At 39.0% G+C, this 461,373-nt stretch carries 425 protein-coding genes, 21 tRNA genes, 2 rRNA genes, 20 pseudogenes, 6 riboswitches and 2 other annotated features (1 of these 476 running past the window's edge); of the genes and pseudogenes, 319 read left to right on the top strand and 149 right to left on the bottom strand.

Annotation, left to right across the window (positions count from 1 at the left end; genetic code table 11):
* From NSQ61_RS11580 to NSQ61_RS11495, 18 genes are all read left to right on the top strand, one after another.
* Positions 1-696, top strand: the 3' portion of a protein-coding gene (locus tag NSQ61_RS11580) for an alpha-ketoacid dehydrogenase subunit beta (protein WP_340807063.1). 285 nt of this gene lie to the left of the window's left edge; 696 of the gene's 981 nt are visible here — the last part of the coding sequence; the start codon falls outside the window, past its left edge; it ends in the stop codon at positions 694-696.
* Positions 697-708: 12 nt separating this feature from the next.
* The gene (locus NSQ61_RS11575) at positions 709-2,028 is read left to right on the top strand and encodes a dihydrolipoamide acetyltransferase family protein (protein ID WP_339230755.1); all 1,320 of its coding nucleotides are present in this window, start codon (positions 709-711) and stop codon (positions 2,026-2,028) included.
* An 11-nt stretch (positions 2,029-2,039) separates the two neighbouring features.
* Positions 2,040-3,431 carry a dihydrolipoyl dehydrogenase gene (gene lpdA, locus NSQ61_RS11570; protein ID WP_339229587.1) on the top strand — a complete coding sequence of 464 codons (1,392 nt, stop codon included), beginning with the start codon at positions 2,040-2,042 and terminating at the stop codon, positions 3,429-3,431.
* A gap of 59 nt (positions 3,432-3,490) precedes the next feature.
* Entirely contained in the window at positions 3,491-4,747 is a 1,257-nt protein-coding gene (locus tag NSQ61_RS11565) for an ABC transporter substrate-binding protein (protein ID WP_340807059.1), read from the top strand.
* A 246-nt stretch (positions 4,748-4,993) separates the two neighbouring features.
* Positions 4,994-6,025 (top strand): zinc-dependent alcohol dehydrogenase, encoded by a 1,032-nt coding sequence (locus tag NSQ61_RS11560; RefSeq protein ID WP_339229584.1) that lies wholly within the window; start codon positions 4,994-4,996, stop codon positions 6,023-6,025.
* Positions 6,026-6,282: 257 nt separating this feature from the next.
* The gene (locus NSQ61_RS11555; RefSeq protein ID WP_340807055.1) at positions 6,283-6,969 is read left to right on the top strand and encodes a GntR family transcriptional regulator; all 687 of its coding nucleotides are present in this window, start codon (positions 6,283-6,285) and stop codon (positions 6,967-6,969) included.
* A gap of 223 nt (positions 6,970-7,192) precedes the next feature.
* Complete coding sequence (locus NSQ61_RS11550) at positions 7,193-8,353, top strand: iron-containing alcohol dehydrogenase (RefSeq protein WP_340807053.1); 1,161 nt, start codon at positions 7,193-7,195, stop codon at positions 8,351-8,353.
* Positions 8,350-9,111, top strand: a complete 762-nt coding sequence (locus NSQ61_RS11545; protein ID WP_340807051.1) for an SDR family NAD(P)-dependent oxidoreductase — start codon at positions 8,350-8,352, stop codon at positions 9,109-9,111. Before NSQ61_RS11550 ends, NSQ61_RS11545 begins: the two co-directional genes overlap by 4 nt.
* 24 nt (positions 9,112-9,135) lie before the next feature.
* Entirely contained in the window at positions 9,136-10,395 is a 1,260-nt protein-coding gene (locus NSQ61_RS11540) for an ABC transporter substrate-binding protein (protein ID WP_340807049.1), read from the top strand.
* Between the two features lie 75 nt (positions 10,396-10,470).
* Complete coding sequence (locus NSQ61_RS11535) at positions 10,471-11,355, top strand: branched-chain amino acid ABC transporter permease (RefSeq protein WP_339229575.1); 885 nt, start codon at positions 10,471-10,473, stop codon at positions 11,353-11,355.
* Positions 11,352-12,341, top strand: coding sequence for a branched-chain amino acid ABC transporter permease (locus NSQ61_RS11530; RefSeq protein WP_340807045.1), 990 nt, complete (start codon positions 11,352-11,354; stop codon positions 12,339-12,341). Before NSQ61_RS11535 ends, NSQ61_RS11530 begins: the two co-directional genes overlap by 4 nt.
* 21 nt (positions 12,342-12,362) lie before the next feature.
* Positions 12,363-13,085, top strand: coding sequence for an ABC transporter ATP-binding protein (locus NSQ61_RS11525; RefSeq protein ID WP_340807043.1), 723 nt, complete (start codon positions 12,363-12,365; stop codon positions 13,083-13,085).
* Complete coding sequence (locus NSQ61_RS11520; protein ID WP_340807041.1) at positions 13,078-13,782, top strand: ABC transporter ATP-binding protein; 705 nt, start codon at positions 13,078-13,080, stop codon at positions 13,780-13,782. Before NSQ61_RS11525 ends, NSQ61_RS11520 begins: the two co-directional genes overlap by 8 nt.
* 13 nt (positions 13,783-13,795) lie before the next feature.
* Positions 13,796-14,809, top strand: coding sequence for a zinc-dependent alcohol dehydrogenase (locus NSQ61_RS11515; protein WP_340807039.1), 1,014 nt, complete (start codon positions 13,796-13,798; stop codon positions 14,807-14,809).
* Between the two features lie 12 nt (positions 14,810-14,821).
* Positions 14,822-15,592, top strand: a complete 771-nt coding sequence (locus NSQ61_RS11510) for an acetoin reductase (RefSeq protein WP_340807037.1) — start codon at positions 14,822-14,824, stop codon at positions 15,590-15,592.
* Positions 15,593-15,712: 120 nt separating this feature from the next.
* The gene (locus tag NSQ61_RS11505; RefSeq protein ID WP_339230753.1) at positions 15,713-17,128 is read left to right on the top strand and encodes an NAD-dependent succinate-semialdehyde dehydrogenase; all 1,416 of its coding nucleotides are present in this window, start codon (positions 15,713-15,715) and stop codon (positions 17,126-17,128) included.
* Between the two features lie 83 nt (positions 17,129-17,211).
* Complete coding sequence (lhgO, locus tag NSQ61_RS11500) at positions 17,212-18,420, top strand: L-2-hydroxyglutarate oxidase (protein ID WP_340807035.1); 1,209 nt, start codon at positions 17,212-17,214, stop codon at positions 18,418-18,420.
* Positions 18,421-18,528: 108 nt separating this feature from the next.
* Positions 18,529-20,265, top strand: coding sequence for a thiamine pyrophosphate-binding protein (locus NSQ61_RS11495; RefSeq protein ID WP_339229561.1), 1,737 nt, complete (start codon positions 18,529-18,531; stop codon positions 20,263-20,265).
* Between the two features lie 982 nt (positions 20,266-21,247).
* Here NSQ61_RS11495 and NSQ61_RS11490 read toward each other — a convergent pair.
* Together NSQ61_RS11490 and purU are read right to left on the bottom strand one after the other, a co-directional pair.
* A pseudogene (locus tag NSQ61_RS11490) lies at positions 21,248-21,428 on the bottom strand (hypothetical protein); the annotation flags it as partial.
* Positions 21,429-21,492: 64 nt separating this feature from the next.
* Positions 21,493-22,392 carry a formyltetrahydrofolate deformylase gene (gene purU, locus NSQ61_RS11485; RefSeq protein WP_063386952.1) on the bottom strand — a complete coding sequence of 300 codons (900 nt, stop codon included), beginning with the start codon at positions 22,390-22,392 and terminating at the stop codon, positions 21,493-21,495.
* 215 nt (positions 22,393-22,607) lie between these two features.
* Here purU and NSQ61_RS11480 point away from each other — a divergent pair, with 215 nt between their 5' ends.
* The 3 genes from NSQ61_RS11480 to NSQ61_RS11470 all read left to right on the top strand — a co-directional run bounded on the left by NSQ61_RS11480 (position 22,608) and on the right by NSQ61_RS11470 (position 25,813).
* Positions 22,608-22,925: a MerR family transcriptional regulator gene (locus NSQ61_RS11480; RefSeq protein ID WP_063386951.1), complete on the top strand. Its 318-nt coding sequence runs from the start codon at positions 22,608-22,610 to the stop codon at positions 22,923-22,925.
* 143 nt (positions 22,926-23,068) lie between these two features.
* Positions 23,069-24,448: a class II fumarate hydratase gene (fumC, locus tag NSQ61_RS11475; RefSeq protein ID WP_130156803.1), complete on the top strand. Its 1,380-nt coding sequence runs from the start codon at positions 23,069-23,071 to the stop codon at positions 24,446-24,448.
* Positions 24,449-25,051: 603 nt separating this feature from the next.
* Positions 25,052-25,813, top strand: a complete 762-nt coding sequence (locus tag NSQ61_RS11470) for a FixH family protein (protein WP_340807033.1) — start codon at positions 25,052-25,054, stop codon at positions 25,811-25,813.
* A gap of 513 nt (positions 25,814-26,326) precedes the next feature.
* Here the strand turns inward: NSQ61_RS11470 and NSQ61_RS11465 are convergent.
* Positions 26,327-27,319: an ABC transporter substrate-binding protein gene (locus NSQ61_RS11465; protein ID WP_066249177.1), complete on the bottom strand. Its 993-nt coding sequence runs from the start codon at positions 27,317-27,319 to the stop codon at positions 26,327-26,329.
* Between the two features lie 161 nt (positions 27,320-27,480).
* Here NSQ61_RS11465 and NSQ61_RS11460 point away from each other — a divergent pair, with 161 nt between their 5' ends.
* The 5 genes from NSQ61_RS11460 to NSQ61_RS11440 are packed head-to-tail and all read left to right on the top strand — an operon-like array spanning position 27,481 to position 31,383.
* Positions 27,481-28,482, top strand: a complete 1,002-nt coding sequence (locus tag NSQ61_RS11460) for a FecCD family ABC transporter permease (RefSeq protein ID WP_339229540.1) — start codon at positions 27,481-27,483, stop codon at positions 28,480-28,482.
* A complete protein-coding gene (locus NSQ61_RS11455; RefSeq protein ID WP_339194470.1) occupies positions 28,479-29,531 on the top strand; it encodes a FecCD family ABC transporter permease in 1,053 nt (350 codons plus the stop codon). Before NSQ61_RS11460 ends, NSQ61_RS11455 begins: the two co-directional genes overlap by 4 nt.
* A gap of 11 nt (positions 29,532-29,542) precedes the next feature.
* The gene (locus NSQ61_RS11450; RefSeq protein WP_063386944.1) at positions 29,543-30,364 is read left to right on the top strand and encodes an ABC transporter ATP-binding protein; all 822 of its coding nucleotides are present in this window, start codon (positions 29,543-29,545) and stop codon (positions 30,362-30,364) included.
* Positions 30,352-31,116 (top strand): IucA/IucC family C-terminal-domain containing protein, encoded by a 765-nt coding sequence (locus tag NSQ61_RS11445; protein ID WP_082829501.1) that lies wholly within the window; start codon positions 30,352-30,354, stop codon positions 31,114-31,116. Before NSQ61_RS11450 ends, NSQ61_RS11445 begins: the two co-directional genes overlap by 13 nt.
* A 15-nt stretch (positions 31,117-31,131) precedes the next feature.
* Positions 31,132-31,383 (top strand): DUF2573 family protein, encoded by a 252-nt coding sequence (locus tag NSQ61_RS11440; protein WP_063386943.1) that lies wholly within the window; start codon positions 31,132-31,134, stop codon positions 31,381-31,383.
* A gap of 363 nt (positions 31,384-31,746) precedes the next feature.
* Here the strand turns inward: NSQ61_RS11440 and NSQ61_RS11435 are convergent, their stop codons facing one another.
* Positions 31,747-32,097: a spore coat protein gene (locus NSQ61_RS11435; protein ID WP_144597777.1), complete on the bottom strand. Its 351-nt coding sequence runs from the start codon at positions 32,095-32,097 to the stop codon at positions 31,747-31,749.
* 14 nt (positions 32,098-32,111) lie between these two features.
* Positions 32,112-32,375 carry a hypothetical protein gene (locus NSQ61_RS11430; RefSeq protein ID WP_198318588.1) on the bottom strand — a complete coding sequence of 88 codons (264 nt, stop codon included), beginning with the start codon at positions 32,373-32,375 and terminating at the stop codon, positions 32,112-32,114.
* A 172-nt stretch (positions 32,376-32,547) separates the two neighbouring features.
* Between NSQ61_RS11430 and NSQ61_RS11425 the strand changes: the two genes are divergently transcribed.
* The 16 genes from NSQ61_RS11425 (at position 32,548) to sufB (ending at position 49,315) form a co-directional block, all read left to right on the top strand.
* Positions 32,548-34,929, top strand: coding sequence for a 3-hydroxyacyl-CoA dehydrogenase/enoyl-CoA hydratase family protein (locus NSQ61_RS11425; RefSeq protein WP_340807030.1), 2,382 nt, complete (start codon positions 32,548-32,550; stop codon positions 34,927-34,929).
* An 18-nt stretch (positions 34,930-34,947) separates the two neighbouring features.
* Positions 34,948-36,123: an acetyl-CoA C-acetyltransferase gene (locus NSQ61_RS11420; protein WP_063386940.1), complete on the top strand. Its 1,176-nt coding sequence runs from the start codon at positions 34,948-34,950 to the stop codon at positions 36,121-36,123.
* A gap of 133 nt (positions 36,124-36,256) precedes the next feature.
* Positions 36,257-37,996 carry an acyl-CoA dehydrogenase family protein gene (locus NSQ61_RS11415; RefSeq protein ID WP_063386989.1) on the top strand — a complete coding sequence of 580 codons (1,740 nt, stop codon included), beginning with the start codon at positions 36,257-36,259 and terminating at the stop codon, positions 37,994-37,996.
* Positions 37,997-38,215: 219 nt separating this feature from the next.
* On the top strand, positions 38,216-38,575 hold the full coding sequence (locus NSQ61_RS11410) for an arsenate reductase family protein (protein ID WP_066249190.1): 360 nt from the start codon (positions 38,216-38,218) through the stop codon (positions 38,573-38,575).
* A gap of 63 nt (positions 38,576-38,638) precedes the next feature.
* Positions 38,639-39,022 carry a glycine cleavage system protein GcvH gene (gene gcvH / locus NSQ61_RS11405; protein WP_063386938.1) on the top strand — a complete coding sequence of 128 codons (384 nt, stop codon included), beginning with the start codon at positions 38,639-38,641 and terminating at the stop codon, positions 39,020-39,022.
* Positions 39,023-39,171: 149 nt separating this feature from the next.
* Positions 39,172-39,522, top strand: coding sequence for a toprim domain-containing protein (locus tag NSQ61_RS11400; protein ID WP_063386937.1), 351 nt, complete (start codon positions 39,172-39,174; stop codon positions 39,520-39,522).
* Positions 39,523-39,538: 16 nt separating this feature from the next.
* On the top strand, positions 39,539-39,850 hold the full coding sequence (locus NSQ61_RS11395; RefSeq protein WP_117016983.1) for a thioredoxin family protein: 312 nt from the start codon (positions 39,539-39,541) through the stop codon (positions 39,848-39,850).
* A gap of 114 nt (positions 39,851-39,964) precedes the next feature.
* Positions 39,965-40,279 (top strand): SCP2 sterol-binding domain-containing protein, encoded by a 315-nt coding sequence (locus tag NSQ61_RS11390; RefSeq protein WP_340807026.1) that lies wholly within the window; start codon positions 39,965-39,967, stop codon positions 40,277-40,279.
* A gap of 265 nt (positions 40,280-40,544) precedes the next feature.
* The gene (locus NSQ61_RS11385) at positions 40,545-41,570 is read left to right on the top strand and encodes a methionine ABC transporter ATP-binding protein (protein ID WP_063386934.1); all 1,026 of its coding nucleotides are present in this window, start codon (positions 40,545-40,547) and stop codon (positions 41,568-41,570) included.
* Positions 41,563-42,231 (top strand): methionine ABC transporter permease, encoded by a 669-nt coding sequence (locus NSQ61_RS11380; protein WP_063386933.1) that lies wholly within the window; start codon positions 41,563-41,565, stop codon positions 42,229-42,231. The genes NSQ61_RS11385 and NSQ61_RS11380 overlap by 8 nt, the downstream gene beginning before the upstream one ends.
* An 18-nt stretch (positions 42,232-42,249) precedes the next feature.
* Complete coding sequence (locus NSQ61_RS11375) at positions 42,250-43,095, top strand: MetQ/NlpA family ABC transporter substrate-binding protein (protein ID WP_339194483.1); 846 nt, start codon at positions 42,250-42,252, stop codon at positions 43,093-43,095.
* A gap of 1,033 nt (positions 43,096-44,128) precedes the next feature.
* Positions 44,129-44,914, top strand: a complete 786-nt coding sequence (gene sufC, locus NSQ61_RS11370) for a Fe-S cluster assembly ATPase SufC (protein ID WP_340807025.1) — start codon at positions 44,129-44,131, stop codon at positions 44,912-44,914.
* Between the two features lie 17 nt (positions 44,915-44,931).
* Positions 44,932-46,242 (top strand): Fe-S cluster assembly protein SufD, encoded by a 1,311-nt coding sequence (gene sufD / locus NSQ61_RS11365; protein ID WP_063386929.1) that lies wholly within the window; start codon positions 44,932-44,934, stop codon positions 46,240-46,242.
* Positions 46,242-47,462, top strand: a complete 1,221-nt coding sequence (locus NSQ61_RS11360) for a cysteine desulfurase (RefSeq protein ID WP_063386928.1) — start codon at positions 46,242-46,244, stop codon at positions 47,460-47,462. Before sufD ends, NSQ61_RS11360 begins: the two co-directional genes overlap by 1 nt.
* Positions 47,452-47,886: a Fe-S cluster assembly sulfur transfer protein SufU gene (sufU, locus tag NSQ61_RS11355; protein ID WP_063386927.1), complete on the top strand. Its 435-nt coding sequence runs from the start codon at positions 47,452-47,454 to the stop codon at positions 47,884-47,886. The genes NSQ61_RS11360 and sufU overlap by 11 nt, the downstream gene beginning before the upstream one ends.
* A gap of 31 nt (positions 47,887-47,917) precedes the next feature.
* The gene (sufB, locus tag NSQ61_RS11350) at positions 47,918-49,315 is read left to right on the top strand and encodes a Fe-S cluster assembly protein SufB (RefSeq protein ID WP_063386926.1); all 1,398 of its coding nucleotides are present in this window, start codon (positions 47,918-47,920) and stop codon (positions 49,313-49,315) included.
* Positions 49,316-50,354: 1,039 nt separating this feature from the next.
* Here sufB and NSQ61_RS11345 read toward each other — a convergent pair.
* Positions 50,355-50,699 carry an SMI1/KNR4 family protein gene (locus NSQ61_RS11345; RefSeq protein ID WP_340807022.1) on the bottom strand — a complete coding sequence of 115 codons (345 nt, stop codon included), beginning with the start codon at positions 50,697-50,699 and terminating at the stop codon, positions 50,355-50,357.
* Positions 50,700-51,170: 471 nt separating this feature from the next.
* Between NSQ61_RS11345 and NSQ61_RS11340 the strand changes: the two genes are divergently transcribed.
* The 3 genes from NSQ61_RS11340 to NSQ61_RS11330 are packed head-to-tail and all read left to right on the top strand — an operon-like array spanning position 51,171 to position 53,829.
* Complete coding sequence (locus tag NSQ61_RS11340; protein ID WP_063387097.1) at positions 51,171-52,061, top strand: DUF72 domain-containing protein; 891 nt, start codon at positions 51,171-51,173, stop codon at positions 52,059-52,061.
* On the top strand, positions 52,054-53,463 hold the full coding sequence (locus tag NSQ61_RS11335) for a bifunctional metallophosphatase/5'-nucleotidase (protein ID WP_339211061.1): 1,410 nt from the start codon (positions 52,054-52,056) through the stop codon (positions 53,461-53,463). Before NSQ61_RS11340 ends, NSQ61_RS11335 begins: the two co-directional genes overlap by 8 nt.
* A 57-nt stretch (positions 53,464-53,520) precedes the next feature.
* Complete coding sequence (locus tag NSQ61_RS11330; protein WP_063387095.1) at positions 53,521-53,829, top strand: YunC family protein; 309 nt, start codon at positions 53,521-53,523, stop codon at positions 53,827-53,829.
* Between the two features lie 871 nt (positions 53,830-54,700).
* Here NSQ61_RS11330 and NSQ61_RS11325 read toward each other — a convergent pair.
* Positions 54,701-55,696, bottom strand: a complete 996-nt coding sequence (locus NSQ61_RS11325) for a M23 family metallopeptidase (protein ID WP_340808104.1) — start codon at positions 55,694-55,696, stop codon at positions 54,701-54,703.
* Between the two features lie 196 nt (positions 55,697-55,892).
* Between NSQ61_RS11325 and lipA the strand changes: the two genes are divergently transcribed.
* Entirely contained in the window at positions 55,893-56,789 is an 897-nt protein-coding gene (gene lipA / locus NSQ61_RS11320; protein ID WP_063387093.1) for a lipoyl synthase, read from the top strand.
* Between the two features lie 93 nt (positions 56,790-56,882).
* Here the strand turns inward: lipA and NSQ61_RS11315 are convergent, their stop codons facing one another.
* On the bottom strand, positions 56,883-57,515 hold the full coding sequence (locus tag NSQ61_RS11315) for a YhcN/YlaJ family sporulation lipoprotein (protein WP_094245251.1): 633 nt from the start codon (positions 57,513-57,515) through the stop codon (positions 56,883-56,885).
* Positions 57,516-57,629: 114 nt separating this feature from the next.
* On the opposite strand from NSQ61_RS11315, the gene NSQ61_RS11310 reads away from it, so the two are divergent.
* On the top strand, positions 57,630-57,905 hold the full coding sequence (locus NSQ61_RS11310; RefSeq protein WP_063387091.1) for a YutD family protein: 276 nt from the start codon (positions 57,630-57,632) through the stop codon (positions 57,903-57,905).
* Between the two features lie 62 nt (positions 57,906-57,967).
* On the opposite strand, the gene NSQ61_RS11305 is transcribed toward NSQ61_RS11310, so the two are convergent.
* Both NSQ61_RS11305 and NSQ61_RS11300 read right to left on the bottom strand, forming a co-directional pair.
* Positions 57,968-58,249: a hypothetical protein gene (locus tag NSQ61_RS11305; protein ID WP_063387090.1), complete on the bottom strand. Its 282-nt coding sequence runs from the start codon at positions 58,247-58,249 to the stop codon at positions 57,968-57,970.
* Positions 58,250-58,307: 58 nt separating this feature from the next.
* Complete coding sequence (locus NSQ61_RS11300) at positions 58,308-58,574, bottom strand: DUF3055 domain-containing protein (RefSeq protein ID WP_340807017.1); 267 nt, start codon at positions 58,572-58,574, stop codon at positions 58,308-58,310.
* 583 nt (positions 58,575-59,157) lie between these two features.
* Here NSQ61_RS11300 and hepT point away from each other — a divergent pair.
* Both hepT and NSQ61_RS11290 read left to right on the top strand, forming a co-directional pair.
* Positions 59,158-59,595 (top strand): type VII toxin-antitoxin system HepT family RNase toxin, encoded by a 438-nt coding sequence (hepT, locus tag NSQ61_RS11295; protein WP_094245252.1) that lies wholly within the window; start codon positions 59,158-59,160, stop codon positions 59,593-59,595.
* A 27-nt stretch (positions 59,596-59,622) separates the two neighbouring features.
* On the top strand, positions 59,623-60,390 hold the full coding sequence (locus tag NSQ61_RS11290; RefSeq protein ID WP_063387087.1) for a TIGR01457 family HAD-type hydrolase: 768 nt from the start codon (positions 59,623-59,625) through the stop codon (positions 60,388-60,390).
* 50 nt (positions 60,391-60,440) lie between these two features.
* Here NSQ61_RS11290 and NSQ61_RS11285 read toward each other — a convergent pair whose 3' ends face one another.
* A complete protein-coding gene (locus NSQ61_RS11285; protein ID WP_063387086.1) occupies positions 60,441-60,923 on the bottom strand; it encodes a phosphatidylglycerophosphatase A family protein in 483 nt (160 codons plus the stop codon).
* Positions 60,924-61,136: 213 nt separating this feature from the next.
* Here NSQ61_RS11285 and yutH point away from each other — a divergent pair, with 213 nt between their 5' ends.
* The 5 genes from yutH (at position 61,137) to thrB (ending at position 66,639) form a co-directional block, all read left to right on the top strand.
* A complete protein-coding gene (gene yutH / locus NSQ61_RS11280; protein ID WP_340807015.1) occupies positions 61,137-62,120 on the top strand; it encodes a spore coat putative kinase YutH in 984 nt (327 codons plus the stop codon).
* A gap of 138 nt (positions 62,121-62,258) precedes the next feature.
* Positions 62,259-63,218: a 2-hydroxyacid dehydrogenase gene (locus NSQ61_RS11275; RefSeq protein ID WP_340807013.1), complete on the top strand. Its 960-nt coding sequence runs from the start codon at positions 62,259-62,261 to the stop codon at positions 63,216-63,218.
* A gap of 147 nt (positions 63,219-63,365) precedes the next feature.
* Positions 63,366-64,664, top strand: a complete 1,299-nt coding sequence (locus NSQ61_RS11270) for a homoserine dehydrogenase (RefSeq protein ID WP_186439305.1) — start codon at positions 63,366-63,368, stop codon at positions 64,662-64,664.
* Positions 64,661-65,722: a threonine synthase gene (gene thrC, locus NSQ61_RS11265; protein ID WP_063387082.1), complete on the top strand. Its 1,062-nt coding sequence runs from the start codon at positions 64,661-64,663 to the stop codon at positions 65,720-65,722. Before NSQ61_RS11270 ends, thrC begins: the two co-directional genes overlap by 4 nt.
* The gene (gene thrB / locus NSQ61_RS11260; protein ID WP_063387081.1) at positions 65,719-66,639 is read left to right on the top strand and encodes a homoserine kinase; all 921 of its coding nucleotides are present in this window, start codon (positions 65,719-65,721) and stop codon (positions 66,637-66,639) included. Before thrC ends, thrB begins: the two co-directional genes overlap by 4 nt.
* A 33-nt stretch (positions 66,640-66,672) precedes the next feature.
* On the opposite strand, the gene NSQ61_RS11255 is transcribed toward thrB, so the two are convergent.
* Positions 66,673-66,936, bottom strand: a complete 264-nt coding sequence (locus NSQ61_RS11255; protein ID WP_375338782.1) for a NifU family protein — start codon at positions 66,934-66,936, stop codon at positions 66,673-66,675.
* A gap of 121 nt (positions 66,937-67,057) precedes the next feature.
* On the opposite strand from NSQ61_RS11255, the gene NSQ61_RS11250 reads away from it, so the two are divergent.
* On the top strand, positions 67,058-67,381 hold the full coding sequence (locus NSQ61_RS11250; RefSeq protein ID WP_066249224.1) for a YuzD family protein: 324 nt from the start codon (positions 67,058-67,060) through the stop codon (positions 67,379-67,381).
* A 210-nt stretch (positions 67,382-67,591) separates the two neighbouring features.
* Here the strand turns inward: NSQ61_RS11250 and NSQ61_RS11245 are convergent, their stop codons facing one another.
* The gene (locus NSQ61_RS11245; protein WP_340807010.1) at positions 67,592-68,662 is read right to left on the bottom strand and encodes an NAD(P)/FAD-dependent oxidoreductase; all 1,071 of its coding nucleotides are present in this window, start codon (positions 68,660-68,662) and stop codon (positions 67,592-67,594) included.
* A 223-nt stretch (positions 68,663-68,885) separates the two neighbouring features.
* Between NSQ61_RS11245 and NSQ61_RS11240 the strand changes: the two genes are divergently transcribed.
* From NSQ61_RS11240 to NSQ61_RS11230, 3 genes are all read left to right on the top strand, one after another.
* Positions 68,886-69,122, top strand: coding sequence for a YuzB family protein (locus tag NSQ61_RS11240; RefSeq protein ID WP_063387077.1), 237 nt, complete (start codon positions 68,886-68,888; stop codon positions 69,120-69,122).
* 350 nt (positions 69,123-69,472) lie between these two features.
* Complete coding sequence (gene dapF / locus NSQ61_RS11235; RefSeq protein WP_066249227.1) at positions 69,473-70,345, top strand: diaminopimelate epimerase; 873 nt, start codon at positions 69,473-69,475, stop codon at positions 70,343-70,345.
* A gap of 63 nt (positions 70,346-70,408) precedes the next feature.
* Positions 70,409-70,771, top strand: a complete 363-nt coding sequence (locus NSQ61_RS11230) for a HesB/IscA family protein (protein WP_063387075.1) — start codon at positions 70,409-70,411, stop codon at positions 70,769-70,771.
* 785 nt (positions 70,772-71,556) lie between these two features.
* Here the strand turns inward: NSQ61_RS11230 and NSQ61_RS11225 are convergent.
* Entirely contained in the window at positions 71,557-72,549 is a 993-nt protein-coding gene (locus tag NSQ61_RS11225; RefSeq protein ID WP_063387074.1) for an NAD(P)/FAD-dependent oxidoreductase, read from the bottom strand.
* Positions 72,550-72,833: 284 nt separating this feature from the next.
* On the opposite strand from NSQ61_RS11225, the gene NSQ61_RS11220 reads away from it, so the two are divergent.
* The 4 genes from NSQ61_RS11220 (at position 72,834) to NSQ61_RS11205 (ending at position 77,620) form a co-directional block, all read left to right on the top strand.
* Positions 72,834-74,057 carry an NAD(P)/FAD-dependent oxidoreductase gene (locus NSQ61_RS11220; protein ID WP_186439306.1) on the top strand — a complete coding sequence of 408 codons (1,224 nt, stop codon included), beginning with the start codon at positions 72,834-72,836 and terminating at the stop codon, positions 74,055-74,057.
* Between the two features lie 826 nt (positions 74,058-74,883).
* Complete coding sequence (locus NSQ61_RS11215) at positions 74,884-75,201, top strand: YuiB family protein (protein WP_063387105.1); 318 nt, start codon at positions 74,884-74,886, stop codon at positions 75,199-75,201.
* 217 nt (positions 75,202-75,418) lie between these two features.
* Complete coding sequence (locus NSQ61_RS11210) at positions 75,419-76,036, top strand: 3D domain-containing protein (protein ID WP_063387072.1); 618 nt, start codon at positions 75,419-75,421, stop codon at positions 76,034-76,036.
* Between the two features lie 90 nt (positions 76,037-76,126).
* Positions 76,127-77,620 carry a leucyl aminopeptidase gene (locus NSQ61_RS11205; RefSeq protein WP_063387071.1) on the top strand — a complete coding sequence of 498 codons (1,494 nt, stop codon included), beginning with the start codon at positions 76,127-76,129 and terminating at the stop codon, positions 77,618-77,620.
* A 422-nt stretch (positions 77,621-78,042) separates the two neighbouring features.
* Here NSQ61_RS11205 and ald read toward each other — a convergent pair whose 3' ends face one another.
* Positions 78,043-79,185, bottom strand: coding sequence for an alanine dehydrogenase (gene ald, locus NSQ61_RS11200; protein WP_340807005.1), 1,143 nt, complete (start codon positions 79,183-79,185; stop codon positions 78,043-78,045).
* 277 nt (positions 79,186-79,462) lie between these two features.
* On the opposite strand from ald, the gene NSQ61_RS11195 reads away from it, so the two are divergent.
* From NSQ61_RS11195 to NSQ61_RS11185, 3 genes are all read left to right on the top strand, one after another.
* A complete protein-coding gene (locus NSQ61_RS11195) occupies positions 79,463-79,993 on the top strand; it encodes an HD domain-containing protein (protein ID WP_063387069.1) in 531 nt (176 codons plus the stop codon).
* Between the two features lie 63 nt (positions 79,994-80,056).
* On the top strand, positions 80,057-80,275 hold the full coding sequence (locus NSQ61_RS11190) for a spore germination protein (RefSeq protein WP_144597769.1): 219 nt from the start codon (positions 80,057-80,059) through the stop codon (positions 80,273-80,275).
* A 79-nt stretch (positions 80,276-80,354) separates the two neighbouring features.
* On the top strand, positions 80,355-80,603 hold the full coding sequence (locus NSQ61_RS11185) for a YueH family protein (RefSeq protein ID WP_066249236.1): 249 nt from the start codon (positions 80,355-80,357) through the stop codon (positions 80,601-80,603).
* Positions 80,604-80,652: 49 nt separating this feature from the next.
* Here NSQ61_RS11185 and NSQ61_RS11180 read toward each other — a convergent pair whose 3' ends face one another.
* Complete coding sequence (locus tag NSQ61_RS11180; RefSeq protein ID WP_232515690.1) at positions 80,653-80,892, bottom strand: helix-turn-helix domain-containing protein; 240 nt, start codon at positions 80,890-80,892, stop codon at positions 80,653-80,655.
* Between the two features lie 339 nt (positions 80,893-81,231).
* On the opposite strand from NSQ61_RS11180, the gene NSQ61_RS11175 reads away from it, so the two are divergent.
* The 5 genes from NSQ61_RS11175 to NSQ61_RS11155 all read left to right on the top strand — a co-directional run bounded on the left by NSQ61_RS11175 (position 81,232) and on the right by NSQ61_RS11155 (position 85,657).
* Positions 81,232-81,372 (top strand): DegQ family regulator, encoded by a 141-nt coding sequence (locus NSQ61_RS11175; protein WP_063387066.1) that lies wholly within the window; start codon positions 81,232-81,234, stop codon positions 81,370-81,372.
* Positions 81,373-81,489: 117 nt separating this feature from the next.
* Positions 81,490-82,422, top strand: a complete 933-nt coding sequence (locus tag NSQ61_RS11170; protein ID WP_340807002.1) for a polyprenyl synthetase family protein — start codon at positions 81,490-81,492, stop codon at positions 82,420-82,422.
* Between the two features lie 16 nt (positions 82,423-82,438).
* On the top strand, positions 82,439-82,606 hold the full coding sequence (gene comX / locus NSQ61_RS11165; RefSeq protein WP_340806999.1) for a competence pheromone ComX: 168 nt from the start codon (positions 82,439-82,441) through the stop codon (positions 82,604-82,606).
* A gap of 18 nt (positions 82,607-82,624) precedes the next feature.
* Positions 82,625-84,952 (top strand): ATP-binding protein, encoded by a 2,328-nt coding sequence (locus NSQ61_RS11160; RefSeq protein ID WP_340806997.1) that lies wholly within the window; start codon positions 82,625-82,627, stop codon positions 84,950-84,952.
* A 66-nt stretch (positions 84,953-85,018) separates the two neighbouring features.
* A complete protein-coding gene (locus tag NSQ61_RS11155) occupies positions 85,019-85,657 on the top strand; it encodes a response regulator transcription factor (RefSeq protein ID WP_066249242.1) in 639 nt (212 codons plus the stop codon).
* A gap of 43 nt (positions 85,658-85,700) precedes the next feature.
* Here the strand turns inward: NSQ61_RS11155 and mnhG are convergent, their stop codons facing one another.
* Genes mnhG through NSQ61_RS11120 form a run of 7 tightly spaced genes read right to left on the bottom strand, consistent with a single transcriptional unit; the run spans position 85,701 to position 91,464 of the window.
* Complete coding sequence (gene mnhG, locus NSQ61_RS11150) at positions 85,701-86,066, bottom strand: monovalent cation/H(+) antiporter subunit G (RefSeq protein ID WP_063387064.1); 366 nt, start codon at positions 86,064-86,066, stop codon at positions 85,701-85,703.
* On the bottom strand, positions 86,047-86,334 hold the full coding sequence (locus tag NSQ61_RS11145; RefSeq protein WP_066249245.1) for a Na(+)/H(+) antiporter subunit F1: 288 nt from the start codon (positions 86,332-86,334) through the stop codon (positions 86,047-86,049). The genes mnhG and NSQ61_RS11145 overlap by 20 nt, the downstream gene beginning before the upstream one ends.
* A complete protein-coding gene (locus tag NSQ61_RS11140; RefSeq protein WP_130157059.1) occupies positions 86,334-86,810 on the bottom strand; it encodes a Na+/H+ antiporter subunit E in 477 nt (158 codons plus the stop codon). The genes NSQ61_RS11145 and NSQ61_RS11140 overlap by 1 nt, the downstream gene beginning before the upstream one ends.
* A 5-nt stretch (positions 86,811-86,815) precedes the next feature.
* Complete coding sequence (locus NSQ61_RS11135) at positions 86,816-88,300, bottom strand: Na+/H+ antiporter subunit D (protein WP_340806994.1); 1,485 nt, start codon at positions 88,298-88,300, stop codon at positions 86,816-86,818.
* Entirely contained in the window at positions 88,297-88,635 is a 339-nt protein-coding gene (locus NSQ61_RS11130; RefSeq protein ID WP_144597768.1) for a Na(+)/H(+) antiporter subunit C, read from the bottom strand. The genes NSQ61_RS11135 and NSQ61_RS11130 overlap by 4 nt, the downstream gene beginning before the upstream one ends.
* Positions 88,635-89,072 carry a Na(+)/H(+) antiporter subunit B gene (locus tag NSQ61_RS11125; protein WP_130157063.1) on the bottom strand — a complete coding sequence of 146 codons (438 nt, stop codon included), beginning with the start codon at positions 89,070-89,072 and terminating at the stop codon, positions 88,635-88,637. Before NSQ61_RS11125 ends, NSQ61_RS11130 begins: the two co-directional genes overlap by 1 nt.
* Positions 89,044-91,464 carry a Na+/H+ antiporter subunit A gene (locus NSQ61_RS11120; RefSeq protein WP_311066997.1) on the bottom strand — a complete coding sequence of 807 codons (2,421 nt, stop codon included), beginning with the start codon at positions 91,462-91,464 and terminating at the stop codon, positions 89,044-89,046. The genes NSQ61_RS11125 and NSQ61_RS11120 overlap by 29 nt, the downstream gene beginning before the upstream one ends.
* Before the next feature lie 173 nt (positions 91,465-91,637).
* Between NSQ61_RS11120 and NSQ61_RS11115 the strand changes: the two genes are divergently transcribed.
* Positions 91,638-91,829, top strand: a complete 192-nt coding sequence (locus tag NSQ61_RS11115) for a hypothetical protein (protein WP_130157067.1) — start codon at positions 91,638-91,640, stop codon at positions 91,827-91,829.
* A gap of 140 nt (positions 91,830-91,969) precedes the next feature.
* Here the strand turns inward: NSQ61_RS11115 and NSQ61_RS11110 are convergent, their stop codons facing one another.
* Entirely contained in the window at positions 91,970-92,371 is a 402-nt protein-coding gene (locus NSQ61_RS11110) for a thiol-disulfide oxidoreductase DCC family protein (RefSeq protein WP_144597766.1), read from the bottom strand.
* A 146-nt stretch (positions 92,372-92,517) separates the two neighbouring features.
* Here NSQ61_RS11110 and kapD point away from each other — a divergent pair, with 146 nt between their 5' ends.
* Positions 92,518-93,138, top strand: a complete 621-nt coding sequence (gene kapD, locus NSQ61_RS11105) for a 3'-5' exonuclease KapD (RefSeq protein WP_063387101.1) — start codon at positions 92,518-92,520, stop codon at positions 93,136-93,138.
* A 30-nt stretch (positions 93,139-93,168) separates the two neighbouring features.
* Here kapD and NSQ61_RS11100 read toward each other — a convergent pair whose 3' ends face one another.
* Positions 93,169-93,552 carry a kinase-associated lipoprotein B gene (locus NSQ61_RS11100; RefSeq protein WP_063387055.1) on the bottom strand — a complete coding sequence of 128 codons (384 nt, stop codon included), beginning with the start codon at positions 93,550-93,552 and terminating at the stop codon, positions 93,169-93,171.
* Between the two features lie 127 nt (positions 93,553-93,679).
* On the opposite strand from NSQ61_RS11100, the gene NSQ61_RS11095 reads away from it, so the two are divergent.
* On the top strand, positions 93,680-93,877 hold the full coding sequence (locus NSQ61_RS11095; protein WP_063387054.1) for a hypothetical protein: 198 nt from the start codon (positions 93,680-93,682) through the stop codon (positions 93,875-93,877).
* Between the two features lie 29 nt (positions 93,878-93,906).
* On the opposite strand, the gene NSQ61_RS11090 is transcribed toward NSQ61_RS11095, so the two are convergent.
* A complete protein-coding gene (locus NSQ61_RS11090; RefSeq protein ID WP_339211077.1) occupies positions 93,907-95,073 on the bottom strand; it encodes a MalY/PatB family protein in 1,167 nt (388 codons plus the stop codon).
* A 75-nt stretch (positions 95,074-95,148) separates the two neighbouring features.
* Between NSQ61_RS11090 and NSQ61_RS11085 the strand changes: the two genes are divergently transcribed.
* Complete coding sequence (locus NSQ61_RS11085; protein WP_066249268.1) at positions 95,149-95,412, top strand: DUF1871 family protein; 264 nt, start codon at positions 95,149-95,151, stop codon at positions 95,410-95,412.
* Positions 95,413-95,426: 14 nt separating this feature from the next.
* Here the strand turns inward: NSQ61_RS11085 and NSQ61_RS11080 are convergent, their stop codons facing one another.
* Entirely contained in the window at positions 95,427-96,227 is an 801-nt protein-coding gene (locus tag NSQ61_RS11080) for an alpha/beta fold hydrolase (protein WP_063387100.1), read from the bottom strand.
* A gap of 159 nt (positions 96,228-96,386) precedes the next feature.
* Between NSQ61_RS11080 and NSQ61_RS11075 the strand changes: the two genes are divergently transcribed.
* From NSQ61_RS11075 to yugI, 3 genes are all read left to right on the top strand, one after another.
* Complete coding sequence (locus tag NSQ61_RS11075) at positions 96,387-96,887, top strand: Lrp/AsnC family transcriptional regulator (RefSeq protein WP_063387051.1); 501 nt, start codon at positions 96,387-96,389, stop codon at positions 96,885-96,887.
* Complete coding sequence (locus NSQ61_RS11070) at positions 96,884-98,053, top strand: aminotransferase (RefSeq protein ID WP_186439307.1); 1,170 nt, start codon at positions 96,884-96,886, stop codon at positions 98,051-98,053. Before NSQ61_RS11075 ends, NSQ61_RS11070 begins: the two co-directional genes overlap by 4 nt.
* A 128-nt stretch (positions 98,054-98,181) precedes the next feature.
* Entirely contained in the window at positions 98,182-98,547 is a 366-nt protein-coding gene (gene yugI, locus NSQ61_RS11065; protein WP_340806991.1) for a S1 domain-containing post-transcriptional regulator GSP13, read from the top strand.
* Between the two features lie 338 nt (positions 98,548-98,885).
* Here yugI and NSQ61_RS11060 read toward each other — a convergent pair whose 3' ends face one another.
* Complete coding sequence (locus NSQ61_RS11060; protein ID WP_063387049.1) at positions 98,886-99,119, bottom strand: DUF378 domain-containing protein; 234 nt, start codon at positions 99,117-99,119, stop codon at positions 98,886-98,888.
* Positions 99,120-99,298: 179 nt separating this feature from the next.
* Here NSQ61_RS11060 and NSQ61_RS11055 point away from each other — a divergent pair, with 179 nt between their 5' ends.
* Positions 99,299-100,648 carry a glucose-6-phosphate isomerase gene (locus NSQ61_RS11055; RefSeq protein ID WP_063387048.1) on the top strand — a complete coding sequence of 450 codons (1,350 nt, stop codon included), beginning with the start codon at positions 99,299-99,301 and terminating at the stop codon, positions 100,646-100,648.
* A 513-nt stretch (positions 100,649-101,161) separates the two neighbouring features.
* Positions 101,162-101,563 carry a YugN-like family protein gene (locus NSQ61_RS11050; RefSeq protein ID WP_063387047.1) on the top strand — a complete coding sequence of 134 codons (402 nt, stop codon included), beginning with the start codon at positions 101,162-101,164 and terminating at the stop codon, positions 101,561-101,563.
* On the opposite strand, the gene NSQ61_RS11045 is transcribed toward NSQ61_RS11050, so the two are convergent.
* Both NSQ61_RS11045 and NSQ61_RS11040 read right to left on the bottom strand, forming a co-directional pair.
* The gene (locus NSQ61_RS11045) at positions 101,560-102,555 is read right to left on the bottom strand and encodes a potassium channel family protein (protein WP_066249275.1); all 996 of its coding nucleotides are present in this window, start codon (positions 102,553-102,555) and stop codon (positions 101,560-101,562) included. The two genes, NSQ61_RS11050 and NSQ61_RS11045, sit on opposite strands and share 4 nt — an antisense overlap.
* Complete coding sequence (locus NSQ61_RS11040; protein WP_063387045.1) at positions 102,552-102,806, bottom strand: hypothetical protein; 255 nt, start codon at positions 102,804-102,806, stop codon at positions 102,552-102,554. Before NSQ61_RS11040 ends, NSQ61_RS11045 begins: the two co-directional genes overlap by 4 nt.
* A 263-nt stretch (positions 102,807-103,069) precedes the next feature.
* Between NSQ61_RS11040 and NSQ61_RS11035 the strand changes: the two genes are divergently transcribed.
* Together NSQ61_RS11035 and NSQ61_RS11030 are read left to right on the top strand one after the other, a co-directional pair.
* The gene (locus NSQ61_RS11035) at positions 103,070-103,753 is read left to right on the top strand and encodes a zinc metallopeptidase (RefSeq protein ID WP_340806989.1); all 684 of its coding nucleotides are present in this window, start codon (positions 103,070-103,072) and stop codon (positions 103,751-103,753) included.
* A gap of 80 nt (positions 103,754-103,833) precedes the next feature.
* Positions 103,834-104,235, top strand: a complete 402-nt coding sequence (locus NSQ61_RS11030; protein ID WP_063387043.1) for a secondary thiamine-phosphate synthase enzyme YjbQ — start codon at positions 103,834-103,836, stop codon at positions 104,233-104,235.
* Between the two features lie 7 nt (positions 104,236-104,242).
* On the opposite strand, the gene NSQ61_RS11025 is transcribed toward NSQ61_RS11030, so the two are convergent.
* Positions 104,243-105,046, bottom strand: a complete 804-nt coding sequence (locus NSQ61_RS11025; RefSeq protein ID WP_063387042.1) for a protein-glutamine gamma-glutamyltransferase — start codon at positions 105,044-105,046, stop codon at positions 104,243-104,245.
* Between the two features lie 204 nt (positions 105,047-105,250).
* Between NSQ61_RS11025 and NSQ61_RS11020 the strand changes: the two genes are divergently transcribed.
* Positions 105,251-105,323: transfer RNA gene (locus NSQ61_RS11020), tRNA-Ala, on the top strand.
* A gap of 136 nt (positions 105,324-105,459) precedes the next feature.
* Here NSQ61_RS11020 and NSQ61_RS11015 read toward each other — a convergent pair.
* The 5 genes from NSQ61_RS11015 to NSQ61_RS10995 form a co-directional block, all read right to left on the bottom strand.
* Positions 105,460-106,605 (bottom strand): site-specific integrase, encoded by a 1,146-nt coding sequence (locus tag NSQ61_RS11015; RefSeq protein ID WP_340806988.1) that lies wholly within the window; start codon positions 106,603-106,605, stop codon positions 105,460-105,462.
* Between the two features lie 103 nt (positions 106,606-106,708).
* Positions 106,709-106,951 carry a helix-turn-helix domain-containing protein gene (locus NSQ61_RS11010; RefSeq protein WP_340806987.1) on the bottom strand — a complete coding sequence of 81 codons (243 nt, stop codon included), beginning with the start codon at positions 106,949-106,951 and terminating at the stop codon, positions 106,709-106,711.
* Complete coding sequence (locus NSQ61_RS11005) at positions 106,951-107,742, bottom strand: rolling circle replication-associated protein (protein ID WP_340806986.1); 792 nt, start codon at positions 107,740-107,742, stop codon at positions 106,951-106,953. Before NSQ61_RS11005 ends, NSQ61_RS11010 begins: the two co-directional genes overlap by 1 nt.
* Positions 107,743-107,903: 161 nt before the next feature.
* The gene (locus NSQ61_RS11000) at positions 107,904-108,884 is read right to left on the bottom strand and encodes an FtsK/SpoIIIE domain-containing protein (protein WP_340806985.1); all 981 of its coding nucleotides are present in this window, start codon (positions 108,882-108,884) and stop codon (positions 107,904-107,906) included.
* A gap of 397 nt (positions 108,885-109,281) precedes the next feature.
* Positions 109,282-109,611 (bottom strand): hypothetical protein, encoded by a 330-nt coding sequence (locus NSQ61_RS10995; RefSeq protein ID WP_340806983.1) that lies wholly within the window; start codon positions 109,609-109,611, stop codon positions 109,282-109,284.
* A gap of 202 nt (positions 109,612-109,813) precedes the next feature.
* Here NSQ61_RS10995 and NSQ61_RS10990 point away from each other — a divergent pair, with 202 nt between their 5' ends.
* The 4 genes from NSQ61_RS10990 (at position 109,814) to NSQ61_RS10975 (ending at position 116,288) form a co-directional block, all read left to right on the top strand.
* Positions 109,814-110,659, top strand: coding sequence for a helix-turn-helix domain-containing protein (locus NSQ61_RS10990; RefSeq protein WP_340806981.1), 846 nt, complete (start codon positions 109,814-109,816; stop codon positions 110,657-110,659).
* Positions 110,660-110,678: 19 nt separating this feature from the next.
* On the top strand, positions 110,679-112,628 hold the full coding sequence (locus NSQ61_RS10985) for a site-specific DNA-methyltransferase (RefSeq protein WP_340806979.1): 1,950 nt from the start codon (positions 110,679-110,681) through the stop codon (positions 112,626-112,628).
* Between the two features lie 2 nt (positions 112,629-112,630).
* Positions 112,631-115,336 carry a DEAD/DEAH box helicase family protein gene (locus tag NSQ61_RS10980; protein ID WP_340806977.1) on the top strand — a complete coding sequence of 902 codons (2,706 nt, stop codon included), beginning with the start codon at positions 112,631-112,633 and terminating at the stop codon, positions 115,334-115,336.
* Positions 115,337-115,409: 73 nt separating this feature from the next.
* Positions 115,410-116,288 (top strand): GIY-YIG nuclease family protein, encoded by an 879-nt coding sequence (locus NSQ61_RS10975; protein ID WP_340806974.1) that lies wholly within the window; start codon positions 115,410-115,412, stop codon positions 116,286-116,288.
* 272 nt (positions 116,289-116,560) lie between these two features.
* Here the strand turns inward: NSQ61_RS10975 and NSQ61_RS10970 are convergent, their stop codons facing one another.
* Entirely contained in the window at positions 116,561-116,749 is a 189-nt protein-coding gene (locus NSQ61_RS10970; RefSeq protein ID WP_063387041.1) for a hypothetical protein, read from the bottom strand.
* Positions 116,750-117,405: 656 nt separating this feature from the next.
* Here NSQ61_RS10970 and NSQ61_RS10965 point away from each other — a divergent pair.
* The 21 genes from NSQ61_RS10965 (at position 117,406) to NSQ61_RS10865 (ending at position 124,756) form a co-directional block, all read left to right on the top strand.
* Positions 117,406-118,959, top strand: a 16S ribosomal RNA gene (locus NSQ61_RS10965).
* Positions 118,960-119,097: 138 nt separating this feature from the next.
* Positions 119,098-122,029: ribosomal RNA gene (locus tag NSQ61_RS10960) — 23S ribosomal RNA — on the top strand.
* The 16S and 23S rRNA genes sit together here with 19 tRNA genes alongside, the layout of an rRNA operon.
* A 96-nt stretch (positions 122,030-122,125) precedes the next feature.
* Positions 122,126-122,201, top strand: a tRNA-Val gene (locus NSQ61_RS10955).
* 159 nt (positions 122,202-122,360) lie between these two features.
* Positions 122,361-122,433: transfer RNA gene (locus NSQ61_RS10950), tRNA-Thr, on the top strand.
* A gap of 317 nt (positions 122,434-122,750) precedes the next feature.
* Positions 122,751-122,826: transfer RNA gene (locus tag NSQ61_RS10945), tRNA-Lys, on the top strand.
* A 7-nt stretch (positions 122,827-122,833) separates the two neighbouring features.
* A tRNA-Leu gene (locus NSQ61_RS10940) sits at positions 122,834-122,915 on the top strand.
* 6 nt (positions 122,916-122,921) lie between these two features.
* Positions 122,922-122,993 (top strand) — tRNA-Gly (locus NSQ61_RS10935).
* Between the two features lie 7 nt (positions 122,994-123,000).
* A tRNA-Leu gene (locus NSQ61_RS10930) sits at positions 123,001-123,089 on the top strand.
* A gap of 5 nt (positions 123,090-123,094) precedes the next feature.
* Positions 123,095-123,171: transfer RNA gene (locus tag NSQ61_RS10925), tRNA-Arg, on the top strand.
* A 3-nt stretch (positions 123,172-123,174) separates the two neighbouring features.
* Positions 123,175-123,251, top strand: a tRNA-Pro gene (locus NSQ61_RS10920).
* 13 nt (positions 123,252-123,264) lie between these two features.
* A tRNA-Ala gene (locus tag NSQ61_RS10915) sits at positions 123,265-123,337 on the top strand.
* A 10-nt stretch (positions 123,338-123,347) separates the two neighbouring features.
* A tRNA-Met gene (locus NSQ61_RS10910) sits at positions 123,348-123,421 on the top strand.
* A 6-nt stretch (positions 123,422-123,427) separates the two neighbouring features.
* A tRNA-Ile gene (locus NSQ61_RS10905) sits at positions 123,428-123,504 on the top strand.
* A 12-nt stretch (positions 123,505-123,516) separates the two neighbouring features.
* Positions 123,517-123,606: transfer RNA gene (locus NSQ61_RS10900), tRNA-Ser, on the top strand.
* A 10-nt stretch (positions 123,607-123,616) separates the two neighbouring features.
* Positions 123,617-123,693: transfer RNA gene (locus NSQ61_RS10895), tRNA-Met, on the top strand.
* Between the two features lie 2 nt (positions 123,694-123,695).
* A tRNA-Asp gene (locus tag NSQ61_RS10890) sits at positions 123,696-123,771 on the top strand.
* Positions 123,772-123,881: 110 nt separating this feature from the next.
* A tRNA-Phe gene (locus NSQ61_RS10885) sits at positions 123,882-123,954 on the top strand.
* A 17-nt stretch (positions 123,955-123,971) separates the two neighbouring features.
* Positions 123,972-124,047: transfer RNA gene (locus tag NSQ61_RS10880), tRNA-His, on the top strand.
* Between the two features lie 387 nt (positions 124,048-124,434).
* Positions 124,435-124,505, top strand: a tRNA-Gly gene (locus NSQ61_RS10875).
* A gap of 6 nt (positions 124,506-124,511) precedes the next feature.
* A tRNA-Ile gene (locus tag NSQ61_RS10870) sits at positions 124,512-124,585 on the top strand.
* A 99-nt stretch (positions 124,586-124,684) separates the two neighbouring features.
* A tRNA-Asn gene (locus NSQ61_RS10865) sits at positions 124,685-124,756 on the top strand.
* 60 nt (positions 124,757-124,816) lie between these two features.
* On the opposite strand, the gene NSQ61_RS10860 is transcribed toward NSQ61_RS10865, so the two are convergent.
* Both NSQ61_RS10860 and NSQ61_RS10855 read right to left on the bottom strand, forming a co-directional pair.
* Positions 124,817-125,569 (bottom strand): TraR/DksA C4-type zinc finger protein, encoded by a 753-nt coding sequence (locus tag NSQ61_RS10860; protein ID WP_340806973.1) that lies wholly within the window; start codon positions 125,567-125,569, stop codon positions 124,817-124,819.
* 373 nt (positions 125,570-125,942) lie between these two features.
* Entirely contained in the window at positions 125,943-126,884 is a 942-nt protein-coding gene (locus tag NSQ61_RS10855) for a 1,4-dihydroxy-2-naphthoate polyprenyltransferase (RefSeq protein ID WP_340806969.1), read from the bottom strand.
* 241 nt (positions 126,885-127,125) lie between these two features.
* Here NSQ61_RS10855 and NSQ61_RS10850 point away from each other — a divergent pair, with 241 nt between their 5' ends.
* The 5 genes from NSQ61_RS10850 to NSQ61_RS10830 all read left to right on the top strand — a co-directional run bounded on the left by NSQ61_RS10850 (position 127,126) and on the right by NSQ61_RS10830 (position 133,438).
* Positions 127,126-128,547, top strand: coding sequence for an isochorismate synthase (locus tag NSQ61_RS10850; RefSeq protein WP_339229502.1), 1,422 nt, complete (start codon positions 127,126-127,128; stop codon positions 128,545-128,547).
* Positions 128,537-130,267: a 2-succinyl-5-enolpyruvyl-6-hydroxy-3-cyclohexene-1-carboxylic-acid synthase gene (gene menD, locus NSQ61_RS10845; RefSeq protein WP_340806965.1), complete on the top strand. Its 1,731-nt coding sequence runs from the start codon at positions 128,537-128,539 to the stop codon at positions 130,265-130,267. The genes NSQ61_RS10850 and menD overlap by 11 nt, the downstream gene beginning before the upstream one ends.
* Entirely contained in the window at positions 130,264-131,085 is an 822-nt protein-coding gene (gene menH, locus NSQ61_RS10840) for a 2-succinyl-6-hydroxy-2,4-cyclohexadiene-1-carboxylate synthase (RefSeq protein WP_430732322.1), read from the top strand. Before menD ends, menH begins: the two co-directional genes overlap by 4 nt.
* 12 nt (positions 131,086-131,097) lie before the next feature.
* The gene (gene menB / locus NSQ61_RS10835; protein ID WP_063386561.1) at positions 131,098-131,916 is read left to right on the top strand and encodes a 1,4-dihydroxy-2-naphthoyl-CoA synthase; all 819 of its coding nucleotides are present in this window, start codon (positions 131,098-131,100) and stop codon (positions 131,914-131,916) included.
* Positions 131,917-131,983: 67 nt separating this feature from the next.
* Complete coding sequence (locus tag NSQ61_RS10830; RefSeq protein WP_130158535.1) at positions 131,984-133,438, top strand: o-succinylbenzoate--CoA ligase; 1,455 nt, start codon at positions 131,984-131,986, stop codon at positions 133,436-133,438.
* 7 nt (positions 133,439-133,445) lie between these two features.
* Here NSQ61_RS10830 and NSQ61_RS10825 read toward each other — a convergent pair whose 3' ends face one another.
* Positions 133,446-133,634 (bottom strand): hypothetical protein, encoded by a 189-nt coding sequence (locus NSQ61_RS10825; protein WP_063386563.1) that lies wholly within the window; start codon positions 133,632-133,634, stop codon positions 133,446-133,448.
* Between the two features lie 58 nt (positions 133,635-133,692).
* Entirely contained in the window at positions 133,693-133,926 is a 234-nt protein-coding gene (yidD, locus tag NSQ61_RS10820) for a membrane protein insertion efficiency factor YidD (RefSeq protein ID WP_375338802.1), read from the bottom strand.
* Between the two features lie 118 nt (positions 133,927-134,044).
* On the opposite strand from yidD, the gene NSQ61_RS10815 reads away from it, so the two are divergent.
* From NSQ61_RS10815 to ytkD, 4 genes are all read left to right on the top strand, one after another.
* The gene (locus NSQ61_RS10815; RefSeq protein ID WP_063386565.1) at positions 134,045-134,518 is read left to right on the top strand and encodes an S-ribosylhomocysteine lyase; all 474 of its coding nucleotides are present in this window, start codon (positions 134,045-134,047) and stop codon (positions 134,516-134,518) included.
* A gap of 96 nt (positions 134,519-134,614) precedes the next feature.
* On the top strand, positions 134,615-135,058 hold the full coding sequence (locus NSQ61_RS10810) for a Dps family protein (protein ID WP_063386566.1): 444 nt from the start codon (positions 134,615-134,617) through the stop codon (positions 135,056-135,058).
* 94 nt (positions 135,059-135,152) lie between these two features.
* On the top strand, positions 135,153-135,479 hold the full coding sequence (locus NSQ61_RS10805) for a hypothetical protein (RefSeq protein ID WP_063386567.1): 327 nt from the start codon (positions 135,153-135,155) through the stop codon (positions 135,477-135,479).
* 65 nt (positions 135,480-135,544) lie between these two features.
* A complete protein-coding gene (ytkD, locus tag NSQ61_RS10800; protein WP_063386568.1) occupies positions 135,545-136,018 on the top strand; it encodes an RNA deprotection pyrophosphohydrolase in 474 nt (157 codons plus the stop codon).
* A gap of 161 nt (positions 136,019-136,179) precedes the next feature.
* Here the strand turns inward: ytkD and NSQ61_RS10795 are convergent, their stop codons facing one another.
* Genes NSQ61_RS10795 through NSQ61_RS10785 form a run of 3 tightly spaced genes read right to left on the bottom strand, consistent with a single transcriptional unit; the run spans position 136,180 to position 138,771 of the window.
* Complete coding sequence (locus NSQ61_RS10795; RefSeq protein ID WP_240326839.1) at positions 136,180-136,986, bottom strand: ABC transporter permease; 807 nt, start codon at positions 136,984-136,986, stop codon at positions 136,180-136,182.
* On the bottom strand, positions 136,964-137,743 hold the full coding sequence (locus NSQ61_RS10790; RefSeq protein ID WP_066249444.1) for an ABC transporter ATP-binding protein: 780 nt from the start codon (positions 137,741-137,743) through the stop codon (positions 136,964-136,966). The genes NSQ61_RS10795 and NSQ61_RS10790 overlap by 23 nt, the downstream gene beginning before the upstream one ends.
* A gap of 44 nt (positions 137,744-137,787) precedes the next feature.
* Positions 137,788-138,771 (bottom strand): ABC transporter substrate-binding protein, encoded by a 984-nt coding sequence (locus NSQ61_RS10785; protein ID WP_063386571.1) that lies wholly within the window; start codon positions 138,769-138,771, stop codon positions 137,788-137,790.
* A gap of 119 nt (positions 138,772-138,890) precedes the next feature.
* On the opposite strand from NSQ61_RS10785, the gene NSQ61_RS10780 reads away from it, so the two are divergent.
* Positions 138,891-139,673: an alpha/beta hydrolase family protein gene (locus tag NSQ61_RS10780; protein WP_063386572.1), complete on the top strand. Its 783-nt coding sequence runs from the start codon at positions 138,891-138,893 to the stop codon at positions 139,671-139,673.
* A gap of 64 nt (positions 139,674-139,737) precedes the next feature.
* On the top strand, positions 139,738-139,980 hold the full coding sequence (locus tag NSQ61_RS10775) for a DUF2584 domain-containing protein (protein WP_063386573.1): 243 nt from the start codon (positions 139,738-139,740) through the stop codon (positions 139,978-139,980).
* A 237-nt stretch (positions 139,981-140,217) separates the two neighbouring features.
* Here NSQ61_RS10775 and pckA read toward each other — a convergent pair whose 3' ends face one another.
* A complete protein-coding gene (pckA, locus tag NSQ61_RS10770) occupies positions 140,218-141,807 on the bottom strand; it encodes a phosphoenolpyruvate carboxykinase (ATP) (RefSeq protein ID WP_063386648.1) in 1,590 nt (529 codons plus the stop codon).
* Positions 141,808-142,075: 268 nt separating this feature from the next.
* Positions 142,076-142,267: riboswitch (SAM riboswitch) on the top strand.
* A 205-nt stretch (positions 142,268-142,472) separates the two neighbouring features.
* Here pckA and metK point away from each other — a divergent pair.
* Entirely contained in the window at positions 142,473-143,678 is a 1,206-nt protein-coding gene (gene metK, locus NSQ61_RS10765) for a methionine adenosyltransferase (RefSeq protein WP_063386575.1), read from the top strand.
* Positions 143,679-143,727: 49 nt separating this feature from the next.
* Here metK and NSQ61_RS10760 read toward each other — a convergent pair whose 3' ends face one another.
* Both NSQ61_RS10760 and NSQ61_RS10755 read right to left on the bottom strand, forming a co-directional pair.
* Positions 143,728-144,258: a phosphatase PAP2 family protein gene (locus NSQ61_RS10760; protein WP_063386576.1), complete on the bottom strand. Its 531-nt coding sequence runs from the start codon at positions 144,256-144,258 to the stop codon at positions 143,728-143,730.
* 172 nt (positions 144,259-144,430) lie between these two features.
* Positions 144,431-144,958, bottom strand: a complete 528-nt coding sequence (locus NSQ61_RS10755; RefSeq protein ID WP_063386577.1) for a gamma carbonic anhydrase — start codon at positions 144,956-144,958, stop codon at positions 144,431-144,433.
* A gap of 67 nt (positions 144,959-145,025) precedes the next feature.
* On the opposite strand from NSQ61_RS10755, the gene NSQ61_RS10750 reads away from it, so the two are divergent.
* Positions 145,026-145,805 carry an alpha/beta hydrolase gene (locus NSQ61_RS10750; protein WP_063386649.1) on the top strand — a complete coding sequence of 260 codons (780 nt, stop codon included), beginning with the start codon at positions 145,026-145,028 and terminating at the stop codon, positions 145,803-145,805.
* Between the two features lie 36 nt (positions 145,806-145,841).
* Positions 145,842-146,921, top strand: coding sequence for a tetraprenyl-beta-curcumene synthase family protein (locus NSQ61_RS10745; protein ID WP_063386578.1), 1,080 nt, complete (start codon positions 145,842-145,844; stop codon positions 146,919-146,921).
* Positions 146,922-146,952: 31 nt separating this feature from the next.
* Here NSQ61_RS10745 and NSQ61_RS10740 read toward each other — a convergent pair whose 3' ends face one another.
* Together NSQ61_RS10740 and NSQ61_RS10735 are read right to left on the bottom strand one after the other, a co-directional pair.
* Positions 146,953-147,528, bottom strand: a complete 576-nt coding sequence (locus tag NSQ61_RS10740; protein ID WP_063386579.1) for a class I SAM-dependent methyltransferase — start codon at positions 147,526-147,528, stop codon at positions 146,953-146,955.
* Complete coding sequence (locus tag NSQ61_RS10735) at positions 147,525-148,490, bottom strand: TIGR01212 family radical SAM protein (protein ID WP_066249458.1); 966 nt, start codon at positions 148,488-148,490, stop codon at positions 147,525-147,527. Before NSQ61_RS10735 ends, NSQ61_RS10740 begins: the two co-directional genes overlap by 4 nt.
* Positions 148,491-148,649: 159 nt before the next feature.
* On the opposite strand from NSQ61_RS10735, the gene NSQ61_RS10730 reads away from it, so the two are divergent.
* From NSQ61_RS10730 to NSQ61_RS20300, 8 genes and pseudogenes are all read left to right on the top strand, one after another.
* Positions 148,650-148,913: a YtzC family protein gene (locus NSQ61_RS10730; protein ID WP_063386581.1), complete on the top strand. Its 264-nt coding sequence runs from the start codon at positions 148,650-148,652 to the stop codon at positions 148,911-148,913.
* A gap of 455 nt (positions 148,914-149,368) precedes the next feature.
* Positions 149,369-149,758, top strand: a complete 390-nt coding sequence (locus NSQ61_RS10725) for a GntR family transcriptional regulator (RefSeq protein WP_311067003.1) — start codon at positions 149,369-149,371, stop codon at positions 149,756-149,758.
* Between the two features lie 477 nt (positions 149,759-150,235).
* Positions 150,236-151,387: a diglucosyl diacylglycerol synthase gene (locus NSQ61_RS10720; RefSeq protein ID WP_063386583.1), complete on the top strand. Its 1,152-nt coding sequence runs from the start codon at positions 150,236-150,238 to the stop codon at positions 151,385-151,387.
* A gap of 89 nt (positions 151,388-151,476) precedes the next feature.
* Positions 151,477-151,697: a binding site (T-box leader), on the top strand.
* Positions 151,698-151,764: 67 nt separating this feature from the next.
* Positions 151,765-154,179: a leucine--tRNA ligase gene (leuS, locus tag NSQ61_RS10715; RefSeq protein WP_094245290.1), complete on the top strand. Its 2,415-nt coding sequence runs from the start codon at positions 151,765-151,767 to the stop codon at positions 154,177-154,179.
* A gap of 30 nt (positions 154,180-154,209) precedes the next feature.
* Positions 154,210-154,530 (top strand): rhodanese-like domain-containing protein, encoded by a 321-nt coding sequence (locus NSQ61_RS10710; protein WP_339194573.1) that lies wholly within the window; start codon positions 154,210-154,212, stop codon positions 154,528-154,530.
* 213 nt (positions 154,531-154,743) lie between these two features.
* Positions 154,744-154,929: a sporulation protein Cse60 gene (locus NSQ61_RS10705; protein WP_063386586.1), complete on the top strand. Its 186-nt coding sequence runs from the start codon at positions 154,744-154,746 to the stop codon at positions 154,927-154,929.
* A 505-nt stretch (positions 154,930-155,434) separates the two neighbouring features.
* Positions 155,435-156,010 (top strand): annotated as a pseudogene (locus NSQ61_RS10700) (NAD(P)-binding protein); the annotation flags it as partial.
* Positions 156,011-157,356: 1,346 nt separating this feature from the next.
* Positions 157,357-157,518, top strand: a complete 162-nt coding sequence (locus tag NSQ61_RS20300) for an IS3 family transposase (RefSeq protein WP_157727917.1) — start codon at positions 157,357-157,359, stop codon at positions 157,516-157,518.
* A 43-nt stretch (positions 157,519-157,561) separates the two neighbouring features.
* On the opposite strand, the gene NSQ61_RS10695 is transcribed toward NSQ61_RS20300, so the two are convergent.
* On the bottom strand, positions 157,562-158,836 hold the full coding sequence (locus NSQ61_RS10695) for a BaiN/RdsA family NAD(P)/FAD-dependent oxidoreductase (RefSeq protein ID WP_340806956.1): 1,275 nt from the start codon (positions 158,834-158,836) through the stop codon (positions 157,562-157,564).
* A 208-nt stretch (positions 158,837-159,044) separates the two neighbouring features.
* On the opposite strand from NSQ61_RS10695, the gene NSQ61_RS10690 reads away from it, so the two are divergent.
* Both NSQ61_RS10690 and NSQ61_RS10685 read left to right on the top strand, forming a co-directional pair.
* A complete protein-coding gene (locus tag NSQ61_RS10690) occupies positions 159,045-160,658 on the top strand; it encodes a putative polysaccharide biosynthesis protein (RefSeq protein ID WP_066249479.1) in 1,614 nt (537 codons plus the stop codon).
* A 5-nt stretch (positions 160,659-160,663) separates the two neighbouring features.
* Complete coding sequence (locus NSQ61_RS10685) at positions 160,664-161,410, top strand: pseudouridine synthase (RefSeq protein ID WP_339194583.1); 747 nt, start codon at positions 160,664-160,666, stop codon at positions 161,408-161,410.
* Positions 161,411-161,589: 179 nt separating this feature from the next.
* Here NSQ61_RS10685 and NSQ61_RS10680 read toward each other — a convergent pair whose 3' ends face one another.
* Complete coding sequence (locus tag NSQ61_RS10680; RefSeq protein WP_063386591.1) at positions 161,590-161,811, bottom strand: DeoR family transcriptional regulator; 222 nt, start codon at positions 161,809-161,811, stop codon at positions 161,590-161,592.
* 905 nt (positions 161,812-162,716) lie between these two features.
* Here NSQ61_RS10680 and NSQ61_RS10675 point away from each other — a divergent pair.
* The 4 genes from NSQ61_RS10675 to NSQ61_RS10660 all read left to right on the top strand — a co-directional run bounded on the left by NSQ61_RS10675 (position 162,717) and on the right by NSQ61_RS10660 (position 165,711).
* On the top strand, positions 162,717-163,832 hold the full coding sequence (locus NSQ61_RS10675) for an IS4 family transposase (RefSeq protein ID WP_340806227.1): 1,116 nt from the start codon (positions 162,717-162,719) through the stop codon (positions 163,830-163,832).
* 205 nt (positions 163,833-164,037) lie between these two features.
* A complete protein-coding gene (locus tag NSQ61_RS10670; RefSeq protein ID WP_339229484.1) occupies positions 164,038-164,433 on the top strand; it encodes a hypothetical protein in 396 nt (131 codons plus the stop codon).
* On the top strand, positions 164,396-164,926 hold the full coding sequence (locus tag NSQ61_RS10665; protein ID WP_339229482.1) for a hypothetical protein: 531 nt from the start codon (positions 164,396-164,398) through the stop codon (positions 164,924-164,926). The genes NSQ61_RS10670 and NSQ61_RS10665 overlap by 38 nt, the downstream gene beginning before the upstream one ends.
* A gap of 14 nt (positions 164,927-164,940) precedes the next feature.
* Positions 164,941-165,711 carry a trypsin-like serine peptidase gene (locus NSQ61_RS10660; RefSeq protein WP_144596680.1) on the top strand — a complete coding sequence of 257 codons (771 nt, stop codon included), beginning with the start codon at positions 164,941-164,943 and terminating at the stop codon, positions 165,709-165,711.
* 536 nt (positions 165,712-166,247) lie between these two features.
* Here NSQ61_RS10660 and NSQ61_RS10655 read toward each other — a convergent pair.
* Positions 166,248-167,549 (bottom strand): NCS2 family permease, encoded by a 1,302-nt coding sequence (locus NSQ61_RS10655; protein ID WP_063386600.1) that lies wholly within the window; start codon positions 167,547-167,549, stop codon positions 166,248-166,250.
* 160 nt (positions 167,550-167,709) lie between these two features.
* Between NSQ61_RS10655 and pepV the strand changes: the two genes are divergently transcribed.
* On the top strand, positions 167,710-169,104 hold the full coding sequence (pepV, locus tag NSQ61_RS10650; protein WP_327855817.1) for a dipeptidase PepV: 1,395 nt from the start codon (positions 167,710-167,712) through the stop codon (positions 169,102-169,104).
* Between the two features lie 7 nt (positions 169,105-169,111).
* Here the strand turns inward: pepV and NSQ61_RS10645 are convergent, their stop codons facing one another.
* From NSQ61_RS10645 to cysK, 3 genes are all read right to left on the bottom strand, one after another.
* On the bottom strand, positions 169,112-169,426 hold the full coding sequence (locus NSQ61_RS10645) for a DMT family transporter (RefSeq protein WP_063386602.1): 315 nt from the start codon (positions 169,424-169,426) through the stop codon (positions 169,112-169,114).
* Positions 169,423-169,761 (bottom strand): DMT family transporter, encoded by a 339-nt coding sequence (locus NSQ61_RS10640; protein ID WP_130157146.1) that lies wholly within the window; start codon positions 169,759-169,761, stop codon positions 169,423-169,425. Before NSQ61_RS10640 ends, NSQ61_RS10645 begins: the two co-directional genes overlap by 4 nt.
* Positions 169,762-169,818: 57 nt before the next feature.
* A riboswitch (guanidine-I (ykkC/yxkD leader) is annotated at positions 169,819-169,919 on the bottom strand.
* 52 nt (positions 169,920-169,971) lie between these two features.
* Positions 169,972-170,904, bottom strand: coding sequence for a cysteine synthase A (gene cysK, locus NSQ61_RS10635; protein ID WP_063386604.1), 933 nt, complete (start codon positions 170,902-170,904; stop codon positions 169,972-169,974).
* Between the two features lie 126 nt (positions 170,905-171,030).
* Between cysK and thpR the strand changes: the two genes are divergently transcribed.
* From thpR to NSQ61_RS10610, 5 genes are all read left to right on the top strand, one after another.
* Complete coding sequence (thpR, locus tag NSQ61_RS10630) at positions 171,031-171,585, top strand: RNA 2',3'-cyclic phosphodiesterase (RefSeq protein WP_063386605.1); 555 nt, start codon at positions 171,031-171,033, stop codon at positions 171,583-171,585.
* A gap of 24 nt (positions 171,586-171,609) precedes the next feature.
* A complete protein-coding gene (locus NSQ61_RS10625; protein ID WP_311067008.1) occupies positions 171,610-171,987 on the top strand; it encodes a CidA/LrgA family protein in 378 nt (125 codons plus the stop codon).
* Positions 171,988-171,996: 9 nt separating this feature from the next.
* Entirely contained in the window at positions 171,997-172,683 is a 687-nt protein-coding gene (locus NSQ61_RS10620) for an LrgB family protein (RefSeq protein WP_339229478.1), read from the top strand.
* A gap of 24 nt (positions 172,684-172,707) precedes the next feature.
* Positions 172,708-173,472, top strand: coding sequence for an NERD domain-containing protein (locus NSQ61_RS10615; protein WP_340806948.1), 765 nt, complete (start codon positions 172,708-172,710; stop codon positions 173,470-173,472).
* Between the two features lie 198 nt (positions 173,473-173,670).
* Positions 173,671-174,465: a phosphotransferase family protein gene (locus NSQ61_RS10610; RefSeq protein WP_340808102.1), complete on the top strand. Its 795-nt coding sequence runs from the start codon at positions 173,671-173,673 to the stop codon at positions 174,463-174,465.
* On the opposite strand, the gene NSQ61_RS10605 is transcribed toward NSQ61_RS10610, so the two are convergent.
* On the bottom strand, positions 174,449-174,727 hold the full coding sequence (locus NSQ61_RS10605) for a YtzH-like family protein (protein ID WP_063386609.1): 279 nt from the start codon (positions 174,725-174,727) through the stop codon (positions 174,449-174,451). The two genes, NSQ61_RS10610 and NSQ61_RS10605, sit on opposite strands and share 17 nt — an antisense overlap.
* A gap of 118 nt (positions 174,728-174,845) precedes the next feature.
* Between NSQ61_RS10605 and trmB the strand changes: the two genes are divergently transcribed.
* The gene (gene trmB, locus NSQ61_RS10600; RefSeq protein WP_063386610.1) at positions 174,846-175,487 is read left to right on the top strand and encodes a tRNA (guanosine(46)-N7)-methyltransferase TrmB; all 642 of its coding nucleotides are present in this window, start codon (positions 174,846-174,848) and stop codon (positions 175,485-175,487) included.
* Positions 175,488-175,606: 119 nt separating this feature from the next.
* On the opposite strand, the gene NSQ61_RS10595 is transcribed toward trmB, so the two are convergent.
* Both NSQ61_RS10595 and NSQ61_RS10590 read right to left on the bottom strand, forming a co-directional pair.
* Entirely contained in the window at positions 175,607-176,389 is a 783-nt protein-coding gene (locus NSQ61_RS10595) for an arginase family protein (protein WP_339211130.1), read from the bottom strand.
* 49 nt (positions 176,390-176,438) lie between these two features.
* The gene (locus tag NSQ61_RS10590; RefSeq protein WP_063386612.1) at positions 176,439-176,753 is read right to left on the bottom strand and encodes a PepSY domain-containing protein; all 315 of its coding nucleotides are present in this window, start codon (positions 176,751-176,753) and stop codon (positions 176,439-176,441) included.
* 145 nt (positions 176,754-176,898) lie between these two features.
* Between NSQ61_RS10590 and NSQ61_RS10585 the strand changes: the two genes are divergently transcribed.
* From NSQ61_RS10585 to ytpR, 5 genes are all read left to right on the top strand, one after another.
* Positions 176,899-177,972: a M42 family metallopeptidase gene (locus NSQ61_RS10585; protein ID WP_063386613.1), complete on the top strand. Its 1,074-nt coding sequence runs from the start codon at positions 176,899-176,901 to the stop codon at positions 177,970-177,972.
* A 24-nt stretch (positions 177,973-177,996) separates the two neighbouring features.
* Positions 177,997-178,518 carry a DUF84 family protein gene (locus tag NSQ61_RS10580; RefSeq protein ID WP_340806946.1) on the top strand — a complete coding sequence of 174 codons (522 nt, stop codon included), beginning with the start codon at positions 177,997-177,999 and terminating at the stop codon, positions 178,516-178,518.
* Positions 178,519-178,609: 91 nt separating this feature from the next.
* On the top strand, positions 178,610-178,927 hold the full coding sequence (locus NSQ61_RS10575; RefSeq protein ID WP_063386615.1) for a thioredoxin family protein: 318 nt from the start codon (positions 178,610-178,612) through the stop codon (positions 178,925-178,927).
* Between the two features lie 33 nt (positions 178,928-178,960).
* Positions 178,961-179,779, top strand: a complete 819-nt coding sequence (locus tag NSQ61_RS10570) for a DUF1444 domain-containing protein (RefSeq protein WP_340806943.1) — start codon at positions 178,961-178,963, stop codon at positions 179,777-179,779.
* Entirely contained in the window at positions 179,776-180,381 is a 606-nt protein-coding gene (ytpR, locus tag NSQ61_RS10565) for a YtpR family tRNA-binding protein (RefSeq protein ID WP_063386617.1), read from the top strand. Before NSQ61_RS10570 ends, ytpR begins: the two co-directional genes overlap by 4 nt.
* 100 nt (positions 180,382-180,481) lie before the next feature.
* Here the strand turns inward: ytpR and NSQ61_RS10560 are convergent, their stop codons facing one another.
* Entirely contained in the window at positions 180,482-181,933 is a 1,452-nt protein-coding gene (locus tag NSQ61_RS10560; protein WP_327873523.1) for a YfcC family protein, read from the bottom strand.
* Between the two features lie 418 nt (positions 181,934-182,351).
* Here NSQ61_RS10560 and aceB point away from each other — a divergent pair, with 418 nt between their 5' ends.
* Positions 182,352-183,914: a malate synthase A gene (gene aceB, locus NSQ61_RS10555; RefSeq protein WP_412674458.1), complete on the top strand. Its 1,563-nt coding sequence runs from the start codon at positions 182,352-182,354 to the stop codon at positions 183,912-183,914.
* A 29-nt stretch (positions 183,915-183,943) separates the two neighbouring features.
* Complete coding sequence (aceA, locus tag NSQ61_RS10550; RefSeq protein ID WP_340806940.1) at positions 183,944-185,227, top strand: isocitrate lyase; 1,284 nt, start codon at positions 183,944-183,946, stop codon at positions 185,225-185,227.
* Between the two features lie 69 nt (positions 185,228-185,296).
* Here aceA and NSQ61_RS10545 read toward each other — a convergent pair whose 3' ends face one another.
* Positions 185,297-185,518 carry an IDEAL domain-containing protein gene (locus NSQ61_RS10545; protein WP_063386620.1) on the bottom strand — a complete coding sequence of 74 codons (222 nt, stop codon included), beginning with the start codon at positions 185,516-185,518 and terminating at the stop codon, positions 185,297-185,299.
* Positions 185,519-185,747: 229 nt separating this feature from the next.
* On the opposite strand from NSQ61_RS10545, the gene NSQ61_RS10540 reads away from it, so the two are divergent.
* The gene (locus NSQ61_RS10540; protein ID WP_082829581.1) at positions 185,748-186,320 is read left to right on the top strand and encodes a competence protein ComK; all 573 of its coding nucleotides are present in this window, start codon (positions 185,748-185,750) and stop codon (positions 186,318-186,320) included.
* A 181-nt stretch (positions 186,321-186,501) separates the two neighbouring features.
* On the opposite strand, the gene NSQ61_RS10535 is transcribed toward NSQ61_RS10540, so the two are convergent.
* Positions 186,502-186,882 carry a hypothetical protein gene (locus tag NSQ61_RS10535; protein ID WP_063386621.1) on the bottom strand — a complete coding sequence of 127 codons (381 nt, stop codon included), beginning with the start codon at positions 186,880-186,882 and terminating at the stop codon, positions 186,502-186,504.
* Positions 186,883-187,034: 152 nt separating this feature from the next.
* Here NSQ61_RS10535 and NSQ61_RS10530 point away from each other — a divergent pair, with 152 nt between their 5' ends.
* The 6 genes from NSQ61_RS10530 to NSQ61_RS10505 all read left to right on the top strand — a co-directional run bounded on the left by NSQ61_RS10530 (position 187,035) and on the right by NSQ61_RS10505 (position 200,167).
* Positions 187,035-187,652 carry a TVP38/TMEM64 family protein gene (locus tag NSQ61_RS10530; RefSeq protein WP_063386622.1) on the top strand — a complete coding sequence of 206 codons (618 nt, stop codon included), beginning with the start codon at positions 187,035-187,037 and terminating at the stop codon, positions 187,650-187,652.
* Positions 187,653-187,662: 10 nt separating this feature from the next.
* Positions 187,663-188,169, top strand: coding sequence for a signal peptidase I (lepB, locus tag NSQ61_RS10525; protein ID WP_063386623.1), 507 nt, complete (start codon positions 187,663-187,665; stop codon positions 188,167-188,169).
* A 158-nt stretch (positions 188,170-188,327) separates the two neighbouring features.
* Positions 188,328-191,831 carry a helicase-exonuclease AddAB subunit AddB gene (gene addB / locus NSQ61_RS10520; RefSeq protein ID WP_340806937.1) on the top strand — a complete coding sequence of 1,168 codons (3,504 nt, stop codon included), beginning with the start codon at positions 188,328-188,330 and terminating at the stop codon, positions 191,829-191,831.
* Complete coding sequence (gene addA, locus NSQ61_RS10515) at positions 191,821-195,552, top strand: helicase-exonuclease AddAB subunit AddA (RefSeq protein ID WP_327863513.1); 3,732 nt, start codon at positions 191,821-191,823, stop codon at positions 195,550-195,552. Before addB ends, addA begins: the two co-directional genes overlap by 11 nt.
* A 29-nt stretch (positions 195,553-195,581) precedes the next feature.
* Positions 195,582-196,763, top strand: coding sequence for an exonuclease SbcCD subunit D (locus tag NSQ61_RS10510; RefSeq protein WP_066250620.1), 1,182 nt, complete (start codon positions 195,582-195,584; stop codon positions 196,761-196,763).
* Positions 196,760-200,167: an SbcC/MukB-like Walker B domain-containing protein gene (locus NSQ61_RS10505; protein ID WP_340806935.1), complete on the top strand. Its 3,408-nt coding sequence runs from the start codon at positions 196,760-196,762 to the stop codon at positions 200,165-200,167. The genes NSQ61_RS10510 and NSQ61_RS10505 overlap by 4 nt, the downstream gene beginning before the upstream one ends.
* A gap of 841 nt (positions 200,168-201,008) precedes the next feature.
* Here NSQ61_RS10505 and NSQ61_RS10500 read toward each other — a convergent pair.
* The 6 genes from NSQ61_RS10500 to NSQ61_RS10475 all read right to left on the bottom strand — a co-directional run bounded on the left by NSQ61_RS10500 (position 201,009) and on the right by NSQ61_RS10475 (position 203,023).
* Entirely contained in the window at positions 201,009-201,227 is a 219-nt protein-coding gene (locus tag NSQ61_RS10500; RefSeq protein WP_340806933.1) for a spore germination protein, read from the bottom strand.
* Between the two features lie 89 nt (positions 201,228-201,316).
* Positions 201,317-201,682 carry a spore germination protein GerPE gene (locus tag NSQ61_RS10495; RefSeq protein ID WP_157727918.1) on the bottom strand — a complete coding sequence of 122 codons (366 nt, stop codon included), beginning with the start codon at positions 201,680-201,682 and terminating at the stop codon, positions 201,317-201,319.
* A 32-nt stretch (positions 201,683-201,714) separates the two neighbouring features.
* A complete protein-coding gene (locus NSQ61_RS10490) occupies positions 201,715-201,891 on the bottom strand; it encodes a hypothetical protein (protein ID WP_063386630.1) in 177 nt (58 codons plus the stop codon).
* The gene (locus tag NSQ61_RS10485; RefSeq protein ID WP_063386631.1) at positions 201,888-202,511 is read right to left on the bottom strand and encodes a spore germination protein GerPC; all 624 of its coding nucleotides are present in this window, start codon (positions 202,509-202,511) and stop codon (positions 201,888-201,890) included. The genes NSQ61_RS10490 and NSQ61_RS10485 overlap by 4 nt, the downstream gene beginning before the upstream one ends.
* 69 nt (positions 202,512-202,580) lie before the next feature.
* Complete coding sequence (locus NSQ61_RS10480; protein WP_063386632.1) at positions 202,581-202,790, bottom strand: spore germination protein GerPB; 210 nt, start codon at positions 202,788-202,790, stop codon at positions 202,581-202,583.
* 11 nt (positions 202,791-202,801) lie between these two features.
* Positions 202,802-203,023, bottom strand: coding sequence for a spore germination protein (locus NSQ61_RS10475; RefSeq protein ID WP_063386633.1), 222 nt, complete (start codon positions 203,021-203,023; stop codon positions 202,802-202,804).
* 425 nt (positions 203,024-203,448) lie between these two features.
* Here NSQ61_RS10475 and NSQ61_RS10470 point away from each other — a divergent pair, with 425 nt between their 5' ends.
* From NSQ61_RS10470 to NSQ61_RS10400, 15 genes are all read left to right on the top strand, one after another.
* Positions 203,449-203,901, top strand: coding sequence for an RrF2 family transcriptional regulator (locus tag NSQ61_RS10470; RefSeq protein ID WP_063386634.1), 453 nt, complete (start codon positions 203,449-203,451; stop codon positions 203,899-203,901).
* Entirely contained in the window at positions 203,882-204,061 is a 180-nt protein-coding gene (locus tag NSQ61_RS10465; protein WP_094245314.1) for a YezD family protein, read from the top strand. The genes NSQ61_RS10470 and NSQ61_RS10465 overlap by 20 nt, the downstream gene beginning before the upstream one ends.
* Positions 204,062-204,200: 139 nt before the next feature.
* Positions 204,201-205,268, top strand: a complete 1,068-nt coding sequence (locus NSQ61_RS10460; protein ID WP_340806926.1) for a sulfate ABC transporter substrate-binding protein — start codon at positions 204,201-204,203, stop codon at positions 205,266-205,268.
* A 30-nt stretch (positions 205,269-205,298) separates the two neighbouring features.
* Positions 205,299-206,141: a sulfate ABC transporter permease subunit CysT gene (gene cysT, locus NSQ61_RS10455; RefSeq protein WP_261308785.1), complete on the top strand. Its 843-nt coding sequence runs from the start codon at positions 205,299-205,301 to the stop codon at positions 206,139-206,141.
* Positions 206,142-206,167: 26 nt separating this feature from the next.
* A complete protein-coding gene (cysW, locus tag NSQ61_RS10450) occupies positions 206,168-207,022 on the top strand; it encodes a sulfate ABC transporter permease subunit CysW (protein WP_339229460.1) in 855 nt (284 codons plus the stop codon).
* A 12-nt stretch (positions 207,023-207,034) separates the two neighbouring features.
* On the top strand, positions 207,035-208,105 hold the full coding sequence (locus tag NSQ61_RS10445) for a sulfate/molybdate ABC transporter ATP-binding protein (RefSeq protein ID WP_339229458.1): 1,071 nt from the start codon (positions 207,035-207,037) through the stop codon (positions 208,103-208,105).
* 105 nt (positions 208,106-208,210) lie between these two features.
* Positions 208,211-209,221, top strand: coding sequence for a sulfonate ABC transporter substrate-binding protein (locus tag NSQ61_RS10440; protein ID WP_130158334.1), 1,011 nt, complete (start codon positions 208,211-208,213; stop codon positions 209,219-209,221).
* 136 nt (positions 209,222-209,357) lie between these two features.
* Positions 209,358-210,506 carry an FMNH2-dependent alkanesulfonate monooxygenase gene (gene ssuD / locus NSQ61_RS10435; RefSeq protein WP_339229455.1) on the top strand — a complete coding sequence of 383 codons (1,149 nt, stop codon included), beginning with the start codon at positions 209,358-209,360 and terminating at the stop codon, positions 210,504-210,506.
* Positions 210,503-211,288: an aliphatic sulfonate ABC transporter permease SsuC gene (gene ssuC, locus NSQ61_RS10430; RefSeq protein ID WP_066250605.1), complete on the top strand. Its 786-nt coding sequence runs from the start codon at positions 210,503-210,505 to the stop codon at positions 211,286-211,288. Before ssuD ends, ssuC begins: the two co-directional genes overlap by 4 nt.
* 17 nt (positions 211,289-211,305) lie before the next feature.
* Entirely contained in the window at positions 211,306-212,073 is a 768-nt protein-coding gene (locus NSQ61_RS10425) for an ATP-binding cassette domain-containing protein (protein WP_242009262.1), read from the top strand.
* Between the two features lie 39 nt (positions 212,074-212,112).
* The gene (locus NSQ61_RS10420; protein WP_186439323.1) at positions 212,113-213,111 is read left to right on the top strand and encodes an aliphatic sulfonate ABC transporter substrate-binding protein; all 999 of its coding nucleotides are present in this window, start codon (positions 212,113-212,115) and stop codon (positions 213,109-213,111) included.
* 293 nt (positions 213,112-213,404) lie between these two features.
* Entirely contained in the window at positions 213,405-214,238 is an 834-nt protein-coding gene (locus tag NSQ61_RS10415) for an SPL family radical SAM protein (RefSeq protein ID WP_066250602.1), read from the top strand.
* Positions 214,235-215,008: a TatD family hydrolase gene (locus NSQ61_RS10410; protein ID WP_340806918.1), complete on the top strand. Its 774-nt coding sequence runs from the start codon at positions 214,235-214,237 to the stop codon at positions 215,006-215,008. The genes NSQ61_RS10415 and NSQ61_RS10410 overlap by 4 nt, the downstream gene beginning before the upstream one ends.
* Positions 215,009-215,011: 3 nt before the next feature.
* Positions 215,012-215,920 carry a fumarylacetoacetate hydrolase family protein gene (locus tag NSQ61_RS10405; RefSeq protein ID WP_340806914.1) on the top strand — a complete coding sequence of 303 codons (909 nt, stop codon included), beginning with the start codon at positions 215,012-215,014 and terminating at the stop codon, positions 215,918-215,920.
* 157 nt (positions 215,921-216,077) lie between these two features.
* Positions 216,078-216,419 (top strand): YisL family protein, encoded by a 342-nt coding sequence (locus tag NSQ61_RS10400; RefSeq protein ID WP_063386645.1) that lies wholly within the window; start codon positions 216,078-216,080, stop codon positions 216,417-216,419.
* A gap of 797 nt (positions 216,420-217,216) precedes the next feature.
* Here NSQ61_RS10400 and NSQ61_RS10395 read toward each other — a convergent pair.
* Positions 217,217-217,750, bottom strand: a complete 534-nt coding sequence (locus tag NSQ61_RS10395; RefSeq protein ID WP_063387038.1) for a DUF2777 family protein — start codon at positions 217,748-217,750, stop codon at positions 217,217-217,219.
* Between the two features lie 137 nt (positions 217,751-217,887).
* Here NSQ61_RS10395 and asnB point away from each other — a divergent pair, with 137 nt between their 5' ends.
* From asnB to NSQ61_RS10380, 3 genes are all read left to right on the top strand, one after another.
* A complete protein-coding gene (asnB, locus tag NSQ61_RS10390; protein ID WP_340806912.1) occupies positions 217,888-219,732 on the top strand; it encodes an asparagine synthase (glutamine-hydrolyzing) in 1,845 nt (614 codons plus the stop codon).
* 800 nt (positions 219,733-220,532) lie between these two features.
* Positions 220,533-221,963 carry an alpha-amylase family glycosyl hydrolase gene (locus NSQ61_RS10385; RefSeq protein WP_327874094.1) on the top strand — a complete coding sequence of 477 codons (1,431 nt, stop codon included), beginning with the start codon at positions 220,533-220,535 and terminating at the stop codon, positions 221,961-221,963.
* A 461-nt stretch (positions 221,964-222,424) separates the two neighbouring features.
* Entirely contained in the window at positions 222,425-222,868 is a 444-nt protein-coding gene (locus NSQ61_RS10380) for a DUF1284 domain-containing protein (protein WP_130158619.1), read from the top strand.
* A gap of 714 nt (positions 222,869-223,582) precedes the next feature.
* Here the strand turns inward: NSQ61_RS10380 and NSQ61_RS10375 are convergent.
* Positions 223,583-224,638, bottom strand: a complete 1,056-nt coding sequence (locus NSQ61_RS10375) for a lactonase family protein (RefSeq protein ID WP_144596646.1) — start codon at positions 224,636-224,638, stop codon at positions 223,583-223,585.
* A 171-nt stretch (positions 224,639-224,809) separates the two neighbouring features.
* Here NSQ61_RS10375 and NSQ61_RS10370 point away from each other — a divergent pair, with 171 nt between their 5' ends.
* The 3 genes from NSQ61_RS10370 (at position 224,810) to NSQ61_RS10360 (ending at position 233,087) form a co-directional block, all read left to right on the top strand.
* Positions 224,810-230,245: a lamin tail domain-containing protein gene (locus NSQ61_RS10370; protein WP_340806908.1), complete on the top strand. Its 5,436-nt coding sequence runs from the start codon at positions 224,810-224,812 to the stop codon at positions 230,243-230,245.
* A gap of 702 nt (positions 230,246-230,947) precedes the next feature.
* Complete coding sequence (locus NSQ61_RS10365) at positions 230,948-231,745, top strand: ATP-binding cassette domain-containing protein (protein ID WP_066248413.1); 798 nt, start codon at positions 230,948-230,950, stop codon at positions 231,743-231,745.
* Positions 231,693-233,087 (top strand): hypothetical protein, encoded by a 1,395-nt coding sequence (locus NSQ61_RS10360; RefSeq protein WP_339212287.1) that lies wholly within the window; start codon positions 231,693-231,695, stop codon positions 233,085-233,087. The genes NSQ61_RS10365 and NSQ61_RS10360 overlap by 53 nt, the downstream gene beginning before the upstream one ends.
* A gap of 908 nt (positions 233,088-233,995) precedes the next feature.
* Here the strand turns inward: NSQ61_RS10360 and NSQ61_RS10355 are convergent.
* Positions 233,996-234,865 (bottom strand): SDR family oxidoreductase, encoded by an 870-nt coding sequence (locus NSQ61_RS10355; RefSeq protein ID WP_066248403.1) that lies wholly within the window; start codon positions 234,863-234,865, stop codon positions 233,996-233,998.
* Between the two features lie 536 nt (positions 234,866-235,401).
* On the opposite strand from NSQ61_RS10355, the gene NSQ61_RS10350 reads away from it, so the two are divergent.
* Positions 235,402-235,671 (top strand): GH36 C-terminal domain-containing protein, encoded by a 270-nt coding sequence (locus tag NSQ61_RS10350; protein ID WP_340806905.1) that lies wholly within the window; start codon positions 235,402-235,404, stop codon positions 235,669-235,671.
* A 196-nt stretch (positions 235,672-235,867) separates the two neighbouring features.
* Here NSQ61_RS10350 and NSQ61_RS10345 read toward each other — a convergent pair whose 3' ends face one another.
* Together NSQ61_RS10345 and NSQ61_RS10340 are read right to left on the bottom strand one after the other, a co-directional pair.
* A complete protein-coding gene (locus NSQ61_RS10345) occupies positions 235,868-237,538 on the bottom strand; it encodes an ABC transporter ATP-binding protein (RefSeq protein WP_066248399.1) in 1,671 nt (556 codons plus the stop codon).
* Positions 237,539-237,916: 378 nt separating this feature from the next.
* On the bottom strand, positions 237,917-238,084 hold the full coding sequence (locus NSQ61_RS10340; protein ID WP_339199123.1) for a hypothetical protein: 168 nt from the start codon (positions 238,082-238,084) through the stop codon (positions 237,917-237,919).
* A gap of 146 nt (positions 238,085-238,230) precedes the next feature.
* Here NSQ61_RS10340 and NSQ61_RS10335 point away from each other — a divergent pair.
* Positions 238,231-238,758: pseudogene (locus NSQ61_RS10335) on the top strand (ATP-binding cassette domain-containing protein); the annotation flags it as partial.
* 291 nt (positions 238,759-239,049) lie between these two features.
* Complete coding sequence (locus tag NSQ61_RS10330) at positions 239,050-239,328, top strand: hypothetical protein (protein ID WP_261308741.1); 279 nt, start codon at positions 239,050-239,052, stop codon at positions 239,326-239,328.
* A gap of 234 nt (positions 239,329-239,562) precedes the next feature.
* Here NSQ61_RS10330 and metH read toward each other — a convergent pair whose 3' ends face one another.
* The 8 genes from metH to NSQ61_RS10290 all read right to left on the bottom strand — a co-directional run bounded on the left by metH (position 239,563) and on the right by NSQ61_RS10290 (position 248,876).
* Entirely contained in the window at positions 239,563-242,985 is a 3,423-nt protein-coding gene (metH, locus tag NSQ61_RS10325) for a methionine synthase (protein WP_340806900.1), read from the bottom strand.
* A complete protein-coding gene (locus NSQ61_RS10320; protein ID WP_094245331.1) occupies positions 242,978-244,837 on the bottom strand; it encodes a bifunctional homocysteine S-methyltransferase/methylenetetrahydrofolate reductase in 1,860 nt (619 codons plus the stop codon). The genes metH and NSQ61_RS10320 overlap by 8 nt, the downstream gene beginning before the upstream one ends.
* 108 nt (positions 244,838-244,945) lie before the next feature.
* Positions 244,946-245,067: riboswitch (SAM riboswitch) on the bottom strand.
* Between the two features lie 112 nt (positions 245,068-245,179).
* The gene (locus NSQ61_RS10315) at positions 245,180-245,671 is read right to left on the bottom strand and encodes a YajQ family cyclic di-GMP-binding protein (protein ID WP_063387028.1); all 492 of its coding nucleotides are present in this window, start codon (positions 245,669-245,671) and stop codon (positions 245,180-245,182) included.
* A gap of 144 nt (positions 245,672-245,815) precedes the next feature.
* On the bottom strand, positions 245,816-246,094 hold the full coding sequence (locus NSQ61_RS10310; protein WP_063387027.1) for an HPr family phosphocarrier protein: 279 nt from the start codon (positions 246,092-246,094) through the stop codon (positions 245,816-245,818).
* Positions 246,095-246,436: 342 nt separating this feature from the next.
* Positions 246,437-246,568, bottom strand: a complete 132-nt coding sequence (locus NSQ61_RS10305) for a DUF3941 domain-containing protein (protein WP_082829462.1) — start codon at positions 246,566-246,568, stop codon at positions 246,437-246,439.
* 31 nt (positions 246,569-246,599) lie between these two features.
* Positions 246,600-247,478, bottom strand: a complete 879-nt coding sequence (locus NSQ61_RS10300) for a DegV family protein (protein WP_063387026.1) — start codon at positions 247,476-247,478, stop codon at positions 246,600-246,602.
* 315 nt (positions 247,479-247,793) lie between these two features.
* A complete protein-coding gene (locus tag NSQ61_RS10295; RefSeq protein WP_063387024.1) occupies positions 247,794-247,934 on the bottom strand; it encodes a hypothetical protein in 141 nt (46 codons plus the stop codon).
* 132 nt (positions 247,935-248,066) lie between these two features.
* Entirely contained in the window at positions 248,067-248,876 is an 810-nt protein-coding gene (locus NSQ61_RS10290; protein ID WP_066248385.1) for a Cof-type HAD-IIB family hydrolase, read from the bottom strand.
* Positions 248,877-249,005: 129 nt separating this feature from the next.
* On the opposite strand from NSQ61_RS10290, the gene NSQ61_RS10285 reads away from it, so the two are divergent.
* From NSQ61_RS10285 to clpB, 11 genes are all read left to right on the top strand, one after another.
* Entirely contained in the window at positions 249,006-249,755 is a 750-nt protein-coding gene (locus NSQ61_RS10285; protein WP_066248429.1) for an alpha/beta fold hydrolase, read from the top strand.
* Positions 249,756-249,821: 66 nt separating this feature from the next.
* Positions 249,822-250,130 carry a metal-sulfur cluster assembly factor gene (locus NSQ61_RS10280; protein ID WP_063387022.1) on the top strand — a complete coding sequence of 103 codons (309 nt, stop codon included), beginning with the start codon at positions 249,822-249,824 and terminating at the stop codon, positions 250,128-250,130.
* Between the two features lie 329 nt (positions 250,131-250,459).
* Positions 250,460-251,497, top strand: coding sequence for an N-acetyl-gamma-glutamyl-phosphate reductase (gene argC, locus NSQ61_RS10275; protein ID WP_063387021.1), 1,038 nt, complete (start codon positions 250,460-250,462; stop codon positions 251,495-251,497).
* Positions 251,498-251,515: 18 nt separating this feature from the next.
* Positions 251,516-252,736 carry a bifunctional ornithine acetyltransferase/N-acetylglutamate synthase gene (argJ, locus tag NSQ61_RS10270; RefSeq protein WP_130158451.1) on the top strand — a complete coding sequence of 407 codons (1,221 nt, stop codon included), beginning with the start codon at positions 251,516-251,518 and terminating at the stop codon, positions 252,734-252,736.
* Positions 252,699-253,511: an acetylglutamate kinase gene (argB, locus tag NSQ61_RS10265; RefSeq protein WP_242009260.1), complete on the top strand. Its 813-nt coding sequence runs from the start codon at positions 252,699-252,701 to the stop codon at positions 253,509-253,511. The genes argJ and argB overlap by 38 nt, the downstream gene beginning before the upstream one ends.
* A complete protein-coding gene (locus tag NSQ61_RS10260) occupies positions 253,508-254,665 on the top strand; it encodes an acetylornithine transaminase (RefSeq protein ID WP_340806895.1) in 1,158 nt (385 codons plus the stop codon). The genes argB and NSQ61_RS10260 overlap by 4 nt, the downstream gene beginning before the upstream one ends.
* Before the next feature lie 57 nt (positions 254,666-254,722).
* Entirely contained in the window at positions 254,723-255,787 is a 1,065-nt protein-coding gene (locus NSQ61_RS10255) for a carbamoyl phosphate synthase small subunit (RefSeq protein ID WP_327848396.1), read from the top strand.
* Complete coding sequence (locus NSQ61_RS10250; protein WP_327863797.1) at positions 255,780-258,857, top strand: carbamoyl phosphate synthase large subunit; 3,078 nt, start codon at positions 255,780-255,782, stop codon at positions 258,855-258,857. The genes NSQ61_RS10255 and NSQ61_RS10250 overlap by 8 nt, the downstream gene beginning before the upstream one ends.
* Positions 258,854-259,774, top strand: coding sequence for an ornithine carbamoyltransferase (gene argF / locus NSQ61_RS10245; protein WP_066248375.1), 921 nt, complete (start codon positions 258,854-258,856; stop codon positions 259,772-259,774). Before NSQ61_RS10250 ends, argF begins: the two co-directional genes overlap by 4 nt.
* Positions 259,775-260,132: 358 nt before the next feature.
* Positions 260,133-260,312 (top strand): YjzC family protein, encoded by a 180-nt coding sequence (locus NSQ61_RS10240; protein ID WP_063387015.1) that lies wholly within the window; start codon positions 260,133-260,135, stop codon positions 260,310-260,312.
* 109 nt (positions 260,313-260,421) lie between these two features.
* The gene (clpB, locus tag NSQ61_RS10235; RefSeq protein ID WP_340806891.1) at positions 260,422-263,061 is read left to right on the top strand and encodes an ATP-dependent chaperone ClpB; all 2,640 of its coding nucleotides are present in this window, start codon (positions 260,422-260,424) and stop codon (positions 263,059-263,061) included.
* A 538-nt stretch (positions 263,062-263,599) separates the two neighbouring features.
* On the opposite strand, the gene NSQ61_RS10230 is transcribed toward clpB, so the two are convergent.
* The gene (locus NSQ61_RS10230; RefSeq protein ID WP_063387013.1) at positions 263,600-263,782 is read right to left on the bottom strand and encodes a YjzD family protein; all 183 of its coding nucleotides are present in this window, start codon (positions 263,780-263,782) and stop codon (positions 263,600-263,602) included.
* A gap of 146 nt (positions 263,783-263,928) precedes the next feature.
* Between NSQ61_RS10230 and NSQ61_RS10225 the strand changes: the two are divergent.
* From NSQ61_RS10225 to NSQ61_RS10215, 3 genes and pseudogenes are all read left to right on the top strand, one after another.
* Positions 263,929-264,665 (top strand): annotated as a pseudogene (locus NSQ61_RS10225) (hypothetical protein).
* Between the two features lie 139 nt (positions 264,666-264,804).
* Positions 264,805-265,653 carry an NAD(P)-dependent oxidoreductase gene (locus NSQ61_RS10220; RefSeq protein ID WP_063387011.1) on the top strand — a complete coding sequence of 283 codons (849 nt, stop codon included), beginning with the start codon at positions 264,805-264,807 and terminating at the stop codon, positions 265,651-265,653.
* Between the two features lie 274 nt (positions 265,654-265,927).
* Positions 265,928-266,878, top strand: a complete 951-nt coding sequence (locus NSQ61_RS10215; RefSeq protein ID WP_066248363.1) for a BMP family ABC transporter substrate-binding protein — start codon at positions 265,928-265,930, stop codon at positions 266,876-266,878.
* Between the two features lie 55 nt (positions 266,879-266,933).
* Here the strand turns inward: NSQ61_RS10215 and NSQ61_RS10210 are convergent, their stop codons facing one another.
* A complete protein-coding gene (locus NSQ61_RS10210; protein WP_063387009.1) occupies positions 266,934-267,206 on the bottom strand; it encodes a hypothetical protein in 273 nt (90 codons plus the stop codon).
* A gap of 213 nt (positions 267,207-267,419) precedes the next feature.
* Between NSQ61_RS10210 and NSQ61_RS10205 the strand changes: the two genes are divergently transcribed.
* From NSQ61_RS10205 to NSQ61_RS10185, 5 genes are all read left to right on the top strand, one after another.
* Complete coding sequence (locus NSQ61_RS10205; RefSeq protein ID WP_063387008.1) at positions 267,420-268,352, top strand: beta-ketoacyl-ACP synthase III; 933 nt, start codon at positions 267,420-267,422, stop codon at positions 268,350-268,352.
* Positions 268,353-268,421: 69 nt separating this feature from the next.
* Positions 268,422-269,666: a beta-ketoacyl-ACP synthase II gene (fabF, locus tag NSQ61_RS10200; protein ID WP_339194724.1), complete on the top strand. Its 1,245-nt coding sequence runs from the start codon at positions 268,422-268,424 to the stop codon at positions 269,664-269,666.
* 133 nt (positions 269,667-269,799) lie between these two features.
* Positions 269,800-270,579 (top strand): DUF2268 domain-containing protein, encoded by a 780-nt coding sequence (locus NSQ61_RS10195; RefSeq protein WP_339211158.1) that lies wholly within the window; start codon positions 269,800-269,802, stop codon positions 270,577-270,579.
* Between the two features lie 91 nt (positions 270,580-270,670).
* Positions 270,671-272,317: a peptide-binding protein gene (locus NSQ61_RS10190; protein WP_327847688.1), complete on the top strand. Its 1,647-nt coding sequence runs from the start codon at positions 270,671-270,673 to the stop codon at positions 272,315-272,317.
* A 136-nt stretch (positions 272,318-272,453) separates the two neighbouring features.
* A complete protein-coding gene (locus NSQ61_RS10185; protein ID WP_066248356.1) occupies positions 272,454-273,206 on the top strand; it encodes a YjbA family protein in 753 nt (250 codons plus the stop codon).
* A gap of 114 nt (positions 273,207-273,320) precedes the next feature.
* Here NSQ61_RS10185 and trpS read toward each other — a convergent pair whose 3' ends face one another.
* Positions 273,321-274,313: a tryptophan--tRNA ligase gene (gene trpS / locus NSQ61_RS10180; protein ID WP_066248353.1), complete on the bottom strand. Its 993-nt coding sequence runs from the start codon at positions 274,311-274,313 to the stop codon at positions 273,321-273,323.
* 47 nt (positions 274,314-274,360) lie between these two features.
* Positions 274,361-274,579 (bottom strand) — a binding site (T-box leader).
* A 340-nt stretch (positions 274,580-274,919) separates the two neighbouring features.
* Between trpS and spxA the strand changes: the two genes are divergently transcribed.
* Complete coding sequence (spxA, locus tag NSQ61_RS10175) at positions 274,920-275,315, top strand: transcriptional regulator SpxA (RefSeq protein WP_063387002.1); 396 nt, start codon at positions 274,920-274,922, stop codon at positions 275,313-275,315.
* A gap of 50 nt (positions 275,316-275,365) precedes the next feature.
* On the opposite strand, the gene NSQ61_RS10170 is transcribed toward spxA, so the two are convergent.
* The gene (locus tag NSQ61_RS10170) at positions 275,366-276,022 is read right to left on the bottom strand and encodes a TerC family protein (RefSeq protein WP_063387001.1); all 657 of its coding nucleotides are present in this window, start codon (positions 276,020-276,022) and stop codon (positions 275,366-275,368) included.
* A gap of 268 nt (positions 276,023-276,290) precedes the next feature.
* Here NSQ61_RS10170 and mecA point away from each other — a divergent pair, with 268 nt between their 5' ends.
* From mecA to pepF, 4 genes are all read left to right on the top strand, one after another.
* On the top strand, positions 276,291-276,953 hold the full coding sequence (gene mecA, locus NSQ61_RS10165; protein ID WP_063387000.1) for an adaptor protein MecA: 663 nt from the start codon (positions 276,291-276,293) through the stop codon (positions 276,951-276,953).
* A gap of 118 nt (positions 276,954-277,071) precedes the next feature.
* Positions 277,072-278,583, top strand: a complete 1,512-nt coding sequence (gene cls, locus NSQ61_RS10160; protein ID WP_063386999.1) for a cardiolipin synthase — start codon at positions 277,072-277,074, stop codon at positions 278,581-278,583.
* A 269-nt stretch (positions 278,584-278,852) separates the two neighbouring features.
* Positions 278,853-280,046 (top strand): competence protein CoiA, encoded by a 1,194-nt coding sequence (locus tag NSQ61_RS10155; RefSeq protein ID WP_340806886.1) that lies wholly within the window; start codon positions 278,853-278,855, stop codon positions 280,044-280,046.
* A gap of 84 nt (positions 280,047-280,130) precedes the next feature.
* Entirely contained in the window at positions 280,131-281,948 is a 1,818-nt protein-coding gene (pepF, locus tag NSQ61_RS10150) for an oligoendopeptidase F (RefSeq protein ID WP_063386997.1), read from the top strand.
* A gap of 170 nt (positions 281,949-282,118) precedes the next feature.
* Here pepF and NSQ61_RS10145 read toward each other — a convergent pair whose 3' ends face one another.
* The 5 genes from NSQ61_RS10145 to NSQ61_RS10125 all read right to left on the bottom strand — a co-directional run bounded on the left by NSQ61_RS10145 (position 282,119) and on the right by NSQ61_RS10125 (position 285,449).
* Positions 282,119-282,292 carry a hypothetical protein gene (locus NSQ61_RS10145; RefSeq protein ID WP_162536160.1) on the bottom strand — a complete coding sequence of 58 codons (174 nt, stop codon included), beginning with the start codon at positions 282,290-282,292 and terminating at the stop codon, positions 282,119-282,121.
* 370 nt (positions 282,293-282,662) lie between these two features.
* Positions 282,663-283,547, bottom strand: a complete 885-nt coding sequence (locus NSQ61_RS10140; RefSeq protein WP_063387492.1) for a ClpXP adapter SpxH family protein — start codon at positions 283,545-283,547, stop codon at positions 282,663-282,665.
* The gene (locus NSQ61_RS10135; RefSeq protein WP_340806884.1) at positions 283,537-283,947 is read right to left on the bottom strand and encodes a globin domain-containing protein; all 411 of its coding nucleotides are present in this window, start codon (positions 283,945-283,947) and stop codon (positions 283,537-283,539) included. The genes NSQ61_RS10140 and NSQ61_RS10135 overlap by 11 nt, the downstream gene beginning before the upstream one ends.
* A 309-nt stretch (positions 283,948-284,256) precedes the next feature.
* Positions 284,257-284,859, bottom strand: a complete 603-nt coding sequence (locus NSQ61_RS10130) for a lytic transglycosylase domain-containing protein (protein ID WP_339199168.1) — start codon at positions 284,857-284,859, stop codon at positions 284,257-284,259.
* Positions 284,859-285,449, bottom strand: coding sequence for a CYTH domain-containing protein (locus NSQ61_RS10125; RefSeq protein ID WP_144596603.1), 591 nt, complete (start codon positions 285,447-285,449; stop codon positions 284,859-284,861). Before NSQ61_RS10125 ends, NSQ61_RS10130 begins: the two co-directional genes overlap by 1 nt.
* Positions 285,450-285,561: 112 nt before the next feature.
* Here NSQ61_RS10125 and NSQ61_RS10120 point away from each other — a divergent pair, with 112 nt between their 5' ends.
* The 15 genes from NSQ61_RS10120 to NSQ61_RS10050 all read left to right on the top strand — a co-directional run bounded on the left by NSQ61_RS10120 (position 285,562) and on the right by NSQ61_RS10050 (position 298,458).
* A complete protein-coding gene (locus NSQ61_RS10120; RefSeq protein ID WP_130157355.1) occupies positions 285,562-285,930 on the top strand; it encodes a UPF0738 family protein in 369 nt (122 codons plus the stop codon).
* Between the two features lie 12 nt (positions 285,931-285,942).
* The gene (locus NSQ61_RS10115) at positions 285,943-286,572 is read left to right on the top strand and encodes a GTP pyrophosphokinase (RefSeq protein ID WP_063387496.1); all 630 of its coding nucleotides are present in this window, start codon (positions 285,943-285,945) and stop codon (positions 286,570-286,572) included.
* A gap of 20 nt (positions 286,573-286,592) precedes the next feature.
* Positions 286,593-287,387 (top strand): NAD kinase, encoded by a 795-nt coding sequence (locus NSQ61_RS10110; RefSeq protein WP_063387497.1) that lies wholly within the window; start codon positions 286,593-286,595, stop codon positions 287,385-287,387.
* Between the two features lie 15 nt (positions 287,388-287,402).
* On the top strand, positions 287,403-288,302 hold the full coding sequence (locus tag NSQ61_RS10105; protein ID WP_311067043.1) for an RluA family pseudouridine synthase: 900 nt from the start codon (positions 287,403-287,405) through the stop codon (positions 288,300-288,302).
* Positions 288,303-288,406: 104 nt separating this feature from the next.
* Complete coding sequence (mgtE, locus tag NSQ61_RS10100; RefSeq protein WP_311067044.1) at positions 288,407-289,771, top strand: magnesium transporter; 1,365 nt, start codon at positions 288,407-288,409, stop codon at positions 289,769-289,771.
* Positions 289,772-289,796: 25 nt separating this feature from the next.
* Complete coding sequence (locus NSQ61_RS10095; protein ID WP_311067045.1) at positions 289,797-291,650, top strand: monovalent cation:proton antiporter family protein; 1,854 nt, start codon at positions 289,797-289,799, stop codon at positions 291,648-291,650.
* 54 nt (positions 291,651-291,704) lie between these two features.
* Positions 291,705-291,813: riboswitch (TPP riboswitch) on the top strand.
* A gap of 139 nt (positions 291,814-291,952) precedes the next feature.
* Positions 291,953-292,567 (top strand): thiazole tautomerase TenI, encoded by a 615-nt coding sequence (gene tenI, locus NSQ61_RS10090; RefSeq protein WP_339211173.1) that lies wholly within the window; start codon positions 291,953-291,955, stop codon positions 292,565-292,567.
* Positions 292,554-293,666 carry a glycine oxidase ThiO gene (gene thiO, locus NSQ61_RS10085; protein ID WP_339229407.1) on the top strand — a complete coding sequence of 371 codons (1,113 nt, stop codon included), beginning with the start codon at positions 292,554-292,556 and terminating at the stop codon, positions 293,664-293,666. The genes tenI and thiO overlap by 14 nt, the downstream gene beginning before the upstream one ends.
* A 7-nt stretch (positions 293,667-293,673) precedes the next feature.
* On the top strand, positions 293,674-293,877 hold the full coding sequence (gene thiS, locus NSQ61_RS10080; protein WP_063387503.1) for a sulfur carrier protein ThiS: 204 nt from the start codon (positions 293,674-293,676) through the stop codon (positions 293,875-293,877).
* A 6-nt stretch (positions 293,878-293,883) separates the two neighbouring features.
* On the top strand, positions 293,884-294,651 hold the full coding sequence (locus NSQ61_RS10075) for a thiazole synthase (RefSeq protein WP_063387504.1): 768 nt from the start codon (positions 293,884-293,886) through the stop codon (positions 294,649-294,651).
* On the top strand, positions 294,648-295,661 hold the full coding sequence (locus NSQ61_RS10070; protein WP_340808099.1) for a ThiF family adenylyltransferase: 1,014 nt from the start codon (positions 294,648-294,650) through the stop codon (positions 295,659-295,661). Before NSQ61_RS10075 ends, NSQ61_RS10070 begins: the two co-directional genes overlap by 4 nt.
* A gap of 14 nt (positions 295,662-295,675) precedes the next feature.
* Positions 295,676-296,488, top strand: coding sequence for a bifunctional hydroxymethylpyrimidine kinase/phosphomethylpyrimidine kinase (gene thiD, locus NSQ61_RS10065; RefSeq protein ID WP_063387506.1), 813 nt, complete (start codon positions 295,676-295,678; stop codon positions 296,486-296,488).
* Between the two features lie 98 nt (positions 296,489-296,586).
* On the top strand, positions 296,587-297,363 hold the full coding sequence (fabI, locus tag NSQ61_RS10060) for an enoyl-ACP reductase FabI (protein ID WP_063387507.1): 777 nt from the start codon (positions 296,587-296,589) through the stop codon (positions 297,361-297,363).
* A 279-nt stretch (positions 297,364-297,642) separates the two neighbouring features.
* Positions 297,643-298,029 carry a CotO family spore coat protein gene (locus NSQ61_RS10055; RefSeq protein WP_063387508.1) on the top strand — a complete coding sequence of 129 codons (387 nt, stop codon included), beginning with the start codon at positions 297,643-297,645 and terminating at the stop codon, positions 298,027-298,029.
* Positions 298,030-298,116: 87 nt separating this feature from the next.
* Positions 298,117-298,458, top strand: coding sequence for a DUF1360 domain-containing protein (locus NSQ61_RS10050; RefSeq protein ID WP_340806879.1), 342 nt, complete (start codon positions 298,117-298,119; stop codon positions 298,456-298,458).
* Positions 298,459-299,367: 909 nt separating this feature from the next.
* On the opposite strand, the gene NSQ61_RS10045 is transcribed toward NSQ61_RS10050, so the two are convergent.
* The gene (locus tag NSQ61_RS10045) at positions 299,368-300,402 is read right to left on the bottom strand and encodes a hypothetical protein (RefSeq protein WP_327856668.1); all 1,035 of its coding nucleotides are present in this window, start codon (positions 300,400-300,402) and stop codon (positions 299,368-299,370) included.
* A 336-nt stretch (positions 300,403-300,738) separates the two neighbouring features.
* Positions 300,739-301,458 carry a hypothetical protein gene (locus NSQ61_RS10040; protein ID WP_063387513.1) on the bottom strand — a complete coding sequence of 240 codons (720 nt, stop codon included), beginning with the start codon at positions 301,456-301,458 and terminating at the stop codon, positions 300,739-300,741.
* 252 nt (positions 301,459-301,710) lie between these two features.
* On the opposite strand from NSQ61_RS10040, the gene NSQ61_RS10035 reads away from it, so the two are divergent.
* The 6 genes from NSQ61_RS10035 (at position 301,711) to NSQ61_RS10010 (ending at position 303,615) form a co-directional block, all read left to right on the top strand.
* On the top strand, positions 301,711-302,178 hold the full coding sequence (locus tag NSQ61_RS10035) for a hypothetical protein (protein WP_063387514.1): 468 nt from the start codon (positions 301,711-301,713) through the stop codon (positions 302,176-302,178).
* 73 nt (positions 302,179-302,251) lie between these two features.
* The gene (locus NSQ61_RS10030; RefSeq protein ID WP_161939805.1) at positions 302,252-302,404 is read left to right on the top strand and encodes a hypothetical protein; all 153 of its coding nucleotides are present in this window, start codon (positions 302,252-302,254) and stop codon (positions 302,402-302,404) included.
* The gene (locus NSQ61_RS10025) at positions 302,385-302,591 is read left to right on the top strand and encodes a hypothetical protein (RefSeq protein ID WP_339229405.1); all 207 of its coding nucleotides are present in this window, start codon (positions 302,385-302,387) and stop codon (positions 302,589-302,591) included. The genes NSQ61_RS10030 and NSQ61_RS10025 overlap by 20 nt, the downstream gene beginning before the upstream one ends.
* Positions 302,592-302,727: 136 nt before the next feature.
* On the top strand, positions 302,728-302,859 hold the full coding sequence (locus tag NSQ61_RS10020; RefSeq protein WP_063387516.1) for a YjcZ family sporulation protein: 132 nt from the start codon (positions 302,728-302,730) through the stop codon (positions 302,857-302,859).
* Between the two features lie 169 nt (positions 302,860-303,028).
* Positions 303,029-303,286, top strand: coding sequence for a stage VI sporulation protein F (locus tag NSQ61_RS10015; RefSeq protein ID WP_063387517.1), 258 nt, complete (start codon positions 303,029-303,031; stop codon positions 303,284-303,286).
* A gap of 128 nt (positions 303,287-303,414) precedes the next feature.
* Positions 303,415-303,615, top strand: coding sequence for a hypothetical protein (locus NSQ61_RS10010; protein ID WP_063387518.1), 201 nt, complete (start codon positions 303,415-303,417; stop codon positions 303,613-303,615).
* A gap of 7 nt (positions 303,616-303,622) precedes the next feature.
* Here NSQ61_RS10010 and NSQ61_RS10005 read toward each other — a convergent pair whose 3' ends face one another.
* From NSQ61_RS10005 to NSQ61_RS09990, 4 genes are all read right to left on the bottom strand, one after another.
* On the bottom strand, positions 303,623-304,297 hold the full coding sequence (locus NSQ61_RS10005; protein ID WP_063387519.1) for a DUF421 domain-containing protein: 675 nt from the start codon (positions 304,295-304,297) through the stop codon (positions 303,623-303,625).
* Between the two features lie 222 nt (positions 304,298-304,519).
* On the bottom strand, positions 304,520-304,954 hold the full coding sequence (locus NSQ61_RS10000; protein ID WP_144596591.1) for a GNAT family N-acetyltransferase: 435 nt from the start codon (positions 304,952-304,954) through the stop codon (positions 304,520-304,522).
* The gene (locus NSQ61_RS09995) at positions 304,954-305,472 is read right to left on the bottom strand and encodes a YjcG family protein (protein WP_063387521.1); all 519 of its coding nucleotides are present in this window, start codon (positions 305,470-305,472) and stop codon (positions 304,954-304,956) included. The genes NSQ61_RS10000 and NSQ61_RS09995 overlap by 1 nt, the downstream gene beginning before the upstream one ends.
* A 61-nt stretch (positions 305,473-305,533) precedes the next feature.
* Positions 305,534-306,265, bottom strand: a complete 732-nt coding sequence (locus NSQ61_RS09990; protein ID WP_340806877.1) for an alpha/beta hydrolase — start codon at positions 306,263-306,265, stop codon at positions 305,534-305,536.
* Between the two features lie 175 nt (positions 306,266-306,440).
* Here NSQ61_RS09990 and NSQ61_RS09985 point away from each other — a divergent pair, with 175 nt between their 5' ends.
* The 8 genes from NSQ61_RS09985 (at position 306,441) to NSQ61_RS09950 (ending at position 316,572) form a co-directional block, all read left to right on the top strand.
* On the top strand, positions 306,441-307,226 hold the full coding sequence (locus NSQ61_RS09985) for an ABC transporter ATP-binding protein (RefSeq protein WP_063387523.1): 786 nt from the start codon (positions 306,441-306,443) through the stop codon (positions 307,224-307,226).
* Positions 307,210-307,968, top strand: coding sequence for an ABC transporter permease (locus NSQ61_RS09980; RefSeq protein WP_094245366.1), 759 nt, complete (start codon positions 307,210-307,212; stop codon positions 307,966-307,968). Before NSQ61_RS09985 ends, NSQ61_RS09980 begins: the two co-directional genes overlap by 17 nt.
* A 17-nt stretch (positions 307,969-307,985) precedes the next feature.
* A complete protein-coding gene (locus NSQ61_RS09975; RefSeq protein ID WP_063387525.1) occupies positions 307,986-308,996 on the top strand; it encodes an aliphatic sulfonate ABC transporter substrate-binding protein in 1,011 nt (336 codons plus the stop codon).
* 1,317 nt (positions 308,997-310,313) lie between these two features.
* Positions 310,314-310,451, top strand: a riboswitch (SAM riboswitch).
* Positions 310,452-310,567: 116 nt separating this feature from the next.
* Positions 310,568-311,683 carry a methionine biosynthesis PLP-dependent protein gene (locus tag NSQ61_RS09970; protein ID WP_066248281.1) on the top strand — a complete coding sequence of 372 codons (1,116 nt, stop codon included), beginning with the start codon at positions 310,568-310,570 and terminating at the stop codon, positions 311,681-311,683.
* Positions 311,676-312,839 carry a cystathionine beta-lyase gene (gene metC, locus NSQ61_RS09965; RefSeq protein WP_340806876.1) on the top strand — a complete coding sequence of 388 codons (1,164 nt, stop codon included), beginning with the start codon at positions 311,676-311,678 and terminating at the stop codon, positions 312,837-312,839. Before NSQ61_RS09970 ends, metC begins: the two co-directional genes overlap by 8 nt.
* 169 nt (positions 312,840-313,008) lie before the next feature.
* Positions 313,009-314,016, top strand: a complete 1,008-nt coding sequence (locus NSQ61_RS09960) for a TAXI family TRAP transporter solute-binding subunit (RefSeq protein ID WP_144596586.1) — start codon at positions 313,009-313,011, stop codon at positions 314,014-314,016.
* A gap of 74 nt (positions 314,017-314,090) precedes the next feature.
* Positions 314,091-314,609 carry a DUF1850 domain-containing protein gene (locus NSQ61_RS09955; protein WP_311067053.1) on the top strand — a complete coding sequence of 173 codons (519 nt, stop codon included), beginning with the start codon at positions 314,091-314,093 and terminating at the stop codon, positions 314,607-314,609.
* A gap of 37 nt (positions 314,610-314,646) precedes the next feature.
* Positions 314,647-316,572 carry a TRAP transporter permease gene (locus tag NSQ61_RS09950; RefSeq protein ID WP_340808097.1) on the top strand — a complete coding sequence of 642 codons (1,926 nt, stop codon included), beginning with the start codon at positions 314,647-314,649 and terminating at the stop codon, positions 316,570-316,572.
* Positions 316,573-317,036: 464 nt separating this feature from the next.
* Here the strand turns inward: NSQ61_RS09950 and NSQ61_RS09945 are convergent, their stop codons facing one another.
* The 3 genes and pseudogenes from NSQ61_RS09945 to NSQ61_RS09935 all read right to left on the bottom strand — a co-directional run bounded on the left by NSQ61_RS09945 (position 317,037) and on the right by NSQ61_RS09935 (position 319,196).
* On the bottom strand, positions 317,037-317,252 hold the full coding sequence (locus NSQ61_RS09945; protein WP_327847680.1) for a DUF3006 domain-containing protein: 216 nt from the start codon (positions 317,250-317,252) through the stop codon (positions 317,037-317,039).
* Positions 317,253-317,575: 323 nt separating this feature from the next.
* Positions 317,576-318,403: pseudogene (locus tag NSQ61_RS09940) on the bottom strand (ComEC/Rec2 family competence protein); the annotation flags it as partial.
* A 720-nt stretch (positions 318,404-319,123) separates the two neighbouring features.
* Positions 319,124-319,196, bottom strand: a tRNA-Val gene (locus NSQ61_RS09935).
* A 458-nt stretch (positions 319,197-319,654) separates the two neighbouring features.
* On the opposite strand from NSQ61_RS09935, the gene moaA reads away from it, so the two are divergent.
* The 18 genes from moaA (at position 319,655) to NSQ61_RS09850 (ending at position 336,732) form a co-directional block, all read left to right on the top strand.
* Entirely contained in the window at positions 319,655-320,674 is a 1,020-nt protein-coding gene (gene moaA, locus NSQ61_RS09930; protein WP_144596582.1) for a GTP 3',8-cyclase MoaA, read from the top strand.
* A gap of 146 nt (positions 320,675-320,820) precedes the next feature.
* The gene (locus NSQ61_RS09925; RefSeq protein WP_063387533.1) at positions 320,821-321,573 is read left to right on the top strand and encodes a response regulator transcription factor; all 753 of its coding nucleotides are present in this window, start codon (positions 320,821-320,823) and stop codon (positions 321,571-321,573) included.
* An 11-nt stretch (positions 321,574-321,584) separates the two neighbouring features.
* Positions 321,585-322,673 (top strand): XdhC family protein, encoded by a 1,089-nt coding sequence (locus tag NSQ61_RS09920; RefSeq protein ID WP_340806875.1) that lies wholly within the window; start codon positions 321,585-321,587, stop codon positions 322,671-322,673.
* Positions 322,674-322,711: 38 nt separating this feature from the next.
* A complete protein-coding gene (locus tag NSQ61_RS09915; protein WP_340806874.1) occupies positions 322,712-323,008 on the top strand; it encodes a hypothetical protein in 297 nt (98 codons plus the stop codon).
* Positions 323,009-323,194: 186 nt separating this feature from the next.
* Complete coding sequence (locus NSQ61_RS09910; protein ID WP_130157993.1) at positions 323,195-325,612, top strand: xanthine dehydrogenase family protein molybdopterin-binding subunit; 2,418 nt, start codon at positions 323,195-323,197, stop codon at positions 325,610-325,612.
* On the top strand, positions 325,609-326,064 hold the full coding sequence (locus NSQ61_RS09905) for an SRPBCC family protein (protein ID WP_063387537.1): 456 nt from the start codon (positions 325,609-325,611) through the stop codon (positions 326,062-326,064). Before NSQ61_RS09910 ends, NSQ61_RS09905 begins: the two co-directional genes overlap by 4 nt.
* Positions 326,065-326,649: 585 nt before the next feature.
* Positions 326,650-327,537 (top strand): FAD binding domain-containing protein, encoded by an 888-nt coding sequence (locus tag NSQ61_RS09900; RefSeq protein ID WP_340806873.1) that lies wholly within the window; start codon positions 326,650-326,652, stop codon positions 327,535-327,537.
* On the top strand, positions 327,524-328,015 hold the full coding sequence (locus NSQ61_RS09895) for a (2Fe-2S)-binding protein (protein ID WP_063387539.1): 492 nt from the start codon (positions 327,524-327,526) through the stop codon (positions 328,013-328,015). The genes NSQ61_RS09900 and NSQ61_RS09895 overlap by 14 nt, the downstream gene beginning before the upstream one ends.
* Positions 328,016-328,022: 7 nt before the next feature.
* Positions 328,023-329,582 carry a class I adenylate-forming enzyme family protein gene (locus NSQ61_RS09890; protein WP_311067057.1) on the top strand — a complete coding sequence of 520 codons (1,560 nt, stop codon included), beginning with the start codon at positions 328,023-328,025 and terminating at the stop codon, positions 329,580-329,582.
* Positions 329,583-329,611: 29 nt separating this feature from the next.
* Complete coding sequence (locus NSQ61_RS09885) at positions 329,612-330,400, top strand: enoyl-CoA hydratase/isomerase family protein (RefSeq protein ID WP_327847675.1); 789 nt, start codon at positions 329,612-329,614, stop codon at positions 330,398-330,400.
* Positions 330,401-330,491: 91 nt separating this feature from the next.
* Complete coding sequence (locus NSQ61_RS09880) at positions 330,492-331,829, top strand: MFS transporter (RefSeq protein ID WP_311067059.1); 1,338 nt, start codon at positions 330,492-330,494, stop codon at positions 331,827-331,829.
* 669 nt (positions 331,830-332,498) lie between these two features.
* A complete protein-coding gene (locus NSQ61_RS20295; RefSeq protein ID WP_117017504.1) occupies positions 332,499-332,804 on the top strand; it encodes a TIGR04104 family putative zinc finger protein in 306 nt (101 codons plus the stop codon).
* Positions 332,801-333,052 carry a hypothetical protein gene (locus tag NSQ61_RS09875; protein ID WP_117017505.1) on the top strand — a complete coding sequence of 84 codons (252 nt, stop codon included), beginning with the start codon at positions 332,801-332,803 and terminating at the stop codon, positions 333,050-333,052. Before NSQ61_RS20295 ends, NSQ61_RS09875 begins: the two co-directional genes overlap by 4 nt.
* Before the next feature lie 678 nt (positions 333,053-333,730).
* Positions 333,731-334,045 carry a hypothetical protein gene (locus tag NSQ61_RS09870; protein WP_311067060.1) on the top strand — a complete coding sequence of 105 codons (315 nt, stop codon included), beginning with the start codon at positions 333,731-333,733 and terminating at the stop codon, positions 334,043-334,045.
* 859 nt (positions 334,046-334,904) lie between these two features.
* The gene (locus tag NSQ61_RS09865; protein WP_340806871.1) at positions 334,905-335,033 is read left to right on the top strand and encodes a hypothetical protein; all 129 of its coding nucleotides are present in this window, start codon (positions 334,905-334,907) and stop codon (positions 335,031-335,033) included.
* Positions 335,034-335,084: 51 nt separating this feature from the next.
* Positions 335,085-335,660, top strand: coding sequence for an HXXEE domain-containing protein (locus NSQ61_RS09860; RefSeq protein ID WP_340806869.1), 576 nt, complete (start codon positions 335,085-335,087; stop codon positions 335,658-335,660).
* Positions 335,661-336,097: 437 nt separating this feature from the next.
* A complete protein-coding gene (locus NSQ61_RS09855; RefSeq protein ID WP_066248232.1) occupies positions 336,098-336,298 on the top strand; it encodes a helix-turn-helix transcriptional regulator in 201 nt (66 codons plus the stop codon).
* Positions 336,299-336,303: 5 nt separating this feature from the next.
* On the top strand, positions 336,304-336,732 hold the full coding sequence (locus NSQ61_RS09850) for a hypothetical protein (RefSeq protein WP_066248228.1): 429 nt from the start codon (positions 336,304-336,306) through the stop codon (positions 336,730-336,732).
* Positions 336,733-337,303: 571 nt separating this feature from the next.
* Here NSQ61_RS09850 and NSQ61_RS09845 read toward each other — a convergent pair.
* The 4 genes and pseudogenes from NSQ61_RS09845 to NSQ61_RS09830 form a co-directional block, all read right to left on the bottom strand.
* On the bottom strand, positions 337,304-338,497 hold the full coding sequence (locus NSQ61_RS09845) for an ISL3 family transposase (RefSeq protein WP_340806865.1): 1,194 nt from the start codon (positions 338,495-338,497) through the stop codon (positions 337,304-337,306).
* 102 nt (positions 338,498-338,599) lie between these two features.
* Positions 338,600-339,022, bottom strand: a complete 423-nt coding sequence (locus NSQ61_RS09840; protein ID WP_242009372.1) for a DUF6756 family protein — start codon at positions 339,020-339,022, stop codon at positions 338,600-338,602.
* Positions 339,023-339,036: 14 nt separating this feature from the next.
* Positions 339,037-339,361: pseudogene (locus NSQ61_RS09835) on the bottom strand (polymorphic toxin type 47 domain-containing protein).
* A gap of 92 nt (positions 339,362-339,453) precedes the next feature.
* Positions 339,454-339,924: pseudogene (locus NSQ61_RS09830) on the bottom strand (transposase); the annotation flags it as partial.
* Positions 339,925-339,926: 2 nt separating this feature from the next.
* Between NSQ61_RS09830 and NSQ61_RS09825 the strand changes: the two are divergent.
* The gene (locus NSQ61_RS09825) at positions 339,927-340,049 is read left to right on the top strand and encodes a helix-turn-helix domain-containing protein (protein WP_340808095.1); all 123 of its coding nucleotides are present in this window, start codon (positions 339,927-339,929) and stop codon (positions 340,047-340,049) included.
* A 539-nt stretch (positions 340,050-340,588) separates the two neighbouring features.
* On the opposite strand, the pseudogene NSQ61_RS09820 reads toward NSQ61_RS09825, so the two are convergent.
* The 5 genes and pseudogenes from NSQ61_RS09820 to NSQ61_RS09800 form a co-directional block, all read right to left on the bottom strand.
* Positions 340,589-341,134: pseudogene (locus NSQ61_RS09820) on the bottom strand (IS3 family transposase); the annotation flags it as partial.
* 50 nt (positions 341,135-341,184) lie between these two features.
* Positions 341,185-341,925, bottom strand: a complete 741-nt coding sequence (istB, locus tag NSQ61_RS09815) for an IS21-like element helper ATPase IstB (protein WP_412674477.1) — start codon at positions 341,923-341,925, stop codon at positions 341,185-341,187.
* The gene (istA, locus tag NSQ61_RS09810) at positions 341,925-343,424 is read right to left on the bottom strand and encodes an IS21 family transposase (RefSeq protein WP_327848831.1); all 1,500 of its coding nucleotides are present in this window, start codon (positions 343,422-343,424) and stop codon (positions 341,925-341,927) included. Before istA ends, istB begins: the two co-directional genes overlap by 1 nt.
* A gap of 121 nt (positions 343,425-343,545) precedes the next feature.
* The gene (locus NSQ61_RS09805; protein WP_340806863.1) at positions 343,546-343,866 is read right to left on the bottom strand and encodes an IS3 family transposase; all 321 of its coding nucleotides are present in this window, start codon (positions 343,864-343,866) and stop codon (positions 343,546-343,548) included.
* Between the two features lie 47 nt (positions 343,867-343,913).
* Positions 343,914-344,204 (bottom strand): transposase, encoded by a 291-nt coding sequence (locus tag NSQ61_RS09800; protein WP_339212343.1) that lies wholly within the window; start codon positions 344,202-344,204, stop codon positions 343,914-343,916.
* A gap of 372 nt (positions 344,205-344,576) precedes the next feature.
* Here NSQ61_RS09800 and NSQ61_RS09795 point away from each other — a divergent pair, with 372 nt between their 5' ends.
* Positions 344,577-344,774, top strand: coding sequence for a hypothetical protein (locus tag NSQ61_RS09795; RefSeq protein ID WP_130158591.1), 198 nt, complete (start codon positions 344,577-344,579; stop codon positions 344,772-344,774).
* Positions 344,775-345,008: 234 nt separating this feature from the next.
* Here NSQ61_RS09795 and NSQ61_RS09790 read toward each other — a convergent pair whose 3' ends face one another.
* From NSQ61_RS09790 to NSQ61_RS09755, 8 genes and pseudogenes are all read right to left on the bottom strand, one after another.
* Positions 345,009-345,254, bottom strand: coding sequence for a DNA-binding protein (locus tag NSQ61_RS09790; protein ID WP_094246458.1), 246 nt, complete (start codon positions 345,252-345,254; stop codon positions 345,009-345,011).
* 90 nt (positions 345,255-345,344) lie between these two features.
* Positions 345,345-345,647 carry a contact-dependent growth inhibition system immunity protein gene (locus NSQ61_RS09785; RefSeq protein ID WP_063389303.1) on the bottom strand — a complete coding sequence of 101 codons (303 nt, stop codon included), beginning with the start codon at positions 345,645-345,647 and terminating at the stop codon, positions 345,345-345,347.
* 85 nt (positions 345,648-345,732) lie between these two features.
* Positions 345,733-345,865, bottom strand: a pseudogene (locus NSQ61_RS09780) (recombinase family protein); the annotation flags it as partial.
* Between the two features lie 400 nt (positions 345,866-346,265).
* Entirely contained in the window at positions 346,266-346,727 is a 462-nt protein-coding gene (locus tag NSQ61_RS09775) for an Imm30 family immunity protein (RefSeq protein ID WP_327874245.1), read from the bottom strand.
* 84 nt (positions 346,728-346,811) lie between these two features.
* Complete coding sequence (locus NSQ61_RS09770) at positions 346,812-347,093, bottom strand: hypothetical protein (RefSeq protein ID WP_130158595.1); 282 nt, start codon at positions 347,091-347,093, stop codon at positions 346,812-346,814.
* A 7-nt stretch (positions 347,094-347,100) separates the two neighbouring features.
* Positions 347,101-347,538, bottom strand: coding sequence for a hypothetical protein (locus tag NSQ61_RS09765; RefSeq protein ID WP_232515500.1), 438 nt, complete (start codon positions 347,536-347,538; stop codon positions 347,101-347,103).
* 324 nt (positions 347,539-347,862) lie between these two features.
* Positions 347,863-348,156, bottom strand: a complete 294-nt coding sequence (locus NSQ61_RS09760; RefSeq protein ID WP_094245387.1) for a hypothetical protein — start codon at positions 348,154-348,156, stop codon at positions 347,863-347,865.
* 11 nt (positions 348,157-348,167) lie between these two features.
* On the bottom strand, positions 348,168-349,886 hold the full coding sequence (locus tag NSQ61_RS09755) for a hypothetical protein (protein ID WP_340806851.1): 1,719 nt from the start codon (positions 349,884-349,886) through the stop codon (positions 348,168-348,170).
* A 417-nt stretch (positions 349,887-350,303) separates the two neighbouring features.
* Between NSQ61_RS09755 and NSQ61_RS09750 the strand changes: the two genes are divergently transcribed.
* The 4 genes from NSQ61_RS09750 to treR all read left to right on the top strand — a co-directional run bounded on the left by NSQ61_RS09750 (position 350,304) and on the right by treR (position 354,812).
* On the top strand, positions 350,304-350,789 hold the full coding sequence (locus NSQ61_RS09750) for a PTS sugar transporter subunit IIA (RefSeq protein WP_063386461.1): 486 nt from the start codon (positions 350,304-350,306) through the stop codon (positions 350,787-350,789).
* A gap of 34 nt (positions 350,790-350,823) precedes the next feature.
* Positions 350,824-352,239, top strand: coding sequence for a PTS system trehalose-specific EIIBC component (gene treP, locus NSQ61_RS09745; protein ID WP_063386460.1), 1,416 nt, complete (start codon positions 350,824-350,826; stop codon positions 352,237-352,239).
* A 117-nt stretch (positions 352,240-352,356) separates the two neighbouring features.
* Positions 352,357-354,042 carry an alpha,alpha-phosphotrehalase gene (gene treC / locus NSQ61_RS09740; protein ID WP_066249864.1) on the top strand — a complete coding sequence of 562 codons (1,686 nt, stop codon included), beginning with the start codon at positions 352,357-352,359 and terminating at the stop codon, positions 354,040-354,042.
* 23 nt (positions 354,043-354,065) lie between these two features.
* The gene (gene treR, locus NSQ61_RS09735) at positions 354,066-354,812 is read left to right on the top strand and encodes a trehalose operon repressor (RefSeq protein ID WP_063386458.1); all 747 of its coding nucleotides are present in this window, start codon (positions 354,066-354,068) and stop codon (positions 354,810-354,812) included.
* A gap of 228 nt (positions 354,813-355,040) precedes the next feature.
* Here treR and NSQ61_RS09730 read toward each other — a convergent pair whose 3' ends face one another.
* From NSQ61_RS09730 to NSQ61_RS09720, 3 genes and pseudogenes are all read right to left on the bottom strand, one after another.
* Entirely contained in the window at positions 355,041-355,157 is a 117-nt protein-coding gene (locus NSQ61_RS09730) for an immunity 22 family protein (protein WP_261308774.1), read from the bottom strand.
* A 495-nt stretch (positions 355,158-355,652) separates the two neighbouring features.
* Positions 355,653-356,048: a CDI toxin immunity protein gene (locus tag NSQ61_RS09725; protein ID WP_066249867.1), complete on the bottom strand. Its 396-nt coding sequence runs from the start codon at positions 356,046-356,048 to the stop codon at positions 355,653-355,655.
* Between the two features lie 12 nt (positions 356,049-356,060).
* A pseudogene (locus NSQ61_RS09720) lies at positions 356,061-356,378 on the bottom strand (T7SS effector LXG polymorphic toxin); the annotation flags it as partial.
* 81 nt (positions 356,379-356,459) lie between these two features.
* Here NSQ61_RS09720 and NSQ61_RS09715 point away from each other — a divergent pair.
* Positions 356,460-356,656 (top strand): annotated as a pseudogene (locus NSQ61_RS09715) (IS3-like element ISBt2 family transposase); the annotation flags it as partial.
* Here the strand turns inward: NSQ61_RS09715 and NSQ61_RS09710 are convergent.
* Complete coding sequence (locus NSQ61_RS09710) at positions 356,618-356,791, bottom strand: DUF4274 domain-containing protein (protein ID WP_165381986.1); 174 nt, start codon at positions 356,789-356,791, stop codon at positions 356,618-356,620. The pseudogene NSQ61_RS09715 and the gene NSQ61_RS09710 overlap by 39 nt on opposite strands.
* Before the next feature lie 929 nt (positions 356,792-357,720).
* Between NSQ61_RS09710 and NSQ61_RS09705 the strand changes: the two genes are divergently transcribed.
* From NSQ61_RS09705 to NSQ61_RS20290, 5 genes and pseudogenes are all read left to right on the top strand, one after another.
* A complete protein-coding gene (locus NSQ61_RS09705) occupies positions 357,721-358,719 on the top strand; it encodes a LacI family DNA-binding transcriptional regulator (RefSeq protein WP_066249868.1) in 999 nt (332 codons plus the stop codon).
* A gap of 96 nt (positions 358,720-358,815) precedes the next feature.
* On the top strand, positions 358,816-360,258 hold the full coding sequence (locus NSQ61_RS09700; RefSeq protein WP_340806846.1) for a sucrose-specific PTS transporter subunit IIBC: 1,443 nt from the start codon (positions 358,816-358,818) through the stop codon (positions 360,256-360,258).
* 79 nt (positions 360,259-360,337) lie between these two features.
* Positions 360,338-361,819, top strand: a complete 1,482-nt coding sequence (locus NSQ61_RS09695; protein WP_327859069.1) for a glycoside hydrolase family 32 protein — start codon at positions 360,338-360,340, stop codon at positions 361,817-361,819.
* A 16-nt stretch (positions 361,820-361,835) separates the two neighbouring features.
* Positions 361,836-362,807, top strand: a complete 972-nt coding sequence (locus NSQ61_RS09690; RefSeq protein WP_327859068.1) for a carbohydrate kinase family protein — start codon at positions 361,836-361,838, stop codon at positions 362,805-362,807.
* 235 nt (positions 362,808-363,042) lie between these two features.
* Positions 363,043-363,147, top strand: a pseudogene (locus NSQ61_RS20290) (transposase); the annotation flags it as partial.
* Positions 363,148-363,463: 316 nt separating this feature from the next.
* Here NSQ61_RS20290 and bioA read toward each other — a convergent pair.
* The 3 genes from bioA to NSQ61_RS09675 are packed head-to-tail and all read right to left on the bottom strand — an operon-like array spanning position 363,464 to position 366,112.
* On the bottom strand, positions 363,464-364,837 hold the full coding sequence (gene bioA / locus NSQ61_RS09685) for an adenosylmethionine--8-amino-7-oxononanoate transaminase (protein ID WP_327859067.1): 1,374 nt from the start codon (positions 364,835-364,837) through the stop codon (positions 363,464-363,466).
* A complete protein-coding gene (bioD, locus tag NSQ61_RS09680) occupies positions 364,827-365,549 on the bottom strand; it encodes a dethiobiotin synthase (protein WP_327859066.1) in 723 nt (240 codons plus the stop codon). Before bioD ends, bioA begins: the two co-directional genes overlap by 11 nt.
* Positions 365,549-366,112 (bottom strand): biotin transporter BioY, encoded by a 564-nt coding sequence (locus tag NSQ61_RS09675; protein ID WP_063386449.1) that lies wholly within the window; start codon positions 366,110-366,112, stop codon positions 365,549-365,551. The genes bioD and NSQ61_RS09675 overlap by 1 nt, the downstream gene beginning before the upstream one ends.
* An 898-nt stretch (positions 366,113-367,010) precedes the next feature.
* On the opposite strand from NSQ61_RS09675, the gene NSQ61_RS09670 reads away from it, so the two are divergent.
* The 3 genes from NSQ61_RS09670 to NSQ61_RS09660 all read left to right on the top strand — a co-directional run bounded on the left by NSQ61_RS09670 (position 367,011) and on the right by NSQ61_RS09660 (position 370,202).
* A complete protein-coding gene (locus NSQ61_RS09670) occupies positions 367,011-368,003 on the top strand; it encodes a permease (RefSeq protein ID WP_327859065.1) in 993 nt (330 codons plus the stop codon).
* Between the two features lie 12 nt (positions 368,004-368,015).
* Positions 368,016-368,930, top strand: a complete 915-nt coding sequence (locus NSQ61_RS09665) for a TIGR03943 family putative permease subunit (protein ID WP_242513805.1) — start codon at positions 368,016-368,018, stop codon at positions 368,928-368,930.
* Between the two features lie 747 nt (positions 368,931-369,677).
* A complete protein-coding gene (locus NSQ61_RS09660; protein WP_339212351.1) occupies positions 369,678-370,202 on the top strand; it encodes a GrpB family protein in 525 nt (174 codons plus the stop codon).
* A 254-nt stretch (positions 370,203-370,456) separates the two neighbouring features.
* Here the strand turns inward: NSQ61_RS09660 and NSQ61_RS09655 are convergent, their stop codons facing one another.
* The 4 genes and pseudogenes from NSQ61_RS09655 to NSQ61_RS09640 form a co-directional block, all read right to left on the bottom strand.
* On the bottom strand, positions 370,457-371,818 hold the full coding sequence (locus NSQ61_RS09655) for an IS4 family transposase (RefSeq protein WP_094245809.1): 1,362 nt from the start codon (positions 371,816-371,818) through the stop codon (positions 370,457-370,459).
* 268 nt (positions 371,819-372,086) lie between these two features.
* Positions 372,087-372,346 (bottom strand): annotated as a pseudogene (gene rpsN / locus NSQ61_RS09650) (30S ribosomal protein S14).
* A gap of 44 nt (positions 372,347-372,390) precedes the next feature.
* A complete protein-coding gene (gene dcd, locus NSQ61_RS09645; RefSeq protein WP_066249898.1) occupies positions 372,391-372,933 on the bottom strand; it encodes a dCTP deaminase in 543 nt (180 codons plus the stop codon).
* A 20-nt stretch (positions 372,934-372,953) separates the two neighbouring features.
* The gene (locus NSQ61_RS09640) at positions 372,954-374,153 is read right to left on the bottom strand and encodes a GTP-binding protein (RefSeq protein WP_340806842.1); all 1,200 of its coding nucleotides are present in this window, start codon (positions 374,151-374,153) and stop codon (positions 372,954-372,956) included.
* Between the two features lie 455 nt (positions 374,154-374,608).
* On the opposite strand from NSQ61_RS09640, the pseudogene NSQ61_RS09635 reads away from it, so the two are divergent.
* The 4 genes and pseudogenes from NSQ61_RS09635 to NSQ61_RS09620 all read left to right on the top strand — a co-directional run.
* Positions 374,609-374,731: pseudogene (locus tag NSQ61_RS09635) on the top strand (NAD(P)-binding domain-containing protein); the annotation flags it as partial.
* A gap of 272 nt (positions 374,732-375,003) precedes the next feature.
* Entirely contained in the window at positions 375,004-376,026 is a 1,023-nt protein-coding gene (locus NSQ61_RS09630; protein ID WP_063386441.1) for an amidohydrolase family protein, read from the top strand.
* Between the two features lie 52 nt (positions 376,027-376,078).
* Positions 376,079-376,789, top strand: coding sequence for an iron-sulfur cluster assembly protein (locus NSQ61_RS09625; protein WP_251250251.1), 711 nt, complete (start codon positions 376,079-376,081; stop codon positions 376,787-376,789).
* Between the two features lie 56 nt (positions 376,790-376,845).
* Positions 376,846-377,418 (top strand): DJ-1/PfpI family protein, encoded by a 573-nt coding sequence (locus NSQ61_RS09620; protein ID WP_311067065.1) that lies wholly within the window; start codon positions 376,846-376,848, stop codon positions 377,416-377,418.
* A 397-nt stretch (positions 377,419-377,815) separates the two neighbouring features.
* On the opposite strand, the gene NSQ61_RS09615 is transcribed toward NSQ61_RS09620, so the two are convergent.
* A complete protein-coding gene (locus NSQ61_RS09615; RefSeq protein WP_340806836.1) occupies positions 377,816-378,946 on the bottom strand; it encodes a CdaR family transcriptional regulator in 1,131 nt (376 codons plus the stop codon).
* 134 nt (positions 378,947-379,080) lie between these two features.
* On the opposite strand from NSQ61_RS09615, the gene glcD reads away from it, so the two are divergent.
* Both glcD and NSQ61_RS09605 read left to right on the top strand, forming a co-directional pair.
* Complete coding sequence (gene glcD / locus NSQ61_RS09610; protein ID WP_063386437.1) at positions 379,081-380,493, top strand: glycolate oxidase subunit GlcD; 1,413 nt, start codon at positions 379,081-379,083, stop codon at positions 380,491-380,493.
* Positions 380,493-381,809, top strand: coding sequence for a (Fe-S)-binding protein (locus NSQ61_RS09605; RefSeq protein ID WP_340808093.1), 1,317 nt, complete (start codon positions 380,493-380,495; stop codon positions 381,807-381,809). The genes glcD and NSQ61_RS09605 overlap by 1 nt, the downstream gene beginning before the upstream one ends.
* Before the next feature lie 47 nt (positions 381,810-381,856).
* On the opposite strand, the gene NSQ61_RS09600 is transcribed toward NSQ61_RS09605, so the two are convergent.
* The 3 genes and pseudogenes from NSQ61_RS09600 to NSQ61_RS09590 form a co-directional block, all read right to left on the bottom strand.
* Positions 381,857-382,222, bottom strand: a complete 366-nt coding sequence (locus NSQ61_RS09600; RefSeq protein ID WP_340806835.1) for a hypothetical protein — start codon at positions 382,220-382,222, stop codon at positions 381,857-381,859.
* Positions 382,223-382,442: 220 nt separating this feature from the next.
* On the bottom strand, positions 382,443-382,781 hold the full coding sequence (locus NSQ61_RS09595; protein ID WP_063386435.1) for a thioredoxin family protein: 339 nt from the start codon (positions 382,779-382,781) through the stop codon (positions 382,443-382,445).
* A gap of 840 nt (positions 382,782-383,621) precedes the next feature.
* Positions 383,622-384,145, bottom strand: a pseudogene (locus NSQ61_RS09590) (type II toxin-antitoxin system PemK/MazF family toxin).
* 410 nt (positions 384,146-384,555) lie between these two features.
* On the opposite strand from NSQ61_RS09590, the gene NSQ61_RS09585 reads away from it, so the two are divergent.
* The 12 genes and pseudogenes from NSQ61_RS09585 (at position 384,556) to NSQ61_RS09535 (ending at position 400,596) form a co-directional block, all read left to right on the top strand.
* Complete coding sequence (locus tag NSQ61_RS09585) at positions 384,556-384,678, top strand: hypothetical protein (RefSeq protein WP_261308773.1); 123 nt, start codon at positions 384,556-384,558, stop codon at positions 384,676-384,678.
* 579 nt (positions 384,679-385,257) lie between these two features.
* Positions 385,258-385,375, top strand: a pseudogene (locus tag NSQ61_RS20285) (UPF0236 family transposase-like protein); the annotation flags it as partial.
* Complete coding sequence (locus NSQ61_RS09580; protein ID WP_063386432.1) at positions 385,323-385,586, top strand: hypothetical protein; 264 nt, start codon at positions 385,323-385,325, stop codon at positions 385,584-385,586. The pseudogene NSQ61_RS20285 and the gene NSQ61_RS09580, both read left to right, overlap by 53 nt.
* An 18-nt stretch (positions 385,587-385,604) precedes the next feature.
* Positions 385,605-387,101 carry a TIGR02677 family protein gene (locus tag NSQ61_RS09575; protein ID WP_340806833.1) on the top strand — a complete coding sequence of 499 codons (1,497 nt, stop codon included), beginning with the start codon at positions 385,605-385,607 and terminating at the stop codon, positions 387,099-387,101.
* Between the two features lie 47 nt (positions 387,102-387,148).
* Positions 387,149-388,279: a TIGR02678 family protein gene (locus tag NSQ61_RS09570; protein WP_339212739.1), complete on the top strand. Its 1,131-nt coding sequence runs from the start codon at positions 387,149-387,151 to the stop codon at positions 388,277-388,279.
* Positions 388,269-392,420: a TIGR02680 family protein gene (locus tag NSQ61_RS09565; protein ID WP_339212358.1), complete on the top strand. Its 4,152-nt coding sequence runs from the start codon at positions 388,269-388,271 to the stop codon at positions 392,418-392,420. The genes NSQ61_RS09570 and NSQ61_RS09565 overlap by 11 nt, the downstream gene beginning before the upstream one ends.
* A 12-nt stretch (positions 392,421-392,432) precedes the next feature.
* Positions 392,433-393,725 carry a TIGR02679 family protein gene (locus tag NSQ61_RS09560; protein WP_339212360.1) on the top strand — a complete coding sequence of 431 codons (1,293 nt, stop codon included), beginning with the start codon at positions 392,433-392,435 and terminating at the stop codon, positions 393,723-393,725.
* Between the two features lie 202 nt (positions 393,726-393,927).
* Positions 393,928-394,068 (top strand): ImmA/IrrE family metallo-endopeptidase, encoded by a 141-nt coding sequence (locus NSQ61_RS09555; protein ID WP_339229310.1) that lies wholly within the window; start codon positions 393,928-393,930, stop codon positions 394,066-394,068.
* A 449-nt stretch (positions 394,069-394,517) separates the two neighbouring features.
* On the top strand, positions 394,518-397,763 hold the full coding sequence (hsdR, locus tag NSQ61_RS09550; RefSeq protein WP_340806831.1) for a type I restriction-modification system endonuclease: 3,246 nt from the start codon (positions 394,518-394,520) through the stop codon (positions 397,761-397,763).
* Positions 397,764-399,245: a class I SAM-dependent DNA methyltransferase gene (locus tag NSQ61_RS09545; RefSeq protein ID WP_063386427.1), complete on the top strand. Its 1,482-nt coding sequence runs from the start codon at positions 397,764-397,766 to the stop codon at positions 399,243-399,245. It begins immediately after the preceding gene.
* Positions 399,242-399,844 (top strand): annotated as a pseudogene (locus tag NSQ61_RS09540) (restriction endonuclease subunit S); the annotation flags it as partial. The gene NSQ61_RS09545 and the pseudogene NSQ61_RS09540, both read left to right, overlap by 4 nt.
* 281 nt (positions 399,845-400,125) lie before the next feature.
* On the top strand, positions 400,126-400,596 hold the full coding sequence (locus NSQ61_RS09535) for a restriction endonuclease subunit S (RefSeq protein WP_340808089.1): 471 nt from the start codon (positions 400,126-400,128) through the stop codon (positions 400,594-400,596).
* 323 nt (positions 400,597-400,919) lie between these two features.
* On the opposite strand, the pseudogene NSQ61_RS09530 reads toward NSQ61_RS09535, so the two are convergent.
* Both NSQ61_RS09530 and NSQ61_RS09525 read right to left on the bottom strand, forming a co-directional pair.
* A pseudogene (locus tag NSQ61_RS09530) lies at positions 400,920-401,449 on the bottom strand (IS3 family transposase); the annotation flags it as partial.
* A 265-nt stretch (positions 401,450-401,714) separates the two neighbouring features.
* The gene (locus tag NSQ61_RS09525; RefSeq protein ID WP_063386425.1) at positions 401,715-402,503 is read right to left on the bottom strand and encodes a helix-turn-helix domain-containing protein; all 789 of its coding nucleotides are present in this window, start codon (positions 402,501-402,503) and stop codon (positions 401,715-401,717) included.
* A 231-nt stretch (positions 402,504-402,734) separates the two neighbouring features.
* On the opposite strand from NSQ61_RS09525, the gene NSQ61_RS09520 reads away from it, so the two are divergent.
* From NSQ61_RS09520 to NSQ61_RS09485, 8 genes are all read left to right on the top strand, one after another.
* The gene (locus tag NSQ61_RS09520) at positions 402,735-403,880 is read left to right on the top strand and encodes a mandelate racemase/muconate lactonizing enzyme family protein (protein WP_063386424.1); all 1,146 of its coding nucleotides are present in this window, start codon (positions 402,735-402,737) and stop codon (positions 403,878-403,880) included.
* A gap of 36 nt (positions 403,881-403,916) precedes the next feature.
* The gene (gene aldA / locus NSQ61_RS09515; protein ID WP_339229301.1) at positions 403,917-405,356 is read left to right on the top strand and encodes an aldehyde dehydrogenase; all 1,440 of its coding nucleotides are present in this window, start codon (positions 403,917-403,919) and stop codon (positions 405,354-405,356) included.
* Positions 405,357-405,381: 25 nt separating this feature from the next.
* A complete protein-coding gene (locus NSQ61_RS09510; protein ID WP_066249935.1) occupies positions 405,382-406,731 on the top strand; it encodes a lyase family protein in 1,350 nt (449 codons plus the stop codon).
* Positions 406,715-408,226, top strand: coding sequence for an aldehyde dehydrogenase family protein (locus NSQ61_RS09505; protein ID WP_340806829.1), 1,512 nt, complete (start codon positions 406,715-406,717; stop codon positions 408,224-408,226). Before NSQ61_RS09510 ends, NSQ61_RS09505 begins: the two co-directional genes overlap by 17 nt.
* 60 nt (positions 408,227-408,286) lie before the next feature.
* Entirely contained in the window at positions 408,287-409,444 is a 1,158-nt protein-coding gene (locus NSQ61_RS09500; protein ID WP_066249939.1) for a Zn-dependent alcohol dehydrogenase, read from the top strand.
* 59 nt (positions 409,445-409,503) lie between these two features.
* Positions 409,504-410,700, top strand: a complete 1,197-nt coding sequence (locus tag NSQ61_RS09495) for an iron-containing alcohol dehydrogenase (RefSeq protein WP_066249942.1) — start codon at positions 409,504-409,506, stop codon at positions 410,698-410,700.
* Positions 410,701-410,778: 78 nt separating this feature from the next.
* Positions 410,779-412,338, top strand: coding sequence for a BCCT family transporter (locus NSQ61_RS09490; RefSeq protein ID WP_066249945.1), 1,560 nt, complete (start codon positions 410,779-410,781; stop codon positions 412,336-412,338).
* A gap of 1,119 nt (positions 412,339-413,457) precedes the next feature.
* Positions 413,458-414,936 (top strand): aldehyde dehydrogenase family protein, encoded by a 1,479-nt coding sequence (locus NSQ61_RS09485; RefSeq protein WP_066249948.1) that lies wholly within the window; start codon positions 413,458-413,460, stop codon positions 414,934-414,936.
* 587 nt (positions 414,937-415,523) lie between these two features.
* Here NSQ61_RS09485 and NSQ61_RS09480 read toward each other — a convergent pair.
* Positions 415,524-415,808 (bottom strand): hypothetical protein, encoded by a 285-nt coding sequence (locus NSQ61_RS09480; RefSeq protein ID WP_133309160.1) that lies wholly within the window; start codon positions 415,806-415,808, stop codon positions 415,524-415,526.
* Between the two features lie 738 nt (positions 415,809-416,546).
* Here NSQ61_RS09480 and NSQ61_RS09475 point away from each other — a divergent pair.
* A complete protein-coding gene (locus NSQ61_RS09475; RefSeq protein WP_063386415.1) occupies positions 416,547-417,062 on the top strand; it encodes an OsmC family protein in 516 nt (171 codons plus the stop codon).
* 312 nt (positions 417,063-417,374) lie between these two features.
* Here the strand turns inward: NSQ61_RS09475 and NSQ61_RS09470 are convergent, their stop codons facing one another.
* Positions 417,375-418,238 carry an SDR family oxidoreductase gene (locus NSQ61_RS09470; RefSeq protein ID WP_063386414.1) on the bottom strand — a complete coding sequence of 288 codons (864 nt, stop codon included), beginning with the start codon at positions 418,236-418,238 and terminating at the stop codon, positions 417,375-417,377.
* 1,280 nt (positions 418,239-419,518) lie between these two features.
* On the opposite strand from NSQ61_RS09470, the gene NSQ61_RS09465 reads away from it, so the two are divergent.
* Genes NSQ61_RS09465 through NSQ61_RS09455 form a run of 3 tightly spaced genes read left to right on the top strand, consistent with a single transcriptional unit; the run spans position 419,519 to position 420,505 of the window.
* Positions 419,519-419,686: a hypothetical protein gene (locus NSQ61_RS09465; RefSeq protein WP_235600397.1), complete on the top strand. Its 168-nt coding sequence runs from the start codon at positions 419,519-419,521 to the stop codon at positions 419,684-419,686.
* Entirely contained in the window at positions 419,671-420,132 is a 462-nt protein-coding gene (locus tag NSQ61_RS09460) for an SRPBCC family protein (RefSeq protein WP_066249963.1), read from the top strand. The genes NSQ61_RS09465 and NSQ61_RS09460 overlap by 16 nt, the downstream gene beginning before the upstream one ends.
* Positions 420,125-420,505 (top strand): VOC family protein, encoded by a 381-nt coding sequence (locus tag NSQ61_RS09455; RefSeq protein ID WP_066249966.1) that lies wholly within the window; start codon positions 420,125-420,127, stop codon positions 420,503-420,505. Before NSQ61_RS09460 ends, NSQ61_RS09455 begins: the two co-directional genes overlap by 8 nt.
* A gap of 65 nt (positions 420,506-420,570) precedes the next feature.
* On the opposite strand, the gene NSQ61_RS09450 is transcribed toward NSQ61_RS09455, so the two are convergent.
* On the bottom strand, positions 420,571-421,614 hold the full coding sequence (locus tag NSQ61_RS09450; RefSeq protein ID WP_144597521.1) for an LLM class flavin-dependent oxidoreductase: 1,044 nt from the start codon (positions 421,612-421,614) through the stop codon (positions 420,571-420,573).
* A 578-nt stretch (positions 421,615-422,192) separates the two neighbouring features.
* Between NSQ61_RS09450 and NSQ61_RS09445 the strand changes: the two genes are divergently transcribed.
* Positions 422,193-422,387 carry a hypothetical protein gene (locus NSQ61_RS09445; protein WP_063386410.1) on the top strand — a complete coding sequence of 65 codons (195 nt, stop codon included), beginning with the start codon at positions 422,193-422,195 and terminating at the stop codon, positions 422,385-422,387.
* A gap of 85 nt (positions 422,388-422,472) precedes the next feature.
* Here the strand turns inward: NSQ61_RS09445 and NSQ61_RS09440 are convergent.
* Positions 422,473-422,589, bottom strand: a pseudogene (locus tag NSQ61_RS09440) (ATP-binding cassette domain-containing protein); the annotation flags it as partial.
* Between the two features lie 834 nt (positions 422,590-423,423).
* Positions 423,424-423,512: riboswitch (cyclic di-GMP riboswitch) on the top strand.
* 515 nt (positions 423,513-424,027) lie between these two features.
* On the opposite strand from NSQ61_RS09440, the gene NSQ61_RS09435 reads away from it, so the two are divergent.
* The 5 genes from NSQ61_RS09435 to NSQ61_RS09415 all read left to right on the top strand — a co-directional run bounded on the left by NSQ61_RS09435 (position 424,028) and on the right by NSQ61_RS09415 (position 429,597).
* Positions 424,028-425,299, top strand: a complete 1,272-nt coding sequence (locus tag NSQ61_RS09435; protein ID WP_063386409.1) for a methyl-accepting chemotaxis protein — start codon at positions 424,028-424,030, stop codon at positions 425,297-425,299.
* Positions 425,300-425,725: 426 nt separating this feature from the next.
* Positions 425,726-426,016 carry a hypothetical protein gene (locus tag NSQ61_RS09430; RefSeq protein ID WP_063386407.1) on the top strand — a complete coding sequence of 97 codons (291 nt, stop codon included), beginning with the start codon at positions 425,726-425,728 and terminating at the stop codon, positions 426,014-426,016.
* 66 nt (positions 426,017-426,082) lie between these two features.
* Positions 426,083-426,391: a hypothetical protein gene (locus NSQ61_RS09425; protein ID WP_063386406.1), complete on the top strand. Its 309-nt coding sequence runs from the start codon at positions 426,083-426,085 to the stop codon at positions 426,389-426,391.
* Between the two features lie 616 nt (positions 426,392-427,007).
* The gene (locus tag NSQ61_RS09420; RefSeq protein ID WP_327874177.1) at positions 427,008-428,588 is read left to right on the top strand and encodes a type I restriction-modification system subunit M; all 1,581 of its coding nucleotides are present in this window, start codon (positions 427,008-427,010) and stop codon (positions 428,586-428,588) included.
* A 244-nt stretch (positions 428,589-428,832) separates the two neighbouring features.
* Positions 428,833-429,597, top strand: coding sequence for a hypothetical protein (locus NSQ61_RS09415; protein ID WP_339199374.1), 765 nt, complete (start codon positions 428,833-428,835; stop codon positions 429,595-429,597).
* 131 nt (positions 429,598-429,728) lie between these two features.
* Here the strand turns inward: NSQ61_RS09415 and NSQ61_RS09410 are convergent, their stop codons facing one another.
* Positions 429,729-430,022 (bottom strand): YxcD family protein, encoded by a 294-nt coding sequence (locus NSQ61_RS09410; protein ID WP_066251682.1) that lies wholly within the window; start codon positions 430,020-430,022, stop codon positions 429,729-429,731.
* Positions 430,010-430,444: a hypothetical protein gene (locus NSQ61_RS09405; protein ID WP_327874009.1), complete on the bottom strand. Its 435-nt coding sequence runs from the start codon at positions 430,442-430,444 to the stop codon at positions 430,010-430,012. The genes NSQ61_RS09410 and NSQ61_RS09405 overlap by 13 nt, the downstream gene beginning before the upstream one ends.
* Before the next feature lie 348 nt (positions 430,445-430,792).
* On the opposite strand from NSQ61_RS09405, the gene cydD reads away from it, so the two are divergent.
* Positions 430,793-432,526, top strand: a complete 1,734-nt coding sequence (gene cydD, locus NSQ61_RS09400) for a thiol reductant ABC exporter subunit CydD (RefSeq protein ID WP_144597511.1) — start codon at positions 430,793-430,795, stop codon at positions 432,524-432,526.
* Positions 432,523-434,244, top strand: coding sequence for a thiol reductant ABC exporter subunit CydC (cydC, locus tag NSQ61_RS09395; protein ID WP_340806828.1), 1,722 nt, complete (start codon positions 432,523-432,525; stop codon positions 434,242-434,244). The genes cydD and cydC overlap by 4 nt, the downstream gene beginning before the upstream one ends.
* A 64-nt stretch (positions 434,245-434,308) precedes the next feature.
* On the opposite strand, the gene cydS is transcribed toward cydC, so the two are convergent.
* From cydS to NSQ61_RS09380, 4 genes are all read right to left on the bottom strand, one after another.
* Entirely contained in the window at positions 434,309-434,416 is a 108-nt protein-coding gene (cydS, locus tag NSQ61_RS20280; RefSeq protein WP_375338786.1) for a cytochrome bd oxidase small subunit CydS, read from the bottom strand.
* Between the two features lie 13 nt (positions 434,417-434,429).
* Complete coding sequence (locus NSQ61_RS09390) at positions 434,430-435,449, bottom strand: cytochrome d ubiquinol oxidase subunit II (RefSeq protein WP_063386398.1); 1,020 nt, start codon at positions 435,447-435,449, stop codon at positions 434,430-434,432.
* Positions 435,446-436,753, bottom strand: coding sequence for a cytochrome ubiquinol oxidase subunit I (locus NSQ61_RS09385; protein ID WP_375338803.1), 1,308 nt, complete (start codon positions 436,751-436,753; stop codon positions 435,446-435,448). Before NSQ61_RS09385 ends, NSQ61_RS09390 begins: the two co-directional genes overlap by 4 nt.
* A 411-nt stretch (positions 436,754-437,164) precedes the next feature.
* Entirely contained in the window at positions 437,165-437,350 is a 186-nt protein-coding gene (locus NSQ61_RS09380) for a hypothetical protein (protein WP_311067088.1), read from the bottom strand.
* A 152-nt stretch (positions 437,351-437,502) separates the two neighbouring features.
* Between NSQ61_RS09380 and NSQ61_RS09375 the strand changes: the two genes are divergently transcribed.
* The 4 genes from NSQ61_RS09375 to NSQ61_RS09360 are packed head-to-tail and all read left to right on the top strand — an operon-like array spanning position 437,503 to position 440,393.
* Positions 437,503-437,799, top strand: coding sequence for a DUF3219 family protein (locus tag NSQ61_RS09375; RefSeq protein WP_094245447.1), 297 nt, complete (start codon positions 437,503-437,505; stop codon positions 437,797-437,799).
* A 57-nt stretch (positions 437,800-437,856) separates the two neighbouring features.
* On the top strand, positions 437,857-438,837 hold the full coding sequence (locus NSQ61_RS09370; RefSeq protein ID WP_340806827.1) for an ABC transporter ATP-binding protein: 981 nt from the start codon (positions 437,857-437,859) through the stop codon (positions 438,835-438,837).
* The gene (locus tag NSQ61_RS09365) at positions 438,827-439,603 is read left to right on the top strand and encodes an ABC transporter permease (RefSeq protein WP_066251671.1); all 777 of its coding nucleotides are present in this window, start codon (positions 438,827-438,829) and stop codon (positions 439,601-439,603) included. Before NSQ61_RS09370 ends, NSQ61_RS09365 begins: the two co-directional genes overlap by 11 nt.
* Before the next feature lies 1 nt (position 439,604).
* Complete coding sequence (locus NSQ61_RS09360) at positions 439,605-440,393, top strand: ABC transporter permease (protein ID WP_063386393.1); 789 nt, start codon at positions 439,605-439,607, stop codon at positions 440,391-440,393.
* Between the two features lie 134 nt (positions 440,394-440,527).
* On the opposite strand, the gene NSQ61_RS09355 is transcribed toward NSQ61_RS09360, so the two are convergent.
* Positions 440,528-440,650, bottom strand: coding sequence for a hypothetical protein (locus NSQ61_RS09355; protein ID WP_268753443.1), 123 nt, complete (start codon positions 440,648-440,650; stop codon positions 440,528-440,530).
* A 144-nt stretch (positions 440,651-440,794) separates the two neighbouring features.
* Here NSQ61_RS09355 and fdhD point away from each other — a divergent pair, with 144 nt between their 5' ends.
* The 6 genes from fdhD (at position 440,795) to NSQ61_RS09325 (ending at position 449,654) form a co-directional block, all read left to right on the top strand.
* The gene (fdhD, locus tag NSQ61_RS09350) at positions 440,795-441,583 is read left to right on the top strand and encodes a formate dehydrogenase accessory sulfurtransferase FdhD (protein WP_063386392.1); all 789 of its coding nucleotides are present in this window, start codon (positions 440,795-440,797) and stop codon (positions 441,581-441,583) included.
* Between the two features lie 12 nt (positions 441,584-441,595).
* On the top strand, positions 441,596-444,541 hold the full coding sequence (gene fdhF, locus NSQ61_RS09345) for a formate dehydrogenase subunit alpha (protein ID WP_340808087.1): 2,946 nt from the start codon (positions 441,596-441,598) through the stop codon (positions 444,539-444,541).
* A complete protein-coding gene (locus tag NSQ61_RS09340) occupies positions 444,534-445,004 on the top strand; it encodes a DUF1641 domain-containing protein (protein ID WP_063386390.1) in 471 nt (156 codons plus the stop codon). Before fdhF ends, NSQ61_RS09340 begins: the two co-directional genes overlap by 8 nt.
* 304 nt (positions 445,005-445,308) lie before the next feature.
* The gene (gene htpG, locus NSQ61_RS09335; protein WP_327848181.1) at positions 445,309-447,183 is read left to right on the top strand and encodes a molecular chaperone HtpG; all 1,875 of its coding nucleotides are present in this window, start codon (positions 445,309-445,311) and stop codon (positions 447,181-447,183) included.
* A 400-nt stretch (positions 447,184-447,583) separates the two neighbouring features.
* Positions 447,584-448,399, top strand: a complete 816-nt coding sequence (locus tag NSQ61_RS09330; RefSeq protein WP_339211241.1) for a metallophosphoesterase — start codon at positions 447,584-447,586, stop codon at positions 448,397-448,399.
* Between the two features lie 760 nt (positions 448,400-449,159).
* Positions 449,160-449,654 (top strand): hypothetical protein, encoded by a 495-nt coding sequence (locus tag NSQ61_RS09325; RefSeq protein ID WP_340806826.1) that lies wholly within the window; start codon positions 449,160-449,162, stop codon positions 449,652-449,654.
* 130 nt (positions 449,655-449,784) lie between these two features.
* Here the strand turns inward: NSQ61_RS09325 and NSQ61_RS09320 are convergent, their stop codons facing one another.
* The 3 genes and pseudogenes from NSQ61_RS09320 to NSQ61_RS09310 all read right to left on the bottom strand — a co-directional run.
* Positions 449,785-451,005: an MFS transporter gene (locus tag NSQ61_RS09320; RefSeq protein WP_340806825.1), complete on the bottom strand. Its 1,221-nt coding sequence runs from the start codon at positions 451,003-451,005 to the stop codon at positions 449,785-449,787.
* Positions 451,006-451,212: 207 nt separating this feature from the next.
* The gene (locus NSQ61_RS09315; RefSeq protein ID WP_340806824.1) at positions 451,213-452,403 is read right to left on the bottom strand and encodes an FAD-dependent monooxygenase; all 1,191 of its coding nucleotides are present in this window, start codon (positions 452,401-452,403) and stop codon (positions 451,213-451,215) included.
* Between the two features lie 189 nt (positions 452,404-452,592).
* Positions 452,593-452,788 (bottom strand): annotated as a pseudogene (locus tag NSQ61_RS09310) (cupin domain-containing protein); the annotation flags it as partial.
* 342 nt (positions 452,789-453,130) lie between these two features.
* Between NSQ61_RS09310 and NSQ61_RS09305 the strand changes: the two are divergent.
* The 5 genes from NSQ61_RS09305 to NSQ61_RS09285 all read left to right on the top strand — a co-directional run bounded on the left by NSQ61_RS09305 (position 453,131) and on the right by NSQ61_RS09285 (position 459,030).
* On the top strand, positions 453,131-453,904 hold the full coding sequence (locus NSQ61_RS09305; RefSeq protein ID WP_340806823.1) for an IclR family transcriptional regulator: 774 nt from the start codon (positions 453,131-453,133) through the stop codon (positions 453,902-453,904).
* 1,009 nt (positions 453,905-454,913) lie between these two features.
* Positions 454,914-456,029: a cupin domain-containing protein gene (locus NSQ61_RS09300; RefSeq protein ID WP_066251654.1), complete on the top strand. Its 1,116-nt coding sequence runs from the start codon at positions 454,914-454,916 to the stop codon at positions 456,027-456,029.
* A gap of 46 nt (positions 456,030-456,075) precedes the next feature.
* Positions 456,076-456,924, top strand: coding sequence for a fumarylacetoacetate hydrolase family protein (locus NSQ61_RS09295; RefSeq protein ID WP_066251651.1), 849 nt, complete (start codon positions 456,076-456,078; stop codon positions 456,922-456,924).
* An 11-nt stretch (positions 456,925-456,935) separates the two neighbouring features.
* Entirely contained in the window at positions 456,936-457,337 is a 402-nt protein-coding gene (locus NSQ61_RS09290) for an acyl-CoA thioesterase (protein WP_144597478.1), read from the top strand.
* Between the two features lie 103 nt (positions 457,338-457,440).
* Entirely contained in the window at positions 457,441-459,030 is a 1,590-nt protein-coding gene (locus NSQ61_RS09285; RefSeq protein WP_242009302.1) for a class I adenylate-forming enzyme family protein, read from the top strand.
* Positions 459,031-459,259: 229 nt separating this feature from the next.
* Here NSQ61_RS09285 and NSQ61_RS09280 read toward each other — a convergent pair whose 3' ends face one another.
* The 3 genes from NSQ61_RS09280 to NSQ61_RS09270 form a co-directional block, all read right to left on the bottom strand.
* Positions 459,260-459,709, bottom strand: a complete 450-nt coding sequence (locus tag NSQ61_RS09280) for a hypothetical protein (RefSeq protein ID WP_066251646.1) — start codon at positions 459,707-459,709, stop codon at positions 459,260-459,262.
* Positions 459,699-460,037, bottom strand: coding sequence for an ATP-binding cassette domain-containing protein (locus NSQ61_RS09275; RefSeq protein WP_066251643.1), 339 nt, complete (start codon positions 460,035-460,037; stop codon positions 459,699-459,701). The genes NSQ61_RS09280 and NSQ61_RS09275 overlap by 11 nt, the downstream gene beginning before the upstream one ends.
* A 164-nt stretch (positions 460,038-460,201) precedes the next feature.
* Positions 460,202-461,348 (bottom strand): IS3 family transposase gene (locus NSQ61_RS09270; RefSeq protein WP_445206394.1). Its coding sequence is split into 2 segments (ribosomal slippage): positions 460,202-461,078 and positions 461,077-461,348, totalling 1,149 coding nucleotides; the frame shifts between segments, so codons are not numbered across the junction.
* Positions 461,349-461,373 lie beyond the last annotated feature (25 nt).

Raw genomic sequence — 461,373 nt, 5'->3', positions numbered from 1 at the left:
AACCAGGCAGCCAAAATGCGCTACATGTTTGGTGGAAAAACGAAAGTGCCTGCCGTCGTTCGTTTACCTAGTGGTTCTGGATTAGGGTTTGCTGCGCAACATTCCCAAAGTTTAGAAGCATGGATGACGCACATCCCTGGCTTGATCGTTGTCCAACCTTCAAACCCTTACGATGCAAAAGGATTGATGATTTCAGCAATTAAAAACGATAATCCAGTTCTCTTCTTTGAACATAAATTACTCTACAACGAAAAAGGTGAGGTTCCGGAAGAAGAATTTGAAGTCCCGATTGGTGTGGCAGATGTAAAAAGAGAAGGAACCGACATAACGGTAGTTGCTACAGGAATCATGGTAAATCGTTCGTTGGAAGCCGCTGAACAATTGGAAAAAGAAGGAATCAGCGTTGAAGTGATCGATCCACGGACATTAGTTCCGCTAGATGAAAAAACCATCATTGAATCCGTCAAGAAAACAAACCGTGCGTTAGTCGTTTATGAAGCAGTGCAACGCGGCGGCTATGGCGCTGAAATTGCCAGCATGATTGGCGAAAGTGAAGCATTTGATTATTTGGATGCACCGGTCAGTCGATTGGGCGGCGTGGCAACACCGATTCCTTATAATCCAAAATTAGAAAGAGCGGCGGTTCCACAAGTTGAAGATATTATTGCAAAAGTTAAGACAATCATGAATTTGTAAGGAAGTGAGATGATGGCAGAAAAAGTGGTGATGCCAAAATTGGGGGCGTCGATGGAAGAGGGAACGATTGATAATTGGCTCGTGGAAGTCGGCGACAAAGTTGAAGCGGGCGATCCGATTGTGGAAATCCAAACCGATAAAATCACCATCGAAGTGGAAGCGGAAGTCGATGGGGTGTTATTGAAAAAATTATACGATGTCGGTGATACGGTCCCTGTCTTGGAAGTCATTGCCTATATCGGGGAAGAAGGTGAAGCAATCGATCATCTAGTAGAAACACCAACTCAAACGGAAAACCAAGTGGAACCGGAACAACAAGAAACAGTTGAAACCAATCAAACGGCTAGTCATCTAAGAGATGGACGAAAAATAAGAAGAACGCCGTTAGCCCGCAGATTAGCTGAAGAATATGGCATTGATTTAAAAGACATTGTCGGTACGGGACCAAAAGGCAGAATTCAAAAAGTGGATGTCGAACGTTATATCACAAATATGAAGAAAAAGATTACTCCACTGGCTAAGAAAATAGCTGAAGATAAACAAGTAGATTACAGTGGAATCACAGGTTCCGGAGCACGTGGAAAAATTGTCAAAGCTGACGTCCTCAAGGCGAGCGAGCAAGTTGTACGAGACGCTTTTCAAGACGAGCGTGTGCCGCTTAGCGGAATCCGTAAAGTCATCGCTGAACGGATGTCGCAGAGCTTCTATACCGCGCCGCATGTTACATTGTTTTCGGAAGTCGATATGACAGAAGTGATCAAATTACGAAAACAATTGCTGCCGGAAATCGAAAAAGAAACCGGATTGCGGATATCATTCAATGAAATCATGCTTAAAGCTACGGCGGTTGTTTTAAGAAAACATCCTAACATCAATGTCTCATTAGTAGATGATAAAGAAATTGTATACCATCGAAACATTCATCTCGGTTTTGCAGTTGCAATGGATGACGGCTTAGTCGTTCCGGTTATTGAACATGCAGACCAAAAAGGGTTGGCTACTATTACGAAAGAGGCAAAAACACTTGCCGAACAAGCGAGAAATAAGTCGTTGTCACCAGAAAAAATGCAAGGAAGCACGTTTACGATTAGTAATTTAGGGATGTACGCAGTGAACGGTTTTACGCCGATTATCAATCCGCCGAATGCGGCGATTTTAGGTGTAGGACAAATTCAAGAAAAGGTTGTCGTCATAAATGGAGAAATGAAAGTTCGTTCAATGATGGAATTAAGTTTGTCGTTCGATCATCGTGTCATTGATGGAGCGCCAGCGGCAAGATTTTTGACCGATTTAAAAGATATATTGGAACATCCATATAAATTGTTGATGTAGGGGGATGGCAATTGATTTCATATGATCTCATCGTCATTGGAGGCGGCCCCGGTGGTTATGTTGCCGCCATCCGCGCAGCAAAAGATGGAAAGAAAACGGCAATTGTTGAAGCGGATCAATTTGGAGGTACCTGTTTAAACCGGGGATGTATCCCTTCAAAAACGTTGTTGAAACATGCAGAAGTAATCGAACAAATTGAAAAAGCAAAAGAGTGGGGCATTCACACAAGTGAAACGACCTTTGATGTTGCCAAGATGATCGAACGAAAAAATAATGTCATTTCCACGTTGCAGCAAGGGATCCGTTCATTATTGCGTGCAGCAAACGTTGAAGTGTATCACGGCTTTGGAAAAGTTTATCCGAAAAAACGTGTCGTCGTCGAACATAAAGGGACCGCGACTGAACTAAAAGCAAAAAATATCATCATTGCAACGGGTAGCCGTCCAATTGTCCCCGATATACCAGGCTTGGATTCCGTTTCGTACCATACGACAGATACGATTTTTGATTTGGAAAACATACCTGAATCGCTTGTCATCATCGGCGGCGGTGTAATTGGCGTCGAAATGGCAGAGATTTTCTCCAGCTTACGCACGAAAGTGACGGTGATTGAACGGAGTGAACGGATCATTCCCATGGAAGATGAAACAGCTGCAAATGCATTGGCAAAAGCGTTAAAGCAAAAGGGAGTCATGTTCTTATTCGGTCATGAAGTGATGGAATTTGAACGAGGTAGATCGGGAAGAACCAAAGTAATTGTGGTCAATCGGGACAAAGAACGTACAACGATAGAAACAGACGAAGTCTTAATTGCAATCGGCAGACAACCGAATCTCGACGCAATTGAGCATTTAAATCTGACCATGAACGGTCCGTTCATTCAAGTTGACGATTATTTAGAGACTAGTGAACGCGGCGTGTTTGCGGTCGGTGATGTGATCGGCAATTGGCAGTTGGCGCATGTAGCCAGCTGCGAAGGTTTGACGGCTGTATGCAATTTAAATGGGTCAAAACAAAAAATGGATTATTCCGTCATTCCACGATGCATCTATACATCGCCGCAAGTCGCTTGCGTCGGAATGACAGAAGAAGAGATGAAGAAAAGAAAACTAAAATATAAAGTGCATCAATTCAATTTCTTGGCAAATGGCATGGCTTTGGCAAACGGTGAAACGGATGGATTTGCAAAAATCATGATAGATGAAACATATGGAGAGATTTTGGGAGTTGTCATGGTCGGTGCGAATGTGACGGAGATCATCGGCCAAGTTTCAGCTTTTATGTATCTTGAAGGGACGGTTGATGAACTGGCGACAATGGTTCAACCTCATCCATCCCGGTCTGAAGCGTTGATGGAATCAGCAAATTCGTTGATCGGTAAGGGTATTCACACTGTAAGGTAAATGCTTTGATGCGTTTTCGCATCTTAGTCATTTATAAAAATGTTTTGGGGGTATGTGAGATGAAACGATTAACAAGTCTTATGTTGATCGCACTTATGCTCATGTTAGCGGCTTGTAGAGGAGGTGAACCGTCCTCAGCGTCAAGCGGCGGTACAAAAGATGGAAAAGAAAGTGATCCGATCAAAATCGGCACACTGTTTCCGCTGACAGGTGAATTAGCATTGCTCGGGGAAGAAAGCTTCAGGGGAGTTAAACTCGCTGTAGAAGAATTTAACAATAATGGCGGATTGAATGGACGAAAAGTTGAATTGGTTGTAGGGGATGCAGTCGACTCCGATGCAGCACAAGCGGAAGCAAACAGACTGATCAACCAAGCAAACATCACGACGATTGTCGGCTCTTATTCCAGTGGCGTCGCTTTTGCAGGTAGTGAAGTAGCGGAAAGAAACGGTGTATTGTATTGGGAGTTAGGTGCTGTGGCAGATGATATTACGGGAAGAAACTACCGATCGATTTTACGTATCAACCCGATGGCCTCCATGCTTTCTGTTGTTCACATCAATTTTATTAAAGAAGTGGTGGCAGAAAAACTTGGCAAGGATATAAGCGATTTAAAAGTGGTCATTGCTCATGAGGATTCTTCTTACGGCACAACCATCGCGGATGAGGCGATTAAATTAGCTAAAGAAGAAGGTATAAACATTGTATCCGTATTGCCGTATGGTGCTTCATCAAATGACTTGTCATCGGTAGTCTTAAACATCAAAAAAGCAGAACCTGACGTTTTAATTTCTGTAGCCTATATCAATGATGCCATTTTATTGTCAAAACAAATGAAAGAACTCGACGTTGAAGTTCCGGTCATCGTTGGTTCAGGAGCAGGACACACGACTTCCGACTTCAAAGATGCCGTTGGAGAAGAAAATGCAGAAGGTATCTTTGATATCGCTTACCCACAATACCATATCAATAAAGAATTTACACCAGGAATGGACAAGTTTATCGAATTGTATCAAGAAAAATATAATGGTCATCCAAAATCTGGTCACTCCTTAGCCAGCTACATGGGAATGAAAGTGGTGCTTGATGTGATTACACAAACAGGCGGAGATGTCGATCCTGAAAAACTCCACGAAACTGCTTTGGACTATAAAGTTGAAAGAGGTACGACAGCAACAGGATGGGGCGTTGAATTCGATCCAGACACAGGTCAAAATATGTTAGCTGAATATTATGTGCACCAATGGATCGATGGTAAGCTTGTAACCGTTTATCCAGAAGAAGTAGCCCTTGAAGAACCGAAGATCAATGAATAATGAAGCAGCACAGCTATTCTGAACAGTGGATTGGAATAGCTGTGTCTAAAAAAATCATTTGAACGTGTTTGGTGAAAGTGTGATGCGAAAGTTCAACATTATGAAATATCGCATCAAAATGAATGCAGATTTATGAAAAAATGCAAGATTTATGGATTTCTGAAATTGGCATGAAACTTGCAAAGTAAATTATGGATGAAAACGATTCGCATCTAAAACCAAACACAGAGGAAGGTAGATGCAGAAATGAAAGCGATCGTAAAGCGAAATCCAGGAATGGAAGGTGTCGGTTTGGAAGAAGTGGCTGACGTTGAGCCGAGAGAGGATGAAGTAAAGATCAAGGTGAGCGCTTGTGGTATATGCGGAACGGATTTACATATTGTAAAAGATGAATACCCATATGAAACACCCGTCATTTTAGGGCACGAGTTTTCCGGAATCGTTGAACTGAAAGGGAAACAGGCGAATCGATTCAAAAAAGGCGATCGTGTCGTTTCTCTTACTGCAGCGGTCACGTGCGGAACATGTTCGTATTGTCGCAAAGGATTGATCATGCTTTGTCCAAAAAGAAAGTCGATTGGTTCAGGGGTCAACGGAGCGATGGCTGAGTATATCGTTGTTCCTGAAAGGAATGTACTCTCGCTGCCCGCGAATATATCGATGGATGCCGCTTCTTTGACGGAACCACTCGCATGTGTTGTCAGAGGTTTGATGGAAAGGGCGACGATACAAGCGGGCGACAACGTACTCGTATCCGGGTGCGGAACCATTGGATTGTTGGCGTTGCAAATTGCGAACATCCATGGCGCTTCTGTCATCGTTTCAGGAACTTCCCATGACAAAAACCGTTTTGAAGTCGCGGAAATTTTGGGTGCAAAAGCGGTAGTTAATGTAGAAGAACAATCGGAAAGAGATGTATTGCATCTCAATGGCGGCAAAGCTTTTGATGTGGTCATAGAATGCGCGGGAGTAGAATCCTCTTTACATACATGCCTTTCTTTGGTGAAAAAACAAGGAACGTTCATTCAATTAGGTTTGTTCGGAAAGAGAGTGTCCTTTGACTTTGATCGCATGTTGATGAAAGAGGTAAACTATGTCAATTCGTTCGCGACCACACCTTCATCGTGGGAAACTGCCTTGACTTTGATCGAGCAGGAAAAAGTCGATTTAGAGGCGTTGATTACGCATAAATTTTCCATCGATGAATGGAAAGAAGCTTTTCGTGTCAGTTTTCAAAAAGAAGGGATCAAAACGATCATTCAACCAAATCTTTCATAACACCCTCCTCCCAAATATTTCTCGCTTTTTGCCCAATTTTGAATTGGATACAGAACTATTCGAAAAAATAAAAAATTGGATACATATTTAAAATATATTTTTACAAAAGTTAAGAAAAAAGCACTAAAAAACAAACAAAAAAACGTTTAAAATATGACTTGACAACTAAAAAACGATTTTGTAACATAGAAAACAAGTTAAAAATTGTATCCAAAATGATATTTCATTGTATCCAATTTGAAGGTGTGAGAGGGTCGATGGTGAGTAAAAGCAGTGAAAATAACTCTACGATTGTAAACAAAGTTTTAACAAAATTAAGAAAAGAAATTTTAAGTGGAAAATTAAAAGAAGGTGAAAGACTCATTCAAGATGAATGGGCGAAAAAATTAAATGTTAGTCGGATGCCGATACGTGAAGCATTGACGCATTTGGAGATAGAAGGACTTGTTGAAATCATTCCGCATAAAGGAGCGATTGTCACTCCGATAACACCCGAAGATATCGAAGAAATCTATTATTTACGCTATTTACTCGAAGGGATTGTCGTAGAAAAATCGCATCCGCATTTGACTGATGAAGATATTGAGCAACTAGGCGACATTTTGCATGAAATGGAAACGCTTCAGCTCACGGATGATACGTATGACCGATATGCTGCTTTGAACAAACAATTCCATGAAATTTTGCGGAAAGGAAGCCCGTGGACAAGAGTAAACAAAATTGTCGATAACTTAGGTATTTCACCGATTGCTCCAAAATTGTTGGCCAAATATTACGAAAAAACACAGCAAGAACATAGACGGATTTATGAAGCGGTTTTACGCGGCGATCCGCAAGAAGTAAAACTAGCCATGCAATATCACTTGTTGCGAACCAAAAACAACTTGCTTGAAGTATTGCAAAAAATGAATGAGGAAGAAAAAAACGATCAGGATGACGACTAAGTTGCGTCATCCGACCATCGTTTCGAATTAAGACGATTAACGAATAAAAAGGGTAAGGGGGAGCGATAACACAAAAGGCAGCCAATTAATATCATTTGTAAGCGTTATCCAAGTTTCGGCATCCTTCAATAATCTTTTCAAAAAAAATAAAGCGTTATCAATTATTATTTTCTAAATATTTCCAATATTTCGATTATTTTACGGGAGGATAGGGTGATCATATATGCAAAATATCGGTGTGTTTAAAACACCTACCGAAATCACTTATGGGCCGAATTCGTTGAAAGAAGTGAAAAACATCATCGACAAACAAGGTTTTAAAAATGCACTCATCGTTACTGACCCTGGAATTAATAAAACTGGTTTAACTGATAAATTGATTAAACATGTGAAACACATCAATTATGACATCTATTACGAATGTAAGCCGAATCCAACGGTGAAAAACTGTAACGATGCGTTAGAAAAATTGAAAGCTATAAACGCGGATGTCGTCATCGCCATTGGCGGCGGTAGTTCGATCGACGTTGCCAAGGCAGTTGCGCTTTTAGCGACAAATGGTGGAAAAATTGAATCATACGAAGGTATTGATACGTTTGAAAACGGTTTATTGCCTTTGATCGCCATACCAACAACGGCAGGCACGGCAAGCGAAGTCACAAGCTTTACCGTAATTACGGATGAAGAAAGAGAATACAAGTTTACCATCGGTGGTGTGAAAATTTCTCCGAAATGGGCAGTAGTGGACCCGGTATTGACATTGACACTTCCGCCAAACGTAACAGCTGCCACCGGTCTAGATGCTTTAGTGCACGCAATCGAATCGTATACGTCCAAAATGGCTAATCCGATCACGAAAGCGTTGGCGAGGGAAGCCATCAGAAAAATTAGCCGAAATTTAAGACAAGCTGTGTATAACGGAGATACACTCAAATACCGCGATGAAATGTTGATGGGCAGTTTACTAGCTGGATTAGCTTTTAACAATACACGATTAGGAAATTGTCACGCGTTGAGCCATCCTATCAGTGCAATTTACGGAGTGCCACACGGAGTAGCCAATGCCGTTTTGATTCCACATGTCATGGAATTCAATATGAAAGCCGTACCAGAATTATTTGCAGACATCGCGTTAGATATGGGTGAAAACTTGGAAGGCTTAACCATGATGGAAAAAGCCCAAAAAGCGGTCGATTCGGTTCGCCGGTTAGCGAAAGACGTTGGTATACCAGAAACGTTTGAATCTTTTGGTATCGATGAGCAAAACATCAAGAAAATGACGGAAGATGCGCTTTTAAGCGGAAACATCAAAGTGAATCCTCGTATTACGACGTATGATGATGTGGTCGAATTATATAAAAAGGCGATAGGAGGGGCAAAATGAAGCTATTTGATTTAACCGGTAGAACAGCCATCGTTACCGGTGGTGGAAGAGGTATTGGCAAGTCAATCTCTTTGGCATTAGCGGAAGCTGGAGCAAATGTCGTTGTCGCAAGCCGAACTGAAACCGAATTGAAACAAGTATGTGAAGAAATCGAAACAACATATGGTCGAAAGGCTTACTATCGAACTTTAGATATAAGAGATCAACAATCGATACAAAATTTAGTTGATTACGCCATCCAAGAGGAGGGAAAAATCGACATTTTAGTTAACGGAGCAGGCACAAACGTCAGAGGAAGATTAGAAGATTATGACGAAGCTGATTGGGACTTTGTCATGGATGTAAATTTGAAAAGCGTCTATCTAATGTCAAAAGCGGTCATACCACATATGAAAAAACGGAAATATGGAAAAATCATTAACATCGCTTCTCTGACGAGTGTATTAGGTTTTGTCAACATGCCAGCATATGCAGCTAGCAAAGGAGGTGTATCACAGCTTACGAAAGTCATGGCTGTCGAACTCGCGGATGATGGGATTTTGACGAATGCCATTGGTCCGGGTTACTTCAAAACCGAAATGACAAAGTCGGTATTTGAAGATGAAGAAAGAGTTAAGTGGATGTTGTCGAGAATACCACTTAAACGTATCGGAAATTTAGAAGACTTAAAAGGAACAGCAGTCTTTTTAGCTTCCAGTGCATCTGATTATATAACTGGTCAAACCATCTATGTTGATGGTGGATGGTTGATCAGTTAAGAAATGATAGGGAGGAATAAAACAATGTCAAAATTTACAAGAATGAAAAAAATTACAAGCATCATCTTAATCGCACTCATGGTGTTGCTTGCCGCTTGCGGCGGCGGTGATAAGACTTCTGGAGGCTCAGAAGGCTCAAGTGATGAACCAATCAAAATTGGTGCGCTTTATCCATTTACGGGTGACTTAGCACTACTAGGTCAAGAAAGTTTTAGAGGAGTAGAGTTAGCTGTTGAAGAAATAAATGCAAATGGAGGAATTAATGGAAGACAGATTGAAATTGTAAAAGGAGATGCGGTCGATCCAGACGCGGCACAATCTGAAGCAAACCGTCTCATCAACCAAGAAAACATCTCCATGATTGTAGGTTCTTACTCGAGTGGTATTTCATTTGCTGCAAGCGAAGTTGCAGAGCGTAACGGTGCACTTTATTGGGAGTTGGGAGCGGTTGCAGACAACATCACGGACCGCGGATATAAGTCGATTTTAAGAACGAACCCACCTGCGTCAAAGTTCTCAGCTGTTCATATTAACTTCATTAAAAATGTCGTAACGGAAAAGTTAGGCAAAGGTTTAAACGAATTGAAAGTTGCAATTGCACATGAAGACTCATCATATGGTACAACGATTGCAAAAGAAGCTGTAAAATTGGCTGAAGAAGAAGGAATCAATATCGTTTCTGTACAGACTTATGCATCCGGTTCCAACGATTTGAGCTCAGTGATTTTAAACATTAAAAAAGAAGAGCCAGATGTGTTGATCGCCGTCTCGTATATCAATGATGCAATCATACTCTCACGTCAGATGAATGAGTTAAGTGTTGACGTACCAGTATTCATCGGTTCAGGTGGAGGTCATACAATGGTCGACTTCCAAAAAGCGGTCGGCGAATTGGCTGAAAATGTGTTAAACGTTGATTTTCCTCAGTATGAAATCAACAGAGAAGCAACTCCAGGCATGGATGAATTTATCGAAGCGTACAAAGAAAAATATGGCAATGAGCCTAGCTCTGGACATTCTGTAGCTAACTACATGGGTATGAAAGTCGTATTGGATGTGCTAAAAGAAACAGGCGGAGACTTGGATCCTGAAAAAGTAAGAGAAGCTGCGATGAATTACAAAGCTGAAAAAAGAACGACTGCGACAGGTTGGGGCGTCGAATTCGATCCTGAAACGGGTCAAAATATTGCAAGCGAACCTTACGTAACACAATGGATTGACGGTAAATTATTGACCGTTTATCCAGAAGAAGTGGCGATTGAAGAACCACGTATTAATGAATAAAAATATAGTGTGCAGCTATTTCAAGCTGCAGGCTTGAAATAGCTGCACATATTAAAAACAAGGGGTGAGACATCTGTGATACTTGTTCAAACCATCATTTCCGGTCTGATGATCGGCGGCATCTATGCCCTCATCAGTATGGGGTTGAACTTGATACTTGGTGTAGTGCGCATCGTCAACTTCGCACACGGTGAATTCCTGATGATTGCGATGTATTTGAGCTTTATTTTTTATTCAACTGTAGGTTTGGATCCATACGTAGCGGCCATTGTCGTTATCATCGCTTTGTTTACACTTGGAACCATTACGCAAAAGTTCATCATCGAACCGATTTTGGATACTCCTGCATCAACGAAGATTTTCGTGACGTTGGGTCTTTCCATTGCACTGCAAAACTTGGCACTCATGTTGTTTAACGCCAACCATCGCTCGGTGCAGACGGCTTATCAAAGTAAACTCATCAAAATCGGCGGTATCACGATGAGTGTACCGAATGTTGTCGCCTTCCTCGTGACGATTATGATCGTTGTAATGCTCTTCTTGTTCTTGCACAAGACGATGGTCGGGAAGGCGATTCGCGCAGTGGCGATGCAACAGGATGCGGCATATCTTACCGGAATTGACGTGAAAAAGATCTACATACTGGCATTCGGTATTGGCTTAGCGCTTGTAGGGTTGGCCGGCTCGTTGTTAATGCCAATTTATTCCGTCTATCCAACGATCGGAACGACATTCGTGTTGATTGCGTTCGTCGTCGTTGTCCTTGGCGGATTAGGCAACATGTTCGGCGCCTTTTTAGGTGGACTATTCATCGGTGTTGTTGAAGCACTTTCAGGGCTGTTGGTGTCGCCGGGATTGAAAGAAGCGATTTACTTTATTATTTTCATCCTTGTGTTGTTGGTTCGACCTCAAGGCATCTTCAGTCGAGGCAAGGGTTATGAGGAGGTTGGATTAGAATGATGAAACAACTATGGTCGAAAAAATATTTGTGGCTTGGTATCTTGATAGCAGCTCTCCTCCCCCAGATCATTGAAAACCGTTTTTATATGAATATTCTCATTATGATCTTGTTGTTTGCTACAGTTGCCAATGCATGGAACGTATTGGGAGGCTATGCAGGACAGCTGTCGTTGGGACATGCGATCTTCTTTGGCTTGGGAGCTTATACGTCGTCCTTATTGTTCTTGAAACTAGGCGTTTCGCCGTGGCTTGGCATCATTGTGGCGGTCATCTTGTGCGTCATTGTCGGTGTCTTGATCGGTTTTCCAACATTCCGTTTGAAAGGGACATATTTTACATTGGCCACGATCGCCTTTGCGGAAGTGGTCCGCCAAGTGGCACTTTTTTGGCGCAGCTTGACGAACGGTTCGATGGGCGTCAACATTCCGTTTGATCCGTCATTTGGAAACATGGTTTTTCGCGAGTACAGCGTCTATTATTGGATCACGTTGGTTCTGTTTTTAATCAGTTTAGCGGTAATGTACTGGATTGATGGTTCCAAACTTGGCTACTACTTGCGGGCGATACGAGAAGACCAAGACAGTGCACAGACACTGGGGATCAATACAACGAAATATAAAATGTATGCGATGATGATCAGTTCTGCGATAGCGGGGGCTGCGGGAGTCATATATGCGCAATACATGCTTTACTTTGAACCAGACAACATTTTCAATTTAAACTTATCGATAGAGTTTGTGTTGATTGTCATCGTGGGCGGCATTGGAACGATTTACGGGCCGTTGCTTGGCGCGGCGATCATCATTCCATTGAATGAGTTTTTGCGTTCGTTGTTCCCGTCACTGAATGGGATGAATTTCTTCATCTACGGGGTCGCCTTGATGCTCATTGTTGCCTTCTTGCCGAATGGATTATTGCCGTTCTTGAAGGAGAGGCTTGCCAAGTTGACGAAGCGTAAAAAATTAGAAGAGTCAAAAGCTGCATAATCGAATAGGGGGTGTAAGAAGATGTTTTTAGAAGTAAAAAATGTTTCCAAACATTTTGGCGGGGTCAAAGCAGTAAACAATACAAGCTTCCATGTCCAAAAAGGTGAAATCCTCGGCATCATCGGACCGAATGGAGCCGGGAAGACGACGCTGTTTAACTTGATTTCAGGCAACTATCCGGTAACGAGCGGAGAAATCTATTTCAAAGGAGAAAACATCACAAACCAAAAGCCGTATGTACTTTGCAAAAAAGGGATTGGACGTACGTATCAAGTCGTTAAACCGTTTGGCAATATTTCCGTATTGGATAATGTGATCGTCGGCGCTTTCAATAAATTCAATAATAAAAATGAAGCAAAGGAATTTAGTCTTGAAATCTTGAAGAAAGTAGACCTGTATGAAGAACGAGAGCGAATTGGAAGAAGCTTGACACTAGCTAAGAAGAAACGTTTAGAAGTGGCAAAAGCGTTGGCGACACAACCGGAACTGTTATTGCTTGATGAAGTCATGGCCGGATTGAACCCTACCGAAGTGAAAGAAGTGCTGCCGACGATCAAGTCCATTCGCGATTCAGGTGTGACGATCATTTTGATTGAACACATCATGGAAGTCGTCATGACAATTTGCGATCGCATCATCGTCATCAACCATGGCGAAAAAATCGCAGAAGGCACTCCAGAAGAAGTGGCTAACGATAAGAGGGTCATCGAGGCTTACCTAGGGAGTGAGACGATAAATGCTTAAATTAGAAAACATCAATTTATCCTACGGCGAAGTACAAGTGCTTTGGGATGTGTCGTTGGAAGTGGAAGAAGGAACAATCGTCGCATTGTTGGGAGCCAATGCTGCGGGTAAAACGAGCACAATCAATGCGATTTCTGGATTATACAAACCTTCTTCCGGAAAAATCGAGTTTATGGGACAAGACATTACAAAATTGGAGCCAAATAAAATTGTAGAACTGGGCGTCGTACAAGTTCCGGAAGGGAGAAAACTGTTCGATTACATGACGGTTCAAGAAAATTTGGAATTGGGGGCGTACAGTAAACGAGCGAGAAAACATCTGAAAGACAACTTGAAAAAAGTGTATGAACTGTTTCCGGTACTTGAAGAAAGAAAACATTCCCTTGCCGGGGAAATGAGCGGCGGTCAGCAACAGATGTGCGCCATTGGCCGCGGTCTCATGTCGGAACCGAAGCTACTCATCATCGATGAACTATCGTTAGGTTTGGCACCGATCTTAGTGCAAGAACTGATGAAAAATTTGGTTGAAATCAAAGAAAAAGGGATTACGATTCTATTAGTCGAGCAAAACGTCAACTTGTCATTGCAAATTGCGGACTATGCATTCGTGTTGGAAAATGGAAGAATCGCTTTGGAAGGAACGGCAGAAGAATTGTTGAACAATGAATATTTGAAAAAAGCTTATTTAGGAATATAAGTGAGGAGAACTTATGTTAGCGGCTTTGACGAAAAAATCTCCCAATGAGATCGAATTACGAGTTATTTCTCCCCCTGTTTTGTGCGAAGATGAGATTTTAATAAAAGTAGCTTATTGTGGTATATGCGGCAGCGATCTTCATGCTTACAATCATGCCAAAGGTTATGAGTTTGTTGACCATCCACGTATCCTTGGACATGAAATCTCAGGGACCGTCATCGAAGTTAATGATGAACGCTATCAAAAATTGATCGGTAAACAAGTGATCGTAGAATCGATGAACTATTGTGGAAAGTGCGAAAATTGCTGCAATGAACGCTATTCGATTTGTTTAAACAATAAAGTAATCGGCTTACATTTTGATGGTGGCATGGCCCAATATGTAAAAACAAAGGCAAAATATGTTCGAGTCATAGAAGATGTACCAATGGAAATCGCTGTATTAAGCGAACCAATGAGTGTCGCTGTCCATGCAATAAAGAGGCTTGACCGCGACATTACAAAAAACGATGTCATCTTAGTCCAAGGACCAGGGATCATTGGTTTTTTCGTTGCCCTTTTATGCGTTGAAAGAGGGGCGAAAGTTTACATTTCCGGTTTAAGGAAAGATTTTGAGAGCAGATTGAAAAAGTTTGAACCTTTTAACATCATTCCACATGTGGTTGAAGATGGATTGATTGACGAAAAAGTAGATGTTATATTTGAATGTTCCGGCTCTAAACAAGCTGTCATATCGATGTTTGATCAATTGAAAAAAGGCGGTTCTGCTGTCGTTGTCGCCCTTTATGAGCAAGAGTCGGAACTCTTCCTGACGAATTTGGTCAGGAATGAATGGATGTTGATTCCTAGTTATGGTAGTGATCCTGTCGATTATGATGAAGCCATTCAAGTTCTTAAAAAACATGCTGCGAAAATAAAAGACATCATCAACTACTACCCATTTAATCAAGTAAAACGGGCTTTTGAGGATGGATTGTATCAAAAGGTGTTGAAGCCTGTCCTTGAAATTGATACAAAATCGACGTAGAAGGGTGTTTGTATGCAAGTAAAAACGGCAATCATTACCGGTGCAGCCCAAGGGATTGGAAAAGCGATCGCCTTTCAACTGGCAAAAGATGGATTTCACACGATCATTTGTGATCTTAACGAAGAAAAACTTGTTACAGCAAAACAAGAGTTAAAAGATCAAGGATTTAATTGTTCCACTTACGTAGTAGATGTTAGCCGACGGGATGAAGTTTTTCAAATGGTGGATGATGTCGTAAACAATCATGGCGGTCTCGATGTCATGGTTGCCAATGCAGGCATCGTTCAAGTAAAACCGCTCATTGATATCACCGAAGAAGATCTTGACCGCATGTTTAAAGTAAATGTGTACGGAACATTGTATTCGATACAAGCCGCAGCAAAACAAATGATGAAACAGAAATACGGTAAAATCATCAATGCAAGCAGTACATCAGGAAAACGGGCGGTTGAATTGTTAGGCCATTATGCAGCGACTAAATTTGCCGTCATTGCTTTGACGCAAGCGGCTGCAAAAGAGCTAGCCCCATTCGGAATAACAGTGAATGCTTATTGCCCAGGCATCGTCGGAACTTCAATGTGGGAAGAAATCGATCGACAAATGGCAGCGTATTTAAATGTTCCTGTTGGCGAGACGTTTAAAAACAAAGTTGACAGCATCCCCTTAGGCAGGGTGGAAAAACCGGAAGATGTAGCAGGATTGGTGTCTTATCTAGCAAGTGAAAAAGCGGATTACATGACTGGTCAGGCGATTGTCATCGATGGTGGAAATGTATTTTCATAGAATACGTTAACGATTAACCTAAGCGCATTACAACATCATTATTCATATAAAAATTTTTTGGGAGGATGACAGATGACAAAAGTGAAAGATTTCAAATTGGTTGATTTGGACAATGTTGCATTGTACATCAATGGAGAATGGGTTTCATCTGTTGCGGGAGGACATTTTGAAGTTTACAACCCAAACACACAAGAATTAGTCGCAAAAGTGCCTAAAGGCGGTACGGAAGAAACGAGAAAAGCGATTGAAGCGGCGAAAGAAGCATTCCCTAAGTGGTCCAAATTAACAGCTGAACAAAGAGCCAACTATATTTTGCGTTTAAGAGACTTGCTCCTTGAACATACAGAAGAAGTAGCAACGATCATGAGCATGGAAATGGGTAAAGCTTACAAAGAAGCAAAAGGTGAAGTGGTATATGCTGCAAGCTTCTTGACTTGGTATGCAGAAGAGGGAAAACGCATTTACGGTGAAACCATTCCTGCTTCTGTAGAAAATAAACGATTGCTCGTCATTAAACAACCTGTAGGCGTCGTCGCGGCCATTACACCATGGAATTTCCCGATTGCGATGTTGACAAGAAAATTGGGTCCAGCACTTGCAGCCGGTTGTACAGGAATTGTCAAGCCTGCAAGCCAAACCCCATTAACTGCATTGGCATTTGCGAAGTTGGTTGAAATGGCTGAAATTCCTAAAGGCGTCATCAACATCGTTGCAGGTTCAACCAAAGCCATTTCCGATGAAATTTTCAACAACCATGCAGTCAGAAAAATTTCATTCACTGGTTCAACAGAAGTAGGAAAACAGCTGGTCGAACAATCTGCGAAGCAGTTGAAGAAATTATCGTTGGAATTAGGTGGACATGCTCCGTTTATCGTCTTTGATGATGCGGACATTGAAAAAGCGGTTGAAGGTGTTGTAGCTAGCAAGTTCAGAAACGCTGGACAAACTTGCGTATGCGCCAACAGAGTGTTTGTCCATAAAAATATTAAAGAAGAATTTGCTAAAACGTTCGTAGAAAGAGTAAAACAATTAAATGTCGGCAACAGCTTGAAAGAAGATGTCGATATTGGTCCATTGGTGAACAAAGCTGCCATTGAAAAAGTAAAAGATCATGTTGAAGATGCCGTCAGTAAAGGAGCAACCATTTTGTGCGGTGGTGCCGAAAAAGCAGACGAACCAGGGTACTTCTTTGAACCGACTGTTTTGGACAACGTGACTGAAGAAATGAAAATCATGAGCGAAGAAACATTTGGTCCGATTGCTCCTATCACCGTATTCGAAGATGAAGAAGAAGTCATAAAAGCGGCAAATAACACACCTTATGGTTTAGCGGCTTACGTTTATACTAGAGATATTTCAAGGGCTGTAAGAGTTTCCGAAGGACTTGAATTTGGAATTGTAGGATTAAATGATGCCATGCCTGGAACAGCACAAGCACCGTTTGGTGGGGTCAAAGAAAGCGGTTATGGCCGTGAAGGTGGTCATCAGGGTATTCGCGAGTATCTTGAAGAGAAATACATTTCGCTTGGTATTTAATTACCAAGCGATCCCCCTTATTTTATTTTTATACTGAAATTTCGATGAAACTTCGATCTTTAACGTTGTAAGGAGAATCCAAAATGACAGACTTTATCATCATCGGTGGAGGTATTGTAGGTTTATCAGTAGGAAAGGCATTAATCGAACAATTTCCAAATGCGAAAATAGTCGTCCTTGAAAAAGAAAGAGAATTGGCAAGTCATCAGACCGGAAATAATAGCGGAGTGATCCATTCGGGCATCTATTATACACCTGGCAGTTACAAAGCTAAGTTCGCTAAAGCGGGAAACGAAAGCATGAAGCGCTTTTGTGAAATGCATGGTATCGACTATGAAGAATGTGGAAAAGTGATCGTTGCAACAAACGAAAATGAATTGCCCAATTTACACAAACTGTATGAAAGAGGACTGCAAAACGGTTTAGATGTCCAATTATTAAAGAAAGAAGAATTGTTAGAAAAAGAACCACATGTCAATGGTTTAGAAGGTATTTACGTACCATCTGCGGGAATTGTGGATTACAAACAGGTATCTTTCAAACTTGCTGAACTGATCCGTGAAAACAACGGTGAAATTCATACAAATGAAGAGGTAAAGGCGATTGACGAACGAAGCGGAGAAGTCGTCGTCGAGACGGGAAACAAGACGTACCGAGGCAAATTTCTCATCAATTGTGCAGGTTTGCAAAGTGATCGCATCGCACGGATGGCAGGCTATCAAATTGACATGAAAATTTTCCCATTTCGAGGTGAATACTACTATATTAATGAAAACAAACGCCATTTGGTGAAAAATTTGATTTATCCGGTACCGAACCCAGAGTTTCCATTTTTGGGCGTCCATTTCACAAGAACGATTTACGGTGAAGTAGAAGTTGGTCCGAATGCTGTTCCTGGATTTAAACGTGAAGCATATACGAAGACGTCATTTGATTTCAAAGACTTTTTAGAAATTTCCACGTTTCCGGGATTTTGGAAACTTGGCATGAAGTATTACAAAGTAGGCATTGAAGAAATCGTCCGGTCTTTCAGCAAAAAATTGTTCGTCAAAAACGCACAACAGTTAATCCCTGAAATTACCGAAGACGATTTAACACCTGCACCAGCAGGAGTGAGGGCGCAAGCATTAAAAAACGATGGCACATTAGTGGATGACTTTTACATTGTAAATGGAAAAAACAGCATCCATGTATGTAATGCACCATCACCAGCGGCAACAGCTTCATTAGAAATCGGCAAGGAGATCGTTAACAAAATTACTGACATCAAGGAGAATAATAAAGCGATTTGATGCTGAAATCATTTGGAGATGTCTAAAGAAATAAACATTGGACATCTCTAAATGTCAATAATTTTGTAAGCACTTACATCTATCATAATAAAGAAAGGGAAATATGCAATGGCTAAACGTACGTCGATTCAAGCAGAAAAAAGTACCATGGATGCCGTCGTACAAGTGCTCGAGGAAGCGGATGTCGAATATGTTTTTGGTGTTCCCGGCGGCTACATGATGAAATTATACGATTCCCTTGCCAATTCTTCGATTAAACCTATCCTTACAAGACATGAACAAATTGCCAGCATCATGGCTGAGGTGTATGGCCGTTTGACAGGCAAACCAGGAATCTTCACTTCTCAAGGTGCATGGGCCGTCAGCAATGGCCTCATGGGAGCGGTGGAAGCGATTCAAGGCAGTTCACCTATGGTCATGTTAACGGATATGACCGACAACGCACCTTATTCACACCACGGTTCTTATCAGACTGGTACTGGCGAATATGGCAGCTATGATGTAAAAAAAGCGGTAGAAGCGGCTACGAAATATTCCACGGTCGTCCACATGCCCGAACAAGCTGTCCAAAGTGTTCAACTTGCCTTGAAACATGCTTTAGACGGCAATCCAGGTCCATCAGCTGTCGTATTTCATAGTTCTGCAATCAATGGAACGGTCAAACCGGACGGTTCACCAGTCATTTATCATACAAAACATTACTTGTTGGATCAAACGCAAACGCCCCATCGCGACGAACTCATGAAGGCGTTACATACGTTAAAGGAAGCGAAAAATCCGTTTATCATCGCTGGAAATGGCGTGAAAGTGTCAAAAGCCTTTGAAGAATTGGAAAACTTTGCAGAGTTGTTGGGGGCACCAGTCGGAACGACAACGATGGGAAAAAGTGCATTGCGTGAAACGCATCCTCAATCCGTTGGTGTTATTGGCAACTGGGGTACACCGGTAGGAAACAAAATATTGTCGGAAGCAGATGTCATTTTGGTTGTCGGTTCAAAACTTGCGCCAACCGATACATGCAACCATCATAGGCAGTTGATCGATCCACAACGACAAACCATCATCCAAATTGATATTGAATCGAAGCATGCGAGCTGGACATTACCTGTCGACCAAGCGATCATCGGCGACGCAAAACGAGTCCTTTACGAAATGATTCAACTATTGGAACATAAAATCGAAATCGATCGTAACAAAATAGAAATACGGATCGAAAGAATTGCTCAATTGAAAGAAGATTCGGAATATATTTTTGTCGACGAATCATATGCCGACGCTCGACCAATCAAACCACAACGGGCGTTGAAAGAAATTTATGATGCGATTGATGAAAATACGATGATTACGCTGGATGCTGGTGAGAACCGTGTTTACACGATACGCCATTTTAAATCGAAAGTTTCCGGAAGCATCATTTTACCAGGTTCGGCAGGAGGCATGGGATATGCGATTCCATCTGCGTTAGTCGCAAAATTAGTTTACCCGGATAAGAATGTGTTGGCAATTGCAGGAGACGGCGGATTTTCCATGACGATGAACGGTTTGATCACCGCGGTTGAACACGACCTGCCGATCGTCACAGTGATTTTTAACAATTCTTCTTTAGGTTGGGTAAAAAATGCCCAAGGAGAGAAAAAAGTCGCTTCTGAATTTATGGACATCGATTACGGAAAAATTGGGGCAGCCATGGGATGTCTCGGGTATACTATCGATGACCCGAATGATATCAAGGGAGCATTAACCGAGGCGTTTCACAGCAATAAGCCTGCAGTGCTCGATATAAAAACGACGGATGAAGAATCTTATCATAAAGTCATGTCCGAATTGGCGACTTCTTTAGAATAAGTGTAAAACCTCGAGTCGATTTCATACGGCTCTAGGTTTTTTGTTTGTAAAGAAGAAATGGGCGGAGTGACATCATTTCCTTTGCTCCGTATCGAATTAACTATGATAGATCCATCGGCTAGACGATTTTCGATTCTATTCGCTTTCGTATTGGTGATGGAAATCACTTGCATGATTTTCTTTCAATTTTTACTTCGAAAAAGAAACCTCTTACATTCTCTCCCAAACAAGAAGAGATGAGATTTCAATAAAATAAGTCATATTCTTATTACAGTGAACACAGCGAATATGGCTTCATACAAGCTTTACAACGAGTGCGAATTTTTAAATCTTGTTGAAGATGTTCCAAGCTCAAAAATTAGCAAATGACATGCTTGATCGAATTCTTCATCATATGGACAGTTGTCAATATTGTGGTTTAGATGACATTCATTCAAAAAATTTGTAAACTTCAATCATTTAATCCTATATGACTGAATCTATACCGGATTATTCAAAATGGTACATTACTAAACAATCGAAAATATATATTTATTATATCAATTTACAGCTCTATTAGGAGCCTTTTTAATAATGTTTTTTCTTAAATGCAAAAAAGCCAACTGGACAGCATCTATACTTTTTTCGTCAATTTTCTTGTTAGATTCTTTATACACATTTGGTAAATCTTTATATTCATTATTATAATGCCATTTATACTGTTAAATATTATTTAGTACTAATGTTGGAGGATTAATTAATATTTTTATACGTTGAGCGTTTTATTATTAAAAGTGTCATGTTGAGAGATTCACTGGTACTGTCAAGAATTTTGTGTAATGTAAGATAGATAGGGTATCTCTGAAATGGATTGGGAATGGACAGGGGACTAGTTTCTTCCGCCCAGGGGCAGTTCATTCCTTGATAAGCCTCTATCGGATTTGTGTCATTCGAAAACGGTTCCCAGAAAGAGAATAAAACGTTTTATACATCGCTTTCTTCCTCATTCGCTAAGAGTCGCCGTACACGGTGACCGGTGGCGTTTTACATAGGCATTGTTCTGTAGATGAAAGAAGACGGCTTCGGTTACCCGTTGGCCGTCTTCGTACACATATACACCGTGTTAGTCATAGAGGAGTTCAATCAATTGCCCGATGAAAGGGTGTCAATTCATGCAGCTGTTTCGTTTTTTATTTTGAATGCTGCGCATGAAAAGAGCCGGACATAATTTTTCCAGCCTAGCTCTCTTTAAAAGACAATCGTTTTGTTTCCGTGAACAATGATGCGGTCTTCCAAATGTAATTGTACAGCGCGGGCAAGAACGTCGCGTTCAATCGTTCTTCCGACCCTTTTTAAATCTTCAACATTGTACCGATGGCTGACCTCTTTAACCCCTTGTTCAATAATTGGTCCTTCGTCCAAATCTTCCGTCACATAATGGGAAGTGGCTCCAATAATTTTGACTCCGCGTTCATATGCGCGCTCATACGGTCTTGCACCGACAAATGCAGGCAAGAACGAATGATGGATGTTAATAATTCGATGCCGGTAATGCTTGATGAAATCTGGAGATAAAATTTGCATATAACGGGCGAGAACGACGAAATCAATATTATATTTCTTCAACAGTTCAAGCTGCTGCTTTTCCGCTTCCGGCTTATTGTCTTTATTGACCGGTATGTAATAATACGGAATTCCAAGCGATTCAACTGGTTCACGCAAATCTGGATGGTTGCTGATTACCAAAGGTATTTCGCAAAAAAAATCGCCTGATTGATAACGCCAAAGAAGATCGAGAAGGCAATGATCTTGTTTCGATACGAAAATCGCCATTCGCTTTAATTGGTTCATATATGAAAATTGCCATTTCATTTGCAATTCTTTTCCGATCGGCTCAAAGTCTTTTTCAAGCTCGCCTTTTTTACGTTCTATATCCGGTAATTCAAATTCAACGCGCATAAAAAAAGTGCCGCCTGAAGGATCTGTTGAATATTGATCTGATTGGACGATATTGGCGCCGTGTTCATATAAAACTTTAGAAATTTTTGCAACAATTCCTGGCTGGTCGTTGCATGTAATAAGAAGACGTGCGCGATCTTTATATTGATGTAAAAAAGATTCAAGATTCGTTTGTTTCGTATGTAACATAAACCTTTCCTCCAACCCAAATGTGATCTGTACAAAGGATACTAATAGTTTGCTTTCTTGTCAATTTGAACAAGGAAAAAAATATTTATAAGTATTCAATGTAAGAAAATCTTACAACAAAAATTAAAAAATACGAAAAAAAATTGTATAATAAAGTTAATGGCTGAAAATGTTATAAATTTTAACGTAATAACGTTATAAAAGGAGGTATAACAATGTCAGAATCATATAAGGATAAAAAAGTCATTACGATCGGTATCGTTAGTGAACTAACAGGGCTATCACCAAGAAAAATACGATATTATGAAGAAAGAAAATTGATTTTTCCCGAAAGAACGAAACAAGGAACGAGAAAATATTCCTTTTCAGATATTGAAACATTAATGGAAATTGCAGATAAAATCGAAGACGGCGTTCAAACGTTTGAAATTAGAAAAGAAATGCTGAAAAAAGAAAGAGATAAAATGCTCGAAGATAAGAAAAAAATGATTCAAGGCCAGCTGAATGCACACTTCAAAATAAGAAAACAATAGTTCAGGGCGGTTAAAACCGCTTTTTTTTATGATTTAATAAAGTTCTTCATTTTTATAAAAAATTATCAGAGTTTTTTTGCTTTTAACAAAATATTAGAGGTATATTTAAAATAGATGATTATTTAAAAAGGAGGAAGAAGAAAATGGACTATCGTATAGAAAGAGATACGCTGGGAGAAGTAAAAGTTCCAAAAGACCGCTACTGGGGTGCACAGACGGAACGGAGCAGAAACAATTTTAAAATCGGTACTGAAACGATGCCGATTGAAGTCATTCGTGCATTTGCCATTTTAAAAAGAGGTGCAGCGATCGTTAATGAAAAATTAGGAAAGCTGCCAAAAGAGAAAAAAGATGCGATCGTTCATGTTTGCGATGAAATTATAGAAGGGAAGCTTGATGAGCATTTCCCGCTCGTAGTATGGCAAACCGGAAGCGGAACGCAGTCGAACATGAATGTCAATGAAGTGATTTCGTTTAAAGGAAATGAATACTTGAAAGAAAATGGGTTTGAATCATTAAAAATTCATCCAAATGATGATGTGAATATGGGACAAAGCTCAAACGACACATTCCCTACAGCAATGCATATTGCTGGTGTCATAGCGATAAAAAACAAGCTGTTGCCGGCAATTGATTTGTTGACAGAGACGCTCGATAAGAAATCTAAGCAGTTTGAGAATCTTGTGAAAATTGGCCGCACCCACTTGCAGGATGCAACACCGCTCACGCTTGGACAGGAAATCAGCGGATGGGTACATATGCTGAGAAAAAGCAGAAAAATGATTGTCGAAGCAATGGATAACTTGAGAGATTTGGCGATCGGCGGAACAGCAGTCGGAACAGGAATTAATACGGATCCTCAGTTTGGACAGCTTGTTGCAGATGAAATAAGCAAGCAAACGAATGAATCATTCCGTTCCTCTGAAAACAAATTCCATGCGCTAACTAGCCATGATGAAATCGTTCATGCACACGGAGCGCTAAAAGCCTTGGCAGCTGATCTTATGAAAATTGCAAATGATGTTAGATGGCTGGCAAGCGGTCCAAGATGCGGAATTGGCGAGATCACGATACCAGCAAATGAGCCCGGAAGCTCCATTATGCCGGGAAAAGTGAATCCGACGCAAAGCGAAGCATTAACGATGGTAGCAGTCCAAGTCATGGGAAATGATGCAGCGATCGGTTTTGCCGCAAGCCAAGGAAATTTTGAATTAAATGTTTTCAAACCGGTTATTATTTATAACTTTTTACAATCGATCCGGCTTTTATCGGATAGTATAATTTCCTTCAACGACCGCTGTGCTGTGGGAATTGAAGCAAACAAAGAAGTGATTGATAAATATGTACAAGACTCGCTCATGCTCGTAACTGCTTTAAATCCTCATATTGGATACGAAAATGCAGCGAAAATTGCAAAGCTTGCATATGAAAAACGATTGACTTTAAAGGAGGCAGCTGTTCAACTGAACCTTCTGTCAGCCGAAGAATTTGACCGCATTGTCCAGCCGGAGAAAATGGTGTAACAGAAAACATTGAATTTTTGCTGGGAGATGAAAATATATACCGATACTCACTACTTGATACGATCCCTCTTGTCTAGATAGAAAGAAAAAAACCTATACTGTCTATGAACTGCACCCCTTAAAGTAGATGTTGAAAAATCCCTATTTGGTCAACACTGCTTTAAGAGGTGATTTTTTATGGCAAGAAAAGGACAAAAGTTCATAAACTATTCAGTTGAGTTTAAACTCTTAGCAGTTAAAAAATATCTTCGAAGACAGTGCTTCTTTCTTCAGCTTACAGACCTACTGAGTTATATGGGGAGGAATTGTCAGATGATTTCTTTAACAGTGATTCCTTCTACAACTATTCTGTAAGCCGCTGAAGAAGGGGGGAATTTTTAATACTGTCTATTTGATCTTTGATCGGGATATGTTCAATTTGTGCGTCCGGTTTTCTTATTTATATTCAATGCTGCCAGGTGCAAAAACCATTATCCTCCACATAAAAATTTCATGAATCCTACACAAAATATTCACCTTTGCAATGTTGCAATATGTATGTATTAAATTTATTCTTTATTTAATAGTTCTCAATTAATTTTTATTGAGGAAAGGAGATTTATTGTGAAAAAAATCATTATATTGCTTGCCGCCGTTTTCCTTCTTGCAGCTTGCGGTCAAAATGAAACGAAACAAGAGAACAGCGGAGAAAGTGCCGAAGTTCATCCGCTCGAAGTCAATTTGAAAGTGCCGGACCATGCGAATATTCATGAAAAAGTTTCGTTGACTGCTGAAGTGAGCTACGGAGGAGAAGCGGTTGAAGATGCTGATGAAGTAAAATTTGAAATATGGAAAGAAGGAGAAAAAGAAGAAAGTAAAATGATAGAAGCAAAACATGAAAAAGACGGCCAATATACGATTGAACACACATTTGATGAAAATGGAGTTTTTTTTGTTCAATCACACGTTACGGCGAAAAATCAGCATAATATGCCCAAAAAACAAATTGTGATTGGTGAACTACATAAAGATGGAGCTTCAACGGGCGAAAACGAAAAAACCGCAAATCATACTCATGAACATTCTCAAGGATCTGTAGACATCCAATTGGAGCTGCCGACAAATGTAAAGGCGAATGCGGAAACATTGATTCAAACAAAAATTCAAGCAGAAAACGCTCCGTTGTTAAATGCAAATGTCCGTTATGAAATTTGGAAGGACGGTTCTGAAAAGCATGATTGGGTAGATGCTGCAGGAGACGAGAAAGGTACTTATGAAGCGAAATATACATTTTCTTCCTCAGGAACTTATCAAATCCAAGTTCATGTCAACAATGATGAAGGACTACATGAGCATGTCACGAAGAAGGTAACGGTTCAAAAATAAAGATCGGAATGGATATTGTTTATGGTAGAAAAGAGTTGAGAAAGAATCGCTGAAAAAGTGTATATGTATGGACAAAAATAAGATCGGGGAAAGAATTCAATTAAGTCCGTGGCGAACTAATTGAACGGCAGGAACCAGATATGATCGAAGCACGTAACGTCGATACGTATGAATAGATTAATTAAAAACATGAAAAGCCGCCCTTCCCTTAAAAAGAGAATGTATGGCAAAAGAACTTTAAACGAAATAATTGATTGCATTGAATACGAAAAAGAATTCTTTTTATAAATGAATGAAGATTCGTCCAGTACAACTTGCCCGAACATAAGTTAAATAACAAATGCAAAGTAGTCTTATAAACCGAAATAAAGCGAAAATTTAGTTAAACGAAACAAAATTGCATAAAAGCTGAACAACCTTACTCCAATGAAAATTGAAGTAAGGTTGCTTTGGCTTTATTCATATTGCTGATTTTCAAGGTAAGAAAAAATTATCTTTTCGACCATCTCAATTTTATTGAGTTAACAATTTTTCTAAGTCGTCCAGCATATGGTTTGCAGCAAGCACACCGCCGGCTGTGTTCCAAATAGCGTCGTCAACTTTGTAAGCTTTTCCGTTTTTAACAGCATTTAAGTTTTTCCAAAGAGGATCGTTTGTCCACTCTTTTTCTGCTTGCAAAGCTTCTTTGTCTCCTTGCGGTGCATAGGTGAAATAGAAGATGATGTCACCGTCCATTTCCGGAATTTGTTCTTTTCCGACTTCAACTGCCAAATCTCCTAATTTATTTGCATCTGTAAACAATTTTTCTTGCTGAGCAGGACGTTTAAATCCAATTTGATCGAAAATCACACCAGAAAATGAATCTTTCCAATATATTCTCGTTACACCAGCCATGAAACGAACAACTGAAACTTCTTGATTCACTTGATCTCCTAATTTTTGTTTTACTTCTTCTACATGATTATTAAAATCATCTAATACTTTTTGTCCTTCTTCTTCACGATCGATGGCTTTTGCATATAGCTTAAAGTTTTCCTGCCAGTCGCCTCTTAATGTTTCCGAAAAAACTGTTGGCGCTATTTGATTGAGCTTGTCGTAGATTGCTTCTTGGCGAAGCTTATTGCCTATAATCAAGTCAGGCTGAAGAGCTGCAATTTTTTCAACATTGACTTCACTTTCTGTACCAACGACTTCAACGTCTTTCATTTCATCTTTAATATGATCGTACCAAGGATCGCCAAGCCAAGATTGAACGGCTCCGACTGGTTTTAATCCCATTGCTAAAAGCGCTTCGGTTCCTTCATTCGTTAATACGACGACACGTTCAGGTTTTTTTGGAATTTCAGCTGTTCCCATTGCATGCTCAACTTTGTATGATTGACTTTCAGTTGAGCTTTCTTTCTTTTCTTTTGAAGCTTCTTTACTGTCCCCGTTGCCGCAAGCAGCAATTACTGCCAGCATGAGTATGGCAACGATGGAAAATAATAATTTTGATATTTTTTTCATTATGTAACCCCCTAAAATGTAGTTGAAAATGATTTTCAATTCCTTAATAATAGTAATCAGTGAGAAATTAAAAGTCAATAATTAATTGAAAATGATTTTCACATTCAAAATGATTTGGTACAATTGGATCAGAAGTTCGACTTGTTAGGAGAGACGTGAAGTTGTCATTATCTAGTAATCGTAAAGCAATCTTACTTTTTCTTTCCTTTTTGCTTCTATTATTCAGCATGTGTGCAAGTATTGTATATGGATATACGGATACAAGCTGGAAGATGGCATGGGATGCTTTTTTTCATTTTAATGGTTCCAATGAACATATTATTATACAAAATGTTCGACTTCCTCGATCCGTCATAGCGAGTGTAGTCGGCGCTTGTCTTGCTTTATCCGGTGCATTGATGCAAGCTATTACGAAAAATCCTCTTGCATCGCCAAGCGTTTTTGGCATCAATGCCGGTGCAGGATTTTTTATTGTTCTAGCTTTTTCCTTATTTTCTGTAAACAGCTTACAAGCGTTTACTTGGATTGCTTTTGCAGGCGCAGCTTTTGCTGCCATGCTTGTGTACATGATCAGCTCATTGGGCAGTGATGGATTGACGCCTGTAAAGCTTACTTTGGCAGGAGCGGCCGTTGCGGCACTTTTTTCTTCCCTTACGCAAGGTTTGTTAGTTTTAAATGAAGCAGCGTTGGATCAAGTATTATTTTGGCTTGCAGGATCTGTGCAAGGCCGCAAAATGGAGGTAATGACAGCTGTTCTTCCATATATTTTGATTGGATTAGTTATTTGTACATTTATCGCCTCTAAATTAAACGTCTTAGTAATGGGAGAAGAAGTGGCGAAAAGTTTAGGACTAAAAGTAGGAACAGTGAAGTTTTTTGCAGCCTGTGCTGTCATATTTTTTGCGGGCGGTGCAGTTGCGGCGGCTGGTCCTATTGCATTCATCGGCGTAGTCGTGCCCCATATTGCAAAGTATGTGGCCGGAAATGATTACAGATGGATTTTGCCGTTCTGTGCAGTATTTGGTGGGATTTTGCTAGTTGCAGCAGATATTGGCGCCCGTTTCATTGTCATGCCTGAAGAAGTCCCTGTAGGGGTCATGACGGCGATAATTGGAACCCCATTTTTTGTTTATATTGCAAGGAAGGGGGTTCGTGCATCATGAAAAAATATGTTTCGCTTCGGATCGGAAATGTCATTTCATTTTTAATTGATAAAAAAGCCTTTTTCCTTTCGTTCGTTTTCTTTCTTGCGGCGTTTTTCGTAATCCTTGTCAGTGCAAGTGTAGGCGAAGTGATGATCAGCCCTGCCCAAGTTTTTCAAACAATTTTTGGAATAGGGGATGGAACGAACGAGCTTGTTATTAAACAATTTAGGCTTCCGAGAATTCTTATTTCCCTTTTGGTCGGCATGTGTTTGGCTGTTGCGGGCGGAATTTTGCAAAATTTAGTTCGAAACCCTTTAGCATCCCCTGACATTATCGGAATTACCGGCGGTGCTTCGGCAGCGGTTGTACTATTTTTAATGCTGTTTTCCGATAAGAATCATTCTTTAACTGTAAGCATTCATTGGATGCCTTTGGCAGCTTTCATAGGAGCAGCCGTTACAGGCATTTGTGTTTATTTATTGTCGTGGAAAAACGGTGTGACTGCCATCAGGCTTGTGTTGGTCGGCATTGGAATCTCCTTTTTAACTAAAGCATTAACGACTTTGTTAATGATAAAAGGGCCTATTTACCAAGCATCCCAAGCAAATATTTGGATAACCGGCTCAGTTTATGCGGCAAACTGGTCTCAAGTAAAGATTTTGTTTCCAGCAACTATCATTCTTCTCTTGATAACGGTTGTTACTGTAAGAACGATCAATATTCAAAGTTTTGGCGATGAGATCGCAATCGGTATGGGAAACCGGGTACAATTAACCCGCTTTTTCCTCTTATTTCTAGGAACCGCTTTGACTGCTGTTGCTGTCGCTTTTGGAGGAGGGATAGGGTTTGTAGGTCTTATTGCTCCTCACATTGCAAGAAAGCTTGTCGGTTCAAGCTTTGGTTTGATGCTGCCGATTTCAGCCTTTGTCGGGGCACTCATTGTTATGCTTTCTGATTTATTGGGAAAAACAATCTTTTTGCCGCATGAAATTCCAGCTGGTGTGTTTACTTCAGCGATCGGGGCTCCTTATTTTATTTACTTGTTAATGAAGCACAGAAATATTTAGGAGGTGATGGCATGCATAGATTGTATACTCATGAGTTAACTTTTGCTTATGGACAGAATATGATTATTGAAGATCTTAATCTTACTATTCCAACGGGAGAAATTACTGTATTAATTGGAAGCAACGGTTGCGGAAAGTCGACCTTATTAAAATCTTTGGCAAGAATTTTAAAGCCAGCAGGCGGTTCAGTACTCTTGGAAGGAAAGGACATTGCCGAGCTACCGACAAAGGAAGTGGCAAAAAAACTGGCTATACTTCCGCAAGGGCCTGAAGCCCCAGAAGGATTAACTGTTTTGCAGCTTGTTAAACAAGGACGGTATCCTTATCAAAATTGGCTGAACCAATGGTCCAAGGAAGATGAAGAATTAGTTTTTCGAGCGCTTGAAGCAACTAGAATGAGTGAATTGGCAGAACGAACAGTGGACTCTTTATCAGGAGGACAAAAACAGCGTGCATGGATCGCCATGACTTTGGCGCAAAATACAGATATTATTCTTTTCGACGAGCCAACAACTTATTTAGATATAACACATCAAATTGAAATACTCGATTTATTATTTGAATTGAATATGAAAGAGAAAAGAACGATCATCATGGTTCTTCACGATTTAAATTTAGCCTGCCGTTATGCTCATCATATCGTCGTATTAAAGGATAAAAACATTTATAAACAAGGAAAACCGGAAGATGTAATGAATGTACAACTGGTCAAAGATGTATTTGAAATGGATTGCAAAATTATTCGCGATCCGATTTTTGGAACACCGCTATGTATTCCGTTCGGAAAAGGGAGAAATATTAATAAAGTAGGGATGCAGGCATGGGAAAGTTGACGTTCGATGAAATAAAGGTGCTGTCAAAATTTCGATATTCAGAAGCAAAACGTGCAACCGATTCATCAATTGACATGGAGGAACTGCTAAAACCGGAAAAACTGCAGCTGTTTTTAAAAAATATTCAGCCTAAATTTAATGCACCTCTTTATGTAGCCGGGTCAATGTTTATTAAAAGATATGCTTTTTTAGCCGCTTTAGCTCTTTATACCATGACAATGTTTGATAAAGCTTTAAAAGTGGATATAAAAAATCTTGTCCTGATCACTGATGACGAAGATCCGCTTTGGCTGCCGGGCTTTTATTTCAAATCGAACGAAGTCACAATCGCTCCCCAAGAAAGAAAAAAATGGCGGGATGAAATGTTAACCTTATTATTTAAAGAAAACATCACCCGTCTTTTACAGGTTGTCTCAACAGAGGCAAAAATTTCAAAATGGATTCTTTGGGAAAATGTTGCGATCTATATATTTTGGATGTATGAAACATTGCTCAATGAAAAGCAGCATGAAGATAAACATGAAAAAATAAAAGAAGATTTTATTTATTGCGTGAAGGAAGCAAAAGGTGAATTGTTTGGGGATTTTAATCGGAACCCTTTAAAAAAATTTTTTGGTCCTAAGACATATTCTGATCAATATGATGATTATATTCGAAAAAGAAAAACATGCTGCCTGTTTTATTTGACAGACGATGAAGGGAAAAAGTGCAGAACATGCCCGAATGTTAGTGAATGTACAATAAAAAAGTAATTGGAGAGATTAAAAATGGATAACCAGTTTCAAGCTCAGATTGATGCGCTTGTTGAAAAGTATACCGAACTCTTGCTTGGAAAATCGTCTCCTGAATTAAAAGAAAAAGTGAAAATTTGGGTGTTGTATACGTACATGGCAAAATCGATGCCGCCGCTAGTGAAACATTGGAATGAAAAATTTCCAGAAGCAAAAGAACAAATGAAAGCTATTATTAATGAAATAAAAGAATTAAATGAACAGCATAGAAATAATAAAAAACGTTGATCTAAATTTGAAGTTGTCCTCCTTATAAGCAGCAGGAGGATTTTTTATGCGGACAGAATAGTATCATTCAAAATAACTTTAAGGTTTCATAGCATTGACGTTGGACGAAACAATGGAATGCTGATAAAGGTTAAAAATTTTTTGTGCTAAAGCAAAATGCTTCTTACTTTAAAAACAGCAGATAAATATAGGATGTTATCATATAGAACGGAATGAGCTCGCCTATTCAGTAATCGATTGGGAATAACATTTCCGTCCCGTAAAAGAAATAAAACCTTACTCCGCTTGTTTACCGGAATAAGGCTGCTTTAACTCTTTATTTGCTGTCTGTTCGATTGGGGTCAGACACTTTTAAGTTCATTTTTATTGAATGTTTTGATTGTAAGGAGATTGCTGTTGCAAATAATTAGCAAATTGCTGATAGCTTTGTTGTATTTTTTGGTTGTCGCACGCCTCAAGGGAATACCATCCATTTTTAAACATGACATTAAATAACTGACGCTGGCATTTTTGCGTTTCGTCGCAAATCATTTGAATATTTTCGTATAAAACGGTGTGGCTAAGCTCATTCAAAGCTGTGCTATAACCTTGTGTCATATATTTTTCAGTTGCAAGCAAGTCATTTATAAAGTCGCGGTCGTTCATTTGCGGGCTTTTTTGAACTGTTGTTTCCGGATTGCTGATTTTCGTGTTGTTTGATTGCTGGGCTTGCATAATAAATCTCCTTTCTACTGCATTTGTGGATTGCCATTTAATTGATTTAATATCTGCTGATAGTGGCGATGATGCATTTCTCCTACCTTTTCCAACTCAGCTTTAATTTCAGGAATTTGGCATTGTGAAGCAAAAAAATGTGCTTTTTTCATCGCAATTAAATTCCATGACATCATATCTGTTAAATATAGTTGATCTTTTACAGAAATAATTTGCGGCGGTTCGTTATAAACTTGATTTTGCTGCATATTTTGCATATTGGTTGGCATTTGATTCATCATAAAAGCCCCCTTTTTCAAAAATGTACAAATTTAATATCCCACAATTTTTAAAGAGTTATGCAAAAATTTTTTAACAGGAATATTGAACAAAAATTTTAAATATTTTATACTTTAGTAAAACAGAAAAAAATGAATGAATGTTCATTCAAATGAAAGGGGATTTGAAATTGTGCGTCAAATAAAAAAAGCTGCAGTACTCGGATCAGGAGTGATGGGATCCCAAATTGCAGCACATTTAGCGAATGTCGGGATTCATGTATTACTCCTGGATATTGTACCGACAGAACTAACGGCAGAAGAAAAACAGCAAGGATTGACGCTGAAAGATCCAATCGTTCGAAACCGTTATGCTCAAAAGGCCGTGCAAAGACTGCAGAAGCAGACTCCTGCTCCATTGACTGCAAAAGAAAATATAGAGCGAATTGAGATCGGGAATTTTGATGATGACATTGAGAAAATTGCTGAAGCTGATTGGGTGATTGAAGCAGTTGTGGAAAGGCTCGATATTAAACAGAAAGTTTTTGAAAAAGTGGATAAATGGCGGCGGCCAGGCAGCATTATCAGCACAAACACGTCTGGAGTTTCCGTTCATTCGATGTCAGAAAACCGCTCAGAAGATTTCCGCAAACATTTTTTAGGCACTCACTTTTTTAACCCGCCACGCTATTTGAAGCTGCTCGAAATTATTCCAACAAAAGATACTGACGAACAAGTTGTAGCATTTATGAAGAGATTTGGTGAAGATGTTCTTGGCAAAGGGGTTGTTTGCGCAAAGGATACACCGAATTTCATTGCCAATCGCATTGGAACATATGGTTTTCTTGTAACCGTACGTGAAATGCTGAAAGGGAATTATTCTGTCGGAGAAGTTGATTCCGTGACAGGGCCTTTGATCGGCAGACCAAAAAGCGCCACATTCCACACACTTGATGTAGTCGGTTTAGACACGTTTTTTCATGTCGTAAACAACGTATATGAAAGAGTGGATGGCGAAGAAAAAGAAATTTTTCGTGTCCCGGATTTTATGAAGAAAATGCATGAAAACGGCTGGATTGGATCAAAAGCCGGGCAAGGATTCTACAAAAAAACGGGCAAAGAAATTTTAGAATTAAATGTAAATACGATGGAATATGAAAATAGAAAAAAACTTCGTGCCGATTCTATCGAAATAGCGAGACGTGAAAAAGGCACCGGGGAGAAGTTAAAAGCAGTTGTTTATTCGAACGACCGTGCAGGCACTCTTATTTGGAAAATTCTTATTCCAACGCTCCTTTATTCCGCAGAACAGCTGGACAGCATTGCCGAAACGATCGTTGACATTGACCAAGCGATGAAGTGGGGATTTGGCTGGGAGCTTGGACCGTTTGAAATGTGGGATGCAATCGGGATAAAACGATCGGTTGAAATCATTGAACAGCAGGGCGGAACAGTGCCAGCATGGGTCAAGCAAATGCTGAAGGATGGAAATGAAACGTTTTATAAGCAAAGCGAAGGCGCTACTTATTTTTATCATCGGGGCGAGTACAGACTGCTGCAAACAAATATGAAACAAATTCATGTGCAATCGTTGAAAAATGAAAAATCAATCATTAAAGAAAATAACGGGGCAAGCTTAATCGATATCGGCGATGATATCGCACTGCTCGAGTTTCATTCGAAAAACAATGCGATCGGCTATGATATTGTGCAAATGATCGATTTTGCCATCGACGAAGTTGATAAAAATTATAAAGGGCTAGTCATCGGCAATGAAGGAAAACACTTTTGTGTAGGCGCAAACCTTGCGTTTATGTTAATGGAGGCGCAGGATGAAAATTATTTTGAAATTGAGCTGATGATAAGAAAGTTCCAGCAAGCGATGATGAAAATTAAATATAGTCCGAAGCCGGTTGTAGCGGCCCCTTTTCATATGACATTGGGAGGCGGCGCGGAAGTATGTTTGCCTGCCTCAAGCATTCAAGCAGCTATGGAAACTTACATTGGCCTAGTTGAAACAGGTGTTGGACTGATCCCGGGCGGGGGAGGAAACAAAGAACTGTATATAAAAATTCTTGACCAAATCGGCAATGATATTGAAATTGATTTGCAAAAGGTCGCAAATAAAACATTTGAAACGATCGCCATGGCTAAGGTGTCCAAATCCGCACAGGAAGCGCAGCAAAACGGGTTTCTTCAACCGACAGACGCCATAACCATCAATAAAGATCACCTGCTGTATGATGCGAAGCAAAAAGCGCTGTTTTTATATGAAAGCGGATACCGTCCTCCTGTCCGCAAAAAAATTCCGGTAGTTGGCGAGACCGGATATGCCGCCATGATATTAGGGGCACAAAATCTTTATTTATCGGGATACGCTTCGGAGCACGATGTAAAGATTGCTAAAAAATTAGCCTATGTGATTGCGGGAGGCAAGCTTCCATACAGGACAAAGGTAGATGAACAATATTTGCTCGATTTGGAACGGGAAGCATTTTTAAGTTTAATAGGTGAACCGAAAACACAAGCCAGGATGCAGCACATGCTGTTAAAAGGAAAACCGCTGCGCAACTGACAGAAAGGAGTTAGAAAAATGAGGGAAGCTGTCATTGTCGCTGGTGCTAGGACACCGGTTGGAAAAGCAAAAAAAGGGGCATTAGCCAACATACGACCGGATGATTTAGGAGCATTAGTAGTAAAGGAAACATTGAAGCGGGCCGGAAGCTATGACGGACATATTGATGATGTCATTATTGGTTGTGCTATGCCTGAGGCAGAACAAGGCTTAAACATTGCAAGAAATATCGCGGCGCTGGCAGGGCTCCCCTATACAGTGCCGGGAATAACCATTAACAGGTTTTGTTCTTCAGGGCTGCAGGCTATTGCTTATGCAGCTGAACGGATCATGCTTGGGCATGCGGAAGTCATTATCGCAGGAGGAACAGAATCAATGAGTCTTGTTCCAATGACTGGAAATGTATTGCGACCAAATGCAAAGCTTGCCGAGGAAGCGCCTGAATATTACATGAGCATGGGACATACAGCCGAGCAGGTCGCACAAAAATACAATATCAGTCGAGAGGAACAAGATGAATTTGCTGTGCGGAGCCACCAAAAAGCAGCTTTAGCAATTCAAAACGAAGCATTTGCTGAAGAAATCGTTCCTGTAGAAATCACGAACCGAACAGTTGATGCTAATAACAAGCTGCAGGAGAAAAAAACAATATTTCGCCAAGATGAAGGGGTTCGACCAGAAACAACAAAAGAGGTTCTTTCATCTTTAAAACCGGTATTTGCAGTAAACGGATCTGTAACGGCGGGAAATTCTTCGCAAATGAGCGACGGAGCGGCTGCCGTTATGGTAATGGATCGAAAAAAAGCGGAAGAGCTTCAGCTAAAGCCGCTGGCCAAATTCCGTTCTTTTGCTGTAGGAGGAGTGCCGCCTGAAGTGATGGGAATAGGTCCTGTCGTTGCGGTGCCAAAAGCGCTTGAATTAGCGGGTCTTGAACTTTCCGATATTGGACTCATTGAATTAAACGAAGCATTTGCTTCACAAGCGATTCAAGTAATTAGAGAACTCAAATTAGACGAAGAGAAAGTAAACGTAAACGGAGGTGCCATAGCTCTTGGACATCCTCTTGGATGTACAGGTGCAAAATTGACATTAACTCTTATCCACGAAATGAGAAGAAGAAATGAACAATTTGGATTGGTGACGATGTGTATCGGCGGAGGAATGGGTGCAGCGGGAGTTTTCGAGCTTCTATAAAAAACCAAAAGGTTAGGTTTTCTAAACATGATGGAAAATGACATGGAGTCTTCGAACTTATTTATGAATCCAAAAGGGGGAATATTGGGTGGCAAACAAAACAGAGGCCTATATAAAGGGCGGAAGCTTCATCATGGAAGAAATTCCTTTTGATCGGATCTTCACGCCGGAAGACTGTACAGAAGAACATAAAATGATTGCGAAAACAGCTGAAGATTTTGTCCTGAACGAGGTTGTTCCTTTTATTGACCGTCTTGAAAACCATGAATTTGATATTTCGGTGAAATTGCTGAAGCAAGCTGGCGAACTTGGTCTGCTCGCCGCAGATATTCCAGAAGAATATTCCGGACTAGGTCTTGATAAAGTAAGCTCTGCTCTTATTGCAGAACAATTTTCCCGCGCAGGGGGCTTCTCAATTACATTTGGAGCCCATGTAGGCATTGGCTCGCTTCCAATTGTATTGTTTGGAAATGAAGAACAGAAGAAAAAATATTTGCCCAGCCTTGCAGTCGGTGAAAAAATCGCTGCATATGCATTAACGGAACCAGGATCAGGATCAGATGCTCTTGGTGCAAAAACTACAGCGAAGCTAAATGAGGCAGGAACACATTATATTTTAAACGGAGAAAAACAATGGATCACAAATTCAGCTTTTGCAGATGTTTTTATCGTGTATGCAAAGGTGGACGGCAAACATTTCACAGCATTTATTGTTGAAAGAGATTTTCCGGGTGTTTCAACAGGTCCTGAGGAAAAGAAAATGGGGATCAAAAGCTCTTCAACAAGGACATTGATCTTAGACAACGTTTTAGTGCCAAAAGAAAATGTTTTAGGGGAAATCGGCAAAGGGCATAAAATTGCCTTCAATATTTTAAATATCGGACGATACAAATTAGCCGTCGGGGCAATCGGAGCCTGCAAGCGCATCATCGAATTGTCGGTCAAATATGCGGTGCAAAGGAAACAATTTGGACGGCCGATAGCCCAATTTCCGTTAATCCAAGAAAAGTTGGCCAATATGGCGCTGAAGCTTTATGCAATGGAAAGCTCAGTCTATCGAACGGTTGGATTGTTTGATGACCGGATGAGTTATTTAACACCTGAAGAGCAAAAGGATGGAAATGCTGTTGCCCAATCGATTGCTGAATATGCGATCGAATGCTCATTAAACAAAGTATTCGGTTCTGAAACGCTTGATTATATAGCGGATGAAGGAGTTCAAATTCATGGCGGATACGGATACATGGCGGAATATGAAGTGGAAAGGGCCTATCGCGACTCCAGAATTAACCGCATTTTTGAAGGAACGAATGAAATCAACCGCTTGCTTGTTCCGGGAATGTTTTTGAAAAAAGCAATGAAAGGGGAGCTACCTCTTCTTCAAAAAGCACAAAGCCTTCAAAAAGAACTGTTGACATGGATGCCGGAAGAAATCGGCGATGGCGTATTGGAGCAAGAAAAATATTTGTTGAAACAAGCGAAAAGAGTGACGCTTTTGCTGGCAGGTGCTGCAGCTCAAAAATTTGGCCAATCCTTGCAGCAGGAACAAGAGATTCTTGCAAATATCGCGGATGCGGTAAATAACGTTTATGCGATGGAATCCGCTATTTTGCGCACAGAAAAGGCCATTGTGAACTCAGGAGAAGAAAAGAATAAACAGAAGCTTCTTTATACACAAGTGTTTGTGCAAGAAGCGTTTCAGGAATTAGAGGCGAATGCAAAAGAAACGATTGTTGCGATCGAGGAAGGAGACGACTTGCGGATTCTTCTCTCTGCTCTAAAAAAATTGATGCGACAAATCCCTGTAAATGTCATTAAGAAAAAACGCCAAATTGCAGCTAGAGTGATTGAAGAGGAAAAATATATAGTATAGCTGCGGGACTTAGGGGTGTCTAATAAGTCGTTTTTACGGCTAATTGACACCCCCTTTAATGTTTTAGAAACGTTGATATATTGGTGTTTATGATCTTTTGTTTTCAATGGGGATTTGACTTTCTGGACAGCTCCAAAAATTTATTGATCAAGTTATTATGTTTGTCCAATTCGGATATGATAAAATATTATTGGTGTTGTATGAAGGAGGTGAGAAGGAATGGCTTTAACAATGTACTGGTATCCGAAGTGCGGAACTTGCAGAAAAGCGAAAAAATGGCTGGAAGATCACGGAATTGATTTTCGTGAAATACATATCGTGGAAAATCCTCCTTCTAAAGAAGAGTTAAAATCCTTTTATGAAAAGAGCGGATTGGAGTTAAAAAAGTTTTTTAACACGAGCGGTCAAAAATATCGTCAATTAGGTTTAAAAGAAAAAGTAAAAACAGCAACAGATGAGGAGCTCTTTGATTTGCTTGCATCAGACGGTATGCTCATTAAGCGGCCGATTGTTACCGATGGGGAAAAGGTGACCGTTGGCTTTAAAGAAGAGGAATTTGAGAAGATTTGGGGAAATTAAATTTAGAAAAGATTCTATTTAAATAGAATTCTTATATAAAAATGATAATTGGAGGGAATGACATTGAATACACCAAAAGAATTGCGTTATTCTGAAGAGCATGAATGGGTAAAGGTGGAAGGTGACAAAGTAAGAATTGGGATCACTGATTTTGCGCAGTCTGAACTCGGTGACATCGTATTTGTTGAACTTCCAGAAGTTGGAGATGAAATAGTCGCTGACGAACCTTTCGGTAGCGTTGAATCAGTGAAAACAGTTTCTGAGCTTTATGCCCCTATCAGCGGAAAAGTTGTTGAAGTGAATGAGGAATTGGATGACAATCCTGAATATGTAAATGAATCTCCTTATGAAAAGGCTTGGATGATTGTTGTTGAACCAAATGACATTCAAGATGTTGAAAAATTAATGACAGCTGAAGAATATGAAGAAATGGTAAAAGAAGACTAATATGAAACCCCCGTCTCCCTTTGAGAAGGGGGTTTCCTTTTCTTTATTAATGGAAAAGTGCGGACAATCAAAGTATTTTGTGTGAAGGAATCAACCACTTCATTTAGAATAAGTATATATCAAAAAGCATCTATAAGCAGGTGATAACAATGGCACTGATAGAGATTGAGAAAGTTATCATTGTTGAAGGAAAGTCTGATAAGAAAAAAGTAGAGAAAATTATTAATGAACCTGCTGAGATTATTTGTACAAATGGCACGTTAAGCTTGTCCAAGCTCGATGAATTGGCGGAAAGCTTATTTTTCAAGGATGTTTATATTTTAGTCGATGCGGATGAAGCAGGAGAAAAATTGAGAAAACAAATTAAGCGGGAGCTTCCGGAAGCCAACCATTTATATATAGACAAAATGTACCGTCAAGTTGCATCCGCACCTGAACAGCATATTGCCGCCGTTTTGCTGAGAGCAAATATTGATGTACATGCAAGATATTTATCATAAATGTGGAGTGTGTTCAATGATTGAAATAACAAAAGAGCAATTAGATGCGATTAGCGATGAAGAGCAAACCATTATATTTTTATATACACCTTTTTGCGGGACGTGTAAATTAGCTAAAAGCATGCTGGAAATTGTAGAAAAAATCATTCCTTCCATAAACATATATACGAAAGATTTGAATTATATCCCTGAATTTGCTGAAAAATGGAAAATTGAAAGTGTCCCATGTTTATTGATCTTTGAAAAAGGACAAATTGCCGAAAAAATATATGCGTTTCATTCTATTGACTATTTACATCAAAAGTTAAAAAGTTTTTCTACCACATAATTATATTTCCTGAGAAATATGTCAGTTTTTTCTAGAAAGCGTCGACAACTCCCAGCAGGAAGAAGGAAAGCTAGAAAGAATGAGTAAAATAAAATATTTGCTGGGGGGTTGTCAATGTTTGATTTTTTATTAGAAAAGGCAAATGATCATCATTTTTTAAAGCCTTTATTTCCGGCAGATCCTATGTTTATTGCTTTTGAGTTTGGCCAAAGCATTTATTGTTATCAATTGGATTTGGAAGGATTAAGACGAGTTGATGGAAATATCGAATCCATTGATGTAAAAATTATAGGAAATGAAGAGCAAATGGAAGAGCTCATTACAGGCCAGCTAAAGCTCCAACAACTAATGAAATTGAAAGCAGTAAAAGTTGAGGGGAGATTTCGGGATATTTTAAGATTAGAATCTGTCTTGTCTTTATTGGCCTAACAGGTTAAAATAGAGTAAATATATCGGAAAAGAATATATTGACACAATGTTTGTTGAATGGTACAATCTCTCCCAGTTAGTTTGTATTGTTTAAAATAATGTTTTAATAGAAAAATAGCGGGTGCACATGTACAATAAAGCTTTGTCTACAATTGCGTTGAAAAAAAGGAAGGTCAATTGAATGTAATCGTGCCTTTCTGCAGCTGTGCAGGAAGGCTTTTAGTATTAAACCGAAGCTGCTGCATGTGTGAAAGAAGGTGTAAACATGATTTCTCTCAACGGTGTTACAAAAATTTATCATACGAATCATAGCCAAGTAAAAGCTGTCGATCAAGTTGATCTTCAAATCCAGAGCGGAGAAATTTTTGGGATCATCGGATACAGCGGTGCTGGGAAGAGTACATTAATACGCTTGTTAAATGGTCTTGAAAAGCCAACAAATGGGACAGTTGAAGTGGCGGGAAAAAGAATAGACCAAATTAAAGGAAAAGAACTGAGATCCGCCAGAAAAGAGATTAGTATGATCTTTCAGCATTTTAATCTATTGTGGTCAAGAACAGTGCGGGAGAACATCGCTTTTCCATTAGAAATTGCCGGCATGAAGAAAAGCGATCGGCTCAAAAGAGTTGATGAACTTATTAAACTAGTAGGTTTAGAAGGAAAAGAAGATGCATATCCCTCGCAATTGAGCGGAGGACAAAAACAAAGAGTCGGCATTGCAAGAGCTCTTGCGAACAATCCGAAAGTTCTTTTGTGCGATGAGGCGACTTCTGCTTTAGATCCTCAAACGACTGATTCCATCCTAGATTTGCTTGTAGATATTAACAAGCGATTAGGTTTAACGATTGTTTTGATCACCCATGAAATGCATGTAATTCGAAAAATTTGTCATAGAGTGGCTGTGATGGAAAACGGGAAGATTGTTGAACATGGTGATGTGTTGACGGTTTTCCGAAATCCGAAGGCTAACATTACAAAACGATTTGTTAAACAAGTTACAGAACCTGATGAAACAATGGAAACGATTGATTACCTGCTTGAAAAGTACAAGCATGGAAAGGTTGTCAAACTTACCTTTGTAGGAGACAGAGCGGAGCAGCCTATGATTTCAAAAATCATTAAAGAGTTCGATGTAGAGGTTAATATTTTGCAAGGGAAAATTTCACAAACTCAAAGTGGATCCTACGGAACGTTAATCATCCATTTTGATGGAGATGAAACTACAGTTGAACAAGCCATTGAATTTATTCGCAATCAACAAGTGGAGCTGGAGGTGATTGCGAATGTTTGAGACATTGTTGCCAAATGTAAAATGGGACAAAGTCATTGATGCAACTTATGAAACGGTTTATATGACAGCTGTTTCTGTATTTGCTACATTTTTTCTCGGAATTATTTTAGGTCTTTTATTGTTTTTAACGTCAAAGGGGAACATGTGGGAAAATCGGTTTATCCACTCGTTTGTTGCAGCAGTTGTCAATGTATTTCGATCAATTCCCTTCATTATTTTGATCATTTTGCTGCTTCCTTTTACAAAAGCAATTGTTGGTACCATTTTAGGTGCTAATGCTGCACTTCCTGCACTCATCATTGGTGCTGCGCCTTTTTATGGAAGGATGGTGGAAATTGCACTGAGGGAAGTTGACAAGGGGGTGATTGAAGCTGCAAAATCGATGGGAGCTACAATGAGCACAATTATTTTTAAGGTACTGCTTCCAGAATCGATGCCTGCTTTAGTTTCAGGAATAACTGTCACAGCAATTGCATTGGTAAGTTATACAGCCATGGCAGGCGCCATTGGTGCCGGTGGTCTTGGAAACCTTGCCTATTTAGAAGGATTTCAGCGTAATCATAGTGATGTAACATTTGTTGCAACTGTACTCATATTGATTATTGTATTTATCATCCAATTGATCGGCGATATGATTACAAGAGCAATTGATAAGCGTTAAACGAAGGAGGAGAATAATATGAAAAAATGGCTTTTAGCGACTGTTTTAGGTGCGACGATGATATTTGCTTCTGCTTGCGGAGGTGGAAGTAATCAGGGAGGCAGCTCCGGCGGCTCTGACAATGAGAAAAATGAGGTAATTAAAGTTGGCGCATCACCTGTTCCACATGCAGAAATTTTAGAGGAAGCAAAACCGCTTCTTGAGAAAAAAGGATATAAATTGAAAATTGAAGAATTCACTGATTATGTATTGCCGAATAAAGCTTTAGCGGAAAAGGATATTGATGCAAACTACTTCCAGCATATCCCTTACCTTGAAGCACAGAAACAAGAACATGGATATGATTTTGTCAATGCCGGCGGAATTCATATTGAGCCAATTGGCGTATATTCAAAAAAATATAAATCTTTAGAGGAGCTTCCGGATGGAGCTACTATTATCATGAGTAACTCAGTTGCTGACCATGGACGCATGCTGTCAATGCTGGAGGAAAAAGGTTTAATTAAGCTGAAAGATGGCGTTGATAAAACGAAAGCGACAGTTGATGACATAGCAGAAAACAAAAAGAATTTGAAATTCAAAACAGACATCGAAGCGCCAATGTTGACGAAAGCTTATGAAAACAATGAAGGCGACGCTGTATTAATTAACGGGAACTTTGCTCTGGATGCAGGACTTGACCCATCAAAAGATGCCATTGCTCTTGAATCGCCAAAAGACAATCCGTATGTAAACGTCATTGCTGTCCGCAGTGAAGATAAAGACTCTGAAAAAATTAAAGCTCTTGTAGAAGTGTTACAATCAGATGAAATTAAAGAATTTATTCAAACAAATTATCAAGGCTCCGTTATTCCTGCTGAATAATCAATTGGGAAGCTGTGCATATTTACGCGCAGCTTCTTTTTTTGGACCAAGCTGAGCTGGTATTGTTTGGACAAAAATTCATTTGAGAAAAAACGTACGAACTTAGGTGAAATTTATGCCGCCAAAAAAGCAAATAGAAAGTGCTGTTCATTTCGATTAAGCGCTTCAGCAGAACATAAGAAAGGGAATGGGGCATTTACTCAACATAATTTTACAATTGCTTGTTTCAAAAAGGTTGAGCTATCAATAGCATGAAAGATCAGTGTCAAATGCAAGATGAATATTGTATTTTTTTCTCTCCAGCGGGAATGCAGCCGAAAGGAAATATATGAAGCAGCAGGATTTGCACCAGCTTTCGAAGAAGGACTTGTGATGAGCTTAGCGGCCGCATTTAGAACGGAATGTTTTGCATGAAAAACAAATAAAGATGTAATTTTCAGTATTTTGGAGCATTTGTAAGATTGAACCTTTAATCCTTTCTCATTGGCTTAAAATGGGTTTTAAGCTGTTTTAATCAGCGATACAGCAGGTTGCTTGCAAGCTGTAATCATTGCTAACATTAAATTGTATAAAAAATGAAAGGATTGGTTCATTATTTATTTAAACCAAGAAATGATAGACATTAAATTTACGTCTGAAATGGAAAAAGCAATGCATCAATTTCACGGAATGGGATATAACGAATATAGGAGAACACATAAGAAGCGAATGAAGGTTGAAAGAAAAAGAGAACGAAATTACCGCAGCAGCCAAATTGTAACAGCTAATCTGAAAGGGAAATTGTTTTTGTCTACGCTAAACTAAATCAGCCAGTCGGCAAAGACTGGTTTTTCTTTTTATTGAATACATACAACAAGTTTGTTTGAATGATACTAAGATGACTATATACTTTGTTCCTAAAAATTTGGTAATATGAATAATGTTGTGAGATATTAAAAGGTTGTATTCACTTTTAATTTGTTATAAAATAATAATGAGAATAAATTGAGAATGATATTAATATTTGACCTATAGATTAATGGAGGTATTGGTTATGTCAGGATCTACATTAACGATTAAAGATTTGCATGTTTCCGTAGAAGGGAAAGAAATTTTAAAAGGTGTGAACCTTGAAATAAAAGGCGGAGAAATTCATGCGATCATGGGGCCGAACGGAACAGGAAAATCAACTCTTTCCTCCGCGATCATGGGACATCCAAAATATGAAGTGACACAAGGATCCATAACTCTCGACGGACAAGATGTGCTTGAGATGGAAGTAGATGAGCGTGCGCGTGCAGGACTTTTTCTTGCCATGCAATATCCAAGTGAGATCAGCGGAGTCACAAATGCTGATTTCTTGCGTTCAGCTATCAACGCCCGCCGAGGCGAAGGCAACGAAATTTCTTTAATGAAATTTATTCGCAAAATGGATGAAAAAATGGAATTTCTTGAAATAGATCAAGGGATGGCGCAGCGATATTTAAATGAAGGATTCTCGGGCGGTGAGAAAAAGCGGAATGAAATACTTCAATTAATGATGCTTGAGCCTAAGATTGCCATCTTGGACGAAATTGATTCAGGCTTAGATATTGATGCGTTGAAAATTGTTTCCAAAGGTATCAACGAAATGCGGAGCCCTGAGTTTGGCTGCCTGATTATTACACACTATCAACGTCTGTTAAACTATATTACACCAGATTTTGTTCATGTTATGATGCAAGGAAGAATCGTGAAATCCGGCGGAGCAGAACTAGCTCAGCGTCTTGAAGCAGAAGGATATGACTGGATTAAAAAGGAATTAGGCATCGAAGACGAAACAGTAGGGCAAGAAGCGTAAGCGTTAGGAGGATCAAAATGACTGTAGAAACGAAACTACCGTTTGACCAGAAATATATAGAAAATTTCTCCAAACAGTTAGGAGAACCGGACTGGCTGAAAGATCTTCGCTTGCTTGCTCTTGCAAAAGCTGAAGAGCTTCCATTGCCAAAGCCGGATAAAACCAAAATCGACAAATGGAATTTCTCACAGTTTTCTAAACATGTCGTTTCCAGCAGCACTCTATCTTCTCTTGATGAGCTGCCGGAAGAAGTAAAAACGCTTATTGAGGCAGATGAAGAACATAAAAATCTTTATATACAACGTGACAATACACCTGCCTTTTTGACAGTCTCTGAAGATTTGAAAGAAAAAGGAGTTATTTTTACTGACATTCACACGGCTGCGAAGGAACACGGAGACTTGCTTAAGCAATATTTTATGAAAGATGGAGTAAAAATTGATGAACATCGGCTGACAGCTTTGCACGCAGCCTATTTAAACGGCGGGGTCTTTGTGTATGTGCCGAAAAATGTAGAAGTGGAAAAGCCTCTTCAGGCGGTTTTTATACATGAAAACCCTGAAGCCAATTTGTTTAATCATGTGATCATCGTTGCGGATGATAATAGTTCTGTTACGTATGTCGAAAACTACATCTCGACCACCGAAACAGAGGGTGCTGTGTTTAATTTAATTACCGAAGTTATCGCCAATACTAATGCGAAAGTTTCCTACGGTGCGGTTGACAATCTGACTGAAAACATCACAACATATGTGAACCGCCGCGGGGTTGCTGGACGCGATGCAAAAATTCTTTGGGCATTAGGATTAATGAATGACGGCAATACGATTTCTGAAAACACAACAAATCTTGTCGGAGACGGTTCTATAGGCGATACAAAAACAGTTGTTGTTGGGAGAGGAAGCCAAATTCAAAACTTTACGACGAAGGTCGTTCACTTTGGCAAACATACCGAAGGCAACATTTTAAAACATGGTGTTATGAAAGACAGTGCGACGTCCATTTTTAACGGCATCGGCAAAATTGAGCACGGTGCATCGAAATCGAATGCTGAGCAGGAATCCCGCGTTTTAATGTTAAGTGAAAAGGCAAGAGGAGACGCAAATCCGATTTTGCTCATTGATGAAGATGATGTTGTCGCCGGCCATGCCGCATCTGTGGGGCGTGTTGACCCGATTCAGCTCTATTATTTAATGAGCAGAGGAATTTCAAAATCGGAGGCTGAGCGATTAATTATTCATGGATTTTTAGATCCTGTTGTAAGACAAATGCCGATTGAAAGTGTAAAAAACCAATTGACAGAGGTTATTGAAAGGAAAGTTCGGTAATGGATATTAAAGAAATTCGCAAACAGTTCCCGATCCTTAGTCAAAAGGTCAACGGCCGCGATTTAGTTTATTTGGATAATGCTGCAACATCGCAAAAGCCAAATGTCGTCATTGATGCAATCACAAAATACTACCGCGAGTACAATTCAAATGTGCATCGCGGTGTTCATACACTTGGTACAAAAGCTACAGATGCCTATGAAGGTTCACGGGAAAGAGTTCGTCAATTTATTAACGCAAAATCCGTCCAGGAAATTATTTTTACACGGGGAACAACAACAGGTCTAAATATGGTGGCACAGAGCTATGGAAGGGCCAATTTAAATGAAGGCGATGAAATTGTCATTACGTACATGGAGCATCATGCCAATTTAATTCCATGGCAGCAAGTTGCAAAAGAAACAGGAGCTACGTTAAAATATATACCACTAAAAGAAGACGGAACTATCTCGTTAAGTGATGTTCGAAATACGATTACAGCCAATACGAAAATTGTTTCGATTGCGCTCGTATCCAATGTTCTTGGCACGATCAATCCAGTAAAAGAAATAGGCGAAATTGCTCATCAAAATGGAGCTGTTCTTGTCGTAGATGCTGCTCAAGGAGCACCACATATGAAAATTGATGTTCAAGATTTAAATTGTGATTTTCTTGCTTTCTCGGGACATAAAATGTGTGCTCCGACAGGAATCGGTGTTCTATACGGAAAAAAAGAGCTGCTCGAAAATATGGAACCGGTTGAAACCGGCGGAGAGATGATTGATTTTGTCGGTTTATATGAATCTACATGGAAGGAGCTCCCATGGAAATTTGAAGCTGGTACACCAATTATTGCCGGAGCAGTTGGATTAGCCGCAGCAATTGACTTTTTAGAAGAAATTGGACTTGAGAATATTTTCAATCATGAACATAGACTTGCCCAATATGCATTGGAGCAATGCTCAAATATTGAAGGCATGACAATTTACGGACCGAAAGAACGGGCTGGGCTCGTTACCTTCAACCTCGAAGGCATTCATCCTCACGACGTGGCAACTGTTCTGGATGCGGAAGGTATTGCGATCCGAGCCGGGCACCATTGCGCCCAGCCATTGATGAAATGCTTAGAAGTATCAGCGACAGCACGGGCGAGCTTTTATCTATATAATACTGAAGAAGAAATTGATTTATTCATTCGCGCAATTCAAAAAACAAAGGAGTATTTCGGCAATGTCATTTGATAATCTTGACACATTGTATCGTCAAGTCATTATGGATCACTATAAAAATCCTAGAAATAAAGGCTCTCTTCAAGACAGCGTTACGGTTGACATGAACAATCCAACCTGCGGTGATAGAATTCATTTGACAATGAAAATTGAGGATGGAAAAGTCATCGATGCGAAGTTTGAAGGGGAAGGCTGCTCCATTTCGATGTCATCGGCATCCATGATGACCGAAGCGATCAAAGGACAAACGATTGAAAATGCTCTTAAGCTTTCTAAAATCTTCTCCGATATGATGCAAGGCAAGGAATACGATGATGATATTGATTTAGGAGATATTGAAGCATTGCAAGGCGTTTCAAAATTTCCAGCTCGAATCAAATGTGCAACGCTTGCCTGGAAAGCGATGGAAAAAGGTGTGCGATCTGAAGTCGAGTGATAAAATTTAAATTAGATTGGAGTGAGAAAGTATGGCGAAAAAAATGCCTGAAATAGGCGATTATAAGTATGGCTTTGTCGATAAAGACGTTTCTATATACCGAGCAGAACGCGGATTGACAAGAGAAATTGTTGAACAAATTTCGAAAATGAAAAATGAGCCTGAGTGGATGCTGCAATTCCGCTTGAAAGCTTTAGACCATTTTTATAAAATGCCAATGCCTCAATGGGGCGGCGATTTGTCTGCTTTAGATTTCGATGAAATTACTTATTACGTAAAACCTTCTGAACACTCAGGACGTTCTTGGGATGAAGTTCCAGAAGAAATTAAACGCACTTTTGATAAGCTCGGAATTCCTGAAGCGGAACAAAAATATTTAGCAGGTGTTTCTGCCCAATACGAATCAGAAGTTGTGTATCACAATATGAAAGAAGACCTTGAAAAAATGGGCATCATTTTTAAAGATACAGACAGCGCCTTAAAAGAAAACGAGGACATCTTTAAAAAATATTGGGCGACGGTCGTTCCGCCGACTGATAACAAATTTGCCGCTTTAAACTCTGCAGTTTGGTCAGGGGGTTCATTTATTTACGTTCCGCCTGGAGTAAAAGTTGATACGCCTTTGCAAGCATATTTCCGAATTAATTCAGAAAACATGGGACAATTTGAACGTACGTTAATTATAGTTGATGAAGGTGCCCACGTTCATTATGTTGAAGGATGTACGGCGCCTGTCTACACAACTAACTCGCTGCACAGTGCTGTTGTAGAAATCATTGTGAAAAAGGGAGCCTATTGCCGCTATACAACGATTCAAAACTGGGCAAACAATGTGTATAACTTAGTAACGAAACGTGCGGTTTGTGAAGAAAATGCAACAATGGAATGGATTGACGGAAACATCGGTTCGAAATTAACTATGAAATATCCTGCAGTCGTATTGAAAGGTGAAGGTGCACGGGGCATGACATTGTCCATTGCCCTTGCCGGTAAAGGTCAACATCAAGATGCAGGAGCGAAAATGCTTCATTTAGCGCCGAATACTTCATCTACGATTGTTTCGAAATCGATCTCGAAACAAGGTGGAAAAGTAACGTACCGAGGTATTGTCCATTTTGGTCGGAAAGCAGATGGAGCACGTGCAAACATTGAATGCGACACATTAATCATGGATAACCAATCAACTTCCGACACGATTCCATATAATGAAATCCTAAACGATAATATATCTTTGGAACATGAAGCAAAAGTATCGAAAGTATCTGAAGAGCAGCTATTTTATCTCATGAGCCGCGGCATTTCTGAAGAGGAAGCAACCGAAATGATCGTTATGGGATTCATTGAACCATTCACAAAAGAGCTGCCAATGGAATACGCCGTTGAAATGAACCGCCTCATCAAGTTTGAAATGGAAGGAAGTATTGGATAATCCTTATAATACTAAGGGGGTGTCTAATAAGTCGTTTTTACGGCTTATTGACGCCCCCATTAATGTTTTAGAAACGTTGATATATCGGTGTTTATAATTTTTTGTTTTCAATGGGGATTTGAGGACAGTCCCACAATTCACCCACAAAAATTAGATATTCATGTTTGTATACCGTTAATACAACTCCAGTGCCTCGTCCTCAATTTTATTGGTCACATGGAGATATGTGTCAGCGGTATTTTTATGCTTTAGTATCTTAATCTTTCGCTCCAGCTAAAGGAGAGCATCATGTAAAGAAAGAACAGGGAGTTTGTATGTTTGCACACTTCTGTGGCGGTCACAAGCAGGAAACGTCACTCACCGGACTATTTCTAAAGTTTACATTGCATAACAGCTTTTCCCCAATGCCAATAGTGGCTGTGAGAAAGAAGAATCAGAAGGCTTTAAAATTTCGCTTGCCCCTCTCCTCTAGAACACCATAAATGATGGCTTACGTTTTTCTATGAGGCTTGAACATCTTCTCATACAAAAATAAAACCGAGCCGCAAATCGCTGCAAGGAGAATAAAAGATAACAAGAAAAATAATGGATTGATAAAACCAAATGCTATATTATTTGCAGTAATTTCATCTCCTGATAAAAATTCATCATATTAGGGGTATAAGATGTTGGCCAAATATAACTGTTCCTAAAATATATAATTATGGAGTGCAAGAGAAACAATCACGGCTTCTTTCACGATCTTCAACACAGACCACCTCAATATGTATTGCGCGTCATTTTCTGAAGCCGCATCCTTTTTAATGAGATCCTTTCATAAAGAAGAAGCAAACTCATTTATACGATCAAAATATATTTAGCCCCTAAGCGATAATTTACCTATTAAAATCCCATGTCCATTCCCAAAACTTACTACCTTGGGCTACTATAAAGTAATCAAACCATTTTTCAAAAGTCAGGTTTAGAAACCCAAACGGATCGTCCAAACTTCCGCCGTTGTCAAGCCAATAAAGATATCCTTTTCTTTCGGGAGCTAAAGCTATAATGAGCCGCAGCCATCGTAGCCATATCCAATAGGAAACCAATCTGGAGGATAATCAATATATTGATAATCCTCTAGTATCTCTTCGACAGATAATAATTGCAGTCCACCTCCGTTTTCAGGATCATCAAATAATGTAGCACCATTACATATTTTCAGAAAGTCTTCATAGTCACTAGGAATATTAAAAGGCAGCTTCTTGATTTCTTCTTCTGTTGCAGGGGGATTGAAACGAAATTGTAGTTTTCCTAAAAATCCTTCTTCATTTTGAACAACCAGCATATTCTTTTCATCTAGTCTTTTATTCAAAGCATCTAAAGTCATTTTGATTCGTACTGACATGTTGTGGCTATCACTCCTTTTATCATTCATCCAGCAAGGACTAACAATCTTTCTGTGGAAATCCTTTTACAGTTGTATGAGGTTACTAAAATTGTCGAATACGGTGTATTTTATCATTTGGCAAACTGTGCTCTTATATGTTTATTATACCATTTTCTGTAATTTTTTCTATCTGAAGTAGTCCAATTGGCGGCATCAGCTTTTTCAAGTTGTAAATGATGAATCTGTGAATTATTTCCTGATCATAGATCCTTATAACATCTTTACTTTACCTGTTTCTTCGATCAGCAACTGTACAGGATGAGATATTTGAACTTTTTTGTTGCAAAACTCTTTATTTTTATTGTTGTTATAAATACAATGTCCAAAAATACTGCCAGCCTTTTATAACAAAAAAGTGCTTAAATCGTGAATCTTTTTCGATGCTGTATTATGATGAGTATATAAAGACTACATTGATAGGAGTAAGAAATGATTTACATAGGCTTGACAGGTTGGGGAGATCATGATTCTCTCTATCCATCCGGGACATCATCGAATGATAAATTAACGATTTATGCAGGACATTTTCCTGTTGTTGAGGTCGATTCCACTTTTTATTCGATACAGCCTGAGAAAAACGTTCGAAAATGGGTGAACGAGACGCCCAAAAATTTTCAATTCATTGTAAAGGCTTATAAAGGAATGACTGGACACGAAACAGGCTTAGGATCTTTCGAAAGCCGCTCAGAAATGTTCGCTGCTTTTTATAAAATGATTCAGCCCTTTCAAGAAGCGAATAAATTGGCAATGGTTCTTTTTCAATTTCCCCCTTGGTTTCACTGCAAAAGAGAAAATGTTGATTTCTTGCGATGGTGCAAAGAGCAAATGAAGGATGCCCCTTGTGCACTAGAATTTCGCCACCGCTCCTGGTTCCTTCCTACATATTATGAAAAAACGCTTCAATTCATGGAGAAGGAAGGGTGGATTCACACCATTTGTGATGAGCCGCAGGCAGGGGAAAATTCAGTTCCGACCGTATTATATTGCACGAATAGAGAAAAGACCTTGGTAAGATTTCATGGACGAAATGTTCATGGATGGCTGAGGCCAAAAGAAGGGAATTGGCGTGAAGTACGATATTTATATAGATATAATGAACAAGAGCTTGATGAATGGAAAGGACACATAAAAATGCTGAAAAAGCAAACAAAAGATCTCTATCTCATTTTCAACAACAACTCGGGCGGAGACGCGGCGGACAATGGAAAAGAACTGATGAAAAAGTTAGGAATTACATATCATGATTTAGCGCCAAGGCAGCTTGATTTATTTGAGTGTTTTGAAAAGTATCCCACTGAAGGAGAGAGCGACTTTGATTGAGACGGTTCATATATATCATACGAATGATCTGCACAGTCATTTTGAAAATTGGCCGAAAATCGTTCATTATCTAAAAACAAAAAAACATATTCATAAAAGTAAAAACGAAACTGTTTTTTTATTCGATATCGGCGATCACGTCGATCGCTTTCACCCAATTACTGAAGCGACCGGGGGAGTCGCAAATGTTGAGCTGCTGAATCATTTAACACCAGATGCAATAACGATTGGAAATAATGAAGGAATTACTCTTCCTTTTGAAGCATTGGATCGGCTGTATAATCATGCACAATTCCCGGTCATTGTGTCTAATTTATTTTACTTAGACGGTACTAGACCAAAATGGGCAAAGCCTTATGTGATTAAACATTTACAAAATGGAGTCCGAATCGGTATTTTAGGCGTAACGGTTTGCTTTGAGCAATTTTACCGTCAGTTAGGGTGGATGATAACAGAACCGATGGCAAATATAAAAGAAACATTGGAGGAAATCCGGGGCAAAGCAGATGTTATCATTCTTTTATCACACCTTGGAATATCCGATGATGAATGGATTGCTCAACAATTTCCTGATATCGATGTTATATTAGGAGCCCATACACATCATGTGCTTGATCGTGGAAAGCTTGTAGGCAATACGCTTTTGGCGGGAGCAGGAAAGTTTGGACAGTGGCTTGGACATATTGAACTTAAGATCGACTCTGCTCAAAAGAAGCTGGTAAATAAAAAAGCGGAGATTATTGAAACGAAAACGATTGAAAAAGAAGATGTTTTTACCATAAAGTGGCTTGATCAAAAAAAAGCTGAAAGTGCTCAAAAACTTAACGAAGTTGTTGTGGAATTAAAAGAAGAATTACGGATTGATTGGTTTTCAGATTCACCATTTGCAAAGCTGTTGGCTTCCGCTTTAAAAGAATGGTGCGATGGGGAAGTTTCCATGGTGAATGCCGGAGTATTGCTTGAATCGCTTCCGAAAGGACTCGTCACAAAAGGCGATTTGCACCGGATTTGTCCTCATCCGATTAATCCTTGTAAAATCATGGTTCAAGGCGATCAATTAAAAGAAGTTATTTTACAAGCACGGACAAAAGAAATGGAGCAATTGAAGCTTAAAGGATTAGGCTTCAGAGGCAAAGTAATGGGGCGTATGGTTTTTGACGGCATTGAAACGGTCATGGAAACGTTGGAAGATGGCAAGGAACATGTGAAAAAGATCTTTGTAAATGGAAAACATCTTGATCAAAATCATGTGTATGCAGTGGCAACTATTGATATGTTTACATTAGGTCCATTATATCCGCAATTAAGCCGTGTAAAGAATAAAATATACTTCATGCCTGAATTGCTAAGAGATGTACTTGCTTGGAAATTATCGAAACAGTTCCTGCAAATCCATCAATAAATTTTTGTCAACATCTCCTTTCCTTTCATAAAGTGAAGTAGGGAAGGAGGGTATTTTATGGTATCTGTATCGCCGGTTAAAATTGGTGATCATCAATTTACCGCCATTACCATTCAGCTGCCAAAAACGAATTTCATGGCTGTTACAGCCGAAAAAGGTTATATTATGTGCGGTGCGCTTGATGTAGCCTTATTGAATGAAAAATTAAAAGAGAGAAAAATTATTGCCGGCCGCGCTGTCGGAGTGAGGACAATTGAGCAGCTTCTTGAAGCCCCATTGGAATCAGTCACAACAGAAGCGGAGGCAATTGGCATTAAAGCAGGGATGACAGGCAAAGAAGCACTATTGAAAATGGTAGAAAAATAAAAAACAACCATTATCTTTTTATAAAAGAATGATTATTGCTCATCTATAGTGTACAGATGAAAGAAGTTTCCAAAACGTACCATCTATGAATTTAAATAAGATGTATTCCTTAATGGATTTTTCAACAGACATGAAAAAGTATTTTCTATCATTTGATCAGCGATATAGTCGCAAGTAATTGCCATTCAGTCGAGTAAAAAACATAAAATTGATTCATAAAGAGCCCGTTCCTGAGTTGGTGCGGGCTCTTTATTGTGCGCCCGGCATGGGTGTAATCTATAGGGTGAAAGTCCCGAGCTGCGAAGGCAGAAGTAGCAGTTAGCTTAACGCAAGGGTGTCCGTGGTGACGCGGAATCTGAAGGAAGCGAGCGGCAAACTTCCGGTCTGAGGAACACGAACTTCATATGAGGCTAGGTATCACTGGGTGAGTTTGCAAGACAAAACAAAGCCCTTTCTGCCGAAGGTGATACAGAGTAAATGAAGCAGATGGATGGAAGGAAAGATTACACTCTTACCCGGGGAGGTCTGGCTGGCACGCCAAGTAACCTTGGTAACCTATCTAGTGATAGATAGCTGAACAGTCAGAAGTCAGCAGAGGTCATAGTATTAGTTGGTCTAGAACAACTAAGAAGGACCGAACAATTAAGAGAGAATAGCCCTTGGCATTCAGTGAGTCATGATGAACACAGAAAACGTAGTACCTCACTTGAGGGAGGAAGCGGTGAATCCCGTGGGAGATCTCTTGGAGGGTGGAGTGACCACTGGCATAAAGAGAACAGCTATTCACGGAAGTTATAAAGACTTGCGTCAATTATCTTAATTGAACCGCCGTATACGGAACCGTACGTACGGTGGTGTGAGAGGACGGGAGTTAATCGCTCCCTCCTACTCGATTTTTTTCTTTTTGCCATTCAAGCCGTTCCCATAGTTTTAAATGCGGATAAGGGTCAAAAGACCACTCGGTTTTACCGTTGTCTTTATACATCCCGTAATGCAAGTGCGGCGGGAATTTGCCAGATGTTCCTGGAGGGCCGTAGCCGCTGCTTCCGACAGAACCGATGATTTGCCCCGGTTTTACGATTTGTCCAACGTGAATGTCTTTGGCAAAGCCGTTTAAATGTGCAAAATAATGGTACGTATTCTGAATGTCCCGAATACCGATTCTCCAGCCCCCATAGCGATTCCAGCCTTTCATTTCGACAATTCCGTAGCAAGTGGAACGAACCGGTACGCCATAATGTGCAAATATATCTGTGCCTTCATGAATTCTCCGGCCGCCCCATCCGCGCGCATCTCCCCATGTGTCACGGTAGCTGTAATCAGTTCTGACGGGAAGAGGAAAAGCATGCTCGTTTAATTGCAGATGCCCGAAATGTTTGAACAATTTCATATGACCTAAAATAATTCCGACCGTTTTATCACGGTGATAATAAGACCATAAACCAATTTTTAAATTTTCTATATCATTACCATATTTTGATAAAAAATGTGCAAAACTATATAAGACATCTTCATCATGATCCATTTGCGCTTTGCCGTCGCCGTTTCCATCCATTCCGATTCCCCCAAATAGCTGAATGCTAACCGGATTTTGGTCGTTCAAATTCGGATTGGCTGTCCCAGCCCATTTATCAGGAGGAATGTAAATGCCAATAACTCCTTTTTGTTTTGGGATATCATTTTTTATTTTTCTGACGTTTCGTTCGTATTGGTCGCACGCAGCCAATACATACCAAGGAATCTGGGTGATGGCTTCCACCTTTTTATACAGGCTCATTCGCAAATGATTTATTTGTTGTTCAGTTAATTGACTGGACGCATTGGCATGGCTGGAAAATAAAGATAAAAGTGCAGCCAATAATAACATTTTTCTGAGAACCACAATTGATAAACTCCTTTCCATCATGTCATGTCTTAGTGTAAGAAAAAAGTAAAGTTTCAATGGCTGGAAATTGAAGGAATATAAAATTCCTTTTTCTTGTCCAATATCTTTCCTTATGTTAAATTGACTATAGTGTATCATCTTTATTTTTTTAATGATTACATATTGGAGATGATGAAAAATGGCTCAAAAAGAAGAAAGTTTACGAAAACCTGAATGGCTTAAAATAAAATTAAATACAAACGAGAATTACACAGGGTTAAAAAAATTGATGCGCGAGCAAAAGCTTCATACGGTTTGTGAAGAAGCGAAATGCCCCAATATTCATGAATGCTGGGCAGTGAGAAGAACGGCAACATTTATGATTTTAGGAAGCGTTTGTACACGCGCATGCCGCTTCTGTGCAGTGAAAACAGGACTGCCAACCGAGCTTGATTGGCAAGAGCCGGAGCGTGTAGCGGATTCCGTCCGCATTATGAACTTAAAGCATGTTGTCATCACTGCAGTTGCCCGTGATGATTTGAAAGATGGCGGAGCAGCCGTTTTTGCTGAAACGGTTCGTGCTGTGCGCAAAAAAAATCCATTTACTACAATAGAAGTTCTTCCATCTGACATGGGCGGAGTGTACGAAAATTTAAAAACATTAATGGACGCTAAACCTGATATTTTAAACCATAATATTGAAACTGTTCGGCGCTTAACCCCAAGGGTTCGCGCTCGTGCAACCTATGAACGTTCTTTGGAGTTTTTGCGGAGAGCAAAAGAAATCAATCCGGATATTCCGACAAAATCAAGCATTATGATCGGGCTTGGGGAAACGAAAGAAGAAATTATCGAAGCGATGGACGACCTTCGTGCAAATCATGTTGACATCATCACAATCGGACAATATTTGCAGCCTACGAAAAAACATTTAAAAGTTCAAAAATTTTACCATCCAGATGAATTTGCAGAATTAAAAGAAATTGCTTTGTCAAAAGGATTCAGCCATTGCGAGGCAGGTCCGTTAGTCCGTTCGTCTTATCATGCTGATGAACAAGTAAATGAGGCAGCCAAACAGCGGCAGGCAAAAGCTTAAAGCCACAGAGCCGTCAAGAATTTCTTGACGGCCCGTTTTAATAAAAATAGGTAAATAACCTCTAAAAAATTCACCTATGCATCAACGTTTATTTCATTGATCTTTTATGTCGTGATCAATACTTTCGTTCATTTCTCCGAATCCTTCGCCATTTGCATTTTCACCAGCATTCAATTTTCTTCCTTGGGGAGACTTTAACATGCGCTGAATGGTCTGGTTTAAATTGCGGTTAATATTTGGAGACTCTCCATCAAGAGTGCTGTATGATTCGATTTCTTTAAACAGATTAGGATTATCGGTTACATAAATATGAAAATAACGCGGAACAATGGATGCAGCTGTCTTTTTCACTTGGTCAGCTGTTTCAAATTTGTTGTTTGAATCGGTTTTATACGCTATAAGAACTTCTTCATCTGTTACGAGCGTAGCAGCATCATGAACATTTGGAAGCTGGACGGCAAGCCTTCCGATTACGTCTGCTAATTGTTCCCGATTGATGACAGGAGTTTTTACTGTGGCTTTCTCTATTCCGGCTGTTGGACTTTTTTGATGCCGGACATATCCAAAGCTGTCTGAATCTTTATTGCTGTTATAATTATCATTTCTTTCTGCCACGTTTACCGTATTCCCGTTTTCATTATATAGACCTTTTCCTTCTTGATCATATTGGCACCCGCTGGCTGCAAGCGCAGCTATGATAAAAGGAGTAAAAAGCCTTTTTTTCATTTCAGCACCTCCTTATAATTTTAGGATTGCCGCTTTTAAAAAATTGTTGTCAGGCAATTGATGGAGGGAAATCATTTGTTTATGATAAACATATGGAAGAGGGTGAATTTGTAAATGATCACAATTTTTAATCAAACATACGAGCTTATAAAAGATTTTAAAAATGGTTTTAATGAAGAGGCTTTTAAAGCAAGGTACAGTGAAATTTTAAACAAATATGATTATATTGTCGGCGATTGGGGATATAGCCAATTGCGGCTGAGAGGATTTTTTGATGATCAAAACCAAAAAGCAACACATGATACGAAAATCAGCTCATTAGATGAATATTTGTATGAATATTGCAATTTCGGCTGTGCTTATTTTGTATTAAAGAAAATAAAAAAATAAACGCCAGATGCAAAAACATCTGGGTGTGAAAAAGTAATCAGGACGGCATACAGCCGTCCTGATTACTTTATTTCATACGGGTCTTCTTCATTTTTATCAGGTTCATCATGAGGAGGATGACTGCCCGGAAATTGTCTCGGCAAATTCTGATGCAAGGATTTGAATTCATAGTTAAAACTGCTATATGGACGCTGACCTTCTTCCCAAGGTGTGCTTTTATTCTCCACAGGTTCATCCTTTCCCCGCGGAGCTCCGTAGGCGCCTTCCGGCATATCCTCCGGGATAATATAGTTTCGCATTGTTTCCACTACTGAAAAATCAGTATATTCATTTTGTTTGTCCATTTTGTTCACCTGTCCATGATTTTACCATTATCGTTCCTCATGGAAGGTAATTTATACATTAGACGATCTCATATAAAAACTCCCGAAGCTCTTTTGCGTCTTCATCATTTAATTGATAAATATCTTCTAAATACCCCGGTTCTTTAAGATCATCTTCCCCAATGATCGCAAACCGGTTGCTTTGCAAATTTAGTACAAGATATTTTCCGTAATAGCGGTCCGATTGAATAATGGCTAAATCAAAGCGTTGATTTTCTCCCATAAAGCTAACAAATCTTGTTTTTGTCTCGACGGTTTCATCATACAAAAAAAAGCGTTCGGCCATGGTTCATTACCTCCGTTTCTTATAATTGCATTGTAGCATAAGATGATGCATTCACAACGATTTATCGCAAATTTGTGAGAAAACTTACCTCTGTTTCGATTCGCATAGCGATTTTTCTGTTGAAATAGAAGCAAAATAACACAATTTTTTTATCAGCCCGCACATCTGCTGCCAATCAGCCATGATTTCTGTATCGAAGGGGAAGTTAATTGGAGAAACATATCATGAATCGGCACGAAAGTCATATTCAAAATCCTCCTCTGCTTGTCATGAAAAATCGTCATCTGTAAAAGCAATTTTTTGTGCGCGTTTAGGAATTTCTTTACTAAATTGAAAAAATCTAAGCGGATTCTACCCGGCATGCAAGATGTATCAAACCGCGGAAAGCTTACGCCTGCTCAATCACGAAATCCAAATTTTAGAAACATCAGCTCTGTTTGCCAAAATCGATCCGTCTAACGAGAGGATTTAGTGTCTCTGCTTTAAAAAACTCAAAAGTGTGTAAAGTAGTAGGTAGTTCAAATGGTCGAGTATGGTAAAATAAAAAACGGATACAAAAACCTTAAGAAAGGAAAGAAATCATATGTATTTTGTGGACAGAAAAAAGATTGAAGATACTGTAAAATTTGTAGAAGATCTTGTATCCATGTTTGAAGGCCATCAACAGTGGGAGTCTGATGTTGAAAAAAAAGCGTTGGAGCGGATTGCCCAATTGTTGATTGAGGCGATTTTAGATATCGGAAACGGAATTATTGACGGTTTTATTATGCGGGACCCGGGCAGCTATGAAGACATTATTGACATTTTAGAAGATGAATCTGTCGTTGACAGCAGGGATGCGGAAGGATTAAAAAAATTAATTTCCTACAGAAAAATGCTCGTTCAAGATTATTTAAACATACGGCATGAAGAACTGTATGATTCAATATCAACCCATTTACAAGTTTTGAGAAATTTTTGTCATCGTGTTCGAACCTACTTGGAAGATGAACTTGGACCAGTTACAGCTTTTAAGCCGTAATGGATTGATTGAAGGAGTGAAAAAAAATTGAAGAAATATAAAGGATATTTCATCGATTTAGACGGTACCATGTATCGGGGTACAGAAAAAATTGAAGAAGCTGAAGAATTTGTTAAAAAACTGAAGGAAAAAGGAATTTCGTACTTATTTATGACAAACAATTCTTCTAAAACCCCGAAGCAAGTAGCTGAAAAACTAATCAGTCTCGGCATTCCGGCGGAAGAGCATCAAATTTTAACTTCAAGCATTGCCACAGCCAACTTTATTTGGGAAAGAAAACAAAATGCTTCTATATATGTAATCGGTGAAGAGGGGCTGCGAAAGGCCTTGGAGGAAAAAGGTTTTCGCTTCGTCGATGAAAATCCGGATTTTGTCGTTGTGGGTATTGACCGAAACATCAATTATGAAAAGCTTGCCAAGGCCTGTTTAGCGGTTCGTGCAGGTGCAACATTTATTTCAACAAACGGGGATACTGCTCTGCCGACTGAGCGAGGACTGCTTCCAGGCAATGGCGCCATTACATCGGTCATTTCAGTATCTACAAATGTTCAGCCGATTTTTATCGGAAAACCTGAAAAAATTATTGTAGAGCAAGGGCTGAAAATGCTGAAAACGAAAAAAGAAGAAACGCTTCTTGTCGGAGATAATTACGAGACGGATATTAAGGCAGGTATCCAATCAGGGATGGACACCCTTCTTGTGCATACAGGCGTAACAACGAAAGAACACTTAAAACACAAAGAAATACAACCGACTTATACAGTGAATAACCTTTCGGAATGGCATGTGCTATGATGAAGCCTTTTTCTTTTCCAGCTGATTTCACAATAGGTGCTCCGCTGCCCCTACTGTGAATCAGTGGATCGATGGGCGAGCCGGCTTGAAGCTGCCGCTGCAATGGCTCCGACAATATCATCTAGAAAAGTATGACACTTACCTGTGCTTTTATCGTTTAAATGAGCAAGTATACCAGGCTTTTGTTTATCGATATAGCCATAGTTCGTAAACCCGATTGATCCGTAAATATTCACAATGGAAAATGCAAGAATTTCATCAATTCCATATAATCCTTCATCCGATTGGATGATCGATTGAAGAGGCTCCTGTAAACCCCCCTTTTCTGCTAGAACATCTAATTGAATTCCGGTTAAAATGGCATTTTGAACCTCTCTTTTCGAAAGAACTCTTTCCACGTTTTGTAAACAGTCTTCTTTTGTTAAGTTCGGATAATATTGCTGCTGTAAAAAATAGACGAGCTCTGCGATGTCATCCGGTGTAACTCCTCTATCTTTCAGCCATTTTCTTGCAGTTTGCTCTATTTTATCCATGTCGTTCACCCTATCTTTTACAAGTATATGAAAGTGCTGAAATCGGCTGTGACGCCGATTTCAATAAATTCTTGCTTAAATTTTCAAAAAGCATCAACATCTTTTTTATATTGTATACACAAAAGCTTTTCTACATGTTATAGTTTATGGCATTTTTTCATTATTTATATTGGGGTGTTTTTTTGAACAATGGATTTATAGGGGGAATTAGGAATGAAAGAGCTTTTAAAAAAGCATTATGGAATAGATGTACTCGACTTTTTTTCAATTGGTCAATGGCAGGGGTTTAAAACAAAAAGAAATATCGGTTTTATTGCTGCTGTTTCACATATTGACCATAAGGAGCTTTATGAACTGTATGAAATGAGTCGTTATCTCCTTATGACTAACGAGAGAAAAGCTGCTTCGTTTTTATTAACTGTAAATGGGGATCTTACGGCAGAACATAATGGAACGCGCTACGCTGTGTTTCAAATACCTCAACAAACAAAGCGGCTTAATATAACTTCTCTCGGAAAAGAGCTGTCATTTTTTCACGAAGTTGGCAGAAGGCTGCCTTTTACTCCCGTTCATTCGAATCGAATTGGGCAATGGAGAAATTTATGGGCAAGGCGGATCGATCAAATGGAGCAATTTTGGAGTATTCAAATTGCTTCAAAGCCTCATCACGCCTTTGACAAGCTATTTATTGAATCCTTTCCATATTATTTAGGCTTAGGCGAAAATGCCATCCAATATTTAGCGGATACTGAGCTTGATGATCGACCATTGCCGGTTGATTCCGGCACCATATGTCATCAACGTTTTACGAGAGAAATATGGGAAAACGCATTTTCATTGCCTGTTGATTTCGTTTTTGATCATGGAGGAAGAGATATTGCTGAATGTTTAAGGTATGATTTTCTGACAGGAAGGCAAACAATTGATGAGCTTTTTTTGGCAGAATACGACCGAGCGTCTCCGTTATCCTCTTTTTTTTGGCGGTTAGTTTTTAGCAGGCTTTTGTTTCCTGTTCATTATTTTGAATGTGTTGAAAACTATTATCTTGCAGAGGAAGAAGAAAGGGATTCTCTGCAATTTCAAATGGAAAAAATTTTGCAAACATCTTCGCAATATGAGCAATTTTTATCTTCGTTTTCATCTATGATATATTTGAGGAAAAAGCAAATTGTATTGCCGGCTTTGACATGGTTATAAAAGGTTCAGTCGCATTTTGTTGTGGTATCATAAAAAAGAAAGCAGCTAAAATCTTGTAGCTGTTTCGAACAAAGCATTGATTTTGTCATATCAATTCAAAACAATAGCTATTTATTAGAAGAAGGAGAAGATGAATCAGTGACCCAATATATTTTTGTAACAAGAAAACTGCCAGAAAACCTATTGGATCCTCTTCGTTCCATCGGAGTTGTCGACATGTGGGAGCAGGATTCTCCATGTCCGAGGTCTGTATTATTGGAAAAGGCCAAAAAAGCTGATGCTCTGCTTACAATGCTGTCAGACCGGGTGGATGAAGAACTGCTTCAAAAAGCCAAAAAATTAAAAATCGTTGCTAATTTAGCAGTCGGGTATGACAATATCGATCTCGAAGCGTCGAAAAAGTACGGCGTGACTGTAACTAATACACCGGATGTACTAACAGATACGACTGCCGATTTAACCTTTGCTTTGTTAATGGCAGCGGCAAGAAGATTGGTTGAAGCTGCGGAGTATGTAAAAGAAGGAAAATGGACAGGGTGGTCTCCATTTTTGTTGGCAGGAAGCGATATCCATCATAAAACGATTGGGATCGTTGGGATGGGGAAAATTGGAGAAGCTGTTGCGAGACGGGCAAAAGGATTTGATATGGAAATTTTGTATCATAATCGTTCAAAGAAACCGGATGTGGAAAAAGAGCTTGGAGCGAAATACTGCACATTTGATGAATTGCTAGAGAAAGCCGATTTTGTCGTTAATTTAACACCATTAACAAATGAAACGAAAAACTTGTTTGACGAGGAAGCCTTTAAAAAAATGAAAACAAGTGCAATATTTGTTAATGCTGGCAGAGGAGCATCTGTTGATGAAAACGCTTTGTATAATGCTCTAAAAACTGGTGAAATCGCTGGTTGTGGATTGGATGTGTTTAAAGAAGAACCGATTGATTCCAATCATCCGCTTTTATCATTGAAACAAGTTGTAGCACTTCCGCATATCGGCAGCGCGAGTCGGGAAACCCGCATAAAAATGATCGAACTTTGCGTCGAAAATATTCAACGTGTGTTAACGGGCGAGAAACCGAAAACAGCCGTTGTTTAAACGCCCAAAAAGCGTTTACATATGCGGATGATGAAAATTTCTCTTGTAAAATCAGTCATTGAAATTTATAATGTCTTATAAAACAGTTAATGTCTTTTTACGGCAGACAATTGTCTATTATAAATAAACATAAGGGAGATGAATTGGTTGGAATCAATCTCAGTAGGACTGCTCGGTTTAGGCACCGTTGGTAGCGGAGTAGTAAAAATCATTGAAGACCACCAGGATAAGCTCATTCATTTAATCGGGTGCCCCGTGAAAGTAAAAAAAATTCTTGTTCAAAATACAAATAAAAAAAGAGACGTTCATGTAGAACCTTCCCAATTAACGACAAATGTTCATGAGGTAATAGAAGATCCGGATATTGACGTCATTATTGAGGTCATGGGGGGAATTGAGCAAACGCGGGAATATTTGCTTGAAGCATTAAATCGGAAGAAGCATGTTGTGACGGCAAATAAAGATTTGATGGCAGTGTACGGAACTGAGTTGCTCAAAAAAGCGACGGATAACGGCTGCGATCTTTTTTATGAAGCAAGTGTCGCAGGCGGCATCCCGATTCTGCGTACATTGGTAGATGGATTGGCGTCAGACCGGATTACAAAAATGATGGGGATTGTTAACGGAACGACAAACTTTATTTTAACGAAAATGTCAAAATACGGAACCCCTTATGAAGAAGTGCTGAAGGAAGCGCAAAGATTAGGATATGCAGAAGCTGATCCGACTTCTGATGTAGAAGGCTTGGATGCAGCGAGAAAGATGGCGATTTTGGCAAGACTTGGATTTTCTATGGAAGTAGATTTAGAAGATGTGGAAGTAAAAGGGATAACGGATATTACACAAGAGGATATTGATTACAGTAAACGGCTCGGCTATACGATGAAATTAATCGGCATCGCCCATCGAAGCGGTGATAAAATTGAAGTTAGTGTACAGCCTGCACTGCTGCCCGATCATCATCCGTTAGCTTCCGTCCAAGATGAATATAATGCGGTTTATGTGTACGGCGAAGCAGTAGGGGAAACAATGTTTTACGGTCCTGGCGCAGGAAGCTTGCCAACTGCAACCGCTGTTGTTTCGGATTTAGTAGGCGTATTGAAAAACATGCGTCTAGGTGTAAATGGAAGAAGCGCCGTAGCCCCGCAATATCAGAAACAATTGAAGGCACCTGAAGAAATTTTTGCCCAATACTTTTTACGAATTCACGTAGAAGATCAAGTTGGAGCTTTTTCAAAAATTACATCCCTCTTTTCAGACAGAGGTGTAAGCTTTGAGAAAATTCTCCAATTACCTCTGAAAAATAAAGATTTAGCGGAAATTGTCATCGTTACCCATAAAGCATCGAAAAAAGATTTTGAGGAAATTTTAATGGAGCTCCGAGATTTGCAGGTTGTTAAGGAAGTTAAAAGTACGTATCGAGTAGAAGGGAACGGCTTATTATGAAATGGAATGGACTAATTGCAAAATATAAAGAATTTTTGCCAGTAACGGACAAAACACCGATGCTGACATTGAACGAAGGTAATACTCCTCTCATTCATTTAGAAAAATTATCTGAAAAATTAGGCGTTGAGCTGTATGTGAAAACAGAAGGAGCGAATCCTACCGGTTCATTTAAAGACCGCGGTATGGTGATGGCAGTTGCAAAAGCGGTGGAAGAAGGAAGCACAACTATAATGTGCGCTTCAACTGGAAATACGTCTGCAGCTGCTTCCGCCTATGCGGCACGTGCAGGATTGCGTTCCATTGTTGTTATACCGAACGGAAAAATCGCTTTTGGAAAGCTTGCCCAAGCAGTTATGTACGGCGCAGAAATTTTTGCAATTGAAGGAAACTTCGATGATGCCTTAAAAATGGTTCGTGAAATTTGTGAAGAGCTGCCAATTACTCTTGTCAATTCTGTAAATCCTTACCGAATTGAAGGGCAAAAAACAGCGGCGTTTGAAATTTGTGAACAGCTGGGAAAAGCTCCGGATTATTTGGCGATTCCGGTTGGAAATGCTGGAAACATTACAGCATATTGGAAAGGATTTAAAGAGTTTAATGAGCGGCACCAAACAGGGCTTCCAAAAATGCACGGTTTTGAAGCGGAAGGCGCCGCAGCCATTGTAAAAAATCAAGTGATTGAAAATCCGGAAACAGTGGCAACTGCCATTCGAATTGGAAACCCAGCAAGCTGGGAATTTGCTGTCAATGCTGCCAATGAATCAGGCGGAAAGATCGATATGGTAACAGATGAAGAAATTTTGGATGCTTATCAATTAATTGCAAGAACGGAAGGCGTTTTTGCTGAACCTGCTTCAAGTGCATCTATTGCAGGAGTGATGAAAGATGTAAATTCGGGGAAAATCCCGAAAGGAAGCACAGTTGTAGCAGTATTGACCGGCAACGGATTAAAAGATCCGAATACTGCGATCGATGTGTCATCCATCCAGCCGATCGTGCTGCCTAATGAAAAGAAAGCTGTGATGGACCATCTCAAGGGAGATGGGCATGTATGAAAGAAGGAGACATGTTAAAAATTCAAGTTCCCGGAAGTACAGCCAATCTTGGTCCCGGTTTTGATTCTGTAGGGCTCGCTTTAAACCGCTATTTAACACTAGCCGTTACATTTGCGGAAAATTGGACATTTAAGCCGGTAAGTGAAGAAGTAGCAAACGTACCGGAAGGGAAAGAGAATTTAATTTATAAAGTCGCTTCCAAGCTAGCAGAAAAACATAGTGTTAATCTTCCTGCATGTTATGTGGAAATTTCAAGTGATATTCCGATGACAAGAGGACTCGGAAGCAGCGCGGCCGCCATTGCAGCAGGGATTGAGCTTTGCGATCGTGTTTGTAAACTGAATTTGAGCGATGAAGAAAAAATTCATTTTGCCAGCAAGTTTGAGGGACATCCGGATAATGCCGGAGCTTCTATAGTAGGCGGTCTAGTGGTCGGCTATTTAACAGATGACCACACATATTTTGTAAAAGTGGATAATCTGGATGTGGATATTATCGCGGTTATTCCGCCATATTATTTATATACGAAGGATTCTAGAGGCGTTTTGCCGAAGACATTTAAATTTCAGCAGTCGGTGAAAGCCAGTGCGATCAGCAATGTGCTTGTTGGGAGCATCATGAATAATAATTGGGAATTGGCAGGCCAAATGATGGAAATGGACATATTCCATCAACCGTATAGGGAAAGTCTAGTTCCTGAACTGTCAGCTGTTCGAAAGATAGGAAAAGAGCACGGTGTGTACGGGACTGTATTGAGCGGTGCAGGTCCAACGATATTGTGTTTTGCTCCAAAAGGCATGAGACACTCATTGCGTCCTAAACTAAAAGAGGCTTTTCCTCATTGTGAAGTAACACAGCTAGAAATTGATTATGAAGGGACAAAGTCTTGGTTTACTCATATTGAAAGCTTGATATAAAGAAACAAACCGGCTTTTCGCCGGTTTGTTTCTTTAAAATACTTGTTCTACTTCTACGATGCCTGGAACTTCTTCCAGCAGAGCCCGCTCAATACCTGCTTTCAAGGTAATGGTAGAACTTGGGCAGCTCCCGCACGCACCTAAAAGGCGCAATTTCACAATGCCCTCTTCAACATCAACTAATTCGCAGTCTCCGCCGTCACGAAGCAAAAACGGGCGCAGCTTATCTAAAACTTCCTGTACTTGTTCTTTTATTTGAACATCTGACATACTATCGACTCCTTTCTTATCCATCATTATATTCAAAATGAGCGATAAAATCTATTTGTAAGTTTCAAATTCATTGTATCACATTTTTTTTAAATCTAATATGGATAATCTAGGAGATCATCATTTTATTAAATAGGAGAGAACAAACATGAGAAAACCGGTAGAAATTTGTGTTTATGGTGCAGAAAACTTATGTCCAAGCTGTGTAAATTCGCCTTCAGCAAAAGATACATTTGAATGGCTGGAAGCAGCACTGACTAGAAAATATCCAGATCAGCCATTTGACATCACATATATTGATATATATTGTCCTCCGGAAGATGAAGAGAAAAAGAAAATAGCCGATCAAATCGTGAAGGAAGAATATTTTTATCCCCTTGTTGTCATAAATGGAGTGGTAGTAGGAGAAGGAAATCCAAAGATAAAAAGGATTTTTCAAGAGATGGAAAAACATGGTTACCAACCTGTGTAAGAAAGAGTTTACTCGTCATCCAGAACTGTGAAAGAAAAAGTGCATTGTCGATTTCTTCAAGCCAAAAGAACAGATCCGCTAAAAAAAAAACGCTGCTTCGTTTTTTTGCATGCAAAATAATAGACAACTGTATTTCTCTTGATTTATATTTTCCAGTGAAAGAGTTCCGGAAAAAGAGAAGCCGGACGTACAAATGAACGCCCGGTTTTCTCATGCTCCACTATGATATTTATAAATCCAAAGAATTCCTGATTTTAAAAGACGTGGCACACGTCCAGTGAGTGCGCGATCTCCTACCATCCCAAAACCTGATTTTTTTCCGAGAGAACCGAGAACGCCTTTTAATTTGAACGGCGGCAGTTCCTCTGGAAGAGGTTCGTTGTTCCATTTTTTGAGCAATACTTGTACAATTTGTTCAGCCTGCGCTTCGGCAAGTTGAGCACTTGGTGCGTAAGGAAGGCTTGCACAGTCTCCAACAACATACACATGTTCATCTTGAGGAAGATGATGGTATTTTGTTAAAATAACCCGTCCTTGCCGGTCTTTTTCAACATTCAATTTCCTTACGACATAATTCGGTTGAATTCCTGCGGTCCAAACGACAACATCACAAGGAATCGGTTCATCATGGTTATAAACCATATTTGGCTCAACTTTTGTAATATTGGCGCTGTTGATTACTTCAACCCCGTGCTCTTCAAACCATGTTTGGACATATTTGCTTAATCGTTCCGGGAAGTTTGATAAGATCACTTTTCCGCGGTCAAACAGCTTGATTTTTAAATCGGATCTGCTTTCACGCAGTTCGCTTGCCAATTCAACGCCGCTCAATCCGGCTCCAACTATGCAGACTGTTGCACCTGCTCCTAAATTGTTCAGCTTTTGATACGTTTCACGTGATTGATCGATTGTTTGAATGCTGCAAGTATATTTGTCAGCACCCGGAACATTATGATATTTGTCTTCACATCCTAAACCGATGATAAGATCATCATACGTGATTGGAGCTTGATCTTTTAAATGTACAAGCTTTTGTTCAAGGTCAATGTCCGTGACTTCACCGTAATGAACGTTCAATTTCGGGTGTTCTGGAAAGGCCACGCGCACATGCTGATCTGAAATCGTTCCCGCAGCCAGCGCATAGTATTCCGTTTTTAAACAATGATAAGGGTTTTTATCCACTAATGTTATTTCGACACCATCCGGCAAGTTATTGGGAAGCAGCTTGTGAAGAATTCTCATGCCGCCATAGCCGCCTCCGAGGAGCAGTAACTTTCTCATCGCGATTCCCCTTTTCCCTGCAAATGTTTACCCCAAAACTGTGACAATCGTAACAAATGCCACTAAAAGTATAACGAATTTATGTATAAATCACAACATACTTAAGGAAAAATAGCACAATTGTTATGGCAAAATGTTAAATGAACCTTGAAGTTCAATGCTTTGACAATGAAGAAAAAAAGCATTATGATAGGCTACTGAGTATAGAAGGAGGACAATTCACATGAAACCAATTATAGAGTTTTGTGTCAGCAACTTAGCAAACGGTTCACAAAAAGCATTAGAACAATTAGAAAAAGATCCTAATTTAGATATAGTTGAATACAGCTGCCTAGGGTATTGCGGCCAATGCTACGAATCGCTTTTTGCCCTTGTAAACGGAGAAGCGGTAGAAGGGGAAACGGCAGAAGAGCTAGTGGAAAATATTTATCAATTTTTAGAAGAAAATCCAATGTTTTAATAGAAAATAAAAGTGAGTGATTAAATTAAAAGGGAGACAAGCTTTTGATTCTCCTGATTTTGATCCTGTCTCTAAATATTTCATTCGAGGTATGAGAGCATATTATAAAATGTAAGAATGAATCTCAATATTGTTTTTCAGTACGACGCTTGCCTTTGCGGATGAGTCTTTTTTTACGTATGAGCAAGGTGTTTGAAGCGGCAGGCTGATGATATAAAAAATAAAAGCCCCTCTTATATTTCCCGAGGAGCTTTTATTTATATATGAAAACGGGGGATATTTTTATTGTCAACAAATTTTGAACGTTTTATACTTATAAAAACAAATTTTTTGTTGTTTTGGAGGAAAAGATGGAAACTTTTCAATTTACAAAAATGCATGGATTAGGAAACAGTTATATTTATGTAAATGGATTCGAAGAAACGCTTCCGGAGCATCTCCTGCCAGATATTGCGCGAAAAGTTGCGAACGTTCATACCGGCATCGGTTCAGATGGGCTAATATTAATTCTTCCATCTGAACGTGCGAATGTGAAAATGAGAATTTTCAACAGTGACGGTTCAGAAGGAAAAAACTGCGGAAACGGTTTGCGCTGTGTCGCAAAATATGTTTATGAGCATAACATAGTAAAAGAGAAAAAGTTTTTGATCGAAACACTTTCTGGCTTGGTTGAAGCCGAAGTCCATGAAGAAAATGGACGAGTATCAAGCGTCACAATTGATATGGGTCACCCTAAGCTGTTAAAAAAGGAAATACCGATGGCCGGAAACGGAGATGAAACAGCTATTGGTGAAATCATGGAATTTAACGGCTCGAAATATGAAGTCACAGCGGTTTCGATGGGAAATCCACACATCATCTTTTTTGTAGACGATATTGAGAAAGCTCCATTAACAACATTGGGACCGATTGTCGAAAAAGATGCAAGATTTCCAGAAGGGGTAAATGTAGAATTTGTCGAAATCGTCAACGACCATGAGCTTCATTTTCGAGTATGGGAAAGAGGTTCAGGTGTCACACAAGCTTGCGGCACCGGAGCATGTGCGGCAGTGGTCGCATCCGTATTAAACGAGCAAACAACAAGAGGCAAAGAAACAGTTGTCCATCTTGCCGGCGGCGATTTATTTATTAAATGGACTGACGAGGGGAACATTTTGATGAAAGGACCTGCTGAAACGGTTTGCACGGGGACCTATTATTATGAATCCGGTTCAGAAATTTGAGAGTTTTTTTCTGAAAAGGTATACTAAAAGTGACTCAAAAATTAATGAAAAGGAGGATGGGTCATGTCTGAAATTGTTATGCTTACCGAAGCGGCAGCTTTTCAAATAAAAGATATGATGAGAGAAAATGAAGAAGAAGGCGCCTATTTGCGTATTGGTGTGAAAGGCGGCGGCTGCACTGGACTTTCATACGGCATCGGGTTTGAACAAGAAAAACAAGAAGATGATCACGAATTTGAACAATTCGGCATTCGGATTTTAGTGGATAAAGACAGCGCCCCTATATTAAAGGGAACAAAGATTGATTATAAACAATCGATGCTTGGTGGAGGATTCACGATAGACAACCCTAATGCGATTGCGTCTTGCGGCTGCGGCGCCTCCTTTAGAACTGCAACACACGCTGGAACACCGGAAGAGTGCTAAAAAAGATTCTTTCCTGAAGCCAAGCATAATGATCGCTTTATTCCTTAACTTTTTCTATACTCACAATAAAATATATCCTAATAAAGTGGAATCCCAAAAAGAAAAAGTCTGCTTTATTAGGATATTTTTATGGGAAAAACGGCTAAATGCAACTTATTAAAAGTGATAGAGAATTAAATGAGGATATTTGCAGATCACAGATTTTCATCATGGAAGACCGTGCGAAAGACTATATGAATCACCGATGAAAGTTGAAAAAAGATAGGGCTGTCCGTTGAGTTCCTAAAATGAAGGATTTTGGAGCTACTGTGAAGGATAAAAATAAAGGAATAAAATTTGTAAATGTCCTTCATAGAGGCAATGAAGTCCAACAAGAAGCAATTGTATGTGTTGAATATCCGTCATAAAACTTTTGAAGAACTTAATGAAGAAAGAGAGCATAAGAAAAGTCATTTATAAAACTTCTGAAGGATATAAACAAAGGAAAAATGGTCTGTCCGATAAGCCCCTTCTTCTTGATGCAGTCTGGTTTCTTTAGAAAAGTACTTGACAAAAAGGCTGTCTCAAAAGGTCATAAAAAATGACCTTTTACGAGACAGCCTTTATTCTTTCCAATAAAATTTACTTTTGCTTGTTATTCCCGCTGTAAGGGAGCTGTTCAGAAAGTCAAATCCCCATTGAAAAACAAAAAATCATAAGCACCGATATATCAACGTTTCTAAAACATTAAAGAGGGGGTCAATAAGCCGAAAAAATGACTTATTAGACACCCACATCTTTTTTCATCAATTAAACATACTTGTGCTGTGCATTGGCTGAACTTTTGCGCTTGGGTCAATATAAGCTTTGGCATTGTTTACAGCTGTTGGACCTTCGCCAAACCCAGTCGCAATTAATTTTATTTTTCCTTCATAAGTACAGATGTCTCCGGCAGCATAAATTCCCGGAATATTTGTTTCCATTTTTGAGTTAACAACAATCGAATTTTTCTCAATTTCCAGCCCCCAGTTTTTGATAGGGCCTAAAGAGGAAACGAAGCCAAAATTGACAATTACTTCATCTACATCAATAATCTCTTTCCGATCTCCTTTTGCTTCTTCGACTACGACTTGTTCAATTCGATCCTTGCCGATAAGCTCAACAGGAACAAAAGGTGTTAATATATTTGCTTTAGAATTTTTTAATTGATTTACGCTATGCTCGTGCGCGCGAAATTTATCTCTTCGATGGACAACCGTTACTTTTTCTGCAATAGGCTCAAGCATTAACGCCCAGTCAACAGCTGAGTCGCCGCCTCCAAACAGGACGACCTTTTTGCCTGCAAAATAGTTTAAATCTTCTACAAAATAGTGCAGGTTTTTCCCTTCAAATTGCTCAGCATTTTCCAGCTGAAGTTTACGTGGTTGAAATGCGCCGTTTCCGGCAGTGATGATAATCGTTTTTGAATAATGTATTTCTGAATTTGTCGTTAACTTAAATGTCCCGTCACTTTGTTTTTCAACTTCCTGAACTTCCTGTTCAAGGCAGACGGTTGGATTGAATAAGGCAATTTGTTCTTTTAAATTATTGACTAATTCTTGAGCTCTAATTTTTGGAAACCCCGCTACATCATATATGTATTTTTCAGGATAAAGCGCTGTCAATTGCCCTCCTAATTGTGGAAGGCTTTCAATAATTTTAACGGAAGCCTGCCTCATTCCTCCGTAAAAAGCTGTGAACATCCCGACAGGTCCCCCGCCAATAATCGTTATATCGTAGACTTTGCTGTCCTCTTTCACAGACGATTCCCCCTCTTGTTAATCTTTTTTAATCATATCATAAAAAAAAGATTGTAAAAATACAAAAATTCTGTCATTTAAAGATTTATAAAATTGAACATTTAGCTTAAAAATAAACTTGAAAAGTTGGACACAAACGGATATCATGACTATAGGTAAAAAGATGTTAAATTTTATTGACAATTTTGCCCTTATAATTTTTTGTCCAAGATCGTGAATATTTTCACAAATTATGTGAAAAGTGAGTCTAGAATTGACCGCTTTAAAAATTACGGAAAAGGTTGGTGTGTCTTGTGAGAAATCCTAAAGTTGTTATTTTAGGTGCCGGTTATGGAGGATTAATGACCGTAACACGTCTTCAAAAAATGGTGAGTGTGAACGAAGCTGATATTACACTTGTCAATAAGCATGATTATCATTATGAAACAACATGGCTGCATGAAGCATCTGCAGGCACCCTTCATCACGACCGATGCCGCTATCCAATTAAAGATGTAATTGACACAAACAAAGTAAACTTTGTGCAAGATTCTGTAAAATTAATTAAAACAGATGAGAAAAAAGTCATTCTTGAAAATGGCGAGCTTAACTATGATTACTTAGTAGTCGCTCTTGGAGCTCATCCGGAAACGTTTGGAATCCAAGGGTTAAAAGAATACGCTTTCACGATTTCGAACATTAATTCTGCTAGACAAATTAGAGAGCATATTGAATATCAATTTGCTACATACAATACAGAAGAAGAAAAAGATGATACACGTCTAACCATTGTAGTCGGCGGTGCAGGATTCACTGGAATTGAGTTTTTAGGCGAACTTGCCAACCGTGTTCCTGAGCTTTGCCGAGAGTATGATATTGACCCTAAAAAAGTCCGTATTATTTGTGTGGAAGCAGCACCGACAGCACTTCCAGGTTTCGATCCTGAACTTGTGGAGTACGCAGTCAATCAACTGCAGCGCAAAGGTGTTGAGTTTAGAATCGGCACAGCGATAAAAGAATGTACTGAACAAGGAATTATTGTTGGGAAAGACGATCAAACGGAAGAAATAAAAGCAGGCACTGTAATTTGGGCGGCTGGTGTGCGCGGAAACAGTGTAATTGAAGAATCTGGTTTTGAGGCAATGCGCGGCCGCGTAAAAGTAGAGAAAGACTTGCGCGCACCAGGACATGATGATGTGTTTATTATTGGAGACTGTTCATTAATTATTAATGAGGAAATCAATCGTCCATATCCGCCGACAGCGCAAATTGCAATGCAGCAGGGAGAAGTTTGTGCGAGAAATTTAGCTGCATTAATTCGCGGTAAAAAAGAACTCGAACCATTTAAGCCAGATATTAAAGGAACTGTTGCTTCTCTAGGAGAAGATGATGCAGTAGGTATTGCGTTAGGCAAAAAAATGGTCGGTACAAAAGCATCCTTCATGAAGAAAATGATTGATAACCGCGCATTATATATGGTTGGCGGAGCAGGTCTCGTGTTGAAAAAAGGAAAATTCAAATTTTTTTAAGCTGAAGAAAAGAGCAAAGGCTTAAGGGCTTTTGCTCTTTTAAAATAATGTTTTATAAACATGAACAGCTTTTGTAATTTCTTTTAAAGCAGGAAAGTAAAATGTTTGGAGAAGGAGCCGCTCTGTATTTATTGAATTTTCGTAGTAATAAGCTTTTAAACAAATTAAATTAAAGAGCTCGCTATGCTGATTGCGATTAGAGGGTTCGATTCAGCATAAAATCGCCATGCTGATCTGCAATTATATAGTAGCCTGATGTATTTGGTCTGTCGGACAGCTATACCCGATATTTCCTTCAAAGTTCTTCGTTTTATTCTCAAGTTCTTGTGCTTCTTTTGTTTGTTTACACCGTCTTTTTTGTGCTTGAAGGAATGAAAGTTCTCTCTTAAATGTTGAAGCCAAATCCCTCTTTATGGTACTAGCACAAAAGCATCTCACATGAGTAAAAAACAGACAAAGCACTGTACATTAGGACAATCTTTCTTAAAGGTGATTTTTGGCATTTTGAAACGTTTGGGGAAACTTCCAGTTTTTTTGTATAAATTTTGAACTGCTCAAAGGTTGGAGAGCCTACTGAGAACCTTTTTGTGTGCATGTCAAACTTGCTTTGCTGATTTATGCCGATTAAATTCAATCTTGTACTTGATATATTGGAATAAATAGGTTAATAATTAAGGTAACAATTTATCGATTTGCTGCTTTAAAGGTTTGGCACATGTAAGAAGATCTGGCAAATTAACAAAGGCTGGTCAAGTTTTATCCTTATTAAACCACATAAAAACTTTTAATAATAATACGACAGTTTTCTGAGGGTGAGGTCACGATGATGAACATACCGGTGCTGTTGATTTCCATGCTGCTGTTCTTAGTTTTATTTTTTGGAATCGGTTTTTTATTAAATATGCTTTTAAGAATGTCATGGATAATGGCGATACTTTATCCGTTAGTATGTATTTTTTTAATTGATGAAGTGAATTTTTTTGATTATTTCAAATCACCTAGCCGATCATTTTCTCTGTTAGGTGAAAAAATCGCCTCTCTTGCCGTAGCAGACATTCTCATTTTAGGAAGCGGGATGGTAGGCGCGATTCTATCAGGGATTGTCATTCGAATGCTTCGAGCAAGAGGATATCAAATGTTTTAAGCTTTTCCGTATAATCGGAAGGCTTTTTTATGTAAAAAAAACGCTTTTTTGTTAAAACAATGTTATTTGAGTGCCTATATTTTATTTTTAATTTATTGGAAAATTTATACATGTCGGAATGTATTGAAAAATACACTCCTTTCAAAAGCTCCTCCAACGTATATTTTGTTTGCGATTTGGAAACAAATAGACGGTGAGAGGAGTGAAATTAGAAAAAATGAAGAGTATAAAAATGTGGACTAGAAGAATTATGATGAGTCTGTTGTTTATTGGGGCGTTTTTAACAACTTTTGAAACCATTTCAGGTGTGAAAGCAGATGAACTGACAAAATGGGTGATCAAACAATATAATCAAAGAGAAAATTCCCAACAAGCCGTTGCAAAAAATATTAATCATGCAAATCAAGGACAGACGATGGAAAAATCCATTGATTTATCAAAGTATCCAAAAAAAACAGTTGTGGCTACCGGATATACAGCCGGATATGAGTCGACAGGAAAACATCCTGGTCACCCTGAATATGGAATTACTTATTCAGGTGTTAAAGTAAAAAGGGATCATTTTTCCACTATAGCAGCAGATTTAAACGTTTTTCCGATCGGAACGATACTTTATGTACCCGGATATGGCTACGGAGTTGTTGCAGATAAAGGTGCTGCGATTAAAGGCAATAGGCTTGATTTGTATTATGAAACAGTAGAAGATGTTTACAATCAGTGGGGAAAGAAAAAAGTGGATGTTTATTTAGTTAAAAAAGGAAACGGAACGTTAACAGAAGAGGAATTAAAAAAATTAAACGAAAATAAAACGATGGAAGTTTTTAGACAACGGTAGCTTATCCCACAGGGATGGGCTTTATTTTTTGGTTTGAAAATAAAGCAAAGTTCTATTCGACCTCGTATAATAATTGAAGGAGGTGGAAAAATGTTTAAAGTACTAGACGGTTTAGAAGGGGAAAGTTTAATTGTTGGCCTTTTTAAGCAAAACGGAAATTTGTCAAAAGCTTTGCAGGAGCTGGATAAAAAATTGAACAATCAACTCACCAAGCTTATAAAATCAGGTGAAATTTCTTCTGCGAAAAACAGTGTCGCAAAACTATATACATTCGATGCTGAAAACGTAAAACGAATTTATTTTGTCGGGCTTGGGAAAGAAAAAGAATTCACGTTCCAAAAGGCAATGGAAGCTTTTGGGCATGCGTTTCAAGCTGTTCAACAAGATCAGAAAAAGATTGTAAGCGTACAGCTTTCTACCTTTATTGGAGGAGATGTGGAAGAGGTAGATGCAGCTCATGCACTAGCGGAAGCGTTTGCCCTTTCTACATACAAAATAAAAAACTATAAACAACGATCAAGCAGCAGCGAATCAAGCATTGAAGCTGTTCATGTTTTGACAGATGCAGATAAAGCGAAAATAAACGCAGCCTTAACTGCCGGTTATGTTTATGGAAGAGGAACAAATTCGGCAAGAACTCTTGTGAACATGCCTTCAAATTTATTAACTGCGACAGAACTCGCGAATTATTCCATCGAACTGGCCAAAAAATATTCTTTTGAGATCGAAATCCTTGAAAAAAAGGATATGGAGGAAATGGGCATGGGGGGGATATTGGCGGTAAATAAAGGCTCCAGTGAACCCCCTAAAATGATTGTGTTAAAATACCAAGGAAAAAAGATTTGGGACGATGCGATTGGTTTAGTCGGCAAGGGAATTACTTACGATACTGGGGGCTACTCGTTAAAACCTAGAGATGGGTTAGTAAACATGAAGACTGATATGGCAGGAGCAGCAGCCGTTTTAGGAGCGATGGAAATTATCGGTGAAATAAAACCGAAACAAAATGTTGTAGCCGTTATTCCGGCTACTGACAACATGATTGGCAGCGGAGCGATGAAACCGGATGATGTCATCGTGTCATTAAGCGGAAAAACAATTGAAATTTTAAATACAGATGCTGAAGGGCGTTTAGCTCTTGCAGATGGCATCACTTATGCAAAGCAGCATGGAGCGAAATACATTATCGATGTTGCCACTTTAACCGGTGGAGTTATTGTTGCTCTAGGAAAGCACACAACAGGTGCGATGACGAACAACGAAAAACTGTATGATCAGCTTTTGAAAGCGTCTGTTGAATGTAATGAAAGAATATGGAGATTGCCAATTTTTGAAGATGACCGTGAGCGGGTAAAAAACAGTAAAATGGCGGATTTGAATAATTCCCCTGGCCGGGAAGGACATGCGATAATGGGCGGTGCTTTTTTAGCAGAATTTGCTGAAGATACGCCATGGGTTCATTTAGACATTGCCGGGACATCCACTACTGCTAAGAAAGGCCCTCTAGGACCTGAAGGAGCAACTGGTGTGATGACTCGAACATTGGCGGCCTTTGTGGAAAAATTCGTGCCGATTAAATCATGATGGAGTCATCCATCATTCGGTTGAACTATTGCAGATTAGGCTTTATGTCAGAAATGTTATTGCTGTTTCAGTTTTTCGGCAGGAGCCGCAATTCAATATAGGAGAGAGACGGAATCTATTTTGTAAAAAAGATGACCCATTCAGTATGCTTGAAAATCGTGGATTGATTTCTTTCTGACATGTATGTTGTCGGAAGCAACACCAAATTAGGATAATGTGTCGGCACATTCTGACTTAACAAATTGCTGCACATTTATCCTGATTTGGTCTGTATTGTGCACGATTAGCCCAGTACTTAACATGTCTATAAGTGCGCATTTTTTATTGCTTTTCAAAAGAGAGCGGCTTTTTTTGCATTTTTGATAATAGATTCGCGGAGAACTGTTTTCCTTCTTTTAAGGTAAGTCGAAAATATATGTGTATTATGTGGCAGAATTCATATTTGCGAACTCTTTTTCAAAAACTTTTTCTACAGGAACATAATTGTACCCAAGATCGCGGGCGACTGCCTCATACGTTATTTCTTTGTTGGCAACGTTGACACCTAATTTGATCGCTTCGTTTTTGGCGATTACTTCTACTAACCCTTTGTTGGCTATTTGCAATGCATATGGAATGGTCGAATTAGTAAGGGCGAACGTAGATGTTCTCGGAACTGCTCCCGGCATATTCGCAACTGCGTAATGAAGGACTCCGTGCTTTACATATGTCGGATTGTCATGAGTGGTGACATGATCGCTCGTTTCAAAAATCCCGCCCTGGTCAATGGCAACATCAACGATGACTGATCCAGGTTTCATCGATTTTATCATTTCTTCAGTCACAAGCTTTGGCGCTTTTGCACCGGGGATTAAGACAGCACCGATGACTAAATCCGCTTCTTTTACTGCTTCGAAAATATTATAGGAGTTAGACATGAGCGTTTGAATGTCGTTGCCAAAAAGATCATCTAATTCCCGAAGACGCTTAGGGCTTACGTCAAGGATCGTTACATGAGCTCCTAAACCGATAGCCATTTTTGCAGCATTTGTACCGACTACCCCGCCGCCGATGATGACGACCTTGCCGCGTTCAACGCCTGGAACACCGGATAATAGAATACCTTTTCCGCCGTACGGTTTTTGTAAAAATTGCGTTCCAACCAGTGTTGCCATACGACCGGCCACTTCGCTCATCGGTGTTAACAGGGGTAACGAATGACCGTCAGAAACTGTTTCGTAAGCGACCGCAATCACACCGGATTCCTTCAACTCTTTTGTCAGTTCAGGATTAGCTGCAAGGTGCAAGTAAGTAAACAGAATAAGACCATCACGGAAATATTTATATTCTTCTTGAAGCGGCTCCTTGACCTTCAACACCATATCTGCTTCCCAAACCTTGCTTGTATCATGAAGAATTTCGGCGCCTGCTTGAATATATTCTTCATCATGAATTCCGCTTCCAAGACCTGCACTTTCTTCTACGAGTACACGGTGACCTGCCTTGACTAATGAAACAACTCCAGCTGGTGTAATGGCTACACGATTTTCGTTATTTTTAATTTCCCGCGGTACACCAATTATCATTGCAATCCCTCCTGTATAGTATAATTTCGTTTTAATATTCCATATGTACCAACAATGAGTCGGAATTTTCATGTACCTGTCCATTTTATTGTTTCTTTTCCTGCTGGCAATCATTCATTGAATTTTTTGTTTTTATATCATATGCAAATCGGTGTATGTTTGTCTGCAGCTTTCAGCGAAACCGCCAGTATATTTGCATAAATTTTAAAATCCACTTCCGTTGCGAAAATTTCGAACATATGGTATCTTATACAGAAATATTTAGGAGGGATGAGCTGTGAAAAGGGTCACTTTAATGGAAGTCTTCACTCATCCAATTACACAAAAATATTTAAAACGATCTGGCATTGCTCACGCGATTAAAACGGCTGATCATGCTTTTCGTCTTGCGATAGCATTCAATGTAAATCCCGATCTTGCGACAAAGGCGGCTCTATTGCATGATATTGGCCATTATGAATGGTACACGGACGGTAAATGGGATTATGAAAAATATCGAAAAAATGATATTCATGCAATAAAAGGAGCGAACAGAGCGCATAAACTGCTGATAAGGCTTGGGGAAAAGCCTGAAGCAGCCAAGCAAATTGCTTTAGCTATTCTCCTTCATACGGATTCGTATTTGCCTGATGGTAATTTAAAGCAAAATCCTCTTCAGCGCATAGTTCGGCTTGCTGATGAATTGGATGAAGAACCAGGCGGAATGCATCATTACCGTCAAATTGACGAAAAGCTGGCTTTAAAGAAAATTAGGACTCTAGATAAAAAAGTTGAAAAATACTATTCTCAGTTAAAATCCATTGTATAAGCGAACAATTTAGGCGTTTGATCATACAATACTATAAACAAACAATGGAAGTGGTGGTTTCATTTGCCTTCTTTTGTAGGTTCAATTGAGATTAATGAAGTCGACTCAGGAATCATAAAAGTGGGTGACAGCTTTTCTATTTCTCCTAAGGCGAGTTTAAAATCTGCGCTTGGTTCAGGAGCTTTAAATGTTGGAGACTATGTAAAAACATTTGACGTTCGCAGCAAAACGAATGAACATTCGAAAAGTTTCTTTGATCAACCGATAATAGGGAATAGGTAAAATATTTTGCAAAACCTGAGATTGATTTTTCTTTCAACTCAGGTATTTTTTATAATAGAGGGAAAAAAGGAGTGAAACAATGAAAGTACGAAAGGCAAATATAATACATAACGGTGAAGAGATCAGAAACGTCTATATTTATGAAAACAAAAAAGAGGAGTATATATTAGTTGCTGTACCGCAGCTTGAATGGTCCAAGATCATTAAATATGAAGAAATCAATGACAAAACAAGAGAACATTTACAAAATTCTATTGCAAAAAGATCGAATGAGAACATTGCCATTTCACTTTCTTCGAAAATTACTCAATGGATACAAGAAATGTAAATTTTCAAGAGGATTTGAGAAATATGTAACCTCTGCTGTCAGACGGAGGTTACATTAGATTGCTTTCTTTTCTCTCTACTAATTCTATGACATCATGTATGTCGACTTGTAATACGGAGCAAATTTTTGCAAGCTTATCTAGAGGAAGGCGCTTCGTTTTGTTGTGGCACATTTCCCATACAAGCGTATGGCGAATATCAGCTTGACGGGCAAGTTCTCGTTTGGTCATTCTTTTTTGTTTCAATAAATTGTCCAATTTAATATGTATAACATATTCTTTTTTTTCCACTATGTTCACCCTTATTTGTCATATCTTCTCGGGATTTAGAAAATATTCTATCAATGTTCTTTCGTTCATTCAACCCTCTTTTATCAAAATTTTCCTTCTTTTTTATATGAATTTAACAAATGGGGGAAAGAAGGAGTCCTTCTGTTATAAAAATCATGATCATGCAATCTTTATAATAAGTTTGCCATACATCGCAAAAAGACAAACACAATCACATTGCGTGTTTTTCGGTATCACGCATAAAACTTCAAATTAGTTTTTCGGTGAAAAATGATCGAAAATTCTATAAAATAAATATGAAAGATCGAAAAAAGGATCTTTTCAAGGGAGTGTGATACTTTGAATCATCAAGAAATCGAAAAAATCAACAAGATCTTCTTAATGCTTGAAAGGGAGTTAGACGAAACGAAAAAGGCGCTTGATAATATCAATAAGAGCATTGACAAATACGATAAATATCAATATACGAAAATTGTATAATGAGGCGACGACCAAATTTGGTCGCCTTTTTTATGATAATATATATAATTTATAGTATAATAATTGTAAAACATCCATAGATTTCAAGCTGAATATAAATCAGATCAAAAGGAGGGGATGGCATTAAAAAGTGAGTTATTATTAAACAAAGTTCAAGTGGCAATGTTTATGAAGGATGCGGTCGAAAGGTCTGTAGACTGGCTTTATTTGCGGAATCTTTTGCATCGTTTTATCGAATCTAAACAAACATTTCCTTTTGCAGAGCTTTGTTATTTGCATGCGAACGTATTCAACAGCGAAAATGATGAAGAAGAATTGTACAAGCTTATGGCAGCTGTTGAATTGCTCGTCCTAGCTTTTGATATGTTTGATGATTTGGAGGATCTGGACAACTTTACAGAACCGTGGATGGATATTGATAGAGGGGAAGCGATTAACAGCTCATCCTTTCTTTATACGTTAAGTTTATCGCATATCCATTCGCTGTCATCACCTTATCGTTCTGAGATCCTTGGTCTGTTTCTTGAATATGCTTTGCAGGCTATGAAAGGCCAGCATATTGATTTGGCAAATGCCGTGAAGACAGAAAAAGAATGTTTGCAAATGATGAGATGGAAATCAGGTTCCCTTACAGCTCTTGCAGCTGAAGCGGGTGTCATGTTTGCATGCGGGAAAAGATACGAGGAAGTTAAGGAATACGGGCACCAAGTAGGGATTGCCGGCCAGATTGAGAATGATTATAAAGGATTGTTTACTCCGCATAAACAGGACAGGAAGTTTTTGAAGCCGTCACTGGCATTACTTTATTTGCAAAGGAAATTTAATCAAACAAGCGTGGATATTTTACAATATGTGCACAGCGGAAAAGACTTCGACGAATACTTTGGAAGCATTGTAGCTTTTAAAGAAAAGCTGTTGGAAGCGGGAGTCACCCAATATTTAAATGTGATGAAACACATAACGCTTAAGAAGGCTGAAACTTATATAAAAAAACTTCCGCTGCCTGCTGAAAAATTGGATGAACTATTAACAAATTTAATCAAAAAATAAAAAAGGAGAGATCAATATGCAAGAAATCGTAAATTTCTTAATCGAAAACCCTGATATTTTGGAGAAAGTCGTGAATGGACAAGCTAGTTTGATTGGAGTTAAAGATTCTGATGAACTTTTAGGCATTATTACTGGACTTACAGACGGTTTAAAATTGTTGCCGCCTGCTTCATTTTGGAAATAGTTTGAAGGGTGAAAATATTTGGTTTTTAATAAGGTAAAAATCGTTGATTTTGGATATAAACTTGCAGTATTTATAAGCTCGCTGTTTTTCTTTGTTTATATTTTTCAAATCAACCTCTCGTATCCTTATTTAGGAACAAGCATTGAAAAAAAATCAAAGGGTCAATATTATATTACAAATATTGACCCGAAAGCTTGGGCTGATCGAGCAGGACTAAAAATTGGGGATCAAGTATTAGAATTAAATGGAGTGCCTACTGAAAAGTTTTTTAGAGAGAGCAGTTTTTTTGTTTATCAAGAAGTAAAGAATTTAACAATCAAACGGGCAGATGGCGGTATATTTAAAATAAACGTTGAGGAAACATCATTAGATCTTCAAACATTTTTCATGATGATAATACCAATTATTCTTTTTCTTCTATCTATGTATTGCAGTTTTTTAGTCTATAGATCAAGTAAAAAATTAAAAATTTTATCCCCATATTTATTGAAATTTTTTCTATTATGTGTATCTCTTGCCTATTTATTTGCAACCAGTTCTGCCCGGGGAGACACTTTTTCCCAATATATGGTTGTTTTATTTTTTACTTTGACTCCAGTTATATATCTGCATTTTTTGTATCACTATTTTAATGAACATGGACAAGAATTATTTAATAAAAAAGTAATTATTTTTGGATATTTTCTTGTAATTGTAAACTTTTTAATTGAATACATAAATAAACAACCGTTAGACTTAGATATTAATTATAATTCGAAAGTGTTGAATCTAATCACCTTTCTCTTTTTATTGTTAATATCGTTTATAGTGAAAATAAAAGGAATGAGAAAACTTAAACTTTCCGAGATATCTTTTACGATTAGAAATTTAATTATTACAAATGTACTTGCTTTTGCACCTTTTGTCCTATTATATGTCATTCCGTATATTATTTTAAAAGATGTTTTGTTCTCACCAGTGTTCCTGTCTTCCTTTATGCTGTTAATACCTTTCGCCCTTGTGTATCAGTTTCTATCATCAAAGATATATGATATTGAGTTTATTCTAGGCAGAGTCAGATATTATGCTCTCCTTTCCATTTTGCCGACTATCTTTTTAGTGGCTTTTATCATACTGCTAAAAGAACATAATCCCAAAATTTACCCTATTCAACTTTCAATTATTATATATATATTAATGATATGTGTTTTTTATTTTAAAGAAATTGTTGACTTCCGCTTCCGGTTTAAGCGGTTTTCGGAAAAATATAATTATCAGGACAGCATTTTGAAGTATACGTCAAGGATCCGGAAAGCAGGCAGTTTAAAACAGATGATGGCTGAGTTAAAATCGACCATTTTAGAGGTTTTGAAGGTCAGCCGTGCATACTGCCTTGTTGTTCATGAGAGTGGACGGCTCGAAATGGTTGATGATGATGGGGACGGCGTTCTTTTAGAAATTGCCCCATACGAAAAAGATATTTTAAATGCTGTAACAGAAATAGGGAAAATTGTAGAATTTGATAAAGGGTTTGTGTTAACTGTCGGTGAAACGAATAGAAGGAAATATGTTATTATTTGCCTTTCTGTCATTAAAACGCCTAAACTGACTCGTGATGAAATTTCTTGGCTGAATTCCCTTGCTTTTTATACGAATGTAACTGTAGAAAACTTTTTGAAAATAGAAGAATTGATGGAAAGGCTTGAAAAAGCGGAAGAGGGAAACAGCAATCCTGCATGGCTCAAAAAACTGCTGTTTGCAATTGAAGAAAAGCAGCGCTCCAATTTGGCGAAAGATTTGCATGATTCTGTGCTGCAAGATTTGATTTCGTTAAAAAGGCAATGCGAATTGGTTCTGGAGGAATCTGGACAATATCCTGCTGCTACGATCGAAAAAATTCAGAGCATGAATCAAAACATTCTTGATATCATTCATATGACGAGGGAAACGTGTCAAGAGCTGCGTCCGCAAATTTTATATGACTTGGGACTCGTCAAGGCGGTATCAAAGCTAGTAGCGCAATACGAAGAACAGTGTAATTTTCAAATCCGCTTTAATACGGGGAATTTTAACAAGCAGCTTGATATAAACATGCAGCTTAATTTGTACCGGATCATTCAGGAGCTTTTATCAAATGCGCGCAAGCATTCGAATGCGAAGCAAATATTAATTATGCTCGTCAATATAAGAGAAAAAATTGTAGTGCACTATGAAGATGATGGCGTAGGCATCGATGAAGAACTGTTGTATGCGAAAACAGAAAGCATGGGATTGTCCGGAATTAGAGAGAGGGTAAAAGCTTTGGATGGTGAAATGAAGATTGAGACTTCTCCGGGAAATGGATTTCGGGTCTTAATTGAAATTTAATCACATTCTTGACTTGGCTTTTGCCAAGTCATTTTACTGTAGATTTTGTCTAAAGAGGTGGAAAACATGATTCGTATTTTAGTGATTGACGATCATCCTGCTGTGAGAGAAGGGACAAAAGCGATATTGGAGACGGATTCTGAAGTTGAAGTGGATTGTCTGGAGCCTCCTTATACGGCTGAACTTATGAAGAAAATCGATTTTTTGCAATATGATGCAGTTCTTATGGATATGAATTTAGGTGACGTCAACGGGATTGAACTGGCAAAGCAAATAACATCTCAAGAACACCAATGCAAAGTCCTTCTTTATACTGGATATGATGTCAATGATTATATGGAAGAAGCGATTTCCTTAGGCATTCATGGAGTAATCAGCAAGACGGAGTCAAAAGAGAAAATATTATCTCACATTCGCCATGCGTTGCTTGGTGAGATTATTCTATCATTTGATTACGTAAAAAAATTGATTGAACGACAGACATTAAAGTCGCCATCTATGAAAGAAGCAAATGAGCCTTTAACGGATCGGGAAAAAATGATTTTAATGGAAGTCGAAAGAGGGCTAACAAATCAGGAAATAGCAGATAAGCTGCATTTAAGCAAAAGATCGATTGAATATAGTCTCACTTCCATTTTTAATAAGCTGCACGTCAGCTCTCGGACAGAAGCCGTATTAATTGCGAAGTCAGAAGGCATTCTTTAAATTAAGAAGTCCCGTCCAATTTGATTGCTATAAAAGATAAGGCTCATGAATGAACCTTATCCTTTGCTTTCTTTTTTTCTTTTAACTCATCAATTTTGCTGTTTTCCCATAGTTTCACTTTTGTATGGTAAGCTGCGCGGCTGATTAAATGTCCTGCTACAGGCGATGTTAAAAATATAAACAGGATTCCCAGCAAAACTCTTCCATTCATATGGTCTTCAAGCACCCAAAAATATAAGAACACCCCTAGTAAAATAGAGAGCACACCTAATGTCGCGCTTTTGGAAGCCGCATGGTTTCTCGTATATACATCTGGAAGCCTCAACACACCAATGGCGGAAATTAGGCTGAAAAAGGCTCCTTGGAGAATGAGATATCCGATCACAAACTTACTGATTGTTTCGATCATTTTCGATAATTTCTCCTTTCTCCAAGAATTTAGCAATCGATACCGTGCCGATAAAAGCTAAAATTCCAATTAATAAAATAATGTCCAAAAAAGCGCTTGTATCTAAAACAATCGACATGATCGCTGTGATCCCGACTAAGTTAATGCCGATCGCATCTAATGATATGGCGCGGTCTGGAACGGATGGGCCTTTGATGAGCCGAATCATCAATAAGAGAGAGGAAGCAGCGATAAGAGCCAAAGAAATCCAAATAATAAATTCAAACATTAACGGCTCACCTCCTTAATAGCTTTCTCAAAACTGCTTTTTATATCTTTTCTTGCTTGTTCGACATTCGCTATATCCACAGAATGGATATAAAGCGTTTTATTATCATCGGAAATATCAATAACAAATGTTCCTGGTGTTAAAGTAATGAGATTGGATAGAATCGTAATTTCCCAATCTTTTTCCAATTCTGTTTCAAAGGCAAAAATTCCAGGCTCCATTTTCAATTTTGGCGACAAAACGATTTTTAAAACAGCAATATTTGCAAGGACAAGCTCCTTCAAAAAGATGAATATGAGCTTTATGACAGCGGCAATATTGTACAGATAAAATCGTCTTGGAAAAAAACGGCGCAGCGCGAAAAGAATGATAATACCTAAAAGATATCCGATAAAAAATGTGATGAATGAGTAGTCATCCTGCAAAAGCATCCATGTAATGGCAATCATAAAATTTAACAGTATTTGAAAGGCCATGTGATCTACTCCTTTAATACGGCTTCAATATAAAGATCTGGAGAAAGAAGAACCTGTTCCGCCTGTTTGATGTATGAAGAGATAAATTCTGTGCCAAGCCCGTAAAATAATGAGAGAGCAAGCAAGAAAGCAGCCGGAACGTAAAGACTTTTTACTTGACTGGTTTCCCGAACTTGCGGAATTTTTTCCTCTCCCCAAAAACCGTTAATAAATATTTTCATCACAGAATATAGGACTAAAAGGCTTGAAAGCAAGACTGCGAAAGCTAATACAAATTCACCTTGCTCAAATCCCCCTTGGACTATTTTCAGTTTCCCGATAAAACCGCTTAATGGTGGAATGCCGGCTAAAGCTAATGCGGCGATAAAAAACATCCACCCAAGTGTTGGGTATTTTTTTATTAGTCCACTGAATTTATCAAGGTTTGTTGTTCCAGTGATCGAAAAGACGATTCCGACCAAAAGGAACAGCAACCCTTTAATAATCATATCGTGGATCATGTAATAAACAGATCCTTCTAAACCTGATTCGGTCATTGTGGACACTCCGAATAAAATGACACCAACGCCTGTCAAAATGTTGTATATCACGATCTGTTTAATATCCGAGAAGCTAATGGCGCCAATAACGCCAAATATGATCGTAAGCACCGCTAGCCATGCGATATACGTATGAGTAAATGCAATGTCCTGCAAAAAAATAAGCGTAAACACTCTTGTGATCGAATAGACGCCAACTTTTGTCAAAAGAGCACCAAATAGAGCCGTAACAGCTGCTGGCGGAGCCTGATAGGAGCCGGGCATCCAGAAAAAAAGCGGGAAAATGGCTCCTTTCAATCCGAATACAATTAAATACATGATGGAGATGGCCGCGATGATGCCGGATGAGCCTAATTCTGCGACTCGCAGGCTCAAGTCAGCCATGTTTAATGTACCTGTTACAGCATATAGAAATGCAACGGATATGACAAATAAAGCCGATGAAATAACATTTACTAAAATGTATTTAATAGTTTCTCTTAATTGCGGCTTTGAATTTCCGTGAACAATTAAAAAATAAGAAGACATGAGCATAACTTCATAGAACACAAACAGATTGAAAAGATCTCCTGTCAGAAAAGCACCGGACACTCCGGTCAATAAAAACATGACGCCGGAATAGTAGAAAAATTTGCTTCGATTATAATCTACTATTTTGTAGGAAAATAGCAAACAGGCAAAAACAATAATGTTTGCCGTTAAAACAAGCAGAATCGCGTACATATCGGCTACAAGAACAATCCCAAACGGCGCTTTCCAATCTCCGACTTCAAGGGAAATGATTCCGTTTGTATGAACATAGTGAACAAGGAAAACGGAAATGCCGATATTTATAACAGAAGAAACAGCGCTTAAATATTTTTGCACTTTCTCTTGTTTATTGAAAAAAATAAGCAATACTGCAGTTATCATAGGAATAATTATCGGTAAAATAATGATATTGTTATTCATTTCTGATCATTTCCCCTCAATTGATCCATATCGTCTGTTCCAAGTTCTTGATAAGATCTGTAGGCTAACACTAAAAAGAAGGCTGTTACTCCAAAGCTAATGACAATTGCAGTTAATATAAGTGCTTGCGGCAAAGGGTCTACATAAGAAGCTGCGTGTTCATCTAGCAGCGGAACAGTTCCTCTTTTCAGTCCCCCCATCGTTAAAATGAGGAGATGAGCTCCGTGACTCAAAAGACCTGTTCCAATAATGATCCGCAATAAACTTTTTGAAAGCATTAAATATGTAGCTGTCATAAACAAAATTCCTGCAACAATGGAAGTTACAATCTCCATTATTCCGTCTCTCCAATCGTTTGAATAATCGTCATTGTCACGCCAACAACAACAAAATATACACCGAGATCAAAAATGACAGCAGTCGCAAGATGCGTATCGCCTAAAACCGGTATGTGAACGTGGCCATGTGTATGAGAAAGGAATGGAACTCCGAAAAGAAAGGAGCCGATCCCCGATAAAATCGCAATCAATAATCCGAACGCCGCCACTTTAACATAATTAATGGGCAAAATCGCTTTCACGGTTTTGACATCAAAAGCGATCAATAATAAAACGATTGCTCCTGATGTGATGAGCCCGCCGATAAACCCGCCTCCAGGGGCATTATGGCCAGCGAAAAATAAATGGAACGAAAAAATGATCACGATAAAAAGCACGATTTTTGTAATTGTTTGCAAAATAAGATCATTCGTTTTTAAACCCGTTTTCTTCAACGTCTTTCCCTCCTGTGCGAAGGCGAATCATACTGTAGACAGCAAGCGCTGCGATTGCCAAAACAGTTATTTCAAACAGCGTGTCAAAGCCGCGGAAATCGACTAGTATAACGTTGACGACATTGTATCCGCCGCCCAAGCTATAGCTCGTTTCCAGAAAGTATTCCGCGATCGTTTTTCCAGTGCGTTCGCTGCTTGCGGAAATGGCCAGCAGCGTTACAATCCCCCCGACGCCTGCTGAAATTATAAAATTCACTAGGCGGAATCTTCGAGTTTTATCTTTTTTCTGCAGCTCAGGTAAGAAATAAAAAGCAAGCAAAAACAAGGCAGTTGATACCGTTTCAATAACTAGCTGCGTTAAGGCTAAATCCGGCGCTCTAAATAAAACGAAAAACAGTGCGAGTGAATACCCGACGGAGCTAAGTGCAATAATGGCTGTCAATCTGGATCTTGCCAAAACAGCTGTGATTGAACCGGCTATCATAACAATCGACAGGATCAATTCATAAATTCCGACAGGTGCAGCATCATCCGCAGCAAAAGAGATTGATTGCTTGATGATCATTGTCGCTCCAACTGCCATGATCATAAATGCAAAAATATAGACGAGATAGTCGCGAATAAATCCAGTCATATAAAAGCTTGTCAGCCGGTTGGAAGTTTTGCCTGCCGTTTTTAAAGAATGATCATATAATTGATTGAGCGTCATCCTTTTCGGCTGCAGATCGTAAACTCTTTTCCATTTTGACGCTGTCAAGTATAGGAATATTCCAAGTATCACTACGCCAACTGTCATCCAAAATTCCGCAGTAAAGCCGTGCCAATGTGAAATATGAATGTGAAAATGTTCTCCATCCTTCAACAAGCTAGGCATGACAGATTTCATTGCCGGTTCGATTAAGCTGTAAGCAAGCAAGTTTGGAAAAAATCCAAAAATAACAACAAGGGATGCCAGCACAATAGGCGGAATCAGCATTCCGATCGGCGCCTCGTGGGGCTTTTTAGGCAGATTTTCCAGCTGCAATTTTCCAGCAAATGTTTTAAAAACAAATATCATGCTGTAAATAAATGTAAAAATACTGCCGATCCATGCGAGCACTGGAAGTAAAAACCCCCATGTTTCTGTTTGAAATACATCCATGTTCAATACTCGAATCATACCGGTAAAAAACATTTCCTTGCTTAAAAATCCATTAAATGGTGGAAGACCTGCCATAGAAAACGCGCCGATTAAACCGATCGTAAAGGTAATGGGCATAAGGGACATGAGTCCGCCAAGCTTTCTAATATCTCGAGTGCCTGTCTCATGATCAACAATGCCTGCAACCATAAATAGGCTGCCTTTAAATGTCGCATGGTTAATCAAATGGAAAATCGCTGCTAAAATCGCAACTGAATAAAATTCAAAATGATCAAACAAGAGGGCGGCGGAGCCGACACCTAAAAGGGACATAATCATGCCGAGCTGGCTGACAGTTGAAAAGGCTAACATCGCTTTTAAATCTGTTTGTTTCACCGCATGGAAGGATCCCCAGAATAAGGTGAAAATTCCGAAAAGTGAAACGATCCAAAACCATTCGGCACTTCCTGCAAATACAGGTGTGAATCGAGCAACTAAATAAATGCCTGCTTTCACCATCGTTGCTGAGTGGAGATAGGCACTGACTGGCGTTGGCGCTTCCATCGCATCAGGCAGCCAAATGTAAAAAGGAAATTGGGCGGATTTTGTAAATGCTCCCAATAAGAGCAGAATAAGGGCTGGGATAAATAATCCATTGTCGGCGATACTGCTGCTTTGGGCAATTGTTTCACGAATGCTGAATGTTCCAGTCATGATGTAGAGCAATATAAATCCGCCAAGCATGGAAAGCCCGCCGAAAACAGTAATAAGCATCGATTTTAGCGCCCCGTAACGTGATCTTTCCCGATAATGCCAATAGCCAATTAATAGAAAAGAAGAAAAGCTGGTAATTTCCCAAAAAGTATATAAAACAATAGTATTATCAGTTAAGACTACTCCAAGCATTGACCCCATAAACATCAACAAATAAACGTAAAACGCATTCAGCTGTTCTTTTTCCTTCGACAAATAGTAAATCGAATAAAGAACAACGAGAGATCCGATACCGGTAATGAGCAAAGCAAACAGAAGGCTGAGTCCGTCCACATAAACAGCAAAATCAATTCCTAATGATGGAATCCATTTAACAGTTTGTACGATACCTTCTTTATACTTAACTCCCGGCAAAAATTGAAGAAAAAATATGAATAAACATATAGGAAGGGGAAGCACAAACCATCCAGTATGTATTTTCCGAAATGTCTTATATAGGAATGGTACCATGAAAGCAAATAGAAATGGAAATAATATAGCCCAATGCAGAAATGTCATGTAAACCCTCCTTATCCAATGTTTTGGACTAGCTGTATTTTATTGTTCTCAATATTTTTTGCATATATAGCATTTTAAATTTCAAGTTCATAAGACCACAAATATCGTATCAAAAAAATCATAAAATGTATATTTTTTTGTGAAATTTCCCACCTTGAAAATGAGGTGGTATGATGACAAAAAAGGTAATGACAGCCGTTTTAATTTTTATCTTATTATTCAGCATTTCATGGTATTTGCATGAACAAACGAAACAGACGTATGTACATCCATCATATGAGTGGACGCCAATCAATACTTTTTCCAAAAATATGAATGAAGAAAAATTTGCACCAAGAGAATACATTCGTGTCATCAATTACTAAGAATGAAATGCCAAAAACATTAAAGAAAATACAAGTAAAATCGAGTTTTTTAAAAGAAATTGGCGATTGTCCAGTTTTTTTCTTTATTTACAGGAAGAACAATTTATGAGATGAACAGGCAGTTTTAAAAATTCCTCGGATTATTGTAAAAAACGTTTTTTTATGTTTTCACTAGGAAGGATGCATTTGTTTTTTTGACCGAACCATTTATATCGGTTTTTAGCAATGATCTGATAAATAAAATCGCGAATTGGTTTCGGGATGATGATGAATCCGTAAAATATTTTCAAAAACCCGCTTAAGTGTTTGGCGATATGTAAAGCAGCAGTGGATTTTGTATAACAGCGATTCCCATCCGATAATACGAGCGAATCAAAAGATTCAGTCGAAAGGCCGAATTGCTGTAATAATTCCTTTCCCTTGCTTGATTGCAGCGGTGCGAATATAAAAATTTCATCTGGATCGTGCGAAATGATGAAATTTACGGTCGAATCGCAAAAATTGCACATGCCGTCGAAAAGAATGATTTTTTTTGGCTTCATCGATATTCACTCCTTTCTTCTATTTTATAATAAAAAATTCATAAAAAATTTTTTATTTTCCGAAATGGAAGATATTTATTCTTGTTAAATGATATAATGAAGTAACGGTGTTTTCGGAGCAGTGATTCATAAGGGGGGAGGATAACGTGGAGGCCAAGAAGCAGTTATTTATTGATTTTGAATTTACAATGGCTGAGAACAAAATGAATCCGGAAGGCTTTTTTCCGGAAATTATCGAAGCGGGTGTCGTAAAGGTAGAAAGGGGAAAAATTAAAGAGACGTTTTCCACATTTGTAAAACCTAGATTTTTTCCAAAATTAACAGAACGATGTAAGCGTTTTTTGGAAATTACCCAAGAACAAGTTGATAACGGTCTATCGTTTTCCGAATTGGTTCATCTTCTTCGCAAGCTTTCTTTTGGGGAAGAAACAATGATCGTGACATGGGGCAACATGGACATGAAAGTTCTTCGCCATAATTGCAAAGAGCATGGACTGCCATTTCCAATAGCAGGTACGGAGATCGATTTATCAATGGAATATAAAAAATTTTTTGGCGACCGCAATCAAACAGGATTGTGGAAAGCTGTGGAGGAATACGGCAAAAAAGGAATCGGCAAGCATCATCGTGCACTTGACGATGCGTTAACAACTTTTAATATTTTTAAGCTGATTGAAAAAGATAAGCAATATCTTTTGAAACCAAAGCCGCTGACAATTGGTGAACGAATAGATTTAACAAAATTATGGCAAAAGCAAGCGACATGAAAAGGCCAGCTGCAATTTGTAGTGGCCTTTTCATAATGCTTTAAAATATTCTCTCTCTAATCGATTCAAGTTTTCAAGAGAACGCAATGCCCAATCGCTTCCATCTTCCTCAAGCTCCTTCTTTAAAGCAGCGGAAGCTTCTTTCAGAGAAGTTTCGTAATCAGGAATTTCCCCGTTATAATGGTGAACCATTTTTTTTGGAATATTTGCTTGTTCATTGAAGGAAAGTGCTTTGCGTTCATGAAAGAACGGAACATCTGCTTGTTTCGGCTGGTGCAAATCCCCTTGCATCGGATGTTTTAAAACCGCTTTTACTCTTACTAAATAATGATTCTCCCGAATTTCGGTAACTTCCCCGATATATTTACCGGTTTTATAAATGCCTGTAACGATATCCCCGACTTTTATGTCCAAAGTTTTCCCCTCCAGCAATTGTAATGTTTTCACCTATTGTACACTTTTATTTTCAGAGCAGATGGCATGATAAAGCAAAATTTTGCTATAGTAAAAGATAGAATGGATTTGAAAGGTCGTGATGATCATGGAATGGCTTCTAAATTTTATTCTATATTTTCCGGAAAATAAAATTGAATATTTATATGGTTTTTTGCAAATGGTTCCGTTTATCATTTTAGCTGTAGTTGCGATCATTTTTTTTAAAAAAATATCCCGCAAGGAAGAAGAAAAAGCGAATGAGCTGCTGAAAAAGCTTTCAGAAAATGAGAAAAAAAGAAGCTGAAACCGGGAGGCGATGCCTCCCAACGAATGTTAAGAAAGAGCCGTTTTTAGTCTCTTTAATCCATCTAGGACCATCTGCCGCGGACAGCCGATATTCATCCGCACAAAACCTTCTCCAGCCTTGCCGTATTTACTGCCCAGTTCCAATGCTAATTTTCCTTTTTCAAGCAGCTGTTTTTTTAATTGTTGTTCAGTCATATTTAATGAACGGCAATCAAGCCAAATTAAATACGTAGAATCAGGATGGATTACGTTTATACTTTTTAAATGCTCCCCAATATATTGTTCGACAAGTTTTACGTTTTCTTCAAGGTAAAGGAGAAGTGAATCCAGCCATTCATGTCCGTTATTGTAGGCTGCTTCCATTGCCGTAATGCCAAAAATATTTAAAGAAAAATGCCCCTGCTTTCTTTTCACTTGTTTAAATTTACCTAATATTTTCTTATCAGGAATGATCACTGCTGAAGCTTGAAGGCCGGCAAGATTAAATGTTTTGCTTGGCGCAATAGCTGTAATGGAATTTTGAGCAAATGATTCACTGATGGAAGCAAAAGGAGTGTGCTTATTGCCGAACAGCAAAATATCTGAATGAATTTCATCTGAAAAAACAAACACGCCGTTTTCTAAGCACAATTCGCCGATTTTTGCAAGCTCCTCTTTTGTCCATACTCTTCCGCTCGGGTTTTGCGGGTTGCAAAGAATCAGCATTTTGACGGATGGATCTGCCAGCTTTTCCGCCAAATCTTCAAAATCGATAGAATAACGCCCGTCTTTTAAAACTAATTCATTCTCCACAACAATGCGTTTATTATACTTCACCATGTCAAAAAAAGGCTTGTATACCGGGGGCTGAATCACAATCCGATCCCCCTCTTCCGTTAATGCTTGGATGGCTATGCTCATTGCTTCCACTACGCCTGAACAAAAATCAAGTGAATCGGCTGAAATTTCCCATCCATGTCTTGTTTTTAGCCAATTTTGAACCGATTTTTTTGTTTTGGAGGCGACGCCAGTATAGCCGTACACACCGTGTTCGACTCGTTCTTTCAAAGCCGCTATGACCGCATCGGGAGATTTGAAATCCATATCAGCTACCCACATTGGCAAAACATCTTCATGTCCGAACAATTCTTTTGTGAAATCCCATTTGTAAGATTGTGTTCCTTTTCTTTTTATTACTTGATCAAAATCACTCATCTTCTCACCTCAATACCAATGTATATGTGCTAAAATACAATTGCAAACATTTTGTACCAATTTGGGGGAAGCGATATGGAACAAAAAGAGGCAAATTTATTTATGATTGAACTGTTAAGTGAATGGGATCCGCTCCAACTGGGCAATGATGCTTACGAACTGGAAATAGTTGATTGCATTCAAGCCGTTCATACAATTGATCACCCTTTACAGTTGGCTAGGAAGATTCAGTCAATTTACGAATTCTCTTTTGAAGAGGTTATACCTTTAAAGGAATGTGAAAAAATCGCCAAAAAACTATTGGCGATTAAAAAAAATGTGTCATGCCAATTATTGTAAAAACACTTGCCTATTTAGCCGAAACAAAAATCAAAAATGTGATTACTAACATGATATGGCCGCTCTTCAGGCACTAAATGGCCTGTTTGTTTGAAGGAGACAAAACGAGAGATGGGCAAATCTTTCTGAAGCTGGTATCCGACTTCGATTGGAACGATTTTATCTTCTTCCCCCCATACTAATAAGCATGGAATTTCAATCGTTTTTAAGTCTTGTGAGGAAAGATCTCCTTCACGTTCACGAATCATTCGGGTCAATGCTCTGAAAATTTTATCGTCATAAAACGGTTCGCTATATCCGTATATCATGTCTTCGTTAATGAGCGATTGGTCGTGCACGACACTGCATAAGCTTTTCCATACGCCTTGCCTGATAAATTGTCTTTTAACGTAAAGGTAAAAATACGGGAGATATGAACAAAATATGAGAGAGGAAGGCATCTTTTGCATATAACCAGAGCTGCAAATGAGCACAATTTTTTTAAACAAATCAGGTTTTTGCTTAGCTGCATATAAAGAAATTTGTCCGCCCATGGAATGGCCGACAATTACAGCCTGTTTGATTTGCAGACGTTCTAAAAGCTCTATAACCGCTTTTGCCATGTTGTGATAGGAATAGAAAAACTTCGTTGCTTTTTCGGATTTCCCAAATGGGGGAAGATCAATGGCTATAATGGAAAAGTGCTTTTTTAATAAAGGGATTAATTTTCTATAGCTGAAGGTGGAGGATAAAAATCCATGAATCAGCACGATCGTATCTGTTTGTTGTGGATGATGATAATATTCGTAATATATATTTGTTCCTAATATTTTCATCTTGTGATGGATTTCCTTTAGCAATGCTTATTTCTCCTTTCAGTAATTTTGTACCGTTAGTTTATCCATCAATTTAAAAAATTTTCTGGCATAGTGATGTAAAAATTCTGGAACGTGATATAATTATCTGAAGATTCCATTTTAGGGGGATTTACAAAAATGAAATTGACTGAAAAGGAAACAGAAATTTTAGAAATTTTGGAGGAAGACAGCCGCTTAACACCTGAAACAATTGCGAAAATGATTGGACTTTCTGAGGAAGAGACAAAGAAATTGATTTCAGGTTTAGAAGAGAAAAAAATCATCGTGAATTATGCGACAACTATTGATTGGAAAAAGGTAGACGGACATGAAGGCGTAACAGCCATGATCGATGTAAAGGTGGCTCCAAAAAGAGGCGTAGGGTTTGATGAAATTGCCGAACGCATTTATCGATTTAACGAGGTTAAATCGGTTTATTTAATGTCAGGCGCTTATGATCTTTCTGTCGTGATTGAAGGAAAAACAATGAATGATATAGCCCGTTTTGTATCGGAGAAGCTGTCAACGCTTGAATCCGTTTTATCTACAACAACACATTTTATTTTGAAAAAATATAAACATGACGGAATCATTTTTGATCACGAAGATAAAGATAAAAGAATCGTGGTGTCACCATGAAAATGAAGACGTTAAATTCATATTTGTCAGAAACTGTCATAAATATGAAGCCATCAGGCATCCGCAAGTTTTTTGACCTGGCTGCCAATATGGAAGGCGTTATTTCACTTGGTGTAGGAGAGCCTGATTTTGTCACTCCATGGAATGTACGCGAAGCCTGCATTCTTTCCTTGGAACAAGGATTTACATCTTATACAGCAAACGCTGGATTGTATGAGCTTCGCGAAAAAATCAGCGAGTATTTGTTCAAACGTTTTGATTTACAGTACGATCCGGCTGAAGAAATTATTGTAACAGTTGGTGCGAGTCAAGCGATCGATATAGCTTTCCGGTCTATTATTAATAGCGGGGATGAAGTATTAATAATAGAACCTTGCTTTGTTTCATATGCGCCTCTGGTCACTCTCGCGGGAGGGAAGCCTGTCAGCGTATCTACCTTTGGAGAAGAAGAATTTAAAGTCAATCCGGAAATTTTGGAAAAATATATTACAAGTAAGACAAAAGCCATTATGATTTGTACGCCAAACAACCCGACAGGAACGGTTTTATCGAAGAAAGAGCTGGAAGCAGTTGCACAAATTGCTAAGCGATATGACTTGCTGGTAGTGGCTGATGAGATTTATGCTGAGCTCTGTTATGAAGATGAATATGTAAGCATGCCGAGTATTGAAGGTATGAAGGAACGGACAATTCTTATTTCCGGCTTTTCTAAAGGCTTTGCCATGACAGGGTGGCGGCTTGGGTATATAGCTGCTGACCGAGTTTTTGCGCGTGCAATGTTGAAGGTTCATCAATATTCGATCATGTGCGCGCCGACAATGGCCCAATACGCTGCATTAGAAGCATTGGAAAATGATGAAGATGTTTTATACATGCGGAAAAGCTATCAAAGAAGAAGAAACTACATTGTTCAGTCGTTAAATGAAGCCGGTTTATTTTGCCATATGCCGGGCGGTGCCTTTTATGCTTTTCCAAGCATTAAAAGCACCGGATTGTCTTCCGAGGAATTTGCGGAGAGATTGCTTTTAGAAGAAAAAGTAGCAGTAGTCCCCGGCAATGTTTTTGGCCAAAGCGGCGAAGGATATATTCGTTGTTCATACGCATCATCTATGGAGCAGCTTCAAGAAGCGATGAAAAGGATCAAACGATTTGTACAATCTTTATAATGCTTTTATTGCCTGGCCTAATATGAGGCCAGGTTTTTTTATTTATTTTTGCTCAAATGAGTACATTGTGTTATAATTGATCACCGCATATTCGTTTTAAGCAGAAATTATGAATTAGGAGTGTTTAAATGGCTAATCAATATCCTATCGGGGCTGTTTTAGTTGGTAAAGTGACAGGAATCCAGCCGTACGGTGCATTTGTAGCATTGGATGAAGAAACGCAAGGTCTAGTGCATATTTCGGAAATTGCCCACGGATATGTAAAAGATGTCCGGGATTACTTAAAGATCGGCGATGAAGTAAATGTAAAAATTCTTTCGGTTGATCATGAATCGGGAAAGATCAGCTTATCCATTAAGGCAGTGGAAGAAAAATCAAAACCAATTGCTAAACAAAAAACAGAAAGCGAAGCGTCAAGAGGCTTTAATACATTGCGTGAAAAGCTGCAGGAATGGATTGAACATTCAAAACACGAAAATATTATAAAAAAATAAAGACATACGCATCGCTGTCATGGCGGAATTTTACGGAAACGTTATTGTAGAACACGAATTTGCTTTTTAATACTTATTCGTGTTACAAAGACTGCTATCGAACTTTGCCCGGACATTCTTTTAAAGATTTATCGAATGTCATTTCGGTTATAGAAGTTCGAAAAGCGGCAATCCTTCAAGCTGCGCTAATGAAAAAAACCGGCAATTATGCCGGTTTTTTTGAACCCTACTTTTCGGTTCTGTCGATTTTAGAAAAAAATTATAGAAGGTTTTTTTACAGAAAATTATGTCGATTTTTTAAGCTCCGAATTTTGATCTCATTGAAATGCTTGTTGTCTTTATCTTGTTTCCGTCTTAGGCTCATTACGGGCAAATTCTGCATCAGGTTTAAATAAGAGAGCAAGATTAATGAGACCGGCAATACCGACTATACCATAAATGATTCTAGATAAAGCAGCATTTTGGCCGCCAAAAATAGCTGCCACAAGATCAAATTGAAAAAATCCGATAAGACCCCAGTTCAGGGCTCCGATTATTGTAAAAAGCAGTGCAATCCGCTGTAAAGTGCTCATGTTGCTACCTCCTTTAAGTTGAATTTTTCCTTATTAACTTGTATCAAAATGAAAAATTTATACATCTGATAGCAGGAATAATGAGCCTGTTCTGTTTATTGTTTTCTTGATTTCGACAAATATTTTCGATAAAGTGGAAGACATGGCAGATAAATTTTTAGAGATGGAGGAATTGGCTTATGGCACATGTACGTTTTGATTACTCTAAAGCTTTATCTTTTTTTAGTGAGCAAGAATTTACATATTATCAAGATTTTGTAAAGGTTGCCCATCATTCCTTGCATGAAAAATCAGGTCAAGGAAGTGATTTTTTAGGCTGGATCGATTTGCCGCAAGATTATGACAAGGAGGAATTTGCACGGATTCAACAATGTGCCGAAAAAATCCGTTCGGATTCTGATGTATTGCTTGTCATCGGAATCGGAGGTTCTTATTTAGGTGCTCGAGCTGCAATTGAAATGTTGAACCATTCATTTTTTAATGCTCTTTCAAAAAGCCAAAGAAAAGCGCCGCAAATTATTTTTGTCGGAAACAATATAAGTTCTACATATATCCAAGATGTTATTGATTTTATAAAAGAAAAAGATTTTTCCATTAATGTCATTTCTAAATCTGGAACAACGACAGAACCAGCGATAGCGTTCCGAATTTTCCGCAAATTATTAGAGGATAAATATGGAAGAGAAGAAGCGAAAAAACGTATTTATGCTACGACAGATAAAGCGCGCGGAGCCCTCAAAACACTCGCAAATGAAGAAGGATATGAATCATTTATTATCCCGGATGATGTCGGCGGACGATATTCTGTTCTAACTGCTGTCGGGCTTCTTCCGATTGCGGTAAGCGGAGTGGATATTGAAGAGATTATGAAGGGCGCTCAAGATGCAAGAAGAGATTTTTCTTCTTCCGAACTAATGGAGAATCCAGCTTACCAGTATGCCGTTGCGCGCAATATTCTTTATAATAAAGGGAAAACAATTGAAATGCTCATCAATTATGAGCCGGCTCTTCAATATTTTGCGGAATGGTGGAAGCAGCTTTTCGGGGAAAGTGAAGGAAAAGATTTGAAAGGTATTTTCCCTGCTTCAGCCAACTTTTCGACAGATTTGCATTCGTTAGGACAATATGTGCAAGAAGGGCGCCGGGACATATTTGAAACGATCTTACATGTAGAGAAGGTACGGCATGACATAACGATTGAAGAAGATGAAAGCAACCTAGACGGATTAAATTATTTAGCCGGAAAATCTGTTGATTTTGTCAATAAAAAAGCATTTGAAGGGACTCTCTTAGCTCATACTGACGGGGGCGTACCGAACCTCATTGTTTCCATTCCTGAATTAAACGCTTATACATTCGGATATCTCGTTTATTTCTTTGAAAAAGCTTGTGCAATGAGCGGTTATTTACTTGGCGTTAACCCGTTTGACCAGCCAGGCGTAGAAGCATACAAAATCAACATGTTCGCTCTTTTAGGCAAACCGGGCTTTGAAGAGAAAAAAGCTGAGCTTGAAAAACGCTTGAAATAAAAGGGAATCATGTAAAAAAGAACGGCAATTTGTTGCTGAATTTTCCTTTGCCAAGCAGACAGAATTTGATTAAATAGCAGCTGTAGCTATTTCTAGCTACAGCTGTTTTATTTTTGTCTATCTGCTGCCCGCTTCCGACAATTGGAATGCAATGTTGCTCTTTTATTCCTTTATTTAGAAAAATAAATACACAATTTGCTCTTCATCGCAATATTTTTGACTGTCACGTTATATCCCTTCCATTAACAGAAGCCCTTTAACTTTTATCTGTCTGCTGTAAGAGCGTGGAGAATATTATTGGGAAGAGGGATCCGCATAGTTAGAGCAAAATTCGAAATAATAAACCAATTTTTTAACTTAAAATAATGACTTTCCATCAAACGAAAAATTCGCTCGAATATTTGCCGAATGCAAAAATCGCCATTTTCCATAAAGCTTGAAGAGCATCTTTCATGACTACTTTTTCACCATTGGGTAAACATAATAAAAAATGAGCAGGAAGGTGTTTAAGTAATGATTGAAATTTCTTCATCTTTGGAAGGAAAACAATATCCTTTATACGATTTAGAACTGGAATTAAAACAGTTAGGATACACAATTGGAGGGAATTGGGATTATGATCACGGTTATTTTGATTATCTGATGGATGATGACGACGGATACCACTTTTTAAGAATACCGTTTCGTGCTGTCGACGGGCAATTGGATGCACATAATGCAACGGTAAGACTCGGCCGGCCTTTTATTTTAACCCACAAATATAAAGAGGGACTTGACGATCATGCGGCAATTGGAAACTTCCAAGCCTCCTTTAATCAGTTTTCCGAACCGGCGGAAAAAGATGCCGATGTTTTAGAGCCTTATGTTCAATTAGGAGAGACACTAATTCAAGAGCTTGAAAGAAGATTAAATTAGTTTTTTAAAGCTATTAAACAATCGTGTTGAACGACTGTAAAATTGTGGGGAGGGTTTAGAAAAATCTCTTCCCCTCTTTTGATGCCAAAAAGAATGATGCCATTGGAAAACAGGTCATTATGTAATTGCTGAAAATTTTTCCCGATGTCCTGGTCTGTTGGAGATTCAATTGTTAAGCGGGCGCCGTATGCTTTCCCGAGCTCTAATATAACATTCGAAAATCCATTCTGAAATAAGAAGCTGTTTAAAAAGACTTGACCAACCACCTGGAAAGATTGAATAATCTCATCAGCTCCCGCCCGTTTGGCATTCAATGTTTGTGTTTTTGTCATCATTTCGCAAATGGTGTACACGGACGGATTTGACGCTTTTACCGTAATTAATACTAAAATCGTGAGCATGTCGGCTTCCAATTCGTTTCTATGTTGATCAGCTGTGATGAAGACAGCTTTTGCCTCTTTAATGTTTGCTTTATTTAAAATTTGATCATCGGCAGGATTTCCTTTAATAAAGTGTATGTTTTCATCAATATAAGGTGCCTCAGATAATGTTTGGTCGATAAGAACAATAGGGCAGTAAAATTTTATAATACGCAGTGTTTCAATAATCTCCTTTGTTTTTTCATTCCAGCCAATTAATAAAAAATGGTTTTTCCCTTTGAAAGGAATTTCCCCGTCAATATAGGCATTTTGCCTTTTTACAGCAGCAGCTGATAAATTCGTAAAATAGGATGTTAAAAATGCTACTCCGGTCAAAATTAGTATCATTCCGAATGTACGTCCCAAAAAAGTTTTTGGAACGAAATCGCCATAACCGGTTGTAGACATTGTTACAAGAGCCCACCATATGCCTTCAAAAGGTGTAGGAAATTCCTTCGGTTCTATGTAAGAAATCATCGTGCCAAACAAAATTAAAATCATTAACACAATAACAGACATTCGGATAAAAACCGGCCACCTTAAATATTGAATCCAAAGCTTTGTCGATTTCATGATTTACTTCCTTTCGTTTCGGCAAGAAAAGAGAAAATTTCTGTAATAATTGTATTGATTTTTTTGGAAACGGCCTCTTTTCCGTATGCATCGACCGCGCGTTTAATCGCCTTGATGGTTTGATCTTCAAATTCTATAATGCTTACATCTTCTTCTGATTCATTGTACAGCTCGATAAATACATCTAACGCATCGTTCATGTTATCAATTGCGGTACTCAGTTGTTTTTTCTCTTCATTATTAAGTTTCATCTCAACACCCCTGTATTAGTATGTGCAAATTCTTTTTTGAAAATGAAACTTTTCGTATACAAATGCGTATGAATATGTTGGACAGCTGAATTCATAATTATGGGGTGATTTTACAGTAAAGCTGAATGAAATGGTTCATGTCATCGTAGAATAGTAAAGACATGTGTCAGTTCTTTTACATTGATACAAAATTCTGTACAAATTCCTTCAAAAATTGTTATATTATTGTTAACTATAAAAAATAGAACGGGAGGTTTTTCAAAATGCTTTTTCATCCGATGGACATTCTGGTGTTCATTGCCTTCGGAATATCTATTTGGGCGCAATTCCGTGTGAAAGGGAATTTTGCTAAGTATTCCGATGTGATCGCTTCGAGTCATTTAACAGGGGCAGAAGTTGCGCGGAGAATTTTGGATCAAAACGGACTTTATGACGTTCCAGTCGAGCCTGTTCACGGGCAGCTGACAGACCACTACGATCCAATTCATCGGGTTGTGCGGTTATCAGAGCCGGTTTATTACGGAAATTCGATTGCGGCCGTCTCCGTCGCGGCGCATGAGTGCGGACACGCAATTCAACATAAAGAACGGTATGGTGCTCTTGTGTTAAGACATAAAATGTTTCCAGTTGTCAATCTTACATCGGGAATTGCTCCGATTTTGCTTATTGCCGGGTTTTTATTACAAAGCTTAAACTTGTTAGGGCTTGGGATTATCTTTTTCTCCGCTGCAGTTGCATTTCAGTTGATCACATTGCCTGTTGAGTTTAATGCGAGCTCTAGAGCAAAAGCTATTTTAGTAAGCAATGGCTTTATCCGAAACGAAGAAGAGCACGGAGTCAATAAAGTATTAAATGCAGCGGCTTTAACGTATGTTGCGGCAGCTTTAATATCTCTATTTGAACTTCTGAAATTCGTGATGATTTTCTTCCAATCTCAAGAAGAATAAAAATTGGAAAAGGGGCTTATTCGTATAATAGGCCCCTTGTCATTTTAGAAAAAGCGCAAGGCTAAGAGGCGGTGTTTATCATGTTAAAAAAATTTATATTACAGACGAGCCGGCGTGATGAAATGATTGACATTACAATGTCAATTCAACAGTTTGTACATGAATCAGCCGTTTCAGAAGGGATAGTTGTGGTATACTGTCCGCACACGACAGCAGGCATTACGATCAATGAAAATGCTGATCCTGACGTAAAGCGGGATATGATTCGCCGTTTCGATGAGCTGTACCCATGGGAGAATCCGCTTGACCGGCATTTTGAAGGGAATACTGCTGCTCATATGAAAGCAAGTACTGTCGGAGCATCCCAGCACGTTATCATCTTGGAAGGAAATTTGCTGCTTGGGACATGGCAAGGCATTTATTTTTGCGAGTTTGACGGACCTAGAAAACGGACATATTATGCAAAAATTTTAAAAGGATAGGTTTTAGTTAAAATGTATAAAAAGTTTGCCCGATTCTAGCCGAAATTCGTTTATTTTTATTTTCACGAATATAGTTTTGATAAGTTGATAGGTACTTGTAATTCGGTCTTGTAACTTGATCTTTTAAATAAGCCGATTCAACCGCTTGTCTTTTTCGATATCGATTTAACGTTTCGATGACGCCTTTTGCATCACGAATTCCGATTCCGTGACCGTAATACAGATTATTGCCGAGATGAATCGCATTTACCCCCCGCCACTGTGGTGTTTCCGGGTTAAAATCCGGGTTGTTGAAATAAACGCAGTCTCCTGGGACAAAATCAGTCGTAACGGTCGTTCGGACTCCGAGGTCTTTGTCGTAATGCCAGTCATATAAAACAAGATCTGCAAATAAATAATTAAAAGCTTTTTCTCCTATTGAATCAAGAGCAGCTTTATAGAACACAATGACTATAGCTGTTGCACATTCAAATGCATATTTATTTCCATTTATAAAAATGTCCTCTATTCCTTTTGCCGGAGTCACATCTTTTTTTAACAAAAACGCCCCTTTACTGCTCAGCTGCCAGAAGCGATCATGACAGTATGAATTTTCAAATGTCGCAAATTGCGCTTTGCTTTTTAAAAGGTCGAGCGAAGCTTCGATCGTTTTTCTCCTGAATAAAATTTCAAACTTTAATTCATTTAAGGATTCATAGCGATAAACTTTGTGGCTGTTTGCCATCCAATCAATAATTTCCCGATCTTTTGCATCTGAAAAAAATTCTTTTAATTCATTAGCTGTAATAGGCCTATTTTGAATTGCAATCATTTATCGTTCCCCCCTCTGTAGCCATCGTATGATTTTGATAAGTAATTGGTCCATGTAAATTCTGATATATCTTTGAAAAGAGCGTTACCGCATCAACTTTTTTACAGGAGAAAAACCTCTTATGAAATTTCGTCATTTGTATAAATTTATACTTGTATTGGAAAAATCATCACGCTATAATATTGTCTGTGACAAATGAAAAACGGGGCATTAGCTCAGTTGGGAGAGCGTCGTGCTGGCAGCGCGAAGGTCAGGGGTTCGAGCCCCCTATGCTCCATCATACAGTTTCATAGATTTTCATCAAGTGTCAAAAACCTTGGTATGAAAGGAATTTGGCACTTTTTCTTTTTCATGGAATGTCAATAAAATTCATTTAAACGTAGTCAAATACGTAGTCAAAATATCGTCGTATTTTAGAGATTTACATAATTTGAAAACTTCTGTATGGCTTGTTCCTGAGCCTTTTTAGTAACATGTGTGTAAATGTTCATTGTCGTTTTTATATCACTGTGACCAAGCCGATCTTGTACTTCTTTTAATGTGGCACCTGCTTCAAATAAAAGCGAACAGTGGGTATGACGTAAACCATGTGTCGTCACTTTCTTTAGATTGTACTTCTCTTGAACGTATAGTATCCATTCACGAGTTTTAGTCGGTTGTATAAATTCATTCTTCTCATTGCTAAAAACGAGTTGAGATGGTTTAGATGTATTAAAACCTAGTTTGAAATTATCTTCTTTCTGTTTCTTTTTCCACATCCTTAATATGTTCATTGTTTTTTCATCCATCTTTATCGTTCGAGCTTCATTCGTTTTGGTTGACTTGATGTAAAGTTTATTGTCTTTTCCACGGGAAAGCGCTTTATTAATACGTATTTCATTTGTTTTAAAGTTTATGTCACGCCATGTCAGCGCTAACGCTTCTCCTTTTCTCATGCCACTAAATGCGAGCAAACGAAATAGCACGTATGCTTTTACGTTTGTTTCTTTTTCCAAACATGAAAGAAATTCGATTAATTGTTCACGAGTGTAAAAATTCTTTTCGTCTGTTTCATCAGATAATTGTTTGTTCCTTTTTCTTGGAAGCTCGACTAAATCAAATGGATTTTTTTGAATAAATTCACGCTTGACAGCAAAGTTAAATACTCGGGAAGCATATGCTTTAACTTTGCTTATGTTTTTAAGTTTTTTCGCCCAATCGTTTACAGCTTTCTGGCATATATCAACCGTAATCTTTTCAATTTTATATTCACCTATGCTAGGAAGGATATGGTTATTAAATAGACTAACCGTTTTTACAAACGTGCTTTGTTCCACAGTGTTTTCATACTGTAATAACCACAATTCATAAACTTCTTTAAATGTTTCAGCCCGTTCTTTTCTATACTCTCCACTTGCGACTTGTAATTTAATTCGTGCCAATTCGAGCTCCGCTTCTTTCTTCGTTTTAAAACCGCGTCTAGTTGTTCGCATTTGTTTTCCTGTGGCTTCATCTGTTCCTAAATATACTTGAAATTCATATCTAATTTCCCCGTTTTTCAATGTATATTTTTTGATCACTTAGTAAAAAAACCTCCTTCAATCAATTGCGGGGGCAAATGATTAAAAAGAGGGTTTACCTCATAAACCATTATACTCATTTATGAGATAAACCCACAATGCATTAAAAGCTATGATCTTGTAAAAATCGGTCTATCTCTGATTTTTTCACCCTTTTGACACCATCAATTTCAGCAACTTTTAAACCCATTTTGCGAAATTTGATGAATGTATTGTAAGAGACATTTGCATATTTAGCGGCCGATTTCAGATCAAGCCATTCTTGCTGCTGATTCATTTTGTTAAAATAATGTTCAAACTTGTTAAAAATGGATTGTATCATCTCGTGATCAATTTGTTGTGTCATTAATTATCACTCCTATTCTTCAGTTTCGTGTACCGAATACGATATTCCTGATATTCCTCACCGACTTTTTTAAATCCTCTATACGTTTTTTGGAACAAAACCTCGTCATCTGAAAATGTCTTCCATTCATCGTTTAATTCAAGTCTAACTTTGGGTTGCTTTAAGTTTTTGGATTTAAACACTCTTTTTTTATTCATAAATTTTACAAGAAATTTTGGATCATCCATGTTTTTTTCAAAATATTTACTAATATACCGACCGATATTTTCTCTCTGATCTACATCAATCTTTTTTATATTCACTGACCCGTGTGGCCAGATTGCTTTCAATTCTTTATAAGGAATTTTAGGTACAGAAAACAAAACAATATGGTAATGTATCGCACCTCTTTTTTGTAATTCCCACACACCAATATATTTTAACTTTGCTTTTTTGGTTTTGTATATTTTATAATTCAATCTTTTTATAAATTTATTAAACTCATAATTCGTTTTTTGAATATCATCGATATTTTCTTTAAACGTTAAGGTTAGAAAACTAGTTCGATCATCAAAGTTTGCATCGATCAATCGACCGAGTTCCCAACGCTCATTTTTATGATATTTCTTCATTCGTTCCACACGTTTACTTTTCTCTTCATATGAAGCTTCTTCAAATTTTATATATTCCAATTTTTTTTCATTCACTAGATTTGTAAACCCATACCCAATCACTTCTTCATATTCATATATTTCTGTGAAACTTGTTTCAATTATTTTTGTATTATAATACTTCATCTTCTCACGTATCATCACCTCCTTATTCTCTTCAAATTTGCATATATAACAAGTTAACAGCTTTCGCTTCGCTCAAGCTCTCGACCGTAGAAAAGTGACCGCTCCGCTTGACCGTTCCACTCTGCTACTGACGCAGCAGTCATCACTTTTCTACGGTCGAATCGGACGAAGCAAAGTTATCTGTTATTGATGATTGCTGAATACAGTTCTTGACGATAATTTAATACGTCAAAATCCAGATATGGAGCTTCAAAAGGTCTAGGTAAAGTCCACCCTTCACCATCTAAAAATACGAATCCTTTACCAGTTCCAGTTTCGGCTGAAGGCAATTCATCCCATTCGTCCCCTAAAGTCATACGATATCCGTTTTTCGATAATCGTCCCAAAGCAATCCTTAAACCGATTTGGTCACGGACGACCGTAGAAATTGCTTCTGCATTCGGTTTTTGAGTACTTAAAATCATAAATATACCCGCTTGCCTGCCTTTTAGAATGAGTTGCTTTAAATATGAATCTATTTCTTTGGCGAATTTTTTGTCTTCTTCCATTGCAGCAGCAACTTCATCAAAAACAATAACGATTGGTTTCAAATTATAATGAATATAATTTTTACCCAGTTCGACATCGGTTTTATTAAACATCGTGTCGTAACGTTTATTCATTTCAACGTTGGCTTCCCTTAAAATTTTTGCCATCGTTGCTGGAATGCTAGCAATTCGATTTGAAGCGTTTGGAATACTCGATATTAAGCTGGATAAATCGCTTCGTTTCGGATCTAATATGAAAATATCAGCCCCTCGAATGGCAAATTGCAAAATTAAATAATAAATCATAAACGTTTTTCCTGAACCAGTCGCTCCAGCGATTAAAGCGTGTGGAACATTTGTAAACTTCCAATCCTTTTCTGAATCTAAAGGAATTGTTACTGGATCAAAATCATTTAACAATGCTTTATCCACGATAATACGGTCTGGTTTATTAACACTAAATTCGTATGTCACAAAATGAGGTGAACGATGTTTTATATCTGTTAAATTCATTGATAAAGCAGACTCAAGCTTCTTCGCTAGGCTATCCGATTGTAACGTATAAGGTGCTCCGTTTGAATATGATTCAATGATTAATGAATGATCTTGGAAGTAAAATTTAAACTTCATGGACGTTACAGCCTTGTATGGATTTGTGTCTTTATCCGTTACATACAATTGATTAAATAGGATAACGTGTCTCAGTTTTGCTTTTATTTGTTGGATTTTTGAAAATGAATAGCTACTCGTATAAAAAAGGTAAAAAGTGAAGGATGCGAATGTTATAATTGGGATTAAATAATATATAGTCGCCATCTCATATGAAAAATGCGAAAATATATAATGATCGAGTACATAAATCGTGATAAAGAATAAAACGATAAAAGAATAGGCGTAAATAATATGGAGCAATTTTCGCCTTTTAAACGTGACCGTATGTTTTTTTTTCAATCTAAACATCTGTACCACCATTCTTTCATCATGCTCTAAGCAAAGAAGAAGCCATTTACCTAGAGCATGATTGTTACTATTTGACTATAGAAATAGACGAAGCTTTAAAAGATAACGCCACTCTACCGTTTTGACAATAAGGCATGACTTCTAGATTTTCAAAAGTCACTTTAATCGGCTTTCCATCTTTCATTTGTTCTGAATCAATCTGTGGTGTTTGTCCTTCGATTTTGACTTGAATTTTATCCCAATTGTATTCCTTCAAAACGATCGGATACCTATAGCCCGCGATTTCACCTGTATTTTTTCCGTCGATAAACCGAGTATAAGGTGAAGGCGGTTCGACCAATAACATTTCTTGTCCAAGTTTAGAAATATCAATAAGTTCTTTAACGTTGATAGACATTTCTTAAACCTCCTAAATTGTATTTTCGGTTTACGTTAATTGTTTATGAAAACCGTAATTTTATTTTTATAATACCATATATTTTTGATTATACAAGTATTATTTTCAAATATTTGAAATAAAAGTTTGAGGAAGGTATATTTAAGGTTATAAAAGTACGTAAAACAAAAATGTAAAATGTAGAAAGGGGTAGAAGAGAATTATGTTTGAATATAATAAACGAAGCATAGGTTCAAGGATTCGGCAAATTAGAAAAGAAAAACAAATGACGTTAAAAGAATTCAGTCAATTATTAGATGTGCCTATTAGTAGTATTAGTTCTTGGGAGAGAGGTGCTAATGTACCGAGCTCTCAAAACTTAAAATTGCTTTCGGAAAAAACAGGAGTAGATAGCAACTGGATACTTTATGGGGATATAGCTGATTATCTACAGGATATATTTGATCACTATCATTTAAATGAAGTGATTAGCGAAGAAAAATTCTTTGAGTTAGAAGAGGTTTTAAAAGAAATGAATTATAAACCGGGGGATTTTAAGCGATTCAAAGACACGGCAACGCTTATTATTCCTAATTTTGAAGAGTTGATTAATCATGAAGATGAGGAACAGACATTATCTGTACACATGTTGAAAAATGAATTTCCAATATTGAATGACTATCATTTCCAAACGAATTTCTTGCCGTTACTTCAGGAATTATTGTCAGATGAGAATAAAGAAATCAACAGTGATATTATTTTATTTTTACTGGATTTATTATCTAGAATGAATGATACAACAAAACCTGTAGTTAAAAAGATCTTTAGAGATTTAAATTGGTTATTAAGCAACAATATTTTTCGACTGGAAAGAGAACATCAGAGCAACCACCCTTCTTTTGGTGGAATTCATTCAGCCGAAGCATATGAAAAACAGAAAGATAGGGATTACAGAAATATTAAAGATGATGCTGAACAGCTAATTCAAGAGATAAGTACAAGACTGATAGATGTCGTGGAATTAAATTATGAACAATTTAAAAAGCGAAAACACAAATCCATTTTTTAATGTTTACGGAGGGAAAGTCATGCAAACAAAAATTAATCAAGCCATTAAAGAAGTGCTGGAACAGTTCGGAGAGAAATATTTTATTGAAGAACAATTAAATAAAAGTAAAGTCATTCAAGATTTAGACGCTTACGATAAGGATTTACTAAGTGCATTGATTAAGAATGAAACGATCAAAGACAACTTCACCATTACGATTAACGGTCATATGGTTTTCGAAACTAATAAGTTAATCGAAATGTTTGAAGCGGACGAATATTGGCAGGATTCTTATACAAAATACTCGAAGAAAATCGGATTAACCGCCGGGGGAAAATTTATTCATGAATCGACCGATGTCGTATTGGATTTCCCTTACAAAGATACAATCCTCAAAGCAAGTATGTCGAAAGAAGACACAGATAAAGACGACTTGCGACCAGATGAGCCGTTTTTGAATGAAGTCATCGCCAAAGAAGAGATTGATGTGTTGCTAGATAAGAAAATTTTAGTGAATGCGAAAAAATATGATGAAAACGGTGTGCGTGCAATCGATCGTTTTGATGAAAATGATAATTTGATTATCAAAGGGAATAACTTGCTTGCCTTACATACGATAAAAGAAAGATATGCAGGGAAAGTGAAGTTGATTTATATTGATCCGCCTTATAATACAGGGAACGATAGTTTTAAATATAATGATAGATTTAATCATTCGACATGGTTAACATTCATAAAAAACCGTTTAGAAATAGCAAAAGATTTTCTTACTCAAGACGGTGTGATTTTTGTTCATTGTGATAATAATGAGCAAGCCTATCTAAAGGTTTTAATGGATGAAATATTTGGTCGAGAACAGTTTATTGAAACGATAACAATTGTTAATAACCCTCGCGGACGTGATTACGGTGGAATAGCAAATATGCATGAATTTATTCATGTATATGCAAAGTCAATATCTGACTATAAAATTTACAAAATTACTGATTTAGATAAGGAATTTTCTTATGAAGATGAAATTGGAGGATATGAAATAAGGGAGCTACGTAACAGAAATACAGCGTTTCATATTGGGAATCGCCCTAACTTGTACTATCCATTTTATGTTAATCCAAATAAAGAATTAGATAATGGTTTTTTTGAATTGTCACTTGAACCTAAAGATGGTTATATTGAAGTTTATCCTGCAAAGTCTATGGGAATACAAACTGTCTGGCGATGGGGAAAAGAAAAAGCCAAAAAAAACTTAAATGTCAATGTCGTCGGTAAAGCAATGAAAGAACCTGGTAGGTATATGATTGTTGAAAAATACAGAGATAATTCCCAAATGGCTAGATCTGTTTGGGCCGATAAAGCAGTAAATTCTGAAAGAGGAACAGTTCACCTTAGAAAATTATTTGGAAAAAAAGTTTTTTCTTTCCCAAAACCTGAAGATTTGCTACATCGTATTTTAAGTATTGCTACAAAAAAAGATGATTTAGTATTAGATTTCTTCTTAGGATCAGGAACTACTGCAGCTGTTGCGCATAAAATGAATCGTCGATATATCGGTATCGAACAAATGGATTATATAAACACAGTTTCAATTCCACGCTTGCAGAAGGTAATAGAAGGTGAACAAGGTGGAGTATCAAAACTAGGTGATGTGAATTGGCAAGGTGGGGGAAGTTTTGTTTACGTAGAATTAATGGAAAAAAATCGCGGCTTCTTAAAAGCCATTCGAGATGCCCAAACACCAGCCGACTTACGGAAAGTATTTGATTTCATGTTAGAAGAAGCGGACATTGATTTCCGTGTCGATTTAGAAAAAGTAAGAGATACCTTGCATGAATTATCGCTTGAGGATCAAAAGAAAACGTTATTTAAGATTATCGATAAAAACCAACTTTACTATAACTATTCGGAAATCGATGATGAAAATGTTCGAGATTTAATTTCAGATCATGATTATGCCTTTAATAAAAGCTTTTATGAAAGGGGAGGGGAATAAACATGTCAAAGAAGAAAAAGCAGTTGCCCTTGCCTTTATACGATGAATTAGTCGCACTTGATCAAAATATATTTAACGAAGAAGGGGCTTGGCATACGCCCGACTATATTACTGAAAACATAGTACACACCTTCAGATACTATCAAAATGCCGCCCTTCGCTTTTTTCATTACTCACAAGTTGCCAAGGAGTTTCGTCATCGCAAGATCAATCATGTTTTATTTAATATGGCAACAGGCAGTGGAAAAACAGACTTAATGGCGGGACTCATTCTATACCTTTATCAAGAACACGGGTACCAAAATTTTCTTTTCCTCGTCAATACTAAGGGAGTTTTAAACAAGACAATTGATAACTTAACAAACAAGTCGTCTGATAAGTATTTGTATACCCCTGACATTGAAATCGATGGTAAACGAGTAGAAATCAGACGAGTATCAACATTTCCTAAAATACAAAGCAAAAACACAATTTATTTAAAACTTGATACGGTACAAAGTGTAGCATCAGACATTTATACGCAAAAAGAAAATGCCATGGGTGAAGAAGATTATGCACGAGATAAAGTTGTCATTTTAGCAGATGAAGCCCATCACTATTCGGCTTCTACAAAAACAGAAAAAGAAATGGAACGGTCTTGGGAAAAAGCCATTGAAACGATTTTAAATGCACGAAAAGACAATAAATTGCTCGAGTTTACCGCAACCATCGATCTTGATAACAAAAACATTTATGAAAAATATAAAGATAAAGTAATTTATCGATACGCATTAGATCGGTACATTCAAGATAAATATTCAAAAAACGTCAAACGAATCCAGTCGAGTAATAGAGATGTTGACAACATGCTGAATGCGGTTTTATTAAGCGAATTTAGACGAAGATATGCGTTAGAAGAACATGGTATCTATATGAAACCTGTCATTATGTTTAAGTCGCAACGAATTGACGCCTCCAATCAAGCGCATGAAACGTTTAATGAACTCATTAAAAATTTATCGGTTGAATCTTTAAAAGCATTTTTAGAGAGACAGACTCAGATGACAAGGGAAGATAGCAGTGAAACATTAGCTCTTGCTTATGACTATTATCGAAAGAAGGAAGAACATCTAGCTGATATAATTCGAGAGATAAAACGTGAATTTTCCCCTAGTCGAATCATTAACGCAAACGATACAGATCGAACAGGTTTGCTGGAAAAAGGGCATTACGAAGCGTTAAACAGTTTAGAAAGCCCGACGAACCTTTATCGGGTCATCTTTGCCGTGGCTAAGTTGACTGAGGGTTGGGATGTATTAAACTTATATGATATCGTTCGACTCAGTGATGATCCAAAAACAAAAGGAACAAAAGCGACCACGATGTCAGAAGCGCAATTAATCGGTCGAGGTGCTAGATATTATCCTTTTTTGTTAAATGGTGAAAAATCATTTAAAAGGCGATTTGAAGATGACAGTAAAGACAGTCTCATTTTAGAAACATTGCACTATCATACGATTAATGAACCACAATATTTGAAAAACTTAGTTGAAGCGTTAGATGAAATGAATTTACCGACAGGTATGGATGGAAAAAATCCGTTACTGGATGTAAAAGTTAAAAAAAGCTTTAAAAAGACGGATGTTTGGAAATATGGGAAAATATATTATAACGAGACGGTTGAAGTGAGTGATGATTATTATGATTCACTAGATAAGTACGGTGTAGATAACAAGAATGATATTATTGTTCCTTATCTTTTTTCTTATCAAGAGCTTGAATATAAAGCTCGTGAAGTAACAGGCGATATGACGAATACCCATCATGTTGTCGTTGAATTTGACAAACGTTATGTCCATAAAGTGATGAATCGCCTTTCATTCTATCACTTTCATCACTTGAAAAAATATATTCCTTTACTCAAATCAAGAGAACAGTTTTTAGGTGAAAATTGGTTAAATATTTTCAATCGAACGGTTTATGCAATCGTTCCCCGTTCGATGACAAAGGATGATCTTAGACCGAATGAAAAACTGAAGATACTAGAAACATACTTTATGGATGTGGCAAAAAAAATTAAAACCGGGTATAGCAAACGTCGTGGCACGAATAAATTTATCGGTTACCCAATCAGGGAATACTTAACCGACTATCGTAAACGTGTACCTAACTATGATACGTCAAGAATGTTGTTGGATACAAACCCACAAAAAGTAAAGAGATTTGAAATCAAAGAAGATTACTATGTTTATGATTCAGCGATTATTAATCAGACGGAAAAACAGTTGATCGATCGAATCGGTGAAAGAGTGGCGGAGTTAAAAGAAAAATATTCAGATGTGTATTTAATCAGAATGGACGAAAATATGCATCGGGAATCGGCCAAAAGTCATAAATTAAAGTTACATCAATTTGGTTCGAATAATAAAGAAATACGATTACAAGGATTTCAACCTGACTTTATTCTCTACCTGAAAAATGCTGATTTCATCGTCCAAATCTTTATTGAACCAAAAGGAAGGAATATTGAAGAAGAACAGTGGAAAGAGGACTTATTGCTGTATATAAACGAACATGAAGCTGAAATCATGTTTGAAGATGAAACAGAAGATGTAAAAATTAAAGGGGTTAAATTCTATACGATGAATGATGGAAGAAATACATTGAAACAGATCGGTGAAATTGCATTAGGACGAGCGTTTAAGGGCTTAAGTGTTCAAGATTTCTAATTAAATATAGTCAAAATATCAAACTTATTACAACTGTCGTATAAAATGTGTTAAACGTATTGGAGTGATTCGGTTGTCAGGAAAATTAATACGCTTGTTTTTAGTCGACGGGAATCCGAATGGTCTTCGAACGGTAGAAATCTCCAATATGACGATATACACGACCATCTTTCCTAGATCAAAACTAAAAGATTTTTTACAAAGAGAAGAATCCAGAAAAGCAGGCTGTTATTTATTGATTGGAAATGATATCGCAACACCGGAAGAAACGATTGTTTATATTGGTGAAGGCGAAATCGTCAGGGAACGATTAAAGTCACATTCTCTGGGAGGAAAACAAAAAGAATTTTGGGATGAAGCTATTGTTTTTACTTCAAAAGACGATTATATCACGAAAACACAAATACAGTTTCTTGAAGCGGAGTTATGTAGGTTAGCAGTTGATGCAGGAAAAGTAAAATTGGATAATGGAACCAGACCATCAAAACCTACTTTATCTGAAGTAGACAATGCCGAGATGGAACAATTTTTAAGTGCGATTCAATTGATTTTATCATCCATCGGTATAGATATATTAGAGTCCGAAAGGATATCAAACAATCAAGAGGACAAACAAAAACAGGAAAAAATTTTTGAGTTTAAAATTAAAAATGCGACAGCAAAGATGAAAATAGAAGATGACAAATACATTGTTTTGAAAGGATCAACTGCAGTTGTTGAAAACAGGCCTTCAGCTGGAAAATCAATTAAAACGATGCGAAAGACTCTTATCGATAAAGGGATTATGAAACTTACAGAACAAAGGGATTTATATCGGTTTGAAGAGAACTACATTTTTACAAGTCCAAGCTATGCAGCTGCTGCCATTTCAGGTGGAGAAGAGAACGGCAGAGTGCGATGGAAATATAAAGGGAAAAGCCTTAATCAAATAGAAAAAGAAGAAATAGAGTAACGATTCAGAAGCAATTGCTTCTATCTTTATGATTTTATTAAGCGTAGCCAAACACGTAGTCAAATTTATCAAATGCCCCCGCAAATGTTGATTTGACCGTGTTTTGAGACGAATAATTCGAGCCCCCTATGCTCCATTTAAAAAACCCTTGTTTACCAAGGGTTTTATTATTTCTTCATAAAAAATGAGTTTTTTGTGATAATATTCGTCTTCAATGAAAAGATGAAGGAAAAAGCTTTTCCGTAAAGATTGTATAAATCTACTGATTGAATTTATAAATATATTTTGTGATAAAAAAAGTTTGTAAAAAATGCAAATATAAATCCGAGTGGAAACGAAAAAATGACGGACCAACCGTTCACTTTTCCGTTTTCTTCGCTTATTCTTATAGCTTCTTTATATCCATATGCAAAATGGAAAATGGATAAAAAATAAGCAATAATTAAGAAAGCCAGATCCATTTTTATCCCTCCCGCTTTTGTCTCTCTAAATTTTATATATTCATGCTTGTCCATTTTTAATACAAAAAAATAAATGCTATGGCTGCATCAGCATTCTGCTTTTATTTGTACTTGGCTGCATCGCGTCTTTTTTTAAGTTGAGGAAACTATCGTCTCGATCGATAAATTGCTTCACAGTGTCAGGTTTCAATCCGGTGAAATCGTGTTTATGAAAACGGTGATGCTGACAAATGCTTGACATCGATTTTCCTTTGGCTCGTTAGATAGAAATTTTAGCGGATCACAAACAGTAAGAGGTGCTTAACAATGCGTTTGTTTGTGGTAAAATATGTTCTAACAGATAATTATTTGAATGAGTATGCTTTCGTCTACTAAATCAATTTTTGTCTAACGACTATCAAAAATAAATCTTTTTTTATAAAAATTTATATTGCAATTAGTGGTTAATGGTGATAGAATATCAAATGTCGTTAAGATCAATGAGACATTAGTCATGAATAAAAAATTACTTTTTAAAAAAACTCTTGACATTTTGCTCTGAATAGTTGTATATTGAAAAAGTCGCTGTAAAAATACAGCGGAAAATGATCCTTGAAAACTGAACAAAACGAAAAGCGTGCCTGTTGATTCTGACAAGAGCATTTGGTGACAAACTTTTTTTGGAGAGTTTGATCCTGGCTCAGGACGAACGCTGGCGGCGTGCCTAATACATGCAAGTCGAGCGGACCGAAGGGAGCTTGCTCCTTTAGGTTAGCGGCGGACGGGTGAGTAACACGTGGGCAACCTGCCCTGCAGACTGGGATAACTTCGGGAAACCGGAGCTAATACCGGATAACACCGAAAACCGCATGGTTTTCGGTTGAAAGGCGGCTTTTAGCTGTCACTGCAGGATGGGCCCGCGGCGCATTAGCTAGTTGGTGAGGTAACGGCTCACCAAGGCGACGATGCGTAGCCGACCTGAGAGGGTGACCGGCCACACTGGGACTGAGACACGGCCCAGACTCCTACGGGAGGCAGCAGTAGGGAATCTTCCGCAATGGACGAAAGTCTGACGGAGCAACGCCGCGTGAGCGAAGAAGGTCTTCGGATCGTAAAGCTCTGTTGTCAGGGAAGAACAAGTACCGTTCGAACAGGGCGGTACCTTGACGGTACCTGACGAGGAAGCCACGGCTAACTACGTGCCAGCAGCCGCGGTAATACGTAGGTGGCAAGCGTTGTCCGGAATTATTGGGCGTAAAGCGCGCGCAGGCGGTTCCTTAAGTCTGATGTGAAATCTCGCGGCTCAACCGCGAGCGGCCATTGGAAACTGGGGAACTTGAGTGCAGGAGAGGGGAGCGGAATTCCACGTGTAGCGGTGAAATGCGTAGAGATGTGGAGGAACACCAGTGGCGAAGGCGGCTCTCTGGCCTGTAACTGACGCTGAGGCGCGAAAGCGTGGGGAGCGAACAGGATTAGATACCCTGGTAGTCCACGCCGTAAACGATGAGTGCTAAGTGTTAGAGGGTATCCACCCTTTAGTGCTGCAGCAAACGCATTAAGCACTCCGCCTGGGGAGTACGGCCGCAAGGCTGAAACTCAAAGGAATTGACGGGGACCCGCACAAGCGGTGGAGCATGTGGTTTAATTCGAAGCAACGCGAAGAACCTTACCAGGTCTTGACATCCCCTGACAACCCTAGAGATAGGGCGTTCCCCTTTCGGGGACAGGGTGACAGGTGGTGCATGGTTGTCGTCAGCTCGTGTCGTGAGATGTTGGGTTAAGTCCCGCAACGAGCGCAACCCTTGACCTTAGTTGCCAGCATTCAGTTGGGCACTCTAAGGTGACTGCCGGCTAAAAGTCGGAGGAAGGTGGGGATGACGTCAAATCATCATGCCCCTTATGACCTGGGCTACACACGTGCTACAATGGGTGGTACAAAGGGCAGCGAAACCGCGAGGTGGAGCGAATCCCAAAAAACCACTCTCAGTTCGGATTGCAGGCTGCAACTCGCCTGCATGAAGCCGGAATCGCTAGTAATCGCGGATCAGCATGCCGCGGTGAATACGTTCCCGGGTCTTGTACACACCGCCCGTCACACCACGAGAGTTTGTAACACCCGAAGTCGGTGGGGTAACCCTTACGGGAGCCAGCCGCCGAAGGTGGGACAAATGATTGGGGTGAAGTCGTAACAAGGTAGCCGTATCGGAAGGTGCGGCTGGATCACCTCCTTTCTAAGGATATATACATTGAAATAGGGTGCGCTTTTCCGTTTTGTTTAGTTTTGAAGGATCATATCCTTCTTGATTGTTCTTTGAAAACTGGATAACGGAAAGACATTCACGAATAGATCGCTCATGTTAGGAAGAAACGGTTAAGTTAGAAAGGGCGCACGGTGGATGCCTTGGCACTAGGAGCCGATGAAGGACGGGACAAACACCGAAATGCTTCGGGGAGCTGTAAGTAAGCGTCGATCCGGAGATGTCCGAATGGGGGAACCCACTGCCCGTAATGGGGCAGTATCCATACCTGAATCCATAGGGTATGGAGGGCAACCCGGGGAACTGAAACATCTAAGTACCCGGAGGAAGAGAAAGCAACAGCGATTCCCTGAGTAGCGGCGAGCGAAACGGGAACAGCCCAAACCAAGAGGCGTGCCTCTTGGGGTTGTAGGACACTCGATTAAGGAGTGACAAAGGAACGGGGTAGACGAAGAGGTCTGGAAAGGCCCGTCAGAGAAGGTAACAACCCTGTAGTCGAAACTCCGTTCCCTCCCGAGTGGATCCTGAGTACGGCGGGACACGTGAAATCCCGTCGGAAGCAGGGAGGACCATCTCCCAAGGCTAAATACTCCCTAGTGACCGATAGTGAACCAGTACCGTGAGGGAAAGGTGAAAAGCACCCCGGGAGGGGAGTGAAAGAGAACCTGAAACCGTGTGCCTACAAGTAGTCAGAGCCCGTTAACGGGTGATGGCGTGCCTTTTGTAGAATGAACCGGCGAGTTGCGATTTCGTGCAAGGTTAAGCCGAAAGGCGGAGCCGCAGCGAAAGCGAGTCTGAAGAGGGCGAAATAGTACGAGGTCGCAGACCCGAAACCAGGTGATCTACCCATGTCCAGGGTGAAGGCAAGGTAACACTTGCTGGAGGCCCGAACCCACGCACGTTGAAAAGTGCGGGGATGAGGTGTGGGTAGGGGTGAAATGCCAATCGAACTTGGAGATAGCTGGTTCTCTCCGAAATAGCTTTAGGGCTAGCCTCAAGGGAAGAGTCTTGGAGGTAGAGCACTGATTGGACGAGGGGCCCCCATCGGGTTACCGAATTCAGTCAAACTCCGAATGCCAATGACTTATCCTTGGGAGTCAGACTGCGAGTGATAAGATCCGTGGTCAAAAGGGAAACAGCCCAGACCGCCAGCTAAGGTCCCAAAGTATACGTTAAGTGGAAAAGGATGTGGAGCTGCTTAGACAACCAGGATGTTGGCTTAGAAGCAGCCACCATTTAAAGAGTGCGTAATAGCTCACTGGTCGAGTGGCTCTGCGCCGAAAATGTACCGGGGCTAAACGTATCACCGAAGCTGCGGGTTGACACCGTTGGTGTCAGCGGTAGGAGAGCGTTCTAAGGGCATCGAAGCCGGACCGGAAGGACCGGTGGAGCGCTTAGAAGTGAGAATGCCGGTATGAGTAGCGAAAGAGGGGTGAGAATCCCCTCCGCCGAAAGCCTAAGGTTTCCTGAGGAAGGCTCGTCCGCTCAGGGTTAGTCGGGACCTAAGCCGAGGCCGAAAGGCGTAGGTGATGGACAACAGGTTGATATTCCTGTACCACCTCCTCACCGTTTGAGCAATGGGGGGACGCAGGAGGATAGGGCAAGCGCGCGGCTGGATGTGCGCGTCCAAGCAGTTAGGCTGGCAAGCAGGCAAATCCGCTTGCCGGAAGGCTGAGCTGTGATGGCGAGGGAAAGGAAGTACCGAAGTTCCCGATTCCACACTGCCAAGAAAAGCCTCTAGCGAGGTGAGAGGTGCCCGTACCGCAAACCGACACAGGTAGGCGAGGAGAGAATCCTAAGGTGAGCGAGAGAACTCTCGTTAAGGAACTCGGCAAAATGACCCCGTAACTTCGGGAGAAGGGGTGCTCATCAAGGTGATAAGCCATGATGAGCCGCAGTGAAAAGGCCCAGGCGACTGTTTAGCAAAAACACAGGTCTCTGCGAAACCGTAAGGTGAAGTATAGGGGCTGACGCCTGCCCGGTGCTGGAAGGTTAAGGGGAGCGCTTAGCGAAAAGCGAAGGTGCGAACCGAAGCCCCAGTAAACGGCGGCCGTAACTATAACGGTCCTAAGGTAGCGAAATTCCTTGTCGGGTAAGTTCCGACCCGCACGAAAGGCGTAACGATCTGGGCACTGTCTCAACGAGAGACTCGGTGAAATTATAGTACCTGTGAAGATGCAGGTTACCCGCGACAGGACGGAAAGACCCCGTGGAGCTTTACTGCAGCCTGATATTGAATGTGGGTACAGCTTGTACAGGATAGGTAGGAGCCAGAGACGCGTGAGCGCCAGCTTGCGCTGAGGCGACGGTGGGATACTACCCTGGCTGTACTGACATTCTAACCCGCGCCCCTGATCGGGGCGGGAGACAGTGTCAGGTGGGCAGTTTGACTGGGGCGGTCGCCTCCTAAAAGGTAACGGAGGCGCCCAAAGGTTCCCTCAGAATGGTTGGAAATCATTCGGAGAGTGCAAAGGCAGAAGGGAGCTTGACTGCGAGACCTACAAGTCGAGCAGGGACGAAAGTCGGGCTTAGTGATCCGGTGGTTCCGCATGGAAGGGCCATCGCTCAACGGATAAAAGCTACCCCGGGGATAACAGGCTGATCTCCCCCAAGAGTCCACATCGACGGGGAGGTTTGGCACCTCGATGTCGGCTCATCGCATCCTGGGGCTGTAGTCGGTCCCAAGGGTTGGGCTGTTCGCCCATTAAAGCGGTACGCGAGCTGGGTTCAGAACGTCGTGAGACAGTTCGGTCCCTATCCGTCGCGGGCGCAGGAAATTTGAGAGGAGCTGTCCTTAGTACGAGAGGACCGGGATGGACGCACCGCTGGTGTACCAGTTGTCCCGCCAGGGGCACCGCTGGGTAGCTATGTGCGGAAGGGATAAGCGCTGAAAGCATCTAAGCGTGAAGCCCCCCTCAAGATGAGATTTCCCATCGCTAAACGCGAGTAAGATCCCTTGAAGATGACGAGGTAGATAGGTCCGAGGTGGAAGCGTGGTGACACGTGGAGCTGACGGATACTAATCGATCGAGGACTTAACCAAGAAAGAGCATCTATTCGTGAAGGAACCGTTATCTAGTTTTGAAAGAATTATGGACTTTTATTTACTTTGCATATGTCCTCTGGTGATTTTTGAATTGGAGGATTAGCTCAGCTGGGAGAGCACTTGCCTTACAAGCAAGGGGTCGGCGGTTCGATCCCGTCATCCTCCACCATACAGTATATCGATTCAGCTCAATTGGCAAAGCACGGTCGAGATATCGTCTTTCATGCTGCTTCATCGTACCAATTGAACTTTTCCTTGGACAAGATTTCTAAGATTGGAACGACGATCAAATGAAGCAAGACTGATTATTGATTGTTGTATTCATCATGCCGGTGTAGCTCAATTGGCAGAGCAACTGAATCGTAATCAGTAGGTTGGGGGTTCGATTCCTCTCGCCGGCATCATTAAAGGTGTTGCATATTGAGCAGGAGCTTTTAGATTAGTCGTCAGAGTAACGAGCAATGCTTCGACGAACAATCAGAGAGTTGTCCCGACGCATCCAGCGTTTTCGAGAAAACTGGAAGAGGAAGGGGCATATGACCGATTTTTAAGAAAAAATTACTTTATATGAGCCATTAGCTCAGTCGGTAGAGCAACGAGCAAGGCTTCATCGAATAAGCGACGAGTTGTCCCGACGCATCCAACATCCTCGAAAAGACTGGCAGAGGAAGGGACATCTGACAAATGAAAAATGGATTAGGAGAAAAAATTTTTTTATGAGCCATTAGCTCAGTCGGTAGAGCATCTGACTTTTAATCAGAGGGTCGGAGGTTCGAATCCTCCATGGCTCACCATTTTGACGCGGGTGTGGCGGAATTGGCAGACGCACTAGACTTAGGATCTAGCGCCTTACGGCGTGGGGGTTCAAGTCCCTCCACCCGCATAATACGCGGAAGTAGTTCAGTGGTAGAACACCACCTTGCCAAGGTGGGGGTCGCGGGTTCGAATCCCGTCTTCCGCTTTTCTCTGCCGGGGTGGCGGAATTGGCAGACGCACAGGACTTAAAATCCTGCGGTAGGTGACTACCGTACCGGTTCAAGTCCGGTCCTCGGCACCATATTTGCGCCCGTAGCTCAATTGGATAGAGCGTTTGACTACGGATCAAAAGGTTAGGGGTTCGACTCCTCTCGGGCGCGCCATATCGGGAAGTAGCTCAGCTTGGTAGAGCACATGGTTTGGGACCATGGGGTCGCAGGTTCGAATCCTGTCTTCCCGACCAGGGAATTTAAAGGGGGGCCTTAGCTCAGCTGGGAGAGCGCCTGCTTTGCACGCAGGAGGTCAGCGGTTCGATCCCGCTAGGCTCCATATTTAATTTGGCGGTGTAGCTCAGCTGGCTAGAGCGTACGGTTCATACCCGTGAGGTCGGGGGTTCGATCCCCTCCACCGCCATTTTTCGGACCTTTAGCTCAGCTGGTCAGAGCAGACGGCTCATAACCGTCCGGTCGCAGGTTCGAATCCTGCAAGGTCCACCATCTTTATTATATGGAGGAGTACCCAAGTCTGGCTGAAGGGGTCGGTCTTGAAAACCGAGAGGCGGGTCAAACCGCGCGGGGGTTCGAATCCCTCCTCCTCCGTCATTATTATCGCGGGGTGGAGCAGTCCGGTAGCTCGTCGGGCTCATAACCCGAAGGTCGCAGGTTCAAATCCTGCCCCCGCAACCAATGGTCCCGTAGTGTAGCGGTTAACATGCCTGCCTGTCACGCAGGAGATCGCGGGTTCGATTCCCGTCGGGACCGCCATTAATTATTGATTCAACAGCTGTAGGAGGAATTTTTCAAGTACAGCAGGTTGTGTCAATGAATTCTTTCTTTAATGATGGATTGTACATAATTTTTTATCGGAGTTTTACGGCTCGGTAGCTCAGTCGGTAGAGCAAAGGACTGAAAATCCTTGTGTCGGCGGTTCGATTCCGTCCCGAGCCATTGTTTTATTAATTGCGGCGACTGTGGCGAAGTGGTTAACGCACCAGATTGTGGCTCTGGCATTCGTGGGTTCGATTCCCATCAGTCGCCCCATTTGCCTATAGTAGAGATAGATAATATGGCATTGAAAATAAGTATTTATTTCTATTATCAGCTTATTATGCGGGTGTAGTTTAGTGGTAAAACCTCAGCCACGAGCAACACTTCAATGAATAATCTGCGAGTTGCCTCGACGCATTTACATCCTCGAACAATGCTGGAAGAGGAAGAGGCATGGAAAATGCGTGTTTATCATTTAAATAGAAAAATAAATATTTTCGTGCGGGTGTAGTTTAGTGGTAAAACCTCAGCCACGAGCGACACTTCAATGAATAATCTGCGAGTTGCCTCGACGCATTTACATCCTCGAACAGTGCTGGAAGAGGAAGAGGCATGGAAAATGCGTGTTTATCATTTAAATAGAAAAATAAATATTTTCGCGCGGGTGTAGTTTAGTGGTAAAACCTCAGCCTTCCAAGCTGATGTCGTGGGTTCGATTCCCATCACCCGCTTAATATGGGCTTGTAGCTCAGCTGGTTAGAGCGCACGCCTGATAAGCGTGAGGTCGGTGGTTCAAGTCCACTCAGGCCCATTGCTATTTTTTAAGCAGCTTAGTTGGGCAATTGACATTGCTGCAATTGTCAGTCAATAGCTGTTCTATTTGGCAAAATGCCTTAAATTTTTTTTATATTCCGCAGTAGCTCAGTGGTAGAGCATTCGGCTGTTAACCGAACGGTCGCAGGTTCGAATCCTGCCTGCGGAGTCATTTCGAAATCAAAAAAAGCGTTGCAGTTTGCAACGCTTTTTTTGTCTTCTTGTAATTTTAATCATTTTTCGTATATGGTTCTTTTTCTGTTAATGGAAGATCTCCCCATAAAACTGTTAAATCCTCTTCATCAAGCATTTTTTCATATCGTTTATGTTCATGTGACGGATAGACGTTTACGTTTTTTCCCTCAATATCTGTATAAATGAAGTTTTCAATATCTTCAATATATCCAATTTCATCATCGGAATTATACATATCTCCGTACGATAACGGTGGAGTTCTTACATCTTGCGGTGTTTCTGACGTTCCGTATTCGATAACATCTTGAAAATAATCATACGGTTCAGTAACAGCGGTATTTTCATGGTCGATTTGAGAGGATCCGTGAAAAGTCGCATCAAGTATTTCTTCCTCTACAGGTCTTTCATGAGAAATCGTTTGAACTAGAGTATGTTCTTTGCATGTTTTGGCTGTCGGTATGGCTTTAAGACGGTCTTCATCAATTTTTTTTCCGCAGACAGAACAAGTACCGTATGTGCCCTCATGAATTCTTTCTAATGCTTCAACGATCTCTTCATATTCTTTTTCTAAATGTTTATTTAATGCTAAATCTTTTTCTCTTTCATACAGTTCGGTCGCATCGTCTCCGGGGTGATTGTCGTAGCTGGAAAGCTCTCCAGTTGATTCATGGTCCAGCCCTTTTTCCAATTGAAAATGATCGTTATTGTCCCAACGTTTTTCAATCTCACTTTTCATGAATATTAATTGCTTTTGGAAATCCTTTAATTTTTTTTCGTCCATGTCCATATGAAAGACACCTTCTTTTTTAGAATCTAAAGCTATTTTGGACGAAAAGGAATAAATTATAACTTTAAAATCATGAAAAAAATTCACCTTTGCAGTCATAAATTTCATCATCATTTTAAAACACGTCAGGAAAGGATTGCTGCTACCGCGCCTTTTTTAACGCTATGCTTTGAAGCTGATGGCACTTGAAAGGCTAACATAACATCATTCGCTGAGAAACAGGCTGGCTATCCGATAAAGAGGCTGTGACCTATCGAGATGTTTTTTCAGGACAAAATATTTGCTCAGCATATTGAAATTGCGAGTGGATGATACAGAACAAATTTCACAGTAAAGCTTAATAAAAAAACACGATAGTAAACATACTATCGTGTTACTGAGATATGATGGTGCTTATGAGCAAACCTGCAGCAAGCAAAAAGCCTAATAAAGTGTTTGTTTGCGATGTTGCTTTCATGGCCGGCATCATTTCAATAGGCTTTTTTTTGCCGACAAATCGCTTCACCGCCTGAATAGCTTTTGGAATGCTAAGAAAAGCAAGAATAGACCACCATGTGGAATAATCAAAAATGATCATAATAAAAATGAGACAGTAAGAAACAATAAACATAATTGCTAAAAATCGAATTGCATTCTGGCGGCCAAGCAAAATTGCTAATGTTTTTCTTCCGTTTTCCTTATCGCCGTCTAAGTCTCTTATGTTATTCGCAAGCATGATGGCGCCGATCGTGATCGCAATCGGGATCGAATGAATGAAAGCTGTTGAAGTTAGATAACCTGTCTGAATAAAAAAGGAAATAAGGATAATAACGACTCCCATAAATAAACCTGAAGCTAGCTCGCCAAACGGCGTGTAAGCGATTGGATATGGACCTCCAGTATATAAGTATCCTACTGCCATACAAATTGAACCGACTAATGCCAACCACCAGCTTGACTGGAGACAGATGTAAATTCCCAATAGGATAGAGACAACAATACATGTGATTGCTAAATTTAAAACGGTTTGGGGCTTGAAGCCATTTCGGACAATTGCTCCTCCAATTCCGACAGATTCTTCTGTATCAAGACCTCGTTTATAATCGAAATATTCATTAAATAAGTTTGTGGCTGTTTGAATTAACAACGAGGCAGTAAGCATCGTAAGAAAAAGTCCAATATGAATGGGTCCTACTTGCAGTGCCAAAAGAGTTCCGACAATCACGGGGACAAATGCTGCAGTTAATGTATGGGGTCTTAAAAGCATCCACCAAGCCCGAAACCCTCGTTCAGCTTTTATAATGGGTACATTATGTGACTCCGTTTTAGGATGCATAATATGTTCTCTCCTTTATTTCATTCTGAAAACGAAAGCTATTCCCCACAACCTAGTCTAGAAAAATGTCGAAAGAGTGTCAATTGTTTTTCATTGGAATAAATGCTCAAGCCCCATCAAAAAGCTGAGGCAGTTTGTTTGCTTGTTGTTTTGCATTGCGTCATTCTATAATATAGTTGACATAAATTTTGAACAGGTGTATCTTAATATAAGCTATTTTTCGGTTATGGAGGGATCATCTTTGGTTTCAATTCCATGTTCAGATACATTGAGGGATAAAGTTGCGAATGCTGTCAATCATGTCAAAAAATATTCCCATCCAATCATTTTAAGTTATGTATTTGAAATCAAGGAGAAAGATCCGCTCCAGATTTTCTCAAGCTTTCAATCGGCTTATGCAGGGAAAAGATTTTATTGGGCGACACCTGATCGTACATTTATCCTTTGTGGAATTGGTGTTGAGCTAGAATTGACGACAGACAAAAAATTTTCCAACCGTTTTTTTGACATTTATTCAAAGTGGAAAGATTGGAAAGAGCATATACAAATTGAAGGCGCCCATCCGATTGGAACGGGTCCGCTTCTTTTTGGGGGTTTTTCTTTTGACCCTTTAAAAAATGCGAATTCTTCAAAATGGAAACCGTTTCATGAAGCACGATTCACTTTACCTTCTTTCATGATTACAAAAATTGGCCGTCACACACTTGCTACTATAAACAGGTTAATTCAATCAACTGATGATATAAATGAAATTATAAATCATTTCAATACATATGAATACACCTTAAAGAAAAAAAATGAAGACACAAATTCTTTTTTGAATTTTACCATCAAAAAAGAAAGTTTGTTTCATAAAAAAGAGTGGATGGCAGCTGTTGAAAAAGCAACAGAACAAATAAAACAAAACCGTTTTGAGAAAGTCGTATTGGCAAGGGAAATGCTGCTGGAGTTTGAGGGATCGATTGATATACATTATGTTTTATCAATGTTAAATGAACATCAGCCTAATTGTTATTTATTTGTTGTTGAAAATGAAGGAAAAACGTTCGTTGGCGCAACTCCTGAGCGGCTTGTAAGCAAGAGAAACCAAAAAGTTCAGTCTGCATGTGTAGCAGGATCAATTAAAAGAGGAAAAACAGTGGAGGCAGACGAAGAATACGCTCAGATGCTGCTTTCAGATACAAAAAACATTCATGAACATCAAATTGTTGTAAAAGCGATCGAAAAAGTGTTCCGTGAATATTGCCAAGAAGTGCAACTACAAAACAATCCAACGATTTTAAAAACGCCGAATATTCAACATTTGTATACACCTGTTGAAGGAACCGTTAAAAAAGGTTTTACGTTGATTGATTTTGTAGAAAAATTGCATCCGACCCCTGCGCTTGGCGGCTATCCGAAAGATGCTGCTCTAGCATTTATTCGCAATGAAGAACCTTTAGAGAGAGGCTGGTATGCTGCTCCGGTTGGATGGATGGATGATCAGGACAACGGAGAATTTGTCGTTGCGATCCGTTCAGGTCTGCTCGATGAGCAAAAAGCTTATTTGTACGCAGGATGCGGGATTGTTGGAGATTCGAAGCCGGAAGAGGAATACAGGGAGACAGAAATCAAATTTGGACCTATGCAGCATGCATTAGGGGGAAAACTGAATGAAAAATAAAAATCTATCTGACTATGTCATTGCATTTGTAAATGGATTAATTACAAAAGGTATTTCTGAAGTTGTGATTAGCCCAGGTTCACGATCTACCCCGCTTGCGATCACATTTGCAGAGCATCCGAAAATACATACTTATATTAATATTGATGAACGATCTGCAGGTTTTTTTGCTCTTGGATTGGCTAAAAAACAAAGAAAACCAATTGCTTTGCTTTGCACATCAGGAACAGCTGCAGCAAACTATTATCCAGCTATCATAGAAGCCCATTATTCACGCATCCCTCTTGTGATTTTAACGGCTGACAGACCTCATGAGCTGCGGGATATTGGAGCTCCACAAGCAATTGATCAAATTCATCTGTATTCGAACTATGTGAAATGGTTTGTTGATTGCGCTCTTCCTGAAAGCAGTCAAACGATGCTGTTATATATAAAAAATATCGCTCAACGGGCGGTCCAAACTGCAAATGAAAATCCGAAAGGACCAGTCCATATCAACTTACCTTTCCGAGAGCCGCTTTTGCCCGATCTATCGAAAATCCATCAATTGCAGAAGTCTCTTCATATTGAGCCAGTGGTGGAAACAAAAAAGCTGGTCGAACATGAGCAAATTGAACGGATTGTGGATGAAATCGATTCAAGCGAGAAAGGACTTATTGTATGCGGGGAATTACATAACAAAGAGTTTCGTGAACAAGTTTTGGCACTAGCAGAGAAATTGAAATTCCCGATATTAGCGGATCCGTTGTCCAATTTACGCTTTGGCGAACATTCTAAACATTATATTATTGATTGTTATGATTCCATTTTAAAAACGATGGGAAAGAAAGCGTATCTGAAACCTGATGTCGTCCTTCGTTTTGGTGCAATGCCCGTCTCAAAACCGCTGTTTCTATTGTTAAGAGACCATCCTGAAATAAAGCAAATTGTGGTTGATGGTGATGGCGGTTATCGTGATCCTACTTTATCAGCAGAACATGTTCACAGTGATGAAGCCTATTTATGTGAAATGCTGATCAAAAAATGTAAAGATAAACAGGAAACATCCTGGTGCAAAAAATGGAAACAAGTAAACAATCTCTTTCGAGAGTATTTGTCAACGCCGGTCATTGAGGAAGATTCTTTATTTGAAGGAACGGTATATGTCGAATTGCAAAAATTGCTCCCGGATCGCTGCAATGTATTTGTAGGAAACAGCATGCCGATTCGAGATGTCGACACGTTTTTCCATAACAGTGATAAAAATATTACGGTTTATGCCAACCGGGGAGCGAACGGAATTGACGGAGTCGTTTCGACAGCCCTTGGGATTTCTGCAGCTAGTCATGAAAAAACTATTTTAATCATAGGGGATTTATCATTTTATCATGATTTAAATGGACTCCTTGCTGCAAAACAAAATAAATTGAACTTAACTGTTTTATTAATTAATAATAACGGCGGCGGCATTTTTTCATTTTTGCCGCAGGCGGATGAAAAGACGCATTTTGAACAATTGTTTGGCACCCCGACCAATTTAGATTTTCAATATGCAGCCAGCTTATATAGTGCACATTATAAAAAAATTTCCACTTGGGAAGAATTCAGAAGCGAGTTTCAATTCTGCATGAATAGAGATGGATTAAATATTATTGAAATCCCGACCAATCGACATTCACGAGTCAACGAACAGAGAAAATGGCTTCGTTCTGTTTCCTGGGAAATAGAAAGGATGTTATGATGGGAAAATTGGCCGTTCGAAATGTGAATTATTGGGCTGAAACGTTTGGAAAGGGGGAGCCACTTGTTCTCCTTCATGGTTTTACAGGAAGCGGAGAAACCTGGGGATTTTTGAAAAATAGTTTAAAAAAATACCAGCTAGTACTTATCGACATCATCGGCCATGGTCAAACAGATTCGCCTGAAAATCCTGAAAGATATCGGATGGAAGAAGCAGTTGAAGATCTAAAAGAAATATTGCTTTCATTCAATATTCGAAAAGCGCATGTGCTCGGGTATTCAATGGGCGGAAGATTGGCATTGAGCTTTGCAATGAGACAGCCGGAATTTGTGAAGACTTTAATATTGGAAAGCAGTTCTCCTGGATTAAAAACTGAAAAGGAACGAGAGACGAGAAGGCTGCAGGACGAACAACTTGCCCAAATGATTTTGGACGAAGGGATTGCGGCATTTGTACAACATTGGGAAAATATCCCTTTGTTTTTAACGCAAAAGTCTCTCCCGCCTGCCGTCAAGGACAAAATAAGAAAGGACCGGCTGAAAAATAATGCAATTGGATTGGCAAACAGTTTAAAAGGAATGGGAACTGGCGTTCAACCTTCATGGTGGGGAGCATTAAAAAGTTTCAACATCCCTACATTATTAATTTGCGGTGAAAGGGATCTTAAGTTTTGCAAAATTATGAAAGAAATGAACCAATTGATTCCTTGCTCTGAATTAAAGGTCGTGCCGCAGGCCGGACATGCAGTTCATGTGGAACAGTCAAAATTTTTTGGTAAAATAGTAGATGAGTTTCTCCAACATTTTTCTACATATTAAAGGAGGATAAAAATGGGATTTCCTTGGGTAAAAGAACGAGAATATGATGAAATCATTTATGAAACGTACAATGGGATAGCAAAAATTACGATGAATCGTCCTCATGTACATAATGCATTCACACCAAAAACGGTCGCGGAAATGATCGATGCTTTTTCCTATGCGCGGGACGATGATAAAATTGGTGTAATTATTTTGACAGGTGCTGGTGATAAAGCGTTTTGCTCAGGCGGAGATCAAAAAGTGCGGGGGCATGGCGGATACGTCGGGGATGATAAAATTCCTAGATTAAACGTTTTGGATTTGCAACGGCTTATTCGGGTGATTCCAAAACCGGTTATTGCGATGGTGAACGGATATGCAATTGGAGGAGGACATGTTCTGCATGTCGTGTGTGATTTAACGATCGCATCCGAGAATGCAATTTTCGGACAAACAGGCCCAAAAGTTGGAAGCTTTGATGCGGGATATGGAGTGGGACTGCTTGCCCGGCTTGTTGGTACGAAAAGAGCTCGTGAAATATGGTATTTATGCCGTCAATATAATGCGCAGGAAGCTTATGAGATGGGCTTAGTCAACAAAGTTGTCCCATTAGAGCAGCTTGAAGAGGAAACTGTCAAATGGTGTGAAGAAATTTTGGAAAAAAGCCCAACTGCTATTCGCTTCTTGAAAGCTGCATTTAATGCAGATACAGATGGTCTCGCCGGTCTCCAACAATTTGCGGGGGATGCGACATTATTGTATTATACAACAGATGAAGCGAAAGAAGGACGAGATGCATTTAAAGAGAAAAGAAAACCTGATTTCAAACAATTCCCGCGTTTCCCATAAAAAGAACAAGCAGCTTGATGGCGATGCATCGAGCTGCTTTATTGTGCAATAATCGAGGTGTCGAGACATGAGTGCAAATCGAAATGAAACACCGAATTGGCTTAAACAGCGAGCTTTTTTGACTCCGGACCGATTGGCCATTCGTTATGAGGGGAAAAATTATTCATTTTTGGACTTGCATCAGCTTGTTGAAAAAAGAGCAAGACAGCTGCATCAAATAGATATCAAGCGTGGAGATACAGTCGGGCTTTTAATGAAAAACAGCTTAGAAATGGTCATTAATATTCATGCTTTAATGTATCTCGGTGCGGTCAATGTTCTTTTGAATACTAGACTAACAGCTGAAGAATTATTATGGCAAATAAATGATGCGAATATAAAATGCGTTATCTGTGATGATGAATTATCGGTTCATTTTCCCGGTAAAAAAGTTATGACATTATCAGAGTTGAAGCTTTGTGATGAAAAGGAAGCAGCATTAGATGACAGCTTTATTTTAGATGACGTGGCAACGATTATGTATACGTCTGGAACAACAGGAAAACCGAAAGGAGTTCAGCAAACATTTGGGAATCATTGGTGGAGTGCGATCGGTTCTGTGCTGAATCTTGGACTGAAGGACGGCGATTGCTGGCTTTTGGCAGTTCCTCTTTTTCATATAAGCGGACTGTCAATTTTGATGCGCAGCGTCATTTATGGAATCGGAATTGTTCTCCATTCTTCATTTTCAGCGAAAGAAGCAAACAGAGCGATCAAAAATGAAGGAGTTACGATTGCTTCCGTCGTTACGGCCATGCTGAATGACATGCTGCAGGAATTAGGAAGTGACACGTATCCGAAATCGTTTCGCTGCATGCTTTTAGGAGGAGGTCCTGCCCCGCGGCCGATTCTTGAACAATGCCGTGAAAAAGAAATTCCCGTTTTTCAAACATATGGGATGACGGAAACGTGTTCGCAAATTGCCACATTAGCCCCTGAATTTTGCTTTTCAAAACTCGGATCTGCGGGAAAACCGTTGTTTCCAGCTCAAATTCGGATCGTAGCAGACGGCAGGACCTGCTCCCCTAATGAAGAAGGAGAAATTGTAGTAAAAGGACCGAATGTTACACCGGGGTATTTACATCGTCCAGACGCAACAAACGAAGCTATACGTGACGGCTGGTTTTATACTGGAGATTTAGGCTATCTGGATGAAGAAGGATTTTTATATGTATTGGACCGCCGATCCGATTTAATTGTTTCGGGAGGAGAAAACATTTATCCGGCGGAGGTTGAAGCAGTTATTTTGTCGCATCCTTCCGTAAAAGATGTAGGAGTGGTAGGAAAAGAAAATAAAAAATGGGGAAAAGTTCCCCATGCTTTTGTCGTCCGAAGCGAAGAGGTGTCTGAAGAAGAATTAAGGCAATTTTGTTTGAAAAAGCTGGCAAAATACAAAGTTCCAAAAGGATTTACATTTGTTGAATCTCTGCCACGAAATGCATCTAAAAAGCTGCTCAGGAGAAAACTAAAAGAATGGCTGTAGTTTTTGGCTATTCATGATCGACAGTTAAAATATCATATTGGCTAATATGCAATAAGTGGTGGATTTCGTTTGGCAAATGTTCGAACGAGCCGTATTCATAGCTCCACAAATTTAAAAAAGAACAAACAGAAGAATGGAACGTCTCTTCTGTTGCATTATTCACTTCATGTTTAAATTGAGCGATCATATTTTCCATATCTTTTGCTCCCCTTTAGCTTTATTTGATAATTGTAGTATTTTGCATTATTTTTCATTTATTCACTCGTTTTTTTATTTATATCTTTTTCAATTTCCGGGACAGGGTCAAATCCTCCCGGGTGAAACGGGTGGCATTTCAAGATTCGTTTTACTGTCAGAAAGCCGCCTTTGACAGCTCCGAAACGCTTCACTGCTTCAAGCCCGTATTCAGAGCATGTTGGGTAAAAGCGGCATGAAGGCGGCTTTAACGGGGAGATAAAGATTTGATAAAAACGGATAAGGGCGATCATGACAGATTTCACAGCAAGCACCTCTTTTTTCTGGAATCTTGACAACATTTTAACATAAATGTATGTTATAAAATTTTGTGTTAAAATGGAAACTAAGAAAATGTAAGGAGTGATGGGAATGCCTTCAGTGGAGAGTTTTGAACTGGATCATACAAAAGTGCAAGCACCGTATGTCAGACATTGCGGAGTACATAAAGTCGGCACGGATGGAGTAGTTAACAAATTTGATATCCGCTTCTGCCAGCCGAATAAGCAGGCAATGAAACCGGATGCTATTCACACATTGGAGCATCTTCTGGCATTTACAATTCGCAAATATGCGGAAAAATATGATCACTTTGATATCATTGATATTTCTCCAATGGGGTGTCAAACAGGCTTTTATTTAGTCGTTAGCGGGGAACCGACCGTAAAAGAAATCATTGATTTATTGGAAGAGACAATGAAAGATGCTGTAGAGCAGACAGAAGTGCCTGCCGCAAACGAACTGCAATGCGGCCAAGCGAAGCTTCATGATTTAGAAGGCGCCAAAAAGCTCATGGAATATTGGCTAAAGCATAGTAAAGAGGATTTGGAAAAAGTGTTCAGCTAACAGCTACACGCAATGATGCAACTTTTTTTATAGTTTTAAGAGTGCAAAAAAGGGGTACTGTATAACTAAAAGATTAAATAAAAAGGAGATGGGATTATGTCTAAACAAGATTTATTTCAAATCGTAAATAAACAAATTGCGGATTGGACGGTACTTTATGTAAAATTACATAACTTTCATTGGAATGTAAAAGGAGACCAATTTTTCGTTCTACATGAAAAATTTGAAGAGCTGTACAATGAAGCTGCAGGTTATATTGACGAATTAGCGGAAAGACTTTTAGCTTTGGGCGCTAAACCTGTTGCTACGATTAGAGAAAGCCTAGAAATCTCCTCTATTAAAGAAGCAGAAGGCGTTGAAACTGCAGAACAAATGGTGCAGGCAGTTGTTGACGACTTTTCCGCCATCATTCAAGATTTGGACAAAGGAATCAAAGTTGCTGAAGAAGTGAATGACGAAGCAACTGGTGACATGCTTCTCGATATTAAAGTGAATCTTGAAAAACATAACTGGATGTTAAAGTCATTCCTTGGAAAATAATTATATCCTTCCTCTTTTGGCTGCGTTAGGCAGCCTTTTTTTATAAATATTTTTCTTTGATAAGGCAATACTTAAAAAGAGGAGGGGGATATAAATGTCCGAAAATCCAAAAAAAACCTATTATATATCAGTAGCTAGCGGTGAGATTTCCCAAAGCAGAGAAGCATCTCCGTGGGATTTTCAAATTTCTGCCAATGATGAGGAAATTACGGAGTTACGGGAGTATTTCGATCAGATTCATTCTACCAGCTGGCAAAATTTCTTCCGGGCGCATGTTCCGTATATACAGTATCATTATGACAAGGAAAATGATGCGATTGATGCTTTAACAAAAAAAGTATATGAATTCATTTATAAGCATGGCGACGAAGAAGCTAGAAAACATATTGCTTCAATGGGTCTTATGCATAATCAAGAATAAGTTATACAATCCTCTTTTCCATATGTTATGATGAAAACAGATAAATGGGAGTAGAGGGATTGATTATGTTTTATTTTAAAGATTTTTACGGCAATGATGTATACCTGTCTTTCCGTCAACACCCTTTTTCTGTTTACCCGAAGCATGTTTGGGTCATCTGCCGATATGAAAACAAATGGCTTTTAACTTTACATGAAGACCGGGGCTACGAGTTTCCAGGAGGAAAAGTCGAGAACGGCGAAAAGCCGGTTGAAGCTGCTGTCCGGGAAGTGAGGGAAGAAACGGGAGGAATTGTCCAAGATATCGTATATATTGGGCAATATAAGGTTATAGGAAAAGAGAAAACGATTGTGAAAAATATTTATTATGCGGAAATTGAGAGGCTCGAAAAACAGAGCACGTATTTTGAAACGTTAGGTCCAGTCCTGCTTGCGGACTTGCCTGAAAAAATTGAGGACGATCATCGCTTTAGCTTTATTATGAAAGATGATGTTCTAAAACGAAGCTTGGAAAAAATTTATGCCGATTACATAAAATAGCTTTTAAATTCCTGAAAGTCGGTTTAGAAATTGTTTAAGGGGGTGTCTAGTAAGTCGTTTTTACGGCTTATTGACGCCCCCATTAATGTGTTAGAAACGTTGATATATCGGTGTTTATGATTTTTTGTTTTCAATGGCGATTTGACTTTCTTGACAGCCTCTTATTGGCTTTTGATTAATGTTTTTTCAATTAGTTCGACAATTTTGTACATGATCGTTGCAAAGATGGCAATGATAACTAGGCTTAACAGCACAAGGGTAAAATTAAAAACTTGAAACCCGTAAATAATCATATAGCCTAATCCTTTAGCTGAAACGAGAAATTCTCCGACGATCACACCCACCCAAGATAACCCGACATTGACTTTCAAAGTAGAAATAATGGTTGGAAAAGATGACGGCAGGATCGCCTCTCTGAATACGTGCTTTTTGCCTGCCCCAAATGTTTGCAGCACTTTTATATAATTCGGATCCACTTCTTTAAAGGAAGTATAGACTACAATTGTAGTAATAATAACCGAAATGATTGTTCCCATCGCGATAATTGAGGTAAATCCGGGCCCAAGTACGACGATGAAAATCGGCCCAAGAGCTACTTTCGGCATTGCGTTTAAAACCACTAAATACGGATCTAATATTTTAGACAGCCTTGGAAACCACCATAATAGAGCAGCAAGTAATGTCCCGAATAATGTCCCAAAAATAAACCCCAAGACCGTTTCAAAAAGCGTCACGTTCAAATTGGCAAGTAATGTACCGTCCTGCAGTTTTTCAACAAATAAGTGAAAAATTTTTGTCGGCGAACTGAATATGAGCGGGTCTATCCATTTTTGGCTGGATGACACCTCCCATATGAGAAAAAAAGAAATAAAAATTAAGATTTGATAAAAGGTAATCCATTTCTTTTCCTTATTCAATCTTTGCAAATATTGTTTATGGAGGAGATCAATTGTTGTTGTTTGTTTCAAGCTGATCTAACTCCTTCCAGATTAAGTCAAAAAGTGAAGTATACGTTGGATGCTGCCTTGTTTTAAACGGGGATGTATCCCGCAATTCTTTTGGGACAGTAAATATTTTGGCAATTTTGCCAGGCCTTTTGGATAGCAGGACAATCCGATCGCTCATGGCGATTGCTTCCCCAATATCATGCGTGACTAGAATGGCTGTTTTTTTAAAATCCTTTAATGTTTGAAAGACTAAGTCTTCAAGCTTTAATTTCGTTTGATAATCGAGGGCGGAAAAAGGTTCATCCAATAGCAGCATTTTCGGATCTGTAGAAAGAGTGCGGACTAAAGCGGCTCTTTGTCTCATTCCGCCTGATAATTGATTCGGATATAGCTTTTCTACATTTTCGAGACCCATTTGGTGCAGAAGCTGAAATGTCCGCTTTTTCTCATTTTCATTCAGTTTGTTCAATAATTTTAATCCAATTAAAATATTTTCCTCTATCGTTTTCCATGGAAATAAATAATCTTGTTGCAGCATATAACCGACAGACGGTGTTGCGGAAGATATTTGCTTTCCGTTCAAAATAACTTGCCCTTCTGTCGGTTTCATGATACCGGCAATGATGGAAAGCAGCGTTGTTTTGCCGCAGCCGCTAGGACCTAGAAAGGATATAAATTCCCCTTCCTCTACTTCCAAATGGATGTCCTCCAAAGCAGTCGTTGCCGATTTTTTTGTAAAATAAGTATGGCTGACATGATCGATCGTTAAAAATGACAATCTCCTCCCCCCTTGTCGATAAATTTACTCCTTTTGAAACAACATTATTTTGCCACTTCGTTTGCTATGGACGTGTTGACTAATAGTTCATAATCAATTTTCTCCGGCAGTTCTCCTGCTTCTTCCATAATTTTTTGCAAATTGTTCCATTCGTCCTCATCTAACAGCGGGGTTTTTGCATAGGATCCTTGGCTTTTATAACGGTCAATGGAAGATATTAAAATATCGATCGGCGTATCTTTAAATTGCGGCGCTATCGTTTCGGCAATTGTTTCGGCGTCATGTTCTTCCACCCATTTTTGCGCTTTGTAGAGCGCTTTTGTGAATTTTTTCACCGTTTTATCATTTTTCTTAATATAGCTTTCTTTTGCCATAAATGTTGTATAAGGAACTTTGCCCGATTCCTTGCCGAAGGATGCGATAATGTGACCTTTTCCTTCTTTTTCAAAAATACTTGCGGTTGGCTCAAACAGTTGAACATATTCGCCTGTACCGGAAGCAAAAGCATTTGCAATATTCGCAAAGTCGATGTTTTGGATAAGGTTTAAATCTTGATGCGGATCGATGTTATGCTTTTTCAGCACAAATTCCCCTACCATTTGCGGCATGCCGCCTTTACGCTGTCCTAAAAAAGTGCTTCCTTTTAAATCTTCCCATTGAAAATCATCCAACTTGGCTCTGGAGACAAGGAAAGTGCCGTCCGTTTCGGTCAGCTGGGCGAAGTTAATGACTGGGTCATTTGCTTCTTGGGCATATACGTAAATGGACGTTTCCGAACCGACAAGACCGATATCAGCGCCGTTTGATAAAATGGCGGTCATTGTTTTATCTCCGCCCCAAGTAGTTTTTAATTCTACGTCCAGTCCTTCTTCTTTGAAAAATTCTTTTTCAATGGCCACGTACAATGGTGCGTAAAAAACAGAATGAGTGACTTCCGCCAGCCGAATTTTTTCCACTCCTCCGCCGCAGGCTGAAAGAGGTATGATGAAAAGGATCACCAATACGATGGAAGCAAGCCTTTTTTTCATGTGAAATCCTCCCTAATGATGTTCATATTAAAGGAAAAATGTTTAAATATATTTATCTAGGATAAAGTATGAAAAAAAAATATAATGTGTGATTGCCTACCTAAATGGAGGTTGAAAAGATGCTGAGAAACGGAGAAATAGTTGACAAACAAATTTTCCCATCACCGAACCCTTCGATTAAGCTTTCCATCGTGACATATATTTCTGAAGGACTAAAAGTGAAAGGTCTGTTAGCAGAGCCTGTTCAAGAAGGTGTTTATGATGGCTTTTTATATTTGCGCGGAGGGATTAAAAATGTTGGTATGGTTCGGGCAGGAAGAATTATACAATTTGCATCAAAAGGCTTTATCGTGATGGCTCCCTTTTATCGAGGAAATTTAGGAGGAGAAGGGAATGAAGATTTTGCGGGGAATGATCGTTTTGATGCGGTCAATGCATTCTATTTGTTGATGAAACATCCGCAAGTGAATCCGGATCGCATTCACGTTTTTGGCTTTTCAAGGGGAGGAGTCATGGCCTTGCTTACTGGGATTATATGCTCAAATGTTCGATCTGTTGTAAGCTGGGGCGGGGTGTCTGATATGTTTTTAACTTATGAGGAGAGAAAGGACTTAAGAAGGATGATGAAAAGAGTTATTGGAGGGACACCGAAGAAATATCCTGACCGCTATAAATGGCGGACACCGTTGTATTACCTTGAAAAAATGCAAGCACCCGTTTTAATCATTCATGGGGGAAAAGATGAAAACGTGTCAATTGAACATGCATATCGATTGGAAAGAAGGCTGAAAGAATTGGGAAAGCAAGTGGAAAGCTGGTATTTCCAACATTTTAGTCATCATTTTCCGCCTCGGCATAACCGGATGGTTTTAGAACGAATGATAAAATGGATGAAAAATTGACCATTATATTTTTCATATGATACATACTAAAAAATGATCGATCAAATGAAAGGGGATTGGAGAAATGGGCATGCCGCTTGAATTAAATACGATGATTATTACAAAAGGGAAGGAAAAGCGGATAGAGGAAAACGTATTTCAGCTTGTCAAAGATGGCTATCGCCTTTATCCTATGAATATTCCTTTGGAAGTTCGAAAAACGTTGATAAGCGATCCTACAGGAACAGCTGAAATTATTAAATTGGAATGGGCTGATAACAAAACCGTGCTTACTTATAATCTCACTTCATTGTACTCAACCAATTAACCGTCATCATATTTCCGTTCATTTGTTGAACGGATTGTGGAAGGAGGAATTTGCTTAATTTTATCGAGTACGGCTTCCATTTGTCTTATCATAAAAAATCGCGTAACCCCTTTTTCATAAAAGTTCGTTGAAAAAGGGGTTTTCGTCTAAAAATCTGTATATAACGGTTTGTTTGCCAACCCAATATAAAAAAAGGCTATCGGACAAAAAGCCGATAGCCGAAAGTAAGTAATTTTTTTATATGATTGGACCGCCAAGTTCTTCAATTTCCTTCGGAACGTTCGAGAATTTTTTGAAGTTCTCTTTGAATGCTTTTGCTAATTCATACGCTTTTTGTTCATAAGCGTTTTTATCACTCCATGTTTTAATAGGCTGTAAAACTTCATCAGGCACTCCTGGAACATGAGCAGGAATCGCCAGCCCGAAAATAGGGTCTTTTACAGTTTCCACCTCATCGAGTTCGCCTTCCAATGCTGCCTGAACCATGGCTCTTGTATAAGCAAGTTTAATTCGTTTTCCTACTCCGTATTCTCCGCCGGTCCACCCTGTATTGACTAAAAATACTTTCACATCATGTTCTTCGATTTTTCTTCCGAGCATTTCAGAGTATCTTGTAGCTGGAAGCGGAAGAAATGGTGCGCCAAAGCATGTGGAGAACGTTGTTTTAGGGGAAGTAATACCCCTTTCCGTTCCAGCAAGCTTGCTCGTATAACCGCTTAAGAAATGATACATAGCCTGTTCTTTCGTTAATTTGCTTATTGGCGGTAGAACACCGAACGCATCAGCTGTTAAAAAAATAATAGTGTTAGGGTGACCCGCAATGCTCGGTTTAGCAATATTGTCAATCGCTTCAATTGGATAAGCCGCACGGGTGTTTTCTGTTAATAAGGAGTTGTCATAATCAGGAATTCGTGTCGATTCATCAACCACAACGTTTTCCAAAACGGAACCGAATCGAATCGCGTTATAAATTTGAGGTTCTTTTTCTTCAGACAAACCGATGCATTTTGCATAACAGCCGCCTTCAATATTAAAAATACCAGATGAAGACCAGCCGTGTTCATCATCACCAATTAATCGGCGTTTTGGATCGGCGGAAAGTGTTGTTTTGCCTGTTCCCGATAAACCGAAAAAGAGCGCGACATCGCCTTCTTGACCGACATTGGCGGAGCAGTGCATTGAAAATATATCTCTTTCTGGAAGCAGGAAGTTCATGACGGAAAAGATAGACTTTTTCATCTCGCCTGCATATTCAGTTCCGCCGATCAGGATTATTCTCTTTTCAAAAGAAATAATGATAAATGCTTCTGAGTTCGTTCCATCCACAGCTGGATCTGCTTTAAAGGAAGGAGCGGAAACAATCGTAAACGGATTTTTATGCTCCTTTAAATCGTCTTGGCTTTTCGGACGGATAAACAGTTGGCGAGCAAATAAATTTTGCCACGCCAATTCATTGACCACTTGAATTGGAAGACGATATTTTTTGTCAGCTCCGGCAAATCCGTTAAAAACATAAATTTCATCTCTATTTTTTAAATATTGTATGACTTTTAAGTACAGTTTTTCAAAAACTTCTGATGAAATTGGCTTGTTGACGGGTCCCCAATCAATTAAATGCTTGACAGAATCTTCTTCAACGATGAATTTATCTTCTGGTGACCGGCCGGTATATTTGCCTGTTGTAACCGAAACTGCACCTGTATTTGTTAAAAAACCTTCTTTCCTAGCTAAAACTTTTTCTACAAGTCGTGCGACTGGTAAATTATGATATGCATTTGGTCCGCTGATCAACGAAGCTAATTCATTTGATACATCTACAATATTCATATACATACCATCCTTTTTTTGCATATTTGAAATGGTTTTATAGAAATAGTATAACACATTCGCAAAAATAATCCATCCTATTTATCGATTTCTGAAAATAATGTTTTTACTATATATTTTGCCTTCATTTTTGGGCATCATACGAATCATGATTGATCAGCTGATACTGAAATAATGGATATCAGATGATTTGGAAAATTACAGAGAAGCTTTATTTATTGTTGACAAGTACTTTTTTGCTCCTGTATGATATACATTTGAACGGATACTCTTATCCCGAGTTGGCGGAGGGACAGGCCCTATGAAGCCCAGCAACCGGCTCGTTGAAAGAAGACAGTAGAATATGGCTTTCAAAATCCCGGTATTCTATGGACATACAACATGATGCGAAAGAATTCCATATTCATAGACGAGCAATGGTGCTAACCTGATGCAAGGTTATATCCTTGAACGATAAGAGTGAAAGGCAATGATGTTTATAACAACCTTTCCTCTGGCAGGGAAGGTTTTTTCTATGTATAAGAGAAATCTCGTTTAGCCAAGTTTTTCTTATCGTACGAAATTTTGATATGTTTACAACAGTGGTGAGGGAATGAGTTCCGTGTCAATGTCAAGGAGTGTAGCACTCCATAAACATCATTTTAAGTTTGAGGAGGAAGCAGTAAATGACAAAAAAGCGCCGTCTGTTTACATCTGAATCCGTAACGGAAGGGCATCCGGACAAAATTTGCGACCAAATTTCAGATGCGATTTTAGATGCCATTTTAGAAAAAGATCCGAACGCACGTGTAGCTTGCGAAACATCTGTCACCACCGGACTTGTATTAGTCAGTGGAGAAATTACGACAAGCACGTATGTGGATATACCAAAAATTGTGCGAGAAACGGTCAAAGAGATCGGCTATACGAGAGCTAAATACGGTTTTGATGCTGAAACTTGTGCTGTTTTAACATCAATTGATGAGCAATCACCCGATATTGCTGCAGGGGTGGATAAAGCTTTAGAAGCGCGAGAAGGACAAATGACTGATGAAGAAATTGAAGCGATTGGCGCTGGAGATCAAGGGTTAATGTTCGGTTTTGCATGCAATGAAACGAAGGAATTAATGCCTCTCCCGATTTCCATTGCCCATAAGCTTTCACGCCGGCTTACAGAAGTTAGAAAAAGCGAAGAAATTCCTTATTTGCGTCCGGACGGAAAGACGCAAGTTACGGTAGAATATGATGAAAATGAACAGCCGGTTAGAATTGACACAATTGTCATATCGACTCAACACCATCCGGAGGCAACTTTAGAACAAATTAAGCAGGATATTAAAGAAAAAGTAATTGATCCGGTTGTGCCAAAAGAACTGATCGATGAAGAAACAAAATATTTCATCAACCCTACCGGACGTTTCGTTATTGGCGGACCACAAGGAGATGCAGGATTAACGGGACGAAAAATCATTGTCGATACTTACGGAGGCTATGCGCGCCATGGCGGAGGAGCTTTCTCAGGAAAAGATCCGACGAAGGTAGACCGATCTGCAGCTTATGCGGCTCGTTATGTAGCGAAAAATATTGTCGCAGCCGGACTTGCAGACAAATGCGAGGTTCAGCTGGCCTATGCAATTGGTGTAGCGAAACCTGTCTCTATTTCTGTTGATACGTTCGGTACTGGCAAAGTAAGCGAAGATGTTTTAGTTGAATTAATTCGCAATAACTTTGATTTGCGCCCAGCTGGCATTATAAAAATGCTTGACTTGCGCCGCCCGATTTACAAACAGACAGCTGCTTACGGTCATTTCGGACGCAACGATCTAGATTTGCCATGGGAACGCACAGATAAAGCGGAAGCTTTGCGCGAACAAGCTCATCAATATTTGTAAAATAAAAAAGGTGTCCAATGCGATGCATGCATTAGACACCTTTTTGCTTTTACGGTCCGAATGCGACAAAACAGATGGTGCCTGCTGAAGCTCCTAGAACTATTCCCGCCAGCACATCTGAAGGGTAGTGTAGGCCAAGAAAAATTCTTGATAGTGCCACACTGAATGCGAGAGGAAGCAAAATCCATGTTAAGGCTGGAAAAAAGAGCAAAAATGGTGTAGCCACTGAAAATACAGCTGTCGTATGTCCAGAAGGAAATGAATGGTCAGTTAACGGATTTTCTAACACTTTTGTTTCAAATAATGTAAGATAAGGCCGTCTGCGTGGATAAATTCTTTTCACAATGAAAACCGGAATATGACTGAAAAAAAGAGCAGCTGAACTTGCCAAGGCAACAGTTTTTACAGGTTCATTAAAAAATAACATCAGCATTAAACATGTTGCAATTGAAAAAACAGCCCCTCCTAAATGAGTAACATACCGAAAATAAACATTCAGTCCTTTTCGTTCAAAATGCGAATTAATCAGTTTGAACAACTTGCACTCAAATTGGTAAAGCTGATTCAGCAGTCTGCCCATGTTAAAGTTCCTCTTTTCAAAAAGCAAAAATTCTTATAAAAAATTTTCTCTCATATTTATGTAAACTTCAACAAATCTAATAAAAATTTTACAAAATTTTAAAAATACATGAAGCTGCCCGGTAAAGAATGACATTTGAAAGAGAAAGTTTTAAAATGTTTTTATAAGCAATTTATATGTTGTTCATACGAGCAATATTTTTATAATATTGAGCTTTTTCGATATACTCGCGACGGATGCGTTCCATATCTTGAAGATCTTCTTCTGTTAATTCTCTAATCACTTTGGCGGGTCTTCCGAATGCTAAAGTTTTCTCAGGTATCTTTTTGCCTGGCGGGACAAGACTGCCTGCACCGATAAAAGCGCCTTTTCCGATTTCTGCTCCATCCAGAATAATCGAACCCATTCCAATTAGAGCTCCTTTCCGCACAATCGCACTATGGAGCAGAACTTGATGGCCGACGGTTACATCATCTTCAATAATTAACGGTTTATTTGGGCTCTGGTGCAGACAGCATTGGTCTTGAATATTGACCCGATTTCCAATAATAGTTGGGGCGACGTCACCGCGAATAACCGTCTGAAACCAAATGCTTGATTCATCTCCTATTTGAACATCGCCGGTGATTGTGACAAAATCAGCTATATAAGCCGAATCGCTAATTATAGGTTTTTTGTCTTTATATGGATAAATAACCATGGGAACCATCCTTTTCTTTTTTTCATATTATAACAAATTTTCCGTCATGTTCGGAAAGGAGTTAATTATGTGGAAATGGGTAAGTTCTACTCCTAAAGCTGCGATTGTCATCATTCATGGAGCTGGAGAACATCATGGACGTTACAAATGGCTGATAAAAAAGTGGCAAACAAACGGGTACCATGTTGTCATGGGGGATTTGCCAGGACAAGGAAATTCATCCTCCAGACGGGGACATGTCCAATCGTTTGATGAATATATTGATGAAGTTGACCGTTGGATCAGGGAGGCTCAATCTTTCCAATTGCCGCTTTTTTTGCTGGGGCATAGCATGGGCGGTTTAATAGCCATACGTACGCTGCAGAGAAATAAAATTCCGTTAAACGGGGTCATTTTATCTTCGCCATGTTTAGGAATTTTGCAAAAACCGAGTAAAGCGCTCGATCTTTTGGCAAAAGGATTAAATATTTTCGCGCCTAGGGTACGCTTTGATTCCGGTTTGACAGTTGAGATGGCAACGAGAAATAAGGAAATTCAAGACATAAACAGAAACGACTCCCTTTACGTAAGAAAAGTTTCTGTGCGCTGGTACAGAGAGCTTCTTCATGCCATTGAACTAGTATTTCAGCAGCTTCCGCAGTTTCCAGATGTCCCTCTTTTCGTCATGCAGGGAGGAGAAGACAAAATTGTTGATAAATCAGCAGTTCAAAAATGGTATAGTCAGTTGAATCTCACGGAAAAGAGCTATAAAGAATGGGAAGGACTATATCACGAAATTTTTAATGAACCGGAAAGAGAACTTGTTTTTCAAGATGCGTTGAGATTTACAGAAAGCCATTTAACATAAACACTGGAATTTTACAATGAAGAGGTGAGTTGATCTTTGAGTATACCTGAACACCCTATCAGCCTTATGTCAAGAGTTTATAGGGAAATTCTTCCGACCGTCCATTATTACTTAGATGGGTGGAAAAAAAAGGCTGAGGAAATACCGAATCCTGAATTGAGAAAGCAGGCGCTTGCAAGCATAAATACGAAGGCATTTCATTGCGAAGGAGGAAGCATTTTAGCGCTTTTGTCGAACTCTCATATAGAGGAATGCATAGAGTTTATCGTTGCTTATCAAACGATTAGCGATTACTTGGATAATTTATGCGACAGAAGCACTTCTTTTGATCCGGAAGATTTCCGCATGCTGCACCAATCAATGAAGGATGCGCTGTCGATTCATGCAGAATTAAAAAATTACTACCAATTTCGTGAGGACCAAGATGACGGCGGATATTTAAAAGAGCTTGTCATGACATGCCAAAGAATGCTGAGCCAATTGGAGAACTATCCGGTTATAGCTGGCTATTTGATGGAGCTTTGCGAATATTATTGTGAACTGCAAGTACATAAGCATGTAATAGAAGAGGAAAGAGTGCCAAGGCTAGTACAGTGGTTCGAACAATATAAATCTTCCCTCCCGGATATGCGGTGGTATGAATTTTCTGCCTGCGCTGGATCGACATTGGGCATTTTTTGTTTAGTCGCCTATGCATTTCAGCCCAGCTTTAACGAAGCGATTGCCAAAAAAATTAAAGATGGTTACTTTCCATATGTGCAAGGGCTTCACATTTTATTGGATTACTTTATTGATCAAGAGGAGGATCAATTGGAGGGCGATTTAAATTTTTGCAGTTTTTATGAAAGCACATCAGAAATGATGGAACGATTAGCTCATTTTGTACATGAAGCGGACAAAAATTTAAAAGGTATTCCGAACGAAAATTTTCATAAATTAATTAACCGCGGATTGCTCGGCATTTATTTATCTGATGACAAAGTATTAGTACATAAAGATTTAGGAAAGCTGGCTAAAAAATTAATAAAAAAAGGAGGAACAACCTCCGTTTTCTTTTATGTGAATGCTAGGGCATATCGAACGTTCCGAAAATGGAATTTGATTAAATCTTCTTGATGGATAAAGCTAGCCGGGATATTATTCCCGGCTATTTTGCTTTTTCGATTGCTACAATAAACGGAGGGGAATTTTTTTGGTTTAAAAAACGATATTCAAGTACATGAGCAGTATGTTGATCGATTTGTTCGGCAAATTTAAGAAGCTCATCTCTCTCACGTTTTCCTTCCGGATGGCCGTGATAAACGACCAGCACGATCATTCCACCGGGTCTTAATATGGATAAAAGCTGCTTTACTGCTTCAATAGTTGATTCTGGTTTTGTCACAATGTTTTTTTGGCCACCGGGCAAATAACCGAGATTAAACATCGCACCGGCGATATGATTGTGATGTTTTTTCGGAATCGTATTGAAAATGTCATCATGACTGGAATGAAACAAAGTAACACGGTCGATTAAACCGGATTCCTTCAACCGTTTTTCTGTCTCTTCAAGCGCTTGTTTTTGAATATCATATCCAAACACATGACCTTGTTCGCCAACGAGTTGTGCTAAAAAGACGGTATCATGTCCGTTCCCGACTGTTGCATCAATAACGATATCGCCGTTTTGGACAGCGGAAGCCATCAATTTTTTTGCAAATGGAAGAATGCGAATGAGGTTCATTTTGACATCACTCGATCTTTTGTATAATACTTCCCTTGGTAGCTGTTTCGTTTTTCGAGTTCGGCATCAATGGCATTCAGCACTTCCCATTTGTTAACGCTCCACATCGGCCCTATCATTAAATCGATCGGACCGTCGCCTGTAATGCGATGAACGATCATTTCGGGAGGCAGTACCTCTAGCTGATCGCAAACTAATTGTACATATTCATCAAAGGATAAAAAGCGCACCATCCCTTTTTCATATTGCTTAACCATCGGTGTACCTTTTAACAAATGGAGCAGATGAATTTTAATTCCTTGAACATCCAGCTTAGCAACTTCTTTTGCAGTTTCCATCATCATATCGTACGTTTCAAGCGGAAGACCGTTTATGATGTGTGTGCAAACTCGGATTCCGTGCTTTCTGAGCTTGTTAACTCCTTCCACATAACATTCATAATCGTGCGCACGGTTAATTAAATCAGCGGTCCGCTGGTGAACGGTTTGCAATCCTAATTCAACCCAAAGATATGTCCTCTCATTTAATTCCGCCAAATAATCAACAACATCGTCAGGCAAACAGTCAGGCCTTGTAGCAATGGACAAACCGACAACTCCTTCGAGACCTAATACCGTTTCATATTTCTCACGAAGAACTTCCACGGGTGCATGAGTGTTTGTAAATGCCTGAAAGTAAGCAATATACTTTCCGTTTTTCCATTTCTCATGCATTTTGCTTTTAATGTCGTGAAATTGCGTAACAAGATCATCAGCTCTGTTTCCGGCAAAATCGCCCGACCCTGCGGCACTGCAAAACGTACACCCGCCATGTGCTACCGTACCGTCGCGGTTTGGACAGTCAAATCCTCCGTCTAAAGCAACTTTAAACACTTTATCTCCAAATGTATTTCGTAAATGGTAATTCCATGTATGATACCGTTTGTTGTCATTCGTATACGGAAATGGATTGTGGTTCGCCAATTCCTACTCCTCCTGTTTCGATATACTATCAAGACATTTTACCATGATTGCCAAACCAATCTCAAATAAGAATTTACCAGCTTTTTTCATGATGGAGCTTGCAGAAATAGCGAAAAATACAGTTGATGAAGAAAATTCTTCATCAAGGAGGGGATTTGTTTGGCTACTAGACAATCCGTGGAAGAGTGCATTCAACATTGCCAGCAAGCATTGGAATATGCAAATGAGCAATATATTGAAGGGCTGAAACAGGAGCATTACAATGATGAAGAATATACAAATGCACAGCAAAAGCTTCAAGATGCACTTGCAGAAGTGGAAAAACTCAGTTTAAGCGCAAATGACCAGCAGCGGGAGCAGCTTCACCGCATGCGCCTTCAACTGCAGCACCTTCAAAATGAGATGATTTTGCTCGATCATTAAAATTCCAGGGCAAAGCCTGATTGTAGGCTTGCCCTTTAATTGCAATTATGATTTTTCATTTATTCTTTAGCCGATTTGATCTTATATATAAATTTGCATAGGGAAAGAATGGTTTTTGGAATAAAAACGAAAATATAGAATAAAAATATCTTTCAACAGATTGCGCAATTACCGATATAAAAGCTCGGCTCAATGCGAATGAACGATTACATTTTAAAACAAAATCGGGATCAGTTTGTTGAACATCAGTCAAACTTCTAGCAAAAGCTGCTATACGACTATGTACATCATAATTTTTCCCTAAGATCAAGAGCCCCCGAACGAGTGAAATCATTCAGTGTTTTTTATATGCGGAATCAGAAAATGTTGATTGCATCTTTTCTGTATTATGTGTACTATATAATGTAGTACACATAATACAAAAGAGTCCTTTTTGTAAGAAAGAAGGGTATTTGATGTTTGAAATTGACCCGAGAAGTGCCACTCCGATATATGAGCAGATCATAAAAAAAATGAAAGAACTATGTATCAAAGGTGTGTTAAAGCCTGGCGATAAACTGCCCTCTGTAAGAGAGATGTCTTCCATGATTATCGCTAATCCTAACACGGTTTCAAAGGCTTATAAAGAGCTGGAAAGAGAAGGCTTGATTGAAACGCTGAGAGGACGGGGGACATTTGTATCGAAAATGGTGCAGAAAAAGCTGGATGAAGAGAAAATTGAAATAATTAAAGAGGAGCTGCGGCAAATTATGATCGACGCATTTTATGCAGGAATCAGCTTTGAACAAATATACCAATGGATGAAAGACATGAATAACGAATTTGCCAATGCTTTTCATAAATAAAGTTTAGCAAAGAAAAAGTATTTGAATCTCTGCAGCGTGAGTTTCAGCTTGTTTGGCTAAAACGGTTCAGAAAAGATAAAGGAAAAACTTTGTTCGGAGGGCATATCTTATTCTTCTCGGTGTTATTCATGCAGCTTTGGCTGCCCATTAGCTAGCTAAAAAATCCCGGAAAAACGGCATAAATTCAATTAAACCAATGCGTATCGGTAAGATTCTTGTATGAACCATGCGAGTAAACGGGCAGAATTATTTTTTGTTGGAACCATTAAAAAATCCCAATCCATATATTTGTCATTTTAGCTATTGCAACCAACAAAAAAAACGAAAATTTCCAGTGAAATGTAAATGTAATAAAATAATAAAGGATTCTTAATTTTTTTCTCCTAAAATTATAAAAGGAAATATACATTTAAAGTGAAACTATTTTGATTTTAGTTCGTTCTAATTGTTGAGCTGCTTTAAGTTGAGGTGAATAAAATGTTAAAAGACCCAAAGATATTAATATTAACGGCAAATTATGGAAACGGTCATATCCAAGTTGCTAAAACATTGGAGCAGTCTTTGCATAAGATGGGAATCAACAACGTAAAAGTTTCTGATTTAATTAGCGAGTCTCATCCAATTATGGCGGAAATTACAAGATATTTATATTTGAAAAGTTTTTCCATCGGTAAGCAATTTTATCGGTTATTTTATTATAGTGTGGACAAAATGTCTAACAAACGCATTATGAATTTGTATTTGAAGCTTGGACACCGCAAGTTGAATCAGCTAGTAAGGGAGATAAATCCTGACATCATCATTAATACATTTCCTATTTCAGTTGTTCCTGAATATCGCACGCGGACAGGCGTGTTCATCCCGACATTTAATGTGCTGACCGATTTTTGTCTTCACCGAGTATGGGTTCATAAAAACATTGATAAATATTATGTTTCGTGCGACGATGTGAAGGAAAAACTGACAATGCTCAACATCCATCCAGCGCTTGTCAAAGTAACCGGAATTCCTATTCGGCCGCAGTTTGAAGAAAAAATGGAAACGATCGATTTATATAAAAAATACAATTTGGATCCGAACAAGAAAACTTTGTTAATTGCTACAGGCGCACATGGAGTTTTAAAAAATGTAAAAGATTTGTGTGAATCATTTTTTACACGAGATGACATGCAAATAGTCGTTGTATGCGGAAATAACCAATCGCTGAAAGATGAGCTTGAACCGCTTCAGTATATTCACCCGGATCGAATAAAAGTTTTTGGCTATGTCGAAAGAATCGATGAGCTCTTTCGCATTTGTTCCTGCATGATAACAAAGCCTGGAGGGATTACTCTCAGCGAGGCGGCCGCATTAAAAGTTCCGCTTATTCTCTATAAACCTGTTCCGGGGCAGGAAAGGGAGAATGCCGATTTGTTTGCAGCAAAAGGGGCGGCGGTTGTCATCAATAAGCTTGAAAAAGTTCAAGAGACGGTCAATGATTTATTTAACCACCCTGAAAAAATGGAAAAAATGAAAATGAGCATTGCTGAATTATATAGACCAAACGCTGCTGACACGATCTTGCAGGACATTTTAAATGAAGCAGAAATGCTGCTTGATTCAAGCTTGAAAGGGTCTGTCAATTATTAATTATTAGACTGAAATCCAAATTTTTCGACATTGACTTGCATGAACTCATAAAATTCATTAAAATAACAATATGATAAGTGGATGAAAAAGCAAGAACGGTGAAAAGGATCAGTAGTGGATAAAGGCGTCTAGAGAGTTGACGGAAGGTGAAAGTCAATCGTTGTTTATTCACGAACTCCCCTTTGAGTTGCGGGTGTGAAATGTATTCCGGTACAGACTAATGCCCGACGTGTTTCCACGTTACGGAACAGAGTGAGTGCATTTGCGCTAATTTGGGTGGTACCGCGGGAAATTGTCTCTCGTCCCTTCGTCGTGGGGATGGGAGTTTTTTTATTATTTGACGCTTATACATATATATAGCAAAGGAGGATTTTTACATGTCTTACAACCATCGTGAGATTGAGAAAAAATGGCAAGATTATTGGCTAAAAAACAAAACATTTAAAACAGAGGATGATTCCGATAAACCGAAGTTTTATGCATTGGATATGTTTCCGTATCCTTCGGGAGCTGGTCTTCATGTAGGCCATCCTGAAGGTTATACGGCAACCGACATTTTGGCGCGAATGAAACGGATGCAAGGATACAATGTTCTCCATCCGATGGGATGGGATGCATTTGGACTTCCGGCTGAGCAATATGCTTTAGATACCGGCAACGATCCTGCGGAATTTACGAAAAAAAATATTGATAATTTTCGCAGACAAATTCAATCACTAGGATTTTCCTATGATTGGGATCGGGAAGTAAATACAACTGATCCAGAATATTACAAATGGACGCAATGGATCTTCTTAAAACTTTATGAAAAAGGACTTGCTTACATTGATGAAGTGCCCGTCAACTGGTGCCCGGCACTCGGAACTGTTCTTGCAAATGAAGAGGTCATCGACGGAAAAAGCGAACGGGGAGGACATCCTGTTGAACGCCGTCCGATGAAACAATGGGTGTTAAAAATCACCGAATATGCTGACAGGCTGCTGGAAGATTTAGAAGAGCTTGATTGGCCGGAAAGCATAAAGGAAATGCAGCGAAATTGGATCGGCCGGTCGGAAGGTGCGGAAGTTCATTTTACAGTCGATGGAACTGATAAAACCTTTACTGTTTTTACTACTCGTCCTGATACGCTTTTCGGTGCTACGTATACAGTGCTTGCGCCTGAACATCCGCTTGTGAAAGAAATTACAACCGAGGAACAAAAAGAAGCGGTGGAAGCCTATTTAGATCAAATTAAAAGTAAAAGCGATCTCGAAAGAACGGACTTGGCGAAGGAAAAAACAGGCGTGTTTACCGGAGCCTATGCTGTAAATCCTGCCAATGGAGAAAGATTGCCGATTTGGATTGCCGATTATGTTTTAATGAGCTATGGTACAGGTGCGATCATGGCCGTGCCTGCCCACGATGAACGGGACTATGAATTTGCGAAAAAATTTGACCTGCCGATTAAAGAGGTTGTCGCTGGAGGAAACATCGAACAAGAAGCTTATACAGGAGACGGCGAGCATGTAAATTCCGACTTTTTGAACGGATTGAATAAAGAAGAAGCAATTGAAGCGATGATCAAATGGCTGGAGGAAAACAAAAAAGGACAAAGAAAAGTGACATACCGTCTCCGAGACTGGTTGTTCAGCCGTCAACGTTATTGGGGTGAACCGATTCCGATCATCCATTGGGAAGACGGCACGATCACAGCTGTTCCTGAAGAGGAGCTGCCGTTAGTGCTTCCGGAAACAGATGAAATTAGACCTTCGGGAACCGGTGAGTCACCTTTAGCGAATATTGAGGATTGGGTGAATGTCGTTGACCCGAAAACAGGCAAAAAAGGGCGGCGCGAAACAAACACAATGCCTCAATGGGCGGGAAGCTGCTGGTACTATTTGCGCTATATTGACCCGCACAATTCAGAACAATTAGCTGATCCTGAAAAATTGAAAAAATGGCTGCCTGTGGACATTTATATCGGCGGGGCTGAGCATGCTGTTTTACACTTGCTGTATGCACGTTTCTGGCATAAATTTTTATACGATATCGGAGTAGTTCCGACGAAAGAACCGTTCCAAAAATTGTTTAACCAAGGAATGATCCTCGGCGAAAACAATGAAAAGATGAGCAAATCAAAAGGAAATGTCGTCAATCCTGATGAAATCGTTGAAAGCCACGGAGCGGATACTCTCCGTTTATATGAAATGTTCATGGGTCCGCTTGATGCATCCATTGCATGGTCAACAAAAGGACTCGACGGCGCAAGAAGGTTTTTAGATCGTGTATGGCGGCTGTTTGTAATGGAAAATGGCGAGTTGAATCCGAAAATCGTCGATGAACCGTCTCAAGAGCTTGAACGCATTTATCACCAAACAGTGAAAAAGGTAACGGAGGATTATGAAAATCTGCATTTTAACACAGCTATTTCGCAACTGATGGTATTTATTAATGAAGCTTATAAAGCGACAATTCTTCCGAAAGAATATATGGAAGGCTTTGTAAAGCTTTTATCGCCGGTTGCTCCGCATATTTGCGAAGAGCTTTGGGAAAAACTCGGCCATTCTGAAACGATTGCTTATGAATCGTGGCCGGCATGGGATGAATCAAAGCTTGTCGAAGATGAAGTGGAAATTGTCATTCAAATCAACGGAAAAGTGCGGGCAAAGCTGCTTGTACCAAACGATGCTTCTAAAGAGGAAATGGAAAAAATCGCGATGGATGATGAAAAAATAAAAGAACAGCTTGAAGGCAAAACCGTTCGTAAAGTGATTGCTGTTCCTGGCAAGCTTGTCAACATCGTAGCCAATTAAGCTTGAATATCAATGAAAGGATGGCCATTCATGGTAAAAGAAATCACACCAAATGATCTCAAAACGAAGCTTGAAAACGGCGAAAAATTAGACATTATTGATGTCCGCGAGGAAGAAGAAGTAGAAGAAGGCATGATTCCACAAGCAAAACATATTCCGATGGGAGAAATCCCGGACCGCATTGAAGAATTTGATAAAGAAAAGGAATATATTTTCGTCTGCCGCTCAGGAAGAAGAAGTGAAAATGTTTGTTTATATTTACAGGATATTGGTTTTAATGTCATCAATATGGTTGGCGGAATGCTCGAATGGACAGGGGAAACCAAACCGAAGAGCGAGATAAAAAAATAAGTGGAAAAACCGCGCTTAAGTAGGCGCGGTTTTTTCCTTATAAAGGAAGATTAGCGTGGCAAAACAGTAAACCATACCGCATGTAATACCCTCAAAATCCCCATAAAAACTGCCGACATGAGCAAATCTTTTCCCTTTATTAAAAGTGTCATATTTGTACAAGCATAAAAGTATATTGGAAGCAACGAGATAAATAAAGGGAGTGTGAAGAAATTGAGCTATAAAGTCGCCATTTTTGACGAAGAGCATGAAAAAGATTTAGAAGAGGAAGTGAACGCTTTTTTAACTGCGCTTCCAAGTCAAAAATATATCGACATAAAATATCATGTAGCGGTAACATGCGATCAAAAAGGTGAACAAATTTACTGTTTTTCAGCGATGATTATTTACAAAGAATAAGAAGACTTTCACATTAATAATGAAAAGTCTATTATATTTAGTAAGAATGTAAACAGAATTAGACGTGAAGCGCAGGTTGATTGTAATTTTAGAGAATCTTCGTCAATGCATCAATGTTCGCATGCGCTCCAAGCAGTTGCTATGCCCAGTGGATCTTGAAAGCTTATAAGCACTGATCCAGATAGGAAACACTTTATAAATTGTACCTGATGTGAGAAAGTCAAATAAAACTGAAATGATCGCCATCGTTTTGCAGGATGGAAGACGGACTAACTCATGAAAAAGCTTTTTAAAACAAGCTTTGGACCCGCTTGAAAATCCTTGTTTATGGGGAATCTAGGTCTTTTTTTATTGGAAAAAAGATTTCAATGCCGTTCCGAAGCGACTGCACGAAAAAAAGGATGGCCAATTTTTTGAAGTTATCCTAGAACCTTTTGATTTGAAAGGAAAAAACGCTTCGCATCAACCAGAAATTGTAAGCGCTAAGACAAAAAAGGGTGATCATATGTATTACAGCGCAATATTGAATATGAAAGGAAAAAAGACAGTCGTTGTCGGCGGAGGGAAGGTAGCGGAAAGAAAAATAAAAGCTTTGCTCGATGCATGTGCTGATATAACGGTTGTCAGTCCCGATCTATCAGATCATCTTCTTCGAATGCATCAAGAAAAAAAAATATCGTGGAAACAAAAAACGTTTGAAAAAGACGATGTAAACGGTGCGTTTCTAGTCATTGCGGCAACGAATGAAAGGGAAGTTAATGAGCAGGTCTACCAGTCATGTGAAGCACATCAGCTGATCAATGTAGTGGATGCACCTGAAAAAAGCAATATCATTATGCCGGCAACATTTAAAAGGGGCGATTTAATCATCAGTGTATCAACGAGCGGGAAAGTTCCGGGGCTCGCCAGAAAATTAAAAAATAGTTTGGCAGAGCAGTTTGATGAACATTTTGCTGACTATGTTGAATTTTTAAAGGAAGGTCGAAAACGTGTCTTAGAAGAAATCAACGACCCAGAGCAAAAAAGGATGGTTTTACATCAATTATTAGACAAGAGCTTTTTAGAAGCTTCAAATGAAGAACGGCATAAGCAGCTGGAAATGCTTTTGAATGCGAACAGGTCTAGCGAATAGCTAAACCGGATCGCACATGGCCGTTCAACGGGATAGCGATTTGTGCAAAAAAAGAAGCGCCCCCAAAAGTCAGCTGCCCAGTTCATAAAAAACGTTCTTTCTGTAAAATTGGGCTTGTCACCTCACATTTTACTAGATAGGACGTTTTTTTGTGTGTTTTTTAAAAAAAAGAGTAAGTTATCCTGACTTTTTAGACAAACCCATCAATTTATGTGCTTTGAATGAAAAAGGTAAGGTTTAAAAATGCAATTTGATACTATGCCATCCAAAACATTCCATTTAATACCATGACATTAAATGCGGATTAATTAGGTTCTTTAGTTATAACTGTTATTGTCACTAAAACTAAGATGGAAATTATAAATAAACCAATTGTAATAAAGGTATCTTTGAATAAAAAACTAGTGAATGCTGTCCATAATAATATTCCTATTGATAGAACTAACATTGGTTTAAAATTTTTAATCTTAACTAAATAATACAAAAGGAAAAATATCGGATATGTGTATCCAAGGAAAATTAGGGCATTTATTCTATCAGTCTGTATAGATAAATCAAAAGATGTGATTAACATAAAAATCGGAATACTAAACACTGCTAATAATACGGATTTGTTACTATTCATTAGAATTATCCTCTTTTCATATTAAAATATACCATTATTATACTATTTTGAGGCAAAAAATGTTAAATATGTATTTTTTTGATATTATACTATTGTATTTAAAAATATAAGAGGAGGAAGATGAAATGAAGTTCAAAGTAATCTCTTTACTGACCATTTACTTTTTTACTTCTCGGAACTGTATTACCTCACTTTGCCTCTGCTTCTACTTCTACTCAAAATCAGGGTAAACATGAACAGAACTCTCATCAACGTTTTTATAATAACCTTTTTCTCTTTACGAATGACAGATTGTATCCATCTAACCCCAACATGCGCAGATAACATTTTAAATCGTGAATTTACAGCCAGTAAACCGAATGAAAAATGGATAACGAATGTGATAGAACTAAAATATGGTTCTTCAAAGAAAGCTTATTTAAGTGTTATTTTAGACCTTTGATGGTTCTATTGTTAGCTATGTATTTAGCAATCTAATAATAATAAGCTAGTGTTTTACACGTTAGTCAAAGAAATTCCTTCTATTTGTGGTAAACATTATTTACTATATAGTGATCGAGGATTTCAATTTACTTCACATGGATTTAAAGGAAGGATTGATCAAGTAGGGTTAACACATAATATGTCTCGTGTTGGACGATGTATAGAATAATGGTCCAATGGCATCCTTTTGGGGAACAGTAAATGTGAAAAATATTATTTACATAAGTACGATACATTTGAAGAGCTAAAGAATGCGATTGACGAATACATCCAATTTTACAATTACCATCTTTATCAAGAAAAATTAAACGGTCTCAGTCCTTTGGAATATAGAGCCAAGACCGCTTAGATCAACTTTTATTATTTCCACTAACTACTTGATAGGAGGCAGTTCAACTTATCGGTTCGCCCTTTTCTACGTAACGGCTTGCGTACAAGCCTGCCAGCCGTCCGGTTACGAGCGCAGCCGTGATGTTGTAGCCGCCCGTGTAGCCGTGAATATCCAATATTTCGCCGCAAAAATAAAGCCCGTTCATTAGTTTAGAGGCCATCGTCTTTGGATCGATTTCCTTTATAGAAACGCCTCCGCCGGTCACAAACGCTTTTTCGATTGGGAGCGTGCCGTTTGCTTCGAAGCGGAAATCTTTCACTAAGCGGACAAATTGGCGCAGCTTATCTTTTGAAAGCTGGGAATATGTCATCGAATGATCGATTTCGGATTCCTCCAGCAAAAATAGCAAATATCGTTCAGGCAAGAGACCTTTTAATACATTTTTAACAGCCTTTTTCGGTTCGCCTTTCAATTTAAGCAAAATATGCTGAAAAAGATTTTCTTCATTTTCAGTAGGAAAAGCGTCAATTGACAACGTCACCGTTTTTTCTTTTTTCAATTGTTTTACAACAAATTGGCTGCATCTTAGTGCAGCTGGACCTGATACGCCAAAATGGGTAAAAATAAAATCCATTTTGTGCGTAATAATTGGTCTGTCCTTTTGATTCAACACACTTAAAGCCGCATCTCTTAACGACAGGCCTTGCAATTGTTTTGTTCGGATAAACGGTTCATTCGAAGTAATCGGCACTTCAGTTGGAAATAATTCCGTCACAGTATGACCGGCTTTTTTTGCCCACACGTATCCGTCTCCAGTACTTCCGGTATGAGGGACAGATTTTCCTCCTACAGCTACGATAACAGCTTTGGCAGGAATAAAGGTTTTATTTTTCAACCAGATTCCTTTTACTTTGCTTTCACTGTATTCGATGTTTTCAACCGGATGATTTGTTTTAATTGTAACGTTCAGCCTTTTCAGTTCGGAAAGTAGCGCATTGACTACGTCTTGAGCTCTGTTTGATACTGGAAACATCCGGCCATGGTCTTCCTCTTTTAAACGAACTCCAAGGTTTTCGAAAAAGCGTATAATGTCTTCATTATTAAATTGCGAAAAAGCGCCATACAAAAATCGTCCGTTGCCGGGAATATTTTTGATAATTTCTTCAATTGACCGGCGATTTGTTACATTGCACCGTCCGCCACCGGAGATCGCCAGCTTTCTTCCTAATTTTTCTCCTTTATCGACTAACAGCACGTTCGCTCCGTTTTCAGCGGCGGCGATGGCGGCCATCAATCCAGATGGTCCCCCTCCAATTACTGCTACATCATAATTCATATTCTCACAACCTTTAAGAAGTTGATGTTGCTTGTCCAATTTATTCGTACTTTTAGATTGATCCTAGTTTCGTCTACATCCTAGTCTTATATCATTATAAAAAGATGAATTTTTGAATTCAATGAGTGATGACTATATCTTAGTTCCTAGTGAATGTGGTAAAATGTTATAGTTGAAAATTTTTGTTAGAAACAATGGTGAGCAAAAGATGTCGGATAAATTATTAAGAGGGACGTTTATTTTAACATTAGGTACATATATTTCAAGGATTTTAGGAATGATTTATGTCATTCCGTTTTTCGCGTTGGTTGGAGAAACGGGAAGTGCTTTGTATCAATATGGATATGTTCCGTATACGATTTTTTTAAGCATTGCGACAATGGGATTTCCTATGGCCATTTCAAAATTTGTCGCAAAATATAATTCCATTGGTGATTACGAGACAAGCCGCAGAATGTTTCGATCTGGGATGCTGTTTATGCTTCTTGGAGGAATTTTCACTTGTTTTATTTTATTTGTGACTGCGCCTTTCTTTGCGGAACACCAGCTTGGCCAACAGGAGCTGCAAGGTGTGACAGTTGAGGATGTCACATATGTTATACGAATGGTCAGCCTTGCGCTTATAGTTGTTCCGATCATGAGTTTAATACGAGGTTTTTTTCAAGGGCATCAGTCAATGGGCCCGACGTCCGTTTCCCAAGTAATAGAACAGCTAGTGCGCATCATTTTTTTGCTTGTTTCCAGCTATATCATTTTAAAAGTATTACATGGCGATATCATTACAGCGGTGGGTTATGCGACATTTGCCGCCTTTGTTGGCGCCATCGGCGGGCTGTTCGTCCTTTTTTTGTATTGGATGAAAAGAAAAAATTCCTTATTGGCGATGCAGGAGAACAAAATTGAACCTTCCGGCATTTCCACGAAGCAAATGTTTCTCGAGGTGTTCAGGTATGCCGGTCCGTTTGTATTTGTCGGACTAGCTATTCCTTTATATCAATTTGTCGATTCTTTTACGTTTAATAAAGCTATGATTCAGGCGGGAGAAGGCGAAAGAGCGCAAGAATTATATGCCATGGTCAATTTTTTAGTGAATAAAATTGTCATGATTCCTGTTTCTTTAGCAACTGCTTTTGGCTTAACGCTCGTGCCGGCCATTACAAATGCGTTCACGAATCAAAACTTTCCGTTTGTTAGAAGACAAATTGACCAAGCGTTTCAAACATTAATGTTTCTCGTTCTCCCTGCATCCATTGGGATCATTATTCTTTCCGAACCAATCTACATGTTTTTTTATAATGACAATGAAACAGGTGCGAGCATTTTAGCTGCCTATGCACCGATCGCTTTGCTTTTTTCTTATTTCACTGTTTCAGCCGCCATTTTGCAGGGGATTAATAAACAAAAATTGGCTGTCATCAGCCTTGCATTCGGTCTTCTGCTAAAAATTTGTTTAAACAGCTGGCTTATCACGCAGTTTGGTGCATACGGTTCGATTATGGCAACTGCGATCGGGTTTCTTGGCTCGCTCATATACGGATTAATGATGATTCGCCGTCATACAGGCTACTCGTATAAAAGATTTTGGAAAAGAACAATATTTACGGGAATTTTGGTCATCTGTATGTCAATTGTCGTTGTAGCGTTTTCCTCTCTCTTTACTGTCTTTTTTGATTACCATGCAAGTAAAACAAATGCCGCCATCATGGTTGGAATTGCTGCATTATTAGGAGCAGGCTCGTATTTTTGGCTGGCTAAGCAATCAGGATTCCTAAAAGTTATTTTTGGAACTAGATTTTTAAGTAAGAGGAAGGAAAGGGGGTAGATAATATGCGTATTGATAAACTATTAGCACATGCTGGCTACGGCAGCAGAAAAGAAGTAAAAAAGCTGCTAAAGGAACGGGCCGTTCATGTTAATGGAGAAGTGGTGACGGATCCGAAAACAAATGTCGACCCGAATAAACAAGAAATCATCATTAACGGTGAACAGGTGTTGTACAAAGAACATGTTTATTTCATGATGAACAAGCCAGCTGGTTTTTTATCTGCTACAGAAGACAACGTCCAAAAGACTGTGGTCGATTTGCTTGATCCGGAAGATCTTCGCTATAATCCCTTTCCTGTCGGCAGGCTTGACAAAGATACCGAAGGGCTATTGCTGTTAACATCGGACGGACAGCTTGCCCATCAATTAACATCGCCCAAGAAAAATGTTCCTAAAAAATATTTTGCGGAAGTTATTGGTCTAGTGGCAGAGGAAGATGTCGAGCGGTTCAAAGCAGGTGTAAAACTTGATGACGGTTATGTTACAAAGCCTGCCTTGCTTGAAATTATTAAGGCAGACGACATTTCTGAAGTTTTTGTCACCATAACGGAGGGGAAATACCATCAAATTAAGCGGATGTTTTCTGCTGTCGGAAAAAAAGTGAAATATTTAAAACGAATCCAAATGGGAACGCTTGAACTAGATCAAACATTGCAAACAGGGGAATATCGAGAACTGACAAAAGAAGAATTAGAACAACTGCGATCGATTCAAGGGCAGCCGGGCGATTCAGCCGATTTTCCTTTGTAGTTTGAAAAACGTTCAAATTGAACTTCCGTTTTTTAAAAAGGCGGACAAACTGGCGCCGAAAAAGGTGGAAATTGCTTGCAACAGCAGACAAAAAGGGGCTGAGACCAAAAGTTATGTAACTTTTGGATCAGCCCCATATATGTATGTGAACGAATAACCAAATTTTCTTTTTTTAGTAGCTAGGATGACATCTTGACCTTCTTGTTAGTTGTTGCCCATTTTCCTCTTGCAGGACTGTGCACTAAATCGTTATATGCTAACACGTTTAAATCCCTCTGAATCGTTCTGGGGGTAATACCAAATTCATCGACAAGCTCTTGAGTTGTTACTGTACCCCTTTCATGAATGAACATGTAGACGGATTTGATTCGGGTTAGCATACGGTTTGTTGAAGGTTTCAAAAAACCACTCCCTATCATTTAATGCATCGAAATCACAAACCTACATACTCTTCAATGTCCATGCATTAGATGTCAAACTCCTAAAGTGGTACAATTCCATTATACACAATTTACATGTAAACTTTCCAGTGTGTTCATAAAATTCACATAATATTTACAATACTTACCTCTCATAGGCCGATTTAACAGCTTGAACTGACCCCAGTCGAATAGACAAATAGTGAAGTGATGATTCCTTCAACTAAAAAAATTCAATTGGTGATTAGAAAGCTTGATGAATGCAAAAAAACCCACCGTTGGAGTTTTCAAAAATCTACAAATTATCTTTTTCTTAAATATCTTTGTCTAAGCAATACAGATGCAAATAAAAAACGTTGTATGAACAAAGGAAAATTTTTGCTGTCAAAATTGATGATCATAAAAAAGATGAAAGGAACTGACCTTACAAATGTTGGGAATCTTATGCATAAAAATACTTCAATGATGATATATTTCTTTTTTCTACTTAGATAACATTTACAGTAAGAGTACAAATAAAATGTAACATTGTTGTCTAGGAAAAATGTGCGTTTGGCATAGAAGAACGAACACGATAAGCCCTATTAAGATGGTGAAACTTTCTCGAACAATCTCGATACGTGTTACGATATAAGTATAGATTTTTATTGAGATAGGAGGATATGGATAAAGAGATGAATTGGCAGTATTAATGTTGTGCTATTAGAAAAATATTTACATTATTGGTATTATATGTTATAATTTCAGCACTAGCATTGCAGTAATTAAATCTGATGATTCAAAATACTAAGAATGTTCAATTTTTTATTGATTTCGAAACAAAAAAATCCTTTACAATGGAAGTACAGGTGGTTCCTGTCCAAATCCAATCGTAAAGGATAACCATTATGGACAAGAATACACTAATTTCATCATTTGGTAAATGGGTTTCACCCATAAATATTCAAAAACTTAGCGAACAAGTCAAAGAATTGAAACAGGACTATTACACAAAAAAGCTGACAACAGAAGCCTATATTAAACTTTTATTGGTAGCCCAGCTGCTCGAATTTACGAGCTTAGAGGAAATGAGTGATGCACTTGTAGACGAAGATCTTCAAAAAGCACTCGGATTTGAATCGATAAGTGCCTCTCAGCTATCCCGAAAAAACAATCAGATCAACCCACTAATTCTTGCAAATTTGTTCTTGGATCTTGTTTGGAAAATTCAACGGCACCATTATCAAAACGGAAAGAATATGCCACTGAAAATCATTGATTCAAGTACACTCCCGTTGAATTTGACCCATTATAAATGGGCAAAATTCCGTAAAACAAAAGCTGGTGTAAAGCTACACTTACGGCTCGTTTTCATGGATAAAGACACCGTCTATCCTGAAAAAGCAGTGATTACGACAGCAAAAGAACATGACCGAAATCAACTCGAAGTCCTAGTGGATGATCAAGAAGCCATGTATGTGTTTGACCGCGGTTATGTGGACTATGAACGTTTTGATCGGATGACAGATGATGGCTATTTCTTCGTTTCAAGACTGAAGAAAAACGCAGTCATTCGTGAAGTCTATACATTTTCACTTCCTGATGATTGTCACGTTCTATCCGATAAAATGGTCTACATTGGTACCACACAAAATCGTACTGAAAATGTCTTTCGTCTACTAGAAGTTACGGACACAAAAGGGAACTTACTTCGTTTCATCACCAACCGATTTGATTTAAAACCAGAAGAGATAAGTGATATTTACCGATCTCGCTGGGCTATTGAGCTCTTTTTCAAATGGCTCAAGCAACACGTGGAAATTAAGCACTTTTATGGGATGAGTGAAACAGCTATTCAAAATCAAATTTTCTTAGCCCTTATCACGTATTGCTTACATGTTCTCATTCAATTGGAGATGAAAAGTAAGAAATCTCTACTTCGAATTACTCGTTGGTTAAAGAGAGCTCTGTGGAAACCAGCTTATGTTTGGTTGCGAAAATTTGATGGGCGAGCCAGTCCATAATCTCCCTTTTGTCGTTGTCCCTCTGGTTTAACTGTATATATTTACCAAATGGGCAGTGCCACCTTTCTTTAGGTTTTGTCTTTTTGGCACAAATTCACAAAAATTAATTAACAGAAAATTCTAACTATATTTATGCAATGCTAATGTAATTTCAGGTAAAAATAATATAGAATTTTTAAAATTTTAAAAAGAAAGGGGGAAGAAAATGAAAATTATGAAATCGAAAGTGTTACCTGCAGTAATAAGTCTTAGTATATTAATCTTAGGAATTGGACCAATAGGAGCATCGGCAGCTACTCATAGTAAGACAACTAAAATAGCAACATCTAAAGTAGTGAAAGATTCAGTCGATGAAGAAGCTAAATTAAAAGTTCTTGCATCAATATTAAGAGCAGGTGGATGGGTACTTGAGAAAGCTCTCGCACCTTTAAGCAAATCAGCAGCTAATAAAATAAAAAAATATCGATTAAAAATAGCCGATGGACTGGAAAAAGCAGAAAAAACAACAGAAAGCGGAATATCTAAAGGTCTTCAAAAAGCTGGTATACCAAAAGATGTTGCAGATGATATTGCTAAAATTATCGTTTCATTTCTATTATAAACTTAAGAATAAGGAGGGAGCAGAACAGTCAACTGTTCTGCTTTTAATTGTTGACATGAAAAAAGATTTTTTTTTAGTTCCTATATTTATAGTAATTGTTTTAATTATCATTATATGTTTCATAATGGGTTTACAGTATGTAGCGAGTATAATTGTTAGTTTCGAGTTTTTAAGTTTTTATGGACCAATATTTTTATCTTTGAATGTACTTGCTGGATTTATCTTACTTATTCCTTTAAGTATCTTATTGGAAACTATTGTTAATTATACGGGGTTTAATAAAATTGGAGGAATTTTCATCGTTCACATAATCGAGTTATCATTATTTATTTTTTATATGAAAATTACAGTACCACGAATGGATATTGTTAAATTCTATTCTGATACAGAGATAATTTTTTATACAATTATGTATTTTGGTTTTTTGGGAATTGGAACAATTGGGAAAATGATAGAAAGAGAAGATAAGCAATCCCAAAATACAAATAAGTGAAAGGAATTTAAAAAATGAAAAATAGTCGATGTTTTTTTATTTTAAAATTTACTATTCTATTTATTTTTCTCTTTAATAACAATATTAATGCGGGTGCTAAAGAAGGAAACATTAATACAATCATTACTCCTTTTTCAATTATTGGGAAAGATGAACGATCTGAAGTAGAAAATTCAGAAAAAAAACCCTACTCATCTATTTCTTTCATATACTCTCTTGACTCAATCTGTACAGGAACGATTATTGACGATGATAAGGTTTTGACCGCAGCCCATTGTGTATATAATCCAGACACAAAACAGTTTTATAGAAATAGTACAATATATCCAGGAGTAAATAAGGATGAATTTCCTTTTGAATCTGCAGATTCTATAGAATATATTGTTCCAGAACCATATATTCATTCAGGGAATTCTAAATTTGATTATGCCATTATCAAATTAGATAAACCCATTGGGCAAAACATAGAAAAGTTGGATATTAAAAATATTAAGTATACCAAAGGAAAGCCTATTAAAGTTATTGGCTATCCAGTTGATAAACTGGAGGAAACTGGTACAGTCTCACAATATGAAATGAATGGAAGGGTATTGAGCGAAGATATCTTTAATCTTTATTATGATATAGATACGACATCAGGTCAATCGGGATCTCCGATTTTAAATAGTAAAAATGAAGTGATAGGAATACATATAGGAAGTTACAGAACGAATGGCTTAAATGGAGGAATTAAGGTAAATAAGGTAATGAAAAATTTTATAAATAAAAATTTAGAAGAAAAATAGGAAGGGAATAAAAAAATTGCAAATAAAGGTACTGTCAAGAATTTTGTGTAACGTTCAATAGAATATCTCAGATTATGCTTTATTCGGTAATAAAGTCATTTATCTCTTCTGATCCCCTTACACACTTACAAATTTATGGACGTTCCTTTTCTTGTTCACCTACACCTCATACCGTTACGATCATGATGATATTTTAACTGTGGCTGCCTAAAAAGTCGTTTGTAAGGATTATTGACAATCCTATCGACGTTTATGACTTAATAGGACTTGAATTTCTAGATAAACCCTTATGATGATTAATGCTCCACAAATTTAATAGTTCGTTCCAACTATATAGAGGTGCAGCCTGCGTCCAATCTTAATACATGGAAAGACACTTTAGAATGGATGACATACATAGAAAAACTCCCCTTAAGGCAAAACAGATTGCTCTACCTTAAGGGGTGCATATCAGCTTAGAGAGGCATCTCCAATTTCAAAAGCCCGATATCCATTTTTTATTTTTAATAGATTTTCCTTTTGGGAAAGCCTCTTAATTAATGACCTCCCAGGAAAAAGAGCTGGATGAAAAATAGTACGGCGAAAATGTACAAAAATGGATGAACCTCTTTCCATTTTCCTTTCATGACTTTCATGAGAGGATAAGAGATAAATCCGAGCGCAATTCCAGTTGCAATACTTGATGTAAGCGGCATGCTTAAAATGACTAAAAAGGCCGGAAATGCTTCATCAATTTCTTTCCAATTAATTTCGGCAATTGAGCCCATCATTAAGCTTCCAACTATAATTAACGCAGGTGCTGTAATCGCTGAAATGCCGGACACAGCTGCAACGATCGGACTGAAAAATGCAGCAACACCAAACAATACGGCAACGGTTAAAGTTGTCAAACCAGTTCTACCGCCAGCAGCTACTCCTGAAGAAGACTCAATGTAAGCACTCGTCGGAGTTGTTCCGAGCATAGCGCCTGCTGTTGCTGCTATTGAGTCAGCTAGAAGGGCTTTGCGTGCGTTCGGCATTTCATCCCCTTTCATTAAACCTGCTTGTTTGGCAACGCCGATCATTGTTCCAGTTGTGTCAAAAATGGTCACTAATAAAAAGGAAAAGACGACTGCAAATAAACCATGTTGAATCACATCCCCAATTGCATCAATCGGGTTGGCGATTATAATGCCTTCCGGCAGTTTTGGAATTGAAACAATTCCTTGGTCAAACGATAATTGTCCGGTAAAAAATGCGATGATACCGGTACAAATCATTCCGATAAAAAGTGCACCATGAACATTCAAGCTCATTAAGATAAGAGTTATAGCAAGGCCGACAAGAGCGAGAACGACGGAAGGAGAATGCAGATCCCCAAGAGTCACTAAATTTTGCGGATGATCGGTGATCAGCCCGGTCAATCTTAGTCCGATAAACGCAATAAATAAACCGATGCCGGCGGTAATTCCATTTTTTAAATTGCTTGGAATGGCTTCGATTATTTGTTTACGAAACGGAGTTAGCGAAAGAATAATAAACAGGATGCCTGCAAGAAATACTGCTGAAAAGGCAATTTCATAATTAACTTTTTCCGCCCCAACAACAGTATAGGCAAAATATGCGTTCATTCCCATACCTGGAGCGATCGCTATCGGATAATTTGCCGAAAGCGCCATCCATAAAGTACCGATGATCGTGGCAACAACTGTCGCTGTAAACACTTGATCAAACGGAACGCCTGCTTCCGATAAGATAATTGGGTTGACAACAACGATATATACCATTGTTAAAAAGGTGGTTAAACCGGCAATAATTTCAGTTTTAACATTTGTTCCGTGTTCTTTTAGTTTAAACATATGATACCTCCAATTAAATACGAACATTTTATAAAAACATATATATAATATTCGTTTTTTGACTTTTTTGCAAGAAGACAACCACATTTTTTTTGCTGAAAAAAAAGAGAATCTTTATGTTACACTTAAATAATAAGAGAAAGAAAGGATCGAACGTATCATGAACTGGATGGATGAAGTGTTAAAAAGAAAAGAAGAAATTATTTTAGAAACACAAAAATTTCTACAAATCAAAAGTGTGCTCGATGAAAAAACAAAACAAATTGGAGCACCGTTTGGCAAAGGAATTAAGCAAGCGTTAGAACATCTTTTGCAAAAAGGGGAAAAAGACGGGTTTCAAGTCAAAAATTTAGACGGATATGCCGGTCATATTGAAATGGGAAAAGGAAAGGAAATCGTCGGCGTCCTCTGCCATGTTGATGTCGTGCCAGAAGGGGACGGCTGGTCATTTGATCCTTACGGCGCAACGATCCATGATGGGAAAATATATGCCCGCGGTGCGTTGGATGATAAAGGGCCGACGATGGCAGTATACTACGCCATGAAAATTGTAAAAGAATTAGGTCTTCCGTTATCTAAGCGGGTGAGAATGATCATTGGCACTGATGAAGAAAGTGACTGGCGCTGTGTCGATCATTACTTTAAGCATGAAGAAATGCCTGACATCGGATTTGCGCCAGATGCTGATTTTCCAATTATTCATGCAGAAAAAGGGATAATCGATGCAGTGTTTTCGGTGAACAGCGTGAATAAACATGCAGCAGGAAAATATGTGTTAAAAAGCTTTTCTTCCGGCAGACGGTTTAACATGGTTCCTGATTTTGCGAAAGCTGTGCTTGGAAATGTCCAAAATTTCTCAGAGGTTGAAAAAAGCTTTAAGCAATTTTTATCAGCATCACAATTAAAAGGTCGAATGTATCAAAATGAAGAAGGTGCAGTCGCCGAGCTTGAAGGGATATCCGCTCATGCGATGGAACCTGATAACGGAAAAAATGCCGGGATTTATTTGGCGAATTTTTTGTCAGCATTGCCGCTGGATGGCGAAGGAAAAGGCTTTGTTGATTGGATTAATCGTTATTTTTATCAAGATACAAGAGGGAAAAAGCTGGATATCTCAACACAAGATGAAGTAAGCGGTGAGTTAACGGTGAATGTCGGAATTATTCATTACGAAAAGGGGAAAGAGAAAACCGTTAGCATTAATATCCGCTATCCTGTAACAAAAAAAGGGAGCGAGATTAAAGAAAAACTAGAAAAAATAGCTGGTTGCCAGCTTATTCACTTTTCCGATTCAGCTCCCCATTACGTAGAACAAAATCATCCGCTTATTCAAACATTGAAAAAAGTGTATGAAGAGCAAACAGGGCAAAAAGCGGAGCTCATCTCCATCGGCGGCGGCACTTATGCCAGATCTCTCAAGGCAGGAATCGCCTTTGGTCCGTTGTTTCCGGGAAGGGAAGATATCGCTCATCAAAAAGACGAATACATTTATATCGAAGACCTGTTAAAAGCGACAGCCATCTACGCTCAAGCGATTTATGAATTAGCCAAATAAGTGTCCTTTAGTCTACTAGCTTCAGACCAATAACAGAAACAATAATTAAGGCGATAAATGTTATTCTCCATTTGTCTTTCGGTTCATCGAATACATACATGCCGACGAGCGTGCTGCCGACAGTGCCGATACCTGTCCAGACTGCATAGGCAATGCTCATCGGAATTTCATTCATCGAAAGCGATAAAAAATATAAGCTTAAAATAAATCCGCCAATTAGCATAAAGAAGGATGAGAAGCTTGGCGACGTGTTCACTTTTGTTAATCCTGTTACGCCGATGACTTCGCAGCATCCTGCAATAATTAAAAATATCCAGCTCAAGATTTGTCACCTTCTTTTGCTTCCAATTTGCTTGTTTGATATTTCAGCCCGATGATTCCGCAAATTAGCGACAAAATAAATACCATTTTCATCGGGCTGAAATGGGCGTCGAATAAAATAATCTCACATAAAATTGTTCCTAAAGTGCCGAGTCCGACAAATATTGTATATACCGTTCCTGTCGGCAATTTTTTAGTTAAATAAAGAAGCAGCAAAAAACTTATGCAAATAGAGATCACGGTTAGCATCCATTCCAAAACATTGTCTGAGTGCTTTAAGCCGATGACCCACGCCACTTCAAAAATAGCCGAAACAACGATTAAAAACCAATTCATAAACAAATTCCCCCTTTCCATCACAATCAAAAAAGCCTGCGAGAAACCATAAGGTCATTCTCCCAGGCTTTTATCCTTCCGTGTACACAGCAATTTGTGCGTTTTCTCTCGGACCAGTCCAAGCGAACGGCACTTGCGGAACCCTAGAAAACTTTACATAATTAGATTCAATTATCTCACAGAAACAGCAAGAAGGCAATTTATAAACGGTTATTCAAATAAGAACAAATCGCTTGATAAATAGCGTTCGCCTGTATCAGCCGTCATGCACACGACAACATCATCAGGAGATAATCTTTTTGCAACTTGAATTGCGGCAAAACATGCAGCACCTGATGAAGGTCCCACTAATATAGCTTCTTCCTTGGCGAGTCTGCGGGTGATTTCGTACGCTTCATCGTCCTTCACTTTGTGTATTTCATCATAAATGTTCGTGTTTAATGTTTTAGGGATAAAGCCAGGACTTGTTCCGACAAGTTTATGCTTGCCAGGACTGCCCCCGGATAAAACAGGTGACCCAGCAGGCTCGACAACGTGAATGGTCATCTCAGGAAAATATTTTTTTAACGTTTCTCCCGTGCCGGTGATTGTTCCTCCTGTTCCAGACGTTGCAACAAAAGCGGAAAGCGGTTTTCCTATTTCTTTCATTGCTTCGACAATTTCTAAAGCTGTTGTTTTCCGGTGGGCATCTGGGTTGGCAGGGTTTTCAAACTGCATCGGTATGAAGCTGTTCGGTATTTCCTTTACCAGTTCTTGCGCCTTTTTAATCGCACCGGGCATTTTCTCGTCCCCAGGCGTTAATACAACTTCAGCTCCGTATGCTTTCAGCAAATTGATCCGTTCTTCTGTCATGGTGTCCGGCATGACAATAATTGCCCGATATCCTTTGGCGGCCGCATTCATGGCGAGCCCAATGCCAGTGTTGCCGCTTGTCGGTTCAATAATTGTAGCTCCCGGTTTTAACAAACCTTGTTTTTCAGCTTCTACGATCATATTATAAGCAGCTCTGTCCTTAACGCTGCGGGTAGGATTAAAATACTCAAGCTTTACATAAATATCTGCGCCGTTTTTCGGGCTAATTCTGTTTAATTTGACTAATGGAGTTTCTCCTATTAAATCAGCGATATTATGAACTACGCGCATTCAAAACACTTCCTTTTGATATAGTCCATCCATATCATATCATAATTTATACGGACAGAAAAACTCGGATATACAAAGAATGCGCAGTTTTTGCTACAATATGTTCGAAAGTGAGGATAGAAAAAAATGCAAAAACATTATTTTCTTGCATTGGATGTTCCGATTGAAACGGCAAAAAGTATTACAAAATGGATATCAGCGAATCAAGATCGGTGGCACTTTTCGCGTTACGTCCATCCTTTTGACTATCATGTAACATTAGTGTTTTTAGGGAATGTTGATGCAAAGAGGCTTGCTTTGCTGTCAGAAAGCTTGCTTGAGCCCTGCCGGAAAATTCCGTCTTTTTCACTTGAACTTTCAGAGGCAGGAATTTTTGGGAAACGGGAACATCCGCGAATTTTATGGGTAGGCGTGAAAGAAAACGAGTTATTATACCAGTTGCGAAATGAAGTTTATAATACGTGCAAAGCTTTCGATTTCTCTTTAGATGAACGTCCGTTTAGACCTCATATTACTGTCGCCAGAAAATGGGAAGGACAGCTTTCATTTTCCTTGGAGGAGAAAAGCGCCCCATATTTGTTAAACGAACATTTTCATGTGGGTTCTGTTACTTTATTCCAAACGAATATTGACCAAACGCCTAAATATGAAGCGATCAAACAAATTCCTCTTGGAGGATAATGAGAGGAGTAAGGGGTAAAAAAATTGAAAATATTTAATTTGATATGGCAAATAGGTTTATTGTATGTCATTTATGTTATTGGCACGTTCCTTCAAAAATTGTTTCATTTAATGATTCCAGGAAGCATTATAGGCATGTTGATTCTTTTCGCTCTTTTGCATTACGAGCCTTTTCAAAATTTAGTGAAAGACGGGTGCTCTTTTTTAGTCAAGCATCTTGCCCTTTTATTTATTCCTGCGACAGTTGGGGTGATGGAATATTTTTCGCTGTTCCAATCAAAAGGTATCTTGACAGTATTCATTGTCATTATTAGCACGGTGCTGGTGATGTCCATTTCATCTTTCGTCAGCCAGATGACCGCTGCCAAAAAAAAAGCAGGCTGCTGGGCAGAATGGGAGTGATCAAAGCTTATGAAAATAATAGTCTCCATCTTAATGATACTTGCTACAGTGCTGATTTATTGGCTAATGGTTAAATTGTACAATAAAATCCATATTCCATTATTAGTTCCGATTGCCACTTCAACATTTGTCATCATTAGTTTATTGATTACATTTCATATTTCGTATCATACGTACATGTATGGAGGAAAATGGATTGATGAGCTTCTAGGCCCTGCCGTAGTCGCGCTGGCATTCCCGCTGTACAAGCATCGATCAACATTGAAAAAGTACGCTGTATCAATTGTTTTGAGCGTTGTCGTCGGCACGATTATCGGGCTGTGTTCAGGAATTATGATGGCTGTTTTATTCGGAATAGATAAGGAACTGATTCTTTCGCTTGCGCCCAAATCGGTCACTTCGCCGGTAGCTATGGATATCACAGACATAATTGGAGGTAATCCTACCCTTGCTGCAGTTTATGTCATGATAGCAGGAATATTTGGTGCGATGTTTGGACCTTATTTATTGAAATTACTTCGCATAAATCATCCAATTGCTATTGGGATCGGATATGGTACAGCTTCCCACGGAATTGGCACAGCGAGGGCAGCAGAATACGGCAGTCTGGAAGGAGCAATCGGTTCGATTTCGATGACGTTAAGCGCTATATTTGCTTCCATTATCTGCCCGTACGTTGTTCAGCTATTTTTGTAGAGATAAAGAGGAGATGACGCGATCTTGGCTCAGTTGATTAAAATGGAGGATTATATATCAAGGTATGAAATAGATCTAAATCGTTATGCCAATCAATTTATCCGCTTGAAAAAACAACAGTGGGAAGAAATTAAAAAAAGGTTTGAGAGTATCCAATTTGCTCATTCAACCTTAGATAGTGAAAAACAATTGTTTTTAGATCGGATTTTCAACTCCCAGCTTGTATGGGCAAGCTCTACCATTCGGGAAATTTCCCCGATGGATGAAGCTTTTGAAAAGGATTCGCTGCTCAAATATTTTTTGCAGCGGTTTCCTGACACTTATTTTGTCATGTATTATCCGGTTTTTCTTATTAAAAAAGCCTCTGTCCAAGGAGAAATTATCATCATTCGGCCAACAGATATCGTATGCCTTACCGCATTAGAATATAAAGAAAACAACGTATTAATCGGTACAAAACAGAAATTTTGGCTGAAACGGGACGATCAAGGCGAGAAAAAAATATTATCTCCCATTATCGGATTGGAGCGGACAGCAAATATAGTAAAACAGATTTTATCAAATGCGGAGGTTGACTTTCCAATTCGAAAAATATTATTAAACAGAACGGGATATATACATGCTTCAGAGCTGCCGGCAGATATTGAAATAATTGATGTGAGAAGCTACGACGACTGGTTTCAAAATATGCGGCGCCAGCCTTCTCCTTTTAAAAATGTGCAACTAAAAGCTGGAAAGGCTCTTTTAGCATCATGTGCAACAAATGCGGTAAAACGATTTAATGAATGAATTTTTTGAAAATGTTCGATTACATGTTGTTCTTTATGGAAGTATGAGGGTATGTTTTTACTTTTTCTTGACGAAAAAGACTGTTAGAAGATAAAATTTATTATGGATAGCTATTGGAAACATCTCATTCAATTCAATAGCTGTCTTTTTTATTGCGCAGGGTGAATCTACTAACGAAATGTGGGCTTGAAATTGAAGGTGAATTGGTTGGAAGACGTATTAGGTAGCGATTGGGAAATATCTCCGGCAGGAGGAGCGACAGGAGAAGCCTTTTATGCTGAAAAAAATGGAAAAAAACTGTTCTTAAAACGCAATTCTTCGCCGTTTTTAGCTGTTTTGTCAGCGGAAGGAATTGTTCCTAAGCTCGTTTGGACGAAAAGAATGGAAAACGGTGATGTGATTACGGCGCAGCATTGGCTAAACGGGCGCGGTTTAAAACCGAAAGATATGAAAAACGAGCACGTTGCGGAGCTCCTAAAGAAAATCCATCGGTCGTATGAACTACTTGATATGTTAAAACGTTTAGGAAAAGAGCCGCTCTCGCCTGAAACGCTGCTCGAAAATGTAAAAAAAGCAGCGAATTTGGAGCTTTTGGAGCTTTCGGTTATTCGACAAGCACTATGTTATTTGGAACAAAACGTGACAGAGGTGCAGCATAAAGAAGCTGTTGTTTGCCATTGTGATATTCATCATAACAACTGGCTTTTATCTGAGGACAACCAATTGTATTTAATCGATTGGGATGGAGCAATGATTGCCGATCCGGCGATTGATTTAGGAATGCTGTTATATACTTACATTCATGAAAGTGAATGGGATGAATGGCTGAAAAAATACGGAGCTGATTTAACGGACGATTTAAAAGTTCGCATGCATTGGTATATGTTAGCTCAAGTCATTTTGTCCATCTCTTTTTTGAGAAAGAAAAACAATGAAAAAGAAATGGCGGAGCAGCTGGAATTTTTAAATGCTTTGCTTAGGAAAGGGCATTGATATCCTCAAGCCATTGAGTCAACTGCCCTTGATGTGAGGCGATAAAATCGGTTATATCGCTGGAATTTTTCCCGTTTTGGCAATAAGTATATATTGTTTCAAGCGATTGCTTTAACTGATCATTAACTTCAGCATTGGCCATTAATGACCGAATGAGGCGCTCTAATTGCTCATATTCCGCTACTGATCCGCAGCATTCACTTTCATGTTCAGATAAAATATCTTTCAGAAGCATCAGTTGATCACGATAATTCAATTGCATTCATTCTCACCCCATTTCTTTATTGATTAGAATATACATCATTTCGATTTCTATACAATAAAGAGCCGTTCAGTATACGGCTCTTTTGACATAGTAAAAAAATAAACAGAGGTGGAATATGCGTTTAAGAAATAAGCCTTGGGCCGGAGATTTTTTAAGAAATCATCCCCAATTTGTTATACAGCAGCCTTTTGAATGGAAAGGGAAATGGAACGATTTGTTCGGGAATGAGCATCCCGTTCATATAGAAGTCGGCACCGGCAAAGGACAGTTTATTGTCGGTATGGGGAAGCAAAATCCGCATATTAATTATATCGGCATTGAGCTTCAGGAAAGCGTCCTCGTCTCGGCTTTAAAAAAATTAAAAGAAGAGGAACTTCCGAATGTAAAGCTTATGAACGTAAATGCGAGCCAGTTAGCTGAAATTTTTGCGAAAGGCGAGGTTGAGCGAATCTATTTAAATTTTTCAGATCCTTGGCCAAAAAAACGCCATGCGAAGCGGCGCTTGACACATCATTCCTTTCTTTCCATTTTTGAGAGCATTTTAGCTGATGAAGGTGAAATTCATTTTAAAACGGATAACCAAAGGCTGTTTGAATATTCGCTTGTCAGTTTTTCCGAATACGGATTTTTATTGAAATGGGTAAGTTTAGATCTTCACCAAAGTGATTTTACAGACAATGTAATGACGGAATACGAAGAGAAATTTTCCAAAAAAGGACAAAAGATTTATAGGGCGGAAGTGAAATTGCGAAAGTGAAAATTCGGTAAAGACAAACATCCCTGCACGATAGTGTGCGGGATGTTTTTTTGATAAAAAATGGAATCTTCGAGGGATGAATCTTCTGCACTCTTCAGTCTTTTGCTTAAGCAAAAACTTTAGGCGAATTGATTTGTTTCGTACACGTGAGGATTCCGTAAGCACATTTTTAAAATGTTCAGATTTATCGTTTCATTTTTATTCGTCATTCGATCTTCGAGAAAAGAGAAAGCCAGTCTTTTACGCGGCGCCTCGCCGCAAACATCGAGGCCGATCACTTTTTTTTCATTTAATATTGTCCGCAAATAAAAAAGCAATGTCGCAGCACTCATTGTACCTTGGTCCCAGTTTGTCACCGCCTCCCCTTTTTTTAAAACATCTTTGTCGATGCTAATATAAACAAAATCATTTTGTATTTGTTGAATTTGTTGTAAAATATACGGATGATTTTCAGGTGTATACGGGATGACCTTGACTTTTTCTATTTCTTGTTTTTCTGTCCATTTTGGACCGATGATAATGGCTTTTGTTAAAAAAGGATTGTCTTTTAGCGCAAAAGATAACCATGAGCCGCAAGAAATTGGCATGTTCCTCCCGATTGCAGAATCGTCTAAGTCTGTATGATGGTCAAATAGAAGAAGGGTAAACGGAAGTTTTATTTCATTCAACAGGAGATATGTAACATAGTGATAATCGCCGCTGCCGATGAACGTAATTCCTTTTTGCTTGCGGCTCAACAGCTTTCTTTTTATTACTTTTAACGATTGTCCGTCACAAAACAGCCGGGTTCCTTCTAAATCAGTGAAATCAATGCATTCGTGAGAATACGATTGTAATTTTCTTTGATAATGGTATGTTTCATCAAAATGTAAAATCGTCACACCTTTTTTAACAATCCCCATTTTTTTCACTCCCCAAAGAGACAAAGAAATTTGTTTTCTCTGTTTCTTGTTAAGAGGAAAGCTGATTTACATGTAAAATGGTTCCGCTCGATGCATCGACAATAACTTCAAACTGTTCAGTTTTCCCTTTATAAAAACGGCTGATTCCTGCCTCATACACTTTATAAGATATATCATTTTTTTCATAATCTTGCGGGATGGTGTAAATCCAGGATCCGTTGATCGGGCCTTTTTGTTTAAAAGCTTTTTTCACCGATTCAAGTGCTTTTTCCGGCGAAAGAAACGGCTTTTTATATTCGTTTTTTAATACATATCCGACGGCAATCCCTGCTGCGAAGCCGATCAGGAAATTTTTCCATTTCACAATCTTCCCTCCTTAAACAATTTACTATTAGTATAACGCAGTTTTGTTACATTTGTGGAATATACATTCATCATTCGCTAAAATAAGTTTATACATATTTTGTGTACGTGATGGTCTAAATTAAGCTAAAGAAGGGGATATAAACATGAACAACGAAACGTTGGATTTATTTAAAACATTAACAGAGCTGCCGGGTGCATCAGGCAATGAACACGCTGTTCGCTCATTTATGCGCAAAGAGCTAGAAAAATATGCAGATGAGATCGTTCAAGACAAACTCGGCAGCATTTTTGGAGTGAAAAAAGGCAGTGAGGATGGACCAACTATAATGGTTGCAGGCCATATGGACGAGGTAGGCTTTATGGTCACATCTATTACAGAAAATGGAATGATCCGCTTTCAGCCGCTGGGAGGATGGTGGAGTCAGGTTTTGCTGGCGCAGCGCGTGCAAATTATAACTGAACGCGGTCCGGTGATCGGCGTGATCGCATCCATCCCTCCGCATTTGCTCAATGAGGAAGTTCGGAAAAAGCCGATGGAGATTAAAAATATGCTGATTGATATCGGCGCTGATAATCGCTCAGATGCGGAAGCCATAGGAATCAAGCCAGGACAGCAAATTGTTCCGGTCTGCCCGTTTACGCCGATGGCTAATTCGAAAAAAATTTTGGCAAAAGCTTGGGACAACAGGTATGGATGCGGGCTGGCCATTGAGCTGTTGAAAGAAGTGAAAGATGAAACATTGCCAAACGTTTTGTATTCTGGAGCGACTGTCCAGGAAGAAGTAGGGTTAAGGGGAGCGCAAACGGCCGCCAATTTGATTAAGCCGGACATCTTTTTTGCATTGGATGCGAGTCCTGCCAACGACATGAGCGGGGACAAAAACGAATTTGGTCAGCTTGGAAAAGGAGTTCTGCTGAGAATTTATGATCGGACAATGGTCACTCATCGGGGAATGCGGGAATTTATTCTTGACACAGCTGAAACAAACAATATTCCATATCAATATTTTACATCCCAAGGCGGAACAGATGCAGGCCGAGTACATATTTCTGGCAGCGGTGTGCCTTCAGCGGTAATCGGAATATGCGCCCGATATATTCATACTCATGCTTCGATGATCCATGTCGATGATTATTTAGCAGCAAAAGAATTGCTTGTGAAGCTCATAAAAGCTTGCGATCGATCCACTGTTGAAAAGATTAAGCAAAACGTTTAACATAAAACATTCCGGAGGGAAAAAATGAATGTCGCAATCGGATCGAAAAACCCGGCGAAAATCAATGCGGTGAAGGAGACCTTTTCTCTTTTGGAAGAGAAGAACATGGAATTCATCTCAGTTGATGTTCCATCCGGGGTTTCAACACAGCCATTTTCCGATGAGGAAACATTGCAGGGGGCATTAAATCGGGCAAAAAATGTCTTTGAAAAAGTTAAACCGGATCTTTCGGTTGGTCTTGAGGGGGGTGTGGATGTTACACCTCGCGGATTGTTTTTATGCAATTGGGGTGCATTAATTGATAAAGATGGAAATGAATATATTGCTGGAGGGGCGAGAATCCCGCTCCCGAATGAATTTCTTGAGCCGTTGAAAAAAGGCTTGGAGCTTGGAGATGTAATGGATGCATATGCGAAAAAAAGAAATGTGAGACATCGAGAAGGAGCAATCGGAATCTTTACAAACGGCTTTATCGACCGGAAAGAAATGTTTGCACATATCATGAAGCTGTTAATAGGACAATATCAATTTTCCAAAAAAAATTAACTTTGATCGGCTCAGGCATGCGAGTTAGTAGCTTTTTTTGCTGAGATTTGTTACGATGCCAATGAAAAAAGATAAAAGGAGACTTGCAGAGATGGAAAACATTCAATCTGTTGATCATTTTTGGGAGCTTACGAAAGGAAAAAATGCTTTATTTGTATTTTCGGCTGATTGGTGTCCAGATTGCGGGTTTATTAAGCCGCATCTTCCTGAATTGGAAAAGGAGAATCCGCAGTTCGCATTTTATTATGTCGATCGGGATGAATATATCGATTTATGCGCAGAATTAAATGTTTTTGGCATCCCAAGCTTTATCGCATTTAACGAGGGAAAAGAGATCGGACGCTTCGTCAGCAAAGATCGGAAAACAAAAGAGGAAGTTCAGCAATTTTTAGATGGCTTAAATCTTTAATATAAAGAAAATAAAAAGGAGATGATCAGCCTTATGAATTCTGAACAAATGGTCGAATTGTTAAAAGAGAAGTTAAATGATTACTCATTTCACTTTTCATTTAATCGAAAAAAGGATACGTTAAGAATCGAAGATCCAGAATTGAAAAAAGGGCTGACACTCTCCTTGCCAGGTATTATTTCAAAATGGAACGAAAAAAAAGAAAAAGCGATTGATGAATTCGTTTATTACATAACCGAGTCTCTCTCAGCAATGAAAAATGAAGATGCATTAAGCGGCAAGGAAAAACAGATTTATCCTGTCATTCGCTCAACTTCCTTTCCGGTTGAGTCGAATGGCGTTCCTCTTATTTTTGAGGATCATACTGCTGAGACCCGCATTTATTATGCCCTTGATCTCGGAAATTCGTATCGCCTAATTGATGAACAGATGATGAAGAAGGAGAATTGGACGCGCCAGCAATTGAAGGAAATGGCTGCCTTTAATTTGCGTTCATTGCCGACAAAAGTAAAAGAAGATAAGGTCGCAGGCAATGTTTTTTATTTTTTTAATTCAAATGACGGCTACGATGCCAGCAGGATTTTAAATGAGTCAATTTTAAAAGAATATGAATCAAAAGTTCAAGGGGATATGACTGTCAGCGTCCCTCATCAAGACGTGCTGATCATAGGCGACATTCGAAATGAAACGGGTTATGACGTGCTGGCACAGCTGACGATGAGCTTTTTTACAAATGGGAGGGTGCCGATTACGGCTTTATCCTTTATTTATGAAAACAAAAAGCTCGAACCGATCTTTATTTTGGCAAAAAACCGCAGAAAACTGACGAAAGGAGACGATGACAAGCAATGAATGTATTTTACAATAAAGAAGGAATCGGCGATGTACTCATCATCTCTTTAAAAGATATACCGTATGAACAGAAGCGGTTTGAAAGAAAAGGAGATGTTGTAAAAATATTTGATGCTGAAACTAATGAAACAGCAGGCTTCAACATTTTTCAGGCAACTTCTTATTTTTCGCTTGACGGAAACGGCCAATTAGATGTAACGGCAGAAATGGTGGAAAAGATCAATCAAACAATTGCGCAAAACGGTTTTTCAGATAAGCTGGAGGCAGATTTATCACCGAAATTTGTCGTTGGCCATGTATTGGAAAAAGAAAAGCATCCGAACGCTGACAAATTAAGTGTATGCAAAGTCGATGTGGGGGATGAAGTGCTTCAAATTGTTTGCGGGGCACCGAATGTTGCGGCTGGACAAAAAGTTGTTGTTGCAAAGGTAGGAGCGGTTATGCCAAGCGGAATGGTGATAAAAGAAGCTGAACTAAGAGGCATTTCCTCGAGCGGCATGATCTGTTCGGCAAAAGAATTAAACCTGCCCAATGCACCAAAAGAAAAAGGGATTCTTGTATTGGAAGATAGTCGAAAGCCAGGGGAGCCGTTTTTTAAGTAAAAATGCGATAAAATTTCAAAAAACACGCGGAAAACATTTTGTTTGCCGCGTGTTTTTTATATGATGATTTATTAATTTTTGACTCATTTTAAATCATGATTCAACCGTTCCACTGAATGAAATGAGCGGTGATCAGGAAAATAGCAGATAATCCAAACCAAATTAAAAATAATGGTGCATAAAAGCGAACCCATTTTTGCCATGAAACTCCAGCTAGTGCTAGTGCAGCCATAAAATATCCTGAAGTTGGAAATAATATGTTGCCTAGCCCGTCTCCAAATTGGTAGGCCAAAACAGCTGTTTGTCTCGTAACTCCGATTAAATCAGAAAGCGGAGCTAAAATCGGCATAGTAACTAATGCTTGTCCGCTGCCTGACGGAATTAAAAAGCTAAATAGCATTTGGACAATAAACATCCCAATGACACTAAATGTTCCTGGTATTTCGCCTACTATCGTTCCTAGTGTATGGACAATGGTGTCCATTATTTGTCCGTCTTCCATAACTACTGATACTGCTCTGGCAATACCAACAATGATTGCCCCAACTAAAACTTCACGAAAACCGTCATTAAATGCTTCGCAAATATCGTTTAATGTTAATCCAGCGATCAGACCTACAACCACACCCATTATAATGAACAGTCCAGCCATTTCTAACATAAACCAGCCTTGAGTTAAAACACCGTACACTAATAAGACAAAAAAGGATAACAATGCAAAAGAAGCAGCTTTTTGTTTTTTATTCATTTCATTCCTTTTGGATACAGATTGATTGAAGTACATATTCCTTTTAGCTTGATCATCTTTATATACTAAGCTTGCTTCAGGATTCTTTTTAACTTTTTTAGCATATTGCATAATGTAAATCATTCCTGCTAAAACAAAGACAACGAAAGCCGCTATGCGAAATTCTATACCTGAGTATATTGGAAGTCCTGCAATTTTTTGACCTAAACCAGTATTAATAGGGTTAAGAAAGCCTGTCATAAAACCAGCAGTAGTTGCAACTAAAGCAACCGCCGCCGCCACCATTGAATCAAATCCTAAAGCAATAAATAGGGGGAGAATTACAGGTATATAAACTAAACTCAGTTCTTGCGTTCCAATTAAACTGCATATAATTGCGAATACAGTCATTAAAACTGGAATTAACACAATACCATTGGAAGCAAATGTTTTTGCTAGTTTCTCTACTCCTATTTCTATAAGTCCTGTTTTTCGAATAACGGCAAATATACCGCCGATGATCAAAGTGAAAAAAACGACATCACTTGCTGCAACTAATCCTTTTGGGACTGCCATCATAAATTCAACAGGACTTACAGGTGCTGCTTCAACAAAATCAAATGAGTTTGGATCAATCGTTGTTCTTCCATCAGGTCCTGGAATACGTTCATAAACGCCAGCAGGTACAAAATAAGTAGCGGCTGTAGCAAGAATTATTAAAACAAACAATATGACATAAATATGAGGCATTCTTAATTTCTTTTTCTCCAATTGTGGTTTTTGATTAATAAAAGCTGCATTTTTTACACCTTTTTCAGCTTCCATTTTTTATCCCTCCTCTTCTGTTTGTGACACTTTATGTTCGTTTTTATAACATAATAATTTGTGGTAGCTATTCTGTCATTGGTTATTTTCACTGAAAATGAACTATTTTTTTGTAAAATCTATTAAATTTTACAATTATTTTAATTTAAAAAATGAAATCATGTTATAAAAAATAACATAAAATTATTTAAGTTTTCAAAAAGTGCTGATTGATATAGAGGTATGTATCGGATGTACGAGCGAAAAAGGGAAGTTAATAAAAACTTATTGAATGTGATAAGAAAACGAAAACAACGAATTTTCAAAAAAGTCTTCCAATCTGTATTAATCTGTTATATATTAAAAATGTAATTTAAAAACTGTTTTATAACAAGGTAGGTGAGGAAACGTGAAGGCTAGTGCAGCATCTAGGCTGGAAGTGAAGGGAACTCTTCTGCCTTCTTACAGGGAGATTTTAACGAACGAAGCCCTTCAGTTCGTCGAAAAGCTTGAACAAACATTTGGTTCAAGAAGAATCGAGCTGCTTGAACTGAGGAAAGAACGGGAAAGGCGAATTAATGAAGGGGAGAAGCCGTCGTTTTTAAAGGAGACGGAACATATTCGAAAAGGGGACTGGACGATACCGCCTGTTCCAAAAGATTTGCAGGATCGCAGAGTTGAAATTACTGGACCTGTCGACCGGAAAATGATTATCAATGCCTTAAATTCAGGCGCAAAAGTTTTTATGGCGGACTTTGAAGATGCCACATCACCGACTTGGGAAAATATTGTGGAAGGACAAATTCACTTAAGGGATGCGGTCAACAAAACGATTGAATATGTGAATGAAAACGGAAAGGTATATAAGCTGAATGAAGAAACGGCAACGCTGATCGTGCGGCCGAGAGGACTCCATCTAGAAGAAAAACATGTCCTATTGGACGGAAAACGGATTTCAGGCAGTCTGTTTGATTTTGGCCTATATTTCTTCCACAATGCAAAAGAACTGATCAAAAGAGGAAGCGGACCTTACTTTTATTTGCCGAAGCTGGAAAGCCACTTAGAAGCCAGATGGTGGAACGATGTTTTCTGTTTCGCGCAAGATGAATTGGGGGTAAAGCGGGGGACGATTAAAGCGACCGTTCTGATTGAAACGATATTGGCCGCGTTTGAAATGGACGAAATATTATACGAGCTGAAAGAGCATTCAGCTGGATTGAATTGCGGCAGATGGGATTACATTTTTAGCTATCTGAAAAAATTCCGAAACGATCAAAACGTCATTTTACCTGATCGGGCGCAAGTAACGATGACGGTTCCGTTTATGAGGGCGTATTCTCTGCTCGCGATTAAAACGTGCCATCGCCGGAACGTTCATGCCATTGGAGGAATGGCAGCGCAAATTCCGGTTAAAGATGATCCGGTGAAAAATGAAGAGGCGTTCCAAAAAGTGCGCGCTGATAAAGAGCGGGAAGCGAAAGATGGACACGATGGCACATGGGTGGCACATCCTGCGCTTGTACCGGTTGCCAAAGAAATTTTTGACCAATATATGAAACAACCTAACCAGATTGATAAACAGCTAGATGTTGAGATTTCAGCAGAACAGCTTCTTGAAGTCCCGGAAGGAACAATTACAGAGCAAGGATTAAGAACGAACATTGATGTCGGCATTCGTTATCTTGCATCATGGCTTTCTGGAAGAGGAGCTGCACCTATCCACAATTTGATGGAGGATGCTGCAACGGCAGAAATTTCAAGGGCACAGGTATGGCAATGGATTCGTCATCCAAAGGGGGTGTTGGAGGACGGACGGAAGGTTACAATAGAGCTTTATGAAAAAATTAAGCAGGAAGAGCTGGAAAAAATAAAACAAGAGTTTGGTGAAGAAGCCTATCAAAAAGGGCGTTTTGATGAAGCGGCGAAATTGTTTGATGAGCTTGTGAGAAATGATGAATTCGTAGATTTTCTGACGCTTCCAGGCTATGAAAGATTAAATTAAAAAATATTTCAAAAAAGGGGAGAGAAAAGATGACATTACAAGAAAAAGCGAGACAATTGCAAGAAAGCTGGGAGAAAGATGAACGCTGGAAAGGGATTACACGCCCTTATTCGGCTGAAGATGTGTTGAATCTTAGAGGTTCCATTGAAATCGAATATACTCTTGCCAGAAGAGGAGCAGAAAAATTTTGGAATTTAATGAAAACTGAGGAATACGTAAATGCCCTCGGAGCTTTGACAGGAAATCAAGCTGTCCAACAAGTAAAAGCCGGATTAAAAGCAATTTACTTAAGCGGCTGGCAAGTGGCAGCAGATGCTAATCTTGCGGGGCAAATGTATCCGGATCAAAGCTTGTATCCTGCTAACAGTGTGCCGCATGTCGTAAAGCGGATTAATCAAGCTTTGCAGCGGGCAGATCAGATCCATCATATGGAAGGGGATCATTCAATCGATTGGTTCGTTCCAATTGTTGCGGATGCTGAAGCTGGATTTGGCGGTCAGTTGAACGTTTTTGAATTGATGAAGGCGATGATTGAAGCAGGAGCAGCTGCTGTTCACTTCGAGGATCAATTGTCTTCTGAGAAAAAATGCGGCCATTTAGGCGGAAAAGTTTTGCTCCCGACACAAACAGCTATTCGCAATTTGATTGCTGCAAGACTGGCTGCTGATGTGATGAATGTTCCGACTGTTATCATTGCTCGCACTGACGCCAATGCGGCTGATTTGATCACAAGCGACATCGATGACAGGGATAAAGAGTTTATTACTGGGGAACGGACACAGGAAGGATTTTTCCGCACTCGCGCTGGTCTTGATCAAGCAATTGCTAGAGGTTTGGCATATGCGCCATACGCAGACATGATTTGGTGTGAAACATCTGAACCTAATTTGGAAGAAGCACGGAAGTTTGCTGAGGCTATTCATAAAGAATTCCCAGGCAAGTTATTGGCATATAACTGCTCACCTTCCTTTAACTGGAAGAAAAAGCTTGATGACGATACTATCGCACGCTTCCAAAAGGAAATTGCTTCTTACGGCTACAAGTTCCAATTCGTTACTTTAGCTGGATTCCATGCATTGAATTACAGCATGTTTGAACTTGCACGCAAGTATAAAGATCATGGAATGGCTGCCTACTCTGAACTTCAGCAAGCCGAATTTAGAAGCGAACAGTATGGTTATACAGCAACACGGCATCAGAGGGAGGTTGGAACTGGTTATTTTGATGAGGTTGCCCAAGTGATTACTGGAGGTACTTCTTCTACAACCGCTTTAAAAGGGTCTACGGAAGCTGAACAATTTACCACAACTTAATTGACTGGCCATAATCATTACCTTCACATAGATTGAGCCAATCCTCTGGGATTGGCTTTTTTTTATCATTTAACGCACCCATTTCGCATATTCTTTGGATAGCTCCATAAATTTTTCTCTATCTTTTCGGTCCAGAGCATCATTAATTTTGTCTTCCAGCATTTTTTTTCGATGATTGAACCATGCTTCGTCCAGAATCATTTGGATGTATACATCCATCATGAAGTTTTCTGGATTTTCCTTCACAGAACGGGTCTTCATCAGTTCGGAATAAGATTTCCGGTTTTCCATAACCCATCACCTCTGATGCCTTTTTTATATTATATGGATTTCGGAAGGAAAAATCAACTTATAATTTGTAATTTTTAGAAAAATTACATTAACAATAACATCTTGCCTTGATCTAATGCTTTGTATTTAAAAATTTTAAAAAAATATAGAAATTTTGGAATTTTTATGATAGATTTGAATCAGTAAAAAAGAACTATTATATAGAAAAAATTAGGAGGTAAGAATTCTAGTGAGTACGAAGCAGTTTGAGGCAGAAAAATGTATTGTAAATGGGGAAACAATGGCAATTTTGCCTTTTAGAAAAGAACATCACTTGTACGCTAAAATTTTGGAAACTAGCGGAGAGCGCATAGTACCTATTCGACCTGTTTATGTTATTGATCAAAGCTGCCGTTATTATGGTTCAAGCTTTAAAGGAAGAGTTGAAGGATCAAAAGGGCTGCTTGGCATAACAAAAAAGCTTCCGATTGTCATTGATCCTGCCAATTCCCTTTATTTTTTTCCTACTCATTCACCCGCAAGGCATCAGTGCGCCTGGTTTTCCCATTCCCACATTTCCCGCTTTATGAAAACAGATTCGAATTGTACGGAAGTCATATTCCGTAACGGTCAGAAAATAGTTGCTGACATATCTCCATCTTCTTTTTCCCATCAATTTTATAAAACGGCACATCTTCGAACGATTATCTCTTCAAGAATTGAGCAGGAGCAGCGCCGCATGAACACAATCCTTTTTCCGAAGGAGCAGCATGCATATATTTATGAACAGCTCGTTCGCGAATTCAGAAAAGAAGATGGATAAGCTTTATCTTCCGGCACGCAAGCTGTCAATTTGCGTGCTTTTTTCCGTGTTAGAAAATGGGGGAGATTTCATTTTTTCTGTTATAAGGGGACAGGCATTCAACGGGCGAAACAAATAGTCCTGTTCCCTCATCTTCTGTAGCGAACGGTTTGGCCGTTGTCTTTCTTCTAAGATAAAAAGTCTAAGAGGTTGGAATGCCAGATTTTTTTTCAGTTTTAAACAAATAATGTTCAATCAGTTCATTTACTTTATTTCGGATTCTTGGATTGAAGTAGCTGTGGTGTTCTTCGTAGCCGTTATAGTAGAAAGTGTACGTTGTGAATGCTTCATCCTGTTTGGCTTTTAAAACTTTCACCTTTTGTCTGCGCAATTCTTTGCGAACCTCTGCCAAATCTTTTTGTACAAGCTTTAACGCCTCTTCAATTAGATGCAAATAAGGATCTTTCAGCTTGAATGGACTTTTTTTTACGACATTCATGTCTTTGTTCAGCACCGTAGCAGTCATCGGTAAGTAGATCGACTGTTCAATCAAATGGCGAATGTCGGTTGGTATTTTCGACATAGGGAATACCTCGCTTCAAATGGAACATATGTTCTATTTTTATTATAAAACAGGAAAATAAATCATTTCAATTAATTTTTTTCGGCAAAATTTTTCAACTTATGCTCAAAAGGTGTAAAATAAAAGGAGATGTTGAAGTAAGGAGTTAAGATATGGATGTCATTGCATTTTTCGATTCCATTACATTAGAAGATGTTGAACGATTCTTTAAAGAATACCGAGCGCTCGGACCTCTTCCAGGGATTCTGCTTCCGATGCTTGAGGCTTTTTTTCCGTTCTTGCCTCTTATTCTGTTTGTAATTGCGAACGCTAATTCATTCGGACTTTGGTTCGGCTTTTTGTACTCGTGGATCGGTTCATCGGCAGGCGCATTGCTCGTGTTTTTTTTAGTGCGAAAGTTTGGCCGGAAGCGTTTTTTAAATTTTTTAAGCAGACATGAAAAAGTAAGACGAATGATGAACTGGGTCGAACGGCACGGCTTTGCTCCTTTATTTTTAATGCTCTGTTTCCCTTTTACGCCTTCTGCGCTTGTAAATGTAGTAGCCGGTCTTTCCAAAATCAATGTGTGGCAGTTTGCGCTCGCTGTTTTATCAGGGAAGCTCGTGATGATTTTTATGCTTAGCTTATCAGGGTATGATTTACGGGAGCTGATTGAAGAGCCCGTCCGGTTGATCATTGTGTTTGTTGTGATGGCGCTCATGTGGTTTATCGGAAAAAGGATTGAGCAGCGTTTAAATGTTTCGTTAATTAAACGAAAAGATAAAAAGTAGGTGAAGAGCCGTGAGGAAAAAACGAGTTATTGCGGGAATCGTCACTTCAGCTCTTTTATCAACCGTTTTAATTAAAAATATTGCGTTTGCCGCGTACACTGTTGATGGCGTATCGATGCAGCCCACCTTAAAAGAAGGCCATCATTTTTATATAAATAAATTGACGAATCGGTTTAATAAAATTGAACGGTTTGACATTGTCGTGTTTCAGATGCCCGGCGAAAAGCAAGTTTTGGTTAAAAGGGTCATCGGCCTTCCAGGAGAAAAAATTGAATATCGAAACGACAAATTATATGTGAATGGGAAATATGTACCGGAACCATTTTTAAAGAAAAATAAAGAAAAAGTATATGGAAATCCAATCACAGGGAATTTTACATTAAAAGAAATAACTGGAAAAGAAGCAGTGCCGGAAAAATGTATTTTTGTCATTGGCGACAATCGGTTAAACAGCAGGGACAGCCGGCATTTTGGCTTTGTTCATGAAAAAAATGTGATCGGAGAGGTAAAACCGTAAACGATGATTCCTATAAGTTGGAAATTCGGATTGTCCGAATCAATGGATTTTCAAAACCATTTACAGTAAAATAAATGTATTCATAAACACGAAATCAGAATGGGACAAGAAAATTGTCCCATTTTCCGTTTGGATGCCTTCTGAAGGGGGGAGATTTCATGGGTATTAAGTTTTTGATCGGTTCATCCGGCACAGGAAAAACGACGGCAATCTTAAACGAAATTAGGGAAAAATTAAAAGAAGATCCGTATAATGGAAAACCTATTTTGTTTCTTGTTCCTGATCAAATGACTTTTCAGATGGAATATGAACTGATGAAAACTCCGGAATTAGGAGGAATCATTAGAGCGCAAGTATTAAGCTTCAACCGTTTGGCGTGGAGGGTGCTGCAGGAGGAAGGAGGCATCAGCCGTACCTTTATTTCCCAAACAGGCATGAACATGTTTCTTCGAAAAATCATCGAAGAAAAAAAGCACGAATTTAAAGTGTTTTCCAAAGCCAGTGAAAAAAAAGGGTTTATTGAGCATATCGAACAGATGATTACAGAAATGAAAAGATATATCATCAGTCCAGATATGCTCGATGATCAAGTAAAAAAATTAGCGGAAAGCCATGATCATAGAGAGCGGATTCTTTCCAATAAATTAAAAGATTTGGCGGGCATCTATCGTTCCGTGGAAAAATTATTTGCTGATAAATACATAGATTCAGAGGATTATTTGCAGCTTCTTTCAGAGAAGATTTATGAATCAAGCTACATGGACGGAGCGGAAATTTATATCGACGGCTTTCACAATTTTACGCCTCAAGAATTGCAAGTAGTCGAATCGATGATGAAAACAGCTTCTTCTATAACAATTGCTCTCACATTGGATAAACCGCCTGAAGAGGCCGTTGCCGACGAGCTTCATTTATTTTACATGACGGCTGAAACCTTTTCTTTGCTGAAAAAAATGGCTGAACGAAATAATATTTCCATTGATGAAGTAGCATATATGACTGACCGGAAACGTTTTATTGAAGAGCCGTCACTTGTTCATCTAGAAAAAATGTACTCTTCCCATACTCCCGAACCTTTTCACGGAGACAGCGCGATTGTATTTATGCAAGCGGTGAATAGACGCGCCGAAATTGAAGGGATTGCTAGAGAAATTATCCGCCTCGTTCGGGATGAGGGAGTGCGATTTCGGGAGATTGCACTGCTTATTAGAAACATGTCCGATTACAGAGATTTGCTGGAGCAATTGTTTCAAGATTACGAGATTCCTTTTTTTATAGATGAAAAAAGCTCAATGACATATCATCCGCTGATCGAATTTATCCGCTCGAGCTTGGAAGTCATAACCGGAAACTGGCGGTATGAAGCTGTTTTCAGAACGATTAAAACAGAATTTCTTTACCCGCTAGATGCCGATAAAGCCGAAATGAGAAAAGAAATGGATCAATTAGAAAATTATGTGCTTGCCTACGGTATTCAAGGGAAAAAATGGACGGATCAAGCCGGCTGGACGTACAGGAAGTACCATTCATTCTATGGCAACGACAAAAAGACAGATGAAGAAGAGGAAATAGAAAAACGGATCAATCAATTACGGAAGCTGATTGTGGAGCCTCTGCAAGCATTGGAAAATAAGATGAAACGCGCCAAAACCGGCAGGGATATGGCCGAAGCGCTATATATGTATTTAGAACAAACAAAAGTGCCTGATAAGCTGGAGCTTCTTCGTCTAGATGCGGAAAATGGAGGGAACTTGATTGAAGCAAGGGAGCATGATCAAGTTTGGAATGCTGTGATAGAGCTATTGGATGAATTTGTAGAAATTATGGGCGATCAGGAAATTTCCATTCATTTGTTTAGGGAAATGGTCGAAACCGGAATGGAATCGATGAAATTTTCTCTCGTTCCGCCGGCCATTGACCAAGTGATTGTCGCAACACTTGACCGGTCACGTTTATATGGCATTAAGACGGCATTTATTGCAGGAGCAAATGACGGAGTGCTTCCGGCAAAACCGGTGGAAGACGGAGTTTTAACAGATGATGAAAGAGAGCTTCTATATCATAATGGAGTGAAGCTTGCGCCGACAGCTCGAAGAAAATTGCTGGATGAAAATTTTTTGATTTATTTAGCGCTCGCGTCTGCTAAGCAAAAGCTGTATTTATCGTATTCTTTGGCGGATGAAGAAGGAAAAGCGCTCATGCCGTCTATTATTGTCAAACGGTTAAAAGAAATATTTCCAGATGCTAAGGAAATGATCTCTCTTAATGAACCGGAAAGTGAGGAGGCGGAAGAACAGCTTTCTTTTATTGTCAGTCCGAATGTTTCTTTGTCTGTTTTAACTTCAAAATTGCAAAATTGGAAAAAGCAGTATCCTCTCCATGAGCTGTGGTGGGATGTTTACAATTATTTTGTATATGATCAAGAATGGAGCAGCAAAGCGAAAAAGGCGATTGCCAGCCTGTTTTATTCAAATACAGAAAGACCTTTATCCGAAGAGGTAAGCAGAAAATTATATGGACGGAAAATACAAGGAAGCGTTTCAAGGATGGAGCGGTTTCGGGCATGTCCTTTTGCCCACTTTGCTTCTCACGGCTTAAAGTTAAAAGAACGGGAGTATTACAGATTGGAAGCGCCGGATATCGGCCAATTGTTCCATGCGGCATTAAAGCTGATGGCAGACCGGCTTCAAAGCATGAAAGTAGAATGGCGCGAATTAACAAAGGAGAATTGCGAAAGACTTGCTCATGATGCAGTCGAACAGCTGGCGCCGAAGCTGCAAAAAGAAATTTTAATGAGCACAAACCGCCACTATTATATTAAACGCAAGCTTCAAAATATTGTTGCCCGCGCATCAAAGGTTTTAAGCGAACATGCAAAAGCAAGCGGTTTTGTCCCAATTGGTTTAGAAATATCATTTGATGAAAAAAGCAAGCTCCCCCCGTTCCGATTTAAGCTTGAAAACGGATGTACGTTGGAGGTCGTCGGAAGGATAGACCGAGTGGATAAAGCGGAAAGTTCGAAAGGTCTTTTGCTTCGCATCGTCGATTTTAAATCGAGCGACAAAACATTAAATTTGGCAGAAGTGTATTACGGCATTGCGCTGCAGATGCTCACTTACTTGGATGTTGTTATTTCCAATTCTCAATCTTGGCTTGGCGTAGAAGCGACTCCAGCAGGGGTGCTGTATTTCCATATTCATGATCCGTTCATACAGTCCCCAGATTTATTAACGGATGATGAAATAGAAGAAGAAATTTTGAAGAAATTTAAAATGAAAGGCTTGCTGCTTGGAGACGAAGAAACGGTGCGGTTAATGGATCAAAAATTGGAAAGCGGCTATTCCAAAATCGTTCAAGCCGGCATAAAGAAAACCGGGGAATTTTATGCAAATTCTCAAATCGCCAGCGAGGATGAATTTCATGCATTACGCTCGTATATCCGGCGCGAATTTAAGCGGATCGGTACGGAAATAACAGACGGAAATATTTCCATTGCGCCATATAAAATGAAAGAGAAAACGCCTTGCACCTTTTGTTCCTTTAAATCGGTCTGTCAATTTGATGAATCGATTGAAACGAACCGTTTTCGCATATTGAAAAGCTTAAAAGGGGAAGAAGTGCTGCAAAAGGTAAGAGAGAAGGTGGATTCAGATGAAGAATGAGCTGAAAAAGTTAGAAAAAGGCCAATGGACCGATGAACAATGGAAAGCGATTGTTGCCGACGGACAAGATATATTAGTGGCGGCCGCTGCCGGATCAGGGAAAACGGCCGTTCTAGTTGAGCGGATTATTCGCAAGCTGACCGACAATCAGCATCCTGTAGATGTGGACCGGCTGTTAATCGTAACGTTTACAAACGCTGCGGCTGCAGAAATGCGCAGCAGAATTGGCGAAGCGCTGGCAAAGGCTTTGCGAAACCAGCCTTCTTCCCTCCATCTGCGCCGCCAATTAACCCTTTTAAACAAAGCGCAAATATCAACATTGCATTCTTTTTGCCTGCAAGTTGTTCGCAAATTTTATTACAAAATTGATATTGATCCCGGGTTTCGAATAGCGGACGAAACAGAAATGGAACTGTTAATGGAAGATTGCATGGATGAATTGTTAGAAGAAGAATACGGAATGGAGCATAATGAACTATTTTTCGAATTAGTTGACAAATATACAGGCGATCGCTCAGATGATGAAATCAAAAAAATTATTAGATCCATTTATGAATTTGCTAGATCTAATCCATTCCCGGAAAAATGGCTTGATGAAATGGTGCAAATGTATGACATAGAACAAGCTGAATCATACGAGGACTTGCCGTTTTTTCAATATTTACGGAAGGATATAGCGATACAGCTTTCCGGAATAAAGGATTTGTTAGCGAGAGCTCTCGACATTACGAAATTGCCGGGCGGCCCCTCTCCAAGGGCTGAAAATTTACTCGATGACATGAAACAGGTGGAAAACATTATAAACGCTTCATCGTGGCAGGAGCTTGCCGAGCAAATGAGAGCTTTTCAACCGACACGCGCCAAGGCATGCAGGGGAGAAGAATATCGAAAAGAGCTCATTGATGAAGTGACGGAAATGAGAAAGAAAGCGACAAAGGAAATAGAGAAATTAAAAAATGAGCTTTTCTCCAGGGATATTCAAAACCAACTGCTCGATTTGAAAAAAATGAAGCGCACAATGATTTGTTTAGCCGACTTGGTGAAAAAATTTGCTGTCCGGCTGGAAGCAATGAAAAAAGAAAAAGGAATTGTCGATTTTTCGGATCTTGAGCATTATTGTTTACAAATATTAACAGAAAAAGATGAGAAAGGAAATGTTGTTCCGAGTGATGCTGCTTTGTTTTTTAAACGACAATTTCAAGAAGTATTAGTGGATGAATACCAAGATACCAACTTGGTGCAGGAAGCGATTTTAAAGCTGGTGTCAAAAGATCATGAAGCGGAAGGAAATCTATTTATGGTCGGCGATGTAAAACAATCCATTTATCGTTTCCGGCTGGCTGAACCGTTATTGTTTTTGGCGAAATATAAACGGTTTACCTCCAGCGGAACGAATTCCGGCTTGCGCATCGATTTAGCTAAAAATTTCCGCAGCCGAAAAGAAGTTTTGGACGCCACAAATTTTCTTTTCAAACAATTGATGGGAGAGACTGTAGGCGAAGTCGTTTATGATGAGGCAGCAGAATTGAAGCTTGGCGCACGTTATCCAGAGAACAGTAGAATGAATACAGAGCTCCTCCTAATAGACCGCCGGAAGGAGGAATTAGCAGAAAAAGAAGAAATAATGATTGAATTTGATGAAGAAGAATTGGAAACGGTGCAGCTTGAAGCCCGCCTTATGGCGAAAAAAATAAAAGAGCTTATTCAGGAAGGCTTTCCTGTTTACGACCGAAAGCTTGATCGTACGAGACCTGTCACATACAGAGATATTGTGATCCTGCTTCGTTCGATGCCTTGGGCGCCGCAAATCATGGAAGAGTTTAAGCAGCAAGGTATTCCGGTGTATGCGAATTTATCAACAGGATATTTTGAAGCAACAGAAGTGGCCATTATGCTTTCGCTTTTAAAAATTATCGACAATCCTTATCAAGATATTCCGCTCGCTTCTGTGCTGCGTTCGCCGATTGTCGGCTTAAGCGGAAATGAACTTGCCATCATCCGTCTTTATAAGAAAAACGGTCCGTATTTCGATGCACTTGAATCATTTTTGCAGCAAGAAAAAGCCCATCATAGCGAGCTTTATCAAAAAGTAAGCGAATTTGTCAGCCGGCTCAATCAATGGCGGAACTTGGCGAGAAAAAGCTCCGTTTCGAATTTAATTTGGCAATTGTACCGTGATACCCGCTTTTTTGATTTTGCAGGCGGAATGCCCGGCGGAAAGCAGCGGCAGGCCAATTTAAGGGCATTATATGACAGAGCAAGGCAATATGAGGAAACGTCCTTTCGGGGATTGTTCCGATTCCTGAGGTTTATTGAAAGAATGCAGGAACGGGGCGATGATTTAGGAGCAGCAAGAGCTTTAGGAGAGCAGGAAGATGTTGTCCGAATTATGACGATTCATTCAAGCAAGGGGCTTGAATTTCCGATTGTTTTCTGTGCAGGTTTATCTAAACGATTTAATATGAAAGATTTGACCAAAAAATATTTGCTCGATAAAGAATTAGGGTTTGCCTCGCTGTTTATCGATGAAAAAAAGCGGATTGTGTATCCTACTCTTCCTTATATAGCTGTAAAAAAGAAATTGAGAATGGAAATGCTTTCGGAAGAGCTTAGGGTATTGTATGTGGCTTTGACTAGAGCAAAGGAAAAGCTGTTTTTAATTGGCACAGTGAAAGACGGAGAAAAAAAGTTTAAAGAATGGGAGCAATCATTCACTCACCGCGAATGGCTGCTTCCAGATTACGATCGTTTAAAGGCAGTATGTTATTTAGATTGGATCGGTCCTGCTGTCATCCGTCATAAAGATGCGGCAATTTTACGAGAAGAAGAAAGAGAAGCAGCGGATGAAATCTTCTCTTATCCGGTGAAATTGCAAATTGATGTGATTCCTGAAGAAAAATTAAAAGAGCAAAATGAGCAGGCAGCGGTTATGATGGATGAAAAAATGGACGCTTTGAGAAATTTCGTTCCTGTTCAGTCAACAAGTAGTTTCGCCAACCAAGTGCAAAGTCAGTTGTCCTGGAGCTATCCTTTTTCAGATGCAGCCTCTCTCCGGTCGAAGCAATCGGTGACGGAAATCAAAAGAAGACTTCAATTTTCAGATGAATACAGCGACATTTCCATAAAGAAGAAAATACAAGGGAATTCCTCGTACAAGCGTCCGAAATTTATGCAGGCAAAATCTCTTACAGCAGCAGAAAAAGGAACGGCCATGCACACAGTGATGCAGCATTTGCCATTGGGTGAAGACTTGACGGAACAAACGATTCGACAAACCGTGCATTCTCTCGTGAAAAAAGAAATATTAACGGAGGAGCAGGTGGAAGCGGTCAATGTAGAAGGAATTGTGCAATTTTTTGAATCACCGCTGGGTAGACGCCTAAAAGGCGCAAAAAAAATTTTTCGCGAGATCCCTTTCAATTTGGCAGTGCCGGCGAACGAAATTTACGAAAAAGGAAGTTCTCTCAATACTGAAACGGTCATCGTTCAAGGTGTGATCGACTGCCTTTTTGAAGATGACGATGGGCTCGTTCTGTTAGATTACAAAACGGATGCGGTAAAGGATCGTTTTCCATCCATTGAAAAGGCAAAACAGGTGCTTGCTTCTCGATATGAAATTCAAATTGACTTGTATGCAAAGGCGGTAGAGTCAATCTTAAAAAGACGAGTCGATGATCGGTATTTATTCTTTTTTGATGCAGGGCTCATCATAAAATTATAGATTTGCAGACTATTTTAGAGGTGAGGCAATTGAGAATCTTGCATACGGCGGATTGGCATCTCGGAAAAACGCTTGAAGGTCGGAGCAGGCTAAAAGAGCAGGCACAGTTTCTTGATGAACTGTATGAAATTGTTGTAAAGGAGAAAATTGATGTCATTTTGATGGCAGGAGACGTTTTTGATACGGTGAATCCTCCGGCAGGAGCAGAAAAGCTGTTTTATGAAAGTATTTCAAGACTTTCTGATAGAGGAAAAAGACGTGTTATCATCATTTCCGGAAATCATGACAGTCCGGAACGATTGCAAGCAGCAGCTCCGCTGGCAAAGGAGCAGGCGATCGAGTTGATCGGCTACCCGAGAGGCGATGTTTTAACGGTTGAAGTTCCGCGGACAAATGAAACAATGAAGCTGGCGGCGCTTGCTTATCCGTCGGAAGCAAGGCTGAATGAACTGCTTTCAAACGAATATGATGAACTCTTATTGAGAGAGCATTACGATGAAAAAATTCGCGGCTTGTTTGCAATGATGAGCAGAGAGTTTGAACCTCATACGGTGAATATTGCCATGAGCCATCTTTATGTAGCCGGAGGCAGCACGACAGATTCGGAGAGACCGATTGAAGTCGGCGGAGCGTATACAGTTCGAGCCACAAGCCTCCCGGAAAAAGCGCAATATGTCGCATTGGGGCATCTTCACCGGCCGCAAAATGTTAAAAAGTCCAATGTGCCGGCAAGATATTCCGGATCGCCGCTTGCCTATAGCTTTTCTGAGGCAGGTTATACGAAGTCTGTCACAGTGATCGATGCAAAACCCGGCGAGAACGCGGTTGTTTCCGAAATTTATTTGTCGAGCGGAAAACCGCTTGTGAAATGGAAAGCAACTGGCGGTCTTCTTCAAGTTCACCAGTGGCTTGAAGAAGGAAGAGACAAAAACGCATGGATTGATCTTGAAATTTTTTTGACCGACAGCCTTTCATTAGAAGAAATTCATCGGTTGAGAAAATGGCACGACGGCTTTATTCACATCCGGCCGATTTTTGAAAAAGAAGCCGAAAAGATCCAACAAGAAAGAAGAGAAAATCTCCCGATTGATGAAATGTTTAAACGTTTTTACAAAAAACAAACTGGCGGCGCCGAGCCGGAGACAGAGCTCATTGAACTGTTTATGACATTGCTCTCTGAAGACTTAAAAGAGGAAGGAGCACAGTCATGAAGCCGATAAAACTTTCTTTAGCTGGACTGAATAGCTATCGAAAGATGCAGACGGTCGATTTTGAAACACTATGCGACGGCGGTGTCTTCGGAATATTTGGTCCGACTGGCAGTGGAAAATCAACGATATTGGATGCCATTACGTTAGCGCTTTATGGAAAAGTAGAGCGAGCGGCCAATAATACGCAAGGGATAATGAATCATGCGGAAGATCAATTATATGTCAGTTTTACATTTGAGCTTGAAGATGGCCGATCAAAAAAAAGATACACTGTTGAACGAACATTTAAGCGGGTGGATAATGTCAGGATCAACACAAGGCTGTGCCGGCTTCTCGAAATAGGAGAAGAAACGGTCGTTTTGGCAGATAAAACAAATGATGTAAATGACAAGATTTACGAGCTTTTAGGGCTGACGATAGAGGATTTTACCCGCGCTGTTGTCCTTCCGCAAGGGAAGTTTGCTGAATTTCTTTCTTTAAAAGGCTCGGAAAGAAGGAAAATGTTTGAACGATTGTTCAATTTGGAACGATTCGGCGACCAATTAAATAAAAAGCTGAAAAAACGTCTTTTGGAATCAAGACAGCAATTCGCTGAATTGTCAGCGGAACAAGCAGGTCTTGGCGATGCCTCGAAAGGAGCCGTTTTAGAGGCTGAAAAAACGTTTATACGCTGTGATACAGTGCTGAAAGAACGGGAAAAGCAGCTGGATGAGGCAGCAAAGGAATTTGAGCGGATTCAGACAATCTGGAATTTGCAGACGGAAAAAACGACTTATGAGAAAAAACGACAGGAGCTTGAGCAAGAAAAGGAGCGGTTTCAAGAAATCGAAGAAAAGCTGAAAAAAGCGGAGCAAGCGGAGATGCTGAAACCATATGCGGAAGCAGTGCTCGAGCATTTAGCGGAAAAGGACCGTTTTGAAAAAGAAACAGAGCATTGGCAGCAGGAAGAGAAAAAGCTAGCAAGCCTTTATAAAGAAAAAAAGGAAGCTTTTGAAGCGATTCGTGCCAAAAAAGCTGTTGAAGAGCCGGAGCTTTTAACAAAACGTGAACTATTGAAACAGCTTATCTCATTGGATGCAGAAATCAAAGAGGATGAATCATCGTTTGCAAAGCTGAAAGAAGACTATGAAGCATTGAAAACGAGGCTGCATGAAAAACAGCATACAGAGAGAAAGACGAGCGAATTATTAAATAGGGCGTTAGAGAAGCAGCAGGCTTTAAAACAGCAGGCGAAAGAAGAAACAGTTTCAAGAGAATTCCGGGAAAAAATCCAAAAAGCATATCAACAGAAGCTGAAAATCATGCAGCTTATGAAAGACGAATATGAATTAAAAAGCAAAAAGCAAAAGAAAGAAGACCAGCTTAACGAATGGCGGGAAAAGGCTGACGAGTCCGCCCGCAAAAAGAGTGAATTAAACGAACGCCTGGCAGGTAATTTCAATCAATTACAAAAAGTTTATGATCGTTTATGCAGCCAAATGCGGGAGCATGAATTTTTTAAAGAAAAAGTAAAGGATGATTTACAAGCTGCAAAAAGTCAGCTTGAAGAAGAAAGAACAAATCAGGCGGCAGCTTTGATTTTCGAGCAGTTGACGGAGGGGGAGCCTTGCCCTGTCTGCGGCTCCACACATCATCCGGCCCCGAACAGACATTTTTCGATTGAACGTTTAAAAAAATTAGAAGAAACAACGCAGCAGCTAGAACGAATTTTCAAAGAATGTGATCAAACCGAACAGCTGTTTTCCTCGCTGAAGCAAAAGCTGCAGGAGCTGTCTGAAGATTTACAAGCGGAACAGTCATTCCTTGCCGGAGTGAAAGAAATAGCGTCGGCTAACGAAGAGCCGATCATTACGATGGACGATAAGCCTCATGATCTTTTGGCATATGACAAATTTAAAATCGAATGGAAAGCTTTGAACCAAGATTACTTAGAAATAAAAGACGCAATAAGAAAAACAATAGCAGACATTCGTGAAGTCAACCATATTACAGCACAAATAGAACCGTTGCTGGATGCTGGGGAAAAAGACTTATCCGAAATCATGCTACAATTGCAAAATGTAATAGAGCAGCTGGAAGAAGAAAAAAGAAAGTGGGATTTAGAGTTTGCTGATCTCGATATGGATCAAATCGAGATGTATGTAAAGGAAATTAGTAAAAAAGACTCGCTCGTTGAACAGCTGCACGAACGAATTGAAAAAAGCGTCAGCTTTATTCAAGAAAAAGAACAGGAAATCGAGCGGTTAAGGGAAGAAATACTCAATCTTTCCACTCAATTAGCTGCCAAAAAAGGAGAAATGGACAGGCAGGCAGAACTGATAGCCGATAAACAGAAAAGGCTCACAGCGCAAAGAGCTGCAAAGGAAAACCTTTTAACAGAACTTAAGAGGATCGATCTTGCCCTTGAACAGCTAAAAAGGGATGAACAAGCAGCTTATGATATTTTCCAAAAAACGGCAAATGAATATCAAAAAGCTGAAAGTCAGCTCCATACCGCCAAACAGCAATTGACAAGCTGTATAAGCAAGCTTGAAAAAGCGGAAAAAAATTGGAACGACCGAAAACAGCAGACTCCTTTTGCAAATGTGCATGAAGTGAGAAATTCCGTTTTGCAGGAAGAAGAAAAACTGGCTATGCAAACGAGTCTAGATCAATATAAAAAAGAAATGGAGCATGTAGCATCTGCAATTGAACGTCTGGAAGAAAAATTAGGCGGAACTGTTCTTAAGCAGGAAACATGGGAAGAAACGAAAAAATGCTTAGAAGAAGCTAGAAAGCAAGTAAACGAAGCAATGGAACAAAGAGGCGCGGCGGCAAAGCATTTGCAGCTGTTAAAGGAAAAACATGAACGATATGTGGAAATAGAAAAAGAGAAAGAAGAGTTGCAGCTTCTTCTTAATCGGTTAGAAAAACTTCAAGCCGTCCTGAAAGGGAATAGTTTTGTCGAATACATGGCTGAGGAACAGCTTCAACAAATAAGCTTTGATGCTTCACAGCGGCTTGGGGAATTGACAAGACAAAGATATGCGATTGAAGTCGATTCAGAAGGCGGTTTTATCATGCGTGACGATGCAAATGGCGGAGTAAAACGACCTGTTTCGACATTATCTGGCGGAGAAACATTTTTAACTTCTTTAGCCTTAGCTTTGTCGTTGTCCACCCAAATTCAGCTTCGCGGAAAATATCCGCTTCAGTTTTTTTTCCTTGATGAAGGGTTTGGAACGCTTGATGCAGAGCTTCTCGATACGGTTGTATCGGCTTTGGAAAAACTGCAATCGCAAAATTTATCCGTTGGCGTAATCAGTCACGTGCAGGAGCTAAGGGAACGATTGCCTAAGCGGCTGATCATTGAGCCAGCTGAACCTTCCGGAAATGGAACGACCGTGCGAATCGAAACGATTTAATTACATGAAGCAAGGATATTTCTGACCTAGTATGCCGTTACCAGTTAACAGCAAGTATTACATTCTCTAAAGGATCTTAACCGCTCAACGTGACGGGGCTGTCTAATAAGTCGATTTTCCGGCTTATAGACGCCCCGTTAATGTTTTAGAAATGTTGATATATCAAATGTTTATGATGTTTCGTTTTCAATGGATTTTGACTTTCTAAGACAACCCCTACTAATCTTAGCATGTTTTGATTGCTGTGCTCATCCGTACTTTTTTAACCGTTTTTCATCGTTTTGACAAGATGTATGCTGCTTCAGCATTCTCCAAATAAGCGAAAAAAGCAGGTTCGATGGTGACGCCTGCTGCATCATGCACAAATCGTTTCAGCATTTCCAAATAAGCTTAAAAACAGGAGAACGGTACCATCTGCAATTTAGCCCGTTTTGAAATAGGTTGAGTAAAAGTTTTCCGTCAAAAAAATAAGACTATGAAAAGGCGAGTCTTATAAAATATAAAATTCCTCTTTTACAACGGGATGAAAATCACTTTACGAAATTAACTGTATTGTATGTTAATGTTGTGAGTGCGAATGCTTTCTAACTGTATAACAGTCCATGAAAAAACTAATGCAGGTTTTCAGCTTCTTTGAACCGATTCATAGTTTCACTCTATTTGTGCATCATGAGGACATCCACATTCCTAAAAAGAGTCTTTTGATCTGAAATGCAAGACAATGCGCTTTTTTTATTGAGCAGGACAACAAATTGAATGTCCTGCTCGCAAATAGTGTTTCTGGATCATAACATAATTCCAATCGTTATTTTTCACTAAGTCTTTTTAACGAACCAGGCGGCTATGCATTTGCCGTCTGGTTTTGATCATTTACGTCCGGATCGATTCCGTTTGTTATGCTGAGACCGTTGTTAGTAATATGAAAATCGCCTGTGCAGCTGCTACCAGAGCCGCTGATGGATTTTGATGCTGATTTTGGAGATAAATAAAAGGAATCTCCGAAATTCACAACTCCTCCTGAAACGGAATTAATTTTTATCGGTCCGACAATCGCTGGCATGAGGAACATCCTTTTCCTTGTTGTCTCATAAATCACATGCGTAGAGAAAATCTATTGTTCAGGGATCAATATGTTTTGTCCTGTTGAAATTACCGTTGTTTTTCGTCGCCATCAACGTTTTTAGACAATTGTCGAATATGTTTTATTCGTGCTTCCGCGCATATTTCTTCGGCTGATCCAAAGTTCACGATGCTTGAAGATGAGATGCCCAAAATTTTTACGTGATCGACATATATGTTCGGAGAATTGTTTGAATATGCGCTGGAAAATTGTTCGTCAAAGGAAGGCTGAGGAATAGATTCGCGGAAAAGCTGATAGGAGCGAAACGACCCTTCCTTTGTATTAAATTTTTCATAGTCCCGCTGAACTGCCAGAACATTCGTTTTAGGGGTAATTTTTTTCGCGTCACCGATTTGGAATACGGAACAGATGTCTACTGAGTGTATATACGCCACTCTTATGTTCGCAAATCTTTTTAACAAATACATTAGTCTAATGACAAAGGAACAAATGGACCGATGATTAATGATTCAGGTGGCGTATCAAAAATGGAAGAAAGAGAGATTTTATCCGCATCCCCTATTAAAAAAACTGATGAACTTGAAACCCCTATGATTCTCACCATGCCCACATGCAAGCCGTTATTGATGACGGTAAAATTCATGACAATTCGTCGCCTTTCTTTTTATTGGGGAAATGTTTAAAAAAATGATCGATCGATTGATCAATATCTTTTTTTACCTTTTCTTCAATCCATTGTATTTTTTCTTTTATATCTGTTTGCTCATGGAGACGGAGTCTTTGTAGATAATAAGTAATCCTTCCTTCAAGTTGTTTTCTAATGTCTTCTATGATGATAGCTTTATATGTTTCATCTAATTCATATTCATAGTTTTTAGCAAAGTCTTCAATCTTTTTCGGACATTCTTCTTGTAAATAACTATGAATGCTTTCAACGCATTGTTCGAATATTTGCTGTTTTAATTCGCTATGAACATCATCGACGTTTAGTTCTTCATTTTTTACGGAAAATTGTTCAATTGCTTCCTGATCAGCAGGATTTAAGCCGATATTCAAGACTCCTTCGAGCGTTTCGATTTTCAATTGGTCAAATTTGTACTCAACTTTTTCAATATTTGTATAAGGTTTGTTTTTGATCTCTTCCATTTGTTCTTCAAGGTAAAGAAACCCTTTTTCCAGATGGTCGATTCTTTTGCTTTGGGAATGGAGATATTGTTCCAATTTTAGGATATATTGCAATAATGATTGCACAGTGTAATTCATGATGTTCTCCCCACCTTTATCAGCATTCGTTACCATATTTATATTCTTTTCCAAATGAAAGGTGAATCACTATGAAATGCTTGGTGGACGGAGAGGCACAATGACTCCGTTTCCCTGGCCGGATGGAGCGGGAGCCGGTTCAGTAAATTGTCCTGTGTTGTATAAATTCGACAGCGGTTTTATGATTCCGGCGCTGCCGATTTGAAATACGGATGAATTGGCGATCGTTCCGATACGTATAAATTGTATGTGAATCGATTGTTGAATATAAAAATTCATAAAACCACCCTCTAAGCGTTTAACACTTGCGGCTGATCAACGAGATCACTGTCAAACGTATTCGTAATGCTGTTTTGATTAAATACGTAAAGACCGTCGCCTGTATTGAAGGAACCTGCCCCTGCGAATGTTTTCACTTCACTGTATGGTGAAATGTTTACGACGTCTCCGACATGAACGACACTGGCCGTCCCGACGCTATTTACCTTCATAGCACCAACAATTGCAGGCATCGTTTTCCATTCCTTTACCTTAAAAGTTATTTAGCTATTTTTAGTGTATGTTATGTCTTGAAAACTGTGATAAACGTTTAGAGTCGCATTTTTGTATCCTCAATATTTCACAAAATAACTATGCAAAATTCGTGGTGCTTTTAGCCCGTTTCCATGAAAAACTCCATCAAATGATTGCACAAAAAAATTTTTTTGCCCGAATAGCATGATGACTCTTCTTGTTTTACAATGTTTTTCATTTGTCAAGGAAAAATAATGGAAAAAAGTACAAAAAAATTATTATTCTTACTTGACATATAGGATTAATACGATTAAAATGTAACTCAATATTATTTTCTTAAACTATCAAAAAGTTTTTGTCGTGAAAATCCCTACCGTTTTAGTCGAGATTAATCTAGTAAACTTTCAGGGGAAGGGGGCATTTGGTGAAGGTTTCAAGCAGAGGTGAATATGCATTACGTGCTTTGCTTGTACTTGGTCAGCAACAGGGAAAAGTCTGTCCGATCAATGAAATCGCCAAACAAACGCTAGTTACGGTCAAATACTTGGAACAAATCTTGCTCCAATTAAGAAAATTGGGGTATGTGCACAGTAAAAGGGGTATACAAGGAGGCTATATGCTCCGTTTATCGCCGACTGACATTAACATAGGGGAGGTTATCCGGCAAATTGAAGGTCCTTTATCTCCAATGGGGTGTGCCAGTACGACGGCTTATGTGCCGTGTCCATTGGAAGATAAGTGTTTATTAAAGCCGCTTTGGACGGTTGTACGTGACACAATTGCCCGCGTTCTTGAACAAACAACTTTAGATGATTTATTGAATAAAAGAATTACAACGGGAATTGGAGGGGAGAGCTTTGTTAAAAACGAAAATTGATCAGGAGTGGATTGAAAGAATTATACGTTCACTAGAAGATTTGGAATACGGATCTGTGCAAATTATTGTACATGACTCAAGAATTACACAAATCGAAAAATTGGAAAAATTCCGTTATCCTTTAGAACGAAAGGATAGCCATAACAAAGGGGCTAAGTGAACATATAAAACAATATCATAAAGAGGTCGTCGATCGGTCCACCGAAGACTCCCTATGTCTTTTCAATATTCCCGGATCGAGGAAGTTTTTTTATTTATAACACCGCCACCGAAACATAGCGGAAAGGGAGATGAATTTTATGAATATTACAAATAAACGCAAGTCAAAAGGACTATTTTTTCTATTATCTGTTATTACAAGTATAGCTCTTGTTTTAAGTGCTTGTGGTTCAAAAAATGAAAGTGCCAGCTCCAGCTCAGAGGGAGATAAAAAGGCAGTCGAGTTATTAAACGTTTCTTATGACCCTACACGTGAGCTTTACCAAGACTTTAATAAAGCTTTCGCAAACTATTGGAAAGAAAAAAGTGGTCAAGAGGTTACGATAAAGCAATCACATGGCGGTTCTGGCAAGCAGGCGCGGTCTGTTATCGATGGTTTGGAGGCTGATGTTGTAACGTTAGCGCTGGCTTATGATATTGACGCCATTGCAGATACTGGATTGATCGAAAAAAATTGGCAACAAAGATTGGATAAAAACAGTTCTCCTTACACGTCCACTATTGTGTTTCTAGTACGCAAAGGAAATCCGAAAGGTATTAAAGATTGGGACGATCTTGTCAGATCTGATGTTTCGATTATAACCCCCAATCCAAAAACATCGGGTGGAGCACGCTGGAATTATTTAGCTGCATGGGGATACGCATTGAAAAAATATGGCGGCGATGAAGAGAAGGCAAAAGAATTTGTTGCGAAAATATATAAAAATGTTCCAGTATTAGATTCCGGGGCAAGGGGTGCTACAACAACATTTGTCGAAAGAAAAATCGGTGATGTTCTTCTTGCTTGGGAAAATGAAGCTTTTCTAGCCATCAATGAATTAGGAAAGGATCAATTTGAGATTGTTGTGCCTTCTGTAAGCATTTTAGCAGAACCTCCTGTTGCTGTTGTAGACAAGGTGGTTGATAAGAAAGGAACGCGCGAAGTAGCTGAAGAGTATTTGAAATATTTGTACACGGAAGAAGGACAGGAATTGGCAGCGAAGCATTATTATCGTCCAACATTGCCAAAAGTCGCTGAAAAATATAAAGATACATTCCCGCAATTGGAACTCTTTACAGTTGACGAACTGTTTGGGGGCTGGAGAGAGGCTCAGAAAAAACATTTTGACGACGGCGGTATTTTCGATCAAATTTATCAGCCGAAATAATGATTTGTTCCGATGAATGGAGGATTGGAAGTGGCCAAAACAAAACAACAGCACAGAAAAGGGGTTATTCCAGGTTGGGGACTCACGATGGGCTTTACGCTAACTTATCTTAGTTTAATAGTGTTGATCCCCTTGTCCGTTATCTTTTTAAAAGCCTCAACACTCAGCTGGGAGCAATTTTGGCAAATCGTCACAACTGACAGGGTGGCAGCCTCGCTTCGTTTATCTTTTGTTTCTTCATTTATTGCCGCTGCCATCAATTTAGTTTTTGGTCTTTTGCTTACTTGGGTGTTAGTGAAATATGATTTTCCAGGGAAAAGAATTATCGACGGATTAATCGATTTGCCGTTTGCTCTCCCAACTGCAGTAGCGGGAATTTCTTTAACAGCTGTTTATGCCCCGACAGGCGTTATTGGACAGTATTTGGACCGCTTCGGTATTGAGGCTGTTTATACCCCGCTCGGTGTCGTAATTGCTTTAACGTTTATCGGATTGCCGTTTGTTGTGCGGTCTATCCAGCCCATTTTGCATGATTTAGATCAGCAGTACGAAGAAGCGGCAGCTGTTTTAGGTGCAAACCGTTGGCAAACGTTTTGGAAAGTGATTTTGCCATCACTAGTTCCTGCGATGTTCACCGGGTTTTCGCTCGCATTTGCGCGGGCGTTAGGCGAATACGGATCAGTCGTTTTCATTTCCGGCAACATGCCAATGAAAACGGAGATCGCCCCTCTTTTGATCGTCACCAAATTGGAACAGTACGATTATGAGGGGGCAACAGCGATTGCCGCTATTGTATTGATTATCTCTTTTTTCCTGCTTTTTCTTATAAATTATTTGCAATGGAGAACGAGTCGAAAATATTTTATTCATTAAGTCACTAAGGAGATGTTATGCCTCAAATGGGTACTAAAACGAAGAAACAGCCTCTTGTCGGTGTTCATACAGAATCTGCGTGGATTCGTTTTATATTGACGGGAACGGCTCTATTATTTGTTGGTTTTTTTCTCATTATCCCGCTAATTACTGTTTTTACAGAAGCTTTGAAAAACGGTTTAGACGTTTATTTTGCTTCGGTTACAGAACCGGATGCTCAATCAGCGATCCGTCTTACACTTTTGACCGCAGCAATAGTAGTGCCATTAAATTTTATTTTTGGTATTGCTGCTGCATGGTGTATCACAAAGTTTCAGTTTCCCGGGAAAACCTGGCTCATCACGCTTATTGATTTGCCGTTTTCTGTATCGCCCGTTATCGCTGGTTTAAGCTTTGTTTTATTGTTTGGTGCACAAGGTTTGTTAGCGCCGGTTTTAGATTCGCTCGGATTGAAAATAATCTTTGCTGTCCCAGGCATAATTTTGGCTACTTTATTTGTAACTTTTCCGTTTGTAGCCCGCGAGTTAATACCGGTCATGCAGGCAAAGGGGAGTGAACAGGAAGAAGCCGCTTTATCTTTAGGAGCCAGCGGATGGAAAACATTTTTATTCGTGACGCTTCCAAACGTCAAATGGGGAATTTTATACGGCGTCATCCTGTGCAATGCGAGAGCAATGGGTGAATTTGGAGCCGTTTCTGTTGTGTCAGGGCATATACGAGGAATGACAAATACGATCCCGCTCCATGTAGAAATTTTATATAATGAGTACCAATTTACTGCTGCATTCGCAGTCGCTTCCCTTTTAGCTATGTTGGCGATCGTTACATTAATTGTTAAAGGGGTGCTTGAATGGAAGGGTGTAGTTGATGGAAAAGGGTAAGGAGTGTGCATCATGGATATCAATGTGAAGCAAATTTCTAAAAATTATGGCTCATTTCAAGCATTAAAAGAAGTAAATTTAACAATACCGTCAGGGAAGATTACCGCTTTGTTAGGTCCATCCGGTTCAGGGAAAACTACGTTGCTGCGGATGATTGCCGGATTGGAAATGCCTGATAGCGGAGGCATCTATTTTGGCGACCATGATTATACGACAAAAACGGTCCGTGAAAGAAATGTCGGTTTTGTTTTTCAACATTACGCTTTATTTCATCATATGAACGTTTTTGAGAATATTGCATTCGGACTTAAAGTGCGTCCGCGAAAAGACAGACCGTCTAAACAAGACGTCCAACGAAAAGTAAATGAATTGCTTCATTTAGTCCAATTAAATGGTCTTGATCGCCGTTACCCGGCTCAATTATCAGGCGGACAGAGGCAGAGAGTTGCATTAGCTAGAGCGTTAGCAGTGGAGCCGAACGTGCTTCTGCTTGATGAGCCGTTTGGAGCTCTTGATGCAAAAGTGCGTCAAGAATTGCGGAGATGGTTGCGGCAGTTGCATGAGCAATTACATGTAACAACTGTTTTTGTCACGCATGACCAAGAAGAGGCCTTAGAGGTTGCTGATCAAGTGGTAATCTTAAATAATGGACAAATTGAGCAAGTCGGAACACCGGATGAAGTATATCAACATCCAAAAACGAAATTCGTGTATCAGTTTCTAGGGCGTGTTAACGTTTTTCATGCTGAAGTGAACGATGGTCGCCTACATATCGGAGAAGCATTATTTGCTGCACCTGATGAAAACATTCAAACGAAAAAAATGATCGGGTATATTCGTCCTCATGAAGTGCGAATAACTCGACATAATGATCATCAAAAATCAATTCAAGTAAAGGTTCGCCGCATCCAATCTTATGGTCCGATTGTCCGTTTGGAATTGGAAAGATTGAAAACGAATGATCTGATCGAAGTGGACTTGAGTGTTGAACAGGCGAATCAACTGAACGTGAAAAATGATGAGATTCTTTATGCTGACTTGGAAAAAATAAAGTTTTTTTCAGATTCTCCATCCGTAGAATGAATAAATAATGTCGCCAAGATCATTATCACTCGAAAAGCCTGCATTTCAAAAAGAATGTAAATAAATTTGACTAATAGTTTTTATAAGGACAAAGGGGGTAGCAAAATGAGGAGAAAAAATCAAAAATCTTTGCTTGCCTTGCTTTTAATCATGATTGTTAGTTTATTTGCTGTTATATCCGGCTGCTCAGGAGAAGAAAAGAATGTGAAAAGCGCCGGTGAATCTCAAGAAACAAAAGATAAAGAGGAAAAGGTAGTTAGAATCGGATATCAAAAATACGGGACATTAAACATCTTAAAGAAACAAGGAACGCTGGATAAAGCGTTAAAAAGTCACGGATATTCTGTCGAATGGATTCAATTTCCGGCAGGTCCGCAGCTTTTGGAAGGATTAAATGTCGGCAGCATTGATATCGGGCATACTGGCGAAGCGCCGCCGATCTTTGCACAAGCGGCAGGCACTGATTTAGTTTATATTGGTCATGAGCCAGAAAGCCCTCTTTCAGAAGCTATTCTTGTTCCAAAAGATTCACCCATCCGCACTGTTCAGGATTTAAAAGGTAAAAAGGTTGCGCTCAACAAAGGCTCAAACGTCCATTACTTGCTCGTAAAAGCTTTGGAAAAAGCGGGGCTGACCATAAATGATATTGAACCTAAATATCTCGTACCGGGAGATGCAAGAGCAGCCTTTGAACAAGGAAGTGTGGATGCATGGGTCATTTGGGATCCTTTCTTTGCTGTTGCTGAAACGGAGACAGGCGCCAGAGTTTTGGCAGACGGAAAGGATTTAGTGAAAAATAGAGAGTTTTATTTAGCGAGCAGAAAGTTTGCCGAAAATCATAAAGAGGTTATCGATCTGTTATTGGAAGAAATCAATAAAACAGATCAATGGGCTAAAAGTGCTCCAAAAGAAGTTGCAGAACTATTGTCACCTGAATTGGGAATTGATGTTGCTTCGCTTGAAAAAGCAGCTAAAAGAAGAACATATGGTGTTCAGAAAATAAGCGAACAAGTTCTAAATGATCAGCAGGTAATAGCAGATACTTTTCATCAATTAAAATTAATTCCTGAAAAAATCAATGTAAAAGAAGCAGCTTTGGAGGAAACAAACAACTAAATGAAAACAATAGCGAACCGACCAGACAACTGGAGGCTCCTACTTAGCAGAAGCATGCTAAGAAAGGGGCCTTTTTGCGCATTTAAAACCTTGAATGACAGATGAAAATCTAAAAACGAAATGGGTGGAGTGAAAAATGAACATTTTTTGGTTTATTCCAACACATGGTGACGGGCATTATTTAGGTACTACCATTGGAGGACGTACAACCGATTTGTCTTATTTCAAACAAATTGCCCAAGCAGCGGATCGCCTTGGTTACAGCGGGGTGCTGATTCCAACTGGAAGATCTTGCGAAGATGCTTGGATTATTGCCTCTGCCTTAATTCCCGTTACGGAAAACTTACGGTTTCTTGTGGCAGTTCGGCCGGGGTTGATGGCTCCTTCCGCTGCTGCAAGGATGGCCTCGACATTTGACAGAATTTCAAATGGACGATTGCTAGTAAACGTTGTAACCGGTGGTGATCCGGTGGAGCTGAAGGGTGATGGAATTTTTTATTCACATGATGAAAGATATGAAGTGACTGACGAATTTTTGACAATTTGGCGAAAGCTGCTTGCAAATGAAAAAGTCGATTTCACAGGTCGTTACTTGCAGGTGGAAGGAGGAAACCTTTTGTTCCCGCCAGTGCAAAAACCATATCCGCCTGTCTTTTTCGGCGGTTCATCATTGGCTGGCCAGCAAGTAGCGGCAAAGCATGCAGATGTATATTTAACATGGGGAGAGCCGCCGAAACAGGTTGCTGAAAAACTGAATCAGGTGAAAAAGCTGGCAGAGGAACAAGGAAGAACAGTGCGCTTCGGCATTCGCTTGCATATCATCGTCCGTGAAACGGATGAAGAAGCATGGCAAGCAGCCGAACGGTTAATCAAATATGTGGATGATGAAACGGTCGCTCAGGCACAAAAGGTTTTTGACCGTTTTGATTCAGTAGGGCAGCGCAGGATGTCAGATCTTGTGAAAAGAGACCGCAAGTCGCTTGAAATCAGCCCGAATTTATGGTCAGGAATCGGTCTTGTGCGCGGCGGAGCAGGTACGGCGCTAGTCGGCAGTCCGGAAACAATTGCAGAAAGGATGAAGGAATATGCTGATCTCGGCATCGAGACATTTATTTTATCCGGCTATCCTCATTTAGAGGAAGCATATAGAACAGCTGAACTGTTGTTTCCTCACTTGCCGATAAGCCATGTTCAAAGAAACAGTGAACCACAACCGTTTGGACCATTTGGAGAAATTATTGCCAACAACAGTTTACCAGCAGAAATGGAGAGAATCAGAAAATGAAAAAGTCGTTGTTTTCCGATCAAGTAAAAAAACAATTAATCCCATGGCTTTTGCCTATATTGATTTTAATCATTTGGCAATTGTTATCCTCTAAAGGGATTCTTTCAACAAAAATTCTTCCAGTGCCGTCAGACGTTGTGATGGCAGGAGTGGAGCTCATTCGTTCTGGTGAATTGTTTCAGCATTTGCTGATCAGCTTTAAACGAGCCATAATCGGTTTTTTGATTGGAGGAAGCATTGGCTTGTTTCTCGGCCTTATTAACGGGCTGTTTCCGATCGCAGATAGAATTTTCGATACAACGATTCAAATGGTGCGGAATATTCCTCACCTGGCCATGATTCCTCTTGTCATCCTTTGGTTTGGAATTGGGGAGGAAGCCAAAGTATTTTTAGTAGCAGCTGGAGTGTTGTTCCCGATTTATGTGAATACACTTCATGGCATTCGGTCAGTAGATCAAGGGTTGATTGAAATGGGACGGGTATATGGACTTCGTTCCTGGCTTCTCTTTTGGCAAGTGGTGTTGCCCGGCGCCCTCCCGTCTATTTTAGTCGGAGTTCGATATGCACTGGGGATCATGTGGCTGACGTTAATTGTTGCTGAAACAATTTCCGCAGATTCTGGTATCGGATATATGGCCATGAATGCGAGAGAATTTATGCAAACAGATGTAGTGCTGCTCAGCATTCTTCTATATGCATTATTTGGAAAAATCGCGGATTCAATGGCAAAATGGCTTGAAAGAAAATGCTTAAATTGGAATCCAAATTATCAAAACTTGTAGAGAATGGGGGGATAAATGTGGAATCTCCAACTTTTGGAACTTATCTGCAAATCAATGGTGTAGAGAAACACTTCGGAAATCAGCACGTTCTGCGCGGAATTGATCTTGAGGTGCAGCCTGGCGAGTTTGTAGCGATCATCGGCCGAAGCGGCTGCGGAAAAAGCACGCTGCTTCGTTTAATTGCCGGATTAGATGAGCCGACAGCTGGTGAGATCAAGGCTAACAGTGAATTGATGAAGGGATTAAATCCGGAGGTTCGCATTATGTTCCAAGATGCCAGACTTTTGCCTTGGAAACGCGTAATTCAAAATGTAGCGATTGGCATGAAAAAAGAAGATTTACCTAAAGCGGAGTTAGCTCTAAAGCAGGTTGGACTGATCGACAGGGCAAAAGAATGGCCTCATGTTTTATCAGGAGGACAAAAACAACGGGTGGCACTTGCAAGAGCATTAGCCAGCAAGCCAAGGCTGTTGTTATTGGATGAACCATTAGGTGCGTTAGATGCTTTAACACGCATTGAAATGCAGCGTTTGATCGAACGATTATGGAAGGAGCAAGGATTTACAGCTTTGCTGATTACACATGATGTGGAAGAAGCGGTAGCAATGGCGGATCGAGTGGTGTTGATAGAGGATGGAAAAATTGCGATGGATACACCGATTAAATTTCCTCGTCCTAGGCAGCGCGGTAATGCAGCATTTGCAGCCCTCGTCGAAAAGATTTTGCGCCGCGTAATGGGTGAGGAAGAAAACACACCAGCTGTCTATGCAAGGCAATCAACGTAATAAGCTTAATAAATATATTCATTAAAGGGGGATTTACTAATGAAAATTATCAGAAAAAGTATGTTTTTAAGTTTAATTTTCCTTTTAGTGCTTTGGATTTCAGGCTGCGGCAGCAAGGAGGAGGCAAATGAGACTTCCAATGCGGAAAAATCAAATGCCAAAGCGGAAGAGGAGACATTACCAGACGAACTTAGAATTGGCTATCAAAAATCATCTATTTTGCTTTTCTTAAAGGAAAAAGGCAGCTTAGAAAAAATTTTGGCTGAAAAAGGAGTTAAAGTCACATGGCATGAATTTCAATCAGGACCGCCATTATTAGAGGCGTTGAATGCAGGAAAAATTGATGTAGGATATGTAGGCGGAGCACCTGCTGTACTTGCAGGAGCCGTTTCAGATTCTGAATTAGCCTATCTTGCCTATGAACCGGAAGTATATCGGGCGATTGTTGTTCCAAAAGATTCACCTATTCAAAAGATAGAAGATTTAAAAGGGAAGAAGGTTGCTTTTGGTAAAGGATCAAGCGCACATTATTTGCTCCTTACTGCTTTAGAGAGTGTAGGGCTGACTTTGAATGATATTACTCCTGTCTATTTACAGCCTTCAGATGCTAGAGGAGCTTTTGAACGCGGCAATGTGGATGCATGGGTGATTTGGGATCCATATCTTGCGGACGCAGAAGAAAGTGGAGGTGCTAGAATCATTGCCGATGCAAAAGGTCTCCCGCGTCAATATGGATTTATTGTAGGAAGACGCGATTATTTTCAAGAAAATCGTGAACTTCGAAATTTAGTGATCAGTGAACTAGAGAAGGTTCACAAAGAGATTCAAGCAGACAAACAAGGGGCTGCCGAAAACTTTTCACAGAAAACTGGCATTTCGAAAGATGTATGGAAGCAAACTTTGGAAAGAAGAGAATATGGAGTATTTGACATCACACCTGAAGTGGTGGATGCCCAACAGAAGCTTGCAGATACTTTTTTAGAGGCAGGATTGATAAACGAGAAAATAAATGTGCAAGATGCTGTTCTTTCAGATTAACGAAGCAAGAAAGTGGTCATTTCATGCTTTATAAGTTATAATGACCCTGAAACGGAATGTTCAAAAGAAAGATCCATGCGATAACGATTGACAAGCGCAAATAGTTGTCCTTTTACAAATGGAGGTGTTTATCCCTCCATTTGTTTTTGTGGAGAACAGTTGTCCTTATCTTCACGGAAGCGGTAATGGCCGGTTTGCAAGCGGGCTGTCTGTGAACCTTGAGGCCGTTTTTCTTTTCAAAATTTTTTTCATTGAATGAGATAATCTTTTCGCTGCGGGAAAGGATGTAATGAATGGAAATTACCCGTAAAAATCCAAACTCGTTTTTAACGAAAACAAACGGCTATTTGCAAGGGTATTCGTACAGTTTAAATCCGTATGTCGGCTGTTCATACGGCTGCCATTATTGTTATGTACAAAAGCTTCCAGTCGCATTGTTTAAGAAAAAAGAGTGGGGAACATGGGTTGAAATAAAGGATGAAAAGCCAAACCAATTTTTAGGCGAATTGAAGCGGGCCAAGAAGAAAGGGAAAGTGACGATTTTCATGTCATCCTCAACAGACCCTTACCAGCCGCTGGAAGCGAAGGAATTACGAACAAGAAGGCTCCTTGAAGTGATAGCAGAAATGCCTCCGGACTTTTTATTTGTCCAGACGAGAAGCCCGCTTGTCACTAGAGATATTGATATCTTTCAAAAATTGGGGGATCGGGTGCTTGTCAGCATTACCATTGAAACGGACAGAGATGATGTGCGCAAAATTTTTTCTCCAAAGGCGCCGCCGATTCAAGCTAGGATCAATGCGCTTAAAAAACTAAATGAAGAGAACATTCCGTCACAGGCGGCAGTTTCTCCTGTACTGCCTTTTTCTCCTAATTTTACGAATCTATTACGGAATGCGACGAAACGAGTCTGTTTAGATGATTTCTTTTTAGGAGATGGAAGCGGCGGAAGACGATCACAGGCGCTCGGTTTGTCAAAGCTTTTTTCACAAATTGGAGAAGAAGAATGGTTTTCCCCTGAAAACATCGAATATGTGAAAGACTTATTTTTACATGTGTTTGCGAAAGATCAGCTGTTCATTTCTAGGCAAGGCTTCATTCCGCCCGATGGGAGTCATGAAGAATGATCGATTCTCATATTCATTTGGATCAATACGATCCAAAAACTATTGATGAGCAAATCAAAAAGTGGCAGGAAGCGGGCATTACTCATGTTGTGGCCGTTTCAACCGATTTAACATCCGCCTATAAAACGCTTGAATTGAAGCAGAAACATGAAGATTTTATTATAGCAGCTGCCGGCTTTCACCCTGAACAGGAGATTCTTGAAGAACGGGAGCTTGAAGAGCTTCTATCGCTGATTCGAACAGAGAGGGCGATTTCAGCTGTCGGGGAAATTGGTTTGCCGTATTATGAAAAAGAGCGATTATTTGCAAAGTATTCGGAACAAACTTATATAGATGTCTTGAAGGAATTTTTGAAAATCAGCGTTGAACATTCACTGCCAGTTGCCTTGCATGCAGTTCATGAAGATGCGGAAAAAGTTTTACAACTTTTGCAAAAACATCAAGTGAAAAAAGCGCATTTTCATTGGCTTAAAGCGGCATCATCTGTAGTGAAGGAAATTTGTAAACAACACTATTATATTTCTGTGACTCCGGAAGTTTGCTACCGCCTGCGCGATCAGCAGCTTGCTGAACAAGTTCCGATGGATCAGCTGCTTATTGAGACGGACGGCCCTTGGCGGTATGGGGGAGCGTTTAAAAATGTTGACACAACCCCGTTATTTTTAAAGGAAATTTGCTGCAAATTGGCGAATATTAAAAAGAGGCCACGTGAAGATATTGTGCGCACAACTGCAAATAATGCGAAAAAACTTTATCTTAATTGGGGGTAGAACATGAAGCTTGTCACTGCAAATATTCACGACAGAACGTTTATCGGACTAATTTTTAACGAAGATTCGGTTGTTGATATTCAAAAAGCGGAACTGAAGCTTTATGAATCGGAAATATCGCCTGCATCGCTGCAAGCGTGCATTGAAATGGGTGAAAAATTTGTCCGCCATATTGAAGCATTACAGGAATGGGTTGCGAAGGAAAAAGAAAGGGAGACATATGTCTATCCGCTGTCAGCTGTTAAACTTCAAGCACCGATTCCACGACCGAAGAAAAACATTATGTGCGTCGGTAAAAACTACCGTGACCATGTTGCGGAAATGGGAAGCGAAAGTGATATTCCTTCCGATTTGATTCTGTTTTCCAAACCTTCAACTTCCGTTATTGCTCATGAAGGAGAAATTGATCCTCATCTTTATTTAACCGACGAACTTGATTATGAAGGGGAACTTGCAGTTGTCATTGGGAAAAAAGGAAAACAAATTCGCGAAGAAGAAGCCTATGACTACGTTTTTGGATATACGATCATCAATGATGTCACAGCAAGAGATTTGCAAGCTCGCCACAAACAATATTTTTTAGGAAAAAGCTTGGATACATCATGCCCGATGGGACCGTATATTGTACATAAATCGGCTGTTTCGAATCCACAGCATCTGTCTATCGAGACGAAAGTTAATGGCGAAATTCGGCAGCAAGCCAATACAAATCAAATGATTTTCCCGATTAAACGGATCATTTCCATCATTTCTCAAGGCATGACTCTTGAGCCGGGAGATATCATTGCAACAGGTACACCTGCGGGAGTCGGAAAAGGCTTCAATCCGCCGAAATTATTAAAGCCTGGCGACACTGTCGAAATTACGGTAGAAGGAATTGGCACGTTGAGAAATAAAGTCAAGGAAATTTAATAGCGAAAGGACGGGCGAGCCCCTTTAATCTTTCGTTTTAGTGCGTCTTTGTCAATTTAGTGAAATCATTTTATTTATCATAGTAATTGCTATGTTTTTGGATGATCATTTGATATGATGAATGTGGACTTGCAAGTATAGATGGGGGAGGGCATTTATGACACATTTGCATATTACATCATGGGTCATTTTGCTGATTTTGTTTTTCATTGCCTTTGCCAAACCTTCAAAAGGTTTGCATATGGCTGTGCGAATCTTTTATTTAATCGTGTTGGCAACTGGACTTGAATTAATTTTCCGCTATAATGTGTTCAGCATGGCCAACTATGTAGGGGAATATGTCGCTAAAATTTTCCTTGCCATTGTTTTGATCGGGCTTATGGAAATGGTTTTGGGCAAAAAGAAGAGAAACGAATCGTCCAAAGGCATTTGGATCGGCTTTTGGATTGTGCTGATTCTCGTCATTTTGCTTGGATTTAGACTGCCTCTTACTTTTTAAAAAATATGTTGATGCAAAAATATAGGAGCGTATTTCGCAGGGGCTGTCTTAGAAAGTCAAATCGCCATTGAAAACAAAAAATCATAAACACCGATATATATCAACGTTTCTAAAACATTAATGGGGGCGTCAATAAGCCGTAAAAACGACTTATTAGACACCCCCCTATTATTTTTCTTTCTTGTCTTTGACAATAAAAACCAGCCTTAAAAAAACATCCAAATCCTATAATTATTAGAATTATATGGCCTATATTTTATATCATCAATGGTTAATGAAAATAAAAAAGCTCCAAGCAAAATAAATGGAATAGCTAATAACCACCCCAAATTATGAAACTCCCCTTATCTCGTTTTTTATTAAGGCTTGAATAATAATTCGATATGAGTTCATTGAAACCTTGCTAATCGACAAAAAGTTGGACGAAATTCCATGATTGGAAAAAAGTTTCAATGCAGGCGATGCTTACGTTTACTTTCTTTTTGTGAATATCCTAATGTTTTAGGTTCATATTTTTGTTTTTATAAACATTTTCGGTAGCGCAGTCTACATTGATGTTGGGCAGCCGGTCTGTTTCGCCCATCATTGAATAAATACTTAGCCACAGGGTGACAATTCGAACGAATAGCATCTTTTTGAATATCCAGCATTATCAGGCTGAAGCTGTTTTTTATGTGTCTCCTTAAAAAAATTTAAATGACTCTTCTCTGCACTCCCCCTATCAATTGCAAAGCTTTCATTACTCCGACTGTCTTAAAAGTACTTTTTAACTAAATCCTTTTTTCCTTGAATTGCAGTTATGAAATAGAGCTGACAAAGCTTCGTTCCCCTGTGCTTACAGTGAATTCAAACAGGTCTTTTTGTTTGTCTCCCCGATGGAAAAAATGCTGAACCGCACAAAGAGAATCCGTATTATCAAATATAAAAACAGAAGCGCCTTTCATCGGTTTGTTTCCATGGTGATACAACAATTGATTGTGGCAGTAGATGATGTCATAAACGGAAAAGGATAAAGCATTTAAATGGTGTACAAACATTATAAAGCTTTCATCATCCAATTCATTTAAAAAAGAATGAAATGCATAGGGGAATGTCTTCTTGATTCGAATTTTTCCGCCTGACCGCAAGTATTCTTCCTTATTATGTCCAATATCAACCCATCGGCCGTTTTTCAAAAGTTCAATGTGCTGATCGTTTAAATCATCAAGAGAAATCTGTTCATCATCTTCATCATCGATCAAAATCGGTTTTGCTTGAAGCATTTCAACGGTTGCGGTCCGAAAACTCCTTTTTTGTTTATGGAGAAGGTCATTTTTTACGTCCGAAAACAATATGAACACCTCAATACTTTTTATTGATTGTTTTAGACAAAATGCTTTCTTTTTATACAAATGGGCAGGTAACATTGAACTTTTTTTGCATACAATAGCTACATCTTTCATGTTATAGATAGTGGGGTGATAAGCATATGTGTGGAATTGCTGGCTGGGTAAATTTTCAACAATCACTTTTCCAAAATACTGAAATAATGGAAGACATGATTGACACGTTAAGCAAAAGAGGGCCTGATGATACAAATATTTGGGGAAAGAAGCACGTATTGTTCGGGCATAAAAGACTTGTTGTCATTGACCCGGAATGCGGTCGACAGCCGATGACAAAACAAAAAGAAGATAATTCCTACACGATTTGTTATAACGGCGAGCTATACAATACGGAAGATATTCGCAAAGAATTATTGAAAAAAGGCTATACGTTTCGCGGCCACTCAGATACGGAAGTTCTTTTAGCTTCATACATGGAGTGGAAAGAAGAATGTGTGCACCATTTAAACGGAATTTATGCTTTTGCCGTTTGGGATTCAGCAGATGAAAAATTATTTATAGCACGCGACCGTCTTGGCGTTAAACCGCTCTTTTTTTATGAAAACAACGGTAATTTTCTGTTCGCTTCTGAAATAAAAGCCCTTTTAGCCAATCCTGAAGTCGATGCTTTGCTCGATCAGGAAGGGCTGCAAGAAATTATGGCGCTGGGGCCGTCGAGATCTCCCGGTTCAGGCGTTTTTAAAGGAATCGAAGAGCTTAGACCCGCCCATGCCCTCGTTTTTAATCGAGATGGCTTAAAAATATGGAGGTATTGGAACGTTAAAAGCCATCCGCATGAGGATTCTTTTGAAGAAACGGTCGAAAAAGTGCGTGAATTACTAATAGATGCCGTCACAAGACAGCTTGTCAGCGATGTTCCGCTATGCACGTTTTTATCGGGAGGATTGGATTCGAGCGCCATTACAGCGATTGCCGCCAGGACATTTGAAAAGGAAGGAAAGGGGCATCTTCATACTTATTCAATTGATTACGAAGGGAATTCTGAGTATTTTCAACAAAGCGAGTTTCAGCCGAATGCTGATGCCTACTGGATTCATTTAATGAAGGAATCTTTTCAAACCATTCATCACGATTGTATCATGACACAGGAAGAGCTTGTCTCATATTTGCAGGAAGCAGTTGAAGTCCGTGATCTTCCGGGGATGGCGGACGTCGATTCTTCACTTCTTTGGTTTTGCCGGCAAATTAATAAGGACTTTGTCGTGAGCTTGTCGGGAGAATGTGCGGACGAAATTTTCGGCGGATATCCGTGGTTTTACCGTCCTGAGGAATTGGCAAGAGAAGGATTTCCGTGGATTCGTTCATTAGATGAGCGGATCAAGCTGCTCCGGAACGATTGGCAAAAAAAGCTGAATATAAAAGAATATGCTTTAAGGCAATATGAAAAAACGATTGAAGAAACACCTGTTTTAGATGGAGAACCTGAAACGGAAAGAAAAAGGCGGGAGCTTTTTTACTTAAATATGATATGGTTTATGACAACATTGCTTGACCGAAAGGATCGCATGAGCATGGGGGCATCGCTTGAAGTGCGCGTTCCGTTTGCAGATCACCGGCTTGTCGAATACGTCTGGAATATTCCGTGGGAATGGAAACGATATGGCGATCGGGAAAAAGGCCTATTACGGAAAAGCTTAGAAGATCTTTTGCCGAAGGAGGTTGTCTACAGGAAAAAAAGCCCGTATCCGAAAACACATCATCCGAAATATACGAAGCTTGTAAAAGAACAGCTTGAAAACGTATTGGCCATGAAAGACTCCATATTGCACGAGCTTTTCGATGGGAATGCATTAAATAAATTAGTAGAGACAGACGGTGCATCTTTTCAACGCCCATGGTACGGACAGCTGATGACGGGACCGCAGCTGTTAGCCTATCTTTGGCAAATTCACATTTGGTTTGAAAAGTACCGGATTAATATCATTTGATGAATTTAGGGAAAATGAGGCTGTCTTAGATAGTCAAATCGCCTTGAAAACAAAAAATCATAAACACCGATATATCAACGTTTCTAACACATTAATAGGGGCGTCAATAAGCCGTAAAAACGACTTATTAGACACCCCCTTGCTTTTTATAATAAAGAAGGACAAACATGTTCAGCATGTTATAATGTTTTTTATAATGAAATTCAAAAATGATCTGCAAGGGGAGCGGGAGGGGAGAGATATATAAACATTTTGTAGAAACTGAATGATTCATCGGTAGAAAAAAGATTTTTATGAAAATGATGAACGTTTTCAAAAAATTTTCTAATGTCTAGGAATCAAGCAGGGAGAGAAGCTTACAATAAGATCCGAATTTGGCCTGGTACGGTTCATGTTGTAAGAGAATAGCTCAAGAAGATCATGAATGAAAAATTAACTGACCTAACTTTTTGAATACGTTGACGAACTGTTTGATCGTGGCGCAATCCAGGCAAAATGATGTAGGTAACGCAATGATTTCAAACATGTAAACTTATTTTTCAGTTAGCATGGAAGGAATAAAGGCTTTTTCAAATGAAACGGGGATAAGCCAGCGAGTGATTCGCGAGGCTTATAAAGAAAAACTCATCGGAAAAGGGGATAAATCCCATCAAACATTACATACATTCGATGAGAAGATTGACAGCAAACCAAAACAGATGCAACACCGCTTGCCGATTTTGCGGAAGAGTTGAAGCGGCGAACTTAGATGAATTGAGCGACAAGCATGGATTTTGCTGACATAAGGAGGATTTTGACGAGTGAAAAAAGGATTGATCTTCATTTTGTGTGTTTCATTGCTTTTTTGTTTTTCAGCGACTGCTAGCGCTGTAAACTTGCAGGATGAGTCAATTTATCACGTAGCAGTTGACCGCTTTTACAATGGAACGACGGCCAATGACGGCGAAAGAAAGGGCGGTCTTGAACATTTTCTTGGGGGTGACTTGCAAGGGGTGATCAAAAAGCTGGATTACATAAAAGGAATGGGCTTTACAATCGTTTCATTATCACCAATATTTCAAAATGAGGCAAACGGCTTTCATGGGAAATGGGTGAAAGACTTTAAAAAAGTGGACGAGCATTTTGGAACAATGCAGGATTTAAAACAGCTGACAAAGGAAGCACATAAACGTGATCTAAAGATCATGATAGATTTTGTTTTCGAAACAGGACCGAACCACCCTTGGCTGTCTGATCCAGCTAAAAAAGAATGGTTTGTTGAAGGAAGTACGACATTCGATGTTTCTCGCCCCGACGTTCAAGCATTTATAATCGATGTCGCTAAATGGTGGATCAAACAAAGTGATATTGACGGGTATCGGTTGATTGACGCGAATCGAACTGAACCTCAATTTTTAAAAAAAATGGCTGAAGAAGTTAAGTCTGTCAAAAAAGATTTCGTTTTAGTGGCAGATATTGGCGGGGGTGATCCGAATACATATCAAAACAGTGGAATCGATGCCGTGATGAATACCTATTTTGCGAAAAATGCGCAAAAATCATTTTCGAATGTGGATGAACCGCTTTCAGGATTGGACGGGTTTACGCAATCCAATCTGCCTGTCGTTTCGTTTTTAGATGACGAGGATATCGTTCGTTTTACAAGAAAAGCTGTTGAGAATGAAGCGTTTCCAGTGACAAGATTAAAACTTGCCTTGACGTATTTATATACTTTACCGGCTGTTCCTTTTGTTTATTACGGGACGGAGATTGCATTGGATGGCGGAAATGGAGCAGTCAATTATCGGATGATGGATTTTCGCACGAGCACCGAAATAGTCGAGTACATAACAAATTTAGCCGACATTCGCAAAATCCTGCCTTCTCTCCGAACAGGGCAATATCATTTGTTGTATGAAAAGGACGGCATGCTCGTTTATCAATTAAAAAGCGGTGATGAAACATCCATTATTGCCATTAACAACACATCGCAAACAAAAAGCGTAACGATCGGATTTCGATATTTGCCGGATAATCACGAATTGAGAGGGTATTTAAAAGGGGGAAGCATAAAAAGTTCAAAGGACGGATACACGATCACTTTGGAACGGGAAACATCGGAGATTTTTAAACTGGACGAACAAAAAGGCGCGAGCATCCCTTTTATTTCCATTTTGGTCGGAGTCCCAGTTTTGTTTATCCTTTTCTTATATGCCGCATATAAAAAAGGGAAGGGAAAACAGCCGTCGTAAAATGCAAAATAAAAAGCTGATCCCTTAAAGGTGCAAAAAAAGGACAAACTCGTCTTGATTTGCCATTTTTAAGCTGCTTCTATGTACACATAGGCTTTAAACAGGAATTTTTCAACTGAAAGCTTCGGGACGGAAAGTTCGCCTATCACATCTTCCTTTTCATATTGAGATATTGGAAAAGCAGCCTAATTCTTCCTTTTTGAACGCAAAAAAGCCCCTTCCTCATATCAAGACGCTGGAAAAGGAGCGGCTCCATTTAAAGTGGGTAAAACAATATTGATCAATGGATAAAGAGGGCTTCTTATCAATAGCTTGTGAATTTGGAACAAGCTTTTGCTCGCTTTTTCGTTGTGACGTTTGTATTTTAATTTTAAAGGATGCAATGTTTTTTCACGTTTATGTTGTAGGCTTGTGCTTTTTCTCATAAGATGGGAGTAATAGAAAAAGGGGAGGAGAAATGTATGAAGCCGCTTCGCTTACGGGGGCATCATTTATTATGTGTGCACGGATTTCGCGGAATGGGATATAGTCCATCGTTTGTAGAGAAGATGTGGGAAGTAGTTACAAAAATTCGTGATGAAGAGCAAGACTTTCCCATTCAAGTCGTCTCTGCACTTGATGATGCGTGCATGGCATGTCCGCACCATGGAGAATCGACGTGCCAAGCGGATCCGAATTCAAATGAGCATGTGATTTCCATGGATCAAAAAGTAATCCGCCATTTAGGTATTGAAGAAAATGGGATTTACTTAAAATCGGAATTATTGGGGCTCACGGCCCAAAAAGTAGTCCCTGACGACTTAGATTACTTATGTGCGAATTGCTCCTGGCTTCCGCACGGTGTATGCAAAGAAGGCATCGCCAATGTCCGTAACGGGAATATTGCGCAAAAGGAAGCTAAGTAGCTTTTTTCGGTTTTCGTCACTGCCCAATCTGTCAGTGTAGCTGATTACGGCTTTTCAAAATTATTGGTGCATATTGGCGCAATCTTGTTGAAATTTTGTACTCTTTTTCGTCTTCGTCATCTTTTACATAATCCAAGTATTAGCGAAACCATGTTGAGATTTTGCCCCTGTTAAGCAGGAAATAGCCTCTGCGTGGAAATAGCCGAGCGACAATTCGGCTATTCTAATTTTAAACACGGAGGCTATGCTTCTTCACTATAATACTGCAAGCTTTGTAGAAAGCTGTTTCCGTTTCTTTTCTATAGGAATCATGAATGAAGATGTCATAAAGGTTTGCAACATTTGTTGTCCGATGGATCATAAGCGGTCAGCTTAAAAGAAGGGTGCTTCCATGACGATTTTTCTTTCGAGTTCGGGAATTGGATTAATAAGTTGGAGGAAAACTAGATTGTTTGAAACGCTCTGTATCGGACGACGATAAGATTTGAATTAATAAGTTGGAGGCAAACGGATTGAGCAGCACTTCACGGTTTTTATACTCTTTCACTAGGGATTCGCACTGTGATCGAAGTTGACCAACACCAGTAGGCTCCTAAATTAAAAGTCTGATGGAAGGTGCCATTTTTATAAAAATTTGAAAGGCTCGTCTTGTTTTAAAACAAACAGACGAGCCTTCTTTTCGTAAAGGTGAAAATAGATTGCAAAGACATTTTTTTAGCCTTGATGAAGAAATTTCACGCAAACCGGATCAGGCACGGAAATTTCTGATGGCAAGCGTGTCAATTTGCCGGTTTCAGGATCGCGTTCAAATAAGACGGCGTTGCTTGATTCTTGGTTTGTGGCGATCACAAATCTTTCTGTCGGATCGAGGACAAAGTCTCTAGGCCAATGGCCGCCGGTGCTTGTCCATTCAACAAATTCAAGCTTGCCCCCATCATTTTCTACCTTGAAAACAGCAATGCTGTCATGGCCGCGGTTAGCAGCATAAACGAACTTGCCGTCGGAAGAAATGTGAATGGCGCTGCCTTGGCTGTTTTCTGCGAAATCTTCCGGAATTGCTGGGATGTATTGCAGCTCTTGAAAGCTTCCTTCATCTGCATTATAAGAAAGAACGATCACTTCATTGCTTAATTCCGTCATCACGTAAGCGAATTTTCCGTTTGGATGAAAGACGATATGGCGAGGGCCGCTTCCAGGTTTAACAGAAAGGCTGCTCACCTTCTTTAAAACACCTTGATCACAAGAGTAGGTAATAATTTGGTCAATTCCTAAATCAACAGCTACAACATATTTTTCATCTGGTGTAAACCCCGAATAGTGAGCGTGCGGTTTTTCTTGCCTTTCAAGATTAGGGCCTGAACCTGTATGTTCTGCAACGCTTGCCGCTGGATTTGCGCTTTTGTCTTCATTCAGCAAGTAAGCCTCGATCGTTCCGCGATGGTAATTAGCGGTGACGACGAAATGGTTTGCTTTGTTGACGCTGACGTGGCACGGAGAAGGTCCTTCCGTCACTTGTCGGTTGATGCTTTGCAGATCGCCTGTTTGTTCGTCAATGGAAAAAACAGCAAGTCCCCCTGAATTTCCGTCTTTAACAACCGAATATAAATTTTGATTGTCTTTGGAAATCGCGACATATGTCGGATTGTCAAGCTCTGCTGCTACTTTAGCTTCACTAAGCTCTTTTTTCTCAGTGTCCAAAGTAAATTTGTAAATGCCTTTGCTTTCACCTTTCGTATATGTACCGATATAACCGATGAATGGATTTGCCACGAAACATGCTCCTTTCAAATATACTTTTCTAGAATTATATCATGGAAATTCTCCTATTTTTCTATTTTAAAATGAACGAAAATTAGACAAAAATTTACAAATAATTAAAATCAACTAAATATTTCGATATTACAATAATTGAGGTTAGAAAATTTTAGGGAGGAGTTTTATTTGAGAAAAAGAAAGAGACGCTCTATGCTGGCTGGAGCTTCCGCTGTTTTGCTTGTTCTTGTTTCCGTGTTAACACCGATACATACGTATGCAACAGCAACAGTTGCAGGAGACGCCGAGCAGCAGATGGAGGAACAAACGAAATCAACGGATAAACCAAATCAAGAACAACCGCTTCATCAAAATGACAGCGAGCCAAATGTTGAAGAAAACAACTCTCAGCAAAACGAAGTTCAACAGGACAAAAGTGATGAAAGACAGCCTGATGCAGCAAATGAAGAAGTGAAAGAACCTGCAAAAGGAGGGGATCATCCATCTTTTCCGGTTAATGAAAGTGAACAAAAGCAGCAAAAACCAGAACAGCAAGATACTGATACAGTTCCCGAAACTTCAAAACAAGAACCAGAAGCAAATTCACAATCTACCCCCCAACTTGAACAGCAAGCTGTTACACTGCCACTGGAAATCGTTCATCAGCCACCGGCAGTCATTCAAAAAGGCCGGCCGCTTAAAATTGATGCGGAAGGAAAAGACCTTGCAGAGTTGACATTGTTTTATCGTACAGCTCCGGGTATGCTTGTGAAAAGCATGAAAATGGAGAAAATAAATGATACAACCTTTACGGCAACTGTACCAGAAAGCGACTTATGGTCTTATACTTTTTCTTATTGGTTTGAAGGGAAAAATGAGACAGAAACAACAAGACTTCCAATAAATTCTTCTGAAACATTTTCAGTAGCTATTCAACAAGATGCGGAACCGGATTATCAAAAAGTTCCGAAAATCTTAATCACCGAACTGGCTCCAGACACGTCAAATGTCGGAAGTGCTGACGGATATGAATTTATTGAGCTTTACAACAATACCAACAAGCCGATTGAATTGCGAAATTATGAACTTCATTATCAATATCCGGGTACAGCAAAAGCCGATCAAGTTTTTCAATTTTCGGATAATCAAGTAATAGCTCCGCAAAAAACTTTCATTCTCTGGGTGAAAAATAGTTCTAATCAATCTTTAAGATTGGAAGATTTTAATCAATTTTACGGAACGAATTTGAAAGAAAGCGAAGTCCAAGCCTTGCCATTTGAAGGAATGGCTAACAGCGGCATCCGGGCATTAGCTGTTTATTCAAAGGATGGTTCATTAGTATCTGCAGCAGCATATAATGATGGAGCTGATGATGTTGAAAGAGATAAAGGAATCATTTATCAATTTACGGAAGAGACGAAAATGAAAAAAATTGGCTTAAGTGAAAAAGCTAATCCAGGTGCATTCATCGAAGGGCAAGTGCCGAAGACACCTGTCGCCATTGAAGAGCCTGATGACAAAGAAGCTCCTGTCATTACACATCAGCCAATAGCAGAATGGGAAAGCGAGGAGCCATTAATTGTAAAAGCTACAGTCACTGATAATAAAAAAGTCCGTTATGTCACATTATTTTATAAATTGACGGAAAATGGAGCATACAAATCCCTTCAAATGACTGAAAACGGAAATCAAAATGAATATAGGGCGGCGATTCCCAGTGCGGACATGTGGGGAAGCGAACTCCTATATTACATAGAGGCATCAGATGGAACAAACACGGTCAAAACAGAGGAACACCATGTTCAACTCAAAACTCCCAATATTGATTATCAAAAAGCCCCAAAACTTCTCATTACTGAAGTAGTTCCGGACAGCGCCAATATAAATGGGTTGGACGGTTATGAATTTATTGAAATTTATAATAATACTAATCAGACCATTGATTTTAAAGACTACAAAATCCGTTATCGATATCCGCAGGAAGATGCAGAATCCGATCTTATTTGGGGACCTCCTAATGAGGATCAATCACTGCAAATTCCTTCAGGTGGGACGCTTGTATTTTGGATCATCAATCAAGGGAATGCATCGTTGGCTGTTGAAGATTTTAATAAACATTATGGTGTTTCGTTAGAAGAGAACAAAAACATTGTGAAAATTTATAATAACGGGATGGCCAACAGTAGTGCGAGATCATTAGTAATTGCCACAAACAGCGGAAAAGAAATTTCCGTTGCTCATTATAATGATCAGGTAAATATTGATGATACTAAAGAGGACAAAGGGATTTTGTACAAATATCCTGCGGATGGAAGCAATATAATGAAAAAAATTAGTGCCGGCGTTGAAGCGGCTACACCCGGATCGGTAAAAGACGGACAAACTCCGAAAGTGAAAGTAACTGTTCCAGCCGATTCAATGGCGCCAACTATTGAAAATTTAACAAATACTGAAAAAGCTATGGAAACGGATAATATTTTCATCAAAGCGGAAGTAAAAGATAATATCGAAGTCAAAACCGTTTCTTTATACTACCGGACAAAAATACAAGAACCATTTAAAAAAGTGAATTTAGAAGAAAGCTATAATTCGAGATTATATGAATATACGATTTATTCGCCTGAATTAATTGGGAAAAATGTAGTAGAGTATTATTTTGTCGCTGGCGATGGAGTGAATATCAAGGAGTCTCCTAAGTTTACCGTTCAAATTGGAAATGCAAATAAGAAGCAGGGATTGCGGTTAAATGTAGAAAATGGACAAATTGTTTCAAAAGAAACCGTAGTGAAGGCAACAGGCGATCTTACACCTGAGGAGGTTTCCTTATATATTGATGGAGCAAAACAAACAAATACTTTCCGCACGATTGAATCAGACGTTTATTTTGCCTTTGATGTTCGTAAAACGAATCTTTATTTTCAAAACGGTGTGACGATAGGAAATGACATTTTGAGAATATTTGATGACACCATTAATCAATATACAACAATTACGGTTCCGATTTCGTCGGAAAGGCTGAAAATCGGTGAAGATTTATCAATTGCGATTAGGGCAGGCACAAAGGTCAGTCCATTTGATGAAACATCTGAAGAAAATCGAGATGATTTTTATGTAAAAAATGTGCGATTAGTTTTATCTGACGGCACAGCTCTATACAGCAGCGAGTATCAAGAACCCGAACAGGAGATTTCCGTCGGCGACAGTGCCGGATTAAGCCCGGTTGTCGAATTTACGTTCAATATTCCGGATGAAAAATTTACTTCCCTCGGTTACTTATGGAACAGCGAAAATGAAGAAGATGGCGAGCATGAAGTGAAAGCAGTTGACCAAAAGGGGAATGAAGTGAAATCGACAGTTATTGTCGATAACACAATGCCAATCATTAAACCAACTATTGAGGAAGGAAAAAAATATAAAGGACCTTTTGTTATTGATGCTGAAATTCAAGATAAATGGAGTAAAATTAGATCGATCACTGCCAAATTAGATGATCAATATATCGATCTTCCATTTGCAGCTTCGTCAGCACAGCTTCAATCAGGCAAACATCAACTTGTCATTACAGCTATTGATGAGGCAGGCAATGAAGGCAAAAGCGAAGTCACTTTCTATACAGTGGACGAACATCCGCTCTTACCTGATTTTTCCGAAACAGATGAGGATGCTTTAAGTGCTAAATTGTCCGTAAGGGTGGCGGATCCGACAATGGACGATCTTGATGTATCTTTCTTTCAAGCTTTTCAGTATAAAGCATCAGATGAAGAACATGTAGATATTTTGCAAAATGCATCTGATACAGAACCGCCTGCTGGATTTCAAGTTGAAGGCGAAAAAGTTCTTTCGAAAGATGAACGCAGGAAGTTGGAAAACGCAGATGGCGAGGCGCTTGCAACAACATCAACTGAGCAGTTTCCGTATCATCGCTTCAACGTTACCGTTGATCAAAAAGTTGATGAAAATGATGAAATAGAACTTATTTGGAACGGTTCTTCATTGCCGGGACGAAAAGTGACGATGTATGCCTGGAACAATATGGAAAATAAATGGAAGGAAGTTGCTTCACAAACTGCCGGTGAAGAAAGATTTCAATTGAAAGGGAGCGTAATTGCGAAAGACTATGTGAAAAACCAAAAGGTGAGCGTGATCGTTCAAGACCAAATCGCGCAAACTATAGATTATGATTATACGTTTGTATGGATGAGCGATACGCAATATTATTCGGAAAGCTATCCACACATTTATCAAAAGCAAGTCGAATGGATTCGAGATCAAAAAGATAATCTCAATATTCAGTATGTATTTCATACAGGTGATCTAGTCGATGAAGCAGATGATCACAATCAATGGGCAGTGGCCGATCAAGCTATGAAAGTGCTAGATGATGCAGGAATCAGATATGGAGTTCTAGCCGGCAATCATGATGTTGGCCATAAAGACGGAAGCTATGACAATTATTATCAATATTTCGGCGAGAATCGGTTTGCAGGTCGTGACTATTATGGAGGTTCTTATAAAAATAACCGCGGTCATTATGATTTAATTTCGGCGAACGGTAATGATTATATTATGGTGTATATGGGCTGGGGCGTTTCGGATGAAGATTTGGACTGGGTGAATTCGGTGCTTGAAAAGTATCCCGATCGGAAAGCAATTTTAGCATTCCATGAATATTTACTAGTCAGCGGAAACCGCAGCCCGATTGGAAATCAAATTTTTGAAAAAGTTGTTAAACCAAATAAAAATGTGATGGCGGTATTATGCGGACATTATCATGACAGCGAGACATTAGTCGATGAGATTGATGATAACGGAGATGGAGCGCCTGACCGAAAAGTATATCAAATACTTGCTGATTATCAAGGCGGTCCTGAGGGCGGCCAGGGCTATATCCGTTTGCTGCATTTCAATACAGATACGAATCAAATTTATGTAAAAACATATTCGCCTTATTTAGACGACTACAACTTTTACGATCCGGAACAGTATCCAGGAAAAGATGAATTTATCATTGAAACCGATTTACAACCGCAAGAGAAAAAAGTAGCAACAGATTCTTTTGTTGTCAACGTCTATACCGACAGCTTGATCGGCAAAGTCGAAAACGTTCCGAGTGGCGAAGTGGCCTCTGTCATGTGGCATGATTTAGAGCCAAACCAAGTGTATTATTGGTACACGGAAGCGGAAGATCAATTTGGCGGTAAAACGCGCTCATCGATTTGGTCTTTCCAAACGAAAGAAGGTGAAATTGTTCCAAATCCGGCTGATCCGGGAGAAGGCGGAAATGATCCGGAAAAAGACAACAGGGATAAAGGTGGTCAAGGCGATAAAACACCTTCCGAAAGCGGCGGCCAAGAAAAAGATCAAGATCATTCGGGTAACGAAGATCATCCTGAAAACGAAAATCATAATGGAAACAACGGTAGCGGATCAGGCGGCACAAATAATCCTTCTGGTACGGATGGAACTACGGATGAAACGAAATTTGAACAGGTGAGTGAGAATCAAGCTTCGGCATCACTTCCGGATACAGCAACGTACGTGTATCGCTGGCTGCTGATAGGCATGCTGCTGATAGCAATGGGAATGATGCTGAAGATTCGTCAGCGCAAAGCTATTTACAAATAAAATAGGCAAACGGGGCTGTCTAATAAGTCGATTTTCCGGCTTATAGACGCCCCTTTAATGTTTTAGTAACGCTGATATATCAATGTTTATGATGTTTCGTTTTCAATGGATTTTGACTTTCTGGACAGCCCGTTTCTTGGTGCGCCCGACATGGGTGTAATCTCTAGGGTGAAAGTCCCGAGCTGTGAAGGCAGAAGCAGCAGTTAGCATAACGCAAGGGGTGTCCGTGGTGATACGGATTCTGATGGAAGCGGGCGGCAAACTTTGGGTCTCTTGCCTGAATAGTCAGCCGTCCTATGATTTTTTCCATTAAAAAATGACCATTTGAAAACTTCTTCTATATCTATTATGAAAAAACAATTTCTATAAAGTTTGTAAATGATCGGAAATTAAAATTGACAAAAAGAAAAAAGTATTGATAAAATTACCAATGAATTGGAAAATTTCATATAATATTCAAAAAAATGAAAGTGAAGTTTAGAGTTTACAAAGAAAATAGATTTTTCCATTATTCATCGGGATAAGCAGTGGTTTTAGCACAAGTATCTTTATACAAAATAAAAGAACTATTTTCAGTTATTGTTGATCGCTGGACAGTTCATTTACGTGAAGAAAAAAGGATAGAAAACATGATCCCGTTTTCTTTCTTTCGATCTATCATAATTGAATGTTTCCAATCAACTGCAAAGCGGGGAATATAGAATGCTGTCATTATATATTCAACACAAGAGACACGGTGATGAATTTGAGCTGAAAAATATAGAAGTGACCATCATGCCTTCTCAAATCACATTATTATTAGGTCATAATGGGGCGGGGAAAACAACCATTATTAAATCACTCTTTGGATTAATGGATTATGTCGGTACTTTATCCGTAAATAACAAAAAGATTGATTTGAATGTTTCTGAAGATGTGGATTATTTGAAGAAAAATGTTTCCTATATTTCAGATGAGATTGCTCTTTTCGATTATTTGACGCCGAAAGAATACTTCTCTTTAATCGAAAACTCATTTAAACATCAGGTAGACCATCAGTTATTAGAAAAGCTTATAAAAATTTTTGAACTTGAAAGGTATCTGCATATACCGATAAGCAATTTATCTCATGGCAATAAGAAAAAAACACAAATTGTTTCACAGCTTTTTAAAGGAAGTGAATTTGTCATCTTTGACGAGCCGACGAACGGGCTGGATCCCGATATGGTCATTATCTTGCGGAAAACTCTTCATTTTTTAAAAACAAAAGGCATCGGGATTTTATTGTCCACCCATCACCTTAGTTTTGGGGAAGAATTGTACGACAAGGTTATTTTGCTTCGAAACGGAAAAGTAAAATTAAATTGTACGCGGGATCAAGTATTTGAGCAGTTTGGCAGAATGTCTTTGGAAGAAATATATGAAGAGGCAAACAAGGATTATTACTTGAAAGCAGAGGAGATTTTAAATGCCCCCGATGTTCGAGATAATAGCGAGGATCGAGATTCCGAAACAGGTTAAAAAAGCAAAAAATATCTTTTTGAACTACCCGACTCATTTATTGGCAGTTGTTTTAGGAGCGATTCTCCTTTATGTCGTATATGCCTTAATTTTATTTCAATATTTGGATTTCATTCCATTGAATAAGACAGACGCTTTTGATTCAATTTTGGTGTTCAGCATCTTATTGGCGTGTTTCCTTATGATATTTTCCAGAGAAAAGTTAAAAAGAAAGGAGTATGCCTTTTTCTTTTTAAACACTTCTATTAATGCGGGTCAATTTGTTGCGGGAAGCTATTTTTTGTTATATGTCTTTTTTAACATCTTCATTTTTTTCGCATTTTTGCCTTTGCTCATTTCTTTTTATATAAAACATATTCAAATACATATCTTTCATATTTTTCTAGTTCTTCTTTTGTTGTTTATTATTTTTTGGTTCATCCTGTTTATTTGGATTTTATCCTCTTTGATTGTCGGAAAATGGCTGGGCAGACATAAAGATGGACTTTATTTCAAATCATTATTATTTATGTCCATCATATGGGGGCTGCATTTTGTTTCTAAACATATGGCGGAGCGTATAGGAAATTTCGGCTTTCTGTTTTGGATCGGTTGTTTGGCCGCTCTTTTAATATTATGGATAGGGATAAAAAATTTATCGGGAAGGTATTTATTTGGTTTATTTCAGCAAAGCCATACAGGTAATTATCCTAAAAAAATAAAAAGCAAGGAATTTAAGCTTAATCATTACGTTATTCATTTTGTATTGGAAGCAATCTATTATTTTCGAAATCGAATTTTTGCGGAAATGGCTCTTATGTTCTCGATTCTCTATGCTCTCACCATAGGGGTTTATATTTTCTCGGATGCAATGACCTTTGCCATTGTATATTCATTTATTATGAATTTAGGTTTAAAAGAACTTATGATTGTTTTGCCTTTATGTATTGGGATGCATTTTAGGCAATATAATCTTTCCATATTTATGATCAATGCACCGGCTTCCGTCTATTTTTTTCCGAGAATATTCATGGCAATAGCAGTAAATTTTATGATTTATTTTTTATTTGTAGTTTTAAATTGTTTTATATTAAATCAAGATTTTCTTCCGCAATTAACCGGAATTTTTTCTATTTTTTTCGTTACAATGCTCTCAACCTTTGCCGGATTTATAGCGAGAATTCATGACGGGAATAAGGCTGTAGCGTTAATTATAATCCTTGTCATTGTGGCAATCATTGATTCTTTTTTACATTATTTCATTTCGCAAAGTTATTATATTGATTTTATATATGTTGCAGGCGGGATTTTTCTATACTTGATTTCTCAAAATATTTTTTTAAGAAGGCCTGTTTTCAAATGATAAAAGTGCTATTAGCAGTCTGGCCTCCAATTTTTCATGAGACGGGATATATCGCAATGAATTATAAAGAGGGGATGAAAAATATTGGACTTCGGCAAATAATCAATTTGAAGTATTTTTATGTAATATATTTCAATTCTGAAATAAATTTGTGCATTTGCTCCAATGGCAGTGTCGATAGTGTGAATAAATATGACTGACAGCTTTTTTGTGAAGATGTTATTTTTAACATCGTTATGTAATTTGCTCTTTTTGTCCTCAAATGGCCTGATGAAAAAAATTGTAAAAGCAATAGAAGAAATGAGGAAGATGTTATGACAACTTTCTTTAGAGCGCTTATGGGCGGAATCAGTTTAGTTTTTCTGTACGCTTTAATAGTTCTAATAACTCCTTTTATTATTCGGTTATCCGGCATCACCCACATTGAATCAAGTCCGAAGATTCTGAACCTTCCCTTATATGTCATCAAAATAGAGGGAAGTAAATTTGTAGCGGAAGCGACCTGGTTAGGCTTAATTCTTTCACTTGTAGCAGGCACGGCTTTTTATTACTTGGTTCATTTCTTTACAAGAAACAGATCCCGTTAATTCATTGAAGGAGCCGCTGAAGAGAGGGGCTTGTAAAAAATTTTGCTTATTTTTCACGACATACCGTCAAGCAAAATATTGAATGCCACGAAATTTTCTTCTTTACTTTGGATTTGAAAGCGATTGATGCAGTCTGTAGAATTTTCCAGAAATTAATAATCCAGTGGAATTCATTTATCAGCATCTGACAGGAGCGAACATGTATCGATGACTTTTGTTTAGCGTATTGATCTGGCCATGTGGATATTGCTCTCAGATATGCCAGAGCTATTTACAAATAGAAAAGCCCCAAAGTATTGGATTTTGGGGCCTTTTTGCAGATTAACCATTTACGATCGTGCCGCCGTTTACGTGGAGAATTTGCCCTGTCATATAAGTAGAATCGTCACTTGCTAAATATACATAAGCAGGCGCAACTTCCATCGGCTGTCCGGGCCGCTTCATCGCTGTGTTGGAGCCAAAAGAAGCTACTTTTGTACGATCAAAAGTAGAAGGGATGAGCGGTGTCCAAATGGGTCCTGGCGCTACACCGTTGACTCGAATGCCTTTAGGGGCCAATGATAAAGCAAGAGAACGGGTAAATGACGCAATGGCGCCTTTTGTTGCCGAATAATCAATGAGCTGTTCATTTCCATGATAGGCTGTAACAGATGTCGTATTTATGATCGTGCTGCCTGTCTTCATATGGGGAAGAACAGCCTTTGTCATGAAAAAGAACGAAAAAATATTGGTCCGAAACGTTCGTTCAAGCTGTTCTGCTGTAATAAATTCAATTCCTTGCTGCGGATGCTGCTCGGCTGCGTTGTTTACTAAAATATCCACTTTTCCAAATTGATCTTTTGCTCCCTTCACCGCTTGCTGGCAAAATGCTTCGTCGCCGAGATCGCCGGCTATTAAATGACATTTGCGCCCGAGCTGTTCAACATACCCTTTTGTTTCCTTTGCATCTTCATGCTCATTTAAGTAAATGATGGCCACATCGGCACCTTCTTTGGCAAACAGCACCGCAACCGCCCTCCCGATGCCGCTGTCGCCGCCGGTAATGACCGCTGTCTTTCCTGCAAGCTTTCCGCTGCCTTGATAAGAAGGATCATCAAAGATTGGTCTTGGATTCATAAACGATTCAATCCCCGGCTGCACATTTTGCTGTTGAGGCGGAAGTGTATTTGGCTGATTTTGCTGCTGAACCATAAAAACCTCCTCCTAAAACAAGTAAGTATACAGTTAGTATGGGAAGTGGACGGGAATAATAAACAAAAATTGATTAACAGTATATTTTAGAAAAGAATGATTTTTCAAAAAACTATTGATACTACAATCTGTTTTATGGTTATATTTAGGTGAAGTAACAGTATTTGGTTATAAAATAAAATGGAGAATATTTGATATGACATTTGGAAAAAGCGAACCGTTAATAACAGAATGGCTTTTGGGTGATGAAATGTTAATAATAAAGTGGCTTAAATGGAAATTAATGATAAGATGGAGAAATAAAATCGGAGAATATAAAACTGATTCCTGATAAATATTTAGAAGGAAAGACATTATTTTGATTGAGTATCTTAAAAGATAAACTTATTTTTTCGATGAATCTCATCATTTTAAATATTCTTTTTCAACTAATATCGCGAGATTATATCGAATAAAGATCATCGCAAATGGATTCAAAAAGGAACATTTTACCGCTTAATAAGCCCATTTGACGGGACGGAAATGTGACGGCATGTATGGTTGTTTCAAAAGATCAAAAAGAAGCGCTTGTAGGTTACTACCAAGTGCTGGCAAAACCAAATCACGGATATTCACGCATTCTGTTAAAAGGGTTAAATGGCGATTTTGAATATGAAATAAAAGGAGTCGAAAACACATTTTTTGGCGATGAACTGATGAACGTCGGCATTCAGCTGACGAACAATATCTTTGATGCCCACTTCGGGGTGAATGAATCGGGCGATTTTTCTTCAAAACTCTTTAAGCTCAAAGCAAAAGAATGGTAGAAACCGGGGCGCCTGCCTCGGTTTTTTCATTCGAGCCTCAAATACTTCCCCTTACACCCAGAAGGAGTGATGGATTTTTCCCGCAGGCTGGGGCATGGATCGGGGAGGAGTCAAATTGCCCAAAGTGCACAAAATCCGGGCAATTTGCAAAATGCGAACGGTATTTACGGATTTTAGGTTGAAGTCATGAGTTTTGCTAATTGGCAGCGATTGTTGCTTCGCCTTGTGGATGATCATGTAAGTGAATGATTTTGTTGCATACTGTGTCAAAATCATTGCTATGGTCTATAATGATAAAAATGGATTTTGATGAGCCGCTTTCAATTAATTTCTTTATCTTTTCTTTACCGCTAAAATCCATATGAGAAATTGCTTCATCAAACATAATGATGTTTGCCCCTTTTAAAAGGGCTCTGGCAATAGCAATTCTTTGAATTTGGCCTCCTGATAAATTTTTTCCGTTTTCCCCAACTAATGTATTTTCTTTATCAGGCAATTTTTCTATAATATCATCTAAACCAGTCGTTCTCAGCACTTCCATATAAGTATTCGAATCAACGTTTTCTACACCATATTTAATATTGTTTTCAATTGTATCGTTAAATAAATATATTTTTTGCGATACGATGCCAATGTTTTTCCGAAGTGATTTTTTATCTATGTCATCAATCGGTATTCCATTTATAAGAACTTGTCCTTTTCCTTTTTGCACATTATATAATCCCATTAATATTCTAAGTATTGTTGTTTTGCCGGTTCCATTTTTCCCCTTTATTAAAAGCTTATCAGCAGGGGCTAGCGAAAAACTTACATTATTCAAGATATATGGCTGGTCTTCTTTATACCTAAAAGATACACCTTTAAACTCAATGCTCTTAATATCATTTATTTTGACTTTATTCTGTTCCTCGTCTTCTCCTATTTGTTCAATAAATATATGGAGCCTTTTTAAACTTACTAATGCCGGCTGGATCGTTAGAACAGTAGCCGATATATTTTGAATTGGCGAATACAGTCTGGGAAGGTAGTTCATAAATACCATATACCCGCCTATTGTCATACTATTTATTATGACATCTTTTCCACCCATAACGATTAATAAAACAGAGGACAGTGAACCAACCAAAACAATTAATTCCATACCAATTGAATAAAAGATTGATTGTTTAATATTGGCATCCACTAGATCTTTAGCTGCTGAATTGATTTTTTCTGTTTCCTTATCCTCTACCGAGAGATTTTTGACTTCTTCGATACCCTGTACTGACTGCTGTATTTTGTTGTTTAAAACGGCACTTTTTTCAGCTGTTTCAGTAGATATATGAAATATTGAAGACAAGAATTTGTTTGAAATGATGTAATATGCCGGCATTAGCAGACATAAAATGAATGTTAATTTGAAATTGATTGCTGCCAGAATAATAAGGGTAGCAAACAGTTCAAAAAAACTTAGCAAAATTTTAAATGTGTTGGCAGAAAACAATCCCCCTATATTATTTACCTCATTTAATCTTGATGTAATATATCCGCTGGGGTAAAAATTGAAAAACTCCATAGGCAGTTTCAGCAGTCTTGTTGATATATTTTGCCGAAGCTTCAACACTATATTCTGGCTTACTTTTGTAAAAACTACATTGGAAAAATAGTTGAGCATACTCTTAATTACATATATTAATGCAAGTATTGCACTGAATAAAAGAACATAGTGATAATCTTTTTTTGCTATTCCAAAATCAAAAATATTCTTAATGATTAATCCTGGAAGTACAGTGATTGCAGAAAGAACAACTAATAAAAGAAAAGCTATAGACAAGCTCTTTTTAAATTCTTTTAAATAGCTAAACAATAATTTTACGCTGTTGTTCATATATATCGCCCCGGTTTAGTTAGTAGAGGTAACCGTTGATTTTTCTATTTTATTGCAATAGACCATTCCATCAATCCTTTTGGATTTAAAATAATCTAGCGCACGGCAATCAAAGCAAAATAAATTTCTCTCACAATTTGAACAATGTTGAATTTTCATTCCATACGTTTATTTGAAAAAATCTTTGAATAAAAATAATGATCAGAGTAAATACAATATTTGCATCTGAAATTGCAAGCATCGGTAACAATTAAGCATAGATGCGATATTCCCTCTGTCAGTAATTTTTCTTTAATAAATTGTTCAGTGATTTTAGGCAATTGAAAATCTGATTGAAAGAGGTTATATTTTACAATTTTATGAAGCAATTCATTTAGATTATTTTTTTTTGAAGTCTTCTTCATGAATGGTGTCACCTATCTTAATTCCCGACAAAAAGTTTTTTTCTGATTTATTTGCTGGAATAACTATTCTCGTACTGTTGTCATAGCAATAATTACCTTTTTTGGTATCAAATAATAATGGTTCAGTTAAAAATTTAATCATTTCACTTCTTCCTTTCTATTTTAACGTTAACCCTGTTGCAACCATCTTAGGGGAAGAAATTGAAGAGGCTTCTCTACCAAAAATTATAAATGATGAACTCCATTAATTTACAGAAAAATTTTACATATTTTTGAATTTTTCCAACTATATGGGAGGCTATTAAAAAGGTCAATCTGACAGGGCATGAAAACAAGAAAATGATGGAATGATCCGGCGGAATGAGAAAATGGGTGGGAATCGCACAGCTGTTAATGAGAAAGCCGTCGATCTTAATTTTTGATGAACCGACAGCGGGATTGGACATTGAAGAGCGGATTCGCTTCCGCAATTTGCTAATAAACCTTGGTTTGGAGCATACCGTCATCATTTCGTCGCATATTGTCGAAGATATTGAGTTTTTATGGACAAAGATCGGTGTTTTAAAAAGCGGAAACGTCCTATTCGAAGGAACGCCAGCCGAGCTGAAAGCCCATGCGGAAAGATATGTATGGGAATATCGTGTCTCGCCGAATGAATTGGATACCATCATGGCGGAAAATGAAGTGATTCAGCTTCTCGAAGAGGGAGACGGCGTGAATGTACGGGTGTTTGCGAAAAAAGAGGAAGAAGGGGCGAAACAAGTCGCACCAAGACTAATTGATCGATATTTAGCCGTTGTTAGGGGTGTGAACTAAAATGAGAGATTATTTAGAAAGCATTTATGCACCTTTGTATTTGACCGAAAGACGATGGGGCTCACTTTTTTTGTCCCTGCTGTGATGTTTAGCTTATCTCTGTTGCTTATTCTGTTTGTTCCAAGAGAGGAAGATGATATTCACAGTAATATCATTATTATTCAAGGTGTTTTTATACCGTTTACTTGCTGGTGCCTTATGTATCGGCTGAGTGAAATGTATGAAGAAGGGGCGCATGAAACGTTAGTTCCATATTACTAAAAACGGTTTGGGATGGATTTCTTCCAGTACTTGATTGTCAATATTATCGGGGTTTTTCATTTATGTACCGCTTTTGTGATGAAATACGGGATGACTTCGTTATCTGGTCTTAACGTGATTCATTTTATGATTTTAGTATTATTCTATATGCTTTTTGGCACATCACTTATCGTGCTGATTAAAAACATTGAGATTTCTCTAACGATTATCATGATTTACACGGTTTTAGAAGTGCTTACGTTAGGAGAATTTATCCATGGCCGCACATCTTTCTATTCGATCCGCCTGTTTGGGATCCATTTTTATTGAGAAAATGGTTATTTTTGTCGATAACCGTTATCGTGCTAATGTTTATAACAGTTGTTTTCATTCAGCGGGCGGATAGGAAGCCGCAATAGGCTATTTTAATACAATTTATTCAAGCTTATGGTTAGGAAAAGCTTTGAGGCGATTTAATAAAAAATGGATAACGAAGTGCTAAACGAGCACTTCGTTATCCATATGCATCCGAAAATAGCTTGCCCTTAACGGCGAGACGAAATATTAAAGGACATTAAAATATCGAGCTTCAGGGTGTGAGACGACGAAGGCAGAGACGGATGCTTCCGGTTCCATCATAAAGCCTTCCGTCAGCTGGATGCCGATTTTTTCAGGCTTTAACAGCTTAAACAGCTTCGCTTGATCTTCTAAGTCTGGACAAGCCGGATAGCCAAATGAATAGCGCTGACCTTGGTATTTTGCTGCAAACCGTTCCTGCATTGTGAAGTCAAGCGGATCCGGGAAGCCCCATCGGTCGCGGATCAGCTGGTGCGTCCGCTCTGCAAGACCTTCTGCCAGCTCCAGCGCCAATGCTTGAATCGCATGGCTCCGGAAAAATTCACCGCTTTCTTTAAACTGCATGGCGATGCTGCGAATGTCTTTTCCAGCAGTTACGGCAAACAGGGCGATATAATCATGCGGTGTTTCATCTGACCGTTCGCTTACATAGTCGGCAATGCATAAAAACGGCGGCTTTTCCTGCCGAGGGAATGTAAACGTCTCAATGATTTTATCTTTTGCAGCCGGATCTAAAATGTGAATGGAGTTTCCTTCGCGATAGGCCGGGAAAAATTGATAAATAGCAGATGGACGGAACCAGCCATATTCTTTCCCTAAACGCAGCAATTCATCTATTTCATTTTTTAGTTCTACCGCTTTTTCCTGTTTTTCCAGAAGCATCTGTTTGACATTGCCTTTTAATCCGAGATGGTGTCCTAAAAGCATTTGCATGTTCACATACGGGACGACTTGGGCAATATCAATGTTTTGAATAATGTGTGGATTGCAGTCAGCTGGATGATATACGGTCGGTTTGGACACAGATGATTTTTTTTCAATGATCATAACAGGTTTGCTGCTTTTCTGTCTATTCTGTTTTTCCTCAACTGCGACCGTTCTTTTCTCAAGGAAAGCATCCGGGTTTTCTCTCAGCTTATTGGCAAGCGACAGCCCGTCCATTGCATCTTTCGCATATAACACAGGACCGTCATATTCCGGTGAAATTTTTTGATCGGTAAATTTGCGTGATAATGCAGCACCGCCGACTAAAATCGGAATCGAAATGTTGGCTGTTTTTAAGTCTTGTGCTGTTAACACCATTTGCTGGGCTGATTTGACGAGCAGTCCGGAAAGACCGATAATATCAGGCTTTTCATTATTGACCGCTTCAATCAGCTGCTGCGGCGCAACTTTAATGCCTAAATCAACGACGCGGTAGCCGTTGTTGGAAAGAATAATGTCAACTAAATTTTTGCCGATGTCATGGACGTCGCCCTTGACTGTAGCTAAAATGACTTTTCCTTTGCCGCTGTCATCTTTTTTTTCCATATACGGTTCTAAAAAGGCGACAGATGCTTTCATCACTTCCGCACTTTGAAGCACTTCAGCAACAATCAGCTGATTGTCGTTAAACAGTTCGCCGACAATTTCCATTCCTTTCATTAACGGCCCGTTGATGATATCGAGAGGATCATCATATTTTTCTAGTGCCAGTTGTAAGTCTTCGATTAATCCTTGCTTTGTTCCTTCCACAACGTATTGTGCGAGCCGTTCCTCCAAGGTTAATTCCGTTTTCGGCTTTTTTTCCTCTTTCTTTTTGTCGCGGTAAAAGTTCGTAAATTGTGCGAGCGTCTGATCATTTGTTTCAAATAATAAGTTTTCTGCCAACTTCCGCTCTTCCTCAGGGATCGAAGCGTACCGCTCTAATTTTTCCGTATTGACGATCGCATAATCGAGCCCTGCCTGTGTGCAATGGTATAAAAAAACGGCGTTTAATATTTCTCTGCCGACCGGCGGAAGCCCGAAAGAAACATTGCTGATCCCGAGAATAGTTAAACAGCCGGGAAGATGTTCTTTAATTAAACGGATCCCTTCGATCGTTTCTTGGGCAGATCCGATATATTGCTCATCACCTGTGCCGACAGGGAAGACGAGTGGGTCAAAAATAATGTCGCTTGGACTTATACCGTGTTGATTGACTAAAATGTCATAAGACCGCTTGGCAATCTCCAGCTTTCGCTCCGCAGTCAGAGCCATTCCGTCTTCATCGATTGTTCCGACGACAACAGCTGCACCGAATTGTTTCACAAGCGGGAGAACTTCTTCAAACCGTTCTAAGCCGTCCTCTAAATTGATCGAGTTGATGATCGCTTTCCCTTGTGAGTATTCGAGCGCTTTTCTGATGACATTGGCGTCGGTTGAGTCAATGACAAGCGGCGCTTTTACTTTTTTTACAACCTCGCGGATGAAGTTTTCCATATCTTCAAGCTCGTTTCGGTCCGGATCTGCGAGACAGACATCGATGACGTGGGCGCCGTTTTTCACTTGAGCGCGGGCGATTTCCGCTGCTTCTTCAAATTTTCCTTCCGCAATGAGACGCTTGAATTTACGCGAACCGATGACGTTTGTGCGTTCACCGACAAACAGCGGGCGCATTGATTCATCATAGCGAAGGGGCTCGATGCCTGATACCGTATGTTGATTTTGCTTTTTGACGATTTTTCGCGGTTTTAAGCCTTCCATTGCCTCCCTTATTGCGCGAATATGTTCGGGAGTTGTTCCGCAGCAGCCGCCGACCATATTAAGCCAGCCTCTTTCTGCAAACCCTCTGATTTTTTTTGCTAAAGATTCCGGTGATTCATGGTAGCGACCTTCTTCATCAGGCAGTCCGGCATTCGGATAACAGCTGACAGCGGTATTGGCGATTTCAGACAATGTGCGGATGTGATCGGTCATGAATTCAGGACCTGTCGCACAGTTTAAGCCGACGGCAATTGGATTCATATGTTCAGCTGAAATGTAAAACGCTTCAATATCTTGACCGGCAAGAGTTGTTCCCATCGGTTCTATCGTTCCGGACAGAATGATCGGCACTTCTTTCTTGAGCTTTTGAAAAGCTCGTTGAATTCCTAAGTAACCCGCTTTTACATTGAGCATATCTTGGCTTGTCTCAAGGAGAAGTACATCAACGCCCCCCACTAACAGTCCTTCCGCTTGAACTTGATAAGCTTCTGCCAATTGTTGGAATGTGACGCCGCCTGTAACGGAGAGCGTTTTAGTCGTTGGCCCCATTGATCCTGCCACAAAACGAGGCCAATCCGGTGTTGAATATTTTTCTGCAGCGCGCTTTGCAATCTCCGCTGCTTTTTTATTTATTTCAAAAGCAAGGTGCCCCAAGTTATATTCCTCGAGGACGATGCTTGTACCGCCAAACGTATTTGTCTCGATAATATCAGCGCCTGCTTCAAGGTACGCTTCATGAATACGGACAATCGTTTCAGGGGAAGTGATGTTTAAATATTCGTTGCATCCTTCATATTCTTCACCGCCAAAATCTTTCGCAGATAATTCTGCAGCTTGAATCATTGTTCCCATGGCTCCGTCTAGTATTAAAATTTTTTTCTCCAGCTGTTCCTTTATGTTATACATGGGAAATCTTCCTTTCTCGTTTTGCCTTTTCTTTTTCATGAATGTATTCCGTCAGCTCGACTGTCATCTCATAATGCAAAAACGGAGTGATTAAGTAAATGCCGTTAAACAGGTCAAATGCTGCGTCAATAAGCGATTTTGCAATGGCAAGTCCTTCTCGTTTCCCCTTTTCTTTATCATTGCCTGCTTTTTGCATCTGTTCGCGAATCGAATCGGACAATTTAATGCCTGGCACTTCGTTATGAATAAATTCAGCATTGCGGCTGCTTATTAACGGCATAATCCCGAGATATATCGGAACATTCAGATGTTTTGTTGCTTCATATACTTCTTCGATCAGCTTCTCCGAGTAGAGCGGCTGCGTAATAAAATAATCGGCTCCGCAGCTGATTTTTTTCTCAAGTCTCTGAACTGCGCGATCAAGATGTCTTACGTTCGGATTGAAGGCGGCGGCTACAGTAAAGTTTGTTTTTTGACCAAGTGATTTTCCGGAGTATGACAAACCTTCATTAAATTGCTTAATTAAGCTGATTAAATCAAACGATGATAAATCATAGACAGAGGTTGCACCCGGAAAATCACCGATTTTGGACGGGTCGCCGGTGACCGCTAAAATATCGTGCAGGCCAAGCGTATGCAGCCCCATTAAATGGGATTGAATGCCGATTAAATTTCTGTCACGACATGTTAAATGAACGAGCGGGCGAAGCTGGAAACGGCTTTTCACAATATTTGCGCAAGCAACATTGCTGATTCTTGGTGTAGCAAGGGAATTATCCGCAAGCGTAATTGCATCAATCCCCGCTTTTTTCAACGCTTTTGCTCCTGTTAAAAATTTTTCCAAGCCGAGCGTTTTCGGCGGGTCCAATTCTACAATCACTGAGCGTCTGTTTTTTGCAATATCTGGGAGAGGAGTTTCTTGACTTTCTTTCATAGGTAAAACATGAATTGGAACATTTCGTTCTTTTACTTCTTTCTCTGTGACAGGAGGGAGGTTTGATACAGCTTCAGCCATTGCCCGAATATGTTTCGGCGCGGTTCCGCAGCATCCGCCGAGAAGCCGGACACCTTGTTTTCGGAATTGAAGAGCCGCTTCATAAAAATAGTGTTCATCTGATTCATAAACTAATCTTCCGTTTTCATACCTTGGCAGGCTGCCGTTTGGAAAAGCGGATAAAAAGGCATGTTCAAACAGCGGCACTTCTTCCAGAGATTGCAGCATATGATAAGGGCCTAAACGGCAATTGAGGCCGACAATATCTGCACCAAGTTCTTCAAGCATTTTCAAACCGTCTGCCAATCTTGTTCCATTTTGAAAGACGCCTTGTTCGTGCAAAGAAACATTTGTGATAATGGGCAAATCCGTTTCTTTTCTAGCTATTTGCAAAACGGTTTTCAGTTCTTCCAAGTCGTAATAGGTTTCTAAAATAATGCCATCTACGTTTTCGGATAAAAGGACATGAAGCTGCTCACGAAAATTTTCGGCAATGTCAGATAGCGTGAAGGCGCTTTTTTGAAACGAACGGATGCCGCCGATTGTTCCGATGACATACCCTTTGTTTTCCGCTTTTTGTAACGCCCTCTTTGCAAGTTCAACCCCTTTTTGGTTGATGATCTTTATATCATCTTCCAGCCCATATCTGGCAAGCTTTATGCGATTGGCGCCGTATGTATTTGTTTGAATAACAGTTGCGCCTGCGTCTAAATAGGCTGAATGAATCCGTTCTATTTCTTCCGGTTTTGAAACGTTTAGCTCATCAAAGCATCTGTCTATTCCGAATGAGTATAGTAGAGTCCCCATTGCTCCGTCGGCAATTAATATATGATTCTGTAAATCTTGTAAAAGCCCCATAAAAAGTCCTCCAATCAAATGAAATAGGCGCCTGCAAGGAGGCGAACACCTATATAAAAAAGAAAAGCCTTCTAAGAAGAAGACTTTTTCTTGAACATTTTCCCCTTCTTCTTATCTTCCGAGCGCAAATTTACGCATCGCTGGATTTAGCACCTTGGTACCCAAAGTTTTTGGGTAATCCGGTTGCTGAAGGTTCATCGGGCCAGTCCCTCCGCTTCTCTTGATAAGAACGCTTTACCGTATGAAATTTTAAAACAACGGATTAATCCTAATTTAACGAATTTTATCAAAATAATCAATATAAAATTTCAATTTTGTGAACAGGGCAAAGCCAGGGCAAAGCTAGCGAAAATTAATAAATTGTACGTCGATCGGCAAGTCGGCGCTTTTCACAGCTGCAATCACTTTTTGCAAATCGTCCTTGCTTTTGCCGCTTACCCGGACTTGGTCGTCTTGAATTTGGCTTTTTACTTTTAGCCCGGTATTTTTGATCAGCGCATTGATCTTTTTCCCGTTTTCTTTGTCAATTCCGTTGACAAGTTTGGCTCTTTGTCTGACAGTGCCTCCTGAAGCCTTTTCGATTTTCCCGTACTGAATATTCTTGGTTGCGACACCGCGTTTAATCATTTTGCTTACTAATACATCTTTTAGTTGATTCAGCTTATATTCATCGTCAGAGATTAGCACAAGCTCATCTTTTTCTAGGGATATATCGCTTTTAGATCCTTTGAAATCATATCTGTTTACAATTTCTTTTTTCGCCATTTGAATGGAATTGTTCACTTCGGCAATATCCACTTTTGAGACGATGTCAAATGAATTCTCCTTAGCCAACTTTTTACCTCCAATAACGTTATTTACATTCATTATAGTGAATGTCGTTCAGTTGAACAACTCTTTTAGGGGTTCCTCGCAAATTAAATGAAAAAACCGTTACTTAAAGCAACGGCAAGGAAATTAATATCTGCTTAAATGCAATTAAGCTAAAGATGTCGCTTTAGAACATTTAGGGGAAAGAAAGTCTTGTAAGTTTTTTACTGCTTCGAGCGAATCTTCTCCTTCAGCGCTGATGACTACATGACCTTCTAAAAAGGCGGAAAAACCGAGCATGCTTAAAACGCTTTTCGCATTTAATTGGAGCTTTTTTGTTTGGAATAAAATGTAGCTGTTAAATTTAATCGCTTCATGGACAAGGGAAATGACATATTCCGGCTCCATCTCTTTTGTAAGATACACGGAAATTTCATGTTTCTTCATTGTGCCACCTCTTGTATACTTATTTTACAATATCTTACATTAATAAAGGATAGATTCCCACATGTTTGTCATTTCCTCTTACATATAAAAAAATGACCTCCGCTTTCGAATATGGAAACGTTTTGGATTTCTCTGTTTTTTAATGAAATGAATGGCCTAATCAAATTGAAAGTTATTGCCCCGCCCATGTTTTATTAGACAAAAATGAAAACAAAAGCTAGAGAAAAGATGCATACTGTAAGATAAGAAAGCGTCTTTTTCGTTCAGAACGTCCGGATAGAAGAGGTGGAAGACTCGCCTTTAGAGATATCTCAAAAAAAGAAAAAGCCCGACAGGCGGGCATTATAAATGATCCGTTTTCTTTGAGTATTGCCGTTTTCCAAGCTCTCGATTTTTTTCCTTCAATAGATTTTTTTCGTGTCGTTTTGCATTGTTGTCTACAGCTTTTTTATCATTATCGCTTGTTTTGGACATTCAGGAAGCTCCTTTCAATACTGTTATATACTTATGATTTCCATGAAGCTTCTTGAATATGTTTATTTAGAAAAAATACAGCAAGGGTGCCGGGGCCAGAGTGTGCACCAATGACAGCACCGATCGTATGGATGATAATTTCTTTTGGATGAAACGTTTCTTCAATTAATTGTTTTAATTCGAGAGCTGCTTCTTCATCATCACCATGGCTGATGGCGATTGTCTGTTCACTCAATCCGTCTCCACGCTCTTCCATCAGCTCAAGAATTCTCCGGTAAAGCTTCTTTTTCCCGCGGATTTTTTCCAGCGGGATCAGCTTTCCTTCTTCGACATGCAAAAGCGGCTTGATATTAAGCAGTCCGCCAACAAACGCAGATGTTTTGCTGATTCTCCCGCCGCGAGCCAAATATTCCAGGCGATCAACTGTAAAAATGTGCTCCATATGACTGCAATACTCTTTTACTGCATTTGCCATTTGTTCTAAATCAAGTCCTTGTTTTGCTAATTGAATGGTGTAGCGGACAGCAAGTCCATACCCAAGTGAAGCACATTTCGAATCGATAATTTGCAGTTTCCAATTCGGATATTTTTCAAGCAGTTGCTGCTGAACCATAACGGCAGTTTGATATGTACCGGACAATTCGGAAGAAAAGGCAATATACAGTGCCGGCTGATTGTCTTTCGCCAGCTTTTCAAATTGATTGGTGATTGTTTCCGGTGATGCTTGTGATGTTTTAGCAACGTTTCCAGCTCTCATATAGTCGTAAACTTCTTTTGGTTTAATTGTCAACTGATCCTCATAGTCCTTCTCGCCAAGGTGGACACGAAGAGGGATGAAAGAAACGCCTTGATCGTTTAAAAAAGAGACAGGCAGATCACAAGCACTATCAGCGATAATGTGAATATTCATTAATCACACCTACTTTTTTTCATTTACATATAGTCTATCTTGATCACAAATAGAAAACAATACAATTTGTGCAAACTGAAAATTTAAAAAAGAAGGACAAAAAAAGAAAAAATGGACGAAACAAGAGGAGCTCGTTTCGTCCATTTCATATTTATTCCTTGTTCAAAATGTGCCGTACAATCGGCATTCTGGATGGTGTTATGCCTGCTCGATTTTTTCTCGATGCAGATGCTGTACAAAGATTGGTCTGTTCAAATTCGATCTGTTCATTATAAAAACAGCCCTTAAAAGGATTCGAAAATGAACGGAAGGGCATTATCCTTCGAAGCTTGCTTCGTTATTGACTCTTGCTTCTGATTCGGCAAACGTCATACGGTATGGAAACTTTTCATCATGTTTTTTGACAGCACCTTTTCCTTGCTCAATGAATCGTTTCGATTTATTCCGTTTGCCCAAGTTGGAATCCCCCTTTTGATCATTGACGAAATGAGTTCGTCAATTATAGGGTATCCCTTTTTAAACATCTAAATCCTTGTCAATTGTTGTGAGGTGTAAAAAGATAATCGAACTTTTGGACTTTTGCAAAGATTAAAGGGACAGCAATTCCTTTAAAAATTTTGCAACTCCGTCTTCTTCATTTGTCAGCGTAATTTCATCAGCAATCTCTTTGAGCGGCTCAATTCCGTTTCCCATTGCAACGCCTAATCCCGCATATTCGATCATTTCCAAATCATTGTCTTCGTCGCCAAAAGCGATAATTTGCTCTCGAGGGATATTGTAAAATTCGGCGATTTTTTGCAATCCGACTGCTTTATTAATGCCTGCTCGGATAATTTCAATAACATGCCACGGGTGAGCCCAGCTTCTGTGGTCTACAACTTCCGCATGAACTTCATTTAAATAATGGCGAATCCGCTTGACATTTTCTTCGTCTGAATGGATTAACATGCTTGTGACATCGCGATTTAAAACAGCTTTTAAGTTGCCGATTTCAATTTTCGGATTTCCTATACTGAAAATATCCAACCATTGTTCATTATGGTAATGAAAATAAACATGATCAAGCACTTCTGCTAAAATGTTGTGGACTTGATGCTGTTCGGCGATTTCTACAATTTCTTTTACAACAGATACATCAAGGGTTGTATGATGAAATCCCCAGGATTCATCCAGCGGATGATGGACAAAGGCCCCGTTAAAATTGACAATCGGGGTTTTTAAATTTAATTCTTCGTAATACATTTTGCTCGAGCGGAACGGCCTTCCTGTTGAAATGCATATGATATGCCCTTCTTCTTGTGCTTTTTGCAAAACATTTTTTGTAAAAGGAGAAATCGTTTTGTCATCTTTCAGCAATGTGCCGTCTAAATCCAATGCAATTAAATGTTTTTTGGCCATAATCTCTCCTCATTTTTTGTTTTTATTTAGTGTATCTTTTTTCCATCTTTTTTGTCCACATGTTAAACTAATTTTAGCAAAAAAATAATGAAAGGAGCATCCTAATTGAAGGTCATTGTTGAGCATACGATGGCGGACAATATCCCTGTACTGCATGTATGCAAAGAAGATTTTATAAAAGATGAGCTGCCGCTTGTTGTGTTTATCCATGGATTTACGAGCGCAAAAGAGCATAATTTGCACATTGCCTATCTTTTGGCGGAAAAAGGTTTGCGAGTAGTATTGCCTGATGCGAAATTTCACGGAGAGAGGGATGAGAATCTTTCAGAGGCTGACTTAAATTTAAATTTTTGGAATATTGTTATCAGTTCTGTTAAAGAGCTCGAAAAAATAAAAAATTATTTTTTTGAAAAAGAATTGATTGACGGGAAAAATATAGGGGTAGCGGGAACTTCCATGGGCGGTGTTGCTACACTTGGAGCGCTCACCCAATATCCGTGGATCAAAGCTGCTGTCAGTTTAATGGGCAGCCCAAATTATCAGGAATTTTTCAAATATCTTGTGGACTCCTATCAAAAAGCAGGCTATACCTTTCCGTTGTCTGAAGAAGAAATTCAGCAGCAATTCGATGCGTTGTATGAGTATGATTTATCCGTACATAAAGAAGCGTTATGCAACCGCCCCCTTTTGTTTTGGCACGGGATGAAGGACCAAGTTGTACCGTTCGCTCCTACTTATCAATTTTATGAAGAGATAAAGCCGTTGTATGCTGACAATCCGGAACATTTGGCATTTATTGCGGAAAAGGATGCAGGGCATAAGGTGTCTCGAAAAGGGGTGCTAGAAACGGTTGAATGGTTTGTACGGCATTTGAGGTAGAAAATTTTTAATGTGGCATTAACTTCGATATAATGATATTAACGAATATAAGAGGAGTGGATCGAAATGGATGAAGCGCTAAAGGAAAATATAATGGGTGCTCTTGAACAGGTTATTGACCCAGAACTAGGCATTGACATTGTCAATTTAGGATTAATATATGATTTGGAACTGAACGATGAAGGAGTCCTCAAAGTAACTATGACATTGACGGCAATGGGATGCCCCCTTGCTGGAACAATTGTTCAACAAGTAAAAGCTGCGCTTGACGGAATTCCAGAAATCAAAGATGTCGATGTCAACATCGTTTGGAATCCACCTTGGACGAAGGACCGCATGTCCAGATATGCAAAAATTGCCTTGGGTATTCAATAAAAACTTATGCAGACTGGCGGAAAAGGCCAGTCTTTTTTATTATGCAAATGTTTTATCAATTTGGCTGCAAGTATCATTATGTTTTTATTTTCGGCTTCATCGCTTCTTTTGTTTATCTCTCACCATAATGGAGCTTTTATCCCGAAACATAATTTGCATTTTTTCTTAAGCAAGCATATCCGGATAATTTGCAAGGGATTCCCTGCTCTCTACTACATTAAGAATCCTTGTTTTTGATCAGAAAAAATTATAAATATACAATTGATTTTATTTTTATACAGTATTATAATGGTAACTAATTTAACGGAATGAATTGAAGGTGATTGAGGTTGAATATAGGAATTATCGGGGCAACAGGATATGGCGGTGTGGAACTTTATCGAATTTTAGCCAATCATCGGTATGTCGAAAACATTCATTTATATACATCTTCAGCAGAAAAAAAGAGCTATATTGACGAATATCCGCATTTATCCCATATAAAAGAAAATGAACTAAAACCGTTAGAGCCGGATCAAATAAAAGAAGAAAATGATGTTGTTTTTCTTGCGACGCCGTCGGGGATATCGGCTTCACTGACGCCGGAATTGCTTGACGATCAATTGAAAATCATCGACTTATCAGGCGATTTAAGGTTAAAAAACAGTGATGATTATGAAAAATGGTATAAAAAAGCACCAGCGCCTGAAATGCTTTTGCAGGAAGCGGTATACGGCTTGACAGAGCTGTATCGTGAGGATATTAAGAACGCTAAAATTTTGGCGAATCCTGGATGCTATCCAACTGCAACCTTGCTTGGCCTAGCACCGCTTGTGCGGGAAAAAATCGTCAAAGAGAACTCGATCATTGTTGATGCAAAATCGGGTGTTTCAGGTGCAGGTCGAAACGCGTCGCTTGCTACAAGCTTTGTTGAAATACAAGATAATTTCAAAATTTATAAAGTACATCAGCATCAGCATATACCGGAAATTGAACAGGAGCTTCATAAGTGGGACGAGAAAGTCGGCTTCATTTCGTTCAGCACCCACTTAGTGCCGATGACAAGAGGGATTATGGCGACAATGTATATTGAATTATTAGAAGAATGGAATACTTCAAAATTAGTAGATTTATATGAATCGTTTTATAAACATTCACCATTTGTGAGAGTGCGTACAAACGGAACGTTCCCAAGCACAAAGGAAGTGTACGGCTCGAATTATTGCGATATCGGTCTTGCATTTGATCAAAGAACAAGTCGGTTGACAGTCGTATCTGTCATTGACAATTTGATGAAAGGCGCTGCAGGGCAGGCAGTGCAAAATTTCAACATTATGTCAGGATTCCAAGAAAATGAAGGACTAAACTTTTTGCCAGTATATCCATAACATCAAGGAGGACTTCTAGTGACAACCAAAATAAGAAAAATAGACAACGGTTCAATTACAACACCGAAAGGCTTTTATGCAGGCGGCTATGAAGCGCACATCCGCTACACTCATAAAAAAGACATCGGCATCATTTATAGTGACGTTTCAGCAACAGCTGCAGCTGTTTACACACAAAACGTTGTGCAAGCTGCCCCAATTTTTGTGACAAAAGAGAGCATTGCAAAGGAAAACAAAATTCAAGCGGTGATTGTCAACAGCGGCAACGCCAATGCCTGTACAGGCGAAAAAGGTTTAAGCGATGCATACGCAATGCGGAAATGGACAGCTGAAAAGCTTGGAATTGCAGATCATCTTGTGGCTGTCGCTTCAACAGGAGTAATTGGCGAATATTTAAACATGGAAAAAGTCCAAGAGGGGATCAACAATATTGAATATGAACGTTCATCAGCAGGAGCCAAAAGCTTTGCCGAGGCTATTTTGACAACAGATACGTGTGAAAAGACTGCCTGCTATCAATTTGAAATCGAGGGAAAACAGGTGACCATCGGCGGAGCAGCAAAAGGATCGGGGATGATTCATCCCAACATGGCGACAATGCTCGGGTTTTTGACGACAGATGCGAATATCAATGAAAAATCGCTGCAGCAAGCTTTTCGAGAAGTTATCGATGAAACGTTTAATCAAATAACCGTTGACGGCGATACATCAACAAATGATATGGTGCTTGTTTTAGCAAACGGAAAAGCTGAACACTCAATGCTGACGGAAGAGCATCCAGATTGGCCTGTTTTTAAAGAGGCGTTGAGAAAAGTAAGCGAAGATTTAGCAAAGCAAATTGCCAGAGACGGTGAAGGTGCGACAAAATTGATTGAAGTTTCTGTTAATGGGGCTAAATCAAAGCAGGAAGCGAACATCATTGCCAAGACGATTGTCGGATCCTCCCTCGTCAAAACTGCAATATATGGAAAAGATGCGAACTGGGGAAGAATCTTGTGCGCCGCCGGCTACAGCGGAGCGGAATTCGATCCGAATCAAATGGAAGTGTATCTCGGCCATATCTTATTATTTAAAAACGGATTGCCAGTTTCATTTTCGGAACAAGAAGCGATCCAATATTTGGATCAGGAAATCGTAGAAATCAAGGTAATGTTAAATAATGGTGAAGCACAAGGAAAAGCATGGGGATGTGATTTAACATATGAGTATGTCAAAATCAATGCAAGTTACCGGACATGATAAACCGATTGTTGTCATTAAGCTTGGCGGCAGCATGCTGGAACAGCTGTCAGAAAGCTTTTTAGACAGCATAAAAGAACTGTTAACTACGAAACGGGTCATTATCGTCCACGGTGGAGGACCGGACATTAACAATATGTTGACAAAATTAAATGTAAAAAGCGAGTTTTACAACGGCATGCGTAAAACGACAAAAGAAGTGCTTGAAATTGCAGAAATGGTTCTTTCAGGAAAAATTAACAAACAGCTTACGGCTCTGTTGACACAAAAAAGTGTGAAAGCGATCGGTCTTTCAGGCACTGATGGTCAGCTAATTGTCTCGTCATTTTTAGATGAAGAAAATCTTGGCTTTGTCGGCAAAGTCGAGCAGATTAATGATGAACTATTGCGTTCGCTGCTAATTCTTGACTATGTTCCAGTCATTGCCCCGATCGGCATAACGGCGGATGGGCAAAAATTAAATATCAACGCAGATCTGGCTGCTAGTGCAATTGCTGAAAAAATAAATGCGGAACAGCTGCTGTTTGTGACGAATGTTCCGGGAATTTTACATGACGGCAAGCTTATTGAAGAAGCGACGGAAACGATGATCGAAAAACTCATTGAACAGAAGGTTATTTACGGCGGGATGATTCCGAAAGTACAGGCGGCTTTAGATGCGCTTTCTGATCAGCTTGAGCATGTGATGATTGTGAGCGGCAACGACCGTATTTTTAAGGAAGGGAAAATGATCGGGACGAAAATTACGAAAAAACGAGAGGTCGTGGTCAAATGAGTTATTTATTTCCAACCTATGCGAAGTGGGATGTGGCGATTGAAAAAGCAGAAGGAAGCTATGCATATGATGCAAACGGAAAAAAATATTTAGATTTTATTTCCGGAATTGCTGTATGCAACCTGGGTCATTGTCCGAAGCAAGTGGCGGAAGCCATCACTGAACAGCTGCAAAAGGTATGGCATACTTCTAATCTTTTTCATATCCCCCTTCAAGAAGAGGTTGCCAAGCAATTGGTGGAGCATTCAAGCGGAGATGCCGTATTTTTTGCGAACAGCGGCGCCGAAGCGAATGAAGCCGCCATTAAACTGGCTAGAAAACATACCGGCAAACATAAAATCATTACATTTTACCAGTCTTTTCACGGCAGAACATTTGCGACTATGACGGCTACTGCTCAAGAAAAAGTACATAAAGGGTTCGGTCCTCTCATTCCTACGTTCGAATATCTTCCTTACAATGATGCAGCTGCGGTGAAAAACATTCATGATGAGGATATAGCTGCTTTTATGCTGGAAGTGGTTCAGGGCGAGGGAGGAGTTATTCCTGCAACGAAGGAATTTTTACTGGCGGTAGAAGAAAAGTGCAGGGAGATCGGCGCATTATTCATCGTCGATGAGGTGCAAACTGGAATCGGACGCACCGGAAAAGCATTCGGCTACCAGCATTACGGCATTTCTCCGGATATTATCACTGTCGCCAAAGGATTGGGAAGCGGATTTCCTGTCGGAGCCATGATCGGAAAACAAGAATTGATCGAAAGTTTTTCACCGGGAACACACGGTTCAACGTTCGGCGGGAATTATTTGGCTATGGCAGCTGCGAAAGCAACTTTGGAAACTGTTTTTCAGCCAAGCTTTTTGCAAAGCGTTCAGGAAAAAGGTCAGCGGCTGTTCGAAGGTCTATCAGAACTCTTGAGAGATGTGCCTACTGTAAAAAAAGTGCGGGGTAAAGGATTGCTGCTTGGAATTGAGCTGGATATTGAGGTCAATAAAGTGCTTGCTTCTTTAAGAGAAGAAGGACTTCTAGCACTTTCAGCTGGATCCAATGTGTTACGGCTTCTTCCTCCGCTCACTGTTTCGAATGAAGAAATTGATTTAGGACTGGGCATTATTGCTTCTGTTTTGAAAAAAGAAAAAATCTTCTCTTCCTAAAAGAGGAGAATTTTCTTGCAAATTGTTGTATAAATATACATCAAAGAGGTGTTCAATATGCAAGGTTATCTTGTATTAGAAGATGGAACAGTTTTTGAAGGCAAGATGGATGAAATCGTGTCTCCTGTTAAAGGGGAACTCGTTTTTTATACAGGAATGACAGGATATCAAGAGGTGTTGACAGATCCTTCCTACAAAGATCAAATCGTCGTTTTTACGTATCCGCTTATTGGCAATTACGGTATCAATGATCAAGATTTTGAAAGCAAAAAGCCGCAGGTGAAAGGGGTCATCCTTTTTCAGCTGACTGAACACTATTCCCATTATAAAGCGAACCGTTCATTAAAAGACTATTTACAAAAATGGAATATTCCTTATTTAACAAATGTTGACACGAGAGCTGTTGTCAAACAAATCCGATCAAAAGGGACATTGCATGCGGTCATTTCAAAAGACAAACAATACGACTCTCAGGATAAGCTCTCCGATTTTCCGATTCGCGATGTTTCTGCAAGCGAAATCGAAACGTTTGGTAATGGTGCGACACACATTGCGCTAATTGATTTTGGATTTAAAAAATCGATTTTGAATTCTTTGCTGAAAAGAGGCTGTAAAGTTTCAGTCGTTCCGTTTCATCAAATGGAAAAAGTGTTTGAAATCAAGCCGCATGGCATCGTGCTGTCGAACGGACCGGGCGATCCAAAGCAAATGAAAAATTATTTTTCAATATTAAACCAATTGATGAAGCAATATCCGACGCTCGGGATTTGTTTAGGGAATCAGCTGATTGCCCTGTCGTTTGGCGGGAATACAACAAAGCTCAGATTCGGGCACCGCGGAGCAAACCATCCGGTAATTGATCAAAAAACAGGAAACGTATTTATTACATCACAAAACCACAGCTATGTGGTGGATAAAAAAAGCTTGGAAAAAACACCTCTTAAATTGCGATATACAAATGTCAATGACGGCTCAGTTGAAGGGCTTGAGCATGAAAAATTGAAAGTCATGTCTGTTCAATTTCATCCGGAAGCCCATCCAGGACCGGAAGATGCTAGTTTTATTTTTGATGAATTTTTAGACACATATGTAGCAGCAGGGAGAGAAAAAGTCTATGCCTAAAGATACATCATTAAACAAAATACTAGTGATCGGTTCAGGTCCGATCATTATCGGCCAAGCGGCGGAATTTGACTATTCTGGGACACAGGGATGCTTGGCGTTAAAAGAAGAAGGATTTGAAGTTGTACTTGTTAACAACAATCCTGCAACGATTATGACCGATACGAAAATTGCCGATGCGGTCTATTCAGAGCCGCTTACGGTGGAAAGCATTGAAAAAATAATTGCAAAAGAACGTCCAGACGGCCTTTTGGCAACATTGGGGGGCCAGACGGCTTTAAATCTAGCTGTGGAGCTTGATCAGGCAGGGATTTTGCAAAAATACGGCTTGAAACTGCTCGGAACCTCGATCGAATCGATTCAAAAAGGGGAGGACCGGGAGCTATTTCGAAAGCTGATGATTGATTTGAACGAGCCGATCCCGGAAAGCAAAATTGTGGAGGATGTTCCGTCCGCCCTTCAATTTGCTGATGAAATTGGTTTTCCGATTATCATTCGTCCGGCTTATACGCTTGGCGGCAAAGGCGGAGGCATCGCCTACAACCGAGAAGAGTTTATTTCCATTGTCACAAATGGACTTAAAATGAGCCCAATCAATCAAGTGCTTGTGGAAAGAAGCATTGCCGGATTTAAGGAAATCGAATATGAAGTGATGCGCGATGCAAAAGGTACTTGTATTACCGTCTGCAATATGGAAAACATTGATCCAGTCGGAATTCATACCGGGGATTCGATCGTTGTTGCTCCATCTCAAACATTAACAGATGAAGAATATCAAATGCTCCGGCAGGCGGCTTTGAAAATCATCGATGCATTAAAGGTAGTCGGGGGCTGCAACATTCAGTTTGCACTTGACCCTGAAAGCAAGCAATATTACGTGATTGAGGTCAACCCTAGGGTAAGTCGCTCTTCCGCACTTGCTTCGAAAGCGACCGGTTACCCAATTGCCAGAATGGCTGCAAAGCTAGCTGTTGGCTACTCATTAGCGGAGCTGAAGAACCCGTTAACGATGTCGACATATGCCAGCTTTGAACCTGCACTTGACTATGTAGTTGTCAAATTTCCGCGCTGGCCGTTTGATAAATTTACAAAAGCAGATCGGAAGCTTGGAACAAAAATGAAAGCAACCGGCGAAGTGATGGCGATCGAACGGACGATGGAAGCCGCTCTGCAAAAAGCTGCGGAATCGTTGGAATTAAATAATATCGGCATTTATTTGCCTAAGCTTGTGAAAGAAGATACGTCAGCTCTTATTAACCGCCTCCAGCATGCAGATGATGAACGCTTTTTCATCTTAATGGAGCTGTTAAGAAGAGGAGTTTCCATAGATGAGCTTCACAGCCAGACAAAAATTGACTATTATTTCTTGCATGTTTTCAACCATCTAATTGAACTTGAAGGAAAAGCGAAAAAAGAAAAGCTGTCTCCAAGCCTTTTAAAAGAACTGAAATTTTTCGGCTTTTCCGACCGTTCAATTTCATATTGGCAAAAGACAGAAGAAAAAGAAATCCGAAAGCTCCGCAAAGAGTGGGGGATTAAAGCCATATTCAAAATGGTTGATACATGTGCAGCAGAATTTGAAGCGAGAACAAATTATTTCTATTCTACGTACGTTTTCGGTGAAAACGAAGCTGTCTCCACAAGCGGAAAGAAGAAGGCGCTTGTCATTGGTTCCGGCCCGATTCGCATCGGACAGGGAGTTGAGTTTGACTACAGTGCTGTTCACTGCATTCAAACATTGCAAAAGCTTGGATATGACGCGATCATGATCAACAATAATCCTGAGACGGTCAGCACTGATTATGAAACAGCGGATCGATTATATTTTGAGCCGTTAACAGTCGAGCATATATTAAATGTTGTTGAAAATGAAAACATTGACGTAACGCTCGTCCAATTTGGCGGCCAGACGGCGATCAACTTAGCGGAGAAGCTTGAAAAAGCAGGCGTGAAGCTGCTTGGTACAACTTCTGAGCTTCTGGACATATTGGAGGATCGAGAAAGATTTTATCAACTTTTAGACGAAACGAATATCCCGCACATTCAAGGAGCAATGGCACATACAAAAGAGGAGGCGATATCGGAAGCGAAAAAGCTGCGGTATCCGATCCTGTTAAGACCTTCATATGTTATTGGCGGAAAAGGCATGGTGAAGGTAAAAAATCAAGAAGAGCTGTTTTCGTTAGTGGAGCAGACGGACGAAAATCATTTTCCTCTTCTTTTAGATGAATTCCTTTTTGGTCAGGAAGCGGAGGTTGATTTAATAGCTGACGGGAAAAATGTATTTATTCCGGGATTTATGGAGCATATCGAGCCCGCTGGTGTTCATTCTGGCGATAGTTATGCGATTTTTCCAGCTGTGTCGTTGTCAAAAAAAATAAAAGAAAAAATGACCGACTATGCGGAAAGAATGGTTCAACATTTGCAATATAAAGGCATTATGAACATTCAATTTTTAATTGATGGTCAGGACGTTTATGTGCTGGAAGTGAATCCGCGTGCGAGCCGGACTGTGCCGATCGTCAGCAAAGTTGCCGGAGTGCCGTTAGTAGATCTTGCGACAACCATTTTAACCGGAAAAATGTTAACTGACTTACATCCTCAAATAGCAGCCCATGAATATGTGGCTATTAAATATCCGGTATTTTCAACGCACGCCCATTCAGATGTCGATATGAAACTAGGTCCGGAAATGAAATCGACGGGCGAAGGAATGTGTGTCGGCAAATCTGTGGAGGAAGCGATGCGGAAGGTATTCGATCATTTATTTCCAATTCATTCGGACGGTATTTTTGTGGATGGAGATAAGAAAGATGATGTACTCGATTATATAAAACCGGTAACGGATAATTTTGAAAGCTGGCTTGAGAAAAAAGAAGCGGTGCTTTATTATAATCCGGAAGAAAGCGATCAGGCAAAGGCAAGACGACAAAAAGCGCTTGAACGGGGAATTATGGTATTGACGGAAGAAGCATCATTTCAGGCATTTTTAAGTGCACTAACAGTTAGCAAATACACGCCTATTTCTTTACATGAACTGTCAGATAAAGGAGTCGAAATGAGTTTATGAGTACACTTAAAGGTCGTAACGTTTTAAAGCTGCTTGATTTTACATCAGAAGAAATTCAATATTTGCTCGAGGAAGCATTGAAATTAAAGCAAAACCCGCTATCAAACGTCCTTCATGGGAAAACGCTGGCGATGATTTTCGAAAAATCATCCACTCGAACTCGTGTCTCCTTTGAAGTAGGAATGCTGCAATTAGGGGGACATGCGCTTGCTCTTTCTTCAAAAGAGCTTCAGCTCGGGCGCGGTGAGACAATCGCTGATACAGCGAGAGTATTGTCGCGATATGTGGATGCCATTCTTCTCCGCACAACTGACCATAATCGGGTCAAAGAGCTTGCCGAATATGCAACTGTCCCTGTCATCAATGGTTTGTGCGACTTGTACCATCCTTGCCAAGCGTTAGCTGATTTATTGACAATTTATGAGCTGAAAGGCAAATTTTCAGGCGTAAAAGTCGTTTATGTTGGCGACGGCAACAATGTCGCCCACTCCCTTATGGTTGGCTGCGCAAAAGTTGGCGCTCATTTTACGATCGCAGCCCCAGAAGGCTATGAGCCAAATGAAAGCATTTTGAAACAGGCGAAAGAAATTGCTGGCGAAACGGGCGGGAAAGTCGAATTAATTCATAATCCAGACGAAGCGGTTCAGGATGCTGATATTATTTATACGGACGTTTGGGTCAGCATGGGACAGGAAGAAGAAACAGAAGCAAGAATGAAAGCATTTAAACCGTTTCAAGTAAATCAATCCTTGCTGGCAAAAGCAAAACGAGATGCAAGCTTCCTTCACTGCCTGCCGGCTGCGCGCGGTTTGGAAGTGACAGATGAAGTGATGGACGGAAGCCAATCAGCGGTATTTTTGCAGGCCGAAAACCGCCTTCATGCGCAAAAAGCAATTTTAAAAGAAATTATGGCTTAACAAGATCTTTCGTTGATAAAGCAGGATGATCTCCTGCTTTTTTCTTTTGAAACCGGGGCGAAAGGTTTTACTCTACTGCATATATATCCAGACAAAAAAGAACGACAGGTGAGACGATTTTAGGAATAATTGTAAATAATGATTCTCGCAGAAACAGTAAAAAGAGCTTTTGATCCAGCATTCGGTGCTTGAACGCTTAAACGATTTTTTCAGAAGGATGCCATATGAAGTGAGTTCGATTTTGGGCGTTGAGTAAAGTTTCGAAGTACATCACATAATGAAAATTATCAAAGGTGTTTCTGTCTATACATGAAAAATCTTCTGATAGCCAACAATAATGTCCAAGGAGGGATGATTCATGGGTCAAAATCGTCAATTCAGGCCTGGTCAAAAAGCACCTAACAACGGAATCTACATCGAAGTCGGCGAGACCGGATCGATGGTGGTCGATCCCAAAAAGGTTGAACTCAAAGCAGGAGATCGATTCCCCGAAACATCCAACCATAATCGGGTTTGGACCTATAAGCGCAAGCCGTAATATTTCGAACAACGCTAAGCCATTCGGAAAACGAATGGCTTTACTTGATTTATAAAGAAGTTATAATAAAATTAAAGGTCAAAAAAAGTCAAAATAGGGGCGTTTCGGTATGGATGTAAATCAATTCACGGAGAAGCTGCAAAAAGGTCTGGTAGAAGCTCAAAAAATCGCAAAAGAACATGAACATCAAGAAGTGGATGAATTTCATATTTTACTTGCTTTTCTGCGGCAGTCTGACGGGATTTTTCCAAGAATTTTAGAAAAACTTAAATGTCCTGTACAACAAATTGAGTCAGCGATCAACGAGTATTTACAAAAAAAGCCGAAAATATCTGTTCACGGAAACGGTGAGGTAAGTATTTATATTTCCCGTACTCTTTCAGAAGCTTTTGCAAAAGCGGACGAAATAAGGAAAGATTTTCAAGATGATTATTTATCAGTTGAACATATTATATTGGCATTTTCCGAATCGAGCTCAAAAGAAGTGAGAGAGCTTTTTCAGCAATATCACTTAACAAAAGCTGCCATATTGAAAGTGTTAAAGGAAATAAGGGGGAATGCTCGGGTGACATCACCTAATCCAGAAAGCACTTATGAAGTATTGGAGAAATACGGCCGTGATTTAGTTAAAGAGGTGAAAGAAGGAAAAATTGACCCTGTCATTGGCCGTGATCAAGAAATTCGGCGCGTGATCCGAATTTTATCAAGAAAAACGAAAAACAACCCGGTGTTAATCGGTGAACCAGGGGTTGGAAAAACAGCGATCGTGGAAGGATTAGCCCATCGGATTGTACGAAAAGATGTACCGGAGGGATTAAAAGATAAAACAATATTTGCTTTAGATATGAGCTCGCTCATTGCGGGAGCCAAGTTTCGCGGAGAATTTGAAGAAAGATTAAAAGCTGTTTTGCAAGAAATTAAAAAGAGCGATGGACGGATTATTTTATTTATTGATGAATTGCACACAATAGTCGGGGCCGGCAAAACAGAAGGAGCGATGGATGCCGGCAACATGTTAAAGCCGATGCTTGCGAGAGGTGAGCTGCACTGCATAGGAGCAACGACACTTGATGAACATCGCAAGTATATTGAAAAAGATCCGGCGCTTGAGCGGCGTTTTCAACAGGTGCTTGTGAGCGAACCGTCTGTGGAAGACACGATTTCTATTTTACGAGGACTAAAAGAACGGTTTGAAATCCATCATGGAGTCAAAATTCATGATTCGGCGATTGTAGCTGCCAGTGAGCTCTCGCACCGCTATATAACAGAACGCTTCCTGCCTGATAAAGCGATTGATTTAATCGATGAAGCATGCGCGATGATCCGCACGGAAATAGATTCAATGCCGACAGAACTTGATGAAGTGACGAGAAGGATTATGCAGCTTGAAATTGAAGAGGCTGCATTGAAAAAAGAAACGGATGACATCAGCCGAGTCAGATTGGAAGAGTTGCAAAAGGAACTTGCAAATTTAAAAGAGAAAGCAAATGAAATGAAGGCGAAATGGCAGCTTGAAGTCGAAGGTATTCAACAGCTTAGAAGCTTGAGGGAAGAGCTGGAAAAAGCACGCAGAGATTTAGCTGATGCTGAAAATGAATACGATTTAAACAAAGCGGCTGAGCTGCGCCATGGAAAAATTCCGGCGCTGGAAAAACAAATCAAACAGCTGGAAGAAGAAATGAAGCAGAAAGAGGAAAACAAGATGCTTCGCGAGGAAGTAACAGAAGAGGAAATTGCCGGTATTGTGTCAAGATGGACTGGCATTCCGGTAGCAAAGCTTGTACAAGGGGAAAGAGAAAAGCTTCTGAAGCTTGAACAAATATTAAAAGAAAGGGTCATCGGGCAAGACGATGCAGTTGAATTAGTATCGGATGCAGTTTTGCGTGCGCGGGCAGGCATAAAAGATCCGAACAGGCCGATTGGCTCCTTCCTCTTTTTAGGTCCGACAGGGGTCGGGAAAACGGAGCTGGCGAAAGCATTGGCAGAAGCGCTTTTTGACAGCGAGGACGAAATAGTCCGCATTGATATGTCGGAGTATATGGAAAAACATTCTGTCTCAAGGCTGATCGGCGCACCTCCGGGTTATGTCGGATATGAAGAAGGAGGACAGCTGACGGAAAAAGTTCGGAGACATCCGTACTCGGTTATATTACTGGACGAAATCGAAAAGGCTCACCCAGAAGTGTTTAACATATTGCTGCAAATGCTTGATGACGGCAGGGTGACCGATTCGAAAGGAAGAACAGTTGATTTTAAAAATACAGTGATCATTATGACATCCAACATCGGTTCTCAGCATTTGCTCTCCGGTTTAAATGATCAGGGGGAAATAACAGACGAAGCGAAAAAGAAAGTTCTTGATGAGCTCTCCATGCATTTCCGGCCAGAATTTTTAAACCGGATTGATGACACGATCCTGTTCAAGCCTTTAACAATGAACGAAGTAAAGGGAATAGTAGAAAAACTTTTAAAAGAGCTTCAAGCGCGCCTATCCCATAAACAACTTACACTAAAGATTACAGATGAAGCGAAGGAATTCATTGCAAAAAGAGGATTTGATCCTGTATTTGGTGCACGGCCGCTGAAACGGTTTATTCAAAAGCATGTAGAGACAAAACTTGCGAAAGCGGTTATTGCTGGAACCGTTCATGATCGTGACCAAGTTCTGTTAGGGGTAGAAAATGAAGAAATTGTTATAAAAACGGATTTGCATGCTCATGAGAAGAGCGGAGCAGCAAAATTAGAATAGCTATAAATGGATATTAAAACCCTTCTCAATCGAGGAGGGTTCTTTTTTTTGTGCGGACCATGTAGACATAGGAAACTGTGTCCTGGCGGCGGGGAATCTGATTCGGAGACTAAAAACAGGGCGAGATTCCTATCAGGCTAGTTTCATGGGGAGATTGCACAGCTAAGCAAGCCTTCCCTAAAAGACTAGAAAACTATAATTGGAAAAGTGTAGTGATTTATAAGTTTTTCCGCCAATCTTAGTTGTGCTGACGTATACGTAATAGCTTCATGTAAATTTGCTAGGCTGAAATCTTAAATATACTGACGTATAGTTAACTGGTAAGGGTCTGTCCAAAGACAAATCTCCATTGAAAACAAAAAATCACAGGGGATGTCTTAAGCCCAAAAATGACTTACTTAGACTATCCCCTTTTTTTTTTGAATTTGTCTATATTATGACGTAACAAGTGAGGCTTCGCCGATAGCAGCAGGCATCTAATCGCTGATTTTCGTTTTAAATAAAAAGAAATTGGCAATTCGCCAATTTCGACAAATTCTTAATGCTCTTCTGAAGGTTCAGCCGGAATTAACTCCCCAATTATAAAGAGAAGTACGGTAAAAACAACAGAGATTATAATTGCTGTTGAAAAATGGAATGCAGAGCCTGTCATGGAAGAAACAACATAGCTGGCCATGTTGACAAGCAAAAACGTCCAAAAAAATGTTGCGAAATATCTCATTATCTTCACCTCGTTTATTCCTGTCTTTACTTATATTATCATACAACATTTTTCATGAAAACGGTTGTTTCGCGATTTTTTTGCGAGCCTTTTTGACATTTCGTACATACATTATAAAAGGTCATCGATGGAAAGGTGGTGGGCAAATGGAAGGTGTTTCGGAAAGATTTTTTCAAATTGAAAACGAGTGGAATGTCATTCATCTTCCGGAAAAGCCGAACGGATTCGGCATCTTGATCATTGGCGATCGAACCCATTTTGTTGAAAATGGTTCAAGCTACTGGTTGGAGCATTACGGGCGGCGTCAGCTGATCAATACGTTAAAAAGCTGCGGATATACATTGTTTCATTCCAATCTTTACGGACGCCATTGGGGCAGCTCTCACGCCGTTTTGTTGGCAAAACAGCTTTATCATCTTGTCATGAAACAAGAAATTTTAAATAAAAAAATCCATATACTGTCTGAAGGTATAGGAGCACTCGTTGCGCTGCAGTTGATGGAAGAGATGCCAAATTCCATCCGTTCATCGGTGATGATCAATCCTTGTTTGGACATAAAAGCCCAAATAGCGGAAGAGAAAAAGAATAAATTTTTTACAAACAAATGATAAAAGAACTATCAAAAGCTTACCAATTAGATGAAAAAGCTGTCACCCATTATCCCTTTGTCCGTATACAAGACTTTGTATCAAAAATACCTGTAGGCATCTGGCAGAAAATGAACGGGGGAAGCTATTCCTATAAAATTCATGGAAAAAAATATGAGGAATGGAGAAAGCAGCTGAAAGCTCCAATTCAATTCACATTTTATTTCCAGGAAAATATAAATCGGATCCATGATATGATAAGAAGTTTTTACAAAGAGCATGAAAGAATCTTATAGAAATGGAATTGAGGCCTGGGCGAAAATGCTCAATAAGTGAGCAGGCTGCCCCCTTTTTGTTTGAAAAGGGCATTGGACTAATCTCTTCTTTTTTCGCATACGATACAATAATAGTTTTTTCATAAAGGAGGTTTTCAAAATGTCAACTGCCTTAAAGCAGTGTAAACATATTTTAATTGTTGGGGTTCATCAATTTGAAGGCTTTCATATATGTTCAAAACTGGTAGAGGAAGGATTACTAGTCGATGGAGTGGTAATCGTTCCTAAAAATCCGTTGCAAAAAAAAATATGCGAAGAAGAAATGATGTGGCTCGGGCGGAACGCACATTTTCATTTATTGGAAGAAGACAGCTGGATAGAGGATGCTTCCAAAAAGCAATATGATTTGATTTATTATTGTCAAACAGATCATCAACCGATAGACGATGAAGCTGAAAAACACCGATTGGAAAAAACGGTCGAAATCGCATCCCTCAAGCAGACTCCGATTATTTTTATATTTTCTCTTGAAGGAGAAAATCCGCTGGAATATAGGGATGAAGAAATTGACAGCTGGATGCAGCAAATAGGACAAAAATGGACTTTCCCTTATTTATTTGTTTATCTTCCAACCGTTTTCGGACCTTGGCAGCCGCTAGGCCATTGGATTTCGAACAGTTTGTTGGAATGTACAGGCATCAGCCGTTCCAAGACGAATGCGAATGAAAAAATTGTCATTCGTGACATTCTTCATATTGATGAAATAGTTCCGGTGTTAACAGAATTTGACGAAGATTTGTTTGCGAAAAAAACAATTTACTTGATTTCCGACGACAAAGAGCGCATCAAGAAGGTGATGAGCTTTTTTGACATTTTTCATTACATTTACAAGCCTATATCGAAAAGCGAACATCATTTAGTTGTTCCAAAGACGGTCGAAAACATTGAAAAGAGTTTGCAAGAATTAAAAGATTTTTTCCTGCAAAATACACGCAGACTTTATACCTAAATATAAAATTTCTTTACTTCATTGACGGCGTATAGCAAAATAAAAGAGGAATGAAGTGAAACGTGAAAATTTTAGTACTAAATATACATCGTGTTAAAGAGGAAGCTTCCTAGAGAAACGCCTCATAAGCTATATTTCGTGACAATCAAATTGACCGTAAATTCAAAAGATCGTTTTGAACTTAGCTGAGATCGATATGTAATCATTTCGATTATTGAGAAACCTCACCATTTCAATGATGATGCAGTTCACTGGTTTAAAGGAGTTGCTTGGTATGTATAAAAAAATGTTTGTGATCATTTTTATTTTATTATTTCTCGTTGGCTGCGGACAAGCATCAGAAAAAGGAAAACTGAAAAAGGTGGGTTTGCTCGTTCCTGAAACGATTAATGATCAAGTTTGGGGGACAAAAGGGTATAAAGGGCTGTTAAAAATTCAGTCTGAGCTGAATGTAGATGTTTTTTATAAAGAAGGAATGAATTCCGAAGCGGCGGTGAGGGAGGCGGTCGAAGAATTTCACGGAAAGGGAGTTAATTTAATTATCGGGCACGGTCACGAATATGAGGGTTTTTTTAGAGATTTGCTGGATCAATATCCAGATATTCATTTCGTTTTTTTTAATGGTGATGCAAAAGGCCCGAATGCCACAAGTTTAAATTTTGAGGCGCATGCCATGGGCTTTTTCGCAGGAATGGTGGCAGCACATATGACAAAAACAAACGAAATCGGAATTATTGCCGCTTTTGAGTGGCAGCCTGAAGTGGAGGGGTTTTATCAAGGGGCGCAATTTGAAAATCCAAACGTAACCATTCACATTGAATATGTCCAAGGGTTTGATCATGTTGACTTGGCGCTTGAGAAGCTCGATAAGCTTGTCGCAGAAAATGTAGATGTTGTTTATCCGGCAGGCGACAGATACAACGTGCCAGTGATCGAAAAAGTGAAGGAAAAAGGAATATATTCAATTGGCTTTGTTTCAGATCAAAGTGATTTGGGCGAACAAATGGTTTTAACAAGCACAGTACAGCATGTGGATGAGTTGTATTTATTAGTCGCAAAAAAATTTATAAAAGGCGAACTGGAAAGCGGGAATTTATATTTTGATTTTCAAGATGGTGTGATTGATTTAGGGAAGTTCAGCCCTCTAGTAGATAAAGAATTTAAAAATAAAGTTTTAAAATATGTGGAAGAATATAAGAAAACAGGGAAATTGCCTAACGAATAATGCTATGGTGAGATAAATAAAATAAAAATTTTGGGGGATGGTTGAATTCATCCCCTTAATTTTTAAATAGTTTTTTAATTTGATTGACGAACGGCTTTATTTCTTTAATAATTGGCTTCAGCTCAGATAATTTTGTCACAATATCATCGACTTGCTCAAAAATTTTTTGATAGTCTGATTGCTCGTTTTGCTCGTTTTTTTCGGAAGTTTTTTCAGAATGAACCGGAAGCTGCCGGCCGAACATAAATTGGGTAAAAAAATCGGGTTCTGGTGCTTCTGCTTTCTCTTTTTCATCTTCCTGCCGCTCGTTTACGTTTTCATCACTCATTCCCGTTTCACCTTCCGTTCTTTTTTCCTTTTCATCCTATTTTATGAAACAAAACTGAGTAAGGAATAGACGATTAGCTCAATCTATCAGTCAAAAACAAGAAAACCTGTAGTTAACTGTTATGAAGCATATTGCTATAAGTAGAAAAATAATATAAAATTAGTACCAAGTCATAACATTTGATAATAATTTTTTGTGAAGGAGATGTTCTTGATGAGAGCTGGGATCATCGGGATAGGCCGTTATATACCGGAAAAAGTTGTGACTAACTATGATTTAGAAAAAATCATGGATACGTCTGATGAATGGATTCGAACAAGAACCGGCATTGAAGAGCGGAGAATTGCTTCAGATGATATGAAAACATCGGATTTGGGCGCAAGAGCGGCATTAGAGGCCATTGAAGATGCAAAAATTTCCCCGGAAGAAATCGATATGATTATAGTTGCGACCGCAACACCTGATCAATCCTTTCCGTCAGTTGCCTGTGTTCTGCAGGAAAGACTTGGTGCAAAACGGGCTGCTGCTTTGGACATAAGCGCCGCATGTTCAGGTTTTATTTATGCGATGGCAACGGCAGAGCAGTTTATACAAACAGGAGCTTATAAAAAAATTCTTGTCGTTGGAGCCGAAAAGCTTTCGAAAATTACGGATTGGAATGACCGTTCAACAGGTGTTTTATTTGGGGATGGTGCCGGGGCGGTTGTTTTAGGCGAGGTAAGTGATGACAGAGGGATTCTCTCATTTGAGCTAGGAGCGGACGGAAGCGGCGGCAAGCATTTATATGAAAAAGGCCATATTGTGATGAACGGGCGTGAAGTATTTAAATTTGCTGTGCGGCAGATGGGAGAATCAAGCATTAATGTACTGGAAAAAGCGGGATTAACGAAAGAAGATGTTGACTTTCTCATTCCGCATCAAGCAAATATCCGCATTATGGAAGCCGCCAGACAACGGCTTGAATTGCCGGAGGAGAAAATGTCCAAGACGATTCACAAGTACGGGAATACTTCCGCAGCATCAATACCAATTTCTTTATACGAAGAAGTAAAAGCTGGTAAAATAAAAGATGGTGATCTTATTGTGATGGTCGGCTTCGGCGGAGGTTTAACATGGGGAGCCATTGCATTAAGATGGGGACAGTAAAATCATTCAATCAAAAATAAAAATGCTTTTTTTCCGTCATACAAACCGAAAAAGGCGAGGTGTAATGATATGGAAAAACGTAGAGTAGTTGTAACAGGCATCGGTGCTGTGACACCGATTGGATTGGATGCGAAAACAAGCTGGGAAAATGCTTTGAAAGGTGTATCAGGCATTGGAGAATTGACGAGAGTCGATAAAGACATATTTCCTGTCAAAGTTTCCGCTGAAATAAACGATTTTAAACCTGAAGATTTTATGGATCGGAAAGAAGCGAGGAAAATGGATCGCTTCACACAATTTGCATTAGCCGCCTCGTTGATGGCGCTTGAAGATTCAGGTTTAAAAATAAATAATGAAAACCGTGAACGGGTAGGCGTTTGGATCGGTTCAGGCATAGGCGGAATGGAGACGTATGAACAGCAATTCGAAACTTTTCTGGAAAAAGGTCCGAGACGTGTAAGTCCTTTCTTTGTTCCGATGATGATTCCTGATATGGCAGCCGGACAGGTGTCCATAGCGATCGGCGCGAAAGGTCCAAATTCATGTACAGTCACTGCCTGTGCAACAGGATCAAATTCAATCGGCGATGCCTTTAAAGTAATTCAACGTGGCGATGCCGATGTGATGATTACGGGCGGAACAGAAGCGCCGCTGACCAAGATGGCTTTTGCAGGTTTCAGTGCAGCAAAAGCGTTGTCGACAAATCCTGATCCGAAAACTGCTAGCCGTCCTTTTGACAAAAACCGCGATGGCTTTGTCATGGGAGAAGGTGCAGGAATACTTGTTCTTGAAGAGCTGGAACATGCTTTAAAAAGAGGAGCAAGCATTTATGCAGAAATCGTCGGCTATGGATCAACAGGCGATGCCTATCACATTACACAACCGGCTCCTGGCGGAGAAGGCGGAGCACGTGCAATGAAAATGGCAATTCAAGATGCAGGCTTAAAACCGGAAGATATCGATTATATTAATGCCCATGGAACAAGCACCGAATATAATGATAAATTTGAAACATCGGCGATTAAAGAAGTTTTTGGCAGCCATGCTTATCAATTAACCGTCAGCTCGACAAAATCGATGACAGGTCATCTCCTTGGAGCAGCAGGAGGAGTTGAAGCCATTTTCACCATTTTAGCAGTGAAAGAAAATATAATTCCTCCGACAATTAATTATGAAACACCTGATCCTGACTGTGACTTGGATTATGCTGTTAATCAGGCTAAACAAAAAACAGTTCGGGCGGCGCTCAGCAATTCCCTTGGTTTCGGAGGACATAACGCCACGCTCGTTTTCAAGAAATTTGAAGAAGCCTGATGTCAGCATATAGGAAATTAAGGATTATATGAAACCGTTATTGCCTAAACAGGCAGTAGCGGTTTTTCTTTTTAAAAAAAATTCAAACATCTTTCTTTTCTAATGAATAGTGTAGAAAAGGAGGTGCGAAGATTTGGGAGTTATTGACACAAAAAACTGGTTGAAGGAAAGCCGGAATCCAATCGAGCTTTGTGAAAAGCTAGAGAAATATTTTCACCATTTACAAGCGGAGGAAATCCATCACTACCTGTCACAATACGGCATGCTTCGAACTGGCTATGAACATTGGCTTGTTAAGGCTGATGATTCGAATATTTGGACAAAAGCAAATAACATTTTTTTGAAGTTAAAGAAAAGATGGAACGGTCCAGATGTCCCTATTTTTATTTTTCCTGTTGAAGAGCGAAAAAGTTTTTTTGGGAGAGATTTTAAAGGTCGTTCGGGGTTGTCTTTTCAGGATAAAATGTTTTTATTTTTATCGCCGGATGTAAAAAATGATGAGCTCATTGCGCTATTGATTCACGAATATCATCATATTTGCAGGCTTAGGAAAAATCCGAAGCACGAAAAAGACTATACGCTTCTTGATGCGATTATTTTGGAAGGTTTGGCGGAGCATACGGTTTACAGAACGATAGGTGAGCAGCATGTAACAAATTGGGTGAAAAAATATTCGAAGAGACAACTATACAGCTGGTGGAAAAATTTAATTGTTCCGAATAAAGACATAAAATGGGACCATCCGTTATTCGATCAGCTTTTGTTCGGAAAAGGCTTTTATCCGACCATGCTTGGATACGCAATTGGATATGATATCGTACAAACGTTTTATAAACAAAAACCGTTTTCAACAAAAGAAAGCTTTTATTTGCCTGCCGAACAATTCGTGGAAAGCTATGAAACAAAGGAATAGGCTCCTTTGTTTCTATATTTATTAATAATTTGGACAGACTGTGAATATGAATAAAAAATAGAACGAAACTTCCAATGATGGGGGAATGGATTTGGCACGATTAAAACGACCATGGCTGTATATATCGATTCTCTTGTTTTTATTGCTTCTACATGGCTGCTCAAGTCTGGATTATAATAGAAAGCCGCAACCAACGGTTAAGGAGATAAAGGAGGAAGAGCTCGATCCGCTGATTGTTCCGGAAACATTTATAATCGGTTCAACTGAATCGCCGCAGCTTTTTAATCCTTTGTATTCTCTAGATGAATCAAGCTCGCAGTTAGAAGGGATGCTTTTTGATGGACTGGTGACAGTTGATGAGCAGCTGCGGCCGAAACCGCATCTGGCTGAAAAGATTCAGCAATCAGAGAATGGACTTGAATATACGGTCACCATTCGGCGCGGGGTCAAATTTCATGACGGAAAAGAATTAACGGCGGATGATGTTGTTTTTACTTACAGCATTCCTTTAAGCCCTGATTATAATGGCGAAAGAAGTTCAGACTTTGAAATGATTGAAAGCATTGAAAAGCTTGATAAGTATACAGTGAAATTCCGTTTAAGAGAAAAAGACGCCTCCTTTCTTCCAGTCACATTATCATACGGCATATTGCCGAAGCATTTGTTGAAAAATGTACAGGTTGCAAAATTAAAGGAGCATAAGTTTAATACATCACAGCCTGTGGGCACTGGGCCTTTTCGGTTCGTAAAATGGGAAAAGAATGGATTCGTAGAGCTGGCCGCAAATGAACATTATTTTTTAGGGAAGCCTCGAATCAAATCAATCAAGTATAAAATTGTTCATAATCAGGAAGCTCTTTACGAACAGCTGAAAAATGGCGAGGTTCATTACGCCCCTGAAATAGAACTAACCAACGTAAAAAAAATAAAAAGGTTAAGAGGATTGGACGTTCAATCGAACATTTCCCATTCTTATGTGTTTATCGGCTGGAATGAAAAAAACGAACTTTTTCAAGATAAAAAAGTAAGGCAAGCCTTGACGATGGCGATCAACCGCAAAGCTATCGTTCGCAAGATTTTGCACAGACAAGGAAAGGAAGCACATATTCCAGAAACGCCTATTGCTTCTATTTTTACCGACGAAATTCAAACATTAAAGTATAACCGGAGAGAAGCAAAAAAGCTGCTGAAAGAAGCGGGATGGGAAGATACGGACAGGGACGGCATACTGGATCGAGAAGGAAAAGATTTCTCGTTTACGCTAAAAACGAACAAAGGAAATGTTGTTCGCGAAAAAGTTGCGTTGCTCGTGCAAAAACAATTGAAAGAGATCGGAATTGACGTGAAAACGGAGTTTTGGGAATGGGAAGATTTAATTAAGCAAATTTCACCGCCGAATTGGGATTACGATGCGTTGATTTTAGAATGGTCGTTATCTAAATTTCCGAATCATTTTGACATTTTCCATTCCAGTCAGAGAGAATATGGATTGAACTTTGTTTGGTGGGAAAACGAACAGGCCGACCTGCTGTTGTCTAAATCTAGAAAAATAATGGACGAAAGCGAACGAAAACAAATTTACAAGGAGATATTTCAAATTATCGAGGATGAACAGCCATATACAGTTTTATACTATCCGAAGGAATTTCGGGCGTTGCCTGAACGGTTAAACGGCTATATTTTTCATCCGAAAAATTATTTTTATAAAGTGCATGAATGGTCCTTTTCTGAAAGCTGACAGGCCTGAAATCCGCATTGATCAAAAGTGGAATACGTAATGATGAAAAGTTTTTTGGGCAATGAAAAATTTGGAATAAAAACCTTCTCCACTGACCATAATGATGACAAACAGTCTTGTAGTAAGGGGGCTAATTATGCTGAATTTGTACGATGTTTGGGTAAACTGGTTTGAAGGAGAAGAAAATGGTTATAATGTTTGTCATTTTCATGAATGGAGAAAGGATGATAAGGTTGAACTGTTAGACCAAGTACCGCTGATTAAAGTGAGTAAAGAACTTTATGATTATATTGAAAATGACTTAAAAGAACTGCCTGAAAAACTTTTAAAGGATGTTTACCAGAAGGCATACGCCCGGAAAAACCATGAGAGAATTCAGCTAGATTATTGCTTTGTTGTTTCGGATGGCAACGGCATTTTAGCAGTAGATACGATCGGATATACGACGCCAATTCGCAAAAGCCGGCTTATCCCAAGACAAGAGCAGCTTGTATATGACATGGTGAAGGATTTAGAGCCGGAATCATACGAGTTCTCACAAACAAATGACAAAGACAAAAAAGATTATCATCTTTTATCCCTTGCACCTGAATATATGCACGGATTAACCCGCAAAGAAAGACAGCTGAAACAGCTTTTGTTTATGGCTCTTGATCAATTGCAATCGACAAAAAATACGGCGGAAATGAAATATTGGTATACGGAATGGAATCCGTACATGTATGGTCAAATTCAATCACTCGGTTTTGAGGAAATTTGGACTATGCTTTATGAGGAAGCGATTGTCGGATGGTCCCAAAAGCATGAACAATTATGCGAACGATTAATAAAAGGGCAGCCTTTCTTTGAAAAGCTTTGGGAAATGGAGCAAGAACCGAAAGTAAATTAAGGAAGAGGGCACTATATCAGCCGCCCTCTTTTTATCGAACATATTTTTTTAAGCTAGTATATTTGTTTTGTTTAATCAGCTCCATCATCAATCGTCATTCGTTCGCTAGCGCTTTTATTTTCGTTTTTTTCTTCCCAATCCCATTGCATTCTCCATTTTTTTCAACATTTTGGATGCTACTTTGTTTGCTTCCTCCCGGCCTCTGTCTAAAATGTCATCAAGTTCATCAGAATCAATGAGCTCATAATATTTTTCCTGAATCGGCTTTAAAGTGTTAATGACGACTTCTGCCAAATCCGCTTTAAATTCACCATAGCCTTTTCCTTCGTATTTTGTTTCCAGCTCGGCAATTGACACGCCAGCTAAAATTGAATAAATAGATAAAAGGTTGGAGATGCCAGGTTTGTTCTCTTTATCATAACGAACCACTCCGTCTGAATCAGTCACAGCGCTTTTAATTTTCTTTTCAATTTTTTTTGGATCATCGAGAAGGGAAATAAACGATTTTTCATTCGCATCGGATTTGCTCATTTTTTTCGTCGGATCTTGAAGCGACATAATCCGAGCACCGACTTTTGGAATGCGGACTTCTGGAATTTTAAAAATGTCTGCATATTTTTTGTTGAATCTTTCGGCTAAATCCCTTGTCAATTCCAAATGTTGTTTTTGATCCTCGCCGACTGGAACAAGGTCCGTGTTGTACAAAAGAATATCGGCGGCCATTAAAGGCGGATAAGTTAACAGTCCTGCTGAAACAGCTTCTTTCCCTTTAGATTTATCTTTAAATTGTGTCATTCTTTCAAGCTCGCCAATATAAGAAACGCATTGAAGCATCCATCCTGCTTGCGCGTGAGCGGGCACCTCCGATTGAATGAAAAGGGTGGATTTTTCCGGATCGATGCCGACTGCTAAATATAATGCAGCAAGGCTCTTAATGTTTTTTCTTAATTGAAGTCTGTCTTGCGGAACAGTTATGGCATGCTGATCGACAATGCAAAAATAGCATTTATATTCATGCTGGAGCTCTACAAATTGTCTCATTGCTCCGATATAGTTTCCGAGTGTTAACGTGCCGCTAGGCTGAATTCCCGAAAAGATCGTTTTCATGTGCAAACTCCTCCTGATTTTTATATATAAAAAAGCCCATCCGTCCGTATAGGGACGAATGGACCGCGGTGCCACCCTAATTATTTCACAAACATTCATGTGAAATCACTTTTCGTCTTTTAACGCAAGACAAAAACGCCGCAGCTTACTGATTTCAGCTGAGAGCTCAAAAGTCCATTTCCATACCGGACAGTGTTTGTTTCCACCAGCCACAAACTCTCTGAAAACTGTTTTCGGCATGTACTTCTCTTTCTCATCGCCTATGTATTCATTTACAGATGATTATAAAAAAATTGTGTATTCTTTGCAACTTCTCAGCGTCTTTCTGAAAAAATTTCTTTTTCATGTTTGATCGAACCAAAAAAGGGGAAAAGAAGAGTAGAGAAAGAAAAGAGGTGTTAATTGAGAAAATGGCCTTGAAAATGATCATCATTCACCGGTTGTAACATTTTTGTTATAATTTGAGAAATAAAAACATATAGGCGAAGTTGCTTTTTTATAGTATAATAATCAATATAAATTACTTTTTTAAATTTATTTTAATGTGAGATTGGCATAGTTTTTATATATACACTTATATTTTTCTCGAAAAGGAGAGTGATTGGCATGGTAATATTGTATACATCTCCGAGCTGCACATCTTGTAGAAAAGCAAAATCTTGGTTGGAAAAGCATCAGATTGAATATAGAGAGCGGAACATTTTTTCCGAGCCTTTAACGATCGAAGAAATTAAAGAAATTCTTCGTATGACAGAAGACGGAACAGATGAAATTATTTCCACTCGTTCAAAGGTTTTTCAAAAATTGAAGGTTGATGTTGAATCGCTTCCTTTGCAGGAGCTGTATGATATTATCCGGAAAAACCCTGGAATTTTGCGCCGCCCGATTTTGATTGATGAAAAACGTCTTCAAGTCGGTTATAACGAGGATGAAATACGACGCTTTCTGCCAAGAAAAATTCGCACCTACCAGCTGAGAGAAGCTCAGAGAATGGCAAATTAAAAGGGAATGATGCCTTCCGTACGCAAAGCAAAATAGATTGCGGAAGGCTGTTATTTTTTTGTTATATTGTACAGAAGGGCAAAGAAAAGGATGAGACAAGCTGTGAAATAAGGGAGAGTTTGTGCAACAGCTTCAGTTTTCAACAGAGGGGTCATTTTTTCATCCGTTGCCATCATTTTACCTGCTGTATAAGCTAATATTCCTCCGCCCCCGTAAATGAGCAAAGGAAATCGGGACATGGCAGACATGATAAATCTGCTTCCCCAAATAATGATCGGAATGGATATAAGAAGACCTGTTATGACAAGAAAGATATTTCCTCCAGCTGCTCCAGCAACCGCAATGACATTGTCAAATCCCATAAAAATGTCAGCCAAAACAATCGTTTGGATGGCTTTCCACAATGAGCGGTGGCTTTTCACGGAAGTATGCTCACCTTCATTTCCTGTCAATAATAAAAAGGCAATATACATTAAAAATAATCCGCCAAAAAACTGTAAAAAAGGAATGTTCAATAAATGGACAGCCAGTAATGTCAACAAAATTCGGCTGAGTATCGCGAGCATTGTTCCAAATAAAATTCCTTTCCTCCGCTGATTTTCCGGCAAATTGCGGCATGCCAGCGCAATGACAATGGCATTATCTCCTCCTAATATGAGGTCAATGCCAATGATAAGGAATAAAGATGTGAAAAATTGTTCATCCATCAGTCAACCTCTTTTCAAATTATGGCTCGTACAATATATATGAAAAACGAAATATTTTATGCTTAATAGGTAAATAACGGTTTTTTTCAAAATCAAGGCTTTTTTTATTTCTTTATGAAGTGATTTATCATACAATAGAATTAGAATTGAACAACTAGGTGCTCGCGATGAAAATTTGGAAATTTTTTAAATTAGGAAAGAAAAGTGCAACGAATTCGGGGGTTTATTGTCCCTTCCAAAAATTTAAAAAGAAGGGAAGGTTGTTCAAATGGAAATCGAACGCATTAATGAAAACACAGTAAAATTTTATATTTCATATGTTGACATAGAAGAACGAGGATTTGACCGAGAAGAAATCTGGTATAACAGAGAAAGAAGCGAAGAGCTGTTTTGGGAAATGATGGATGAAATTAATGATGAAGAAGACTTTCCGCTTGAAGGTCCGTTATGGATTCAAGTTCATGCCAATGACAAAGGGCTTGAAGTCATTGTCACAAAAGCACAGCTGTCAAAAGACGGACAAAAGCTGGAGCTTCCGGTAGTCGATGAAAAATTAAGAGAAATCCCGGTTGATGAGAATATAGAATCTTTGTTGGACAAACATTTTAATATGTCTGAACGATCTTCCTCAGATGAGAAAGATGAAACGGCGCAATTGCAATTTGTCATAAAGTTTCAGGACTTTGAAGACGTTATTTCGTTAGCATCCCATCGTTTGGACGGATTTTTGAATAGCTTATATGTATTTGAACAAAAATATTATTTATTCGTTGAATTTTCGGATAAAGACGATGAACAAATTGAAAATTTGCTCAGCATTATGCTTGAATACGGTCAGGAATCAAGGATGACAATTCACCGTCTTGAAGAATACGGAAAGCTGATTATGAAGGACAATGCCTTGGAACAAATCGAAACGCACTTTTCTTAAATTGCCGATTTCATGTTCGAAATCGGTCTTTTTTACTTAAGGAACGCTTTCATATCGCAGATCAAACAAATATGTCCAAATCGAAAGATAAGAAATATCGATTGCCTGGAGGAAGCTTATGAGAAAATTTCTGCAAGTAATCGTTTTTGCCATTGGTCTAGCTATCATCTTGTATTTAACTAAGAACATCTGGGAGGAATGGTTTTTAGGAGCCGTTTCCATTTTGTTCACGTTATCCATCATTTTTATCGGATTTGTTATTTTCTTGGAAAACCGCCACCCAACTCAAACGCTTACTTGGCTTGTTGTTTTAGGAGGATTTCCATTAATAGGCTTCTTCTTTTATATATTTTTTGGAAGAAATGTCCGGAAGCATCGTCTATTTAAGAAAAAAGCTTTAATAGATGAGCAAGCTTATGCCAAATTTGAAACCAGCTTTCATACTTATGAAGATAAAATTAAATTCATGAGAAATCACCAGCGCCTTTTATTTAAGCTTGCCCATAAGCTTGGCCGCAGTCCGATTTCTTTTCGGACAAATACAAAGGTGCTGACGAACGGCATTGAAACATTTGACCATATTTTTCGAGAGCTTCAAAAGGCGGAAGATCATATTCATCTTGAATACTATATTGTTCGGCATGATGTAATTGGGCAAAAATTAAAAAAGCTGTTGATCGAAAAAGCAAAAAACGGTGTAGAGGTTCGATTTTTATACGATGCAGTCGGCAGCTGGAAGCTGTCCAAAAAATACAGGAAGGAGCTTCTTGATGCCGGGGTGGAAATGGTTCCATTTTTACCTGTAAAGCTTCCGTTTTTGTCTAACAATATTAACTTTCGCAATCATCGTAAAATTATTGTGATTGACGGAAAAGTCGGCTTTGTCGGAGGTTTAAATATAGGAGATGAATATTTGGGAAGAAATCCGTATTTCGGCTTTTGGCGGGATACGCATATGATGCTCGAAGGGGAAGGAGTACGGACGCTCAATCTTATTTTTTTACAGGATTGGTATTATATGACTGGGCAGAAGCTGCTTACCGATCGATATTTGCTGCCTCATTTTCAAATGGACGATAAAGAAGGAGGCGTTCAGCTAATCGCCGGCGGTCCTGATAATAAGTGGGAGGTCATTAAAAGCTTGTTCTTTTCGATGATCGTTTCCGCAAAAAATTCGATATGGATCGCCTCACCGTATTTTATTCCTGACGAGGATATAAAATCCGCTTTAAAGATTGCTGCGCTGAGCGGCATTGACGTTCGTCTCCTCGTTCCGAAAAGGCCTGACAAACGGATTGTATTTTATGCGTCGCGATCTTATTTTCCGGAGCTTTTAGAAGCCGGGGTTAAAGTGTACGAATATGAAAAAGGGTTTATGCACAGCAAAATCATTATTGTTGATGGCGAACTGGCATCGATCGGTACGGCGAATATGGATATGAGAAGTTTTCATTTGAATTTTGAAGTAAATGCTTTTTTATACCGAACGGACAGCATTGAAACGCTTGTAGAGGATTATATTCGAGACATTGAAAATTCAAGTGTCATCGACCTTGAACAATTCAAAAAACGCCCGCTATATATAAAGCTGTTTGAATCAACGTCGCGGCTTTTGTCTCCTTTATTATAAAACACCGTTTTTGATACAGCGGTGTTTTTTTAGGATAAAGCTCTATTTGAGCGGATTTCACAACACCACGGGTGAATTGCCGGCCGTCACGATGTGAAACGAATGGAGCAACATCTAACTTCCGCCTCTTTAGCGGCAAGCATGCGTTTTTGAAAAAAGTATATTTTTCCATGAAGTGTTTCTGGCATCTTTTAAAACTTATGAAAAACGCTGCTTTTGAAAGGATTTTTTTCCCTTTTGTCGAATGTTTCTATTTGTGAAAGGAAGTGATGATTTATATGCTTGTTGCCCTTTTGCGAAACGGCGAAAAAGTAAATGTTTCCGCCCCGTACTGGTCGACAGAAAGGCTTCTAAAACTGAAAGAAGAGCAATCCTTTTTTTGTCCGGCTTGCAAGGAGCCGGTAAAACTAAAAATAGGCAAAATCAAAATTCCTCATTTTGCCCACTTAACGGCCTCTTGTCAGGCTGATTCGGAAGCGGAAAGCACGTACCATTTGAACGGAAAAAAGCAATTGTATGTTTGGTTGAAAAGGCAGCGGTTAGCTGCGGAAGTGGAAAAATTTATACCTTCTATTGCACAACGAGCGGATCTGTTTGTATCTTTTCAGCATAAACGGTATGCGATTGAATACCAATGCTCTAATATTCCCCCTGATCAGGTGATAAAACGGACAAATGGCTACAAAAAAGAACGAATTAAACCGATTTGGATATTAGGCTGGAAACAAATGAAGCAAGTCGGTGAACATCAATATCGACTGACTCCTTTTCATTGTCAGTTTCTTCATTCCCCGCAAAACGATCATCCTTTTATCATCAATTATTGCTCAGATAAGAAAACCTTCAACTTTTTTTCCCATCTGATTCCGTTTTCTAAACAGAATATTTTTGCCGCATCTGCTATGATCTCTCCAGAGTCGTTTTTCTTTCGAGATTGTTTGCAAGGAAAGAGTCTGGCGGCAAACGGTTTATGGAAGCATTGGCTGAAGAAAATAAGTCAATATCGCTTAAAGCCGCTGTTTCAAAAGACGAACGAAGAGCGAAAGCTGCAAAAAAAGGTTTACGAAACAGTTGGCTTATCTTTATCGCAGCTGCCAGTTGAAGCTTTTATCCCTTTAAAAAGCGGTTATATGGTTGATGAGGCGGTCTATATTTGGCAATGCTCAGTTTTATTATTTATTGAAACATTGCGCGCCGATGAAGTATTTCACGCAGAAAAGCTAGTTTGGCACCTTAAGAAAATAGGGATGAAAGAAAGAAGCTGTAGCGTAAAAACGGATTTAAAAAAGCCGATTATTGAATATTTAACGACTCTTTCCCATTTAAAATTTTTGCAGCCAATCGGTCCATATTCGTTTCGAAAAACATCATCTCCTTTTCATTTGGAGTCGATGGAAAAGCGTGAACAACGTCTTGGACATTATTTGGACAAGGAAGGTATGTTTTTTTCTGCTGTAGAATAATATAAGCATAGTGATTTATTGCGTTTTGAAAAAAATTTCAATATGATGGAAACAGACTGATTTTTTTAAAGGGGGAAATCGAGAATGGGCAATGAAACAGCTGTCAAAAGGCTGCCAAAACGGGAAGAAATCCCTGTTGAGTATACTTGGCGGCTAGAAGATATTTTTGCTTCTGATGATGAATGGGAAAAAGAATTTGAAGAAGTAAAGCAGCTAATTCCAAAAATCGGTGAATATAGAGGAAAATTAGGTCAATCCTCCGATCTGTTATATGAGGCGCTCTCTTATCAAGATTCCGTGATGGAGAGGCTTGGAAAGCTTTATACATATGCCCATATGCGCTACGATCAAGATACAACTAATTCTTTTTATCAAGGATTGAATGACCGGGCAGCAAATCTTTATACACAAGCTTCCAGCCTCTCATCCTATATCGTTCCGGAAATACTATCCATTGAAGAAGAAAAGCTTCAGCAATTTTTGAAAGAAAATGATCAATTGAAGCTTTATGCACATGCCTTGGACGAAATCAACCGGCAAAGACCGCACGTGCTCGATGCGGAGCAAGAGGCTATTTTAGCTCAAGCTGCGGAAGCCCTGAGCACTGCCTCCAATACGTTTGGAAAATTAAATAATGCGGACTTGGAATTTCCAGCAATTAAGGATGAAAATGGAGAAGAAGTGGAAATCACTCACGGCCGTTATATCCAGTTTTTGGAGAGTGAAAATAGACGAGTCCGTCGCGATGCGTTCCAGGCATTATACGCAACATATGGAAAATTTAAAAATACGTTTGCCAGCACATTAAGCGGAGCTGTTAAGAAAAATAATTTTTATGCGAAGGTGCGGAAATATGAGAATGCCCGCCAGGCTGCACTAAGCGCCAACAACATTCCCGAGGAAGTCTACGACAATTTAGTGAAAACGATCAATGAACATTTGCCGCTGCTCCATCGTTATGTCGATTTGCGGAAAAAAGCGCTGAAGCTTGATGAACTTCATATGTATGATCTTTATACGCCGCTTGTACAAAACGTCGATATGAAAATCACGTATGAAGAAGCGAAAGACATCGTATTGAAGGGGCTTGCTCCATTAGGTGAAGAATATGTCGGCATTTTACAAGAAGGCTTTGAAAACAGATGGATTGACGTTAAGGAGAATAAAGGGAAACGAAGCGGAGCTTACTCCTCTGGCGCCTATGGAACAAATCCATATATTTTGCTGAATTGGCAAGATAATGTGAACAATTTATTCACACTTGTTCACGAGCTCGGCCATTCGGTGCACAGCTACTATACAAGAAAAACACAGCCGTATCCGTACGGAGATTATTCTATTTTTGTCGCGGAAGTGGCTTCTACATGCAATGAAAACTTGTTAAATGAATATTTGCTCAACACGATCGATGATGAAAAGAAACGTTTATACTTGCTGAATCATTTCCTTGAAGGGTTTAGAGGAACGGTATTCCGCCAAACGATGTTTGCTGAGTTTGAACATTATATCCATTTGAAGGCGCAAAACGGAGAGCCGCTCACACCGGAATTTTTGACGCAAACGTATTATGAGTTAAACAAAAAATATTTTGGTGACAACATTGTGGTCGATGAAGAAATTGGCTTAGAATGGGCAAGAATTCCGCATTTTTATTACAATTTTTACGTTTATCAATACGCAACAGGCTTTAGTGCTGCAAGCGCCTTGAGCAAGCAGATTTTATCGGAAGGAGAAACTGCCGTTGAAAGGTACATTAATTTCTTGAAAGCGGGAAGCTCTGATTATCCGATTAATGTGCTGAAAAAAGCAGGGGTCGATATGACATCAACCAAGCCGATTGAAGATGCATGCAAAGTATTTGAAGAAAAGCTGACGGAGATGGAGGAGCTGCTGTTAAAGTAAAGTGTAAGAAAACAGGAGCATCATCTGAATCCAAAAAATTAGTGGCATGAGTTCGATCTGGAACTGGACTCATGCCTTTTTTGTTTCCGGTCATATAAAAACTGCACCTCCAATTGTCAGTTGTATCTACTAATTGAGATGCAGTTCATCATCCCGTCCTCTTTTTTATCTTAAAATCCGCGGAACGTTTTTCGATGGTTAAACAGAAGAAACGATATGAAAAGAGAAATAAAAAGCAGGGGGGCAGAAACGAAAATCGGTGCGAGATTCATCAATCCTAACAGATTATAAAAAAAAGCGAAGATGACGAGCAGCAGGCTGATTATGAGCCAAAAAGTTTTCACGATTTTTCCCTCCTACACATGTTCTAAAACGAGGAAAAAGATTTTGTATATTGTATGCAGCTTGCCCGTTCTTCATGTTTTGTGACAAATTTGTGAATTGTTGTTTTCCCCTCTTGCAAACTGAAAATGGAATTTGTTATATTAAAAACGTGAAATTGATCACAAACAAACATTTACCCCTTTGTTTGACCGTGAAAAATTTCTCCCATCCCCTTTGTTGTCATAAGACAAAAAAGAAACCACAAACGTTTGTTTGTGGTTTCTTTTTTTAATTGTTTAATAAAGATAAAGCGCTTACATTTTTGATTAAAAACGTTCCTCATCAGCATAGAAGCCGATGGGGAACGTTTCGTTGAATTAAATCCTCATCTCACTGCCCGATATAGCGCCAAAATGTTCCATATTTTACAGGCACCCGCTCAACTTGTTGCTTTAAAAGCAGTCTTTTCATTTCACGTTCCGTTTCTTCATCAGTCATGTTATACACAACAGAAATCTCTTTTGTTGCGACAAATTTATAATGCTTTAAAAAAATCTCTATTGGCGGCACTTGAGACGGCTTCGGTTTATCTCCGACAAGCTCGCAAAGAATATCAACATATGTTTCATAAGGATATAATCCGGTAATTTTTAATCCTTCCTTCTCTTCACGGCAATGAAAAAAGACAAGGGAAGGAATTTCATGCACGTCCATTTCTTCTGTAATTTTATAATCGCATTGAAGTGCTTTTCTTGCACTTTCTGAATATAAGTCCCTCTCAAATTCATTGACATCAAGGCCGACATTTTTAGCAATTTGTATGAGAACGTTTTGATCAGAGACATTTTGCTTTTCTAAAAAAACAACTTCCTGTAAGTGCCGCAAGAAACGGATGCCCGCTTTTCTCCCTTGAAGCTCCGCTGCTTTTAAAGCAAGGGAAGCTCTGTAGGGTGATGATATAGGGTTTTCAAGCCAAAGGTTGCCGTCACATGACATGCCGGTTCTGCTCGCTATCTTCTCCCATGATTGGGCAATTGTTTTCGGTTTCCGCCGTTTTGTTAAGTTTAAATTAGCAAGCTTTCCGCAAACAATATGGCGCAATGAGAAAAGCCTGCCGTATTCGATTTGCAGTTTTTTGATAAACGGTTCAAGCGCCCAGCATTCAGGGCATAGCGGATCAATAAACATATAAATCTCGATCGGCTTTTTAGGATGGCTGTGACAATGAGAAAAGAAGTGAGCAGCATTCACTTCGTCTTTTTTGTCAGGTTTCAACTGAATACTCCTCCTGATCTTCGTCTTTCGAATTAATCATGTGATGGGCGGTCACCACAAGCCGATCGTAGAAAAACTCTCGTATTTCCCCGTCAAGTCCGACCTCGTCCATTGCTTTTCGCATACATGAGAGCCATGCTTCTGCTCTCCTCGGCGTAATCGGGAATGGAAGATGGCGGGCTCTGAGCATCGGATGTCCGTGTTCTTTTGTGTAAAGTGGCGGACCACCTAAAAACTGTGTCATAAATTGTTTCTGCTTTCTGGCAGTTTCCGTTAAATCCTCCGGGAAAATAGGTTTTAAAAGAGGATGTTTTTTAACATTTTTGTAAAAAGCATCGATTAGAGCGTGAAGTTTCTTTTCTCCAATCGCTTCATATGGAGTTAAGGGTGGTTTTGTCATGGTGATAGCTCCTTTGGAATCATTCGTTAATAATGATGTTACATTTATTTTATCAACATAACTTATTTATCTCAAACGAATCGCTTTGAAGGAGTTGGCTGAGGCAATGCAAACAAAAGGATAAATAGCGAAAGCGGGAGCTATTTCCGCAAATATGTTGTGCTTGCTGTGACATGAACATAGAAGGATTTGCGGTTTTTTTGCGGCTTGAAGCGCAGTTATCGAAGATTAGCCGAAATCGATTGGATAAACAAATGTTTCCAACTACTTTTAATGAAAAAGAAAAAGGTGCTGTTTGTTTGCACCTTTTTACGCAAAATATTTTTGAGTAATTTTATTTACATAGTTTTGCGTTTCTTTAAATGGCGGGATGCCTCCATATTTGTCGACATTTCCCGGACCGGCGTTGTATGCAGCCAGCGCCAATTTTACATTACCGTTATATCGGTTTAAAAGCTGTTTTAAATATTTTGTGCCGCCCTCGATATTTTGCACAGGATCAAACGGATTTTTTACACCGAGCGCTTTTGCTGTAGAAGGCATGAGCTGCATATAGCCGGCAGCTCCTTTAGGACTGACGGCATTTGCCTTGAAGCTTGACTCCTGTTGAATCACAGCTCTGATTAATTTGGCATCGACGCCGTATTTTTGAGCCATCTGCTGAATGATTTCATTTAGATCAGCGGAAACCTGTTTCTGTTCATTTGTTTTTTTGGCAGATTGGGAGGAAGACAGTGAAATATTCTCTTTGGCCGTTTCAGATTGTACATCTTGTTCGATGAAGGCATTTAAAACATCCTGAAAGTTCAGCGAAATTGCTGCATCTTTTGTTTGCGGCCCATCGGATTGGCCTGACAAAAGACGAAGGACTTCAAGCTCAAACAGAACATTGAAATTATAGTTTGTATTCATCACAAATTCTCCTTTGAAAATTTTGCGGAATAAAACCGCTTTATTTTATTTTCTGTTTGACGGATCGGGATGTTGTGTTTGTTTAAAATCTCCAAAAATTGCTGCTTTCCTTCCTTTTCATCCTCTGCCTCAAATTCGATTTCAAAATCCTCTCTATTTTCATATCGGCTATGATCGAGAACAATTTCACCATTTTTATATTTTTTTGTTGCCCGGCTTGTAATGAGCGAACCGAAACAAAGAAGGCTTTCGGGCTTGATTTCAAGCTGTTTGATTTTTTCGACCACTGATCCCTCCTTCGGAAAGACCGACTCATGAATGGCTGAAACTGCTTCTTGATCGGTTAAAAACTGGTGTGTTTCCAGCAATCCGACATGATAAGGCTCCTTTAATGTCAAAACATATTGATCCTTCTTTTTGCGAATTCTTAAAGCGGCGCCATGATTTTTCAACGCAAAACATTTTGTGTCAAAATAATAGTTTTCCTGCTCGGCAAAATCTTTTTCGGTCAATTGAAAAAAATCAGCTAAGCGGTGGAATTCTTCTTTTGTAAGCAGGTTTTTAAATTCTATCTCAAGCTCTTGAACCATCGGGCATTCCTCTCTATGATTAATATCAAAATAAGGTAATGTAGTTATTAATATGATACAATAAAATATACACGAGATGAACTTGAAATGTTTGATTGGAAGGGTGAACAGCATGAAAAAAAGAATTAAAGTGCTGGCGGTTAGCAAAACGGAAGGCAAATTGCTGCTCGAAACGGAGCATGTCCATGATGCAGGGAATCTCGCAGCAAAAGGACAGATGCTGGTAGATTCAGACCAATTTTCTTTTATATACATATTGGATAATGGCGAAGACTTTCTTTACATAGATTTATCATCGGATATTTGGCCTCATTTAAAAGAAGCCAAAAATGAAGAGCTTCCTGTTTATGCTAAAGTGGGAGAAAAAGAAATTTTGCTTACCCAATTTCACGAGGAGCTCGAGTTTTTGCTTGAAAATATAAAGGGAAACGCAAATTACGGCGAGGAGATGGAAAAAATGGTCGAAAGCGTGTTTTATTAGGAGGGGGGCTTTATGAACTACAAGGAATGGGAGCAATTTTTAGCGCCTTATAAGCAGGCAGTGGAAGAATTAAAGGTCAAATTAAAAGGGATTCGTTCCCAATTTGAACTAAGAGGAGAGCATTCTCCAATTGAGTTCGTGACAGGCAGGGTAAAACCTGTGCCGAGCATTTTAGATAAAGCGAAGCGAAAACAAATTCCACTTGATAAAATAGAAGAAGAAATGCAGGACATTGCCGGTCTCCGAATGATGTGCCAATTTGTCGGCGACATTCAATTGGTTGTTCAAATGCTAAGAGATCGGCATGATTTGGAAATCGTGGAGGAAAGAGACTACATAACCCGAAATAAAGAAAGCGGCTACCGCTCTTACCATGTTGTGGCCCGCTACCCGGTTCAATCGTTCGAAGGATTGAAAAAGGTTTTGGTTGAAATTCAAATTCGTACGCTTGCCATGAATTTTTGGGCGACGATTGAGCATTCTTTAAATTACAAATATAGCGGGAACATACCTGAACAGATTAAAATCCGCTTGCAGCGCGCAGCTGAAGCAGCTTACCGGCTGGACGAGGAAATGTCGCAAATACGGGGAGAAATTCAAGAAGCGCACGCGATATTTTCACGCAAAACAGAAACAACATAAAAAAGGAGAATGATACTTAAATGAAGTTTTCGATCACATCAAAAGGTGATGAAACATCTAATGCTTTGGCGCAAAAAATCAGAACCTATTTGCTCGATTTCGAGTTTCAATATGATGAAGATCAGCCGGATATCGTGATTTCCGTCGGGGGAGACGGAACATTGCTTTATGCATTTCATCGATATAATAAACGATTGGATAAAACAGCGTTTATAGGAGTTCATACGGGGCATTTAGGATTTTATGCCGACTGGCTCCCGAATGAAATTGAAAAAATGGTGATTGCAATTGCTAAAACACCGTTTCAGATCGTTGAATATCCATTGCTTGAAGTGGTGGTCCGGCATAATGGCGGGAGTGAAGCCTCCTACCTTGCGCTAAATGAATGCACAGTGAAAAGCATTGAAGGGACTCTCGTCATGAATATAGAAATTAAAGGGCTTCTCTTTGAAACATTTCGAGGAGATGGGTTGTGTATTTCAACACCGACAGGAAGCACCGCCTACAATAAAGCGCTTGGCGGTGCTCTCATTCATCCTTCACTGCGGGCTATTCAATTAACAGAAATGGCTTCCATAAACAACAGGGTGTTCCGGACAATCGGCTCGCCGTTAATTTTGCCTGACCACCATACGTGTATGCTAAAGCCTGTCAATGATGTTGATTTTCAAATTACAATCGATCATTTAACACTTCTTCACAAAAACGTCAGGTCCATCCAATGCCGGGTCGCACAGGAAAAGGTAAGGTTTGCGAGATTTCGGCCTTTCCCATTTTGGAAGCGGGTCCGGGACTCGTTTATTGGCGACAGATAAAGGAAAGAGAAAAACATGGGGACATTTCAGCTTCATTGGGACATCAAAAAAGAACATCATGGCTGGCTGCTTAGAGAATTTTTGCGGGAGCATCATATTTCTAAATCCGCTTTAACAGATATTAAATTTAACGGTGGAAAAATTGTCGTTAACGGGAACGAAAAAAATGTCCGATACGTCTTACAAGAAGGCGATCAAGTAACCGTCCATTTTCCGGAAGAAAAGAGAAGCCAGTCGCTCATTCCAGAGAACATACCATTGGACATTGTTTATGAAGACGATTATTGCCTTATTGTAAATAAACCGGCGTTTTTGTCCACCATTCCGTCTAGAGAGCATCCGTCAGGAAGTCTTGCGAACGGGCTTTTACACTATTATGATCAACAGCGGCAAAATCTTACGGTGCATATCGTCAATCGGCTTGACCGGGATACATCCGGGCTGCTTCTTGTAGCCAAACATCGCTACAGCCATTTTCTTTTTTCAAAGGAACAGCAAAAAGGAGCGGTAAAACGGACATACATCGCAATTGTCCATGGAAGGATCAGCGAAGACGAAGGCACCATCGATGCGCCAATTGCAAGAAAGAACGATAGCATCATCGAGAGAACTGTCAGGGAGGATGGAAAAAAAGCTATTACGCATTTTCGGGTCATAAGCCGCTTTTCTGACAAAACGGTTGTTGAGGTAAAGCCTGTAACTGGTAGAACTCATCAAATTCGTCTACATATGTCCTATATAGGTCATCCGCTTTTAGGAGATTCGCTTTATGGTGGACAAAAAGAAGAAATTGACCGCCATGCCCTCCACAGTCAGTCGCTGTCCTTCTATCATCCCGTTTTGCATAAAAATTTGACGTATATTTGCAAGCTTCCTCCTGATATGGAAAAAATAATAAAGCATGCGCGCCTGTAAGTGCATGCTTTTGTTATGAAAAAATGTACGACAAAATCAGATAGATTTGTTAATATAGTAAAACACAAAACTTTTCGATATTTTTCCGGAAAGGAGGAGATTTTATGCAGCCTAAAACAGATGCACCGGAATACAGACAGTTGATGATTGACAAGCTGAGAGAGAACAATGTAGAGGAATTCCGTTCGCTGTTTTTTGAGCTACATCCATATGATCAGGCAAAATTTTTTCTAAAACTTGACCAGCCGGATAGAATGCTTTTATATCAAATTCTATCTCCGGAAGAAATGGCGAATGTTTTTGAAAATATAAGGGATGATAAAAACCGCTACAAATCGCTGCTTGAGGAAATGCATCCGGCATTTGCCGCCAAAATGATGGAATACATGTACGCTGATGATGCGGCAGATGTATTAAGTGAGCTGACAAAAGAGAAAATTTCCAGCTATTTAACCATCATGGACGCTCAAACTGCCAAAAGCATAAGCGAGCTTCTTGATTATGAACAATTTACCGCAGGAAGTATTATGACAACCGAGTTCGTTGCCATTAATGCCAATTATACGGTGCAGTCAACGATGGACTTGCTGCGGAAAGAAGCTCCTGATGCGGAAACAATATATTATTTATATGTGATTGACGAAGAGAAACATCTTGTTGGTGTCCTGTCGTTAAGAGATTTAATTGTTCATGAAGACGATACTTTGATTGCTGACATTATGAAAAAGAAAGTCTACTCGGTATCTGTGGCGGATGATCAGGAAGAAGTAGCAAGAAAGATGAAGGACTACAATTTTTTGGCTCTTCCGGTTGTTGATTTTCAACATCGTCTTGTTGGAATTATAACTGTTGATGATATTATTGATGTGCTGGACGAAGAGGCTTCTGACGATTATTCGAAACTGGCCGCTGTCTCGGATGTAGATTCATATGATCCGAATGCTGTTTCTGCTGCCAAAAAAAGATTGCCATGGCTTATTATTCTCCTATTTTTAGGAATGTTCACCGCCGGCCTAATCGGCCAGTTTGAAGAAACGTTGAACAAAGTGGCAACTTTAGCGCTCTTTATACCATTAATTGCAGGGATGGCTGGAAATACAGGAACACAAGCTCTCGCTGTTGCCGTAAGAAGAATTGCAACAGGCGAAGGCACTTCCGAACGCGTGTGGAAAATTATTCTCAAAGAAGCTGGAACCGGCTTGATTACCGGAACAGTATGCGGAATTGTTGTTGCACTGACAATTTTTATTTGGAAGCAGAAATTTTTCTTAGGACTGCTAGTGGGTCTTTCCATATTGTCAACGCTGACTGTTGCGACAATTGCCGGGGCGTTTGTTCCTCTTGTCATGCACAGGCTTCGTATTGACCCGGCTGTGGCCTCCGGTCCATTTATTACAACGATTAATGATATGATCAGCATTTTGATTTATTTTGGCATGGCGACACTATTTATGAACTATTTGCTCTAACAAAATTAGCTAAAGGAGGCGTAATATGGAATCACATGCAGTAACCTCTCTTGTCATCGTGTTGGTAGGCGCTTTTTTAACCCCGATTTTGCTGCATCGGTTCAAACTGGCATTCATTCCTGTCGTCGTTGCGGAAATTATTGTCGGATTAATCATCGGGAAAACGGGATTTAATTTAGTGCAAGAAGATGTATGGCTGTCAACTCTCTCAACGCTGGGATTTATATTTCTCATGTTTTTAAGCGGGCTTGAGATTGATTTCACCATTTTCTCCAAAGAGAAGAAAAAAGAAGAAAAGCTGTCCAACGGAAAAAAAGCTCCTCATACTTTTTTGGTTGCGTCAATTGTTTTTCTTGGCATTTTCGTTGTTTCATTACTTTTATCGTATTTGTTAATGTGGATGGGATTTATCCGCAATGCCTTTTTCATGACGTTAGTGATTTCAACGATTTCTTTAGGAGTAGTAGTGCCGACGCTGAAAGACGAGCAAATTATGAAAACAACCATCGGCCAAATTATTTTGCTGGTGGCTGTCATAGCCGACCTTGTCACCATGATTTTGCTGGCGGTTTTTGTCTCCTTAAACAGCGAAGGAGAAAGCAATACGTGGCTTCTGCTTCTTTTGTTTGCAGCAGGCGTACTGCTTTACTTCATTGGCAAAAGGTTTAAAAGTCGATCCTTTATTAAATCGATGTCAAAAGGAACGGTTCAAATTGGAACAAGGGCGGTTTTTACGTTAATTCTCGCACTTGTAGGTTTATCGGAAACGCTTGGGGCAGAAAATATTTTAGGCGCCTTCCTTGCGGGAGTTTTAGTCTCGCTTTTATCGCCTAATTCAGACTTGGTGCAAAAGCTAGATTCGTTTGGCTACGGTTTTTTAATCCCGATCTTTTTTGTCATGATAGGGGTGGAATTGGATTTATGGGAATTGATCAAAGATCCGAACCTTCTTTTGTTAATTCCTTTGTTATTTCTCGCCCTCTTGATCTCAAAGTTTATTCCCGTTTTTGTGCTGAGAAAATGGTATGATACGAATACAACGATTGCGGCGGCGTTCTTGTTGACTGCTACTTTATCATTAGTTATTGCGGCAGCTGAAATTGGACAGCGAATCGAACTGATTGATAAGCAAATGGCTGACGCACTAATAGTAGTTGCCGTGTTAACAAGCATTATCACGCCGATAGGATTTAAAAAATTATTCCCTAAAAAAATGGCGGTGCAGCCTAAAAAGAAAATTGCTTTTATTGGTGCAAATCAAATGACCCTTCCAGTCACAAGAGAATTGGACAAAAATTTGTATGAAGCAACCGTATATCATACACAGCAAGACAAAATTGAAAACGGGACTGCTCAATCGGTGTTTAAAATTGAAGAATTGAAAGACTATTCGATAGAATCATTGAATGAACACCACATAATGGAAGCTGATATAGTAATAGTGGCTACTGGGGATGAAGAAAGAAATGCGGAAATTGCGACATATGCAAAAGAATGCGGCGTAGAACAGGTCATCGCCTCAATTTCTTCCCCGGAGTTGGATCAAGCATTAAAAGAAAAGGGGATCAGCGTATTTTCCGTCATGCTGTCAACAAAAACGCTGCTCAGGGCTTTGATCGAATCGCCTGGCGTTATGCGGATCTTAACAAACCAAGACAACTCTCTTTATCAAATTAATATGAATAACCGAAAATATGATGGAATGAAGCTTCGATACTTTCCGTTTACAGGAGATTGTATCTTTGTCCGGATTTTTCGAGGTGAAGATTCCATTGTGCCTCACGGCGATACCGAATTGAAAAAAGGGGACCGCTTGATTGTAACGGGTTCCCGCAAATATGTAAATGAGTTAAAAGATGAGCTGGAATTTAGCAAATAATATTTGCAAACAAAACAAATTGTGATAGCATGAAATTAGTATGAAAATTTAATAAGCATCCACTAGGGGAGCCTTTGGAAAGGCTGAGATTAAAGTGTTGACTTTAAGACCCTTTGAACCTGATCTGGATGATGCCAGCGTAGGGAAGTGGGAATTTGAAACATATGTCTGATATTCCATTACCACTTTCCAGCAAGGAAGGTGGTTTTTTATTGTTTCCAGTCTCACCCTTGGACAGCTGCTTTCCAGTTTTGAACCTTGAAAGACGAGTGTGAGCGTCTTTCTCATGAAAGGAATGTACAATGTTGGAACTTCATGCCGTAACAGACGGAACAAAACCGGTCAACGAGCTAATACGCATAATTTTGTCCATATCAGATCATGTTGATTACGTTCATATACGAGAAAAAAATAAAAGACCATGTGAGATCATTCATCTTGTAGAACAGCTTTTGGCAAACGGGATAAGGAGAGAACAGCTTGTTATCAACGATCGGCTCGATGTTGCGCTCCTAACAGGCGTTCAAAATGTTCATCTTCCGGGAACCGGCCTGCCGGTAAAAAAAGTGAAAAGCGCTTTTCCGCAAATAAAAGCCGGTGTCAGCGTCCATTCATTAGATGAAGCGGTAAAAGCAGAAAAAGACGGAGCAGACTATTGTTTTTTCGGAAACGTTTTTGAAACGAACAGTAAAAAAGGACTTCCGGCAAAGGGAACAGATTTGCTTGGGAAAATCGTTGGACACGTCAATATTCCTATTATCGCCATCGGTGGGATCACGCCTGATAATATGCAAAAGGTTTTAGAAAAAAAAGCAAGCGGTATTGCCGTTATGTCCTATATCTTTTCTTCGAAAGATCCAGAGAGCGCTGCCAAACTTTTCAGGAAAGGGGAAGCTTTTTCAAATGAACGTTTTTGATGTTGGAATCATCGGGGGAGGGGTCATCGGCCAAGGGATCGCCTATGAGCTATCAAAAGCAGGGCTGAAGACCGCCGTGTTTGAAAGCGGCGAAATCGGAGGTAAAGCGACATCCGCTGCAGCAGGAATGCTGGGTGCCCATTCTGAAAATGAAAAAAGAGACATATTTTTTGAGCTATGCTTAGAGAGCCGAAATTTATATCCGAGCCTTGCAAAAGAATTATTGGAGCAATCTGGTGTGGATATTGAGCTTGTGCAGGAAGGCATGTATCGGCTTGCATTTACTGAGGATGAAGGCCGCTTTCTGCAATCGCTTGCAGATGAGGATGAGCTAGAATGGCATTCAAGGGAAAACGTACTGGCAAATGAGCCACATGTTTCTGAAGACATTGTGGGAGCTCTTTGGCTTAAGCATGACGGCCAAGTAAAAGGTTCATCTGTTTGCCACGCATATGCGAAAGGCGCTAGAAAATATGGTGCATCTATTTTTGAACAATGTCCTGTTTTCGACGTGATTAAAGAGGGAAAAGCATACAAGCTTGTCACTTCCCAAGGAGTTTTTATATGTGGAAAAGTCGTCGTTTCAAGCGGAGTTTGGAGTGGCTTTTTCTTTGAAAAGCTGGGGCTGAGAAATCCAATGAAGCCCGTTAAAGGAGAATGCTTAGCCATAAAACCGAAAAAACTGGTGATCAACAAAACAGTGTTTTACGAGCACTGTTATATCGTACCGAAAAAAGACGGCACCGTTATTATTGGAGCAACTTCTTATGAAAACGACTGGGATACGCATCCGACAGTCAAAGGAGTATCCGAATTAATGATAAAGGTTCAGAAAATTATGCCAGAAATCGGGTCTGAACCGGTCGTTAGTGCTTGGTCGTCGCTCAGGCCGCAAACAGCTGACGGCTGGCCGTATTTTGCCGAGCACCCGGAGCATGAGGGAATCTTTTTTGCGACCGGCCATTATCGAAACGGCATTCTTCTAGCGCCGATTACAAGCTTGATCGTAAAAGACATGATTTTGAAAACGAATCAATATGAGCGTTATGTTCATACCTTCTCTTTAAACCGATTGCTTTCTGATGCGAAAGGGAGGTGATTAAACAGTGAAACTTCGCATTAACGGCCAGCAGATGGAAGTGGAGAATAGTGTTCGGAACATAGAAGATTTGCTGAACTTTTTTCAATTGCAGGAAAGAATTGTTGTCGTTGAACGAAATGGTGAAATTGTTTCAAAAGAACAATACAGTATCCAGACATTAAATGATGGTGATCAAATTGAAATTGTCCATTTTGTTGGAGGGGGATGATGATTCATGTTAAAAATAGGTGATAAAACATTTCAGTCGAGATTAATGTTAGGAACTGGAAAATATCCGTCTTTTGAGATACAAAAAGAAGCGGTGGAAGCCTCAGGTGCTGAAATTTTGACATTTGCCGTCAGAAGAATGAATATTTACGAGCCTTCACAGCCAAATTTTTTGGAGATGTTGGATTTATCGAAATATACGCTTCTGCCGAACACGGCTGGGGCAAAAACTGCTGAGGAAGCAGTCAGAATCGCCAAGCTTGCGAAGGCATCAGGATTATGTGATATGATTAAGGTGGAAGTAATTGGAGATGATAAAACGCTTCTCCCTGATCCGATTGAAACATTGAAGGCATCAGAGATGTTATTGGAAGAAGGGTTTATTGTTCTTCCATACACTTCAGACGATGTTGTTCTGGCGAAGAAGCTTGAAGAATTAGGGGTTCATGCCATCATGCCGGGAGCATCTCCGATCGGATCAGGCCAAGGAATTGTCAATCCTCTCAATTTATCATTTATTATTGAGCAAGCAAATATTCCAGTCATTGTTGATGCCGGAATCGGTTCGCCGGCAGATTGCGCACTCGCCATGGAGATGGGAGCAGATGGAATCTTATTAAATACAGCTGTTTCCGGTGCAAAAGATCCTGTGAAAATGGCGAAGGCAATGAAGCTGGCGATTGAAGCAGGCAGACTTGGATATGAAGCAGGACGCATTCCGAAAAAACGGTATGCGCAAGCAAGCAGTCCAACGGAAGGAATGTTAACGACATAATGGAACGATATTCTCGCCAAATCTTGTTTTCTCCTATTGGAGAAGAGGGACAAAAAAAATTGCTGAAAAGCCATGTGCTCATTGTTGGAGCTGGAGCACTCGGCTGTGCAAGCGCTGAAATGTTAGCCCGTGCTGGAATCGGTAAAATAACCATCATTGACCGTGATTATGTCGATTGGAGCAATCTCGGGCGTCAACAGCTGTATACGGAAGAGGATGCGAAACAAAAGCTGCCAAAAGCGGTTGCTGCCAAAAAACATTTGCAGGAAATCAATTCGAACATTTCGATTGAAGCGATTGTGGGCGATTTCTCAATTGATTTTATTGAACATGTAAAGGATGTCGACCTTATCATCGATGGGACTGACAATTTTGAAACGAGATTTTTCATCAATGATTTAGCGATGAAGCACGAAATACCTTGGATCTATGGGGCAGTAGTGAGAAGTTATGGAATGACCGTTTCCATCGTTCCGAAACAAACACCATGCCTCCATTGTATGCTCCAAGCGATTCCGTCTGACGGAATGACGTGCGATACAGTTGGCGTGATCAGCCCGGCGGTGCAAATCGTCGCCTCTTATCAAACAGCAGAGGCACTGAAATATTTAGTCAGCGGAGAGGTGTCCAAGCAGTTAGTTTCATTTGATGTTTGGACAAGGGAGCATTCTGCAGTGGACATGACAAAATTAAAAAAGGCCGACTGCCCATCGTGCGGACATCACCCGACATATCCATATTTGTCGGTTGAAAATGGATTAAAAACAGCGGTTTTGTGCGGAAGGAATACCGTACAAATACGTCCGCAGCAAAAACAGAAGATTTCGCTATCAGAAATTATCAATCGTTTGCGCCCGATCGTGAAAGACTTAAAAGGAAATGCTTATTTAATTTCCTTTCAGGAGGATGATTTCCGCGTTGTGCTTTTTCAAGACGGAAGAGCATTAATTCACGGCACTAAGGAAGAAGAGAAAGCAAAAGCTATTTATCAACGTTACTTCGGAGCTTAAATGGAGGTGTGTTTATGACCATTGGAAAAGCGTTGACGATTGCCGGGTCCGATTCAGGAGGAGGCGCGGGAATTCAGGCAGATTTGAAAACTTTTCAGGAGTTGGATGTATACGGAATGAGCGTGATCACGGCCGTTACGTCTCAAAACACATTAGGTGTTCATGGCGTCTACCCTGTTCCGATTGAAGGGGTGATCAGTCAGCTTGATGCAATTGCTGAAGATTTATCGCCAGATGCGGTCAAAACAGGAATGCTTTTTAATCAAGAAATCATCCAAATCGTCTCAAATAAAGTTCAAAAGCATGGATGGGAAAAAATTGTCGTTGATCCAGTAATGATTGCCAAAGGCGGACATCCATTACTTGAAGAGTCTGCCATCAACGCGCTCATCAACGACTTAATTCCGCTTTCGTTTATTGTGACGCCGAACATCCCGGAAGCGGAAGCGATCACGGGCATCGAGATAAAATCGTTTGATGATCGGAAAGAAGCTGCGAAAAAAATTTGCCAAATGGGAGCAAAGCATGTGATCATAAAGGGAGGACATCAGCCGTCGGGCAGCGAAATCATTGATTTGTTGTTTGACGGGCATGATTTTTATGAATTTAAAGGCAACTATGTAAACACAAAGCATACGCACGGAACAGGCTGCACTTTTTCTGCTGCGCTGACAGCTGAGCTCGCCAAAGGTAAAGACGTTATCGAAGCCGTAAAAACCGCAAAAGAGTTCATCCATCTTGCTGTAGAAAATGCGCTAGGCATTGGAGGCGGCCACGGTCCTACCAATCATTGGGCATATAAAAGAAATTTAGCTGCTTCGAAATAACATAAGCCGGACATATATGTTCTGGCTTTTTTCTCTTTTGTCCTTTATAATTATGATCAGGTATTAATAACTTGTAATAATGTTTAGGAGGATTTTCCATGAAATTGAATTTGGAAGGCCGAAACATTGTGGTCATGGGTGTTGCAAACAAGCGAAGCATTGCTTGGGGAATTGCCCGCTCTTTGCATGAAGCAGGAGCAAGATTGATCTTTACATATGTGGGCGAAAGAATGGAGAAATCGGTTCGAGAGCTTGTAGATTCGTTAGGACGGGAAGATTATCTCGTGCTGCCTTGTGATGTAACAAAGGATGAAGAAATCGAGCAGTGTTTTGAAAAAATTAAAAGCGAGGTTGGTGTGATTCACGGTATCGCTCATTGTATCGCCTTTGCGAATAAGGAAGAGCTGAGCGGTGAATATTTGAACACAACAAGAGACGGCTTCCTGTTGGCCCACAACATCAGTTCTTATTCTTTAACGGCGGTTGCGAAAACAGCCCGTCCTTTGATGACAGAAGGCGGAAGCATTGTTACATTAACTTACTTGGGCGGTGAGCGAGTCGTTCAAAACTACAACGTAATGGGAGTTGCGAAAGCGTCATTGGATGCTAGCGTGAAATATTTGGCGAACGATCTAGGTAAAGAAAATATTCGCGTCAATGCCATTTCCGCTGGTCCGATTCGTACGCTTTCGGCAAAAGGTATCAGTGATTTTAATTCAATTCTGAAGGAAATAGAAGAACGTGCTCCGCTGCGCCGAACCACAACACAAGAAGAAGTTGGAGACACTGCGTTGTTCCTGTTCAGCGATCTTTCCCGCGGCATTACAGGGGAAACGATTCATGTTGATTCAGGTTTTCATATTTTAGGTTATTAAGTTAGCTGAAAAAGATTAATCTGTGTGCGTTACTCGCACAAGATTAATCTTTTTTTATGGCAGGATAAAATGAAATTTTGCTGTCAGCTTCAAGGTGCCACTATTTCAAGCCGTGAAGCTTGGATTTATTGTTGATGTTCTGTTACGACTTTTTGTCTCAATGTGCAGCGATTTTCAAATGCTCTTTTGTCATAAGAAAAAGTTAGATTTCCGTCATGATTTCATTCTATCGTGTCATAAAATAATGAGAGAAATCATATTAGAGGGTGGCGATCAAACTTGATTAAAAAAGAAAAATTAGAACCTTTGATGTATATTGTCCAGCCGAATATAAAAAAACCTGAAGTGACCATGCAGTCGACGTTATTAAAAAAAATTGCAAATAATTCTAAGCAAGCGGTAAAGAGTACATGGACGAAAGAAGAGATTTATAAAAGAAGAAGAGAATTGGCAAATATGACGGTTCATGAAAAGATCGATTTCTTTTCAAGTCTTCCGGAGCATGTGTATAAAAACGTATGTGAAATTAAAACAGTAGAGAAAACATACAAAGGAATTATTTTGTCAAAGGAAAACGATGTCGTTCAAATCCGTACATTTGATCAAAATGAACCTTTGAAAATAAAATCGAAAAGTATTTTAGACATAAAAGTGTTAGGGAATTAAAATGGAGAACTCGGTTATGCCGGGTTTTTTATTTGAACGATACAAGTCTTCTCACTATGTTGGGGAACGAAAGGAGTATTGATTCCGATGGAATGGCATTGGTTTTCATTTGCTCTCATTGCATTGGCAACTTTTCGATTAACGAGAATTATAGTGTTTGATAAAATCGCTTCTTTTTTGCGCGCTCCATTTATAACAATTGTGGAGGAAAAAGCGGAGACAGGTGAAACCGTTTCTTTTTTCAGACCGAAAGGAAAAGGGCTTCGATTGTGGATCGGTGAGCTTTTAAGCTGCTATTGGTGCACAGGAATATGGTGTGCCGCCATTTTATTTTTTGGAAATGAATATATAAACATCATTTTCTATCCGATTACAGTTATTTTAGCGATCTCAGGCTTGGCAGGAATTATTGAACATTTACTTGATTGATTGTCGCCATTTACAATGTCCCTCAAGCACGAATTGAATAAACTAAGGGAATGGTTTGTTAAAGACATGAAAAGCGTTCATTTCGTCAGGAACGAATATTGAACCATGAACAATTTACAGCTTAAAATGCCCCTCAGGCGGAATAGGCTCACTCTGGGAATTAGGTGTAAGGAAATAAAAGGGGTTCATTTTGGTCAGAAACGAACAGGACGATATAGAACCTATGAACCTTTATAGCTTAAAATGATCTTCAAGCGGAATCGCTCACTCTCGGAATTGGGTGTAAGGAAATAAAAGGGGTTCATTTTGGCCAGAAACGACAGGACGATATAGAACCTATGAACCTTTACAGCTTAAAATGCCCCTCAAGCGGAATCGGCTCACTCTCGGAACTGCGTGTTAAGAAAGGGAAAGGGGATGAAAGTTGCCGTTTTGTCAGGAACGAAAAGGAGCAATTTGACCCCATTTATGAACGAAATGAATAAACATTTAAAGCCGGAAGCTTTAATAATTTCTTGCTGATTTCAAACACCACTGTGGAGCATGTCCCTTAAGTCGAAGCTTTAGCAATAGACGATTCAAAAAAACGGAAAAAGTGTAAGAAAACCTGAATTTTTTACGAATTCGATCCGTTCATCTCAATTTCATTGATTTATGAGACTGACATGGCGGCTGCATTTCTTTACGAGAAGTTTCAGCGTCAAAAAGTTTTTCTGGCGGCAAAGTTCTTATTCTGACTAGCACCCTGTAATGAATTTTGCCGCCTATCGCTGAAAGGTAAGCAGCCAATTTCGAATGATTGTGTGGAAAGGACAGATTGTTAAAGTCGTGAAAAAAGAAACGGTCAAAAAATGAAAGTTCTTTTATAACCGAAAGGAATATAAAGAACTTTCATTTTTTGACCGTCTGTTAATTGATAATAATTTTGTTTTCAAACGGAATGCCTTCTTTCTTCTCCTGGCAATATACAAACCCTTCAATCACCAGCGCTTCATCGAAGACATCGAATGGGAAAGTAATGTGAAAGCCTTCAAAAGAGATTTTTTCATTTGGTTCGATCGATAATTTTTCACTAGGTTTCAGCCAGTATTCCCCTTTTTCTTGAATTTGCTTTCGCCATTCCGGGTGCAAATACTCCCATTCCAAGGAAGAATGAGTATTATAGTTGAAATCATTTTCGTTTTGATTTTTGGTTGTAATGATTTTTCCGCTGAATTGAACGTGCTGATGGGGATGAATGTGAATGCATAATACAGGATAATGCAAAGGTTGTTCTGTGATGTTTTCCATCAAGGCATTGCCAAGAATCGTTACCGGATCATCGCTTTCACGAGGAAGAACAATCGAATACGAAAATTGAGCGCGAATCGGATCGTTTATGGAGGCGTTTTTTTCATTTTGGACAGATTCATTCTCTTGTCGTTGGACATTTTTTTCGTAAAGTGATTGGAATAAAAATTGAGAGACATCTAAAAGTTCATTTCGTTCAGCAGTTAATAAATCGATTTGAAGCTGCTCTTTTTTCGATTCGGTGATCAATCGTTCTTTTTCCTTTATTTCAAACAAAAGGTCTTGAATCTTTTTGTCAGCGGCTTGCTTTTCCTTTAATAAACCAGTGACAGCTGCTTTCAGCAGTTTTAATAGGTCGTTTCGCTCCTCTTCAACAATGGAAAGCTGATTGCTGATCTTTTCAACATGTTTCTCAGCTTCTTTTAATTGGGATTGAACGGAAAGGATTTCATGTTCAAATTGTTCTTTTGCGATGCGATATTGCTCGCTGGTTCGGATGACTGCTTTGTAATATTCCGTTTTTTCCTGTTCCTGCAGCAGCTTATTTTGCATGCTTGCCAATTCATTTTTGTATTTCGAAATTTCGGATTTATAGTGGATAAGCTGCTGCTGAAGCTGTAAATAATCCTGTTTGTTCCGTTTTATTTTGTTCATTGAATCTCCTCCTCGGACAAATAAAAAAATATAAGTGGAAAACAGTTTGTTGCCATTTCCTCCAAACAGAAGAATTTTTATTTAACGATTTAACAGGAAAATAGTATAAATGATAAAACCTCAGATCATTAATAAGCGTGATGTACGGAATTTGGCTGATAAGCGTTTCAAAACAGCCCAATTTGCTATAAAAGGATGGAAACTCACAAAGCGCCGCTACCGCCAGCTTTGAAAGAGCAGTTTTACTATACATATGTATGTTTCCTTCATTTAACACTTTCCCGGAAAAATGAGAGGAAAAATAAAAAGGGGAGAGCGTCCCCTTTTGCAATTAATTTATTCCTCCAAGGCGTAATCGTCGTTTGGAAAAATTTCCGGACATTGCGGCGGAATTTGCGGGTTTGCGCATGTAAGAGATGAAGGAAGTTCCCGACGAGGTCTGCAAAATTTTCCTTCTACCTCAAGCTTCACTTGGGCTTCCATTTGCACATCTAGACAGATCGTGATAGAAATGTCTAATTGGCTGAATGATTTATTATCCCAAATCAAGTTAGCGTCAGTTTCAAAATAGGAAACGTGGCTGTTTAATGTTGTGCCGGGCGGCGCGCATAGGAAGAAAGTTTGAACCGTTGCAAATGGAATAGCATCTGACACACTAGTGACAGTACCTTGCAAATCGGAGATCGCAACGACAATATACCCTCTGATCAGAACTTTTACTTTTTGAAGGGTAATTTTTCCTCCTTTTGGTAAATGAACGACTACTGATTGACGACCTTGCGGCTGAACGATTTCTGTCACCGTTATAGAATTTGGTGAATTTGGATCAACAGGATTTCCCAAGCTGTCTGATAAGTAGCAATTGACATTTAAAAGCCCATCTTCAAACAGTGAAAACGGATCTTCCGATGTCCCTGCTATTCCATCGAAATTAAAACCGATGGATGATAATTTTCTAAAGCTTAACTGAGGAAGATCAATTTGACGGTTCACCCAGTCATAAACTTTCGGAACGCGAATACATAATCTCTCTGTATCATGTCCCAAATGGCTCATGCTGTTACCTCCTAATCATTCTGATTTCCAAAACCTTCTTAGGTGTCGGACTACTGTATATTATGAGCAAACTGGTTAAATGTGCAGTGACAGGAGCGGAAAATTTAATTTTTTAAAAAATTCTCTTTCCATTTAAAGAATGGTTTTGCCTCGTTTTAAAAATTCATTTAAAAAGCCATTTGTATCTTTTTAGTAGGCTTCTGTCAACATTTTTTATTTGAGCTCATACATTTACAGTGAGAGGTGAGATAGATGGCGCAAATCAATAAAGAATTTTTGCAACGGATGAGAGCGGAGCTTGCGTTTTATAAAGAAAAGGCAAAAGAATCGATAGAATTGGAAATATTATTGCAGGAAAAAGAGCGGGAGCTTGAAAAAGCAATCAAAGAAAACGAAAAGCTAAAAGAAACGATCGAAAAGCACCGCCAGAGCAATGATCGAAATTTAAAGTGGGAGGAACGAAAAAAGCTTTTAGAAAAAATCGAAGTGTTAAAAAGAAAATTAGCTGAAAAAAATCATCATCTGGATGAAAATGAAAAAAAGGAGGACGAACAAAAACAGGAAGATTGGTTTTTCCGAATTTTAAAGGAAACGCAAGCCATTCAAGGAACAGTTGAACCTCAGGAACGGAAGGAATATTTTGTGAAGGAAAAAAACGAACAGAACAACCAAAAGGAATTTCATTTTTGGATGATGGACGATGTGGTCAAAAACGATTAGAAAGAACACAGATCAACCTTATTCTTCATACGATGAATAAGGTTCTTATTTTGAGGGAAAGGGGAGAAACCTATTGAAAGAAAACATAAAAGTTTTTTCCAGTTCATCGACGAAAGAAAATGCGATCAAAAAGAAGATGATGAAAAAGAAAATACATCCATTCGGAATAAAAATTTACAATTCAACGACTTCCGGTGGCTGCGGCTGTGGGAAAAAAGGGTTTTAAAAAGGGAAATATGAACAAGCTCGAAAAGGAATTCGTCAAATGGATCGAAGGTATGTACAAAGAACATGACAAAGTGCAGCAAAAATGTTCAAGCTGGATGATGAAAAAAGACAGGGAGCTTTTAGACCTTGAAAAAACGGCGGCAAAATTTGAAAAAGAGATCGAAAGGATTGAAAAACAAATTTGATAGGAAAATGAAAAGGGAATCAAAACAGGTTGAAACCCCACCTAAAAAATCCGCACTTGCCCATCTTGTGTGTCCACTCCAAATGAGGAATTGCTTCATACAGTATAGTGATGAATAAAGGAGGAGGTGCAGAAAAATGAGCTTTGGTTGCGGATATGGTGGATACAGCTATCCTTATAGCGGCGGTTTTCATAATAACAGCTTTGTGCTAATCGTCGTTTTATTCATCTTGTTGATTATTGTTGGTTGTTCCTGTTTTAAATACTAATCTGTAAGTCTTTTACAATACTAATGGTGAGTGCTGGTCACGGATGGATGTCCGCCTTTTACAAGGCGGACTGTACTTTTTCTTCATCACGTTTTCATTTCATTTTCATAAAATATTAAGGCCTGTTATACAGGTCATTTCGACAACTTAGGAGGGGACGAATTTCAGAATGGATCATATTTTTAAAAATATTGAGAAAAAAACCGGCGTCAATATGAAAGATGTACTCGAACTGGCCAATTCTTTGCAAAATTCCAATTTTAATGATGAAGCAACTGTCAGAAAAGTGATCAAGCGGGTTGCGCAATTGGCGAATCGGCCGGTTCCAAGAGAATTAGAAAATAAAATTGTCAATGCGATTGTAAACGGAAAAGAAAATATGGATTTTAACACCATCGCCAATATGTTGGACAATAAGAAAAAATAGCGCGTCAGCGGGTGTGCTCCCGCTGATGTTTTTTACATGATGTTTCAATTTTTAGAAAAACGGGTAAAAATGAATGATAGATCGATTTAGAAAATAATTTTTTGCAAATCAAGAAAGGAGAGAGAAACATGGGATATATTTTTTCCGTTCAGACTCCTGCCTTTTATGAATATGCCAACAGAGCTGTTCAGCCAAAGGAAGATTATGCGAAAGTCAAACAGCGAAACAATGTTATGATGAATGAAGAATATTGGCATTTCCAGCTAAAGCAAGATTTATTCGCAAATAAGCGCAAATATAGCAAAAAAAGATTTCATGAATATGTTTAGAAACAAGCTAATATTTTTGGACAAATAATCCGTTGTTTTGATCCCATTCCGCGTAAAAAACATCTTTCGCGTCTTCCACACTGTAAGCGAGAAGCTGCTGCTGAAGCCATTTTTCATCAAAACCTGCTTCTTTTAAATTTTCACTAACCACTTCTCCGTCAACAATAATCGTGTAGGGGATGGTAGCTGGCGAAGATAAAATATTTAAATCGTTTCGGGTCGGCTTATCAAATTCCGATTTTTTCAATACGCTGATCGTGCCGTCCGTTTCAAGAACTGCGTATTCCACTTCGCGGATCGAAAAAGCTCCTTTTGCTCTTAGTAAATGTTGAAGCTGGTTCATATCAAGCTTGTTTTTTTTCAGCTGATCACGAATAATTTTTCCTTTGTGGATGACCATTGACGGAGCTCCTTCCAGTATTCCGCGGGTTCTTCTCCATTTTTGTGTGATGAATTCCAATAAATAGATTAGCATTCCCCATATCACGACCGTAAATAATATTTTTTCAACGCCCATTTTTACATCATATACAGCATTGCCAACTAGCTCACCTAAAACGAGCGCAGAGATAAAATCGAACGTCGTGATTTGCGTAATTTGTGTTTTACCTAGTATTTTTGTCAATAGAAAAAGGGCAAAGAAACCGAAGACCAGTTCAGTGGCAATTGCTACAAATTCCATTTCCATCACCTTTGCTAAGATCGGTAATGGTTAGGTTGTCCCAACTGCCGAAATTCATGTACATTCTTTTAAAAAACTATGGGAAGTCGTGCGGTGGAGAAAATGGAGAAACATTCGAATTGATCTGAATGTAATACAGGGAGATTTTTAACCTCTTTAACACGCTTTCTGACCATTCCAAATGAAAGACCGCAATCCGCGGCCTCGTTTGGTTGTCTTTATTTATGAATGTGGATGTAACGTTTTTTCCATCGTGACATGGGGAATGCCCGCATCCATAAAAATATCGGAAACGGTTTGATATCCATGCTTTTTATAAAAATTTTCTACTTGTACTTGGGCGTTCAATTTTATTTTCTTTAATCCTTTTTCGGCCGCGAGTTTTTCAAGTGTTTCCAAAATGATATTTCCCGCTCCTTTTCCGCGGTATTGTGGCAGAACACAGATCCTCTCGAGCTTTCCGGTGTTGCCAATGACACGAAATCTGCCAGCTCCAACAGGCTGATGATCGTCATAAAGCACGACATGCTCGGCAAAGGCTTCATATTCGTCGGTCTCTATTTCTATCGGAACGTTCTGCTCTTCTACGAATACTTTTTTTCTTACATATAAAGCATCATTTCGTTGTTTTTCATTAATAGCTTTGACTGCCTTCATCAGTCTCGTCCTTCCCCAAGCAGGAATGTTTCATAAACAGTCCATGAGCCGTTTTCTAATTGATATAAAATGTGGAATCGGTCGATCGTTTCCACGTGTTGAATTTTTAACATTTTTAAGCGGCCGAGAACGTCAGAATGTTCATCATCCGATAAATTTTGTCCGATTGTAATGTGAGGGACGAAAGCGTACTCCGGCTCCTCTTTAAATTTTCCTTGATGAAGAAGCTCATGCAATTTTGTTAATTCTGGATTTGGTTCAACTTTTAAATAAATAACGTTATTGACAGGAGCAAATGAACTGAATTTGTAGACGGAGAGTTTAAAAGGCTTAACCTGTTTCGCAATTTTCCTAAGTTCTTTCACAGTGTCGCCAATTTCTTTTTCGTCAGCTTCAAACGGTGCCTTCAATGTTAAATGAGGAGGGACAAGCGCATAATTCGGATCGTAACGTTTCCTATATGAGTTGGCGATGTCTTGCAGCTTTTTTGAAGGAAATAACACAATTCCGTACTTCATTTTTTTTGCCTCCTTGATATTTACTCGTATTCTTTATTATAACAACTTAAAGAATCAATTTTCATGATATAGCAAACATTTTTTTTAATATGTCTTTTAGCAGCGGCTGCCAATATGTCCAGCGGTGATCGCCGTCAAATTCTTCATAAATGCATTCGAATCCTTTATGTACCATTTGTTCATGAAGTTTTTGATTGATTGTATAAAAATCTTTTATTTTCCCATCAGTCGTTTTTACAGCCGTTTCCTGTTTCCCGATTTGATGATAAATAGATAGTAAAGAGGGCTGTGAAAAAGCATCGATCGCTTCTAACACCTTTCCATCCACATATGGTGATTGCATGATCACTTTTCCAAATGTATGCGGATAATGAAGCGCTGCCATAAGCGAAACGGTTGCAGCCAGAGAATCGCCGATAAGCGCGCGGCCTCTTCCTATTGGCAAAAGCGGAAAACGTTCTTCTAAAAATGGAATTAATTCATGAGCTAAAAAACGGATATAACTGTTGAACTGGCTTCCATCGGGATGATATTTTCTTCTTCGATCTTGAATGTCTTTATAAGGAATGCCAACGACAATCAAATCTTCAATCGTTTGCTCCTCCGTTAACTCCTCAACAAAACGCGCGATCCTTCCCAGTTTAAAATAGTCTCCGCCATCTTGAGCAATGAGAAGATGATGATGAGATAATGGAGAAAAGGAAGTCGGCAAATACATGAGCAAAGAAACTTCTTCCCCCAGTTCTTCACTTAAAAACGTTTCTTCTTTTATAGGTGCGACTTTTTGGGCCATACCAATTCCTCCAAAATTGACTAATTACCAGTTAGGCTGGACTTCTCATTATTTTATCACTCTTTTGAAAAGTCTCCAACAAATAAAAAGGTTGACAAAATAAAAAATGCTTATATAATGATAACGACTAATCCGATAAGATAGGTAAGAATGATCATATACTGGGGGAATTACTTTGTCTGTCCAAATTGCGCATATTTCAAAAACATTTCAACATCATGGCGTCTCCCAAACGGTTCTTGACCAAATTGATTTGACTGTGCAGAAAGGAGAATTTGTTTCCATTCTTGGCCCTTCCGGCTGCGGCAAGTCGACGTTATTATCGATTGTTGCCGGGTTAACAGCCCCCACATCGGGAAAAGTGCTGGTAAACGGGAAGGAAGTAAAGGGACCTGGAAGCGACCGGGGAGTAGTGTTCCAACAGGCAGCCCTTTTTCCATGGCTGACAGTTGAGGAAAATGTCATGTTTCCGCTGAAGAAAAAAATGCCGAAGGAAGAAGCGAAAAAAAAGGCGTACGAATATTTGGCCATGGTTCAATTAAGCCAATATGCCAAGCATTCTCCGCACGAGCTTTCCGGCGGCATGCAGCAGCGCGTATCGATCGCAAGAGCTTTGGCGATGGATCCTGAGGTGCTCTTAATGGATGAGCCGTTCGGAGCGTTGGATGAGCAGACGAGATCACGCCTGCACGAAGTGTTGGAAAAAATTTGGATCGATACGAAAAAAACAATTCTATTTGTTACGCACAGCATCCAAGAGTCGTTAAAATTATCGGACCGTATTATCGTCATGGGTACAAGGCCTGGGAGAATTATTGATGAAATAGAAGTGTCTTTTCCGAGACCACGTGATGAATTTAGAAAGCAGCTTGCTGAATATGAAGAGCGCATTCAAAAGCTGTTGAAGTCAGAAATTGATAAAGTAGTGAAAGAGGAAGAAAGTTATGCAGCAGGTCGTTAAACGAATCATTTTTTATGCAGCCGCACTGGGTATATGGGAAGCAATCGTCAAGCTGTTAAATATTAAGGCTGTCGTCTTTCCGGCTCCGAGCGATATTTTTCAGGCATTGTGGAACGGTTTTGCTGATCTAACTCTTGTTTATGATTTGCTGGCAAGTTTTCAGCGGCTGGCAATCGGGCTTGTGATTGCTCTTATTCTTGGAACAGTGTTAGGCGTCGTTTTTGCAAAATCGAAAGTAATTGATGATACCATTGGCTCTTTAATTTTGCCGTTGCAAAGCGTGCCGAGCATCGTTTGGCTGCCTCTAGCCATCATCTGGTTCGGTTTAAATGAAAAAGCGATCATTTTTATTGTCGTGCTCGGTGGAACGCTTGTGATGACATTGAATATGCGGACAGGGATTAAAAGCGTTCCTCCAATATATACAAATGCGGCAAGGACAATGGATTACAGCGGATTTTCTCTGTTTACACACGTGATTTTTCCAGCAGCCATCCCGCATGCAGTAACTGGTGCAAGGCTTGCTTGGGCGTTTGGGTGGAGAGGCCTGATGGGTAGCGAACTGTTAAGCACCGGCCCGGGTTTAGGCTATACGTTAAAATTCGCATCAGATTTTGGCGATATGGCGTTAGTGATGGGCATTATATTTATCATTGCCTTAATTGGAATTTTAGTAGATTTAGTTTTTTTCAGCAGAATTGAAAAGAAAGTGATGAAAAAATGGGGATTGCTTGAACAATAAAGGAGGAAGTTGAGATTATGAAGAGAAAAGGTTTGCTGCTATCATTTATCACCTTGTTGTTAATTGGGATTTTATCTGCCTGCGGAGCCGGCGGAGGGAATGAGGCATCAGGAAAAGAGAAAAGCGGAAAAAATAAAGTAGTCATCGGCTATTTCCCAAATATTGACCATGTTCCGGCGATGATTGCGAAGGAAAAGGGCTACTATGAAGAAGCGCTAGGGGATCAGGTAGAGATTGAATATAAAACTTTTCCGGATGGCGGTGCTTTTATGACAGCGTTGAAAACCGGCGAAATTGACGCCGGGCTTGTCGGTCCAGCTCCTGTCATGAATAACTATTCTAATGGTGCAGACGTGAAAATTATTGCCGGTGCGTCATCTGGGGGTACTGTCGTCGTAGCAAGCAAAAAAAGCGGAATCGAAAGCTTAGATGATATTCATAATAAAACATTCATTACTCCTGGTGTCGGCTGCACTCACGATGTCCAATTTGAAACGTACTTGCAAGATTACGACATTGCTTCATCAAGAATCGGCGGCACATTAAAGCATACAACTGGAAACCCGGCACAATATCAAGCTTTCTTTGAATCGGGAAAAGTGGATTTAGCCGCTGTGCCTGAGCCTTGGGCTTCATTATTAATAAAAGACGGGGCGAAAGTGATTGTCGATACGAAAGATATCGCCTATGGCACAACGCTTCCGAACACTGTTTTAGTGACGAGCAACAAATTTATTAAAGAAAATAAAGATTTAGTTCAAAATATTGTCAAAGCCCACAAAAAAGCAGTCGACTTCATCAATAAAAACAAAGAGGAAGCACGCGATATTGCCATTCAATCGATTAAAGAAATAACAAATCAAGAGCTTGACCCAGAAATTATCGACAGCGCTTGGGAACGTGTCCGCTATACAACCGAAGTGGATGAAAAAGTTCTTCAAGACTTTTCTAACTCTTCTTATGACTTGAAATTTTTAAAAGAAAAACCGGATCTTAAAGGTCTTGTAGATACAAGCTTTTTGAATTAAGTAATAAACCCCCTATACAGAAGCTTTTTGATATTATGTGGCTTCTGGATAGGGGGGGTTATTTTGTTGATGTAAATTCAAGATGGAGCAGTTGTTAAAACAGGGCTTATCCCAAAAGTTGTTTATGACTATGCCTGTATATTGGGATTCCGTTGTTGTGAGAGCTTTTTATCCAAATCGCTCGAATAAGCTCCCGTTTTTTCACATTGTTTGGAGCTGTCCAGAAAGTCAAAATCCATTGAAAACGAATCAACATTTCTAAAACATTAAAGGGGCGTCTATAAGCCGGAAAATCGACTTATTAGACAGCGCCTATATGAATTTCAATTTCTCCATTTGGGCCGTATTTTTCAAAATCATATGTGTAAGCACGCTCTACTTAAACCAGTTTCTTCTTGCTTCCAAATCTTACTCCAAGTTTTAAAAATGCCTTGTTTGTCCGTTTTATCTACTTGAAAAACTTTATTTTCATGTTCCTCGGGATTTCAATTAAAAGCTTCCCCATTATTTTCTTCAATTGCAATGCTTAATAAATAATCTCCTCTGTAGTCGTTTTCATAATCATAATAAATTCCGTACACATTGTTTTGATGATGTTCCAGTTTTTAGAAAGCGTTTTCTCACATAATTTTGATTTGCCCCATCATTTGCTCGTCATGAAAATTATTGGTTCGTATGCTGTCGATCATATACAGCATCATAAACAGTCTTTCCTTTCCATAATATTGATAAAAAAGAGAAGGCGCATCAGTAAAGAATGTTCAGCATATTTTCCAACGGCACGTTTATGTTCATCTTTTTTGCTTCCCAGCTTCACCTGCAAAACAAATATCGCATCTTCGTTTTCTGTTCAGCTGCTTTATGGAGTACGGGTTCGTTTGACAGAAGTTGGCGAAAAATTTATCAAACGATTAGTTTGCCAATACAATCGTTTCATTCACTGTTTATTAAATACTCTTAAAATTTTCCAATTTCTCTAAAGAAGATCACCTCGTTCACAATTTTTCTCCAAATACGACAGCTTCCGAATTGGATATTTATATTTTAAAATCTATTAAAATTTGGGAAGCCTCAGGGGAAAATAAAACCACTTTCATTGAAATGATGGAGGATCAAAGGTGATCCATACAAAAAAATTTCCCTTTTGGCTTTCGCAAAAAAACATTTCAAGAATCGACGGATTATTTAAAGAATGTTCTTATTTTTCTTTAGTTTTACTGAAAATAAATCAAAGTTATCGGAATTGTTGGCAGGAAACGTCTTGAATTTTTTTTAAAACTGAGGTAAAGTTATACCTATCAAAAGTTCATATCGGAATTCTTATCGAGAGAGGCGGAGGGAACTGGCCCGAAGAAGTCTCAGCAACCGGTACAAGGACGGCGGCATGATAACCTTTGTACCAAGGTGCTAAATCCAGCAAGCATTTTGCCGTAAGATATGCTTGGAAGATAAGAAGGAGCCAAACAATAAACGCCTTCTTCTTATGAAGAGGGCGTTTTATTTTTAAAGCCTCCTCTACAGGCAATGAAAGCAGCACATTTTTACTAACTAAAAAAGGAGGAAAGTCAAAGATGAATATTGAAACAGTTTTGGCCCAATTAGGAAATCGAAGTGAAGCTCTTACAGGAACAGTAAGCGCCCCCATTTATTTGTCCACAGCCTACCGGCATAAAGGAATAGGTGAATCAACAGGTTATGATTACACTCGGACAAAAAATCCAACGAGAGAGCTTGTCGAGGACGCCATAGCCAAATTGGAGGGAGCCGATCAAGGATTTGCATTTTCTTCCGGAATGGCAGCGATTCAGACGATTATGGCTTTATTTAAAAGTGGAGATGAACTGATCGTTTCAAAAGATTTATATGGCGGGACATACCGCTTGTTTGAAGAAGAGTGGCGCAAATACGGTCTTTCCTTCCACTATGACGATTTTACGTCTCGCGAATATACGGAATCATTAATAAACGAAAATACTAAAGCGATTTTTCTAGAAACGCCCACTAATCCGCTTATGCAGGAAACATCGATTTCCTCGTTGGCGGAATTGGCCCGGAAGCACAATTTGCTGCTGATCGTTGACAATACGTTCTACACACCTGTTTTGCAGCGTCCGATTGAAGAAGGAGCGCATATCGTGATTCACAGCGCAACGAAATATTTAGGCGGTCACAACGATGTCCTTGCCGGCCTGGTCTGTGCAAAAGGGAAAGAAATTTGCGAAAAATTAGCCATGCATCAAAATGCAATTGGTGCGGTATTATCTCCTTTTGATTCGTGGCTGCTGCTTAGAGGAATGAAAACTTTATCATTGAGAATGGCCAAACATCAGGAAAATGCAAGGGAGCTGGCGGCATATTTAAAAGAGCTTCCTGAAATTGATGATGTATTATATCCTGGCAGAGGCGGAATGCTTTCCTTCCGTGTGAAAAAAGAAGAATGGGTCAACCCGTTTTTGCAGAATCTGAAATTAATCTGTTTTGCGGAAAGCCTTGGAGGGGTAGAAAGCTTTATAACGTATCCAGCTACCCAAACACATGCGGACATTCCGGAAGAAATCCGAATTCAAAACGGTGTATGTAACCGGCTTCTCCGTTTTTCTGTAGGGATTGAAAGCGTGGAGGATTTGAAGGAAGATCTCAAGCAGGCATTGCAAGCAGCTGCGAAAGGGGATTTACTAAATGCATGACCAATGGAGCTTTCAAACAAAATTGATTCATAATAAACATAAGGTTGACCCGACAACTGGTGCTGTCAGCGTGGCGATTCAGCAAGCGTCAACGTTTCATCAGCAAACATTGGATGAATCTTCTGAATTTGACTACAGCCGTTCAGGAAATCCAACACGAAAAGCGTTGGAAGAGGCGATTGCCGAACTGGAAGGCGGAGTGAGAGGCTTTGCGTTTGCTTCTGGGATGGCCGCTATATCAACAGCTTTTCTTTTACTTTCTTCCGGTGATCATGTTTTGGTCACAGAAGATGTGTACGGCGGAACATACCGGATCGTTGCCGATGTTTTATCGCGCTTTGGCATTGAATATACGTTTGTCGATATGATGGACCTTGATGCCGTAAAAGCAAATATACGTCTGAACACAAAAGTGATTTACATTGAAACGCCCTCGAATCCGCTGTTAAAAGTGACGGACATTCGAGCAATTGTGCAGCTTGCAAAAGAAAACGGCTGTTTAACATTTGTTGATAATACATTTATGACTCCGGCTTTGCAAAGGCCTCTCGATTTAGGGGCCGATATTGTTTTACATAGTGCAACAAAATTTTTGGCAGGTCATAGCGACTGTTTGGCAGGATTGGCAGTTGTGAAAGATGAAAAGCTTGGCGAAGAGCTTTACAAACTTCAAAATGCCTTCGGCGCTGTTCTCGGCCCGCATGATTGCTGGCTTGTATTAAGAGGGTTAAAAACACTTCATGTGCGGCTGGATCAATCCGTCAAAACAGCTTCTCAATTAGCAGAATTTTTGAAAAAGCACCCTGCCATTAAAAAAGTGTACTATCCAGGTCTTCACGATCACCCAGGGTCAGATATTCATTTGCGGCAAAGTGTCAACGGTGGAGCGGTTTTATCGTTTGAACTAGAAGATGAAAAAGCGGTCAAGATTCTTGCTGATCATGTTCAGCTGCCTGTTTTCGCAGTCAGCCTTGGTGCAGTTGAATCGATCTTGTCGTATCCAGCTAAAATGTCCCATGCCGCGATGCCGAAAGAAGAACGGATCAAAAGAGGGATAACCGATGGTCTTCTTCGATTAAGCGTAGGGCTAGAAAATTTTGAAGACTTAAAAAATGATTTGGAGTCTGGTCTTTCTACTGTTTTGGCCTATCAATAAATTTTTTCTTACCTTAAATAGAAGACAGGGAGATGTCGAATACCGACAATTCCTGTCTTTTTTTTATGTTGATAATCTAGCTGACATATTATCCCACATTTTTTCATTTGTTCTTTAATATGATAGTAATGCACCCAAAGTCAAACGAATTTAAAAAGGGGGAGTATCAATGATCAAATGGCGAAGCGGACTTATATTCTTAACAGCTCTTCTTTTCATAATGATCATTTCTGCGTGTGGAAATAACAGCGAAGGAGGAAGCAGCAAAAGTGATGGCTCCAATCAAAGCGGGGAAAAGGCAGGAAGCAAGACGTTAAGCATTTTAACCGGAGGCACAGGAGGAACTTATTACCCGCTCGGCGGATCGATGGCGCAAATTATTTCGGAAGAAACGGACTTTAATGCAAATGCACAATCTTCAGGAGCATCAGCAGAAAATATGCAAGCGCTAAAAAATGGTGAAGCTGATATTGCGTTCTCGCAAACTGATATTGCTGCTTATGCATTAAACGGTGAATTGATGTTCAAAGACAATAAAGTCGACAATGTTAAAGCAATTGGGACTTTATATCCGGAGACGGTGCAAATTATTACAACAAAAGATAGTGGCATTCTTTCTGTTGAAGATTTGAAAGGCAAGTCGGTTTCCGTTGGTGCCCCTGGGTCTGGAGTGAATGCAAACGCACAGCAAATTTTAGAAATTCATGGATTAAGCTTTGATGATATTAAAGCGCAAAGCTTATCTTTTGACGAATCAACGGACGGCATTCAATCCGGAAGCATAGACGCTGCATTCATTACTGCGGGGACACCGACGGCTGCAGTTGAATCGCTCTCAGCACAAAAAGAAATTAGAGTAATTCCGATTGCGGATGACAAAATCAAACAATTGATTGAAAAATATCCTTACTATGCTGAAGATACAGTACCAAAGGGGACATATAAAATTCCTGAGGACGTAAAAACAGTCGCTGTAAAAGCGATGCTGGTCGTCCGCGGCGAATTGGATGAAGATGCCGTATACAATATTACAAAAGCGATTTTTGAAAATACAAATAAAATTACTCACGCAAAAGGCAAATTAATCAAAGCGGAGGCAGCCCTTGATGGAATAGGCAATTTGCCGCTTCATCCAGGGGCTGAAACGTATTTTTCAGAAAAAGGAATCCAGCCATAACGCATCAAAGATAGGCCGTTTTAAACGGTCTATCGATTTCATTATATGTAACTCCATTTTAGGCGGGGATTTTCATGAGAGCTAGGATGAAAGCTTTGTTCATCTGTCTTCCCCTTTTTATGACAATCAACGTTTTTTTATTTTTCCTTCCTATTGTAAATGCCATCGCTTTTTATCATGAAGATCAGAATGACTTATTAGGTTATCTGCCTGTCCGTGATGATGACTTGTTTCAAATTCAGTACACTCATTCCATCCATCTTACGGATGTGAAGGAGACATATACATTACGCAATAACAAAATCATTCAGACAGAACTTGAGTATGAAAATTTTGCTGTTGGAATGCCTTCTAATGTGGAAGGGGAGGGGAAATTTTTAGAAAAGGATGGAAAATTTTTTATAAAAAACATGGAGCGAGAATTTTCCTATATTGATTTGAGAATTGGACAAGTACAGGCCGATCACCGAATCGTTTATCAAGGTAACAGCTACAAATTGGCGGATTTTTTTGGACCCGGCTCATGGGTAAGAATAAAACCGGCAAAAATCAGTATTTGGCAGCAGGTGAAAGGAGTGAATATTCGTGAGTAAAGAGAAATTTGACGTACTGTCAGAAGAAGAGCAGCAAATGCTGCTTGAAAAATATGATCCTGAAGCAGGAACGAGGAAGCTAAAAGGCGTGTTGGGCGGCATCGCATTTGCCGGATTATTGGCATTTTCGCTGTTTCAGTTGTATACATCAATTTTCGGTGTTTTTACAGCGCAAATCCAGCGCTCTGTCCATCTCGGTTTTGCGCTTGCTTTGATTTTTCTTTTGTTTCCGGCTAATCGAAAAAAGAGGAAAGAATATAAATTTCAAGTGGCTTGGTATGATATCATCCTTGCGCTTTTAAGTATTGGCGTTGGAGCATATTGGCCGCTGTTCATTGATGACATTGTAATGCGCGTCGGAATATTGACAGAAACGGATTTTTATATCGGAATTTTAGCTATTTTACTAGTTTTAGAGGCAACAAGGAGGGCGGTTGGGCTGCCGATTACGATCATCGCGCTGCTTTTCTTGGCGTATGCCTATTTTGGTCCTAGCATGCCTAACTTTCTCCAGCATAGCGGTCTTAGTTCTGAACGAATTGTTCAAACTATGTTCTTTACAACCGAAGGGATTTTAGGAACTCCGCTAGGCGTGTCATCAACCTTTATCTTTTTGTTTCTCCTTTTCGGCTCCTTTTTAATTAGAACTGGGATTGGTCAATATTTTAATGATTTGGCCGTTGCCGTTGCAGGGCGCAGAATTGGCGGTCCTGCAAAAGTAGCTATTTTTTCCAGTGCCCTTCAAGGAACGATCAGCGGAAGCTCAGTTGCCAATGTCGTCACATCCGGCGCGTTTACCATCCCGATGATGAAAAAGCTTGGTTATAACAAAGATTTTGCAGGAGCGGTGGAGGCTTCTTCATCTACAGGCGGTCAGTTAATGCCGCCGGTTATGGGAGCAGCTGCGTTTTTAATGGTTGAATTTATCGGGAACGGCATTACGTATTGGGACATTGCCAAAGCGGCAGCTATTCCGGCTATTCTATATTTTGCAGGGATTTGGATCATGACTCATTTTGAAGCAAAGCGAATCGGTTTAAGAGGCTTGTCAAAAGAAGAAATGCCGAATCGGAAAGAAATTTTGAAAAAACTGCATTTGTTAGCCCCGATCGTTGTTATTATTATTTTGCTAATGTCAGGAGTGACCGTTACACATGCTGCCATTTATTCGATATGTATTTCGATTGTCGCTGGATTTTTAAATCGTGAGAATCGGATGACATTTAAGGATATTGTATTAGCGCTCGTCGACGGCGCCCGTACAGCGTTAGGGGTTGCGGCAGCAACAGCCGCTGCTGGAATTATTGTCGGCGTTGTGACGAAAACCGGGCTTGGTTTGAAGCTTGCCAACGGGCTGCTTGATATCGCCGGGGGCAATCTCATTCCGACATTAATGCTAACGATGATAGCTTCGTTGATACTTGGAATGGGTTCGCCGACTACAGCGAACTATGTTATTACCTCAACGATTGCTGCACCAGCGATTATTTTGTTGGGGGTACCTGATCTGTCTGCACATTTATTTGTGTTTTACTTCGGGATTATTGCCGACATTACACCGCCAGTTGCTCTTGCAGCCTTTGCCGCAGCCGGTGTATCAGGAGGAGAACCGATCCGAACGGGAATTCACTCTTCAAAATTGGCAATCGCCGCCTTTATCATTCCGTATATTTTCGTTTTGTCTCCGCAAATGTTAATGATTGATACGACATGGCTTGGAATTTTATGGGTAGTCTTTACGGCGTTTTGCGGAATGATCGCAATTGGAGCCGGGATGATCGGATATTGGATGAGAAAAATGCATTTGATTGAACGAATTGCCGCGGTCGTGGCCGGGCTGTTGCTGATTTATCCAGAACGTTTTTCAGACATAACAGGTCTCATCATTTTCATCGCATTATATGCGTTTCAATATATATGGAAATACAAAGCTGATCAAAAAGTGAAAGGTGAAAGCATTTAAAGAAGACAGGTTGTCATGGAAGAATCGATCCATTGATTAGAACATGATTCAGTCTTCTTACAGGCGGAATCATTGAGACGCAGAATAAACGCGGAGAGCAATTCACATTGGAACGAACAAAATCAGGATAAAATGTCGGAGAGACAGAAAGGATGTGTTGGAATCAATCCATTAATTTGCAGAAGGCCGATTTATTTTTATGCTGCAAAATTCAAAATGTTGTTTAAGAAAAACCGCTTTATGTCACGAATAGGAGGGAAATGGAGCGGCATTTCAACCTAGACGGCAAAATGAAATCCGATAGAACACGAAAATTTAAATCTATAAAAACCAAGCATAGAGGAAAAAATGAATGATCAGCTCTATAGGCGCGATTCTAAAACGGCAAAAAATAATGAAGTGGAAGCATCATTTGACACTTCCACTTCAATCATATTTGCTTGGAATCTTAATTGAAAAAACGATTAATCTTCAAACAATTCGTCCATTAACTCTTCAATTTCTTGTCTTCGTTTGCTTGTTTCTTGTTTATCGACATAATAACGGTTATTTTTCTGAATAATTACATCTCCCGTTTCTGCATTTTTAGGCAACTGGCTTTTTGAAATTTCGATTATTTTGCCGTTTTCATCTTCGCAGACTGCGATGTCATTTTCAAATCGATCAATAATAAATTTCATAATGTCCCACCTTATCTAGGAGTGAAAGATGTTTGTGCTTTATAAGTTTTGTTTTTATAAGTGGCTGATACATCGATTTTAACAGTATAACCTTTTGCAGCACGGCCGATTTTTACCGACAATGGCTTGCCAATAGTACCGGTATAAGTGGTGTTTTTGCTTTTGTATTTAAAAACAGCTTTATATTTTGTTCCGTTTGGCAGCCCTTTTACATTCAGTATTATTGTTGAGTTTTGCTTTGGAGTTTTGTTATCGACACTTGCTGTTAATTTGTAGCTAGTTGGTTTGCTTGCTGCACCGGACGATGCCGCTTTTACATTAAAGGAAAGATTGGAGCCGTTCGTTGTTGCAACAATATGGCCTTGTTTATCCGTTCTAAAAGTGTTTATTTTGTATGTTTTCAGCCGATTGATCACATCTTGAGTAGGATGGCCGTATGAGTTCTTGCCGACGGAAATGACGGCATATGTCGGTTTTACTGAGTTTAACAGCGATGTGCTTGTAGATGTTTTGGCGCCATGGTGTCCTACTTTTAGGACGTCAGCTCGCAAATTTTGTTTAGCTTTAATCATATCCGATTCTGCTTTAAGTTCCGCATCGCCAGTGAAAAGAAATGATTTTTTACCGTAAGTAAGCTTTAAAACAGCACTCCAGTTGTTTAAGTCGCTTTTTGGATATGCTTTGACAGGCCCAACGAATTTTGCGGTAACTCCTTTGATCGGCAAAGCAACATTTGCTTGAGCGGTCTTTATTTTTTTGCCTTCACGCTTAACAGCATTTAAAAAATCTTTGTAGCTTTCCGTCGTATGGCTGACTTTTGGCGCATACACCTGCTCTACTCGAAAAGCAGATAGCACAGTGTCCAGACCGCCAATATGATCTGCGTCCGGATGAGTTGCAATCATTATTTCGATATCATCCACTTTTTGCTTTTTCAAATAATTAACAACGTCATCTCCATAACTGTTATTTCCACCATCAATGAGAATATCTTCTCCATTCGGAGCTTTTATGTAAATTGCGTCTCCTTGTCCGACATTAATAAAATGAACATACATATTTTTTGCCTGAGCGCTTGTTGTTTCGTGAAACGGGATCAGCAAAAAAGAAAATGCAAACACTATCGAAAACAATAGTTTACGTAATTTCATCAAAATCCCTCCGAGTACTGAATAGATCAAATTGATTATACAGCGTGGTAGGAAAAATTTACAAGATTTAATTTAGAAAATTTTATTTTTTTTACAGAAAATTAAATTTTCTAGTCTAATTGAACTAAAGTCTCATCCGATTTTTTCATGCCGAAAAAAGAAGCCGACCCAAAAGGCTTGGATCGGCCTAAAACAGACAAAGGTCTGTACATTTTTAATTTTGTTGAAATCTGGTCATCCCAAAATTTAATTTTTCAAACGCAACTGTTGGTGAATGGAGGAATCAAAAAGTTTAAGTAAAAAAACTAGTTTGCATATTTTAAAACAAGGAGAAACGTAATTTGTTAAAAACAATTGATAAGAAGATTAAATAAAACATTGTGTTGCTAATTATTGTGGTCGCCATTCGGTCGCCAAATTCGTCGCCAATTAGCTCGCTGTACCTAACTTTATTTAAAGTTAAAACATATTACACAGTCAAAAAAGGTGAATATAACTAAAATTGTTAAAAAATACAATATAGCGGCAAGAAAACGGAAAATTTGAATGATATAAAAGGCGTAAACAAAATTTACATTTGAAAAAAATTACAAGTTAAATAGTCTGTTGAATAAACCTGATATTTTAATGTTTCGCCGTTAAAAAGTCAGTAAAAAAAGAGAAAAAGAAAACGCGATTCTTGTATTTCACAAGAACCACGTCTACTAAGGTTTTTAATGATGATTCCGACTGGGCTCGAACCAGCGACCTCCACCCTGTCAAGGTGGCGCTCTCCCTGCTGAGCTACGGAATCATATTAACAAAACAGATGAATTTCTAATGCGTTTTTTTGACAATATCTATTGTAATGTTGTTATAAAAATATGTCAAGCCTCAATATGCAAGTTTTTTTACTTGCTGTAGTTTTTAATCAATGATAAGCTCTTTCTGGTCTTAGAATCTAAATTGATAAAAGGAAGTGCTTTTAATAGAAGCACAAATGTTGAGAATTATAAATTATGCGAAACGACCAACCGAATTACCGGGCGGTTTTTGTTTCTGATTGACGACAAAGTGTAACAGTAGTTATTTTTTCGTTTTATCTAAATAATCTGTAAGGAGTCCTCTTTGTTATACAAAATGATAGGAAAGAAAAAGGAGTGTCCTTTTGCCATTCATGCAATATTTTTGAAATCGTTTTAATAATTTGATAGGATAACATTTATAATATCGATCATTTTTGAAAATCCTTATAAAGGAATGTGATAAAAAATGAAAAAAGACCAAGTCTTGGATCAGAGGCACCGCCCTTTGCGCGATTTGCGTATTTCTGTAACCGACCGATGCAATTTCCGGTGCACGTATTGTATGCCGAAAGAGATATTCGGAGACGATTATCAATTCCTTCCGAAGGATCACTTGTTGACGTTTGAAGAAATTGCCCGGCTCACGAAAATTTTTGTTGAGCTTGGCGTGAAGAAAATTAAGCTGACGGGAGGCGAACCGCTTCTTCGAAAGGATGTATATAAACTAATTGCCATGCTTTCAAAAATTGAAGGAATTCATGATATTGGTTTGACAACAAACGGCGTGTATTTAAAAAAGTATGGCTCAAAATTGTATGAAGCAGGTCTTCGTCGATTGAACATCAGCCTTGATGCAATTGATGACGATACGTTTCGCCGTCTAAATGGCCGAGATGTATCAGCAAAAACGGTCTTGGCAAATATTGATTATGCTGTATCGATCGGTTTTTCGGTTAAAGTAAATATGGTTGTACAAAAAGGAGTAAATGATCACCAAATTTTGCCGATGACGGAATATTTTAAAAACAAGGGGATTCCATTAAGATTTATTGAATTTATGGATGTAGGCAATACAAACGGCTGGAATATGAAAGATGTCTTGATAAAAAAAGATATCGTAAAGATGATTAGTTCTGTTTATTCCATTGAACCAATTGATGAAAACTACTTTGGAGAGGTAGCCAAGAGATATCGTCATCAAGACACAGGTTCAGAAATCGGATTTATTACATCAGTATCAGAACCATTTTGTTCAAGCTGTACGAGGGCGCGTATTTCATCAGACGGAAAGCTGTACACTTGTTTATATGCCCACGAAGGATTTGATTTACGGGATTTCATTCGTTCAGGAAAAAGTCCAGAAGAAATCAAAATGGCTATTGAACGTGTTTGGCAAAATCGTAAAGATCAATATTCTGTTGAACGTACAGAAAACAAAGGTATGTTGAACAAAAATAAAATTGAGATGTCATATATAGGAGGATAAACAATCGGCGTTTGGTGATGAAATGCTGATTGTTTTTTTATTTTTTTAGAAAATTCGAAAGAGAAAAAATTAAAATTGAAATCGCAAAATTTTTAAACCATTAAAATACATTTTTATCTAATATATAGAAACAAGGAGGGGAGCAATTGGCTGATGTATTAATTGTTGATAATGATAAATCTGCTCGGAAGGATTTAAAGTCAATTATTGAAGATAGTAAATTCAGCTTTCTTTCCATTTATGAAGCAAGTACATCTCAACGAGGTATGATCCTTTTAAAGCAAAATCGACCGACTATACTCATTGTGGATATCTCCTTGCCAGATATAGACGGTATCAAATTAGGGAGATCAGCGTTGCAACTGTATCCAGATTTGCCCGTGATTGTTGTGACTCAGTTAAAAATGTTCGAGTTTGTTCAGGAAGCGATCAACTCAGGTTTTTCAGCTTATTTGTTGAAACCGCTTTCCAAAAATGAACTGCTTGATACATTTGAGCGGATTTTGCCCCAAGGATTAAATAAAGAAATTAATCAAACCATCAATGGTAAAAGTCATTTTTCCTCTGACTTAAAAAATCCGATCGAAAGTGCCATTCAGTTTATTCAAATGAATTATGGTTATGCTCTTACTCTAAAAGAAGTGGCAAATCAAGTATATTTAAGTCCATCTTATTTCAGCCGATTGTTTAAAGAAGAAGTTGGTATGACATTTGTGGAATATTTATCGTTTGTTAGAGTTCAAAAAGCTAAAACGCTGCTTAGAGTTTCGAGTCTTCCGATTGAAATTATCGCTAACAATACCGGTTTTTCAAATGCAAGCTATTTTGCAACCGCTTTTAAAAAATTGGTTGGGAAGACGCCAAGAGAGTATCGGGAGCAGTTTCATTTTAAAGAATAGGAGGTGAAGTCGTGATTACGATTAAAAAGGAATTGGAACGCTGCAAAAAGGAAGGGTTATCAGGTGTTATTGGAACCATTATTTCTACAAAAGGATCTACCTACCAAAAGACAGGGGCAAAATGCTTCGTATCAGAAGATCGAAAGCTAACAGGTCTTTTAAGCGGAGGCTGCGTCGAAGCAGATATTGTAGAACATGCTGTAAAAGTGCTCGAAACGGGTAAGCCGGCAGTTCTCCACTATGATTTTTACGGAGAAGAGGATATTGTTTGGGGACTTGGTGTCGGCTGTAATGGGAAAATGAACATATTTTTACAACCATATCTGCCAAAAAAGCAGCCTGAAAGGACAGAAGTGATTGATCAATATTTTTCTCAATCCCTCCAAAAACAATTACACGCTGTCACGATCGTGAATGCGAAAGATGAAAATCTTCAAGGAAAAATGTGGATCCTAGACCCTTTGCAAAGTAATGACGACTCACTTATTACCGTTTCTGAAATTGCTCATGATTATCAAGATCGGAAAAACAATTTAAAAAATGAAATGGTTTATTTAGGTGGTGAAAAAGAATTGTACGTATATTATGAATCATTAAGTCCACCACCACACTTAAAGATTTTTGGCGCAGGTCCTGATGCCATTCCGCTTGTCAAAATGGCGAAAAGCTTGAAATGGATTGTGACTGTTCTTGACCATCGTCCTACTTATTGCAATGAAAATAATTTTCCTGATGCTGATTTTATCCAAGTTTATCCTAAAGGGTCTGTTCCTGACGTTTCGTTTAATGAAAACACATATGTCATTATAATGACACACAATTTTTTACACGATCAAGAAATATTAGAATCCATCATTCATTCAAATGCGGCTTACATTGGTCTATTAGGTCCGAAAAAAAGAACTGCCCAATTAATTGAAAGCAGCCAAACTCTGAAGGCTCATCCTTCTATTCAGCAAATTCATAGTCCTATCGGTCTTGATATTGGAGCGAAAACACCGGAAGAAATTGCCTTTAGTATTTTGGCTGAAATTATGACGGTGTACAGAGGCGGAACAGGAAAGAAATTATCAGAGCTGGCGGCAATGGCTTATTCCTAAAAAAAGATACATCAGTCATAAAGGTGAAAAAACATATTTTGTTGAGTGATATCAGCTGCAGTTTTTTCAAAGCGGATGGTCAAACACAATCTATTAATTCCATCTATTGGAAAGGTATTAACCAAAATACCGTGGATGAAAGTAAAAAACCTCAGTTAAGCGGTATTGCTGCTGTCTTAACTCTGAACGGAAGTTTCTATGAAATAAGTAAACCGATTGGTTTTGGGAGATATTATCAATCAAGGCTGATTACATTGCTAAAAATAAGATTAAAAAATGCATCTGACAAGACTGACACCGTTGTTGCGTTATTGTGCCGTGATTCAATGCTATGAAAGAAATGGGAACCTGTTTATTGTTCAAGCAAAATATCGAATTAAAAAGGTCATCCAGTTCTTTAAAGGGATGAGCCAAAAGGGCAAAAATTCGTAATGATATTTGTTTTGCTGCGATCGCAATATCCTCAAGTTGTTGAGTCACCACAAAATTATGAGAGATTTCTTCGGAAGGAGGTAAGTTAAATGAGTAAAGTGATTGGGAAAAGAGTGACGCGTGTTGAAGATGCTAGATTATTGACTGGTCAGGGAAAATATATTGATGACATCGGTACCCCGCCGAATACTGGTCATGTGGCCATTTTAAGGAGCCCTTATCCGCATGCCAAAATTGTGTCTATCGATTATTCGGAAGCCTTAGAAATTCCTGGAGTAAAGGGTGTTGTAACAGGTAAGGATGTACATCCTCTATTAAATCCTTTTAGTGTTGGCGTCAGTGCTCCAGTACACTATTATCCAATTGCTATTGATAAAGTTCGTTTTGTAGGTGAGCCAGTAGCAGTTGTCGTGGCAAAAAACCGATATATTGCGGAGGATGCGTTAGAAAAAATTAAGGTGAAATATGAAAATCTTGAACCAATTGTAGATATTGAACGTGCGCTCGAAAAAGGAGCACCTATTTTACATGAAAATGTTGGTTCAAATATCGCTAATCATCGAACTTTTCATTATGGAGATGTAGAGAAGGCTTTTGAGCAGGCCGACAAAATCATCAAGCATCGTTTTCATTTTCCGAAATATTCTGCAACACCAGTTGAAACATATGGTATTGTCGCCCAATACGATCATAGCTCTGATAGTTATACAGTTCACGCAAACTTTCATGGACCGTTTGTACTTCATTCGATTATGGCAGGTGCATTAAAAATTCCAAGCAATCGGTTGCGGATTATTATACCAAAAGATATTGGCGGCAGCTATGGAATTAAGGCAGGAATATTCCCGTATATCGTTCTTTGTTCCGTTGTAAGCCGTCTCGTAGGCTGTCCAGTGAAATGGATCGAGGACAGGCAGGAGCATTTAGCAGCTAGTTCAAGCTGTACGGATCGAGTCACATATATTGAAGCAGCAGTAAAAAATGACGGAAAAATACTCGGATTAAAAATGAAAATGATTGACAATGTTGGTGCATATATCCGGGCACCAGAGCCGGCATGTCTGTACCGGAATCATGCTAACACAACCGGTGCCTATGATATTCCAAACTTAATGATTGATGCGTATGCCGTTATGACGAATAAATTGCCAACAGGGCTTATACGCGGATATGGGGGACAAGAAACGTATTTCCCTCTTGAACGGATCATGCAAATCATTTCAGATGAATTAAAATTAGAGCCAGCTGAAGTGATCAGACGGAATTTAATTAAAAAAGAACAATTTCCATACAGAACGGCATCTGGTGGAGTGTATGACAGCGGCGACTATGAAAAAGCATTTGACCTGTTATTAAAAATCGGTAAATATGATGAATTCAGAAAAAAACAAGCTGAAGCACGCAAGAGGGGAAAGCTTCTTGGTGTTGGCCTCGCTGTTATCGTTGAACCATCCGGTTCGAATATGGGGTACATTACGATCGCCTTAACTCCAGAGGAAAGAAAAGCAGGATTGCCGAAATCTGGTTGTTCAGAAGCGGCGACGATTTCGATGGATCCTATGGGAAATGTGAATGTGCGCATTAGTACAACACCGTCCGGACAAGGGCATGAAACGGTCGCTAGCCAAATCGTATCGGAAATTCTCGGAATTCCGCATGAAAAAATTAATGTTGTAGCTGAACTTGATACAGCAACAAGTGCATGGTCCATTGCTTCTGGAAGCTATTCCAGCCGGTTTGCGTCACTCGGATCAAGTGCAGTGTACTACGCAGCACATAAGGTAAAAAATAAGCTTATCAAAATTGCTGCACATTTTTTAAAAGCTAAGGAAGAAGATTTAACAATTGAAAAAGGCAACATTGTTTCCAAAACCGATCCATCTAAATCTATTTCTATAAAAAGGGTTGTTGGATCAGCCCATTGGAATCCGCTTTCTTTACCAGAAGGGATGGAGCCTGGAATTTATGAAACAGCCTATTATACAGCCCAGGCTGAACCGCCGGATGACCAGGATTTAATTAATTCATCGGTTACGTATGGATTTGTTGCTGATTTAGTGACAGTTGAAATTGATCCAGAGACGGGTGACATTCACATTCTTGATTATTTCACGGTTCACGATGCAGGAAAACTATTAAATCCGCTTATTGTCGATGGACAAATATTGGGAGGCCTAGTCCATGGGCTTGGCGGCGCCATGTATGAAGAACTCGTCTACGATGAAAAAGGTCAGTTTTTAACTGGATCGTTTATGGATTATTTATGTCCAACAGCGCCTGAAGTACCAAATGTAACGATCAAACATATCGAGACGCCGTCACCACTTACACCATTAGGCGCTAAAGGTCTTGGAGAAGGAAATACAATGAGTGCACCTGTTGTCATTGCAAATGCAGTAAATGATGCGTTGAAGCCATATGGTGTGACGATTGATTCATTACCAGTAACACCAAATAAAGTATGGAACATTTTGAATCAGTCTAAAAAACAGGAGGTTTCATCATGAACGGAAAAGGAAGCGTAACATTAAATGCAGGAATTGAAAAAGCATGGGAAGTGCTGCTGGACCCAGAGGCATTAAAAAATTGCATTATGGGCTGTAAAAAATTAGAGCCTGTCAATGAAAACAAATATGAAGCGGAAGTATCTATTGGAATTGCTGCTGTGAAAGGAAAATATGAATCAACCATTGAAATTGCTGATGTTCAAAAACCGAACCATTATAAGCTCGTTGTAAAAGGGGAAGGCGGACCAGGAAGTGTTGAAGCAGCAGGAGTTGTTGATCTTGTTCCAATTGACGATAACAAGACGGAATTGAACTATACGTATGAAGCGGAAGTTGGCGGAAAAGTGGCAATGGTTGGGCAAAGAATGCTAAATGGTGTAGCTAAATTAATCATTCAGGACTTCTTTAAAAAGTTTAATAAAGAACTAGCGAAAAGCGAACAATCTATTTAAATAGAGAAAATACTAGTCAAGCACAAAAATCAAAGGAATTGGAAATTCCAAATCCTTTGAACTGCAAGATCATACTGTGAGTGGACGCAATGAAAAGGTCGATTGAGTCTTCTGCACCGATAAGAAAATCTGGCTGTCTTTTGAATGGAGTTTGCTACATTTAGCATCTTTAAAGCGATTTTTGCCCTTTTCCTGAAAATAACCCCTTTCATGTAAGGATCTGTGGAAAGGACTATTCGGGATGTCCCCAGTCCACTTGTTGATCAATCACGAGAACTTGCTCTAATCCATGCTGTCTGGAAGCTGTCACATTCAGCATTGGTGGCAAGAGGGAACAAGATTGCGGGTTAGAAGCTCGAACAAGAGCTGGAGAAACAGACTTTATAAGTAGTCATAGCTGATGGATTTCTCCCAATGATCCTTAATACTACTATCTAGGGGCATCACGAAAATCTACCCCTAAAATGGAACTTTTTCAGATAGTGCCAGTTAGCAACACTATCTGAAAAAGTTATCAAAGAGTCTAACTGGAAAATGCCTCTCTCTAAAGAGGATTCTAAAAATACTAAACGAGGAGGGGAGTATATGAAACCCGTAAAATTTGATTATTATTCCCCGAAAACAGTTGATGAAGCTTTAACACTTTTAGAAGAAGCAGGATTTGACGGGAAAATCATTGCCGGTGGTCAAAGTCTTGTACCAATAATGAACATGAGACTATCATCGCCAGAATGTTTAATTGACATTAATCAGCTTCATGATTTGCAATTTATTGAGTTTGATAGTGACAAAGTTAAAATTGGTGCGTTAACGAGGCAGGCGGAAGTTGAAAGTTCAGATGTAGTTCAGAAGCATTTAGGGCTTCTAAGTGAAGCGGTTCCCTTTATTGGGCACGTTCAAACGAGAAATCGGGGAACATTTGGGGGAAGTCTTGTTCATGCTGACCCAACAGCTGAAATTCCTCTTTCATTGATGGCGCTCGGAGGGATCCTTCATATTGCTTCTAAAGAAGAGGTGCGAGAAGTAAACGTCGAGGATTTCTTTATTACTTATTTAACAACTGACATAATGCCAAATGAGATGCTGACGGAAATTCACATTCCTATAGAACAAGAAAGAAATGGATATTCATTTTATGAAATTTCTCGTCGTCACGGTGATTTTGCACTCGTTGCCTCTGCTTGTCAATTAACGATTGATCATTTAGATCGCATTACAAATGTAAGACTTGTATTAGGCGGTGTTGAAGCAACGCCATTGTTAATAGAAGGGGCAAACGAATGGATGAAAGGAGAGGTTTTATCTGACTCCCTTCTCCAAAAAGTCGAGGATATAGTGGATGAAATGGTAGATCCAGAGTCAGATATACACGCAACTGCTGAATATAGAAGACATCTTTCGAAAAAATTGGCAGTGCGTACGGTGAAATCAGCCTACGAACGAGCGAGGGGTGAAGCCAATGAGCGTTCATGAAATTGAAGTGACGATCAACGGGAAAAAGTATAAAGAACAAGTTGAGTCAAGATTGCTGTTAAGTGATTTTTTACGAGAAACGTGCGGTCTCACTGGCACGCATGTCGGCTGTGAACATGGTGTGTGTGGCGCTTGCACGATCCATTTAAATGGTTCAGCTGTTCGAAGCTGCCTTATATTTGCGGTTCAAGTGGATGGGCAGGAGATCACGACAGTAGAAGGTTTGGGAGAAGACGGTCAATTAACTCCATTACAAAAAAATTTCATTGAATGTCACGGCCTTCAGTGCGGGTTCTGTACACCTGGAATCTTAATGTCAGCAACTGACTATTTACAAAAAAATCCGAATCCTTCCGTTCAAGAAATAAAAGAAATGCTATCAGGACATTTATGCCGATGCACGGGTTATGTTGGAATTATAGAAGCAATTCAAAAAACAGTTGAAGAAAATAGTAATCATGCTCGGGTGGAAAGGTGATGATGATATGAACCTTTTAACTCTTTTTGAATTTGCTGTTGAGCGTCATCCAAATCGACTTGCTGTTGTAGAAGGAGACAGAAGGTATACGTACAGGCAATATCATAACGAAGTGGAAAAAGTCGCTGCTTCACTTCAAAAAATCGGCATTAAACAGCATGACCGCGTTATGATTCTTTTAAAAAATCGTCTTGAAAATACGGTGATTTATTGGGCGCTGCAAAAAATTGGAGCCATTTACACTCCAATTAATTTTCGGCTTTCGGTGAAAGAAGTTGAGTATTGTGTAAATGATGCTGAGGCTGCTGCTGTCGTATACGAGAGCGTAAGCCAAGAATCCGTGCTGAAAGCAAATCTGCACCAAAAACCGATACTTATTGGATTCGGCGAAGTAGAAGGAGCTGATATCTACTATGATGAGCTTGTTGAAAGAAGTCCTGGCAGCTTGGAAAAGCCAACGATAGATGATAACGATATCGCTCTTATGCTTTATACGTCCGGAACAACAGGAAAACCGAAAGGAGTTCCTCGAACGCACAAAAATGAATATAGTGCAGCGCTAGCCCATATTATTCAAAACCAATATCAAGATGGGGAAAGTACATTAGGGACAATGCCGCTTTATCACACAATGGGAATGCGCTCCCTTCTATCTATTATGTTTTTAAATGGAAAATATGTTATTCTGCCTGATTTTGATGCAAAGGAAGCGTTGGAATTAATAGAACGTGAAGAAATTACATGCCTTTACTTAGTACCTACGTTATATCACGATATGTTAAATCACGCTGAATTTCATCATTTCGATTTGTCTAAGTTGAAAAAAATTGGTTATGCAGGCGCTTCTATGACAACAGCTTTAACAGAAAAATGTATTGAGATGTTAAAGCCTGAAGTGTTTGTGAACCATTTTGGCAGCACTGAAATTTACACATTTACAATAAACCATAATGTGAAGGAAAAACCAGGATGTGCCGGTAAGCCAGGCTTTCATCAGAGTATCCGCATTGTTAAGGCAGATCCTGATGGCAATGCAACTCCAGAGGATGTAGTGGAAAAAGGAGAACTGGGAGAAATCATTGTCAATATTGAATCACCAGAAAGCTTTAAAGGCTACTGGAATAGGCCAGATGCTACAAAAAAAGCCATTCGGGATGGATGGTATTTTACTGGAGACCTTGGCAAATTAGATGAGGATGGAGATTTATATGTCGTCGGACGTGTCGATGATATGATTATTTCCGGCGGAGAAAATATACATCCTCTTGAAGTAGAAGATGTTTTAGCCAAGCATCCGAAAGTGCATGAAGTTGCTGTAATTGGTGAAGAAGATGAGCGCTGGGGCCAAGTTGTTTCTGCCTATGTCGTACCAAAAGATCCGTCACTTACCATACAGGAACTTGACGATTATTGTAAAAATAATACAAAACTTTCAAACTTTAAACGTCCAAGAAAATATGTATTTATTCAAGAAGTACCGAAAAGCCCTGTTGGGAAAATTCTCCGTCGTAAACTCAAAACGGGAGAATTTGAACTATATATAAATGAAAGTGAAAAAATCGTTTAATTTTTTCAAAAAGAAAGGGGAACCAAAACATGGAAGCAGTAAAACAATATGATCACATTCGAGTTGAAAAAAATCCGGAAAAAAAGACGGCAACAATTGTTTTCGACCGTCCAGAAAAAATGAATTATATTAGCATGCTAGCTCGCTCGCAATTTCCAGAAATTTTTGATGAGTTAAATAAAGACGATGATGTTCGCGTCATCATTATTAAAGGTGAAGGAGATAAGGCATTTAGTGCAGGAGGGAATATCCCTGAATTTTTGGAAGTGCATCAAGAAGAATTATCACATCTTGCTGTAAACGTTGCAGCACCAGAACGTTCTCCAAAGCCTGTCATTGCTCAGCTTCAAGGCTATACGTTTGGAGTCGGTTTTGAAATTGCTATGGCATGTGATTTTCGAATTGCAGCAGACGACACATTATTAGCACTGCCTGAGATGAATCTTGGTATGATTCCAGGAAGCGGCGGAACACAAAGGGTGGCCAAAGCAGTAGGATTAACTCGCGCAAAAGACATGATTATGCGTGCACGAAGAATTCCTGCTGAAGAAGCGTATCAATGGGGCCTTATTACAAAGGTTGTTCCAAAGGAAGAACTAGAAAGCGCTGTCGATTCACTCGTTGAAGAGCTTGTAAACTTCTCTCCGCTTGCATTAAAAGTATGTAAACAAGTGCTCAATGCAGCCGAAGAAACACCGCTTAGTGCAGGAATTGAAATAGAAGGAAAAGCCTATGGATTGCTTCGCACTACAGAAGATTTCAAAGAAGGCGTCGAAGCATTCGTCGAAAAAAGAAAGCCGAATTTTAAAGGCAAATAAGACGGAAACTTCGGGAAACGGCGAGCTAGCCGTTTCCTGAAGTTAAAATTTACTGAAAATTAAAAATTTTTTAAAAGAAAGGTGGAGTAGTATGAATGGTAATATGGAGACAACCGTTCAGCAAACTTCAGCATTGGAAGCATCGACTAGTAGAAAGCAAATGATAATAGCCGTTATGGCGTCTCTGTTGGGTTGGTCGTTGGATTTGTATGATCTCTTTATTCTTCTCTATGTTGCCCCTGAGTTAGGAAAGTTGTTTTTCCCGACAGATAAACCGACACTTTCATTGGCCGCTGTGTATGCTTCTTTTGCAGTTACACTATTTTTGCGTCCTCTCGGCTCAGCGCTTTTTGGTGCCTATGCTGATCGCCATGGGAGGAAGCGAGCAATGGTTGTGGCCGTGTCTGGTGTAGGGATTTCTACCGCCCTGTTTGGAGCGCTGCCAACAGTGCTTCAAATCGGTGCCGCTGCATCAATCATCTTTATTATTCTTCGTTTAATCCAAGGTGTATTTGTCGGAGGAGTTGTTGCTTCCACTCATACAATTGGGACGGAATCCGTACCGGAGAAATGGCGCGGCTTGATGTCCGGCCTTGTCGGCGGGGGCGGTGCTGCTCTTGGTGCATTGCTGGCCTCCATAGTATATTTTGTTTTGTCAAATATTTTTTCTGGGCCGGAATTCAGCGAATGGGGCTGGCGCTTTATGTTCTTTACCGGCATATTGAGCTCTGTTCTCGGACTGTTCGTATTCAAGAAGCTTGAGGAGTCACCGTTATGGGTGCAGCATAAGAAGGAGCAAGAAACGAAACCGGAACATCAGCAGTCTCCGGTGAAAACGGTATTCACTAAATATTTGTCAGTTTTATTAATTAATTTAATGATTGTAATCGGCGGCGGCTCAGCCTATTACCTAACTTGCGGGTATTTGCCTACCTTTTTAAAAGTAATTAATGATATCCCGCAGACCGAATCCTCAATTATTCTTATGGTCAGCAGTATTTCTGCACTGGTTGCTGCTGTTGTTCTCGGTCATTTGAGCACTATTATAGGTAGAAAGAAAACATTCATTTTACTAGGCATCGTAAATCTATTTGCTCTTCCGTATTTATATACAGAATTGGCACACGCTCAAAATCTGACAATGATTACGCTCTTTGCAATGGGGTTGTCGTTTTTAGGGAATGGCTCATATGCTCCCGTGCTGATCTTTTTAAATGAACGTTTTCCTACATCTATTCGTTCGACGGGTACTGGACTGTCCTGGAATATGGGATTTGCTGTAGGCGGGATGATGCCGACTTTGGTAACAGTGGTCAGCGGTCAAACGTCGAATATTCCATCGTCCTTGGGGTATTTCTTTATTGCTCTCTTCATTTTGTATCTGTTGGGCAGCTTCATCATACCAGAAACAAAAGGGAATTTTAAATAAACAGCGAATCAATCGGAAGTCAACAAAGCTTACGAAAACAGCCTTTAAAAACAACATACAGGATAGGAAAAAGATCTGTTTTGAACAAGCCTATCGTACGATTGCTTTGAGACCTCCTTCTTAAAAATGTTCAAAAAGAAGGAGGTTAATTGATTTTATTCATAAATATTTACTCTACTTTATCATATTTTTCATGTTCCGAACTTATTCATTGCAACGCGAAACATATCGATCCCATTATTTTTAAATTCAGCTTAACAGTAAAGTCCGCGTTTGATCCTAATTATTTTGTTCGAACTTTCGATAATATTTGCTTAATCCTTCTTTTTAACAAATCCTTTTGACTCATAAAAAATATCTTTTTCATACTATTATTACTCTTTTCACCTAAAGATCGGCATTGATCATTCTTGATTATTTGCAATATTCCTCTTTTTCATCTTAATACATACACTTATTATTTATTATATGCCGACAATAAGTGTAATTTCTGCCTTTATTTTCACACATAATATCCAAACATTTCACTCATGAAAACATAATACACCCCATGGATTTGTAACAGGTTACATCAGTGTAAAATAAAAGCTATTCTCTAAAAGATTGTTGTTATCAATCATAGAGAAATATATATCATATGGTAAAATAAAGTAAAAAGGGGTAGTTTCAATGGGATTGCCAAAATGTTGTAAATGTAACCATCCATTTAGTTGGAGAAACATATTTCGTGCTTCGTTCAAGTTTAGTCAAGAAATAAAGTGCCCTAAGTGTGGAACAAAAATGTATCCAACAATGAAATCAAGACAAAAAATGGGTATAGCAACTTTTGTACCATTGGTCATATCTTTTGCATTACAGGTATTTGGGCTTCCATTCAAGTTTACTATGTTGATATTTTTGTTGTTGTCAGTTTTGGATATGATATTGCTGCCATTTTTATATTCGTTTGTCGATCATGAGGAGCCCCTTTGGTGAAAAAGGACGTATTGTTAAAGCTGATGATAAAAGGGTTTTTGCGTAATCTTGATGATAGGGAGGAGTTTTATGGAGAATATTTGTGTGTAAAGTTTTTAGCTTCTCATCTTAATTCAATAATCCCGATTTTTCATCAAAAGGACGTCAGAACCGGTACCCCCGTATCGCCTGAAAAAAAATCCCCGCATATAACTATAGTGTCAATGAGAGAAGCTGTCGTTTACGATTACGAGAAGAGAGATATATGAAAGAGGAATGAATATTTTCTAATAATATAAGGAAATTGAGGATCGAAAACAGTTCAGAAATCTATTCAATCTCTCAATTGCTCCTTCGAAATTAATGAGAAAGTAGGTTGGATCTATTTAAGCGATGCCTTTCAAAAACGAAAGAGGTTTTTCCAAAATTTCTATTTTTATTGAGGAAGACGAAAAGACATTCGGACTGTTATCGAGGGTATCGTTTGATCTCTACCGATTAGTAAGAGCAAAAAAGGGATAGAAACGCAAAGTTATGAAAAAATCTCTACTCAACATCTTCTGAACTTGCGCAAAAAGAAGTATGGTTAAAGATTACAAATAATCATTTGATCGTATTAAATGATCAATAAGCGAAACATCGTTGTTAAATTATGAAACGCAACAAAAGACAATCATTCGAAAAAACGAAAATGGAAAAATCAGTGAAAATTATTCTGAAATAATGTGATAGATTCTTAATAGATCAACAAAAAGTATCTATAACCGCTCTTGCGAATGTAGAGAGTGTCGAACTTTCTCCATTTGAGCGAAACATTGCTTAAAGTGTTTTTAAACATCATACTCCAATTACCATGTGAATACATGAAAGTTGATGCGATTGATATCGAAATGACCGCAATATGGTATAATAATATTTATATTTATAATGAAGAAAGGAGCATACCGATGGCTGAAATTACAAATGAAATGATTTTGCAAGCGATTAAAGAACTGGCTGAGCAGCTAAAAAACCATTCAGAAGAAACGAATAACCGGTTTGAACAAATTGACCAACGATTTGAACAAACCGATCAGCAGTTTGAACAAACGAAGCAGCAATTGGTCGAAATCAATGAGCGGCTCGACCAAGTTGAACAAAAGATCGAGGAGATGGACAAACAGCTCACTGATGTAGCAAACGGTCAAAAAATTCTTGTGGAAGAGTTGTTTGAAAATAAGAAAGAAATCAAGCGAGTCAAAAATATTTTAAACATATATTAATCGCACTGATCTATTAAGTGTTTTTTTTGGACAAAACCGTTAGATAAAAACAAAATGATGTCTGAAATTAGCTTTTCGCCTCCCAGTTTTCTTCAAAATAATGTCCAAACTTCTTCGCCGTTTTCTATTTAGCTTTATTCATTCCTATTATTATCCAATTAATACTATCCCCGTTTTAACACATAATCCCCGGAATAGGATCTGGCTTGTGCTGTCTACAGTGTGAGAAAAAAGACGCAACAAAGGATAAGTCCCCATTCAAAAAACAGCGGCTGTCTCATCGGTTTAACGGCCATTGCGGCAGCCTCGTTATGCTTTCACCTTATTGATTAATTTTTATTATAAATGCAATAATTTTTTCTATCAGCGAAAGCAAAGACTGACATTAGTTTTAAGCGCCTCAGGCTTTTTACTTTCGGTACTTTCCATTCTTCACTGTTCGAAAACCTATTTACAACAAAGCAAATTTTTCCTATAATTACAACTAACTAATTAGTTAGTTATAAAAAAGGGGGTTCTTGTTGGCTGTAAAAAAAGGCGAAGCGAGTAAGAGAAAGTTATTTTTATGCCAGAAGAGCTTTTTACGAAAAAGGGTTTTCAAAGTACCAAAAGAAGCGAATTTGTTGCAAACGAAAGCTTAACACAAGCTGCGTTTCAAAAGTAAGGAAGATATCTTTCAACAAATATTTCAAAATTTTGATCAACAGTTAATAAAACTAAGGGATGTTGGAAAAATCTGTTGAACTATCGCTATCGGATGTCAAAACTTTTGTAACCAACATGTTTATCAAATTATTTACTTTTTTAGGAAAAAACAAATCAGACAAGGAGACAGTGATCAGATTCGAAAAAGATTGATATGTTCAATAACAAGCGATTCGGAATTGTAAAAGAAAAAATTGACACATGGGTGGCAGCAGAGGCCATCGCTGCTATTATAGAACGATTGGTACATCAATATTTATTAACAGGAGAAAAAGTAAAGTAGGACAGATGTTTTTGGGCGGAATTCAAAATCGTTCGAAAAGCGGTGATTGAAATGGTATTAGAATGGTTGGATTCTCAACTTCATTTGATTAGCGTGCTTTGGTTATTTCCTATTTTGTTTATGTTTCATGATTTTGAAGAGATTCTTACGGTGGAGAAGTGGACCAAACAGAACAAGGAACAAGTTCTTGCGGTTTTACCTAAATCAATACGAAAATATTTTTATAGCAGCTTTCAGATGACAACTGTTCAATTTGCGAACGATGTATTTTGGATTTTCCTTACCATTACAACAGCAACATGTTTAGCCGTCATTTTCTCTTTTTACTATATTTTTTTAATGTTACTGTTTATCTTTTTTGCCCATGTGTTCACACATTTAGGGCAAGCATTCTATCTAAGGAAATACACTCCTGGTGTAATCACTTCCATCATTCTAGTGTTGCCCTATTCTTCATATACCTACTATCGATTGCTGAAAGAACAAGTCATAAGCGGAACAGATATATTGTGGAGTACTATTGGAGCTTTCATCATCGTGCCAATATTATTTCTGTTTCTGGTGTATGAAAGAAATAAAGCTACAAAAAAAGTTGAGGAAGATGGTGCCGACAAGAATTTTTTGTAATGTAAGATAGATAGGGCATCTCTGAAATGGGTTACCTTAAACAATTTAAGAAAGACCAAATTTGATACAATTGTTATACATGATATCAAAATATTTAACAGAAATATCATTAATTGGTTTATACAAAATGGATTTCATTTCAGTTTGTACTTTAAAAAATTAATAGGTTGTGTAAAGAATTATTGAACGAATGGAGAGATCACTTATTAACTAACGGATTCCCTTTTAAAGTGCAAAATTAAATAACTTTTGAAAGTACATTAAAAAGCAGGGTAATTGTCATATCAAATTACCCTGCTTTTTTCTCCTCTTTGGCAAATCAAAAATATAAATAATGTAAAATTTTTTATCCAAAATGTAATATATATATTGAATTATGTAATATATATTGTATAAAATGTAATATATAAATTACATTCAGAGAGGGTTTTGAAATTGTGAAAAACAATCTTAAAGTTGCTCGTATCCAAGTAAATCTGACCCAACAACAACTGGCAAAAAAGGTTGGTGTAACTCGCCAAACTATCAGTTTAATCGAAAAAGGAAAATACAATCCTACTTTAAAATTGTGCCTCGAAATTTGTTATGCGGTTAATAAAACGTTAGATGAAATTTTTTGGGTAGACAAGGGAGAGTGATTAAATTGCAAAAAATAAAAGACGAACGATTATTATTGAAAAATCTGCAAAATTTACGAATTGCCTACATTTTACAGACACTTGGAATCATCGGAATATTAGGCTATGACCTAATAACAAAAGGAATAGATGGAATGAGAGAAAATCCATTATGGTTTGTGTTTATCCTTACAACGGTCGTATCAGCTTTCTTATCAATGAACATTAGTGTGGAATATGAAAGTCAAAAAAGGTCACCCAAAAAAGGATTCCTAATATCACTTGTTGTATTAACACTTATTTCAACTATAATAGGAATCCTCACATCATTAAGTGAAGGATTTACTGCAATTAATGGTGTTTTAATTGCAGGAATAATTTTTATATGTGGAATCGTTCCGATTTCTTATCTATATTATTTGAGAAAGAAAAGCATAGATGATCATACAGATTGAAGGAATAAACAATTGGAAAAACTTTTTTAAAAAATATTTAAAATTAAATAAACGAATAGCAGGCGAATATTCCGTGGCTGTTGTCCCACCAAAAAGAATGGCCTAAATTCCAGTGAACGATTTAAACGTTGAGGAAGATTTTATATATTTTTGCTTTTCAAAGTTTACAAAATCAATGATAGCAGCCTTTGTTTTTTTGTCATGTAGACACCTCATTTGTTAGTCTATTATTACTATGAGCATTTTGTAAAATTAGATTTTTATTAAAAAGAGTTTTAAAAGAAACCCAAATAAATTGGGGTATTTTGTATCTTTGGTTTACAAATATTCTGTTTGTCCTTTTTTGGGAGTACTTGCAGAATTTTTCGCTTTAAAAATTTTTTGTCTCATCACCATATTCTGTGATGTTCACACAATTCCGGCAATAAGTTAGCGAGATTGATACTCAATCTAGAGTAGCTCCTTCGTCAGCTTGCAGACCACTAAGTGGGTAGAATGGAAGCGGTCAAGTGCTTTCCTTGACGGATTCCATTCTACCAACTACAATGCGGAAAGCTGATGAAGGGCATGGTTAAGCAACCTGATTTTTATAAGTTTTACCTGTACATTCCAAAAATACACGTAGCCGAAATCTTTCAAGGTTTCTGAAGCCAAAAGCACGTCTTTTGATATTCTTACTCTTATGGTTTGTCCCTTCAATCCGGCCATTCGTAAAAGGGGTAAGAAAATATTGTAAAATTTGTGCCTTCCAATTTTCTATCGTCTTGGCTACTTGATGAAATGAAGGAAATGGGCTGCTCCATGCGAGTTGAATCCATTCTTCTAAGAGTGAATCAGCTGTATCATAGTCATTCACTTGGTATATTTCTCTAAAGAGTTCTTTTAGAAAATAGGCATATGACAATTCTGAATGCTCTTTGAGCATCTCGTCTAATTGTTGTTTTTCATTAGCCGTTAACTTTTCAGAACCTTTCAAGAGTTTAAACCGTCCCTTTTTTAGTCCAGGAGTTTTCTTTCTAACTTGGTCAAGTGCATGTGTCACCTTTTGCACCACATGATATTTATCAATGACGATACAGGCCTCTGGGAATATAGATTTAACAGCTTTATGGAAGGGATCCCACATATCCATAACAACGGTATGAACCCATTTATTAGACAGAATCTTCTTGACAAGTAAGATCTGAGTTGAATGATAACTCCGTTGATGTTCCATACCAAGCACACTCCCGGATTGGGTATTCATAAGAACTGTTTCATATCGGTGACCCTTTCGGACAGCGATCTCATCAAGGTTAAGGATTAATGCATCGTTTTCTAAAACACTTTCAAGAGTTTCTAAATGCTCCTTCTCTTTTTCTTTAGCAACGGAATAAAATATTCTTTCAACGGTTGTATAAGGTATTTTTTCCTTTCGACTCACTTCTTGGATAGTAGAGCCAATGCACATTTCGTACAGATATTCTCTATACCGATTGGTCTGATGCTTATTAGGACGGATACATTCAAATGTTTGTGAAAATCCCTCATTACAGTTGTGACAACGGTATCTATACACTCTGACAAATAAGAAAAGGGGCTTACCTAATACGGACAAGTCACGCACCTTTCTTGTCCGCCAGTCATGGACATGACTAGAAAAAAAACCGCAGTAAGAACAGCGTTCTTCTGTAGTATTTTTCTCGACATGTAACAAATTGCAATCTTCAAGAAACACTTGTTTAACAACTTCAAATTCTGGCAAATCTAGTGATACGGAAAACATTTTAGAACCTCCTGTCATGTTAAGTGACACTAACTTTATTGCTAGGAATTCGTGAGTGTTTTCCTTATTTTTTGGGTTAAATCACAAAATGTGGTGAAGAATCTATTTTTTTATCCATTCGGTTGCATCTCCACATGCAATTAGTACATCATGATGGTTAAAACATAATAAATATTCATTGTTCTTATTAGTAACATAGAACTCAACATTAAACATTTCTGACAGTAGTTTTACTAGATTTTCTCCCCCCTCTACTTCATAAGACGATTTTTCATCGGATGGGTTAAACATCAAAATAGCTTGAGAATTTCCAATATATTCAGCAATCCATTTCCAAGCTTCTGGATGTTGTACAGCTATATCGTTATCTAGATGCTCCCACAACGGAAATAATTTAGTACCGTTAGCGTATTTTCTGGAAAGTTGTTGAAATCTTAATTCTGTATCATGTTCTGATATTTTGGTTACATTGATGTTCATAGAAGCAGCAGCAGACATAATCTGTTCCTCAATATTCCACAACATATACATTCCTCCATTTATCTATTTACAGTTACATCGTCTACCAGTATATGCCCACGTATGGCTCCTCCTCCACCTCTTTTCCCCAGTTTGATAACCAATGTGCGGAACATCTGGACCATTTTTTGTATGTCCAATATCAATATTGATTTCTGCACCATTTTTAGCTCTCCACTCTACTGGGAATGATTTACCATTAGCATATCTTCCCCGCTTAGTCACAGTAAATTCTGTTCTCGGTACACCTGTCCTAATAAAAGCTTCATTTAATGAGTCCCTATATGTCTTTCCTGTTCCCCTAAAATCTAAATCAACATCTTCTTTAAATTTATATCCTGTTATTTTACCTAACTCAGTGTTACCTGTACCCTTAGGAAATTATAAAAATGTACTTTATAAATGGGTGGCAGTTTCACTAACCATCACCCATTATATCAACTGACTTTCCGTTCAGGCATGATATAAGCGGTCTTGTGTTTCTCATATCATAGATAATATTGACAAGTCTTCTCATAATGCAAATAAGCGCTTGTTGTTTGGTTTTACCTTCTGCTAGCTTTTTCTGATAATACTCATAAAACACAGGATTTCGAGGAGTTTTACTGCCTTTACAAATATGTATTTTGTTGAACAGCCAAGTTATAAAAGATAGTGTATAATTTCCTGTTTCCTTGTTTGCTTTTCTGAATAGTTTCCTTGCCGCCCGAACTTATTCTGACAGGGGCTATACCTGCATACCTTGCGAGTTTGTCGGAGTTAGTGAAACGATGAATATCCCCGATTTCTGCAATGAAAGCCGATGCAGTCACCGTATTAATGCCTGGCATCGTTTCAAGCTGTATCCCTAAAGGCTTGGTAAGTGCTTTTAACTCTTTATCTACTTTTTTGATTTTTTGCTTCTTAAAGGCTGCGCCCGAACACCATCAGCCATCTTTGTTCAGACAACGTGGGCAGAGTTTATCTCTCAACATTAGAAAAAGTGTGCAAAGTGCTGGACATCGACATCCAGGAGTTAATCGAGGTGGAGTAATCCTCTCGCTATAGTAATCGGTGGTAGCGAAGAAAAAGTTGCGAAAAAATTTTTATAAAAAAGTTGCGAAAAAATTTTTATAAAATGGTGGGAAAACAAGGGTAAGGTTTTTGGCGAAAAAAACGGTAGTAACTGATAATTTTTCAGTGGGTGTAATGTATTTTAAATATAATAGAGGGGATGTTTTCTACACACAAGAAACTGAATATTTAGTCTACTGTGTGGAAAGGAAGAATACCTTTTATATTGTAAATTGTAACGTTTTTCAACAGTAGAGCATGATAATATGAAACATGTAAATTCTTACTTTTAACTAATAGGAAATGGAGTTTATTAGTAAAAAAGAAATAGAAGAAATAATTGATGAGTTAACAGGTGCATTTTGATATTAGGTCAATAAAGTAGACACAAAAATTTATAGATTTTTTTTCGCAGCTACCGCGCTATCGCTTGGTGGCCTTTTAAAAATAATTACGACGTTGTCCTAATTATTTTTAAAAGGTAAATTTTCGGGTCTAACTATTCTATTAATATGTTCATTAAGCTCCCTTTTTATAGTACATACGTTCGTATTCAGATGGCGAAAAATACTCTGTTGCGGAGTGAATACGTTTATTATTGTAAAATATTTCTATATACTCAAATATGCTCTTTTTTGCTTCCTCCCTTGTTTTATAACGAGTCTGATAGATTAGTTCTTTTTTTATAACCCCATGAAATGATTCAATACAAGCGTTGTCATAACAATTTCCTTTGCGGCTCATGCTACATTTCATTCCGTATTCCATTAGCTTAGCTTGATAGTCATTTGAAGCATATTGACTCCCTCGATCAGAATGATGGAGGATAGAACCCTGTGGTTGTTGACGCTGATAGGCTTGCTTTAAAGCACTTAACACTAGCTCCTTTTTCATGGAACAGTCTATATGCCAGCCGACTATTTTCCTTGAATACAAATCCATCATACTAGCTAGATAAAGCCAACCTTCATCCGTTGGAATGTAGGTGATATCAGCTACCCATACTTCATTTGGTTTCGTAACAGTAAAATGTTGGTTTAAGATGTTTTTTGCAAGCAAAAAGTGCAGAGTATTGCAGCGAAAAATACATAGGCTTGCAGCTTTATTTTTTTACATTAATTACCATTCAATTTCACAGAAGAAAGAGCATTTTTCAGCCGGTAACTTTCACCTGTGAATGCGATGATATGGGCATGGTGTACCAAGCGATCCACTAAAGCGGAAGTTAAGCGGTTATCTCCAAACACTCGATTCCATTGGCCAAACTCTAAATTCGATGTGACAATCACACTTTTATGTTCATAACAGTCGGCTATGATATGAAACAATAATTCCGATCCTTGTTTTTGGAAAGGAACATATCCCAGTTCGTCTAGTATAAGTAAATCGCACTTATCGATTTGACGTTTTACTCGTTGTAAAGTACCTTCTTTTAACGCCTCCTCTAATTGTCCTACCAAATCTGCGACACGAAAGAAACGAACCTCAAACCCTTTTTCGCAGGCTTTTAATCCAAGAGCTGTCGCTAAATGGGTTTTGCCTGTTCCTGGTGAGCCAAGAAGCAATAAATTTTGTTTCCCATGTAAGAAACGAAGGTCACAAATCTCTTCTTTTGTCGTGGTAGCTGGCAGATGCAACTGGTCGTTCCATTCATAATCTTTCAACCATTTCAGTTCTCTAAATTTGGCTTTTTTTATTAGTCTCGATACCTTGGCAGCTTGTCTTGATGAGACTTCGGCCAGTAATACATCACATAAAAACTGTTCTTTATTCTCAAAGACAATGTCTTCATACTGATCAGCTATATAAGCAAGGTGCAGGGTTTTACAGACTTCTTTCAGATCACGAGCGATCATCAGTTATCCCTCCCTTCTAAGGTCGGACATAGCCTCTGATCATACATGCTTAAATCCGTTTCATAATCTAGTAATACAGAAGGGGTATGGGGTTCTGACAATTTTTCCGGATAAGTTGCTTTCTGAGCTTCCAATAAGGAACCCAATTCGTGCGGCTCTTTTTCAATACGTTGCTCCATTTCCAAACATTTATGGATGTCTTGTAAGGCATGAACCTCCAGCAGTTTTTTTAAGCCTGCCACCCGTTTCTTAATCTCATCAGGTTTTATCGTAAGATAAGTTTGTACTCTTTCGGGCAGGTATTTAAAGAAACGAGAATACTTAACAGCACGTGGCTTTTTCTCCCAGTCGGCCAAGATGTTGTCCCATGGTATAGGCCTTGTGGTCATCATATAGGGACGTGAGTCTTGATAGATCATTTCACCGTCATTCGAAAAGCAAGTGAATTTGTCCCATTCCTTTTTAATAACTAGTGTCTGTTTGATCCTCGCTTTATGAATAAGGAATTTTTCTCTATCGACTAGAATCTCGCCATATTTATTTACAGTAGCCGAGTCGATTGAAAAGATTGGAAGATCACTGATTGGCAAAGCTTTTAATTGCTTCTGATCCTCAGCCCACAATTCTTCTATCGGAACTCCTTTTTCGTAGTGAGGGCGTTTTCGATCGGTTACCATTTTCTCTTCTAGCCAGTGGGCCAGTTGTGAAAAATCCTCCATTACTGGGGCTGTTACAAAAAAGTTATTTCTTGTATAGCCTACCTTTTTCTCTACATTCCCTTTTTCATGTCCACTACCGGGATTGCATGGTTGTACTTCAAATCCATAATAGGACTGGAAGCGTAAGAAAGAGTCCGTATAGCTTCTCTTGTCTCCCTTGCCTACCGTTACAACCGCTGCCGACAGGTTATCAATTCGTAAATATGTCGGGACACCCCCAGCCTGGTGAAATAACTGTTTCAAGCCCTCTAGAAAACACTCCGAGTTTTCTGCCGGCAGGGGATAAGAAAAGGCGGCATTACTATATGGAAAACTGAGAATAAGAGTTTTGATGTCTTTATATGCGCCGTCTTTTACAGCCGTCATATTTCCAAAATCCACTTGGGCTTCGCCCGGAGGGTGCTCCAGACGTTCGTATCTTGTGGTTTTTTCTTCTTTTATTTGTGGTCTGCGATGCTGAATGTACTCACAAACGGTTCGATAAGAACCTTTAAACCCGTGCTCTTCTTTAAGTTGTTCAAACATCTTCTTGTTTGTTCGTCTTTCTTTTTTCTTAAGCTTCATGTCCTCCTCAAGCCAACAATCTACGATTTCTCCGTACTCTTCCTCGTACATCATTCCCCTTCGACGGAAGGGAAGAGATTCTACTGGTACTTCACCGTCAGCGTATTTTTTTGCTGTTCTCCAATTTTTACCTGTCTTTTTAGCGATCTCAGAGATTGACATATCTTCGACTTCTCTTAAATGTTTGATATAATTAACTTCAGGCATTGCTAGCATCCTTTCTTATCCTCCTACTGTTAAGTTCTGCTCAATCTCAACAGTAGAGGTTATTGGGTGAGCTGGCAAGCCTTTTTTTATGCAGCTATTCTGCACAAATTTCTTGCAAAACTATGTACTTTTATTTTGCAATAAACAGGTTTAAGACATTTTCGTGGACCGGATGGTTATGTTTTGAGTTAGTGGTAGCCTTATGCTTTTTCACGGTACGAGACTTCATTCCCTCTTTGTTCATTATGCGGGAAACCGTCTTCTGTGAAACCTTAATGCCTTCATGATTAAGCTTTTTGGCAACCTTTGGACTCCCATACAGTTGGCGAGATTCGATATACACACGACGCACTTCCTGCGTCAATTCTTCTCGACGCTCTTGTCTAGCACTTTTGGGACGATCACGCCATTTATAATAACCGCTTCGAGAAACTTTCAATACTTCGCACATCTTCTCCAATCGGTAATCGAAGCGATGCTCATGGATAAATGAATATTTTACCGTTGGTCTTTCGCGAAGAAGTGCATCGCCTTTTTTAAGATGGAGTTTTCCTCCTCCAGATCCCGAATACGTTTCTTCAGTTCACGAACTTCGTGGTCTTCGGATCGAAACGTTTGGGTTTCTGTTATTTCAGGTTCTTGCTTATATTTTTTCATCCAGCCGTGAAGAGTATTTTCGTTAATTTTGAGCTCACGAGCCACTTGTGCAACGGATTTCGCTTCCTCCAAAATATAACGAACAGTTTGACGCTTAAAGTCTTCCTCGTACCGCCTTTGTTTTTTTGTCATGTAGACACCTCATTTTTCAGTCTATTATTACTATAATAATCTGTGTCTACTTTTTAGTCTAACATCATTTCATTCTTCCATCAAAAAAGAGTTAGATGATATTGAGGATATAGAATATAAAATTACTACGGATTCTATTAGAATTAAACAAGAAGTTCCAGATCATTCAATTCTAGCAAGTACAGTGCCAAGCGAAGATAAGTCCCAAGTTGAAAAAGTGGTATTTTTTACCGAGAGTATTTGTAAAGGCGTCAAGGATATTTTTCAAAAATTCACGTTTTGAGTGTGTTTAAAGAAGCGATAAGAATTTTTATAAAGTTTATCTTCATTCATGAATTGGTTCATGTAAAACAATTTAAAAATGGTATGACAATGGAAGAATATCGCAGAACTAAATACAAAGAGAGTGAATTCGAAAAAGAAGCTAATGAGAAAGCAGCAGAAATTTTAAGTAGGGATGGAGAGTTCCAAAGAGAAATAGTCAGTATTATAAACAACAATAAACCCACAGATATTTATGTTGTTGAAGAGCTTTCAAAGCTTTATGAAGATTCCTTAGCTCAGCAATGAGAGCATCACTTTGACAGGGTGGAGGTCGCTAGTTCGAGCCCAGTCGGAATAATCATTAAAAACCTTGGTATGACGCGGTTTTTGTGAAATACAAGAATCGCATTTTTCTTGTGCGTCCGGCATGGATCCATTCTATAGGGTGAGAGGCACGAACCATGAAGGCAGTTGTAGAGTTAGCTTTAAAATAGAAAAACCTTGAAAGGCTTGTAACCAATCAAGGTTATTTAACGCTTTTTAATTGCTATACTTGTTTATCCAATCTATAATGTCTTGTTCTACATGTAGATATTCATCTGGACTATCTTTTAAATCAATTCCGGAAACAATTTGTAAAAGTTCCCAAACAGTTTCATCTGATATATTTGGCTCATCCTGCATTACATATTTTGAAGCCCAATCTGCTACTTCTTCTCGTGTTAGCTTTCCTTGTAAAATCATTTTTAATTTATTAATTATTTCTTCTTTTGTTGGTTGTTTCATTTTTTCACCACTTTCCAATATAATTCCCATTGCTAGAAAAAAACCTTGAAAGAGTTTTTACTCAATCAAGGTACTCAAGAATTTGTAGTTCTATTCTGCTTTTACAGCTTCTTTTAATTGTTCTACTACACTTTTTAGCCATTGAATTGGAGTTAGCTCAAGATCAGGAAAATATACTCCGTCTGCACAGTGTTGAATGTATTCATTCTTTTCATCATCCGAATACTCACTATTGATGAATTCTGTTAAAAATACGATAGCAGATTTAAGATATTCTTTACTTTCCTCTGTTAACAATTCTTGTAATGCCTCTTCAGGTGAATCTGCATCTTGATGAAAAGTCCCAGCCAAGAACTGAAAAACTGGATCTTCTGGATTATTTTTGACTAACAAGCATTTTTCCCTCCATTCCATTATTTGGTTGGATAACCAGTTAAAATAAAATTCCCTGCTTCATCCTTCTTTAATACTATGTTAGCATTCCCTCATCCTTAAACACACGTAAGAGAGTGTATCCTTGTGCCTTTAATTTCATCTTCTTGGTAGGCAAGGCTGTATCCATCTTTGGCTTGCCCTTGTGTGGAAACTCGGATATATCCAATCACATTCATGATACCTTCCCCCTCCGTTACGCAAATTCAGATTAACGTAACGCTTGTTAACAATGACGAGTATTATACGACCGTCTTTAGTGAAAATACAATACAAAAATAATTTGCCAGCTCTTATTGTCACAGTCAGTTAAAAGTTTATACCCTCTTTCTCGCCACGAGAAAGCTTTCTCTCGTGTTTTAAAGCGTACTCGAAGGGTATTAGTGTTGTTAATAGTTTCACCATGCATCACAGCCAAACTCATAGTAGGCAGAACCATTATGAAGTCTGAATTAAAATGTTGGTAAAAACGATATATAAATTTTCTCGTAATTGCACTTTATTATTTGATACATCTGTTAGTTTTAAAATAAAAACCTTGAAAGGCATAAAGCCAATCAAGGTTTTCATAATTAGTTCTTAAATATTATCTAATACCTCATCTACTGACTCACCAAACAATTCTGGATCTTCTTTCTTTATATCTCCTAACAAATCTTTAATAATATTTCTTGTTTTGATGTCGATATTCTCCAAAACTATTGCATAAATTGTACGTACATGGGGGTGATTTAATATTCTGTAATGTAAAATTTCTATCCATTCCCTCCCATAACTTATAACTGTTGGCACAGAAGTAGCAATTAGTTTTAACCCTTCCTCTATTTTATTCTTATATAAATGCTCAATAGTATGCACCAAGTTAAACATTACCTCATGGTGTTCAGTATTATCATCAAAAGCTAAAATTAAATCTTTAATAATTGAAACCTCACCATATTCATATATAATTTTTAAAGCTTGCTCAAATTCTTCCACTTGTTTTTCTGTCTTAAGCAGACGGTTATCGTATACCTTTTTTATTTCCGACTTAATATCCAAAAATATTCCCTCCTTAGCTGTTAGATTTAAATTAGAAAAAACTTGAATGGCTTATAGCCAATCAAGGTTTTTGTTCTAAATCAGTTACCTCCATCTCCAATTTATTTCCCAGTCTTCATACACAGCCGGCAAATAAATTCCTCTTTTATATTGATGATCATTCACAATAAACCAATTTTCATCCTTCAGCCATTCTTCATTATATTCACTCTCTTTAAAATCGTTTTCTTCATCCGTCAGAGCCTTAAAAAACTCTTTAAACTTTACTATATTTTGATTAGGTATAAGTTTACCATACATCCACATGCCTTCAGTGTTGATATCTTGTATTTCGCCTAGACATTCATCTTGGAAATATAAAAACATAATATACTCACTCCTTAGGAGAAATTTTTATGAATTTGCTAGGTATCTCTCCTCTGATCAAATATTCATTGTCTCTTGTAGTCCAAGTTAACGCTCTATTTTTCCAAAAATCAGAAGAAGAGCTATCTCTCTCAATTAATTTTCGAATCTGTTTTGGGGATAAAATAGCTACATTTTTAACTTCTCCTGATCTAATCGCTTTTCTCAAAGAAGAAATATCTAATTCTATTAAGTAATCCCCATAATTTCCAATAATACCTTTATTACCAGTGAAACTAATATAAGGGCTATTTGATTTTGCTCCCCTTCTGTAACCTCCTAAAATATGCTCTATAACAGTAACTTGTCGATTTTTGTATATACCTTTACTATTTGCAGGAACTAAATTACCTGAATCTGATATAAATGGCTTACCAATTCCATTAGATCTTTTAGGTGAATGCAATAAACTATCTCCTCTATAAAGTTTACCAGTACCCTTATTATTGTTTTAATTTGGCTTCTCTATTTCTCCTTCAACGGTTCATTATGTAAAAAATGACCCCAACTGTACTGGAGTCATCTTTAGCTGTATATGCATTTTGAACTGTCTATTTTTTGATGTCATAACTATACGAAGATAATAATTTTTAAATACTTAGTAAATTTTTTGTTTATACTACCCAATATTAAATTTAGAGGAAGCATATTTTTAAAATTCCTGGTCCTTCCCCCCATTAAATTCTTTGGAATAAATATGTTCCGTGTAGATATTAAATAAAAAAACACTTTAATTCGTCTTCTGTTGCAACATTACTTCTAATTTATCTAACTCAATTACTAGTGGTTCATCGTAACTCTCAACTAAGTTGGTATCAAAATACGCTCTCAAGGCTCCTTTTAGCTTAGAATCTTTCCTTAATTCATCAATATTGCTATTGGTATTTACAGTTTCTGATAATTCTTTCAACTTATCTAATAATGTATCTAAAAATTTATGTTCCCTCTGATTTTTTTTTTCATAAACTAAATCCATAACCTTTTGTATTTGAATTTTAATATTATCCATTTCTTCGTTTTGCATAACAAAACCTCCTATTTTGAAGGTATTGGCCTAATTTCCTTTATCCATTCTAAAGAATAATTTAAAGGTAATAAAATTTGGTCAGCATCCCCTTTTAGAATACTACCGGTTTTAGTAATTTGTTTTTCAGCTCTGCCAATATTCAATATAGTTCCTTTTGGAACTTCAATTACGGCTTCATAGTTCCTCGTATTTTTCCATTCTGGGAGTAAAGCTAAGTCAATTTTAGTTTGTATCCTATTTACAGCCGGAGAAGTTGTAGCAAATGTTCCGCCTGCATCTGCATGCCCGCCAAATACTCTATAGACTGTAACATTCTCTTTTGTAATCACTGTTCTATAATTTGAATCTTTAAATGTAGTAGCAATACTCGAAGGTAAAGGCATTTTTTCAATTTCCTCTACCTGATTGTCAATACGAGTTGAGTAATCTTTTCCTTTTTCAACTGTTTTTTTACCAGTACCCTTAGTGCTAAGTTCAACGCCATCGTTGCCTGCTTTACCTCCGCCTACATTTATCCCATCCAACTTACTTAACCAAGCTTGAATCTTATTCTCCACCGGAACCTTAACATTCCCAGCCCCTTTCATGGCGAATCCCATTTGCCGGCTTGGCAGGAGGTGTCTTAAGTTTGTTGCGGCGTTGTCTACGAATCGGCCGACTTGCAACGCACCGTTTGCTGCGCCGGTTTTCAAATGATGCGGCATTTCCTTCGCCCATGCTTTCGCATTTCGAATGCGGGCAACGATGTCTTTTTCAGCATGGACAACTATGTCGGAGGCACGTTGTGATTTTTGCTGGAAGCCCGTTTTTAACCCCGTTAATAATTGAAGATCACTTGCTTCTCTTAGAGGTGAAAAGCGGGCGGCGCTGCTGAATCTAGAAAGCGCGCTGACGCCAGGGACGATATCCAATGGAGCGAGGACACCGCGGAATACTCTTTCGCCTGTTTCTAGTTCCCTCCCTGAAATCCAGTCTTTTCCGGAAACGGCCGAGCTTAATTCCAGTGTACCATAGGCCATGCCCAATGCCATCCCTGCTGGCGGACAAATAAATGAGACGCCGACAATCACGACGAGCGCCGCTATTTGCCCCCAGAATTCTTTGTTCATTTGCCCGTCTTTGATCGATTCATACTGAAAAGCATGGGAATTCAATGTCGTCTGTATATATTCTTTTTTCGAAAAGTCCTGGCGGGTGTTCAGTTCTTTCCATGAGGCGTATTCCCGTTCCATTAGCCTGGCATAGTAGTTGCTGCCGCTGAACAGATCTTCCAGTCCGACCTCGGCTTTCGGCACTTCGATCGTCTCCTGTGAGCCATAAGTTCCTGGAACAACGATTGTTTCTTTTGCGCCGATGCGGTTTTTCGTCTTGATCTCTGATATCGATAAGTCGCGCATCGCTTCGACAAAAGCATCGATATCTTGATAAAACGGCTCATCGATGGTGCGGTCGACAATATCTCCGATGCGGCCGCTAAAGCGGTGCATGACAAGAAAATCCTCATATAAGCTTTGATATTGGCTTTTGCGATCGGTATGGGTGAAAGAGATGACACCATCGCTGTCATATTTGGCTATGTCTGACTGGGCGTCTTCCAAAAGATCGCTGATATCTTTTAAGTTGTCGATCATGCCTTTTCCCCATACACCGACGCCGATCAGGTTGCCGATTCCTTTCTTGGTCCTTTCCCATTCTGAAGGTATATAGTTGACATTCACTGTATCCATGCCTCCGATTGAAACGAAATGGATTCCATCAAGTGGAAAAGCTTTTTGTTTCATTATAAGACAGATAAAGGAATTTTTAGTAAATAGAAATGAAAAAGGGGAATTTTAAGAAAAAACTACCAAGAGGTTTCTAGATTATTTTCTTATTTAGGTAATAGAGACCGATTATATTGTCTCGAATAAAAATGCCCTTTATGGAATATAGGACCAAAGCCGTATAAAGCAACTTTTATTATTTCCACTGTAAACTTGACAGGGGGAAGTTCAAAATTAGGAACTCTTTTATTAAATAAAGTACTTTTTCAGTGGTGACGATGTATACGGGTAACTTTTTTATTGACGAACTTGTATATACAGGTTAAAATAAAAGCATCTTGTATATACAAGTTTTGAAAGCGGTTAAAAGGAGAGTTCATAATGTTAAAAAAATGGTTTCGAAAAAAAGAGGAAACGCTCTTAGCCCCTTTAACCGGAAAAATAGTCGAGATCGAACAAGTTCCTGATCCAGCATTTTCCCAAAAGCTCATGGGGGATGGAGTGGCTATTGATCCTGCAGACGGAATTGTCGTTTCGCCGGTCAATGGGGAAGTTATTCAATTTTTCCATACGAAGCATGCGATTGGTATTCGTTCTGAGACGGGACTGGAGCTATTGATCCACATCGGTTTAGACACCGTTATGATGAACGGTGAAGGATTTGTTGGACATGTGAAGGTCGGTGACAAAGTCAAGGCGGGCGACAGTTTACTGACATTCGATCTTGCATTGATCAAAGAAAAAGCAGCAAGCACGATCACACCGATTGTCATCACCAATATGGATGCCGTTCAATCACTCGAAAAGAAGTCGCTCGAAAGCGTGCAGGCAGGAACGGATTCATTTATGGTTGTCGTAGCAAAATAACACTTGTTTTGTAAACGATTACGGGGGGATCATCATGAATATCAGCAAACAATCAGTTGAAAAGATTGTTGAGTCTGTTGGAGGAAAAGAGAATATTGTAGCGGCAACACATTGTGTTACCCGGTTAAGATTTGCATTAAAGGATGAGGGAAAAGTAGATAAAGAGGCTTTGGAAAGCATTGATCTCGTCAAAGGCTCCTTTTCGGCAAACGGTCAATTTCAAGTCGTGATTGGACAAGGGCTTGTCGATAAAGTGTACAACGAAATGGTGGAGTTGACGGGGATTGACCGCGCGACAAAGCAAGAGATTAAAGATGCAGCGGAAGCGAAGCTAAACCCGCTTCAGCGTGCGATTAAAACATTAGCTGATATTTTTATTCCGATTTTGCCGGCGATTGTGACAGCAGGTTTGTTGATGGGAATTAATAATATCCTGACAGGCCAAAATATTTTTTATGAAGGCAAATCATTTGTGGAAGTGCATAAAGAGTGGGCCGATCTTGCCAGCATTATTAACTTAATTGCCAATACGGCGTTCGTCTTTCTGCCAGGTTTAATCGGTTGGTCAGCGGTAACGAAATTCGGCGGCAGTCCATTGCTTGGTATTGTGCTAGGCTTAATGCTTGTTCACCCAGATTTGTTAAACGCATGGGGCTGGGGAGCAGCGAAAGAAGAAGGAAACATTCCTGTATGGAATTTGTTCGGATTGGATGTTCAAAAGGTAGGATATCAGGGTCAAGTATTGCCTGTGCTAGTGGCATCGTACGTGCTGGCGAAAACAGAGCTGTTTTGGCGTAAACGAATTCCCGATGCGTTTCAGTTGCTGTTAGTCGCTCCGCTTTCGCTGCTATTTACCGGTTTTTTAGCGTTTATTGCGATCGGACCGATTACATTTGCAATCGGCAACGGGATTACAAGTGTATTTGTTTCAGTGTTTCATAATGTTCCAGCAATTGGCGGGCTTCTATATGGAGCGATATATGCCCCTCTTGTTGTCACGGGGATGCATCATACGTTCTTGCCGGTTGATTTGCAGCTGATCACCAACACTGGCGGAACATTTTTATGGCCGATTCTCGTTCTTTCTAATATCGCTCAAGGTTCGGCGGCGTTAGCCATGATGTTTTTAGCAAAAGATGAAAAACTGAAAGGGCTGTCATTCACATCTGCCGTTTCAGCTTATTTGGGTATCACGGAACCGGCCATGTTTGGAGTGAATTTACGCTACCGTTATCCATTTATTTCAGCGATGATCGGAGCAGCAATTGGCGGAATGTTCATTACGCTCAATAAAGTGATCGCATTTTCTATTGGTGTTGGCGGTCTTCCTGGGTTTTTATCAATCGTTCAGCAAAAATGGGCGCCGTTTTTCATTGGAATGGCGATCGCGATTGTGCTGCCATTTGCCCTAACATTTGTGTTAGGAAAAATTCGCAAAGATCATAATTAATAGAACTGTGTTCTAAATAATAAATATGAATAATCAAAGATTCATACCATTGGTGAATGACCGCCAATGGTATCGTTTTTCCCGATAGTCTCAAAATTATAAACGAGGTGATATTCATTGAAGCAGCCATGGTGGAAAAAAGCCGTTGTTTATCAAATTTATCCGAAAAGCTTTAAAGACACGACGGGAAATGGAATAGGAGATTTGCAAGGGATTATCGAGAAATTAGACTATTTAAAGACATTAGGGATTGACGTCATTTGGCTGACGCCTATTTATGCTTCGCCGCAGCGAGATAACGGCTATGATATTAGTGATTATTTTAGCATTCATCAAGATTATGGAACAATGGAGGATTTCGAGCGTTTGCTTGCTGAAGCCCATCGGCGCGGTATCAAAGTGATAATGGATATGGTCGTAAACCATACCTCGACCGATCATGAGTGGTTTCAGCAGGCACGTTCGTCAAAAGAAAACCGCTACCGCCATTTTTATATTTGGAAGGATGCCAAACCAGACGGCAGCCCTCCAACAAACTGGAAATCCAAATTTGGCGGATCGGCTTGGGAGTATGATGAGCAAACGGGACAATATTATCTGCACTTGTTTGATGTAACTCAGGCCGACTTAAATTGGGAAAATGAAGAGCTGCGCAAAACGATTTATGAAATGATGCATTTTTGGTTTCAAAAGGGAATTGATGGCTTTCGCTTAGATGTCATTAATTTGATTTCGAAAGATCAACGTTTTCTCGATGATGACGAATCCCTGCCATTGGGTGACGGCCGCCGATTTTATACAGACGGTCCGCGCATCCATGAGTTTTTGCAGGAAATGAATAGGGAAGTATTTTCTAAATATGATATTATGACAGTCGGTGAGATGTCATCGACCACCATTGACCATTGCATTCAATATACTAATCCAGCACGGAACGAATTGAATATGACGTTTAACTTCCACCATTTAAAGGTAGACTACCCAAATGGTGAAAAATGGGTGGCAGCTCCATTCGATTTTCTGGCTCTAAAACGAATTTTATCTACTTGGCAAGTGGAGATGAATAAAGGCGGAGGCTGGAATGCGCTCTTCTGGTGCAACCATGACCAGCCGAGAATTGTGTCGCGCTATGGCAATGATGGAGCATATCATAAAGAATCGGCGAAGATGCTGGCAACAGTTATTCATATGATGCAAGGAACACCATATATTTACCAAGGTGAAGAAATTGGCATGACCAACCCGAAGTTTGAGCGAATTGAAGAATACCGTGATGTGGAAACATTAAATATGTATAAAATTTTGCTTGAGCAAGGAAAAACAGAAGCAGAGGTGCTTGAAATTTTAAAATGTAAATCGCGCGATAATTCACGGACACCTATGCAATGGGACGACAGTCCGCATGCCGGATTCACAACTGGGACTCCTTGGATTCATGTCGCGCCGAATTTTAAAGAGATTAATGTGAAAAAAGCATTAGAGGATCCAACATCGATTTTTTACCATTACAAACGTTTGATTGAATTGCGAAAGAACTATGACATTATTACAACAGGAAACTATCAGCTATTGTTAGAGGATCATCCGCAAATTTTTGCTTATGTGCGCAATGGAGATGGTGAAAAGCTTCTAGTAGTGGCCAACTTTTTTGGCGGCCAAACAGAATTTGTTTTGCCGAATGAGCTTGATATAAACGGATATACAAGCCGTATCCTACTTTCCAACTATAATGACTCTTCTGAACATGTACAAGAAATCATGTTGCGTCCATATGAAGCGATTGTGTATCATTTAACAAAATGATACTATACAATTCGGTGATGACTATGAAGGAAAATAAATTTATGGCGATTTACAACGACCTTTTGCTTCATATTCGCAAAGGCATTTTTCAGCCGAACGAAAAGCTGCCTTCTGAAAATGAATTGTCCCAGCGGTATCAAACATCGCGTGAGACGATTCGCAAAGCGCTCAATCTTCTATCAGAGCATGGCTATATTCAAAAAATAAAAGGAAAAGGTTCGATTGTGTTAGATGTAGGAAAATATGATTTTCCTGTCTCTGGACTTGTCAGCTTTAAAGAATTGGCGCAAAAAATGAACAAGCCGGCAAGAACGATCGTACATGAACTGGAATTGATCGAGCCTGATGAATATATTAAAAGACAATTGGAAACCGAAAATAAGGAAAAAGTTTGGAAAGTGATTCGTGCTAGGGAAATAGAAGAAGAGAAAATTATTTTAGACAAGGACTTTCTTTGCCAAAAATTCGTTCCAACATTGACGCGCGGCATTTGTGAAAATTCGATTTATGAATATATCGAAAATGAATTAAAGCTTCGCATTAGCTTTGCGAAAAAAGAAATGTTTGTCGACCGAGTGACAGCTGAGGATCAAAAATATATGGATTTAAACGGCTACGAGCATGTAGTAGTGGTGAAAAATTTTGTCTACTTAGAAGATGCGAGCTTGTTTCAGTATACCGAATCGAGACATCGGCTCGATAAATTTCGGTTTGTTGATTTTGCGCGGCGTACTCATCACCCGGGGATGTCCGATAAGTCCTTAAAATGAAGCCAGTGGAGAAAAACGAGTTGTTTTTCTCCACTCAGCTTGTAGACTTTGTTGGCAAGCTGACCTTGAAAGAGTGTCGAACACTCATTCAAGGTGTTTATAATTACTTATATTGCACGGCTCCTAGAAATCTAAACTGATGTTTTTCATTGATATTTCCATTATATTGAAAGTTATAAAGTAAAAGAACTGAGTTCGCTTCTTGATTTAAACGATCACCGCAAAACTCTATAAATTTTGAATTTTCTCCTCATCATAAGAAAAGCCTTCAATTAGAACACGGCAATCAATCGATGGCTCATCATAGAATTCTATTTCTCTAAAATCTTCATTGTAGTAATCAATGTTAAAGTCTTTTTCAAATTCGGAAGGTAGTAAATCTCCATCTTCTTTAGTGAGAGCGCCACCTTGACAGGGATAGTGGTCGCTGGTTTGAGTTCAGTCGGAATCATCCTCAAAAATCTTGATATGACGCGGTTCTTGCCAGAAGCTAATTGAGGTGGAGTAATCCTCTCGCTATAGTAATCGGTGGTAGCGAAGAAAAAGTTACGAAAAAATTTTTATAAAATGGTGGGAAAACAAGGGTAAGGTTTTTGGCGAAAAAAACGGTAGTAACTGATAATTTTTCAGTGGGTTATATTTGATGAAAATTGTAAAATAGGGCATCTTTTTTATACACATTTTGTGCGTACAAGATAACTCTAAAAATTATCATATAGAACTTGAATAGATTACATGCACAAATTGTATCACTAGCAGCTCGTTCGGCACTACGTCACTAGTAGAAAACCCTCAAAAGAGAATTTATATTCACCTTTTGAGGGTTAATTCAATGATATTTTACTTCAATCCTATTCTTACTTCACCGTCATGAAATATCTCAATAACATATCCTGAAGATGGTGAAAATATCCATGTATCAAAACTTACAGCAGTAACATCATCTATAACTTCAAATACTTTATTTAACTCAGATTGAATTATAGGTAATGTCCTTTCATCCCAAATAACATATATAACGTTGCTGTATTCATCAATGTTTTGGTTCAAAAAGGAGATGATCTCATCAACTGTATTCACTTTAGCATGATAAGTCACTTTCTCCCATTCAATACGCCCCCACTCAGTAAATGGAAAAGAATTCTCAAAATCTCTTAGTACTTGCTCTCTCTCACTATCAGATAAGACGTGTACATTCTCACCTAGTGCTTCAATACACTCATCAAATAAACTCATTCAAATTCCCCCTTATCTATTCAAATGTTTTAATAAAGATTTAAAGGTGCTTTCGTTACCCTCGAATGGAATAACGATTTTTCGAGCATTAGCCCCTTTACCATTGCGAAAATCTTCAATGTTTATATGTGTCCCCTTATTTGGGTCATAATCTAATCTCCATCTTACTTTTCTGTCAGCAGACTGCCTACCAATTACTTTACCATATCCAGCACTTGACTTAAGAGTTCCTATATATGGCTTTGAATTTGGTCCTAAATCTCCAACTAGGTCTAGTGCTTTATTTCTAGCCTGTTCATATGTCTTGACTTTATCTAATACTTGTTCCCTTTTACCAATACCCTATTTAGTAATCTTAAAAGCAATTATAAAAAAATGAAGTGACCCAGTAAAATGGGACAAGGAAAAACACTCCATAGCGATCAAGGGGCGGTCTATACGTCTTATGCTTTTCAACATTTAGCCAAAGAAAAAGGCATTACCACGAGCATGTCCCGCAAAGGAAACTGCCATGATCATGCCGTAATAGAATCGTTTCATTCTCTTCATTAAAGGCTGAAACATTCTATTCACAAGAAAAACAAAATCTCACTAACTCTATTGTTAGGAATTTCAAAACCATTATCCCAGTTGTAATTTGCTGCAAATATATGAAGAAGTATCGAATTATTTATATGTTTTACTTCTTCATTGTCTTCACAATACAGGAGCTCTTTTAACTTTTCTAACTCTTTGTTATTCATAAACCCCCTCCTTTTCACAATCTAAGTTTTATATGTTTATCTTAAACGAAAAATCTCCCGTAATTAAAACCTACAAGGAAATATTGTTTCCTATAGGCATTTATCTTCAATTATTTTTCTAGTTTATTTAGTTGTCTTTCCCAAAGTTCCACAGATACACCTTGGTTCGGATATAGTGGCAAACCTTATTTAGGTAATAGAGACCAATCATATTGTCTCAAAATAAAAAGGGGGTGTCTAATAAGTCGTTTTTACGGCTTATTGACGCCCCCATTAATGTGTTAGAAACGTTGATATATCGGTGTTTATGATTTTTTGTTTTCAATGGCGATTTGATTTCTGGACGGCCCCATAAATGATTCTGTTTTGCAGGTAATCTTGACGGCAGCTTGTTGTCGATTTTTTGGTTTTATAATATGTTTGTTGGCGTATTTTTGTTTAAGATAAAAATAAATTTTTTGCATTCTATTAGACTATGATTTATCCTACTACTACACCTTGACAGGGTGGGGGTTGCTGGTTTGAGACCAGTCGGAATCATCGAGATGAAAAGTCATAAATCCTTGAGATATAGGGCATTGACCTATTTACATGTTCAAAAGTTGAGAGTCGATCGAGTAGTGGAAACAAAAGATTGATTATTGAATCACCCGCCAAAGTGATGGGAAAGTGCTTAAAAGTGATTGAATCCCTAGCCAAAGTGATGGGAAAGATCCCAGAAGTGATTTAAATCCCCAGCAAAAGTGGAGGAATCAATCGATCCTAGAAGTAACCTATCAAATTTGCAGCAATCGGTGAATGACCGATTGCTTTATTATTCGGAGCACAGGATTTTAAATCTCGAATGCTTATTTTGTTACCCCATGCATTAAAAATGGGTTTAATATTATAATAAAAAAAAGAGAACTCATTTTTGAGGTGGACTAGGAATGAATAAAACTATTGCAGATATAGCAAAAATTTCGGGAGTTTCCAAAAGCACTGTATCTCGCTACTTAAATGGTGGATCCGTTAGTGAAGCAACAAAAAGAAAAATTGAACTTGCCATTAAAGAAACAGGATATACACCTAATCCTTTTGCACAAAGTTTAAAGGCTAAGAAAACATATTTTATTGGAACGATTGTTCCGCGATTAGATTCCTATGCAGCATCGCATACTTTAATTGGGATTGATGAACAATTAAAAGAGTTGAATTTTCAATTATTAATATCCAATACGAATCAGCAAATTGAACGTGAAATTGAAACGATTTATAGCCTTGCTAGTCAAAAAGTTGCGGGAATTATTTTACTTGCTACTCAAATTACACAAGTACATTTAGAGGCATTTGAAAAGGTGAACATCCCGATTCTTCTTGTTGGTCAAGAACATCCGGATGTACATAGTCTGATTCATAATGATTTGGAAGCAGGCTATGCAATTGGAAAATATGTATTAGAGAAAGGGCATCGAAAAATTGCTTACTTAGGTGTTACCGAAAAGGATGTGGCAGTTGGAGTAAGAAGAAAGGAAGGATTTAAAAGGGCAATAGCAGAAGCGGAAGGATGTGAGGTTCGTTATTTTGAAACAGGTTTTAATATGTTTGCTGCTCAACAAAGAGTAACAGAAATGCTAGAAGGATTTCAGCCGACTTGCATTGTGTGTGCAACGGATAATATTGCTCTTGGTGCTTTAAGGGCAGCACAATTAAAAGGATTGAGCATTCCAAAGGATGTTTCTATTACGGGTTTTGGAGGATATGATGTGACGGAAATTATTCACCCAGGGCTAACAACAGTAAAACTGTTTTTTAAAGAGGCTGGAAAGATGGCAGCGCAAAACATTGTAAAGCTTGTCAATGAGGAGTCAGTTCCAAAAAGAACATTATCAAAATATGAAATTATTGAACGAGAAAGCGTTGACAGCATCATTCCTAATGACTTATAATCAGACTGGAACCGGTTCCATTTCATAAAGTTAGGAACCGGTTCCTAAATCGCGAAAAATGGAACCGGTTCCACTAAATAAATGGGGGAGGAAGCTATGAAATACGATCAAATCGCAAAAGAAATTTTAGAAGCTCTTGGTGGAAAAGATAATATTTCTGCTGCAGCTCACTGTGCGACACGTTTACGTCTAGTTTTAAATGATGAAAGTAAAATAAATCAAGAAGCGCTTGACAAAATGGACGATGTAAAAGGAACTTTTTCAACGGGTGGACAGTTCCAAATTATTTTAGGGTCAGGTACAGTTAACAAAGTTTATCAAGAATTGACCAAATTAACTGGACTTCAAGAAATGTCTACAAAAGATGTGAAAGATGCTGGAGCGAAAAATTTAAATCCAATTCAACGTTTAGTGAAGCTACTTTCTGATATTTTCGTTCCGATTATTCCTGCCATTGTTGCTGGCGGTCTTTTAATGGGAATTAATAACGTATTAACGGCAAAGGATCTATTTATTGAAGGTAGGTCCCTCATTGATGCATATCCAGAAATAGCGGACTTAGCAGCACTTATTAATACATTTGCCAATGCGGCATTTGTCTTTTTACCAATTTTAATTGGTTTCTCCGCTACACAGCGCTTTGGTGGTAACCCGTACTTAGGAGCTACTTTAGGTATGTTAATGGTTCACCCTGATTTATTAAATGGTTGGGGTTATGGTAGCGCCTTAGCGAACGGTGAAATTCCAGTTTGGAGTATTTTCGGATTTGAAATTGAAAAAGTCGGTTATCAAGGGACCGTATTACCTGTATTAGCATCATCCTTTATTTTAGCGAAAACAGAACAATTCTTACGCAAATATATTCCGTCTGCACTTGATAACTTATTAACGCCATTATTAACGATTTTTATTACAGGCATTTTAACGTTTACAGCAGTAGGACCGATTACTCGTTCTGCAGGTAACTTATTAACAGACGGACTTGTTTGGTTATATGATACTACGGGACTCATTGGTGGTGCGTTATTCGGTTTAGTTTATGCCCCAATCGTTATTACAGGTATGCATCATAGCTTTATTGCAGTTGAAACACAATTGTTAGCAGAATTTGCTAAAACAGGTGGTTCGTTTATTTTCCCTGTTGCGGCTATGTCAAACGTAGCTCAAGGTGCAGCAACATTAGCTGTTTTTATGATTATTAATGATAAGAAAATTAAAGGTATTGCGTCCGCAGCTGGTATTTCGGCTCTTTTAGGAATTACAGAGCCTTCTATGTTTGGTGTAAACTTGAAGCTTCGTTATCCATTTATTGGTGCTATTACAGGTGCAGCTATATCAGCCGCATTTATTACGATCTTTAAAGTAAAAGCTGTTGCGCTTGGAGCAGCTGGTTTACCAGGTATTATTTCAATTCGTCCAGATTCCATAGTTCCATACGTAATTGGAATGGTTATTTCATTCATCGTTGCATTCGTAACAACCATCATTTTAGCGAAACGTGCAGCGAAAAAAGAACAAGCAGCAGAAAAAGCATCTTAATAAATTAAATATTGGGGTCTGATCCTTAAAAAGAGGTCAGGCCCTGTGTTTACATCGTGAAGGAGTTTGAGGTTTAAAGATGGAATGGACGAGAAAACAACGGTATCGCCGAATCGAAGAAGCGACAAAAGAAGAATTGAATGCATTAAAAGAAAAAGTCAACAAAAGCATTTGGCGTCAGAAATTTCATATTCAACCAGTAACGGGACTTTTAAATGATCCAAATGGTTTTTCTTATTTTAACGGAGAATATCACTTGTTTTATCAATGGTTTCCGCTAGGTCCTGTTCATGGATTAAAATATTGGTATCACACAAAATCAAAAGATCTTGTCAATTGGCAAAATGTCGGAATTGGTATTAAGCCGAACGATTATTTTGATTCTCACGGAGCTTATTCAGGTAGTGCTATTTGTCATGACGGTAAGCTCCATTTAATGTATACAGGAAATACAAGAGATGAAAATTGGGTTCGTCATCCATATCAATGCTTAGCGGTAATGAATGAAAATGGACGTATTGAAAAATTACAAGAGCCGGTTATTAAAGAAGTTCCAAAAGGTTATACCGATCATTATCGCGATCCGAAAGTTTGGAAGGAAAATGACACTTTTTATGCTGTTATCGGGGCACAGAGGGAAAACAAAACAGGTTGTATTGTTCTTTATTCATCACCTGATTTAAAAAATTGGACATTTGAAGGTGAGGTTCAAACAAACTTAAAGGAATTTGGATTTATGTGGGAATGTCCCGATTATTTTGAACTAGATGGAAAAGGTGTGCTGATCTTCTCACCACAAGGGTTAGAGCCAAAGGGAGATCAATTTCAAAATATCTATCAATCTGGTTATCTTTTAGGGAACACACTAGATTTAAAGACTAAAGTTTTTGAACACGGTGAGTTTGTTGAGTTAGACCGTGGATTTGACTTTTATGCACCACAAACGACAATTGACCATAAGGGACGTCGCCTTTTAGTCGGGTGGATGGGTCTTCCCGAAATCGAGTATCCAACTGATAAGGATGGGTGGGCTCATTGTTTAACATTACCGAGAGAGTTGACCGTTCAAAATGGAAAGCTTATTCAGTGTCCTGTAAAAGAACTAGAAGCATTGCGACAAGATTCGATAAATGTGAAAGATATTCTCGATGATGAGAAAAAAATGTATGCAGGATTCAATGGGACGACGTATGAACTTATTTGTGAATTTACGAACATGGAAGCAGATGAAGTCGGGATTGAATTCCGGTCATGTAAAGATGAAAAAACGGTCATCTCCTATAACAGAAAGGAACAAAAGGTGACCTTAGACCGTACCCATTCAGGGGAGGTTCCAGCTAAAGAATATGGAACAACAAGAACGTGCAGCGTTGAAGGGGATACGTTAAAGCTTCATCTGTTTGTTGATACGTCTTCTGTCGAAATTTTTATCAATGACGGCGTTGAAGTATTTACGAGCCGAATTTTTCCAAGACCTGAAAGCACAGATATTCGCTTCTTTGCACGAAACGGAAAAGTTACATTAGACACAACGAAATATAACTTATCCACTATAAATTAAAAGGGAGGTGTAGACAATGGGGCGCTTATTTTCAATTGGTGAAGTGTTAATTGATTTTATTCCAATGCAAAAAGGCAAAGCATTAAAGGATGTTCAATCTTTTAAACGTGCACCTGGGGGAGCCCCAGCAAACGTTGCAGCAGCTGTTGCGAGATTTGGAGCAGAATCTGCAATGATCACAAAGCTTGGAATGGATGCCTTTAGTGACTTTTTAATTGAAGAGTTACAAAAAATCGGTGTGAAAACAGATAAAATAAAGCGAACAAATGAAGCGAATACAGGATTAGCATTTGTTTCGCTGCGCGATGATGGTGAACGTGATTTTTCCTTCTATCGCAATCCTTCTGCAGATCTTTTGCTTTCAGAAGATGAAATTGAAGAAAGTTGGTTTGTCAAAGGAGATATTTTACATTTTTGCTCCGTCGATCTAGTCGAAAGCCCAATGAAAAAAGCCCATGAAAAAGCAATTCGACTTGTTAAAGAAAATGGGGGAATCATTAGCTTTGATCCCAACGTTCGCCTTCCACTATGGAACAGTGCAGAGAAATGTCGACAAACGATTTTAGAATTTATTCCGAAAGCACATATCATCAAAATTTCCGATGAAGAATTAGCGTTTATCACAGGAATCACTAATGAAAAAGAGGCGATTGAAAACTTATTCACAGGTGATGTAAAAGCCGTTATTTACACAAAAGGAGCTAATGGAGCCGACCTTTACACGAAGAATGCCAAATATGAATCAACTGGTTTCAAAGTTGAGGTTCAGGATACTACAGGTGCAGGAGATGCCTTTATCGGTGGCTTTTTATATAAACTACTCGAAAAAGAAGTAAACCATGATAACTTAATAGATGTATTAAATGAGCACCATCAAGAAATCCTCACCTTTGCCAATGCAAGCGGTGCGATCACAACAACAGGAAAAGGTGCCATTTCATCCTTACCGACAAAAGAAGAAATCCTTAACTTTATTTCATGTAAATAAATACATATTAAGATTATCAGCATAGACCACGGTCAAGGTCTGTGCTGCTATTTTTTAGTAGGAGTGGAGAAAAGGTCGTGACAGCCCCAGAACTATGAGTTCGCAATGAAAAACTGGCCTACTTCACGGATCTTATAAGAATCAGATTTAATATGTTGGATCCATGAGATCGTGGATAAGAAAAGGGAATCATTAAGGTTATATGAAGGCTTCTACAAATAATGGAGGAAGGTTTATGCAAAGTGTCATTGCCTTTGATGTTAGTATGGGAAAGAGCTATATGGTTATTTATAATTTTGCTCAGATTTGTATTTATGAGGGGGAAATATTACATAATCGCCTACAATTACGAAATCGCATCAGCAACTTCGTAATTGTTTAGGAAAAAAAGCAAAAATCGTGGGGGCTATTTGGCATGCGTAAATTTATTTAGTTAGGGGCTTCTAATAAGTCGATTTTCCAGCTTATAGACGCCCCTTTAATGTTGATATATCAATGCTTATGATGTTTCGTTTTCAGTGGATTTTGACTTTCTGGACAGCCCCCTAAATAAATCCACTGAAACAAATAGATTTACTAAAAACTCTTGACTAATTGTAAGTAGGGGATGTCTCAAAACATGAGACATCCCCTTGCAACGATAAAGTACCTTCATCTTAAAACTGCTTGATGTTTACCATTTCCGCAATCGAATAAAAAATAATATCAACAGCGGTCTTTAGCTCATCATCGGTCATCGCCAAAACAGGGATAAACGTGATGACAGGACCTAATGGTCGGATAATAAGCCCGCGCTTTCTAGCTTCTAAAATAATTTTATGCTCAATCTGCTCCGAGCGCTCGAATATTTCTTTTGTTTTCTTATCCTTGACGATTTCGATGCCAATCATGAGTCCTTTTTGACGAATATCACCGACGATCGGCAGTTCATAAAGCTTTTGCAATTTATCTGCCAACGCATGAGCTTTTCGTTGGACATCCGAAACTAAGTTTCTCTGTTCGATCAACTCAATATTTTTTAACGCAACAGAACAAGATAATTGATTTCCCGTATATGTATGACCATGGAAAAATGTTTTATTTTCATGAACATCTCCTAAAAATGCAGAATAAATTTCTTCTGTTGTCAATGTTGCCGCAAGCGGTAAATATCCTCCTGTGATGCCTTTGGCTAAGCAAACAATATCAGGCTGGACATCTTCTTGTTCGCAGGCAAATAATGTTCCGGTTCTGCCGAATCCAACAGCCACTTCATCGCAAATAAGCAAAATATTGTATTTGCGGCAAAGCTTTTCAATACCTTTTAAAAACCCTTTCGGATGTACAATGATTCCTGCCGCTCCTTGAACGAGCGGTTCGACAATCATACCCGCGACTTCTGAATGATGCTGTTCAAGCGTTTCTTCTAGCTTTGTTAAACAATAATTCACAATTTCCTTTTCATCGCCATATTCGTCCATTCTATATACATATGGGGAAGGTACTTCAATTCGTTCAAACAATAGCGGCCTAAAGATTCGATGGAATAAATCCAAGCCGCCAACACTTACAGCACCAATGGTATCCCCGTGATAAGCTTCTTTTAATGAGATAAATTTGTTTTTATCTTTGTAGCGGACAGGGTCAATGTTTTGCCAGTACTGATATGCCATCTTCAATGCAATTTCAACGGCAGCAGCCCCTGTATCGGAATAAAATACTTTTGATAAATTTCCTCCCCAAATTTCCACTAGTTTTTTTGCTAATAAAATGGAAGGAACATTCGCGGACCCTAAAAGCGTAGAATGAGAGATTTTTTCAATTTGTTCATGAAGCACTTCGTTTAATTCAGGGTCACTGTGTCCGTGAACATTTACCCATAAAGATGCATAACCGTCTAAATATTTTTTTCCTTCGACATCATAAAGGTAGCTTCCCTTTCCTTTTTCAATGATGAGCGGCTTTTCTTCGATATAAGACTTCATTTGGGTAAAAGGATGCCATACATATTGTTTATCAAGTTGTTCTAACTGTTCGTACCTATACTTCAATTTCTAATCCCCCTGACAATACATTCTTAAGTTCTTGCTTGGATATCAATGTGTTGGCTAATTGAGTAAGACTGTCTTTAGACAAAGAGTCCATTGTTGGCAATTTAGCAATGATAGGAAGATTCAACATCTTATGTATAGTCCGTACATTATCAATATGAATCATATTGTATTGGTCAAAATGGTTAAATATAAGCCCAAGGATATCAATGTCGTGCTTTTCGGCATAATTTACAGTTGTGAGTGTATGGTGTATAGCTCCTAATCCAGCCAGAGACACGAGAATTGTTGGCAATTCACATTCTTGAATTAAATCTTTTGTCATATAAAATCCGTTAGAATGTTCAATGAGCGGAACCGCGAGTCCACCTGCTCCTTCTACTAGAACAACATCGTATTGATTTTTTAATTCTAAAATTTTATTTTTTATTTCATTTGGCAGAATCGTAGTATTTGTGATCTCTGAAGCTAAATGAGGGGAAACAGCAGGCTCCATATAATACATCCCCGTAGAGCCTTTTTCTTCTCCAATCACTTCTTCATACCAATATTGATCGGCAAAAGAATCGCTCTCTTCTACTACACCTGTTTGAATGGGTTTAAATATTTTTGTTTTCACTCCCATTTCTTTCAATACCAGAAATAGAATGGAAGTGACAATCGTTTTGCCAATTTCTGTTCCGGTCCCTGTGATAAAAATCGCTTTTCCCATTAAGATGCAACTCCTTGTTTATGAATCAAAAAGTTCGTCCGTGGAAGAATCTGCGCTGCGATGATGGAACATAGGATACATAAGAAAATATCTCCCGGTATAGGAATCACAAAACCAAATAATAATGTTTGAGCAATCGTTAACGACTTATCGAAAATAAATTTCATTGCTGCATATAACCAAAGACAGCCAAGAAGATACACTACAAGAAGGCAGGCGAAATTAGCGAGGAAAATAGAAAATGTTTTTACCAATTGAAATCTCTTAATCAACCAGCCATTGACGTATGCTCCTAACACAAAACCTAGTAAATAACCAAATGTAGGTTTAAAAATGTAACTTGGACCTCCTCCTTCCGCAAAAACAGGCGCACCTGCCAGTCCAATCAAAACGTAAACAAGCTGGCTTAACATTCCGAGTTTCGGACCTAACAAACACCCAGCTAAATAAACAGATACAATTTGCAGCGTAAATGGGACATATGGAATAGGGATTTTAATAAACCCACCGATCGCCGTTAACGCCGCAAAAAGAGCAATTAACACCATCGACTTGATTTTCATGCTTTTCCTCCTAATACAATATTTGTTATTTATTATGCAAGAAGAATGATAGAAATGTCAACTAAAAATTTTATTTGGTTAACATATTAAAGAAGAAGGAGGTTAATGAAGGGAACTTTGCCAACTATAACAGCAATCATCGAAAGACCGATTTTGCCAGTGAAGCATGAAGTTTTTTCGGTCCAGACCCGGATAATTTTGACTATTAATAGATAGATATAAGCGATTCAAAATCAATCGGGAGCTGCAGCACATTCTTTCTTACACGGCGAATTATTCCGCCCGCTGCTTCCGGATTAAAAGAGCACAAGCTTATTATGATATAAACCGAGGAGCAAAGAAAAACGGCATCACTAAAATTGGTACCCGCACTTTCGAAAAACGTTTGGGTGCCATTTTTTTTAGCGCACGAAAGATGTAGCATTTCTACAGGAGATTTCATTCATCTCCTTCAGTCACGTTCAAGATCTGATCGATCAAGCGGCCGATGATTTCAGTTTATAATCAAGAAAGTTCTTGTTCGTGTTTATGAATTACTGTTTCGCAATCTTTTAAACACCATCTCTTTTACAGTGTCCAGTTTGCAAGACGGATAGTTTTCTGGAGAATGATGAGTTCAAGTAAAAACAACAAAGTTCGTCGTTTCAGAAGGGTAAACAAATATTTATGAGCAGTCGGGAAACTCAAGGAGTAATAGTGTTTACAAAAATGTGTAGAAAAATTTGACAAAAGTTTGCTGCATTTTCTTTAATTGTAAATTGCCTTTATTAAACATAGTTTGGTAAGGTCTATTTTTTTTCTCTTTGACAACTGCTAATTGGTATGTTAAAAGATAAACAGGCATATAGAAAATAAGAATCATTCTGTTTTATTAATAACAATGTTAGGAGAATGAACGATGGAAAATGCAGGAAAACAGATTGGGAAAGATGTTGCCGGTACGGCCTTATTTGGCGGGATTTTATTGCTGTTTTTATTCGGGGATCGTCTTATTGATCCGAGTTTCATTCCAAAAGAAGTTTTAAATGTAAGTACGTTGTTTTTAAGCATTATTTTAGAGGCCATTCCATTTATTTTACTTGGTGTATTTGCATCAGCGCTCATTCAAACATTTGTTTCAGAGGATACGCTCAAACGCTTCATTCCGAAGCACCCGATTCTCGCTCTCGTTCCCGCCGCAATTGTTGGCGCATTTTTACCTATTTGCGAATGTGCGATTGTTCCGGTCGTGCGAAGACTTGTTTTAAAGGGAATGCCGCTACATTTAGGCGTCGTTATCATGGTGACGGCACCTATTTTAAATCCGGTTGTGTTTGCCTCTACATATTACGCTTTTCAAACAAACATGGATGTCGTTTATGCCCGAATGGGACTAGCGTTTGTCGCATCGATCGTTATCGGTGCAATCATTTATTTCTTTTTTCGCACTAGCTTACCATTAAAAAAACAGCATCATTTGCATGAACATCATCATCATGCAAAAAATCGCTGGCTTGAAACACTTTTGCACGCCAGTGATGAGTTTTTCGATGTAGGGCGCTATTTAATTGTTGGTGCGCTTGTTGCAAGTGCTTTTCAAGCGGGTTTTGATCGAACGACGCTGCTGGAAATCGGGGGAGATCAGACTGTAGCACCTGCAGTCATGATGGGATTAGCGTACATTCTCTCATTATGTTCTGAAGCGGATGCGTTTGTCGCAGCTTCGTTCGGTTCAACGTTTACGATCGGTTCTCTTGTTGCTTTCCTTGTTTACGGTCCGATGATTGACTTAAAAAATACGTTTATGCTGTTTGCCTATTTTAAACCGAAATTTGTAGCTGTATTCATTTTCGTAGTAACGGTTGTCATTTATGGCAGTATCATTCTTCTGCAATCTTTAAACATTTTATAGGGGAGGGAGACTATGCGTTCTTTTCATATGTTCATTCGAGGAATTATATTAGCAGGATATGCACTATTGCTTTTTAAGCTTTTATTGACTTCTCAATTAGCGAATTATGTATCGCCGAAAATGCTTCCATTTATATATTTTGCGCTATTTGTGCTGCTTATATTAGGAGGAATGCAAATATTGCGGAGCGGCATGAATACGTCGGAGAGTCATTGTCATTGCGATGGAGAACATTATATGCCGAAGACGCCTGCTAGTACGGTGTTTATTTATTCGCTCTTTTTGCTGCCAGTAATGATCGGATTAATGCTGTCCAATCATGTGTTGGACAGTTCTGTCGCTTCGAAACGAGGCGTTCAATTCGGTGCACAGCCATTAGCGGAGAGTACCAATTCGCAGGTTCAAACGGAAGAGAAAGATTTAGTAGAGGAATATTTGCGTGATCCAGAAGGTTATATGAAAAAGGTAGACGAGCGAGTAAATGAGATTTTGCAAGAGGACAATTCGGCTGTTCAAAGTACAGAAAAGGAAAATGAGCAGTTGAAAAACGATTTAATCGGAACGGATAAAATTGTTGTGACAGATGAAAAATATATTTCTACCATTAATATGATTAGCGAAAATGTCGAACAATTAATTGGAAAAAAAGTCGAAATTACGGGCTTTGTTTTTCGCGAACGAGATTTTCGTTCGAACCAACTCGTTGTGGCTCGTTTTGGTGTTACATGTTGTATCGCCGATGCGAGTGTTTACGGCATGCTGGTGGAGGGAGAAAATGTTGCGAAGCTGAAGGATGACACTTGGATTAAAGTTACAGGTACCATTCATAAAACAACGTATCATCAATCAACCATTCCAGTCATTGAACAACCCGCTATAGAAATGATCGAGGTACCAGACCAACCGTACGTTTATGAAGAATACTAACTGACTAAAGGGTTCGATGTCTGGCATGTTCCGAAGTTTGTTGAAGAATGGTAGGCTAAAAAAAGAAAGCCTTTTGTTCCCATGTCTCTGTCAAGTAGATAGTAAAAAAGAGTATATTAAGTGCACATCTCCCTGTTAAGAAGACTGTGAAAAAAGAGTGTAATAAGCTGCGGTCTTTTCTCGGAATTCAACCGGGGAAAGGCCGTTAAATTTTTCTTAAAACCATTCGTGATTAACTCATCAATCGCTATATATGCTTGTCCTAATGGTTTTGAATGTAACTTCTCCGTTTTCACATCTCTACTAATCGCGCTCCTTCAGCTGTTATGAGTTCAACTTTTCATGCGCCGTTATACATTTCATCAGCACAAAATACTTCAGCAGAAGCAACAATACAAAAATTTCGCAGCTCAAATGGTCAAAAAGGGAACTAAGTTTAAGTTCAAGTAAAGCATAAAGATTTACAATATTCAATTTGATGCGGAAGAGGTTTATACTTAGAAGAGAGTGGAGGAAGCAGAAAAATTTCGTGAGCCGCTATTTTTTTCTTCAAGGGGACTGCAAAAAAAGTTAAAAATAATGAGGATCACCAATCTTTTTTAAACCGCAGAAATGTTGTCAAGCTCTCATGGAAGAGGAGAAGTTTTACATAATTTGTGCTGTCGCGAGGCGAGATGAATTGGTTCCCCTTTATCATGTTTATGTTCAATTATAAAAAGTAAATCTAATTGATCTAGAGGGTGACATATGAGAAAAACGATAATACTTCCGTGGACAGAAGAGTGGGAAAAATCGTATAAGAAAGAAGCGAAAATACTTAAAGCTATTTTTAAAGATGAAATCGTTGATATATTCCATATAGGAAGCACGTCTATTCCGACAATCGGCTACGCAAAACCAATTATCGATATTTTGATTGTTGTTAAAGATATTGAAAAGGTTGATTTATACAATGAAAAAATGAAGGAATTGGGATATGAACCGAGAGGGGAAAATGGGATATCTGGTAGAAGATACTTCCCAAAAGGACAAGATAACCGAACACACCATGTACATATTTATCAAATTGGCCACGAAAATATTGAAAAACATTTGCTTTTTAAAGAATACATGATAAAAAATCCAGATGAAGCTAAAAAATATGGTGAATTAAAAATGAAATTAGCAAAACAGTTTCCAGATCATACTCATCAATATCAAAAGGGGAAAGAATCGTTTGTCAATGAGATGGTTGAAAAATCTCTCAAATGGGCATCAAAAAATAATAAATAAAGAAAAAGAAACTCGGTCAAGCAATTGTTGTCCAGGAAAAAAACAAAATATACTTATTATGAAATTATTTTGTTGGCCAAAATTTTGGAGAAGACTAAAACAAATTGGTTGCAAACCCTTAAGCTATTTCTTTCTTGCAGGATTCCCCATTACTATTTTATACTATTTATGTATTATATTGTATATGTTCAGAATAAATTTGATCTCACCAACAAAAAAGTTCTTTATGAAAATCAACTCCAATTTTTATTTACTCAACTTTCGCAGCTCAATTTTGGTAAATAAGCCTTGATATAATTAGGCAAAACTACAATCCATTTACGTAATTGACTTTCGATGAATTTTTTAATCTTTTGATTTACATTTTGAAGTGCATCTTCAAGAATTTCAATGAGTAGTTGAAGTGCAAAGGCCCAATCTAGTTCATCGATTTCATCACAAAGTTCATAAAAAATGCCGCCTAATGTTCGATAATCTGTACTTACTCGGTTTTGCCAAGACAAAACAATGTACCTTGTAAACACAATAGTGGTATGGCTGATCATGGAATCATAAGATCTTCCTTGGAACTCTTTTTGGAGTTTCAATAAGGATTTGACTGTTTTGAAGAATACTTCAATATCCCAACGTATCCCATAAATACGAATGATTTCTTGATCCGATAAAGTACAGTCTGTACTCAAAATAGCTAGCCACTGTCTCTTTTTATTACGATTACGGACAAATACCACTTTAACAGGTACGCCATTTGCCATCGTTGTGTGAATAGAGCGCAAAATACCCTTTTGATGTTGTGATGGTTTAGCTGTTTGGTATAGTTTTTTTAGGCTCACCCATTCACCGTTCACTTGATATCTTTGTTTTGTATCCTTCACCATTCCAATAACATCCAACCCTTGATCCACAATGGACTTGATCAAAGGCTGTTGGGTAAACCATGTATCCATTAAAACGTATGAGGCATCGATTCCTTGAGAAAGTGCCCGTTTAATCATATTGGGAATAACTTCCGGCGCTTTTTGTAAAGCTTCGACACGCCGCTTATAACCGGATGTACGCTTATCGATTCGGTTATCAATCCCATTGATTTGGGAATTCGTAGAGCTTAATAAAGCAAAATCAATAGGCAAAAATGTAGCACCATCTGACCAGCCGAGTGTAAGCATACGAAATCCTTTGTAATAACGCATTTTTTGAGAAGAATGATCGAAACAGCGAGCAAGCAGTTCAACCTTTTTACTGCGATTTCGTTCATAAGATGAGTCGTCCACGATCAGCACTTTCGGACGGTCGTGTCTCGTTAAACTACTTACCTTCATAATGGTGAAAGTACTCAAAACAAGTAAAAACCTGCGCCAATTGTATTGAGGGTTATTTAAGAAGCGATAAATAGCGTTTTTTTCCGGCAAATCTTTAGCTTTTTTACTTTGAAGAAGTCGAAACAAATTTTTGCCTTCAAAAACTAAACTAAAAACTAGCTGGAATAAATAGGCGCAGGAATAACCGAAACCCTTGTTAATTCCCACTTTCCTTAAATATTTTAAGATTTCAAGTTCATCAAATATAGCTTTTACTTCTTTTGGTAGTTGATTGTTCAGTCTGTTATTCGTTATCATAATAAGAGACACCTCACCTGCTTTTGGTAATGTTTTTTCTGGACAATTAAACTATACCAAAAGTTGAGGTGTTTTTTTTTTGCAAATTTTTATGTCAAGAAGTATTCGAAACAACCAACAAACCCATTAACCGTAAGGCTTAGAAATCCAATTTACTGTGAGAAAGTTGAGTTATTTATAAAAAAACATAAGGAAATAAAGAGCTCAATTTTGCTTACGCCCGCTCTTATTTCCTCAGCCTATTAGACATTGGTGAAATATTTTTGACTCACCAGCTTGATTTTTTGACGCCTGGAATTTGTCCTTTGTAGGCTAACCCACGGAATGCAATGTGCGACAGCTTAAATTTACGGAGATAACCTCTTGGCCTTCCGGTAATTTCACAACGATTTTTTAGACGGATAGGAGGGGGAGCTTTTGAAGAGCTTCATAGTCCCCTTTCTCCTTTAGCTCTCGTCTTAGCTCAGCATATTTAACAACGAATTCTTGTCTTTTTCTTTCTTTCGCTATTTTTGATTTTTTAGCCAATGTTCGTCCTTCCTGTCATATCATTTATTATTGAAAATTCCTCATTATTGCGTGACATCATCGTCTTGAAAAATTCGGCTTTCTGTCGCTCCTTTTTGAAATAGATATTTTCCGCTGTATGGTTTTGCTTCTTGATCAACTTTAGAAATGATAATCTGACAAATTCTTCTTCCTATCGTTAATTCAATCGGTAGGCGATTCGCGTTAAACAGTTCCAACGTGATTTGTCCTTTAAATCCCGGGTCAACCCAACCGGCATTTTGAATAAATAGCCCTAAGCGGCCGATCGAGCTTCTTCCTTCTACAAAAGCAGTAAGATTTTCCGGCAGCTCGATGGTTTCTATAGTAGTAGCAAGCAAGAAAGAGAAGGGGGGAATGACAATTTTCTCGTTTTCAGCCACTACTTCTTTATATTTCGCTTTCGCCTCTAATGATAGATGAGCATTGGTGTGCTCATCCATCACAAGAAAATGATTTCCAAGGCGCAAATCTACTGAAGCAGGTTGAATTTGCTCTTTTGTTAAGGGATCAATGACCAATTCTTTATGTTGTATTTTCTCAAGAATAGTTTTTCCAGATAAAATCATTCCTTCTTTCCTTCCTCCAGTTACACTTTTTGTAAATTCCAAGGGAATGGATCTGGAAGAGTAGACCAGTCTTGATCAAACTCAGCGTCGGTTAGTAAACATTTATCCAATTCCTTTATAATTTCTTCAGGGCGTAAATCTATTCCAATAAATACTAATTCTGTTTGCCGATCTCCGAACTGATCATCCCACTCGTCCAGCAAATGAGGGTTTTCCTTTAAAATTTGCTGCTGCTCTTCTTTCGGTAAAGAAGCGACCCAATAAGAGATCGGTTCAATACTAACAGAAGGTCCTGCCTGTGACATCAAAAGGGCAAGGTTATTTCTAGTTGCGCACCATGCAATTCCCTTTGCCCTTACAATATTTTCGGGCATGGAGTGAAGCCAATTGTAAAAGCGCTCGGAATGGAAAGGCAAACGTCTTGAATAAACAAAGGAAGAAATTCCATATTCTTCAGTTTCCGGTGTATGCTGATCATGCCCTTGCTCTAACTCCTTGATCCATCCTGCTGAAGAGCTTGCTTCCTCAAAATTGAATAGTCCAGTGTTTAAAATCTCTCGAGGATCAATCTCACCTTTGACAGTACGAATAAGTTTCGCTTTTGGCTGCAATGTTTTTAATACCTTTTCCAGCTTTGCCAATTCTTCTTCAGACACCAAGTCACACTTATTCAAGATGAGCACATCACAAAATTCAATTTGGTCAATAAGAAGGTCTGCGATTTCACGAGTATCGTCTTCACTTAACGCTTGCTTTCTATCTAATAGCCGATCACCTGACTGGTAATCCTTCCAGAATCGATTGGCATCTACAACCGTCACCATCGTATCCAATCGACAAAAGCGCGTCAGATCGATTCCTAGTTCTTCATCAATATATGAAAAAGTCTGAGCAACTGGGATTGGCTCACTAATTCCAGTCGATTCAATAATGATATAATCGATATTTCCTTGTTTAGCGAGCCTTTCTACTTCAATTAATAGATCTTCCCTTAATGTACAGCAAATACATCCGTTTGACATTTCGACTAGCTTCTCCTCAGTTCTTGAAAGCTCTCCGCCTTGTTTGACTAATTCAGCATCAATATTGACCTCGCTTATATCGTTCACAATAACGGCTACCTTGAGCCCTTGGCGATTTTGTAAAATATGATTCAGAATGGTAGTTTTCCCTGCTCCTAAGTAGCCGCTTAAAACGGTCACAGGTATTTTTTTATCCATTGTCATCTTCCTTTCAACAATTAAAGTTTTTCTTTGACCTCAGATTGGTTCGAGATAATTGAAAACCAATTTATATAAATCGTAATCATTACGATTTATATAATATTTAAACATATTTTTTTCGTAAATGCAAAATAAACTGTGGGAGTATTGATTTAGAATGCCGCAAGCCGAATATTAAACGATATACATAAAAGCAGAACGGTTGGTGCAATCCATCCATAGCTGCCAAAAAGTACTTCAGAGAAAGGTCTTCTACAAAACAATCGTACAATACACATCATGAACAATTTCTGGAAGCTTGAAATCAATGTGCACAATGCTTTTATAAATGGAAAAAAGATTATCCATTCACAAATTCCGTTTTAGATGGTATAGTTTTTACTATTTTCAAGGAGTGGAAAAGAGATGAACCCTTTTATTCTAATCGTAGGAGCGGGTCTGTCGGGATTGGAATGGGGATATTATTAAAACGATTAGGAATTAAAAATTGCGGAATTTTAGAGCGTGACCGTATTGGGTCATCGTTTATGCAATGGCCGAAGGAGATGAGATTTATTACGCCATCGTTCACAGGATAAGGATTTGGTGCATTAGATTTAAACGCTGTTTCGCTGTCTGTTTTTGATTATAAAAAATTTGTTTAATCACCCAAAAAATTGCTGGAGAAATGGTTGTTTTTTTGTTTAAGTGTATATATCAAATTGAGGATGAACCAAGTATAATTTGATTAAAATTTTCTGAATAAAAAGAAAATAAAGTATTATTACCTGATAAACATCAATGAATATTCGTAAAAAATGATAGCGTTTTCAATTATTTAATTAATCTCATGTGAGGGGGAATGAAATTGTTTAAAGCATCTAATGGTGAAGAAATTTTTATTATTGATGCACACATTGCCTTATGGGATGGAAGCAAGGAGAATCAATTGAATATCCACGGAGAACAATTTATTAGTTGTTTTTATGATTATCACAAAAATCTAAGTCCGAAAGAATATTGGTGGCCGAAAGATGAGTTTGTAAAGTATTCTCCAGAAAAACTTGTGAATGACGTGTTTATGGAAGGATATGTGGATATGGCGATTTTTCAGCCAGTTTTTCTAAAAGAGTTTTATAAAAATGGCTTTGGTAATTTTGATGCAAATGAGGAGCTTTCAAAAAAGTACCCTAATCGTTTTATTTGCAATGGAACATTCGATCCTCGGCATGGCGAACGAGGCTTAGAAAAATTAGAAGAAAACAAAGAAAAATACAACTGGCAAGGGGTCAAGTTATATACAGCTGATTGGTATGGTAATTCAAAGGGCTATAAACTATCTGATGATTGGTCAAAAAGATATCTTGAAAAATGTCAAGAACTGGGGATAAGAAACATACACATTCATAAGGGACCGACGATCACTCCTTTAAATCGGGATGCATTTGACGTAGCAGATGTTGATGATGCAGCAAGCTGTTTCCCTGAACTGAACTTTATTGTCGAACATGTAGGGCTTCCAAGATTAGAAGATTTTTGCTGGATTGCTACACAAGAGAAAAATGTCTATGCAGGTTTGGCAGTTGCCATTGCTTTAATTCATGATCGACCTCGTTATTTTGCTCACATTATAAGTGAATTGTTGTATTGGCTTGATGAAGACCGAATCATTTTTGGAAGTGACTATGCTATATGGGAACCGAAATGGATCATTGAAAAGTTTCTTGAATTTGAGCTTCCAGAGGATATACAAGAAGAGACTGGAGTTACATTTGATTTGGAAGTGAAGAAAAAGATTTTAGCAGGAAATGCAGCGAGATTATATAACATTGATATCGAAAAACAAAAAGAAAAATTAAAAAACTGTCAATTATCCAAACGGATAGCGTGACGAATAGAGAATAGTTGATGAAAAAACTTAAAAGGGAGGTGAAAGCGAGGTAATGGATAAAGAAAAGCAAGTATATAGCATGCTTGAAAAAGTGTATGATCCTGAACTGGATCAGCCGTTAACAGAGTTGGGATTTATCGATCAAGTCATCGTTAAGGATAATCATGTTAAAGTAGTCTTTCGCCTTCCAACTTATTGGTGCTCTCCTAACTTTGCCTACATCATGGCTGAAGATATAAGGAAATATGTATCTGAGATTGAATGGGTAAAAACGGTTCAAGTTCATTTACTCGATCATTGTGCATCCGATGAAATTAATCACGGAGCATCAGCAGGAAAATCGTTTCGCGAAGTCTTCCATAATGTATCTGACGGAGATCTTGAAGAATTACGCAAAACTTTTGATATAAAAGCCTACTATGCAAGGCAAGAGAAACTGATGAAATATCTACTAAAAATAGGAATGTCAAAGGAAGAAATTACGTCTTTATCTCTACAAGAACTGAATGAACTGTCCCTGCCCGAAGAAGGGAGGCTGTTAAGAGAAAAATATTTGGAGAAGAAAAAAGTATTCCATCACTCAAGTGCATTTGCCATAACAACTCCAGAAGGGAAACCATTGACTGAAGAAGAGTTTTCAGATTACTTGAAAGGCGCCAAACTGACAAGGTTGAGCATGGAGTTTAATGCGCATTATTGCCGGGGACTGTTGGAGGCACGATATAATTTGTCTGCTGCTTATGAAGACAGTTTGGCAAAATGATTCATAATTTTTACAGCGTACAAATAATTTCATAATAAAAGGAAAGGTGATGTAAGATGAGTAAAAATGTTCTTATTATTACTGGCGATGCTGCTGAAGCATTAGAAGTGTTTTATCCTTATTATCGTTGTATTGAAGAAAATATTAATTGTACAATTGCCTCACCTGTTAAAAAGAAGCTCCAGACGGTTGTCCATGATTTCCTTCCTGAAATGGAGACTTTTACAGAAAAATGGGCATATAAAATCGAATCTCATGCATCAGTAGATGAGATTAATCCTGCCGACTATGATGGATTAATTATCCCAGGAGGGCGTGCGCCTGAATATATTCGTATGAATCCAAAGGTTCAGGAAATTACTGCTCACTTTTTAAAAGAAAATAAACCTCTTGGGGTGATCTGTCATGGACAATTAGTCTTAACAACTGTAAGAGAATATATCAAAGGAAGAGAGATGACAGCTTACACTGCTTGTAGACCAGAAGTGGAAGCAGCAGGCGCTACTTATGTGGAAAAAATGCTTCATGTGGATGGGAACATTGTATCGGGCCACGCTTGGCCGGATTTACCGGGATTCATGAGAGAATTCTTTAAATTGTTGAATGTAAGAGAAAAGTCTGCTGTTTAAAACATAAAAGGGCTGATGTATTTGAAAATGCAACCCGAATATCGGATACTTAAAAAAGTTCGATATTCGGGATTTTTTGTTTCATCAGGAAAAATACGTTTATCATCGAATCCAAGATGTAAGCGGAGGAAATCCAATGAGGATGATTTTGAGTGACGTTCAAATGAGACAGTTAGTGAAAATCATTGGAATGTCAAACATGTGTCCAGACGTTCTCCACATTTAGAGCAGTTCCTAATTACTTGTCTAAAAGGAAATAGCCCATTGAAAGACACTATGGACTTAAATACTTGGTGTATGGCAGCAATCCCAAATTTTTCCTGACGGTCGTCTCCCCGAACAACATTTGCCGATTGTCTTTTTTCATTCACTCCCGTTTCGATCAAATTATACGGACTTAACGGTTTAAAGAATTTAATAACAGTAACGATATATAAAATATGACAATTCCTTCTGTTGTTTTAGGGTTAATTCCTGTCAGCTCTTCGATTTTATTTAAACGGTAGTGCAGTGTATTAATATGGATATTCATTTCCTCTGCCGTTCTTTTGATCGATTGATTATTGTTCATATAGTGTTGTAACGTTTCGATTAGAATTTGATCTTTTTCCATCATATGAATGGTTTGCTTCAAAAAATCCTTTTGCATCTCTGTTGGGATATCATCCAAGATGATTTCTAATATAAGATCCTCATAAAATACGATGCCTTTATTTTTTCGCGCTACCTTTAATGCTTTTTGTGCTTCTTTAAAAGATTTATTGATCATGTGTTTGCAAGCTGTTTTTCCTATGCCAATAGCTAAAGTGCTTTTGTATCTGTTTTCGATTCTTTTTTTAAAATCGTTTAACTGACTGTAAAAATAATTTTGTTTATAAGAAGCATCCATCTTTTTTAATACTAAAAAGCGCTCTTGCCCCCATCGAACAATAAAATGTTTTTCTTTCCCGAAGATAGAATAAAACAATTCTATGATTTCTTTTTGAATTCGATGAATATCGTAATTATTTAATGTGTGTATCTCCAATTCCATGAGTGTGCAAACATGAGTGTCATACACAGGAATGCCTAACATAAACCCGCGCTCTAAAAAATCTTTATCCACAGATGAAGCATTGATCCATTCATAAAGATACGATTCTATTCCTCTTATTTCCCATTCGTTTCTTTCAGTATAATATGCTTCTTGTATAATGAGCTCTGTCATTCTTCTAATTAAGTCCGCATAAGGCTCCACTTGTTTCGGTTCGCCAGTTATTCCGATCACTCCAATTACCTTGTTATGAAACATAATGGGCATATTGATTCCTGCTTTGACGCCTTTCAGCACTTGTGCTTTGATTTGATCAATGTAAAGCTTTTGTTTGGACTTAATAACAATCGTAGCTCCTTCATGAAAAGAGCCAATCCGACTCTCATCAGTGGAGGATATGATGATCCCATTAATATCAACTAATATGATATCCTCTTTGACTACGTCCTGAACCTCTGAAATAATTTTAGCAGCCAGCTTTGGGGATAATTGCAACTCGTATCACCACCCTTTTGGTTAAAAAGACAATAAAATAGGCATTTTTGCTATGTTAATTATATCATCATACATAGATAATATGACTCTCATTCTTTATAATAAAACGAAAAGAATAAAAGTGAGGGGTTTGAATGATTGCTCCTGATATAAAGAGGGAATTCATAAATATTGTAGGAGAAGAAAATTTTGAAGATTCGGAAGTTGAAAGGTTAGTATATTCGTATGATGCGACTCCAAATTTTCAATCGATTCCGGATGCGGTCGTTTCGCCTAGAAATACAGAGGAAGTATCTAAAATATTGCAATTATGTAATGAAAATAAAATACCGATTGTTCCGCGGGGCTCTGGTACGAACTTATGCGCCGGCACTTGTCCTGTTGAAGGAGGAATCGTTCTTCTATTTAAACATATGAACAAAATTTTAGAGATCGATGAGGAAAACTTAACCGTCACATGTCAACCGGGAGTTATCACACTTGATTTAATCCATGCGGTGGAACAAAAAGGTTTGTTTTATCCACCAGACCCAAGCTCAATGAAAATATCTACAATTGGGGGAAATATTAACGAAAATTCTGGAGGATTAAGAGGACTGAAATATGGAGTAACTCGTGATTATGTGCTAGGGCTAGAGGCGGTTCTTCCTAATGGGGAAATTGTTCGAACAGGAGGAAAGCTAGCGAAAGATGTGGCAGGGTATGATTTAACGCGCTTATTTATAGGTTCTGAAGGAACGTTAGGAGTGATTACAGAAGCGACATTAAAGCTGATCCCACTGCCTGAATCAAAAAAGACAATGCTTGCTTTATTTCAAGATTTAGAAGCTGCTGCGCGTTCCGTATCGAAAATTATTGCCAATAAAGTAATTCCGGCAACTTTAGAGTTTTTAGATCAGCCGACGCTAAAAGTAGTGGAGGACTATTCACAAATCGGACTGCCAACAGACGTTCAAGCCGTATTACTGATTGAACAAGATGGAACGCCTGAAAATGTGAGTAAAGATATGAAGGTCATGGAAGAAATATGCAGGAGTGAAAACGCAGTATCTGTACAAATTGCCCAGTCAGAAGAAGAAGCTGAAGCTTTACGAACAGCGAGACGCACCGCTTTGTCCGCCTTAGCCAGACTGGCACCAACTACCATTTTAGAAGATGCGACTGTTCCAAGATCAGAAATTGCCAAAATGGTCAAAGCCATTAATGAAATAGCCGCAAAACATAACGTAAAAATATGCACGTTTGGTCATGCGGGAGACGGAAACCTTCATCCTACCTGCACGACAGATATTCGGAAGAAAGATGAGATGGAACGGGTGGAAAAAGCTTTTGCTGAAATATTTGCAAAGGCCATTGAACTGGGAGGAACAATTACTGGAGAACATGGAGTAGGAGCCATGAAAGCGCCTTATTTAGAATGGAAGCTAGGGAAATCTGGCATCGATGTGATGAAGTCGATCAAAGCTGCATTGGATCCAAACAATATTATGAATCCTGGGAAATTATTTGCAAAGGATACACGAAAACGAGTGGTGATCTCAAAATGATGACAGAATCAGAAAAGCAAAATATCCAAAGAGATTTCAAGGAACGCATGGACGAAGATGAGCTGTTAAATTGTATGAGATGCGGTTTTTGTTTGCCATCTTGCCCAACTTACATTGTGTCTGGATATAAAGAAAGCCAATCACCAAGAGGAAGAATTGCCTTAATGAAGGCAGTTTATGATGGGGTCCTTCAACCGGATGATGAATTTGAAAAGTCTTTAAACTTGTGTTTAGGATGTCGTGCGTGTGAGCCGGTTTGTCCATCAGGTGTGAATTATGGACATTTATTAGAAGAAGCAAGAGACATAATGAACCAAAATAAAAAGCATTCTTTACCTGTGCGGGCAGTTCGAAATGTGGTTTTTAAACAACTATTTCCTAAAAAAAGTAATTTAATCAACATAACTAGCTTAGTTGGATTTTATCAAAAATCTGGACTTCAAAAAGCGGCACGTAAAATAGGATTTATGAAACTGTTTCCAGATCATCTCCGCGAAATGGAAAAAATATTGCCTGATGTTCCTGAGAGAAAGACACTGAAACAGCGATCTGAATATTTCCCGCCAAAAGGAGAGAAAAAAGCAACTGTTGCTTTCTTTTCCGGATGTTTAATGGACACGTTGTTTCTCGAAACAAATCATGCAACCATTCAATTATTGCAAAAAGCCGGGTGTGAAATTGTTATTCCCAAAACACAAGCATGCTGCGGAGCTTTGCACGGTCATAGCGGAGAAAAAGAACTAGCGAAAGAATTAGCAAAACAAAATATTGAAGCGTTTGGAAAAAACGAAGTAGATTATATTATAACAAACGCAGGTGGCTGCGGCGCTTTCTTGATTGAATATGATCACTTATTAAAAGATGATCCGCAATGGTCAGAGCGCGCTGAAAAATTTGTTGCAAAAATAAAAGACATTACGTCCATTTTATATGAGCTTGATTTTCACAAACAATTTCGCCTTTCACTTCCTGAACAAGTCGTCACATATCAAGATTCCTGTCACCTGAGAAACGTCATGAAAACGTCAAAAGCTCCTAGAGAATTGCTTCGTTCAATTAAAGGAGTAACATTCACAGAAATGGAAAATGCCGATAGCTGCTGTGGCTCTGCAGGCATTTATAACATTGTCGAACCGAAAACATCCATGGAAATTTTAGATCAGAAAATGGAAAAAATGAAAAAAACCAGTGCCACTACAATAGTAACAGCTAATCCAGGATGTTTCATGCAAATGAAGCTAGGAATTGAAAGAGAAGGATTAAAGGATGTAAAAGCTGTTCATATTGTGGATCTATTGTTAGAAGCAGTGAAATAACGAACAAGCACTATATTTGATGTAATTTTGAAACTTAATGTGAATGTTTAATTGCTAAGCTGCAGTTTTTTGTTCAGATGATTATGGGGGAGGACTTTCTCTAAGAAACGGACTTGTTTGAAGTAGCTTCTACTCAAGTGTCTCAGACCTTCGGAAGCATCTGTGTCTGATTTTAAGTTAAATTCAACATAAAATGAAGAAAAGAAACGGAATGTACCGCGCATGCATTCCGTTATTTCAACCGCCATCAAGATAGATTTTACGGTTGTGAGAACATATAGATTTTTCATGAATGAAATAACTAAACGTTTCTTTTTATTCCAGACTTCATTTTCATCATTGGAGGATTTTGCTTGCGGCGTTGGCAAGTTTGCTTTCGTTTGATGATCCAGTCTAACTTTAAGCAGATTCATTCCCTTTTAGAACAAGAATATTTTTTGGGCTGTCCAGAATGAAACATCATAATCATTGATATATCAACGTTTCAAAAATATTAAAGGGGCGTCTATAAGCCGGAAAATCGACTTATTAGACAGCCCCTATGTGTAGAAGACTCCGCTCATGGAATACATTAGTTAGCATTCCGCCTCTGTGAAAAATCTCAGCCAAAAGGTGCCTTCACTCGCAAACAAGTTACGATTGCTCTGCTAAAAAATAAATTTTCTTCACTTTCTCCTTAAACTGCTCAACATGAACAAACCGCGCTTCTCGCAAAACCTCTTTTCCATCGACATATAAAATTAAAACAGGTGCGGTAAATATGGATAAGTGACCGGCTATGTTCGGAATATCATCCGCATTGATAAAGCCCATTTGAATTTTTGGAAACTCAGCCAGCACTTTTTCCACCTTTGGCAGCAAAGCATGACAAACACTGCAATTTGTTTTGGATATATATAAAAATGCCAAATGATGACTATTAATAAATTGCTCGACATCTTCTATGGAAAATAAATCATGGTTTGTCTGCAAAATTCATTTCGTCTCCTTTCATGATCAAAAAACTTACTTCATTATACCATAGGAAGGTATAAAGAAATTGAACAGATGCTTCACACGTTGAGAAGCAGGAGATTCACTTGGAGGGGCTTTAGAAGATGAGTATTGACGGCTTCTATTCTTTAATCGTTTGAATAGAAAATATTTGGAAAAACGATTATGAACAAAAACTGGAAGTGATGAATCAAATTTGAGAGTAAACGTTCGATGATTTCAAATTGTGCAGATGATATCGCTTACCTTAACAGGAAAGAACACGGAAAAACGAATGATGTTAGAAGTCTTTCTTGTATATAACAAAGAAATTTTAACTTATTGCCCTTTGTATTGTTCTTGTTCGTTGATCTGCCGGGCAAAAATACCTTTTTCTATTTATTAGGCAGCTGGCAGCAAAATCAACGGATGCTCTTTTCTACCCCTTGTAAGTGAACACGTACATTAATTATGTTGAATTACACAAGTCATTCAGCCGCTTTGATGCGAAATCATTCAACATTGCAGACCTTTATGTAGATTTTCTCCGTAAGAAATCTTCTCCAATAAATACATTAACCCCCAGCACCTAAGTACTGGGGAAAAAAACATGAATCCCCCGCTGACGGGGTGAAATGGCCTGCGACGCGGCAGGCAACTTATCATTAAGTTATGAGTTTATTGTTGATATTATGCAATGAGAGGAACCATTTAGGGCTCCTCTCCGTTGAAAACACAAACGAATCCACGTTTTTTCACGTGTGAAATGGTCTGTGACGAGACAGACAACTTATTTTGTATTCTAAGTATAGAAAAATCTTGGGAAATGTCAATACATGATCAATACACTGTCAATACGTTACAGATAAATACCCATTTTACACGGTTCATAATCTTATTTAAATCATCCTTGTTTATATTGCCGATATGTTGCTTTAGCCTTACTTTGTTAACTGTCGTTAATTCTTCCACCTTTACGGCGGAAGTCTGCGTTAAAAACGGATAGACTTCCTTTTTGAGAAAATAATGTGTCGCAAGTTTTGGCGATACCTTTGTTTTTCCTTTCCGATCTGTTATAGTTTTGGTTTTTAACTTTGTAGTCAGCGGAGCTATCTTAACATTACCGGATGTACGGTTAATTCTGTTATTAGAAAGGACAAGCACCGGTCGTTCTCCGTTTTGCTCTGTGCCGATATTTTCCCCGAGTTCACAAGTGAAAATGGCCCCTTGAACGATCAGTCGTTTCATTTGCGTTTGCTCATTCTCAATCCATTCATTAGCTAATGTGATCTTATTGGGATACATTCGTCTAGTTTAGCTTTTTTTAAACGTAATCGTTCACGTTTTACTGCATCTGATTCCATCTTCTTCTCCCTTTCCCTTTGTTTTATACCGTTACACTCATGATTGTATCACGTCATGATCTTAAAGTTTGTTAAAGCTTCAATATTTTTTCGCTATACATTCCCATCATTTTGTCGCTTGCAGGGTATGCCGAAACATCAATAGAATGATTATATAACAGTGTAATAACAGAATGTATCGGTGTTTTGACTAGTGATATAGACGAAGGACTAATATTGATTGAATCGAGAGACGTGTGTACCTAATTAAGAATGAAGGAATCTGCTTTAAGAAAGTATGCTCTCATTCTCCAAGCAAGACGCGGGTGGGAGCGAGGCTATTTAGAAAAGACATTATATTCTCTTGAAGCGTTTTATGGAGATAAAACAGAGCAGCGATATGACGCCAGAAACAAGCGGCAGAAGCAGTAATGGCATGTGTTCGACAATCAAACGTAGCAGTTTGCGAAATGAAGACAAAACGGGAATTAGATCGTTATAACGATAATATACAAACGTTAAAAGTGATGGTGCCAAACAAAACGATCTGCTAAAGTACTCATGATGAGGTTAGATCAACAACAGAAATACATAAAGGAAAGGGATGAACTTCTCACGCGGTTTCTAAAGGAATCCATGGAGACACACAAAATGATCACTGTGGCCAAAGAGGAAGAGCAAAAGAAGAAAAAGTGTTTTGGTCTCTTCATCTCTTTTGTGATTGTTCATTTCACATGCATCCTCTTTTCCCTCAAGTTCAGTATTCATGCGAGAATCAAAATTGTACATTTATTAAATTAGCATTCATATGCATCTTCGCTCTGTATGAGTAAAATGTTTGTTGGAGAAAGATAAGATCCTTCCGTTAGAAGCAGGAGTTTCTCTTAAATGGTAGGGGGAAAGGCAAAATAAATGCAAAAAGGACTCTCCTCCTGTATTGTGATAAGTGCACAAACCAAACACAAGGAGAAAAGAGAGGTGGGCAAACATTAAAAGAGATCGAAATGGAATTATTTTCGATGATTCAAGAAACCTTCGGGGAACTGCTTCAACAGGTGTTGGAGTACATCGATCATGAGTGCCCTTGGTAAACAAACGTCACTATGTGCATCAGACGAAATGAGCCGGTGTAGGAAGGGCTTGAAGGGTTTATGATGGAAGAATACAGCTATGACCCGATGATGGACTGGTTTTCTCAATGGAGATAGAACCGCGTGGATCACCGCTTGCCGGGAGTATTTCGGAAAACGGCAGGAACACCGATTTACAAGCATTAAAAGTGTTGAAAGGATTTAAAAAAACAAAAGAGGCACATACAAACAGGATGAGATGGTTGGCGAACGCTTACAAAACAGATCGTAAAAACGAAATATACCCAAAAAATCAAAACAGCAAAAAAATCCCCATCAAAATCTTGTCTCAATCTCTCTGCAAATCTATTACAATAGAAATAAAAACATAATTTATAAGGTGATGCATAATGGATTCTTCATGGCTGAAGCCGATTTCTGAGGCAAAGTATTTGGCAACGGACAATGCTTATCGCTATCGGGCGATTTTACGATATTTTTATATGCAGCATGAACGAATGCGGCAATATTTGTTTCCTGAAGAAGTATTTGCATTTTTAAAAGAACATAAGGAGTTTCAGAACTATACTGAAGACGATCTCCAGCAGGATTTAGATCAGCTTGTCAAATGGAAAAACTTAATTGCTCGGCAAGAGACGGTGAATATTCGCACAATCGAAGAATTTAAAAAGAAACGGTTTCGTTATCAATGCAGTCCTTACACGGTTGAAATTGAGAGGATGATCCGCACGTTAGAGAAGCTAGGGGATTCATTCGGAGGATCTTTAGAAAAAACGCGTTTTGACCGTTTATACTCTTCACTCGTTCGAATAGAAAATATTATACAAAACGATTTTCAAGAAAAACGAGAAGAGATTAATCAAATTTGGGAAGAAACATTCGATTATTTCAAAAAAATCATTCAAAATTCTGCGGATTACATCGCTTACCTTAACAGTGAGAACACGGAAGAACGAATGATGTCGGAAGCCTTTCTTGTATATAAAGAAAAATTTACGACATATTTACGCGATTTCATCGTTGCCTTACAGAAAACATCGTTAAAAATTGAAAAGTTGTTGGAAGATATCAGAGAAGATGATGTTCACAAACTAGTCGCAATTGTTGCTGATTATCAAATGACGATTCCTCGATTAGAAGAAATGGAAGTGACGAAAGAACAACTTGAAGAAGATTTATTCGAAAAGTGGAGAGGTCTAAAAGAATGGTTTTTAGGCAGAGAAGGACGTGAAAGTGAATTGTATTTTCTTCAGCACCAAACGAATGAAGCCATTCGCCGTATGACTCGGGTCGTGCAAAGGCTGGGGGAACGTCATCACAATTTCCGCAGCCGCAAGAAAGATTTTCTCCATTTAGCAAAGTGGTTTTCCGAGCTTCCGAGTTTAGTAGATGCCCACCGACTATCCTCTGTTGTTTTCGGCTGTTTCCATACAAAGCATCTCATAACAGAGAACGATGCAACAGAAAACTTTTATCGCGATATTTGGGAAGAAGAGCCGACAGAATGGACGGTAAAGCCTCGCGTTCGCCATTACCGTGAAAAGAAAAAGCCGGAAGCGATCGAAACACATGAAAAAGAGAAACAGGAGATGAAGGAGAAATTTTTGCTGGAGAAAAAACGTGAGAAAGAAGAGTTAGAGAACCTCATTCAAGACAATAAAATCGTATTACGAGAGTTGCCGGTGATCGAACCGCACATTCGAAAAACATTGTTAAGCTGGATAGCAAAATCAATGACAAAACAAGACGGAGTCGTAAAAACGGAAAACGGGTGGAAAGTGAAAATCTTGCAAAAGGATTCTTCCTCGATTCAATTGAAAGCCTCTGACGGTACACTTACGATGCCGAATTATGAACTTTATGTCCTCGAAAAGGGAGAGATGTAACATTGGAAAAGACGGAGCAAGGGTTTGATGAAAAAGCGAAAGAAGCCATGACAGCCCTGTTTGAAAACTTCTGGATTGTCCGGGAAGAGGAACCAGAGCTTTATCAAAAGATTAGAGAACGTGAAAAAGTATTGAAACGTTACTTGCAAGAAAAGTTTGGATATCGGCTAATCATTCACCGTTATTTTGCAAAGCTCGAGAAAATCCCGGCTGAGCCAGAATCGTGGATGGGTATTCAAGATTTTCAAGATATATTAGATTATGCCCTGTTTTGCTGCTTATTAGCATATTTAGAGAGCAAAGCCGTCGATGAGAAATTTCTTCTGTCCGATTTATGTGAAGAGATTCAAGCGATGTATCCCGGGGAACTGCCAATCGATTGGACGAATTATCAACATCGGAAGTCGCTCATTCGCGTGCTGAGGACGTCGGAGCAAATTGGTATCGTAAAACGCGTCGATGGGGATCTTGAAGGGTTTGCAAATAAAGAAGACCATGAAGCACTCTATGAAGTCCCCGTTGTATCCCGCTATTTTATGAGATCATATCCGAAAGACTTGTTTCAATATGAAACGATAGAGGAGATTTTAGAAGAAGAATGGAAAGCGTCCCCGCAAGACTATCGCCGCCATCGGATATATCGGCAACTATTTTTATCGCCAGCCATTTATCGAAGACAAAAAGACGATCCTGACTTTTATTATTTAAGAAACTTTCGCCATCGCTTGCGGGAAGATATTGAAAAACATACTGATTATCGCTATGAACTTTTTAAAAATGCGGCACTTTTAACTTTACCGGAACGTCAAAGCCGCTATACGCTGTTTCCAGATCAAAAAGGTACTTCGGAGATTATTCTTCATTTTTCCAAAATTATTCGCCAGCATCTTGATGTTCACATACCTGATGAATATGGACAAATCCGCTTAACACCAAATGATTTTTTAGGTCTGTTAAAAAAATGCCGTGACGAATTTTCCGAAGGATGGAGTAAAACATACCGCGACATGACAATCTCTCAGCTTTCTGATGAAGTATTGAGTGCATTAAAGGAGTGGAAAATGGCAGAACGTGAAGCGGAGACTGGGATGATTATTCTCTACCCTCTTTTAGGTCGATTAGTCGGAACATATCCTGATGATTTTCTAATGAAAGGAACGAATGAAGATGACGAGTAAATGGGAGTTATATCGAGCGGGAGTGTTAAATTTTTGGTATTATGATGAAGAATTTTTTCATTTCGCAGACGGAAAACTTCTATTGCGTGGAAGCAACGGCTCCGGCAAATCGGTGACGATGCAAAGTTTTCTTCCGGTTCTGCTTGATGGAAAAAAGAGTCCTGACCGCCTCGATCCGTTCGGTTCCCGAGCTAGAAGAATGGAAGATTACTTGCTTGGGGAAAAAGAACTCGTCGACAGGGACGAACGAACAGGCTATTTATTTTTAGAATATAAGCGGAAAAACTCTGAACAATATATCACAACGGGTATCGGCTTACGGGCAAAACGGCAGAAAAATATGGATTTTTGGGGATTTGTCGTTTTTGACAATCGGCGCATCGGCAAAGACTTGCGTTTATATAAAGAAGAAAAGACAGACGGGAAGACGCAAAAAATTCCTTTAACGAAACGGGAGTTGATCACTGTTATTGGTGAAGGCGGTACGGTTGTTGATTCGCAACGTGAATATATGGAGTTAGTGAATAAACATATTTTTCGATTTGAGTCGCTTGATGCGTTCCACGAATTGATTGAATTACTCATTCAATTACGCAGTCCGAAGCTTTCAAAAGATTTTAAGCCAACTGTGATCTACGAAATATTAGAAAGCTCGCTGCCAGCACTTACAGATGAAGAGCTGCGACACTTGTCAGAAACGATAGAAAATATGGATCAAGCAAAACAACAATTAGAACAGCTTGAAAAAGACGAGAAGGCTCTAAAGCATCTTTGCCAGCATTATTCGACTTACAATGAGTATATGTTGGCTGAGAAAGCGAATGAATATTTAAAATCGGAAAAAAGCTTTAAAAAGTTAGCTGAAGAAAAGAAACAGTTTGTCGCACAACATCGTGAATATGAGGAAACACTTGCGACATTGAAAGAAGAGACTCAACAATTATCGATTGAACAAGAAGTGCTGCGTAAACGGGAACTTGATTTATCCAATCATGAAGTGTTTCAGGCAGAAGAAAAGCGTAATGAAACAGCGGAAAAACTGCAGAATGTAAACAAAGAGCTCAAAAAGAAAGAAAGATTTATAGATGAAAAACGAGAGCAAGAACGGAAAATTGAACAAAACTTAAACATGTATGAAGAACGTTTCGAACAGTTATTGAAAAAGCTAACAGAACAGTTAGAAATGATGCGGAACGATGCGTTAGAAAGCTCTTTTTCCGAGCATACAATCAACGAAGAAGATTTTCAGCGGAACCGAGAATATGAATTTGATTTTACCGTATGGAAGCGGGAAGCTAATGCACATTTTGATCGACTGGAGCAAATTAACGGACTTTGGAAAGAACATGATGAAATTCAATTACGTTATGAAGAAACGTATAAAGAGCTCGGCGAATTAAATAGGGAATTAGACCAACTAAAAAATGAAGAGAAAAAATGGTATGAACTGGTTGAAGACGAAAAATCCCGTTTGCAGGAAAGCGTGTTTGAATGGAGCAAAATGTATCCGGATATAAAGGTGGATGACGAAGCATTTCAAGTATTTTTACAAAGATTGAATGAGCTTTATGAGCGCTATCATTTCGAAGAGGTGAAACAACCGTTTACGAATCAATATTATCAATCTTTAGAATCGTGGAAAGCGGAAAAAATTAAAAAACAGCATGAAATGAAATTGATAGAAAATGAATTTCGTGAAACGGAAGAAAAATTGCGCTATTGGAAGGAACAAAAAGATCCAGAACCAGAACGAGACATGCAAACGGTGCAAACAAGGGCGTCGCTAAAAGAAAAAGGAATACCTTTTGTTCCGTTATATGCGGCGGTGGAGTTTCAAGAGCACGTGTCCGAAGAGTTGCGGGAACGGATCGAATCTACATTAAATCATGCTGGATTGCTCGACGCTTTAATTGTGGAAGCGGATTTAGATATCCAATATGATCGAGTAATCATGCCAAACCCGGCAATGATGGCACACACGCTAGAGGATTATTTAAAACCTGATGTAGAGAATGACTCAGGTGTTACTAAGGAACGAATCGAAGCGGTATTGCGCAGTATAATCGTATCGGACGAACAGCAAGGTAACGAATATTTTGTCATTAACGAAGCCGGACAATATTCACTAGGACTTTTAAAAGGACATGCCCCTGAAAGGGAAAAGGCAAAGTATATTGGAAGAGCCGCACGGAAACGGCTGCGTCTTGAGAAAATTCAGCAATTTGAGGAAGAATTACAGCTTTTAAACACTCAACTAAGAGAAAAACGAGAGCAGCTCGCGGCAGTGGATGAACGAATTCGCCATATTACGGAAGGGTTTCAATCGTTTCCAACTGACCAAAATGTCAAATATGCCTATGACCAGTGGAAGGAAACGAAACTCAAAGTAGAGAGCAAAGAAAAAGAAACAGAAAAGAAAAATGAAAAATTAGGTCAAATTGCTCGAAAATGGCAGCAAGTGAAAAATACTTTGCGCAACAAGACAGAAGGACTGGACCTTAAGTTTTCGAAAAAAGGGTACGAAGATGCTTTGTCTTATATGAAATCATATTTAAAAGAGTTAAATGATGTACAAATTACGCATGGAAACATCGTGCATACCGATGAAATGATCAAAAACCTAAATGATCAGCTTGAAGCATTACAAAACGAAATAGACGAAGCGAAAGGCGAAATCAATGTTCTTCTCGATCAACAACAGCGAGTATCACTTGAACTTGAGCATATCGAATTGATGTTAACGAAAATGGGAGCGGAACATATTCGTCAAGAGATTCAACAGATTCGAGAACGACTAACGTTTTTAAAAACGGAAATTCCTGAGAAAATTAAGAAACAAGCAGACATCGGGAATCAACTTTCAAACATGAAAAGCAAAATAAACGGTTTAGAGAGAAAACTGGAATTTGCAAAGGTTCTTGTCCAAGCATGGGAAGAGCTATTTGCCAAAGAATTGGAACGAGGGCTAGTGTTTGTTGACGAAAATGAAACAGGCTCGCTTTTGGACAAAGCAATAGACATTTCCAAGAAATATGGTTCTGTATTAAAAGAGAATACACGACTTTCTGTCACCGAACGATTAAACCGAATATTTTTCCAAGAACAACCGAATTTAATCGAATATCGTCCGGCACAGGAACCTGCCGATTGGAACAAACAAAATCCGTTCGTCGAGCTTTCATTAGATGAGGAATCGGAGCTAAAAGCGAACGATTTGAAGGAAAAAGCAGGACGTATCATCATTTTACTAGACTACAAAGGACAACGCGTTACACCATATTATGTATTAAAAGAGATTGAAAAAGATATATTGCTGCAAAAAGAATATATTAACGAACAGGACCGCGAATTGTATGAAGATATTATTTTGAAAACGATCGGGCGAATATTGCGAAGCCGCATACAGCGTGCCGAACGCTGGGTTAAAGATATGAACGCATTAATGGAAAAACGTGATACTTCTTCAGGTCTGACGTTTTCAATTCAATGGAAGCCGAAGACCGCGGAAACCGAAGAAGAAATGGACACGAAAGATTTAGTCGAATTGTTGCGAATGAATTCGCGGCTGCTAAAGGAAGAAGATTTGCAGCGGGTTACGATGCATTTCCGCTCAAAAATCAACCGAGCGAGAGAAATGCTTGAAGAAAGTGGGCAGGGCAATACGCTTCACCAAGTCATTAAAGAAGTGCTCGATTACCGAAAGTGGTTCTCGTTTACGCTTTATTACCAAAAAACAAATGAACCAAAGCGGGAATTAACGAACCAAAAGTTTTATAAATTTAGCGGCGGAGAAAAGGCGATGGCGATGTATATTCCTCTTTTTGCCGCGGCATATTCACGATATCAAGAGGCTGCAGAGGATGCTCCATATATTATTTCGTTAGATGAAGCGTTTGCCGGCGTTGATGAAAATAACATTCGTGATATGTTTGCTTTAGTCGAAGAGCTTGGTTTCAATTATATCATGAACTCTCAGGCACTTTGGGGAGACTACGACACGGTACCATCGCTTTCTATTTGCGAGCTAGTTCGCCCGAAAAATGCACCGTACGTTACGGTTATTCGTTATCATTGGGATGGAAAAGTGAAACGACTTGCGTCAAATCCGGACGAAGAATTTACTTTTACATCATCCATATAGGAAGGATGGTTCATGTTGGAACAAAAAGTAGCGGATGCTGTTGAGTTTTTTCGCGGTGAACCTGGCTTTCACCGCCTTTTTTTGCTGATGAAAAAGAAATATCAATCACTCGGGAGAATCGGCGGAACGGTCAAATTAGACGGTTTTTCCTTTGAAGAAAAAGAAGCGCTCGGGGCGTTTTTTGGGAAGGATTTTCATCAAGAATCTACTCCTTCGGTTTCATTAAAAATGTTTGCCGAACAATTAGAGAAAACGCGCTTTGCCGGTATACCGCTCGTTACGTTACTTGAGAATTATTTTGGTGAAGACATTACAACCAATCAAGAGAAGAGGGAAACAGATCGGAAGAAAAAAGAAGAATTTTTTCAAAACCTTATTCATCAATATCCCGAACAAGCAAGGCTTCTGTCTTTTATAGCTGAATCAGCTCCCCAAAACCGCTTTATTCATATCGCCTATTCGCAAGATAGGGAACATTTGGAGACTGTTTTAAAGAATGTGTGCACTGCGCTTCATCATTTGCCGAAAAAAGGTGATTATGAACGTCTTTCAATTTTTTCACAAAAAGTGCTAAAAGATCCGCACGCATTTGACTTACATACGTTTCAAGGAAAAGTATTTCTTCATGCACTTCAATTTTACTCTGATCAAGACTATGACTTATCCTCAGTCGAGGAAGTCAATGAGCTCCTGCAATCATTTGGCATTTTACGGGAAGATATTTTAAACTTTGTGACATGTGCGGGAATTTTGACAGAAACGGAACAGGGAATTCATTCTGTGTTTGCTTCTGCTGTAAAAACGAATACAGTACTCAATGTGCCATTGCGGGAAATATTGAAGTTAAAGCGTGCATATCCTGCTAAGGGGCAAACCGTATTTGTCGTTGAGAACTCAGGCGTATTTTCCGCTTTGTTGGATTTATTTCCTGACGCTTTTCCGCCGCTGATTTGCACAAATGGGCAATTTAAACTAGCGTCACTGATGTTAATAGACTTAATCATCCAAGAAGGTTGTCAAATATATTATTCTGGAGATTTTGATCCTGAAGGACTAAAAATGGCGCAGCGATTAAAGGAGCGGAATCAGGAGCATATTCATTTATGGCATTTCCAATTAGAAGATTACTTAGCGTCATCTCCAGAGGTTTTGCTGTCGGATGACCGAGTAGCGAAACTAGAAACTGTTACGATCGAAGAATTGCAACCGATCAAAGAGAAAATGCGGAAAATAAAAAAAGCTGGCTATCAAGAAGAAATCCTGAAGAAGCTTTATGAAGGTATTTGTCGCCACATGTGGGATTAGGCTGGAAACATGATTTGCGAGTCTGTTCCCATTCGATTTGCTAACAATGTGCGAATGGGGACAGGTGGTTACATAGTAAAGAAAATACACGTTTTGGATAGACGTGCTTACTTTTCGAGTTTATATTAACATATTTCATTATTTGAGGTTTTAAGCTTTTTGTTGGTTTTAAATTAACTCGAATGTCTATTTCTTTTTCTATATGATGAGCTTGCTCATTTTGGTGCAAGTGGTCAATAATTCCTATGTTGAAATGGAAAGACAAGCGAATTATTTTGCAGCTGCTCTAATATTGCCGTGGAAGCTCTTCCTATACTCATATAAAGCTAGAGGGGTTTATTAATTGAAAGAAATTTTGGATGGTTTCTATAAATGCGATGATTGTAAGAAGTTATCATATATGTTTAATAAGTTACAATTCAATACCAATGCCAGCAAAAGCAAATGTACCAAAGGAAATAAAAACACTCAGTTGCCATTAAGTTGGATCGCCAAACTCTAATGGAGAAAAGATTTGAATGTATCAAAGCAAGATTAACCTAGATTTAGAAATTTTGCATCAACTCCTTCAAGGAAATTCAAAAAATTTACGGTTAAAATAAACCAGATTTTACAAGCTCAAGCATCTGAAAGGATCGGATTTGAAATTGGCTAGTATTTTTAGACCCATTCATTTTTACACAATTATACGGACTCAACTCTATTAAATAGATGTATGACTGGAAATGATATATATTGTAAAATTTATGATAAAATAGCACTATATACATGTTCTTATGGTGAGGTGTGTATATGTCACAAAATTTTCGCTTTTTAGAAGAAAAATGGGAAGTTCTCGCCCGTGTTGGGGAAACGGCAGAACGAAATGTCTATCAAAATCCAAATGTGGCGATAAGTGAGCTTAGAAAATTTGCTGAAACTATAACAAAATATATTTTAGCGTTAGAAGAAATAAAGGAAGAACGCAGAACTGATCAACAGGAGCGTCTGAGAATTCTTTTTTATGAGCAAATTCTGCCGAAGGAAATATATGACTTATTTACGGTCATTCGTTTGAAAGGGAATCAAGCGGTACATAATCCGAGCTATGGTGAAGTAAATGAAGCAAAAGCTTTATTGCATATGGCGTTTCGAATTGCGGTTTGGTTTATGGAAGTGTATGGCGATTGGTCATTTCAAGCTCCAGAATATATCGAACCGACACCGCAAACATCTATATCAGAAGATGAATTGAACCATGTAGTTAAGTCATACGAAGAAAAGCTTGCTCATTTGGAAACAGAGCTTGAGAAGATCCGAAAGGAACAGCTATATATTAGCAATGAAGAGAAACAAAAACGACGTGAGTACTCACAACGGGCAGTCGCCAACTTTGAATTGACGGAAGCAGAAACCCGTATTCTTATTGATCAGCAATTACGTGATGCTGGCTGGGAGGCTGATTCAGAAAAGCTGCGTTTCTCAAAAGGAGTTCGTCCGGAAAAAGGAAAAAACATGGCGATTGCGGAGTGGCCTTTAAAACATGGTTACGCTGATTATGCTTTATTTATTGGCCCCGAGCTAGTAGGGATCATTGAAGCGAAACGTGCTAGTAAAGATATCCCATCTGACATTGAGCAAGCAAAAGAATATGCAAAACTTATTGTTCGGCATGGTCATGAAGTGATCCATGAACCATGGGGAGATCACTATGTTCCATTTTTGTTCGCAACCAATGGCCGCCCCTTTTTAAAACAGCTAGAACAAAAGTCAGGCATTTGGTTTTTAGATGCGCGGAAATCAACGAATCACCCGCGCCCACTTCAAGGATGGTACACTCCTCAAGGACTGAAAAATCTATTAGAAAAAGATACGGAACGTTCGGAGCAATTTTTGCGTGATGAAAAATTTGATTATCTTAAATTACGAGACTATCAAGTCAAAGCTATTCAAGCGGTCGAAAAAGCATTGGAAGAGAAAAAACGCAGCATTTTAATCGCCATGGCAACCGGAACAGGGAAAACAAGAATGGCGATTGGTCTCATTTATCGATTGATCAAAGCAAAGCGTTTTAATCGTATATTATTCCTTGTCGACCGAAAAGCTCTTGGAGAACAAGCGGAAAGCGCTTTTAAAGAAAGTAAGCTGGAAAATTTCCATACGTTCACTGAAATTTATAGCTTACAATCGTTATACGATCAAAAACCAGATGATGAAACAAAAGTACATATCGCTACCGTACAAGGAATGTTAAAACGCATTTTCTACAACGAGAAAACAGAAGACATTCCATCGATTGATCAATATGATTGCATTATTGTCGATGAAGCCCATCGAGGCTATACACTAGATAAAGAGATGAATGACATAGAAATTGAAATAAGAGATCACAATGATTATGTAAGCAAATATCGAAAAGTACTTGATTACTTTGATGCCGTTCGCATCGGTTTAACAGCAACTCCTGCGCTGCATACTACAGAAATTTTTGGACCGCCGGTTTTCACTTATTCTTATCGAGAAGCAGTCGTCGATGGATATTTAGTCGACCATGAACCACCGTATCAATTTGAAACGGTATTAAAAAAGGAAGGAATCACTTGGGCCAAAGGTGAAAAGGTCGACGTATATGATACGGTTTCCGGCACAATTTCACAAGAATACCTTGAAGATGAAGTGAATATTGAGGTTGCACATTTTAATACAAAAGTTATCACAGAAAGCTTTAATCGTGTTATTATACGAGAGTTGGCGAATTATATTTCTCCTGACGATGAAGGCAAAACATTGATATTTGCAGCGACAGATGATCACGCAGACTTAGTCGTACGTCTTTTAAAAGAAGAATTTGAAAAAGTATACGGTGAAGTCGAAGACAATGCGATTATGAAAATTACAGGCTCCATTAAAGATCCATCAGGTGCGATTCGACGCTTTAAAAATGAAAAATATCCAACTATTGTTGTGACGGTGGATTTGCTAACGACAGGTGTCGATGTTCCAGCAATTACAAATCTCGTCTTCTTGCGCCGCGTTCGCTCTCGGATTCTTTATGAGCAAATGCTAGGCCGAGCAACGAGAAGATGTGAAGAAATCCGAAAAGACCACTTTAATATTTTCGATGCGGTTGGAATCTATGAGTCTTTAAAACCATATACAAGCATGAAGCCTGTTGTCACTCGACCAAATATTTCACTGACTCAATTAGTAGAAGAATTAGAAGGTTTAGAAAAAGAAGAACACCTTCAACATCAACAAGAACAAATTATTGCCAAAATCCAACGAAAAAAACGCCAATGGTCAGATAAGCAGCACCAAGACTTTAAAGTATTATCTGGTGGAAAAACAGTTGATGAATTTATAGATTGGGTAAAAAACTTGAATCCTGCTGAATTAACTGGACAATTAAAAGAGTATAAATCGATGTTCCGTTATATGGATGAAAATCGCTATCGGGAAAATAAACAATATATTTCCACGCATGAAGATGAACTTATTGGAGTTAAACGCGGATATGGAAATGCGGAAAAACCGGATGATTATTTACAATCATTTGGAGAGTTTATCCGAAACAATATGAACAAAATCCCTGCGCTAATGATTGTATGTCAACGTCCAACTGAATTAACGAGAGAAGAGTTAAAAAAATTGTTGCTTGAATTGGACCAGAAAGGTTTTTCCGAGAAAAAATTACAAGCAGCTTGGCGCGAGGCGAAAAATGAAGACATCGCAGCGGACATCATCGCCTTCATCCGCCAGCAGGCTTTAGGCGATCCGCTTATTAGTCATGAAGAACGAATTAAACACGCCATGAAGAAAATTTACCAAATGAAAGCGTGGCCGCCTGTTCAAAAGAAATGGCTGGAACGTATTGAAAAGCAATTACTGCAAGAATCTGTTCTTCATCCGGACCCTGAAAAGGCTTTTGAATATGAACCTTTTAAGAGCCGTGGAGGCTTTAAACAATTAAATCAAATTTTCGATGGACAATTAGCACAAATTGTTCGCGAAATTAATTATAATTTGTATAACTATCACCAAAAGAAGGAGCAAGCGTAGATGAACAACAGAGAAATCGTCCAAAAACTATGGAATTTATGTAACGTTCTTCGTGATGACGGCATTACGTATCACCAATACGTCACAGAGCTAACGTATTTGCTGTTCTTAAAAATGATGAAAGAAACCGGTCAAGAATATATGATTCCTGAAAAATATCGTTGGGATTCGTTAGTAGAAAAAGACGGGATCGAACTTAAAGAGCATTATCAACAGCTGTTGCTTGATTTAGGAAAAGAGGAAAATGAATTATTAAAACAAATTTATACAGATGCGACATCTAATATTAGAGAACCAAAGAACCTGGAAAAAATTATTCAATCGACCAATAACTTAGATTGGTACAATGCGAAGCAAGAAGGATTAGGGGATTTATACGAAGGGCTGTTAGAAAAAAACGCGAGTGAAGTGAAATCGGGAGCGGGGCAATATTTTACGCCTCGCGTCCTTATTGATGTTATTGTCGAACTTGTCAATCCTCAGCCGGGCGAACGCTGCCATGACCCTGCTGCGGGAACATTCGGCTTTATGATCGCGGCAGATCGTCATGTTCGTAAACAAACCGATGATTATTTTGACTTATCTCAAGAAGAAATCGAATTTCAAAAATACAAGGCATTCTCAGGAGTAGAGCTTGTCAGAGACACGCATCGTCTAGCGGTCATGAATGCGTTGCTTCATGATATTCATGGGGAAATCTTGTTAGGCGATACCCTCTCTTCACTAGGTGAAAGTTTGAAAAATTTTGATGTGATTTTAACGAATCCGCCTTTTGGAACAAAAAAAGGAGGCGAGCGGGCAACACGAACTGACTTCACCTTTACAACATCGAACAAACAGTTGAATTTCTTGCAGCATATTTACCGCGCTCTCAAGGCAAACGGCAAAGCTCGTGCCGCGGTTGTCCTTCCAGATAACGTCTTGTTTGAAGGCGGGGTAGGAGCCGACATTCGCCGCGACTTAATGGATAAGTGTAATTTACATACAATTTTACGCTTGCCAACTGGCATTTTCTATGCCCAAGGAGTGAAAACGAACGTTTTATTCTTCAACCGCGGGACATCAGATGTCGGCAACACAAAAGAAGTATGGGTGTACGATTTACGCACGAATATGCCTTCCTTCGGCAAACGGAATCCGCTAACGAAAGAACATTTTGAAGGATTTATCAAGGCTTATACGGCAGAAGATCGCAGCCAAGTCAAAGACGAGCGCTGGAATGTGTTCACACGTGAAGAAATTGCGAAAAAAGGCGACAGCTTGGATATTGGTTTAATTGCTGATGAATCCTTGTCCGTCTACGAAAACCTGCCAGACCCAATCGAATCTGCAGAAGAAGCGGTGGAAAAATTAGAACTAGCGATTTCGTTACTAAACGAAGTCATTGCCGAGTTAAAAGCTGTCGAACAACCTAACACCTACCAAACAGATTCTAAAGAAATGCTAAAAGTCGCAGAAACATCTGAGGTGCTTGAAAAATGAGTAAAAAGAAACAAAAGTCTATCGAAGAACTACTGGAAGAAGCGTTAGTGCCGGAAGAAGAACAGCCTTATAAAGTGCCGGAGAATTGGGTGTGGACAAGATTAGGTAAATTAATTGAATTAGTTTATGGAAAATCACTTCCAGAGAAAAAAAGAAGTGGAAATGGTTTTCCTGTTTATGGTTCTAACGGAGTGGTTGGTTATCATTCTGAGTTTCTCATAGAAGGACCTGTAATTATTGTTGGTCGAAAAGGCTCATATGGTGAAGTAAATTGGTATAATGAATCAGGATGGGCTATTGACACTACTTATTATGTACTTGCAAAACAAAAAATAAATTATAAATATGTGTATTATTTACTTAAAACTTTAAACCTAAAAAAACTTAATAGATCCACGGCAATTCCCGGATTAAACCGAGAAGATGCATATACTCAAAAAGTAGTGCTCCCACCTTTCAAAGAACAAAAACGCATTGTTGAGAAGATTGAACAGCTTTTTGCTAAAATTGATGAAGCGAAGCGGTTGATTGAGGAAGTGAAAGGGTCGTTTGAACCTCGCCGTGCAGCAATTTTGGATAGGGCGTTTGGAGGACGATTAGGTACAAATGATCCTAAAGAGAAGAGTATGTTCGAAACTTTTAATGAGTTGACAGAAAAGGATCTTATTCCAAAAGAAGAGCAACCGTATGAGGTGCCTAAGAATTGGGTGTGGATTAGGTTAGGTAGTTTTTTACCACCAATGGAAACCAGAGACCTTGCTAGATTAGAAAGTGAAAATTTTCTGTATGTTGATATTGATTCAATAGACAATAACAAATTTGAAATCAGGGAGCCAAAAATTATAGAAATAAAAAATGCACCAAGTAGAGCTAACGAAGAATAGATAAAGGGGATGTAATCATTTCTTTAGTTAGACCATATCTAAGAAATGTTGCTAGGGTATTGTTTGATGATCCACGCTTAGTTGCATCGACGGCATTTTATGTATGTAAAAGAAATAAAGTTACGGAAACAAACTATCTTTATTACTATTTAATTACATCTTTTGTAACAAATTATTTAAATGTTAGAACAAAAGGACACAACGCTCCATCGGTTAGAAATAGTGACTTCCTAGAACTTCCTATACCAATACCACCAGTAGAAGAACAAAAACGCATTGCTGAGAAGGTAGATATTTTATTAAGTAAATTAGAAACTGAAAAAGAAATGGTTTTAGAAGTTGAACAAAAACTTAATTCATTAAAGCAATCTATCCTTTACAAAGCCTTCCGCGGCGAGCTTGGTACAAACAATCCCACCGATGAGCATGCGATTGAGTTGTTAAAGGAAGTGTTAAAATCTAAATAAATCATTTATGTATGAGCTCATTCAGTGATTATAAAGTAAACTCTTAGAAATTTTCTAGCAATTCCCCCGCTTCCAAAGTCAAAGAAATAAACTTCTTATTTGAATAACAAAATAAGCTGTTAGCTCAAAGATTGTAGGGGGGTAAATAAGGTGTATTTGTGTAATGGATTTGTTTTACAATATTATCCATTATAATAACAATATCATTTGGTCAAGGCATCTCAGAGAGCAGCGAAATCTCGAGATGCCTTTTTGTTTTACAAATTATAATCATGATGATTGAGCGGATAGCTCGGTATTACTTTTGAAAATTAGTAAATTCTTCTGCTTGTATATTGAGAACCTAGGTCAGTATGGAGGATAAGCACTTTTTCCGGAGCTTGAGTGTTATACGCGTTTACTGCAGCTTGAATCACCAGATCCGTTGTCATCGTCTGTGAAAAGGAATAAATAACTTTTTAGAATGTAAATCCAGTACAGAAGCTAAATAACAACAATCTACTTTCACTGTATGGATATAAGTCATATCTGATACCTATTTTTCATTAATGGAATGTGTCGAAACATCATGTTCTAATAGATTTTCCCGTTCTTTCACTTTTTGATTACTTGAATATGGACGGTATTTTTTCGAAATAATAGAACGAATTTCAGCTTTTTTCATCAAACTCTGGATTCTTTTTTAACCTCACCCAATAACCTTTTTTTGAAGAGTGATATGAATTTTGGAGGCACCATAGAGTTGCTAGCTTACTGCATGAATTTCTATGATTTTGTCGGTTAATTCCTTGTTTTCTCGATTACGATTAGACTCAACATGTTGAAGCGATTGATAATGCGTACTTCTAGGTATTTCTGGCACCTAGATCTATACATTATTTAGACAAACCTTGATGTTCTTGAAGATAGATGGATTCATGTTGCGCAAAAAGTAAAACGCATAATTGACGAGGTACCTAATTTGGGGCTGTCTAATAAGTCGATTTTCCGGCTTATAGACGCCCCTTTAATGTTTTAGAAACGTTGATATATCAATGTTTATGATGTTTCGTTTTAATGGATTTTGATTTTCTGGACAGCCCCATTTGCATGAGACCGTATGTTCAAGATAGTTTGAACTATATTCTATGTAATTTTCTAAAGTTTGAAGGACTCATTTTCATTTTTTTAGAAAAAATCCGACTGAAGTAAAAGCCATTACTATAACCACAACGACTCGCAATGTCATCGATTGTATAATCTGTCTCTAATAACAATGTTCTTGCTTTTCTAAGGCGTAATAACGTTAAGTATTCAATAGGCGGTATACCAATGCTTGCTTGGAAACGTCTTGTAAATTGAACAGAGCTTAAACCGAAATTTGCGGCAATGTTTTGTATTGTGATATTTGTAAAAGCTTGTTCATGCATTTGCTGGATTGCTTTCGCTATAACGGGATCTTTAATTTTAGGCTGATTATCAATCGTTAAAAGCTGATTCTCCATATTGTATAGTTGTAGGAGATCATAAATTAAATGTGCTTTCCATCTGTTGCTTAGTTCCGTCTCATTGAATGCCATCGAACGAAGATGTGTATAAGTTGAAGAAAGACGATCGGTATCAAGTATTTTTATTTTTCCAATAGGCAAATGATAATGTTCGATGTTTTTAAAGGAAAAGCGAAGAAAATGAAACTTTAATGGAGTAATTGCTTTTCTTTTTAGTGGAATATTTGGTGGACAAAAAATGATATCCCCGAATTGTGCCTCTCCTTTTTGATCCATCACTTGATATTCAAAAATCCCTTCCTCTATACAAAAGATATTCCAATGCGGATACGTATCCTCCGATAGTTGAAATTGAATAATCGGATTCCAATAAGAGTGTTGATGTATTTTCATTTCTGTGATTGTTGATACGTCAGACATAGGCATCCTCCCGAATTTTGAAAAAAAGTATATATTTTTGATAAATGTGTGCATGTAAAAAAATCTATTCACCTTGTAGTATAAGTATAAAGAATAAAGAGAATTAAATTTACTTTATTATAATCCTACCTGAAAGCGTTTTTAAATATTTTTAGAAAGAATAGGTAAAAAAGTGAATGTTTAATCATGATCCCTGAATTTGAATGAGAATTAAGAAAGGGTTGGATAACGTTGAAAATTACATCTATTGAAATCAAGCAATATTTATTGCCGCTTGATCCGCCATTTAAAGCTGCGTGGGACCCTGAACCGAGAAAAAATTTTGCGACAACGATTGTTTATGTCCATACCGATGAAGGGATTACCGGAATTGGTTCAGGAGATTTGATGATTGGGTTTGAAGGACATGAACATTTGTTTATTGGCCAAGATCCATTTGCGATTGAGCGCCATGCGCAAATTATTGATAATATTGATTTTCACTACGGAAGATGTTGGCCTCTTGACTTAGCGCTTTGGGATTTGATGGGAAAGGCAACCGGACAGCCGGTGTATAAATTACTGGGTGGAAGATCAAATAAATTGCTTGCTTATGCTTCAACTGGAGAAATCGTAAGCCCTGAAGAACGTGCGGAAAGAGCGTTGTGTTTCGTTGAGCAAGGGTTTAGAGCCATGAAGATTCGTTTTCATCACAAAGATGTGCGTGATGACATTAAAGTGGTTGAAACAGTAAGAAAAGCTGTTGGAGATAAGCTTGACATTATGGTTGATGCAAATCAGGGATGGAAAATGCCTTGGGATGTAGAAAGAACGTGGGATTTAAAAATGGCTTATCAAGTTGCTAGAGAACTTGAACAGTTAAATGTTTTTTGGCTGGAAGAACCATTGCCGGCTTATCAGTTTGAATTAATGGCGAAACTGCGAGAAATGGTAGGTATTCGCATTGCAGGCGGGGAAATGAATCGAAGATATCACGACTTTATGGAAATGAATAAATTACATGCTTTAGATGTTTATCAACCTGATGTAGCTCTTGCAGGCGGGATTACACAAGTAAAGAAAATTGCTGATCTTGTTCAAGGGCACGGTGCATGGTTTAGCCCACATACGTGGACAAATGGAATTGGTCTTCTTGCGAATTTACATCTTGCCGCAGCGGTCAGTCATTGTCCGTATCTCGAGTTTCCTTATGATCCGCCTGCATGGACGCTCGAACGGCGTGACTATATCCAAAAAGAAAGACTCATGATTAATGCAGATGGATATTTGGTAGTGCCTGAAAAACCAGGATTGGGGATTGAATTAGATGAAGAGTCTTTAAAACGATATGAAATTCATCATGTGTATGTAGGAGAAAACAAAAAAGTATACATTTAATTTTTGAACCATTTTAAAGATGAGGTGAATGTTCGCTTGAAACAGTATAAAGCATATATCAATGGTCAATTCAGAAATAGCTCCAATCATACATGGATTGACGTTTTTTATCCAGCAACAGGGAAATTGGTTGGTCAAGTGCCTGCTTGTTCAAAAGAAGATACAGAAGAAGCTATCGAGAATGCAAATAAAGCCTACAGACAGTGGAGAACGATTCCTTCTTATCAAAGGGCAGAGTACTTACTGAATTTTCTTACGTTAATGAAAAACGAAGAACATCTTCATGATATTGCACAAGCGATTACGTTAGAAATGGGAAAGCCGTTATCTCAAGCTAAGTCTGAAGTATATTATGCAGCGGAATTAGGAGAGTATCAAACACAGTGGGCACGCAGAATTGAAGGAGAAATTGTTGATAGCGACAATTCAAATGAAAAAATTTTAACATATCGTGAGCCGCTCGGTGTAGTCGTAGCGATTGTGCCATGGAATTTCCCGATTTACGTACTCATTCGTAAAATTGTACCGGCACTGGTATGTGGAAATACAGTCGTAATCAAACCAAGCGTTAAATCTCCTATGTCAGCCTTAGAATTGGCGAAATGTATCGATCAATCTGGATTGCCAAAAGGGGTCATCAATATTGTTACTGGTTTGGATGAAGTCGTTGGAGAAACATTAACTTCTTCGAATCAAATTAACATGGTGACATTTACCGGAAGTACAAAAGTAGGAAAAAGAATTATGGAAAAATGCGCTCGAAATATGGTGAGAGTATCCTTGGAACTCGGGGGAAAAGCTCCTGCTATCGTAATGGAAGATGCCGATCTTGATTTAGCTGTTGAAGCGATCAAAGGTGGAAGGCTTTCGAACTCCGGACAGGTGTGCAATAACACGGAGAGAGTTTATGTACATCACAGCATTAAAGAAGAATTTACGAAGAGGTTGTTAAAAAGATTTCAGGAAGTGAGTATAGGAGACGGTTTAAAAAATCCTGATGTGGAAATGGGCTGCTTAATCAGTCCTCAAGATGTGCAACGAGTTCATTCGATGGTACAAGAAGCCGTGCAGGAAGGAGCAGAAGTTTTATGCGGGGGAGAGCCATTAAAAGAATTAGGAGAAAGTTTTTATCCCCCAACATTATTAGATCACTGTACCCAATCGATGAAAATTGTTCATGAGGAAATTTTTGGACCAGTACTTCCGATTATCACGTTCGACACGCTGGAAGAAGCGATCGAAATGGCGAATGATTCAAAATATGGACTTACATCGAATGTATATACAAACAATTACAAATACGTGATGGAATTGACAACGAAGCTTGAGTGCGGCGAAGTTTACGTAAATCGCCAGCAAGGAGAAGCTTATCAAGGATTTCATGCGGGTTGGAAGCAATCAGGGATTGGCGGAGATGACGGAAAACATGGTTTTGAAGAGTTTATGCAGTTGAAAACAGTGTATTTGAAATATTAAGTTTTCCCGACTGGAGCGAGAGAAATTGAAAACAGGAAGGATCGAAGAAGACTTTATCGGCAAAATGGAAATTCCTATCGATGCTCTCTACGGTATTTATACAGCACGAACGGTACGGAACCTTTCATTTTCCGAAAAAAAACTATTTCAATATCCTCGGTATATTCATGCGCTGGCTTATGTGAAAAAAGCAGCAGCATTGGCCAATTTCGAGGCTGGTTTATTACCTATTCAAATAAAAGAAGCAATTGTATGGGCATGTGATGAAATTTTAGATAATCGTTATCATGAATCGTTTGTTATTGATGTGCTTCATGGCGGCGGAGGCATCGGCACAAACATGAATATAAATGAGGTAATCGCCAATCTCGCCAATGAAAAACTAGGTGGAGAGAGAGGAACGTACCATCCTGTTCATCAAAATGAGCATGTCAATCTCTCTCAATCTACTTCCGATGTATGTCATACCGCCAATAGAATTGCCGTTATATTAAGTTTCCAATCTTTGAGACTACAACTAGAAATGTGTATTCAAGTGATGAATGAATTATCAGAAAAGTTTGATCATGTCGAAACGATGTCAAGAACATGCTTACAAGATGCTATGAAAGTGAGGATTGGGGAGTCGTTTCGCAGCTATGCAGCTATGCTTAAGCGGCGACTTCATTTGCTTAGCGTTTCGGTTGATTACCTCCACCAAATTAATTTAGGCGGGACGGTAATTGGCTCAGGAGTTGGGGCTCCTCAGCATTATAGGGAGGTTGTCGTTCAAAAGCTTTGTGAAGTGTCAAACCTTCCTCTGCGGCATCGAGAAAATTTATTTGATGCTGCTCAACATATTGATGATCTCGCAGCTGTTTCGAAAGAATTACACTTACTCGCATCGTGTTTGATAAAGCTAGCCAAAGATTTGCGCCTTCGTTCATCAGGACCTGAGGGGGGATTTGGAGAAATTGTTTTACCGGCTGTGCAAGCGGGCTCCTCCTTTTTCCCGGGAAAGATTAATCCTATTGTCCCTGAAACATTAATTCAGTGTTGTTTTCAAGTACTCGGTTGTGACCGTGTGGTGCAAGCGACTTTAGAACACGGTGAACTAGATTTAAATGTTTTTGAAGGTATAGCATGTATCAATATTTTAGATGCAATGAAGATGCTTGAACGTGCCCTTGCTTCTTTTATCGAAAATTGCTTGTTAGGGATTGAAGTAAATGAGCAAAGATGTAAGCAGTTAGCAAATAGTCTTATTCCTGCTATTGTCGAGCTTAAAGAGAAATTTGGCTATTCAACAGTTTCTAGATGGTTGAAAGAAAAAAGCAGGGAAGAATTGATAAAACTTTTGCAATGTGGAGGGAATGACGATGACAAAAATATTTGAAGGGATAGAACAGCCAAAGCTGGATTGGGCAAAAGAATGGCTCAAAGAAACAAAAAAATTATATATCAACGGCGAGTGGGTCAATAGCGCAAAAGGTGAGGTTATTGAATCTATCAATCCTGCAAACGGAGAAATTCTTGGAAAGTTCCAAAGCGCTGAAAAAGAAGATGTCGATAAGGCAGTTGCAGCGGCCCGTCATGCGTTTGACCATGGAACATGGCAGGAGCTTTCGCGCAAAGAGCGTGCGAAAATACTGCGGCAAATTAGTTCTTTAATCAAAGAGCATCAAGCAGAGCTTGCGACATTAGAAACGTTGGATAATGGAAAACTGTATACCGAGGCCTATAAAGATGATGTGCAGGAGGCATCGGATATTTTCGAATATTATGCCGGCTGGACTGACAAATATTACGGGGAAAACAACCCTGTTGAAGGAAACTTTTTAAGCTTTACGACGCGTGATCCTGTAGGAGTATGCGGGCAAATTGTGCCATTTAACTTTCCGATAGATATGGCTGCTTGGAAGCTTGCACCTGCACTAGCAATGGGAAATACGGTTGTGTTAAAGCCTTCAAGCCAAACTTCATTTTCTGCGGTTCGCTTGTTTGAACTTATTGATGAAGCAGAGCTTTTACCAAAAGGTGTTATCAATTTAATTTTGGGAAAAGGTTCAATTGGTTCGTATATTAGCCGTCACATGGATGTGGATAAAGTATCGTTTACAGGGAGTACAGTAGTTGGAAAACAGCTTGTTCATGATTCAGCCGATTCAAATTTAAAACTCGTGACACTTGAACTCGGCGGTAAATCACCGAACATCATTTTCAGTGATGCTCCTGATTTGGATGGAGCGATCGAACGTTCATTTTATGCGTTGTTTACGCATAAAGGCGAAAAATGTTCTGCGCCGACGCGCTTATTAGTGGAACGAACAATTTATGAGCAAGTGGTCGAAAAAATTGCTGAGTATGCTAACAGCTATAAATGTGGCGATCCATTTGATCCTGAAAGTGACCAGGGGGCACAAATTTCAAAATCTCATATGGAATCCATTTTAAAATATATCGAGATCGGGAAAAAAGAAGGGGCGCGTCTTGTTGCCGGAGGTCAACGAGATGTATCAGGTGAAAATGGAAAGGGATACTTTGTTCGTCCAACAATCTTCGCTGATGTTAATAACAAAATGACAATTGCTCAAGAAGAAATATTTGGCCCTGTTCTTTGCATTATTCCTTTCGATACAGAAGAAGAAGCCATAGCTATTGCCAATGATACGATTTACGGATTGGCGGCAGGGCTTTGGACGAACGATGTGTCTCGAGCAAACCGTGTGGCACGAAAACTTCAAGCTGGAATGGTTTTTATTAATAAGTATGGCTGCTATGACTTTGCTAGTCCGTTTGGTGGATGGAAGCAAAGCGGCTGGGGAAAAGAATATGCGATTCACTCCCTTCAATCGTATACGAAAATGAAAGCGATTTGGATGGCTTACTAAGGAATCTTAAGCGGAATAGGGAGCAGTTCATTGGAAAATCTAAAGAATTGAGGGAACAAAATGAAAATGAAGGCTGCGGTGATGACCGAGGTAGGAAAACCACTGCAAATTCAAACGGTGGATTTGGCAAGCCCAAAAGCAAATGAGGTACTTGTCAAAATAGAAGCAACAGGTGTTTGTCATAGTGACTTGAATGCCTTGTATGATGATACAACCCCAACTCCTGCTATTCTCGGACACGAAGGAGCAGGTGTCGTAGTAGAAGTAGGGACAAATGTAAAGAACGTTCAAGCAGGGGATAAGGTGGCATTAAGTTGGATGCCTTATTGCGGTACGTGCGAGTTTTGTGTGACAGGTGCTGTCCATTTATGTGAATCAGCATTTGGACCGATGTTTAACGGAACGCTGCTGGATGGAACGTCTCGTTTGAGTAAAGATGGAAATCCTATTTACCATTACTCCTTATTATCGACTTTTGCAGAATATGCTGTCGTTCCTGAAATGTCATGCATCAAGCTTCCAGACAAAATGCCATTTGCCCAAGCTTCTTTAATTGGCTGCGGGGTTGCTACTGGGTATGGAGCTGCGGTTAATGCGGCAAAAGTTACACCTGGTTCTACAGTAGCAGTATTTGGCATAGGTGGGGTTGGTATCAACGCTATACAAGGCGCTCGCATCGCTGGAGCATCAAAAATTATCGCGTGCGACGTAAAAGATGCTAACTTAGAAATTGCGAAAAAGTTTGGTGCCACACATACGGTAAATGTAGGCAAAGAAAATGGGGAAGAAGCATTAAAATCGTTTACCAATGGTTATGGCGTTCATTATGCCATTGATTGTTCAGGACATACATCGGCAACTGAAACAGCATGGAAAGGAACAAGAAAAGGCGGAACGATTGTTGTCGTCGGTGCATTTAATCCAGAGATGACTTTGAATCTGCCGGCCGGAGGATTTCATAGAGCAGGGAAAATATTGAAAGGAAGCTTTTATGGAGATATTCAGCCGTATCGAGATTTTTTAAGAATCTCCGAATTATATCTCGATGGAAAATTTATGTTGGATGAACTCATATTAAAACGAATGACACTCGATCGTATCAATGAGGCACTCGAAAGTTTTCACGATTGTAATTGTATAAATGTAGGACGTTCAGTTATTGAATTTACTTCCACGCCTATACAGCGTGAAGAAACTTCGTTTGAAAGAATTCCATAATAAACTTGGCCGCTCTTGTGGAGTGGTCAAGTTTCAAATAAAAGTGAGGAGGCTGGGAAATGAATCAGCTATTTGAATTTATACCGAAAACGAAAATTGCTTATGGAGTCGAGCGTTATTTACAAATTGGAAAAGACGTTAAAACAATAAGTCAAGATACAAAAGCCGTACTAATCACGGATAAGGGAATCCTCGACAATGGATTGGCAGACCTTGTTGTTTCAGCATTAGAAAGGGAAAAGATTGCTGTAAAAGTATTTAGTGATGTTCAAAGTGATCCAACAGCTGCCTCCATTGATGAAGCAGCCAATATAATACGCCAATTTGGGGCTAAATGTGTTATAGGGCTTGGTGGCGGATCAGCGATGGATGTAGCAAAAATGGCGGCGCTTATTGCTGGCGGCGAGAAAGGGGCGATGCATTATGCATTAATGGCCAATCCGTTTCCTAAAAAACAAGTAAAATCCATTATGATCCCAACGACATCTGGTACAGGTGCGGAAGTAACAAGTACAGTAGTTTTCTCGGATGAGCATAAACGTAAAGTATGGGGATGGGATGAAAAAATGGCCCCTGATTTAGCTATCGTTGATCCGACATTTACAGTTGCCTTGCCAAGATTTTTAACAGCTGCTACAACGTTAGATGCTCTTGTTCATGCGATTGAAGCATGTGCTGGAAAGCGTTCTAATCCTTTTATTGAAGCATTTAGTTTGCAAGCCATTCAACTAATTGGAGAAAATTTTGAAAAGGTGTTGCAAACTCCAGATGATCTGGAGGCTCGAGGGAAATTAGCTTTGGCTGCTACTCTTGCTGGTATGGCGATTGAGCAAGGAGGAACAGGAATCGCCCATTGCATTGGTCATGCACTCGGTACGATTGGACGTATTCATCACGGTCGTGCTGTGGCAATCGCGCTTAATGTGGTGTATTCTTGGAATGTCGAATCAGCTGTCGATATTCACGCTAAAATTGCTCGTTGTCTTGGAGTGGACTGCCAAGGATTATCGAATAAAGAGTTGGCTTTAGCAGGAGCAAAAGAGTTTAGCCGATTAGTGGAAATAAGTGGACTGAAACAATCTCTCGAAGATGAAGGTTTATCTCTTTGCGATGTTGATAGGTTTATAGAAACAATGCTTTCACCAGAAAACGAACCGATGCGGTTGAATAATTGCCGTTTAGCTACAGAAAAAGATTTGCGTCAATTTGCTGAACAGATTTTAAGTGCAAATAAAGAAGTAAGTCATCAAGCATAGAATAACACTTCGAATTGTAAACGTTTACTTTTATGCGGTAGCGAATCGTTTTTACAATTTAATTTTAGGAGGAGTTTTATGAAAAATTTAAGACATTCTGTATTTTGGCCGCCGTTTTTGCTTTTAATTGCAGCTACCATTTTGAGCTTTACGAATAGAGAAGCTTTTATCAAGATGGCTACAGATGCAAATAATTGGGTTATTCAAAATATAGGATGGTTGTTTAGTTTAAGTGGTTTGTTGATGTTAGTTGTTGTGGTCGCTATCTATTTTTCTCCACTTGGAAATGTGAGAATTGGTGGAAAAAATGCAAAGCCATTGTTGAAACTTTCTAGCTGGATTGCGATTACGCTATGTACAACAATTGCTGCGGGTGTCACGTTCTGGGGAATTGTTGAGCCTGTTTATCACATAACGTCACCACCTGAGTCACTCGGAATTAAAGCGAATAGTGATGAAGCTGCGATTTTTGCGATGTCAACGATGTATTTGCATTGGACATTTACACCGTATGCTATTTATTGTGTTCCAGCATTAATGTTTGCTTTTGCGTATTATAATATGAGAAAACCTTTCAGCTTAAGTTCAACATTAACACCTTTGTTTGGGAATAAGGTGCTTGGCGGATGGGGAAATATGATTGATGCCCTATGTCTGTATACATTAGCACTTGGAATGGCAGCGGCAATGGGAACGAGTGTTTTAAATTTAGCCGGGGGACTCAATTATCTTACTGACATAGCAAGTTCACCATCTCTTTGGGCAGTTATCTCACTTGTAGTAATGATTACATTTATTGTTTCCGCATCTACTGGACTTATGAAAGGAATTCGTATTTTATCTGATATCAACATGAAAGTTTATATTGTTATTATTCTCTTTATGTTTGTCACTGGTCCAACTGCTTATATTCTTAATTTAGGAACAGAATCTTTTGGAACGTATTTAGCAAATTTTTTTGATAAAAGCTTATTTACAGGAGCGGCAGCAGGAGATCCTTGGCCGCAATGGTGGACGGTATTTTACTGGGCAAACTGGTTTGCATGGGCTGCAATTACAGCGCTGTTTTTAGGGAGAATTTCATACGGTTATACGGTTAAAGCATTTATTCTTGTGAATTTTGCTTTTCCTGCTTTATTTGGTGGCTTATGGATGACAATTTTTGGAGGAACATCGATTCATAAGCAGATGACAGAAGGCACTCTTGGTAGTATTTTAGCGGATAAAGGTCCTGAATCAGTGTTATACGCTGTTTTGGCTGATGTACCTTTGTCAAGCATCATTATTCCGTTCTATTTATTCATTGTCTTCATTTCTTTTGTAACAGCAGCTGATTCAAATATTTCGGCAATGGGCGGTATTAGCTCTACTGGAATTTCTCCAGAAAGTCCTGAGCCAAGCTTGATGATCAAAGTTATATGGGGGCTTTCAGTCGGTACGATCGGTTGGATTATGATCAGCTTTGCAAAGATTGATGGAATTAAAATGCTATCAAATCTAGGAGGAATACCGGCAATTATACTTGAGCTGCTTGTTGTATTTGCGTTAATTAAAGTGGCGCGTTCTCCGGAAAAATATGATATAACGATGGAAGGTAAAGAATATGAAAACGAACAAAGAAAAGAAAAAGTGCTCTAATTGATATACCGCTTTAAAACAGACGGCATGCCTACCTTATCAAGAAGGATAAATTAAGAAAAGAATCAGCTATCATTTATCCAATTGTTTTAAAAAAATCCTTGGTTTGGTCCATTTTATTGACAAAAGTTGCAATATCATGTCAAAAGGTATAATGGTGAAAGTGTCATTTAATGACAGTAAAAAAGAATGAAAGATTTAAAAATCATATAATGATGAAGCTTTTCCCATGTTGCAATTTTAGAGTTTGTTTATTAACCATACGAAACTATGTTATAGGCATAAGCAGATATGCAAAATAAATACTGAAAAAAATGAGTTTTAGGTTGATAAAAGCACTGATATAGGGGGGGGTGTCTAATAAGTCGTTTTTACGGCTTATTGACGCCCCCATTAATGCTTTAGAAACGTTGATATATCGGTGTTTATGATTTTTTGTTTTCAATGGCCATTTGACTTTCTAAGACAGCCCCTAAAAATCATGATGAAGCCATCACTTGAAGTTTCTCCAATTATATATTTCTTCATGTTTTACAAACTTTCCTCCATTTTTAATATCCTTTCTTTAAAAAAGCAAAGATAAAACGACAACTCAGCCATTCGGTACAGCCCTTTTTATAAAATGTGTTAGCCTTTTTTTGATATCCCAAGCGGCTTCATCCAAATCATGCATTAGAAAGATACAAGGACTTAACCATATGATCGTTCTCAGAGACACGTATTCCTCGACTTTGACTCTAAAAGAAAATAAATGAAAAACAAAAATTTAAAGATAAGATAATAAAATTTTTAAAACAAATATCACGAATTTATATTAAATTTATGGAAAGCGTTTACATTTTATTTTTTTGTTAGGAGGGGAATGTATGCTCTTACGTATGAAATAGAAGAGCCTTTCAAAATTGATACGATCGTGATTGATGATCTGAAAGATGAAGAAGTTTAAGTCCATACTAAAGTTTTTGGATTTGTCATATTGGTTTAATCGTTCGCGCTCAATTATTCTATTATACTCCTGGCGTCTTATGCATGAAGGGGATGAAGTTGTTGAGAAATTGCGTTATATTGGGCTTTCTATTCTAACTATTTAAAATGTTTAAAAATAAGGAGGAGTATTCGATGTCTGGAGTAAAAGCGGTTGAAAAATTTTCTCTATGGAATAAAATGCCTATTGGCGGTGTGTGGAAACATGGTTCCAGCAATAGAGAATGTGTTGTGACAAATCCATATAATAACGAAGTGCTTGTCACCTTTAACTATGCAAGTAAAGGAGATATCAATGAAGCGTACGAAACTGCACAAAAAGAGCAAAAGAGCTGGGGACAAACTTCCGCATATGAACGTATTCGTGTTTTAGAAAAAGTTGCACAGCTCATCGAGGAAAAAAGAGAAGAAATTGTGGAAATTCTCGTGAAAGAATCCGGGAGTACAAAGTTAAAAGCAAATGTTGAGGTGGATTGCGCCATTGCGGATGTGAAAGAAGCAGCAAAATATCCGTTACAAATGGAAGGCTCGATTCGTGAATCTCTCATTCCAGGGAAAGAAAACCGTGTTTATCGTGACCCAATTGGAGTAGTAGGAGCGATTACACCTTGGAACTGGCCATTCTATTTAACCATTCGTGTTGTTGCACCGGCTATTGCAACAGGAAATGGTGTAGTACTAAAACCAGATTCTCAAACACCAATTTCAGGCGGACTCATTATTGCGGAAATTTTTGAAGAAGCCGGGCTTCCGCAAGGGGTGTTAAATGTAACAGTGGCTGATCTTGAAGAAATTGGTGATTATTTTGTTGAGCATCCAATTCCTGAAGTAATTTCTTTCACAGGGTCAACAAAAGCAGGACAGCATGTCGGGGCTTTAGCTGTGAAAAATCTGAAAAAACCTGCACTTGAATTAGGTGGAAATAACGCCTTCATCGTACTTGACGATGCCGATGTTGATCAAGCGGTATCTGCAGCAGCATTTGGAAAATATATGCATTCAGGTCAAATATGTATTGCGATCAATCGGATTATCATCGATCGAAAATTGTATAAACCATTTGTTGAAAAATTCAAAGAAGCCACTAAGGCCATAAAAGTTGGGGATCCGTCCGAAGATGGCACAGTTATTGGCCCTATTATTAATAAAAAACAAGTGGATCGAGCAATTCAGTTAGTAGAACAAACACTTAAAGAAGGTGCAACATTAATTCATGAAGGAAAAGTGGAAGGAAACTTAATTTATCCATATATTTTAGGGGATGTGACAAATGACATGACAGTTGCGCAAAATGAAGTGTTTGCCCCAATAGCGGTCATCATTCCTGTTGATAGTGAAGAAGAAGCTATTGAAGTGGCAAATGGAACTCCGTTTGGATTAAGTGGGGCTGTATTCTCTGGCTCATTGGAACGAGGCATTCATGTAGCAAGAAAAATTAAAACAGGTATGATTCACGTAAACGATCAATCGATCAATGTAGAACCGAATGTTCCGTTTGGCGGAGAAAAATATTCGGGTTTAGGACGTTACTGCGGCGAATGGGCTATTGATGAATTTACAACTGTTAAATGGGTTTCAGTTCAAAAACAACCTCGTCAATATCCATTTTCATAATGCTTCTTCATCATGACATATTCTAACAATTTATACCCTTTTGTATCATGTGCGAAATATTGCACATGCTGCAAAAGGGTTTTCTTTTGACAAGCTTAATTTAGGAATTATTTCATTCATGATTGCAACGCAATAAATACTTAATTTCTCGAAAAAGACATCACACCCGCCTTCAGTTACGATGATCGAGAACATCAAGTTTAATTCTGGGAAACTATTTTGTCCCATCTTCGCTTTTCCGCAGGCTTCGTAAGATCCATGAACGGCTTTTACGAGTTCGTTTCCACCTTCGATTTTCAGTCTCAGTCAGAGGTGTCTTGAGGAGGTTCCTGAATTTGTTTCAATATTAGCTAGCTTATTGCCCATCACAACTGTTCGAAAAGCTTTTCCTTTGGTTACATACTACGCAATCATTGTACTAAAATATGTCTTGTCTGTTCGTACACTTCTATAGAAAACAGATTCTTTTTTCGTTCGATAATTGAGTTCTTCCACGGACAACGCTTTGCTTTAAATATTTCCGCCCATTTTCATCAAAAAAATTGCTTCAAATGGTTAGCAATGGCTAACCATTTGAAGCAGTATTACTAAATTTTATTTAGTTCTTGAAGTAACTCTAAATATTCTTGGAATTCCGGATTGTACAAGTCTGTGTTTTCCACACCCAAAAGGATACCTGTTTCTTTTACTAAATGCCGGCATACCCCTTGTATGGTAAAGTAACTCACAGTGTTTTTGAATTTTTTCCTATAAACAATGATATTAATTCTTTTTCCTTCTTGGATATCATTCCACATTTTGATGCTTTGATGCTCACTTTCCAGATACAAATCTAAATCATCGGGCGCTTTCTGATTTTCTTGAATTTGCACTAAATGTTCTTTTTTCAGCATCAGAATAAATAGAATTTAGTATGGTTTCATCATCGATGACAAACACTTTCAAAATATTCTTTCTATTTTCAACACTCGGGTCTAGTTTTAAGAAATCTCTAAGAGGAATTTCTTTGGCTTTATAAGTGGATTGAAGAAATTCCAGAATTTCTTCTAAAGAATACTAGGTAGGCAACCCGCTGCCGATAAACTTTTTGTACAGAGTTTGATAGTCATGCTTTTTTGTCAATTTCTATCTCCCCTTAACTTGCTTTTTAAATCATCAGCCACTAGAGGTTCTACAGCATATACAGGTGAAACGGCGAAAGAGCAATAGAATTTATTCATTAAATTATAAAGGTAGAATTTTGAGTTAGTAAATGGAAAAAAGTAATTTTTTTCATTAATTTATAATATTTTGAAGTCAACTTTTTTTTGAAGCAGGGTACGATCACATATAAGTTTATCTAAAAACTTTCCGTTGTGAATTAGGTGAATATGCATGATGCAGTTTGGAAGAATACCATCTACCGGTGCTTCCGACATTTTTAAGAATTCAACAAAATGCTCGATTAATTTTTGGAAGGCTTCAGCCCAATACAGTTTATTTTCTTCATCATTGATAAAGACACTTTTGCTGAAGGTAGTTACACATAAATAAATTTGACAAATAATAATAGGATGGTATACTAAATAAAACTAAAATTATATGAATTATATGAATAGGGGAGATTAAGCATGGCAAAAAGCTGCTTTCAAGTGAATATAGGTGCATTTGATCAATTTATTAAAGATGTAAATAATGATCCTGAAAAGGGGAAAGTGACCTTCAAAACGACAACTGAATGGCAAGGAGGAGCAGTTTCTAAAACGACAGCACGAGATTTTGTACTGCATACTGATGAGCCTGCAAGCTTAGGTGGAACAGATTCAGCTGCAGATCCGGTCGAATTGTTGCTTGCTTCGATTGCTACTTGTTTTTCAATAGGTTTTGTCACCCAAGCTGCAAAAAGAGGAATTGATTTTAGTGATGTGATAATCGAAACAGAAGGTGACCTTGACTTAAGAGGGTATTTTGGTTTAGATAAATCAATAAGGCCTGGCTACACAAATATTCGTTATAAGGTAAAAGTAAAATCTGACGCATCGATCGAACAATTAGAAGAACTGCGTCAGCTAGCGCATGAACTGTCTCCAATGATTGAAACGGTTGTGAACGGTGTTGATATAACTGGTTCTGTTGAAAAAATATAAATCAAGCAATAAAATTGTTGTTTTACAGTGTTTTATGCAAAAACTTTTTTACTCGAGCCTAGTCGGAATCATTAAAAATTCCTCTCTATACGTTTTAATCAGCAGACGCGATGATATACTCTCGTTTCGTTTTTAAATCCGCCAACGTGATCAAAAGAAATAAAACAGCCTGAGTCCTTATGTAATTTTAGGTCTCAGGCTGTTAATGTCTGTCTGCGTGACAGGGCTTATTTTCGAACTAAGATAAAGCAAGTCACGAGTTTGCAGTCATTGGATGTTCTGTTTTTTCATTTTATGTCATTTGGTCAATTCTTACATTTTCAGGGCTTGTTTTACGGTTTCCTTCAGAGGGGTCAAGGATCCGATCAGTTTTTGCAGATCATCTGATGTTTTGGACGCTTCTCCTTTGGAAATCGCGTCATAGATCGCTGCCGTAATTTCAGCAAACGGCTCAGGGACACCAGCGTTTACGAGGAAATTTTTCTCTTCTTCGAATGAGACAGGCTGATGCACGACTTTTTTGCCGGAAACCTCGGAGAGAATTTGGGCAAGTTCATCAAAGGTCCAAGGTTGATTGGAAACAAGGTTATACGTTTTGTTTTCATGCCCTTCCTCTGTAAGAACCGTTGCGGCAGCCAAAGCAAGTTCATTGCGTGTTACTGAATTAACGATCCCGCTTCCCGCATTCGTAACAATTGCTCCAGACTCTATGGATGCGCGCAGCCCCTCATTTACAAAAAAGTCCGTATATAAGGCATTACGCAGGAAAGTATACGGGATATTGGTCGTACGGATGGCATATTCCGTTGCTAAATGAACGTGTGCAAGGGGAATTATTGACTCCTCAGCAAAGGCATATCCTGTGTAAGCAATATGTTTGACTCCAGCATCTCTGGCAGCTTTTACGACATTTGCATGTTGAACGATACGAAGCGTATTATCAGAATCCGGACCTGAGATAAAGAGCAGCTTGGAGACACCTGCAAAAGCCTTTTGAAGAGATTCCGGTTGATTATAGTCGCCATGGCGAACTTCCACGCCTTGATCGGCAAGAGTGGAGGCTTTTTCAACATTACGCACGATGGCAATGATTTGACTGGCGGGAACTTTTTTGAGCAAATGTTGAATCACAAGCCCACCGAGTTGACCAGTAGCACCTGTAACCGCAATTGACATAAACATTTCTCCTTTTTTTCTAAAGATTTTTTAATAAATAACATCATCTAGGTGGCGGAAGCCAAAAATAAACGAAGGCGGCCGCAATTAAAGACTGGATTGAGGAATGACTGTTTATTATGTATTTCGGCCATTCTTGCCCACCATTATAATTGTATCAGAAATGTAAATCAAATCTTATGCCTGTGCTGCTAAACAAGGTGAACGCGTCCTATCATTTTGTCGCGCCTATCATAGATAAGGCCGTGCAATCAAAATTTTTACAAGTCAACTCCTCTTTTTAGCTTTTTAATAGTTTGCCGCTGTTGTTCAACTCATGAAAAAGTTATTTTCTCTTTCCCTAAACTAGATAAACCTATGATGCTTCGTGTGTTTTTTATATATGATAGAGATTTTTTGTCCTCTTAAACAGTTTTTGTTACATTCACATAAGGACAGGGGATCTGGGGTAAGTTCTTAAATTGAGGAAAAAATACTCCAAAACAACGGTTTAATATTCTGAATCTTCTGTTAAAATGTAGGTGAGCAATTCATAAAATTTTTTGAAGGAGAGGGCTCAACATCAGATTGCCGATCCATATTGAAATCGGTGGAGGTATTGAAACGGGGAGCTTTACTGAAAATATAGCTGAAAGCGACAAATCGATGGAAGTCTTTCAAAATCGTAAGTTATAGATCTTCTAGATAAACCTGATCCGGTTTTACGAAGTTTACAGGGGAGCCGATTGCCACTTGCCCTTTTTGTGGTGAGTTACATGTCTATTTCGATAATCCTGATTCGGTTTATTTTACGAAGTTAGTTGGAGTGAGGATTTCCATTGGTTCTCAATGTCGTATGCTATAAGTCTATTTCGATGATTCTGATTTGTTTTTACGAAGTTTGCAGGGGCAAGGATTTCTATCGGTTCTCTTTGTCATGAGTTATAAGTCTATCTCGATAATCCTGATTCTGTATATTTTGTGAAGTTTGAAGGGGCTACGATTCCTACTTGGACTCTTTGTCCCTTGAGGTTGGTGATGGCAGAAATGCAGAGCATCCGTTCGTTCATTTTGTCTGATGGAAAGAAAAAGGTTTGATCATTTAATAGAGTGATTATCCTCAAATAATGACGAAAAAGCTGGCTGCATCCAATACAAATGAACGGCCTCATCCAACTGACTTATTTGCATAGTTGCGAAGTACAACCTGTCGTGCAGTATCCATGCCGCTCAGGATGCCGTCAAAAAGATTTTGATCCTATCGTGTTTCTTTTTTCACTGAAAAGAGGGGAGGAATGAAAATGCCAGGGGCCGTTTTTCGACAGGCTGTTCAGGATGCGACGGGAATTACCTGGGAAGAATGGGTTGCCACCTTGAAACAGGCTGTGGATCCTTCTTGGTCTCACGAACATATGAAGGAGCACATATGCGAACAATTTCAGGTGTCGGATGAATGGGGGAATGGCTGACCGTCAAGTATGGACAGCTGCTCGGCAGGATTCCTGTTGGTGTCACCAAAGATGCGGGCGTTCAAATCGGCGTCCGAAAAACGATAAAGGTGGAGAAGGAAAAGGTTTGGGACTATTTGACTTCGCCGCATGGCTTGCTCTTATGGATCGGGGACGTCTCCGAGTTTCGACTGCAAAAGGGTTACGAATTTAAATCTAAGGAAGGTATCTGCGGGAAACTTACGGTAGTTTTGCCATTTCGAAAGCTCCGCATGAAATGGAAACTTCCGGAATGGGAAAAGCCTTCCCGGCTTCAATTGTATTTGCTGCCCACGGATTCGGGCAAAACGACGATCGCCATCCATCAGGAAATGCTGGATGATGTCTATGTAAGAGAATTGATGAGACGCTTCTGGGCAGACAAGCTGGAGCAAATTAAAAATTATTTGGAGGGGCGCAATGAATAGATACAGTCATATCGATTTAAGAGTAAATTCATGGGAGAAAGTGCGCACGTTTTATGAGAATCTTCTTCCTGCATTGGGTTTTACCCGCACTTTCCATTCGGAAAAATGGAAAGTGTTTGCAGCGGAGGGAGAGCTTCCGAGCGTTCCTTATTTCGCTATCACGGAAGATCCCAATCATAAGCCAAACGAGAATTTGATCGGGTTTTGGGCGCATGACCGGGAGGAGGTGGACCGGATTGCAGAGCTTGTTGTTCGATATGGGGGCACCATCGACAGCGGTCCCTGGCAGTTCCCGATCAGTCCGACTTATTATGCGGTTTATTTTCAGGATCCTTGCGGAAACAAGTATGAAATGGTCCACCGATTAAATTGATTCAGCACCCGTTGTTGCCCAGCCGAAACCTTTTCTTGCTGCTAGCTTCTTTTAGTGGATATCGGTTACGGTTTCCGATTTGTGCGGGCAATTTCCCGCTTGACGGCCGGTGCCACTTTAGTACCCAGCAGTTCGATGGCACGCAACACTTTTTTGTGCGGCAGCGTGCCGACGGTCAATTGCAGAAGGAAGCGATCGTGGCCGAAAATTTCATGCTGGAACAAGATTTTTTCGATCACCTGCTCAGGGCTGCCGACAAAATTGGCGCCCCGTAAGGAAAGAGAGAATTCGAACTGCTCCCGGGTCAATGGCGGCCAACCGCGTTCCCGTCCCAGCCGATCCATCATCGTTTTAAACGCTGGAAATGCAATGTCAGCTGCTTCCTGCGACGAATCGGCGAGAAAACCATGTGAATTGATACTGAGGTGTGGCGTTTCGTGCCCCGCCTTTTGCGCTGCCTCCCGGTGTAATTGAGCAAAGGGCGCGAACCGTTCGGGCAGACCACCGATGATGCCCAGTGCCATCGGAAGACCGAGCATGCCTGCACGGACGGCCGACTCCGGGGTTCCTCCAACGGCTATCCAAACCGGAAGCGGATTTTGCAGGGGCCGCGGATAGATCCCTAGATTGTCCAGCGACGGACGATGCTTTCCCGCCCATGTGACCCGTTCGGATTCTCGCAGCTTGAGCAGCAGATCAAGCTTTTCTTCAAAAAGCTCGTCATAATCTTTCAGGTCGTAGCCAAAAAGGGGAAAGGATTCGATAAACGAACCGCGGCCGACCATGATTTCAGCGCGGCCTTGAGTGAGCAGGTCCAAGGTGGCAAATTGTTGAAACACCCTCACCGGATCGTCAGAGCTTAAGACGTTTACTGCACTGGTCAACCGAATGCGTTTGGTGCGGGTCCCGGCAGCGGCCAGCACTACCGCTGGAGCCGATACGGTGTAGTCGGGACGATGATGTTCGCCAATGCCGAACACATCCAGTCCGACTTGATCGGCTAGTTCAATTTCCTCCATCAAGTTTTGCAGCCGTTCCCCCGGGCTGATCAATTGACCGGTTTCCGGATCAACCGTCCGTTCTCCAAATGTGTAAATGCCGATTTCCATCCGTTGGCCCCTCCTTTGATTACTGTTCGTTCATACCGATGTTAGATTTATCTTACCTTATTTATTCGAAGCTAGGCAATAAAAAGGGCTTAAGGCAGCAATCGCCTTTCCTCAAGGGTGTTTTGCTATGGATGGGAAGTTCGTTTCGGACAATTTTATCGTAAGAAAAATTTAGCTGACAGGGAAGACGAGATGCCCCAAGATTTTTCCCTAATTCGCTTATGGAGAGGGAATGCTGGTGTGTTTTGTCGCTGTCCCAACGTTTTTGATTCATTAGCGGAGCGGGAAAACCGCACGGTGCTTTTCATATCCGTTGTTCGCTTCCAGACTGGGAATAACGCCTGTCTATTATCCAAAAGCATTTTTCTCCCGGAAACGGGCATTTTGCGGAACCCAAAAATCATGACGTATCTTCATAGAGGCTTCTTTAGAATGCTGAGAGCGGAGGGATTCTTTCTTCCATCTATTTAAAATAAATCTTGACGTTTGCCGGATATCCAACATATGCCCATACCAAAGCCGTGGCGAATGCATAAAAAATATTGAGATGTAAATTGTTACAACGGGAGGTATGGAAAATGTACCCGGAACGTCAATTTTTCGGAAGGAGACCCTTTTTCTTCGGAGGGCGGAACCCCTTTTTCTTCGGTGCGCCGTTTTTTGGCGGCTTGCTCGGCGGCTTTTTAGGTAGTGCACTGGTAGGACCGCGGCCATATCCGTTTTATCCGCCGTATTACGGAGGATTTTATGGCGGTTATCCGTACTATTGGTAAACGAAAATTTTTTCGACGAGCTGTCTTAAACGGTCATTTTAGAATGACTTTAAGGCGGCTTTTTTTATCCGCAGATTGCAAGATGTAATTCGGGATCAAAGGCAGATGTCGATTCATCATATAACATCGCTTTTGGTTCCATAGCAAGCTCTTGTGCAATTGCCACGCGCTGTTGTTGTCCTCCGGAAAGTTGACTTGGGTAATAGTTCATTTTTTTCAGCTAAAATCAACTTTTTTAAAATAATTCTCCGCAGTTTTACGAGCGGCTTCCTAGGAATTGTTGAGGGCTTTATCTGTACCAGCCATTTCGTCACCATTGGAAATAAGTTAAAGCATCGAAGAGCCCTTCTTATTTCTTTTCAAAGAGCAGCTACATGCTTTTCATTAAAAAAATGTCCAACTATTTTAACTATTCCTGATGTAGAAAGACATCTTATTCTATTGGGATATGCCCTGTATAGATTAAAATTCATAACTGTACCAAGCTTAAGGTTAAGGCAAAAATTTATGTTCCATTTTTCTCTGCCTTTCTTTTCTTAAACAGAGTATATTTTTCTATTTTAAGTGGTACAAAAATAAGTCCATAATCAGAGGTCATTCCCCGTCTGTATGTAAATCATCAATATTCTGGAAAAGCTTTACCCGATAAGCCACAAAAATAAAGCGGACGGAAGAAAAAGAACAAGTTTTCTTCGTCCGCTTTTTGTATTGTTTTTTATTAAAAGTGGTTGGCTTTGTGTCATAGCTTCTGTCATGTAGAGAATAAATTGAAAAATTTACTGCCTTCCATAGGTCTTTTGTCTTCACCAATAAAGAAATCAAGAAGCTGACTATTACACGTTGGCTTGTTACTAATCAATTGATCCTAAATTTCTTGTGATTAACAGGTCGATTGTCATGTATTCAATTAAAACTTTTTACCTATCGATTTTAAAAATAGTTCATTTTAACTATACCATTTTCACTATAAAATTTGTTATACAATTAAGTAAGAGATATTATTTGATAAATTCCTACAAATTTCTACAAAAATATAATTTTGTTTCGGCAAACTACTCGAAAGGGTAGGACGCAAAGCTAAAGGGGCTAAATCTATTTTGATAGACATGCCAGCCAGCTGCCCTTCCTATAAAGAATGGTTTTGATTCTTTTTAAGAAGGTTATTAGCGGATGTATTGTCTATTCAACTGCCCTCTTTAGAATTTTTAAGGGCAGTTTTTTTATTTTGACATAGGAAAGGAGGCTTGGTGATGGAGTAAAATAAAAATACATATTTGGCAAAGTTCATTCTAATGGCCCATTGCAAAAACATCTCAGTCGTTCTAAACCCTCTGTGTCAAAAGGGAGTATGAATTTCCCAGGGAATATTCCTGAAATTGATTTACTTCAACGTCTTCCCGGAATTTCATCTACTGATCAAACAAATTAGTGGTAGTAATAGTTAAGGAAGTAGATGTAGGAAATATTTCATGCATTAAAAGAAGTAATCGACATCAACGAAGAGCAACTCCAACCCTACACCTACTATTCCCCAAAACTATAAAAAAATTTTTTGTTAAATCACAAAATTATCCAATTGATTCAGTTTTGTTTGAAATTGGTAAAAATTACTAAAATAAAACGGTGTAAGGAGGACAATAATGAAAAGTCTGCGATTAAAGATTATTAGTGGATTTGTCGTTGTTATTTTATTATTTACTACCGCAGCAATTTTTGGTTTAAATCAACTTGGACATTTAACTGCAGATGGAACAGGAACAGGAAATACATTTGTGCTAACTGTTATTATTATTTCTGTTCTTGTCAGCTTGACGATTGCGATTGTTCTTTCGAATCGGATTGTAAAACCAATTTTCCAAGTAGTAGATCGTATGAAAATGGTGGCAGAAGGAGATTTGTCTGCAAAGCTGCTTGAAACAAAATCAAAAGATGAGATTGGTCAATTAGTTCAATCAATGAATGAAATGATTTTAAACTTGAGAAATGTTGTTGGGGAAGTAAGAAACACTGCAGAACAAGTAGCTGCATCTTCTGAAGAATTAACAGCAAGTGCCGATCAGACAACAGTTGCAACGGAACAAGTTGCTTCTGTCATTCAACAAGTAGCAAGCGGAGCTGAAACACAGACGAATGGAATAGAACGAAATGCTGCTTCTTTAGAAGAAATTGCACAAGGGGTTATCCGTGTTGCAGATAGTTCTAATCAGGTTGCAGAGCTTGCAAAACAAACTACTGAGCAAGCTGAAGATGGTGAAGGTTCCGTTGTACGTACAGTTGACCAAATGAATTCAATCTATAAATTGGTTAAAGAGACTGATAGCATGGTTAAGTCTTTATATGAACGTTCAAAAGAAATTAGTAAAATTCTTGATGTAATTAGTGGAATTGCCGATCAAACGAATCTTCTCTCTTTAAATGCGGCAATTGAAGCAGCAAGAGCGGGAGAGCATGGAAATGGTTTTGCGGTCGTAGCCGATGAAGTGCGGAAACTAGCTGAACAATCTCAGGCATCAGCAAAGCAAATAGCAGATTTAATCTTAAAAATCCAAAGCGATACAGAAAACTCTGTTAAAGCTATGACAGAAGTAACACATAACGTCGAAAATGGTCTTGAGATCACGAAGGAAACATCTGAAAAATTTGCTCAAATCGTCCAAAATATGAAGGATATTGCACCGCAAATTGAGGATATTTCTTCAATTGCTCAACAAGTCTCAGCGGAAGTAGAAGAAATAACATCTACAGCGGATGAACTTACAACAATAGCAAAAGAAAACGCAGCAACATCCGAACAAGTAGCAGCGTCTACAGAGGAACAATTAGCTTCGATGGAGGAAATAACTTCTTCAGCAAAAATGCTTGCAACAATGGCAGAAGGAATGCAAGAATTAGTTCATAAATTCAAACTATAAAATGGGGAATACAGCCCCATTTTATAGAACATAAGCATTCCGGATGCTGCCGTCTGTTGTTATACCGTAGTTTATAGAATATAAACCTTCGAGATGATTCAAATAAATCTGAGAATGAATATAAAACAAATATTTAGGCAATGAAAGAATCGTTGCCTCAGCTGATTTTATGGACTTCAGAATTTTGAACTTCAGCTTTTGAATGCTCATTTATGATGTTGTGAAATCTTTTCCGTATCGCCCAGCACCTTGCCTCCAAAAATTCCATTCGTGCCGTTCTGCATGAGTGATTCGTTTATTTCGACCTTTCTAACTTTCCCGCCGCATCTTTTTGAAAAAAATCCATGTTTTCACTAGAATATTTGACCAGTAAATTATTTCATTATGAATACAATATTGACAAAAGCAAGAAAGGTGGTGAAACGAATGAGTGTATGGTATCCAGACAAAGAAGAGAATAGACGCTCCGATTCAGAAAAACGTGCGAACGCAAAGGCAAAAGCTGATGTAGATTTTAAAAGTGACGTTGATGTGGATACGGACAACGAATTAGAGAATAAATTAAAAAATATTGATCGTAACACAAATATTGCAAAAGTAAATAATAGCGGCAACTCAAAAGTGGAAATTGATATTCATGTTGATTCCGATTCAGATGCAAAAGTTCGGTCGAAAGCAGAATCTGATCAAGATCAAAACCAAGAGCAAAGAGATTAATTGAGCATAATTAAATGTGGGTGAGATGTCTTTTTTGTCCCACCTATAATATAGGGTGAGAATGTTATGGAACATTTAGATAAAGGAGAGTTCTCTTGGTTACGGAATGCTTCTACTCAAAGCCCTCAATCAAATAAATCTTCCATTGATTCGAGCGGTAATTCAGATGTAAATGTTGATGTAAATATTCAAGTTGATACGATACCCATTGCATTTGCCGTTCTTTACTATTTATTGGCTACTAAGCAATTATCGCACGAAGAGTTTGAGTTTGCTTTACGTAAATTATTGGAGACAACAAACAAGTATAAAAAGCTGAACCGTGACGGTTCTTCAAGAGTCAATTTGTTACATCCTAATGTATGGGGAAGGTAAAATAATAAAGGAGATTTTACTTTCCTTCATTTTTTTAAAGGGAAACATGACAGGTAACCTAGTTTTTTAAGTTTTATCGTTTGGGATTTATTTTAGCATTTGATCATTTCTGAAACTGTTATGATGATAGGGACGGTACGTTTTAAAAAAATGTGAAAATGCAAAAAATTGTAAGACTGTAAAGCATCTTCCTTTATTTGAATTCAGCCCGGGTTACGATCTAGTTATAAAATGGTGAGCACGTAAATGATCGAGAAGATTGGAAAAGAAAGCTGCTGTATGGATGCAGTGAAAGTTTAAAGATTTTGTAAATTAAATTTTTTTATCCCTTCAGCAAAAAGCACTGGCACGTTTTTCTTGATTAAAGCAGCATATGTAGAAAGGGTATTATTTTTTCAACCAAATTCAGAATTGATGAAGAACATAAATGCCCAAAAGTTTGCAGGAAGAGGATATCAATCGACAGTTCATATTGTGAAAATTCGAAAATTTATTTTGTTTCTTATTGCGGCCAAAGCATGGGCCGCTCTTTTGTTTTGAAAAAGAGGAAGACAGATTATGCTAAAATATTTTTAAAATACAATGAATCGACAGCAAGATTTAGAGGGGGAAAACCATGGCGGTTAAAGCAGAGATTGATTTCCAAAAAGAATTATTTGAAGCAGCTAATAAAATGCGCGGAAGCGTGGCTCCAGCTGACTATAAACATTATGTACTGCCGCTTATTTTTTTGCGCTATCTTTCGAATAAATATGAACAGAGCTGCAATGAGTTGGAGCAAATTTTTGCGGAAAATGAAGAAATGCAGCAAGGTTTCGTTTCAGATTCTCATCAATATAGAGATAAAAATGTGTTTGTCGTCCCGAAGGAAGCAAGCTGGCACTATATAATGAAAAATGCTAAACAGCCGAATATTAAAGAAATTCTCGATAATGCGATGAAGCGAATCGAGGAAGAAAACCCAGAATTGACAGGGGTGCTGCCGCAAATTTATCAAGGCTTGAACTTACCGGTAGAAAATGTTGCTGGATTAATTGAAATTTTTTCACGTGATGTGTTTAGTGGCAGCTCGGAAGACAGCATAGATATACTCGGTCGTACTTATGAGTATTTTATTAGTTCATTTGCTTCGTCAGAAGGGAACAGAGGCGGCGAGTTTTTTACCCCATCCTGTATTGTGGAATTGCTGGTGGAGATGCTTGAACCAAAAAGAGGTATCGTGTTTGATCCAGCGTGTGGAAGCGGTGGAATGTTTATTCAAAGCGGGAGGTATGCGCCGAATAAAAAGTCTCTTTTATTTTACGGACAGGAAAATGTCGTCACGACAGTACGTCTTGGAAAAATGAACGTATTGCTTCATGGCATCAATGCGGAAATACGGCTGGGAGATTCGCTGTTGAACGATCAATTTCCTGAATTAAAGGCTGATTATGTGATTGCCAACCCGCCGTTTAATCAAAAAGATTGGGGGGCGGACAGAATATCGAAAAGCGATCCGCGCTTGATCGGGCCTGTTACAAACAGCAATGCAAACTATATGTGGATGCAGCATTTCTTATACCATTTAAATGATGCAGGATCAGCAGGGTTTGTGATGGCAAATGGCGCAATGACAACTAATGTTAAGGAAGAAAAGGAAGTGCGGAAAATATTGGTGGATGAAGGGTACATCGATTGCGTTGTCCAATTGCCGGAAAAACTGTTTTTCACAACAGGCATACCGTGCTGTTTGTTCTTTTTAAGCAAAAATCGCGATGGAAAAAACGGTTACCGTGCTCGAAGAAACAAAATTTTGTTTATCGATGCCCGAAAAATGGGAAAGCCCGTCAGCCGCAAGCAAAAAGCATTGTCTAAAGAAGAAATTGATAAAATCGCATCAGTTTATCGAGCATTTAAATATGAACATGCAAAAAGCTGCGAAAATATTGAAGGTTTCTGTAAAATTGCAAAACTTGAAGAAGTACAACAAAACGACTACAAACTGACACCAAGCATGTACGTCGGAACAGAGGCAGAAGAAGAAGAAGAAGAAGACATTCCTTTTGAGCAAAAAATAGCCGAACTAACGAAACGGTTGCTCGAACAATTTGAAGAATCGAACAAACTACAAGAAAAAATCAAACAAAACCTGGAGGAGCTGATGTATCGGAATGGGGAAAAGTCAAACTTAGTATTCAAAAGGGAAAAAAATGAATGATCTGAGAAAATGTGAAATTTTTTTATCGGTGCTTTCGAAAATTTCCTAATAAAGATTAATCGAGGAAAAAAGGTGGTATTAAGACCTTTCTGTCAGAGAAAAGTGTATTATAATCATTATAAAAGCAGAAGTTAATATGAAACTTTTTCTTCACAAAACCAAACATTTGTTCTATTATTTTATGTAGAAACGTTTAGAGGATAGATATTTGTTATTATAAAATGAATCATGATGGAGGTTTAATATGATGGAAGAAGCGTTAAAATTAATATTATCAGAGCTAAAAGAAATGAAAGAAGGACAATCCCGTTTAGCAGTCGAACAACAAGGTGTAAAGGAACAGCTGAAAGAGCTAAAAGAAGGTCAGTCTCGTTTAGCAGTTGAGCAAAAAGGTATGAAGGAGGAGCTGAAAGAGCTAAAAGAAGGTCAGTCTCGTTTAGCAGTTGAGCAAAAAGGTATGAAGGAAGAGCTGAAAGAGCTAAAAGAAGGTCAGTCTCGTTTAGCAGTTGAGCAAAAAGATATGAAGAAGGAGCTGAAAGAGCTAAAAGAAGGTCAGTCTCGTTTAGCAGTTGAGCAAAAAGATATGAAGAAGGAGCTGAAAGAGCTAAAGGAAGGTCAGTCTCGTTTAGCAGTTGAGCAAAAAGGTATGAAGGAAGAGCTGAAAGAGCTAAAGGAAGGTCAGTCTCGTTTAGCAGTTGAGCAAAAAGATATGAAGGAAGAGCTGAAAGAACTAAAAGAAGGACAACACCGTTTGGCAGTCGAACAACAAGGTGTAAAAGAAGAGTTGAAAGAGCTAAAAGTAGGGATGAAAGAACTAAAAGAAGGACAATCCCGATTAGAAGTAAAAATGGAAAATATCGAACGAAAAATTACAGGAATCCCTAAAACTTATGAGAATTTAGAACAATTTGTAGCACGTCAGCAGCGTGTGATTGAGGAATTGTCAGCACGTTCAGTTGAATACGGGGTAGAGATTAAAGAGATTCATCGCATTTTAAAAAATCAATAAAATAGAGTTTTTTTAAATTCAGAGTGGATTTTAATTGGAAACATGAAAAAGCGCCGAAACATTTTTCATAATGTTCCAGCGCAATCCATAGTCAGCCGAATTTGTGCTGATTATTTTTAAAGATTGTTCGTTTATCTTCCTTTGACGATGGCAATCATTCCTTCTTCATCATCCAACACAAGTTCAATCCCAGCGTACGGGTCTTCGTTTAAAAATTCATCGAGCCAAAGACGCAGAGCTTCGATGATGTTTGCGGTAATAAGTACTTGCTTTCGGTCGTTTACATACGCTTCGGCAGAAAAGCCGTAATCGTCGTCATACATCAGCTCCACTACAACTTCTTCCGGCTTTATTTGTTTTTTTCGGGAAATGTACACGCAGATTGCGTTAATAATATCTTGCTCCGGAATGATCAGCTTTTCCATGGATTAGCAGCCTCTTTTTCTTTTTTATGCTTGATCAGGACGAAAATTTTGCGAATGATCGAGATGAGAATAACGATTGCCAGCAAATTAATGAATAAACCTAAAATTGAACCGAATATACCCATGTTTGCTAGCAGTCCGCCAAATAATAATCCGGCAAGCCCTCCTAACATAAGGCCTTTGAAAAATCCTCCTGATGAGAATGTGCCTTTGGAGGCGGCAGATTGATTTTTTGGAGTGTTTGCCTTTTTATCTTGGAAATTCGAACTGTTCGTTGTGGTATTTTTATTCAAATTGAAGCTTTTTTTCCCTGATTTGTATGACTTCGCCTCTACTATCGTTGGATGATCTTGAAAAACAACATTTCCAACAGGTGAAAAAATAAGCGCGAAAGCAAACAAAGCTGCTAATAATTTTTTCAATTTCGACTTCCCCCTGTATGAAAGTATTTGTATTTTTGTGAACTCAGTTTCAATGTTATATACGATAGAAAATCAAATTAGTTTCACGATTTGATATCTTTTCTATATAAACGAATAAAAATTTTTCTTTCATCTAAGCATGTTATTCAACTATTACAATGCTGTAAACTAAGAATAGAAGACTTTAAAAAAATGGTGAGGCCGTTGTTTTACTTGAATATATTTTATCATGTATACTTGTTTGAAAGTATTTGCGAACTGTAAAACGTTTGGACTGCCATGTTAAAAGAGTTTCTTCAAGTTTCATCAAACGTATCTATGGACGTGTTTTTTTGGAGGCATGAAAGGATGGTTCAGCTAAAAAAATTGGCTTTTAAGCAGAAAACAAAATTGATGTTGCTAATCGTGCTTGCTTTAATCTCTGGTGCTGCCATTATTGGACAAGCTTATTTTTTTGCGGCGATTGTCGATCGCATTTTTTTACAGAAACAGTCTTTTGCTGATGTTTTCCAGTTGCTTTTAGGTTTGTTCATTGTTCTGTTGGCCAGAACTGCATCCCATTATTTCAGCGGTTTAACAGGAATTAAAATAGCGTCCAAAGTGAAAAAAGATCTTCGCCAATCTTTATTAAATAAATTTTCAAGCAACCCGCTGCAAGTATCGCTGCAAGGGAAAACAGGACAAAAAGCAAGTGTATTGCTGGATGCGGTAGATGAAATCGACAGCTACTTTAGCATTTATATTCCAAAGGCAGTTCAAACGTTGATCATACCTCTTCTCATTCTTTTCGTTGTGTTTGCTAGCCATCCATTTACTGGATTAATCATGGTGATTACAGCCCCATTTATACCGATATTCATGATCATCATTGGCTACAAAACGAAAAAGAAATCGGAGGAGCAAATGGAGAAAATGACCGCTTTATCGGGACATTTTCTTGACACCTTGCAAGGGCTGACAACCCTTAAGCTGTTCAACCGTGCGAAACAGCAGAAAGAAGCGATCAGAAAAAGCAGCCATGGCTTTCGTGATGCGACGATGGAAGTATTGAAAATTGCTTTTACCTCTTCTTTTATGCTGGAGTTCATTTCCATGCTTAGTATGGGATTGATTGCCCTTGATGTGGCGATTCGCTTAATTATTTTTCAAAACATTTCTTTTTTTACCGCGTTTTTCATGCTGATTCTAGCTCCTGAGTTTTATAATGCACTGAAAGATTTAGGAAGCGCCTTTCATGCAGGCAGGGGAAGTATGGGGGCGGCAAGAAAGATTGAAGAGGAGCTAAACGCAATCGGAAAGCCAGTAAAATGGGGGAAGGCAGTTTTGCCAAAAGGTGAAGGACCTCCGACCATTCGCATAGAAGGAGCGGGATTTCGTTACGAGGGAGATAGGTTTGCCTTAAAAAATATAAATGCTGAAATCCGCCCGTTTGAGCAAGTGGCAATTGTCGGAAAGAGCGGCGCTGGGAAATCGACTTTATTACATGTGATTGCAGGTCTTGTTCCGCTTACTGAAGGGGAAATTTATATGAACGGAATTCGGCGGTCTGATTTGAACGAAAAGAGCTGGTTCAATGAAATTAGCTATATTTCGCAAAATCCGTATCTTTTTTCTGGAACGATTGCGGAAAATATCGCCTTGGGAGGAAAACTCGATGCAACGAGAGAGGAAATCGAACAAGCAGCCGAAAAGGCAGGGATTTTAAAGCTTGTCCAATCACTTGAAAATGGTTTTGATACACCTATTGGAGAAGGAGGAAGGGGAATTTCCGGAGGGGAAAAACAACGAATTGCACTGGCACGAGCGTTTTTGAAAAAACCATCCATTATATTGTTTGATGAGCCGACGACCGGACTGGATCTTCAAACAGAACAAATTTTGCAGGATTCCATAAAGGAATTAGCTCAATCTTCCACCGTCATTACCGTCGCTCATCGGCTTCATACCATTATAAATGCGGATAAAATTCTTTTTTTGGAAAATGGAGAACTCATCGCATCCGGAACACATAAAGAATTGCTGGAATCAGTTGAAGCGTACAGGAAAATGACAACGCTCCAACAGGGAGGCATGGCAAAATGAAAGATTTGCTATTTATTACAAAGCTGACATTAACAGAAAAGAAAGATCTTTTTTTGTCCATTCTCTTCGGATTTATAACAGGAATCGCGACAGTGAGTTTGTTTGCTTCAAGCGGCTATTTGATTTCTAAAGCAGCTCTTGCACCGCCAATTTACACGCTGACTGTTTTCATAGCGTGTATAAAACTGTTAGGGTTTATCAGTGCCGGCAGCCGTTACGGGGAGCGTTATTTTTCTCATCGCGCCACATTCAATATATTAAGCCGGTTGCGAGTTTCTTTTTTTGAAAAGCTGGAGCCATTGGTGCCCGCGATTTTTCTTAAATATCGGAGCGGAGATCTCCTCTCCAGAATTGTCGGCGATGTGGAAACGCTGCAAAACTTCTTTTTGCGTGTTTTTTATCCGCCGATCGTATCCACTCTCATATTTTTATGGACCATTTTTTTCACTTCGTTCTTTTCCTTTTATATTGCCTTGGTGTTATGTATCGGTTTGATTTTCACCACTGTCCTAATTCCGGCTTACTTTGCTTTCAGACTAAAAAAAGTAGAGCGTCATGTTCGGCAAAGCCGCGGGAATTTATCGACAGAAGTTACGGAGTTTTTTTATGGGTTTCGCGATTTAAAAATTTATCAACAGCTTGAGCATAAACAAGAGAAGCTTACCCAACGCTCCGATGCTTATTTGAAAGAACAGGAACGTGAAGCAATCCATAACCTCTTCAGTCAATCTGTCAATACGTTTGTATCTTTAATTGTCTCTTGGATTATTCTTTTGCTTGGCGTCTATTTCGTTGCAGGCGGTCAATTAGATGGTATTTTTCTTGCCATGCTTGTAATGATTTCATTAACTGTTTTTGAACATGCGGCACCGATGGCTGCTTTTCCAAGTTATTTAGAGGACAGCCGCCAAGCTGCTACAAGACTATCAGACGCCACGCATCAAGACTCTTCTGTAAAAACGTCTGATGAGAAAGAAATGAAGGAGCTTCCCGGTCAACAAGCTCCATCAATTGTCATGGAGAATGTCACCTTTCATTTATTTGGTGAAATTTTAAAAAATGTTTCAATTACATTTCCGGCAGGATCGAAAACAGCCATTGTCGGACCTAGTGGTTCGGGCAAATCGACCTTGCTGGCCCTTTTATTAAAAATTTATAAAAACTATCAAGGGGTGATTCGGATCAACGGCATCCCGATCGATCAATTAGATGACGATAGCCTTTGGAAAAATGCGAACGTTATTTTGCAGGACAACCACTTTTTCTACGGTACCGTTCGCGATAACCTAATGATTGCTAAAGATGCAGTGCTTGACGAAGATTTGGAAGATGTGCTGAAAAAGGTGAAGCTTGACTATCTTTCTTTGGCCGATCCGTTGTTAGAAAGAGGAGGAAATTTATCGGGCGGGGAAAAGCAAAGACTGGCGATCGCCAGGGTATTGTTGAAAAAAGCTCCGCTATGGATACTTGATGAACCGACATCATTTTTGGATGCTTTAACGGAACAGTCTATTTATCATCATCTGTTTGAAGCTGCTAAAAATGATACCGTCATCCTTGTCAGTCATCGTCTGGCCGGTCTGGAAAACATGGATCAAATTATCGTTATGGATGAAGGAGCTATTGTAGAAGCGGGAACCTACAAAGAATTGATGAACAAAAAAGGATACTTTTATCAAATGAAGCAAATTGAACAAAGTGTCTTTACAGCAAATTAAAGAAAGCCGACATGGAGCAAACTGTCGGCTTTTTTTCGATTGATTTCTAAGCTTGCTTCAATTTTTATCCTCTTTTGGATATGAGCTCATCTTTCACTGCTGTCCAAAATGATAAAGCTGCAGCAGCGAATAGCACGAGAAAGGGGGCAAACGTAATTAAAAAAGTCTTCATCGTTCCACACTCCTTATTTTGCGTTTTGCCCTTTCACATAATCTTTATCGAACAGAAACAGTTTTATTAGTAAATAAAGGGAAGGGAGCAAAAGGGCTAATCCTAAAATAAAAACGATGATCAGGGAAATGGCCATAGCTTCGTTTGTAAAACTGTCATAAATGGACAAATATGGATAAAGCAAGTACGGATAATGGGAGATTCCATATCCAAAGAAAGCTAACAGAAATTGACCTACTAACAATCCGAATGCCAATCCATAATTTTTTCTTTTCCAAATGAGCCAGACAGTCCCGACATATAAAAGAAACGATAAAGCGAACATCCACCATAAATTAAGGATGCGTTCAAAATGCTCTTGGTTGTGATAGCTCAGTTCATAAATGATGCCGCAAGCTGTTATGATTAAAGGAAATGCCCAGAAAAGAGCATATTTTCTCATTAAATTCGTTGCGTCTGTATCACCAGTTTGATTCGCGTACCATGTAAGAAAAACAGCTGAAATATAAAGGACGGCCGTAATACTTAAAACGACGATGCTCCAAGATAATGGGCTTTTAAATAATGCTACGTAGTTTAAAACTGGATGCTCATCCACCATCGAGACAAATCCGCCTTCAGAAATGGCTAAGACGACAGATAATGATGCAGGGATCAATAATCCAGACAATCCATACATAAAGGCATACCCTTTATGTCCTTTTGATGAATACGTTTCAAATGCGTAATAAGACCCGCGAATGGCAAGCAAAATAATCGCAATGCTTCCCGGAACAAGGAGAGTTGTCCCATAATAAAATGCGGTTTTTGGGAAAAAACCGACAATCCCAACAAAGAAGAAAACGAAAAATACATTGGTTACCTCCCAAACGGGAGACAGGTAGCGTTGAATAATTTTGGACAATATATGCTGCTTGCCACTCAAAATGCTGTAAGCATTAAAGAATCCAGCGCCGTAATCAATGGATCCAACGATCACATAGCCGAACAAAAAGATCCAAAGGACGGATATCCCAATAATCTCCAAGCTCATGACTGCTCACCGCCTAATCGATTTTCAAGCTCTCTTTCCACCGGATTATTTTTAAACAACCGGCGAAGAATCACAATCGTGCCGATTCCTAAAATCAAATACAAAATGGCAAAAAGAATGAGCATAAGACCTACATGGCCGCTTGAAGTTGCTGCTTCACCCGTTGTCATAATTCCGCGAAGGATCCAAGGCTGACGGCCAAATTCAGTCAACCACCAGCCAGCCTCAATCGCGATAAAAGATAGAGGCCCTCCGAGCACAATGAGCATGCGGAACCATTTTTGGTTGATGAAAGCCCATCCGCGCTTCACTCCAATCCAATAGATAAGTGCTAATAAAATCATGAAAACGCCAATGGCTACCATAATATCAAAAAAATAATGAATATAAAGCGGAGGAGATTCAAAATTTGAAAATTGGTCTAGTCCGATAACTTCTGCATTTGGATCTCCATGCGCCAAAATACTGAGCAAATATGGGAATTTAAGTGCATATTTAATGTTTTGTTCGTCATCTAAAATACCAAACATGACTAGAGGAGCATTTCCTTCTGTTTCAAAATGCCATTCCGCTGCCGCCAATTTCTCTGGCTGGTACTCAGCTAAATATTTGCCGGAAAAATCTCCGATAACAGCTGTTGCAATGGAGAAAATCAGTCCTATTTTCATAGTTAAAAACAAGGCTTTTTTATGATAAACATGGTTGGAGCCTTTTAATAATTGGAATGCTGCAATAGATGCCAGCGTAAAGGCGGCTGTCATAAAGGCGGTTGCGACTACGTGTGCGACTTTTGTCGGCATGGCCGGGTTAAAAATCGCACCCAGCGGATTGACATTGATGAGTTCACCATTTACAATGTCAAACCCTTGCGGCGCATTCATAAAAGAGTTGACGATGGTAATAAAAAAGGCAGAAAAGGCGGCGCCAAGGGAGACAGGAATCAGAAAGAGCAGGTGCTTCCGCTGATTTTTAAATCGTTCCCAAGTGTACATATAAATTCCGAGAAAGATTGCTTCAAAGAAAAAAGCAAATACTTCCATAAAAAGTGGCAATGCGATCACATTTCCGGCAAGTTCCATAAAATTCGGCCAGAGCAATGACAGCTGGAGTCCAATCGCAGTTCCTGTTACAACGCCGACAGCTACGGTGATGACATACCCCCGCGCCCAACGTCTAGCCATTAAAAGATAATGTTCGTCATTTTTTTTGATCCCAACCCACTGGGCAATCATGATCATCAACGGAACGCCTACCCCAATGGTTGCGTAAATAGCGTGAAAAGAAAGTGTAAGGATAGTCAGCATTCGACTGCTGAATACGGGGTCTTCAAATAACAATTTTATTTCCTCCTTTTGAATGGGATAAATCTTTGAAACCGGTCATGAGTATATGATCAGGATGAACCAATACAATATGATTTCATTTTACTTTATAAAAATGTGCTTTTTGTCAATTCTCTTTGACAAATGTATATATAGAGAATGAAAAATATGTGAACATTGGCTCTTTTCGCTTAGTTTATGCCATATTATAGCATTTTAGGCAGCATGTACCATTTGCAAAATCTGAAAAAATCAGCATTGCTCAACATATGTTTGTACAAATATTTAAAGAATATACATGATTTTCAAATCATATCGGATTATCTGCCGGGTTAAGAAAATATTGGGTTAAGTCCTGTGAAAAAAATACATGTTTTCCCTGGCTTAAAAAGCCTAAAAGCAGCCAATAAGATTCTGTTTATGTTTGGCTGCGAAATTGGCAGAACGTTTGAATCCGTAATCGAACGGATTGTTGCTGCCGCCTCTAAATGTATATTTTTTTGGCAAACAAAAATACGGCTGCAGTTCATCTTGACTATATAAAATCAAAAATGTTACATAGTCCGTTCTAAATCGCACGGTTTTTTAGCTCCAGTTCATCCAGGCTAAATAGAGTCAAAAAAATGACAGCTTCGAATTTATGTTGTATATTCATAAGCATGCTAGTTTGTGGGCAGGAAGCGTTCGTGCTATGATTTTTTATAAACAGCTGCCAAGGAGGGATGGATCGTATGGTGAAGAAAGTAATATTGAATGGTGTAGAGATACAAGTAGAGGAGTATGAAGAGGAAGTGGTTCATCAACCAAACGGTGAGCCATTACATAAAATTCGTTTTGCTTTTAAGGTGAGAAGCGATGAATATCATGATATTACGACGCTGCTGTATCAGCAAACGTTTGATGTGTCAGTTCCTGAAAGAGACCTGAACTTTAGGGGGACGATACAAAATTATTCCACTTCTGTGACGAATTTGTACAAAAAAAATCAGGTTGGTGATTTTCGATTAGAATTAATTGAGACGATTTAACAATGATTGTTTCAATGGCGTAATCCCATGGTGTTCGAAGAAACAGAGGGAGGCACTATGTCAATTCATGTAGAGCATTTGTACAAGCAATTTCGAGTTCACGTTCGGCAAGCAGGGTGGACGGGGGCTGTACGCAGTTTGTTTAAGAGGGAAATTCGTACTGTGGAAGCGGTGCGAGACATTTCATTTACCATTCCTTCGGGAGAAATTGTCGCATTTTTAGGGCCGAACGGAGCGGGGAAAACAACGACAATTAAAATGCTGGCCGGTTTGCTTTATCCAAGCTCCGGGAGCATTCAAGTTGCCGGATATGTACCGTTTGAACAAAAAGTGGAATTTAAGAAGATCATGAGTTTAGTCATGGGACAGAAAAGCCAGCTCATATGGGATATTCCGCCGATGGAAACGTTTCTCGTCAATAAAGCGATATACGAAATAGAAGACCGTGCGTTTCGGCAAACGTTGGATGAGCTTGTCGAGCTGCTCGAGTTAGAAGAGCTCTTGACGAAACCAACGCGGAGTTTGTCTCTCGGACAGCGGATGAAATGCGAATTAGCAGCCGCGCTTTTGCATCGGCCGAAGGTTTTATTTTTGGATGAACCGACGATCGGCTTGGATGTCCATACGCAGGAAAAAGTCCGCCGCTTTATAGGACAATATAACCGCGAGCACCGAACGACAGTATTGTTGACATCGCATTACATGGGCGATGTGACAGCGCTGTGCGATCGGGTGCTCATTATTAATCATGGGAAGCTGTTGTATGATGGTGAATTGGACATGTTGACGGAAAAATTGACGCCGTATAAATTGCTAGAGGTTCAGCTTTCGTCCATTCCCGATATTTCATGGGATGCATACGGCGAATTAGTCGATGCAAAAGAGGGTAAAGTAACGCTTCGTGTGCCGAGGGAACGCATTCACGAGGTATCCTCCCGATTTTTGCAGCAGTTTGATGTTCGCGATTTAAATATAGAAGATCCGCCGATGGAAGAAGTGATAACGCTCGCGTTTCAGGAGGATGCACATGTTTCGTAAATACTCTGTTCTCCTTCGCATGAAATATGTGGAGATGTTTGCCTACCGGCTGGCGACGATCGTGTGGATGACAGGAGCCATGGTTCAGCCGCTGATCACGATGATGGTCTGGATGAATATTGATCCTGATCAGGAGAATGCGTTTATTTTTTACTTTGCGGCATTGATTTTTGTTGAACGCATGACAAGCGCTTGGGACGTTTGGGAATTGGAGCGTGAAATAAGGGAGGGAACCTTTTCTTATCAAATTGTCCGTCCGTTTCACCCGATACATTGGGCCATTGCTGAAAATATCGTGTATAAAGCGTTATTTTTAGTCATTTTAATTCCGGCATGGGGCCTCTTGGCGGTCTTTATTCCGGCGCTGCGGCTGGATCAAATAGGTGCGGCGCAGTGGCTGTTATTCTTTTGTGCGCTTTTATTGGCAGCGGTCATTCGTTTTTTATTCAGCTACACATTTGGTCTGTTAGGTTTTTGGGTGACAAAAGTGACGGCTTTGTATGGCATGTTTGAAGCGGTGTCTCTCTTTTTGTCGGGCCGCATTGCACCGATGTCGCTCCTGCCTCCGTTTTTGAAAACGATCAGCTTTTATTTGCCTTTTCGATATATGGTCGGGTTTCCAATCGAAATTTTGACCGGAAGCGTCCAAGGGATGGATATTGTGTACGGATTTGGATGGGCTGCAGTTTGGTGCATGTTTTTTATGCTTGCAGTATTGTTGCTTTGGAAGGCTGGTCTAAGGAAAAACCAAGCTGTGGGGGGATAATGTGAAAAGACATTGGCGCATTTTTTGTGAATTTTTTCGGACTTGTTTAGTGGAGGAGCTCGAATATCGCAGCGAATTTTTAGGAAATTTCCTGTCGAGTTTGTTTGGCATTGGGATGGCTATTTTGACAATTCAAGTATTTTTTTATCAAACAGATAACCTCGGCGGTTGGAAATATGCGGATGTTCTGCTGCTTCTTGGTATATTCAATACGCTGCAAGGATTGATTGATTTTGCCCTGCGGCCCAACATGTCCCGTCTGCTGCAGCATATTCGCATGGGGACGTTTGATTATGTATTGACAAAGCCGGTCGACAGCATGTTTTATGTCAGCTTCCGCCATTTAGTGTTTTGGCGCTTAATTGATGTGCTTCTTGGCATCGGCTTGATAATCTATGCGTTAATACAAAAACATTATATGCCGACAATAATGGATGCAGTGATGTTTTTCATTAGTATCGGATCTTCGCTTGTCCTGATTTATGCGCTGTGGATGATGCTGATGACCACCTCCTTTTGGGTTATTCGTATCGATGATCTATCGTTTGTTTTTAATTCATTTTTTGAAACAACACGGTTTCCAATCGGAATGTATAGAGGCTGGCTTCGCATCGTGCTCACATACATTTTGCCAGCTGCCTTTATTACAAGCACGCCGGCGTTGTCTTTGCTTGGAAAATGGAACGGGATGACAACAATCCTATCCGTTGTACTTGCCGGGCTGTTCTTATGGATATCGCGCCGGTTCTGGCGGTATGCGCTCCGATCGTACACAAGTGCAAGCAGTTAAATATTCCGTGCATTGAAAAATGGCAGCAGAGAATGTGAAAATTTGCTAATAATTTCAAATGGTAGATTTTGGTTAAGGAATGACCGAATAGCTTATTAGATGGATAGATGAAAAAGCAGAGGGGTTACAGTTTTTCAGTTGTTCTTCCCAAGCTGTTTGTCACGATAAAAGACAATGATCACTGGATGATTTTTTCGAACAAGCAGTCCGCCAAAATCAGTCGATGTCGCTTGAAAGATATATATTTCTCCCCTCATTTTTCCCAGCCTGACCTAGCTTAGGTTTTCCAGTGAAACAGTTTCCTTGTATGGACAAATAGAGAAAAAAAGAAGAAAAGGATTTTTTCTGCTTCTGTCGAATATTTTATTTTAGAGGTGTGATTAAAAAGGAAGGTTCCCATTATGGAAAAAGAAATTATTTGTAAAAGAGAAATAATCAAAATTGATCATCAAAACAAGAAAGTGGTGATAGATGAAATTGCGATAGAGTATCCGTTAACAATTTTTGTGGACAATGAGGAATTCGCCACATTAGTATGCTCGCCGTCCCATGTAGAGGAGCTTGTTTTAGGTTTTTTAGCTTCAGAAGGGATGATCCGCATAAAAGCAGATGTGAAAGCGCTTCAAATTGATGAGGATAAGGGGTTTGCCTATGTTCATTTGCATCAGCCGATAGGGGATAAGAAAGAGTTTGTTTCCAAACGCTTTATCGGCTCCTGCTGCGGAAAAAGCCGACAGTTTTATTTTTATAATGATGTGAAAACAGCGAAAACGATTATGAGCAGCATGACGATTTCTGCCGCACAATGCTTTCAGTTAATGGAAATGTTAAATGAAGCTTCATCGGCTTTTAAGCGTACTGGAGGCATTCATCATACGGCATTATGTTCAAAAGAGGGATTGATTAAGACATTTTCTGACATTGGACGACATAATGCTTTAGATAAATTATATGGCTTCTGTCTAAACGAAAGCATTTCTTTAAATGATAAAATAATCGCTTTCAGCGGGCGGATTTCCTCAGAGGTAGTGCTGAAGGTTTCGAAAATTGGATGCGGTATACTTCTATCAAAATCGGCTCCAACAAATTTGGCACTTCAATTGGCAGAAGATTTAAACATTACGACTGTTGGGTTTATACGGGAAAATAAAATGAACATTTATACACATAGCAACAGAATAACAAAATAACAGGGGGAACGTATCGTGGGAAATGTAACGATTACGGTCAACGGGGGAGAAATAACCGCAAGGGAAAATCAATATCTTCTGCAGGCTTTGCTCGAACATGAAATGGATGTACCGCACGTTTGTTATCATGAAAGCTTGGGCGCAATTCAAACATGTGATACTTGTATGGTGGAAGTGAACGGGGAGCTTGTACGAGCCTGCAGCTACAAAGTCCAAGAAGGACTCGTTGTTGAAACAGAGACTTCTAAAGTAAAAGAATCTCAAAAATTAGCGATGGATCAAATTTTAAAAAATCATGAATTATATTGCACAGTTTGCGATAAAAACAATGGAGATTGTACAATTCATAATACGGTTAAAGCTTTAGGCATTGAACATCAAAGCATTCCGTTCCAACCAAAACCGTATGAAGTGGATTATTCAGGATCATTTTATCGATATGACCCAAATCAATGCATATTATGCGGACGCTGTGTAGAGGTGTGCCAAGATGTTCAAGTAAATGAAACATTGACGATTGATTGGAGCAGAGAGCAGCCTCGTGTGATCTGGGACAACGATGTGCCGATTGATCAGTCCAGCTGCGTAAATTGCGGCCAATGTGTAACTGTATGTCCGTGCAATGCCTTAATGGAAAAATCAATGTTAGGGGCAGCCGGCTTTTTAACAAATGTAGAACCTGGTACATTACGATCGATGATTAATTTGACGAAGGAAGTGGAAACAGGATACGGTTCGCTAATGGCCATCTCAGATACAGAAGCTGAGCTGCGCAAGGAAAGGATCAAGAAAACGAAAACAGTTTGCACATACTGCGGAGTTGGCTGTTCATTTTATATATGGACAAAAGACAGAAAAGTTTTAAAAGTTGAACCAACACCGGAATCGCCGGCAAACGGAATTTCCACTTGTGTAAAAGGGAAGTTCGGCTGGGATTATGTCAATAGTGAAGAACGGCTGACAAAACCGTTGATCCGGGAAGGCGACCATTTTAAAGAAGTTGAATGGGATGAGGCGATTCGATATGTTGCAAAACGGTTTAAAGAAATAAAAGATGCACATGGCCCTGATGCTTTAGGATTTATAGCTTCTTCCAAAGCAACGAATGAAGAATCGTATTTGCTGCAAAAATTTGCCCGTCAAGTGATAGGAACGAATAATGTTGATAATTGCTCAAGATATTGTCAATCTCCAGCAACGGTCGGACTATTTCGTACTGTCGGCTATGGCGGTGATTCAGGATCTTTTTCTGACATAGCTTCCTCTGATCTTGTCATCATTATTGGCGCCAATACAGGGGAATCGCATCCGGTTTTGGCATCAAAAATCAAACGAGCGCAAAAACTTTATGGACAAAAGCTGCTCGTGTTTGACTTAAGAAAACATGAAATGGCGGAGCGGGCCGATATGTTTATCAGGCCAAAGCCGGGAACGGATCTTGTTTGGCTGTCAGCTGTAACGAAATACATCATTGACCAAAATTGGCATGTTGAAGAGTTTATCAAAGAACGAGTGAACGGCTTTGAACAATATAAAAGTAGCTTAGAGCCGTTTACGTTGGAATATGCGGAAGAAGTGACGGGAATTTCTAAGGACACGCTGATCAAGGTTGCTGAAACGATTCATCAATCTAAAACAATGGTCATTTGCTGGGCGATGGGAGTCACTCAACAGCAGCGCGGAAGTGATACGAGTACTGCCATTTCCAATTTGTTATTAGTGACAGGCAATTACGGCAAACCGGGCACTGGAGCCTATCCGCTACGCGGCCATAACAATGTTCAAGGGTGCAGCGACTTCGGAAGCATGCCGAACTTTTTCCCGGGATATGAAAAGGTAGCGGATGAAAAAGTCCGCAGCCGTTATGAAAAAGCTTGGGGTGTGACATTGCCTAAAAATCCGGGTAAAGACAATCATCAAATGGTTAAAGCGATTCATGAAGGCGCTCTGAAGGCATTATATGTGACTGGAGAAGATATGGGGATTGTCGATGCCAATATCAATCAAGTCGGCGCCGCTTTTGAAAAGCTGGAATTTTTCGTTGTGCAGGACTTATTTTTAACAAAAACGGCCCAATATGCAGATGTTGTGCTGCCGGCCAGCCCAAGCTTAGAAAAAGAAGGAACTTTTACCAATACAGAACGCCGGATTCAGCGATTGTATGAAGCATTGCCGCCTCTTGGAGATTCGAAGCCTGATTGGCAAATTTATTGTATGCTGGCGAAAGCGCTGGGCTTCAATTGGGATTATCAGCACCCTGGAGAAATTATGGAAGAAGCAGCGTCGCTCGCACCGCTTTTTGCCGGTGTTTCCTATGACCGTTTAGAAGGATTTTCAAGCTTGCAATGGCCTGTTGAGAAAGATGGAACCGACTCGCCGCTTCTTTATGAAGATCGATTCCCGTTTGCCGATGGAAAGGCACAGCTTTATCCGCTTCAAGTCGATTATTTATATGATGTAGATGAAGAGTATGATCTTCACGTGAACAACGGGCGCTTGCTAGAGCATTTCCATGAAGGGAACATGACGTATAAATCACAAGGAATCAGCCGGAAAACCCCGAACGCTTTTATAGAAATTTCGAAAGAATTGGCTGAAGAACGCCGTATTCAAGAAGGAGCCATTGTCAAGCTTATTTCTAAATACGGCTCTGTAAAAGGCCCTGTTCACATAACGGATCGCGTGCAAAAGCATGAAATCTTTATCCCATTGAATGATACGGGCGAATTGGCTATTAATCGTTTAACAGGCAATCATGCTGACCGCGATACGAACACACCGGCATATAAAGAAATTGCCGTAAAAATGGTCGTATTGAAGGAAAAAGGAGACTCCCCAATTCGTCCAAACAACCATCGAAACGGAAAAAGAAATCCGCAAATTGGGGTCAAAGTAGAGAAGAAATGGGAGCGCAGCGACTACACGTTTCCCGGAAGCAAGGTGAAAATACATGGCTAAACCAATTACAACCATCAAAAAAATCGAAGTGTCACAAGAAGAAAAAAGAAAGCAAAATTTATTAGAAATCGAGCAAGCGTTAGCAGACAATAAAGAGGCAGTTTTAGAAGGCATAGCATGTTTACGGAAGCTTCACGATGCAGGTGTTCTGGAAATCGCCAATGCCCTTTTAGCGCGGAAAGATCAAGTACTAGAAAACGTGGTTAAGGAAGTCAGCAGAAAACCGAACATTGATGTTTTAAAAAATATCGTCAATCTGTTGATGCTGCTGGGAACAATCGATCTCGAAAAGCTGCAGGTAATGACGACAAGAATGAATGCTGGAATACAAGAAGCTGCGGCAAGCGTCAATAAAGAAGAAACAACTTCTTTTTTCCAATTGCTATCGGCTTTAAAAGATCCTGACATCAACCGATCGATTACTATGCTTCTTCATTTTTTAAGAGGAATGGGGAAATCTTAAAGGATTGGCAATAAAAGTGAAGCTTGAAAGTTGCGAGGGAATGCTTTTGTGCCGAAAAACATCCTGATTGGTAAAGAAATTTGCAACCATTATGTGGAAAGACAAAGCCCTTCTCATTCGAAAACGACTGTTGCCTATCGTTCGTAAAGAAAAACTCAAGAAAAGTGCAAAGCGGTCAATCATTCGGAGTTGACATAAAATTAAATATTTGTTATTAAAAAATTGATGATTAGCACTCGATTGATTAGAGTGCTAATTTTTATCTTAATTTTGCACATACGCTTTTTAGAAGGGAGAGGCGGTCATGGAAAAAAAAGAGTTTCAAGCCGAGTCGAAAAGGTTATTAGAAATGATGATCAACTCCATTTATACAAAAAAGGAAGTTTTTTTGAGGGAGTTAATTTCAAATGCAAGCGATGCGATCGATAAAATTTATTACAAAGCACTGACTGATGATTCGTTAACCTTTCAAAAGGATCAATACTACATAAAAGTTATTCCAAATAAAGAAAAGCGGACGCTCACAATCGTTGATACAGGCATAGGCATGACAAAAGAGGAATTGGAAGAAAATCTTGGTACGATTGCTAAGAGCGGGTCGCTCGCCTTTAAAAAAGAAAACGAATTAAAAGACGGCTATGACATTATTGGACAGTTCGGCGTTGGCTTTTATGCCGCCTTTATGGTAGCGGATGTTGTCACTGTCATCAGTAAAGCGCTAGGCAGCGATCAAGCATATAAATGGGAATCAAAAGGCGCTGATGGTTTTACAATCGAACCATATGAGAAGGAAGAGGTCGGAACGGAGATCATACTAAAAATCAAAGAGAATACTGAAGATGACAACTATGACGAATTTCTTGACGAATATCGGTTAAAACAAATCATTAAAAAATATTCCGACTTCATCCGCTATCCGATCAAAATGGATGTCAAAGTACAAAAACCGAAAAATGAGAACGAGAACGAATTTGAAGAGGTTGTTGAAGAACAAACAATCAACAGCATGGTTCCGATTTGGCGGAAAAATAAAAGTGAACTGACAGATGAAGATTATGAAAACTTTTATGCCGAAAAGCATTATGGCTTTGATAAACCGTTAAAACATATTCATATTAGCGTAGATGGGACGGTTCGCTATCAGGCGATTTTATATATTCCGGAAAAAACGCCATTTAATTACTATACAGCAGAATATGAAAAAGGGCTTGAACTGTATTCCAACGGCGTGTTAATTATGAACAAGTGCCCGGACTTACTGCCTGACTACTTCAGCTTCGTTAAAGGAATGGTTGATTCTGAGGACCTATCGTTAAATATTTCAAGAGAGATGCTCCAGCATGACAAGCAATTGAAAATCATTGCGAAAAACATTCAAAACAAAATTAAACGCGAACTAGAAAACCTATTAAAAAATGAAAGAGAAAAATATGAAAAGTTTTATGAAGCATTTGGCAGACAATTAAAGTATGGCGTTTACAGCGATTTCGGCGCAAATAAAGAAACATTGCAAGACTTGCTTATGTTCTACTCTTCAAAGGAGAAAAAACTTGTCACCTTACAAGAATATGTATCAAGAATGCCTGAGGAGCAAAAATATATTTATTATGCAACGGGCGATTCGTATGAACGAATTGAAAAGCTTCCGCAAACCGAGCTGGTTGCAGATAAAGGCTATGAAATTTTGTATTTGACAGAGGATATCGATGAATTTGCGATCAAAATGTTAATGACATATAAAGAGAAAGAATTTAAATCAGTCTCCAGCGGCGACTTAGGAATTAGCGAAGAAGAAAACAAAAAAGAAACTGAAAAAGAACATAAAGAGCTGTTCGAACAAATGAAAAGCATTTTGGGTGATAAAGTAAAGGATGTGCGAGCATCAAAACGGTTAAAAACACATCCTGTTTGTTTATCAACAGACGGGGAAATCACTATTGAAATGGAAAAAGTGTTAAATGCTATGCCGAACAGCCAAAACATTAAAGCGGAGAAAGTGCTTGAAATTAATACAGATCACGAAGTCTTTCAAACGCTAAAAGCAGCGTATGAAAACGATCAAGAGAAGCTGAAGCTGTTCACAAACATTTTATATAATCAGGCTTTGCTTATTGAAGGCCTGCCAGTCCAAGATCCTGTTGAGTTTACAAATGACATTTGTAAAATTATGGTTTCTTAAAAATCCAGGGCACATCTAGCGATTTGTCAAAGCTTGAACTATTTGCAGAGTTCAGCGCCACAAACGGAAAAACTTAGCTGGCTGAAAGGTGCACGATTTATAGATAAAGAAGCACAAAGAACCGATTGACTGATGCAAAAGAGAAGCAAGGCATGCAGCGGATGGATTTCCCAGATATGAAAAAGTTATCATGTAAATGAATGCTTGTTTTAGCTTTTAACGTATGGACATGCGCAAAATAATTAAGAAAGGCAAACCTGTCTTTCCGGCAGAGGCGGAAGGCAGGTTTGTTAATAGTTTGAGCTCTTTTGCAGCTAAGAGTTTTTTTTCAAATTCCTTTAACTCCCACTAGGATCGTTTGAGAAAGTTCGTTATACTTGGGGGAGAGAGGAGTTTGGTTATGCTATTTTTTGTTATATTATTTTTTCTTGGACTTTTCATATTCTTTTTAATAAAAGGAAATAAAAATACAAAGGATGTAGCTGTTAAGAAAATCACAGTTCGATGCCCCGATAGGAAAGCTTCTGCAAAGAATATAAAAATACTCCATCTATCTGATTTACACCTTGAAAACTTATCGATCAGCCCAAAAGAATTAGATGAGCTGATTTCAGCAGAACCAATTGATCTTATTGCACTGACAGGTGATTTTCTCGACCGGAAGAGAAGCATCCCAAAACTTTCCGCATACTTGGAAGTATTGAGAAAAACAAATCCAACGTACGGCACGTATGCTGTGTTCGGCAATCACGATTATGTTTTAAAGGAAGAAGACTTTGAAACTTTGAAAAAAATGCTGCAGCATTACGGGATAAAAACACTACAAAATGAGCACGTGACCATTCAGCTTGAAGAAGAATGCTTGAATATTATTGGCATTGATGATTACACGACAAACCGCAGTTATGTTCAAAAAGCTTTTCACGGAGTAGAAGAAGGAATGCGATTAGTGCTGACCCATGATCCAAGCGTTATTCTTGAAATGGAAAACATTCCGTTTGATTACTTGCTGTCCGGTCATTTCCACGGCGGACAAATCAATTTGCCAAAGCCGTACCATCTTTTTTACAAAGGCAAGCTTCCAAGAATGAACATTATTAAAGGACTCCATTACCATAACGAGCGGCCGTTTTATATTAGCGAAGGCCTAGGACAAACAGGAGTGAACATCCGAATTGGCAGCCGCCCTGAAATTACGTTTCATCAATTTTCATAGTATTTTTAACATATCTCTAAAATTGTAATGTTAAGATTGTAAAATTTTCCCTACTATGTTGAAGATGATTCAATAGCTGGAGCAGGATGAACTCCTGCTTTTTTCTTTTTGCAAAAAAAGAGTTTATTTTCTTGTATCTTTAATAAAGTCAGCTTTCCGTTTATTTGTTATTTATAAAAGGTTAATCACAGAATCTACTAAGATCCACATTGGCTAATAACTAAAGTTAAATTACACTTTTCCTCTAATAGAAATGCATGAATCGATGAAAAAATATAAAGCAATCACACCTTTTGCTCCCATTGTAAAATTGAATAAACAATACTTGCTGCTGTTCCATTGTTCAGCGTGTTGATCAATCGGAATTTTCAACGATCTTGAGTTCACAAAGAATTTTTTGTGAGCGCTTATTAGTTTTTTAACTTCATCCTTTCATTCGTTTCTCCGGTTTTTTTGTCGATGACTTTATTTCTGAACGCCTATAAACATGGTATACTCTTCCTATAAGGAGGCGGAGAAAAGATTTTTTTCACGATTGGGGTATTTAATGGAGAAAAAGCAAAAACTATTTCTAATCGCAAGCTTTAGCAGGAGCTTTAAAGGGAGAAAGTAAAGATTTCAAAAATATTTGCGGCTGCAACGTTCTTATTGCCGTTTCCCTTTGAATTGGCTGGTGATTAAATTTGTCGCCTTCTTTTTACATAGCCCGCAGTCATTGAAGCGATGACAGAAGAAATGATTTAGGAACGGAGGTTTTTTAATGCTGCCAAAAACGATCGAACAATTGGATCAAATTCGGGAAGAATGCCGTAAATTAGTGAATAGACGTTCATCTGTTTCTGCCATTGCTGCAGCTGTTCCAATTCCGGGTATTGATGTGACGGTGGATGCTGCACTTGTGAAAGATCTGCTAAATGAAATTAATCAAAAGTTTGGTTTATCAAAAGAGCAAGTTGATCAATTGGATGCGAAAACAAAAGAGCTCATTATCGTACTGGCAACTTCATTAGGAAATGAACTCATCGGAAGAACAATTGGCAAAAAATTGGTGCTGAGCTTGGTGAAAAAAGCTGCAACCCGGATGGCGGCAAAACAGACGAGCAAATTTATTCCTCTCATTGGAATAGGGGTTTCGGCCGGGATCAGCTTTGCAACGATGAAATATTTAGGAAATAAACATATTGATGATTGCTATAAATTAGTTAAACAATATATCGAACAGGAGGCGTCATTAGAAAATTTTGCTGCAAAATAGTGAGGCTGGTTAGCTGCAATATTTCTAACAATAACCCCCTAAAAGCACTGATGATGATTAATTCAACTAGATAAAACCTCGGAGTAAATAGGATTAAAGCAATGATAAAGCCCCCATTGCTTAAAGGGGGCTATTGTTGAAGAGAAGATTTTCGATCGTGCTCCAAACTTTTCGGCTTTCTGGCAAAACGATGCTGTACAAAGAGGCAATATAAAACTAAACCTACCAACACATAAAGCGAAGTGTAAAAATATAAAGATGTAAATCCAGTAAAGACAACAACTGCTCCAGTTAAAAACGATCCGAGGCCGATGCCGATGTCGAAGATCGATAAAAAGGTGCTGAGAGAAGCCGCTCTTCTCTGTGGAGGGACAATTTGTATAGCCATTGTTTGGAAGCTTGGAAACAAGGTTCCCCATCCAAGACCGATAAATACTGCACTTAACAAATAGATGAAGGATGTATTTGCCATGCTCAATATAAATAATCCGAAGGCAAATGAAACGATGCATGGGATAACAATGACATTTGCGCCGTATCGGTCAAACCACCTTCCGGTAAACGGCCGGGAAATGAGCAAAACGATTGCATACACGACGAAGAATAAATTCGAACCGGCGCCAAGATTCATTTTTTCCGCAAAAACGGAGACGAACGATAATACAGTCGAATAAGCAAAAGCTAAAAAGGCAGCAATCAACGCAATGCGGAATGCTGATACCTCTACAAGTTTTTCAAAGCTGAAATTCACTTTGAAAAGTTCTCTTTTATTTAGTTTTGGCTTCATTTCATGCAGGTTAACTATTCCCCCGGTCAAAAGCGCCCCAACGGAACAAATAAGGGCAATGACGAGCATGACAAAAGAACCCCAATGATCTAACGAGGTAAGCCCTAAAAATGGTCCAATCACCATGGCGACATTGGAAGATAAAATAAAATATCCCATTCCTTCTCCTTTTTTCGATTCCGGCACGATATCTGCCACAATCGCCCCTGTTGCGGTTGTCGCGATCCCGAAACCGATTCCATGAAGAAAACGAATGATCAATAATAAGACAATTGAACTGACAAATAAATAAGAAATAGAGGCGATCAGGAAAATGACCAAGGAAATAATCAACATTTTTTGTTTTCCAAGCTTCTCCATAAATTGGTCGACGAACGGGCGAGTCACGATCGCAGCAAATAAATAAACCATTGCTAATAAGCCAGCCTCAGCTTCGCTGCTTTTTAAATCTTGAATGACAAAGATCGGCAAGGTGACCAGCAAATAATAATAGTTTATAAAAAGAAAAAAATTACAAATTGAAATACTAAAAAAATTTTTCGTCCATAATTTTGCTTCTTCCATATTTGTCCCTTCTTTAAAAAAGAATCATTTTTTCAGACTTTTTAAATAACAAACTAATTGTACACCTTTTTTTAAAAAAATAAAAGAATCGTGCAAATGGTATGAAGAAAGCGGTGAAACGAAGGCTATCCATTGTTTTTCACCGCTTTCTATTTAAAATATTTTTTATAAGTTCAAATTTTTTCGTCAGGCTTCTCTATTCATATATTAATTGATTTGTTTAGTCGTTTTGTCATAGCTATAAAGGAAATCAGCCACTTCATAGTCTTGCGGAGTTCTTTGTTCAAAAATAGTGTTTCTGAGCAGTGTTGAAACAGGATCTTCAGTATGAAGAATTTCACCCCATGTCCGAGCGCTCGTTTGTACTTTTGCTGTGCGCGGCAGCCGCTCTTTCTGAAAATCGGCGAATGCTTGCTCATAGTTATCCGGATGTTTTTTGAGCATATCTGCAAGATAAGAAGCATCTTCAAGCGCCTGGCAGCCTCCTTGAGCTAAATATTGCAGCATAGGATGAGCTGCATCGCCAAGCAATGTAACCTTCCCTTTTGTCCAATTGTTAATTGGCAGCCTGTCATACATCGGCCAGCGAATTTGCCGTTGTATAAATGTTAAGGCATTTTTCACATCCGGATGGCATCCTTTAAATCGTCTGTCCATTTCTTCAGGTGTGCCCCAATCATCGGAATTTGCCTTATAATTGTAAGATTTAAACACGACCACTTGATTATAAAGCTCTCCGCGTCTTACTGGATATTGTACTAAATGCAAATAAGGGCCGATCCACATGACGACATCGTCTAAGTTTGCGTTTGAAATTTCGGAAATCGGTATGGTTCCTCTGTAAGCAACATATTCAGAGCAAATGGGTTCGTCATCGACAAAATATTTTCTAAGCTTTGACCAAAGTCCGTCTGCTCCGATGACGGCATCAGCCGTGAACATTTCTCCGCTTTGGCTGTAAACAGAAACAACGTCATGTTCTTGCTTGACAGTCTCAATTGTTTGGTTGTTTTTGAAGCGGACCATACCTGTTTTTTTGCAAGCTTCAAGCAAAATTCGGTGGAGATCGGAACGGTGCAAAACGAGATACGGATGTTTGTATCGGGCTTTGAATGCTTCGCCAAGGTCCATTGCTGACAACTCTTTTGCTGTATAAACATCTTTTAGCACAAGACGTTTTGGAAATACAGCAACTTTTGAAATTTCCTCCATGACTCCAAATCGTTTCAGCACAGCGGTTGCATTTGGAGCCAATTGAATGCCTGCTCCGACCTCACCAAACTGAGGAGCTCTTTCCAAAACTAATGAAGTTTTTCCGGCTTCCGCTGCCGCTAGAGCAGCCGAAAGACCGCCTATCCCCCCGCCGACAATGATTAAATCTGTTTGACTGTTTTTCATATATTGATCCCCCTTATTAGAATGAAAAATGAAATGAATCGACAATTGCTTCAAGTTCACTTTTTACAAAATTCAATTTATAAGGCTGGTGTAAACTATCTTTTACTTCTTGATAACCGTTTTGACTGCTCAAACGTCGAATTTTTCAAGTAATAGCAAATTATTTGTTGAGAATAAATAGCTTTCTTATTCCGCAACGTGTTCATGCCACGACCAGTTTTGGACAACGAAAAAATCTCCTTTTTCCCAGTTAAATCGAGTGCCGTCAATGATCGTATAACGGAGCATGATAAATCGATGTGTGCATATGTCTATGGGCGTTCGAATGGAACCCTTTCGGAAGCTTTTGCATCCATGCAGCAATAGTCGGGAAAATTGTGTGGCCTAAAAGCATTCCTTAGGCAATACATTTTGCTTAAATTTTTAACGGTTCCTACTCTTGATCTGTGTTATTAGAAAACGTGACTAATGAAAAATTGGAAGCGCATTCAATGTTTTGGAAAATAGTAGTGTTAGTCTTTCACTTTCGGGCCATAAAATCCACTATTAGATAACATTGTTATTTAATAATAAAAATAAATAAATGTTTTAAAATTGTCAACTTTAATAAAATAAAAATTTTTCAGTTATTTTATTGTGTTTGATTTTTTCAAAGTTCCTTGTTACATTCATGTTTACAAAAGAATTTGGATATTGGGTTAAAAAATGGATTAAAAGGGGAAGAGAAATGCAGCAGCAAAAAAACGTACAAATCATTCAATCGTTGCAAACTGGCGTGCAAATTTTAGAGATTATTGCAAACAAGGATCATCCGTTAAAATTTACGGAAATTCAGGAGTTGTCCGGCATTACAAAAAGCAACCTCTATAAATATTTGAACACATTGACGCAGCTTGGATTGTTGTATCGGGATAAAAGACATGGAACATATTCATTGGGAGGAAAATTTATTCAATACTGTTCGGCTGCAATTGGAAGCAAAGATGTGATCGGCAGGGTGACGCCGTACTTAAGAGATATCAGCCGCTACACAGCCCAAACATCGCTGCTTACAGTTTGGACGCATGAAGGGCCGGTTATCGCAAATATTTGGAATGCCAACTACGGTCTAAATATCGGAGCGCAAATTGGAACACGGCTGCCTTTAATGTCTGCCACAGGGAAAATTTTCGCTGTTTTCAACAAAACGCCTGAAATTGAGATCAAGGAATGGAAGTTAAAAGAGTTAAGCAAATTGACGGAAGAACAACGGAAGGAATTTGAAAAGGAGCAAGCTGAAATTGAAAAAACGTACTTTGCTTACGCAGCAGAGCCTTTAGTGGAGCACGTTTCGTCATTTAGTGTGCCGATTTTAGATTTTAATCATGATCTTGTAGCCTCCATAACAGTGGTAGGCTTCACGAAGCTGATCCCGCATAAGCCGACGGATGAAGTGAGCCAATACGTCATAAAATGCGCTCGCGAATTATCTGAATCCTTTGGATTTAAAAGCGAGAAGTAGCTTTTCAAACAGAAAAGCTCTGTATTATGGGATAGGTCGAATAGATTATAAAATAAATGAAATAAATTCACTATTTAAATAATAAATTTCATTAACATGTGTTCATTTTGATTCTAGTATTCAAAATGGAACGTATTCTATTTCAAAACAAAATATTCGATATTTTGGGATTTAATATTTCCCAGAATGAAGGAATCGATTTCCATGCCATTGGAAATCTTTCAATGAAACAGGAGCTAGGAAAATAAGTTTTCGAAATCAGCGGGTGATTATGAGCGGAAAAGAGAGGAAAAAACAAATAAGTTTTAAAAAAACGGCAGAAGAGGCGTTATCCGATTACGGAAGTTGACCTAACATAGAGAAAAACCGTGGAATTGTTACAATTTATCTTCATTAAGTGGAAAGTACGTGAATAGTTTAAAAAAGTTAATAAAAAATACATTGTCCGGCAGTAAAGCATTGCGTCCTCCTTTTATTGGTTCATATTTCACGAGGTCGATCAATTGGTAATTCAGGTTATATACAATGATCCAAAATATTTTTCCACGAAGCATTGAGAAAAATTCAACAGTTATGAAACTATGATGCTGCTGTTATGCCAGTTGACCCTACGCTGTAGACGGAAAGTTCGGTGTAACCATTCAATGGAGAAGAAAAAACAGAAGTATCAGAATTTTAGCGAAGATTATAATCAAAACAAATGAGGCTTGCATGAAAGTTTAATAGAACGAAACTTTCTGTAAGCCTTTTTTTAGCGTGATGACAAATATTGAGCAGATGAATTGAAATGAGGAAAGAATGCACGGGCACTGCTGAGTGAGGTATCCGCCCAGTTTTTAGAAAATAAATTCTGACTATTGACAATATTAATTTTATTTTTTAATATCGAATTAAGTAATTAAGTTCCCTATATCAGGAACAAATAAAAATTTTTATTTTTTTAGGATTTATGGAAACGCATACATGATCATTATTTTTGGATCAATTTTATTTTTCGGGAGGGTTACCTATGAGCAAAAAAGAAGTCATCACGGACACAGAATTAAAAGAATATTACGATGGGATGAAAAATAGTTATTTAGGTCCGCTATGGTATGATTTAGGACACATGGTGACAAAAGAGCCTGTTCATGATGTGGAGCCATATTTATGGAAGTGGAAAACGATCCGCGATTATGTTATGAAGGCGGGAGAAATTTTAGAACCTGGAAAAGATGCTGAGCGGCGCGTTGTTTATTTGCAAAATCCTAATCTATTAAAACATGGATTAGTCGGATATGGGACACATACGTTGTATGCCGGAATCCAGCTATTGCTGCCGGGGGAATTTGCTCCTTCGCACCACCATTCTCAAGGAGCGATCCGTTTTATTATTGAAGGTTCTGGAGCTTATACAGCTGTGAATGGGGAAAAAGTGTACATGGAACGGGGAGATATGATTCTTACTCCTGCATGGACATGGCATGAACATAAACATGAAGGAACTGAACCGATGATTTGGCTGGACGGTTTGGATGTAGGACTTGTGAAAAATTTGGCTGCTTCTTTCTTCGAACCTTATGAAAATGGATTTTACCCTGAACAGCCGCCTGAAAATTATTCAACTGAAAAATTTGCAAAAGGTGCGTTCGTTCCGAAAGGCAAAAAAGAAAAGCCTGGGTATCCTTCTCCTATTATTGGCTACAAATGGGAGCGCGCCAAATATGTTTTAGAGCAAATGAGTAAATCGCCAAAGGAAAACGAAGATCCGTATGATGGTTATGCGATTGAATACATCAATCCGACAACAGGAGGATCGGCAGATGAAAGAATCGGTTCGATGATGCAAAGATTGCTGCCGAACCAGCATACGAAAGCGCATCGCCATGTGCACAGCGCCATTTACCATGTTCTTGAAGGAAAAGGATACACAGTCATTAACGGACAAAAATTTGAATGGGAAAGAGGAGACTTCTTCATTCTGCCGCCGTGGAGCTGGCATGAGCATGTCAATGAAGGATCGGAGGACGCCTATTTGTTCTCATTCAATGATAAGCCGGTTATGGACATTCTTGGATTAGAATATGAAGAGGCCCATCCGGAAGGGCATCAAAAAATTGAAAAAGTATTTACTCCAGGCCCGTAAATAGATTAAAAATTGTGCAGAAGCGATTTAAGTGAGGAGTGTGCCTATGAAAATTGCCATTTTTAATGATAATCGATTAGGAATCGTAACAGGCCAAAAAGTTTCAGATGTAACAACTACCGCTGACTGGGATCAAACAAAGCCGCATGAATCATTAGTAAGGCTGATGGAAAATTTTGATTCATTGAAAGATACACTGGAAAAGGCAGCTCAAGAAGGAAAACAGTACGATCTTGAAGAAGTAGTTTTTAGAGCGCCTGTCCCTTCACCAAGCAAAATATGGGCTGCTCCTGTTAACTATAAAAAGCACCAAGAGGAGATGAACAAACAATTTAACAACGCTCCGAGAACGATTGAAGAACTTGCGCTGTTCTTAAAAGCTCCGTCATCTGTTTCAGGTCCGTCCGATCCGATTTTGCTTCCATTTAAAGACAGAAGAACAGATCATGAAGCAGAACTCGGATATGTCATCGGCAAAAAAGCGAAAAATGTTAAATATGAAGATGCAAAAGATTATATTTTCGGCTATTTCGCCTTATTGGACATTTCCATCCGGGGAAATGAAGAGAGAACATGGAGAAAATCTTTTGATACATTCACACCGATCGGTCCATGGATCGTGACGGCTGATGAGATTGAAAATCCAAATGATCTTTCATTGAAGCTCTGGGTCAATGAAGAATTGCGCCAGGACGGAAGCACGAAGCATTTAATTTATGATTGCTACAAATGTTTGGAAGTCGCATCGACTTATTCGACATTAAACCCTGGGGATATTATCGCAACCGGAACTCCTGAAGGTGTCGGACCGATCCGTGATGGAGATGTCGTCCGCATTCAAGTTGGAAGTGTGGGGGAATTTTCCGTAAACGTAAAATTTGCAGATGAGAATTAGAAGGTGGAAACATGAAAAATATTTATACGTTTAGAGTAGTGTGGGGAGATACAGACGCTGCTGGCATCGTGTTTTACCCGAATTTTTACCGGTGGATGGATCAAGCCTCGCATGAATTGCTGCGCTCCGCAGGCTTTCCTGTGGCGAAGCTGCAATCGGATGAAAAGATCATTACACCGCTTTTAGAAGCATTTTGCCAGTTTAAATCACCTCTTCTTTATGATGATGAGGTAGCTGTCCATTCTGAAGTAGTAGAAGTTAACAACAAAGTTTTCAAAATCAAGCATACGTTTAAAAAAGGGGATCAAGTTGTAGCAGAAGGCCATGAAGTGAGAGCATGGACATCTGTCGCAGAAGATCGGCCAAAAGCAGTGCCTGTTCCTGAACATGTCAAAAACATCTTTTTGTCTTAATTTTAAGCTGAAGGCAAAGGTTGTTTTTGACAAACTCAATCGGAAAACCGCCATTTATGTAAGAAGGCGGTTTTCCGTCTACTTTTGATGGGGGGGGATTTGAATGGCAGCAAACCGGATGACTGAAAATGTGCTGATTCATGAATTGATTGAAGAATCGGCAAAAAAATTTAAAGACCGTGTTGCTTTTGCAGAAGGGGACAATTTCTATACTTTTGAAGACTTGAATCAATTGTCATTAAGATTGGCGAGGCATTTTATACAGCTAGGTTTGAAGAAAGGCGATGCCATCTCTGCACAGCTGCCCAATTGCTGGGAATTTGTTGTCGTACATCTTGCTGCATCGAGAATTGGGTTAGTGTTTAATCCGCTCAGTCCAAACTACCGGAAAAAAGAGCTGCAATATATGCTTTCACATTGTGAAGCGAAAGCGTTTGTAACAATTGACAATTGGAAGGGATTCAATCATGAACAACTTGCTCATGAATTGAAGGCTCAGCTTCCTCATTTACAGCATGTTTTGGTGGCAGGGGAAAAGAAGAATGACCGCAGCATAAGTATCACAGCTTTGCTTGAATCAGAACCTGATTCCGTTTCTGATCAAGACATACATGAAAACTTACCGGCTTTTGATGATCCGTGCATCATATTATTTACATCAGGTACAGAGTCCAATCCGAAAGGAGTTCTTCATACATTCCGGACATTTGTTCCGTGCCATCTGCTAAATGGCAAGGAGTATCAAATAACGGACAATGATACCATTTTATGCTTAACTCCATTATGCCACATGTTTTCACTGCCGATGATTATCATTAGCCTTCGATATGGAGCGAAGCATTTACTTTATCCAGAATATAAATCAAATGAAATTATCGACTTATTGAAAAAAGAAAAAGTATCTTTTTTGACTGCTGCACCCGCACATTTAATTGACTTATTAAGACAGTGCGAACAGCAAAATGTAAGCGGTTTAAATCCTCGACTTATTTTAACTGGGGGAACAAAAATACCGGCGAAAATGGTTCAAGATCTTAGGGCTACATTAAACTGCGATGTAGCTGCTCAGTGGGGCATGAGCGAAATTTGTGCAGGAACCTTTACTCGTCCGGGCGATGAAGCTTCATTAACATGGGAAACAGTTGGCAGACCGGCACCGGTCGGGGAAGTCATCATTGTAGATGAGCGGCACAAACCGCTTCCGACGGGCGAGATAGGAGAAATCGCTTTTAAAGGAGAAAGCTTATTTATTGAATATTATAAAAATCCGCAAGTAACCGCCCAGTCGTTTACGGAAGACGGCTATTTTTTAACAGGGGATCAAGGCTGGCTTGATGAAAAAGGATACCTCCATTTCGTCGGACGGACGAAAGATACGATTAACCGCGGCGGATTAAAATATCATGCTTCAGAAATTGAAGAAGCATTGCAAATGCATCCGAAAATAAAACAAGTGGCAATCGTCAGTGTTCCAGATCCTCGTCTAGGCGAACGGGGCTGCGCCTTCGTCTCTTTGCGAGAAAATGAAACGATTGATCTGGAGGAAATTAAAGAATATTTGCAGGAAAAAGGATTTGCAAAGTATAAGTTTCCAGAATATTTAGTGATTAAAGATGAACTGCCGACCACTCCGTCCGGCAAAATTTCAAAAGGGCTTGTCAGAGCAGAAGCAGCATCCTTATCTGAAAATTAAGCATGTATCAAGGCAGACAACGAACAAAGGCTGTCTGCCTGTTTTAAACGACATGCTTCGGTCAAACGTTAGCAGAACTCACAAAAGATCAATAAAAGTCTGAGAAACCTTTTTTAAAAGTCTGCCCCGATGTTTGCACCAGCAGATCTTATTTTCTGAACAAAAACGCATAAGGGTTACTTTTAATAGGTGCTAGTTCATGTTTTGTGAGCTAGTTCTCTTTTTCATTTTAAAAGTTTAAACCCCATTCTTTTTCTGCCACGGATTTTATTTCGTTAATAGCATTTTGCTTTTTTTGAAGAATATGTTTATATTTTTCATCATCTGTTTGGAGATGGTCATTTACTTCAATTTGATAAGTTGCGATATTTTCATCATCTTTTACAATAAGGCCATATGATAATTCCTTACTATAAAGAGGAACCCAAACAATTAAATCCACTTTTTCTTTGCTATTACTTACTGATAAATTGGTATATGTCTGGAAAAGGGGAGCTTCATATACTGTAAGAACCATATCTGATTCGTTTTTCGCATAATCACCTAATGGGTTTTGTTCGAATCCTTTCGCATATGTTTTCATCAATTGGCCATTGGCATAAGTGTGGATGCCAAAATATAAAGCAAATATGCCAACAATTCCAATCATTATTTTAAAAATAACTTTTTTATAATTCAATGATAACATCTCCCATCTTTTTTAATTCCTCATCATGTGTAACCAATATAATGGTCTTTCCTAATCTATTAAGTTCTTTTACATGTTCCATCACTAGATTGGCGTTATATTTATCCAAGCTTCCTGTCGGTTCATCTGCCAATATAATACTGCATTTTTTCATAAACAGACGCGCAATGGCTACTCTTTGCTGTTCTCCACCGGACAAAGTATATATTTTTCTTTTTTCGTAACCATTCAATCCAACTTTTTCTAATGCTGCTGAGACAGTGGTATTGTAATGCACCCCTTTGTCAAGACACAAATTGATAATATTTAAGTTATCCATTCTCTCCTTTCGCTATGAATGTGGTGCGTGTGCGATAAAGGCTTGACATGGAGCCTCTACGGGCACGATTTTTTGCGCTGGAGCGATGGACAGATAACATCGCATGGCTAAAACAGCCTATCATGCCCGTCTCTCCATATAAAGCCTCTCATCACGTTCGATGGTTAGGATGCTTGAGCCATCTTAGGTTGCTTGTACACTGTTGCTGGCGTCAAATAGTCCAAGGATTGGTGAGGTCGGTCTGTATTATAGAACGTAACATAGCGTCGAATGCCTTTTCGCAACTCTTTAGGATTATCGAATTCATTGAGATAGATACATTCATACTTTAAAGCTCTAAAGAAGCGTTCCGTACGACTATTGTCTGTTGCTCGTCCTTTGCCATCCATTGATACCTGGATGCCATACTCTTTCAACAGCCCGAGATAGTCAGCGTTTGTAAAATGGCTGCCCTGGTCACTATTGATGATGGTCGGCTTACCATGACGCAATGCCCGCTTAAGACAGTTGATGACAAATCCTTTCTCCAGCGTACTAGATAACTCGTAATCGATCACTTTGCGGCTGAACCAGTCGATGATGGTAAACAGATACATAAAGCCCCGTCCCATACGAAGGTAGGTGATATCCACTCCCCACACATGGTTCGGATGGGTGATCTCCAATCCACGGAGCAGGTAAGGTCGGCAGTACTTGGCATGTAGCCTCTTACTAATGTTGGGTTTAGGGTAAATAGCTTGTATACCCATAAGGCGCATGAGACGGCGTACGCGTTTACGATTCACATCAAATCCTTTCTCACGAAGTTTCGCAGTCATGCGCCTGTAGCCAAAGTAGGGATGAACTGTATAAAGCATATCCATTTCGTGCATGAGCATGATGTTTTCTGAGCTTTCTGTTTGCCCCTTTGATTGGCGATACACGCTAGTACGATGAATACCTAATAACTGTGCCTGACGCTTGATGCTGATCGATGGGTGATTGAATTCGACCATAGCCTTTCGTTCGTCAACAGACTTATTTGAGTCCAGATTTTTTTTTCAGCCAGTCAACTTCAACCGTTAACTGACCTACCAATTTCTCTAAATTTTCTTGTTTGGCCTCATATTCTTTACGGATTTTATCCACTTCGCTTGAGCCTTTTTCAAAGACCATCGAGGATCGTTCTAGAAATTCTGCTTTCCAACGACTGACCATGACTGGGCTTAATTCATATTTGGCGGCTATTTCATTGACGGTTTGCTCTTCACGCAACACCTCAAGAACCACCTTAGCTTTAAATTCTGCGGTATATCGGTTTCTTTTTTTCATGGTATCATTATAACTTATTTATCAC

The organism is Aeribacillus sp. FSL K6-1121, from assembly GCF_038003725.1.
GTDB lineage: Bacteria > Bacillota > Bacilli > Bacillales > Aeribacillaceae > Aeribacillus > Aeribacillus composti.
Note: the sequence above shows the minus strand (reverse complement) of the source record. Positions and strands in the feature narration are given on the sequence as shown.

Bases quoted from the DNA above. Each gene is read 5' to 3' on its own strand.
- NSQ61_RS11575 (WP_339230755.1), top strand. From the start codon at position 709: ATGGCAGAAAAAGTGGTGATGCCAAAATTGGGGGCGTCGATGGAAGAG.
- NSQ61_RS11565 (WP_340807059.1), top strand. From the start codon at position 3,491: ATGAAACGATTAACAAGTCTTATGTTGATCGCACTTATGCTCATGTTA.
- NSQ61_RS11560 (WP_339229584.1), top strand. From the start codon at position 4,994: ATGAAAGCGATCGTAAAGCGAAATCCAGGAATGGAAGGTGTCGGTTTG.
- NSQ61_RS11555 (WP_340807055.1), top strand. From the start codon at position 6,283: ATGGTGAGTAAAAGCAGTGAAAATAACTCTACGATTGTAAACAAAGTT.
- NSQ61_RS11550 (WP_340807053.1), top strand. From the start codon at position 7,193: ATGCAAAATATCGGTGTGTTTAAAACACCTACCGAAATCACTTATGGG.
- NSQ61_RS11545 (WP_340807051.1), top strand. From the start codon at position 8,350: ATGAAGCTATTTGATTTAACCGGTAGAACAGCCATCGTTACCGGTGGT.
- NSQ61_RS11540 (WP_340807049.1), top strand. From the start codon at position 9,136: ATGTCAAAATTTACAAGAATGAAAAAAATTACAAGCATCATCTTAATC.
- NSQ61_RS11530 (WP_340807045.1), top strand. From the start codon at position 11,352: ATGATGAAACAACTATGGTCGAAAAAATATTTGTGGCTTGGTATCTTG.
- NSQ61_RS11525 (WP_340807043.1), top strand. From the start codon at position 12,363: ATGTTTTTAGAAGTAAAAAATGTTTCCAAACATTTTGGCGGGGTCAAA.
- NSQ61_RS11520 (WP_340807041.1), top strand. From the start codon at position 13,078: ATGCTTAAATTAGAAAACATCAATTTATCCTACGGCGAAGTACAAGTG.
- NSQ61_RS11515 (WP_340807039.1), top strand. From the start codon at position 13,796: ATGTTAGCGGCTTTGACGAAAAAATCTCCCAATGAGATCGAATTACGA.
- NSQ61_RS11510 (WP_340807037.1), top strand. From the start codon at position 14,822: ATGCAAGTAAAAACGGCAATCATTACCGGTGCAGCCCAAGGGATTGGA.
- lhgO (WP_340807035.1), top strand. From the start codon at position 17,212: ATGACAGACTTTATCATCATCGGTGGAGGTATTGTAGGTTTATCAGTA.
- NSQ61_RS11495 (WP_339229561.1), top strand. From the start codon at position 18,529: ATGGCTAAACGTACGTCGATTCAAGCAGAAAAAAGTACCATGGATGCC.
- purU (WP_063386952.1), bottom strand. From the start codon at position 22,392: ATGTTACATACGAAACAAACGAATCTTGAATCTTTTTTACATCAATAT.
- NSQ61_RS11480 (WP_063386951.1), top strand. From the start codon at position 22,608: ATGTCAGAATCATATAAGGATAAAAAAGTCATTACGATCGGTATCGTT.
- fumC (WP_130156803.1), top strand. From the start codon at position 23,069: ATGGACTATCGTATAGAAAGAGATACGCTGGGAGAAGTAAAAGTTCCA.
- NSQ61_RS11465 (WP_066249177.1), bottom strand. From the start codon at position 27,319: ATGAAAAAAATATCAAAATTATTATTTTCCATCGTTGCCATACTCATG.
- NSQ61_RS11455 (WP_339194470.1), top strand. From the start codon at position 28,479: ATGAAAAAATATGTTTCGCTTCGGATCGGAAATGTCATTTCATTTTTA.
- NSQ61_RS11450 (WP_063386944.1), top strand. From the start codon at position 29,543: ATGCATAGATTGTATACTCATGAGTTAACTTTTGCTTATGGACAGAAT.
- NSQ61_RS11445 (WP_082829501.1), top strand. From the start codon at position 30,352: ATGGGAAAGTTGACGTTCGATGAAATAAAGGTGCTGTCAAAATTTCGA.
- NSQ61_RS11440 (WP_063386943.1), top strand. From the start codon at position 31,132: ATGGATAACCAGTTTCAAGCTCAGATTGATGCGCTTGTTGAAAAGTAT.
- NSQ61_RS11435 (WP_144597777.1), bottom strand. From the start codon at position 32,097: ATGCAAGCCCAGCAATCAAACAACACGAAAATCAGCAATCCGGAAACA.
- NSQ61_RS11430 (WP_198318588.1), bottom strand. From the start codon at position 32,375: ATGAATCAAATGCCAACCAATATGCAAAATATGCAGCAAAATCAAGTT.
- NSQ61_RS11420 (WP_063386940.1), top strand. From the start codon at position 34,948: ATGAGGGAAGCTGTCATTGTCGCTGGTGCTAGGACACCGGTTGGAAAA.
- NSQ61_RS11415 (WP_063386989.1), top strand. From the start codon at position 36,257: ATGGAAGAAATTCCTTTTGATCGGATCTTCACGCCGGAAGACTGTACA.
- NSQ61_RS11410 (WP_066249190.1), top strand. From the start codon at position 38,216: ATGGCTTTAACAATGTACTGGTATCCGAAGTGCGGAACTTGCAGAAAA.
- NSQ61_RS11400 (WP_063386937.1), top strand. From the start codon at position 39,172: ATGGCACTGATAGAGATTGAGAAAGTTATCATTGTTGAAGGAAAGTCT.
- NSQ61_RS11395 (WP_117016983.1), top strand. From the start codon at position 39,539: ATGATTGAAATAACAAAAGAGCAATTAGATGCGATTAGCGATGAAGAG.
- NSQ61_RS11390 (WP_340807026.1), top strand. From the start codon at position 39,965: ATGTTTGATTTTTTATTAGAAAAGGCAAATGATCATCATTTTTTAAAG.
- NSQ61_RS11385 (WP_063386934.1), top strand. From the start codon at position 40,545: ATGATTTCTCTCAACGGTGTTACAAAAATTTATCATACGAATCATAGC.
- NSQ61_RS11380 (WP_063386933.1), top strand. From the start codon at position 41,563: ATGTTTGAGACATTGTTGCCAAATGTAAAATGGGACAAAGTCATTGAT.
- NSQ61_RS11375 (WP_339194483.1), top strand. From the start codon at position 42,250: ATGAAAAAATGGCTTTTAGCGACTGTTTTAGGTGCGACGATGATATTT.
- sufC (WP_340807025.1), top strand. From the start codon at position 44,129: ATGTCAGGATCTACATTAACGATTAAAGATTTGCATGTTTCCGTAGAA.
- sufD (WP_063386929.1), top strand. From the start codon at position 44,932: ATGACTGTAGAAACGAAACTACCGTTTGACCAGAAATATATAGAAAAT.
- NSQ61_RS11360 (WP_063386928.1), top strand. From the start codon at position 46,242: ATGGATATTAAAGAAATTCGCAAACAGTTCCCGATCCTTAGTCAAAAG.
- sufU (WP_063386927.1), top strand. From the start codon at position 47,452: ATGTCATTTGATAATCTTGACACATTGTATCGTCAAGTCATTATGGAT.
- sufB (WP_063386926.1), top strand. From the start codon at position 47,918: ATGGCGAAAAAAATGCCTGAAATAGGCGATTATAAGTATGGCTTTGTC.
- NSQ61_RS11345 (WP_340807022.1), bottom strand. From the start codon at position 50,699: ATGTCAGTACGAATCAAAATGACTTTAGATGCTTTGAATAAAAGACTA.
- NSQ61_RS11340 (WP_063387097.1), top strand. From the start codon at position 51,171: ATGATTTACATAGGCTTGACAGGTTGGGGAGATCATGATTCTCTCTAT.
- NSQ61_RS11330 (WP_063387095.1), top strand. From the start codon at position 53,521: ATGGTATCTGTATCGCCGGTTAAAATTGGTGATCATCAATTTACCGCC.
- NSQ61_RS11325 (WP_340808104.1), bottom strand. From the start codon at position 55,696: ATGTTATTATTGGCTGCACTTTTATCTTTATTTTCCAGCCATGCCAAT.
- lipA (WP_063387093.1), top strand. From the start codon at position 55,893: ATGGCTCAAAAAGAAGAAAGTTTACGAAAACCTGAATGGCTTAAAATA.
- NSQ61_RS11315 (WP_094245251.1), bottom strand. From the start codon at position 57,515: ATGAAAAAAAGGCTTTTTACTCCTTTTATCATAGCTGCGCTTGCAGCC.
- NSQ61_RS11310 (WP_063387091.1), top strand. From the start codon at position 57,630: ATGATCACAATTTTTAATCAAACATACGAGCTTATAAAAGATTTTAAA.
- NSQ61_RS11305 (WP_063387090.1), bottom strand. From the start codon at position 58,249: ATGGACAAACAAAATGAATATACTGATTTTTCAGTAGTGGAAACAATG.
- NSQ61_RS11300 (WP_340807017.1), bottom strand. From the start codon at position 58,574: ATGGCCGAACGCTTTTTTTTGTATGATGAAACCGTCGAGACAAAAACA.
- hepT (WP_094245252.1), top strand. From the start codon at position 59,158: ATGTATTTTGTGGACAGAAAAAAGATTGAAGATACTGTAAAATTTGTA.
- NSQ61_RS11285 (WP_063387086.1), bottom strand. From the start codon at position 60,923: ATGGATAAAATAGAGCAAACTGCAAGAAAATGGCTGAAAGATAGAGGA.
- yutH (WP_340807015.1), top strand. From the start codon at position 61,137: ATGAAAGAGCTTTTAAAAAAGCATTATGGAATAGATGTACTCGACTTT.
- thrC (WP_063387082.1), top strand. From the start codon at position 64,661: ATGAAATGGAATGGACTAATTGCAAAATATAAAGAATTTTTGCCAGTA.
- thrB (WP_063387081.1), top strand. From the start codon at position 65,719: ATGAAAGAAGGAGACATGTTAAAAATTCAAGTTCCCGGAAGTACAGCC.
- NSQ61_RS11255 (WP_375338782.1), bottom strand. From the start codon at position 66,936: ATGATGGATAAGAAAGGAGTCGATAGTATGTCAGATGTTCAAATAAAA.
- NSQ61_RS11250 (WP_066249224.1), top strand. From the start codon at position 67,058: ATGAGAAAACCGGTAGAAATTTGTGTTTATGGTGCAGAAAACTTATGT.
- NSQ61_RS11245 (WP_340807010.1), bottom strand. From the start codon at position 68,662: ATGAGAAAGTTACTGCTCCTCGGAGGCGGCTATGGCGGCATGAGAATT.
- NSQ61_RS11240 (WP_063387077.1), top strand. From the start codon at position 68,886: ATGAAACCAATTATAGAGTTTTGTGTCAGCAACTTAGCAAACGGTTCA.
- dapF (WP_066249227.1), top strand. From the start codon at position 69,473: ATGGAAACTTTTCAATTTACAAAAATGCATGGATTAGGAAACAGTTAT.
- NSQ61_RS11230 (WP_063387075.1), top strand. From the start codon at position 70,409: ATGTCTGAAATTGTTATGCTTACCGAAGCGGCAGCTTTTCAAATAAAA.
- NSQ61_RS11215 (WP_063387105.1), top strand. From the start codon at position 74,884: ATGAACATACCGGTGCTGTTGATTTCCATGCTGCTGTTCTTAGTTTTA.
- NSQ61_RS11210 (WP_063387072.1), top strand. From the start codon at position 75,419: ATGAAGAGTATAAAAATGTGGACTAGAAGAATTATGATGAGTCTGTTG.
- NSQ61_RS11205 (WP_063387071.1), top strand. From the start codon at position 76,127: ATGTTTAAAGTACTAGACGGTTTAGAAGGGGAAAGTTTAATTGTTGGC.
- ald (WP_340807005.1), bottom strand. From the start codon at position 79,185: ATGATAATTGGTGTACCGCGGGAAATTAAAAATAACGAAAATCGTGTA.
- NSQ61_RS11185 (WP_066249236.1), top strand. From the start codon at position 80,355: ATGAAAGTACGAAAGGCAAATATAATACATAACGGTGAAGAGATCAGA.
- NSQ61_RS11170 (WP_340807002.1), top strand. From the start codon at position 81,490: ATGGCATTAAAAAGTGAGTTATTATTAAACAAAGTTCAAGTGGCAATG.
- comX (WP_340806999.1), top strand. From the start codon at position 82,439: ATGCAAGAAATCGTAAATTTCTTAATCGAAAACCCTGATATTTTGGAG.
- NSQ61_RS11155 (WP_066249242.1), top strand. From the start codon at position 85,019: ATGATTCGTATTTTAGTGATTGACGATCATCCTGCTGTGAGAGAAGGG.
- mnhG (WP_063387064.1), bottom strand. From the start codon at position 86,066: ATGATCGAAACAATCAGTAAGTTTGTGATCGGATATCTCATTCTCCAA.
- NSQ61_RS11145 (WP_066249245.1), bottom strand. From the start codon at position 86,334: ATGTTTGAATTTATTATTTGGATTTCTTTGGCTCTTATCGCTGCTTCC.
- NSQ61_RS11140 (WP_130157059.1), bottom strand. From the start codon at position 86,810: ATGGCCTTTCAAATACTGTTAAATTTTATGATTGCCATTACATGGATG.
- NSQ61_RS11135 (WP_340806994.1), bottom strand. From the start codon at position 88,300: ATGAATAACAATATCATTATTTTACCGATAATTATTCCTATGATAACT.
- NSQ61_RS11130 (WP_144597768.1), bottom strand. From the start codon at position 88,635: ATGGAGATTGTAACTTCCATTGTTGCAGGAATTTTGTTTATGACAGCT.
- NSQ61_RS11120 (WP_311066997.1), bottom strand. From the start codon at position 91,464: ATGACATTTCTGCATTGGGCTATATTATTTCCATTTCTATTTGCTTTC.
- NSQ61_RS11115 (WP_130157067.1), top strand. From the start codon at position 91,638: ATGACAAAAAAGGTAATGACAGCCGTTTTAATTTTTATCTTATTATTC.
- NSQ61_RS11110 (WP_144597766.1), bottom strand. From the start codon at position 92,371: ATGAAGCCAAAAAAAATCATTCTTTTCGACGGCATGTGCAATTTTTGC.
- NSQ61_RS11095 (WP_063387054.1), top strand. From the start codon at position 93,680: ATGGAATGGCTTCTAAATTTTATTCTATATTTTCCGGAAAATAAAATT.
- NSQ61_RS11090 (WP_339211077.1), bottom strand. From the start codon at position 95,073: ATGAGTGATTTTGATCAAGTAATAAAAAGAAAAGGAACACAATCTTAC.
- NSQ61_RS11085 (WP_066249268.1), top strand. From the start codon at position 95,149: ATGGAACAAAAAGAGGCAAATTTATTTATGATTGAACTGTTAAGTGAA.
- NSQ61_RS11080 (WP_063387100.1), bottom strand. From the start codon at position 96,227: ATGAAAATATTAGGAACAAATATATATTACGAATATTATCATCATCCA.
- NSQ61_RS11075 (WP_063387051.1), top strand. From the start codon at position 96,387: ATGAAATTGACTGAAAAGGAAACAGAAATTTTAGAAATTTTGGAGGAA.
- NSQ61_RS11070 (WP_186439307.1), top strand. From the start codon at position 96,884: ATGAAAATGAAGACGTTAAATTCATATTTGTCAGAAACTGTCATAAAT.
- yugI (WP_340806991.1), top strand. From the start codon at position 98,182: ATGGCTAATCAATATCCTATCGGGGCTGTTTTAGTTGGTAAAGTGACA.
- NSQ61_RS11060 (WP_063387049.1), bottom strand. From the start codon at position 99,119: ATGAGCACTTTACAGCGGATTGCACTGCTTTTTACAATAATCGGAGCC.
- NSQ61_RS11055 (WP_063387048.1), top strand. From the start codon at position 99,299: ATGGCACATGTACGTTTTGATTACTCTAAAGCTTTATCTTTTTTTAGT.
- NSQ61_RS11050 (WP_063387047.1), top strand. From the start codon at position 101,162: ATGATTGAAATTTCTTCATCTTTGGAAGGAAAACAATATCCTTTATAC.
- NSQ61_RS11045 (WP_066249275.1), bottom strand. From the start codon at position 102,555: ATGAAATCGACAAAGCTTTGGATTCAATATTTAAGGTGGCCGGTTTTT.
- NSQ61_RS11040 (WP_063387045.1), bottom strand. From the start codon at position 102,806: ATGAAACTTAATAATGAAGAGAAAAAACAACTGAGTACCGCAATTGAT.
- NSQ61_RS11035 (WP_340806989.1), top strand. From the start codon at position 103,070: ATGCTTTTTCATCCGATGGACATTCTGGTGTTCATTGCCTTCGGAATA.
- NSQ61_RS11030 (WP_063387043.1), top strand. From the start codon at position 103,834: ATGTTAAAAAAATTTATATTACAGACGAGCCGGCGTGATGAAATGATT.
- NSQ61_RS11025 (WP_063387042.1), bottom strand. From the start codon at position 105,046: ATGATTGCAATTCAAAATAGGCCTATTACAGCTAATGAATTAAAAGAA.
- NSQ61_RS11010 (WP_340806987.1), bottom strand. From the start codon at position 106,951: ATGACACAACAAATTGATCACGAGATGATACAATCCATTTTTAACAAG.
- NSQ61_RS11005 (WP_340806986.1), bottom strand. From the start codon at position 107,742: ATGATACGTGAGAAGATGAAGTATTATAATACAAAAATAATTGAAACA.
- NSQ61_RS11000 (WP_340806985.1), bottom strand. From the start codon at position 108,884: ATGAAGTTTAAATTTTACTTCCAAGATCATTCATTAATCATTGAATCA.
- NSQ61_RS10995 (WP_340806983.1), bottom strand. From the start codon at position 109,611: ATGTCTATCAACGTTAAAGAACTTATTGATATTTCTAAACTTGGACAA.
- NSQ61_RS10990 (WP_340806981.1), top strand. From the start codon at position 109,814: ATGTTTGAATATAATAAACGAAGCATAGGTTCAAGGATTCGGCAAATT.
- NSQ61_RS10985 (WP_340806979.1), top strand. From the start codon at position 110,679: ATGCAAACAAAAATTAATCAAGCCATTAAAGAAGTGCTGGAACAGTTC.
- NSQ61_RS10980 (WP_340806977.1), top strand. From the start codon at position 112,631: ATGTCAAAGAAGAAAAAGCAGTTGCCCTTGCCTTTATACGATGAATTA.
- NSQ61_RS10970 (WP_063387041.1), bottom strand. From the start codon at position 116,749: ATGGATCTGGCTTTCTTAATTATTGCTTATTTTTTATCCATTTTCCAT.
- NSQ61_RS10860 (WP_340806973.1), bottom strand. From the start codon at position 125,569: ATGGACATGGACGAAAAAAAATTAAAGGATTTCCAAAAGCAATTAATA.
- NSQ61_RS10855 (WP_340806969.1), bottom strand. From the start codon at position 126,884: ATGCATCCTAAAACGGAGTCACATAATGTACCCATTATAAAAGCTGAA.
- menD (WP_340806965.1), top strand. From the start codon at position 128,537: ATGAAAAATAAAAATCTATCTGACTATGTCATTGCATTTGTAAATGGA.
- menH (WP_430732322.1), top strand. From the start codon at position 130,264: ATGATGGGAAAATTGGCCGTTCGAAATGTGAATTATTGGGCTGAAACG.
- menB (WP_063386561.1), top strand. From the start codon at position 131,098: ATGGGATTTCCTTGGGTAAAAGAACGAGAATATGATGAAATCATTTAT.
- NSQ61_RS10830 (WP_130158535.1), top strand. From the start codon at position 131,984: ATGAGTGCAAATCGAAATGAAACACCGAATTGGCTTAAACAGCGAGCT.
- NSQ61_RS10825 (WP_063386563.1), bottom strand. From the start codon at position 133,634: ATGGAAAATATGATCGCTCAATTTAAACATGAAGTGAATAATGCAACA.
- yidD (WP_375338802.1), bottom strand. From the start codon at position 133,926: ATGATCGCCCTTATCCGTTTTTATCAAATCTTTATCTCCCCGTTAAAG.
- NSQ61_RS10815 (WP_063386565.1), top strand. From the start codon at position 134,045: ATGCCTTCAGTGGAGAGTTTTGAACTGGATCATACAAAAGTGCAAGCA.
- NSQ61_RS10810 (WP_063386566.1), top strand. From the start codon at position 134,615: ATGTCTAAACAAGATTTATTTCAAATCGTAAATAAACAAATTGCGGAT.
- NSQ61_RS10805 (WP_063386567.1), top strand. From the start codon at position 135,153: ATGTCCGAAAATCCAAAAAAAACCTATTATATATCAGTAGCTAGCGGT.
- ytkD (WP_063386568.1), top strand. From the start codon at position 135,545: ATGTTTTATTTTAAAGATTTTTACGGCAATGATGTATACCTGTCTTTC.
- NSQ61_RS10785 (WP_063386571.1), bottom strand. From the start codon at position 138,771: ATGAAAAAAAGGCTTGCTTCCATCGTATTGGTGATCCTTTTCATCATA.
- NSQ61_RS10780 (WP_063386572.1), top strand. From the start codon at position 138,891: ATGCTGAGAAACGGAGAAATAGTTGACAAACAAATTTTCCCATCACCG.
- NSQ61_RS10775 (WP_063386573.1), top strand. From the start codon at position 139,738: ATGGGCATGCCGCTTGAATTAAATACGATGATTATTACAAAAGGGAAG.
- pckA (WP_063386648.1), bottom strand. From the start codon at position 141,807: ATGAATATTGTAGATGTATCAAATGAATTAGCTTCGTTGATCAGCGGA.
- metK (WP_063386575.1), top strand. From the start codon at position 142,473: ATGACAAAAAAGCGCCGTCTGTTTACATCTGAATCCGTAACGGAAGGG.
- NSQ61_RS10760 (WP_063386576.1), bottom strand. From the start codon at position 144,258: ATGGGCAGACTGCTGAATCAGCTTTACCAATTTGAGTGCAAGTTGTTC.
- NSQ61_RS10755 (WP_063386577.1), bottom strand. From the start codon at position 144,958: ATGGTTATTTATCCATATAAAGACAAAAAACCTATAATTAGCGATTCG.
- NSQ61_RS10750 (WP_063386649.1), top strand. From the start codon at position 145,026: ATGTGGAAATGGGTAAGTTCTACTCCTAAAGCTGCGATTGTCATCATT.
- NSQ61_RS10740 (WP_063386579.1), bottom strand. From the start codon at position 147,528: ATGAACCTCATTCGCATTCTTCCATTTGCAAAAAAATTGATGGCTTCC.
- NSQ61_RS10725 (WP_311067003.1), top strand. From the start codon at position 149,369: ATGTTTGAAATTGACCCGAGAAGTGCCACTCCGATATATGAGCAGATC.
- NSQ61_RS10720 (WP_063386583.1), top strand. From the start codon at position 150,236: ATGTTAAAAGACCCAAAGATATTAATATTAACGGCAAATTATGGAAAC.
- leuS (WP_094245290.1), top strand. From the start codon at position 151,765: ATGTCTTACAACCATCGTGAGATTGAGAAAAAATGGCAAGATTATTGG.
- NSQ61_RS10710 (WP_339194573.1), top strand. From the start codon at position 154,210: ATGGTAAAAGAAATCACACCAAATGATCTCAAAACGAAGCTTGAAAAC.
- NSQ61_RS10695 (WP_340806956.1), bottom strand. From the start codon at position 158,836: ATGAATTATGATGTAGCAGTAATTGGAGGGGGACCATCTGGATTGATG.
- NSQ61_RS10690 (WP_066249479.1), top strand. From the start codon at position 159,045: ATGTCGGATAAATTATTAAGAGGGACGTTTATTTTAACATTAGGTACA.
- NSQ61_RS10685 (WP_339194583.1), top strand. From the start codon at position 160,664: ATGCGTATTGATAAACTATTAGCACATGCTGGCTACGGCAGCAGAAAA.
- NSQ61_RS10675 (WP_340806227.1), top strand. From the start codon at position 162,717: ATGGACAAGAATACACTAATTTCATCATTTGGTAAATGGGTTTCACCC.
- NSQ61_RS10670 (WP_339229484.1), top strand. From the start codon at position 164,038: ATGAAAATTATGAAATCGAAAGTGTTACCTGCAGTAATAAGTCTTAGT.
- NSQ61_RS10665 (WP_339229482.1), top strand. From the start codon at position 164,396: ATGATATTGCTAAAATTATCGTTTCATTTCTATTATAAACTTAAGAAT.
- NSQ61_RS10660 (WP_144596680.1), top strand. From the start codon at position 164,941: ATGAAAAATAGTCGATGTTTTTTTATTTTAAAATTTACTATTCTATTT.
- NSQ61_RS10655 (WP_063386600.1), bottom strand. From the start codon at position 167,549: ATGTTTAAACTAAAAGAACACGGAACAAATGTTAAAACTGAAATTATT.
- pepV (WP_327855817.1), top strand. From the start codon at position 167,710: ATGAACTGGATGGATGAAGTGTTAAAAAGAAAAGAAGAAATTATTTTA.
- NSQ61_RS10640 (WP_130157146.1), bottom strand. From the start codon at position 169,761: ATGAATTGGTTTTTAATCGTTGTTTCGGCTATTTTTGAAGTGGCGTGG.
- cysK (WP_063386604.1), bottom strand. From the start codon at position 170,904: ATGCGCGTAGTTCATAATATCGCTGATTTAATAGGAGAAACTCCATTA.
- thpR (WP_063386605.1), top strand. From the start codon at position 171,031: ATGCAAAAACATTATTTTCTTGCATTGGATGTTCCGATTGAAACGGCA.
- NSQ61_RS10620 (WP_339229478.1), top strand. From the start codon at position 171,997: ATGAAAATAATAGTCTCCATCTTAATGATACTTGCTACAGTGCTGATT.
- NSQ61_RS10605 (WP_063386609.1), bottom strand. From the start codon at position 174,727: ATGCAATTGAATTATCGTGATCAACTGATGCTTCTGAAAGATATTTTA.
- trmB (WP_063386610.1), top strand. From the start codon at position 174,846: ATGCGTTTAAGAAATAAGCCTTGGGCCGGAGATTTTTTAAGAAATCAT.
- NSQ61_RS10595 (WP_339211130.1), bottom strand. From the start codon at position 176,389: ATGGGGATTGTTAAAAAAGGTGTGACGATTTTACATTTTGATGAAACA.
- NSQ61_RS10585 (WP_063386613.1), top strand. From the start codon at position 176,899: ATGAACAACGAAACGTTGGATTTATTTAAAACATTAACAGAGCTGCCG.
- NSQ61_RS10580 (WP_340806946.1), top strand. From the start codon at position 177,997: ATGAATGTCGCAATCGGATCGAAAAACCCGGCGAAAATCAATGCGGTG.
- NSQ61_RS10575 (WP_063386615.1), top strand. From the start codon at position 178,610: ATGGAAAACATTCAATCTGTTGATCATTTTTGGGAGCTTACGAAAGGA.
- NSQ61_RS10570 (WP_340806943.1), top strand. From the start codon at position 178,961: ATGAATTCTGAACAAATGGTCGAATTGTTAAAAGAGAAGTTAAATGAT.
- ytpR (WP_063386617.1), top strand. From the start codon at position 179,776: ATGAATGTATTTTACAATAAAGAAGGAATCGGCGATGTACTCATCATC.
- NSQ61_RS10560 (WP_327873523.1), bottom strand. From the start codon at position 181,933: ATGGAAGCTGAAAAAGGTGTAAAAAATGCAGCTTTTATTAATCAAAAA.
- aceA (WP_340806940.1), top strand. From the start codon at position 183,944: ATGACATTACAAGAAAAAGCGAGACAATTGCAAGAAAGCTGGGAGAAA.
- NSQ61_RS10545 (WP_063386620.1), bottom strand. From the start codon at position 185,518: ATGGAAAACCGGAAATCTTATTCCGAACTGATGAAGACCCGTTCTGTG.
- NSQ61_RS10535 (WP_063386621.1), bottom strand. From the start codon at position 186,882: ATGTCGAAAATACCAACCGACATTCGCCATTTGATTGAACAGTCGATC.
- NSQ61_RS10530 (WP_063386622.1), top strand. From the start codon at position 187,035: ATGGATGTCATTGCATTTTTCGATTCCATTACATTAGAAGATGTTGAA.
- addB (WP_340806937.1), top strand. From the start codon at position 188,328: ATGGGTATTAAGTTTTTGATCGGTTCATCCGGCACAGGAAAAACGACG.
- addA (WP_327863513.1), top strand. From the start codon at position 191,821: ATGAAGAATGAGCTGAAAAAGTTAGAAAAAGGCCAATGGACCGATGAA.
- NSQ61_RS10505 (WP_340806935.1), top strand. From the start codon at position 196,760: ATGAAGCCGATAAAACTTTCTTTAGCTGGACTGAATAGCTATCGAAAG.
- NSQ61_RS10500 (WP_340806933.1), bottom strand. From the start codon at position 201,227: ATGCCAGCGATTGTCGGACCGATAAAAATTAATTCCGTTTCAGGAGGA.
- NSQ61_RS10490 (WP_063386630.1), bottom strand. From the start codon at position 201,891: ATGAATTTTACCGTCATCAATAACGGCTTGCATGTGGGCATGGTGAGA.
- NSQ61_RS10485 (WP_063386631.1), bottom strand. From the start codon at position 202,511: ATGAATTACACTGTGCAATCATTATTGCAATATATCCTAAAATTGGAA.
- NSQ61_RS10480 (WP_063386632.1), bottom strand. From the start codon at position 202,790: ATGAATTTTTATATTCAACAATCGATTCACATACAATTTATACGTATC.
- NSQ61_RS10475 (WP_063386633.1), bottom strand. From the start codon at position 203,023: ATGCCTGCAATTGTTGGTGCTATGAAGGTAAATAGCGTCGGGACGGCC.
- NSQ61_RS10460 (WP_340806926.1), top strand. From the start codon at position 204,201: ATGAATATTACAAATAAACGCAAGTCAAAAGGACTATTTTTTCTATTA.
- cysW (WP_339229460.1), top strand. From the start codon at position 206,168: ATGGGTACTAAAACGAAGAAACAGCCTCTTGTCGGTGTTCATACAGAA.
- NSQ61_RS10445 (WP_339229458.1), top strand. From the start codon at position 207,035: ATGGATATCAATGTGAAGCAAATTTCTAAAAATTATGGCTCATTTCAA.
- NSQ61_RS10440 (WP_130158334.1), top strand. From the start codon at position 208,211: ATGAGGAGAAAAAATCAAAAATCTTTGCTTGCCTTGCTTTTAATCATG.
- ssuD (WP_339229455.1), top strand. From the start codon at position 209,358: ATGAACATTTTTTGGTTTATTCCAACACATGGTGACGGGCATTATTTA.
- ssuC (WP_066250605.1), top strand. From the start codon at position 210,503: ATGAAAAAGTCGTTGTTTTCCGATCAAGTAAAAAAACAATTAATCCCA.
- NSQ61_RS10420 (WP_186439323.1), top strand. From the start codon at position 212,113: ATGAAAATTATCAGAAAAAGTATGTTTTTAAGTTTAATTTTCCTTTTA.
- NSQ61_RS10415 (WP_066250602.1), top strand. From the start codon at position 213,405: ATGGAAATTACCCGTAAAAATCCAAACTCGTTTTTAACGAAAACAAAC.
- NSQ61_RS10410 (WP_340806918.1), top strand. From the start codon at position 214,235: ATGATCGATTCTCATATTCATTTGGATCAATACGATCCAAAAACTATT.
- NSQ61_RS10405 (WP_340806914.1), top strand. From the start codon at position 215,012: ATGAAGCTTGTCACTGCAAATATTCACGACAGAACGTTTATCGGACTA.
- NSQ61_RS10400 (WP_063386645.1), top strand. From the start codon at position 216,078: ATGACACATTTGCATATTACATCATGGGTCATTTTGCTGATTTTGTTT.
- asnB (WP_340806912.1), top strand. From the start codon at position 217,888: ATGTGTGGAATTGCTGGCTGGGTAAATTTTCAACAATCACTTTTCCAA.
- NSQ61_RS10380 (WP_130158619.1), top strand. From the start codon at position 222,425: ATGAAGCCGCTTCGCTTACGGGGGCATCATTTATTATGTGTGCACGGA.
- NSQ61_RS10365 (WP_066248413.1), top strand. From the start codon at position 230,948: ATGCTGTCATTATATATTCAACACAAGAGACACGGTGATGAATTTGAG.
- NSQ61_RS10360 (WP_339212287.1), top strand. From the start codon at position 231,693: ATGCCCCCGATGTTCGAGATAATAGCGAGGATCGAGATTCCGAAACAG.
- NSQ61_RS10355 (WP_066248403.1), bottom strand. From the start codon at position 234,865: ATGGTTCAGCAGCAAAATCAGCCAAATACACTTCCGCCTCAACAGCAA.
- NSQ61_RS10350 (WP_340806905.1), top strand. From the start codon at position 235,402: ATGGTTGTTTCAAAAGATCAAAAAGAAGCGCTTGTAGGTTACTACCAA.
- NSQ61_RS10345 (WP_066248399.1), bottom strand. From the start codon at position 237,538: ATGAACAACAGCGTAAAATTATTGTTTAGCTATTTAAAAGAATTTAAA.
- NSQ61_RS10340 (WP_339199123.1), bottom strand. From the start codon at position 238,084: ATGATTAAATTTTTAACTGAACCATTATTATTTGATACCAAAAAAGGT.
- metH (WP_340806900.1), bottom strand. From the start codon at position 242,985: ATGTATAACATAAAGGAACAGCTGGAGAAAAAAATTTTAATACTAGAC.
- NSQ61_RS10320 (WP_094245331.1), bottom strand. From the start codon at position 244,837: ATGGGGCTTTTACAAGATTTACAGAATCATATATTAATTGCCGACGGA.
- NSQ61_RS10310 (WP_063387027.1), bottom strand. From the start codon at position 246,094: ATGAAGAAACATGAAATTTCCGTGTATCTTACAAAAGAGATGGAGCCG.
- NSQ61_RS10305 (WP_082829462.1), bottom strand. From the start codon at position 246,568: ATGTCCAAAACAAGCGATAATGATAAAAAAGCTGTAGACAACAATGCA.
- NSQ61_RS10300 (WP_063387026.1), bottom strand. From the start codon at position 247,478: ATGAATATTCACATTATCGCTGATAGTGCTTGTGATCTGCCTGTCTCT.
- NSQ61_RS10290 (WP_066248385.1), bottom strand. From the start codon at position 248,876: ATGGCCAAAAAACATTTAATTGCATTGGATTTAGACGGCACATTGCTG.
- NSQ61_RS10285 (WP_066248429.1), top strand. From the start codon at position 249,006: ATGGCGGACAATATCCCTGTACTGCATGTATGCAAAGAAGATTTTATA.
- NSQ61_RS10280 (WP_063387022.1), top strand. From the start codon at position 249,822: ATGGATGAAGCGCTAAAGGAAAATATAATGGGTGCTCTTGAACAGGTT.
- argB (WP_242009260.1), top strand. From the start codon at position 252,699: ATGAGTATGTCAAAATCAATGCAAGTTACCGGACATGATAAACCGATT.
- NSQ61_RS10260 (WP_340806895.1), top strand. From the start codon at position 253,508: ATGAGTTATTTATTTCCAACCTATGCGAAGTGGGATGTGGCGATTGAA.
- NSQ61_RS10255 (WP_327848396.1), top strand. From the start codon at position 254,723: ATGCAAGGTTATCTTGTATTAGAAGATGGAACAGTTTTTGAAGGCAAG.
- NSQ61_RS10250 (WP_327863797.1), top strand. From the start codon at position 255,780: ATGCCTAAAGATACATCATTAAACAAAATACTAGTGATCGGTTCAGGT.
- argF (WP_066248375.1), top strand. From the start codon at position 258,854: ATGAGTACACTTAAAGGTCGTAACGTTTTAAAGCTGCTTGATTTTACA.
- NSQ61_RS10240 (WP_063387015.1), top strand. From the start codon at position 260,133: ATGGGTCAAAATCGTCAATTCAGGCCTGGTCAAAAAGCACCTAACAAC.
- clpB (WP_340806891.1), top strand. From the start codon at position 260,422: ATGGATGTAAATCAATTCACGGAGAAGCTGCAAAAAGGTCTGGTAGAA.
- NSQ61_RS10230 (WP_063387013.1), bottom strand. From the start codon at position 263,782: ATGAGATATTTCGCAACATTTTTTTGGACGTTTTTGCTTGTCAACATG.
- NSQ61_RS10220 (WP_063387011.1), top strand. From the start codon at position 264,805: ATGTCAACTGCCTTAAAGCAGTGTAAACATATTTTAATTGTTGGGGTT.
- NSQ61_RS10215 (WP_066248363.1), top strand. From the start codon at position 265,928: ATGTATAAAAAAATGTTTGTGATCATTTTTATTTTATTATTTCTCGTT.
- NSQ61_RS10210 (WP_063387009.1), bottom strand. From the start codon at position 267,206: ATGAGTGATGAAAACGTAAACGAGCGGCAGGAAGATGAAAAAGAGAAA.
- NSQ61_RS10205 (WP_063387008.1), top strand. From the start codon at position 267,420: ATGAGAGCTGGGATCATCGGGATAGGCCGTTATATACCGGAAAAAGTT.
- fabF (WP_339194724.1), top strand. From the start codon at position 268,422: ATGGAAAAACGTAGAGTAGTTGTAACAGGCATCGGTGCTGTGACACCG.
- NSQ61_RS10185 (WP_066248356.1), top strand. From the start codon at position 272,454: ATGCTGAATTTGTACGATGTTTGGGTAAACTGGTTTGAAGGAGAAGAA.
- trpS (WP_066248353.1), bottom strand. From the start codon at position 274,313: ATGAAAACGATCTTTTCGGGAATTCAGCCTAGCGGCACGTTAACACTC.
- spxA (WP_063387002.1), top strand. From the start codon at position 274,920: ATGGTAATATTGTATACATCTCCGAGCTGCACATCTTGTAGAAAAGCA.
- NSQ61_RS10170 (WP_063387001.1), bottom strand. From the start codon at position 276,022: ATGGATGAACAATTTTTCACATCTTTATTCCTTATCATTGGCATTGAC.
- mecA (WP_063387000.1), top strand. From the start codon at position 276,291: ATGGAAATCGAACGCATTAATGAAAACACAGTAAAATTTTATATTTCA.
- cls (WP_063386999.1), top strand. From the start codon at position 277,072: ATGAGAAAATTTCTGCAAGTAATCGTTTTTGCCATTGGTCTAGCTATC.
- NSQ61_RS10155 (WP_340806886.1), top strand. From the start codon at position 278,853: ATGATTTATATGCTTGTTGCCCTTTTGCGAAACGGCGAAAAAGTAAAT.
- pepF (WP_063386997.1), top strand. From the start codon at position 280,131: ATGGGCAATGAAACAGCTGTCAAAAGGCTGCCAAAACGGGAAGAAATC.
- NSQ61_RS10135 (WP_340806884.1), bottom strand. From the start codon at position 283,947: ATGACAAAACCACCCTTAACTCCATATGAAGCGATTGGAGAAAAGAAA.
- NSQ61_RS10130 (WP_339199168.1), bottom strand. From the start codon at position 284,859: ATGAATACAAACTATAATTTCAATGTTCTGTTTGAGCTTGAAGTCCTT.
- NSQ61_RS10125 (WP_144596603.1), bottom strand. From the start codon at position 285,449: ATGGTTCAAGAGCTTGAGATAGAATTTAAAAACCTGCTTACAAAAGAA.
- NSQ61_RS10120 (WP_130157355.1), top strand. From the start codon at position 285,562: ATGAAAAAAAGAATTAAAGTGCTGGCGGTTAGCAAAACGGAAGGCAAA.
- NSQ61_RS10115 (WP_063387496.1), top strand. From the start codon at position 285,943: ATGAACTACAAGGAATGGGAGCAATTTTTAGCGCCTTATAAGCAGGCA.
- NSQ61_RS10110 (WP_063387497.1), top strand. From the start codon at position 286,593: ATGAAGTTTTCGATCACATCAAAAGGTGATGAAACATCTAATGCTTTG.
- NSQ61_RS10105 (WP_311067043.1), top strand. From the start codon at position 287,403: ATGGGGACATTTCAGCTTCATTGGGACATCAAAAAAGAACATCATGGC.
- mgtE (WP_311067044.1), top strand. From the start codon at position 288,407: ATGCAGCCTAAAACAGATGCACCGGAATACAGACAGTTGATGATTGAC.
- NSQ61_RS10095 (WP_311067045.1), top strand. From the start codon at position 289,797: ATGGAATCACATGCAGTAACCTCTCTTGTCATCGTGTTGGTAGGCGCT.
- tenI (WP_339211173.1), top strand. From the start codon at position 291,953: ATGTTGGAACTTCATGCCGTAACAGACGGAACAAAACCGGTCAACGAG.
- thiO (WP_339229407.1), top strand. From the start codon at position 292,554: ATGAACGTTTTTGATGTTGGAATCATCGGGGGAGGGGTCATCGGCCAA.
- NSQ61_RS10075 (WP_063387504.1), top strand. From the start codon at position 293,884: ATGTTAAAAATAGGTGATAAAACATTTCAGTCGAGATTAATGTTAGGA.
- thiD (WP_063387506.1), top strand. From the start codon at position 295,676: ATGACCATTGGAAAAGCGTTGACGATTGCCGGGTCCGATTCAGGAGGA.
- fabI (WP_063387507.1), top strand. From the start codon at position 296,587: ATGAAATTGAATTTGGAAGGCCGAAACATTGTGGTCATGGGTGTTGCA.
- NSQ61_RS10050 (WP_340806879.1), top strand. From the start codon at position 298,117: ATGGAATGGCATTGGTTTTCATTTGCTCTCATTGCATTGGCAACTTTT.
- NSQ61_RS10045 (WP_327856668.1), bottom strand. From the start codon at position 300,402: ATGAACAAAATAAAACGGAACAAACAGGATTATTTACAGCTTCAGCAG.
- NSQ61_RS10040 (WP_063387513.1), bottom strand. From the start codon at position 301,458: ATGAGCCATTTGGGACATGATACAGAGAGATTATGTATTCGCGTTCCG.
- NSQ61_RS10035 (WP_063387514.1), top strand. From the start codon at position 301,711: ATGGCGCAAATCAATAAAGAATTTTTGCAACGGATGAGAGCGGAGCTT.
- NSQ61_RS10020 (WP_063387516.1), top strand. From the start codon at position 302,728: ATGAGCTTTGGTTGCGGATATGGTGGATACAGCTATCCTTATAGCGGC.
- NSQ61_RS10015 (WP_063387517.1), top strand. From the start codon at position 303,029: ATGGATCATATTTTTAAAAATATTGAGAAAAAAACCGGCGTCAATATG.
- NSQ61_RS10010 (WP_063387518.1), top strand. From the start codon at position 303,415: ATGGGATATATTTTTTCCGTTCAGACTCCTGCCTTTTATGAATATGCC.
- NSQ61_RS10005 (WP_063387519.1), bottom strand. From the start codon at position 304,297: ATGGAATTTGTAGCAATTGCCACTGAACTGGTCTTCGGTTTCTTTGCC.
- NSQ61_RS10000 (WP_144596591.1), bottom strand. From the start codon at position 304,954: ATGAAGGCAGTCAAAGCTATTAATGAAAAACAACGAAATGATGCTTTA.
- NSQ61_RS09995 (WP_063387521.1), bottom strand. From the start codon at position 305,472: ATGAAGTACGGAATTGTGTTATTTCCTTCAAAAAAGCTGCAAGACATC.
- NSQ61_RS09990 (WP_340806877.1), bottom strand. From the start codon at position 306,265: ATGGCCCAAAAAGTCGCACCTATAAAAGAAGAAACGTTTTTAAGTGAA.
- NSQ61_RS09980 (WP_094245366.1), top strand. From the start codon at position 307,210: ATGCAGCAGGTCGTTAAACGAATCATTTTTTATGCAGCCGCACTGGGT.
- NSQ61_RS09975 (WP_063387525.1), top strand. From the start codon at position 307,986: ATGAAGAGAAAAGGTTTGCTGCTATCATTTATCACCTTGTTGTTAATT.
- NSQ61_RS09970 (WP_066248281.1), top strand. From the start codon at position 310,568: ATGAATATTGAAACAGTTTTGGCCCAATTAGGAAATCGAAGTGAAGCT.
- metC (WP_340806876.1), top strand. From the start codon at position 311,676: ATGCATGACCAATGGAGCTTTCAAACAAAATTGATTCATAATAAACAT.
- NSQ61_RS09960 (WP_144596586.1), top strand. From the start codon at position 313,009: ATGATCAAATGGCGAAGCGGACTTATATTCTTAACAGCTCTTCTTTTC.
- NSQ61_RS09955 (WP_311067053.1), top strand. From the start codon at position 314,091: ATGAGAGCTAGGATGAAAGCTTTGTTCATCTGTCTTCCCCTTTTTATG.
- NSQ61_RS09950 (WP_340808097.1), top strand. From the start codon at position 314,647: ATGCTGCTTGAAAAATATGATCCTGAAGCAGGAACGAGGAAGCTAAAA.
- NSQ61_RS09945 (WP_327847680.1), bottom strand. From the start codon at position 317,252: ATGAAATTTATTATTGATCGATTTGAAAATGACATCGCAGTCTGCGAA.
- moaA (WP_144596582.1), top strand. From the start codon at position 319,655: ATGAAAAAAGACCAAGTCTTGGATCAGAGGCACCGCCCTTTGCGCGAT.
- NSQ61_RS09910 (WP_130157993.1), top strand. From the start codon at position 323,195: ATGAGTAAAGTGATTGGGAAAAGAGTGACGCGTGTTGAAGATGCTAGA.
- NSQ61_RS09905 (WP_063387537.1), top strand. From the start codon at position 325,609: ATGAACGGAAAAGGAAGCGTAACATTAAATGCAGGAATTGAAAAAGCA.
- NSQ61_RS09900 (WP_340806873.1), top strand. From the start codon at position 326,650: ATGAAACCCGTAAAATTTGATTATTATTCCCCGAAAACAGTTGATGAA.
- NSQ61_RS09895 (WP_063387539.1), top strand. From the start codon at position 327,524: ATGAGCGTTCATGAAATTGAAGTGACGATCAACGGGAAAAAGTATAAA.
- NSQ61_RS09890 (WP_311067057.1), top strand. From the start codon at position 328,023: ATGAACCTTTTAACTCTTTTTGAATTTGCTGTTGAGCGTCATCCAAAT.
- NSQ61_RS09885 (WP_327847675.1), top strand. From the start codon at position 329,612: ATGGAAGCAGTAAAACAATATGATCACATTCGAGTTGAAAAAAATCCG.
- NSQ61_RS09880 (WP_311067059.1), top strand. From the start codon at position 330,492: ATGAATGGTAATATGGAGACAACCGTTCAGCAAACTTCAGCATTGGAA.
- NSQ61_RS20295 (WP_117017504.1), top strand. From the start codon at position 332,499: ATGGGATTGCCAAAATGTTGTAAATGTAACCATCCATTTAGTTGGAGA.
- NSQ61_RS09870 (WP_311067060.1), top strand. From the start codon at position 333,731: ATGGCTGAAATTACAAATGAAATGATTTTGCAAGCGATTAAAGAACTG.
- NSQ61_RS09865 (WP_340806871.1), top strand. From the start codon at position 334,905: ATGTTCAATAACAAGCGATTCGGAATTGTAAAAGAAAAAATTGACACA.
- NSQ61_RS09860 (WP_340806869.1), top strand. From the start codon at position 335,085: ATGGTATTAGAATGGTTGGATTCTCAACTTCATTTGATTAGCGTGCTT.
- NSQ61_RS09845 (WP_340806865.1), bottom strand. From the start codon at position 338,497: ATGTTTTCCGTATCACTAGATTTGCCAGAATTTGAAGTTGTTAAACAA.
- NSQ61_RS09840 (WP_242009372.1), bottom strand. From the start codon at position 339,022: ATGTTGTGGAATATTGAGGAACAGATTATGTCTGCTGCTGCTTCTATG.
- istB (WP_412674477.1), bottom strand. From the start codon at position 341,925: ATGATCGCTCGTGATCTGAAAGAAGTCTGTAAAACCCTGCACCTTGCT.
- istA (WP_327848831.1), bottom strand. From the start codon at position 343,424: ATGCTAGCAATGCCTGAAGTTAATTATATCAAACATTTAAGAGAAGTC.
- NSQ61_RS09805 (WP_340806863.1), bottom strand. From the start codon at position 343,866: ATGTGCGAAGTATTGAAAGTTTCTCGAAGCGGTTATTATAAATGGCGT.
- NSQ61_RS09800 (WP_339212343.1), bottom strand. From the start codon at position 344,204: ATGACAAAAAAACAAAGGCGGTACGAGGAAGACTTTAAGCGTCAAACT.
- NSQ61_RS09795 (WP_130158591.1), top strand. From the start codon at position 344,577: ATGGAAGAATATCGCAGAACTAAATACAAAGAGAGTGAATTCGAAAAA.
- NSQ61_RS09790 (WP_094246458.1), bottom strand. From the start codon at position 345,254: ATGAAACAACCAACAAAAGAAGAAATAATTAATAAATTAAAAATGATT.
- NSQ61_RS09770 (WP_130158595.1), bottom strand. From the start codon at position 347,093: ATGTTTTTATATTTCCAAGATGAATGTCTAGGCGAAATACAAGATATC.
- NSQ61_RS09760 (WP_094245387.1), bottom strand. From the start codon at position 348,156: ATGCAAAACGAAGAAATGGATAATATTAAAATTCAAATACAAAAGGTT.
- NSQ61_RS09755 (WP_340806851.1), bottom strand. From the start codon at position 349,886: ATGGATACAGTGAATGTCAACTATATACCTTCAGAATGGGAAAGGACC.
- NSQ61_RS09750 (WP_063386461.1), top strand. From the start codon at position 350,304: ATGTTAAAAAAATGGTTTCGAAAAAAAGAGGAAACGCTCTTAGCCCCT.
- treP (WP_063386460.1), top strand. From the start codon at position 350,824: ATGAATATCAGCAAACAATCAGTTGAAAAGATTGTTGAGTCTGTTGGA.
- treR (WP_063386458.1), top strand. From the start codon at position 354,066: ATGAAGGAAAATAAATTTATGGCGATTTACAACGACCTTTTGCTTCAT.
- NSQ61_RS09725 (WP_066249867.1), bottom strand. From the start codon at position 356,048: ATGAGTTTATTTGATGAGTGTATTGAAGCACTAGGTGAGAATGTACAC.
- NSQ61_RS09710 (WP_165381986.1), bottom strand. From the start codon at position 356,791: ATGAATAACAAAGAGTTAGAAAAGTTAAAAGAGCTCCTGTATTGTGAA.
- NSQ61_RS09705 (WP_066249868.1), top strand. From the start codon at position 357,721: ATGAATAAAACTATTGCAGATATAGCAAAAATTTCGGGAGTTTCCAAA.
- NSQ61_RS09700 (WP_340806846.1), top strand. From the start codon at position 358,816: ATGAAATACGATCAAATCGCAAAAGAAATTTTAGAAGCTCTTGGTGGA.
- NSQ61_RS09695 (WP_327859069.1), top strand. From the start codon at position 360,338: ATGGAATGGACGAGAAAACAACGGTATCGCCGAATCGAAGAAGCGACA.
- NSQ61_RS09690 (WP_327859068.1), top strand. From the start codon at position 361,836: ATGGGGCGCTTATTTTCAATTGGTGAAGTGTTAATTGATTTTATTCCA.
- bioD (WP_327859066.1), bottom strand. From the start codon at position 365,549: ATGGGAAAAGCGATTTTTATCACAGGGACCGGAACAGAAATTGGCAAA.
- NSQ61_RS09675 (WP_063386449.1), bottom strand. From the start codon at position 366,112: ATGAAAATCAAGTCGATGGTGTTAATTGCTCTTTTTGCGGCGTTAACG.
- NSQ61_RS09670 (WP_327859065.1), top strand. From the start codon at position 367,011: ATGGAAAATGCAGGAAAACAGATTGGGAAAGATGTTGCCGGTACGGCC.
- NSQ61_RS09665 (WP_242513805.1), top strand. From the start codon at position 368,016: ATGCGTTCTTTTCATATGTTCATTCGAGGAATTATATTAGCAGGATAT.
- NSQ61_RS09660 (WP_339212351.1), top strand. From the start codon at position 369,678: ATGAGAAAAACGATAATACTTCCGTGGACAGAAGAGTGGGAAAAATCG.
- NSQ61_RS09655 (WP_094245809.1), bottom strand. From the start codon at position 371,818: ATGATAACGAATAACAGACTGAACAATCAACTACCAAAAGAAGTAAAA.
- dcd (WP_066249898.1), bottom strand. From the start codon at position 372,933: ATGATTTTATCTGGAAAAACTATTCTTGAGAAAATACAACATAAAGAA.
- NSQ61_RS09640 (WP_340806842.1), bottom strand. From the start codon at position 374,153: ATGGATAAAAAAATACCTGTGACCGTTTTAAGCGGCTACTTAGGAGCA.
- NSQ61_RS09625 (WP_251250251.1), top strand. From the start codon at position 376,079: ATGGATAAAGAAAAGCAAGTATATAGCATGCTTGAAAAAGTGTATGAT.
- NSQ61_RS09620 (WP_311067065.1), top strand. From the start codon at position 376,846: ATGAGTAAAAATGTTCTTATTATTACTGGCGATGCTGCTGAAGCATTA.
- glcD (WP_063386437.1), top strand. From the start codon at position 379,081: ATGATTGCTCCTGATATAAAGAGGGAATTCATAAATATTGTAGGAGAA.
- NSQ61_RS09605 (WP_340808093.1), top strand. From the start codon at position 380,493: ATGACAGAATCAGAAAAGCAAAATATCCAAAGAGATTTCAAGGAACGC.
- NSQ61_RS09600 (WP_340806835.1), bottom strand. From the start codon at position 382,222: ATGAATCTGCTTAAAGTTAGACTGGATCATCAAACGAAAGCAAACTTG.
- NSQ61_RS09585 (WP_261308773.1), top strand. From the start codon at position 384,556: ATGGCATGTGTTCGACAATCAAACGTAGCAGTTTGCGAAATGAAGACA.
- NSQ61_RS09580 (WP_063386432.1), top strand. From the start codon at position 385,323: ATGGAGATAGAACCGCGTGGATCACCGCTTGCCGGGAGTATTTCGGAA.
- NSQ61_RS09575 (WP_340806833.1), top strand. From the start codon at position 385,605: ATGGATTCTTCATGGCTGAAGCCGATTTCTGAGGCAAAGTATTTGGCA.
- NSQ61_RS09570 (WP_339212739.1), top strand. From the start codon at position 387,149: ATGACAGCCCTGTTTGAAAACTTCTGGATTGTCCGGGAAGAGGAACCA.
- NSQ61_RS09565 (WP_339212358.1), top strand. From the start codon at position 388,269: ATGACGAGTAAATGGGAGTTATATCGAGCGGGAGTGTTAAATTTTTGG.
- NSQ61_RS09560 (WP_339212360.1), top strand. From the start codon at position 392,433: ATGTTGGAACAAAAAGTAGCGGATGCTGTTGAGTTTTTTCGCGGTGAA.
- NSQ61_RS09555 (WP_339229310.1), top strand. From the start codon at position 393,928: ATGATGAGCTTGCTCATTTTGGTGCAAGTGGTCAATAATTCCTATGTT.
- hsdR (WP_340806831.1), top strand. From the start codon at position 394,518: ATGTCACAAAATTTTCGCTTTTTAGAAGAAAAATGGGAAGTTCTCGCC.
- NSQ61_RS09545 (WP_063386427.1), top strand. From the start codon at position 397,764: ATGAACAACAGAGAAATCGTCCAAAAACTATGGAATTTATGTAACGTT.
- NSQ61_RS09525 (WP_063386425.1), bottom strand. From the start codon at position 402,503: ATGTCTGACGTATCAACAATCACAGAAATGAAAATACATCAACACTCT.
- NSQ61_RS09505 (WP_340806829.1), top strand. From the start codon at position 406,715: ATGACAAAAATATTTGAAGGGATAGAACAGCCAAAGCTGGATTGGGCA.
- NSQ61_RS09500 (WP_066249939.1), top strand. From the start codon at position 408,287: ATGAAAATGAAGGCTGCGGTGATGACCGAGGTAGGAAAACCACTGCAA.
- NSQ61_RS09495 (WP_066249942.1), top strand. From the start codon at position 409,504: ATGAATCAGCTATTTGAATTTATACCGAAAACGAAAATTGCTTATGGA.
- NSQ61_RS09490 (WP_066249945.1), top strand. From the start codon at position 410,779: ATGAAAAATTTAAGACATTCTGTATTTTGGCCGCCGTTTTTGCTTTTA.
- NSQ61_RS09485 (WP_066249948.1), top strand. From the start codon at position 413,458: ATGTCTGGAGTAAAAGCGGTTGAAAAATTTTCTCTATGGAATAAAATG.
- NSQ61_RS09475 (WP_063386415.1), top strand. From the start codon at position 416,547: ATGGCAAAAAGCTGCTTTCAAGTGAATATAGGTGCATTTGATCAATTT.
- NSQ61_RS09470 (WP_063386414.1), bottom strand. From the start codon at position 418,238: ATGTCAATTGCGGTTACAGGTGCTACTGGTCAACTCGGTGGGCTTGTG.
- NSQ61_RS09465 (WP_235600397.1), top strand. From the start codon at position 419,519: ATGCCAGGGGCCGTTTTTCGACAGGCTGTTCAGGATGCGACGGGAATT.
- NSQ61_RS09460 (WP_066249963.1), top strand. From the start codon at position 419,671: ATGGGGGAATGGCTGACCGTCAAGTATGGACAGCTGCTCGGCAGGATT.
- NSQ61_RS09455 (WP_066249966.1), top strand. From the start codon at position 420,125: ATGAATAGATACAGTCATATCGATTTAAGAGTAAATTCATGGGAGAAA.
- NSQ61_RS09450 (WP_144597521.1), bottom strand. From the start codon at position 421,614: ATGGAAATCGGCATTTACACATTTGGAGAACGGACGGTTGATCCGGAA.
- NSQ61_RS09445 (WP_063386410.1), top strand. From the start codon at position 422,193: ATGTACCCGGAACGTCAATTTTTCGGAAGGAGACCCTTTTTCTTCGGA.
- NSQ61_RS09435 (WP_063386409.1), top strand. From the start codon at position 424,028: ATGAAAAGTCTGCGATTAAAGATTATTAGTGGATTTGTCGTTGTTATT.
- NSQ61_RS09430 (WP_063386407.1), top strand. From the start codon at position 425,726: ATGAGTGTATGGTATCCAGACAAAGAAGAGAATAGACGCTCCGATTCA.
- NSQ61_RS09425 (WP_063386406.1), top strand. From the start codon at position 426,083: ATGGAACATTTAGATAAAGGAGAGTTCTCTTGGTTACGGAATGCTTCT.
- NSQ61_RS09420 (WP_327874177.1), top strand. From the start codon at position 427,008: ATGGCGGTTAAAGCAGAGATTGATTTCCAAAAAGAATTATTTGAAGCA.
- NSQ61_RS09415 (WP_339199374.1), top strand. From the start codon at position 428,833: ATGATGGAAGAAGCGTTAAAATTAATATTATCAGAGCTAAAAGAAATG.
- NSQ61_RS09410 (WP_066251682.1), bottom strand. From the start codon at position 430,022: ATGGAAAAGCTGATCATTCCGGAGCAAGATATTATTAACGCAATCTGC.
- cydD (WP_144597511.1), top strand. From the start codon at position 430,793: ATGGTTCAGCTAAAAAAATTGGCTTTTAAGCAGAAAACAAAATTGATG.
- cydC (WP_340806828.1), top strand. From the start codon at position 432,523: ATGAAAGATTTGCTATTTATTACAAAGCTGACATTAACAGAAAAGAAA.
- cydS (WP_375338786.1), bottom strand. From the start codon at position 434,416: ATGAAGACTTTTTTAATTACGTTTGCCCCCTTTCTCGTGCTATTCGCT.
- NSQ61_RS09390 (WP_063386398.1), bottom strand. From the start codon at position 435,449: ATGAGCTTGGAGATTATTGGGATATCCGTCCTTTGGATCTTTTTGTTC.
- NSQ61_RS09385 (WP_375338803.1), bottom strand. From the start codon at position 436,753: ATGCTGACTATCCTTACACTTTCTTTTCACGCTATTTACGCAACCATT.
- NSQ61_RS09375 (WP_094245447.1), top strand. From the start codon at position 437,503: ATGGTGAAGAAAGTAATATTGAATGGTGTAGAGATACAAGTAGAGGAG.
- NSQ61_RS09370 (WP_340806827.1), top strand. From the start codon at position 437,857: ATGTCAATTCATGTAGAGCATTTGTACAAGCAATTTCGAGTTCACGTT.
- NSQ61_RS09365 (WP_066251671.1), top strand. From the start codon at position 438,827: ATGTTTCGTAAATACTCTGTTCTCCTTCGCATGAAATATGTGGAGATG.
- NSQ61_RS09355 (WP_268753443.1), bottom strand. From the start codon at position 440,650: ATGAGGGGAGAAATATATATCTTTCAAGCGACATCGACTGATTTTGGC.
- fdhD (WP_063386392.1), top strand. From the start codon at position 440,795: ATGGAAAAAGAAATTATTTGTAAAAGAGAAATAATCAAAATTGATCAT.
- NSQ61_RS09340 (WP_063386390.1), top strand. From the start codon at position 444,534: ATGGCTAAACCAATTACAACCATCAAAAAAATCGAAGTGTCACAAGAA.
- htpG (WP_327848181.1), top strand. From the start codon at position 445,309: ATGGAAAAAAAAGAGTTTCAAGCCGAGTCGAAAAGGTTATTAGAAATG.
- NSQ61_RS09330 (WP_339211241.1), top strand. From the start codon at position 447,584: ATGCTATTTTTTGTTATATTATTTTTTCTTGGACTTTTCATATTCTTT.
- NSQ61_RS09325 (WP_340806826.1), top strand. From the start codon at position 449,160: ATGCTGCCAAAAACGATCGAACAATTGGATCAAATTCGGGAAGAATGC.
- NSQ61_RS09320 (WP_340806825.1), bottom strand. From the start codon at position 451,005: ATGGAAGAAGCAAAATTATGGACGAAAAATTTTTTTAGTATTTCAATT.
- NSQ61_RS09315 (WP_340806824.1), bottom strand. From the start codon at position 452,403: ATGAAAAACAGTCAAACAGATTTAATCATTGTCGGCGGGGGGATAGGC.
- NSQ61_RS09305 (WP_340806823.1), top strand. From the start codon at position 453,131: ATGCAGCAGCAAAAAAACGTACAAATCATTCAATCGTTGCAAACTGGC.
- NSQ61_RS09300 (WP_066251654.1), top strand. From the start codon at position 454,914: ATGAGCAAAAAAGAAGTCATCACGGACACAGAATTAAAAGAATATTAC.
- NSQ61_RS09295 (WP_066251651.1), top strand. From the start codon at position 456,076: ATGAAAATTGCCATTTTTAATGATAATCGATTAGGAATCGTAACAGGC.
- NSQ61_RS09290 (WP_144597478.1), top strand. From the start codon at position 456,936: ATGAAAAATATTTATACGTTTAGAGTAGTGTGGGGAGATACAGACGCT.
- NSQ61_RS09285 (WP_242009302.1), top strand. From the start codon at position 457,441: ATGGCAGCAAACCGGATGACTGAAAATGTGCTGATTCATGAATTGATT.
- NSQ61_RS09275 (WP_066251643.1), bottom strand. From the start codon at position 460,037: ATGGATAACTTAAATATTATCAATTTGTGTCTTGACAAAGGGGTGCAT.